We start from the raw sequence: 457,538 nt of genomic DNA, 5'->3' as shown, positions 1-457,538 counted from the left end.
ACGGTGAACCCGCTCTACTGGCCCGCGCGCAAGGACGAGACCTTGCTGACCACGGCGATCTACAAGTTCCACCCCGACTTCGCGGGCAAGACCAAAATCTGGCACGGCAACCCCGAAGAGGATCACGGCCTGGCCACGATCGAGGGCGGCGACGTGATGCCGGCGGGCAACCGCACCTTGCTGATCGGCATGTCCGAGCGCACCTCGCGCCAGGGCATCGCCCTGCTCGCGCGCTCGCTGTTCCAGCAGGACGTGGTGGACCAGATCCTGGTGGCGGGCATGCCCCGGCTGCGCGCGGCGATGCACCTCGACACGATCTTCACCTTTGCCGACCGCGACTGCGTGCTGATCTATCCCGACATCGTCGACACCATCACCCCCTACATGATCCGGCCCGGCGCCAACGGCGGCTTCGACGTGCGGCGCGAGGAAGGCGGCTGGGTGGCGGCAGTCGCCCGCGCGCTCAAGGTCGACAACATGCGCGTGGTGGAGACCGGCGGCACCCACTACATGCGCGAGCGCACGCAGTGGGATTCGGGCGCGAACCTCGTCTGCGTCTCGCCCGGCGTGGTGCTCGCCTATGACCGCAACGTCTATACCAACACCCTGCTGCGCAAGGCCGGGATCGAGGTCATCACCATCTCCGGCGCCGAACTCGGACGCGGACGCGGCGGCGGACACTGCATGACATGCCCCATCATTCGCGATGCCGCCGAGTAGAACGAGTCCGACAGTTCGCCCAAACTCGTCATCCCCGCGAAGGCGGGGGCGACGAACGAATGAAACTGACGGTTCGACATCACGTGAAACGCGTTGGGGCGCCGAATTCGTCCGCGATGCTGAAATGACAGACGGCACGGAGATATCACCCGTGCCGTCCGTCATTTCGCGAATGAAGTGACTACGGCCGCTGGCTCAGCGGCAGGGCCGCCACCTGCTCCGGCGTCAAGCCGGTGATCGATTGCACCGTGCAACGCTGCTGGCCGCTTGGCCCTCTGGTCACGATCGAGACGCCCAGCCCCAGGCCCGTGCAAACGGTCGAACTGCCGGTCGTCGCCAGCCGCATGTGGCTGGTCCAGTTCAGATCCCGGCACATTCCCACCGTATCGATACGGTAGACATCGCGGCCGATCCGCAGGTTGACCGTGCGGGAATTTACCGCCCTGAAGTGCCGGGCGGAGCTGGCCTGGAAACATTGCGGCGGTTGCCGCTGCATGTTGTTCTGCTGGGATGGCGGCGTATCGTTGACGCAACCGGCCACGGCGACACAGGCGATCACCGCGACCCAGGCTGAAGATCTCGACATCGGTCTCTTCCCTCCAGTGTTCATTCCAACAATGACGCGCATCACCATCGCGAAGACGCCCCTCAACAGAGCGCTTTGCGCAAAATAGCATCACAGGAAGGGCTGCCGGGGTAGCGGCAGCCAAGCTTGACCTGCAAAGTAGTGGATCGAATTGTGGTAGAGCCGTAGCCCGGAATTGACTGTATTTGCGCTATTTCAACAAATACCAACGCTATGCAGTAATTCCGAAGCTACACTCCAATGCCCCAAGGGAACGCCCTGTTCCGAGGCATCCTGCCCCGGACCAGGCAGAGTATCCCGATCAGTGCGTTACGCGGGTGTTCTGCGCCGTGCCGCTGACGCGTACGCGGTCACCCACGCGGAAATCGCGCATTTCGCCGGGTTGGACGACCGCGATGGTTTCACCCGAATCCAGTTTGAGAGTGAACTCGACCCCCGTGGTCCGGCTGGAACCCTGAAGGGCCGAGCCGATCGCCCCGCCAACCACGGCACCGGCGACACCGCCTGCCACGTTGGCCGCCGTGCTGCTGCCGATCTGGCTGCCGCCGATAGCGCCGAGCGCGCCGCCCGCGACGGTCCCGACGTTCGTTTGACCGGGGCGAATCTCCACCTCGCGAAGCGATATGATCTCGGCGAACTGGACGGGCACGGCCTGACCCACTTCATTCCGGGAGAACGAGGATGGCCCAGGCTGAGGCGTGCAGGCACCAAGCAATGCAAAGGACGCCACGGAAGAGGCCAGAATATATGTAGGGAGCTTCATAAAATTCTCCTCGTTCGAATGACGCGGATTTTACGAGCTGTTCTAGCCCTGAGATGTCAGGGCCGCGGGTAATCGCGCCAAGATCACTCAATTTCAGATAATGACTTATCAATGACGATTGTTGAGTCGCCCAATCGCATCATACCGCATTACCTTACCCATTCAAGTCCTTCAAAATTATCCTTAAGGTGAGGATGCCATTTGAGCTTGGAGTCGATTTCATGTTATCTATACAAGTCGCATCGATTCACGGACACCACTCAACGATCCTGACAAGATAGCTAGACCAGCCTTCAAGGCAATTTCAAACCGACCTCACAAGCGTGGGCCGATACGGCGCTTTGCGCAAATTCCAGTCAATCGAACAGGAGATTTCAGATGGATCTACCGGGTTTCTGGACTTTCCTCCTGGACGTGGCGGTCATCTTCGTATTCGTCATGTGGTTCTGGCTACTTATTACCGTGCTGCGCGATCTGTTTCGCCGTGACGACGCGGGTGGATTCAAGAAGATACTCTGGGTCATCCTGCTGATCGTCGCACCTTTTCTGGGCGTTTTCCTATACTTGCTCCTCCAGTCAAAGGGGATGGCGATCCGCAACGGGCAGGAAGTGGCCAGAACGCGTGAGCAACTGCGTGAATTCATCGGCCAAAGCCCCGCGCAGGAACTGGAAAAGCTCGAAGCGCTGAAAGCCTCGGGCGCCATCACCAGCGAAGAACACGCCAAGCTCAGAGCCCGTGTCATAGGCTGAACAGGCACCACCGATGCCTCCACCGGCGGACCAGAACGCTGCCAGAGCCCCCGCGGCCAGCCCGGTCGCAAGGCTCTGGAGCGTCCGGCGCATTCGTTTCCATATTGCCCGCAGATCGTTGCTCGGACTGGTTCTGGGCACGATTTTCCTAGCCGCGTCACTCACGCCCAGCCTTGCCCCGCGCCCTCCGGTGCTGCTCGGCCTGCTGGGCGGCACGAGCTTCGCGATGGGCTATCTGCTCAGCCTGGCCCTGATCCACGTCTGGCACTACATGGGCCTGCCGGTCCGCCGCGTGCCACCTCGGGCGACGCAGGTAATCCTAATTCTCTGCGCCATACTGGCAGCGGCTTACCTCTGGCTTTCCATCAACTGGCAGAATGACGTGCGCGTCGTGCTGCACATGCAGCCCTTGTCGCACTGGCAGCTTATCAGCACCTGCATCGTCGCCCTCGTCTCCTTTGCCGTGCTCTTTGCACTCGGCCTCCTGGCGAGAACGCTTTTCCGCCGACTGACCTTGTGGCTCGACCGCTACCTGCCCCGGCGCGTTGCCATTCCGCTGGGCGTCCTGATCGTCGCCCTGCTGTTCTGGAGCATGATTACCGGCATCGTGTTCAAGGCCGGCCTCCACCTTGCCGATGCATCGTTCAGCGAACTGGACTCCCTGATCGAACCCGACCTCGCGCCGCCGACCGCCCCCCTTCAGGTCGGAAGCGCGGATTCCCTCATCACATGGGAAGAACTCGGCCGACAGGGTCGCCAGTATATCGCGTCCGGCCCCTCGCAAAACCAGATCGCCCTGTTCACCGGCGCCCCCGCGTCGCAGCCGATAAGGGTCTATGCCGGGCTGAATTCGGCGCGCAATGTCGACGAACGCGCCAACCTTGCCCTTGCCGAATTGAAGCGCGTGGGCGGCTTCAACAAGTCGATACTCGTGGTGATAGCGCCGACAGGAACCGGCTGGATCGATTCCGCCGCGATCGACAGCCTCGAATATCTCCAGCACGGCGATGTCGCCAGCGTGGCGATCCAGTATTCGTACCTTGCCAGTTGGCTGTCACTGCTGGTCGAACCGAACTACGGCTCGGACAGCGCAAGGGCCATGTTCCGGAAAGTCTATGACTACTGGAAGACCTTGCCCAGAGAGCACCGCCCGCGCCTCTATCTCTACGGCCTGAGCCTTGGCGCGCTAAGCTCCGAAAGCTCGCTGGATCTGTTCGACATGATAAACGATCCGATTCAGGGCGCGCTCTGGGCCGGGCCGCCGTTTCCCAGCCCGCTCTGGCAGTCGACAACGCGGAACCGGCAACCCGATTCGCCCTCCTGGCTCCCCCGGTTTCGCGACAGTTCGGTGGTCCGGTTCACAAACCAGCAGGATCACCTGACCATTCCCGGTGCCTCATGGAGCCGGATGCGGATCGTCTATCTGCAATATGGCAGTGATCCGATCACGTTCTTCACGCCCAGCTCGTTCTACAGACAGCCCGAATGGATGATCGGCAAACGCGCGCCCGATGTCTCTCCCACGTTTCGATGGGTGCCCGGCGTCACGTTTCTGCAATTGAGCGTGGACATGATTACCGGGATGGAGACACCTCCCGGCTTCGGGCACGTTTTCGCGGCGGACGATTACGTCAACGCCTGGGTTGCCGTGACGCAGCCCGCTGGCTGGAACGAAGCCTCGCTTCAGCGGCTATCGCAAGACCTGAACGCGAGACAGCGGCCGGACCAGACGCAGGCACAGCCATGATGGACCGAGGCCCTTTCATTCGTCCCGTCCATAGAGTTAACGCGACTTAAATTATACTAACAAAGTTATTTCGCAACTGCAGCAAACAACGCCACAAAGGTTGCTCCATCTTGTCTATCCTTTAGAAATAGTGCTACATTAATTTTCCCTCACCAAGAAGGAAAAGGCCAATGAACTTCAATCGTGTCACACTTTCCTGTGCCGCCTTGATTGCAGTCAATCTTGCGGCACTCCCTACTCCGTCTCTGGCACAACCGGCAGCCACACCCACGGCATTTGAACGCGCCATGCTGAGCGTGCTGGATGCCCCCACCCGCGCACAGGTCGAAAAGCGGGCCGTCCATGGCAACACCGTTTCCGGCGTCATCGGCACGATCCTGCTCAATAACTACTATGGTGCGGGCGCAAGAAACCCGGGGCAGGCCCTCTCGGTCGCAGCGGTCGATTTCGGGCGCGGCACGGTCATCTTCCGGCGCGCGCCCAATGTGCTCGAATTGCAGCGGTTCGATCCGCATACGCTTCGCATGATCCGGTAACGCCTCGGCAGCCATCAAGAACAACGCGGCCCGGTGCCCTTCCCGGCATTGGAGCGGTGATCGAGCCGGCGATAGTCGTGGCAAGACTTCGACTATCGTCGACTGCGGCACAGGCTAACCCATAGACGTGCCGCCTGATCGCGCACCTAGGCGACCTCACCTTCAGATCGATCAGAAAAGCCTGACGTCGTATACTGCGACATCGGCTTGGAAACACCCGCCGCCGGAACGCCTACACAGCGATTCCCACAAGTGGACTCCGGAAACAGTTCAATCCTTTTTACTCGACGAAAGGTATTACCATGGCCCTTCGATCAAGTCTGGCGATGTTGGGCATCGCTACCTGCCTTATTGGAACTTCGATCGCGCTCGAAGCCGCCGCGCCCGCCACGCAAAAAGCCGAAGTCGTTGAACGCGACAGCCGTGGACGGGCAACGTCCGTCCAGATCGACGGCACCGTCTACAAGGTCTGCACCGCCCAGATCACGGACAGCTGCATCAACCCGCGCCAAGCCGGGCTGAACTTCGGCAATCAACCCCTTGGCCACTGGCCGGACGAACCCACCGGCGGGAAGCCGGCGAAGAAGTAACACCTCTCGCCAACAAGACTGCCGCCGGGGCGGGAGCGTGGCACAAGCCGGTTCCGCCTCGCGGCAGGCCCCTGAGCCATACGACGCTGCCTGAGGTGGCCGACACACGCTCGATGCCCTCGCGGTTTGAGCATGTGCTCGGCCATCCGCACATGGCGCCCCGCCACGGCAAACTCACGCATACAGGATCGCCAGCAAAACCGCGAAAGCTCGACGACCGCACGCCGCATTGGGGCGCATCCGCCCCCACCAACCCCGGATCCACGATAACAGATATATGCGAGTGGATTGGATGGTGAGCCCTGCTGGGTTCGTCACCACTTGAAAAATTCGCTCGTAAATCCAATATCCCTTGCTTTTCAGCGGATTTGATGACCGTAGTGCGAGACAAACTGTGAGACAATCTAAGGCAAGGGAAGAGGAATTGGCGGCTGCGGTAAGGTATGTGCGAAAGCGCAACGATGTCTTCCAGTACGAGCGCCGGGTTCCCGAACGAGTGAAGCGTGATGCCGGACAGTTCGCCATGCACTTTGGCTCCAAACCTCTGTTCCGCCGCTCTCTTCGGACAACCAGCCTTGCGGAAATGCATGCAGCTTGCATTCCTGTTCATCTTGAATTTGAGCAAAAGGTTGCCGCTGCTACGGGGCAAGTCTCTGTCGCCCCCGTCACCGCAATCACTATTGCTCCCGGAGCTTCGCGGAACGTCACCCAGACTGATCTGGACGAACTTGCGGACCTTTATCGTCGGCTGGTGATCGAACCTCTTGAGCGCGCTCACATTCACGCTGACGCCAATCCGGCCTGTGCCGAAGAGTATGAGCGACTCATCTACGATCTTGAGCTGGACGCCGAGGACGATGCCAAAGCGCTCCACATACGGGGCCCCGGGGACGGTCAACGTGAAACGCCAGCCGACAATGCCGCTTGGGTAATCGCTAACCGTGGTTGGAATGCGCCTATCGGTTCGCGTGAATTCGGGGCAGTGGTAGGAGCCATTCGCGCAGGCACCCTACAGGGCCGCAACGAGGCTCAAGCACTTATCTTGGGTGAGACAGCCCCTCGACTCGGGAATACCGTGTCATCCGAAACACAATCTGTCCAAACCCTCCGAGAAGCCGTAGAAGCTTATCTCAAGCAAAGAGACCTTCCAGCAAGGACCGTCACTGAGGTGCAATCCTCGCTCCGATTGTTTGAAGGCTTGATAGGCAATAAGCGGCTGGATGACCTGACCCGGGCAGACTTTCAAACCTACGCTGAACACCTCGCTTCACAGACCATTGGCGGCAAAACCGCTGGCAGCGTCACCAGACCAGCCAGCCCCGCTACTTTGCGGAAACGGATCGGGCTGCTTCGAGCCGTAATCAATCATGCCATCGACACTGATAAATTTACGGGCAAAAATCCTGCCAGCGGCATAAAAGTGGATCGCTATGCAGCCCCCCCGAACAAGGCAATGATGCCTGAGAAGCGGCGCTTCACAACCCACGAAATGAACCTGATTTTCAAACATCCTTGGTTTACAGGGTGCAAATCCGCAACACCGTCGCAGTCACATCAGTCAGGCACCCATCGCCTAATGGGTTCGGAATACTGGGTGCCGGTAGTTGCCGCATATACGGGATGTCGAGCGAGTGAATTGGGAGGCATGATGCTAACCGAGGTCGTACTCGACAGCGAGACTCCCCATTTCGTCATTCGCGATAATAAATGGCGCCGAACCAAGAAAGGTGAGGCACGCAAGGTGCCCCTTCTGGACGCCCTCGTCGAACTTGGATTTCCAGCATACGTTGATCGCATTCGCAAATCCGGTGCAGAGCGACTTTTTCCTGATTGGGCACCTCCAAACGGCAAAAACACCGATCGCAATGACGACAAGCAATGGTCGAATGGAAGGGTGATCCGGTCCTTCAATCGCACCGTGATACGCCAAATGCTTGGCGACAGCCTTCCTTCAAATGCGAGGCAAGAAGTGACCTTTCACGGGTTTCGCGGAGCGTTCAAGGCCATGCTGAACCATAAGGATTACGGGCTGCACCCCAACTACATTAATGAGGTTGCCGGGCATGAAAAGGATGGAATGGACACGGCCTATATTGGAGAAATAGGTATTGAAGACACTTATCCCGCGATGCGGGCGTGCCGACACAATGGCCTCGTAATACCCAAATTAGAAAATCAAAAATTTGGTTAAGGGTATTTTCGATTTTAAGCCCCATACAGCTCGATTTTATAAATTTGGCACTCATGGCGCATTTTTCCCACATTTGCGCCGTATGAGCTTTAAAATGGAAAATAGCGGGTACTGGAAGTTCAAAAAGCCCCCTGCACCGCCCGAGAAGGAAATTTACTCGTTTGTTGTGCATTATCCAATTTTCTGAGCGATCCGATTGCAATGTGTCTTTCAAACCGTTGCAGTATCGCCATAAACTCCCATTGCATCATATTTTTATAATTTTGAATTGTTAAAAATCAATTTGATATTAACGCAATAATGCCAATATAAACTTGTTAATGAAGTTATATTGTAAATTTAAATAAACATTAATAAATACCTCGGAATTAAAATACTCATTACGTCGCACAACAATAGCGGTTGCGATCTGCGATAACCTTGCCATCCTACACAGACGGATGCGCAATTTGCCCATCCCCGCTTACGAACAGCACAATGCACCGCCATTATGGCGCATAACCCCTGCCCGCCCGGCTAAGGGGCGAATTCACGCACCCTCCGGCTTCGAAAGCGTTCCACGTATGTATATATAGAAATAATTCTTCTTATGATTTCCTTACCCACCCCCTCCTTCCCTCTTTCCTTTAATAAAAGATGTTTTTCTATTGAGTCCCTTAATCTCTTACAATTTCTTTCAGAACAATCAAATCCTTGCTCTGGTCGACGAAGGAAGGTCTCAAAGGAATTTATTCAAGCTTTAGATTTCACAGTATCAGCCCTTCTTTTACAATCCAGCGTAGACAAGAATGTCTTCCTATTTCGATCCATGGGAAGAAGTAACTTTAAAGAAAATTGGATGACCGAACAGAAAGTAGGCTACCGACCTTTCAAATCGGTCGTTGAAGGACTTTCTAAAGCCGGATACCTTGAAGTCATCAAAGGCTATAAAGAAACATTCAATATCCACGAAAAAGGAATCGCGACACGATTTCGTGCTACCGAGGCCCTAATTTCTCTTGCCAGCGATCACGGGATACGACTGTCGGATTGGTCGTCCCATTTCGAACTTCTACCGAGGCCAAAAACGGTCGAAGCCCCAGTTCAACTGCGGGCAAATAATTGGAAGAACCGGCAAGGAATCAAGTGTTCTGGCGGCTCAATGCCCGTCGATCTTGAAGACCCAGCCGTAATTGGTTTTGCCAACCAAGTTAATGAAATTAATGCATTCATGGCGGAGCAGGATATTCAACCCGCTGAATGGCACTTCGCCTTTTCCCGCATCTTTGGTCAGGGCGATTTACCGGATTTCAATTGGAACAAGGGCGCCCGCCTGTATTCCTACGGCTACGGGGAGAGCTACCAACAGGTGAAGAAGGCAGAGCGGAAACGCCTATCGATCAACGGCGAACCGATTGCCGAAGTAGATATTCAAGCAAGCTACCTTACTATCCTGCATCATCTGCTGGGAGCGCCCCCGCCGGAAGCAGACCCATATGATATTCCCGGCATCCCCAGAGGGGTCGTGAAAATTTGGGTGACGATAACGCTTGGCAATAACGGATTTCACCACCGCTGGCCCAAGGAATCCAAACAGCGCTACGCCGAGCAGAGTAAAAGCGAGCAGGCCGATCTAGAAAGGGATCACCCCTTCAAATCCACACAGGCGACGATTCTTGAGCATCTGCCATTGCTGAAAGACTGGCCCAACTGTGCGGTTAGATGGGGCGACCTGCAATTCCTCGAAAGCTGCGCCGTGATCGACGCCACGCACCGCCTAGCGATGGAATACGGGATACCGGCACTCCCTTTGCACGATGCTTTGCTTGTGCCGGTATCGAAGGCCAATATCGCGAAGGAAGTTCTATCGGAATGCTTTTACCAAAAGGTCGGCATTCGACCAAAGATCGCCATCAAATAGACGGCGACGCGGACGCCGATTTAGTGGCGCACCGGTGTGAGCTTTCCGAAACTTTCGGCTCGGAACTGGAAACCCAACGGTAACGAAGCTGGAACGCCCTTCTATGACTTCGGGTGTGCGTTGCGGGGTTCAATTAAGAACCCCGTCAATCATCCAAGTCTATATACAGCCTTCGATAATCTCGCGAAGATTACCGTCTTCTCTCGGATTAGCAACGTACATTATTTTCCTATCATGCCCTCTATCGTAAATACGAACACCAGACTGGACAATATAGGAGTCAATTTCAACCAAACCCTCACCATGTATTATTAGCGGACTTTCGATCTTACTACCTATGCAATATTCAAGATTAAGCTGACTTTTCTTTGAATCATACTCACCCCTCACATCTCTTTCCCAACGTTTTTCAGGAACGACCGCACTCAAGGGAGAGCATATGGCAGTAATTGAAGAAATTACTATGATATGTCGTATTAGACCCAACTTCATGAAGCCCCCTCCACTGTTCCACCAATTCTTAAACAGGCTACTCGCCCAAAGCATAATCGCTGATGATTTTCGACTTAAATCCGTCGAAATCTGCGTCGAACGCCTTCATATATCGAATTTTTGTGGGGAGGGGATCAATACTTAGCCCAGCCGGAACCGCCGCATCTAATGCGGCAGAGTAAGCCTGCCTTGCCGCATCGACCTCGGCAGAACAGGCACCATCCATTACTAGCTTGAGAGTATCGGGGCTGACTTTTTTGGTTTTGGCTTTAGCCACTGCATTCTTAATACAATTGTTCCGCGCAGTTCTTGCTTGCTCAGCTACATCGTCTGCACTCTGCGCCATTGCTGTAGACGGAAAAAGAACAACGGCGACCATCGCCACGAGAAGCGAACGCATAATTTTCCCCCATGTTCACCGCACCGTCCCGCCAGCCGGGACGGTTAGTCGCGCGTGAACACAGGGAACCGCGCCCTGCGTATTCCCCGAAGGTATTTTATTCAGCAGGCCGCCCGACCTGAATTGGCCGAGTACCTGTGTTCACCGCGCGAATGCGGGCCAGCCCTCACGACTAAGATCGGACCAGCAACAATCCTTTAGATGCTGGGAGCCCTTGAGTCTACGGTGCTTTCCATCCGACAACCACCGCTCAACGCCTTATCTCTCAACACAAAGCCCGCGCCGTTTAGATGAGGGTCAAAACTTGTACCTAGTGTGCCCCCTTCTAATCGGCTTGCTGTTAGGGTTAGAAGATAGCGTCTTGCATTATGATCTATAGCTCATAATAAAAGTGTATCTTGTGAGCGATTCGAAGGCGCATCTATGAGCAGGCTGGCATACTATCGGGTATCGACTGGCGATCAGTCTATTGAAGCACAGCGTTCGTCATTGACCGGCCCTTTTGACAAAGAGTTCGTTGACGAAGGCGTATCCGGCGCAATCCCAGCCGAAAGCCGTCCTGGCTTCGCTGCCATGCTGGACTACGTTCGCGAAGGTGATGTCATTCACGTTGCCGCGATTGATCGGCTGGGCCGTGACGCCCTTAACGTCCAAGCCACCGTCCGAAAGTTGATCGAAAAGGGTGTTACCGTTGAAGTGCTTGGCCTTGGCGCTATCGCCAAGGGTGTGGGTGAACTCATTGTCGCCGTGCTTGCTCAGATTGCGGATATGGAGCGCAACCGCATCAAAGAGCGCTGCGATGCAGGTCGAGAAGCCGCTAGGGCATCGCTAGAGGCAACAGGGAAGACACACAGAGGGAAGGTAAGCCTTGGTCGTCCCTTTGCCGCTGACGCGGCGCATGTGGCTCAATGGCGGAGGGATAATAGCGCCAGCATCAAGACGACCGCTCAATATTTTGGAGTCTCAGTCGCAACTGTAAAGCGCTATTGCGCTGAAACATACGCTCCCACCTGTGCGACCGATTTCCAGTAAAACTCTCCCCTATCCCACAAAAATTGGGCCATCTAATTTTGCCATCAGACACTATGCGCTACGAAATACAATAATTCAAATCACTGGTCCCGCGCTACGTAAATTTGCATCCTTGTCTATTTCAAGAAGAAATTCACGAGCAAAAGCGGAATATTCTGTCGATCCTCCAATCTCGTTCTCAAACAGATCATCAACGATAACGCGGCGGACATTTTCATCCGTCGTTTTTGAAATTATGTGCACTATGTTTGATATAGCTGCGAGACGCTCAACTCTCTTTTTAACAAGATCATCTCTATTCAGTTTCAGCTTCTTTTCTGTAACAACCGCCTTAGGACTTTCAGGCTTAGCATAGAGCATTGGACCGAAGAATTTGAAATGCTCAACGGGATCGTCGCTGTATGGATCGATAACGTTAGTTTCGGCGCTTTTATATGTATTACACATATCACAGGCCAAAGTTAGGTTATCCCAGCGATAGATGTCATCTATGTTAGCGGATTTAGGATGTATATGTTCAACATCACCAAAGCTAATATGCCTAAGAAAGCTTTCACAATAAGCACATTTTCCATTGGTTTCTACAATCAGAGATGCCTTTATGTCTGCGTGACGATATTTTGATTTATCGCCATCAGTTGGTATCTCACCCGAAGAAATTTTATCTTTAATCACATCGAGCCAATTTTGAGCATTTTCTTTGAGCACTGCCGGCTCATCCACCTTTTCCAGCTTGATCATTGATCACCAACCAACCGAGACAGCGCCTCTGGATAAAATTCAGAAAACCCAGCAGAATTGAGATCAGCCCTCAACCGCGATAACGTCTCTCTGCTCACGCTCTCAGCTTCATAGCGCTTTACGATATCTTCAAAACGCCCCTGCGCCCAAGGCGGAATACCCGCATTTACGCCAAGGACCTCATCGAGAATTTCACTCGCTGTTCCTGCCTTACGGCTCTGATCCAGAGCAATTGACCGAACGCGACGAACTGTACTCGATGGGAACCCATTCTCCGTCGCCGGATCAGTGTATTTGAGGGCATAGACATTAGAGTCTTCAACCGCAGACACAATAAATGGGCTATGAGTAGCAACAATAAATTGCGCTTTAGGAAATGCCGAAATCAAATTCGCCAAAAGACTGCGCTGCATTGACGGGTGAAGATGATTTTCAGGTTCATCGATGGTAATAACAAATGTCTCGTTTGACAGTGAGAACAAATATATTTGCCAAGCAATTTCAATGATTGCTGAAACACCACCCGACGATGAATCAAGAATAAATTCACCAGTCCTACTCTTAATTACCACATCAGGCGGTCGAACCGACATTTTCTGAAAGCCAATTTCCTTCGGAAGAACCTTCCGAAGGATACTATTGAACCCCTCAAATGCAGTTAGAAGCGCAGGATTCGGCTCTAAATGGCTATTACCCTCCCCAAAGGCCGCCATGGCAATGAGCGTTTCTTTCATTCTATAAAACGGTGTATATTGGGTGTGCCCTCCGTTTAATCGATTATATATCTCTCCTACATATTGATTATACGCATTGGATAATCCAGCCGATTGGAATGACAAAGCCTGCACAGGCTGGTAATGCGAAACCACCCTGTGAGAAGTAATAGGGACGCCTAGAACATTTTGTTGATTATTAATCGCAATATCAAATTGGTTAACCTGCTGTTCGTGAAACCCCAAAGAACCACTAACACCATTATTGTAGTTTATCTTACCGATTTCAACAAATTGACCGTTCGTTGGCGCCGCAATATGGGCCGCAAATGATAATGGATCACCGGAACGAACGAATTTGGGCAGGTATTCATCAAACTCATCGCCGCCGCCACGGTCAAACTCACCATCATCCAAATAGAATGGTGGATCAGAGTAGTTGTAACCTAAATCGTATGATATACCGGATTTAGTTTTTCTTGGAGTAGAGAGAAATGGCCTAGAGTATCCAAAATGTTTTGAAAACATATTTAAGATACTACTCTTACCAGCACCATTAGACCCTGTTATGATTGTAAGCTTTGGGTGGACATCGATGGAAACATGCTCAAATTGACGCCAATTTCGGAGGGAAATATTCTTAAACAGTATACTCATACCCACCATCACCCACTCTTCGAGCCAATGTCCTTAAATAGATCGGACTATGCGCTCATGAGGACACAATCCCATGACAACGCATCAGGCAGCAACTCTCCGCACCTCGGCCAGCGATGATCATCGGTCAAGCACTCTTCGCCCGAAGCCCGACTGATGTTCGAAAATTTAACCTCTCCCGGAAAACTTGGGCACTGCTTTCTGAAACGGAAGCCGGATCGCCACGGCATTTTAGCCCGTTGGCCCCTCAATCCTGCTGACTGACGACTTTCAAATGGGCCCGTCAAAAGTCCACTGCGCCCGCGTTGGCAGCTACTATAAGGTGCTCACGCCGCCCCATCGCTACCACTTGATCAGCCCGGCCGATATTAAACCGAGCACCCCCTCGGGTGAAGCCAACCGAATTGTCAGGAAGCTGGGTCAGCGAGACATAATCTACCCATAGCCGAGGATCGCTCGAAAGCATCGATATGGCGTGACCGGCTTCGTGCACAGCAACGTAGGCGGTGGGCGTTTCATGCAGTCTCGATGGCGAGTTTCTTGTCGGCAATCCAGCCCATTTTGGGGCGCTTCGACGTGCGAGACAAATTGCGAGACAATCGCCCCTAAAAACCACCTAAGTCATTGATTTTTCATAGGTGGTGAGCCCTGCTGGGTTCGAACCAGCGACCTACTGATTAAAAGTCAGTTGCTCTACCGACTGAGCTAAGGGCCCCCGTTTCCGGGCGCCGCCGTGAACGGCGGCGGAAGGGGTCACCTAAGGGCAGGTCGCGCCTTGGTCAAGCGGGCATGAAGCTGGTTTATCGTCAGGCCTGTCAAAGGATCGCGCCAGCCCCCCGCAATCCGCCGCGCGGGGCCCAGCACGAAGTCCCTTTCGCGGAACGCCGGGTGCGGGATTACAAGGCTTTCATCGCCCTCTCCCGCCGCCCATGGGCCGCCATTCCACAACACGATATCGAGGTCCAGCACGCGCGAACCCCAGGCCGCGCCCATGCGGCGGCGGCCGAACTTGTGTTCGATCTTGTGCAGTTTGTGCAGCACTTCGTCGGGCTCACGCTTGCTGCGCACAAGCGCCACGCCATTGGCATAGCGACGGCGCGAGGGGCCAAGCGGCGCGCTCTCGATCACCGGCGAGGCCGCCAGCACTTCCATCTTGCCGTGATCCAGCGCCTCAAGCGCGGCGGCGAGCACCTGTCGCGGTCCGCCGTAACGCGGGTGACGCATGTTGGAGCCGAGCGCGACCAGATACCTGTGTTTTGCCAAACTGCCCGGCTCCCTTTTTGCGATTTCAGATGTCTTGCGCGATGCGCGTGTAGAGCTGCGGCCGGCGATCCCGGAAGAAGCCCATGCCCGCGCGGTGCTTGGCGGCGCGCGCGAGGTCCAGCGTGGAGACCAGCACGCCGGTCTCCTCCTTGCCGAACTCCGCGACATAATCGCCCCATTCGTCGGTGATGAACGAGTGGCCGTAGAAAGTCTGCTCCGTTCCGCATTCCGATTCGACGCCGATGCGGTTGGCGGCAATCACCGGCATACAGTTCGATACCGAGTGGCCCACCATCGCCCGGCGCCACATGCGGCTGGTGTCCAGCGTGGCGTCGTAGGGCTCGGAGCCGATGGCGGTGGGGTAGAACAGCAGTTCCGCGCCCATCAGCGCCATCACGCGCGCGCATTCCGGGTACCACTGGTCCCAGCAGACGCCCACGCCGACCTTGGTGCCGAGAACGTCCCACACCTTGAACCCGTCATTGCCGGGGCGGAAATAGTACTTCTCCTCGTAACCGGGGCCGTCGGGGATGTGGCTCTTGCGATAGGTGCCGATGATTTCGCCATCGGTGCCGATCATAGCCAACGTGTTGTAGTAGTGGTGGCCGTCGCGTTCGAAGAAGCTGGTGGGGATCACCACCTTCAGCTTCGCCGCCAGCGCCTTCATCGCGATCACCGAGGGATGCTCGGCCGTGGGGCGGGCGATCGCGAAGAGTTCCTCTTCCTCGGTCTTGCAGAAGTAGGGGCCGGAGAACAGCTCGGGCGGCAGCACGATCTGCGCGCCCCTGGCGGCGGCTTCCTCGACCAGCGTGGAGACGGCGGCGATGTTCTCGCCCTCGTCGGCGGAATTGAGCGCGAGCTGGAGCGCGGCAACGGTGATCTGGGTCATGAGCGAGCCCCTATCAGCCTCGCTTGCGGAACAGAAGCGTCATCCGGTCGCTCTCGCCGATGGCGAGGTACTTGTCGCGGTCCTGATCCTTGAGCTGGAGCGTGGGCGGCAGGGTCCAGACGCCGTCAGGCCAGTTCGCACTGTCCTTCGGATTGGCGCTGACTTCCGACTGGCCGACAAGATCGAAGCCCTGCGCCTGCATGAACTTGATGACATCAGCCTGCCGCAGATAGCCCTTCGAACCGTCCGCATAGGCATCGGGCGCATCCGGCTTGGCGCGGTGCTGCTCGATTCCGATCAACCCGCCGGGCTTCAGCAAGTCACGCATCGCCGCCACTTCGCTGGTCGCGATGTTCCAGCGCAGCATGTTGTGGAGCATGCGCGGGATGATGATGACGTCGAACGTGCCCTTCTCGCCCGCCGGGATCGCGCCCAGCGTATAGGCGGCAAAGCGATCCGCCGGCAGGCCGGTAAACTGGGCGACATGGGCCGGATAGCTGGCCGCGCCCTTGCGGATGCCGTCCTGAGTCTCGGGCTTGAAGGCCGGGCTGTCCGGATTGAAGTAGAGCCCCACCAGATGCCCCTGCGACCCGAGGTAGAGCCCCAGCAGGCGCGAGTACCACTCACCGCCCGGCGCATATTCGCCCACCTTCGCCGTCGGCGAAACGCGGAAGAAGCTCAGCGTCTCCACCGGGTGGCGGTACTTGTCGCGCGCACGGTCCGCATCGCGCAGCGGGTTGGCGGCGGCCAGTTCCAGCAGCGCCTCGCACCCCTTGCAGGCGGCCGGCACTTCCTTTGAATCGGGGTCGGCGGCCATGGCGGGCACGGGCGCCGCAAGAATGCCAAGGAACGTCGAAAGGGCGATCAGGGCGCGGCGCATGGGCAAGTCTCCCGTGGAATGTCGGTCGAAGCGCGAAGGTAGTTGTCTCGCCGCCAATGACAAGCCGCACTTGTGTACCTATCTAGCGACAAACTCCCCCTCATGAGGATCTGGAATACAATGGAAACGGCAATCGTTGCAGGCGGATGCTTCTGGTGCACCGAAGCAGTGTTCCGCGATGTGATCGGCGTGGATTCGGTCGAGAGCGGCTATATCGGCGGCACTGTCGCCAACCCCACCTACAAGCAGGTCTGCGCCGGCGACACCGGCCATGCCGAGGCGATCAAGGTGAACTACGACCCCTCGGTGCTGTCCTACGGAGACCTGCTGGACGTGTTCATGGGCACGCATGACCCGACGCAGCTGAACCGCCAGGGCAATGACGTGGGCACGCAGTACCGCTCGGCGATCTTCCCGCTGAACGATGCGCAGGCCGCCGAGGCCGACGCTGCCCTCGCCCGCGCCAATACCGAGCTTTCGGGCAAGGTCGTCACCACCATCGAAGGCTTCGCCGACGGCGCGCAGCAGGACGCATGGTACCCGGCCGAGGACTACCATCAGGAATACTGGGACGGCGAAGGCCAACGCAATCCCTACTGCCTCGCGGTGATCCCGCCCAAGCTGATGAAGCTGCGCAAGAGCTTCCAGAACAAGGTCAAGGGCTGAGCTCTTTCCCGCCGGTTGCGCTGTTGTGGCGTGACTGGCGGGGACGGTCTTCCGGCTACGTACAGCCAAACTTGTTGGAGGGCGGTAGCCGTGAAGAGACCGGCAGGTTCCGAGCATCCGACAGCGAACAGGAGCGCTAAGTCGCGGCGGGGAGAATCCCCATCGCGCGCTTAAATGCTATCCCGCGAGTTTCCATTACCCCTGCCGAAACCTCAAAGCGCATTTGCTTTCCGTCCATCGCATACTGTCGCGTGGCAGCATCGCCCGGCATGATCTCTTGGATGTCGGCGGCATAGCGCCATTCCACATCGCCGGGGATGCGGTAGAGACAGTACACCATCAGGAAGAGGGTGCCTGATTGGGAGATTTCTCCTCGAAATTCGACGATCAGCTGCGTTGCTTCGGGTGCCTTTGGGAAGATGTTAGAGCGTGGATGATCTCGACGCGGCGAGAACTTCGAAAGCTCTCTTTGCGCGTTGGAAAGCGAAATCACATCGAATGATAGTATGCCATCCGCCCAGACTTCCAAGGCAGGTGAATTCCCAAAATTATCTATGGACACATCGCAGAAGACCGAGAGGTAATCACTTTCAACGTGCAGTCTGCCCGCTTCTTCTATTTCCATTCTCAGCCACGGGCGATTGGCTTCCTTGGCGGCATCGGCGGATCGCTTAGCTTCGACTGCGCCAGCCTTGGTGTATTCAGCGGCACGCTTGGCCCAGAACGCGGCAATGGCTGCTGCAATCAACGTGCCGAAACCGATGCATAGTCCGAATAGACCAAGCCAGACAGTCCAGAGCGTCCAATTCGCTGACGCCTGCGCAGCATCGGCGGCCTTCCATTGCGCGCACAAATCGCTGCGCCGGTCTTCGGTGGCGACAGCACAGCCGAGGTCGACCCCGTTTGCGTTCGATGGCGCAGGTGCAGTCGAATTGCCTAGCATGGCACGTGCTTGCTGTTCGGTTCGATGCGGTTCAGGCACGGCATGGGCAACGGTCGCGAATGCTAAGCCGAGAACGAATAGCATTGGGCCAGATAAATGGCGTCGAATCATGAATTTGGGCCGCTGCTGATTGTTATGAAACGGCTTTGTTTCGAAATTTCGGCGCGAAGTCTATTGGGAGCTAGGCGTTATTCACGCTTCGCGACGCCCACCTGACGGCCATTTGTTACTACTTTAGCGGTTGCGGAATTACCGCGTCACAGCGAGAAATGGTGTCTGATTACACGACAAACACGTGTTTTCGACGCGGCGGGCTGTAGGCATTCTGATCTGGCTGAGGAACGACCGGCATGGGCGCGTTGCCGACGTTACGAACGATGATCGCCATATCAACTCGAACTGACGAAATCGCTCGCCCCGCCCCTTCAATCCCTGCGCCACACCTTGTGCTTTTCCCGGCGCACGTCGAGGCCGCAATGGCGGCAGTTGCCGCTGAAACCGGCGCCATCCCATGTGACGTTCTCGCGCTCGGGATCGTGGCGATCCAGCAGGCACAGGATGGCCTGTGGGATTAAACGTACCATCGCGATTACTCCCTTCGAGAGTTTCCGACAGTCCGCCTGACATTCGGCAGTGCGGCGCAATGCTCTTCAGGCTCACCCTTCGCCCAAGAATGCCAGAGCCTTACGAGTCGCGCCACCGCATCGCTGCGCAGCGCGTCTCATGGATGGGGCGGTTGGCTGCATTCATCCATATGGATTACCCCAATGGATGAGCGGCCGTGCCGATATCGCGCCGCCCCTCACTCGCTCCCTCAGTTTCGGCGCCAGCGCGCCACGAAGAACCCGTCGAGGCCGCCCTCGCCCGCCAGCATCGCCGGATCGGTGCGCAGCCAGCCTTCGGCCGTCGGGGCCAGCCCCTCGGGCAGTTCCGCCGCGCCGATCGGGACCGGGGCGAGTGCCACTTTCCCGGCCTGCTCCTCGCCCTCTTCGGGTTCCAGTGAGCAGACCGCGTAGACCAGCGTGCCACCCGGCGCGAGCCATGCGGCGGCGCGTTCGAGCATGGCGGACTGGAGTTCCACCATCTCGCCGATCTGGCGCTCGCCGATGCGGTGGAGCACGTCGGGATGGCGGCGGCAGGTGCCGGTCGCGGTGCACGGCGCGTCGAGCAGGATGGCGTCGAAGCGCGTCTCGGTTTCCCAGGTCAGCGCGTCGGCTTGCACGATCTCGGCCTCAAGCCCGGTGCGCTTGAGATTGTCGCCCAGGCGCTCAAGGCGGCGCTTCGAGGAATCGAGCGCAGTCACCTGCCAGCCGGCAGCCGCCAGTTGCATCGTCTTGCCGCCGGGCGCGGCGCAGAGATCGAGCACTTTGCGCCCCTCACCCGCGCCGAGCAGCCGCGCGGGCAGGCTGGCGGCAAGGTCCTGCACCCACCAGGCGCCCTCGCGGAAGCCTTCGAGCAATTCGATGGCCGTGCCGCGCGGCAGGCGGACGTGGCCGGGCATGAGCGACTTGCCGCCCAGACGTTCGGCCCACTCGGCCGTCTCGTCCGCGTTGCGCAGGGCAAGGTCCAGCGGCGGCAGGTCGGTCAGCCCGGCGGCGATGGCGCCGATGCGGTCCCCCCAACGCTCGCCCCAGCGCTCGGTCACGTCCTCGGGAAGCGTGGGCACTTCGGGAAGCTTCGCCTCGGCCTTGGTCAGGGTGGAGAACACGCCGTGCGCAAGGCGGCGCGGGCCGCCCATCAGCAGCGGCAGACCGGTGGCGATCACGGCATGGGCCGGGGTCTCCAGCCGCAGCACCTGCACCAGCATGATCTCCAGCACGGCGCGCGCCTTGGCATCGTCGGCCAGCGGCAGGCGGGTGGCAGAATCGATCAACGCATCAAGGTCGGTGCGCCAGCGCAGCACCTCTCCGGCAATGGCGCGGGCGAGCGCCCGGTCGGCGTCGCCCCGCACCCGCGCGAGCGCAGTGCCCGCCGCCTGGTCGAGCGTTTCGCCCCGCCGCAGCACGGCATCGATAAGGTTGAGCGCGGCACGGCGCGCCGGAAGGCCGGGAATGTCCATTTGCGGCCCCTATAGCGGATTGCCTTTTTGCGCCAGTCACACCACATGGGCCGAATGACCGAACGCGCCACCAAACGTCCCGAAGGCTTCACCAAGCCCGCCCACTGGACGAACGAACCCGCGCCCCAGCCCTCGCCTGCCGAGGCAGCCAAGGCGGATGAGGAGGATCCGGACGGGATCTCCCCCACCCGTTATGGCGATTGGGTACGCAACGGGATCGCCGTCGATTTCTGAAGTGGGCTGAAAGCCGGACGGATTCCCGCGCGATTCTACCAGTCGCGCGCCATGGCGGGCAGCCGCTTTGCCAGAAAGTCGATCCACGCCCGCGTCTTGGCCGCCGGGCGGCGCGTGCGATGGGTGACTGCGTGAACCGCGCCAAGATCGATCAGTTCGGCGCCGAGGTCGAGTTCGACCAGCCGCCCCTCGGCAATCGCGCGGTCGACGAAGAAACGCGGGCCATAGACGAGGCCCATCCCCGCCATCGCCGCCTGCGCCAGAACCTGCCCGTTATTGGCATGAAGCGAGCCGCGCACCGCCACCGGGCGGCTGCCGTCGGCGCCGAAGCCCCAACGGGTTGTGCCGGTTTCCCCGCTCAGCGTGTAGCCGAGGCAGTCGTGGCCGGGCAGGTCGTCGATCGATAACGGCGTGCCGCGCCGCGCAAGGTAGGACGGCGCGGCGCAGATCGCCATCCGCACGGGCGCGAGCTTGCGGGCGACGAGATTGCTGTCCGCCAGCCGGCCGATGCGCACGGCAACGTCCCAGCGCTCCTCCAGCAGGTCCACCACACGGTCGTTGAGGCCGAGTTCGATGGTCACTTGCGGATAGAGCGCGTGAAATTCGGTGACGAGTTCGGCCAGATAGGCGCTGCCGAAAGCGGCCGGTCCGGAGACGCGCAACAACCCCTCCACCGAGGCGGAGCGGGCGGTCGCCTTGGCATCCGCTTCCTCCAGTTCGGCCAATACCCGCTCGGCAGTATCGAGGTAGGCCGCCCCCGCCTCGGTGAGCGCGAGGCGGCGGGTGGTGCGGTTGACCAATGTCACGCCAAGGCGCTGTTCAAGGGCGTTCAGGTGCTTGGCCGCCATCGCCGGAGACATCGAAAGCTCGCGCGCGGCGGCGGAAAGCCCGCCGAGGCGGATGGCCCGCACGAAAACCTCGATGCCTTTCAGACGGTCCATTCGACACCCACGGTATAAAGTCATTCAACAAATGACGATATTATCACCTCAAGAGCAAAGGTCCACATAGGCTGGCGAAAGGACATATCCCGCCATGCCCACGACTTACGCACCGTCATTTCCCGAGACTTCCGCACGCTACGGCGCACTTGTCCTGCGCGTCGCACTCGGCGCGCTGTTCCTGGCGCATTGCGCGCTCAAGCTCTTCGTCTTCACGCCCGCCGGAACCGCCGCGTTCTTCGGCAGCCTCGGCCTTCCCCCCGCCCTCGCCTACCTGACCATGGCCGCCGAATTGCTGGGCGGACTGGCCCTCATCGCCGGTTTCAAGGCGCGCATCGTCGCGCTGGCCTTGATCCCGCTGCTGCTCGGCACGATCTTCACCGTGCACGGTGCCAACGGTTTCTTCTTCGATTCCAAGGGCGGCGGCTGGGAATATCCGGCCTTCTGGTCGATCGCCCTCCTTGTGCAGGCCCTGATCGGCGACGGCGCTTTCGCGCTCTCGCCGACGCGCCGCCATCTCTGAAAGGACCCTACCTCATGACCCGCCAACCCACCTTCTTCATCCCCCACGGCGGCGGCCCCTGCTTCTTCATGGACGACCCCAAGGGCAACTGGACGACGATGGCCGAATTCCTCGATTCGCTGCCCGCGCGCCTGCCGGAACCGCCCAAGGCCATCCTTGTCGTCTCGGGCCACTGGGAAACCGACGGCTTCGCCTTCACCGGCGCCGAGCACCCAACGCTGCTGTTCGATTACTACGGCTTCCCGCAGCACACCTATGAACTGCGCTTCGATGCCCCCGGCGCGCCGGGGCTGGCTGCGCGCGCGGCCGGACTGCTGCAAAGCGCGGGCTTCACCGCCGCCGTCGATCCGCAGCGTGGCTACGACCACGGCGTGTTCATCCCGCTCAAGGTCGCCTGGCCCAATGCCGATGTGCCGGTGGTGGAGATGTCGCTGGACCGCTCGCTCGATCCCGCCATGCACCTTGCCGCCGGCAAGGCGCTCGCTCCGCTGCGCGACGAAGGCGTGCTGATCCTGGGTTCGGGCATGAGCTTCCACAACATGCGCGGCTACGGCAACCCGCAAGCCACCGCGCCTTCGCAAGCCTTCGATCAATGGCTGGGCGCAGCGGCCACGGCCCCTGCGGAATCCCGCGCCGAGGCGCTCACGCACTGGGCCGAGGCTCCGGGCGGCCGCTTCTCCCACCCGCGCGAGGAGCACCTGCTGCCGCTGATGGTCGCGGCAGGCGCCTCCGAGGCGGCGGGCGAGACAGTCTGGTCCGATCTCGTACTCAGCACCGCGATTTCGGCCTATCGGTTCGATTGACGGACAGGGGCGGTACGGGCCGCCCCTTTCCCTATCTCAGTGCAGCAGTTCGCATCGGTTCCGCCCGCCGCGCTTGGCCGTGTAGAGCGGGCCATCGGCTGCGGCGATCCACTCCTCCACCGTGACGATCCTGTCGGTCAGTGGCGCGATGCCGATGCTGACAGTGACATGGATCACCCCGCCGCCCGGCAGCGGGATCGCCAGACCGGCCAGCCCCTCACGAAAACGCTCGACCGCGACCAGCGCATCCGAAGGTTCCGTTTCAGGCAGGAGCAAGGCGAATTCCTCTCCGCCAAGCCGCCCCAGCAAGTCCACCGGACGCGAGGAACCGACCACGCTCGCCACCATCTCGCGCAGCACGGCATCGCCGGCCGGATGGCCATATGTGTCGTTGACCGCCTTGAAGTGGTCGATATCGAGAAGCGCAAGGCAGCAGGGCCTGCCGTAGCGACGGAACCGCGCGATCTCCTGTCCGGCCTTCTCGATGAAGCCCCGACGAGTCAGCGCGCCGGTCAGCTGGTCGCGCTCGGCAATGCGGCGCAGCAACAGTTCGTTTGTCACGATCCGCGCGAAGTTGGAGAGCATCTCCACCTCGCTTGTCGTGAAGGTGCGCACCTTGTCGTCGATCGCGCAGAGCACGCCCACGTTGTAGCCCTCAGGGGTCAGCAGCGGCACGCCCGCATAGCTGCGCACATTGGGATCGCCGGTTACGTAAGGATTTTCGGCAAAGCGCGAATCGAGCCGTGCGTCGTTGACAAGCATGGGTTCCGACTGGCGGATCGCATAAGTGCAGAACGAGACGTTGCGCGGTGTCTCGCTCACGCCGAGCCCGCTGCGCGCCTTGAACCACTGGCGATCCTCGTCGATCAGGGTGACTGCCGCCATCGGCACACCCAGCACGGTGCGCACCAGCGCAACGATGTTCTCAAAAGGCTCCTCGGGGGGCGTATCGAGCACTTCAAGACTGCGCAGCGCCGCCAGCCGGCCCGGCTCGTCGTTCAATTTCACATCTTGCAACATCGCGCGGTCCCGACCCGACTCCACAGGGAACTCCGGCCCTAGGCAAAAACCCTAGCCCATGATTAAAATCCTGAAAACCTCCCGAATAACGAATGGCAGCCGCCGGGGTGATTTCGCCCGAAAGCGGGCGCGGATCGGGAAATCAGGGCAGGATTTCAATCGGCGTGCCATCGCCCACCGACTGCCACAAGGCTTCGATTTCCGCATCGGAGACGGCAATGCAGCCATCGGTCCAGTCGCCGCTTGCGCGCGTGGCGATGCCGCTCGGTTGGCCGTGAATCATGATCATGCCGCCCGGCGTGCGACCGCGCGCGGCGGCATAGGCGCTGTCATCCATGTTCGGATAGGAGATGTGGAGCGCGAGGTGATAGGCGCTGTCCGGGTTGCCCCAGTCGATCTCGTAACGTCCCTCGGGCGTGCGCCCGTCGCCTTCGAAGTGCTTGGGGCCCAGCGGCTGGCCGCCTAGCTGGACATGCTCGATAACGCGGACGATCCGCCCGCCGGACCACAATTCCATGCGCCGGTCGGACTTGATGACGCGGATCAGGTCGATCGGCGCCAACTCAGCGGAAGGTTGTTCGGAAGGTGGCCCGGCATGGGCGCTGCCGATGCCGAGCAAAAACAAAAGCGGCGCGAGTGGTAGCCCGCGCCGCATTGCCATCAATCCAGGAAAGGATCGCGCACGAGGATGGTGTCCTCGCGCTCGGGGCTGGTCGAAACCAGCGCCACCGGGGTCTCGATCAGTTCCTGCACGCGCTGGATGTACTTGATCGCCTGAGCGGGCAGATCGGCCCACGAGCGGGCACCGGCAGTGGTACCCTGCCAGCCGTCCATTTCCTCGTAGATCGGCTCGACATTGGCCTGATCGGCGGCGTGGCTGGGGAAGTAGTCCAGCACTTTGCCGTGCAGGCGATAGCCGGTGCAGATCTTCACGTTCTCGAAGCCGTCGAGCACGTCGAGCTTGGTCAGCGCAATGCCGGTCACGCCCGAGATTGCGCAGGACTGGCGCGTCAGCACGGCATCGAACCAGCCGCAGCGGCGCTTGCGGCCGGTGACGGTGCCGAATTCATGGCCACGTTCGCCAAGGCGCTGGCCGGTCTCGTCCTCCAGCTCGGTCGGGAACGGGCCCGAGCCGACGCGGGTGGTGTAGGCCTTGACGATGCCCAGCACGAAGCCGGTGGCCGAGGGGCCGAGGCCCGAACCCGAAGCCGCCGTGCCCGAAACCGTGTTCGAGCTGGTGACGAAGGGATAGGTACCGTGATCGACGTCGAGCAGCACGCCCTGCGCGCCTTCGAACAGGATGCGCGCGCCGGCCTTGCGGACCTTGTTCAGGCGCTTCCACACCGGCTGCGAGAACTGGAGCACGAAGGGCGCGATCTCGCGCAGTTCGTTGATGAGCGCCTCGCGGTCGACCGGCGGCTGGCCGAAGCCGGCGCGCAGCGCGTCGTGGTGGGCGCAGAGGCGATCAAGCTGCGAATCGAGCGCGTCGAGGTGCGCCAGATCGCAGACGCGGATGGCGCGGCGGCCGACCTTGTCTTCGTAAGCCGGGCCGATGCCGCGGCCGGTGGTGCCGATCTTGCCCGAACCGGCAGCCGTCTCGCGCAGACCGTCGAGGTCGCGGTGAAGCGGCAGGATCAGCGGGCAATTGTCCGCGATCGCGAAGTTCTCGGGATTGATCTCCACGCCCTGCCCGCGCAGCTTCTCGACCTCGGACTTGAGGTGCCAGGGATCGAGCACGACGCCGTTGCCGATGATCGACAGCGTGCCGGTGACGATGCCCGAAGGCAGGAGGCTAAGCTTGTAGACCTGCTCGCCGACGACGAGCGTGTGGCCGGCATTGTGGCCGCCCTGGAAACGGACGACGGCGTCGGCGCGGCTTGCCAGCCAGTCGACGATCTTGCCCTTGCCCTCATCGCCCCACTGGGCGCCGATCACGGTTACATTGGCCATGGATATACTCCTCCACCCTGCCACGGTGGATCCAATAACGCCCTTCGACAGGACTCGGCGATATGGATTTTCATGGGACGGAAGCGCCCCGGCTTTTCGTGCGCGCCCTAGTGGCAAGGCGCATGGCTAGTCAAGTCCGCGCTCAGACCAGTGGTCAGGTGAGCGCGACCGCCTCGCCGCCTTCCAGCCGGTGCGAGCAACCGAGCGCAATCGGATCGTCGCTGTCCGACAGGGCAGCCACCGTCACCCAGCCCACCGCGCGCTGGCGCGCGGCAAGCGCCGCATCGTGGCCCATCGGCAGGAACAGGCGCTGCGGCGCCTCGGCCTTGGCAGCCAGCAGGTCCACCAGCGTATCGGGATAGAGCGAGAAGCCGGTCGCCGATTCGGGATGATGGCCGGTCTGGCCGAGAATGCGATAGGTGCCGCCACGGCCAAGGCCGCCGGCAATGCCCTCGGCATAGATCGTGAAGCCGAACCAGGACTGGTATTCAAAGCCATGACGTTCCGAGGGGTCCAGCGTGATCCGCGCCTTGCCGGAAACGCGCGCGGCGATCTCGCGCAGACCGGCGATACGGCTGGCCAGAGCGCCGCCGGCATCGAAGGCGGCAAGACGCTCGATCGCGCTCTCGAACGGACCGACGGCGTAGAGCAGCGGCAGATATGCCTCGCCGCCCACATCCACCAGGCCGCCCGCATCCTTGGCGTCCAGCATCTGGCGCACCGCCTCGATATTGGCGGCGGGCAGCGGCAGGGCTTCGGCCGCCAGCGTGTCGACCAGATCGGGCAACGTGAAGTCGACCGAGATGCCGGTGGCTCCGGCGGCGGTCAGCGTCTCGATGGCGAGTTCGACGATCTCGGCAGCGGCGGCGACCGAATCGGTACCAATCAGCTCGGCGCCAAGCTGAAGCCGCTCGCGGCGCGGATCGAGCCCGTCGCCCTTGATGGTGCAGACTTGCCCCGAATAGGACAGGCGCAGCGGGCGCGGCGCTTCGGCAAGGCCGGTGGCGGCGATGCGCGCGATCTGCGCGGTCATGTCCGAACGCAGCGCCAGCAGGCGCAGCGAGATCGGATCGACGAAGCGGAACATCCGCCGCACCTGCACGCCCGCCATGCGATGCGCGAGCGCCTTCTCGAACTCGATAAAGGGCGTTTCGACCCGCTCATAGCCGTGGCTCGACAGCACGTCGTGCGCGGCACGGCGCACGGTCTGCGAGGCCCAGGCCTGCTGCGGGAGACGGTCGCCCAGTCCTTCGGGCAAGAGATCGCGGTCGTTGTCCTGCATAGCGAGGGCGCCCTTAGCCGGAAGGAAGGGCAATGTCGAATGCGCGCTGCGATTGTGGCGCGAACAAGAATGCCTGCGACAATTTGCGTGAAATTTTCTGTCAACAATCGCGGTGCATCGCGGTATCTCACAGCCCGTCGTCTGGCGGGACGAACGTTCGAATTGATAGCCCATTCCCTGCGGGGGCCGGATCGTCAGGCGTGAGCGCGGCTCCCAAGCGGGGCCTGCCCGCCTTGCGCCCTGTCCCGGCGAACACCGGTCGAGGTCGATGCGCAAGATTTCCCTGATCCTCCTGCCCCTGCTGCTGTTGCAGACTCCTGCCCACGCCCAGATGGGCGGCGACATGGGAGGCATGGGTGGAATGGGCGGCATGGGCGGCGGAATGGGAGGCGAAGGCGGCGGCGGCGGCGGTGGTCGGCACCACGGCGGCATGGGCGGTGAAGGCCATGGCGGCGGTGGCGGCGGCGGTCCGCCGCACATGCCCAAGCCCATCTCGCGCGAGCACTACAACAAAATAGTCACCGCGATGTTCAAGGAGGCCGACACCGACCGCAACGGTCTGGTGACACTCGACGAATTCCACAACTATATCAACGCGCGCCGCGAAGCCGCGATCAAGGCCCGCTTCACCAAGGTCGACACGAACGGCGACGGGAACATCTCGATGGCGGAATTCACGGCCTGGCAAAAGCAGATGGGCTCGGTGGCCAGCAACGAGAACGGCGCTTTCGGCGAAGGCAGAGACCAGATCGCCGATGCGATCATGCCCGATTTCGGCAAGGACGATGACGACCGCATGCTGGCGGGCCTTATCGAGCCGATCACGGGGACCGTCATCGCCAAGGCCAACACGAATTACGATGCGGGCGTCTCGCTGGATGAGCTTCTGGCCTATGAAGGCGCGAAGTTCGATGCGGCGGACACCGATCATGACGGCTTCTTGTCGATGCAGGAACTGCATCCCCGTGGTCCGCGCGGTGGGCCGGGTGGTATGCCTCCGCGTGGCGGGATGCCGCCGCGGGATGAGGCCGGGCCGGTTGCGTCTTCTGCGGCGGCTCAGCAGTAGGGATTGTCGCGGCTTTTGGGGTTGAGGACGGCGAGCTGGTCCTGATCTGATGACGGATGCCGGCCTTGCGCCCCGTCTCCGGGGCCTTCGACAAGCTCAGGCTGAGCGGGTTGGGGGCTTATTGGGAACGATCTGACAGGCCGGGTGCACGGGCATGCAGGCGTGGGCAACGCGCGGCAATTGTTCGAGCCTGGCGCCGGAATTGCGCGAACAAGACCCGCGATTGTGAAAGTTTAACCCAATCCCGCTCAGCCTGAGCTTGTCGAAGGCCTGCCACCCACGCCAGAACATCGCGCATGGCCTTCCACGCCTACATCCTACGCTGCCGCGACGGCTCTTACTATGTCGGCCATACGGACGACCTTGAGCACCGCGTTGCCCAACACCAGACGGGCGCACTCGGCGGATACACCGCGACGCGACGGCCGCTAGCGCTCATCTGGGCGGATTCATTCCAGACGCGCGAAGACGCCTTTGCCGTTGAGCGCAAGCTCAAGGGTTGGAGCCGCGCGAAGAAGGAAGCCATGATGGCCGGAGACTGGGTGCTGGTAAGCGAATTGGCGCGGTGTCGGTCCGCAGTCTGACGTGGTGTGTGGTCTCGACACCCTTCGACAAGCTCAGGGTGAGCGGGGATTGGTAGGCGAAGCGGCACGCGTGAGGAAGCGGCCGGGGTAAATGCGCACCGGTCGAGTGAGCACGCAATATCTCCATCGTTCCCGCGCGAGGCTTACCCCCACCCCGATCATCCTGAGCCTGTCGAAGGATGCCAACCCACCGCCCTCCCCAAAACCGAAAAGAGGCCGACATCCGAAGATGCCGACCCCTTCCGTTGAGAGCTCTTTGAAAGCTGGATCAGACGAACTTGAGCGCCTTCACCGTCTTCACGCCCGGAAGCGCCGTGGCGCCCTTGAGGACGTCCTCCGGAACCGCGCTGTCGACCGAGAGCAGCAGCACCGCTTCGCCACCGGCATCGCGGCGACCGAGGTTGAAGGTGCCGATGTTGATCGCGTTCTCGCCCAGCAGAGTGCCGATGCGGCCGATGAAGCCCGGGGCGTCTTCGTTGACGATGTACATCATGTCGCCGGCCAGTTCGGCTTCGACCTTGATGCCGAACAGTTCGACCAGACGCGGCTCAACGTTGTTGAACAGCGTGCCTGCCACCGAACGCTCGCCCGCTTCGGTCTTCACCGAGACGCGGATCAGCGTGTGGTAATCGCCTTCGCGCTCGGTCTTCACTTCGCGCACTTCAAGGCCGCGTTCCTTGGCGAGGAACGGCGCGTTGACCATGTTCACGGTGTCCGACTGGACGCGCATGAAACCGGCCAGAACGGCGGCGGTGATCGGCTTCTGGTTCAGCTCGGCAGCCGCGCCCTCGACATGGATCGAGATGCGGGGAACCGAATCGCGGGTCAGCTGGCCGACCATCGAACCCAGCATTTCTGCCAGCTTCATGTAGGGCTTCAGCTTCGGCGCTTCCTCGGCCGAGAGCGAAGGCATGTTCAGCGCGTTGGTGACGCCGCCGTTGACCAGGAAGTCAGCCAGCTGCTCGGCAACCTGAAGCGCCACGTTCACCTGTGCTTCGGTCGTCGAGGCGCCGAGGTGCGGGGTGCAGATGAAGTTCGGCGTGCCGAACAGCGGCGAGTCCTTGGCGGGCTCGGTCTGGAACACGTCGAGCGCGGCACCGGCGACGTGGCCGTTGTCGAGCATGGTCTTCAGCGCGGCTTCGTCGATCAGGCCGCCACGCGCGCAGTTGACGATGCGCACGCCCTTCTTGGTCTTGGCCAGGTTCTCGGCCGAGAGGATGTTGCGGGTCTGGTCGGTCAGCGGCGTGTGCAGCGTGATGAAGTCCGCCTTCTCGAGCAGGGTCTCGAGATCGGCCTTCTCCACGCCCATTTCGACAGCGCGTTCGGGGGTGAGGAACGGGTCGAACGCAACGACCTTCATCTTCAGACCCAGCGCGCGGCTGGCGACGATCGAGCCGATGTTGCCGGCACCGATCAGGCCGAGCGTCTTGCCGGTGACTTCAACGCCCATGAAGCCGTTCTTCGGCCACAGGCCCTGCTGGGTCTGGGCGTTGGCTTCCGGGATCTGGCGGGCCAGAGCGAAGATCATGGCGATGGCGTGTTCGGCAGTGGTGATCGAGTTGCCGAACGGGGTGTTCATCACGACGACGCCCTGGGCCGAAGCGGCCGGGATATCGACGTTGTCGACGCCGATACCGGCGCGGCCGATCACCTTCAGGTTCTTCGCGGCGGCGAGGATTTCCTTGGTGACCTTGGTCGACGAACGGATCGCGAGGCCGTCATAATCGCCGATGCGGGCGATCAGCTGCTCGGGCGTTTCGCCGGTGATGACGTCTACGTCGCAGCCACGGATCTCGAAGATACGGGCGGCGTTGGGGTCCATCTTGTCCGAAATGAGGACGCGGGGCTTGGTCATGTTGAATTCTCTTTCGCTACAACGTCCGCTCGGGCTGAGCCTATGGAAGCCTTAGCCTCTCGAAGCCCTTCGCCCGCGCGGTCCGGTTGCCAGTGCCCTTCGACAAGCTCAGGGCGAGCGGGAATGGTGTTTAGCCGGCCTTGACGGTGGCGTAGGCCCAGTCGAGCCACGGTCCCAGCGCCTCGATGTCGGCCGTGTCTACGGTCGCGCCGCACCAGATGCGCAGGCCCGGAGGGGCATCGCGATATCCGGCGACGTCGTAAGCCGCGCCCTCCTTTTCGAGCAGGCCGGCAAACTTCTTGATGAAGTCGGCATCGGCACCCTCGACGGAGAGGCAGACCGAGGTCTTGGAGCGCGTGCCGCTATCGACCGCGAGGTGCGAAAGCCAGTCACGCTCGGCAACGATCTTGTCCAGCGCGTGGGCATTGGCGTTCGAACGGGCCTTCAGCCCTTCGAGACCGCCCAGACCCTTGGCCCATTCCAGAGCGAAGATGGCGTCCTCGACGGCAAGCATCGAGGGGGTGTTGATGGTTTCGCCCTTGAACACGCCCTCTGCCAGCTTGCCCTTCGACACAAGGCGGAACACCTTGGGAAGCGGCCAGCTGGGGGTGTAGTTCTCAAGACGCTCGACCGCGCGGGGGCCGAGGATCAGCACGCCGTGGCCGCCCTCGCCGCCCAGAACCTTCTGCCAGGAGAAGGTGGCAACGTCGATCTTGGACCAGTCGATGTCGTAGGCGAAAACCGCCGAAGTGGCGTCTGCGAAGGACAGGCCTTCACGGTCTGCCGGGATCCAGTTGGCATCCGGAACGCGCACGCCCGAAGTGGTGCCGTTCCAGGTGAAGAGCACGTCGTCGGACCAGTCGATCTTGTCGAGGTCGGGCAGCTGGCCGTAGTCGGCGCGGAACACGGTGGGTTCCAGCTTGAGCTGCTTGACGGCGTCGGTAACCCAGCCCTCACCGAAGCTTTCCCAGGCCAGCGCGGTCACGCCGCGGGCGCCGAGCATGGTCCACATGGCCATCTCGAAGGCGCCGGTGTCCGAACCGGGGACGATACCGATGCGATGCGTGTCGGGCAGCTGCAGAACTTCGCGCATCAGATCGATGCAGTACGCAAGGCGCGTCTTGCCGATCTTGGCGCGGTGCGAGCGGCCGAGAGCTTCGGTGTTCAGTTTTTCGGGGGCATATCCGGGCGGCTTGGCGCAAGGACCGGAAGAGAAGTGCGGACGCGCAGGTTTGCGCGCGGGAACGCTAATAATATCAGTCATTTCTGACTCTCCTTACAGAGAGCTCGCGCGGCGTTGGGACCGCGTGGCCCGGAGCCGCGTCTAAAGACAGCAGGAAATTTGTCAAACGATTCTCCGGCCGATTGCGCCAGATCGTTACGCCGGGGCGATCCCGCGCGAATTTCCGCCACTCAAGGGCTGCAATGGCCGGTGGAAAACTCGACTCCCCCGATACCAGAGGCATCCATCGCAAGGCTAATCTGGGGTTCACCAAAGGATCGGATATTAGGCGGGACCATGAAAGCCCTCCCAAAACTGATACTTACGCTGCCGCTGATCACCGTGATCGCCGGCTGCGTCGGCTCGTCCGACCAGCCGGAGCGGCGTGGATCGCGCCCCCAACAGACGTCGCTGCCGGCTACGCCGATGCCCTCCCCCGAAGCGCGGCAGTGCATGGCCATGCTGGGCAGCCAGCACGCGGTGTTCTCGCCGGTGACGGATCGCTATTACGGCAGCGGCTGTTCGACGGTGGGCACGGTGAAGCTTTCCGCGCTCAACACCGATAGCTCGACCGTCACCGTGACCAACCTCGGCCCGGTAACCTGCACGACGGCAACGCCTTTCGCCGCATGGGCCCGCTTCGGCGTGGACCGGGCGGCGCAGCAAATTCTGGGCAGCCGGATCATCAGCATCGAGACGTACGGCAGCTATAACTGCCGCAACATCGCCGGAACCGCGCGCCGTTCGGGCCATGCCACCGCCAATGCCATCGACGTATCGGGATTCGTGCTGGCTGACGGCCGCCGCGTCACCGTGCTGGAAGACTGGAACGGCGGCACCCCTGCCGAGCGCCGCTTCCTGCGCGTTGTGCATGACAGCGCCTGCAAGCGCTTCGGCACGACGCTGGGGCCGGACTATAACGCGGCCCACGCCAATCACTTCCATCTGGAAGGCGATGGCAAGAGTTTCTGCCGTTAAGCCGGACTGTCGGGCTGGTTGTCCGGATGGGCGGCGGCAAACGCCGGGACATCGGAGCAGGCATTGTCGATGCGCACAAGGCCGGGATAGGGCGACAGGTCCAGATCGAAACGCCGCGCGTTGTAGAACTGCGGCACCAGCACGCATTCGAACAGCCCCGGCGCATCGAACAGGAAGTCCCCTGCCCCGCGCTGCGCGAGGCGCGCTTCGAGTCCCTCCAGCGTACGGGCCAGCCAGTGGCGGTACCACGTGTCCACCTCGTCCTGCGAATGGCCGAGATCGTGCTTGAGATAGCGCAGCACCGGCAGGTTGAGCGGAGCATGCAGTTCGGTCGCCACCGCCATGGCCAGTTCGCGCGCGGCAAACCGGTCCTCGACATCGCGGGGGAGCAGCGGACGATCCGGAAACCGCTCGTCGAGCCATTCCAGAATCGCCATCGACTGCGCATAGGTGCGCCCGTCGACCTCCAGCAGGGGAACACCGCCGAAGGGGTTCAGACGGCGATATTCCCCGGAGCGCTGCTCCGCGCTGAGCAGGTTCACGGGAACCTGCCCGTATTCCAGGCCCTTGAGATTGAGGGCGATACGCAGGCGATAGCTGGTGGAACTGCGCCAATAGCCGTGAAGGCGCATTCCCTGCCCCACTACCTCAGGATTCCGCCGCGATCTTCTCGTGCAGCCACGCGGCGTGGCGCGGGGCTTTGCGCGTGCGCGACCACTCTTCCAGCATGTCGTCGGCCACCGACTTGAGGTTCGCCATCTGGTCAGCCGTGCCGAATTGCCATGCCAGTTCGAGGCGGTGGCCGTTGGGGTCGAAGAAGTAGATCGATTTGAACACGCCGTGATGCGTCGGCCCGATCACATCGAGCCCGCGCGCCTTTACCCGCGCCTTGGCGGCGAGCAGGCCTTCCTCGCTATCCACCTTGAAGGCGATGTGCTGCACCCATGCGGGCGTTGCCTCGTCGCGGCCCATCTCGGGGGAATTGGGCAGCTCGAAGAAGGCCAGTACATTGCCCCCGCCGCAATCGAGGAAGACGTGCATGTACGGATCGGGCGCGCCGGTGGAGGGCACCTGATCTTCCGCGATGGCCAGCATGAAATCCATGCCGAGCACGTCGCGGTAGAAATCCACCGTCTCCTTGGCGTCGCGGCAGCGGTAGGCCACGTGGTGAACGCCGCCGAGCTTGGGGGCCACTTCAGACATCTCTATTCTCCCGTATTCCCGAGGTGGTGTGCCGCTCGTGCTTCGACAAGCCGGCATGATCCTTCCGCAGGTCGAGGGTGATCCTTCGACAAGCTCAGGATGGGCGGAGGGAGGCTTATTCCCTCTTTTTCTCCGCCCTTTCTCTTCCACCCCAATAAACCAAAACCCGCTCACCCTGAGCCTGTCGAAGGGTCATGCGCGACCTTCCGACACAACAACTTACTCCGCCGGTTCCTCAACCTTCAGCACGCCGCGCCGGATCTGATCCCGCTCCATGCTTTCGAACAGCGCCTTGAAGTTCCCGTTCCCGAAACCGTCGTCGCCCTTGCGCTGGATGAATTCGAAGAACACCGGCCCGACACGCGCCTCGGCGAAGATCTGGAGCAGCAGGCGCGGCTGCCCGCCGTCCGTCGTCCCATCGAGCAGGATACCGCGCATCTTGAGCTGGTCCGCAGGCTCGCCGTGGTTCGGCAGACGCTCGTCGAGCATCTCGTAATAAGTTTCCGGCGGCGCCGTCATGAACGGCACGCCCAGCGCCTTGAGCTTGTCCCATGCCGCGATCAGATCGTCGCAGATCAGCGCGATGTGCTGGATCCCCTCGCCATTGAAAGCGCGCAGGAACTCGTCGATCTGGCCCTTTCCGCCCTCGGCCTCTTCGTTGAGCGGGATGCGGATCTTGCCGTCCGGGGCGGTGAGCGCCTTGGAGGTGAGGCCGGTATATTCGCCCTTGATGTCGAAGAAGCGGATCTCGCGGAAGTTGAACAGCTTCTCGTAGTAATCCGCCCAATAGGCCATGCGGCCGCCGTAGACGTTGTGGGTCAGGTGATCGATCAGGTCGAAGCCCGCGCCCACCGGATGGCGATCGACGCCCGGCAGGTACTCGAAGTCGATGTCGTAGATGGTGAGCGCACCGTCACCGTCCCGCTCATAACGGTCGATCAGGTAGATGATCGAATTGCCGATGCCGCGAATGCCGGGAAGGTGCAATTCCATCGGGCCGGTCGCGACCTGAATCGGCTCGGCCGAGCGCGCGAGCAGTTCCTCGTAAGCCTTGCGCGCATCCTTCACGCGGAAACCCATGCCGCAGGCCGAGGGGCCGTGCTCGCGGCTGAAGAACCAGGCCGGGCTCTGCGGCTCATAATTGGTGATGAAGTTGATCTGGCCTTGCCGCCACAGCTCCACGTCCTTCGAACGGTGACGCGCGACTTTGGTGAAGCCCATCGTCTCGAACACCGGTTCGAGAATGCCCTTTTCCGGTGCCGAGAATTCGACGAACTCGAACCCGTCGAGGCCGATGGGGTTTTCGAACAGGTCGGTCATGCGATCGTTTCTCCGAAGGGGATTTCGCCGGTGAGCAAGGTTCCGGCGGGGATCGGCGCCTCATGGCGCCAGCGTTCGTAGACCGGGCCGAAATCCAGCCCGACAAGGTCCTCGATCAGTTGGGGCAGACTTTCGAGAACGAAATAGCCCTTCTGGAAGCTGTCGATCGTATAGCCCGTGCGCATCACCCGCACCGGATCGAACGGCAGGCGCAGGACCTCGCGGTCTTCCAGCGAGAACTGCGTCTCGCCCGAGGAGGAGATGATTCCCGCCCCGAACACGCGCAGTCCCTCGGTCTCGCGGACGAGGCCGAATTCGATGGTGTACCAGTAGATCCGCGCCAGCATCGGCAGCGCGTCCATCGCCATGGCCCGCGCCCCGGCCTTGCCGTAGAGTTCGAGGAAATCGGCGATAGTGGGATCGAGCAGCATCGGCACGTGGCCGAAGAAATCGTGGAACACGTCGGGCTCGACCAGATAGTCCAGCTCATGCTCCTCGCGCAGCCAGCGGGTGACCGGGAAGCGGCGGTGGGCGAGATGGTCGAAGAACACCGCGTCGGGAATGAAACCGGGCACGCCGACGAGTTGCCAGCCGGTCGCCGGGCCCAGCACGGCATTGGCATCCTCGAAACGCGGGATGCCGTCGGCACAGTCCAGCCGGGCCAGACCTTCGCGGAATGCCGCGCAGGCGTGGGTCTCGACAAGCGCCGACTGGCGCGCGTGGAGGCGGCGCCAGCGGTCGTGCATTTCGGGGGTATAGGCGTGCCAGTGCTGGCCGACCGTGTAGTCGTCAGCCGCGCCTTCGTACTCTCCGCGAAGGCCGCTTGTGGTTGTCTCGGTGCACGGCGTCTTCATGTCCGGCGAGGATAACACAAGCATGGCAAGAGATGCGTGCGATTGCACCCGCCATTCGAGGTGGTATTGGTGACTTCAACCAAAAATAGCGCCACAGACAGGTGATTCATGCAGCTCGACGAATTCGATCGCAAGATCATCGCATCGCTTCAGGAAGACGCGCGCATGCCTGTCGCCCAGGTGGCCGAACGCGCCGCGCTCTCCGCCACGCCGGTCAGCCGCCGCATCAAGCGGCTGGAGGACGAAGGCGTGATCCGAGGCTATGCGCCGGTGCTGGACTTGCGCAAGCTGGGTTTCGAGCTGGAGGCCTATGTGCTCATCAACCTCAACGCCCATGTCGACGAGATCATCCGCCGTTTCGAACAGGCGATCCGCGAGCACCCCTACGTGATCGCATGCAATGCAGTGACGGGGGACATGGACTATCTCGTCCACGTCGTGGCGCGCAATGTGGACCATCTTTCGCAGATCACGCTGAAAACACTGCTGCGCATTCCCGGCGTGCGCGACGTGAAGTCGATCATCGTGCTGGAGGCGGTCAAGGAAGCGCGGGCGCTGCCATTGGAATGAAGCAGAATTCGCGGAATGCAGGGCCGCATGCGGTCTATTCACTTGCGCGAATGAAAGCACATTCATAGCCGGATCCACACCACGCGAGCCCGCCACCGATGCCCCAGATCGACATCCAGCATTTTCCTGCTCCGCTGCGCTGGTCCTTGCTGATCGCGCTTTCCGTGCTGGCTGCGGCCGTGTTGGAGATGATGGGGCTGCCCGCCGGGCAGTTGCTGGGGCCGATGCTGGTGGCGATCGTGTTCGCGCTGATCGGTTCGCCGCTGTCCACGCCTCCGGTCATGTTCAGTGCCTCTCAGGCGCTGATCGGGTGCCTTATCGCCTCCTCGCTGGGGCCGGACATGCTGCCGCAGGTTCTGCGGGAATGGCCGATCTTCGTATTTGTCTCGGTCGCCACGCTGGTCGTTGCCTTCGGGACCGGGCTGCTGCTGGCCCGGCTGAAGATCCTGCCCGGCGCGGTGGCGATCTGGGGTTCGGCACCGGGACTGGCCACGGCCATGGTGCTGATGGCCCGCGATTATGGCGAGGATTACCGACTCGTCGCCTTCATGACCTATTTGCGCGTGCTGATGGTGGCCATCGGCGCCTCGACGCTGGCAATGGTCTTCGCGACCGGCAGCGGCCACACCGCCGATGTCCGGCCGGACTGGCTGGCGCCGGTCAATCTTGCCGGTCTGGCGATGACGCTGGCGGTGGCGGCAGTCGGCGCCGTGGGCGGCAGACTGGTGCGCCTGCCCGCGCCCAACATGCTCGGCCCGATGATCGTGGGCACCGTGCTGCAAATGTCGGGACTGATGGCCGGCTTCGAGCTGCCGCGCCTGCTTCTGGCGACGGCCTATGTGATCGTCGGCTGGGGCATCGGCATGCGCTTCACCCGCGAAACCGTGGACCGCGCTCGCAAGGCCTTTCCCGCCGTGATCATCTCGATCGCGGCGATGATGACGGCGTGTTTCCTGCTTGGGCTGCTGCTCACCCGGATCGCCCATGTCAGCATCGCCACCGCCTATCTCGCGACGAGCCCGGGCGGGATGGACTCGATTGCCATTATCGCCGCCAACTCGCCGGTGGACATGGGCTTCGTGATGGCCATGCAGACGATGCGGATGTTCGCGATCCTGCTGCTGGGGCCGACGATTGCGCGCACCGTGGCGCGCCGGGTGGCGCCGCCGCAGGATTGAAAGGCCAGGCTTCCGCCAGAACACCACACCCCGCTCATCCTGAGCTTGTCGAAGGATGCCTGACGGAGAGGAGCCACGCCGATAGCATGACACCCCTCCGTCAGCGCTACGCGCTGTCACCTCCCCTTGCAGGGGAGGAGTTTACCGCCTCACCTGCCCAACAGGTTACGCGCCTGACTGGCGATCTGTGCCAGCATTGCCGGGGTCAGCGGCACGGTATTCTCCGCGCGGTGCACCATGCCCCGGAACGTGCGGATCGCCGCGGTGTGCGTACGCCCCCATTCCTCCGCAGCGGCGGCAGGATCGGCCCTGCCGGTTTCGGTGCGCGCCAGCGTCTTGAGGAAGTCCAGCCGCATCTGCTGGAAGTCCCGTGCAAGGCCCGCGACCAGCAAGCGCTCCCACGGATCGGACGGGTTCATCGTCGCCGCGTTCGACTGCGCCCAGTCGAGCCCCAGCCCCGCGCCCACGCGCGAGAAGGCCCCGACAAGCCGGCGCGGGTCTAGCCCGGTTTCCGCCGCGAGATCGGCAATCCCGACAGCACCATCAAGGTCGTAGAGATTGGCGACCATCGCCGCCTCTTCCTCGGGCGCGCCGAGTTCCAGCAGACCCCGGCGCAACTTCTGCGAATGCTGCGCCACGCGTTCGCCCAGCAGTTCCTCGATATCGACCGACAGCGCCGCTACCTGCCCGCCGATCCGCGCGATCACTTCGGAAGGCGCGCTGCGTCCGGCACCCGCACGCAGCAGGTCGGCCATGTGGCTGCGCACCGCACCCGCCGCCTTGTCGAACAGGGCAAGGCGCGCGTTCTCGCTCATCGGCGCGTTTTCGAGCCAATCCCACAGCGTGTCGAGATCGAACAGTTGCACGGCCAGCGCGAAGGCGGCCGCGACTTGCGCCAGTTCCGCGCCTTCCTCTTCGGCCAGTTCGAAGGGATGGACGATGCCAAGCCGGTTGACGATGCGGTTCGCCAGCTTGGTGGCAATGATCTGCGGCGCCAGCCGGTGGCCCTCGATGCAGCCGGCAAAGCGCGCCTGCATCGGCTGCGGGAACGAGGCGAGCAGCAACGGCTGAAGGCTGGGATCGGCGGCAAGGTCGCTCTTCTCGATGGCGTCCTGCAGGACCAGCTTGCCGCTGGAGAGCAGCACGGCCAGTTCGGGCCGGGTCAACCCTCGCCCGTCCTGTGCCCGCCGGGCAAGCGCCTCGTTGTCGGCAAGGCCTTCGGTCCGGCGATCCAGATTGCCGCCCTCTTCCAACGTCTCGATCAAGCGGACCTGTGCCGGAATGGCCGCCGCGCCCCCACGTTCGGCAATCGAAAGCGCCAGAGCCTGAAGGCGGTTGTCCTCCAGCACCAGTTCGGCAACCTCGTCGGTCATCTGGCGCAGCAGTTCGACGCGGCCTTCCTCGGTCAGCTTGTCGGCGCGCTTGGCGGCGGCAAGCGCGATCTTGATGTTGACCTCGTTGTCCGAGCAGTCGACGCCCGCCGAATTGTCGATGAAGTCGGCATTGATACGCCCGCCACGCGCGGCGAACTCAATACGCGCGGCCTGCGTGACGCCCAGATTGGCGCCCTCGCCGATCACCCGCACGCGCAGTTCGTTTGCACTGACACGCAGCGAATCGTTGGTGGGATCGCCCACCTGCACGTTGTTCTCGCTTGACGCCTTCACATACGTGCCGATGCCGCCGAACCACAGCAGGTCAACCGGCGCTCCGAGAATGGCGGAAATCAGCGAGTCCGGATCGATCTCGCTGGCTTCGATGCCCAGCACGGCCCGCACTTCGGGCGTGAGCGGGATCGACTTGGACTTGCGCGAGAATACCCCGCCGCCCTTGGAAATCAGCGCCTTGTCGTAATCGTCCCAGCTCGAATGCGGCAGGTCGAACATGCGCTTGCGCTCGGCCCAGCTCTTGCCCGCATCGGGATCGGGATCGAGGAAGATGTGGCGGTGGTCGAAGGCCGCCACCAGCTTCAGCGCCTGCGACAGCAGCATGCCGTTGCCGAACACGTCGCCCGACATGTCCCCGCAGCCGACCACGCGCACTGGATCGCTCTGCACGTCCACGCCCATTTCTAGGAAGTGGCGCTGGACGGAGAGCCATGCGCCCTTCGCCGTGATGCCCATCGCTTTGTGGTCGTAGCCATTCGAACCGCCGCTGGCGAAAGCATCGTCGAGCCAGAAATCGTGGGATTCGGCAATGCCGTTGGCAACGTCAGAGAACTTGGCGGTGCCCTTGTCGGCGGCGACCACGAAGTACGGATCCTCGCCGTCAAGGATCACCACGTCGTGCGGATGGACGACCGAAGTGCCGACGATGTTGTCGGTGATCGAGAGCAGCGTGGCGATGAAGATCTCGTAGCTCGCCTGCCCCTCGGCCGCCCAGCCGTTGCGGTCCAGCGCGGGATCGGGAAGCTGCTTGGGATAGAAGCCGCCCTTGGCGCCGGTCGGCACGATCACCGCGTTCTTCACGCGCTGCGCCTTCATCAGGCCAAGGATTTCGGTGCGATAGTCGTCGCGGCGGTCGGACCAGCGCAACCCGCCGCGCGCAACCGGGCCGGCGCGCAAGTGGATGCCCTCAACCCGGCGCGAATAGACGAAGATCTCGCGCCACGGCAGCGGCTTGGGCAGGCCGGGCACCTGGGCGGAATCGAACTTGAACGCGAGTGCCAACTGGCCCGCCGGCGCGAAGGCATTGGTGCGCAGCATGGCGCTCACAAGGTCGCGATAGGCGCGCAGCAGGCGGTCGTCGTTGATCGCGCTGACCCCGGCCAGACCGGCACGGATGGCGTCCTGCGCAGCGGCCCGAGCGACGGCGCGGTCTCCGGCGAAGGCCGGATCGTGGATCGCGCGGAACAGGTCGATCAGGCCCAGCGTCACTTGCGGCGCGGTCTGCAAGGCATCGACCACCGTGGTAATGCCGAAGTTGGAGCCCGCCTGACGCAGATAGCGATACCAGGCGCGCAGCCAGTTCGCCTCGCGCTTGGAGAGGCCAAGGCAGGGAACGAGGCGGTTGAACGGATCGTCCTCTCCAAGCCCGTTGAGCACGCCGCCCAGCGCATCCTCGATCATCGCCGAGAGCGCCAGCACCTGATGGGCTTCGCGCCCGGCGGGCAACGCCAGCGTGAAATCGTGGATCGTGCCGATCCGGCCCTTCTCCAGCGGCGTCGGCATTTCCGAGATCACGCGGAAGCCGAAGTTTTCCAGCGCGGGCACGGCGTCGGAGAGTTGGAGGCTGCCCTCAGCCTGATAGATCTTGAGCCGGAGATTCCCGTCGCCGTCGCCCTCATGCGCATAGAGGCGCACATCGCGGTGGCCCTGGAAGCGCTCGCCCTCGGCCGCTTCGCCGATGACGATGCGGCGCATGTGAGCGATGTCGATTGCGGCTTCGGCGGGGCCGTAGTCGCTGCGATAGGCGAGCGGGAAGGCATCGGCATAGCGCGCGGCAATCGCAGCGGCACGGGCCGGTTCCAGCGTCTGGCTCAGCGCGGCCTCCACCGCCTCGCCCCAGCCGCGCAGCATGACTTGCAGGCGGTTGTCGAGCGCGGCCTCGTCCAGTTCCTGCGCGCCGTCGCGAATGTCGAGCGTGTAGCGCATCATCACCAGATTGCCGGCTTCGACCGTCAGCGCCCAATCGAGCGTCGGCGCCTGTGCGGCCTCTTCGATCAGTGTCTGGATACGCTTGCGCATCTGCGTGGAAAGCGTGTCGCGAGTGATCCACACGAAGGCGAAAAGATGGCGCGAGAGCGGCGCGCTGGTGACGATCAGGCGCGGGCGCGGACGGTCGACAAGGCCGCCCATCGTCGTTGCCAGCCGCTCGACGTCATCCTCGGCAAGCCCGAGCACGAGGTCATGCGGCAGGCTGGTGAGCGCATGGGCCAGCGCCTTGCCGGTGTGCCCATTGGGATCGAGCCCGAGTTTGGAACCGAGCCCTGCCAGCAGCGTGCGTAGGCGCGGCACCCGGTCGGGCGTGGCGGCAAGCGAGGCGCTCGTCCAGATCCCGGCGTGGACCGAAAGCGCGGAAACCTTGCCGTCCTCGATCACCGGCACCAGGAACAGGTCCATCGGCACGCGGCGGTGGACGGTCGCGATGCGGTTGGCCTTGATGACCATCGGCGCGCGCACGTCGTTGTCGGCAAGCTGGCGGTCGAAATCCTCGAACGCGCGCTGGTAGCTGGCTTCGGACAGCAAGTCGGGCTGGCCCCGGCGGCAGACGCCGAGCAGGTCGGAATCGGTGCCATCGCGGCGGTGCGTCACATGGCCGAGCTGGGTCAGCATGCCGCCCGCGAACCAGCGCAGCAGCTCGGCGCCTTCGGCATCGCTCACCTGCACGGAATCGGCGGTCATCGTCGCCACCATCTGCGGCCAGTCGGTGACCGCAGCGCGCACGTCTTCCAGCGTTTCCGCAAGCTGACGATGGAGTTCGCCGCGCTGGCGGGCATCGACGCGCTCGGTCTCGATATAGATCATCGATTCGCGCGAAAAGCCTTCGATTCCGGGCTCGGGCAGCGCGATCAGGCTGCCCTCCTCGTCACGCTCGACCAGCACCACCGGGTGGGCAAGACGGTCGATCACCAGCCCCGCGTCGGCAATCGCGGAGGCGACCGAGTCGACCAGGAACGGCATGTCGTCGTTGATGAGCGCGATGCGTAAATAGCGTCGATCGTCGCTGGTGGAGGCCAGTTCGATCACCGCCGTGCCGGGCTTGCGCCGGGCGGCGGTGGCCAGAAGGACGCCTGCGGCGCCGTCGATCCATTCCAGATCCTGTTCCGCAGCCTCGATAGGCAGCAGCGAGTCGCGAATGCGCGAGACGATCGCCGCTTGAAGCGCCGCTCCCCCCGGTCCTTCGTCCGACCGGGCTTTTGCTGCGACCTTCACTCCGTCTGCGCTCATGACTCACTCCCGCAATCCAAAAGGCTTGCAGCGCTTGCGCCCGATGAGGCGCGCAGCGCCTGCCTTCGACAATATAGGGCCGGTCATGAGTTCCGGCATCCACCTTCCTTCCGGAATTTCCTCCGGAGAAAGGTCGAGCCATTTCAACGATGCAATGCACCATCGCGCGCCACGGACGACCGGCTCGAGCCCGTGAACGTGACTCAGGGTTGTAACGAGGTTTCGTTGACGCGCAACAATCGTTTAACGAGACGAAATTGCATAATTTGCACTGCGGGGCATTTGGCCGCCCTCTGAATACGGTTTCGGCGGATTAGAGCCTTCCTGCGCCAACCACCAGCGCCCCCATCGGCCCGGCATCGTCGCCCAGTACCGGCGGAACGCAGATCCGCGTCAGGGCCTCGGGCGTGCAGTCGCGCAAGTAACCGCCGAGCAGGTCCGGCATCCGCGCAATCGCGGCGGGCAGGAGATGCGGCTGCCGGTTGGAGACGCCGCCGCCCACCACGATCCGCTGAGCCGAAAGTGTCAGCAGCAACATGGCGAGCAGTTCCGCAAGGTCGCGAGCGACGGGATCCCACGCCGGATCGCCGGGCGCCACCGTGGCCGGATGGCGGCCGAAGCGCGCCGCCAGCGCCGGGCCGCTGAGCAACCCCTCGATGCAGTCACCGTGGAACGGGCAGGCTCCGGCGAAATGGTCGCCCGCCGCGCGGCGCAGGCGCACGTGGCCGACTTCGGGGTGCATGAGGCCGTGCACCGCCGCCCCGTTCACCACCACGCCGACGCCAACGCCCGTACCGACAGTGATATAGGCCGAAGTCGGGCAGTCGCGCGCCGCGCCGAAGCGGTGCTCTGCCAGCGCAGCAGCGTTGACGTCGGTATCGAGGCCAAGCGGGAGGTCCAGCGCCGCCGCCAGCGTACCGGCAACATCCGCCCCGGCCCAGCCGGGCTTGGGCGTATCGAGCATGATCCCGAAATCGGCCGCCGTCCGTTCAACACGGATCGGCCCGAAACTGGCCACGCCGATGGCGTCCATCGGCGCCGAGTCCCGCCAACCACGGATCGTCGCGATGGCCCGCGAGAGCGTTTCCTCCGGCGTGGTGGTCGGGAATTCCTCACGCGCCGCAATGGCGCCGGGACGTCCGCGCACGACCACGGTCTTGGTACCGCCCAGTTCGATGCCCGCAATGCTGTTCATGCCCGCGTCCCTGCCACTCGCTCGCCCCTGCCGCAAGCGTGCGTGCCCCCCTGAAACGGCGCGGGTGCCGATGCCGGGTTGCGGAGCCGGCATGTCGATTTCGTTCCATCGGCGCCGCCGAAGACTTAACTCGCAGCTTTTCAATATTTTAATCGCAACGCCGATGCCGCGCTGGAGTTCAACGCCGCCCTTCGCCTCTGGAGCGGGGCCGGTCGGCAATTCGCAAAATGCCCTGAACAGGGCCGGATCCGGGCCTTCGTCAGGGGCCGGGACGACGTTTCCGCCTGCCACAAATCTGCCGGAAGACACCCCGGATCGCCGGGCCGCAGTTCCCCACAAGCCGCTTCCGCGTGGCGTTTCATACTGTTAATGCCGCGACGACGGACGGGGGGGCCATGACCGGAAAACGCAACCACGAAAAGCTACGGGCGGAAGCCGGAATTGCGGCGGGCGAAGTACGCACGCTCGCCGATATCGCGCGCCTTGCCGGAGTCTCCGCAGGCACCGTCTCACGCGCGCTGGCCGGCAAATCTTTGGTTAACGCCGAGACGCGCGAGCGCATCCGCGCCATTGCCCGTCAACATGGTTTCCGGCCCAACCAGATGGCCAGCCGCCTCCGCTCGCGGCGTACCGGGGTGATCGGCGTGGTCATCCCGCTCGGCCATGAGAAACGGCAACATGTTTCCGACCCCTTCTTCCTCACCCTGCTCGGCTATCTGGCCGACGAGCTGACCGAAGGCGGCTATGACCTCATGCTCAGCCGCGCGATCCCCGACGGGACAAGCGACTGGCTGGAACGCATGACAAGCTCCGGCATGGTCGATGGCGTTATCGTGATCGGCCAGTCCGACCAGTTCGCCGTGATCGAGCAGGTTGCCGCGAACTACCGTCCGCTGGTGGTGTGGGGCCACCAGCGTCCCGGCCAGACGCACTGTGTGGTCGGCACCGATAACGAGGCGGGAGGCCGGATGGCCGCGCGCCACCTGATCGACGCCGGCGCGCGCAGGCTCGTGTTCCTCGGCGACACATCCGGGATGGAGATCGCCATGCGCTTTCGCGGCGCCGCCGCCGAGGCCGAGGCTGCCGGTATCCCGCTCTCGCACCTTTCCGCCGGGCTGGCGGGAGAGGACATGGGCTCGCAGATCCGGAGCGTTCTGGCGGAAATGGACATGGCGGTCGACGGAATCGTTGCCGCTACCGACCTCGTTGCCATGTCGGCTCTGCGCGCGCTTCACGAAATCGGCCGCGCGGTTCCGGGCGACATGCAGGTGATCGGCTACGACAACCTGCCGCTCGCCGCGCAGACGATGCCGCCGCTGACCACGATCCGACAGGAAATCGCGGCCGGTGCCCGCGCCATGGTCGAACGGCTGAAGGCCCGGATAGAGGGCGAGAATGCGCCCGGCCTCGTCATGGCGCCCGCGCTTGTCCGCCGCGCCAGCACGTTGACCAGTACATTGGATTAAGGGACCTGCCACAAGGCATCCGTGGCCAAAAGGATCCATGCCCGAACGGATCCGCACATCACGCCACTTCGCGCTTTCGATCATCCTTCCTTGCCGTTAAGCACCGCTTCGAAGGCCGGCGATGCCGGGTGCGGCTTGGCGGCCGCTTTCGACGAACAGATGCGTTTTTGACGAATGAATACGGGGGAAGGACGGGCGTGACTCGGGACCTTGGCGGCGAGGCACAATGCTGATCGGCATCGATCTCGGGACGACCAACAGTGCAGTGGCGATCTGGCGGGACGGCGCGGCTGGACTCGTGCCCAATGCGCTGGGCGATCTGCTCACACCCTCGGCGGTCAGCATCGCGCGCGACGGTCGCGTCTGGATCGGCCGCGCCGCGCTCGACCGTCTGGCGACTCATCCGGAAGATACCGCCACCAGCTTCAAACGCCGCATGGGCACGGCCGCCAATGCCAAGCTCGGCGGCAAGGAATACGGGGCCGAGGACCTCTCGGCGCTGGTACTGGAAGCGCTGGTCAAGGATGTCGAGGCACTGACCGGCGAGAGGCCGACCGAGGCGGTCATCACGGTCCCCGCGTACTTCAACGACCGGCAGCGCAAGGCCACGCGCCGCGCGGGCGAACTGGCGGGCCTCTCAGTGCGCCGCCTGATCAACGAACCCACCGCCGCCGCGCTCGCGTTCGGCTTGCAGGACAAGGGCGATCGCGAGGCTTTCCTGGTGTTCGATCTGGGCGGCGGCACTTTCGACGTCTCGGTCGTGGAGATGTTCGAGGGCATCGTCGAAGTCCGCGCCTCGGCAGGCGATAACCGGCTGGGCGGCGACGATTTCGACGATGCGCTGGCCGCCCTGATGTCGCCCCGGATCGATCCCGAGGGGAAGCTCTCCGCCCTCCCCGCCGAGCGCCGCGAAGCCCTGCTGAAGCGCGCCGCCGAAACCTGCCGCCGCGCGCTTTCCGCTGCTTCGGAAGCCGAATTCGCCGTGGTGATCGACGAGACACGCCTGGCCGCGACCGTCTCCGAAACCGAATTCGAAGCCGCTTGCGAACCGCTGCTGCGGCGCTTGCGCGAACCTGTAGTGCGGGCCCTGCGGGATTGCGCCATCGATGCCGCCGAGCTTTCCGACGTGGTGCTGGTGGGCGGCGCCACGCGCATGCCGGTGGTGCGCCGCGCGATCACGCGGCTGTTCGGTCGCTTCCCTAATTCCTCGGTCCATCCCGACCATGCGGTGGCGCTCGGCGCCGCGATTCAGGCCGGGCTCGCCGGTCGCGATGCCGCGCTGGACGAGATCCGCATCACCGATGTCTGCCCTTTCACGCTGGGCATCGAAGTGGCCGAGCGTGACGGTTACGGCGGGCTCCAGCGCGGTCTGTTCTCGCCGATCATCGAGCGCAACACGGCCGTTCCGGTCTCCCGCGTGAACACCTATTCAACGCTGTCCGACAACCAGAAGAAGCTGGAATTCGGAATCTATCAGGGTGAGGCCCGCGAAGTGCGCGGCAACGTCAAGCTGGGCGACATGACGGTGCCGGTACCGCCCCGCGCGGCGGGCGAAATCTCGGTGGAGGTGCGCTTTTCCTACGACAGTTCGGGCCTGCTGGAGATCGACGTCCACGTTCCCGAGAACGGCGCTTCACGCAATCTCGTGATCGTCGACGAGGAAGATCGGCCGGACCGCAAGGAGCTGGACCAGCGCCGCGCCGCGCTGGCCCGGCTCAAGCACCATCCGCGCGAGGAGGCGCTCCACGTCGCGCTGATGGCCCGCGCCGAGCGCTGCTATGAGGACCATATCGGCGACCTCCGCCAGATGATCGGCCACTGGATCACCCAGTTCGCCGGCGCGCTCGACAGTCAGGATCCGCGCCGGATCACCGACGCCCGTACCATGCTGGCGACCCGGCTCGACGAGATCGAAAGCGTGGGTCCGTTATGAGCGACGCGTCATCGCAGGGCCGCCATCCCTGGTCGCTGCTGGGCATCGAGCCTACCGCAGAGGCCTCTGTCATCCGCAAGGCCTATGCCGAGCGGCTCAAGGCCATGGATGTCGATAACGACGTGTCCGGCTATGCCCAGTTGCGGCAGGCCCGCGACCTTGCCTTGCGCCTTGCCCGTGTCATGGGTGAGACGCCGGACAGCGATGTTCCGAACGGCACCGAGGATGTCCCGAACGCCACCGAGCGTCCCGAACCTGCCCCCCCGCGCTGGACCTTCGCCGCGCCCGCGCTGCCCGGCGCATGGGATGAGTTCGCCGACCCCGCCGCCCGTCCTCTCGCCACCCAATCGCTGTCGACCAAGCCCGGTGAGCTTGACGCTTCGACCATGCTCGAACGCATGGCCTGGGCCGCGGCCGCCGCGCGCGATACCGAGCAAGGCGGTGTCACCGGCGCGGGCATTCCGCTGACCACCATCGACCCCTTCACGGCCCCGCTGCTCTCGGGCAGCTTCGTCGGCGACGACGCCCTTGGCCTGCGCCCCGGCGAAACCCCGGCCGAGCGGCTGACCATCCTGCTCGATCCCGAGCGGGACAATTCCGGCGAGCCGCTGTCCGAAACCGAAACCCGGCAGGCGACCCGTGCTCTGCGTGCGATCCTTGACGAAGCGACGCAGGCGCACGTCTCGCGCCAGCAGCAGATCGAGGACTGGCTGGCCGAGATCCTCGCACGCGGCTGGCCGCGCTCCGCGCCATTGCTGGAAGATGCCAATCAGGCCTTCGGTTGGGAACGCGAATGGAGCGCCCACGATGCGCGCCCGGCGGTCCAGTTCCTTGGCGCGCGCCTGCGCGGCTATCGTTTCCAGCAGAACGTGCTCCAGCCCGACCACCGCTTCCACAAGGCGTGGAACGAGCTTGTAAAGCCCGGCAAGGCAGGCCCCTTCCGCATGTTGGGCGGCCCGGCGCAAAGCGATGTCGATGCCCTGCTGCGCGGCGTGCGCAAGCATTTCCCGGAACTGGAATCGCACTTCGCGCCCGAACGCGTCGCCTCGTGGGAGAGCGGCAATCGTTTGCTGACGGGGCTGCTGGTGCTGCTGGGCATCCTGGCCTTCGCCATCGTCGTCGCCATCGCCGACAGCTCCAACCCGTCCCCGCATCCGACTCATGATGCCCCCGCCAGCGAGATGCAGGCACCGCAGAGCGGCGAAGTCTCTGACGTGGTCCAGGCCTCGGTCGTCGAGGCATTCGGGCAAGGCCGCGATGCCAGCTGGCTGTGGAAGAACCAGCCCGATCTGGCCCAGACACTCACCTCCAACACGCTGATGGGCGTGCACGCGGGCACCGATCGCGGCGCGATGATCGACAAGGCCGTGACCCTCGTGCGGATGCGCAGCTACCTCAACGGCCGCAAACTTTCAGGCGAGCTGTTCGAAACGGCAATGCAGCTGCGCCTCGTCCAGTTGCAGGCCGCCCGCGAGCAGAGCGCTCACGCCTGCAGGCAAATGAGCGATTCCGGCTGGCTGGACGGCGCCCTGCCGCTTTCGCCCGAGCAGCGCGCGAAGGAGCGGGCCTTCGCCGCGCGTCTGGTTGAGCAGCACGCGCTCGGCATGCCCAAGCCGGACGGACAGCACAGCGCGATGATTCCGGGTGAGCTGATCGGCAAGATCCTCAAGTCAACGAAACTGGGCCAGAACGACGTGATCGCCGCGCTCAACGGCAAGGGCAGCGATGCCCACCGCTGCGCCGTGACGATTGCTCTGCTCGAAGCCACGCTGGACTGGACCGGCAGCAATCGCCGGGACATCCTGATGACGCTCTGAAAATTTATGTAACCGCACTTATGTAACCGCTGGGCGGCCCGCGACGAACTCCCGACAACGAGTGACACGGGAGTTGCCGCGATGCCGATCCGTCCTGTCCCCCTGGCCATCATGGTCGCGGCCGGAATTGCCGGAACCGCGCTTACCCTGACGCTGCCGCGCTCCGAGTCCGCGCAAGCCGCCGCCCTACCCGCGCCGCCGCCGGAAGCCGTCAAGCCCACGGGCCGGCAGGTGGCCGTGCTTGCGGGCGGGTGCTTCTGGGGCATGGAAGGCGTTTTCGAGCACGTGCGCGGGGTCGTCTCGGTGACTTCGGGCTATGCCGGCGGAGACCGCGCCAAGGCCAATTACGATGCGGTTTCCTCCGAAACCACCGGCCATGCCGAGGCAGTGCGGATCGTCTACGACCCGGCCAAAGTCACCTACGGCCAACTCTTGCAGGTCTATTTCGGCGTGGCGCACGATCCCACGCAAGTAAACGGCCAATACCCCGATCGCGGTCCCAGCTACCGCTCGGCGATCTTCCCGCAAAACGACGCCCAGCGCCAACTCGCCGCCGCCTATATTGCCGCGCTTGGCAAGGCCCATAGCTTCGACAAGCCGATCGCGACGAAGATCGAGAACGGGACCTTCTTTCCCGCCGAATCCTGGCATCAGGACTTCATGCGCCGCAATCCCGGCAACGGCTATATCCAGCGCTGGGATGCGCCCAAAGTGGCGGCTTTGAAAACGCGGTTTCCGCAGTTTTATGTGGGTTAGCGCGGGTTTTCGGGCGAATCTTTGGTTTCACTCACCCCGCTCATCCTGAGCTTGTCGAAGGATGGAAGCCTCGCGCCACGCCGCCGGGGGCTTCGACAGGCTCAGCCTAAGCGGGATTGAGGGAGTTAGGTTGAGCCGAGTGCGCCCGGTGGCAGACACGAGACCTCATCCCGCTCCGCGTCATCCTGAACTTGTTTCAGGATCCATTTGGCGGTCTGCCTCGGACGGCAGCGCGAAGAGCGCGGCGATTACAAGTTGCTGATCGAAGCACAGCGTAGACGGCAAGATGGATCCTGAAACAAGTTCAGGATGACGCGTGTTTTTTTACCGGCCCCGCCCCGGCCAGCCCCAATTACACCTCAGCCGAAATCGCCAGTCCCGCCGCCCGCGCGCTCGCCCAGGCCCATTGGAAGTTGTAGCCGCCCAGCCAGCCGGTCACATCGACCGCCTCGCCGATGGCATAGAGACCCGGCATCTTGCGCGCCTCCATGGTCTTGGACGAAAGCGCCCCGGTGTCGATGCCGCCCGCCGTCACTTCGGCCTTGGCGAAGCCTTCCGAACCGTCGGGCACGAACGGCCAGCGCGCCAGCTTCGTCTCCGCCGCCGAAAGCGCCTTGTCGGACATCATGCCGAGTTCTCCGGACAGTCCCAGCCTTTCGCACAGCACTTCAGCCAGACGTTCGGGCAGGCCCTCGCCCAGAACCTTGCGCAAAGTGGTGCGCGGGCGCTCACGCTTGGCGTCCTTGAGCCAGCCTTCGGCGCGATCAGGCAGGAACTGCGTCGTTACCGTCTGCCCGCGCTGCCAGTAGCTGGAAATCTGGAGGATCGCCGGGCCGGACAGCCCGCGATGGGTAAACAGCGCCGCCTCGCGGAAAGCCGCCTTGCCGCCGGCCTTGCCCTCTATGCGGGTAATCACTTCGGTCGACACGCCCGAAAGGTCGCGGAACAGCGCCTCGTCGCCCGGCAGTGTCAGCGGCACCAGCGCCGGGCGCGGCTGCACGATCTTGAGGCCGAACTTGCGCGCAAGGTCGTAGGCGAAGCTGGTCGCGCCCATTTTCGGGATAGACGGCCCGCCGGTGGCGATCACCAGCGCGGGAGCCGTGGCGATGCGGTTGCCGTAGGCGACGCGGTAGAGGCCGTCGGCGTGGTCGATCTCGCCCAGCGCATCGCCGCAGTTCAGCGTGACGCCGCCCTTGGCGCATTCATCCAGCAGCATCGCCACGATCTGCTTGGCCGATCCGTCGCAGAACAGCTGGCCCAGGGTCTTTTCGTGCCAGGCGATGTCGTAGGATTCCACCAGCGCGAGGAAATCGGCGGCGGTGTAGCGGCTCAGCGCCGACTTGGCGAAGTGCGGATTGCCGGAAAGGTAGCGATCGGGCGCGGTATCGACGTTGGTGAAGTTGCAGCGTCCGCCGCCGGAGATCAGGATCTTCTTGCCCGGCTGGTCGGCGTGGTCGAGCAGCAGCACGCGCTTGCCGCGCTGTCCGGCGGTGGCGGCGCAGAACAGTCCTGCGGCACCGGCGCCGAGGACGATGGCGTCGTAAGCGTCGCTCAAGGCATCCGTCCTTCGACAAGCTCAGGACGAGCGGCGTGTACGATGCAGGGCACAATTCCCCGCTCATGCTGAGCTTGTCGAAGCATCCCCGCCACGTCCGAACCGGCAAGCTCAGGGCGTGCAATGTGAAGGACGCGGGGCGCAATCCCCCGCTCATGCCGAATATTTGGAAACATCACTGCGAGACCGGCGCCAGTTCCAGCGCCAGCGCTTCCGCCACGCGAATGCCGTCGACCGCCGCCGAGAGAATGCCGCCGGCATAGCCCGCGCCCTCGCCCGCCGGGTAGAGGCCGCGCGTGTTGAGGCTTTGCAGATCCTTGCCGCGCGTGATGCGCACGGGCGAAGAGGTGCGCGTCTCCACCCCGGTCATCACCACGTCGGGATGGTCGTAGCCCGGCACCTGACGGCCGAACACCGGCAGCGCCTCGCGGATTGCGTCGACCACGAAATCGGGCAGGCACTGCTTGAGTTCGGTCAGGTGGACGCCCGGCTGGTAGCTGGGGGTCACTTCGCCGAATTCGGTGGAGGGCCTGTCCGCCAGGAAATCGCCCAGCTTCTGGCCCGGCGCCTTGTAGTTCGAGCCGCCCGCCTTGAAGGCCAGTTCCTCGAACTTGCGCTGGAAGGCCACGCCCGCCAGCGGGTCGCCGGGGTAGTCCTTGTCCGGATCGATATCGACGACGAGGCCCGAGTTGGCGTTGAATTCGGCGCGCGAATACTGGCTCATGCCGTTGGTGACGACGCGGCCTTCCTCGCTGGCCGCCGCCACCACCCGGCCGCCGGGGCACATGCAGAAGCTGTAGACCGTACGGCCGTTGGAGGCCTTATGCGCGATCGAATAAGCCGCCGCGCCGAGGATCTTGTTGCCCGCGTTGTCGCCATAGCGCGCAGTGTCGATCCAGCTTTGCGGATGCTCGATACGCACGCCGATGGCGAAGGGCTTGGCCTCCATGTAGACGCCGCGATTGTGCAGCACCTCGAAGGTGTCGCGCGCCGAGTGGCCCACCGCCATGATGACATGGCTGGCGGGCAGGAACTCTCCGTTCGAAAGGTGCAGGCCGGTGATGCGGCGGGTGCCGTCGGTATCCTCGGCGATCTCGAAATCGTCGACGCGGGTGCCGAAGCGGTATTCGCCGCCGAGTTGCTCGATCGTCTCGCGCATCGACATCACCATGGTGACGAGGCGGAACGTGCCGATGTGCGGGTGCGCTTCGGTGAGGATGTCGTCCGGCGCGCCGGCCTTGACGAATTCGGTCAGCACCTTGCGGCCGAAATGGCGCGGGTCCTTGATGCGGCTGTAGAGCTTGCCATCGGAGAACGTGCCAGCCCCGCCCTCGCCGAACTGCACGTTGCTTTCGGGGTCGAGCACCGAGCGGCGCCAGAGGCCCCAGGTGTCCTTGGTACGTTCGCGCACGGCTTTGCCGCGTTCGACGATGATCGGCTTGAAGCCCATCTGCGCCAGGATAAGCGCGGCGAGCAGCCCACAAGGGCCGGTGCCGATCACCACCGGGCGCTGGCCGGACCAACCCTCCGGCGCGTGGGTGACGAACTTGTAGCTGGTGTCGGGCGTGGGCCGCACGTGCTGGTCGTCGTGGAAGCGGGCGAGCAGCGCGGCCTCGTCCTTCACCACGAGATCGAGCGTGTAGACAAGCTTGATCGCGCTCTTGCGGCGCGCATCGTTGCCCCGGCGCACCACGGTCATGCGTTCGAGATCGGCAGGCGTGATACCGAGGCGCGTGCAAACGGCAGCCTCAAGGTCGGCCGGAGCGTGGTCCAGCGGCAAGGTAAGGTCGGAAAGGCGGATCATCCGCGCGCCCTTATACCCGATCGCTGCCGGGCGCCACGGCTTTGCGGGCTATTCCGAGAGGAGGCCTGCAAGCCACTGCGAAGCCTCGGCAATCGCGCGGTCCGCCAGCTTGGCTACGGCCATCGCCTCAAGGAAGCTGTGCGTGGCGCCGGGATAGACGCGCAGTTCCGCCTGCGGCAGGCGCGCGGCCATCGCCCGGTTCTCGTCCAGCAGCACGTCGCATTCGGCCACGCAGAGCCATGCCGGCGGCAGGCCGGAAAGGTCCGCCAGCAAGGGGCGCGCCAGCGGATCGGAGATGGGGTCCGGCCCGAGATAGGTCGCCCAGAACTCGTCCATTTCGGGGCCGGTGAGCATGTAGCGGTCCCCGTCGCCGTAGCGGGTGTAGCTTTCGGTCCAGCTGCCGTCCCAGGCGCCATAATTGAGCAGCAGGCCGCGCGGTAGCGCCTTGCCCTGCCCACGCCGGACGAGCGTTGCCGCTACCGCCAGATTGGCTCCGGCGCTGTCTCCGCCGATGACCTGACGCGATGGGTCCAGTCCGTGCGTGGCGCCTTCGCCGTCCAGCCAGTCGAGCACGTCACCGATGGCATGGATCGCGGCCGGGAACGGATGCTCGGGCGCGAGCGGATAGTCGATGCCGAGTACCGCGCAGCCGCTGCGGCCCGCATATTCGCGCATCAGGCGGTCATGCGTGTCGATGCTGAACAGCGTCCAGCCGCCGCCATGGAGATAGACAAGGACGGGCAGATCAGGCCTGTCGGAGGGCCGATGGATGCGGATCCGTGTGCCGGAGGGGCCTACCGCGAGATCTTCGCTGGAATGCATCGCCGGGCCGCCGCGCGTCCATGGCGCGCGCTGACGCTCGGCAATCGCGCGCCGCTCGGGCGCGGAAAGGCCGGGCCGCGATCCCAGCGCGGCGGAGGCGGCGAACATCCGATCCAGCCAGGCGCGGATTTCGGGATCGACATCGTCGTTGTCGTTCTGGCTTTCGGGGATCGTAATCATGATCTGAGAATAGATCGCGGCCCGGCGCGAGGGAATCGCCGGGCCGCGAAGTGTGTCAGAAGTCAGCCGAGAGCGAGACCTTGAACGTGCGCGGCTGGCCCTGAAGGATCGAGGTCGCGAACGTATCGAAGGCCGAGGCCCAGTAGCGCTTGTTGGCCACGTTATCGACGTTGAAGCGCACAGTGACAGGCACGTCACCGGCGGCCAGAACGTAGCGGGCACCAAGGTTGAACACCGCCCAGTCCGGCAGGCGGATGGTGTTGGCCGCATCGACCCACTGCTTGCCGGTGTAGGTCACACGGCCGGTCAGCGTCAGGCCCGGGAGCATCGGCGTGTCCCATTCGAGGTTGGCGTTGGCGGTCCAGTCCGGCACGCCCTTGGCGTCCTTGCCCTCGGTCGAGGGAAGGCTGGTGCGCAGCTGCTTGGCATCGTTGACGGCAAGACCGGTGATCAGGCGCAGGCCGTGCGCAAGCTCGCCATTGACCGTGAATTCCACGCCGCGGTTCCGCTGGAGACCAAACACGCCAAAGGTCAACAGGTTCAGGCCGTCATCGGGCGTGAGGTCGATCGCATAGGAGTTGGGCAGCTTGATCTGGTAAAGCGCCAGACCCACGAACATCGGGCCCACCTTGGCCTTGCCGCCGAACTCGTACTGCGTGCTCTTGTAGGGCGAGAAGACTTCGTTCTGGTTGGTCGTGCCCAGCGGCGCGATCGAGCCGGGCTGAAGCGCCTCGATGCGGTTGGCATAGAGCGAAACCCCGTCCACCGGCTTGACCACAAGGCCGATCACCGGCGTCACCGCACTGGATTCGTAGACCGAATCGAGCAGGCCGCCATTGTAGGCATTGTAGCTCTTGGTCTCGATCGATTGCAGGCGCAGACCGGCGGTCAGCAGGATGTGATCGTTCCAGAAGCCGATCGTATCGGATGCGAAGACGCTCCACAGCTTGTTGCGCGTGATCGGGAACGGATCGTCAAGGTTGCCGCCGACGAATACCGACGCGGGCAGGTCGATCTGGACCGGATTGTAGAAGTTATTGGGAACGCCGTTGAAATCGGTGCCATAGCGGAAGTCGAAGGCGTTGCGGTTGACCTGCCAGTTGAGCGAGCCGCCGATGTTGAATTCTTGCGTGATCTCGCTGCCCAGCTTGATGCGCGTACCGAACTCAAGAGCTTCGTTGTTGTCGGTGCGCGGCACGTAGAGCGCGGTAACGTAGCCGTCGCCGGTCACCGCGTCGTTGACCGAGATGCCGCCATAGATGCCCCGCTCCGAACCGTCGCGCGCGCCGGCCTTGGCATAGAGCAGCACGTTGTCGGCCAGATCATACTCGACATTGAGCATGCCGAAGATGTCGCGCAGCTTGGAGTAGGTATAGTCTTGCGCGTAATTGGCATCGGCCTTGGGCACGCGCGGCAGGGTGGTGGAAAAGATCGTCACTTTCGGGCGCAGGTTGTCCACGCGGACCTGCTGGTAGGCCAGGTCGAGCGAAACGCGCAGCTTGTCACCGCTATAGTCGATACCGGCCCCGAGCACGCGGGTACGGCGGTCCTCACCCTTGATGCCGAGATTGCCGTCCTGATAGCTGCCGTTGACGCGCACGCCCCAGCGACCGTCGGCCGAACGGCGGGCCACGTCGAAGCTGCCCAGCCAGTGGGAATCCGAAGTGAAGCCTGCCGTCACGCGCGTGAGCGGATCGTTGCCCGCGCGCTTCAGCAGCAGATTGACGCTGCCGCCAACGCCCGAGCCGCCCGGCGCCGCGCCGTTGAGGAAGGCCGAGGCGCCGTTCAGCACCTGCACGCTCTCGAACAGTTCGGGCGCGATCAGCTGGCGCGGCGTAATGCCGTAAAGGCCATTGAGGCCGATATCATCGCCGAACAGTTCGAAGCCGCGGATCACGAAGGTTTCGGCGGCATTGCCGTAACCGTACGTCGTGCGGACGGTGGGATCGTTGTCGAGCACTTCACCCAGCGAGCGCGGCTGCTGGTTGAGGATCAGCGTCTCGTCGAAGCTGCGCAAGTTGAACGGCACGTTCTCCGCCGCCTGGTTACCCAGCACGCCTGCGCCGCCGCCGTTTTCGACATGCGTGGCGTTCACCCGCTGCGCGCGGACGATGATGTCGTCAGAGCTGCCGGACGAAGCCGGTGCTGCGGCCGATGCCGGTGCTGCTGCCGCCTCAGCCTCATCGGCCATGGCCTGGCCCGAGAAGCCGCAAAGCGCGGCGGCAATGACAAGCCCGCTGGCGTGCAGACGTGCGGTTTTGGTGATCTTCGCGACACTCGACATAGCGATATTCGACATACTGGCCCTCATGTATTCGCGACGTTCGTTGCGCTGTTGCGCTAATGCGAATTGGTCGCATTTAGACGGTCTTCCCTGCGACCGCCAGCGTGAAAATTATAAGTGCGTTAGTCCCTTGCAGAGATCCAACCGATATCGCCCAGGTGGTCCAACCGTGCTCATCCGTAGACCTTGGTCCCGCCAAGGTGCGTGGAGACCACTTGCGCCTTGTCGATGGTTTCCGGGTCGATCGCGGTAAGGTCCCGGTCCCACACGACAAAATCGGCAAGGCGGCCGGGAGCAAGGGTTCCGGTATCCGCTTCCGACCGCCCGGCAAAGGCGGCGCCGCGGGTGTAGCAGAGCATTGCATCGTGGATCTCGACACGCTGCTCGGGATACCAGCCCTTGGGATTGGCCCCGTCGAGCGTTTCGCGCAGGACCGCTGCCTTGAGGCCGGTGAGCGGATCAATGGGGGCCACTGGCCAGTCCGATCCGAAGCTGACATGGGCGCCGCTTTTGATCAGCGATTCAAAGGCATATGTGGTCTTGAGGCGCTCCGGGCCGATGCGGCGCACGGCCCAGCGGCCATCGTCGACCGCGTGGAACGGCTGGACCGATGCGATCACGCCCTGCTCGGCAAAGCGGCCGATGCTGGCGGGATTGAGGTGCTGGGCATGCTCGATGCGGCCGCGCCGGTCGCGCGGGCCGTTGATCCGTGCGACTTCCTCCCACATGTCGAGCACCATGTCGTTGGCCCGGTCGCCGATGGAATGGGTGGCGATCTGGAAGCCCGCCGCATCGGCCTCTCGCATCAGCCCGCGCATTTCCTCGGGGTCCGTCACGGTGATGCCGCGCGTCTTGGGATCGTCGAGATAAGGCTCGTAGAACAAGGCCGTACGCGAACCGAGCGAGCCGTCGAACACGACCTTGCAGCCGCCCCAGCGCACGAATTCGTCGCCGCGCCCTTCGGCTTTCACGATTTCCGCCAGCTTCTTCCAGTCCTTGAGCGGGATCATCGCGTAGAAGCGGAAAGGCAGCTCTCCCGAAGCGCGCATGCGGCGGGCGGATTCGAAAGTGTTCCAGTCGATCCCGGTCTCGTGGACTTGCGTCACGCCCTTCGATAGCGCCAGAGCGATGCCGCGCCGGTTGGTGGCATCGCGCTGCGCGGCGGTCGGTTCGGGAATGCGGCCGAGCACCATGTCCTTGGCCGCGTCCTTGAACACGCCGGTGAGCCGCCCCTTGGCGTCGCGCACGATCACGCCGCCAGGCACCTCGGGCGTATCGTCGCCAAGGCCGAGCATTTTCAGGCCGAGCGAGTTCACCACCACCATGTGCAGGTCGTAGCGGACCACCGCGACCGGGGTCTGCGGCGTCACCGCGTCGATCCAGTCGCGATTGGGCAGTTCGCCGCCCCAGGAATCGTTGTCCCAGTTGCCGCCTTGCAGCCACTGCCCGGCGGGCATCGTCCTTGCCGCTTCCGCCACCGCGCGGACGAAGGCCTCGCGGCTATTGGCCTGCCGCAGCGAGGGCTGGCCGATGGTCGCCGATCCCATCGTGAAGTGGACGTGGCAGTCGGTGAAGCCCGGCGTGACGAAGGCCCCGCCAAGATCGATCACCCGCGTCGCCTTGCCTGCCAGACTGCGCGTGGCTTCATGGCCCAGCGCGACGACGCGCGAGCCGACCAGGCCGATCGCATCGGTGAAGACATCGCGGCCCTCGCCTGTCCAGATCCGGCCATTGGTGTAGATGGTGTCGACCGGCGTGGCGCCTGCCCATGCCGCCTGGCTGTAGAGGAACGTGCCCGCCGCCACGCCGCCCGCGCGATTGAGGAAAGTGCGGCGGTCGAAACGTGTCATGATGCGGTCCCGTCAGGCTATCTGTCTGAAAGGAACTTGCGGTGGCGGATTGGAACCCGAAACGGCCAAGTTGCAAATTTATGAGGGGTCCAACCCGACTTCGCTTATCGCGTCGCTTCGGCAAGTGCGGCGATGGCGCGCGCCGCCTCGCCATCGTTGAGGCTGGCAAAGCCCAGCCGCAGTCCCTTGTCCGCCGTGTCACGCGTCATGAAAGAGTGGTGGCTGGCGAAGCGCAGGCCCTGCGCGCGGGCGCGTTCCTCGATGGCCTCAAGATCGCCGCGGAACTTCACCCAGAAGGCGAGCCCGCCGTCCGGTACCGCGAAGGCGATGCGGTCTCCCAGATGCGCGTCGAGCAGCGCCGCGAAGGACTGGCGGCGCTCGGCATAGACGCGCCAGGCCTTGCGCGAGTGGCGGCGCAATTCGCCATTGGCGATCAGTTCGGCGGCGGCTTCCTCGGTCACCGTGTTGCCCATGCCGTCGGTCAGCGAGACGCGGTGTGCAAGGGCGTCGATCACGTGCTCCGGCGCAGCGAGATAGCCGATGCGCAGCGCCGGCAGCAGCAGCTTCGACATCGAGCCAAGGTAGAGCACCTGCCCCGGCGCATAGGCCGCCATCGGCAGCAACGGCTGCGACTGGAAGTGGAATTCGTGGTCGTAATCGTCCTCGATCACTGCGACGCCGAACTGGCGCGCGATCTCCAGAAGCTGGAGCCGCCGCTCGGGCCGCATGGCGATGGTGGTGGGGAACTGGTGGTGCGGCGTCACGAAGATCGCGCGCACGGCATGGCGGCGGCACATCGCCTCGACTTCGGCCACGTCGATGCCTTCCTCGTCAAGGCCGACGGGAACCACCCGGCCGCCCAGCGCGCGGATTGCCGCCACGGCAGGCTCGTACGTCAGTTCCTCGACGATCACCGCGTCGCCCGGCTCGATCAGCACCTGAAGCGCCAGGAACAGCCCGTTCTGGCTGCCGCGCGTGATGCAGATATTGGCCGCCGTCACCGCCAGGCCGCGCTGGCTGCGCAGCATGTCCGCCACTTGCTCACGCAGGCTCTGGGCGCCGCGCGGGTCGCGGTATTGCAGGCGATTGGCGCGCGAGGCGCGGCTGATCGCGGAACGATAGGCGCGGGCGAGCTGGTCGGCGGGGAACAGGCGGCCATCGGGCGCGCCTTCGTCGAGCTTGATGCCGCGTCCGGCGGGCAGCGCCAGCGACCGCGCGGGCGGCTCGGCGAAGCGATAGTGGATCTGCCCGGTGCGCGGCTCGGGCTCCGGCGAGGCGGCCTGCCGCGATGGCTCCTGCGCCGAGGCGCCGACTGGCAGCGAGGGCGAGACCCCAACGGGCAGCGCCCGCGATATCATTGTCCCGCGCGTGCCCTCGGTCGAAAGCCAGCCCTGCGCGATCAGGTCCTCGTAAGCGAGCACCACGGTCTTGCGATTGACGCCCAGTGCGTTAGCCAGTTCACGGCTGCTCGGCAGGTAAGTGCCCGATGCCAGCCGACCGGTTTCGATATCGCGGATCAGGGCGCGGATGATCTGCATGTAGATCGGCGTCCCGCGCTCGGGATCGATACGTTCGCTCAGGGTGACCTGCCAGGGACGCAGCATGCTTCGACTCCGTTCGGGGTTCTTGTTCTCGGGCGATCCAGCAGGCTTGCTAGCAGCGGGACTCTGCTTGGACCATCGAAATATTCGGTATTGGACATTGCCCGGGGGCCAGTTCCCCAAGATCAGCAAGGGCGCCGTCCTGCGCCACGAACCACCCGGAACCAGACCATGACCGCCTCCTTCTTCCTCTCCACCTTGCCAGAGGCCCGCCCGCAATGATGGATCCGCGCTTCCGCCAGTTCGGCGCCGACGATGTGCAGCGGCTGATCGCCGAATATCCGCTCGCCTGGGTGCTCTCTCCCGGCGCCCCGGCCGCCTCTGCCAGCCTCCTGCCGATGCTGGGTACTTATGACGCGGACGGCATGCTGACCGGCCTTGTCGGCCACATGTCGCGCGGGAACCCGCTCTGCGCACTGTTCGCGGCCGATCCGGCAGCGCAGTTCCTGTTCACCGGCCCACAGGGGTATGTCTCGCCCGAACATGCCGGGCGGCGGCGCTGGGGCCCGACATGGAACTACGCCGCGCTGCGGATCGAGGCCGAAGTGCGCGTGGATGCAGACCTGACGGCCGAAGCGCTGGACCGCCTTGTCGAGGCTTGCGAACGCGGCCGCGCGCAGCCATGGACGGTCGCGGAATTGCAGGAGCGATATACCGGAATGCTGGGGGCAATCATTGGCTTCGAGGCCCGCGTCACGGCGCTGGACGGCACTTTCAAGCTGGCGCAGGACGAAGATGGCGAGGTGCTGGACCGCCTGCTTGAAGTCCATCCCGATGCGCCCCTGCGCGCATGGATGGAGCGCATGAACAAGACGCGCCTCACGTGATCCGCAGGTTCGTTCCCGCGCTGCTGCTCGCCAGCGCGCTCGCCCTTCCCGCCATGGCGCAATCGGGCCTTCCAATGCCGCCCGCCCGGGTGCTGACGCTCCATCCCGAACGGACGACATGGACTTCCGTGTCGGTCTCGCCCGATGGCAGGACGCTGGTCTTCGACGTGCTGGGCGATCTCTTCACCATGCCCGCAAGCGGCGGCAAGGCCCGGCAAATCAGCGAGGGCCTTGCCTTCGATTCCCAGCCGGTGTTCTCGCCGGACGGCCAGTGGATCGCCTTTGTCAGCGACCGCAGCGGCGCCGAAAACGTCTGGATCGCCCGGCCCGACGGCAAGCAGGCACGGCAGATCACGCGGTTCGACGACGATACCGCCCTCGCCTCTCCGATCTGGAGCGCGGATGGCCGGTCGATCATGGCCAGCCGCTTCCGGCCGGACCTCAACAACTACGAATTTTGGCAATTCCCGCTCTCGGGCGAGGCGCGCCTGCTGGTTCCGGTCAAGCCCAAGGACGGCGCCCCGCGCGCCGAATGGCGCTCGACACTGGGCGCCACCGCCACGCCGGACGGCAAGGCGGTCTACTACGCGCGCCGTACCGACGGCCTTGAATTCGACATGCCCACGCGCTGGACGATCCTGCGCCGCGATCTCGCCACGGGAACCGAGACCGAGGTGATTGCCGGAACCGGCGCGCGCGGCACCAAGGAAGAGACGTTCTTCGCCCCGCTGCTCTCGCCCGATGGCCGCTGGCTGGCCTATGTCACCCGGCGTGAGGGGCTGAGCCGCCTGCGCGTGCGCGACCTGACCACCGGCGAAGACAAGGCGCTGGGCGATACCGAACTGGACGCCATGCAGGCCTCCTCGTGGATGGGCATGGTGCCGTCGATGGCGTTCACGCCGGACAGCGCAGCGGTGATCCTCAGCCACGGCGGCCGCTTCGAACGGCGCGAGATCGCCACAGGCCGGAGCACGACCATCGACCGCGCGATCACCGCGCGCGTGGCGGTCGGCGCCTCCACCCGCTTCGCCATGCGCGAGGAAACCGGCCCGGTCGAGGCGAAGCTCGCGATGGGCCCCGCGCCCTCGCCCGACGGCAAGCATGTGGCTTTCGCCGCGCTCGACGGGATCTGGGTGCAGGACCTCGGCACCGACAAGGCCCGCCGTCTTTCGCTTGGTGAAGGCATTGAAGCCCCCGCGCAGCCAAGCTGGTCGCCGGACGGCAAGACGCTGGTCTTCGTGACATGGAGCGAGCGCGCCGGTTCGGCGATCTGGACCGCACCCGCCGATGGCAGCGCGCCGGCAACGCGCGTGGCCGCAATGCCCGCCTATTACCGCTTCCCGGCCTTCACGCCGGATGGGGCGACGATCCTCGTCCTGCGTTCGGCGCTGGAGGAGCGGCGGCAGACGAACTTCGAATTCGGCCCGCTGCGCCGGGGCCAGCTCGTCGCGATGGCGCGCGACGGCAGCGGCGCGCGCGTGCTCACCGAGGGCACGCTGGGGGGCAAGCCGCACTTCGCGGCCAGTGCACCGGGCAGCGTATTCCTGCTCAACGACGCGGGCCTCGCGCGGGTCGACATAGCCTCAGGCAAGCTCTCGCCCGTCGCCCATGTCACCGGCCCGGGCTGGTACTTTGCCGAGGGCAACGCCGATGCCGACGACTTGCGGATCAGCCCGGACGGCCGCACCGTTGCCGCCGCCATTGCCGACCGCGTCTACGTTATGTCCACGCCTGCCGATCCCGCGAAGGAGATCGACGTGCTGGCGCCCGGCACGCCCGCGAAAGTCCTGCCCGGCATGGGCGCGGACTGGTTTGAATGGAGCGCAGCGGGCACGCTCGACACCGTGAACGGCACGCTGTTCTCCCGCCGAAACGTGGCGGACGGGCAGGAACTGGCCGCCATGCGCCTTGAAGCCACCGCCCCGCGCGTGGCGCCGCAAGGCTCGCTGCTGCTGCGCGGCGCCCGGGTCCTGACCATGGCCGATGGTGACCGGGTGATCGACAACGCCGACGTGCTCGTCACCGGAGACCGCATTGCCGCCGTGGGCCCGCGCGGCACGCTTACGGTGCCCGATGGCGCGCAAGTGCGCGACGTGACCGGCAAGACCATCCTGCCCGGCTTCATCGACGATCACGATCATGTGGGCGAGATCCGCCGCAACAATCCGTCCAACGAGCTGTGGGGCATGCGCGCGCGGCTGGCCTATGGCGTGACCACCAGCTTCGATCCCTCGACGCTGTCGCCCGATCATCTGGCCTATCAGGGCCTTGTCGATGCGGGATATGTACTGGGGCCGCGCATGCGTTCTACCGGGACGGCGGTGTTCTCCAAGCAGCGCATCACCTCGCTCGACGACGCGCGGCGCGTGCTTTCGCGCTATTCCGAAGGCTATCGCACCAGCAATCTCAAGGAATACCGCACCGGCAGCCGCGCCGTGCGGCAATGGGTTTCCATGGCCGCGCGCGAGCAGCACTTGCTGCCCACGACCGAGGGTGCGCTCTCGCTCAAGCTGGACCTGACGCAGATCCTCGACGGCTATGCGGGCAACGAGCATGCCCTGCCCGCCCCCGTGTTGGGCGACGACGTGATCGCGCTGATGAAGGCGATGCGCACCAGCTATGTCACCACGCTCAGCATCACCAATTCCGGCTCGCCCGCGACCGACTGGTTCGTCGCCCATGACGATCCGGTGGTGGACGACAAGCTGCGCCGCTTCTGGCCCGCTCCGGCGATCCGCCAGAAGATCGCCCTCGGCCGCGATTTCCACCCGCTTGAGGAGACGCGTTTCCCGCAGATCGCACGCGATGCGGGGACTTTCGCGCAGGCGGGCGGCCTGCTCGGCATGGGAGCGCACGGCGAAGTGCCGGGCATCGGCTATCACTGGGAAATGGAAGCGCATCAGGTGGGCGGCATGACGCCGCTGGCCGTGCTCCACGCCGCCACGGCGGGCGCGGCGGAGACGATCGGCCGCCTTGCGGACCTTGGCACGATCGAACCCGGGAAGCTCGCCGACATGGTGATCCTCGACACCGATCCGCGCGGAGACGTGCGGGCCGCGCGCGAAATCGCCTCGGTGATGCGCGGCGGCTTCCTCTATGAAGCGGCCACGCTGCGGGAACTCTGGCCGGTCGCGGGCGATGCGCCGAAGGCCTGGTTCGAGGGGATGAGCGACGAACAATGGCTGCCGCTGGTGGATTCCCGGCGCCCGGACGAACCGGAACATTGACCGAACCGATGCCGTCTCGATCCGGTACGGCATCGGTTTCGAATTGATTGTATTAAAAGGCCGATCCCTCCGTCCCGGCACAAATACACGTTGCCTGCCCCAATCATTGCACGCTAGAATTGGTATTATCCCAGGGGGGATTTCAAATAGACGTGCCCGATTCATTCGCCGTGGAAATCCATGGCGAACCATTTCGGCATCGGGGGGAAATCGACGTGGCGGGCAGGTGCGGTCTTGCGGCAATCCTCTGGGGATTGGGCGCATTGACATGGTGTGCAGGAATAGTGGGCGCGCAGGCGGCACCTGTGCCTTCCCGTTCCTCCCCCGCGCGCCCATCTTCGGCGGAAAGCTTTTCGATCGGCGGCGCCGGTCCGGCCTGCGAGGTGCAGGGCGTGGAAATGGGCGCGGCCCGCGCTTCGGTGTTCGATCGGAAATGGGCGATCCTCTGCGCCGACGTCACCCGTCCGGTAGGCAGCGCATGGCAATTGCGGGGCGAGACGGACGCCGCTGCCCGGCTTGAGGGCACGCGCGACGAAGCCTTGGCCTGCCTCGATCCCGCCGCCGCCTTTTCCGCCGATGGCGCTACCTGCACCGGAAGCCGCACCGGCCTTTCGTGGCGCGTCTACAGACGGCGCACGGCTGACGGCATCGTCGCGGTGGAAGGACTGGCGGCCTATGATCCGGCGCTGCGCCTCGCGCTGGCCTCGCTGGTCGAGGACCGCGTCGCCAGCGGTTCGGTCGCCATTGCCAACCTCGGCGGCGCCGACGCGCTGAGCCTTGCTAAGGCCCGCGCCGCCAATGGCGACGCCGCGCAATTGCTGGGTCAGGGCTATCGCGGCAACAGCGCCGGGTCCTATGCCGAAGCGGCCGAGTTCTTCGCCGCCGCCCCGGCCTTGCTGGCCCAGATGCAAGGCGGCGACAGTGCGCAGCAACCCGCCCGGCGGCACGAAGCGCTGATCAATTACGCGCTCCAGCTTTCCAATCTCGGCGACTTCACGCAGGCCCGCATCCGCTTTGCCGAGGCCGAGGCGATGAAGCTGGCCGATCCCGTGCAGGCCCGCCTCGCTCGCAATTACAGCGCGATCGACGCCATCAACCGCGGCGCACTGGACGAGGCTCTGGCGGCGCTTGACCGCCCAGTGCCGCAGTTCGTGCCCGCCGTTTCGGCCGAGGGCGCGCTTACCATTGACCGCCGCACCGCCGACGGGCTCAATGCCGGTTCGGCAGCGCAGCTCACCGGGCTGCTGGGCCAGCCGGGCACACTCTCGCCGCAGGACCGCGCCGCACTGATCGATGCGCAGGCGCTCCAGCTTCGCGGCACCGTCCTGCGGCTTCAGGGCCGCCCGGACGATGCCCGCACCGCGCTGGAAGCCGCCCAGCGCCAGACGCTGCAAGTGCAGGACGGCCGCATCGTCTCGGCCACCCGCATGCGCGCGCAGATCCTCTCCGAAATCGCGCTGGTGGACGAGGCGCAGGGCCGCTTCGGCGCCGCCGAAAGCAGCCTGCGCGCGGCCCTTGATCTGGTCGACAGCCGCTATCCGGACAGCGCCTCGGTCAATGTCGTCCGCGCGCGGCTCGCCGGTTTCCTCGCCCGTCGCGGGGAGCGTGAACCGGCGCTCGCGCTCTACCGCGCGGTCGTGGCCGACACGGTGGCCAGCCACGGCGCGCTGGTGGGCATGGAAAACCTCATGCGCCCCTACTTCGACCTGCTTTCGGGCGGCGAAGCGGGCACCCATGACCGCGATGCCGTGGCTGCCTTGTTCGAGGCGGCGCAACTGCTCGAATCCTCGGGCGCGGCAGATACGCTGAGCCAGCTTTCGCGCCAGCTTGCCGGCGGATCGGACGATGCCGCCACGCTCTATCGCCGCTCGCTCGGGCTGAGCCGCGAACTGGAACGCACCCGTATCGAGATCGCCCGCCTCGGCCAGCCGGACCCGAGCGGCCAGCAGACCGCCACCGCCGCGCTCGACGCACTGCGCACGCGGCAGGCCCAGCTCGAACAGGCGCAGCTTGAGGCGATGCAGGCGCTTGCCGCCTATCCCCGCTACCGCGCGGTGGCCCAGCGCACTGTGCCGCTGGCCGAGATGCGCGGCGGGCTCGAACCCGGCGAGGGCTATCTCAAGCTCGCCCAGCTCGCGGGCGGCATCTACGCGATCTATTTCGACGCCGGCACCGATCAGGTCCTCGCGTGGAAAACCGCCATGGACGCGGCGCAGACCGAGCAGGCGGTGAACACCCTGCGCGATTCGATCTCGCTGACGATCAACGGCGTGCAGTCCACCTATCCTTTCGACGTGGACACCGCCGTCACGCTGGACAAGGCCCTGCTCAGCCCTGCACGCGAACGGATCGCAGGCCTCTCGCACCTGATCTTCGAGCCCGACGGCGCGCTGAAGCGCCTGCCGATCAACCTGCTGACCGACGACGGCAAGGGCGTTGCCGCCTATCACGCGCGGGTCAAGGCCGGCGGCGACGAGTACGATTTCACCGGCATCGGCTGGCTTGGCCGCAACCTTGCGGTCTCCACCGCGCTCTCGGCTGCCAGCTTCCGCGACGCGCGCGCGGCACCGGCCTCGAAGGCCCAGCGCGCCTATCTCGGCCTTGGCAACAATGTCCCGCTCGGGCCGGTGGCGGAGCACGCGATGCTGCGTTCGGGCGGCGAAACCGCCATCGACAGCGACTGTTCCTGGCCGGTTTCGACGTGGAACCAGCCGATCTCGCCGCTCGAACTCCAGCAGGCCGCCGGGCTCTTCGGAAATCGCGGCACCGCGCTGATGACCGGCGCGGCTTTCACCGACACCGCCATCGAGGCGCGCGGAGACCTTGCGACGTTCCGCGTGGTCCACTTCGCAACCCACGGCCTCGTCACCGCGCCGCACACCGGCTGCCCGGTACGCCCTGCCCTGCTGACCTCGTTCGGCGGCGCCGGTTCGGACGGGTTGCTCTCGTTCGGCGAGATCTTCGACCTGCACCTCGATGCCGACCTCGTCGTGCTCTCGGCCTGCGACACTGCCTCCGGGGCCAGCCTCGACGCCACGCGCGAAGCGGGCCTGTCGAGCGGCGGCGGGCAGGCGCTGGACGGTCTGGTGCGCGCCTTCATCGCCGCCGGGGGCCGTCAGGTGATCGCCAGCCACTGGCCCGCGCCGGACGATTACAACGCCACCGAGCGGCTGTTCAACGGCTTCTACCAGTCCGGCCAGGCCACATCGATCGGTGCCGCTTTCACGGCCTCGCAGCGCCGCCTGATGGACGATCCGGCAACCTCGCATCCTTATTACTGGGCGGGTTTCGCGATCATCGGCGATGCCGCCCGCCCGGTGCCGGGGCGCTGAGACACAGGCCTTGACCGAACTTTCGACCTCCTCCAACCGCACCGGCTGGCGCGGCCTGCTCCGCAAAGGCTGGCGCAACGTGCGCGCGGCCAGCGGACGGCAGCTTGCGGCGACCGCGCTGATGCTGGTAGCCGCGCTGCTGATCACGCGCTTCAGCTGGGACTTGCCGGTGGTGGGCAATGCAGAGGACGCGCTCTACGACTTGCGCAGCTTCGTCACCGCGCCCGTAGTCGATCAGGACCCGCGCATCCAGATCGTCGCCTATACCGACCAGACGCTGATCGCCGCCAAGAAGCGCTCTCCACTGGACCGGGGCCTGCTCGCCCGCGCGCTGCAAAAGCTTGACGGCATGGGCGCGAAAGCCATCGGCATCGACGTCCTGTTCGACCAGCCGCAGGACGAGGACGAGGCGCTCGTCGGCCAGCTTCGCGCCATGCGCACGCCGACCTTCGTCGCCTATGCCGACACCGCGACCAACAAGGACGATATCAATTACGAGCAGCAGCAGTACCTCAAGGGCCTGCTCGCCCGGCTCCATGGCACGCAGGCGCACCCCGCCTCGATCCGCCTGTCCAACTATCAGGGCGCCACGCGCGTCTGGCCCAGCATCGAGCCCGGCCTGCCTCCGCTGATCGGCCGCGCCATGGTCGGAGCCGGGCCTGACGCGGAGCGGGCGCGGGCGTTCGAAGGCTATGCCGGATCGATCCGTTATCGCCGCGCCGCCACCGATGCGCCGGTGTTCTCGATGCTGCCGATCGACCTCTTCGCGGCGCTGGACGATCCTGAAATGGCCGCCGCCCTCGCCGCGCAGATCAAGGACCGCTACGTCCTGATCGGCGGCGAGATCATCGATACCGATCAGGTGACCACCTCGCTCACCGCCTATACCGGATCGACGGTGCCGGGGATCGAGGTCCATGCCGCCACCATCGCCCAGATGCTGGACGGCGCGCGGATGACTCCAGTGGCGCCGTGGCAGCGTTGGGCCGTGGCTCTTCTGGTGATCCTTGCCGCCATGCTGACCGCACTCGTCGACGCGCGGGTCTGGCGCATGGCGCCGTTCCTTGCCGCGCAGCTTGTCGTGATCGGCGGCCTGCCGTTCCTGCTCCAGTGGCGCGGGGTCGAGACATACGGCACCCCGGCTTTCGGCTGGGTGGCGGGCTGGATCCTTGCCTTTACCGCCGTGTCCAGCGCCGTGCGCGCATCGGGCGCGGTGGAGCGGCGTTTCGCGCAGGATGCGCTCGGCAAGTACCTCCCACGCGACATCGCGCAGGAAATCATCGACAATCCCGAACGGCTCACGCTCTCGGGCAGCAAGCGCGAACTCTACATCCTGTTCAGCGATCTGGAGGGCTTCACCACGCTCTCGCACCAGCTTGAACCGGAAGTGGTGGCGCGGCTGCTCAACGACTATCTCGACCGGCTGACGCGCGTGGTGCTCGACCATGGCGGGCTGGTGGACAAATACGTCGGCGATGCCGTGGTCGCCTTCTGGGGCGCCCCGATCCCCCGGCCGGACGATGGCGAGAAAGCCGCCCGCTGCGCGCTCGCCATGTGGCAGGCGGGCGAGGATTTCCGGCGCTCCGTCGATCCCGCGCTGCCCCCCATCGGCCGCACCCGCGTCGGCGCCCATTACGGCGAGGCCGTGGTCGGCAACTTCGGCGGCGAGCGGCGCATCCAGTACACCGCGCTGGGCGATGCGATGAACACCGCGTCCCGGCTGGAATCGGCCAACAAGTCGCTCGGTACCTCGGTAGTAGTGAGCCGCGAGTTCGCCGAAAGATCCGGGCTGGACTGGTGGCGCCCGCTTGGCCGCGTGGTGCTGCGCGGACGCGCGCGCCCGGTCGATATCCTCGAACCCATGCCGGACATGCCTGCCGACGAACGCGAGGCGCTCGAAGCCGCCGTAGCGCTGATCGACAGCAATCCCGCCGCCGCCGCCGAGCGGCTGGCCCTGCTCGCCGCTGCCCGGCCCGATGACAAGCCGATTGCCTGCCTGCTCGAACGAACCCGTAAACTCCAAGGGGAGAAAGCCTATGTTCTGGCTTGACCGCCGCCCGCTGGCGCTGGGCGCCGCACTGATCGTTGCCGCACTTCCGGCCGTCGCCATGGCGGGTATCGTCGTCGCCTCCAGCGGCCCATCGGCCAAGGACTATCCGCCCGGCCGCAAGTTGCCGGACACCGCTTCCGTCACGCTCAAACCCTCGGACAGCGTCACCATTCTCGACGCCAAGGGCACGCGCGTACTCAAGGGCGCGGGCACCTACACGGTCGGCGCGCCTGCCGGTGCCAGCCGCAGCAGCACGTTCGTCGCCCTCACCCAGCAGCGCGACGCCAGCCGCGTGCGCACCGGAGCCGTGCGCGGCGCCGGGCCCAATGGCCAGCCGCTGCGTCCGAACTTGTGGTACGTCGACGTGACGGTGCCGGGCCCGGTCTGCGTGATTGCCGGTGTCCCGATCCGCGCCTGGCGACCGGAGATGGAGGGCGCGGTCAGCTACAGCACGGCTGCCGTCGTGAACCACAAGCCCGCCGGAAAACGCGCCGCACTGGCCTTTGCCGACAAGTCCACAGTCGCCGCCTGGGACGAGACTGCCGCCCCGGCCGAGGACGGCGCTTCCTACGAGGTGTCGGACGGATCCGCGCCGCCCGTGGACCTGACTTTCTCGGTCATTGCCCAGGCCCCGCGCGATCCCGAACAGCTGGCCGGCCAATTGATGGGGCGCGGCTGCAACGGGCAGCTCGCGGTACTGACCCATGCTCTGGCGCTTCCCAGCGACGGGCCGCACGAGGGCGCGATCGGCGAGCCGACCGGAGGGCCGAGCGATGGCGCCACAGACGGCGCCACCGACGGGGCCACGCTACCGCCGCAATGAATTGACGATCGGCCGGACAGGGGAAGTCCGGCGAGGGGGAATGTGAAATGAAACCGAATGCCTCGCATCGGGAATGGCTGCGAGTTTCCGGCATCGGCGGGGCGCTCTCCGCGCTGCTGGCGCCGGGGATGGCGCTTGCCCAGGTGGCGGCTCCGCTTCCGCTGCCCACTCCGCAGACGCGCGAGGAACTGAAGGCCGGGCAGGAAACCCCGCCGGCTACGCCCGCTCGCCCCCGCCTGACCATCGACGACGATATCGAGCGCGGCCCCTGCCCCCTTGCCGCGCCCGGTTTTGCCGCAACCCGCGTGCGGTTCTCCCGGGTCGAGTTCGGCGGATTGAAGGCCGTCGATCCGGCGATCCTCGACGATACCTGGCGGGACATGGCGGGCAAGGACCTGCCGGTTTCCGCGCTCTGCGAAGTGCGCGACCGCGCGGCGACGGCGCTGCGCGCGCTCGGCTACCTCGCCGCCGTGCAGATCCCGCCACAGCGGATCGAGAAGGACGGCACCGTCCATTTCGACGTGATGGTCGCCCACCTTGTCGAAGTGCAGGTGCGCGGCAGGCCGGGCCCGGCCGAGAAGCAGATCGCCGCCTATCTGAACCGGCTGACGCATGAGTCCTGGTTCAACACCCATCAGGCCGAGCGCCAGTTGCTGCTGCTGGGCGACATGCCGGGCTACGAAGTGCGCCTGACCTTGCGCCCCGCCAAGGGCAAGCCGGGCGACGTGGTGGGAGACCTGCTGGTTCACCGCCGCCCGTTCGAACTGGGCATCGGCCTCCAGAACCTCGGCTCCAGCAGCACCGGGCCCACGGGCGTCTTCGTGCAGGCCGCGCTCAACGGGCTGACCGGGCTGGCCGACCGCACCAGCTTCAGCCTGTTCAACACGCTCGATTTCGATGAGCAGACCGTGCTTCAGGCCGGCCACGAATTCGCCATCGGCACCAGCGGGCTGCGGCTTGGCGGCAATATCCTGTGGGGCCGTTCGGAGCCCTCCGGCCCGCTACGCTTCAAGACCGAGACGGTGGTGGGGGACGTGGGCCTAACCTATCCCGTGATCCGCCGCCGCGCGATGTCGCTGCGCGCCGGGGCCGGGCTGGAAGTGGTCGATCAGGACCTCAATTATGCAGGCGCACCGTTCACACGCGACCGACTGCGCGTGCTCTACGGCCGCCTTGCCTTCGACACCATCGACCATGACAGCCTGCTCGGGCGCGGGCGCTTTTCGCTGGGCGAGCCGCGCTGGCGACTGGGCGGGCTGGCCGAACTGCGGCAGGGGCTGCGCGGGCTTGGCGCCAGCGACGATTGCTCGCCGATCACCCAGTGTCTCGCACCGCATGTGCCGATCAGCAACCAGCTTGCCGATCCCAGCGCCTTCGTGATGCGCGCGCAAGTGAACGCGGAGTTCCGGCCCGTGCCGGGCATTACCCTCGCCCTCTCCCCCCGCGCGCAATATTCGCCGGACACGCTGCTGTCCTACGAGCAGTTCAGCCTGGGCAATTACACGATCGGACGCGGGCTTGATCCCGGCACGGTCGCGGGAGACAGCGGCATCGGCGCCGCGTTCGAGGTGCGCTACGGACGGCTTTCCGGACGGCGCAGCGGCGGCCTCGTGGTTCAGCCCTATGCCTTCGTCGATGCTGGCTGGGCATGGCGCCATCGGCCCGGCGCGCTTGAAAATCCGGACGAGGCATGGACCGCCGGCGGCGGCCTGCGCGGCCGCTGGAACGACCGTTTCGACGGCAATCTCTCGCTCGCCGTTCCGCTTAACCGCACCGGCCTTCAGGCCGAACGCGGCGACGTGCGCGTACTCTTCACCATCAGGGCACGGCTGCTGCCGTGGGATGCGTCATGATCCAGAACCGCATTTCAATGGCGCTTGCCGGTGCCAGCATTCCCGCGCTGGTGCTCGCCGCCCTGCTCCCGCGCGCGGCCACGGCGCAGTCGTTCCAGGGCACCGGAACCGTCACCACCGGCAACGCCACGATCAACACCGGCACCGGCACCACGCAAGTGCAGGTCAGCTCGAACCAGACGGTGATCGACTGGGTGGCGCCCGATTCCGGCGGCGGGCCGGTCAACTTCCAGCCCGCCGGCACCACCGCCAGCTTCACCACCGGCAGCGGTTTTTCGGGCACGGACTACACCGTGCTCAACCGCATCGTCACGCAGGACACGCTGGGCGCGCCGACCAATTCGGCCGTCCAGTTCAACGGCACCGTGCAGAGCGACCTGCTGGGCGGAACCGGCGGCAACGTGTGGTTCTATTCGCCCAACGGCATCATCGTCGGGGCCTCCGCGCAGTTTTCGGTCGGCGGGCTGGTGCTCACCACCGATCCCATCGACACGACGGGCGGACTTTACGGCCCGAACGGGGAGATCCGCTTCACCGCGCCGTCGAACGGGGCCTCGCTGGTCAGTATCGCCGGCGGCGCGCAGATCACCGCCAGCCTCAACCCGCAGGCGCCGAACAACGGATCCTACATCGCCATCGTCTCCCCCCGCATCGAGCAGGGCGGCACCGTGCGCGCGGACGGGCCCATCGCCTATGTCGCCGCCAATGCCGCCGACATCACGATGAACGCGGGCATGTTCGACATCGCCGTCTCCTCCGGCACCGACGATCCCAATGGCATCGTCCATACCGGATCGACCGGCGGCAGCAGCTCGGCCGGGGCCGCCGATCCGCGCGTGATCCGCATGGTGGCGGTCAGCAAGAACGATGGCCTGACCATGCTTCTTTCGGGCAGCATCGGCTACGACGCGGCGGCCTCCGCCACCGATGACAGCAATGCCGTGATCTTGACCGCCGGTCACGGGATCGACGGCGTCGATGCCGCTGCCGTCACGGCCGATCCCTCCAACATCACCGTCGGCGATGCCCACTTCACTTCGGCGATGACGGCGAATGTCACCGGCAGCATCCACGTGACCCCCACGATCCAGACGGTGTTCGACAATTCCGTACAGTTGAACGCCATCGATACGATCCAGCTCGACGCGCTGGGCGGTGCCTCGATCATCGACAACAACCCGACGACTTCCAGCGCATTCTCGGCCTATGCCGGCTATGCCGAGCGGGGCGGCACCATTGCGATCAACGTCGGCACCGGCAGCACATTCTCGATTGGCGGCGCTCTTCAGCTCTCGGCCCGGGGCGATTTCGACAATGCCCTTTCGACCAGCGGCGATGCCGTCGGCGGCACCATATCGCTGACGAACAGCGGCGGTAGCCTCTCTGCCCTTTATGGAGATTTCAACGTCAGTGCCGTTGGCGGGCTGAATGCGATCGACGGCGGCAGCGCAACGGCCGGCACGATCACCATCGCCAGCGACGGCCCGATGAACATGCAATCCCTGGCCCTCACCGCCAGTGCCTTTGGCGCGGATAGCGATTATCCCGGCAGCGCGGGCGGCCTTGCCAGAGGCGGCACGATCCAGCTTTCACTGACCGGCAATGGCAGCCTGACCAGCGGCTACCTGCAAGTTTACGCCACAGGCGAAGGCGGCAGGGGGGCTGTCGCGGGCGGAGACGCATACGGCGGTTCCGTCACCATTTCGACAGGCGCAAACACCGCGTGGAATGCCAGCAACTTTTACAACGGCGATGTCCGCATCGATGCCACCGCCAGAGGCGGCGATGGCGGGGACGGCATCGGCGGGAATGGGTACGGCGGGCGGGCCGAGCTTGTCAGCAGCGGCGGCGTGCTCGATTTCGGCTATGTCTCGCTGGGCGCAGACGGCCATGGCGGCGACTCCAGCGCCCAGTCCGGCAATGGTTTTGGCGGCACTGCGGGCATCTCGCTAACCGGCGGCACTTACGACTGGGACGGCATCACTCTTAACGCAAACGCCGCTGCGGGCGGGGTCGATAGCGGCTCCGGCATCGGCGGCAACGCTACCGGCAGCCTGACCGGCGGCGCCAATCTGGCGCTGAACGGCGCGACCGTCACGCTGACCGGCGAACTCTATGTAACGGCCGATGCCAGCGGTGCGACGAACGGGCAGCCCGGCGCCTTTGCTTCGGCGGGCCACGCCGGCGTCGCGCTGAGCGGCGGCTCCTCGCTCACGATGGAAGGCTCTGCCACGGTCAGCGCCCTGGCGACGATGAACCTGGAAGGCCTCGGTTCCGTTCCCTTGAACAGCCCGTCGCTGACCGGCGGCGAGGCAGTGCTCTCGATCGACGGCTCCAACTTCGATTCCAGTGACGTGTCCGTCCTCGCCAATGTCTCAGGCGTCGGCGCCTTGCAGGATGCCGGAACGATGACCGGCGGAACCGCGCGGCTGAGCGTGGCGAACGGCGGCACCCTGCAAGTGCGCGCCAATTCCAGCTACGGCTATGCCGGCGTGCTCTCGGTCGATGCCAGCGCTTCGGGTAATTTCCAGGGCTATATCGACGGGGTTTACGGCACGGTCGACACAGGCGCAGGCGCCAGCGCCATCGGCGGCACCGCGCAGATCGGCCTCGCGGGCGGCACGATCGCGGTGGACAGCACCGGCACCGTCAATGCCAGCGGCAACGGCGGGCCCGCCGGGAACGCCGCCAGTGGCAGCGGCACCGGCGGCACCGCCTCCCTCACGATCACCGGCGGCACGATGTCGCTGAACGGCGCGCTCACCGTGATGGCGGAGGGGACCAGCGGCGATAACGGCGGCGGCTTCGGCACCGGCAATGCGGCGGGCGGCCTTGCCTCCATCGACGTCACGGGCGGCGCGCTCAATGTCTACGCCAACATGCTGACGGTTTCGGCCAATGCGCTGGCTGGCGACACCGCCCCCGATACCACCGCCACGGCGGGCAACGCCATCGGCGGTACGGCGCGGTTGCAGGCCTCCGGCGGCGGGGTCTTTGCCGAGGGTCAGGCGCTCGTCAGCGCCAACGGCAGCGGCGGTCTCTCGAACGATGCGACCGGGGGCTCCGGCACGGGCGGTTCCGCGATGATCGCCAACAGCGGTAGCGGCACGATGGGGCTGGTCGGCCCGGTGACGGTGCTGGCTATCGGCACGGGCGGAAACGGCAATGGCGCGACGGGTCTGGGCGGAGACGCCCGTGGCGGCAGCGCCTTGGTCGACCAGTCGGGAGCGGGCGGAACGCTCGTCATCAGCGGAGACCTCACGGTCGGCGCCGGCGCGACCGCCGGTTACAGCGGCGCCGACAGCGCCGCGCTCGGCACGGCCACCGGCGGTACCGCCGCGCTGCTTTCGCGCGCGGGCGACGCGCGGATCGGCGGCAACGTCTCGCTCGATGCTTCGGCACTCCCGGGCGGCAGCGCGCTGCTTCCCCCGCCGCCGACAGTGGCGGGACTTGTCCAACTCGGCAGCGCGAATGCGGCTTCGGGGGGCTACCTGACGATCGGCGGAAACCTGACTGCCCGCGCGGAAGGAGACGCCGCCCGCAGCGATGGACTCGGGTTCAGCGGCGCAGCGGCGGGCGCACCGATCACCGTCTTCGGCCAGACCGCCATTACCGCGACCGGCAACATCGATCTTGCCATGACGGGCGCCGTCGGAAGCCTCAACAGCACCGGTTCGATCGTGGTTTCCTCGACACAGGGCGCGGTCACGGGTACCGGCGCGCTTTCCAGCATCGGCGCCGTCTCGATCTCGGCGCCAGGCGGCATCGCCCTCTCCCAGATCACGTCCAACGGGGATATCCTGCTGCAATCGGCGCTCGGCGCGGTTTCGATCACCGACATGCTTTTGAACGGGGTGGTCACCGTTTCCGGCCGTTCGGTCGACATCAGTTCGGCCGGCGCCCTGACATTTGCAGACGCCGACGCGACGGGCGGCGCGCTCTCGCTGACGGCGAGCGGCGAACTCGTCGTTAATACCGTCGATGCCACGGGCGCGGTCACTCTCACCAGCGGCTTGCAGGTCGTGTCCAACGGCGCAGTGAACGGCAGTTCGGTCACATACTCGGCCGGTACCGACATCACCACTGCCGCTCCGGTCACGGCATCGGGTGACCTGACGATGACCGCGCTCGGCGGCATCTCCGCCGGCGCATTGAGCGGCGGCGGGAATGTTTCGCTCATTGCGGGCGATGGCGGCGTGGTGCTCGGCGATGTCGTGCAGGCCGGTGGCCTGCTCGCCGTCTCCAGCGGAGCGGACATAACCACGCTTGCCGCCGTGAGCGGCAATTCGATCACCTTCTCGGCCGGGGGCGATATCGCGAATTCCGCGCCTGTCACTGCGTTCGGCGATATCACCATGCAAGCCGTGGGGAACCTGTCCGCAGGCATGCTGAATGGCGGCGGGAACGTCTCGCTTACGGCCACCAACGGCGACGTGACGCTTGGTGATACGGTGCAGGCCGGTCGGTCACTCGTCATTTCCAGTGGGGCGAATGTCACCATGCCGGCTGCATTGTCCGCTGGCGCGGACATGAGGATTACCGCCGGGCATGATCTCACCGCGGATGGCGACCTTACCGCTGGTGGGGGAATTGATCTTGCTGCAGGCAATCTCGCGACGCTTGGCGGGGCAGTTGCGGGGGCAACGATCTCGGTCGCCTCTGCAGACATCGCCATCGGGCGCCGTGCGCAAGTCGGCCGACGCGGCACGACGCAGACGGTCCGTTTCACCAACTCGTCCGGCGACACCACGACGTGGCTCGGCGGAACCGCCCAGACCGGCGGTTACAGTCTCGACGCTGCGGAATTCGCGCAGGTCTTCGCCGACCAGTCGATTGCCGTCGCGGCCGGGCAGTCGAGCCAGCCGGGCGACATGGTGGTGGACGCCCTTTCCCTGAGCTTCGGTGCATCGGGGCAGATCGGCACCGGTGGATCTCTGCTGCTATCCTCGCCCGGCCGGATCGCCGTGACCGGGCCGCTTGCCCTGCAAACGTCCTCGGCCAGCGACAGTCTCGGGATCGACGCCGGCAGTCTCGAAGTGGTGACCGACGCCGGCGGCATTGCGCTGGCGGACAGTGCGGGCGCACGACAAGGCCGCCTCAACGTCAATGCCGATCGCTTCGTGGTCGCCAGCAGCGCCGCCATTACCGCGCTCGATCAGGCCACCGGGATCGCCGCCATCAATGCGGCGATGGACACGCCCCCTGCCACCAGCGGGACCGGCGGCGTCAGTGCCGGAGCGATCACCGCCACGGTGCGGGACGGGATCTATGTGCAGAACACGGGCGCCTCGACCGCCTATGCCGATCGGCGCGGGTTCAATGTGGGAGCCCTCACCATCGCCACCGGATCGCGGGCCACGCGGATCGTCATCAACGGCGTGACCTACGATGCCAATGGCCAGATCGTTACCGGGCTCGACACCGTGGGCACTATCGCCATCAACGGATCCTATGCGGCTGGTTCGACGGTCAACGGTTGCGCCATCGGCGGCAATTGCGGCCTGATCGTGCAGCCCGCAATCGTGGCCCCGGTCCTGACCAAGGGCGACCTTCAGGGCGCTCTCGATCCTGATGACACGCCCACCACGCCGCTCGCGCAGATCACCGTGTCGCCCATCACGGTCGACGTGCCCGAATTCCAGCCGGGCGAGAACCTGCCGTTGGTCGACGATCCCGTCACCGGCATCGGCAACGAAGACCTCTGGGAGGCTGGTTGCTCTTCCGGCGCGCAAGGTTGCGCGGGAGACAGCAGCAAGTGATTGCGAAGAAACGGAAGTCCCTGCTGGCCCGGCTGCTGGTCATCGCGCTTGCCTGCCTGACTGCGGCAACGATGGCACAGGCGGCCAACTACCTCGGTGTCGCCAGTTGCGCGGGATCGACCTGCCACGGGCGCGGCGAAGGCGATGGCAAAGTCGTGCGGCAGGACGAACTGCGGTTGTGGCAAGACCCGTCCAGCCCCGCCGGTGCCCACTCGCGCGCGGCGGCGGTACTTTCCGGAACGCGCGGCCAGAGGATCGCGGCGGCGCTGGGGCTTGGCAGCGCGGCTTCGGCGCCGGCGTGCCTTGGCTGCCATGCTACCAATGCGCCCGCCGCCGCGCGGGGCGAACGCTATCAGGCGTCCGACGGGGTGGGCTGCGAATCCTGCCACGGCGCGGCTTCGGGCTGGATTTCCAGCCACTATGCCATGCCCGCCAGCCATGCCGGCAATCTGGCCGCCGGGATGACCGCGCTAGACAAGCCGCAAGTGCGCGCCCGCGTTTGCCTCGATTGCCATTACGGCAGCGACAAGCCGGGGCAGTTCGTCACCCATGCGATGATGGCCGCCGGGCACCCGCGCGTTTCCTTCGAACTGGACCTGTTCTCCGCGCTGCAGGCGCATTACGACCTCGACGGCGACTATGCGAAGCGCAAGGGCCGGCTGGACAGCGTGCAGCTTTGGGCCGTCGGGCAGGCTGAGGCGATCCGCCGCCAGACGCGGCTTTTCGCCGATCCCGCGCTGGCGAACGAGGGCCTGTTCCCGCAGTTCACCTTCTTCGACTGCCATTCGTGCCACCGCCCGATCAGCGACGATCCGGGCGCGGTCCGCAAGTTCGAGGTCAATCCCGGCCGGCCGATCCCCTTCGGCAATCCCCCCTTCAATGACGAGAACATGATCATGCTGTCGGCCGTTGCCGCCACGCTCGCCCCGGCGGAAGCCGCGCGTTTCGATGCCGCCGCGCGCGGCTTCCATGCCGCCATGGCCAAGGGCCGCCCGCAGAGCGTGGCCGCCGCGCAAGCACTGGGCACAGCCGCAGCAACTCTTTCAGACACTCTGGCCGCACGCACTTATTCGGGCGACACCGCCTTTTCGGTGATCGCCGCGATTTCGGGCAAGACCACGACCGCGCGCTTCACCGACTATACCGGATCGGCGCAGGCGGTGATGGCAGTGGACACCCTGCTGAACGCGCTGGTGCGCGACGGCCGCGTCACCGTGGGCGCCGCTGCCGGTATCCGGGGCGAAATCAACCGCGCCTATGCCGCCACCGCCGCGCCCGAGCGTTTCGATCCCCCCGCCTTCCGCGCCGCGCTGGGCCAGGCCACCCGCGCGATCGGAGCGTTGCACTGATGCGCCTGCGATCGATAATCGCCATTGCCGCCTTCGCTCTGCTCGCCGCCTGCGGGGGGAGTGACGGGTCTTCCGGCGGAACTTCCGGAAGCGGTTCGGGCGGCAGCAGTTCCGGCGGCAGTTCTTCGGGTGGAGGCACGGGCACCGTACTGGGCGAATATACCGCGCCCGCGCAGCTTGCGCTGACATCGGCCCAAGTGGGCAAAGTCGTCGCGCAGGCCGCCGCGCAGGCCAGCCAATCGGGCCATCCCGGCACGATCGCGGTGGTGGACCGGGTGGGCAACGTGCTGGCCGTGTTCCGGATGAACGGCGCGCCGGCCACGGCAAAAATCCCCGATGCGCCGAACGGCCAGAACATCGACATTCAGGGCCTTTCGGTCCCGTCCGAAGCTGCCGCCATCGCCAAGGCCGTGACCGGGGCGTACTTGTCCAGCGGTGGCAATGCCTTCTCCACGCGCACCGCCAGCATGATCGTGCAGCAGCACTTCCCGCCCGCGCCAAGCACTGTGGGGCTGGAGAGCGGGCCGCTGTTCGGCGTGCAGTTCAGCCAGCTTCCCTGCTCCGATTTCGCGCAGCGTTTTCAGGCGTCCGGCAATGCCGCGATGATCGGGCCCAAGCGTTCTCCGCTGGGGCTTTCGGCCGATCCGGGGGGCTTTCCGCTCTATATCGACGGCGTGCTGGTCGGCGGCGTGGGCGTCAGTGCGGACGGGGCCTATTCGCTCGATACCAATGTGCTCGACACCGATACCGACATCGACGAGCAAATCGCGCTGGCGGGCACAGTGGGCTTCGAGGCTCCTGCCAGCATTCAGGCCGACCGCATTTATGTGGACGGCACACAGCTGCGCTATTCGGACGCGGTCTACACCGGCCTGTTCGACGTTTCCGCCGCTACATACGCGCAGACCGCGCCCGCGCTGGGCAGCCTCGTCACCGTGCGCGGCTACTTCGAGACCGCCACTTTGCGCGCAGGCACCGCCTATGGCTCCGAAAGCTCCGGCATTCGCGCCTCCACCAGCGCCGAGTTTTCCGACCGTGACGCCTTCGTGCTGACCGACGGCAGCGGCGCCAATCGCTTCCCGATCCGCGCCGCCACCGATGGCGGAGACGTGGCCCAGCCGCTCACTGCCGACGAAGTGCGCACGGTGCTGGAACAGGCCTTCGCGATCATGACCCGCGCCCGCGCCCAGATCCGTCAACCGCTGGACAGCCGCGCGCAAGTGACGATCTCCATGGTCGATACGCATGGCGCGGTGCTGGGCATTGTCCGCGCACCCGATGCGCCGATCTTCGGCGCGGACGTTTCGCTTCAGAAGGCGCGCACCGCCGCGTTCTTCTCTGGCAGCCACGCGGGTAGCGATCTCCTGGCCGATCCCAGCGCCGATGTGCAGGGCTTCGTCGGCAAAGTGCGCACGTTCCTGAACGATGCCAATGCGCTGACCGGCACTTACGCCTTTGCCGATCGTTCGGGCGGCAACCTGTCACGCCCCTATTTCCCCGATGGCGAAGTGGGCAATCCGAACGGGCCGCTCTCACGCCCGATCGCGCAGTGGAACCCGTTCTCCACCGGGCTGCAATCGGCACTGGTGCTGACCAACCTTGCCCAGCACCTGAACTATGTGACCGGGGCCAGCGCGGCCGATACGCAGGCGCGCTGCACGTATCTGCCCGATGCGGCCAGCGGCCAGAATCGTTTGCAGAACGGCATCCAGATCTTTCCCGGATCGGTGCCGATCTATCGCGGCAATGTGCTGGTGGGCGCCATCGGCGTGTCGGGCGACGGCATCGATCAGGACGACATGATCTCGTTCCTCGGCACCAACAATGCCGGGGTCAAGCTGGGCACGCTGGGCAATGCCCCGGCGGCGATCCGGGCGGACCAGATCGTGGTGAACGTGAACGGCAGCGGCGTACGGCTGCGCTATATCAATTGCCCGTTCGCGCCGTTCCTGGACACCAGCGACCAGAACGTCTGCCAGGGACTATGACGTGCTGAGCGCCCTTCTCGTCCCCCTGATAGTCGCGCAGGCGGCGCCGCCCGCTGCTGAGCCGCCGGTGCTGGATGCACCGGGCAGCGAAGCCCCGCCAGAGGATGTCGATAACGGCGTGATCCCCGGCCGCCGCCGTCCCGGCTATCAGGCGCCGCTGCCCGACCGCGTCACGCAGGACAATCCCGGCGCCGTGCGCGCGCCCCCGCCTGAGGCTTTTCCCACCGACCAGATCCCGGTGCCGGACCGCTGGCGCCTGATCGAAACGCTGGGCGTGGTGAAGGAACGCTGGTTCGATCCCTATCACCAGAACACCCTGAAGGGCGATCGCCCGATCGACCGCGCCAAAGTGAAATGGCTGCCGATCACGGGGGACGACTGGTTCTTCTCGCTCTCCGCGATATCGGACACGGTGTTCGAACCGCGCACTTTCCCCATTCCCGTGGGCGTGCAGACTACCGAGCGGCCGGGCAGTCTGGATGTGTTCGGCAAGGATGCCAGCCTCGTCTTCTCGCAGACCTTCATCCTCGGCGCCGGGCTGACCAAGGGCAACACGGCGTTCAAGCCGCCGGAGATCGAGTACCGCGTCGCCCTCGCGTTCAACTACAACTACGTGAACGTGCCCGAAAAGCGCGTGCTGCATGTCGAGCCCAGCAAGCCCTCGCACCGCGCTGACCAGTTCCTGGGCGTGCAGGAACTGTTCGTGGACTATCACCTGCGCAACGTGTCCGACCGGTACGATTTCGATTCCATCCGCGTCGGCATCCAGCCGTTTCAGGCCGATTTTCGGGGCTTCCTGTTCAACGACCAGCAGCTTGGCATCCGCCTGTTCGGCAACCGCGACGGCAATCGCTTCCAATACAACCTCGCCGCGTTCTGGCGGCTGGAGAAGGACACCAATTCCGGCCTCAATTCGGTGGTCCAGCGCCCGCGCGACGATCTGCTGTTCATTGCCAACGTCTACCGGCAGGATTTCCTGATCCCCGCCCTCACCAGCCAGATCACCCTTGCCTACAACCGCAATCGCGAAGCGGGCCGGATCGAGATCGACGATAACGGCTTTCCCGTCCGCCCGGCGCTGATCGGCAATCTGCGCGGGCGCGATTATGACGTCTATTACCTTGGCTACAATGCCGATGGGCATGTCGGTCGCCTGAACCTCACCGCATCGGCCTATGCCGCGCTGGGGCAGGATCGGGACAGCATTTTCACCGGACGCCCCGCGAACATCCGCGCCTTCTTCGCCGCCGGCGAACTGAGCTACGATCATAACTGGATGCGCTTCCGTCTGTCCGGCCTCTGGGCCAGCGGCGATCATGATCCGTACGACAATACGGAAACCGGCTTCGATGCGGTGTTCGAAAACCCGGTCTTCGCAGGCGCGGACACCAGTTACTGGATCCGCCAGTCGATCCCGTTCGCGGGCGGCGGCCGGGTGATCTCCATCAACGGGCGCAACGGCATTCTCAATTCGCTGCGCTCGTCGAAGGAACAGGGCCAGTCGAACTTCAACAACCCCGGCACCATGCTGGCCGGCGCGGGCGCGGACTTCGACCTGACGCCTGAGCTGCGCCTGTCAGGCAATGCCAACCACTTGTGGTTCGAGAATACCACCGTGCTGCAAACGCTGCGCAACGAAGGTTCGATCCCGGGCGATATCGGCTGGGACCTGTCGATGGCGGCGGTCTGGCGGCCGAAAGCGACGCAGAACATCGTGATGCGCCTCAGCGCCGCGACGCTGGTGGCGGGCAAGGGCTTCCGCGACCTGTTCGACAACAATCAGGGCAACCGCAGCTATTACTCGGTGCTCGCCAATGTGATCGTGAGTTACTGATGCGCTTGAGCCGCCTCGTCTTCCTTCTGGCGCTGCTGACCGCCTTTGCCATTCCGGCGGCGCGGCTCACGGCGAGCAGCGAGGAACGACCCGTCACGCGCGATTATTCACTGGTCCGCGCGCCGGCCGCCCCGGCGCGGCAGAGCGCGGCGGATGTGCTCTCGAAATCCGCAGGGTGCCTCACCTGCCATACCGATTCCGATGCGCCTTCGATGCATGCCAGTCCGGCCGTGCAACTGGGCTGCGTGGACTGCCACGGCGGCAATCCCGCCGTGCGCGGCCGCCCGGAACTGGGTTTCGACCATCCCGACTATGTGGCCGCGCGGAACAAGGCGCATGTGCTGCCGCGCTATCCGCACGGCTGGAACTGGCCGAGTTCCGCCAATCCGGAACGCAGCTATACCCTGCTGAACAAGGAAGCGCCCGAATACATCCGCTTCGTCAATCCCGGCGACTACCGCGTGGCGCGTGATTCCTGCGGCAATTGCCACATGCCCGCGATCGAGGCGGCGGAACGTTCGCTGATGGCGACCGGCGCCATGCTCTGGGGCGGCGCGGCGTACAACAACGGCATCGCGCCGTTCAAGAACTACATCTTCGGGGAGGCCTACACCGCCAAGGGAGAGCCTGCGAAGCTGCTCTCCCCCGGCACCCCGCCCGGCACGGTAACGCCCGCGCAGGAAGCACGCGGCGCGCTGGCGGCGCTCTATCCGTTGCCGACCTGGAACGTCATGCCCCCTGCCGACGTGTTCCGCGTGTTCGAACAAGGTGGACGCACCAATGGGTCGGGCTTTGCGGAAGTGGGCCTGCCGAACCTGTCCGGATCAATCCAGCGGCTGGAGGAGCCGGGCCGGCCGGACCTGAAGCAGTCCAACCGTGGCCCCGGCACCGGCCTTCGCGTGGCCATTCCGGTGCTCAACATCCACAAGACGCGCCTCAACGATCCCTATACCTGGTTCATGGGCACGAACGACCAGCCGGGCGACTATCGCTCCTCCGGCTGTACGGCCTGCCACGTGATCTATGCCAACGACCGGGAACCGCGCCACTCGCTGATCTATGCCAGCCTCGGTCGTGACGGGCAGAGCATCACCCGCGATCCCACCATCGCCGCCCTCACCCAGCGGGGCGCGCATGGCGCTCTCAAGGACGGGCATGACGCCGAAAGTGGACAGGGGGCGGACAAGCGCGAACGCGGCCACCCGCTCCAGCATGTGTTCACCCGCGCCATTCCCACCGCGCAGTGCATGAACTGCCACATGCACCAGCCCAACATCTTCCTGAATTCCTACCTCGGCTACACGATGTGGGATTACGAGGCGGATGCGCCGATGATGTGGCCGGAAAAGCAGAAGTACCCCACCGCCGCCGAAGTGCGCGCGGTGAACGATCGCAATCCCGAAGGCGCCGCCCCGCGCGGCAAGTGGGGCGATATCGACTTCCTGCGCAACCTCTACGATCTCAATCCCGAACTGAAGGACACCCAGTTCGCCGATTACCACGGCCACGGCTGGGCCTTCCGCGCGATCTTCAAGCGGGACCGCGCGGGCAACCTGCTCGATGCCGGGGGCAACATGGCCACCTGGGGCACCGACAAGGCGCACATCATCTCTCCCGACGATCCGGAAAAGTGGCGCCGCGCCGGGGAAGGCAAATTCGTGAAGCCCGGCGTCAATCCCGGCAAGGCCGTCCACATGATGGACATCCACGCCGAAAAGGGCATGCAGTGCGCCGATTGCCACTTCGCGCAGGATGCCCACGGCAACGGGCTGATCCAGGGCGAAGTCGCCAACGCGGTGGAGATCGGCTGCAAGGACTGCCACGGCACGGCGGACGCGCTGCCCACCCTGCTCACCTCCGGCCCGGCCGCGCCGCCCAAGGGCACCGACCTTTCGCTGCTGCGCAATGCCGACGGCCAGCGCCGCTTCGAATGGCGCACCGATGTTGGCGGCAGGCGGCACCTGACGCAGCGATCGGTGGTGGATCCCAACCTTTCGTGGGACGTGAAGCTGGTGGTCAACGCGGTCGATCCCGCCTCTCCCGAATTCAACGCCAAGGCCGCGCGCGCCAAGCTGATGAGCCGTTCGGGCGCGGATGACGGTTCGTTCCGCTTCGGCCCCGGCGTGCCCATGGCCGACCGCGCGCACAAGACGGAAGAGATGGCCTGCTTCACCTGCCACCTTTCGTGGACCACCAGTTGCGGCGGCTGCCATCTGCCGGTCGAGGCGAACTGGAAAACATCCTCCCACCACTTCGAAGGGGAGGAGACGCGCAACTTCGCGACCTATAACCCGCAAGTCGCGCGGGACGACATGTTCCAGCTTGGCAAGCACATGACCACCAAGGGCGCGGAAGTGGCGCCGGTGCGCTCCACATCGGCGCTGGTGCTATCCTCCACCAATGCCAATCGGGAACGGATCTATATCCAGCAGCCGCCGATCAGCGCGGCGGGCTTCTCCAGCCAGGCCTTCGCGCCGCATTTCCCGCATACGGTCCGCCTTTCCGAGACGAAGACCTGTTCGGACTGCCACTTGTCCGAAAAGGACGACAACAACGCGATTCTGGCGCAGACGCTGCTGCTGGGCACCAATTTCGTGAATTTCGTAGGCCTCAATTCATGGGTCGGGCTCGAAGCCGGATTCGAGGCCGTGCGTGTTACCGAATGGGATGAACCGCAGGCGGTGATCGGGTCCTACCTCCAGCGCTATGCCTATCCCGATTACTGGCGCCTGCATGTCGAACAGAACGGGCGCGAGTTGAAGAACTGGACCCGCGGCAGTACGTTCGATGCCAAGCTCTCGGGTGAGACGCGTCCGCTGGAACAGTTCCGCAATGTCACGCAGGGCACGCGCGATCAGGTCGGCTGCCTGCAATTGCGCGGCGAATACATGTTCGTTGCCGAAGGGCGCGGCGGCTTCAAGGTCTATGACGTCGCCTCGGTGGCGAACAAGGGCGTGTCCGACGCAGTGATTTCCGCGCCGTTCTCACCCTTGGGTCAGGATACCGGGGTCAAGAGCAAGAACGCCACTTGCATGGCGATCGCCACCACCCAGCCGATCGCCCCCACCCGCAACCGCCAGATGGCCGCAACCATGCTGGCCGATGCCAAAGGCCAGCCGCTGCACAAGGCGGACGGCACTCCGATGAGCCTGCGCGATGCCAATCAGGAACAGGCGTTCGAGCCGATCTATTCCTACGCCGTCGTTACCGATAGCGAGGAAGGCCTGATCCTGGTCGATATCGACACGCTGGCGGACGGCGAATTCCGCAACAACCGCCTGACCCGCGCGCTGACGTGGAACCCGGATCACGTGCTGGACGGCGCACGCCATGTGACGCTGGCGGGCGAAGTGGCCTATATCACCGCCAAGGTCGGCCTCGTCGCAGTGGACCTGCACGATCCGCTCCACCCGAAAGTCACTGCCGTTCGCCCGCTGGAAGACGCGCGGGCCAGCGCGGTGCAGTTCCGCTATCTCTGGGTGACGGACCGCGAGGGGCTGAAGCTATTCGACGTGACCGACTTGCGCAATCCGGTCGCCGTGGCGTCGGGCACGGTGCACCTCACCGACGCGCGCCGCCTCTATGTGGCGCGCACATATGCCTATGTCGCGGGCGGGCCGGAGGGTCTGGTGATCGTGGACGTGCTGCGCCCGCCGTTCCCGCAGATCTACCGCAAGGAGACATTCGGCGGGCAGATGAACGACGTGTCCGACGTGGTGGTGGGCAGCACCAATGCCTCGCTCTTCGCCTATGTGGCGGACGGGGTGAACGGGCTGAAGGTAGTGCAACTGACCTCCCCCTCCAGCCAGCCGAACTTCTACGGCTTCTCGCCCGCGCCGATGCCCGAACTGATCGCCTGGGCCCGCACGCCCAGCGCGGCGCGCGCGCTGTCCAAGGGGCTGGATCGCGACCGCGCGGTAGACGAAACCGGCGGCCAGATCGCGGTGTTCGGCCGCCTCGGCTCCCGGCCCTTCACGCGGGCGGAGATGGAGGCGCTGTTCCTCAACCGGCGCGGCGTGCCGTTCAAGGTTTCGGACGAGGTAGACATGCGCGTGTGGGTGCCGCGGCAGTAACCGCCCACCCGTCGTCATTGCGAGGAGGCGAAGCCGACGCGGCAACCCAGAGCGGCGCAAACCGCCTCTGGATTGCTTCGCTACGCTCGCAATGACGAAGGTTTGGGGGCGCAGGGGTTTGGAGGCGCCGCAGCGCCCCAAGGCGGATCGCCTTTTACCCACCCTCGCGCGGGTACACACCTTCCAGCACTTTATCGAAATGATTACGCACTTGCGCGTTGCACGAACAGGCCTTGTCGCTCAGCCCCGTCCGATCGAGGATGGTGATGCCGCCGCGCCGCGTGCGCAGCAGCCCCTCGCGCTTGAAGCGCTGGAGCACGCGGCTGGCATAGCTGCGACCGATGCCCATCATCGCCGCCAGTTGCTCCTGCGTCATCGTCACATCGTCACGCCCGATGCGGTCCACCGCCGCGCCCAGCCAGCGCGCCGCGCGCTGTTCTATGGTGTGGACGGCGTTGCACGCGATCGACTGGAACACTTGCGCCATCACGCAGTCCGCATAGCGCGCGAACAAGTTGGCGATGGCGGGAGACCGGTCCTTGATCTCCTCAAGCTGCCGGCTGGGAATGCGCCAAAACCGCCCCGCGTGAAGCACCCCGGACCGCGCAAACGCCGGCAGATGGCCCATGCTGACCACCCCGCCCAGCGCCCCTTCGCGGCCGACCAGAATGGTTTCCACCTCGATGCCGCTATCCATTTCCACGAAGTAGGAGCAGACCGCCGCACCGCGGGGCAGATAACAGAATTCCACCAGATCGCCCGGTCGATAGATCACCTCACCCGCCCGCAGCCGTACGTCGACGAGATAAGGGTCGAGCAGCGCCCGGTCTCCGGGACGCAGCGCCCCGAGAAGATCGCTGTCCTCTTGAACGGTCTGTACGTCCATGTCGAATTCCTGAACTCGCTCGCTAACGTGCTGCACCGGGCCGGGTTTCCCGGGCACGGCACCACTCTTCGGCCGGACAGATCCAGCCGCCGTGAGCCAGACAACCCGGCAAACGGAGCAAGGTTCCGTGCACTTGTGGACAGACGGAACCGGTTCGGATGGGTAAGACGCTACGGAGCGGTAGCGCCCTCCAGTGCTCCCGCACGATCCGCGCAGCGGGAAGGAGAAACACTCCGACGATACGGAATTGTCAGACCTTTCCGTCAGGGAGCCAATAGGCCAGAGTGCGCAGGCCCAGAGCGAGTAGCAGATGCAAACCGACCACAAGACCACCCGGAGTACCGCCGCCCTGAATACCGCCGCCCCGGATACAGCCGGAGGTATCGGTAACGATGGCTGACGGCGCGCCGACGGTCGATCTCAACACATGCGATCTGGAGCCGATCCACGTAATCGGCCGCATCCAGAGCTTCGGCTGGCTCGTCTCGTTTTCAAGCGACTGGATCATCAACCACGCCTCGCTCAATTGTGAAGCGTTGTTCGGCCTCGATCCGCATGCGCTGATCGGCCTGCCGGCCGCGCAGTTCCTCTCGCCCGACGCGCTGCACGATGTACGCTCGCGGCTTCAGATCCTGGGCGGCGGATCGAGCGTGGAGCGCATCTTCGAAATCGATCTGATGGGCGATGGCCGCCTGTTCGACATGGCGCTGCATATCTCCGGCCGTTCCTATGTGCTTGAAATCGAACCGCGCGAGAGTGGGCGGCGGCGCGATTTCGTCAGCTATGTCCGGCCGATGATCGAGCGGCTGCGCGAGGCTCCGTCGCTCGATCAGCTCTGCGCCAATGCCGCCCGGCACATGCGCGCGCTCACCGGGTTCGACCGCGTGATGATCTACCGCTTCGAGGCCGACGGCGCCGGCGAAGTGATCGCCGAAAGCCTGAACGGCATGGTGGACAGCTTCCGGGGCATGCACTTCCCCGCATCCGACATTCCCGCACAGGCGCGCCGGCTCTATGCGCGCAACCTGCTGCGCATCATTTCCGACATCGACGATCCCACCGTGCCGATCTACCCGGCGACCGGGCCCAGCGGCGATCCGCTGGACCTTTCGATGTCGGGCCTGCGCGCGGTTTCGCCGATCCATGTCGAATACTTGCGCAACATGGGCGTGAAGGCATCGATGTCGGTTTCGATCATGCGTCGGGGCAAGCTCTGGGGGCTGATGGCCTGCCACCACTATTCCCCGCTCACGCTGTCCTACTCGGCGCGGACCGCCAGCGAGCTGTTCGGCGAATTCTTCGCTTATCTGCTGGAGCAGAAGGAAACCGATTTCGCGCTCGCCCGCCGCTCCGCCTCGACGCGGCTGCATGACGAGATCATGGCCCGCGTCGCCGGGGGCGGCTCGCTGCTGGAAGCTTTCGAGGACTTCGGCGAGGCGATCGGTCGCGTCATCCCCTTCGACGGCGCGGTCGGCTGGGTCGACGGGCGCTTCGTCAGCCGCGGCGCGACTCCAGACGAGGCGCAGTTCGCCGAACTTGCGCGCTTCCTCAACACCGCGGGCGCCAGCACGGTCTGGTCGACCGACGCCATCGCCCGCATTTTCGAGCCCGCGGGCGAATGGGCGGACAAGGCGGCGGGCCTGCTCGCCCTTCCCGTCAGCCGCACGCCGCGCGATTACATCGTGCTGTTCCGCCGCGAGCAGCTGCGCGAGGTGAACTGGGCCGGTAATCCGGAAAAGACCATTGAACTCGGCCCCAACGGCCCGCGCCTCACCCCGCGCAAGAGCTTCGAGATCTGGAAGGAAGAGCGTCGGGGCCAGTCCCACTCCTGGAGCGAGGACGAGATCCAGGCGGCGGATTCGCTTCGAGTCACTTTGCTCGAAGTGGTGCTGCGGCTGGCCGATTCCGCCCATGCCGAACGCGAGCAGGCGAACCGCCAGCAGGACATGTTGATCGCGGAACTCAACCACCGCGTGCGCAATATCCTCAACCTGATCCGCGCGCTGGTGACGCAGAGCAAGGAAGGCGCACGCACCATCGACGAGTTCGCGGAGATTGTCGGCAGCCGCATCCACGCGCTCGCCCGCGCGCACGATCAGGTCACGCAGAAGGACTGGACGCCCTCTTCGCTCTACACTCTGATCCGGACCGAGGCGGCCGCCTATGCCGGACACAGCGCCGACCGTGTGCGCATCCTCGGCCCCGACGCGCTGATCGCGCCCGGCGCATTCACCACGCTGGCGCTGGTGTTCCACGAGCTGACGACCAATTCGGTCAAGTATGGCGCTCTGTCCGACACGCACGGCTGCGTGACAGTAGCGCTGGCCCGCGTTGCCGACGGAGCGCTGGAGGTCGACTGGCGCGAAAGTGATGGCCCGCCAGTCTGCCCGCCGACCCGGCGGGGCTTCGGATCGACGATCATCGAACGCACCATCCCGCACGAATTGGGGGGAACGGCCTCGGTCGACTTCCCCGTGCAGGGATTGCACGCCCGGTTCCTGCTGCCGGCCGAGCATATCGCGGCCTTCGAGACGCCGGCGGTGCCGCTTGCCGAACCGCGCTCCGATCCGGCACAGGAAAGCGGGCTCTCCGCCGCCAGCATCGGCGCAGCCCTGGTGGTGGAGGACAATGTCATCATCGCTATGGAAGCGGAGGACGTGCTGCGCGATCTGGGCTTCGAGGATTGCCGCGTTGCCGGCGCCGTCGCCGATGCGCTGGACATGGTCCATTCCGGAGAGATTGCCTTTGCGATGCTCGACGTCAATCTGGGCAAGGACACCAGCGAGGACGTCGCCCACGCGCTGACGGAGCGCGGCATTCCGTTCATCTTCGCCAGCGGTTACGGTGAACGCTCGATGCTCGCGGAGGTTTTCCGCAACGTTCCTATCGTGACCAAGCCTTATGGCCTGCGCGATGTGAAGGCGGCGCTGGCGCAGCTTGCGAAGAGGTGATGGGGCGTGATCTGATGCCCTACTGCCCCCTCCCCTCCTCCCGCACACGCTCATCCTGAGCCTGTCGAAGGATGGGGAGCCTCGCGCCCCGTCTCGGGGGGCTTCGACAAGCTAAGCCTGAGCGGGGCTTGGAGAGGAGGTCAATTGAGAAGCGCCGGTTGCCCTTGCGGTGCGCTCAATCGCCAGAATTTGGTCAATCGAGACCTCGTCCCCAACCCCGTCATCCTGAACTTGTTTCAGGATCCATTTTGCCACCTGCGCCGTGCTTCTATCGGCAACTCGCACCGCCGCGCCATTCACGCAGCCGTCCGGGATAGGCCGTGAAATGGATCCTGAAACAAGTTCAGGATGACGTGGAACGAAGCGATGACGGGGAATTGGGCGATGGCGCGGGACGAGGCGATGCCGTTTACCCCCAACTCGCCGCCGGCGGCGCCGCTTCCAGAAAAGCGATTAGCCCCCGCTCCTCGCGCGTGAGCCACTGCGTGCGGCGCGGCAGCCGGGCGGGCAGTTCCGGCATCGGGTCAGCCTTGCGCACGAACGCGATCAGCGCTGGGTGGACATAGGACTTGCGCGCGATGGCGGGCGTGTTGCCCAGCCGCTCCGCCACTTCCTCCAGCATCGTTTTCAGGCTCGTACCCGGCTCCTCCCAGAGCCGCGCAAACGCGATGGTGCTGGCAGCGAATGTACGAAAGTCCTTGGCCGAAAAGTCCTCGCCCATGGTTTCGTGGAGGTAATCGTTGACGTCTTGCGAACCCACCGGAACCGCGCAGCCCTCGTCATCGAGATACTGGAACAAGTGCTGCCCCGGCAGGTCCTGCATCCGCCGCACACACGAAACCAGTGCACGGTCGGCGCTCACCACTTCGCGCAGTTTTCCATGCTTGCCGCGAAAACGCAGGCGCAACTTGCGCCCCTGAAGCTTTGCATGGCGCATGCGCAGTGTGGTCGCACCGAAGCTCTTGTTGGTGGCGGCGTAGCGTTCGTTGCCGATCCGGATCGCTTCCGCATCGAGCAGCGCGACAATCGAGGCCACCGCCCGCTCCCGGCACAGCCCGGCGCCCGCCAGATCCCGCGCCACCCGCTCGCGCAGGATCGGCAGGGCCTGACCGAAAGGAGCGCAACGATCGAACTTGCGCGCATCGCGGCCCGCGCGCCACTCGGGGTGATAACGGTACTGCTTGCGCCCGCGCGCATCGAAGCCGGTGGCCAGCAGGTGAACTTCGGCCTCGGGCGAGAACCAGCAGTCCACATAGGCGGGCGGCAGGGCAATGCGGTTGAGCCGGTCGATCTCGTCGCGCTCGATGATGCGCGTGCCGTCCGCGCCGTAATAGGCCCACTTCCCAGCGCGCGTGCGGCTGCGGGTGATGCCGGGGGCATCGGGATCGGCGAAAGTCAGGCGCGGCATCGGGCAATGGTCCTGCTTTGAACGGCTTGTCCTGTGCAAACGCACCAGTGGCCGCGAGGTTGTCCGGAATGCGGCAACGCCCCGCGAACGGATGACCATGAAGTGCCGGGCAACACCCGAGAATAGAAAAAGAATGGATCGGCGTAATTCAACCTCGCCGCCGCCATAATATCCGTATCTTACCCAGATACTCATGTTGCGAGCGCGTCTTCCACGCAAACGCCCTTTTCCTGTATTCTTGCCGTACGGGAGGCAATCCGGGAACGTCCGTAGCCATCACAGCGTTTGACTTTGTGCAAATGAGAGGAGGATCGTCATGGATTCCAATGTGCGCGAGACGTTCTGGAAAGCCTTCGCCGTCAGCCCGATCACCATGATAAAGCTGGATAATTCGCACGGCCATGCCGAGCCCATGACGGCAATCCTGGACAAAGAAGCCCATCACGCCGTCTGGTTCGTTTGTCGAAAGGACAACCGCATCGGCAAGGGCGGCCGAGCGATGGCGCAAGTCGCGACGCTCGACCATGAAGTCTTCGCCTGCGCCGCCGGGACCCTGATCGAGGAAACCGACCCCGCCGTGCGCAACGCGCACTGGAACAAGGCTGTCGAAAGCTGGTTCCCCGGCGGGCGCGACGATCCCGCCGTAGTCATGCTGCGCTTCGAGGTCGACGATGCCGAAGTCTGGACGGTGGACACCAGCCTGAAGGGCGTGTTCCGTCTTGCCACCGGCGGCTCGATCGACCCGGCCCGCATTGGCGAGCACGAAACCGGGTTAATTTGAAGCGCAAACGCGCTTTCAGATTAACCCGGGCAGTTCTTCAGAGCATCGAGCGCGATTGCTTGAGAACCATGCCGCAGACCTTCTTGCGAACCGACGGCGGTGCCTGATCGAGCGAGAAGCTGGAACCGCTGCCGGACTGTATCGTCCCTGACGTCCCGGACGTGTATCCGCTGTCTTGCTGTGACACGTCTGGCTTCTGGGTCAGCTTGGAAACGACGGAATTACCCTCGACCGAGTCGACCAATTGGTTCTTCGCGCAGTAGCTGAGCACGCCGGCCGCGTTGCTGCCGCCCATCGTCGAGAGATCGGGAAGTGCCGAAGAGGCGCCGGGCAACGAAGGTGTGCCGGGAAGAGAGGGCGTGCTCGGCAAAGATGGCGTGCCGGGCAGCGAGGGCGTGCCAGGCAGCGACGGTGTACTTGGCATCGAGGATGTACTCGGCATCGAAGGAACGCCCGGGATCTGGGCACCTGCGTTGGCTGCCGCCAGTGCGATAACGGATGCGGGCACCAGCATCAGCTTGCGGGAAACCCGAAAAGGCTTGGTGAAGAAAAGAGTCATGGGCTGCCTCCCAAAAACGGAAGTGAAATGCCCCCACACTATGCCGCCACCCCGCTGCTCGCGCAGTGCCGGTATCCCTTTTCAGGCCGCGTTTCGGGCCGTGTTCAGGTGTTCCAGTTCACGCGGCCGCCCGACCGGGGGACACCCCGCGAGCGCATAGGCCACCGCCGAAAGGATCGCCTCGCGCGAGAACGGCTTCTGGACCACTCCTACCGCCGTCGTCGCGGGCAAGTCGATCTGGCCGGGATTGGCGGTGACGTAGATCACCCGCGATCCGAACTTGATCGCAATCTCGCGCGCGATGGCAGGGCCGGTGAGCCCGTCCCGCAAGTTGAGGTCGACCAGCGCCACGTCGGGCGCCTCTCCGAGCATCGCCACGGATGCCGCATCGGGGAAACTTCCCAGCACCGCGTGCCCACCGTCGGACAGAATGTCCTCCAGTTGGAGCGCGACCAGGAACTCGTCCTCGACAATGAGGACCTTTGCTCCCCCAGCGGCTTCCAGCGAAGCCCCCCCTGTTAAGATCTGGCCCAAGACACGGTAATCCTTGTCATGCGGCGAGTTCGGCTTTCTCGTCGGCGTTGGCGATCCTGACCAGCTCTTCGAAGAATGCGTCGATGGCATCTCCGGTCAGAACGAAATTGTGGCGGAAGTCCGGGAGCTGGCCGGATTCGAGAACTTTTGCCAGCATGGCGCGAGCGCGGCAGATCCGGCTCTTCACTGTGCCCAGCGCAATCCCGCAGATCCGGGCGATCTCCTCGTAGGAAAGATTGCCGGCGGCCACCAGAATCAGCGCCTCGCGATAGGTTTCGGGAATGGTGGTCAGCGCACGAAGCACGTCGGTCAGTTCGACACTGCTTTCCTGGCTCGCTTCGGCGCAGAGGATACGCTCGGCGGCAACCTCGTCATAATCGCCATGGAAACGGGCGCGGCGCGCTTCGCTGTAGAAGTGGTTGCGCAGGATCGTGAAGGTCCACGCCTTGAAATTGGTGCCGGCCGCATAACGGTCCCGCGCCGCCCAGGCGCGCAGCATCGTTTCCTGCGCCAGATCGTCCGCCCGGTCGCGGCAGCCGCACAGGCCGCGCGCAAAGGCGCGCAGATGCGGTGCCACATGGGCAAGGGCATTCTTGAATTCGCGGTCGTCGAGCCGGGCCACGACTCCGGTCATGGCCACAGCCGCTCCGTGCGTCGCTGCTTCGGCACTTGCTTCGGCCCCTGCTTCGGTTGTTACAGCCATTGCGAAACCCTCCATGTCCGTCGCCCGCTTGGGATCAGTGACGAGAAAACGCCGCCAACTCGCGGAAAGTTCCCGGAAACCATCCGGCCCCGTCCCGATCCATCGCATGGACCACTCGGGCGGGCGCAATGCCGGCGAATCGGGATACGCGAAAAATTGCACAGAGGGTGGGAACCTTGGGCCCCCAGAACGATTGAGGCCTCCGTTCACTTCTTGCGGTGAACGGAGGCCTTCGGATCGGGTCACCACCGGTTTGCGGGGGGGTGGGGGAGCCAGTGGTGATGCCGGAGGAACGTGCAAGGACTGTGTCGGTTCCCGGCAAAGTCGACCCACGGGAAAAAATTTTGAGGTTGCCCTGCCCCGTCGCCATCGCCAGACACTGGAGACAGGTAGGGGGAAGATGGATCGGGGCGGGAAAAGGCCGGGTTCACCGGATGAAGACAACGGGAAGCAATTTCCCAGGAGCCGAGGAATATCGATGTCCGTCTCTGACCAGATTGCAGCCCAGCTGCCTTACCTGCGTCGCTATGCCCGCGCGCTGACCGGATCGCAGCATTCGGGCGACGCCTATGTCCGCGCCACGCTGGAAGCCGCGCTGGCCGACAACACCCTGCGCGACGAGATCGCCCGCAGCCGCGCGGCGCTCTACGCCGGTTTCACCCGCATCTGGGCGACCGGCCACGTGGACGAACCCGCGCCGATGCTGGACGTGGACGGCGCCGAACAGGCCGCGCAGACGCGGCTGGCCAAAGTGGCCCCCACGCATCGCCAGGCGTTGCTGCTCACCACTGTCGAGGAATTCTCGCGCGAGGATACGGCCCGGATCCTGGGCGTCTCCCCGACGGATGTCGACGCGCTGGTCATGCAGGCGGTGATCGAGATTGAGAGCGAAAGCACGACCGAGGTGCTCATCATCGAGGATGAGCCGCTGATCTCGATGCAGCTTGAAGGACTGGTGACCGAACTGGGCCACACTGTCGTCGGCACGGCGGCCACGCATGCGCAGGCGGTGGAGATTTTCGCACGCAGCCCCGCCGGGCTGGTGCTGGCCGATATCCAGCTGGCCGACGGCAGCTCGGGCATCGAGGCGGTGGAAGACCTGCTGCGCTTCGGCGACGTGCCGGTGATCTTCATCACCGCCTATCCGGAACGCCTGCTGACCGGCGAGCGGCCCGAACCGACTTATCTGGTGACCAAGCCGTTCCAGGAAGCCACCGTGCGCGCGGCGATCAGCCAGGCGCTGTTCTTCGCCCCGGGCCGATCGATCGCTTGAGCCGCTTACTGGGCAGCGGCCGGAAGGCGCTGCCCAGTGAAAATCCGGGGCCCAGTGAAAATCCGGGGCCCAGTGAAAATCCGGGGTTCAGTAAAGAACCGGGCGCTCGCCCGCGTCGATCGGGGGCAGCACGCGCCCAAACCGGTCACGCGGGGCTTGCGCCTCAAAATCGATTTCGGGCGGATTGAAGCCGAGATGGCGAACGATGGCTTCGTGGAGCGGCGTATCGAAACGCACGCCCGCGCAGCCGTCGTGTGCCCAGACGACCAGCCCGTTCGCCCTCTGGATACCGCCGAGAGACACTTCAACCACGTCGCCTACCGCGACCGGCAGCTGCGCGACATCCAGCATGCCACCGCCAACCGAGAGGTTGTAGAGGAAAACGCTGCCGGATTGCTCGCCTATGCGGCACTCGACCTTCTTTTCCACGATATGCCGATCCCAGGCACGCGAATCCATGACTTACCCCCTGAAATGCACTTTCAGAGCCGGGTTACATTCCGTTCACTTAAATAAGAGTGAAATAATCCGAAAGAACGAGCCCCGTGAAACTCCGCGCAATTGCGTGAACAGGCGTTCCGAACCTTCTCCGTCGCGCCGAAGGGTGAACGAATTCGGCACTGAATATGCGACCTCAGGGTCCGACTAATCCCTCAATATCGAGATGGGCTATCAGACCCCACTCCGTCGCCCCCGCGAAGGCGGGGGCCCCGCTTTCTTGGCGACCTCTCGCCCTGCACGGCAGAAGCGGGATCCCCGCCTTCGCGGGGATGACGGGTTTAGAGATGACGGGTTGTACGGTGGATTGCAGTTTGCCGGTTCGCCAGCGCCCTAACGACGCTCACTCCGCAGCGCGAACTCGCGATTGAAACGCACCGGCACCTTGAGCCGGCACTCCACGCCCTCGGGCAGGAACTGGAGCTGGACTTCCGCCTTCAGCTCATGCGCCACGATCTTCTCGATCAGGTCCCGCCCGAAGCCGCGCTTGGCAGGCTCGGCGACCGGCGGACCGCCCTCCTCGCGCCAATGGACTTCCGCCAGTTCAGACGAAAGGATGGACCAGTGCACGTGGATACGGCCCTCCGCCCGCGTCAACGCGCCGTACTTGGCGGCATTAGTGGCCAGTTCGTGGATCGCCAGCCCCAGCGACATCGCATCGTTCGGCGCCAGCTTGATATCGGGCCCGGACATTTCGACATGCCCCTCGCTGCCCTCCATGTAAGGCGCCAGTTCCGATCGCACGACATCGCCCAGCGCCGCATGGCGCCAGTCCGACTGCGAGAGCAAGTCATGCGTCGCCGAAAGCGCGCGGATACGGGCAGTGAGGCTGTCGGTGAAGTCCTCGATATCGGTGGCGCGGCGGCGGGTCAGCGCGGCGATCGAGAGCACGTTGGCGAGCGTATTCTTCACGCGGTGATTCAGCTCGCGCGTCAGTGAATTGCGGATCGCCGCCTGCCCCTGAAGCCATTCCAGCACGCGCCGATCCTCGGCCGCGCGGCGGGTGATGAAGCGCCCGATAGCCATGACCATCAGCGAGGTCAGCGCGCCGAAGAACAGCGTGATGCGTGAGGCGGTGGAGAGCAGCCCGACCTTGCGGTCGCTGATGACCACGACCCAGGTGTGGCTGCCCACGTCGATCTGCCGCTCCATCGTCGGGCCGGTGACCCCGTCGCTCTGCCGTTCGGCCAGCAGGTTTTCGGGCGCGACCGAGCCATCGTAGACGGCGACGTCGATCTGGTCGTTACGGTAGAGTTCGGCGGCGGACGTGAGGAAAGTCTCCGCGCGGAATGGACTGTAGACGAAGCCCTTGACCTGCCGGTGCTCGCCGCTGCCGACGATCACCGGCATGTAGATGAGAAAGCCCGCCGCGTCCGGATTGTCGGCATCCTGCACCAGATGCACTTTGCCCGAAGCCACCGGCTTGCCGAGCTTCATCGCCCGCTCCATCGCCGCGCGCCGCACCGGGTCCGAGAACATGTCGTAGGCCAGAACCTGGCGGCTCTCCGGGTCCTGCGGTTCGATGTAGACGATCGGGGTCACATACTCCTGCCCGACATCGGGCCGGGGATGGACCAGCCATTCGGGATCGCGGCTTTCCTGAATCGCCACTTCCACTTCGGAGAGGTGGTCCACACCGATCAGCGGGGCCCAGCCCATTCCCAGCGAGCCGTAGAGATCGCCCTTGCCCTGCAAGTCTTCGGCGAAAGCGCGGAACTGGTCCTCGCTGACGTCCTCCTGGCTGGCGAAGAGCGCCCCGCCGGCCCGCAGCAGCGCGATGTTCTCGGTAACGCGGCGTTCCAGCGCCGAGGCGATCTCGGTCAGGTTGCGGTCCAGCTCGACCCGGCGGGTCTGCCGGTCGGCGCGTTCGATGGCCATGACCGACACCGCCGTCGTGATCGAGGCGATCACGAAAAGCAGGAATGGCCAGCCGCGCGGATACTTGTGGAACCAAGCCTGCTTCTGGACCCTGTCGAGCAGAGCCTGATCAATCACCCGGTAATTCCCGCAAGTTCACGTTCGGCTCCGCGATAGGCATCCCGGTGACTAAGGACAATTCGGAAAAAGGGCGAGCCGGAAAGGCGCGGGGCGGGGCACATGTGGCAGGTCATCGCATGCGAGGGAACCATGAGCGAGCCGGATTGTTCCAATGAAAACGATGCTTGCCTATCACGACCCCACCAAGACGCCCGGGCATCCGAAAGCGAACTCCCATTCGGGCCCGACGCAAACAGCGGAGGGCCCGAATGGGGCTCGGCGGACGAGCCCGATCGACGGTCCAACGATGGTTAGCCCACGTGACCGATTTGTAATGCGCGGCTGGCGCCGCGCCGGCCTTGACCGCGTCCCGGTCAGCCCGCAAGTGAGCAGCTCGAAAGGGAGTTCGCATTGAATCAGCCTCCAGCACAAGGCGAGCCGGAACACCCCGGGCGGGATCCTTCCGGCATGCCTCCGGAAGCCCGAACCCATGCGCCCGCCGAAGGCGAGCCGGGCTGGGCCACGGGGTTGAGGAAGCTGTACAACTCCGTGGTCGACGAACCGCTTCCGGACAGCTTCAGGGACCTCCTCAAGAAGCTCGACGGAAGCGACGATGACTGATCGCGTCCGCCCCCACCCCGCCGAAGAGGCCTTCCGCGAGGAATTGCTCGGCGTGCTGCCGCACTTGCGCGCCTTCGCCCGCGGTCTTTCGGGTCGGCCCGACTTTGCCGACGATCTTGTGCAGGAGGCCCTCATCAAGGCCTGGACCGCGCGCGAGCGCTACACGCCCGGCACCAACATGCGGGCATGGACTTTCGCGATCCTGCGCAACCATTACTTGTCCGAACTGCGCAAGAGCCGCCGCCAGACCGATCTCGACGAGAGCACGGTGGAGCGCATGCTGGTGATGGAAGCGGATCAGGAAAGCCCGCTTCACCTCGGCGACATGGAAAACGCCTTGCAGAAGCTGGCGCCCGAGCGGCGCGAGGCGGTGCTGCTGGTGGGTGCCTCGGGCTTCAGCTACGAGGAAGCCGCCGATATCGCCGGCTGCCCGATCGGCACGATGAAAAGCCGCGTCGCCCGCGCCCGTGCGGATCTGAACCGGCTGCTGGAGGGCGATCCGGACCTTGTGGTCCCCAAGCCGAACCCTCACGGCTGAAAGCCTGCGCCGCAGGCCATCTCCACTTCGGCAACTCGACGGCAGAAACGACGTCTCCGGCACACGCGCCTTCGCGGCGCCCACATCCTCTTGGCGCCTTTGCGCCTTTGCGCGATTTCTTTCTTTTCTTCTCCGCGTCTCCGCGCCTCCGCGTGAATCCATTTAGCGCGCGATGCCGTCCCAGAAAACGGTTCGCGCGGAGGCGCGGACACGCGGAGGGGGAGAAAAGTAAGATTCGCGCAAAGGCGCAAAGATGTTGCTCTTCGGGGCAGCCTCCCGCGCTTCGGGGACCTTGCGGCTGGGGTAATGTTGCCGGAGACGGCGGCTTCGCCGCAAATGTCTGTTCCGGCGATGTGAAACGCGACCTGCCGGGCATCCGACAGGCCGCTTTTCGCGAGACGGGCCGTCAGCCCTTTGCAGTCGAGATCGTATGTTCGGCCATCGCCGCCCAGTCGCGCGCGGCGTAGCCGGCATCGACAGTCTCGCCCATGCGCGCGTAGACCGCGTCGAGCATCGGCAACTGGCCTTGCGTGCCCGTCGCCGTCTCGGCCGCCAGTTCCTTCGCCAGCCTCAAGTCCTTGAGGCCCAGAACCGCCTTGAAGCCCGGCTCGTAGACGCTCTCGGCAATGGCGCCCGAATAGTTCTGGTAGATGCGGCAGCCGAACAGCGTGCCCAGCATAAGTTCGAAGAAGTCCTCACGCGGGATGCCGAGGCCCTCGGTCAGGACGACCGCCTCAGCCATGCCCTCGATGGCCATGGTGATCATCATGTTGCAGGCGATCTTGGCGGCATTCGCGCGCGCAGCATCCTCGCCCATGTCCCAGACTTTGCCGGCAATCGCCGCGAAGACCGGATCGAGCGCCGCGCGGTATGCCGAAGGTCCGCCCAGAATCACGTTGAGCTGGCCTGCCGCCGCCACATCGGGGCGTCCGAGCACCGGGGCCGAAAGATAGCCCACGCCCGCCGCCTCGTGCCGTTCCACCAGTTCGCGGGCGAAGGCGACCGAAATCGTGGAGCAGACGAGATGCGTGACACTCTTCGGCGCACTGTCCAGCACGCCGCTGTCCAGCAGTACGTCGCGGATCGCGCCGTCTTCCGAGAGCATGGTCAGCACCACATCGCCCGCGAAAGCCTCGGCCGGAGTGGCGACCATTTCCACACCCTCGACCGCGCCGCCCGAGCGGTTCCACGCACGCACGCGGTGCCCGGCCTTCGCCAGGTTGTGTGCCATCGCGCTGCCCATCGCGCCGAGACCGATGAATCCGATGTCCATTTGAAAAGTCCTTGTTCGGGGGGAGTAAGTGTTCGGGAATTATGTGCCGGACTGGCGTGCGAAGGGCCGGACCGCCCTCAAGGCGATCCGGCCCCCGTAAAACCTGCCGTCAGGCCGGTCGGCTTACGCCGGGTAGGTCCAGGCCGTGCCGCGGGCGAAGTTCTCGCTGGCGAAGTCCCAGTTGATCAGGTTCTCAAGCACGGCCTTCACATAGGCCGGGCGCTTGTTCATCTGGTCGATGTAGTAGGCATGCTCCCACACGTCGATGGTGAGCAGCGGCACCGCAGCGGTGGTGATCGGGCAGCCGGCGTCGTGGGTCGAGATGACCTTGAGCGCGCCACCTTCGACCACGAGCCAGGCCCAGCCCGAAGCGAAGTGGTTGACCGCTTCGTTCGAGAGCGCTTCAAGCAGCGCGTCGACCGAACCGAAATCCTTGGTGATGGCAGCGGCCAGCGCTTCGCTCGGCGCGGTCTTGCTGGGGCTCATCGAGTGCCAGTAGAAACCGTGATTCCAGATCTGCGCGGCGTTGTTGAACATCGGGCCCGATGCCGACTTGGTGATTTCTTCCACCGACTTGTCGGCGTTCGGCGTGCCTTCGATCGCGGCGTTCAGCTTGTCCACGTACGTCTTGTGGTGTGCGCCGTGGTGGATCTCAAGCGTCTTGGCCGAGATGTGCGGTTCGAGCGCATCCTGCGCGTAGGGCAGCGGCATCAGGGCAATGGTCATGGCTGTCTTCCTGTTTCGGGTTATCAAGAACGTGGACTTCGAAGCGCCTGGACGTACCGCGCGTTCCGGGGACCGGCGGCAACGCATCGAGAAGGTCGGTGGGCTATGTCTGTCTTATTGCCAGACACTTCAAGCCCGGATTGGTCAAGCCCCGGCAGTGAAGCACATTTTGTCGACATTTCGAAGACAAGGCCTTCATTGCCAACATTAAGAACGCGCAAGGGACGGCAGACATGCCGCCATCCCTCACGCTGCCGTCCCCGAAACTGAATGTCCGGCAGGGGCCGGATGTCAGTGCGGGTTCTGCGCAGCCTGCTCGTCGGCCTTCTGGTCGAGCGCGGCGGCCGTGGCCTTGCCCTCATGTTCGACCGCTTCGGCCTTCTGGTCCATGGCGTCGGCAGCAGCGCCGGTCATCTGGTCGGCCTGATCGTGCATGGCATCGGCAGCGTTGTCCGAGGCCTGCTCGACTGCATCGGCCTGCTTCTCCGTGGCATCGTCGGCATGGCTGTTGCACGCGGCAAGGCCCAGCGAGGCGGCGGCGACTGCGGCGGCAAGGCCGAGGCGCGAGCCCGAGCGGATGATGGTGATCGAGGTCATGGTCTTGGCATCCTTTCCCATTTTCTGGTGTCTGCTCCGGGGGGCTTGGAGCCCCCCGGTCGCCGTCATGCTCAGCGGATCGAGCCGCGGCGGAACAGGTTGACGATCGCCAGCAAGATCACCGCGCCCAGGAACGAGGCGAACAGCGACAGAATATCGAAGTTACCGCTGGTGATCGGCGCCCCGCCGATCAGCGGCGTCACGAGGAAGCCCGCGATCAGCGCACCGACGACGCCGACGACGATGTTGAGGAAAATCCCCTGCTGCGCATCGGTGCGCATCAGGATCGAAGCGAGCCAGCCGATGACGCCACCGACCACGAGGATAAGAAGAAGTGTCATTGTCAGATCTCCGTAATGGGTCGAAGTACCAACATAACGGGCCGCTACGATGCGAGTTCCTGCGCCGCAGCAACATTTCGTCGTATTCCAACCGACTTGGCCGCATGGCGAATCGGGCGAAACCAATTGCTCCTGCAACTTGTTCCCATGAGCATGAAGCGATGGGACATCATTCGGGACGACCATTCACGGAGTGCATTGGCGGCACTGGCCTCGGCAATTGTCGTCGCGACAGGGTTCGCGGCGCTGGTGCTGGGGCTCGATCTGCGGCAGCCGCCTCCGGGCCCGCGCCTTGCGCTGGTGGCGATTCTGCCAGCGCGCGAAGTGGTGCCGCCTCCCCCGCCGCCGCCGCCTCCTCCTATGCCCCGCCCGAAGCATGATGCGGCCAACCGCGCACCTGCCTCCGAGGGGCGCAAGGCGCCGCCGCTCGCCATTCCGCTGCCGCCGCTGGTGCTGGCCTCTCCCCTCCCGGTATCGATGGCAGGCACCGGCACGGGCGATGCGGGTTCAGGAACCGGCGCGGGCGGAAATGGCAACGGAACGGGCGGCGGCGGAAATGGCGGGAGCGGCGGAAATCTCAATTCCGGCGTCGCCACGCTGCCGCGCCAGACTGCCGGCCGAATGCTCTATTCCGACTTGCCCGAAGATTTGCGCAAGGCCCGCGCGGGCGGCGAACTCACGGTGCGCTACCGCATCGGCACCGACGGACTGGTCAGCGGCTGCACGGTGCTCACCTCCAGCGGACGGCCCGATCTTGACGCCGCCACCTGCGACCACATCACCCGCCGCTTCCGTTTTCGCCCGGCACGCGATGCTTCGGGACAAGCCGTGCCTTTCGTCATGACCGAGACTCATGGCTGGGATAATTCCGCAGGTACCGAGTGAGGGCCCCCGTGACCTTGCGCCGCAGGGGCGCTAGGAAGCCGCCCAAGAACCGAATTTTGAGAGGAGCACCCATGCCGACGATCGACGCAACCCACGCGCCCACGCTGCGCTCCTGGGTCGAAAGCGCCAATGGGCACCGGGACTTTCCGATCCAGAACCTGCCGCTCGGGGTGTTTTCGCGCGGGGATGAGCGGCCGCGTGGCGGTATCGCCATCGGCGACATGATCCTCGACCTTGCGGCGCTCGCGGGCTCGGGCCTGGTCGAAGGTGCCGCGCTCGACGCCGCCCGCGCGGCCTCGGCCGACAGTCTCAATCCCTTGCTGGCACTGGGCGCGGGCCCGCGCGCCGCGCTGCGCCGCCGGGTCTCGGCACTGCTGACCGAAGGCGGGGCCGAGCAAGCCGGTGCCGGCCGCTCCGAAGTCGAGCCGCTGCTGGTGCCGATGGCCGAAGCCACGCTCCACTTGCCCGCACGGATCGGGGACTACACCGACTTCTACGTGGGCATCCACCATGCCACCAATATCGGCACGCTGTTCCGACCGGACAATCCGCTGCTGCCCAACTACAAGCACGTCCCCATCGGCTACCACGGCCGCGCTTCCACCGTGCGTCCCAGCGGCGCGCCGGTGATCCGCCCGCAGGGCCAGACCAAGGCGCCCGATGCCGAGGCGCCCTCTTTCGGCCCGATCAAGCGGCTCGATTACGAGCTGGAACTGGGCGTGTGGATGGGCACCGGCAACGCGCTGGGCCAGCCGATCCCCATCGGCGAGGCGCTGGACCATGTTGCCGGGCTGACCCTGCTCAACGACTGGTCGGCCCGCGACGTACAGGCCTGGGAATATCAGCCGCTCGGCCCGTTCCTCTCCAAGAACTTCCTCACCACGGTCTCGCCCTGGCTGGTGACGATGGAAGCGCTGGCGCCATTCCGGATCGCCCAGCCACCGCGTCCGGAGGGCGATCCCCGGCCCCTGCCCTATCTGTGGGACGAGGCTGATCAGGCTGGCGGCGCGCTGTCGCTGGAGCTGGAAGTCTTCCTCTCCACCGCGAAGATGCGCGCGGCGGGCATCGCGCCGGTGCGGCTCAGCCATGGTCCGGCCGCGAACATGTATTGGACGGTCGCGCAGATGGTCGCCCACCATGCCTCCAACGGCTGCGAGATGAACACCGGAGACCTGCTGGGCACCGGCACCATCTCGGGCCCCGACGACGGCACGCAGGGCAGCCTGATGGAGATCACCCGCTCGGGCCGTCAGCCGATCACGTTGCCCACCGGCGAGACGCGCACGTTCCTTGAGGACGGCGACGAACTGGCCCTTGCAGGCCGCTTCGTGACCGACGGCGCAGTGTCGATCGGCTTCGGCGGCTGCACGGGCACGGTGCAGGGATAGCGCGCGCTATTCCTTGAGCCACCCCTGCGCGCGATACCACTCGGCGGTCGCGCGCAGGCCGTCGGTGGTAGCTATGCGCGGCTCCCAGATTGCGGGCGGAACGCGTCCGGCGGCGCCCACCACCCAGTCCGGGTGGCTGAAATAGGCGGCGCGGTCTTGCGTCATCTTGGCATTGGCGCCGCGCAGGAAATTGTCCCCCTTCGCCGCCATCATCAGCGCCCGGGGCGAAAGGCCCAGCACGCGCACGCGCTTGCCGACCGCGAAGCCGATCGCCCGCGCCATCTCTTCGTGAGACCAGCCTTCGGTCCGGCCGTCGTCGGGTTCGAAGATGCGCCCCGTCACCGGCTCGCCGCCGGGAACCAGCGCCACCAGCAACCGCGCGAGATCCTCGACATGGATCATCGAGGCGCGCCCTTGCTTCGGCACCGGAACCACGCCCCAGCGGGCAGAGCGGAACAGCTCGAACATTTCCTTGTCGCGCGGACCGTAGATCGCGGGAGGACGCACGATGGTCCATTCGAGCGGGCTGGCCATGACCAGCTTCTCCGCCCGCGCCTTGGACGCGCCATAGGCCGAAAGCTGCGGCTCGCGCGCCGAAAGCGAGGAGACATGGATGAACCGGGCGATGCCCTTGATCACTGCCGTCTCGATCAGGTTGAGCGTGCCGGTGACGTTCCCCGCCTCGAACCCGGCGGCATCGGGGGCGTTGACCACGCCCGCCACATGCACCACCGCCTCGGCCCCGCGCGTGAGCAGGGAGAGCGACGCGGTATCGCGCAGTTCCCCGCGCACCCAGGTGACATGGGGATCGAGCAAGGGATTCGCCGGCTGCTCGCGCCGGGTCAGCGCGCGCACGTGATAGCCCGCCCGCACCGCCTCTTCGAGCACGGACTGGCCAACGAAGCCGGTGGCGCCGGTTAGCGCGATGACGGGACGGTCGCTCTGGTTCATGGTCTTTGCACGGCTCATGCCTTTTCCGGTCGCGCCTTCAGCACCATCTGGTCGCGGTGGACGACCGAGGAGCGCGGCGCGTAGCCGAGCACGGCGGCCTGATCGCTGGAATGCAGGCCCTGGATCGCCGCGCATTCGCCGGCGGCATATTCGGAAAGCCCATGGGCGATGACGTGGCCCGCCATGTCCGCCACCGCGACCGCGTCGCCGCGCTCGAAAGTGCCGTCCACGCCGGTAACGCCCTTGGCGAGCAGGCTGGAGCCGCGCAGCAAGGCAGCGGCAGCGCCGTCGTCGACGCGGATCGTGCCGGTCAGCCGCAGTCGTCCGCCCAGCCATGCCTTGCGCGCGCCGGACTTGCCGCGCGGCATGAACAGCGTGCCGATCCCGTCGCCTGCAATGCGGCGGATCGGGCTTTCGTATTGGCCATTGCCGATCACCATGGCGATCCCGGCCAGTTCGGCGATTTCGGCCGCCTGAAGCTTGGAGATCATGCCGCCCGAACCCATGCCCGAATTCGATTCGGCGCTGGCCATGGCGCGCACCTCGGCGGTGACGCCCTCGACTACCGGGATCATCGCCGCGCCCGGTTCCTTCGGGTGACGGTCGTAGAGGCCGTCGATATCGGAGAGCAGCAGCACTGCGCTTGCCTGCGCGGCCTGCGCCACGCGGGCGGCAAGACGGTCGTTGTCGCCAAAGCGGATCTCTTCGGTCGCCACCGAATCGTTCTCGTTGATCACCGGCACCGCGCCCGCATCCAGCAGGCGGCCGAGCGTGGCGGTGACATTGAGATAGCGGCGGCGCTCCTCAAGGTCTTCCAGCGTCAGCAGCATCTGCGCGGCCGTGAGGCCATGCGCGCCCAGCAATTCGGCCCAGAGGCCCGATAGTGCGATCTGGCCGACCGCCGCGCTCGCCTGCGCATCGGCCAGCGAGCCGCGCCCACCCTTGTCCAATCCCAGCGTGGCCGCACCCAGCGCGATTGCGCCCGAGGAGACGACGATCACCTGCTGCCCGCGCGCACGCGCCTCGGCGATTTCGGCGACCAGCGCGGTCAGCCATGCGCGGCGAACACCCTCGCCGCCGACAAGCAATGCCGAGCCCACCTTGACGACAAGGCGGGGGCAGAGCTTCGGATCGAAAAGGTCAGGAAGACGGGCGATGGACATGTGCCGCCAGCCTCTAGGTGAAATGCCGCGCGCTGAAAAGCGCCCGCTTGCGAAACAATCGGCGCCCTGTCCCACTGCCGCAACGCCGGAAGGTGGCGCGTGGCTGCGACGGGATCAGTTCAGTGCGGCACGACGTGCCTGCCGGGCGCGGAACATCTCGTGTCCGCTGACCAGCAGGATACCGGCGATGACCATCAGCGCTCCGGCGATGAAGGCCGGTTCGAGTCGCTCGCCCAGCAGCGCCACGCCGAACGCGACGCCGAACAGAGGCGTCATGAACGACAGGACGCCAAGGCGGGAGGCCAGATAGACCCGCAGCATCCCGAACCAGACGAGCAGGCTCACCAGCGAAACGCCGATGGTCTGGAATGCAAAACTGAGGCCCAGCAGCGGCGTGACGGTCACTTGCGTCTGCCCGGTCGCCAGCGCCAGCAGGCCGAGCAGCACGAAGGCGCCCAGCAACTGGTAGAGCGTGGTGACCGTACTCGGCGCGTGGGAAAGGCGGGAGAAGCGCAGCGTCAGCGTCGTCGCGCCCCACGACGCACCGGCGCCGATGCCCATGAGGTCGCCTATCCACGCCGAATCATGTCCGGGTCCGCCGTGGGCGCCGCCCAGGAACGAGACCGCGACACCGGCAAAGGCCGTGACGATCCCCAGCCATTGCAACGGGCTCAGCCGCTCCTCGGGCAAACGGAAATGGAGCCCCAGCGCCGTGAAGATCGGCGCGGTGTAAAGGAAGATCCCCATGTGCGAGGCGCTGGTGAACCGCAGCCCCTCCCCCATAAACAAGTATTCGAGCGCGAAGAGTACGCCGATGGCGAGCCCCGGTTTCCAGGTACCCCCGCGCAGTGCATGGCCCTCGCCACGCACGAAAACGAGCGCCGCGATCACCACCGCAGCAAGGCCGGAACGCAGCGAGATTTGCAGCACCGGCGCCATGTCCGGCCCGGCCGCCTTGAGCGCCGTCTGCTGCATGCCCCAGATCGCGCAGAGGCCAACCATCATCAGAGCCGCGCGCCCGTCCACGGGCCTGCGCTGGTTCACATTCGAATCCATCATGGCGGGTGCCTTAATGGCTCCCCGGTCCGCGAGAAAGCACCATCAGTTCGTCAGGCGCTCGGATCTGTAGAAACGATTCAGATCGCCTGGTTTGGCCAGAACCGCCATCGGCAGCGCAATATCGGCCAGCAGTTCGCGGTAGCGCCTGCGATTGCGCGGCGTGACCACGGCGATGTGATGAAGCATCTGCCATTTCAGGCTGTCCCTGCCCCCTGCCAGCCCGCCGATGCGGTCATGCTCGAACCAGCAACGGCGAACATAACGCCAGAGGCTTGTCAGAGTGGACGTTTCGAGCAGGATCATCCCCGTGGCACGCGCAAGGCGTTGCGGCAGGCAGCGGGAATAATTGCCTTCGATCACCCAGCGCTCACCCGTAATCGCGGCGTCGTGCAAGGCCGTGAATTCTGCGTAAGGCCGCGGAACCCAGTCGGTCTGCGGTTTATGGTGCAACTGATCGAGATGGATCGCCGGAAGCCCCCGCGAGGCTTCTATGGCCGCCGCCAGCGTGGACTTGCCACTGCCCGACGGCCCCATGATGCAGATGCGCGGCCCCAGATCGTCAAGCGAAACGGCCGCGCTCTTGCATGTCAGATCGGCGACCACGGCTTGTCGTCAGCCTCTTCGCGCTCGCCGTCGGGGCGTTCGGTGACGGTTGCGGCGGGAAGGTAGTCGATCACCGCGTCGAGCAGCTTCGACATGCCCTTGCCGGTAGCGCCGGAGATCGGGAACACCTCGTCGGCACCGGCCTTGAGCAGTTCCTTGGCGTATTCCTCCGCCAGCGCATCGTCGACGAGGTCGATCTTGTTGAGCGCGACAAGGCGCGGCTTGTCCTCAAGCTCGCCGCCATAGGCCTCAAGCTCTTCCTCGACGATGCGCATCGCCTCGACCGGGTCGGTGTTCGAGATGTCGATCAGGTGGACGAGCACGCGGCAGCGCTCGATATGGCCCAGGAAGCGGTCGCCGATGCCCGCACCATCGGCAGCGCCGGCGATCAGGCCCGGGATGTCGGCCAGCACGAACTCGCGGTTCTTGTGCATGACGACGCCCAGCTGCGGACGCAGCGTGGTGAAGGCATAGTCGCCCACCTTGGCCTTCGCGTTCGAGAGCTTGTTGATGAAAGTGGACTTGCCCGCGTTCGGCATGCCGACAAGGCCAACGTCAGCCAGCAGCTTCAACCGCAGCCAGACCCATTGCTCCTGCGCCGGGATGCCGGGCTGGTGCTGGCGCGGGGCGCGGTTGGTGGAAGTCTTGTAGCTGGCATTGCCGCGCCCGCCCATGCCGCCTTCGAGCAGCGTCACGCGCTGGCCCGCTTCGGTCAGGTCGGCCAGAACGGTCTCGCGATCCTCGTCGTCGACGATCTGCGTGCCCACCGGCACCTTGATGACAAGGTCCTTGCCCGCCGCGCCATTGCGGTTCTTGCCCATGCCATGGCCGCCGCGCGGGGCCTTGAAGTGCTGGGTGTAGCGGAAGTCGATCAGCGTGTTGAGGCCGGCGACGGCCTCAAAGATGATGTCGGCGCCCTTGCCGCCATTGCCGCCGTCGGGGCCGCCGTATTCCACGTACTTTTCGCGACGGAACGAGACCGCGCCGGGGCCACCGCCGCCTGAACGGATGTAGATTTTCGCCTGGTCAAGAAAGTGCATGGGTACGGTCCAGCGGGTTCAAAGACGGCCATGGGCGATCGAACGCCTCAACGCCAGATAAACAAAAAACCCGACCTTGTCGCGCATCCGCGCCTCGGGCCGGGGTAGAACCGGTTCATCCGGCTCAGATCAGATTTGAGCGAACTGGTGGAGCCGAGGGGGATCGAACCCCTGACCTCGTCATTGCGAACGACGCGCTCTCCCAGCTGAGCTACGGCCCCGTTCCAGTTCTGCCCCGAAGCGACGCAGCGCACCGGGAGCGCCCCCTTAGCGAAGAGATCCGCGCGTTGAAAGAGCAAAAATCGCAGGCCGGGAATTTTCGCGCCGCCAGAACGGCTTGCAAGACCGCCCTCCCTGCACCACCGGAAACGAACAAGCCGCCAGCCCGCATTACACGGGGCTGGCGGCTCGCATTATCACGGCACTATCGCGCCGCCAGATTGCCGACAGATTACTGGGCAAACGCCTGCTGCTGCGACTTGTTGGCCGGAACCGACGCCACCGGAGTGGTCGGCACCGGTGCCGCCAGCTGCGGAGCGGCCGAACCCGCGCCGTAACGGGATTCCCATGCAGCCAGATCGGCGCGATACTGATCGTAGCTGTTGAAGAACTCCATGTACGGAGCCTCCGCCTTGGCAAGGTCAGCCGCCGCAACGCTGTCCAGCTGGTTCGCCGGAACCGTCTGAAGCTCGGCAGCAAGACCGATCATGGTGTTGCAAAGCGCCGGCACGACCGGCGGCAGCGCGAAGAAGTTGTAGACCTGCGTCTGATAAGTCTCGCGCGTCTTGGCGCCCATTTTCGCGCCGTAACGGGTCACGTATTCCTTATCGAGCGCCTTGTTCGTCGCCGTCAGCGACTTGGCATGGCGAATCAGGAAATCCTTGTATCCCGCCAGGATCGGCCCGTGATCAGGCCCCATGCAGTTGAGCGCCGCCACGTTGTAGGCCGAACGCAGGTTCCACAGCGCCTGCGCGGGCGAGATGCCCGAATTGACCGTCGCGCGCATGCCGTTCGCGGCAAGCGCCGGGATCGGCATGTTGTTCTGTGCGCCTGCCGGCGGCATCGGCCGCGGCGGAATCACGACGGCCTGCGGCGGCGGCGGCGGCGCAACGGCCACCTTTTGCGGCCCACAGCCCGACAATGCGACGGCCAGAGAACCTGCCGTCAGCGAAAGGCCCCATGCCAGGCCGCGTTTGCTCAGGTTTACCACCCCGTTCACTCCAATGTCCTCGATCTTTATTAACTACCGTGCCGCGCCGCTAAAGAAAATGCCCGGTGCGACGAATCGAACCGGGCATGACAACAGCCATATGCAGAAAACGGTGGATTACCTGCGGTCGCCCAGGAAGCTCAGCAGGAACTGGAACATGTTGATGAAGTCCAGATAGAGGCGCAGCGCGCCCATCACCACCGCCTTGCCGACGAACTCGGTGCCGCGCAGGCTGTAGTACTGGTTCTTCAGCATCTGCGTATCGTAGGCCGTGAGGCCGGCGAAAATCAGCACGCCGAGGATCGAGATGCCAAGCTGCAGCGCGGTCGAATGCACGAAGATGCCGATCAGCATCGCGATCAGGATGCCGAACAGGCCCATGATCAGGAACGTGCCGAAGCCCGACAGGTCCTTCTTCGTGGTATAACCCACCAGGCTGAGGCCTGCGAAAGCCGCCGCCGTCGCGAAGAACGTCGTTGCGATCGAGGTTGCCGTGAAGACCATGAAGATGGTGGACATCGACAGGCCCATGACCAGACAGAAGCCCCAGTAGAGCATCTGCAACGTCGAAGTCTGCATGCGCTGGGCGCCGAAGCTCATCGCCATCACGAAGCCCATGGGCGCCAGCATGACCAGCCACTTCAGCGGCGAGAACATCATCTGCTCGGCATAGCCGGAACTTGCAAAGCCGAGAGCCACGATGCCCGAGAGCAACACGCCCGAGGCCATGTAGTTATAGATCGACAGCATGTAGCGACGCAGGCCGGTATCATACGCGACCTTGCCGCCTGTCCTGCCGTCAAGGCTCGGAGACGCACCGAAGCCCGTACGGGGCTGGGGGTCGTTCCAATTCGCCATGTCACACTCCCTTAGACGGGTACTCCGCCAAACGCGGAAACCCGGACAAGGCGAATATCGCCTCCGCCCGCCTTCATTTCAAGGAAAACCGGCTGTCCCACTATGTGTCAAAGTGTAAACAGACGCCGACGCCGCCTCGAAAATCCGGTCAGGTCCGAATTTCATGGTCTGCATCAGCCCTGTTTCCGGCCCGATCGAAGGCCGCCTTATCCCTGACGGGCTTCGGCGGCCATCTCGGCATTGCGGTCGTTGGAGGCCTGCATGGTGGCCGCGATCAGCTTCATCATGGCAGCATCGGCATCAAGCACGTTGAGGCCCGCGCGGGTCGAACCGCCGGGGCTTGCCACCTTGTCGGCCAGTTCGCCCGGCGAAAACGGCGAAGAGGCCGCCAGTTGCGCGGCACCCTCTACCATGGCCACGGCAAGGCGCCGGGCCTGGGAGGCTTCGATGCCCAGCGCCACGCCGCCCGAGGCCAGCGCATCGATGAAGCGGTAGACGAATGCCGGTCCGCAGCCGGTCAGCGCGGTGACGGCGCTGAACTGGCTTTCGTCATCGAGCCACTCCGGCGTGCCGAGCGGCGCCATCAGCGTGGTCACCATCGCCCGGCCGATCTCGTCAAGCCCGCGCGAATCGAGCGCGACAGGCGCCTTGCCGATGGCCACGGCGAGATTCGGCATGATGCGCAAGATCGCACCGGCATCGGGGAAGCGCGCGGCAAGGCTGTCGAATTCGACACCGGCGAGAATCGAGAACAGCACCGTCTCGGCGCCCACCAGCGGCGCGATGGCCGGGGCGGCGGCATCCAGCCCCTGCGGCTTGATGCCGAGCATGACGGCATCGAAACGTCCTTCCGCCGGAAGATCCTTCAGCAGGGTCACGCCTTCAGGCACTTCGGCGCGATTGGGGTCCACCACCGTGAAGCGGGACGCGGGGATACCGCTCTTCAGCCAGCCTTCGAGCATGGCGCCGGCCATATTGCCGCAGCCGACGAGCAGAATGTTCTGAAAGCGGTCCATATCATTTCCTTGGATCTTGGCGCGGGATCGCCGCCCCTGCGACAGGCGCGCCACTTAGGACAGCGCCGGATGCGTGCCAAGACCCAAGCACACGGAAGCGGGCCGGACCAGACCGGCCGCCCGCCCCGTAAATACGCTCAGGCCTCGCCCGCAGCGTCGATCATGGCAGCGGCCAGTGCCTCGGCGGGCGTCTTGTCACCCCAGAGGATGAACTGGAACACCGGGTAGAAGCGGTCGCATTCCTCGATCGCGGCCTCGACGACGGTCTGGGCCTGACCGGGCCCGAGGAGGCCATCCTCGCCCAGCATCAGGCCGTGACGATAGAGAACCACCCCGCCGTTCGACCAGACATCGAAATGCCCAACCCAGAGCTGTTCGTTGATGAGCGCCAGCGCTTCGTACATCGCGGCGCGCTTGGCGTCGGAGATGCGCACGTCGGGCAGACAGAGCAACTGCAACACCCTGTCCTCGGGGCGCCAGATCGCCTGGAACTGATAGGTCGCCCAGGCGCCCTTCACCTCACCGGAAATCTCGTCCTCGCTGGCAAGCTCGAAGGGCCAGTCACGCGCCTCGAAAAGGGCTGCCAGCATCTCCACGGGAGCGCTGTCCTCTTCGCGGTCGATATCGTCCTGAACCGTTCTCATGATCTCCGACATTCCGACCTCCGCAACGCTTGGCCGCTTGGATGCTTCGCCTTGCCCCTGCTGCACAATCCAGTGAATGCGATCGCCTGCGCAAAACTGCACTAGGCTGTTAACAGCGTGTGGATAAGGCCTTTCGCGCAAGAGACCAGAGCATTCGCCAGCACACCCCGAGGTTTGTCCACAGGGCACGCTGATCGGCGGCTACTTGGCCTGAAGCGGATCCACGACCTGCCCCGCCGGGCTGGTCCAAGGCAGTGCATCGGCAAAGCCCTGCTTCTTCGCCTCGGCCAAGAAGGCATTGGCAGCCTTCTGCGTCTCGAACGGACCGATCAACACGCGGTTGGTCCGCCCCATGTCGGTCACATAAGGCTCATGCCCCTTGAACAACGACGGAGCCTGCTTGAGGTTGCGCCGCCAGTCGAAGGCGATCGCATCCTTGTTGCGGCCAACACCGATCTGCACCCACATACGGCTGGGATGCGTTGGCGCCGCGGGCTTCTTGCCCTTGGCCGGCGTATCGCCTTTCGCATCGCCCTTCGTTCCGGGCTTCGCATCGGCTTTGGCGCCTGCCTTCGTATCGCCCTTGGCTCCGGGCTTTGTATCGCCCTTGGCGCCGGCTTTCGTGTCGCCCTTGGCTCCCGGCTTCGTGTCCGCTTTGGCGTCGGGCTTGTCGGTTGCCTTGGCATCGGGCTTTGCCTCGGCCTTGGCGTCCGGCTTACCCGTTGCCTTTGCCTCAGGCTTCGCGTCCGGTTTGGTCTCGGGCTTTGCCGGGACCTTGGGCGCGGGAATCGGCTCCGGTTGGGTCGGTTTGATCTGCCGGATGTCGACCGCGCCGTCGGCAGGCGTGTCCTGCATCGTCGGCTTGCCAAGGTCGGCAAAGATTTCGGTCAGCGAGAGCTGGTGCGCATTCGGCTCCGGCGGCGATTCGCTGCCGGCGAGCTTTGTGGGCGTAGGCGTGGGTGTGGGCACCGGAGCGGCAGAGACCGGGGCCGACGCCCCCTGCCCGCGCGCAAGGTCGAAGCCCGGCGTCGGGGTCTTGTTCACCGCAGGAACGGAGGAGACTGGCGGAGGCGGCGCCGTGCGCACGGGCGCCGGGCTCAATGGCGCACGCGATGGCGCGAGGGCAGCCGGCGCCGGAGAAGCCGCAGCGGCTCTGCCCGGCGTCACCGGCAGCAATTCACCCGAAGCATCGCGCTCGATCGTCGGCATGGGCTCGGGCGGAGCGACCCGCGCGGAATCCGGCACAGTGTGCACCGGAGGCGACGTGCGGGGTGGAGTCGTCGAGGATGAGAGCCCGACACGCGCGGGCGTTGTCGACGGCGGAACGGGGCCGACCGGTGAGGCACCGGGCGTCAAAGCAGTGCGCGCAGCCGCCAGCGGAGTAGCAGCCTTGCGCCCGCTCCGACTGCTCGCCCGGGTCGAGGCGGTCTGGTTCGCCGCCAGAGCCGTGCGCGGCGCCATCGCCGCCTCGGTGGCCGCGAGTTGCACCGCATACGCAGAGATACGGGGATCGTCGTGGCCGATCTCGGACGCACGCGGGAACTTGCCGAGATTCGCCGCCGAGGCCTGCTGCGCGCGGGTGAGGCGCGGCATGTACCGCAAATAGGGTGCTATGCTCTGCGCCAATTGCGGCGGCAGAATCGAATTGGACACATCAACCGCTTGCTGCGTCTCACCGGCAATGGCCAGCGCGAAGGCGCGCGTGCGCCAGCCCGGTTTGTCCTGCTTCTGGAGCAGCGGCATCAGCGTGGTCTGCGCCGACGCATTATCGCCGGCGATCGCCTGACTGATCGCCAGCCGCATGCGCACTTCTTCGTCCGCAGCGCTGCCGAGCGCTGTGGCGTAATAGTGCTGTGCGGTCGCATTGGCGCCGACAAGATCGTAAGCGAGGCCGCGATCCGCCGCGATCTGCGACGGGGCCGCCCCGGCCTTTTCGGCCTCCGCAAACAGCGGAATGGCGGAAACCGGGTCTCCGTTCATGGCCAGCGAGGCGGCCAGCCCCGCCTTGACGCGCGCATTTCCGGGCGTGATTTCGTCGGCACGGCGATAGAAACCGATGGCCGCATCGAAGTCGTTGAGGGCTCTGGCGGCATCGGCCGCCTCCATCAGCGCCGCCGCATCACGCGGATTGCGACCGAGACGGGCAAGCGCGGCACTGAGGCGCTGCGATTCGGCGCCGGGAATGGCCTGAACCACCGGCCGCGCCACCACCGGCGCGCTCTGCGCAGATGCCGCCTGCGGCAAGACCAGCGCGATCGGCGCAAGCATTGGAAAAGCAAGCGCCGCGCGGACGTTCTTGCCGGACCACACCCTGCCCGATGGCTTCTGCCTCACCCGCAAGTTTCGCGATACCTTTGCTGCGACAGAGCGGGGCCCTGGGCCGCCGCGCGCCGGTTGATCTCTTCCGGGGCGGGCCTATGCCGCCCGTTACCTGAACCTCGCGCTAACACGTAAGGAACCGGTCCGCCAGAAACGACGATACAAGAAACGACAACGGGGCGGACGGCTCAAAAGCCGCCCGCCCCGCATCAATGTCGATTACTGGTTGTTCTGGCGTCCGAGGAAGCGCGGGATCGAGATCGATGCCGAATCTTCGTCGTCGGCCGAAGGCTCTGCTGCCGCCGCCTTGGGACGCGAAAGGCTGGTCATACGCTCGAACAGCGTGCTGCCGCCACCGGTCGGACGTGCGGGCGCCGAAACCGGGGCAGGCGCCGGAGCAGCCTCGGCCGCCGGACGACGCTGACGCAGCGGCGAAGCGGGCACCGACTGTCCGCCGTCGAGCAGAAGCTCATCCTGCGGCACCGTGGGCGCGGGCACTTCGATTCCGCCCGAAAGGTCAAGCGGCGCAGCGCGCTGGCCGTTGAAGCCCGAGAGGCTGGCGTAACCGTCCGCGGCGACTTCGCCGTGAACCTCACCCAGTTCCTCGCCAGCGCCCAGTTCCAGGCCGTCAAACTCTTCGGGTTCGGGAGCAGGTGCCGGTGCCGGCGCCGGCGCCGGCGTTGACAGGTTCAGCGGAGCCGCAGCCGGCGTATAGGCCGAAGGCGTCTGGATGGCCGGACGCACGGGTGCCGCAGCTTCCATCGGAGCCGGACGCGAAACCATCGGGCGGACCAGACCACGGCTGGCGCCCAGCGACATCGGACGCGAGGCGATCTCGGCCTGTTCGGCGCTTTGCTCTATACCGGTGGCGACCACCGAAACGCGGATCTTGCCCTGAAGGTCAGGGTTGAACGCCGAGCCCCAGATGATGTTCGCATCGGGATCAACCAGTTCGCGAATGTGGTTCGCGGCTTCGTCGACTTCGAGCAGCTTCATGTCGTCGCCGCCGATGATCGAGATGATCACGCCCTTGGCGCCCTGCATCGACACGCCATCGAGCAGCGGGTTCGCTATGGCGCGTTCGGCCGCTTCGAGTGCGCGGTTCGGGCCTTCGCCCTCGCCCGTGCCCATCATCGCCTTGCCCATTTCGCCCATGACCGAGCGGACGTCCGCAAAGTCGAGGTTGATGAGGCCCGGCATGATCATCAGGTCGGTGATCGAGCGTACGCCCTGCTGGAGCACTTCGTCGGCAAGCTCGAACGCTTCCTTGAAAGTGGTTTCCGCCTTGGCGACCAGGAACAGGTTCTGGTTCGGAATGACGATCAGCGTATCGACGTGCTTTTGCAGCTCTTCGATACCGGCGTCGGCAGAGCGCATGCGGCGCGTGCCTTCGAACATGAACGGCTTGGAGACCACGCCCACGGTCAGCACGCCCTTGGCGCGCGCGGCCTGCGCGATGATCGGCGCGGCGCCGGTGCCGGTGCCGCCGCCCATCCCGGCCGCGATGAAGACCATGTGCACGCCATCGAGCAGACGCTCGATGTCAGGCAGGGTTTCCTCCGCCGCCGCACGGCCCACTTCCGGACGCGCACCGGCACCGAGGCCCTGCGTGATGTCCGGCCCAAGCTGTATACGGGTTTCGGCGATCGAATTATTGAGCGCCTGCGCGTCAGTATTGGCGACGACGAAGTCGACGCCCTCTATCTGCGCCTGAATCATGTTGGCGATAGCGTTCCCGCCCGCGCCACCGACACCGATGACGACAATGCGCGGACGAAGCTCCTCGATAGCCGGCGGTCCGATGTTGATGCTCATTTCGATCTCCTGGCAGGCCCGTGCGCGAAGACATTTACCTTGACTAGCCTGATTGCACGCTTCGTTTCATCGAGGCAAAGCTTGACGACCCTTTGTCCACAGCAGAAGCCGCCGATTGCGGCCAATCGTGCCGGACTGGCCACGGTCTGGTGACAACGGGTCAGAAGTATTCCCTCAGCGCTCTATAGACGCGATTCACCACGCCCAGACCGGAATAACTTATTGTCTGCTGGCGGTTCTTTCCGAAACTGCGGATGTCCACCGGGTCCGCACCGGCGTAGAGCACCAGCCCGGCAAGCGTGGAAAAGCCCGGTTTTACATGGGCTTCCGCCAATCCGGTCAGGTGCGGCACACTGCCCACCCGCACCGGCTTGCCCAGCGCCGCCTGCGCATAATCGGCCAGCCCCACAAGTTCCGCGCCGCCGCCGGTGAAGACCACCTGCTTGCCGCGCTGCGCATTGAAGCGCATCACCTTGAGCGCCTTGTTGACTTCTTCCATCAGCACACCGAGTTGACCGGTGATGACGCCGATCAGTTCGGCGCGCGGAATACGGTTCTTGTCGTCCGCATGGCGGGCGATCGGGCCGGCATGTTCCTCGCCCGGCGCGTTGACCGGGATCATCTCGCGGTGGTCGTGCGGGCTCGCGATGGCCGATCCGTTCACGCATTTCAGGCGTTCGGCCTGGAAGCGGCGGATGCCGAAAGCCGAAGCGATCGCGTCGGTGATATCGGCGGATCCCATCGGGATCGAGATCATGTCGATCAGCAGCCCGTGCGAATAGACCGCCACATTGGTCACTTCCGCACCGAATTCGACGAGCGCGACTCCCAGATCGCGTTCCTCGGGCGAGAGGCAGGCATAGCCCGCCGCGATCGGCGAACCGACAACGGCCTCAACCTCAAGGTGCGCGCTCTGCACTGCCTCGGTCAGATTGCGGATCGGCGCGCCGTCGGCCAGCATGATGTGGATGTCCACGCCCAGACGCTCGGCATGGAGCCCCTTGGGATTGCCAACGCCGTGCGCGCCATCGAGGCGGTACTGCGCAGGCTGCGCGTGCAGCACCATGCGCCCGTCCGGCTGAATCACCTCGCGCGCGGAAACGAGCAGCTGGTCGATATCCTCCTGCTCGATGCGGCGGCCGCCGATTTCGGCATCGAACTGGTCGATCCGGCTGGCGAGCCCTGCCCCCGAACAGCCGATCCAGACTTTCGAGACACTGGTGTCGGCCATCTTCTCGGCGCGGTCGATGGCGTCGCGCACCGCATACGTCGCGGCGGCAATATCGGTGACGTAGCCGCGCTTGATGCCCTGGCTGGCGCGGTGGCCGGAACCGAGCACGATCATGTCGCCCATCTCGGACATGCCCGCGACAATCGCGGAAATGCGGAAGGAGCCGATATTGACCGCGCCGAATACGCGGGTGATCCGGGGGCCTGCCATCACTGCTCCTCCGCTACGGCCGGGATTTCGGTTTTCGGGCTGCTCTGGGCACTTGGGGGCACGGCACCCGTGGCCTGATCTCCGGTGTGGGGGACGGCACCGGCGCTTGCGGCGATTTGCTGCCCCTCGCCATCGGGCACACGCATATAGATGCGGTCCGGCGCACGCATGTCGAAGGCCATGACTTTGCCGCCCAGCAGGCGGTTGGTGCCGTCAAGCCGCGCGAAAGTGACGAGCGCGCCCGCCGCTTCCTTGTCGCCTTCGGGCAGCGCGAGCACTTGCCCGGTGCGGAATGTCAGGTTCCAGCGGCGATTGCCGATCCACTCGGCCTCCTGCACGCCGGGCTGGAGCGCGGGAGCCGCCTCCAGCAGCTTCGCAAGCTCCGTCACCTGCTCGCCCGCGCCGGGGCCCGAGACGATCAGCTTGCCGCCGGTATCCTTGCGGCTGACCTGCTCCAGTTCGTGCCCGGTCTCGTCGATCAGCACGTACTGGTCGTCCTTGCGCAACACCGCGTGGGCCTCGCGCTCGACGATGTCGATCACCAGCGTATCGGGCAACTGGCGCGAGACGCGCGCGTCCTTGACCCATGACAGGCCCAGCAATTCCCCGCGCAGCGCGTCGAGATCAACTTCGGTCATCGCCCGGTTGCGTTCGGCCAGTGCCTTTTCGTAGACCTTCAGCTCATTGAGATGCTTCACACCGCGCACTTCCACGCGCTTCACCTCGAAGCCCGCATTGGCGGAAACGTGCGCGAACTGGTCGGCCGCCAGCATCGGCACCCCCGCCGCATTGGCAACGACAGCGGCAAGCCCCACCGCACCGCCAAGGATGGCGATGAGGAAGATCTTGTGAAGCTGCTCTTCAGTGAAAGGCAGCCACGACATCGCTGCGTCGAGCGTCGATCCCGTGGTCGCCTTGGCCTTGCGGACCTTGGCCTTGGTGCCCTGACGGGCGGCGACTTTCCTTGCGCTCTTCGGCTTGCGCCGGATCGTCTGGCTCATCCGCCCTCCTTGGCCGCCTTGCGGGCGCGCGCGTCTTCGAGCGCTTCAGCGATGATCTCTTCGACCAGATCGGGATATTCCATGCCGCAGGCGCGGGCCTGTTCAGGCACGAGGCTGAGCGGGGTCATGCCCGGCTGGGTGTTCACTTCCAGCAGGAACAGCCCTTCGACGCCCTGCGTGTCATCCCAGCGGAAATCCGAGCGACTGGTACCCTTGCAGCCCAGCAACTGGTGCGCGCGCAGGGCCAGATCCTTGCACGCCGCCGTGATCTCGTCAGGGATCTCGGCCGGGCAGATGTGCTGGGTCATACCGTCGGTGTACTTGGAATCGAAGTCGTAGAAGCCCGACTTGGGCCTCAGTTCGGTCACCAGCAGCGCGCGGTCGCCGATCACCGCGGTGGTCAGTTCAAGGCCGCGAATATAGGGCTCGGCCAGCAGGCGGTCGAAGTGTTGCCAGGGGCCCTCACTGTCGCGGCCGATGGGATTGCCGTAATTCCCCTCTGCCGTGACGATGGCGACGCCGACCGACGAACCTTCGTTTACCGGCTTCAGCACATAGGGACGCGGCAGCGGATCGCGCTCGAAAATCTCGGCGCTCTCGACGATGCGGCCGCCGGGCATCGGGATGCCGTGCGGGACCAGCGCCTGCTTGGTCAGTTCCTTGTCGATAGCGATCACCGACGTGGCGAGGCCCGAATGGGTGTAGGTGAGGCCCATCAGGTCCATCATGCCCTGCACCGTGCCGTCCTCGCCCGGCGCGCCGTGGAGCGCGTTGAACACGACATCCGGCTTCGCTTCCGCAAGGCGCAGCGCGACATCGCGGTCCATGTCGATGCGGGTGACCTTGTAGCCCTTGGACTCGAGCGCCTTGGCCACGCCCTCGCCGCTCATCAGCGAGACCGGCCGCTCGTTCGACCAACCGCCCATCAGGACTGCGACGTGGAGTTTGGGAAGGGACATCAATGAATACTCGTTTGGTAAAGAGCAGGTTGTTGGGAGATAACGTAATCGTCGCAGCCATCATCCCATGGGAAAAGGCCTTGCTGCGCGCCGGGCCAAACGATCTGATATGCTTCTTTAACGGCTTCGCCATGCTGGCTGCGGTGATACCAGATGGCCCAACCGAGATGCTCCTTGATCGCCACAGGATCCGTCACATGGCGCAGGACGCATTCGAAACTTTCCAGCAACCCGCTGACAGCGACCCCGTCGCCAAGCACAAGACCATCGGCACATTGCCGACGCATCTCGTTGACCATAGAGTGCATCAGATCACGCCGAAGGCCATATACGATGACCTCTGGCTGACCGACCGACACCGGGAAGCCGATCGAATACGTAAAATCAGGCGCTTCACCATCAGGATCAAACACGAATTGCGACTGGCAACCATGGTCGCGCACATTATCGAGAACCGCTTGCTCCTGCAGGTCAAGTTCGCGCTTTCCGCCCGGAAATTTTCCGAAAAACCCATTCACGGCCGGCCCACCCGCTGGATTTCCCATTCGAGCGTGACGCCCGACTTTTCCTTGACCCGGCGGCGCACTTCCTCGCCCAGGGCCTCGATATCACTACTGGTGGCGTCGGCCACGTTGAGCAGGAAGTTGGTGTGCTTCTCGCTCACTTGCGCGCCGCCGATGGTCAGGCCGCGGCAACCGGCTTCGTCCACCAGAGCCCAGGCCTTGTGGCCTTCGGGGTTCTTGAAGGTCGATCCGCCGGTCTTGCTGCGCAGCGGCTGGCTGGCCTCGCGGCTGGCGGAAATGCGGTCCATTTCGGCCTGGATCGCCTCTGGCTCGCCGGGCTGGCCCTTGAAGCGGGCGGAAACGACCACCGCGCCCTCGGGCAGTTCCGAATGGCGGTAGGTGTAGCCAAGGTCGGCATTGACCAGCGTGACCAGTTCGCCGGAACGCAGGACGACATCGCAATCGACCAGCACGTCCTTGACCTCACCGCCATAGGCGCCGCCGTTCATCCGCACGAAGCCGCCGACAGTGCCGGGAATGGAGCGCAGGAATTCGACGCCGGCAATGCCGCTGTCGCGCGCGGTCGAGGAGACGAGGATGCCGCTGGCGCCGCCGCCGCATTCCAGCGTCACGTCGTCCACTTTCGCCACTTTGGCGAAAGGCTTGCCGAGGCGGATCACGACGCCGGGAACGCCGCCGTCGCGCACGATCATGTTGGAGCCAAGGCCCAGCGCCATGACCGGAACGGCGGGATCGAGTTCACGCAGGAACGCCTGCAGGTCGGCCAGATCCTTCGGCTCGAACAGCCACTCGGCCGCGCCGCCGGACTTGAACCAGACGAGCGGGGCCAGCGGCGCGTCTGCCGTCAGCTTGCCCCGCGTTTCAGGAAGGAGCGGTTGCGCCACGTCCATCATCCTTCGACAGGCTCAGGATGAGCGGAGTGGGTTACCAGAAGACCATGAAATGCCGCTCGTGCTGAGCTTGTCGAAGCACATGGGCGAGGCGCGAGGTGGCCGATCACGCAGCCCTCCGCTTGACCACGGCATCGGCCAGACCAGCCGCCCACTTGGTGATATCGCCCGCACCAAGGCAGACGACCATGTCACCCGGCTGGATCGACGTCGCCAGCACATCCGCCAGCGCATCCGGCCCGGCGATGACTTGCGCGGAACGGTGCCCGCGCGCCTTCATGCCGGAGACCATGTGATCGGAATCGACGCCTTCGATCGGCTGTTCGCCCGCTGCGTAGACCGGGGCTGCATAGACCACGTCGGCATCGTTGAACGCGCCTTCGAAGTCTTCCATGTGATCGCGCAGACGGGTGAACCGATGCGGCTGCACCACGGCGATGACGCGGCCCTTCACGCCCTCGCGCGCAGCAGCGAGCACGGCGCGGATCTCGACCGGGTGATGGCCGTAATCGTCGATCACGGTGACGGCACCGCCGTCGACTGCGATCTCGCCGACTTTAGTGAAGCGGCGCTTCACGCCGCCGAACTTGGAGAAGCCGGTCTGGATGCAGGCATCCGAGCAGCCCATCTCCACCGCGACGCCGATGGCGGCAAGTGCGTTCTGGACGTTGTGGCGGCCCGGCATCGGCAGTTCGATGCCCTCGATCCGGCGGAACGAGCCGTCGCGCTGGCGCAGCGCCACGTCGAAACGGTTCCCGCCCGGAACCGGCGTCACGTTCTCACCGCGAATGTCCGCCTGTGCGGAGAAGCCGTAAGTCACCACGCGGCGGTCACGCACCTTGGGGATCACCGCCTGCACTTCGGGGTGATCGATGCAGAGCAGCGCGCAGCCGTAGAACGGCACGTTCTCGATGAATTCGACGAAGGAGTCCTTCACCTTGTCGAACGAGCCGTAGTGATCGAGATGCTCGGGATCGATGTTGGTAACGACGGCGATGGTGCCGTCGAGGCGCAGGAACGAGCCGTCGCTTTCGTCGGCTTCCACGACCATCCAGTCGCTCTCGCCAAGGCGGGCGTTGGACCCGTAGGCATTGATGATGCCGCCGTTGATGACGGTGGGATCGACCCCGCCTGCATCGAGAAGCGCAGCCACCATCGAAGTGGTGGTGGTCTTCCCGTGGGTGCCGGCCACCGCAACGGTGTTCTTCAGGCGCATCAGTTCCGCCAGCATCTCGGCGCGCCGCACCACGGGGATGCGGTGTTCGAGCGCGTAGACGACTTCCGGATTCTCACGCTTCACGGCGGTCGAAGTGACGACCACGGCCGCGCCTTCGACGTTCTCCGCCGCGTGGCCGATCGAGACCTTGATGCCGCGCTTGCGCAGGCCTTCGACCACGTAACCTTCGGCAATGTCGGAGCCCTGCACCGCGTAGCCAAGGTTGTGCATCACTTCGGCAATGCCGGACATGCCGATGCCGCCAATGCCGACGAAGTGGATCGTGCCAATGTCGGTGCCGACGCCCTTCATGCGGCAGTCCCCTTGCGCGCGAGGGCTTCGCCGCCCTTGGCGGGCACGGTCTTGTCCATTCGAATTACGTCCATGATCGGGCTGGCGCCGAAGCTTTCTACAAGATCGGCGAGGTCGCTGGCGGCATTGGGATAACCGCAGTTCCATGAGGCATGCGCGGCATTGGCCAGCGTTTCCGGATGAAGCGCCATGGCCTGAATCTGCTTGGCCAGCGTAGTCGCGGTGAAGCTTTCCTGACGGATCGCGCGGGCGCCACCGGCGGCCACGATCTCGCGCGTGTTGGCAGCCTGATGGTCGTCCGTAGCGATGGGCAGCGGGATCAGGATCGCCGGGCGGCCCACGTCGGTCAGCTCGGCAATCGTCGAGGCGCCGGAGCGGCCGATGAACAAGTGCGCGCCAGCCAAACGCTCGGCCATGTCCTCGAAATAAGTCGCCAGTTCAGCCGGGATGCCGTGGCCGGCGTAACGCGCGCGGACGGCTTCGATGTCCTCGGCGCGGCACTGCTGGATCACTTGGAGGCGCGAGCGCAGTGCCGGGGGCAGCATGGCAAGGCCATCGGGCACCACTTCGGAAAGCACGCGCGCGCCCTGGCTGCCGCCGGTGACGAGAATGCGCAGCAGGCTGTCCTCGCCGAATTCGGGGAACGGCTTGTCACGCAGCGCAAGGACCTCGTCACGGACCGGATTGCCGACCAGCGTGACCTTGGTGGCCAGCTTGGGATCGAGCCGGTCCACCTGCTCGAAAGCCGTGGCGATGGCATCCACTTTGCCTGCAAAGTAGCGGTTTACGCGCCCCAGCACCGAGTTCTGCTCATGCAGGATCGTCGGAATGCGGGCCGAGCGCGCGGCCAGCATCGTCGGCAGTGCGGGATAGCCGCCGAAACCGATCACGGCGGTCGGCTGGAAGCTTTCGAACAGGCGCAGCGCCATGCGCTTGCCTTCGAGGATACCGAGCAGGCCCTTGAGCCAGTTCAGCGGGTTCTTCCCCGCGATACGGCCCTGCGGCAGCACATGTGCGGTCAGGTAATCGGGCTTGCCCGGAATCGCGGCGCCGCGCTCATCGGTGATGAGCGCGACGTGATGGCCCCGGCGCTCCAGCTCGGCAGCGAGCGCGAAGGCGGGGATGAGGTGTCCGCCCGTCCCGCCCGCGGCGAGAACGTAGTGGCGGCTGACCAGACTCATGAAGGAATGTCTCCGATGGCGCGCAGCGAGAAGCCCTCGCGCTTGATGAAGGGATTGCGCCGCGTGATTGCCAGCAGAAGCCCGACCGTCAAGCACATCGCGACAGTCGACGAGCCACCGTAGCTGATCAGCGGCAGGGTCATGCCCTTCGAGGGGAAGAGTTGCAGGTTGACGAGGATATTGATGAACGCCTGCCCGCCGAACTGGGAAGCGATACCGGCGGCGGCGAGCACGGTGAAAAGGTCTTCCTCATCCACCAGTCGCAGCATTACCCGCACCAGTAACGTCAGGTAGAGGCACACGATCACCATGCAGGCGATCAGGCCGAATTCCTCGCCGATGACCGAGAAGATATAGTCGGTGTGCGCCTCGGGCAGCGCCATCTTGCGGATGCCCATCCAGAAGCCCTGCCCGAACCAGCCACCGTTCAGCAGTGTACGCTGGGCAAGGTCCACCTGATCGAAGGCATTGCCGCCCGAGAGGAACGAATCGATGCGGTTCCGGCCGTTGGCGTACGTGAAATACATCACGACGATGCCGACGATGCCGATCCCGAAAAACATGCCGATGCGCTTGAGCGGGATACCCGCCAGCAGAATCATCACGAAGAACGTGCCCGAAAACAGCATGGTCGAGCCGAAGTCCGGCTGCGCCATCAGCAGCGCGCCCAGCAGGCCCATCAGGCAGAAGCAGATGGCCACGACCGGAATGTTCGGATCGCGCGCGCGCCACGAAAGGATCCATGCGAGCAGGATCGGAAAGCCGGTGCCGAGGAACTGCGAGGGCTGGATAGAGATGCCGAAGTGCAGCCAGCGCTTGGCGCCGTTCACTTCGGACCCCACCACCGGCACCAGCAGCAGCCCGAACAGCATGAGCCCGGCAATCAGGATGCCAAGTCGCCGCGCGCTGTCTTTCGAGAGGCTAGAAGCCCAGAACATCGCGCAGAGCCCCACGAACTGCCAGCGCAAGTGGAGCCAGAAGAAGTAGAGCGACGGCAAGTGTTCCTGCGTCGTCGAAAGGCGCCGCGCGCTGGCCGGGGACCCCGCCGCAACCGCCACCGCGCCGATCCCCATCAGGATCAGCACGAGCGCGAGAACGGTACGGTCGATCTCCTGCCACCAGATCGCAAACTGGCCGCGACGGTTGCGGTTGTAGCGGGTATTGGCGGGAGCAGCCCCGGGCGCGATGGTTGCCATGCTACTGCTTCTCCCCTGCGGCCGCCGTACCCTGCATTTCCAGCAGGGCCTCGACGATCTGGCGGAAGGCCAGCCCGCGCGCTTCGTAATCGCGGAACTGGTCGAAGCTGGCGCAAGCGGGCGAAAGCATGACGACATCGCCGGGAACGGCTTCAGCCATGGCTTCGCGGATGGCTTCGGCCATCATCTCGCTGCGGTGGACGCGCGTGTAGGGCGCGAGGATCTCGGCAAAGCGCGGGCCGGCGTCGCCGATGGTATAGGCGGCGGCGATATTGCCGAAATAGGGCGCGCACTCGTCGAGGTCGTCGCCCTTGGGCAGGCCGCCCAGGATCCAGTGGATGCGCGGCTTGGGGTCGGGCGGGAAAGCCGCCAGCGCAGGCGCCGCAGAGGCCGGGTTGGTGGCCTTGGAATCGTTGATGTAGAGCACGCCGTTCGCTTCGGCCACGCGCTCCATGCGGTGCGGCAGGCCCCGGAACTTGCGCAGCGCCGGCTTCCATTTGGCGGCCGGAATGCCCAGCGCCTCGACAATGGCGACGGCGACGGCGGCATTCTGGAGGTTGTGCGGACCTTGCAGCGAGGGCCAGTTCTTCTGGAGCGCGGTGATATCGTGGCCGTCCACCTCACGCACGAGGCCGGGTTCGCGGCGGGCGGTCTCGACTGCGGCAATGTCCGCCGTCTCGGTATCGCCGGTGCCGAACACGGCGGGGCGGTCCGCATCCTGCATCGCGAAGAGGCGCGCCTTGGCCGCAGCATAGGCGGCAAAGCTCTCGTAACGGTCGAGATGGTCGGGCGTGATGTTGAGCAGCGCGGCGACATCGCAGTCGAGGCTGCGCGTCAGGTCGATCTGGTAGCTCGACAGTTCGAGCACATAGACCCCGCCCTCCGGCAGCGGATCGGCGGAAAGCACGGGCACGCCGATATTGCCGCCCACGCGCGAATCGACACCCGCCGACTTGAGCAGGTGCTGGACGAGCGACGTGGTGGTCGACTTGCCGTTGGTGCCGGTGATCCCGATCACGCGGTGCGCGGGCAGGCTGGCCCGGGCGAGCGCGAACAATTCGATATCGCCGATCACCGGCACGCCGTAGCGGCGCGCGGCTTCGGCGATGGGATGCGTGTTGAGCGGCACGCCGGGTGAAACGATCACCCCGTCATAGCCGGTAAGATCCGCCGTGACGGGATCGGCCAGCTCCGCGCGGCCGGCGATCAACTGGCGCGGCTCGTCGCGGGCGTCCCAGGCCATGACATGCGCGCCACTGGCCAGCAGCGTCTCGACCACGGCAAGGCCGGATCGGGCAAGGCCGAGGACCGCATAACGCTTTCCGGCGAAGGCGGGAGATACGATCACGCGCTTATCGCAGCTTGAGCGTGGACAGCCCGATCACCGCAAGGACGATCGAGATAATCCAGAAACGGATGACGACGGTCGATTCCTTCCAGCCCTTCTGTTCGAAGTGGTGGTGGATGGGTGCCATGCGGAACACGCGGCGGCCGGTGCGCTTGAACCAGACAACCTGGATGATGACCGAAACGGCCTCCAGCACGAACAGCCCGCCGACGACGGCGAGCACGATCTCATGATGCGCGGAAACGGCAATGGCGCCGAGCGCGCCACCAAGTGCAAGGCTGCCGGTATCGCCCATGAACACGGCGGCGGGCGGCGCATTGAACCACAGGAAGGCCAGGCAGGCGCCAATGATCCCCGCGCAGAACACCGCCAGTTCGCCCGCACCCGGCACGTGCGGAATGCCGAGGTAGGTCGCATAGTCGACGCGGCCGGCGAGGTAGCAGATGATCGCGAACGTACCAGCGGCGATGATCACCGGCATGGTCGCAAGGCCATCGAGCCCGTCGGTCAGATTCACCGCGTTGCCCGCGCCCACGATCACGAAAGCGGCGAAGACGTAGTAGAACGGCCCCAGTGGAATGTACCGGCCCGAAAGGAACGGCACGTAGAGGTTGGTATTGAGCTGGCGAACGATGATGTAGGCGGCAATGCCCGCCACCACGAACTCAAGGCCAAGGCGCAGCTTGCTGGAAAGCCCGGCGGTGCTGCGTTTGGCGACTTTATCGTAATCGTCGAGGAAACCGATGATTCCGAAACCGACCGTCACGGCCAAGCAGGCCCAGATGAACGGGTTCGACATGTCCATGAACAGGATCATCGCGCTGACCAGCGCGGTCAGGATCATCAAGCCGCCCATGGTCGGCGTGCCGCGCTTGGCAAGGTGGCTCTGCGGGCCGTCCTCGCGGATCGGCTGGCCTTTGCCCTGACGCACGCGCAGCATGTTGATGAAGCGCGGGCCGATCAGCAGGCCGATGCCCAGCGCCGTCATCAGCGCCGCGCCCGAGCGGAAGGACTGGTAGCGGAAGAGGTTGGCTAGTCCCTCGAAGTGGAACCACTCTGCGATGAGATAAAGCATCTTCTGGGGGAACCCCCCTACCCTTCCTGTTTACCGAGGTCCGTCACCAGAGAAGCCAGCCCAACCGAGTTCGAGCCTTTGACCAGGATCACATCGCCCTGCTCCAGCCCGAACGCCCGCAGCGCATCGACGGCTTCCCGCACGCTCAGGCAATGCGCGAAGGGCACGCGCTTGCCAAGCGGAACGCGGCCCGTTTTCCCCGATTCCGCAGATTCGTCCGCGCCAAGAACCTCGGCAAGCGCACCCATCTCGTCGCCGACCAGCACGGCGTAGTCGATCCCGGCAGCGGCAAGCGGTTCGGCCAGTTCGGCGTGGAAGGCCGGGCCATGCGCGCCCAGTTCCTTCATCGAACCCAGGACCGCGATTCGGCGCGTGGCGGGCGTGCGGCCAAGCTGCTCCAGCGTTGCCCGCATGGAGGCGGGGTTGGCATTGTAGCTTTCGTCGATAAGCAAAGCGCGGCGGCGGCCCTCGGCGTCGGGCTCCCCACCCGGAACGTCGATCTGGAGCCGCGCGCCGCGCCCCGGCAACCCGCCCATTTCGGCGAGCGCCACGCCGGCGGCGCCGAGGTCACCCTTGACCGCGCGCACCGCGGCCATGACCGCGAGAGAGTTGATCACATGGTGTTCGCCCGGCGTCGCCACCGTGTAGCAGACGCGCCGGTCGCGCATGTCCACCGTCACCAGCGAGCCGCCGCCGATGGCCGGCACGGTGTCCAGCAAGCGAACGCCCGCATCGGCCGCCTTGCCGAACGAGACGATCTGGACGCCCAGAGCTTCGGCCGCTTCCTTGAGGCGATGGAAATAGGGGCTGTCCGCCGGAATCACGGCAACGCCGCCCGGTTCGAGGCCTTCGAAGATCTCCGCCTTGGCATCGGCAATGGCCTCCATCGAGCCCAGCATCTCGATATGGGCGGGCGCGATGGTGGTGATGACGGCGACGTTCGGGCGCACCTGGCGGGTCAGCGCGGCGATCTCGCCCGCGTGGTTCATGCCCATCTCGAAAATGCCGAACCGCGCGCGCGCCGGCATGCGTGCAAGGCTGAGCGGCACGCCGACATGGTTGTTATAGCTCTTGACCGAACGGTGCGCGTCCCCCCGGCTCGCACGATCCAGCGCGTCGAAGATCGCTTCCTTGACGCCGGTCTTGCCGACCGAGCCGGTCACGCCGATCACCGGCCCGCGCGCACGGGCCCGCGATGCCGCGCCGAGCCGTTCGAGCGCCTCGGTCGTGTCCTCGACAAGGATATGCGGACCATCGACCGGGCGGTCCACGACCACGGCGCCCGCGCCCTTGGCGAAAGCGCCTTCGACGAAGCGGTGGCCGTCCATCGTCTCGCCCTTCAGGGCAAAGAACAAGTCGCCGGGTTGGACGTCGCGGCTGTCGATCTCGACGCCGGAGACGGTGAAGTCCCCACTCGCCTCGCCCTTCATCACCCGCGCGAGTGTGGCCGAATCCCACAGTGCTTGGGTCAAGTCCTCGGCGCCCTCGGCGGGCCATTCGAGAATCCGGGCGTGCGCGTTCATGGCATTCCTACCTTCCAACCGTACCGGCCATTTCCCTGGCTACGGTGACGTCGTCGAATGGCAGCACGCGAACACTGTCGCCGCTGCCGATGATCTGCCCCTGTTCGTGCCCCTTGCCGGCAACGAGAACGATGTCCCCCTGCCGGGCTTCGGCAACGGCCGCGCGGATCGCCTCGCGCCGGTCGCCGATTTCGCGTCCCTTTCCGTCCATGCCGGCAAGCACCATGGCGCGGATCGCGGCAGGGTCTTCGCCGCGCGGGTTGTCGTCGGTGACGATGGCGAGGTCTGCCCCCTCTGCCGCCACTTTGCCCATTTCGGGGCGCTTGCCCTGATCACGGTCGCCGCCGGCGCCGAAGACCACGATCAAACGACCGTTCACATGCGGCCGAAGCGCGGCAATTGCCGCCTCCAGCGCATCGGGCGTATGCGCATAGTCGACATAGACCGGCGCGCCAACCGAAGAGATCGCCGCCCGCTCAAGCCGCCCGCGCACAGTGACGAGGCGCTTCATCGCATCGAAAGTCGTATGCGGATCGCCGCCGGTCGCCAGCACCAACCCCGCTGCGACAAGGGCGTTCGCCGCCTGATAGGCCCCGATAAGCGGCAGCTCGAGCACGCGGGATTTCCCGTCATGCTCGAGCTCCAGCTTCTGGCCGAGTCCGCCCGGCGTGCGACCCGAGAGGCGGATGCTGGTGCCCTTGGCACCCACGGTGAAACACTTGATCCCGCGCTTTTCGGCGTGGGCAATGGCCTTGTCCGACCACTCGTCATCGGCCCAGATCACGGCTGTGCCGCCTTCGACGACGACTTCGTCGAACAGGCGCATCTTCGCCGCGAAATAGTCGTCCATATCGGCGTGGTAATCGAGGTGATCGCGCGACAGGTTGGTGAAAGCACCCGCCGCCACGTGCGGCCCTTCGATGCGGAACTGCGAAAGACCGTGGCTCGACGCTTCGTAAGCGACGTGCGTTACGCCCTCACGCGCCAGACCGGTCAGATTGGCGAGGAACGTGACGATGTCAGGCGTGGTCAGTCCGGTCGAGACCGTCTCATCGCTGGTGGTGACGCCCAGCGTCCCGATCGAGGCCGCGCGCTGTCCTGCCATGCGCCAGAGCTGGCGGGTCAGCTCCACCGTCGAAGTCTTGCCGTTGGTGCCGGTGACGGCCACCAGCGTTTCCGGCACCGGCTGGAAGAACGATGCGGCCAGCGCGGCGAACAGGCGGCGCGGTTCCGGATCGGCGAAATGGATCGCGCCTTCCACCTTCGCCTCGGGGCGAGCAACAATGGCAACCGCACCAGCCTCGATGGCGGCGGCGATGTAGTCCTCGCCATTGAACTTCGCACCTCTGAAGGCACCGAAGACGGTTCCGGGCGCCACCTTGCGATGGTCGATCGCAAATCCGGTCACATTCACGTCCGCGCCTGCGGGAGCCGCGATACCGGCTCCATCATTCACAACAGCGCAGAGGGCACTCAACTTCATTCTTTGTCGCTCCCCGCCGGAACCAGCGGCTTGAGGTCGGAAATATCGATGTCGCGGGTTTCGTCCGGCATGATGCCCAGCAGCGGCCCGATACGCGGAATGACGCGGGAAATCACCGGCGCCGCGTTGAAGGCCGCCGTGCGCTGGAACGAGGTGGCTTCGGTGCCCTGCGGCTCGTCCATCATGGCGATGACCACGTAGCGCGGGCGGTCCATCGGGAAGGCCGAGGCGAATGTGGCGATCAGCGAGTGGTGGCGATAACCGCCGGCGCCGGGCTTTTCGGCCGAGCCGGTCTTGCCGCCGACGCGGAAGCCGGGAGCGTCCGCCTTGCGGCCGGTGCCGTAAGCCACGATCATGCGCAGCAACTGGCGGATGCGGGCGCTGGTGGCGGCGGTAAACACGCGGCGGCCTTGCGGCACTTGCGAGGCATCCAGCTTCTTCAGCGTCGCCGGACGCCAGATGCCGCCATTGACTAGCGCCGCATAGGCCGAGGCAAGATGGAGCGGCGTCACCGCGATGCCGTGGCCGTAAGCCACCGTCATCGTCCGCAGGCGCGGCCATACGCCACGTGGCCAGAGCGGGAAACCGCGCGCCGGCAGTTCGATCTGGGGACGCTCGTTCATGCCGAGCGATTCCATCGTTTGCTTCAACTTCACCCCGCCCAATTCGTCCGCGATCTGCGCGGTGACGACGTTGGACGAGTGGATCAGCGTCTCCGGCACGTTCAGCGAGGCGCCGAAGTTATGGCTGTCGTGAATGGTGAAACCCGCCACGTGGAGCGGCGTGGCCGGCCAGCGGCGGCCGAGATTGGTGATCGTGCCGGCGTCGAGCGCGGCGGCGATCGTGATCGGCTTGAAGGTCGAACCCAGTTCGTAGACCTGGTTGGTCACGCGGTTGAAACCGTGCGGCACATCGCCCTGCGCGGCCTGCTCCGGCGTGATCATCATGTCCGAAGGCTGTACGTGGTTGGGATCGAACGAGGGCAGTGAGGCCAGCGCCAGAACTTCGCCGGTATCGACATCGAGCACCACGCCCGCCGCGCCCTTGGCCTTGCTGAGGCCCATGCCGCGTGCCAGCTCGTCCTCCAGCGCGCTCTGCACGCGGAAGTCGATCGAGATCTGCGCCGGTTGGGCACGGCCTTCGGGGCTGGTGAGCTGCTTGTCGAACGCCTCTTCCATGCCGACCTGGCCCTTGCCATAGCTATCGACATAGCCAAGCACCGATGCGGCCATCGATCCCTGCGGATAGAAACGCGTCGCCTCTAGCGGATATTCCAGCGCGGGCTCGCCCAGCGCGTGGACCTTGTTCGCGTCCTCGGGAAGGATCGACTTGCGCAGATAGCCGGGCTTGCCCGACGACAGCTTGGAGATCAGGTCCTTGCGGTCAAGATCGGGGAAAATGCGGATCAGGCCGTCCGCCACTTGCTCCGGCGTGTGGATCAGCGCCGAGCCTTCGCTCATCGCCTTGGGATTGAACCACAGCGAATAAGTACTGAACTCGCGCGCCAGCGGCACGCCGTTGCGATCGACGATCTCACCGCGCTGGGGCACCAGAAGGCTCGAAAGATCGCCGTCACGCCCGCCGGGGCCCGTCACGCCGAGCCAGCAGATACGCGTCAACGCCAGAACCCCCACCAGCGCGAAAACCCCCAGGATCCACAGCGTGCGCAGCTTGGCGACGAGCAGCGAGCGCTGCCGTACGTTCACCAGCTTGCGCCGCCCGGTGGATACCGTGGTGGGGATCGCGCCCATGGGGAAGGCGGGAGCGTTCACTGCTGGGCAGCCTCCGCCACTTCGATGCGTGCCAGGCGCTTGCCGAGGCCGGCGGCGTCACGCAGCATTTCCTCGCGCTCGGGATCGCGGCTCTTCGAACCGACGCCCACCGCGCGCGCCGCCGAGGCTTGCGACGGCGTCGCCGCATGCGCGGGATCGACCGGCGAGACCATCGCCAGCAGGCCAGTGCCTTCCTTCGCGCCGCTCTCCGCCGGAGCTGCCTGTTCGGCGTTGGCATAGCGGATCGGCTGCGGTGCGCCCGGACCCATCGGCTTGCCCAGCGCGGCAAGCTGGCGCTCGCCCTCGATGTACTGGCCGGCCGAAGGCGCCTTGTAGCCGAACTCCAGATCGTTGAGCTGGTTCAGCGCCTGCTGGTTGGAGCGGGTCTGGAACTCGGTCTCAAGGAAGTTGATCGACTGCTGCACGCGCACGATGTGGTTCTCGGTCGAATGGACCTCGCTTTTCATGGCGTTGACACGGAGAGTGAGCGCAATGGTTGCCGCGCCGCAGACCAGCAGCACGGAAATCCACCCGATCGAATGGACGCGGTCGCGCGTGAGGTTCATGCTGCACTCCTGTCTTTGGGCCGGTGCTTGGTCGTTGTGGGGGCTTGGGTCCGCACGGCACTGCGCAGCGTGGCCGAACGGGAGCGGGGGTTGGCTTCGAGTTCGGCTTCGCCCGGGCGCACGGCCTTGGCGACTTTCTCGAACGTGGGCTCCGCACCGCCGCTGACTTGCGGCAGGTGGCGCGAGGTGGTTCCGCCCTGCCCCGCCGCGTCGCGCAGGAAGCGCTTCACCTTGCGGTCCTCAAGGCTGTGGAACGTGACGACGGCAAGCCGTCCGCCCGCGCGCAGCACGGTTTCGGCGCCGGCAAGACCTTCGTCCAATTCGTCCAGTTCGCCGTTCACGTGGATGCGGATTGCCTGGAAAGTGCGGATCGCCGGGTCCTTCGGCGGTGCGCCCTTGCCACCCTTGTAGGCCGGATTGTAGCCGAGCGATTTGCGCACGACGCGGGCCAGTTCCGCGGTCGTTTCCAGCGGCCGGGCCGCGACGATGGCGCGGGCGACGCGGCGCGACTGGCGCTCCTCGCCATACTGGAACAGCACGTCGGCGATCTCCGCCTCGTCACCCTCGTTGACGAAGTCGGCAGCCGAGCGGCCGTCCTGGCTCATCCGCATGTCGAGCGGGCCGTCGGAACCGAACGAGAAGCCGCGCTCCGCCTGATCGAGCTGCATCGAGGACACGCCGATGTCCATCACGACGCCGTCCACCTCTGCCACGCCGACTTCATCGAGGCCCGCGACGATCTCTGAAAAGCGGCGCGCGTGCAGCACCAGACGCGGCGGGCTGGCATCCAGCTCCGGCCACTTGGTACGGTTTTCCTCGATCGCGGCAATCGCGTCGGGATCGCGGTCGAAGGCATGGACCGTCGCGCCTGCATCGAGCAGGCGCCGCGTATAGCCACCCGCACCCAGCGTGCAGTCGACAATGACGTCGCCGCCCCGGGGGTTCAGGGCGGCGACGACCTCCTCCAGGAGGACGGGCACGTGGGGTACTCCCACGGGAATAGTGCGTGATGCGGTCATTTGCGGCCCACCTTGGCCAGATCCTTGGCGGCGAGGCTGCGGCAGGCGGTCTGTGCCGCCTTCCATCCTTCATCCATTTCGTAGAGGCTCTCGGGCGACCAGACGGTGAAGAACCGCCCGTTGCCACGGAAGTAGAGCTGGTCGGTCACGCCCGCGAGCGCGGAGAGGTCTTCCGGCAGGACGAAGCGGCCCGAACCGTCGAAGGGAACCTCGTAAGAGGCGTAAATGTCGCTTGCCCGCTTGTCGGCATCGAATTCCTTGCCGGCGCGGATGGCCATGTCCTGCTGTTCCTTGAGCTCTTCCTCGAACTCGTCGATGCGCGAGAGGCCGAAGCCGACAAGGCAGGGCCAGCGGTCATGCGTGGTCAGGCAGAGCAGGTCTTTCCCGCTCGATTCGCGCACGGTGGGGCGGAATGCGTTGGGCAGCACGAACCGGTTCTTGTCGCGCAGAAGCGAGAAGCCTTGTCCGTTGTATATGTATGGCCGCCCCGCCATGACGATGCCGCCCGCCCTTTCCTGCCCTGTTCCGGTCGATGTGTTTCGGCCGGTTCGCCCGGCACGGCCGGGTCCGCCTCGACATGACCGATCCGCCCCCGCCGCCGCCAATGCAGCAAGGTCCGGCTCCCTTGCAGGAGCACGGCAAGACTCAGCCATTCCGATTGACCGCCTTTGTATAACGGGAGGACGGGGGATAAAAGGGAAATTTGGGGATCAATGGGAACAATTCCCCGATTTCTCTCCGAATTGGAGCTGGCGCACATCCGCGAAAACCCGGCAATTAACCCAGAATTAACACCATAAGTGATTGATTTTATGTGATTGATACTCCGGTAAAATACCTATCCCGGACTGTCCCCGAAACACCCCGTTCCATCCCCACTTTTCAGACTGGAAAGCGAAGCATCCAATGCCTTGCGGCGCACCGGGACGGCGCGGCAGGGCGGGACTCCTCGAACAGGGGCCGCTCCGGCTAATGCGGAATCGGGCTCGCCGCACTGTAGACCGTGGAAGAATTCTGCGGGTTCGAGAGAATAGCGTCCCCGGATTTCCCCGAAGCGGCCCGGACCGGCGCCATCCCGCTATTTCCCCAAGCCCCAATCCCTTCCCCGGAAATCCCCAATATCGGCAAGCGGCCCTGCTGCGCTCTCGCCGAGCGGAATCAGCCGCTCACGAGCGACTTCTCGGGATGGAACTCCGGCTTGAGGTTTCGAGTGCGCGAATATCTACCGAGGCGTGGCCAATGCTTTCAGGCCGGGGCGTCATTCGCCGATGAAGCGAATTGCCGGTGCTCAGCAACCCGCAGGGATATCACTTTGATTGAAAGGCTGGTGCAGATGCCGACGCGCCGCATGGCCGCGCGCACATCTGGCGCTTACTGCGCGTCCAGCGGGGCGTTCCCGGCATTGTCCGCCCCGGTGCCCGTCGCGCTCGGCGTCGGCGAGGGATCGGAGGCCGGCACCACGCCGATGTCGGCCAGCGGATCGGCCACCTGCCGCTTGGGCTTGGCATCGACCGCGACCACCGCGCGGATCGGATCTTCGGCATCGACGAGCCGCGCGCGGTCCATGATGATGTTGGCCAGACCGACGATCAGCAGCATCGCGCAAAGGCCGAAAAGGCCCACTTGCAGGCGGTGCACGGCCTGCGCGCGCAGTTCGCGCGCGGACGGCGGCGCGAAGTGCTGCACGGTCACGACCGGTTCGACCAGACTGGGCGGAATGTTTCCTGCCATCGGCAGGCCGTTTACCTCAGCTTGCCAGCCAAGGGAAGACCGGCAAGCCCTTCGCCTCCAGCCATTCGCGATTATAGAGCGAGGAAAGGTAGCGGAAGCCGGTGTCGCACAGGATCGTGGCCACCCGCACGTCGCGTTTTCCGGAGGCCACGAGGTCGCGCCCGAGCGCAATCGCGCCCGCCACATTGATGCCCGAGGACAACCCCAGGCACAGCCCTTCTTCCGAGAGCAGACGGCGCACCCATTCGAGACCTTCCTCGTCGGAAATGCGGTACTGCGTATCGATCGGCGCGCCTTCGAGATTGGCGGTGATTCGGCCCTGACCGATACCCTCGGCCACCGAATTGCCTTCCGCCTTCAACTCGCCGTGCGCGTAGTAGTTGAACAGCGCGGCGCCGTGCGGATCGGTAAGTGCGATCGTCACGGTCTCGTCAAAGGCCTTGAGGCCAAGGCCGGTGCCCGCGATGGTGCCGCCGGTGCCCGCTGCGCAGGTAAAACCGTCGATGCGGCCGTCCATCTGCTCCCAGATCTCGGGCGCAGTGCTTTCGATATGGGCCTTGCGGTTGGCGATATTGTCGAACTGGTTGGCCCAGATCGCGCCCGGCGTCTCTTCGGCGAGGCGACGCGAGGTATGTACGAAGTGCCCGGGGTTCGAGAACGGCGCGGCCGGCACGAGAACCAGTTCAGCCCCGAGCGCACGCAAGGTGTCCATCTTCTCGCGCGACTGGGTTTCGGGCATGACGATGATCGTCTTGTAGCCGAGCGCATTGGCGACAAGCGCAATGCCGATGCCGGTATTGCCCGCCGTGCCCTCGACAATCGTGCCGCCGGGCTGGAGCAGCCCTTTCGCTTCGGCGTCGCGCACGATCCACAGCGCCGCGCGGTCCTTCACCGAGGCGCCGGGATTGGCGAATTCGCACTTGCCCCATATCTCGCAGCCGGCAGCTTCGCTGGGGCCCTTGAGCAGAACGAGCGGCGTGTTGCCGATGAGGTCGAGAGTGGAGCGCTGAGGTACGGGAGCAGTCATGTCCGCACACCTAGGAACGCGAAGGCCAAGGCGCAAATGAATTGCGCTTTAGGCACATAAAGCGTGGATCGTTTTCCGGTGCCGATACCCGAAGCGGCGCCTGTCCGGCATCGCTTCGGGCCTGGAACCACGGCTCAGTCTTCCTGAGCGATCGTGACCTTGCAGCCTTCGAGCGCGTCGGTGATCGGCACCTGGCACGACAGGCGCGAGTATTCGTTGCGGTGATCGGAGCTGTCGAGCAGGTCGTTCTCGTCCTCGCTCATCGCGGGAAGCTTGTCCGCGAAAGCCGGGTCGATGTGAACGTGGCAGGTCGCGCAGGAGCAGCAGCCGCCGCACAGCGCCAGCAGTTCATCGAAACCACTGTCACGAATGGTCTCCATCAGCGTGCGGCCAACACTTGCTTCAACGGCCGACTCTTCACCCGACTGATTGATGACGATGATCTGCGGCATTCTCGTCCATCCTTTTCTGATACAGCATGTATCATAACATGCCCATTCCGGCCTTTGCCCGTGGCTGCTAAAGGCTGCAACCCCCTTTGGCAAGAAAGACGCAGAATGGGCTTGAGCGCTGACGCACTGAAATTTGGACTGGACGAAATCGCCGCACGCGAACCGGCCATGGCCCTTGCGCTCGAACGCGCGGGCTATCCGGAACCGCGAATCCGCGCGACAGGCTATGCCACGCTGCTGCGCACGATCGTTGGCCAGCAGGTATCGGTCGCCGCCGCGGCCTCGGTATGGAACAAGCTGGAGATCCTTTTGGGCGAAGGCATCGCACCGGAGATGCTTCTGGCTGCCGAGTTCGACGCGCTGCGGGCCTGTGGCCTCTCCCGCCAGAAGCAGGGTTATGCGCGGTCACTGTGCGAATTGGTGATGGCGGGCGCGCTCGACCTCGACAACCTGCCCAGGGATGACGAGGAGGCCATTGAACAACTCGTCAGGATCAAGGGCATCGGGCGCTGGTCGGCCGAGATCTACCTGCTCTTCGCGGAAGGACGGCCCGACATCTGGCCTGCCGGCGACCTTGCGGTGCAAGCCGGGCTGCACAAGATCCTCGGCCTCGATGCCCGGCCCAGCGAGAAGGAAGCGCGCGAACTGGCAGAGCAATGGCGGCCGCACCGGGGCGCGGCGGCGATCTTCACCTGGCACTGCTATAACAACCCGGCGCTTTAAGCTTTCACGGCATCCGGTGCCGGCGCGAACATCCGCGCCTCCATCCAGCGGCGGATGCGCGGGGACTGACGCTCGGTCAGCAGCGAGATCAGCGCGCAGGCGGCCACCACCACCGCCAGCAGCGCGGCAAAGGCCATCGGACTGCGCCCGGCCACCAGCCCATGCGAACGCGCCAGTTGCAGCAGCGGCCAGTGGAACAGGTAGAGCGTGAAGGAAAACCCCGCGAGCAGCGCCGCCGGCTCCTTCATGCGCATGACCGTCCCCGCGAAACGCTCCGCCACGGGCCGCAGCGAAACAAGGGCCATGACCATGATGAGCCCCATCGCGAAATCGGCCAGCGCCCACTCCGACCACTGCACTTCGCCCGGCCACCAAGCCTTGAGCAGCGGATTGAGCACCGCACGGTCGACCTCGAACAAGGCGAGCGCAAGACAGAGGCTCACCGCCATCGCGACCGGCGCAATCGGCAGCGGCAACCGCCTCGCGGCCGGTGTATGCGTCAGCACGACGCCGAGCAGCCAGACCGGCATCAGCAAGAGGATGGCCCCGCCCGCGCTGAAGCAGCCGATGATGATGGTCGCCACCCGAGCCCAGCCGCGCAGGAACACCGCCATTGCAAAGATCGCGTAGAACCACACCTCGTAGCAGAGCGACCAGTAAGGCGGGTTCCACACCGGCGCGGGCATGCCCGGCCAGGCGCTGACGAAGGCCATCGGCGGCAGCAGGCGACTGGCCACCGCGATAGGATCGTTCGGGCTGTTATCAATGGCCACGGGCAGCGTCCCTGCCAGCACATAAGCGGCCAGCACTGCGAAAAGCAGCGCTGGAATCGCCACCGGCAGAATGCGCGAGATGCGGGCGACGAAATAGCGCGGCAGGCTGGACCTGCCGCCCAGCACCGAGCTGCTGATGACCAGCCCCGAAAGCACGAAGAACACGATCACGCAGTAATGCTGCATGCGCAGGCCGAACGGGAACGGCCCCCGATAGATCCCGAGCTGCACGGCGTGGCCCACCGCCACCAGCAGCGCCGCGCCGAAGCGCACGAAATCGAGCAGGACCGAAAGCGGTCGGGTCAGAAAGCGTGCGTCGGCTTCCGCCGATGCGGGGTTGGGTATGGGCTCCGGCACGGCCTCAGGCCGGCGGGGCAATGCCGTCGATAAAGCCGGCCAGCGCCACATCGCGCTCGCTCAGCCCTCCGGCGTCGTGCGTGGTCAGCGTGATTTCCACCCGGTTGTAGACGTTGAACCACTCCGGATGGTGATCGCGCTTCTCGGCCTCGATGGCGACGCGGGTCATGAACCCGAAAGCCGCGTTGAAATCCTTGAATTTCAGCGTGCGGACGATGGCCATACCATCATCGCGCAGTGTCCAGCCGGGAAGCGTTTCCAGCGCCTGCGCGCGCTCGGCATCGGTGAGACGGGCGATCGACATGGAATCCTCCTCTGCCACCGGTAGTTATGGCACACCTTGGCCCGTTGGGCTCTGCTTGGCAGCCCCGCGCCTTTCTACTATCGCAGGGTCGCATGCAAGGGGCATCCATAGCAATCGAAGATCTCGCGTGTCGGCGTGGGGACAGGGTCCTGTTCCGCCGACTCTCGCTGCGTCTTGCTGCCGGAGAGGCGCTTCACGTCACCGGGGCCAACGGCGTGGGCAAGTCCAGCCTGCTGCGCATCGTCGCCGGGCTCGCCCCGGCCTTTGGCGGACGCGTGGAAACCAGCGGCACGATCGGCCTTGTCGACGAGCGCCACGCGCTTGATCCCGCCCTTCCGCTCGGCCGGGCGCTGGCCTTCTGGCGGGGGCTGGATGGCGCGGGCGATCACGCGCTGGAGCGGCTTGGCCTTCCTGCCCTACTCGACGTTCCCGTCCGCTATCTCTCCACCGGCCAGAAGAAGCGCGCTGCCCTTGCCCGCCTGATCGGGCAGAACGCGGCGATCTGGCTGCTGGATGAGCCGCTCAACGGGCTCGACGGCGATGCGGCAGCCTTGGCCGAGACACTGGTTGCCGAGCATTGCGCCGGTGGAGGAATTGCCCTGATCGCCTCGCACCAGCCCTTCGCCCTTGCCCACAAGCGCACGCTGGCCCTTGGCGAGCACACGACATGAGCGGACGTTTCGCCCCCCTGCTCAAGCGCGACCTTGCGCGCCTGCTGCTGAGCGGACGCGGCGGCGGGGCGATGATGCCGGTGCTGTTCTTCCTCTCGGTCGCCATGCTCTACCCCTTCGCGGTCGGCCCGGACGTACCACTGCTGGCGCGCACCGGCGGCGGCGTGATCTGGGTAGCTGCGCTGCTCGCCGCGATCCTGCCGCTCGACCGCCTTGTCGAACCCGATATCGAGGCCGGCATGTTCGACCAGTGGGCGCTGCGCGGCATTTCCGAGGAAATGGTCATCGCCGTGCGCGTGCTGGCCCATTGGCTGAGCTTCGGACCGCCGCTGATGCTCGCGGCCCTGCCGGCTGCCGCACTGCTGGGAATCGCGGGCCGGACGCTCGCCATCGTCGAGCTTGGCCTGCTGGCGGGAACGCCCGGCCTTGCCGCGCTGGGCGTCACCGTCGCCGCGCTCACCGCCGGGCTGCGCGGAGGCGCCGCGCTCGCAGGGCTGCTGGTGATCCCGCTAGCGGTGCCGGTGCTGATTTTCGGGGCGGGAAGCCTCGGAACCGGCGGGACCAGCGGCCTTGCCCTGACGGCAGCGGCCAGCCTCGTGCTGCTCGCCATCGCACCGTTCGCAGGGGCCGCGGCGGTGCGAACCGCGCGCGGCTGAAGCGGCGCCTTCATCGCCCCAGCGGTTGGCACCCGCCGCTCCGGCCACGCATAGTCTTCCCGTAACGATCCGGCCCAAGCCGGACGCCGGGAGAATGCGATGCTGGGCCATCAGGAACTGATCGACGAGGCGAAACGCCAGACCGGCCTGAGCGATTTCGGCGCCGACACGTTTCGCGAAGGGCTGGAGATTCTGGTCTCCTCGCTTCAGAGCGAGGCCCGTCTCAATGCGGCGGGCGAGCAGGCTCTGACCGAGCGGATCGTGCTGCACCTTCGCCAGCGCCTGCTGATCGAGGACTGGTACCGCCGCCATCCCGAAATCGACGAGGAGCAAATCGTCGCCCCGCTGTTCGGCGTCAGTCTGCCGCGCACGGGGTCCTCGGCGCTGTCGTTCCTGCTCTCCAGCGACCCGGAAATCCGTTACTTGCGGGTCTGGGAAAGTTCGCAGCCGTGCCCTCCTCCCGCGACAGTCACGGGACCAGATCCCCGTCGCGGCGTCGCGGCGACCAGCGGCGATGCCCTGCTCAAGGGCGGCAAGCGCACACCTTCGGGGATCGACGGCGCCATGGAGTGCCAGGACCTCATGGCGCTCGATTTCCGGAGCCAGATCTTCCAGGCCTTCGCGCAAGTGCCGACTTATTCGGACTGGCTGCTCAATGCCGATCTTTCCAGCACTTACGCTTATGAAAAGCGCGTACTCAAGCTGCTGCAATGGGGCGCGCCGGCGCGGCCGTGGCGGCTGAAGGCGCCTACGCACATGCTCTACCTCGATGCGCTGATCTCGGCTTTCCCCGACGCGCGCTTCGTTATGACACACCGCGATCCGGCCGAAGTCATCCTCTCGGTGGCGACCGTCTATGCCGACATCATCGGCAAGTTCACCAACAATCTCGACCTCGAATACCTCGGCGCGCTCAACTTGCGCTGCTGGTCCGAGGCCATGAACCGCGCCATCGCCTTTCGCGAGAAGGGCAACGACCACCGTTTCCACGACATCCACTTCCGCGCCATGCACAAGGACCCGCTGGGCGAGGTGCGTGCGCTCTACGCCTGGCTGGGCGAGGACGTCTCGCCCGCATTCGCGCAGGCCATGGCTGACTGGTGGAACAGCAACGCCAGCGCCGAGCGCATGACGAAGCCCGATCCGGCCCATTTCGGGCTCGACCTCGCCGCCGTGCGCCAGCGCTTCACTCCCTATCTTGAGCGCATGGAGCGCTGGGCGCCGTTCGACGCGGCGGCATGATCCTTCCATCCACACACAGGTGACCAGACAATGAGTAAGGCGAACAGCGGCCGGGTGAATTTCGATGAGGCCGCACGGATGGCGCAGACGGTGGAAGGCGGGCCGCGCTACGCGCCGCTGCGCCTTGAGGATGTCAGCCCCGAGGGGCAGGAGCAGGTCGACGCGATCCGGGCCGCCTTCCACATTCCCGAAAGCCGCCCCTTCCCCGATGTCAGTCTGATCACGCTGCGCCATCCCGGCATGTTCAAGGGCCAGATGGTGCTGGGCATCGAACTGGCGGCGCGTGGCACGATTCCCGGCCGTGAGCGCGAGCTGATGGTCCTGCGCCTGGCCCGAATCGCCGGTGCGCCGTTCGAATGGTGCGAGCATGTCGATATCGGCAAGGCGTTCGGCATCACCGCCGAAGATCTCGACCGCGTTCTGGAGGGTTCTTCCGCCCCGGGCTGGAGCGAACACGAAGCTGCGATACTGCGGGCGGTGGAAGAACTCGTGGCCGATCACTGCATGGCCGATTCGACCTGGGACACGCTGGCAAAGACCTGGGACGAGAAGCAGATGCTTGAAGCACCGATGCTGGTCGGCTCCTATCTGATGACGGCGCTTCAGCAGAACACGCTGAAAATCCAGCCGAAGGGCGGTTTCGACTACCGCTAATTCACCGGCGCCGACGGCGCCGTCTTCACTCGATAGCAAAATGAAGCGCGCGCTGCCCCATGGGCGGCGCGCGTTGACATGTCTGTGGACAAGTCCGGTACTATCCCGGGATATGCGGAGGACAGACGGTGTATCATTTGTGGATGCCACGGGGAGAACCCTGTGGACGGTCCGGAGGAAAAGCCCGGCACAACCCCGGGAAAAGCCGGTAAAAAATGGGCCGGGGCGGTTCCGCAAGAAACGAAATCCGGCCCGGCCCAGTTGGACAGGAAGGGCAGTCTCGGCGCCCCATGACAAGCGCCGAACCTGGGTCCTCGGGTGCAGGCTTGACGGCCAGGACAAGCTGCGTATCAATGGCTAATGATAATCATTCGCAATTGCAAGCATGATCTCGTATAGCCCGTTTCGCAACCTGGAGAGCCCGCCATGTACCAATACGTCGATCGCCCCCTGAGCACACTCGACGAGGGCTGCCGCTTCCTCGTCTGGTCGATGCGCGCGTGGGTCACGACCCTTGCCCAGCGCCGCTGCCCGGCCGAAGCGCTGGCCCCCGCCTTCGCCCGCTGGCGGATGATCGGCGGGCTCCAGCCGTTCCACCGTGCCATGCTGATCTTCAACCGCGACGCGCTGGAAACTTTCGCTTTTTGCCCGATGGCTTGCGACCACGTGTCCGAACATGAGGCCGTGATCCTCGAACTCGTCACCTCGCTGCGCGATCGCGGTGCGCAGGAGACGCGCGGAACGCTGGAACTGGTCGTGCAGGAAGACGCCGTGGGCGACGTGCTCGAAACGCTCTCCAAGCTGGGCGCGGCGCTGGCGATCGCCGGGATCTTCCCGGGACAGCCAGTCGAAGCACGCGGGGTTCAGGGTCGCGGCTGAACCGATTCGCGCCGGACAGACGGGAGTCGGGCGTTCAGAAGACGCCCGCTGCCCCGCCCCACTTGGCCGCGAGAACCGCCAGCCCGACCACTCCCGCGCATTGCAGGACAACGATCGTCTTCAGGTAATTCACGAAGGGCTGCTTGCGCGTCTTGTGGCGGAACAGGCGCCTTGCCAGCAGCGCCCCCGGCGATCCGCCCAAAGCAGACAGGGTGAGCAGATGCTTCTCCGGAACGCGCCCGCCGCCCCGCCGCGACTGCGCCTTGTCGTAGCCGAACACCGCAAAAGTCCAGAGGTTGAGGCCGCAAAGACCGGCGGCAACAAGCAGAGGCGCATTCATGCGGCAGCGCCTAGTCAATCCAGCGGCGCAACGTCCACCGAGAAGATCATGGTCTGCTGCGAAGAGCCGCGAAACGTCCCGTCCAGCGGAGCCACGTCAGTATAGTCGCGCCCCATACCGATGAAGATGTGGTCGGTATCGGCCAGGATATTGTTGGTGGGATCGAAGCCGATCCAGCCGAGATCGTCCCCGCACCACAAGTTCACCCATGCATGCATGGCGTCGGCACCGACCAGCCGCTCCTTCCCCGGCGGCGGCAGTGTCCGCAGATAGCCGCTGACATAGGCCGCCGGAATGCCGTGCGCGCGCGCGGCGATGATCATGATGTGGCTGAAGTCCTGACACACGCCGTGGCGCGCGCGGAATGCCTCGATCGGCGGCGTATCGGCCACGGTCGCGCCCGATTCGTAGGCGAACTGCTGGTGGATCGCCGCCATCAATGCCCTTCCCGCTTCCACCACCGGCATCGATTCGCTGAGGAACCCGCTCGACCACATGGCGATGTCGCGCTCCGGCACCGCGATGGGCGAGGCGAAACTGTACGAGGCCGGGCCCAGCGCCGACAGGTCCGGCTTCTGCATCGCCCGTTCCCGCAAGTCGGCAAGGCCGGGGCCGGCGGAATCGGTCACGAAGAAAGGCAGCGGCTCTTTCTCGACCGTGAAGCGGCTTTCGATCTGAAGTTCCGAAATGGGATCGTGCAGCGAAAAGCGCGCCTCGTTGATGTAATAGCCGCCTTCCCGCTCCAGCACTTGCGCCGGTTGTGGATCGACGGTGAGCAGATAGTCGCCCAGCGTCTGCCCCGGCCATGCCGCCGGGCGCAGCCGTGCGTTGAACTGCGCAAGGCGCACCGGGGCGGCATATTGCAGCGTGGTGATATGGCTGACCGAATAACGCATCACAAAAGCAAGGTCCGTCGTTCGGCCTGCTCGGGGTCGAACTGGAGGAAGTACCGCGCCGAAAGCGCGTCCGAGAGGTCGTAGAGTTCGTGCTCGATCCTTTCGAGCATCTCACCGGTCATGTCCTGCGCGGTGGCGGCCTGAAGCCTGCCCAGCAGCGCGCGGGCGGCGCGCATCGGCGGTTCGGGCAAGTTGTCGTCCCGCCCGCTCGGCAATGCAGCCAGATGCTCGACGATCCCGGCGATCTGGAACACCAGTGCGCGCGGGTTGTCCGGATCAAGCAGGACCAGATCGCGCACCGGCCCCGCCATCGGCCCGGTCAAATAGCGCGTGCGATAGATGATCTGGCTGTCGCACAAGTCGAGCAGCACGCCCAGCGCGCCTCCTGTTTCCTTGGGGTCCGCCCCCTCCGCAACGGTATCTCCCAGCTGGCGGACCATGCGGCAGATCCCCTGTGCGCGTTCGAGCCGCTGGCCGATCTCCAGAAAGCGCCATGCGGCCGAACGCACCATGTTTTCCGAGACGAGCCCGGCGAGCGCACTGAAATGCTCGGTCAGGCGCCGTACCGCCCCCAGCAGTGTTGCCGGTCGGTGCACGTCCACTTGCGGCACGCCCTGACTTACCAGCCGCCAGAAGTCCCGCGCGAAGCGTTCGCGCAGCGAGAGGCCAACGGCCTGACGGCGGCGCATCAGCGTGGTCACCCCGCCCGGCAGCCCCGCTTCGGCCAGCACGGCGGCAGCGATGGCCTGAACATCGGGCGTTCCTGTCGGTTGCTCGATGCTGCCCGCCTCGACCAGCAGCGCCACCAGCGCGCCAACCACGCCGCCCTGTTCCTCGGGCGCGCCGTCGATCTCTACCGAACCGTCGAGCAGCGCGCGCAGCACACGGGTAACGAGCTGGGCTCGCTCGTTGTAGCGCCCGAACCAGTAGAGATTGTCCGCCGCCTGACTGGCAAGAATGCCGCCCCCGCGCGAAATCGGCGGCTCGGGGATCGCGCGGCCGGCCAACTGGGCCGGGTTCGGCACTTCGTCCACCACCCAGACATCGGCGGAAATCTCGCCCTCGCCCATCAGCGAGGTCGGTAGCGCCTGACTCGCGGCAAGGCGGGCGAAACCGCCGGGCATGACCGTCCAAACCCCATCGGCATCGCGCGCGACGAAGGCGCGGACCGTGAAGGGGCGCGGCACGATCTCGCCATCGATGATGGCGGGCACGGTGGAGAGGTGGACGATCTCCTGCCCGCAATAGTCCATCGGCCGCCGCGCCAGCGCATCCAGCAAGGCCGAGCGCTGCGCGCCGTCGAGATCGGCCCCGGCCACCGGCTCGCGACGTTCAAGTCCTTCGACCGGCTGGCCGAAGGCGGGGAGCACTGCCAGTTCATCAAGCCGCGCGGCAACAGTGGCGCTTTCGGCCGCCTGTCCGCACCACCACGTCGCGATGTTGGGCAGGATCGGGGCCTCACCCAGCAGGACCTGACAGAGACGCGGCATGAAGGCGGCGAAAGCAGGGCTCTCCAGCACTTCGGTACCCGGCCAGTTGATCATGCCGACCCCCCCGCCTGCCCATGCCTCGAAGAGATTGGCCACGCCAAGCTGCGAGCGGGCATCGAAAGCCAGCGGATCGAGCGAGGTGGTGTTGATCCAGCGCCAGATCGAATCCACGCGCTTGGGCCCGGCGATCGTGCCGACCCAGAGCCGGTCGTCCACCACCGAAAGATCGCGCCCTTCCACCAGCGGAAAGCCCAGATAGCGCGCAAGGTGGGCCTGTTCGGCATAAGTCTGGTTGAAGCGGCCGGGCGTGAGCAGCGCGACGCGCGGGGCCTCCCGCCCGCAGGCGGCGATCATGCCTTCGCGCATGAGCCCGAAGAAATCGACAATGCGCCGCACTTGCTGATCGGCCAGCAAGTGACCGGCCAGCCGCGTCATCGCGAGGCGGTTTTCAAGCGCGTAGCCGATACCGTTGGCGATCCGCACACGATCTTGCAGTACCCGCCACTGTCCGCGCGGCCCGCGCGCGAGATCGGCCGAATAGACCTGAATGAAGCGGGCCTTCCCCGGCCCCTCACCCAGCCGCCCCGCCCGACCGAGCATCTTGCGCGCGAAGAAGGGATTTCCGGCAATCGCCGCCGCTGGCAGATGCCCCTCGCGGACCATCCGCTGCGGTCCGTAGATATCGGCGGCAAGGTGTTCGAGCAGTTCGGCGCGCTGGATCAGCCCGCGCTCGATGACCTCCCATTCCCCCGCGCCGATCACCACCGGCATGGCATTGAGCGGCCAAGCGCGCTCCTCTTCCTCGCCGGTGACGCGGAATGTCAGGCCAAGATCGGCGGCATTGCGCGCGGCGTTTTCCTGCAAGGCAACGGGATCGCCTTCGGACAGCGCGGAAAGGCCCGCAGCCACGGCCTTCCAGCGTGCCGCCACCGGCTCGGCGGCATCGCCGAAAAGGTCTCCGCCCGAAACCTCGACCGGATAGGAATCCAGCCAGCCCGGTGCACTTTCGGTCAGCGTGGAATCCGGTCCGGAAGGCGGGGCGGCGGCCATGGTTTCAGATCCCCCGCGCCGGGCGGCGCAAGTCGAGCGAATGCGGGAACTCGCCGGGATTTTCCTCCGGCGGGGTCTGCATGGTCCCCGGTGAGTGGCCGTGCGGCTGGAAACGTGCCTTGCGCCTTGCTTCGGCCTCATAGCCGTTGACCGGCACGTCATCGTAATGGCGCCCGCCCGGATGCGCCACGTGGTAGACGCAGCCGCCCAGCGAACGGCTGTTCCACAAGTCGTAGATATCGAAGGTCAGCGGCGCATTGGCTGGCAGCATCGGATGGAGGCACTCAGCTGGGGCCCATGCCTTGTAACGCACGCCGCCGACGCCTTCGTCGGGCCCGATCATCGTCAGCGGCACCCGCCGCCCGTTGCACGAGATCACATGGCGGCCGGGAACGAGGCCGGAAGCGCGGACTTGCAGGCGCTCCGTGGAGCTATCGACATAACGCACGGTGCCGCCGATCGCGCCGGTTTCGCCCAGCACGTTCCACGGTTCGAGCGCATGGCTGATCTCAAGGCTGACGCCGCCGCCCTCGACCTCGCCGTGGACCGGGAAGCGGAACATGCGCTGGGCCTCGAACCACGCCGGATCGAAGCTGTATCCGGCGCGGCCAAGGTCATCGAGCACGTCGAGGAAATCGGCCCAGACGAAGTGGCCGAGCATGAACTTGTCATGCAACTGCGTGCCCCAGCGCACCAGCCCGCCGCCCTGCGGTTCCTTCCAGAACCACGCGGTGAGCGCGCGCAGGAGAAGTTGCTGGGCCAAGCTCATCCGGGCATCCGGCGGCATCTCGAAACCGCGAAACTCGACGAGGCCGAGGCGGCCGGTCGGCCCGTCGGGGCTGAACAGCTTGTCGATGCAGATTTCGGTGCGGTGAGTATTGCCGGTCACGTCCACCAGCAAGTTGCGGAACAGCCGGTCGACTACCCATGGCGCCGGTTGCTGGTGTTCGGGGCCCGGAACTTGTGCGAGGGCAATTTCCAGCTCGTAAAGCGCATCGTGCCGCGCCTCGTCGATGCGCGGGGCCTGACTGGTCGGGCCGATGAACAGGCCCGAGAACAGATAGCTCAGCGAAGGATGACGCTGCCAGTACGTGACGAAGCTCTTGAGCAGGTCCGGGCGGCGCATGAACGGGCTTTCGAGCAGGCTTGGCCCGCCGAGCACGATGTGATTACCGCCGCCGGTGCCGATCGAGCGGCCGTCGACCATGAACTTGTCGGCCGTGAGCCCCACTTCGCGCGCGGCGTCGTAGAGCGTCTCGGTGATCTCCACCGTCTCGCGCCATGAGGCCGAGGGGTGGATGTTGACCTCGATCACGCCGGGATCGGGCGTGACCTTGAGCACTTGCAGGCGCGGGTCGGGCGGCGGCGGATAGCCCTCGATCCGGATCGGCATGCGATGCGTTTCGGCCACCACTTCAACCGCGGCCACGAGTTCGAGATAGTCCTCCAGCCGCTCGGTGGGCGGGATGAACACCGCGAGGTAATCGCCGCGTGGCTCGACCGTGAGCGCGGTGCGCACCGCGCCTTCGATGATATGCTGCTCGACCACGTCCTGCGCGGGGTGGCCGCCCTCCGCCTGTTCCACTTGCTGCAGGCGCTGGCCGTGCCGTTCCGCCCCGGCCACGCGCGCTTCGCTGCCGCGCTCGATCACCTGTTCGCGAAAATCGGCCATCGGCTCGCGCGGCTCGGCCGTGTCGCGAGGATGGATGTAGGGATAGTCGGACGGCGGCACGAACGGCAGCGAACCCAGCGGCAGCCGGTAGCCAAGCGCGGAATCGCCCGGCACCGCCGTCAGCACTTCCTTGCGCACGCGCCAGCGCTCGCTTTTCCAGCGCGGCACCGAGAGATCGGCGGCGTTCCAGCGCTGCACCGGCAGCACGTAACCCACGGCCTTGTCGAGCCCGCGCCGGTAAGTCCGCACGAAGCGGCGCGCCAGTTCCTCGTCATCGACCTTGGGATCGAGCGGGGTGACATTGAGCGGAAGCTCCGCCTCCTTCTCCGCCCATTCGCCCCTGTCCTCGTAGACCGGCTGGACGAAACCATCCTCGACGCCCAGCCCCCGCGCGGTTTCGCGCAGGAGGATCTCCGCCACGGCGACATCCACGGTAGGCACCGGCTCCGCCTCGGCATCCTTGGCGCGCGGCTTTTCACCCGCGATCAGCGCGGGGTCTCGCCAGATCGGCGTGCCATCCTTGCGCCAGTAGATCGAGAAGCCCCAGCGCGGCAGGCTCTCCCCCGGATACCACTTGCCCTGCCCGTAATGGAGCAGCGAACCCGGCGCGAACTTCTCGCGCAGCAGGCGGATCAGCTTGTCGGCATAGGCCGCCTTGGTCGGGCCGACGGCAGCGCCGTTCCACTCGGCCGCCTCGAAATCGCTGTCGGCGATGAAAGTCGGCTCGCCGCCCATCGTCAGGTTGGCCCCGGCGGCATCCAGTTCCGCGTCCACCTTGTCGCCAAGGTCCAGCAGGGCCTGCCAGCGCTCTTCGGTGAAGGGCTTGGTGATGCGCACCGCCTCGGCAATGCGGCTGATGCCCATCTCGAACTGGAACTGCACTTCGGCAGGTTCCGCCATGCCCTCAATCGGGGTGGCGGAGCGATAGTGCGGCGCGGCGCAGAGCGGGATATGCCCCTCTCCCGCGAACATGCCCGATGTGGCGTCGAGCGCGATCCAGCCCGCGCCGGGCACATAGGCCTCGGCCCAGGCATGAAGGTCGACCACGTCGTCCTGCACGCCCTTGGGGCCTTCCTTGGGGATCACGTCGGCAACCAGCTGGATCGAATAGCCCGAGACGAACCGCGCCGCAAAACCCAGCCGCCGCAGCAGTTGCACCAGCAGCCACGCCGAATCGCGGCACGACCCGATGCCCACGCCCAGCGTCTCTTCCGGGGTCATCACCCCCGGCTCCATGCGAATCACATAGCCGATGCGCTGCTGGAGCTGGCGGTTCACCTCGACAAGGAAATCGACCGTCCGCCCCGCATAGCCGGTATGGCTGGCAACCAGTTCCTCGAACAGCGGCCCCTGCGGTTCCACTTCGAAATAGGCCGCAAGGTCCGCTGCCATCGCTTCCGAATAAGCGAAGGGGTAATTCTCGGCCTCAGGCTCAACGAAAAAGTCGAACGGGTTGATTACCGCCAGTTCGGCCAGCAAATCCACCTCGATCGAGAAATGGTCGATCGGATCGGGGAACACCACCCGCGCCTGCCAGTTGCCGTGCGGATCCTGCTGCCAATTCAGGAAATGCTCGGGCGGGCTGATCTTCAGCGAATAGTTCGGCACCGCCGTCCGACTGTGCGGCGCCGGACGCAGCCGTATAACCTGGGGACCGAGGCGCACCCGCCGTGAATAACGGTAGCGCGTGAGATGGTGGAGGGCCGCCTTGATCATCGCGTGCGACTTTGCTTGAAACAATGCTGCACTGCAATGATCTTCCATTGGTCTGGCGCCCGGAACTTGTTAGATTGCGCAAATGACCTCCCCGATTGCAGCAAAACTGTCATCGTGGCATGCAAGGGGGTCCACGGGTGCTCCATTGCGGGCTCTCCCCGCGCGGGGACAATTCCCGCCTACAAGCTCGGATGAAAACGAAGGACATGCTGGACATTCACGAAGCTCAGCCCGCCGGCGAAAGCAGCCCGGTGACGGACGTCACCACGCTGCCCGCGCGCTACTTCAACCGCGAGCAGAGCTGGCTGGCCTTCAACGAGCGCGTGCTCGCCGAAGCGACCAATCCGAACTATCCCTTGCTCGAACGCCTGCGCTTCCTCTCGATTTCGGGCAGCAATATCGACGAGTTCCTGATGGTGCGCGTCGCCGGCATCGCCGGGCAGGTCCGCCGCCAGATCGAGGAGATCTCGATCGACGGGCTCACCCCGACGCAGGCTATGGCCACCACGCACGAGAAAGTCCTCGAACTGGAGGCGATCCAGCAGGAAACCTGGGCCGGGCTGAAAGTCCAGCTGGCCGAGGAAGGCATCCGCGTCGTGGCCGAGGAAACGCTCGATCCGGAGCGCGAGGCGTGGCTGCGCACCTATTTCCTCGACCTCGTCATGCCGGTGATCACGCCGCAGGCGATCGACCCCGCGCACCCGTTCCCCTTCGTGGCCAATCAGGGCATCGGCATCCTGTTCTCGCTGACCCGCATGGCCGACGACGCGCCGGTCATGGAAATGGTGCTGATCCCCGCCCCGCTGCCCCGCTTCGTGCGCATTCCGGGTGAGGAGGCGGCATGGATCTCGATCGAGGATCTGATCTACCGCAACGCGGGTGAACTGTTCCCCGGCTTCACGCTCCACGGTCACGGCGTATTCCGCATCCTGCGCGACAGCGACATCGAGATCGAGGAAGATGCCGAAGATCTGGTGCGCTATTACCGCACCGCGATCCAGCGCCGCCGCCGCGGTCTGGTCATCGTGCTACAGCTTCAGGGCAAGTTCGATCCGGCGGCCGAGGAGCTGCTGCGCAACCAGCTGGGCCTCGACAAGGCGCTTATCATGAAGACCGAGGGGCTGATCGGCTTCTCCGGCCTTTCGGCGATCTGCGACGAGGACCGGCCCGAACTGAAGTTCGAACCCTATTCCCCCCGCTATCCCGAGCGTATTCTGGAGCATGACGGAGACATTTTCGCGGCCATCCGCGAGAAGGACATCGTCATCCAGCACCCCTACGAAAGCTTCGAGGTGGTGATCGACTTCCTGCGGCAGGCCGCCCGCGATCCGGACGTGATCGCGATCAAGCAGACGCTCTACCGCGCCGGCAAGCAGTCGGGGATCATCTCCGCGCTCATCGCCGCGGCCGAACAGGGCAAGTCGGTGACGGCGGTGGTCGAACTGAAAGCCCGCTTCGACGAGGAGCAGAACCTGCTCTGGGCCAGCCAGCTCGAACGCGCGGGCGTTCAGGTGATCTACGGCTTCGTGGACTGGAAAACCCACGCCAAGACATCGATGATCGTGCGCCGCGAAGGCGAAGGGTATCGCACCTACTGCCACTTCGGCACCGGCAACTATCACCCGATCACCGCGCGCATCTATACCGACTTGTCGTACTTCACCGCCGATCCGGCGATGGGGCGCGATGTCGGCCGCCTGTTCAACTTCATCACCGGCTATGTCGAACCCAAGGGCACCGAGTGCCTGTCGATCTCGCCGATCTCGCTGCGCTCGACGCTCTATACGAACATCGATGGCGAGATCGCCAATGCCCGCGCCGGAAAGCCCGCGCAGATCTGGGCCAAGATGAACTCGCTGACCGACCCGGACCTGATCGACAAGCTCTATGCCGCCAGCGAGGCGGGCGTGGACATCGAACTGGTGGTGCGCGGCATCTGCTGTCTGCGCCCCGGCATCACCGGGCTTTCGGAAAACATCACCGTGAAGTCGGTGATCGGCCGCTTCCTCGAACACTGCCGCATCTGGGCCTTCGCGAACGGCGCCGAACTGCCCAACCGCAAAGCCAAGGTCTACATCACCTCGGCCGACGCCATGAGCCGCAATCTGGACCGCCGGGTGGAGGTGATGGTGCCGATTACCAACAAGACCGTGCACGATCAGGTGCTCGATCAGGTCATGTTGGCCAATCTGCTCGATACCGAACAGTCCTGGGTGCTCCATCCGGACGGCAGTTACGATCGGGTGGGAGAAGTGGACATGCCCTTCAATATCCACCGCTATTTCATGACCAACCCGTCGCTTTCCGGGCGCGGTGCGTCGCTTGCCAGTGGACGGAAGGTGCCAAAGCTCTCGCTAAGACGCGGCAACATCTGACATAAGGGGGGCGTCCGCCCGTAATGGGCTCAAAGGCGATTCGTCCAAAGCCCCCCTATGATCGGCATCAGCCTGGCCTTCCTATGATCGGCATAAGCCTCAAAAGCGAAAAGCGGGCGATCATCGATATCGGTTCCAATACCGTGCGCATGGTCGTCTACAACGGGCCGCCGCGTGCGCCCGTTGTCGTCCTCAATGAAAAAGTCAGCGCCCGCCTCGGCCGCGACCTCGGCAAGACCGGGGCGATCTCGGACAAGGCGATGCGCAGCGCGCTCACCACGCTGGCGCGCTTCGCCGGCTTGCTGCGCCTGCTCGACGTCCGCAACGTGGAATGCGTGGCCACCGCTGCCGCGCGCGATGCCAGCAATGGGCCCGCGTTCCTCGACGCCGTGCGTGCGCTTGGCCTGTTCCCGCGCCTGCTTTCGGGCGAGGAGGAAGCCCGCGCCAGCGCCACCGGCGTGATCGCGGCGTTCCCGGGCGCGCGCGGCGTCGCGGCCGACCTTGGCGGCGGCAGCCTCGAACTCGTCGAGATTGCCGAGGGCGAAAGCTGGCACGGCATCACCCTGCCCTTCGGCACTCTGCGCCTGCCGGACTTGCGCACCGAAGGTCCCGCGAAGTTCTCCGAAACCGTACACAACGGCCTTCACAACGCGGGCTGGGAGCAGGGACGCGGGCTGCCGCTCTACATCGTCGGCGGATCGTGGCGCGCGCTGGCGCTTCAGGCCATGCGGGTGCTCGACTGGCCGGTGGACGATCCGCACGGCTTCGAACTTCCCGCCTCCGAAGCGCTGCATCTGGCGCGCGATTTCGCCAGAGGCAAACTGGGCGAGGTCGATCCGCGCATCTCCAGTTCGCGCCTTGCCTCGCTTCCCGACGCGGCGGCGCTGATGGTGGAAGTGATCACCCGCATCAAGCCTTCGAAGCTGGTGTTCTCGTCATGGGGCTTGCGCGAAGGCCTGCTCCACGCACAGCTCGATGCGGAAGTTCAGGCCGAGGATCCGATGCTGGCCAGCGTCGCCGGCTTCTCCGCCAGCGCCCGCGTCACCGCCGACGATGCGGTCGAAGTCGCGAAGTGGACCGCGCCGGTCTGCCGCGAGGAACCGCAGGACCGCCAGCTACGCCAAGCCTCCGGCTTGCTGGCACTGGCCGCGATGCGCACCGAGCCGAACTTGCGCACCGAAGAGGCCATGACCTGGGCACTCCGCAAACGCTGGATCGGCCTAGACATGCACGGCCGCGCGATGATGGCGATGACCGTCTTCGCTAATTCCGGCCAGACCGACGTGCATGAAGCGTTCGGCCGCCTCGCCTGCAAGGAAGACCTCGATCGGGCGATTGGCTGGGGCCTTGCCGTGCGCCTGTGCCGCCGCCTGACGGGCTGCTCCGAAGCCGGTCTCTCGCAGACCTCGATCCGGATCGCGGACGGGGCGCTTGTGCTGACATTGTCCGAGGCGATGCGCCCGCTTTACAGCCCCGGCGTCGCCAAGGACCACAAGGCGCTGGCCGATTGGCTTGGGCTGGCATGCGAAGTTCACGATCCAGCGGGACTGGCGATCGTCGATTGAGCCCCCTCATTCCTCCCCTGCAAGCGGAGGGGGACCGCCCCCGCTCATCCTGAGCTTGTCGAAGGAAGGGTGGTGGAGGGGTATCAGCCCCTCGGCCGGGCGCCACGTCGAGAGCGTTACACCTCTCCGTCAGCCCTGACGGACTGCCACCTCTCCTTGCAGGGGAGGAACGTCAGCTCAGCAGGCTCGCGCTTTCGGCGATCTGACTGATTCCGCGCTTTCCGTCCTGCCGATCCAGCTGAACGACGATATCGATCACCGAGGCTGCATATTCCAGCGTCTCGGCACGGGTGAGGCCAATGCCGGTCTGCATCGACATCAGCGCGATCTGCTCCAGCGCGCCGCGCGGCGTGTTCGCGTGAACCGTCGAGAACGAGCCCGGATGCCCGGTATTGATCGCGCGCAGGAACGAGACCGTCTCGGTGCCCCGCAACTCACCCAGCACGATGCGATCCGGACGCAGACGGAGCGCCGCTTGCAGGAGATCGTTGGCCGAAACTTTCGCCTCGCCCAGTTCGCCCTTCACCGCGATCAGGCCCACGCCATTCGCGCCAGGCAGATGCAGTTCGGCGGTATCCTCGACCAGCACAACACGCTCATGCGCGGGAATTTCGCCGAGCATGGCATTGAGGAACGTGGTCTTGCCGGTGGAGGTGCCGCCGGAGATCAGGATCGTCCGGCGCCTGCGAATGGCATCGCGCAGGAAAGCGATGGGCTCGGCCATCGGATCGGGCGTCGGCTCTTCGACCGGAGGCGTGATCGGACCGCGATCGTAAGCATCCAGCGGCAGTTCGAGCAAACGATGGCGGCGGATCGCCATGGCCCAGTTCGCCCGCGTCGCCGGCGGGCCGACTAGCTGGATACGCGCACCGGACTGGCCGCCGTACCCCGGCAGCGTCGCCGAGAGCAGCGGATGCTCGCGGTTGATGCCCTGATGGCTGATGCGCGCCACCTGTTCGGCCAGGCGCTGGAGCAGGCGGTCGTCCATCTCAGGCAGAAGCACGCGCTGCATGCCCGAGTGCTCGGCATCCTCGATCCAGATCTCGCCGGGGCGGTTGATCAGGATCTCGGTCACCGTCTCCCGGTCGAGCCAGGGCCGCAGCGGCGCGAGATAGGCGTCAAGATAGACGCTGCGCGGCGCGGCCTGATGCGGCGACGCGCCCTCAGTCACGGTCGGGCCCGTCGGCGCCTGTGCGCCCTGAAGCGAAAGAACGTCCGCCATGGTCGATCACTGGGCCTGACTGAAATCGAGGTCCTTGGCAGTAAACACGCGAATCGGTTCCCCCTGACGCACGCGAATGGTCGGCCCGACGCTGCCGGTCTGCTGGATGGCCGCAGCCGCCGCCGACTGGCCGCCGCCGACCACCACACTCGCCCCACTCGACGCGATGGTGGACAGGCCGCCAACGACCGAAAGCAGCATCGCCGAACCGAACCGCTCGAAGAAATGCGAATTGACCTTGCCCGGCAGGCCGGTCTCGCCGCCGAAGGCAATGGCCGGCGAGCCGAGATTGACCGAGACGCCGTCCGGGCGGATCAACCGGCTCCAGATCACATAGGCGCGCTTCTGCCCCGCCGTGAGGCCGCTCTTGTATTGCCCGATCAGGCGCGAGGAACGGGGGATCAGCACACGCTTGCCGTCGAAGCTGCGCACGTCGGTCGAGACGATGGCGCGGACATAGCCCGGAACATCGGTGTCGATCGCGGTCTCCAACACGGCCGGAATCAGCGTGCCCTGCGTGACCGTGGTGGCAGGGTCGAACGTGCGCGAGGCCGTCGCCGTGGAGCCCGAGCCGCCGATGCGCGCGGCGAAATCGTCATTGGCATTGCCGCCGGACTTGCCCTCACCGGCCGGCCCCGCAAGCTGCGGAACTCCGGTGCCGCTACCGACGTCGAAGACCACGGTCGGCGTCGCATAGGGATTGGCGGCGGCCGCCGTGGCAGCGCCGGGCGCGGCGGCAAGAACAGGTGCCGGGGCCGGGGCGGGAAGCGGTGACGGAGTCGCCTGAGGCTGGGGCACCGGCTGCGGTGCCGCGATTGCGGGGGTCACAGCGGGCTGCGGCCCGACGGCGGCCTGCGGCGCGGAAGTCGAAGCCGGCGCCTTGCGCACCGAGTCCATCGACCACAGCGTCAGTCCGCCCAAAGCCATGACGAACACGACACCGGCAGCCAGACCCAGCCCGTCCGCCTTCTTGCGCTGGGTGACGCGCGGCAGGACGTTGCGGCTGGTGAGATCGATGACCTCTGCCCCCTGCCCGTCACGCGGATCGGTGGCGGTGGTGGGCGCGATCCGTTCGCGTAACGAGGATTTGGGCGAGGAATTGGGCGCCATGTGTCAGTTCCCCAGAGACGAAGCGGCAGAAGGAGTAGCGACGGTCGTATTGGCCGCAACTGCGGCGGCCGCCGGAACAGGAGCCGCAGCAGGCATGGCCGCGCGGTTGTTTTCCAGCGTCGCGCTGGACTTGCCGGAACGCAGGATGATCAGCCGGGGCACTTCACCGATAACGATGGTCTGGCCGCGCACGGCATAGTTCACCGGGCCTTCGTCACCCTTCTCGTCCTGCACGAGGATCGCCGGGACAGCCGTGTTCGCCGGCCAGAGCAGATACGTCGACAATCCGTCGTCGTAGACGCGGGCGGGCAGCAGCTTGGCGACACCGGCCGACTTCCATGCGAAGTTCAGCGCCGCCGCATCCGAAGGCATTGCCAGCGGATCGCCTTCCGCAATCGCCCGCTCCGACGAATCGAGCGAAGCCAGCGCGGCAGGCACGGGCGCCGCCGTCTCGACCGGCTCGTCCTTGTACGTGAAGCGCAGCATGTAGAGCGGCCGCGACTTGGGCGAGGCGACGAGGTCGAAGAAATAGGTGTGGCGGTTGGTCACCACCGTCATGTTGGTGCGCGCGGCAGGTTCCAGCGGCTTCACGAACAGCAGGTCGGCGCGCTTGTTGGGCGTGATCTGCCAGGTCTGGGAATTGCCGACCGCCACGTTCTCGATCGCCTCGTTCTTGCCGAAAGCGATGGTCGCCTGCACGCCGGTCCGTCCGTCGATGCGCACCACCTCGTTATCGGCGTAGGCGTGGCTCACGAGGCGCTCGTCCGCCAGAGCGGGGGCCGCCAGGGCAAGAAGCACCGGGGCTGCGGTCGCGGCGAGGGCATGGGCCTTGCGGCGGATCATCACGACTTCTCCTTCGCCGGCCCGGGGCCGGTATTTCCTGCGGCCTTGCGGCCGATGTCCCTCGACGTATCGTTGGAGGCGTTGCGGAACCGGCTGCCGATGCCGCGCGCGCGCGCCGCCGCGCCTTGCGCCAGCGGCTCGATCCCACCCCCCGAAACTTGTGTGATCACGGTGCGCCGATCGCTTGCATGCGTGGCCGAACCGCCCTCACCGCCCGAAGCCGTCACCATGGCCGCCGCGCTGGCAGCGGAAATCGCCGGGGCCCGTCCCTGCGCCGAAGCGGGTGCGAAAGGCTGAACCTGAACCGAGGGCATGGGCGCCGAAGCCGATTGTGCGGCGCTGTCGCTCCGGCCCCTTGCCTGCTCATTGTCGGCCAAGCCGAACACCCGCCAACCGGAAACCAGCGTGCCCGCGACCTTCAGCACCATGCCCATGAGCGCGAGATGGACAGCGGCGACGACGAACAGAGCCATGGCCGCGCGCCCATCGATCTCGCCCATTTCCGCGCCTTTCACCAGCGACGAGACGATCGGCACCAGCAGTTCGAGCGTGATTCCGCCGCCCAGCACGACGAAGAGCGGGGTCATCGCCGTCAGCGCAACGCCGCGCAGCCAACCGGCCGTCAGTCCGCGCGTACCGCCGAACAGGCCCAGGACCACGAAAATCGGCCCAAGCGCGACCAGCACGCCCAGCGCGATCCGCGCCGTCAGCAGCACGCCTACAGTGCCGAGCAGCAGCAGAAGCGCGCCCATCCACATGACGCTATCGGGCGAGAACAGGCCTGCTCCTCCAGCAGCCGCTGCGGTCTTGGCAGCGCCTGCACCCGCAGCGGCGGCGCCTTGGGCCGCACCCTGAGCCGCTTCACCGCCGCTCTGGGTCGCGGCCTGCGAGGCCTCGGCAATGGCATTGAAGACGATATCGATGCGATCGCCGAAGATCTGCGTCGCGGATCCCTTTGCGTCCATCAGCACGCCCGCGATCCAGTCCGGCCCACCGATGGCAAGGTTCCAGACCACGCTCTGGTAGGCGATCCAACTCGTCGCAAACGTCAGCACGAAGCCGATCGTCAGCATGCGCGGCGTCAGCGCCGAGACGCTGAGGCTGGACCGGCCCGAAAGCAGCGAAAAGCCGAGAAACGCGATATAGAGCGTCAAGACAAGGATCAGCACCGGGGCCATCGCCCCATTGGCGCCAAACAGGCGGCCGAAGGCGGCCGCCGCCATCTCGTTGGACACGCAATCGACCGCGCGGAGCGCCGGGGCGACGCCCTGAGAGGCCAGTTCGGTGAGTTGCTCGCAGGCGGCGCTCATCCGCCTTACTCCGCCGCCTGGCCCCAGGCGGCATCGTGCTCGCCTTCCTCGAATTCTCCGGGCCATTGGAAGCCGGTCAGCAGCGGATACCAAGCCGAGGGTTCGTCACCGTAGCGTTCGCGCAGCTGGTCCAGTTTGCGCACCGTGCTCTCGCGGCCCGAAAGCACCGTCAGCACTTCGGGCATGCCCGAGAGATCAAGGCGCACCACCACCGAGGCATCCGACTGGCGGATCAGGAAGCAGCGCGAATGCGCGGGCAGCGTCTTGATGACGTCCAGTTCGTGCTGCGAGAGGCCGAAGCCCTCGCAATAATCCTCGTAGCGCGCGCGGGCGTTGGGCATGAACATCATCGTCGCGGTCTGTTCGACCAGTGCCGTCGCGATCTTGCTGTCCAGCGCGTCTCGCGCCGACTGGGTGGCGAAACCGACCAATGCGTTGCGCTTGCGCAGCGTCTTCAGCCAGTCGCGGATGCGCGCGGCGAAGACTTCGTCGTCGAGCGCCTTCCAGCCCTCGTCGATGAGGATCATCGTCGGCTCACCGTCGAGACGCTCGTCGATGCGGTGGAACAGATACATCATGACCGGCGTGCGCAGGCGCGGGCTTTCCAGCAGCGCGGTCATGTCGAAGCCCAGCACGCGGGCGGACAGATCCAGCCGGTCATGCTGGTTGTCGAACAGCCAGCCATGTTCGCCGCCCTGAATCCACGCATCGAGGCGCGACCCAAGGTCGCCCGGTTCGGGACGGCGCGCGCCCGCCAGCAGTTCGCGGAAGTGCGAGAGGCGGCGCAGCGAGGGATCGTTGTGATAGGCCGCGTCGACCGCACCGGCGATCATCGCCAGCTCTTCGGGGCCCTTGGCTTCCAGCAGCACGCCGAGCCAATCACGCAGGAAAGCGCGGTTGGCGGCGGTGTCAGGCAGCGAGAGCGGATTGAAGCCGGTCGGATGTCCGGCAGCAACGCGGCTGTACGTGCCGCCAATGCCGCGCAGGAACACTTCAGCGCCGCGATCCTTGTCGAACAGCACGGTGCGGGGGCTGAACTTCTGCGCCTGCGCGGCCAGGAAGTTCATAACCACCGTCTTGCCGGAGCCCGACGGACCGATAACGGTGAAGTTGCCGAGATCGCCTTGGTGGAAATTGAAGAAGAACGGCGTCGCGCTGGTGGTGGCCAGCAGCGTGACCGCATCGCCCCAATGGTTGCCGCCTGCCTGCCCCATCGCGAAACCGTGGAGCGAGCCAAAGCAGGCCATGTTGGCGCTGGAAATCAGAGCGCGGCGCACGATCATCGCCTCGTTACCGGGAAACTGGCCCCAAAAGCCGGGCTCCATGTTCACATCCTCGCGCACCGCGACAGCACCGGCATCGGCCAGCGCGGCGGCGCAGGAGGCCGTGACGTCATCCAGCCCTTCCAGCGACTGCGCGCGCACCAGAACCGAGAGGTGATGGTCACCGAAACCGACCGCGCCAGTGCCGAGCGCATCGCGCGCGGCGGACATCTCGCGCCGTTCGGCCATGGCTTCCTCGTCCGCCGAGCGCAGGCGGCGGATCGCAAGGTCAATGCGTTCGCGGGCGATCTGGCGGTCGCACGGCGCATATGTCTCGGTCAGGACCAGTTCGGTGGGCAGACGCAGCAGGGCATCGGTCAGGCCCGGCGAAGTCGAGTCCGGATAGTCCTTCAGGCTCACCAGCGAGGCGAAGCCCGAGCCTTCGGCGCCGCGCAGTTCCAGCGCGTCCATCCCGAAGCTCACGCGGCGATAGGGCAGCATGTGGCCAAGGTCGGTGCCCTCAACCGGGCGGCGCACCGGGCGCATTTCGCCATTGTAGAGCGCCGAGAGCAGTTCGAGAACTTCGGAACAGTTGCCTGCGCCGCCCTCGTAATCGCCAAGGATGCGCGCGCCGTAGGAGCCGAGCGAGGCGACCATCGCCGTCGCCGCCGAACGCAGCGCGCGCACATCGGCCACATCGGCTTCGGCGGGCGCCTTCCCGTTGTTCTTCATGAAGCGGGAAAGCTTGTCCGCCCAGCCCGCCTTGCCGCGCGCGGGACGGCGGACCAGCGTGATGAACTGGTCGTTGACGAACAGCGCGCCGGAGCCCGTGCGCGACTTCCAGCGGGCGTCGATATGGGCGGCGAGCGGATCGTCGAACTGGCCGCCCATGGCGATCTCGACGCGGCGGCGGATCACGTGGTGGTACAGCACGAAGCGGGCATCGAGCGACGAGCGCAACAGCACTTCGCGTGTGGCGACGTGGGCGTTCAGTTCCTCGCTGTCGGCGGTCTCGAACGCGAGGCCCGGCACCACCAGCGAGAGCATGACCGAACCGTCGCGCAGAAGCACCACGTTCTCGTCCACGAACGACTGGTAAGGCAGCCGGTCACCGACCAGCATCTCCTTCGCGCCCCAGCCTTTCAGGCCCGATTTCCTCTTCCCCGACATCGTACCGCTTCCCCGCGTCACGCGCTCAGGGCGCGTAACTGTTGCAGCCCCAGCGCTGCCAGTTCGGCACGCGCGGGCACTTGCTGACTTTGGCAAGCCAGAGATCGAAAATCCGCGGCTCGCGAAGACAGGCGACGTAACCGACGCCATGAATCGCCAGCGCCGCTGGCAGAGCCCAGAAGCTCTTGGTGATGAGGAATATCTCCGTCGTCACCAGGCCGTTGATGATGAAGAACGTGAACGTCACCCCCGCGAACATCTGCGGGCGGGTGAGTGCCCGATGGACCGGGAAGCGCGCCAGGCTCATCAAACGCTCCTTACCCTGCCGCCGACTGGATGCCGGAAACGATCGCCCCGGCGCCGAACAGCACGAAGCAGCCGATGATGACCGTCGCGCCGAAGCGCCAGTTCATGCGGCCGGTCAGCATCATGAAGCCCACGGCAGCAACGGCCATGACCGCGACGGCGGTGGCGACATTGCCCAGCAACGTGCCTTGCAACCATCCAAGAGCTGCCACAATCGGGCCGGAACCGGCCGGATCGGCGCGCGTTACCTGCTGCGCCTGTGCAGCGGTGGCGGCAAAAGTGCCGAACGCACCGGCAAAAACCGAAAGAACACCGCGCAACGCACGGACCTGAACCTGAACGAGTCGAATCACCATTGCCCTCCGTATGAGGGCCCAGTGCGCCGTCCAGATGACAAGAGTGTGACGAGAAAACGACCCTGCCCGGGTTCAGATCTCGATCCACCTCCCGCCAGAGGTACCCTGTCATCAGCCTTTGCACGGGGCCGTCGCGCTCCGCGCAGCGTCAGGAAGTATGCAGATTTCCCCCGACCCCACCCGCACGGGCGAACGAACTATACGTCAGGGCACGCGTTCCGCCTACACCCGATCCTGCACCGTCCACAGTGCACGATCCGGGGCCCGGCCCGCCAGACAGAATGCAAGAAAACGGCGCTTTTCAGGCCTCAGCGCGCGGCTTGTGCATTGGCGCGAAGCATCTGTTGCATCGCCATGCGAGCCGCCGCACGCGAGTCCACCCAGGTCCCGTCGGCCAGTTGCAAGTCATACCGCTGGGGGCTGACGATGGCCGCGCGGTAGCTGATCAGGGCCTTGTCGGTGCGCCCCGTGGCCGCATAGGCGGCGGCGAGGTTGATCAGCGTGGCCGGATCGTCCGAATGGGCGGCGCCATTGGCCTCCAGCTTGCGCAGCGCGGCGTCGGCACGGCCCTGCGAGAGGTCCTGGTAAGCGACATCCACAGTGTCGTGCGTGGGCAGGTCCGTAGCCAGCGCAGCGGGGCTCTGAGCCAGCAGAACCGAAGCAAATGCAGCGACGAGCGACATGATTCTTCTCCCGGACGGATATGTTGATTGAGAGCAACATCCGCCGCAATTCGGCACTCCGCAAGAAAATGACGTAAGTGTCATAAAACTGCAATTAACGCGTGAAGCGACCAGACAATCGCGAGTCGCCGCCACTTCGAGGCCGCTGCGCGCCTGCATCGCACAGCAATTGTCATATCACGGTCATCAATCGGTATATTTCTGTCACCGTGACGCCAACAAAGTGTCACTTCATCAACCTACACGCCCCTGACAACGAAAACGGACTCGCCGTTTCGTACCGACCTGTCCAAGGGGGGAAATTCACGTGAAGACTATTCATGGCATGCTGCTTGGGTGCAGCGCTCTTGCTCTCGCCGGTTGCGGTGCCGACGACATCTCCTCGCCGGGCGCAGGCAGCATCGTGATCAACAATCCGACGCCAACCCCCTCGCCCACGCCGACACCGACGCCGGGCACCGTCGTTGCGGCGGCAAGCTGCCCCAGCTTCAACGCCACCGGCGGCCTGACCGACAGCGGCGTCCTCACCGTCCCGCAGGGCAGCTGGCGCGTCTGCACGCTGCCGGCGCTGGTTGACGTCAACGCCACGCTTCCCAAGGTTACCGGCGTAATCTACCGCCTCAATGGTCGCGTCGACGTCGGCTGCGATGGCGGCTTTGCGGCGCCGACGGCCTCCGCGACGTTCACGACCACCACCGCCAGCTGCAAGAGCAAGGTCCTGTCGGCGGATACCAACGTCACCTTGACGATTGATCCGGGCGTGATCGTTTACGGCGAAAACTCTGCCGAGCCGGCCTGGCTCGCCGTCAACCGCGGCAACAAGATCAACGCTGTCGGCACCGCCACCAAGCCGATCATCTTCACCAGCCGCGACAATGTCGTCGGCACGAACGACGATTCCTCGCAGGGCCAGTGGGGCGGCGTCGTGCTGCTTGGCCGCGGCAAGGTGACGGACTGCAACTACGGCGCGGCCGCCACCACCCCGACCGGCAACGGCACCTGCGAACGCGACACCGAAGGCTCGGCCAACAAGGCCGTCTTCGGCGGCAGCGACAACACCTACAGCGCCGGTGCCATGAAGTACGTGCAGATCCGCTACTCGGGCTTCATCCTGGGCAACGGCAAGGAACTCCAGTCGCTGACCGCCGAAGGCGTCGGCACCGGTACCACGCTCGATTACTTCCAGTCGGTCAACAGTTCGGACGACGGCGCCGAGTTCTTCGGCGGCGCGGTGAACTTCAAGCACTACATCTCGGTCAACGCCGACGATGACAGCCTTGATATCGACACCGGCCTTCAGGGTGCCTTCCAGTACGTCCTGCTGCTCCAGCGCAATGGCGGCGGCGACGCCTTGGTCGAAGCCGACTCCGACGGCTTCGAAGCGCAGTTCCCCCGCCAGAAGACGACCATCGCGAACTTCACGATGATCCAGCCTTCGGCCAGCTCGAACAACGACAGCAATGACAAGGCCTCGCTGCTGATCCGCGGCAACGCCGACATCGCGCTCGTCAACGGCATCATCTACACGCCGAACAACGAGTGCATCCGCGTCAACGGCTCGGGCGCGAATCCTGCGGATCAGGCGACGTTCACCGCCAATTCGGTGGTCATGACCTGCAACGCGACGAAGTATCTGGACACCGGCACTTATGCCGCCGGCACCGCCCAGTCCATGTTCGCCGCAGGCACCAACAACAGCGACACCTTCACCTCGACGCTGACGAGCACCTTCGTCAACGGCGCGAACGAGAGTGCACGCACCGCTTACGCCAACCTCACCACGCTCTCCAGCTTCTTCGACAATGTCGCCTATATCGGCGCCGTCGCGAACGCTTCGGACACCTGGTACAAGGGTTGGACCTGCGACAACTCGACCGCCAACTTCGGTTCGAACGCCAGCTGCACCTCGCTGCCGACGACCTGAACGGGCCACCCGTGACTTCGGGGGGTGGTCCATCGCGGGCCGCCCCCTTTGTCACACTCCAAAGCCTCAACGACATCCTACGCGTTCCAGGGGGACCAGACATGACCAAGCCGCGGCTCGCCTCGTTGCTGCTGCTTTCCACCACGATCCTCACGCCGTCGCTGGCGTGGGCACAGGACAGCAGCACACCTCCCGCTCCCGAGAGCCCCGCCCCGCCCTCCGCATCGGTTGAAACCGAGGCCGAAGCGGAAGGCCAGGCTCCCGAAATCTCGGTGCCCGGCGGCGCCATCATCGTCACCGGCCAGCGCAGCCGCAACGCGATGCGCACCGCGCCGCAGGTGATCTCGGTCCTTTCCACCGAGGAAATCGCCCGCACCGGCGAAGGCGACATTGCCGGCGCGCTCGGCCGCGTCACCGGCCTGTCGGTGGTGGGCAACGGCTATGTCTATGTGCGCGGCCTTGGCGACCGGTATTCGCTGGCCTTGCTCAACGGCTCCCCCCTGCCGAGCCCCGAACCGCTCAAGCGCGTGGTGCCGCTCGACCTCTTCCCGACCAGCATCGTGGCGTCCTCGCTCGTGCAGAAGAGCTATTCGGCGAACTTCCCCGGTGAATTCGGCGGCGGCGTGATCAACCTCACCACCAAGGCGATTCCGGACAAGAACTTCCTGGAAATCGGCGGCGGCATCGGCTGGGACACCGAGACGACCAACCAGCTGAGCTACACGTATTACGGCTCGAAGACCGACTGGACGGGCTGGGACAACGGCAACCGTTCGATCCCCTCGGCCCTGCAGGACTATTTCAACAGCGATCAGGTCATCAATCCCACCAGCGACTTGGCCCAGCAACTGGGCGGATTGCTGGTCAACGGCCGCAACGCGGTGATCCAGCGGGTCGACCACACCCAGCCGAACTGGTCCGCCGACCTGTCGGCCGGCGCCAAGTTCGATCTCGGCTGGGGTACTCTCGGCGTGATCGGCGCGGCCGGGTACTCGAACAAGACGCAGACCAAGCAGATCACCCAGCAGCGCGCGCAGGGCCTGACGTCCCAGCAGCTGTTCGAGGATTTCACCGCAGTGAACACCGACAACCGCATTGTCGGCAATGCCCTGCTGGGCCTCGGTCTGGAATGGGGTGAGAACTCGATCCGCTGGACCAACGTGTACATTCACGACACCGACAAGCACACGGGCCTGCGCATCGGTCACCGCGAAAACAACGCGCAGGCCGATTACATGAACCAGACCACGGCCTGGTACGAACGCCAGTTGATCGACACCCAGTTCGTCGGTGAATTCAAACCGGCCGACAACACCACGATCGACGTGCGCGCCGGCTACGCCAACTCCAAGCGCCTCGCCCCGTTCGAAATCACCGCCGAATACTTGCGCACCAATACCGACACCGACCAGTTCGGTGCCGATTTCGTCAACCGGCTGGGCAATGGCAATCAGGAGCCGACGACCATCACCTTCTCGCGCCTGAACGAGAACGTGTGGTCCGCCGGGGCCGACCTGAGCCACATGTTCGTGCCGGGCTGGACGGGTACGGTGGGCTATTCCTACCAGATCAACTCGCGCACCAATTCCCGCCGTTCGCTGGGCGTCTATGCCTATGGCGACCAGAACCAGATCTCGAACTTCGGCCTGCTACGCCTTGACGTGCTGCTCCAGCCGGGCACCTGGTACCTGATCGACAACGGCGTGAACTACGGCCTCGAACTGCGCGAGCCCGATGCGGCGACTTCGGTGTTCGATTCGCGGCTGCTCAACCACGCCTTCTACGGAAAGCTGGACGGCGAGATCACCGACGCGCTGAGTTTCGACCTTGGCGTGCGCTGGGAATACGCCAAGCTTTCGACGATCCTGCGCCCGGTCGGCCAGGCGGCTTCGCAGCCCACCGACCTCAAGAACGAGTACTTCCTGCCCGCGCTGACGCTGACTTACGAAGTCCAGCCCGGCATGCAGGTCCGCGCCAGCGCGTCCAAGACCATCGCCCGCCCGCAGTTCCGCGAGCTGCTCTATCAACCGTACTTCGATCCCGACACCAACCGCACCTATCAAGGCAACCCGTTCCTCGTGGACAGCCAGCTCTATAATGCCGAGGCCCGGTGGGAATGGTACTTCGCGCCCGAACAGCGCGTGTCGCTTGGCGGCTTCTTCAAGCGCATCAACAAGCCGATCGAATCGTTCCTGACCGGTTCGGAAAGCTTCATCACCTCTTACGGTAACGCGCCCAAGGCCAACCTCTACGGCGTCGAACTGGAAGCGCAGAAGTACGTGCGCCTCGAAAGCATGGGCAAGTTCTTCGAGACGCGCCGCTTGCTGCTGCTCGGCAACTACACCTTCACCAAGTCGGAACTGAAGGTCTCCGATACCGATACCGTGCGGATCTACGGCGCCGGTACCGCCACCTCGCTCGCCACCGACTACTTCATGAACGGCGCCCCGCTGACCGGCCAGTCGAAGCATATCGGCAACGTGCAGATCGGGCTGGAGGACACCGACCACCTCTCGCAGCAGACGCTGCTGTTCAACTACGCCAGCAAGCGCGCGGTCAGCCGCGGTCTGGCCAACTCCGGCCAGCCGGACGTGGTCGAGAATCCGGGCCTCACCATCGATCTGGTGGTGCGGCAGGGCATCAGGCTCTCCGAGAACAAGGAAATCGAGCTGAAGTTCGAAGGCCGCAACCTCACCGGTCGCGGTCATCAGGAATACCAGCAAATGGAAGACGGCCGGGTGGACTACAACACGTACGACCTTGGCCGCGTCTTCACGATCTCGGCCTCGGCCAAGTTCTGATCGCTTCTCTCACCCGGAGGACCCTGACCCTCCGGACTATCCTTGAAGGGCCCGGCCGCGACCATCGCGACCGGGCCCTCTTTTTCCCGCCGTCTTTTTTCTTTTGCCTCCACGCCCGCCCCCGGGTAAGGGCGTGGCGTCATCTGGGGAGTAGCCGCCCGCGTTTCCCGCGCGGGACCTGTCGTCAACATACTTGGTCGAGAGACCGTGGCGCACAGGAGGACGGAAAAGACCGTCCGGGCGAGACCAATGGCGTTGCAGCTCCGTCCGGCCGGGCGGGTTCTGCCGCGCTATTGTCTTGTCTGTCGCCCGGCCCGGAGAATTCGCCTTGGAAGCCCTGCTTACGTCGACCGCCGTCGTCGCCCTCGCCGAGATCGGCGACAAGACCCAGCTGCTCGCCATCCTCCTTGCCACGCGTTTCAAGCGGCCCTGGCCGATTGTCGGCGGCATTTTCGTGGCGACGCTGGCCAATCACTTCCTGGCCGCACTGGTCGGCGAACAGGCCGCTGCCTTCCTTGAGGGCCACTGGTTCCGCTACCTGATTGCCTTCAGCTTCATCGCCATGGCCGCCTGGACGCTGGTTCCCGACAAGTTCGATGATGACGAAGCGCCCAAGCCCAGCCGCTTCGGCCCCTTCCTGACGACCGCGATCGCCTTCTTCCTGGTCGAAATGGGCGACAAGACGCAGATCGCCACGATTGCGCTGGGCGCCCGCTTCCAGAGCGTTCTGCCGGTCATGGCCGGCACCACGCTGGGCATGATGATCGCCAATGTGCCCGCCGTGTTCCTTGGCGATGCGCTTATCAAGCGGGTTCCGCTGGGCATGGTCCGCACGGTGGCCGCGCTGCTGTTCCTGGTGATCGGCCTCTGGCTGCTGGCCCAGACTTCCGGCCTGCTGGGCGGCTGATAGGTCCACCCGCGCCGTGAGGTGCAAGCAGAGCATGATCCGTTCAAACGGAAGCGGATCATGCTCTGTCTATCATTCGATGGCCGCATTTTCCGCGCCGTCGGATGCCATCGCCGCAGAGCGGTTATTGACGGGCTCTCCATTTGCCTCAAGTGTTTGCACCTTGGCTGGAGAGACTCGCGCATGAAACCCAGATACCTGGCCTGCATCGCCGCCGTGGTGCCTTTCGGGCTGATCCCCGTGGCCGCCGATGCGGGGTTTTACAGCGGCAACGAACTCTACGACGTCTGCACCGCCGAAAAGGGCGACAAGGGCTATGTCGAGAGCGCCTATCAGTGCCTCGCCTATATCACCGGCGCGGTCGATGCCTTCAACACCACGCGGGAAGCCGCCAAGCTCAAGAGCTGCATCCCGCCGGACGTGACGATCAGCCAGCTCAAGGATGTCACGGTCGCCTACTTGCGCGACAATCCGGAGACCCGCAACGCCTCCGCCTCCTCGCAAGTCTATGCAGCAACGCGCAAGGCATGGGCCTGCCCCGGCGCGAAACCGGCAGCTGCGGCAACGACGAAAAAGAAGAAGTAAAAAAGCCGCCTATTGAGCGCCGTCTTCCGGCCATTCGATATCGAGCCGCAGCCGCGTCAGGCTCAAGGTCGCGATGCGCCACGCACCGTCTTCGTGGCGGTAGGTCTCGTGATAATGGCCGCGCCCCAGGATGCTCTTCCAGCCCTGCCGGGGATGGCGATCTTCCCATTCGATCACGTCCTGCATCGCCCAGATCGCACGGGCATTCGCCGCATCGACGATCTCGATCTCGGCCGTCAGCCCCTGATGGCACGACACTGCATGCTCCAGACTGTGCCGAAGACTGGCGGCATAGTTCGCCCCGCCTTCCGAATAGATGTCCCCCGCCGGGGTCACGACGGTCATGTCGCGGGTGAAAACAGAGGGCAGCTCGTCCCACAGCTTGCAGTCCATGCACCGGAAGTATTTCGCCTTGAGGGCGCGGATGTCCTCGATGGCTTCCAGCCTTGCTATTCTGTCCAAGATTGCCTCCGTCCTCACGGGATCCGCAGTACGAACGCGCCTTCCGGCAGGTCGAGCCCGATCCGGCCGCGCTGCACGCATGGTCAAGACAGCCTTCCCGGGCATGCGTTCGCCTGACCGGCCAATGCGCGCAGAGAGTTCCGGCTCGCTTTCGAGACCGGAGAATGTGACAGGTGACCGAACTTCCCGCCGCAGACCGCTTCAGCGACGGCGCTGACGACAATCCCTACTGGAACGAGAACAGCTGGTTCTCCGTCTCGATCCCGGAACGCGGCATTCACGGCCTGATCCAGCATTTCTTCCGGCCCAACATGGGCCTGCTGAACGGCGGCCCGGTGCTGTGGGATCGTACCGGAACCACGCAGTGGAACTGCCTCTATTACAACTGGAGCCACTTGCAGGCGATCCCGGATGGTGCCGGGAAGTTCGAGGTAACGGCCCGCAATTCGCTCTCCGTCAAGGTTGTGGAGCCGCTGCGGCGGTACAAGATCGACTACGACCGGGACGGGTTCCGCATGGATCTCCTCTGGGAGGCCGTGGGCCCGCATCACCGGATGGAAACCGGCGATCCCGATCAGGCAAAGACCGCCGCCTATCATATCGAGCAGCCAGGCCGGATGACCGGCACGATCCGGCGCGGCAGCGAACTCTATCCAATTGACTGTTGGTCCATGCGGGACTGTTCGTCCGGCCCCTACGACACCGAGCACTGGCCGACCGGTGGCTATTTCTGGGGCATCGGCGAGAGCGGCAGCTTCCTGACGCTATGTATTGGCAAGGCCCGCGAAGTGCAGACGATGGGCGGCTTCCTGATGCGGGACGGCGTCATGGCGTCACTCGCATCGGGCAAGCGCACGGTGCTCGAATACGGCCACTTCGGACCCAGCCGCGTGGTCTTCGAAGGCACCGACACCATGGGCCGGCAGATCACCGCGACCGGGATCATCGAGCCCGGGCTGGTGTTCACCGGCTACACCGATCACACCGTGGTCTGGTCGCTCGAAAAATGGGATGTCGCCGGCGAAACCTACTGGGGCGACAATCAGGAGTTCTACCCGGCCGAGGTCTTCCGCCGGATAGCCAGAGGAAAGATCAAGCTGGGCGCGTGAGCCCCGCTCATACCGTGTCGAAAACGTACCCCAACGAGCGCACGGTGCGCAGCGGATTGCCCGCCCCCACACCCTTGAGCGCGCGGCGCAGGCGGCCGATCCAGACGTCCACGGTGCGCTCGTCCACCGCCGGTTCCTGCTTGCCGAGCGCGGCGATCAGCTGGGTGCGGGTGAACACGCGGCCGGGATGCTCGATGAAATAGCGCAGCAAGCGCAGTTCGTTGGGCATCAGCGAGATCGGCTTGCCTTGCCAGCGGGCCTGAAACGCGGCCACGTCCACCGTCAGTTCGCCTTGCGCCAGCACGCGCAGACCGGTGCTTTCCTGTTCGCCGATACTGGCGCCCAGCACGCGATCCAGCAGCGTCGCGCGGGTCAGCGGGCCGACGATATAGTCGTCCGCGCCCATACGCAGCGCGCGCTTGCGATCCTCCTGGTTGTCTTCCTCCAGCACCATGGTCACGTGCGCGGTCTGCGTCAGCGGATCGGCGCGCAGGCGGCGGCACAGTTCAAGGCCCGACATTTCCGGCAGCACCCAGTCGATAAAGAGCCAGAGCGCGCCTTCCAGCAGCGGAAGCTCGGCAAAGTCGCTCCAGCGGTGCAGCACGACATCGAAGTCGTCATGCCGGAAGGCGGCGAGCCCCCCGGAGAGTTCGCTGGTCAGGAAGATGTCGATCCGCTGCATGGCCCCCGCGCCTTTTTGCCCCGATGTTCAGGGGCACGCGCGGCTAATTGCCCGGTGACTGTGACGATCACGTGACAATTCGGACAATACTGCCGTCAAAACAGAAGCCTGCCGGCAGTTGGCACAGAGACACAAATTTCCTGTCATCGAATTGACCCGCAACCGTCACGCCCGCGCAACGCGAAGATGCCAAATATGACACAGCGAAACGGGGGTTTTGGAACGATGCGCAACGACGTGCAGGCACTCTTCGAACGCACCACGGGCCTTGCTGTCGGCAACGACAGCGGCGGCGAACCCGGCGGCAAGATTCCCGCCTGGCTCGATTTGCCCGATCCCAAGGGCTTCCGCCCCAAGCGCAAGTACGACACCGTGTGGATCTCCGACGTCCACCTCGGCACACGCGGCTGCAATGCCGAGATGCTGGTCGATTTCCTGCGCTCCATTGAATGCAAGACGCTCTACCTCGTTGGCGACATTGTCGACGGCTGGCGCCTGCGCAAGGGCTGGTACTGGCCCGACGCCCACAACGAAGTGATCCGCCGCATCCTCAAGATGGCCCATCGCGGTACCCGCGTGGTCTTCGTCGCGGGCAACCATGACGAGATGCTGCGCGACTATGCGGGCCTCACTTTCGGCGGCGTGGAACTGGTGCTGGAAGCGGTCCACGAAACCAAGGACGGCCGCCGCCTGCTGGTCACCCACGGCGATGCTTTCGACGGCGTGGTGCTCTATGCCCGCTGGCTCGCGTTTCTGGGCGACAAGGCATACGGCATGCTGCTGCGCGCCAACATCGTGTTCAACGCGGTGCGCCGCCGCCTGAAGCTGCCGTACTGGTCGCTCTCGGCCTACATGAAGAAGAAGGTCAAGAACGCCGTCCAGTACGTGTGCAGCTACGAGGAAGCTGTCGCGAACGAGGCGATCTCGCGCGGGTTCGACGGGGTGGTCTGCGGCCACATCCACTGTGCCGAGATCCGCCAGTTCGGCGGCATCACTTACTATAACGACGGCGACTGGGTGGAAAGCTGCACCGCGCTGGTCGAAGATGCCAGCGGCCATATCTCGATCATCGACTGGATCGCCGAAACAGGAGGCCACACCGTTTCAGCCGATGCGCTGGCGGAGGCCGCCGAGTGAAGCTGACGCTGGCGACCGACGCCTGGCTTCCCCAAGTCAACGGCGTCGTCCGCTCGCTCTCGGCCACGCTGGATGAACTGGTCCGGCGCGGTCATCAGGTCGAAACGCTGACGCCCGAGCAGTTCCTGACCGTGCCGATGCCCGGCTATCCCTCGATCCGGCTGGCCATGGCCCCGCGCTTCGGGGTGCGCCGGATGCTTGACCGGACGCGGCCGGACATCGTCCATATCGCCACCGAAGGCCCGATCGGCTGGGCTGCGCGCGGCTGGTGCCTCGCCCGCGGGGTGCCGTTCACTTCGGCCTTCCATACCCGCTTTCCAGAATATGCCGCCGTGCGCACCGGGATCAGCGCCGAACGCTTCTGGCCGATCATGCAGCGCTTCCACGCGCCGAGCCAGGCCGTCCTGGTCTCCACCGCCAGCCTTGCCAAGGAACTGAGCGAGCGCGGCATCGGCCATACCCGGCGCTGGAGCCGGGGCATCGACCACGGCCAATTCCGCCCCCACGGCCCGCGCCATCCGGCGATGACCGCCCTGCCCGGCCCGGTCCTGCTCAATGTCGGCCGCGTCGCGCCCGAGAAGAACCTTGAGGCCTTCCTCGACGCGGACGTGCCCGGCAGCAAGGTTGTGGTGGGAGACGGCCCCGCGCTCGAAAGCCTGCGCCGCCGCTATCCGCACGTGCTGTTCCTCGGCGCGCTGGGCGGCGAGGTTCTGGCCAGCGCCTATCGCACCGCCGACTGCTTCGTGTTTCCCAGCCTGACCGATACCTTCGGCCTCGTGGTGATCGAGGCGCTGGCCTGCGGCACGCCGGTCGCCGCCTTCCCGGTGACGGGCCCGGTCGACATCCTCGGCCATCATGGCTGCGGCGTCGACGAGCCGCTGGATCGGCCCGCCGGAGCGGTGGACGATGATCTTGCCGTCGCGATCCGCAAGGCGCTGCGGATCGACCGGGCAGACGCAGCGGCTTTAGGCGCACAGTTCTCATGGGAACGCGCGACCGACCAGTTCCTCGCGGCGCTGACGGCGGCGCTGGAAGGCGATCGCGGGCTGCTCAGCGCAGCTTGACGGAGCGGATCAGGACTTTCCGATCATTACTCCGTCGCCCCCGCGAAGGCGGGGGCCCCGCTATCTTTTCGGCTCGCTCGCCAAGAAAAGCGGGGTCCCCGCCTTCGGGGGACGACGAGGTTAGAGCTGATTTCGCCCGACCGTACCGCTGATGCGCTATCGGAACCCCAGACTGCGCGAGATCAGCGCCGCTTCCGCCACCACCATCTGCGCCAGTTCGGAAAGCCGATCCCGTGCCCGCGCGGTCGGTGCGGCGATCACCAGCGCCCCAACGACCTGCCCCGCCGCATCGCGGATCACGGCCGCCGTGCCGGTGACGCCCTCGGCCGCCTGATCGACGGTCTGCGCAAAGCCCTGCTCCCGCGCGATGCCGATCTCTGCCCTGAGCGCCGCCCGGTCGACCTGCGTGGTCGGCGCCAGCCGCTGGGCGACCAGCCGCTTGAGATAGCTGTCCACTGCCTCGGGCGAACACGTGGCCAAGAGCGCCCGCCCGCCCGCCGTGGCGTAGAACGGCCTACGGTCGCCGATGCTGACAAGATAACGCACGACATGGCTGCTCTCGACAAGGTCGACATAGGTCATGCTGTCGCCCTGCGGCTCACCGACGCCGAGCAGCACCGTCTCGCCGCTGGCACGGCTGAGGCGCCGCATGCCGTCGCGGATGAGGTCGGAACTTTGCAGCCGTCGCCGCGCCTCGGTCAGCGCGCTGCCCAGCCCGAAGGCGCCCGGCCCGAGCCGCCACGCACCGTCCAGTCCAGTCACGAACCCTTCGTCAGCAAGCCCCCGCAGCAACGCCGCCAGACTGCTCTTGGGCGTGGCGAGACGGCGGCTGAGATCGGCCAGCGAGACCGGCTCGCTGCTGGCGCAAAGCACTTCGAGCAGGCGGATCACCCGCGTCACCGACTGCGGCGATGCCGCCCGTCGCTCTCCCTCCTGCACCGTGTCGTTCATCTGGTCCTACCGAAACGCGGGAATGACGTCGTCCGCGAAGACTTTCGCATAGGCAAGGAAGCGCTCGGCAGGAAGCCCGGGCGGCATCATCATCGTAGCATGTTCGACCGGCGCAGCTTCGCGCAGCCCGCGAAAATGATCGATCGCCTCGTCGGGAGTGAGGATGCGCAGCGTACCGCTGGCCTTGAAAGCATCGAGCGTCAACGGCTTGAACACCGGATCGTCGATGCCGATCGCCCCGTCCTCGGCCATCCATGCGGCGTAGGAATTGGCGACATGAAGGAAATGCGGGGCCAGTTCGTCCATCGCCGCCGCCTTGTCATGGGCGACCACCAGCATCAGTTCCTGCACCCAAACGTTCGCCTCGGCCGGATCCTTGCCCTGCGCCTCCAGCTTCTGGCGATAGAGCGGCCAGACATCGGCATTGCCGAAGTAGCCGTCCCCATACTTCGCCACGCGCTCCATCGCCTTGGGCGCGAAGCCGCCGATGTAGAGCGGCACCTGCCCCCGGCTTGAGAGCGCGGCAACCCGCGCGCCTTCCAGCCGGAAGTGATCGCCCGCGAAATCGACCGTCTCGCCCGCCCAGAGACGGCGCACCACGTGCAGGAACTCATCGAACCGCGCGCCGCGCTTGCGGAAGTCGAGCCCGTGCGCCGCATATTCGCGCGCCCGGTACCCGATGGCGAGGCCCATCCGGAGCCGTCCGCCGGAAATCGCATCGAGCACCGCGCAGTCTTCTGCAAAGCGCAACGGCTCGTAAAGCGGGCCGAGTGCGATCCCTGCCCCCAGCGCCATCCGCTTCGTGCGCGCGGCAATCGCCGCCAGCATGACCATCGGCGAGGTCATGTAGCCGTCCTCGGCAAGGTGATGCTCAGGCACCCACGCACCATCGAAGCCAAGCGCCTCGGTTTCGGCAACCACGTCGAGCACTTCAGCATGAAGCGCCTCGGGCGAGCGGCGCCAGGGTGCCGGGTTGCGCATGTCGTAGAGATAACCGAAGCCCAATTCGCGCACTGATACTCTCCTGTAATCGGGGAGAGCCTAGCGTGCGGCGAGCGGACGGAACATCAGGCGCCGGGGCGCCGGGGCGATGATGCTTTTCGGGAGGGAGCAACGGCAGGACGAGCGGGCTGTTGCGGTAGGTGCGAGGCGGATTGGATTATGTCCGGGATGCGGACTTTCTGCCGGATAACTGCTGTTCCGGATCCGCCAACAACGCCGACATTCGTTGTGGAATATCGGCAGTTTTGATACCGTATCTGAAGTATTTGAGGGGAAGCGATTTATGGATTGGAATCCAGTCGTCTATGTCCTTGATGAACTAAGAGACGGGCCACGATCCCTGTTCGAAATTGACGCGACAATCTCGCGGTTTGAACGCGGCTCCTTTGTTCAGAGCTTGTTCTATCTGGCTGAACGGGAGCTTATTGAATTATCAGCAGTTCGACATCCGTTCGAACCCATTCCTAAAACAGAATGGCAAAGACGGTTGCGCGAAGCCTTGGAAGGCAGTCGGCCTGATCCTATCGCGATGACCGGAACATCTATCGATCTGAGTCAAAAGGGCATTCACGTCCTTCAACTACTCGGCATCGGCTACTCATAGCAAAGTAGATTGGCCGAATCCCCAACACATCAGCCCTTCGGCACGGTGCCGCAATGCTTCAAAAAACGGACATCACTGCTTTCCTCTCCTCCCGACCATCGTTTCGATCCCGCTCAGGCTGAGCTTGTCGAAGCCCTCTGCGGCGTGGCGCTGTGGCCCCTATCCTTCGACAAGCTCAGGATGAGCGGTGCGTGAGAAAGTGAGGCAGTTTCCTCTGTTCATCGAACACTGCGCAAAAGAAAAATGGGTTCACGCAGAGGCGCAGAGTCGCAAAGGTGTAGCGCTTCGGGAGAAGTCGTTTCCCGCTCCAAGGCAGCGGTTGCCGCAGTGTCGGATGAAGAAGGCGAGATCGCGGCCCCGAGCGACATCTCTGCGCCTCCGCGTCTCCGCGTGATCCGATTTGCTTTTTCCGACCTGCCCCCAATCCCGCTCAGGCTGAGCTTGTCGAAGCCCTCTGCGGCGTGGCGCTGAGGCTCCTATCCTTCGACAAGCTCAGGATGAGCGGTGTGTGGGCGGGAGGTCACGCTGGAAAGGTCGTGCATTTCCTGAAACTTCCCGGGCAAACCACGCAAGGTAATCACACCCCTGCCCCCATGCGAAAGCCCGCCCGGGAAGTTCCCCTCGATCAGTCGAGGTACATCGCGCGCAGCTTGTCGATCTGCGCCTGATCCATGCCCATCTCGTCCTTGAAGTAGCCCATGGCGCCGCCCGGGTGCGCGTCGAGCTGGCTGAGCGCGGCCTCGATATAGCTGCGGTCCGCCTTCATGAACGCCGACTGCACGGCAGGCGGCAGCGACAGGAAGGCCTGTCCGGTAGCGGCATTCGGCGAAGTCTTCGCCTTGGCCATCGCCGCTGGGAGGTACTGGTTAGTGAGCAGGTAGTCCTGGATCACCGTCTCACGCGGCACACCCAGCGCGGTGAGCAGCAGCGCGGCGGAAACGCCGGTGCGGTCCTTGCCGGCCGAGCAGTTGAAGGCCAGCGGCGCCTGTCCCGCCAGCAACTGCGCAAACATGCGCTTGTACTGCGGCCCGAAAGTCTTGAGCATCATCGGATAGCTCTTGGCCATCATCCCGGTCGCGCCTTCCGGCGTGATCTTGGCCATGTCCTTGGGCATCAGGCCGATCGCCATGCCGTCATAGTCGTCGGCGAAGATGGTCGGGCCGGTTCCGGCCGCCCACGGCATCGGCTCGGCCTTGCGCTCGTTCTTGTCGCGGTAGTCGCAGACGGTCTTGAGGCCCAGCTTGTTGAGGTAGGCAAGATCGCCCGCCGTCAGATCCACCATCGAGCCCGAGCGGAACAACAGGCCCCACTTCACGGTGTGGCCGTCGGCAGTGCGATAGCCGCCAAGGTCACGGAAGTTGCGGCCGCCTTCAAGCGGCAGCAGGCGCTGGTGCGCAGCAGGAGCGCCTGCGGTGACGGGTGCTTCACCGGCGGCCTGGGCGGCGAAGAAAGCCGGGGTGGACAGCGCGACAAGCGCTGCCCCGAGGATGGCAATCTGACGGATCTTCATTGTTTTTCCTTATGTTCTCTCAGGCTCAGTATTGGATGGTCGCCTGCACGCCGAAGGTGCGCGGGTCGTTGAAGATGCCGTAGTAGCCGAGCGACGCACCGCCGTTGGCCTTCACGAAAGTATGCTGTTCGTTGAAGAGATTGCGGGCCCAGACCGCCAGTTCCAGCTTGGCGCCGGTGCCGGGCATTTCCATGTCGCCCAGCGCGATGCGGCCGTTGACGACGAACGAGGAACCGGTCTTCGTCGGATCGTTGGCCATCGAGTACTGACCCGAGGAATAGTTGCCGTCGAGGTGGAAGTGCAGCGAGGCGTTGTCCACCGGCAGCTGGTAATCGACGGCGCCGCTGGCGGCATGGTCGGGCGTGTAGACCGCGTAGACCGGGGTCAACACGTTGCCCATAAACGGGTTCGGCGCGGGCGGCAGGTGCACGTCGGTATAGGCATAGGAGCCGCTCAGCGTCAGCCCTTCCAGCGGCGTGACGGTCAGATCGGCTTCGATGCCCTTGATGCGGCCGTTGCCATCGGCATTGGTGGTCTCGATCGTGCCGCGCGTGGTGTTGGCGACCGGCGCGTTGAAGTCGATCTGCATATCCTTGTAGGCCGAGGTATAGGCAGCGATGTTAAAGCGGGCGTGGTTGTCGAGGAACTCGGTCTTCGCGCCGATTTCGAAGGTCGCAACCGATTCCGGGTTGAAGGCGCGATAAGTAAGCGAGCGGCTGTTGGCGCCGCCGGCCTTATAGCCGGTGCTGTATTTGCCGTAGACGTGCACGTCCGGCGCCACGTCGACCGCAAGGTTCACCATCGGGTCGAAATGATCCCACGACTTGTCGAGCGTGTAGTCGGTGGCCACGCCGTTCACTTCGTCCAGACCGCCGGTCTTGGCGTCATGCGTATAGCGGCCGCCGGCAGTGAGGTGGACGATCTCGTTCAGCATCTCGGGCGTCCAGGTCGCCTGACCGAACACGCCGACGCTTTCCGTCTTCGCATGGCTGGCGCGGTCGGGGAACGGGATCGAAGAGGTCGGCGTGGCGAGAATGGTATAGGCCGTGCCGTCCGCGTTCCACTGGTTGGTGTAAGGCGTCCAGGCGTTGTCGTTGACCTTCTCATGGTAATAGAAGGCGCCGGTCACGAAGGTCAGCTCCTTCAGCGTACCGATCAGCTGGAGTTCCTGGCTGTACTGCTTCTGCCAGGTATCGGCGAGGCTGAAGCGGCTGAACGCGGTGTTGTTGCTGTAGCCCTTGATGAAGACGCCAAGGTTGCTCGAACCGTTGTCGTTCTGGGTCTGGCTGAGCTGGCGGTAGGAGCTGATCGACTTCACTTCCAGTTCGGGCGAAATCGTCCAGTCCAGCGTCAGCAGGTGGCCGTGCGTCTTGCCGAGCGCCCAGGGCTGCGGCACGCCGATGTTGGCGGTATCGGCGCGTTCGTCCTGCATCTGCAGCAGCGGGCCGGTGGTCTTGCTCAGCAGCTGGAGGTAGTACGGCGTGGTCTCGTCGCGCGAAATGTCGAACGAATAGAGCGCGTTGAAGTTGCTGCTGGGTTCCCAGTAAACAGCCGCGTGCGCGCCCTTCTTGTTGTAGGCGTTGAAATCGCGCGCGCTGGCGAGCGGGTTGTCCACCGTGCCGCCGCGCGTGTTGATCACGCCGTCCAGCTTGACGGAGATATTGGCGAAGCTGGGCAGATCGACGTGCAGGCTGGCTTCACGCGAATCGTAGTTGCCCACGCCGACGCTGCCGCGCGCCGCGAATTCGCCGCTGGGCTTCTTGGTGACGATGCTGATCGCGCCGCCTTCGGTGTTGCGGCCGAACAGGGTGCCCTGCGGGCCCTTGAGCACTTCGATGCGCTCGACGTCGTAGAGCGCCGAGCCCAGGCCCTGCGCACGGCCCTGGAACACGCCGTCGATGTAGACGCCCACGCCCTGGTCACGGGCGGGCTGGTTGGCATCGCCCAGCGTGCCGACGCCGCGCATGCCCACGGTCAGGGCCGAGCTGCGCGAGAACATCGGCGCGATGCGCAGCGAGGGGATCGAGCCATCGCCCAGCGATTCGAGCGAGACGACATGGCGGTTCTGAAGATCCTGCGAATTGACGACAGAGATCGAGATCGGCGTGGTCTGGAGGTTCGTCTGGCGCTTCTGCGCGGTAACGACGATGTCGGTAAGGCCCGAACCGCCTTCACCGTCGGCGCCCTCAGCTGCGGGTGCGGCATCGGCTGCGGCAGGAGCGGCAGCATCGGCCGGAACGTCCGCAGCATGCGCGGCGCCGCCGAGAAGGAGTGCCGAAAGCGCGGTACCGGCAAGCGCGGCGGAACGGAAGGAATGCGGAATACGAACGGACATGTGCAAGCCCCTGAGCTGTTGTCGAGGGGGCCTCTAGAACGCCTGTATGGCGCTGCCGTTACACTTGTATTGAGGTTTGAAGACACCCTGTCGGTTACGGTTGTCGCACGGCTGTCACCTATGGCATGGTACACCCTGTAGCGCCGATACAGGCCGCGCATGAAAGAGACGACGAGCCACTTCACGTCATGGATGCTGTTTTCCAAGATTTTTCGACGCAGGAGCGCCTGATCGGGACGGTCCTTGATATGTGGGCCACGCAAGGTCATGCCGCGATTTCCGCGCGCAACTTGTCCCGTGCAACCGGGCTGCCGACTTCCAGCATCTACCATCACTTCGGATCAATGGAACACTTGTTCCACTCCGCGCAAGACCATGCCCTGAAGGCCGCGCGCAACTGGTGTTCACATCGCCTCGACGATCTGGCCCGCTGGCCCGAAGGTGGCGGGCCAGAGGCGCTGGCGGCCATGATGGCCTTGCTCATCGACGATTGGGCGCGCGATTCGCGCCCGCTCGCCTTCGCCTGGGCGCAGTGTCACCTGCTCGCTTATGACGATGCCGCCTATCTGCCCCCGCTCGAAGGATGGCGCGATATCTGGAGCCATTTCTGGCGCGAGATCTGCCATCGCGCCGGGCTTGGGGCGTTTGGCGCGGTCACCGGCCACATGTTCGAAGGCACCGCGCAGCTCCACCTGATCCGCTGGCATCCGACCATCGACCGTGCCGCGCTTGGCGAACTGTGCCACGGCTGGGGCCACTGGCTGAACGGAAAACTGACCGCCGAAACGCCGTGGCGCCGCCTCGCGCGCGAAACCGCTGCCGAAGCCACGCCTGCGGCGCCGAGCCGCAGCGCCACTGCCGCCGCCATTGCCCGGGCCGCCGCCGCGGTTGTCGAGGATGGCGGAGTGTCCGCCCTCACCCATCGGGCCGTTGCCGCACGCGCGGGGGTGACGCTGGGCGTTGTCTCGTACAATTTCCGCACCAGTTCCGATCTGGCGGAAGCGGCCTTCGAAACCATCTACCTCGGCATCACCGAGGTCGTGCGCGAAAGCGTGCACCCGGCACCCGCGCGCGACGAAATCATTGCGTCATGGCGCGATTTTCCCTCGCAGCCGCGCGGGATTTTCGCGATCGAGGAACTGACGCTGGCCGTCGCGCGCGATCCCGCGCTGATCGCTTTCGGGCCGCAGCTGCGCTACTTGCGCGGCCGTACCAGCGGCCTGCAACTGGCAGCCCGGCTTGGCGCGATGGGCGATCAGCTATCACCGCTCGACACCGCGATCTACTCAAGCCTGATAAGCGGACAGCGCCGCGCGCTGATCGGGCGCAGCGTTGCCGAAATCGACGCCAGCCTGGACGAGATCGAGCGCCTTATCAGGGAACTGCACGCCCCTTCCTGACGTTTCACGCGCGGGAAACCCCGCAGCGGCAGTTCAGGAAGCCGAAAGCCGGCGGGGGGCACCGTCTGCCGCACGACGGGTGCGGCCGAAGGAGAGCAGCTATGATTCGCAAGATATTCGCGATCGCCGTTGTTGCAGGACTGTTGGGCGCATCCCCGGCGATGGCCGCCAGCAGTTGCCGGGATGCCCATGGCAAGTTCGTCAAGTGTCCGACTGCCTCCGCCCAAAAGGCGCCGCCCGCCGCCGCAACGGCCAAGGGCAAGGACGGCAAGTGCCGTTACACCTCCGGCCCAAACAAGGGCAAGTTCGCCAAGTGCCCCTGACGCGGCAATAACCCGTCACCGATAGCAGCACGGGCAGTGAAAAGGCCCGCATTCTTGCGAATGCGGGCCTTTTTCATGTCTGCAATGCAGGGCGATCTCAGAACGGGATATCGTCGTCGAGATCGTCGCCGAAGCCACCGCCCGACGAGGAGGGCGTGCGGCCCCAATCGTCGCCCCCGCCAGACGAACCGCCCGCAGCACCGCCGGTGGAACCGCCCGAACGGCCCCAGTCGTCACCGCCGCCGCTGCGCGCGCCGCCGCCCGAGCGGCCGCCGCCGAAGCCGCCCGACGCGCCGCCGCTGCTGCCGCCTTCGTTCCAGCCGCCACCGCCGCTGCGAGCGCCGCCGCCACCGGCACCGCCCTGGGCGCCGTCCAGCATGGTCAGCACGCCGCCGACGCCGCCGACCGAGACTTCGGTGGTGTAGCGGTCGTTACCGTTCTGGTCCTGCCACTTGCGGGTGCGCAGCTGGCCTTCGATGTAGATCTTCGAGCCCTTGCGCAGGAACCGCTCGACCACGCCGACGAGACCTTCGCTCTGGATCACGACGGAGTGCCACTCGGTGCGCTCCTTGCGTTCGCCGGTTGCACGGTCTTTCCAGTTTTCGGAGGTCGCGATGCGCAGGTTGGCGATGCGGCCGCCGTTCTGGAACGACTTCACCTCGGGATCGGCACCCAGGTTGCCGATCAGAATGACCTTGTTGACACTGCCTGCCATGATGGAATCGCTTTCTTCTGAATCTTGGCGAATGGGGTAGCGAATGGGGCGCCCGGGCGCGAGTCTGATGCGCCGCGTTTCCCCAATCGAAAATGGATTTCACGCGGAGGCGCGGAGACGCGGAGGAATGTCGCGCCGCGTGGCGGCCTTCCGTCCTGTTCTAGATAGGAGCAGCTGCGGCAAGGTTGGAGGGCAAAATGCGGCAGCGTCCGGCTAGAATTTCTCCGCGTCTCCGCGCCTCCGCGCGAAACTGGAAAATAGATTTCGCGCAAAGGCACAAAGGCGCGAAGATGAAGCGCTCGCGGCGCAGCCGCGCTTCCCTCGTAAGTGGCATCGGTCGAATGGCCGGTTGGAGAGAGCCTGCGGCGCGGTTCGGCATCTTTGCGCCTTCGCGCCTTTGCGCGATTCCCCTGCTCTCTTTCAGCTCACCGACTCGAAGCCGGGAAACGCTAAAGCCCCGCGCCCACGGCAATCCAGTAAGTCGCCCCCGCCGCCACGTAAGCAAGACCGAACAGGTACGCGAGCATGAAGGCCGGCCACTTCCAGCCATTGGTCTCGCGCCGGGTCACGGCGATGGTCGACATGCACTGCGGCGCGAAGACGAACCATGCCAGGAACGCCAACGCCATCGGCAGCGTCCAGCGGCCCTTCAGCCGGTCACCCAGTTCGACGGCCTGCGCATTCTCGTCATCGCCCGCGTCGACCGCGTACGTCGTCGCCAGCGAAGAAACGGCCACTTCGCGCGCGGCCATCGCCGGGATCAGTGCCAGCGCCATGTCGCGGTTGAAGCCGATCGGCTCCACCACCACGGCAAGGCCATTGGCGATCTTGCCCGCGATCGAGACGTCCACCTGGCTCTCGCCCGGCTTGGCTTGCGGGAAGTTGAGCAGGACCCAGAGCACCACGGTGACCGTGAAGATGATCGTGCCCGCCCGGCGCAGGAAGATCCACGCGCGCTGCCACAGGCCGATCGCCATGTCCTTGATCCGGGGCATCTGGTACTTCGGCAGCTCCATGATGAAGCCCGAAGCGGCGCCCTTGGTGATCGAGCGGCGCAGGATCAGCGCCACCGCGATCGCGCCGACAATGCCGGCGATGAACAGGCCGAACAGCACCAGCCCGCGCAGCCCGATCCCCAGCCCCACATCGACATTCGGGATGAAGGCCCCGATGATCACCGTGTAGACCGGCATGCGCGCCGAGCAGGTCATCATCGGCGCGATCAGGATCGTGGTCAGGCGGTCCTTGGGATCGGTGATCGAGCGGGTCGCCATGATGCCGGGAATGGCGCAGGCGAAGCTGGACAGCAGCGGAATGAAGCTGCGCCCGGACAGTCCGACCATGGCCATCAGCCGGTCCATCAGGAAGGCGGCGCGGGCCATGTAGCCCGAGGCTTCCAGCGCCAGAATGAAGGCGAAGAGAATGACGATCTGCGGCAGGAACACCACCACCGCGCCGACGCCGGAGATCACGCCGTCGGTCACCAGACCGCGCAGCAGGCTGGGCGCCATGGCGCCCTTCACGGTGTCGTGCAGCCATCCCGCCGCGGCTTCCAGCGCGTCCGCGAACGGCGTTGCCCAGGCGAAGACCGCCTGGAACATGACGAAGAACACCACCAGCATGATCGCGAAACCGATCCACGGATGGAGCAGCACGCGGTCCAGCCGCGCGTGAAGGCGGTGGCGCTTCGATTCGGAAAGGATCGCGGCATCGGCCATGGCATGGGCGGCAACGCGGCGCTCGGTGGCACCGAGCGCGGTCAGGCCCGGGCCCGGATGGCGGGTTTCGGCGGAGGCAATCGCCTCGCCCAGTTCGGCAAGGCCCCTGCGGCGCACGGCCACGGTGGGGACCACGCGCACGCCCAGTTCTTCCTCCAGCACGGCGGGATCGAGCACCAGCCCGTCCCGCTCGGCAAGGTCCACCATGTTGAGCGCAACCACGGTCGGCTTGCCCAGCGCGAGAATTTCCTGCGCGAAGACGAGATGCTGCTCAAGGTTGGAGGCGTCGAGCACCACCACCAGCACATCGGGCGCGGCCTCTCCGGGGAAATGGCCGGCGATGACCTTGGCGGTGACTTCCTCGTCCGGGCTGGTCGCATCGAGGCCGTAGGCGCCCGGCAGGTCGGTCATTTCGACCGGCTCGCCGGTCGGCAGCACCATGCGGCCCGACTTGCGCTCCACGGTGACGCCCGGATAGTTCGCGATCTTCTGGCGCGCGCCGGTCAGCGCGTTGAACAGCGCGCTCTTGCCCGCATTGGGATTGCCGACGAGGGCGATCTTGCGCTGGCGGCTCACGCGGCGTTCCTCCCGCTGGGCTGGGTGTTCTGGCTGCTGGGCTCGCCATTTTGAGCGTCGCCGGAGTCGGCGCGCGGCGTTTCCACCTCGCTCGCAGTGGCGCGGGCAGCGCTCTTATCGATCGGAATGACAGTCATCGCCGCGGCGTGGGCCCGGCGCACCGCCACGGTCATGCGGCCGATGGCGATGGCGATCGGATCGCGCCCGCCGAACACCCCGCGATGCGCAAGCGCGACCTTGGCCCCCTCCTCTAGCCCGAGCGCACGCAAGCGGCGCGCTTCCTCGGAAACGAGAGCGTTCCAGTCCACCGCGACGATGCGTGCGTCCTGGCCAATGGGTAGCTGATCGAGAGTCATGAGGCTGCGCTGCCAGATAAGCGATTCAATTGCAACTTGTTCGCAATAGCCCGGAAAGCAGCGCGTGTCCGCAGTTAATCGACCGCGCGCAAAGGGGCGCTGAAAATGCACCGAAAGCATATCCGCGGCACCGGCCCGCTCCCCCTCCCGATCTCCCCTACAGGGTAGAATTTGGGAGGTCGGGAGGGGGAGCGGGCTGGTGCCGCAAGTTCGTCACGGATGTGACGAACGCACCCAACCATCACCTCGCCGGATAGCGCAGTCGGCCCATCAGTCGCACCAGACTGATTCGTTCCTCGGTCGGGCGGAGGAACTGCGCCTTGGTCTTTTCGAAGCGGATGATCCCCTCGATCCGGCGGTCGAGGAAGGCGCGGGTCTCGGCCTTGGGGCCCACCGCATCCTCGCTGGTGTCGCTGGCAAAGACCTTGAGCGTGGCGGCATAGATGGTGCCGAGGATCGCGCGCTTGGTATAGTGGTTGTAATCGGTCGCAGTGTCGCCCGCGAGCCGCCACATGGCATCCGCACTGCGCCAGCCGAGCCGCGTGGCGGCCAGAACGTTGCGCGGCAGCGCCATCACGGCGAGCGCCCGGCTGAGCGCCTCTTCACGGCCCGCCACGGCATCGAGCCGGGCCATGACAAGACGGCGGATCCGCTCACGGATCGGCAGGCCCGCCAGCGAAGCGGCCGTGCGCAGCATCTCGGCATCGACATGGTCGATCCACGCCTCGATCATCGCCATTTGCGACAAGTGCGAGGATTCGCCGCGAAACGCGAAGCGGGCCAGTTCGGGATCGACACCGGCAAGCTGCGCGGCCTCGTCCACCGCCTTGGCGCTCCAGCCGTCGAAGGCGGCGGCGGCGGCAATCGCGGGCGCGAGCTGGCGGCGCAATTCCTCAAGCGTCCGGGGTTCTTCCATGACTTGTCCCTTCGCCGCCAAACCCATGTCCTCTTACAATACCGGCCCGTAGACCGCCTTGGCCTTGCCGCCCTTGACGCCGTACTGCTCCACCACTTGCGCAAGCTGGCTGCCCTTGCCGCCTTCGACATTGGCATAATCGCGCGCGCTGCGGCCGGAATTGTCGGCACGGTCGGCATTGGCGCCTGCCTGAAGCAGCGCCTTGACCATGTCCACGTCCTTGCGGTGCACGGCGAAGATCAGCGGCGTTTCACCGGCGTCGTTGGAGGATTCGGTGGAAGCCTTGGCATCAAGCAGGATTTCCACGCCTTCGCGCCAGCCCAGATTGACGGCCAGTTCCAGCGGCGTGCGGCCGTGATCGTCGGCCAGATTGACGTTGGCGCCCTTGCCGATGAGGAAGTTCAGCCAGGTGGCATCGCGGCGCTGGGTAACGACGTGGAGTGCGGTCTCCCCGGTCGTCACGTCCTTGGCGTTTACGATCTGGCTGTTGTCCATCAACTGCTTCTCGACCTTGTCGCCTTCCTTTTTCTTGACCGATTCGAGGAACTTGTAGCCCTCGGAATAATCGGCGTGCGCGGGCGAGGCGATCATCATTCCGGCTGCAAGAGCGGCCAGCCCCGACGCGAGGATGCGGCGCGAAAGCCTGGAGACATTCCCGGACACGGTGTTCGACACGTAGACATTCCTTCCAGACTTGACCCGCACGAGGGTCTGCGGGGCCTGGTGGCCGGCCCCGTCCGACTCCGGCGCCTAACCCCGGCGCCCTGACATCGCACCCTTGCACGGCCGCCTCTAGCAGAGCATGAAGCCTCGCGCCATGACCTACCGTTTCCCGTTTCGCCGGCTTGTTGCCGTTTCCGCAATCGCGCTTGCCTGCGCTCTGCCGCTTGCCTCCTGCGGCCAGTCCCACGAGGCGCCGCCGTTGGAAGGCGCCGAGATCGGCGGGCCGTTCACGCTGTTCGACAAGGACGGCAAGCCGCACACCTGGGACTCGTTCAAGGGCCAGTGGCGCATCGTCTATTTCGGCTACACGTTCTGCCCCGATGCCTGCCCGATGGACGTTCAGGCGATGATGCGCGGCTTCACCCTGTTCGAGAAGCAGAACGCGGACGCGGCGGCCAAAGTCCAGCCGATCTTCATCACTATCGACCCCGCGCGCGATACGCCCGCGATCGTCGGCCAGTGGACCGCCGCCTTCGGGCCGCGCCTGCTGGGCCTCACCGGCAATGCCGCGCAAGTGAAGCAGGCGGCGGATGCCTTTGCAGTCTACTACAAGAAGGGGGATAATACCCCCGGCGGCTATCTGATGGACCACAGCCGCATCGCGTTCCTGATGGACCCCGACGGCAAGCCGATCGCCATGTTGCCGGTGGACAAGGGGCCCGAGGCCGTGGCCGCCGAGCTTGGAAAGTGGGTAGACTGAAGACACCGTGAGGAAGGCCAAACCGTGACCTGGGCCAAACCATGACTGGGGAAACCCCCTTCTGGGAGCGTCCGCTCCACACCCTGAACCGCAAGGAGTGGGAAGCCCTCTGCGACGGTTGCGGGCAGTGCTGCCTGCACAAGGTGGAAGATGCCGATACCGGCGAGATCTATCACACCAATGTCGCCTGCAAGCTGCTCAACCTGAAGACCGCGCAGTGCAGCGACTATCCCAATCGCCGCAAGTTCGTGCCCGATTGCCTGAAGCTGACCCCGGCTTCGGCGGGCAACCTTTCGTGGCTGCCGCCCAGCTGCGCCTATCGCCTGCGCGCCGATGGCGATCCGCTGCCGGAGTGGCATTATCTCGTCTGCGGTGACCGCAATGCGGTGCACGAAGCGGGCATGTCGGTGGCCGGCAAGGCCGTCAGCGAGACGGTCGCCGGACCGCTGGAGAACCATATCGTCTGGCCTTATGGCCAGGACGACGAGGATTACGAGGAACTGGAACCCGAAGGCCCCGCCCCCTGGGATAACCGGTAAAACGTGCTCGACTGGCTGCGCCGCGCTCCTGACGAAGACCCGGTGATAGAGATCGCCGGACGGCAGGTGCCGGTCCTGATCCGCCGCCTCTCCAATGCGCGCCGCATGACCATGCGCCTTGCGCCCGATGGCAGCGAGATCCGCATCTCCGTCCCGCGCTGGACCCGCACCGAGGATGCTCTCGCCTTCGCGCGCGCCAAGCGGTCATGGCTGGCGATCCAGATCGAGGCGCTGCCCGAAGCCCACCCGCTGGCCGACGGCACCACGATCGCCTTCCGGGGCGACGCGCTGATCCTGCGCCACGATGCCGCCTATCCCCGCCGCCCGGTGCCCGACGACGGCCTGTTGTTGGTCGGCGGGCCCGAATCCTCACTCCCGGCGCGGCTTAAGCGCTGGCTGGAGACCGAGGGGCGCACGCTGCTGGAGCAGGACCTTGCGCATTATTGCGCCGTCGCCGGGCAGCCGGTGCCGCCGCTGGCGCTGTCCAGCGCGAAGCGGCGCTGGGGTTCCTGCGCGCCGGACGGGTCGATCCGGATCAACTGGCGGCTGATCATGGCGCCCGATTCGGTGCGCCGCTCGGTCGTCGCGCACGAGGTGGTCCACCTTGTCCACTTCGATCACTCGCCCGCCTTCCATGCCTTTCTGGCCGAGATCTTCGAGGACAGCGTGCCTGCCGCCAATCGCTGGCTGAAGGAAAAAGGCCGCACGCTGTATCTGCCGTTCGGTTAAGCCGTTCGGACAGGATTTTGCCCGCCGCCACGGGCACATGCGCCGCCGCGCCGCAGAAATGCATGCGCTGCGGATTTCCAAAACGCCAAATCACGCCTACATAGCGCCACATGTCTCTGTTCAAGCGCTCCGGATACTGGAAAGACGTCAGCCCGACCGGCATGCTCGCGGATTTCCGCGCCGTGTGGAAGGAAGCTGGCCAAAACCGCTGGCGCATCGCCGCGGTTTCGGCGGCCTGTACGTTCGGCGTGTTCTACATGATGGCAATGCAGGAGGGCAAAGGCCCGCACCCGCCGCCAAAGGTGACGTGGATCTCGGTCCTGCCCGAGCACCAGACGGATGCGGAAATCCTCGCCTCGAACGTCGCCAACCAGAAGCGCAAGGAAGCCTGGGCCGCCGAAATGGCCCAGCGCGACAAGGACGTGCGCGAGATGTACAAGGTGATCGGCCGCTACTCCGGCATGGACGTGGACAAGATCGCCCGCGAGGCCGAGGCCGACGAAGCCGCCCAGAAGGCCGCCGAGGCCAAGCGCATCGGCACGCCGCGCCTGCCCGATGGCGTATCGCTGCCGAAGTATGACGAGCAGGCCGCCGCGCCGAAGGCCACGCCCCCCGGCACTTCGGCACAGTCCCAGACACAACAGCAGCAGTGAGCGACGCCCGCTGGCTTTCGGCGGCGGCGGCGCTGGCCGCGCGGGCACGCCCGCTCAGCCGCCCCAATCCCGGCGTCGGCTCGATTCTGGTGAAGCACGGAAAGGTGATCGCGCGCGGCTGGACCCAGCCCGGCGGTCGCCCTCACGCCGAAGCCGTGGCGCTGGCCGCAGCCGGTGACGCTGCGCGCGGTGCCACGCTTTACGTTACTTTGGAGCCCTGCGCGCACCAGTCCGCGCGCGGGCCCGCCTGCGCCGACCTCGTCTGCGCCTCCGGCGTGGCGCGCGTGGTGATCGGCTGCATGGACCCCGATCCGCGCACCTCCGGCGAAGGATTGGCCCGGATTCGCGCAGCGGGGATCGCAGCGGAATACCTGCCCTCGTCCGCCTGCGAACGCAGCCTGTCCGGCTATCTCATCTCAAAGCGCCTCGGCCGTCCCGAAGTGACGCTGAAACTCGCCCTCTCGCTCGATGGCTGCATGGCCATGGCGAATGGCGAGAGCCAGTGGATCACCGGTCCGCAGGCCCGCGCCCACACCCACGCGATGCGTGCCAAGGCGGATGCTATCCTTGTCGGCGGCGGCACGCTGCGCGCGGACAACCCGCGCCTCGACGTGCGCCTGCCCGGCCTTGCCGAGCGCAGCCCCGAACGCTGGGTGCTGACACATGGCACAGCCCCCGAAGGCTGGCGCGCCCTGCCCTCGCCCGACGCGATCTCCTCGATGGAAGGCGTGCAGTACCTCTTCGTCGAAGGCGGCGCGGTCACGGCCACGGCCTTTCTTGCCGCCGGGCTGATCGACCGTCTGCTGCTCTACCGCGCGCCGATCCTTGTCGGTGGCCGTCCGGCTTTGGGCGATTACGGGCTTGCCCAGCTTGCCGATGCCCACAACCGCTGGTCCCTGACCGAGCGGCGCCAGCTTGGCAGCGACACGCTCGAAGTCTACGAGGCCCAAAATTCCAACGGGAAATAAGCCATGTTTACCGGAATAGTCACCGCCGTCGGCGAAATCCGCGAAGCCCATCAGTCGGGCGACTTGCGCGCCGTCATCACCTGCCCCTGGGACCCCGCCGGGATCGCCATGGGTGCCTCGATCGCCTGCTCGGGCGTGTGCCTGACCGTCGTCGACAAGGGCGGCGTAGCGGGCGACGCATGGTTCGCGGTCGACATTTCGGCCGAATCGGTCTCGCGCACCGTCTCCGGCCGCTGGGCCGAGGGTACGCCGCTCAATCTGGAGCAGGCGCTCAAGCTGGGCGACGAACTGGGCGGGCACATCGTCACCGGCCATGTCGACGGCGTCGGCACCGTGGTCAGCATCACGCCCGAGGGCGATTCGCTGCGCTTCGTGATCGCCGCCCCGGCGGAACTGGCCCCCTACCTCGCCCCCAAGGGATCGATCACGGTGGACGGCGTCTCGCTGACCGTGAACGACGTGGCCGACCAGAGCGACGGCACCTGCCACTTCATGCTCAACATCATCCCCCACACCGCCGAAGTGACGACCATCGGGGCGCTCAAGGCTGGGTCTGGGGTCAACCTCGAAATCGACGTGCTGGCGCGGTATCTGCAGCGGATGCAGTCGCTGCGAGGTTGATCGTTCGCGCAAAGGCGCAGAGGCGCAAAGGGGTCGCGTCAGGCCGCCCCGGCGCGCTCAAACTGCCACCCTTGCACCGTCAAACTCGTCGCCCCCGCGAAGGCGGGGGCCCCGCTTTCTTCTGCCACGCCCGCAAGAACAAGCGGGATCCCCGCCTACGCGGGGATGACGGTGTTTTGAGGTGACGGGTTGGAGGTAACCGGTAGCGGCAGATCGGTACCGGGCCGATTACGCGCCCCCTTTGCGCCTTCGCGCCTTTGCGTGAACCTTTATCCCGCCGCCAAAGGCCCAGCCGCGAAGCTCTCGCGCGTAATCTCGAACAGCACATGCGGCACGATCACGCCGCACATCACCCGCTCGAAGGTGCGGTCGGTCAATCGCCCGCCGATATGCCCCATCGCCTTGCGCGAGATCACGTTGTTCGCGCCGACCATGAAGACCACCCGCTCGAAATGCGCCAGCGCGTAGGCCAGCATCAGGCGCTTCATCTCGGCATTGAAACCGCTGCCCCAGTAAGCCCGGGCAAGAAACGTCCAGCCGATCTCGATCTCATCGCCCTCAGGCGGCCCGAAGCGGCTAGAGCCGATCACGGCCCCGCTCGACTTGTCGATGATGGCAAAGGCGCCGCCGCCATCCAGAGCGTCGGCAAAGAACTGGCGGAACACGGGCTCCTGCCAGCGATCGTGGGCGGGGTGAACCGCCCAGATCTCGCGGTCTGAAGCGACCGCGTAGAGCGCGTCCCAATCGTCTGCGCGAAGGGGACGGAGGACCAGCCGGTCCCCTTCGAGGACCGGCTGGCGATCCATAATCAGGCAGTCACGTCCGCAACGGCAGCGATGAACTTGTCGATGTTGCCCATCGTCAGGCCCGCGACGTTGATGCGGCCCGAACCGGCCATGTAGACGCCGTGCTTGGTGCGCATGGCAAGGACCTGATCCTTGTTCAGCGGCACGATCGAGAACAGGCCGTTCTGCCCGCCCATCGGCGTCAGGTCGGCCGAACCGGCGGTGCCGGCCTCGGCCAGCTTGGCGCGCACTTCGCGCATACGGTCGCGCATCTCGTCCAGCTCGGCGAGCCAGTCGGCGGTCAGCTTCTCGTCTTCAAGGACGAGGCGAACAGCGGCACCGCCGTGGTCTGGCGGCTGCGACCAGTTGGCGCGGGCCAGGTTGTGGCCGTTCGACATGACCTTGGCGAGGTCGGCCGGATCGGCAACCATCGCGTAGAGCGCGCCGACGCGGTCACGGTAGAGACCGAAGTTCTTGTCGCACGAATAGCAGATCAGCGCTTCCGGCACGGCGGCGAGCACGCGGCGCAGGCCATAGGCGTCTTCTTCCATGCCCTTGCCCAGGCCCTGGTAGGCGAGGTCGAGGATGGGGAGGACCTTCGATGCGGCGATCAGGCCGGCAATCTCGTCCCACTCCGCGTTGCTGTAATCGATGCCGGTGGGGTTGTGGCAGCAGCCGTGCAGCAGGATGGCGTCGCCTTCCTGGGCATTGGCGATGGCGCCGCGCAGCGCGTCCATGTCGGTGGTGCCCGAAGCGAGCGCGTGGTTGAATTCAACAACTTCAAGGCCGAGGTCGGCGCATATCTGGGCGTGGTTGGGCCAGCTGGGAACGCCGACGATGATGCGCTTGTAACCCGCGCGCTTCACCATGGCGAGCGCGAGGCGCAGCGAGCCGGTGCCGCCGGGGGTCTGCATGCCTTCGATGCGGCCGCCCATGCTGGGGTCGGCCTTGCCGAACACGTAGGGCATCAGCGCTTCGACGAAGCCCATGTCGCCCTCGGGCCCGAGGTAGGCTTTCGAATCCTGCTCCGCGACGAGTTTGGCCTCTGCGGCCTTGATCGAACGGAACACCGGAGTGTCGCCCTCACCGGTGCGGTACACGCCGACACCAAGGTCGATCTTGTCCGCGCGCGGATCGTCGTTGTGGAGCTTGATCAGCGCAAGAAGCGCGTCGGCGGGCTGTTGCTGAAGGTTCGTAAGCATGGCGGGCGGGCCTTACTCCGGGCCGCTGCGACGCGCAACCGGGATTGACAGGGAATTACCGCAAGTGGCGCACGGAGTGTTGCAACGGCCACAAAACCTATGCGGTGAAGCAACTTTCTTGGCGCGATGTGGGGGTGTCGGCGCGTCCGTCGCGCCGGAAGTCGAATGAAGCAACAAACCCGCCCCAATCCCACCCGCCATCCCCGCGAAGGCGGGGATCCCGCTTTTCTTGCGGCAAACGAGAGGTTGCAAAAGAAAGCGGGGCCCCCGCCTACGCGGGGGCGACGAAGATCGAAGCGAGTCCCTGAAGGCGAACGCCTACGTCCTCAGAACGGCAACCAGTTCTGCTTGTGCGAAAACTTCATGTAACCGATATTCGCACCAAGCCGCAGACCGGCACCCGCACGAACCGGGATCAGCACCACATTGCCGCGCCGCAGGTAGCTGACGGTGAAACCGCCGACGAGATAGGCCTGCCCCTCGCCCGCGCCGAAGCGGTGGTAGAGGTCCTCGCTGTCATAGAGGTTGTAGACCAGCACGAAGGCATTGCCCGCATTGGCACCGGCGTCGAAGCCCAGCGACGGGCCGGTCCAATAGACCGGCTGTTCGCCCTCCACCTTGTGGAAGAGCGTGCCCGAACCGTAACGCAGGCCCACGGCAAATGCCCCGCCCGCCTCGCGGCCGATGATGTAGCCGTTGGGCTCGCCCTGCTTCTTGAGCAGCCCCTCGATCAGTTCGGCCAGACCCTTGGCACCCTTGCCGAACACGCCCTCGGCCGCGCCGATCAGGTCGTCCTGATGATAGGTGTCGGACGAGGACGGGCTTCTGGGCGGGATCGGTGCGGCGGCGGGAGGCGGCGCAACGCGCCCCTGGCCCTGATCGACCGGCATGCCGTTGTCCTGCGGCTCGACCGGTTGCTGCTCCGGCGCTTGCTGGACGGGGGCAGCGTTCTGCGGCGGCCTGCCGATGTCCGAATCGATTGCTGCATCGGGATCGACCGTTGTCACTTGCGCCATGGCAGGGGCGAGCGGCGCGGCAAGGCCTGCCGCCATCATGGCCACACTCACGGCGACCCGCATGCGGCGCGCCCTGTTCGGCGTTTCCGCGCTTGACGTCTCGGCTGGCATTTCTCTCGCTCCCCTGGCGTAATCTGAACTGTGCGAACCCGCATCGCATACGCCGGGAGAGGCGCATTGCGGCATTCCACTAGAGAATCCACCACGCCTGACCCTGCAATGAACGGTCGACGGTGCGAGTCCAATTCGCGACAGACCGAATCGGCCAGAACCCGGCCTCAAACAATCGGCAGGGGAAAACAGTCCACAGGCATTTGCCCAAGCAATTCGACAAATGCGCAAATCTGTAAAACGACCCCCTTGCCCGACCCGAAACCCCTCGTTATAGCGCGCCTCCTAGGCCGCATCCGGAGACGTGGGTGAGTGGCTGAAACCAGCGGTTTGCTAAACCGTCGTACCCTTAAGGGGGTACCGAGGGTTCGAATCCCTCCGTCTCCGCCAGCGGGCGCAGAGCTTTCTGCGCTTACAAGGCCTAGGTTTCAGCCCAAATCCAAACGATAGTACCCAGACGGTCGCCTCGAAAGAGACGACCTGACAGGGGACTATCGGCGGATGGGCCTGCTGCCCTCCCCCTCCTCATCGCTCATTCGGCGCATCGGCCCCCGCGCAAGTCTATTGCCGCGACGTGTCCGATGATTTCGCGGCAGCAACACTTCGTTACAGGCACGTACGAAGCAGGACACGAAGCTGCACCATTTTCAGGGTCATCGCAGTCTTTGGAGACCTGAAAGTGGCCAAGTTCCCCGTTCTTTCTACCACCCTTTTGACATCGCTTGCCGCAGCGGCGCTTGCCCTGCCCGGCGCGACGATGGCCAATGAAACCGTCGCCCATCTCAAGGGCAACCTCGCCGTCGCCGCGCCGAAAGCCCAGAACAACGCATCGGCCCGCACGGCCTGCCATCCGGACCCCGCCAAGGGCCGCGACTGTCGCCACCGCGCCATGCAGCGCGAAACGGAAGCTCACAAAGCGTTTGCCCAGAATCGGGCCGAGACGGTCGCCATCAACGAGGTCGCCATCAACGAGGGTGGCCGGTGAACATGCTCGGCGCGGGCATGGTCGGGCTTCTGGCAGTGCCCGCGCTCCTGCTTTCCGGCACAGCGCAGGCGCGTGAGGATCTCCCCCGCGCTCTCGCCACGCTGACCCCGCAGGACTTCGCCGCGCGCGCCGAAGTGGTGGACGATCCCGCCGAGCCGCACGTCGTGGCCAGCACCCGCAAGGCGTGGCCGCGCGGATATGGCCGGTCGCCATCGGGCGGCGTGGAGATCGGCGATGTGCACTTGCGCGCGCTGGTCGACCGCGAGAGCGGCGCGGTACGCTGGCAGCTGTGGCAGGAACTGACGCATGTTGGCGCGCCCAGCGCGCTCACCGGCCTTGGCTTCCATGACGGGACCGAACCGGTCGAAGCCGCACTGGCCCGCGCCGAGCGGCGCCCCGAACGCTGCCCCGCGCAGGACGCCCTGCACACGTCCTGCACGGTCCGCGTACACTACATGTTCGATCTCCCGGCCGAGGCGATGACGCGCGTCGCTGAAAGCTACGCCCCCGGCAGCCGCACCCCCTTGCGCCTTGCCTTCAGCGACGCCGCCGGACGCACGCACGAAGTGGCGCTCGCCCCGGCCGAAGTGGCGGGCCTTGCCGCCGTGGTCGGGTCCCTGCGCCCGGTGACGGAAAGCACGCGCTCCACCCGCTGACCGAAATCCCGGCCGATCCACGCGCGCCGTTTGCCATTCGCCGCCCCTCCCCCTACATTCAGCCGACGACGAGACCATGAACCAGAGTGTCGCCCCGATTTACCGCCACCTCGACGAAGCACCCATGTCCACCCCCACGATCCTGCTCGTCGAGGACGACGGCCCCCTCCGCACCCTCACCGCCCGCGCCTTGCGGCAGAGCGGCTTCAACGTGCTCACTGCCGCCACCGGCGCGGAGATGTGGGTGACGCTGCGCGAAGGGCCGGTCAGCCTTGTCGTGCTGGACGTCATGCTGCCGGGCACCAGCGGATTCGACCTGTTCCGCCGCCTGCGCCGCGAAAGCGACGTGCCGGTGATCTTCGTCAGCGCGCGCGGCAGCGAGGAAGACCGCGTGCTCGGCCTGGAACTGGGCGCCGACGACTATCTCGCCAAGCCGTTCAGCACCCGCGAACTGGCCGCCCGCGTCAGCGCCGTGCTGCGGCGCGGCGGTAACACGGCCGCTCCCGACACGACGGCCGGCGAAGGCGTGGCCGATGGCCGCATGCCCGAATCGATTCACTTCGAAGGCTGGAGCCTGTCGATGGCACGGCGCGAATTGCGCTCGCCCACCGGGGCGATGATCGACCTGACCGGCGCCGAATTCGACCTGCTCGCCACGTTTCTGGCCTATCCGCAGCGCGTGCTGGGGCGCGAGCGGCTGATCGAATTGTCGCGCGCGCGGCTAGGCGACAGTTCCGACCGCAGCGTGGACGTGCTGGTCAGCCGCCTGCGCCGCAAGCTTCAGGGCGAAGGCGCCGAACCGCCGATCGTGACCGTGCGCGGCGTCGGCTACATGTTCAAGGCCGAGGTCACGCGCATCTGATGGAGACCCGCCGGTTCCGCCTGTTCCGGCGCTTCGGCCTGATCGAGCGGCTGATCGCGGTCCTGCTGCTCGTCATCCTGATCGATTTCATCGCCAATACCGTGCTGTTCGAGCGGGCCAGTTCGTTCGAGCTGCGCCGCGACGATGCCGAACGCATTGCCGAGAATCTCATACTCGCCAGCCGGGCCATCGAACGCGCCCCGCTGGCCGACCGGCCGGGCGTGACCGCCGCGCTCTCCACGCCGCGCTTCGTGCTTGAATGGTCGCCGCCCTCGCAGCGGCGGCGCGGTTCGATCGGCCTTGCCAACTTGCGCGCGCAAGTGGTCCAGATCCAGCCCGAGCTGGCCCATGCCGATCTGGAACTTCATCTCGAATCGATCCCCGCGCGCGGCAATATTGGCGGTTCGCTGCGCCTTGCCGACGATTCGGTGCTCGACTTCCGCACCCATGCCCGCGCGGCATGGTCGCTGACCGCCGGGCGCGTGGCGAGCCTGCTGGTCCCCGCGCTGCTGCTGGTCTCGCTGGCATGGCTGCTGCTGCGCGCCGCGCTCGATCCGCTGCGCTCGCTGGTGCGCGCGACGCGCAATCTCGGCGCCGGACCGCCCCGGCTCGTGCCCGAGCATGGCCCCGAGGAAATGCGCGAGCTGATCCGGGCCATGAACGAGATGCAGGAGCGCATTCACCAGTCGCTGCAAGACCGCACGCATACGATGCTGGCCATCGGGCATGACCTCAAAACGCCGCTCGCCCGCATGCGCCTGCGGCTCGATGACGGCGGCGTCGATCCCGAAGTGCGGGACGGGCTGGACCATGACATCGAGGAGATGCGGCTGCTGCTCGATTCGATTCAGGCCTATGTCGATACCGGCGGCACCAATATTCCGGCCGAACGCATCGACCTTGCAGTGATGGCCGAAACGCTGGTCGACACCGCCGCCGATCGCGGCGCGGATGCGACCTATTCAGGCCTGCCCAGCCTTGAGATCATGGCTCGCCCGGTTTCGATCCGCCGCGCGCTTTCCAACCTGATCGAGAACGCGCTCCACTATGGCGGCAATGTCCGTGTGCAGGTCCGCCGCGATGGCGCAGAGGCCGAGATCACCGTGGAGGATGACGGCCCCGGCATTCCCGAACACCGTATTGCCGACGCACTGCAACCTTTCGTCCGCCTCGACACAGCGCGTGCGCGCGATACGGCGGGGATGGGGCTTGGCCTGCCGATCGTGCGCAAGGCCGTGCTGCTGGAAGGCGGGACACTGGATTTGCGCAATCGGCCTGACGGCGGGTTGCGGGCTACGATCCGGCTGCCATTGGAAGCGGGTTAGGGTAAGGGCATCACGCCCCACATCACACAACCTTTCCCTCCTCACCCCGCTCATCCTGAGCTTGTCGAAGGATGGGAGCCACAGCGCCTCGCCGCAGGGGGCTTCGACAAGCTCAGCCTGAGCGGGTTGAGAGGCTCGTGTGCGGCGAGAGGGTTGAGAGGGCCGAGCGGGTCAAGCGGTTGAGAGCCCAGACGAGAGCCCCAAAAACCCCGTCGCACCCGCGAAGGCGGGGGCCCCGCTGCCTTTTCGCTACGCTCGCCAAGAAAAGCGGGGTCCCCGCCTTCGCGGGGACGACGAGGTTTAAGTTCGATGGGTTCAGGTTAGGCTTGAACTCACCAAACTCACCGAACTCCCCGTCCAACACACCAAGCCCACCAACCCTCCAAACACGACCAACCCACCCCCTGCTGCACCGCAGCAACATTTCCTGACAAACCCGCACGACGGCCGAAAACGAGGGGCCATACCTTACCAACAAGCCCCGCGCCGTACGTTCCCCACCCCTGACGTGCGCGGGGCGACCTGTTTGGAAAGGTTACGAAAGTGAACGAGCTGATCGGACGCGTCTTCCATTTCGAGAAGACCATTTTCCCCGCCAGCAGCGAGCTGTTCGGCAAACTGACGAGCGAGGGGCAGGAGCCCAAGGCGCTGATGATCTCCTGCGCCGATTCGCGAATCGTGCCCGAGCAGATTATGCAGGCCCAACCCGGCGACCTGTTCGTATGCCGCAACGCCGGCAACATTGTGCCGCCCTATTCGACGCTGAACGGCGGCGTCACCTCGACGGTCGAATATGCCGTCGCCGCGCTCGGCGTGCGGGACATCATCGTCTGCGGCCATTCGGATTGCGGCGCGATGAAGGCGCTCAGCAATCCCGCCGGTCTGGAAACGATGCCCAATGTCGCGGCATGGCTGAAGCACGGCGCCGCCGCCGAGCACATCGTCACCACCTGCCACGGCGAGCTTGAGGGCAAGGAGCGCGTGCGCGCGATCAGCCTTGAGAACATCATCGCCCAGATCGCCCACTTGCGCACGCACCCCGCCGTCGCCGCCAAGATCGCGCGCGGCGAGATGACGCTGCATGGCTGGTTCGTGGACATCCACGCCGGTCAGGTCCTCGGCCTCGACGGCGATACCGGCCAGTTCGAGCCGCTGCGCGAAAATGCGCCGCTGCCGGTCGCGCTCCATGCCCGGACGCGCATCGCCACCGAATATGCAGAGGCCGCCGAATGACGACCGTCACCGAAACCCGGAGTGGGCCTTTCGCCCACTTCGCTCGGGACTTCACGGCCTCGATCGTGGTGTTCCTGGTGGCGATGCCGCTCTGCATGGGCATCGCCATCGCCTCCGGCGTGCCGCCCGAAAAAGGCCTCGTCACCGGCATTATCGGCGGTCTGGTCGTGGGCCTGCTGGCGGGATCGCCGCTTCAGGTGAGCGGCCCGGCGGCAGGTCTTGCCGTGATCGTCTTCGAATTCGTGCGCGAGCATGGGCTTGAGGCGCTCGGCCCGGTGTTGCTGCTGGCGGGCGTGTTCCAGCTTATTGCCGGGGCCTTGCGCCTTGGCGGCCTGTTCCGCGCGATCAGCCCGGCGGTGGTCCACGGCATGCTGGCGGGTATCGGTGCACTGATCGTGATCGGTCAGTTCCACATCCTGTTCGACCAGAAACCGATGTCCAGCGGGCTGCAAAACATCGCGATGATGCCCGCGCGCATCCTCGGGCTCGATCCCGGCAACATGGCCTCCACCGAAATGGCGGTGATGCTGGGCGTGCTGACGATGGCGGTGATGGTCGGCTGGGAGAAGCTGCGCCCGAAGAACCTCGGCCTCGTCCCCGGCGCGCTGCTGGGCGTAATGGCGGCCACGCTGGTCGCATGGACGATGGGCCTCGACGTGGCGCGTATTGCCGTGCCCGAATCGATCGGCGCCGCTTTCGCGCTGCCGACCAGCACGGGCTGGTTCGCCCCGCTCGCCCAGCCGGCGCTGATCGTCGCCGCGCTGGCTATCGCCTTCATCGCCAGTGCTGAAACGCTGCTTTCGGCCGCCGCTGTGGACCGCATGCATGACGGCGTGCGCACCCATTACGACAAGGAACTGCGCGCGCAGGGTATCGGTAACTTGCTCTGCGGCGTGTTCGGCGCCCTGCCGATGACCGGCGTGATCGTGCGCAGCTCCGCCAACGTGCAGGCCGGCGCCAAGACCCGTCTCTCGACGATCCTGCACGGCGTCTGGATCCTGGCCTTTATCGCGCTGCTGCCCTGGTTGCTGCGTGAAGTACCGATGGCGGCGCTGGGCGGCGTGCTGGTGGTGACCGGGTGGAAGCTGGTGAACCTCAGCCATGTGCGGCACCTGTTCCATGCCTATGGCGCATTCCCGGCGGTGATCTGGGCGGTGACGTTCGTGCTGGTGGTGACCACCGACCTGCTGACCGGCGTGCTGGTGGGTCTGGCGCTGACCATGGTCGAACTGCTGCCCCATGCGAAGAACCTGCGCCTCAAGGTGCAGGAGCATGACAACGACGAGCATACGCGCCTCGAACTGGGCGGCGGCGCGACGTTCCTGGGCCTTACCCGCCTGAACGCGGTGCTGGAGAAGCAGCCCGACCACAAGCCGGTCCACCTCGACCTGCATCAGGTCAAGGTGATGGACCACACGACGGCGGAAACCATCCGCGAATGGCTCGGCCGCCGTCGCCAGAGCGGCCAGACCGATAGGGTCACCGGCCCCGAGGCGATCCTGCGTCCGCTGCCGCAAATGGCCTGAACGGACAACATATAGACGGCGGGCTCCTCACGCACCGCCTTCCCTTGCCGGGCGGCCTTTCCCATTCGGGCCGCCCGGTCTTTTCTTTGTCCGGCGCCCTCGTCAGGTTTTCTGGGAAACACTTTGTCACGCAGCGGCAAGCGAGCGGACAAGGCCGGCCGGTAAGCAGAGAGTTCCGGCACGAAACGGCCCCGCCACGCATGCGGCGGCCGGCTGCCGGACGCAGGCAGGAACGCGAATAATCAATCGAAACATGAGGGCGTTCCGATCATGAATTACCGTCTTGCCAAGGGCCTGCTGGGCCCCGCTTCGCTGTTGGCCGCCGCGATGTGTGCTGCTCCGGCCATGGCGCAGGAGGAAGCACCCGGCGCGATCACCGTTTCGGGAAGCGCCGCGCTCGTCACCGATTACCGCTTTCGCGGCGTCTCGCAGACCGACAAGGAAATGGCCGTTCAGGCCGGCGCCACCGTCACCCATCGCAGCGGGTTCTACGTCGGCACCTGGGGTTCGAACCTCTCCGGCTGGGGCACTTTCGGCGGCTCCAACATGGAGCTGGACCTAATCGGCGGCTACTCCACCGAAGTCATGAGCGGCGTGAAGCTGGACGTCGGCCTCACCTGGTACATGTATCCGGGCGGCGCCAGCGATACCGACTTTGCCGAACCTTACGTGAAGCTCTCGGGCGATCTCGGCCCGGCCACCGTGCTGGTCGGCGTGGCCTATGCGCCGAAGCAGCAGGCGCTGGGCAAAGTCTACGCCAGCGGGGCGGACTATGCAGACGGCATCGGCCGCCCCGGCGCCAAGTCGGACAACTTCTACATGTGGGCGGACGCCGGCGCCGGGATACCGGGCACGCCGCTGACGGTGAAGGCCCACCTCGGCTATTCGAACGGCAATTCCGGCCTCGGCCCCAACGGCACGAGCGTGGCGCCCACCGGCGAATATCTGGACTGGCTGATCGGCGCGGACGCGGTGTTCGGCCCGGTCACGTTAGGTGTCGCCTATGTCGATACCAACATCTCGAAGTCGGAAAGCGCCTATCTGCTTCCCAACTTCTCCTCGACCAAGAACGGCTCCTCGATCGCCGGGTCGACCGTGTTGTTCTCCGCCACTGCGGCGTTCTGAGCCGGAGGTCCGCACCGGGCCAGCCATGCCGCGAAACCGGCATGGCAGCGCTCGGCGCCGAAATGCTCTGCGACCGCGCACCGCGCCGCCTCCCCCAGCGCGCGGCGCGCCTCGCGGTCGGCATCGAGAGCGATGATGGCGTCCGCGAAATGCCCGGCCTCTGCGGCGACGCGCACAGCGCCCGAGCAGATCGCCTCCACACCCTCCACGGTGATCGGGGTGGCAACCACGGCCTTTCCGCTCGCCATCGCTTCGACTAGCTTGATTTTCAGCCCCGACCCGAACGTCAAGGGCGAGATCACCACCGAAGCGCGGGCGTAGAGCGGGGCCAGATCGTCGACCAGCCCGAGCGGGCGCACTCCAGGCCGCTCGCCCGCTGAAAGCCCGCGCGCCACCGTGCCGGCCACGTCGAGTACGACGCCCGGCCGCGCCGCCCGCACGAGCGGCCAGACCTCTTCGCAGAACCATTCCAGCCCGACGACATTGGGTGCGGTATTGCTGCCCACGAACAGCAGCCGCCCCTCCTCCCCAGGTATCGCTGCCGCGACCGGCTGTGCCGCCATCGGCGTAAGGATGGCCTCCACACCCGGCACCTCGCGCACGAGGAAGTCCGCCTCGGCCGCCTGAATGGCCAGCACCGCATCGGCGCGCGCAAGCATCGCCACTTCGGCGTCGCGATCGACCAGGGCGACCGAGTCCGCGCTCCCCCCTGCCCGCACGTGAAACAGGTCATGCATGACGATGGCCGTTGGCACGCCGGGGACATCGGCAAACCCTTCGGTGCAGAACATGTAGTCGGCGATGGCCACATCGGGCCTGACTTTCGCGGCGGCAATGCGCAGCCACGCGTGATCGGCATCGCTCCAACGCCCGGCAACGGCATAAGGCATCGGCCGGTCGCGAACCCACGCACCGCGCATGCCCAACTTGCGCGCCAATCCTCGCAACCCGGCCATGGCAATGGCACAATAGACGCGCGGGTCCAGCACCAGATAATGCCGCCCCAGCCGCAGGAGTCCGCGAATACGATGGCTCGCAAAGACGGCCATTTCCGGCCGCATCGACAGCACCGGCCAGCGCCCCGCCACCTCTGGAGAGGGCTGGACCAGATGCGGCACCATGCCTGCCCGGCGTACCGCTGCGGCCAGATCGAGCAAATAGGTCGAACTGCCGTTGGTCGCCCCGACGATGCGCTGGCGACTGATGAAAAGAACGTGCTTGGCCGGCATTCGGGTAAGTCCGCTAGAAGCCGCCGCGCATGGGAAACGGGCGGCCGGATGCCCGACTTTGGCGAAGATCGGCGGCGGCGCACTGCGCAATGCATCGATTTCGGTGACTTTCCCGTCGCCCTCTCGTGGGCTTCATGAGCCATTCCTCCTCACGCATCCCCGCATCGCTCGGCTCCCATCGCAAATTCCCGGCCGATACGGATCCAATCCGCCCCAACGCCCGGTTCCCGCCGCCTATCATCACGCCTCCAAAGCGACCGAGGCCGACGACGATGAAACACTCCGCCTTCGAAGCGCCCCGCGTCCCAACGGCCGCCGAACCGGCGCAGAACGGCGTCCCGGACGGAGCCGCGCCGGTCGCGGTGGCTTATCTTGTCCACGATCTTGCCGATGCCGCCGTCTGCCGCCGCATCGATCTGCTGCATTCGGCCGGTGCCCGTATCGCCCTTGCCGGATTCCACAGAAGCGAGCCTGCCCCTGTCGAAGTTGGCGGCGTGACCGCCCAGTCGCTCGGCCGCACGCGCGATGGCGCGCTGCTCGCCCGCGCGGGCAGCGTCCTGCGCCAGTGGCTCGCCCCCCGCCGATTGCGAGAAGCAACCGCGCAGGCCGACGTGCTGATGGCGCGCAATCTTGAAGCCCTTGTGCTCGCCGCGCGGATCCGGCGATCCGGCCAGCGGCTGGTTTACGAGTGCCTCGACATTCACCGCCTGCTGCTTGGCGAGGGCCTGCCCTCCCGCCTCATCCGTGCGGTGGAAGCATGGGCCATGCGCGATGTGGACCTTGTCGTGGTCAGCGCGCCCGCCTTCCGAGATCGCTATTTTCGCGAACTACGCGGATGGAAAGGCGAGATCGCGCTGGTCGAGAACCTTGCCCCGGTCCCCGTGCCCATAACCGCTCCGGCGACTCCCGCCCCGCCGCATCCGCCATGGCGGATCGGCTGGTTCGGGATGCTGCGCTGCCGTCGCTCGTTGACGATGCTGCGCGGACTTGCCGAGAGCAGCCGGGGCAAAGTTGAAGTGCTCCTTGCCGGGCGTCCCTCGCCGGATATCTTCCCCGACTTCGCGGCAGAGATCGCAGGCGTACCGGGCCTGCGTTTCGCCGGAAGCTATGCGCCCGAAGACCTCGCGGGGCTCTACCGCCAAGTCCACTTCGCCTGGTCCATCGACTATTTCGAGGACGGATTGAACTCCGCGTGGCTGCTGCCCAACCGGCTTTACGAGGGCCTTGCCCATGGCGCCGTGCCCATCGCCCTGCCCCAGGTGGCCACCGGCGAATGGCTCGCCCGGCACGGCGCCGGCCTGCTTACCAAGCAGCCGGAACGCGAGTTACCCGACCTGTTTCGTACGCTCTCGCCGGAATCCTTCAACCGGATCCGCGCGGCCGCCAGCCGTGTTCCGCGCGATGCAATCGTCATGGATGCCAGGAGCGCGCGCCACATCGGCCGAACCGTGCTGGGCCTGTCATGAACGGCGTCCTGATCGTCGTGCCCTGCCTGAACGAGGAACGGCACCTGCCCGGCCTGCTCGACTGGCTGATCCGCGAAAATGGCGATGCCACCATCGTCGTCGCCGATGGCGGCAGCACCGATGCCAGCCGATCGATCGTGTCTCGCCGCGCCGCGCACCATGCCAACCTGATCCTGCTGGACAACCCCGCCCGCCTGCAAAGCGCCGGGATCAACCTTGCCGTCCGCCGCCATTCCGCCGGGCACCATTGGCTGGTGCGGGTCGATGCGCATTGCGATTACCCTTCGGGCTATGTCGGCGGCCTTGTCGAAGCCGCTCGCAGGCACCGGGCCGCGTCGGTCGTGGTGCCCATGGTCACGTATGGCCGGGGATGCTTCCAGAAAAGCGCGGCAGCGGCGCAGAATTCGCGGCTGGGCAACGGCGGCTCCGCGCATCGCCGGATCGTTTCCGGCCGGTTCGTCGATCACGGCCATCATGCGCTGTTCGACCTTGCGCTGTTTCGGCAAGTGGGCGGCTATGACGAAAGCTTCTCGCACAACGAGGATGCCGAATTCGACTTGCGCCTCGCTGCGGCGGGCGGCCGCATCTGGCTCGAACCCGCGCTACCGCTGGGGTACTGGCCGCGAGACAGGCCCGGCGCGCTGTTCCGTCAATACCGCGGATATGGCCGAGGCCGCGCGATGACGCTGGCCCGCCACGCCGCGCCGATCAAGCTGCGACAGGCCATTCCGGTTGCCATAGCGCCGCTCGTGCTGATGGCGCTTGTCGGTTTCTGTCTGGCCCCGATCGTGCCACGTGCCTCGCTATTGGCCCTGCCGGCGCTGGGCTGGGCCACGCTTTGCCTTGGCTACGGGCTGGTGCTGGGAGTGCGGAACCGCTCTCGCTGCATGGCCGGGGCCGGAATGGCCGCGATGGTCATGCATCTGGCATGGTCGCTCGGCTTCATCGGCCAGAAGCTGATCGGCCCCCGGCCCGGACTTCCTCCGCGCGCTATCGAGGCCTTGGCATAACCCCCGTCAGGGCTGCGGCGGCATCGGCATGGTCGCCGGGAGCGCCGCCTGCGCGGCTGCATCGCGCAGAGCCCGATCCCTTCGCAAGTCACCGTTGGTGAAGGAATCGAGGCCTGCAAGGATCGGCGTGATCAGCGGAACATCTCCCGCATCGTGCACCCGTTCGAAGTGCGCGTCAGCATCGTAGGGATCGATCCCGGCGACCAACTTGGGCCCTTCCAGCAAGCCCGCCGCTGCCAGAAGATTGGCGCGCGCGATCAGTTCGTCGGCCTGCGTGGCGTTGTAGCTGGTGCGCAGCGTCAGCAGATCGCGCGCGAGGTCCAGCACATCCAGCGTGTTCAGGTCCCCCGTCTTCTGCTGGACCAGCGCGCCCTGATAGGCCCCCTCCGCCGCCGTGATCGCCAATTGGTATTTCACCAGAGCCGAGCGCAGCGACGCCAGTTGGTCCCACGAAGAACCGATTGCCTCGCGCGTGTCGCGATAGGCGGAATCGACCAGGCGCCAATCGGCCTGATTCGATTCCTGCGCCGCGCGGGTGCGGGCATGGCGCAGGCCGCTGTCGAACAGGGTCTGGCGCACCACGACTTGTCCGATAACCTCGGTAGAGCGCAGATTGTCATTGAACGGCGATAGCGAGGCATATTCAAACGAACCCTCGACGGCGACGGTGGGCCCATATTCCGCCCTTTCCGCCACGGCCTGCGCGCGCGAGATCCGCTCTTTCGCGCGCGCCGCGCCCACTACGCCGCTGTTGACCTCCGCATAGGCATAGGCGTCCTCCAGCGAGGCGAAGCGGATGTCCAGAACGTCGGGCGGCGTCAGTTCGCCCGGCGGCGCGCCGACGTATTGAAGGAACTGCTTCTGCGACAAGCCCAACTGGCCTTCCGCCTGAAGCAGCTGCGCACGTCCGAGTTCAAGGCGCGTACGCGTCTGGTCCAATTCGGTCAGGGTCAGGTCACGCACGCCGAAACGGGTGTTGTTCTCCTCAAGCTGCTGTTCGAGAAGTTTGAGGTTCTCCCGCGCAATCGTCACCGCCTGCGCATCGCGCCGCACCGACACGTAAGCGGAAACGACGTTGCCGATCACTTGCGCCTCGGTGACGCGCAGCGCCGCGCGGCGATATTGCGACGTGGCGAGAGCCGCCTCCTGCCCTGCCGCGAGCCGCCCCGAATTCCAGATCGGCTGCGACAGCACCAGATCGGCGCCGCTGGCCCAGCCCTGCGCGCCGATGAAGGGCCCGTTGGCCGTTTCCTGACGGATGCGCGTGAAGGCGTAGTTTGCCGAAGCGGTTAAGGTCGGACCGAACGCCGAGCGTGCCTGCGCATAGCCATAGTCGGACGAGCGCGCCTCTGCCCGGGCGGAAAGTAGCTGGGGATTCGTTGCATAGGCCAGCGCAATCGCCGCGCCGAGCGACGTGATCTGTGCGGGCACCGCAGAAGCCGCCCTGCCATCCGGACGGAAGGTGGGCGCGGGATAAGCGCCGCCTGTAGTTGGTGCCGGGATGGTCGCGGCTTCCACCGCCATCGAGGCGGGCACAAGCGGCGGCCGGGCGGCGGAAGCGGCCATCGCTTCCCGCACGGCATCGGGCATCGCCTCGCCGGGCTTGATATCGGTCGAGCGAGGGACGCGCGCGGGGTTCGGCTGCGCGCTCAGAGGCGTAATCGCCCAGCACGACGCCAGCCCAACCGTGCAGGCCAGCAGGATGGACCTCATGGCCATGATCGTCACTTCCCCCTCGAAAGTCACACGGCTGGACGCGAGCCGTGGGCATGACTCCGCGAGGGCGGGAACTACCCGTACCCGTGGCACATGCCCGGCCGCTCAATCCGGAGAAAATATCGAATGAAGATCGCTCTTTGCGATCCACTGGTGGGATGCATCAGCCATCCCGGCAGGTTCGGCAAGAAACGTTCGCTTCAAAACCGATCAATCAGTTGATCGTTTCATAGGCTATGCTTGAGGAAGACGCAGAACGATTGCCATCCATGCCCATGATCCAGCGGGGTGTGCTTTTCCGCAGATCAGCGGTTCGCATCGCGCCGCCGGGGTCTGGCGTGGTTTGGGCGACGGCCGCTCCTGAATTATCGAGGACAGGTCGCGCATCGAGCGCGGTTTCCGGCCCGGCAGCCGGACCGCCCACGTCCGCCAGCGTTGTCGCCATGCCGAAGGCGACTTGAGGCTCATGTTCCTCGTAACGGGAGACGAAAGCCGGGGGGCGCCCGTAACCATCGGGCATCCTGTAGAATGTCTGCTGGCCGACCACGGCGGTCTTCACCATCACGCCGGCCCAATAGGGCACGACATAGTTGGCGTGATAGTGCGTGGACAGGCCCACATCGGCGAACACGAAACCCGAAAGCGCCTGAGCCGCCACCGCACGCGCGCGCGCCCAGACTGCCGGAACCGGCGCACGCATCAGCGAGCCGTCGCACGTGAATGTGAACTGGCATCCGCTGGACCGTTCCGCGCCCTGAAATACCACGCCGCAGACCGAATGAGGATAGAGCGAGTGGCGAAGCCGATTGAGCACCACTTGCGCCACAGCGCGCTGGCCGTCGACCGGCTCGTAAGCGGCTTCATAATAGATCGCCGCCGTCATGCAGGCCAGCGCGCGGGGATAATCGGGCGAGCGGTCCGACACGAGTACGAACGCCGGGGCCGCGGGATTCGGCAGTGCAGAGATCGGCCGAGCGGCATTCTCGGCCAGAGCCTGAGCCCGCGTCAGCGCCTCCACTTGCGCGGGATCGGCGGCGATCAGACGCTCGGGATCGAACCGCTGGACGGGCGCGGACACGGTGCTTGCTACAGGTTTCGGAGTGGATGCCGCGGGTGTTTCGGTCCAACCGGTCCTGACAAGCATCGCCAGAACCAGCGCGGCGGCCAGCGACAGGACCGCCAGTATAGCGGTGACGCGCGATCCACGGGGGCGCTCCCCACGCAAAGAGCCGTCCCCGCTCGCGGCAATCAATGGCCCGGCGTCGTACACGGCCATGCCTCCTTCAGCGCTACCACCGCCACCGAGGACGCCAGCCCGTCACGATATTGGGGATGCGCCGCCACGAAGGCCATGAATGCGTTGCTGAGATCGCGCTGCTTGACGTCGCGCGGGGCGCAAAACTCGCGCTGGTCGAGCCACTGTTCGTATGCGCGGATGGAATCGTGCACGCCGGCAAGGAAAGCGAGGCAATAGGTGACCGAAAACGGCGTGCCTTCCCGGCATTGCTCCGCCAGTTGGCCTGCGGTCATGAAGCCGATGGAGGCACCGTTCCCGGCTGATACATCCGCTGCTTTGAGCGGATCGGCCATAGCGGGTGAAATCCAAAGGGCTCCGGCAAGAGCGCCTGTCAAAGCTGCGATCAGGATGCGCGAACCGATCATGGCGTCACGCCGAAAGCCTTGCCGGCGATCACGATCGAGCCCCTTCGCCTGCCAGGATTCCGGTTACATCCCGTCTCCATGTCGAATGCAGACTCCCCTATCCGATGGCTCTAAAGTGAGGTGCTCACCGCCATCACCCGCCGGCTTATCGGCCGATCACGACATCCCGACAACTCCATAACTCGTTCAAATCAGAGAGTTTTCAATCCGTTCTGGATCAATTGCCTGCAGCTTGGCGGGCGAGCTCGCCATGGATGGATACGGAAAGATGCGTTTCCGATCCTTCAACTGTAACCGCCCGCCGAACCAGCGCTTATGCACCGCCGCAGGGGGACCGCGCAGCGCCGAAGGCGAACGCGGACCGTGGGCGGCCCGTGCGGCCTGATGGTGATCGGAACGACTGATGACGCAACGGCGCTGGCTGGGTATCTTCGCGCTTCTGGTGCCCGCATCCCCGGCATTCGCGCAAACCGTTGCCGTGGCGGAAGGCACCGGCGTCTCAGACCGGCCTCGTCCCGAATATGCGCCCATCGGCGGGCGGATCGGCTCTTTCTTCGTCTACCCGGAATTCGGCCTTGCCGCCGAGGCGACCGACAACGTGCTTGCCACGCCCGATCACCGCCGCTCCGACATCGACGCCGGGGTCTCGGCCAAAGTCTCGTTGCAATCCGCCTTTTCGCGCCACGCCTTCGACCTTGCGGCGCATTACGACCGCTCCTTTCACGCCCGCGAGACGTCCGAGAATGCCTCGCGCTACGGCGCGCGGTTCGACGGACGTTATGACATCGCCGCCAATACATGGATCGCCGCCACTGCCACTGCTGACCGCGAGGTCGAACCGCGCACCAGTTTCAACAGCCCGGTCGGCGCCGCAGAGCCCTCGCGGTTCAATGGTTACGGCTTTACGCTGACCGCGCAGCGCACCGTGGGTCGCGTGACGCTGGGTGCGGGTGGTGCGGTTTCGGCGCGGCGCTTCGCCGATGTGCCGATGACCGACGGCGCGACCCTCTCGCAGCGCTACCGCGACAATAACGGTGTCTCCGGCAATGTTCTGATCGGCTACGAGTTCCGGCCCGGCATTCGCGCGATTGCGCGGGCCGTGTTCGATCGCATCGATTACACCCTCCCTGCCAATGACCCACGCCAACCCTCCCCGATCGACCGCGATTCGCACGGCTTGCGCGTGGAGGGCGGCCTGCGTTTCGAATTGACCAGCCTGCTGATCGGAGAGGCGCGCGTCGGGTACTTGCGGCGGACTTACGTGTCTTCGCAGTTGCGCAACACTTCGGGGCCCTCGTTTGCGGCCGACTTGTTGTGGAATGTCACCCCGCTCACCTCGCTGCGCTTCAGCGCCGACAAGCGCGTGGACGAAGCCGCCTCGACCACGATTGCGGGCAACCGCGTCACCGAGTTCGGCCTGGGGGTGGATCACGAATATCGCCGCAATCTGATCCTCTCGGCCGGGGCGCGGCATATGACTATCGCGCCACTCGGCCCCTCGCCATCCAACCGCGAAATTCAGGCCGAGGCCGGGGCCCGGCTCCTTTTGAGCAGGCGCGTCTCATTCCGTCTGCAATACCGTTTTGCAGACCGCAGCTCCGATTCTCCGGATCACACCTATCGCGAGAACCGGGTCAGCTTCGGAACGCTGCTGACGTTCTGACAGCGCCTTACGCCGCCTCCTGCCGATAGGCGCGGCGCCAACGGCGATCTTCGCGATGCGGCAGTGCTACCGCCTCGCTCGTACCGAAGAGCGCGAAGGCAATCAGCACCACGACGATCGTGCCATAGGCGTAGAAAGGCTGGAAAAACGTCTCGCCAAACGAGCGCACGACCAGACTGAACAGTGAGCCCGCCACAAACATGTTGGGCACATCGCACAAGCGCACTGCGCGGTAGAGCGCCGCTGCCAGCCCCGTCCCCAGCATGCCGATCACAATCGCCAGACCCATTGCGCCAAGGGTCCAGCCAGGCTTCCAGATAGGTCTGGTGAAGGCTGAAGGTGCGCGCGTCGGCAATGCGCTGGGAGCGCAGCAGTCCGATCGAATCCGCTGTCTCACTCATCCAGAAGGCCTTGTATCCGTACCCCTGCCATGGCCGCTCCGCGATCTTCCCCTGCGCGATCGTCCAGAGATATGTCCGGCCGGTGAGCCCCTTGTCCTTGTTGAAGCTCTGGAGCGTGTAGTCCTCCGCCGTCTCCGCCACTTTCCCGGCGACCGAGGCGCCTGCCAGCGTGGCGAACAGCAGACTGGCCGCCAGAAACGGCCGGATTTTCACCGGGCATCCGCTCAACATTCGGATCGCGATGCAGAGCAGAGGCGCCGCCAGCGTCAGGATCTTGATCGTCGCGGCCTGCGTGATCGCCACGATCCATCCGCCCAGCGGCAAGGCGGCGGCCCCGGCCAGTCTCCAGCCCACCGGCTGGCGGGCATCGAGAGCCAGCGCCACGCCGCAGAACAGCACGCATTGCCCCGCCGCCGCCATCGCGTTCTTGCTGCCGGTGATCCCCACCAGCACGGGGCCCGTTGCCGAAGGGCCGGTCTGCCCTCCGGCGATGGACACCAGACAGATCGCCAGCGAGGCCGCGAAAAGCTGCCGGACAAATGCGCGCGTATCTCCTGCCAGCCAGACCGCCACTGCGCCCAGCAGCGATATGGTAAGCTGGGACGCGTAGTAGAACGTCATGCCGGGCATGTCCGACCACAAGGTGGACGCAAGCGCGAGTGCCGGAAATGCCAGCAACCAGCCGCCACGCAGAGCACGGCCATCCACGCGATTGCGAAGCAGCATGAGGATGGTCAGCGACGCGCCGAGCGTCACCTCCGGAACCATCTGCCCCAGCGCACTGCCAAGGTGCACGAAGAGGATAAGTGCCGCCAGAATGGAGGATATGGCCTTGGCGGTCGCGGCGTCTTCGCGGCTAACCTCTGTGCGGGGATCGGGGCGATGAAGTGCGCTCATGGTCGTCCGGGTGAATGGGCTGCGCCACCAATGCGGCGCTGCTCCACCTCGTACAGCACCGATAGTGAGCCAGGGATTCGGAATGGACCGTAACGGAGCCAATGACAGCAGCCGGAATCACGGCATCGACCTGATGCGCGCGGTGCTCGTGCTGGGCGTCATGGCGTTCCACTACACGATCCGCTGGGCCCCGCCCGATTTCCCCTACGACATCCTGCATTACGACGCCGCCTACTCGCGCCATTGGGCCATCGGCGGTTTCGGGGTGCACATGTTTTTCATGATCTCCGGCTACGTCATCACCTTGAGCGTGCTGCGCGCCGGGTCCGCGTTCCGGTTCGCCATGAGCCGGTTCCTGCGCATCTATCCGGCCTTCCTGATCGCCGCGATCGGCGCCTGCGCGATCCCGCGCCTGTTCGGCCCATGGCAACTCCATTCCACGCCCATGGACCTGCTGACGACGCTGTTACTCGTCCCGACCGAGCTAGGTGCGCATTACACGGATGGTGCGTTCTGGACGCTGACCGTGGAGGCCAAGTTCTATGCCTTCGTCTTCGCCGGCTACATCGCCGCGAAGGAGCGCTTCTGGGTCTTGCTGGCGGCGCTAGGCGTAGCGGGTCCGCTGGTGTTTGAGGTCATTCCGGGGGTGGGGGACAAACTGCTGATCTCCCACTACCTCGGCTTTTTCCTGATCGGGATGTCGGCTTGGTACGCGATGAATGCGCGTGAGCCGGGACCGGCGTCGGCGCTGGGCGCGAGCGGCATTTTCGCCTGCGTGATGAGCTTCGATACCATCGCCTATGATGGCGCGGTCTCTTACGTCTCGCTGGGGCTGCTGGCGCTGGGGGCGGTGGCAATCTTCCTGCTGGCACGCTTCAATCCCCGGCTCAGGCTGCCGCCGTTCGGGTTTCTCGGCGGGATTTCCTATGAGCTTTATCTTGTGCATCAGGTGGCAGGGCTCAGCCTGATCGCCCGGCTCAAGACGCTGACCGCCCTGCCCGACGTAGCCTGCATGGTGCTGAGCGCGCTCGCCATGTTCGCACTGGCCACCTTGCTCCAGCGCGGGGCAAGCCCGCCCCTGCGACGTGCGTTCCGGTCCGGACTGGATCGGGTCGCCGCGTTATCCGCGCCCTGGTCTTTCCCGCTCAGGCGGCGGGCCGCGCTGCCGCCCGATCTTTCCTGAGGCTAGACCCGGTCGGCGATCCCGTAGCGCTCCAGCAACCGGGAAGGTGCCAGCCTTTCCCACTGGTGCCTGAACTCGCTCAGGATATCCGTGCACATTGTCGAGCGCGAGCCTGCCCGGCCGATGCTCAGCCCTTCCTGCGAATCGCGACCATATGTCGCCGCCAGCGCCTGCTTCTGCGCCTCGGACAGGTCCTGCCCGGCAGCCACCGCCCGCAGAAGCACCGAGAGATCGCGCAGCATATCCTCGTACCACACCAGTTCCGGCCGATGCCCCTCCCGTGCCAGCGCGTGGAAGACCTTGATGGCCTTTGCATAGCGCCATGCCAGTTCATCGGGCCGGTTGTCCGGCCATTTGCCAAAGGCGCGATAGGTCGACATCGCCCACGGTTCCAGCGCGCGCAGGATCATCACGCAGCGGCCCTGCGTGGCACGGGCAATCTCCTGCGCCGCCAGCGTACATTGCGAGCGCAGCTTCACCACCAAGGGTTCGCCCAGGAAGCCCGACAGTGCCCGGGTCGTCGCCCGCAGGACTATGGCGCGGTCGCTTCGGTTCAACCACGCCATCCGGCGCCCGGCCACGAACTGCTCATAAACGCCGGGCTCGGACGCGCTTGCCATGTCGACCGCATCCAGCAGATCCGCCGCCAGCGTCGAACCGCAGCGACCGATCGAGAATAGGAAAGTCGGCCGAACACCCGAGTCCGGAAACAGGCCGGGAAGCGCATCGAATGACAGCAGCACGCCGCGCTTCGCCTGCTCGCGCTGCGCCTGATAGAGAAAGGCATGGCCGTGCGCGAAATCCCTTGCCGGGTGGGCCGTGAAGAGAAGCTGCCGCCTTTTCCAGTCCACAGCATAGGGAACCAGATCATTCCGGCAGTGCACGATCCTTGGATCGTCGCTTGCGCACGTCGTTGATCCGGACGTGCTGAAATCGTCCATGGCCACGAACGCATAGGGATCCACGTCCGGGCGAAGGACCAGATCAACAAGTTCGGCCGGAACGGGATGTCTCGCCATTGGGAAGCCCTCAAAGTCGGTTCGAAGCGCACGAATCAGCGCGATTATCGGGGGGAAGCCTATGGCAAAAACGGGGCGCCGCAATGCAGCCGCCGCCTCCTTCGCCCATGCACAGCGTCCGAAATGGTACCTTTGTACAATAAGCCCGGCGCGCGCTTGCCTTGGGGCGGCGGCCGTTCGCCCCAATCGCGGTGGACTGCGCCGGATCGTTTGCGAAAGCCCATGTTTCCAAGCTCTTCCCGCGATCCGTCAGCCTGCCACATGGCTGCCGCGCGGCTAATCGGGATTCGGGCCATCACAGTGCCGCAAATGCGCAAGCCATGTGTTTTCGGGCGCGCGAATGCCTTTACCGCTCACAAATACAAACAATCAAAACAATAACTTACGGAAATAATATCGAAATAATACTTATAAATAAAGAAACACATTATTATCGTTTTCATCAGGTTAAAATTGTTACCGAGGCAGAAACCAAGTCGATTGCGAGTTCAATTAAGCGGCCTCGCTATTTTCCAGATCACACCGAGCCACTGGCTCTTCGATCGGGAAATTATCATGGCTATTCAGACCTCTTATGTGAACGCCTTCGGAGTGACTATTGGCACGCAGGCTGCCAGCAACGCCTCGATCTATGGCACCACCGGCGCCGACGTTCTGACCGGTTCGATCAAGAACGACTGGTTCTTCGGCAACGACGGCAGCGACACGATGGCCGGCGGGCTCGGCGACGACACCTATCAGGTCTACAACAAGACCAGCACCGTGACCGAACTTGCGAATGGCGGCACCGACATGGTCCGGTCGACGGTGAGCTACGTGCTGCCCGACAATGTCGAGATCCTGTCGCTCTCGCTCACCAACACCACCGGCATCGGCAACTCGCTCGACAACGTGCTGATCGGCCAGGCCGGGCACCAGACGCTGAACGGCATGGGCGGCAATGACGTGTTGGTCGGCGGCGATGGCGACGACGTTTTCGTCATGGCCAAGGGCGGCGGCACCGATGTCATCACCGATTTCCAGAACGGCGTGGACACCGTGCGTCTCGACGGTTTCGGCCTCACCTCATTCTCGCAGGTCAAGTCCCTGCTCACCCAGGTCGGCAGTGACGTGAAGCTCTCGCTGGCCAGCGGCGAAGGCCTGATCTTCCGCAACCACTCGGTCAGCGACTTCACGGCCAACGACTTCCAGTTGCAGATCGATACCAGCAAGATGAAGATGACCTTCGACGACGAGTTCAACAATCTTTCGCTGAAGTCGGCCGGTGGATTGTGGAGCACCAGCTTCAGCTATTCGGGTCTGGCCAAGTATACGCTGACCTCGAACGGCGAAAAGCAGCTCTATGTCGATCCGGACTTCAAGGGCACCAGCAGCACTTCGCTCGGGCTCAATCCCTTCAATGTGCACAACGGCGTGCTCGACATCACGGCGGCGCCGGTGACCGATGCACAGTCCAATTCGATGTGGGGTTACGACTGGTCTTCGGGACTGCTGACCACGCACGACAGTTTTTCGCAGCTTTATGGTTATTTTGAAGTAAACGCCAAGCTCCCCGCCGGGCAAGGACTGTGGCCCGCGTTCTGGCTGCTGCCCGAAGACGGTTCGTGGCCGCCCGAGCTTGACGTGTTCGAACAGCTGGGCCGCGACCCCACGTCGCTGTGGATGAGCTCTGTCTCCAAGGCCACCGGCAGCACGACCTATACGCACGACGTCATTGAGGTTCCCACTGCCACCACCGACTTCCACAAGTACGGCGTGCTGTGGGACAAGGACCACCTGACGTTCTATATCGACGGTGTGGAAGTGGGCCAGGAGGCCACCCCCGCCGACATGAACAAGCCGATGTACATGCTGCTCAACCTGGCAGTGGGCGGCAGCTGGGCCGGCGCTCCGACAGCGGGCATGACCGGCACTTATTCGATCGACTATGTCCATGCCTATTCGCTCGATCAGGCGGCCGGTGCGATCGTCAGCGCCGGTGCCGGTACGACCTCGGGCACGACCTCGGGCACCGTTACCGACACGTCGGCCGCAACGCCCACCGCCACCCTGAAGATGGGCACCGACGGCGCGGACTCGCTGACCGGCGTGGGCGGCGAATTCAAGCTCGTCGGCGGGCTGGGCAACGATTACTACCGCGTCGACAGCGCCGGAGACGTGGTGGTCGAGCAGCTCAACGAAGGCACCGACACGGTCTGCGCCAGCATCAACTACACGCTGACCGCCAATGTCGAGAACCTCTCGCTGGCGGGCACGACCAATATCAACGGCACCGGCAACGAACTGGCCAACACCCTGACCGGCAACGCCGGCAACAACGTGCTCTACGGCCTCGACGGCAATGACAGCCTCAACGGCGGCGCCGGTGACGACGTGCTGGTCGGCGGCAAGGGCAACGACTTCATGCGCGGCGATGCCGGCAACGACACTTTCCTGATCGACGCCAACGATGTCGACGCCGGCAACAAGGGCGTGGACCGGGTCTACGATTTCGAAGGGGCCGGCGTGGCAGGCGGCGACATGCTGCGCTTCGAAGGCTTCGGCGCGGGATCGACGCTGACGCTGGATGCCAGCACCTACAAGAACGGCACCTACCTCGACGGCAGCGGCCATAACGTGTTCGTCTACAAGCTCTATGACGCGGCGACGCAGCACTTCGAAACGCTGCACATCGCCTCGATGTCGGGCGCACCGCTCGCTGCCGGCGACTACACTTTCGCCGACCGCCCGGTGGTCGCCGCGGCCGCCGCGCCGACCACGATGCTCAGCCATATCGGCACCGACGGGGCGGACTCGCTCAGCGGCGTGGGCGGCGAGTACAAGCTCGTCGGCGGGCTCGGCAACGATTACTACCGCGTCGACAGCGCCGGGGACGTGGTGGTCGAGCAGCTCAACGAAGGCACCGACACGGTCTGCGCCAGCATCAACTACACGCTGACCGCCAATGTCGAGAACCTCTCGCTGGCAGGCACGGCCAATATCAATGCCACCGGCAACGAACTGGCCAACACCATTACCGGCGGCACCGGCAACAATGTGCTTTCCGGCCTCGACGGCAACGACAGCCTCAGCGGCGGCGCGGGCGATGACGTGCTGATCGGCGGCAAGGGCAACGACTTCATGCGCGGCGATGCCGGCAACGACACTTTCCTGATCGCCGCCTCGGACATCGACGCCGGCAACAAGGGCAGCGACAAGATCTACGATTTCGAAGGCGCCGGTCAGGCCGGTGGCGACACGCTGCACTTCGAAGGCTTCGGCGCGGGATCGACCTTCTCGCTCGATACCAGCACCTACAAGAACGGCACGTACCTCGACGGCAGCGGCCACAACGTGTTCGTCTACAAGCTCTTCGATACCGCCACCCAGCACTTCGAGACCGTGCATGTAACTTCCATGTCCGGATTGGCGCTTTCTTCGGATGACTTCGGCTTCTTCGGCTGATCCAAGGCAAACACGACAACGCGGGGCTCCCTGACGGGGGCCCCGCACCCGTTTGGCGAAACGCCGCAGCAGGAGCCGGTCCGGTCGCGCCCATGATAACAACTTCGTCCCGCAACCGCCCGCCGCAGGTCTCGATGCTGATCGTCGCGCGCAATACTGCCCCGTTCATCGGCGCAGCGCTGCGCTCTGCCCGCGCGCAGACGTTCGAGGACATCGAAATCCTCGTGGTGGACGATGGCTCGACCGACGGCACCCGGCAGATCGCCATGGCAGAGGCCGCGCTGGACCCGCGCATTCGCGTGATCGATGGCCCCCGTCGCGGCCTTGCAGCGGTGCGCAACACGAGTCTGGCCGCCGCGCGCGGGCGCTGGGCAGCAATTCTGGACAGCGACGACCTGATCCACCCCGACCATGTTGCGCGGCTGGTGGCGGAGGCCCGCGCCACTGGCGCCGAGATCATCGCGGCCAACATGATCGCCTTCGCCATCGAACAAGGCCGGTGCCGAACCGCGCTTTTCGCCGCGCGCGAACCGTGGCGCCGCCCGCGCCGGATCGGCCTTGCCGAATATGTGCGCTGCAACAGCGCGTTCGGCGACCCGGCCTGCGTCGGTTACCTCAAGCCCTTGCTGGACCTCGATTTCCTGCGCCATCACAACCTGGAGTACGATCCGCGCTTGCGCATTTCCGAGGACTACGACCTCGTCGCCCGCATGATCGCGCGCGGGGGGCGGTTCTCCTACCTGCCCCGCCCGACGTACTTCTATCGCCGCCATCGAAATTCGACCTCGTACCGCCAGAGCGAGGCCGATCTGACAGCGATGCTGGCCGCAGCCGAATCCGTGATCGCGGCTGGCAGCCCCCGCGACGTGCGCATGGCGGTCGCGCGGCGGAAGGCCGGAATTCGCACCGTGCTGCGCCACACCCGCGCCATCGAGGCTCTGAAGAGGCAGGGCATCGGCGCTGCCCACGCCGCGCTGGGCACCGATCTGCGGGCGTGGTCCCTCTTGGCGAAGTCGGCGTTCGAGGGGACAGGCCGCAGGCTCGGATCCTTGCGGCATTCGCGTCCCACGCCGCCACCGGTCGCACTGGTGATCGGCACGCCGCAGCAGGGTTCGGCGCTGGAGGCGCAGATTGCGGAAATCGCCGCTTCGGGATTGAGCATCGTCACGCGGCCCCTCCCGATCGACGACCACGCCCGCGCCACACTGATCGATGGTTTGCCGCCGCTGATGGCCACATTCGTGGCACCGCCAGGCACGGCCGACGACGCGGGATATGCCATTGTTCACGCCGGAATCGACCTGATCGCACAGCAAGCCCCCTGCCCAACGTCGATGCAGGCCCAGCCGCCGTTGCTCACGCCTGAGACGGTGTGACGGCCTTCCGCTCCGTTTCCGAAGTTCAGGCACCAGTGACACAGCCGCGCCCGCCCTTGTCGCAACGCGCACTCGCTGCCGCCGCGCGCCATCCGCGACTGTTGCATCTCGGGAGCGGGTTGCTGCTGGGTCTGTCCGTCTTCGCCGTACTGCTGGCCGTAGCGCCGGACATGCCGACCCTCGCCCATAACCACGCCCCCGCGCCCGAGATCGCGACCCCGGGGCCGTTCGACCGCCAACACCCCACCTTCGCAGAAGATTTCAACCAGCTACGCCTGCAAGCACAAGGCGGCCCCTGGCGTACCAGCTTCGACTATGCGGGCATCGCCGCCTACACCCTGACCACCAATGGCGAGAGGCAGATCTACGTAGACCGCGACTTTCGAGGCACAAGTCCTACCCCGCTCGGACTCAATCCGTTCACCGTGGCCGACGGGACGTTGACGATCACGGCTGCACCCGTTTCGGAGGCACTCTCGAGCCGGATGTGGGGCTATCGTTATGCCTCGGGCCTGCTCTCCACCAAGCACGCCTTTGCGCAGCGCTATGGCTATTTCGAGATCCGCGCGCGGCTTACCGCAACGCCGTCGCTCTGGCCCGCCTTCTGGCTGCTGCCCGCCGACGGATCATGGCCGCCGGAAATCGACCTGTTTGAACAGCTCGGCCGGGAGCCCGCGAAAATCTACATGAGCACTGTCTCGAAACCCGCCGAGGCCGGAAAACCCTTCGCCTATACCCACGCCGTCGCCACGGTGCCGACCGCCGCCAGCGCATTCCATACGTACGGCCTGCTGTGGGACCCGCACCAGCTTACCTACTCCATCGACGGCAAGGAGATCGCCCGCGTACCGACTCCGGCCGACATGCACCGCCCGATGTATCTCGTGGTGAACCTGGCCGTGGGCGGCCCGTGGGCGCACGATCCCGACCCGAAACAACCTGCGCGCGGAAGCATGACCATCGACTACATCCGCGCCTACGCGCTGCGGGATGCCTCTTCTCCGCCCTAAACCGCAAGGGCGTGGACCGCTTCGCCACGCCGCCGCAAACCTGCTCGACATCGGACGGGGTTATACTTTTCCGCGCGCACCGCGAGGACTATCCGCATGTCTCGACCAAGGCGTTAACCGTCACGGTTTACCGCGACGCGCCGGCCTTGCTCTGTGAGGGCTCTTGAGTGATGGGCGATCTGGGGACGAACCTGCGATCCGGCGAATTCACAGCGCTTGCGCCAGAAATAGGCGTGCTTGCGCCGGAAATGGGCGTGCTTGGGCGTCGGGATGCGCACAGCATGCTCGCCGCAGTCGCGCACACGGCGGACGCCGACAATGTTTCGATGTCCGCCCACCAGTTCCCCCAGCTGGCCGCCACGCCGGGCAGTCTGTCAGAACGGCGGAAGCAATGCGACCGGGATGCGGGGGCACGCCCGGAAGACCAGCGCTACTGGAACAGGCCCGCAGCGTGAAAATGCAGATGCGACCCCGCATCCGCATGAATAGAGATTGATCGGGTCACGTCACAAGAACAGATAATGACCATCGCCTCGATCATTATTCAACCAATTATCGCGCGTATCTTGCGCGCTCAATACGCATTCTCGCCAATAATAATTCTCATAAAATCCTAATTTAACATCCATAGTAAATGGATATTAGGAAATTACCAAACCATGATCGCGAGCGACCTGAACGGGGGGTCTGAACGATTACTTTCAGAGGGAGCTTTCAATGGCAGACAATATCTACAGCGATGGCAGCGCGTTCTACACCCCGGGCACCACCGGAAACGACGTGCTTGTCGCATTGACCGGGGGCACGCAGCTCGATGCCGGTGCCGGCAGGGACAATCTGAACGGCAGTTCCGGCAATGATGTGCTGACCGGCGGCAAGGGTGACGATTTCATGTGGGGCGGTGCCGGCGACGACACCTTCCTCTGGCATTCCGCCGACCTCGGCACCGATGGAACGACTGTCGACCGGGTCTATGACTTCGAGGGTGCGGGCAACATCCACGGCGACAATCTGGTGTTCTACGGGTTCGGCGTGGGATCGTCCCTCACCGTGGCGGGCACGCAGTCACTCGCGGGCGGCGCTGTGATCTACAAGTATATCCTGAACGATACCGCGACGGGCCACTCCGAAACGCTCTACGTCACTTCGGTAAACGGCGCCGCGCTGACGACGGACGATTACCACTTCTACAGCTCGGTGCCCGCAAGCATTTGAGCCTGCTGCATCCATATCGGGGAGAGCGCACGGCGGTGATGCTCTCCCCTTTCCTCGGTCCGGATGGCTCAGCGGCGATCATCCATCGCGGCAATCAGGCCAACGACGCCTCCGAAGCAGAGGAATACCGCTCCGATGCCGCCCAGCCCCACGCCGAACACGACGTCCAGCTTGGCACGGTGCATCAGTATCCAGTCCGTAGGCCCCACGTCGTCGGCGAAAGCCCAGCCGACGAACAATCCCCCCAGAACAAGCATCGCCAATCCGGAGAGGATGAAAATCCCGCCCAATCTGCGCGCTTCGCGCGACCTGCGCTGTTTGCCGGTGCGCCCCGCATGCTCTGCCATGGTCCCCTCCTCATTGCGTTGAGGGAGGATGGCTCTTCACGCCGCGTCAGGCAATCGGTGCGATCCAAAGCGGTGCAATCCCTTTGCAGGGACAGAGGTTCACGCCGACTGGAGCAGCAGCTTTGCCAGCATGTAGACCAGCGCCCAGGACGCGATGGCGCCGGAAAGCAGCAGTGCAACACGAACCGAACCGGGCCATTTGGCAAGGTCCGGATCCGGTGCCGGCCCGGCGAACTTTCCGCGCGTGATTTTAGCCTGCGTAAAGGCCTTGGCCATGCGGTCGCGCGTCAGCGGAGTCAGGAATTCGCATCCATAAATGGGCCCGCTGCGCCAGACCACGGCCGCCTTTTGCGAACCGGCACCGTCCAGCCCCACACAGACCACGGTACCTACCTCCAGTTCGCAATCCGGCGAATTGAAACGGAAGCCCCGTGACGAGAAATTCTCGACCTTGACGGCGATCGGCGCGCCGTCCTCCGCGCGCAGCGTGCTGATCTGATCCACGGCAATCCGCGTATCACAAGGATCGCGGCGCTCGCCTTCACCCGGATCGTGATAAACTTTGATAGTCGCATTGAGCATGGCTGTTCTCCAGTCGAGTCACGCTTAAGCCAGCCAAAGTATAAAAGTTGTTAGACTTCCCTCGCGATTGGAGAGAATTGTACTAAAGGATAGTATCCTGCCAGAGGCCCGCCCCACGGCGGTCGGGTGCGGCACCTCTTCATCGGGCCCAATGCCCCTGCGGATCGTGCCGCAATCCCGACAAATTCCATGAATATAAATGCCTTAGCGGGAACCCTGTTACCACATTCGAGACCGCCGGGGCCGAACCTCGAACAATCCGAAACGTCGAGGATAGGATGACCCAGCCGCCGAATGCCGTTGTCGCATAAAGAACAGACGGCAACAATAGGCCCCTTCGGGCAATAACACGGTCCGGTATGGATGTATTTCTCGGCCAGTCCTGGACGGTGGGCTTACGCGATCTGCACTCGCACGGTGGGCACAAGGAAGACGGACCTGTTGAGCGCCAGCGCGGCAAGCACGCCCCCGGCGGCGCAAATGGCCCCGGCGACGACCACCGCGATGCCCGTTCGCGCAAACAGGTGCTCGAAAACCGCGAGTGCCGCCATCGCCATTGCGGCCGAAAAAATCGCCAGAACCCACGCGGTGCCATATTGCCGCAGCGGCAAGGGAAGCACGTCCCGCACCGAAAGGATCATCACCGGCCCGCAGGCCAGATAGGCAAGGCCGATGCCGGCTGCGATGCCCAGCGCGCCGAACGCCGCGCCTCCGGCTGCGAACGCTGTCCAGGTCAGCGTCAGACCTACGATCAGGCGCAGTTGCCGATCCGGTCGGCCCAGCGCGACAAGGCAGGGCATCATCAGGAACACCACCGCCTGTATCGCGGCACCGGGCACCAGAGCGGCATAGATATATCCGGCAGGCCGCCATTTCTGCGAAAGCATGACCGTGAAGATCTCAGGCGCGATCATGGCGGCGCAGGCGGTTGCCGGAAAAATCACGGAGGCCATCACGGCGGAAACTCTGGCCAGCATCGCGCCGATCCGCTCCGGGCTGTCCTTGATCCGCACCAGATGGGAGAGGAACACCCCGTGGAACGGGCCCAGGATCACATTGGCGGGCAGGCGGGCAACCTGAAGCGCCATCGCATAGAGCCCGACTTCGGCGCTGCCCCGGAACAGGCCCAGCAGGAACACGTCAAGCGAACGCGTCGCAAAATTGATGAGGTTCACTTTCAGCACCGACCAGCCGAAGACCAGATCCTGCGCAATGAGCTGAAAATCGTAGCACCACTGCGGACGCCAGCGGGACCGCAGGGTGACTCCGGCGATCCGCAGCACCCAATAGGCAAGCTGTTGCGCCACCAGCGACCATGCCCCTGCCCCGCGCAGGGCCATGACCAACAAGGCTGCCATGCCGCCCAGCGTCGCACCGATCTCAACAAGGCTGAGGCTGAGGAAATCCTGCGCCTTCTGGAGCCGCGCCGCCGGAACCGCGCCGAGGCCCTGCATCGCCAGCGTGCAGGCCAGCGCCGTCACCACCGGCGCCAGTTGCGGCTCCCGGCAGATCCACGCCAGCGGATAGGCGGCCAGCACCACCAGCAGCGCCAGAACCACGCCGCTGGCGCAGATCGACCAATGTGCGGTCGACCAGACACGTTCGTCGTCCTCGGTCCGGCGGATGAGCGGCGCCGGAAGGCCGCCGTCGCAGAGGATCATCGAGAGGATCACAATGGGCATGGCCAGTGCAACAAGGCCATAATCGTGCGGCCCCAGAATGCGCGCGAGAATGGGCAGCACCAATGTCTGCAAGGCCACGCGGACAATGCCGGCCAGCGACATCGCCGCCGCTCCGCCCAGCAAGTGCCGCTCCTTCATGCGCCGGAACCGATCTGGGGCTGCAGATAGTATCCAAAGCTGCCGGTCGGCGGCGAGAGATGCGCCAGAACCGCGTGAAGCTTGTCCATGGCGATGGCCCCGACCATATCGAACTGGTCGCGCGGAGAAAGAAACAGCGCCTCGGCCAGCGCGAGCGCCACGCCCTCCTGACGGCGCCGGGCGAGCGTTTGCATATGATTGACCTTGCAGCGCGTTTCGCGGATCCGCTTGGCAAAGGCGCGCCTTGCGCCACCGTCCAACGGGCACTGCCGGAACAATTGCTCTTCGGCCTCCAGAAGTTCCGCAAGCTCGGCCAGTCCATGACGCGCGCTCAGCGAGTCCGACCGTTCGACCGCGACGTAGCCGCATCGGCGGGTAAACCGAAACCGCGCGCCCGCGAGCAACAGGCCCAGCACCAGCACGAAATCCTCGCCCAGCCGAAGCCCCTCGTCATAGCGTGCTCCGCAGGCGCGGAAGAACGCCGTATCGAAGACCGGCTTGCAGAAGCCCAGTTGATGCCGTCGCCGCCGGAAATTGGAGAGATTGCCGAGCAGGAAGCGCTCGATATCGATGGGCTCGGCGCCGTCGCTCTCCACCGCCGGCACCGCGAAGCGCGCCGCCCGATCGGGCGTATTGGTGAAGAGGATGTTGTCGGCCCAGATGTCGAAGTCGCCAGCCGGGGGCATGGCGTCGAACCGCCCCGGCAGGAAGAAATCGTCACTGTCGAGGATCGCGAACCACGGTGCCTGCACATGCTCTATCGCGCGATTGCGGGCTGCCGCCGGTCCGGCGTTGCAGGCCGCGCGCAGCACCGTGACCCTGCTTGGGTAACGGCTTTCGACAAGATCGGGCGTGCCGTCCTGAGAGGCATCGTCCGCCACGATCACGCAGCGCACTTGCGGAGCGGCGAGCGCGGAATCGAGGGCACGGATGATCGTGGTGGACGCATTGTGGCATGCGACGATGACGTCGATGGCCCCCGGCGCGGCAACCATGGCTCAGAAGAACCTTTCGGGCACGGTGACAGTGTCTCCGGGTTCGATCGCCAGCCCGCCAATGTCCTTGATGTCCACCATCTCGTCCTGCGGTGCGCCATCGTGGCGGACCCTCACTTTCGACTTGCGCGCCCGGTAGGTGTAGCCGCCCGCCGTGGCGACCGCCTGCCCCAGCGTCAGCCCGGCCGTGAACGGGTAGGCGCCGGGCCGGTTGACCTCGCCCAGGATGAAGAACGTGCGGTATTCCAGCAGGTCGATCGCGACGCGCGGATCGTTCAGGTAGCCCTTGAGCAAACGCCCCCGGATGGCCTGCGCCACTTCGTCCAGCGTATGCCCTTTCGCCTCCACCCCGCCGATCAGGGGGAACGAGATTTCTCCGTTGGGCGCGACGGCATAGTCTCCCGTCATCGCGGCTTCTCCGAAGACGGTGATCCGCACTTTGTCTCCGGCGCCCAGTTTGTAGCGATCGTCGCGCGCGGCGACGGCCATCGCGGCGCCGTTCGGCGATGCACTGTCGAGCGGGACGGTGCTCAGGCCCGCAGCCGATCCCGCTTGCCCCGGCAGGGCCCATGCACTGCCCGGCCCCGCCGCCGCAAACGTGGCCGCGAGTGCCAGTGCCACACGGGTCGCCAGCCTGATCGACATTCGGCAATTCGCAATCATCGTTCGATCCTTTGCGCCCGTTAACGGCGCGTTTTCGCAAGGATATGCATCAGCAGCCGGACGGGCTGAGAAGATCGGAGGCTAGCACGTATTCGCCCCGCGTCGCGGCATCCCCCCGTTTCGGAGCTATCTTCCGGGCGCCTCCACCGCGCTCAATCCGCCGAGGCCGACGTGACGATCCCCCGCTTCGCGAAGGTAACGGTGAGCGGTCTTTGCGCGATGCCGAAATTGCAGCCCTCGATGGGCATACCGCCCGTGGCGACAGTGGACGCTCCGGTCAGTCGCCGCGACAGCAGTTCCCCAAGCCGCCGGGAAACCGCCGCCGCGCCTTGCGAATTGAGGTGATGGACATCGTGCCAGTACTCGCGATGGGCAAGCAGGTCGTTGAGCGAGAGCATCGTCCGCCCGCCGTAATAGCTCATGTCATAGGGTCGATCGGGCTTGCCGTATCCGGGCAGGTACAGCAGGTAGACCGGCACGCCCTGCCGGTCGGCAAGGTCCAGAATGGCGCCAACATAGCGGCGGGGCATGGCGTATTCGTAGCCCGCCATGGCTTTCGGCAGGTAATTGAGGCGCTTGTCCTCACGCAGGGCGGCGGCATCGCGCTCCAGCGCCCGCGGGTCCATCACCGTGCCGAGGCTTGGCGTAAGGGCCTTGCCGTTGACGTTGACGACGCGGGTATTGTCGACGGTCGAGCCATCGTAGTTGGCGAAATCGAACCGTGCCTTCAGCCCGAACGCCTCGGGCGAGACGCTCTCCGCCGCCAGCACCAGCTGCCGGTACGGCAATCGCACGAGGTCCGCGAAGTAGTTCACATTACCGATGCGCGGCGCGTCGATCAGGTCCGCTACGCTCGCCACGTGCGAGTAGACCGGGTGCGCCTTGCGCGTCTCGTTCTCCAGCACCTCCAATACAATCGCGCGCGGCTTGCGGGCGGAGAGCAGTTCGCGGGTCAGGAGATAATGGAGATTGCGGCCATAGGACGGGATCGCGAGGTTGGTCACCGTCAGGCAGCGGCCGCCCGCGCCGCGCACACCCATCGCGGCCATGGTCTGCGCTACCGCCAGCCCGTCTATCCCGTTCATGGTGTGCGAAGTGCCGATCAGGGCGATGTCGATCGGCGCCGGATCGTCGTGAATGCGCTCGTATGTCCAGCCCAGCCGCGCGTAAGCCTCGGTCTGCATGGACTGCCAGCGGATATAGGTCTGGTGGGGCAAGGCCACGAGCAGCGCCAACGTGGCAACGAACGTGGCCACGCCGATGGAAAACAGCATGCCCGTCGATGGGCCGCGCGGCGCCTGGGGCGCGGCTGCGCCGGTTGCGTCGGATCCGGTCATCTCGCCAAGGCTCCGCAGGCTAGAAGTTGAAATAGAGGAACACGCCCGGATCGGGCAGCCGCGCGAAGGCGAGTGCTGCGACGACGCCGAGAGCCGCTGCGGCCGCAGTTGCCGCCGCTCGCGGGCGGGCCGAGCGGCGGATTGGGACAATGCCGTCATGCTCGATCGGCAGGCCCGGCGTGGACTGCGGATAGCGCGCCAGTTCCAGCACGCTGGGAAGCCGAGTGACGACGATCCATCCGGCCACGACGGCCGTCCATCCCAGCGGCCTTGCGAAGAGGAAGCCCTCGACAGTCCCCGGCCCGTTCCATGCGCCGCCATGCCAGCCTGCCATGCTCAGCAGGATCGAGGCCGCACTCGTGAAGCTCTCCGCGCGGAACAGCACCCAGGCGACGATCACCGCCAGCATTGTCAGCAACCAGCCTGCCCCACGCTCCGCTGGACCGGCCGGTTTCCGGGGACCGAGAGCATTCCACGCGTGATTGACGACCAGATAGAGGCCGTGCAGCGTGCCCCAGAGCACGAAAGTCCAGTTCGCTCCGTGCCAGAGCCCGCCAAGCGCCATCGTTACCATCAGATTGGCGTAGCGCCGCACCGTGCCGTGCCGGTTGCCGCCGAGCGAGATGTAGAGATAATTGCGCAGGAACCGCGAGAGCGAGATGTGCCAGCGCCGCCAGAACTCGACCACGCTGGTGGACTTGTAGGGCGAGGCGAAATTGACCGGCAGCAGGATCCCGAACATCAGGCCCAGCCCGATCGCCATGTCCGAATAGCCGGAGAAGTCGAAATAGAGCTGAAGCGTGTAGGCCAGCGCGCCCAACCAGGCATCGGCCATGCCGAGGACAGCACCATCGCGCACGGCATTGAAGGCGGGATCGGCCAGCAGCGCGAAACCGTCTGCCAGCAGCACTTTTTTGGCGAGGCCAAGGACGAAGATCGCGGTTCCGATGCGCACGTAGGATGCGGGCAACCGTCCACTCCCTGCCGCCGCGAACTGGGGCAGCATCTCCTTGTGGTGGGTGATGGGCCCCGCGATAAGGTGCGGAAAGAACAGGACGAACAGCGCGTAATCGACGAAGCTTTCCGCCGCTTTGCCGTCCCGCCGGCTTTCGACGAGATAGGCGATCTGCTGGAACGTGTAGAAGCTGATCGCCAGCGGCAGCACGATCCGCCCCACCTGCCAGTCCAGCCCGGTCAGCGTATCGACGCTGTGCACGAAGAAGTTGGCGTACTTGTAATAGCCCAGCAGCAGCAGGTTTCCGGCAACGCCTGCGCCGAGCATCCAGCGCGCCTGCGGGCGGCGCTCCATCAGCCGGCTCCACTGGAAGTTGGCAGCGATGGAAGTCCCGACCAGCAATAGGTAACGCCAGTCCCACCAGCCATAGAAGACCAGCGAACAGGCGACCATCCAGCCCTTGGCGGCAGCCTGACGCCCCGACAGACGCAGGCCATGGTAACCGGCGAGCGCCACGGGCAGGAACGCGAATATGAAGACGAGCGATCCGAACAGCATCGCGCTTAGTCACTCCTAGGGATGGGACGGGCTGTCGCCGCTCAATGCTCGCGCCCGCTGCGCCACAGCACCTGGTTGAGAGGTTCGACGAGGTATTGCAGCAGAGTGCGCTTCTTCAGCGGCACCAGCACTTGCACGGGCAGACCCGGCTTGATGCCGTCCTGCCTGCCCTTGACCTCGCGCAGCACGCGCAGGGCGTCTACCGGCACGGTGACTTCGCCGGTGTAGTAGCGGGCACCGGTATGCTCATCGGTGAAGCTGTCCGCCGAGAAGCGCGTGATCGTGCCCTCGAACACGGGCAAGTCGCGCTCGTGCATGGTGATGAAGCGGATCTCGGCCTTCTGGCCGACATGGACATCGTCGGCATCGTTGGGGCTGAACCGCGCCTCGATCACCAGCGGCGCCGCATCGGGCACCACTTCCATCAGGCTCTGCCCGGCGGCGATCACCCCGCCGACAGTGAAGACCTTGAGCCCCACCACTTGCCCGGTCGCCGGGGCACGGATCAGCATCTGATCGCGCTGGCGGCGGAGCGCCTGCCACTTGGGCAGGGCCTCGCCCAGTTGCTGCTCGTTCTCGCGCAGTGACTGCGAGACGTCCTGCAATGTTTTGGCATCAATGGAGAGCGCCTGCATGTGCAGTTCGCCAATTTGCTCGCGCGCCGCCGCGCCGGACGAGGAAAGGCTGGCCCTGTCGCTGGCGACATTGGCGCGGGCGCGTTCCAGTTCGCGGACCCGGTTGATGCTGGCGTAGCCCTTCTCGACCAAGAGATTCATGCCCTCCAGCTGCTCGTCGAACAGCACGCGCTGCTTCTGGTTCTCGGCCAATTGATTGCCGATGCCGGAAATCCGTTCGCGCAATTGCGCCGCCTGCTGGCCCAGCACATCCTTCTGCGCGACCACGGAGCTGCGCTGACTGCCCAGCAGACCGGCCTGCAACCGCATGGCCTCGTCCGCCAGCACCCTGTCATCATCCGATAGAGCGCGGAATTCGATGGGCTCGACCACTGTGCCCGCTCCGGCACGCTGGGCCAGAAGGCGCGCGCGCTCGGCTTGGAGGTTGATGACTTGCGCCGCCGCCGCACGCTCGTTGGCGTAGACCTCGCCCCCAGCGAGTTCGATCAGGACATCACCCGCCTTCACGTGCTGCCCCTCATGGACATGGAGCGCGGCCACGACACCTCCGTCCCTGTGCTGCACGGCCTGCCGGCTTCCCGCCACGCTTACCGTGGCCTCGGCATAAGCGGCGGCATCGAGCCGGATCACGGTGGAGAACCCCAGAAAGACGCCGAAGAACAGCAGGACCACGATCCAGCCGAGACGGCTATCGCCCTTTTCGCTGTCTTCGAGCGCTTCGTCAAAAGGCCCCGGGATCCAGCGCGCCGGAACCCCATCGGCGGTCGCGATCTGACTAGCCATGTCCAATGCCCTCCGGCTCGACCGTCCGGGTCTGGCCGGCTTCGGTGCTCTCGTCGGCAGATGCCGGAGCGGGCGGCGCAGCGATCGGCCGCGTTGTGTCCGCAGGGGGCGGCGGAGCATTATCGCCATCACCGGTGGGCATCTTCGGCGCATTGAGCCGCGCCACCACCTCGCTGCGCTCGCCGAACATCTCGACCCGCCCGCCGCGCAGCACCAGTAGCTTGTCTGCCGTTTGCAGGATCCCGGCGCGGTGAGCGATCACGACCAGCGTCACGCCCTTGCGCCTCAGGCTGTCCAGTGCCGCGCCGAGACGCATCTCCCCTTCGGCATCCAGCGAGGCATTGGGCTCGTCCAGCACCACCACGACCGGATCGCCGTAGAGTGCCCGCGCCAGCGCGATGCGCTGCGCCTGCCCCATCGACAGTCCGCCCCCGGCCCAGCCCAGTTCGGTGTCGTACCCCTGCGGCAGCCGGACGATGAAGTCGTGCGCACCGCATAGCTGCGCGGCCTGCACAACCTTTTCGTCCAGCGTGCCTTCGGCCGCGTTCTCCGTCTCGAACCGGGCGATGTTTTCTTTGATCGTTCCGCGAAACAGCACAGGTTCCTGCGGGACATAGCCAATCGCCTGCCCCAGTTGCTGCGGCGGCCAGTTCCGGAGGTCCGATCCGTCCAGCCGCACCGTGCCCTGCGCGGGTTCGAGAATGCCCACCAATGCCTTCGCAAGCGTGGACTTGCCCGCGCCGCTGGGGCCGATGACGCCCAGCAGCTCCCCCGGCTCCAGCGCGAAACCGACGCCGCCGACCAGCAGGCGATCCCGGCTCGGCGCCGCCACGCCGAGATTCTCTACCGCGATCGCCCCGCGCGGAGACGGCAGCGCCGTGACCGCCGGGCTTTCGCCGCGCAGGCTGAACAGCTCGACGATATGGGCATATGCCGCTCCCGCCTGAAGCAGGTTCTTCCACGCTCCATTGATCAGCTCGATCGGCTGGAGCGCCCGCGCGATCAGCAGCGAGGACGCGAAGATCGCGCCGCCCGAAATCTGCTGTTCGATGGCCAGCAACGCGCCCAGCCCGAGCGCCAGCGATTGCAGCAAGAGACGCGCGGCCTTGATCGCCGAATTGTAGCGCGTGGCCTTGAGCCCGGCGCGGTTGACCATGCCGGTGGCATCCAGCCGCTCGCGCAAATGGCGGCGCACCATCGCCTCGCGCATGCCCAGCGCCCCGATCACGCCGGCCGCGCCAAGCGAGAGTTCGAGACTGGAATAGGCGTACTGTTCCCGCCGGATCGCTTCCTTCATGGCCCGGCTGCTGCTCCGCTCGCTAAGCCAGCTCAGCAGCGAAAGAACAACCGCGCCGCCGATACAGAGCGCGCCGATTGCGGGATGAATGAGGAAGCAGACGAAGATGTAGATCGGCGCCCAGGGCGCATCGAACAGCGCCAGCACGCCCACCCCGGTGATCGTCTGGCGCAGCAGGTCGAACTCGCGCAGGGTTGCCGCATTGACCTGCCCAACGCGCGTGGCGGACATTTCCAGCAGGGCTTCCATGATCGGGCCCGCCAGCAACTGGTCCAGCCTCGCGCCCGCGCGCAGCAGCAGCCGGTTGCGCACGAGATCGAGCAGTCCCACCGACAGGATGGCGACGATGAAGATCAGCGTCAGCCCAATCAGCGTGGGAACGCCGCGCGTCGGCACCACCCGGTCGTAGACCTGCAACATGTAGACCGATGGCGCGAGGTAGAGGACGTTGAGAAAGGCGCTGAACAGGCCGGCATTGAGGAAGTGCCGCCGGCACCGGCCGATGGCCTGCCGGATCGGCCTTGCCGCCGCGCTGTCGGGAAAGACGCTCATGACAATACTCCCACCGACATGTCGCATCAGCTCACGTAGTAGCCGGCGAACTTCTTCTGATAGCCATAGACATCGTTCTGTCCGGCGCTGGCGTATTGGCGAATGTTCACTTGCGAGAGGCCCACCGCGAGCATGCGGACACCGGCCTGATCCAAAATGTCGATCGCTGCCTGCGCCGCTCGGATCGCGGTCTTGCGCCATCGACAGACCATCATCGTGGCGTCGGCATGGGCGGACAGCGTGCGCGTATCGACAATGCCCAGAACCGGCGCAGTATCGACGATCACTACCTCGAACCGCTCGCGTAGCGCGGCGTAGAGCGCCTTGACGCGCTCGTCGGTGAGATAGTCCTCGGTACCGCGCGGGCCGGCGGTAGGCAGGATCATCATGTCCACCAGCGGATCGCGCACAAGGGCCTGATCGATCGGCAAGCGGCCTTCGAGAACGGCCAGCAGGCGCTCGTCCGCGCCCTGTTCGGGCAGCAGGGTCGAACTCACCGAATGGCGCCGCAAATCGCCATCGACCAGCACGACGCTCCGCCCTCCCGCCGCCAGAATGCGCGCGAGGCAGATCGAGAAGGTCGTCTTGCCCTCGCGCGGCAATGCGGACGTTACCGCGATCACTTGCGCGCCGCGTCCTCTGGGGCGCAGCACGGTGGCGCCCGCCGCACGCACCGCCTCGGCAAAGACCGAGAACGGCCGCTCCATGATATAGAGGTAGGGCGCGGTATGGCGGTGCTCGCGTCCGGCCGATACGCGCAGGTCCGGCAGCGCCCCGGCATATGTCGCGCCCAGTTCGCCTTCCACCTGATCGCGCGTGGCGATGCTGCCGTCGAGATATTCCGCCAGCCCCACCGCGAGCAATCCGCAGACCACCGCGCCGACCAGGCCGAATGCCATGCCAAGGTGGTAGTTCGGCCAGACCGGCGCATCCGGCAGCCGTGCGAGCGAGGAAATGCTGGCATCGGCCTGCGGCAGGTTGGCGGCGGCCGCAGTTTCCTTGGCGCGTTGCAGGAAGGCCGAATAGATCGTGCGGCTGGCCTCCGCCTTGCGCTGGAGTTCGAGCAGGCCGACTTGCGCCGTGCCGTTCGAAGCCAGCGCCGTGCGCGCATGCACGCGGCTGGCCTGAAGCGAATCGAGCCCGCTTTGCGCAACCTGCACATTGGCCTGAAGCGTGGAAATGATGCGCTGCTGTTCGGCGGCGAGCTGCTCGCGAACGTCCGCAAGGTTCTGGCGGGCGCGCTGCATCTCCGGATGACTTTCACCGTAGTGCGACGCCAGCGAGGCGACTTCGGCGCTGGCCGTCGCTTCCTGCGCGCGCAGGGCGCGGATCGTTTCCGATGCCAGAACCGCGCCGATATCCGATCCCCCACCTCGGCTGAGCTGTGCCCGCGCCGCCGCCAGCTTGCCGCGTTCCTGCGCCAGCGTGGCCTGCGCCTGGGTGATCTGCTGGTTGAGCTGCGAGGCCTCCTGCTCGGCCATCGTCGCGCCCTCCGCACTCATCAGATTATGCGCGATCATGTAGTTCTGGACCGCGGCATCGTCCGTGACCGCTTGTTGGCGCAGTTCCTCTGCCCGGTGGGAAACGAACTGCGCGGCCTGTTCGGTAACACCCGCGCGGTGGTCGGCCTGCATCGCGATATATTGCGCGGCAAAGGCATTGGCGATCTCGGTGGCGCGGCGCGGATCGCTCGACTTGGCAGCGATGTCGATCACATAGGTGAGCCCCTGCCGCCGGACGGTAACCAGACCCTGAAGGATCGTGGCCGCCCGGCGTTCGGCGGTACTCATCGACCGGTCCGGATCGGCGGCAAGAGCATCCGGCTGTCTGGCCGAGCGCGCCGACGACGTACCACGCAGCGCCGCATCGCCGACGAAATCCGCCTCACGATCGAGATGAAGCTGCCGCACCACTGCCAGCGACGTGGCGGGCGAGGCGATGATCTGCGTCTGCGTATCGACGACATTGGTATCCGCCGGCAGGCCCTGCACCACGGACTGAAGGTCGATCGTGTCCGACTTGCGCGGCTCTATCAGGACGCTGGCGGTGGCGACATAGACGGGCTTGGCAAGCAGCACGGCGGCCACCACGGCCGAGAACACCAGGCACGCGATGACCCCGAAAAGCCACTGCCGTCGGCGGAACACCATCCACACATGGCGCGGATCGGGCAACAGGCGTACCCGCCGCGCCTCTCCCTTGGACGAGACAAATCCTACACCGTCACCGGATGCGATGCTGTCATCAGATGCGATGCTCGCCATCGAAAGCCCCTTCACAATTCGCCGGGTGGTTCGGCATGCGGCACGACCGCGCCGTAACAAACGATCGCGTCGTGCGAATACGGCTGCCTCATCCCCCGTGATTGCTTTGCAGCAAGTAATGAGAGGGTGGTCAATCTATGTACTATCCCGATTTCGGTGCTTTTGTATTCATTCACAGCCATATTGGATCAATAATTCGCGAAACGTGTTCGAACTCATCGAAACCGTGAAAAATCGAGATCCGAAACGGAGCACGACAAAAGGCGCTTTCCGGCCCTTATAATTCAGACCCTCCGAATAGATCCGCCCCGGGCGAACGAAATTCGCCATGGCTTCGGCGCGCTCGCCCACAAGACATGTTGGCAACGCGATTCATCCCCTTACCGAGAGAGGGCCGCCCCTAATTAAACCAAAATCCACCAAATCGTCAGGCTTATTGGTCCGAATGCGATGAATTACGCATTGAACGATCCGCACCGGATAGAAAAATAAATCCGATGAACCCGCAAAACCCGCCAATTACCAAACAAACACCACCATCGAGCGCGCCACTCACACTCCAAACCAGATCATTTAGAATCTTCGCACCGCAGCATAGCCGTATTGACGCGAACATTACTTCAATTACGATGCGGGAAATCCTAAAAACAATCGGTCGCGTCCGAACAACACCTCTTGTTCAGTTGGATAGATCGATGGACGCAATGACTTCTCGCATCAAAGTTTCGCCCTCTCATCTACCGCCGGGAGGCAGTCCTCTGCGGACACCGTTCGGCGATGTGGTATCGGGCAATATCCCTCTGGTCGCGCCTCCGGGCCGATGGCCCGCCAACCCGGAAATGCCGGAGGCGGTGCTGATACGCCCCCTCCCCCTTCCGCGCCCGTCCGCTTCAACCACAAACGGCGCCGCGGCCTCCACGCCCGAGCCGCCGCCGTGGGATGAAACCGGGTACCCCGACGCAACGGTCGGCCCCACGCGGCTGGGCCGAGCTTTCGACATCGTGATCGCCTCGCTGGCGATCCTGGCCCTGCTGCCGCTGATCCTGCTGACCGCGCTCGCTATCCGCGCCTCAAGCAATGGCCCGGTGCTGTTCGTCCAGCAACGCGTCGGGCATGGCGGGCGGCCTTTTCCCTGCTTCAAGTTCCGCAGCATGGTCCGCAATGCGCAGGACGTGCTCGAACGGCTGCTCGTCGAGTCGGAAGAGGCGCGAAACGAATGGGCCATGGACCAGAAGCTGCGCCGCGATCCGCGCATCACGCCGGTGGGCCGGTTTCTGCGCAAGAGCAGCCTCGACGAACTGCCACAGCTGTTCAATGTCCTTGCCGGGCATATGAGCATCGTCGGCCCCCGCCCGATCATCGCCTCGGAAATCCCGCGCTATGGCCATCGCTTCGATGCCTATTGCTCGGTCAAGCCGGGGCTGACCGGGCTATGGCAGGTGAGCGGGCGCAACGCGGTTTCCTACGAGGCCCGGGTCCGCCTCGATGCGCGTTACGCCATGCGCAAGTCGCTGACCTATGACCTGACGATCTGCCTTCGCACCGTGCCCGCCGTACTCGCGTCTCGCGGCTGTTACTGAGCAGCTTCGATAAAGCAACCGACGTGGATCCGTCGTGCCTGCGAAGGCGTGGATCCTGCTTCTGTATTGCGGCACGAGAGGTCGCCAGGAAGCGGGGCCTCCGCCTACGCGGGGGCGACGATGCAATAGTTTTTGCTGCTCAATCCACGCCGCTCAGGTCCGCCGGTCCATGACGCTGCGGGCATCGCGGTCGATCGTAAGTGATCGGTGCGTGCCTTCCGGCCCCACGGGCGAATGCCAGCCGAGCCAGCCTTCGCCGGGCCGTTCCCAGTCCGCCACGGTCATGCTTTCGCCGCTCCGCGTCTGCCATGTCCCGAGATCGTCAAAGCGCTGGAACGATTCCAGGTTCTCCGCTCGCGCGGCAGCAAGCGCGGCCACGTAATCCTCCAGCTCGCGGTCGCGCCGTTCCCAATCGACCCAGCCGATGGCGTTGTCCTGACAATAGGCGTTGTTGTTGCCTTGCTGGCTCCGCCCGAATTCGTCGCCCGCCGTCAGCATGATCGTGCCGGTCGAGGCGAACAGTGTGCCAAGCATCGCCATGATGTCCGCCTTGCGCGCGGCGAGGATTTGGGCGTTCTCTGTCACACCCTCCGCGCCATGGTTCCAGCTGAAATTCTCGCCGTGCCCGTCGCGGTTCTGCTCGCCATTGGCCCAGTTGTGGCGGGCTTCGTAAGACACCGTGTCGGCCAGCGTGAAACCATCGTGCGCGGCCAGAAAGTTGACCGAGCGGCAGACCGCGTCTGGCCCCACGGGCCCGAATATATCCGACGATCCCGCCAGCCGTGTCGCCAGCGTGCCAATGCCACCGTCGCCGCGCCAGAAGCGGCGCACATCGTCGCGATAACGGTCATTCCATTCGAGCCAGTCCGCCGGGAATTTGCCGAGTTGATAGCCGCCGGGGCCAACGTCCCAGGGCTCCGCGATCATGACGCGGGTGGAAAGCACCGGATCGGCGGCGATCTCGGCGAAGATCGGCGCGGCGGGATCGAAGCCCGGCCCGCGCGCGAGGACCGGTGCCAGATCGAAGCGAAAGCCATCGACACCGCAGGCCGTGACGAAGTGCCGCATCGCATCGAGCACCAATCGCCGCACCTCGGGATGGGCGAAATCGAGCGTGTTGCCGCACCCCGTGTCATTGATGAGCGCACCATCCGGGGCATGCGCATAGGCCGCATTGTCGAGCCCCCGCAACGAGATCACGCCGCCCGCCACATCGCTTTCGCCGGTGTGGTTGAATACCACGTCCAGCAATACGCCGATCCCTTCGGCATGAAGTGCGGCGACCGTATCGCGCAGTTCGGCAATGCCGCCCGGGCAGAGCCCGGGGTCGAGCGCCATCATCGCCACCGGATTATACCCCCAGGCATTGACGAGCCCGAGCGGCGGCAAGTGGCGCTCGTCGATCCAGGCAACCACCGGCATGAGTTCCACGGCCGTGACATGCAGCTTCTTCACATGCGCCAATACCGCCGGATGCGCGAGCGCGGCGACAGTGCCGCGAACGGGCTCCGGAACATCGGGATGCAGCTTCGTGAAAGCGCGGACATTGACCTCGTAGACAAGGCCGCCGGGCGTGAAATGCACCGGCTCGGGCGTGACTGGCGGCCGCAGCGAGGGCACCACGGCGCGGGGCACGATATCGGCGGTGTCCTCGCCAAAGATCGTCAGCCGGGGATCCTGCACGAAGCGCCGGTCCAGTTCGACCGCGCGCGGATCGACCAGCAGCTTGGCCGGATCGAACCATAGCCCGCGCGCAGGTGCCCATTCACCCGCGGCGCGGTAGCCATAGTGGAGGCCCGTGCAATCGCCCGGCAGTTCAATCGTCCAGTCCGGCCCCTGCCGGGTCATTGCATGGCGCTTTTCGTCCGGCCCATCGAAGCAACAGAGCCAGACGCTTTCGGCCAGCGGCGAGCGGACCGTGAAGCGGGTTACGCCCTGTCCGACTGCGGCCCCGCTCATCCGGCCAGCTTGTGATAGAGCCTTGCGTAAGCCGCCCCGCTCGCGCTCCACGAGAAGTCCGCCTTCATAGCATTGCGCTGGAGCATGCTCCAGCTTTCGGGCTCGTGCCAGAGTTCGAGCACACGGGTCAGCGCGGCAGCCATGGCGTCATAATGCACCCCGTCGAACTGTACGCCGGTGGCGACGCCTGCCGCCAGCGCGGCCGGGTTGGCATCGATCACGGTATCGGCAAGACCCCCGGTGCGCGCCACCACGGGGATGCAGCCATAGGCGAGGCCGTAAAGCTGCGTCAGCCCGCAGGGTTCGAAGCGGGAGGGGATCAGGATCGCATCGCCGCCGCCCTGCATGCGGTGCGACAGGTCCTCGTCATAGCCGAAGCGCAGGCCGATCCGCCCCGGATGGCGGGCCGCGCCTTCGCGGAGCTGGCGCTCGATGGAACGGTCTCCGGCGCCCAGCAGTGCCAGCCTGCCGCCAATGCCGACAAGGTGGTCCAGCACTTCGGGCAGCACGTCCATGCCTTTCTGCCAGGTGAGACGGCTGACGGCGATAAACAGCGGGCCGTCATCCTCGTCCAAACCGAATTCCACTTCCAGCGCGCGCTTGTTGGCCTTGCGCTTGTCCAGCGTGCGCGCCGTGTAACGCGCGGCGAGTACCGGGTCCGTCGCGGGGTTCCACAGTTCGGTATCGATGCCGTTGAGAATGCCGCTGACGGCATTGCCACGCGCGATCACCAGCCCTTCCAACCCCATGCCGAAATTCGAGGAGCGGATTTCGCGCGCATAAGTAGGGCTGACGGTGGTGACGGCATCGGCGCAGGCCAGCCCCGCCTTCAACATGCCGAGGCCGCCGTGGTATTCCACGCCGTCCATCGTCCACGCCGCTGCGGGCAGGCCGACGCTGGGGAATATCTCGGCGCCGAACCAGCCCTGAAACGCCATGTTGTGCACCGTAACCACAGAGGGCACCCGGCCGCTTTCGCCGCCCAGCGGCGCGAAGCGCAGATAGGCGCAGGCCATCGCCGCCTGCCAGTCATGCGCATGGAGCACATCATAGCGCTGAGGCTTACCCTTGCTGACCACCGCCCCGCCCGCGATATCGGCAGCGGCACGGCCGAAGGCGGAAAAGCGCCGCCAGTTGTCACCCCAATCGCGCCCGGCTCCGTCGGTATAGGGCGCGCCGTCGCGGGTGAAGAGCGCCGGGGCATCGAGCACCAGCAGCGGATAACCGTCGATCTTCGCCGAAAGCAGCCGCGCCGGGACGCCCAGCAGCGATTCCCACGCGTGCACCGCCTTGGCCCGGCCGATCGCCTTCAGCACCGAGGGATAGCCCGGCAGCAGCGTGGTCACTTCCACGCCGCTGGGCGCGAGCGCGGCAGGCAGAGCCCCGGCAACATCGGCCAGACCGCCAGTCTTGATAAGGGGAACCGCTTCGGATGCGACCGACAGAACCTTCAACTATCTATCCTTCTTCGGCCGATCAGAGTTCCAAACGCTCGATCATGCGCTTGGTGATCAGACATACGCCATTGTCGGTGCGGCGAAAACGCTGCCCGTCCAGAACGGGATCTTCTCCCACCACCAGTCCTTCGGGGATGCGCACGCCGGAATCGATGATCACCCGGCTCAGCCGCGCGTGACGACCGATGTTGCAGTAAGGCAGGATCACCGCTTCGTTGACGGAGGAGTAACTGCCCATCTTCACGCCGGTAAACAGCAGCGAGCGCCGCGCCAGCGATCCGGAGACGATGCAGTCCTGACTGATCAGCGAGGAGATCGCCTCGCCCCTGCGCCCTTCCTCGTCATGCACGAACTTGGCTGGCGCGGCGACGACGGTGTCGGTCCAGATCGGCCAGTCGCGATCGTACATGTTGAGTTTGGGCACGGTGTCGGTGAGGTCGAGGTTGGCGTCGAAATAGGCGTCCACCGTGCCGACATCGCGCCAGTATTCGCCGATTTCCTCGGCCGCGCGTATGCAGGAATTGGTGAAGCGGTGGGCCTGCGCCTTCCCGTGCTTCACGATGTAGGGGATGATGTCCCCCCCGAAATCGCGCTTGGAATCGGGTTCGGCGGCATCGCGGCGGAGTTGTTCGAACAGGAACTCCGTATCGAAGACGTAGATGCCCATGGAGGCCAGGCAATTGTCCGGATCGCCGGGGATCGTCGGCGGATCCTTCGGCTTTTCCAGGAACGAGGTGATGACGTCGTCCTTATCGACATGCATCACGCCGAACGCGGTCGCCTCCTTCTTCGGCACGACCAGACAGCCCACGGTAACATTCGCGCCGGAGTTGACGTGCTGTTGCAGCATCAACTCGTAGTCCATCTTGTAAATGTGGTCGCCCGCCAGGATCACCATGTACTTGGGGCTGTAGGAGGCGATGATATCGATGTTCTGGAACACCGCGTCCGCCGTACCTTCGTACCACAGCATTTCGGAAATGCGCTGGCTGGCTGGCAGGATGTCGAAGCTTTCGTTGCGCTCCGGCCGCATGAAGTTCCACGCGCGGTTCATGTGGCGGATCAGGCTATGCGCCTTGTACTGCGTCGCCACGCCGATGCGGCGGATGCCCGAATTGATCGCATTGGACAGCGCGAAATCGATGATGCGGCTCATGCCCCCGAAATAGACCGCAGGCTTGGCACGATTGTCGGTCAATTCGGCAAGACGACTGCCCCTTCCCCCCGCGAGCACATAGGCCATGGCGTCGCGTGCAAGCGGCGATCCGGAGGTACGCATCTCAATCACTCTCCCTTGCAGACAGCGGGCCCGACGGTGGGCCGCATCCTCAGTCTTCGAATTCCAGCATGATGGTCGACAGCGGCGGCAGCGTGACGGTGGCATGGCCATCGGCGGCCTTGACGGCGCCCAGATTGCCCTTGCCGCTGCCGCCGTAAGTCAGCGCATCGGTGTTCAGCACTTCGTTCCAAGTGCCCGCCAGCGGCAGTGGCAGGCGATAGCCGGTCAGCAGCGCCGGGGTCATGTTGGAGATCACCGCGATGGGCTTCGCATCGGGCGTTTTGCGCAGCCACGCGAAGACCGAATTCTCGGCATCGTCCACCACCAGCCATTCGAACCCGTTACCATCGCAATCGCCGGCGTGGAGCGCGGGTTTGGTGCGGTAGAGCGCGTTCAGGTCCTTCACCAGATTGCGCACGCCTTCGTGCGCCGGGGCATCGCGCAGCTCCCAATCGAGCGCGCGTTCCTCGCTCCATTCGCGGCGCTGGGCGAATTCCTGCCCCATGAACAGCAGCTTCTTGCCCGGATAGCCCCACATCATGCCGTAATAGGCGCGCAAGTTGGCGAACTGCTGCCAATCGTCGCCGCTCATCTTGCCGAGCAGCGAACCCTTGCCGTGGACCACCTCGTCATGGCTGAGCGGCAGCACGTAGTTCTCGCTGAAGGCGTAGGTCAGCCCGAACGTGATGTCGTTATGGTGATAGCGACGATGCACCGGATCGCGGCCCATGTAGCGCAGCGTATCGTGCATGAAGCCCATGTTCCACTTGAAGCCGAAGCCCAGCGCACTGGCGCGCTTCCCATCGTCCACTTCGTAAGCGGGTTGCGTCACCCCCGGCCATGCGGTCGATTCCTCGGCAATCGTGATGACGCCGGGATGCTGGCCGTAAAGCGCGCGGTTGACGGCGCGCAGGAAGTCCACCGCCTCCCAGTTCTCACGCCCGCCCTGCGCATTGGGGATCCACTCGCCTTCCTTGCGCGAATAGTCGCGGTAGAGCATCGAGGCGACGGCATCCACGCGCAGCCCGTCCACGTGATAGCGGTCCGCCCAGAACAGCGCATTGTTGACCAGGAAGCTCACCACCTCGCGCCGGCCGAAGTTGTAGATCAGCGTGTTCCAGTCCGGCTGGAAACCCATGCGCGGATCGGCATGTTCGTAAAGCGCCGTGCCGTCGAAGCGGACGAGGCCGTGCTGATCGGTGGGGAAATGCGCGGGCACCCAATCCAGGATCACGCCAATCCCGGCCCGGTGCGCGCCATCGACGAAGCGCGCAAAGCCCGCCGGTTCGCCGAAGCGGGCGCTGGGCGCATAGAGCCCGGTGGTCTGGTATCCCCATGACGGATCGTAGGGATGCTCGCTGATCGGCAGGAATTCGATATGGGTGAAGCCCATCTCCACCACATAGGGGATCAGCCGGTCGGCCAGATCGTCCCAGTTGAGGAACCAGTTGAACCGGTCACGCTGCCACGAACCGGCGTGAACCTCGTAGATCGAGACCGGCACCTTGCGCGGATCGACTTTGGCCCAATGCGCGCGGTGCGCCTCGTCCCCCCAATCCAGCTTGGCCGGGTGCGCGGTCATCGAGGCAGTGGCCGGGCGGATTTCCGACATGAAGGCGAAAGGATCGGCCTTCAGCGGCTGCTCAGCGCCGTCCGCACCGATGATGTGGTACTTGTAGGCGCGGTAATCGGCGATGTCGGGGATGAAGATCTCCCACACGCCGATGTCCTTGCGATCGCGCATGACATGGCGGCGCGGATCCCAGTCGTTGAAATCGCCGACGACACTGACCAGCCGGGCATTGGGCGCCCAAACCGCGAAGTGGACGCCGCCCGCGCCCTCATGGGTGATGATATGCGCGCCCAGCTTGTCGAACAGGCGGAAATGCGTACCCTGCGCGATCAGCAGATCGTCGAGCGGCCCCAGCACCGGCCCGAAGGTATAGGGATCGGTAACCAACCATTGATGCTGGCCGTCCGAACAGCGGTAGCGGATCGGCTGCGGCTTAGCGATCAGGCGGCCTTCGAACAGGCCGCGATCGTCCACTTTGCCCAGCATACCCAGCCGCCGCCCGTCCAGGCTGAACGCCTCGACATCCTCGGCCCCGGGCAGGATCGCGCGGACGAAGGTGCCGTCAGGTCCGGGCAGCACGCCCAGAAGCGAAAACGGGTCGACATGAACGCCTTGAAGGAGAGCTTCTATCGCACTTTCCGGTGGTTTCAGACTGTCCCTTGGCGTCACAGAACCTTCCAGATCTCTCTCGCATATTCGGCGATTGTCCGGTCGGACGAAAACCACCCGACATTGGCAATATTGCGTATCGTTGCCGCGCGCCAGCGTGAAGTATCTTCCCACCAGGCATCAACCGAACGCTGCGCGGCGGCATAACCGTCGAAGTCGGCTGCGCACATGAACCAGTCATGGTCATAGATGCCGCCGATCAGATCCTTGTATCGATCGGGATCATCGGGAGAGAATACGCCCGAGGATATGGCGGTCAGCGCCTGACTCAACTCACGTGATCCGTCGATGACTTCGCGGGGATTGTAACCGCTGGCGCGCTTCTGGGCCACTTGATCGGCAGTCAGGCCGAAGATGACGATATTGTCGTCCCCCACATGGTCCTTGATCTCGACATTGGCGCCATCGAGCGTGCCGATGGTCAGTGCACCGTTCAACGCGAACTTCATGTTGCCGGTTCCGGAGGCCTCCATGCCTGCGGTCGAAATCTGTTCGGACAAGTCCGCCGCCGGGAAGATCCGCTCACCCAGACTGACGTTGTAGTTGGGCACGAAGACCACCTTCAGCAGCCCGCCCACCGAAGGATCGGCATTGACGCGCCGGGCGATGTCATTCGCCAGTTTGATGACCAGCTTGGCGTTGTGATAGCTGGGCGCCGCCTTGCCCGCGAAGATCTTCACGCGCGGCACCCAGTCCCGCTCCGGATGGCTGCGGATCTGGTCGTAGAGCGCCACCGTCTCGATCAGATTGAGCAGCTGGCGCTTGTATTCGTGGATGCGCTTGATCTGCACGTCGAACAGCGCATCGGGATCGAGCCGCACGCCCATGGTCTTCTTGATGTAGTCCGCCAGCGCCACCTTGTTGGCGCGCTTCACTTCCGCCACGCGCTCGCCCAGTTGCTTGTCGTCGGCATGGGCGTTGAGGTCGGACAGCTTCTCCGCGTCATCCAGGAAGCCGTCACCGATGGCATCGCGGATCACGCGGGTCAGGCCCGGATTGCACTGCTGCAGCCAGCGGCGCGGGGTGACGCCGTTGGTCTTGTTGTTGATCCGCGTGGGATAGAGCCGGTGGAGATCGGCGAAGACCGTCTCCTTCATCAGTTCCGTGTGCAGCGCGGCCACGCCGTTCACCGAATGCGATCCCACGAAAGCGAGGTTCGCCATGCGCACGCGCCGCTCGCCGCCCTCATCGATCAGCGAGATCGCCGCGATCTGCGCATCGTCGCAGCCCGCCTTGCGCGCCTCTCGCAGCACGCGGCTGTTGATCGCGTAGATGATCTGCATGTGGCGCGGCAGCATCCGCTCGAACAGCGGCAGCGGCCAGGACTCCAGCGCCTCGGGCAGCAGGGTGTGATTGGTGTAGGACACCGTCTGACGGCAAATGTCCCACGCCTCGTTGAACTCAAGGCCGTTTTCGTCGACCAGCAGCCGCATCAGCTCCGCCACCGCGACCGAAGGGTGCGTGTCATTCAGCTGGATCGCCACCTTCTCCGGCAGCGTGCGGATATCGCCTTCGTACTGGACGTGGCGGCGTACGATGTCCTGAATGGAAGCGGCGGTGAAGAAATACTCCTGCCGCAGCCGCAGTTCCTGCCCGGCGGGACTGGAATCGGCGGGGTAGAGCACGCGCACCAGACTATCCGCCCGCACCTGCTCCGCCAGCGCGCCGAAATGGTCGCCGGCGTTGAAGGCATCGAGCTTGATCGGATCGAGCGGGCTGGCCGTCCACAGCCGCAGCGTGTTCACCCGCTTACCGCGCCAGCCGACGATCGGGGTGTCGATCGCGGTCGCCTCGACCTGTTCGGCCGGGTGCCAGAACACGCCCTCGCCCTCTGCCACCACTTCGCCGCCGAAGCCGATGCGGTACGTGCTTTCCACCCGCTCGAACTCCCACGGATTGCCGTGGGCGAGCCATGTCTCGGGCAGTTCGACCTGCCAGCCATCGTCAACGCGCTGGCGGAACATGCCGTTCTTGTAGCGGATGCCATAGCCGTAGGCCGGAATGTCCAGCGTGGCGAGGCTCTCCATGAAGCAGGCCGCCAGACGTCCGAGGCCGCCGTTGCCGAGCGCCGCATCGGGCTCAAGCTCTTCCAGTGCGGCAAGGTCCAGCCCGTGCGCGGCCAGCGCCTTCTCGAACTCGCGCGTCATGCCCATGTTCGAAAGCGCGTCGCGCAGCAGGCGACCGATCAGGAACTCCATCGACAGGTAATAGACCCGCTTGCCGCCGGTATCGTACGTGCGCCGCGTGGATTCGAACCACCTGTCGATGATCTTGTCGCGCAGGGCCAGGATCGATGCGGTGTACCAGTCGTACTGCTTGGCCGCGCGCTCATCCTTGCCGACGCGGTTGCGCAGCACGCTGACGATGTGCTTGTCCATCTCGGACGGGGTTTGCACGGACGCCAGAGGGCCCGCATCGGAGACGGAACCGGAAGTGTCTGACACAGGATCGGTAGCCACGGGCACACTCCTGAACGGGCCGACCGCCGGACAGAAAATCGCCAGACGGCAGCAGTTTACGTCATCGTCAGGATGCCTGGCTGCGCCAGCATCCCTATCCCTTCCCGACTTCCTCCCCCATGGCTAGCACAGCGTTGCAGAGCGGCAAGAGCCATTGTGCGCTGCCGCAAAAAATTCGCCAGCCCGCCGCACCGATGCTATAGCGGCACGCTCCGCCAGCCTTCGCGAAAGGTGCGCATGACCCTGGACCATACCCCTGCGGATACCCCTCTGGGCGAGCCTGCCGAAACATCGCCTGACTCGTCCGCCCGCCCATGGTGGCAGGGCGCGGCGATCTATCAGATCTATCCCCGTAGCTTTCAGGACAGCAATGGAGACGGCGTGGGCGATCTGGCCGGGATCACCCGCCGGCTGGACTATGTGGCGGCGCTGGGCGTCGATGCGATCTGGATATCGCCCTTCTTCACATCCCCGATGCGCGATTTTGGCTACGATGTGGCCGATTACTGCGGGATCGATCCGGTGTTCGGTACCATGGCCGATTTCGACGCGCTGGTCGCCCGCGCGCACGAACTGGGCCTGAAAGTCCTGATCGATCAGGTCTACGCCCACACTTCGGACCTGCACGCATGGTTCGCGGACAGCCGCCAGAACCGCGATAATCCGAAAGCCGACTGGTACGTCTGGCAGGATCCGAACGAGGACGGCACCCCGCCCAACAACTGGCAATCCGTGTTCGGCGGCCCGGCATGGACCTGGGACGCGCGGCGGCGGCAATATTACATGCACACGTTCCTCAAGGAGCAGCCGCAACTCAACATGCACAACCCGGAGGTGCAGGACGCGGTGCTGGCCGTCGCACGGTTCTGGCTGGAGCGCGGAGTGGACGGCTTCCGGCTCGACGCGCTGAACCACGCGATGCACGATCCGGAACTGCGGAACAATCCGCCCGCCCCCGAGGACGGCCGCGCGCGCAGCCGACCTTTTGACTACCAGATCAAGAAGTACAGCCAGTCGCACCCCGGCATGGTCGCAGTGGTCGAAAAACTGCGCGCGGTCTGCGACGAATTTCCCGGCGTCCACACTGTCGCCGAGATCGGCGGCGATCATCCGCAAGCTGACCGGCGCGCCTATACGGCAGGCGATCACCGGCTCAACAGCGCCTATGGCTTCGACTTCCTCTATGCCCCCGCCCTGACGGCCGGGTTCGTGGCCGAGACGCTGGCGCGCTGGGAACTCGCTCCCGGAGAAACCGGCGGCTGGCCGAGCTGGGCTTTCGAGAACCACGACGCTCCCCGCGCCGTCTCGCGCTGGTGTACGCCCGAGGATCGCCCCGCTTTCGCTCGCGTAAAGATGGCGCTGCTCACGGCGCTGCGCGGCAATGTGATCGTCTATCAGGGCGAGGAACTGGGGCTGGTTCAGGACGAGATTCCTTTCGAGCAATTGCAGGACCCGGAAGCCATCGCCAACTGGCCGCTCACTCTCTCCCGCGACGGCGTGCGCACGCCGTTCCCGTGGGAAGAGACCGCATCGGGCGGCTTCACCACCGGCGCGCCGTGGCTGCCGATGTCCGGCGAGAACCTCGCGCGCGCCGCTGCGGTGCAGGAAGCCGATTCGGAATCGTTGCTACACTTCACGCGCCATCTCCTGTCTCTGCGAAAGGCGATCCCCGCGCTCCACCACGGCAGCCTGATCGACTGCACGGCCGACGGTTCGCTGCTGACTTTCGAACGCGACGCGGGGACCGCGCGGGTGCGCTGCCTGTTCAACCTCTCGGCGGAACCGATAGACCTGCCCGAACCGGCCGAGGGCATGATCGTGCTCTCGGTAAACGGCGCCGATCACGATCGCTTGCCCGCGTACGGCGCGCTCTGGCTGGGGATCGCCTGAGGCCTGCGCTCAGGAAATCGGATTTGCCGCGCGATCCTGCCCGCGGGCGGCAAATTCTCTCTATAATAAGTATACTTACTGATCCCACCGCGAACGTCGAGACAGCCTTGCGCGCGTTATCGCGGGGGTCGGCACCACATCGCGGGTTTGGCATGGTTCTCAAGCGCATATCGCCGTCGCAAGTCGAATTGGGGATGTACATCCAGTCCTTCCACGGCAACTGGCTGCGCCACCCGTTCTGGCGCGCGCAGTTTCTGGTGGAGGATGAGGAACGACTGGAAACCGTCCGGAACAGCGAACTCGACGCCGTCATCATCGACACCGATCGCGGCGCCGACGTTCCCGCCGAAGACCCGCCCGCCCCCGCGCCGACCGTGCCGTTCCACATGCGTCCGGTGCAGCGCCGCATGGCCTCTGTCCCGCCGCCCCGGGGTGCGATCATCGCCAACGGCGCCTCGCTGCGCTCCGGTCCGATCCCGATCAGCCGCGAATTCGGCAATGCCCGGCTGGTGGCCGGCAAAGCCCGCAAGACGGTTTCCAAAGTCTTCCTCGCAGCCCGTCTGGGCAAGGCGCCGCGCGTGATCGAAGTCGCCCCGGTGGTCGATGACATCCATGCCTCGATCGAGCGCAATCCTTTCGCTTTCTCCGGCTTGATGCGCTGCAAGTCCGACAGCGAGCCGGTCTATCGCCACATGCTGGCGACCAGCGCGCTGATGGTCTCGCTGGCGCGGCAGATGCGGTTGCCCCCGGGCGAATCGCGGCTCGCCGGGATGGCCGGGCTGCTGCTCGACATCGGCGTGGCCCGGCTCGACGTGGAGATCGGCGAAGAGGCTGGCGGCATCGCCCGGCTCGATCCCCGGCTCTGGGAGCGCCACACCCTGATCGGCCGCGACCTGCTGGAAGCCGCCGGCGACATGCCCGATGCAGTACTGCACGCGGTGGGCCGTCATCACGAACACCTTGACGGCAGCGGCCGCCCGCTTGCGCTGGTCGACCTGGACCTCGACCTGTTCTCGCGCATGGCGGCGATTTGCGATTTCTACGACCTCGCCTGCTGCGGCGCCCTGACCGGCACGGTGGAAGACCCGTCGCACGTGCTGGCCCACATGAGCGAGCGGCCGAACCTCTACGACGCCGAGATCGTCGCCCGCTTCATCGAGGCGGTGGGCGTCTATCCGATCGGCTCGTTCGTGACCTTGCGCTCGGGCCGCATCGCCATGGTCGTCGATCAGGACCCCGAGGCGCCGGAATTGCCGACCGTCCACGCGTTCTATTCGGCTGAGACCGGGCGTCACGTCGGCGGGCACACCATCGCGCTGGCCCATTGCTATGGCGAGGATGCGATCATGGGTGTGGCCCGGCTGGAAAACTACGCCCTGCCCCCGGCCAGTACGCTGCGCGAGCGGATCTCGGCGCAGATCCAGCGGATGGTTTAGTTCGCGCGGAATGGTGGGTGACCAGCGGGGATTCTGATCCAAGACTTACCTTTCCGGATGCGCCAAAATTGCGGAAGCTGGGATGACGATGGAGAAATGGCAGTTCCCCGCGCATCGTCATCCTGAACTTGTTTCAGGATCCATCTTGCGACCCGTGCCGCGTTTTGATCGGCAATGCGCGCTCACCACGCTCTTCCCCACCCGTTCGGAACAGGTCGCGGAATGGATCCTGAAACAAGTTCAGGATGACGTGAAGGGGGAGGAAGTTTCGCATCTTCCCAAATCTGGCTATTCTGCGCGATCCGCCGCCAAAACAACCACCCCCACTTTCCAATTGATTGACTGACTGACCTGACCTCCCAACCCGCTCAGGCTGAGCTTGTCGAAGCCCCGGGCGGCGTAGCGCTGATCCAGCATCCTTCGACAAGCTCAGGATGAGCGGGATGAGGGAGAGCCAGCCCTAGACAAGCTAAGCAAAACACCCCCGTCGCCCCCGCGCAGGCGGGGGCCCCGCTTTCTTGCGGCATGGAGCGGAGAAGCGGGGTCCCCGCCTTCGCGGGGACGACGAGTGAGGCTCAATCCAAAGAACGTGCGAGCAATCCGCCCCTCACCCCGGCTGCTGCGTCCACTCCACCCGATACAGGTCGAACCGCCGGTCCTTCAGGTTCTGCACCGCGCCCGCCTGACGCGCCGTCAGCAGTGCGTCCAGACTGAGGTCGGCAATCGCGATCGTCTCCGTATTGGGCGCGGTATCGGCCGCCACGCCGTCGCGCGCGAAGGGGAAGTCCGAAGGCGTCAGGATCGCGCTTTCGGCATAGTGCACGTCCATGTTCTCCACGTTCGGCAGGTTCCCCACCACGCCCGAGGTGACGACATAGCACTGGTTCTCCACCGCCCGCGCCTGACAGCAGTAACGAACCCGCAGGAACCCGCGCCGCTCGTCGGTGCAGAACGGCACGAACAGCATCAGCGCGCCCTGGTTGACGAGGTGGCGGGCCAGTTCCGGGAACTCGCTGTCGTAGCAGACCATCACCCCGATCGGCCCGCAGTCGGTGGGGATCACATTGGCGCCATAACCGCCCTTGATGTTCCACCACTTGCGCTCGGACGGTGTGGGATGGAGCTTCTGCGTCTCATGCACCGCTCCGTCGCGCAGGAAGGTATAGGCGATGTTGCGGATCTCGCTCTTGCTGCCGCCCAGCTTCACGCGGGTGGGATGCGATCCGCCGACGATGTTGATGTTGTAGCTCACCGCCATGCGCTGCATGAATTCGACGAAGCGCTCGGTATAGGTCGCGATCTTTTCGATGGCCTGCGCCGGTTCCAGCTTGGTTTCCTCGATCGAGAGCAGTTCCAGCGTGAACAATTCGGGGAAGACCACGAAGTCGCTCTCGTAATCGGCGGCGACGTCGATCCAGTATTCGACTTGTTCCTCGAACTGGTCGATGGTCTCGATCTTGCGCATCATGAACTGGACGGTGGCGACGCGCACGCTGGACGGCACGCGCTCCTTGAAGCCCGGGATCGCCTTGCCGGTGTCGCGCGGGGCGAGCGGGTTGGTCCAGTACATGATCACGGCGTTACCGCCGCTCTCGCGGTCATTGGGCAGATAGTCCGGCAGGATCCCGCGCGGCTCGTAGCCCTCGTTCATCTGGAAATTGATGACCTGATCGCGCAGCTTCTTGTTCTTCACCGCTTCCAGATAGTCCGCCGGGTTCGGGTACTGGCGCTTGCGGCGCGAATAGCCGGGCATGCGGCCGGCGAAGGCAATGCCTTTCAGCTCGAAATACTGGCAGACTTCCTTGCGCTTGCGATAGAGCCGCTGGCCGATGCGCAGGCGCCGGTAGTCCGGATCGACGCAGACCTCGAAGCCATAGAGCACGTCGCCCCCATCGGCGGGCGGGCGGCCGTAGCCGCCGTTGCTGATCTCTTCCCAGGTATGCGGGCGAAAAGCCTGATCGGCGGTGACGATCATAGTCGCGCAGTGGCCGACCACTTTGCCTTCGTACTCGGCGACGAACTGGCCTTCGGGAAAATTGATCACCTGCCCGCGAATTTCGGCGCGGGTGAAGCCGTCCGGCTTGCCGTAGACCTTGGTGGAAAGCCGGGCGATGGCGGGCGCATCGGCAACCGTCGCGGGGCGGATGATGAGCTTGGCTTTGATCTGATCCATGAGCCAAGGTTTACGCGCGGGAGGGCCAGCGGTTCCAGCCCCGAAAGCGAGTCTTTTTCGTTGCGTGGCGGGATATTTCCGGCCCGCCGATGGTTCTATCGGGCAAAGGAGAAAGATCATGAGCGCCGCCCTCATCGCCCTTGCCCTGTTCGGCTGTAGCGACGACGGGTCCGCTTGCGAGCGCCTCCCCATTCCCGTCCAGACTTACGAGACTCGTGCCGCTTGCGCTGCGCGGCTGGACGATGCGCTGGCCACGCAGGACGCCCTGCGCGCCGATGCGCCTACCGTCTATGCCCAGTGCCTGACGACGCGCCAGCTTGCCGCGCTCGGCAAGGGCACGGTCGATCTGACGCGGTTCAACGATGTGCGGTTTGCCGCCCGATAGGAATGGCAAGATAGAGAACGCAACCCGGCGCGGACTTCCGGGGAAACGGCGCAAGCCGTCTGGAGGGAAAGCTCGGGGATACGGGGGCGCCGGATCGGCCCGGGGCCCCCGTTTCATTTGTGAAGAGGTTTGGAAGTTCCTCCCCTGCAAGGGGAGGTGGCAGCGCGAAGCGCTGACGGAGGGGTATCACCGCCAGCGTGGGACACCCCTCCACCACCCTTCGGGTGGTCCCCCTCCCCTTAGAGGGGAGGATACAGAAACAAATCAGCCCCGGCCGCGATAACCCGGCACGCCCTGATCGGGCACCCACAGACCTTCCGGCGCCGCGCCGGACTGCCAGAACACGTCGATGGGAATGCCGCCGCGCGGGTACCAATAGCCGCCGATGCGTAGCCAGCGAGGCTTCATCTCGTCGAACAGGCGCTGGCCGATGCCGACGGTCACATCCTCGTGGAAGCCGTTGTGATTGCGGAATGCGCCAAGGAACAGCTTGAGGCTCTTCGATTCGACGATGGTCGCCTCCGGCGCGTAGTCGATCACGAGATGCGCGAAATCGGGCTGGCCGGTCACCGGGCAGAGCGAGGTGAACTCCGGCGCGGCGAAACGCACCAGATAGAGGCTGCCCTGACGCGGGTTGGGCACATAGTCGAGCACGGCTTCCTCGGGCGATGCGGGCAGATGGCTCGCCTGGCCGAGGTGCAGCGGGGTCATGGGGGTTTCGGTCATGCCGCCTTGATAGGTTCGCGCGCGGACTCGTTCAAGGCGCGCGCTATATCCGTACAAACTCGTTCGGCGGATTTGTCCGCAGCCACCGGTTCGGCTATGATGGCTCTCGTCTCGTCGCGGCGGCACCATACATTAACACAAGGTTCAGCGCCTGCCCGCTTCCGCGCTGGAGGGATGATGCGGGGCAAAATGACAAGAACTGGTACTCTTTCGGTAAATGCGGCGCTGGCGGGCGCCCTGATCGTGGCCGGCTACGCCGTGCCCGCGTCGGCGCAGGCCACCTGGAGCCTGCCGCCCGGACCCAACGCCACCGATACACCGCGCCCGCAGGGCCCGGTCGATGCGCAGGCCCCGGTCGTGCGCCCAAGCGACGCGCCTTCCGAAGCGCCGCGCCCGGCACCGAGCCCGCCCGTCCTAGTCGCCGCGCCGCCGCCCCCGGCGTCCGCCAAGCAGGCACAGACGCCTGCTCCGGCTCGTCCGGAACCGCGCGCCACCGCTACACCGGCACCGCAGAAGGCACCCCAAGTGGCAATGCCCGCACCGGCCGCCGCCAGCCCGCAACCTGCGGCGACGCCGGAAAGCACCTCGTCCTTCGTCCCGGCACCCGCCGCCAGCGAGACCCCCGCGCCTGCGCCCTCCGTGGCCGCACCGGCAGAAACCGCGCCTGCTGCAACGGCAGAGCACTGGCCCGACTGGTGGTGGGCGATCCCGATCGCGCTGCTGCTGGCGGCTGGCGGCATCGTCGCCCTGCTGCGCCGCCGCACCGCGCCGGCCACCGCATGGGCCGAAGCCGGCCTTGAACCGGAAGGCGAAGAAGAGGACGCTCCCAAGCTGGCGGAAGCTCCGAAGCCAGCGCCTGCCCCCGTTACGCCTGCCCCCATCACTGCTGCCCCGCGTCCGGCGCCCGTCGTGCCGCCCGCGCCAAAGCCGCTGACGTCCGCCATCGTTTCGCCTTTGCCGAAGGCCGCTCCCTTGGCGCGTGCCGAATGGGCGCTCGAACCCGTGCTGCTGCGCCAGTCGCTGGTCTATGCGACGTTGCAGTACCGGCTTGCGCTGACCGCGCCCGCCTCGGGGCTGGCCGAGGGCGCGTCTGTCGCGGCCGACATGATCGCCGCCCATGCCTCGCTCTCGCAGACCGAACAGCTTGCACCCGATCCGGCCTCGGTACCGCTGCGCCACCGCTTCGGGGCGCTCGAACCCGGTGAGACGCGCGAAGTGAAGGGCGAGATCCAGTTGCCGCTCAACGCCATCCGCGCGGTGCGGCAGGGCGATGCCGCGCTCTTCGTGCCGCTTGTGCGCCTGTTCCTGACGCTGCCCGACGGTACGATCGAGCGTCGGGTGTTCTCGCTCGGCCAGCCGGGTACGGGCGCGGGCCTTGCGCCGCTGCGCGTGGACACCGGCCCGCGCGACCATGCGCCGATCCTCGCCCGCGAGATCGAGGGCGCTCGATCGATCGGCGGCGCTGCGCCTTCCGGGGTTCCGGAAGCGGCGGAATAGGCCATCGGCCCTCTCGACCCCCGCTGATGCCCGGACTAGGGTTTCCCGCCGAGCTGCGGAGATTCCCTTGAGCGACTTCGAAAATATCGACGACCTGTCCCCCGCCACCAAGCTGGTCGCGGGCGGCCGCCGCAAGGACTGGACGGGGGCGGTCGTCAATCCGCCGGTCTGGCGGGCGAGCACGCATCTTTACGAGAACACTGCCGCGCTGGCCGAAGGGCCGCGCCATAACGAGGACGGCCGCTTCTTCTACGGCCGCCGCGGCGCGCCGACGCAGTGGGCGCTCTGCGATGCCCTCACCCAGCTTGAGCCCGGCGCGGCGGGCACCGTGATCTATCCTTCCGGCGTCGCCGCCATTGTCGGCGTCATGCTCACCCTGCTGCGCCCCGGCGACGAATTGCTCATCACCGACAATGCCTATGACCCCACCCGCTCGATGGGGCTCGGCCTGCTGACCGACTTCGGCGTGACCACGCGGTTCTTCGATCCGCTCGACCTTGCCGCTTACGAGGCCGCCTTCACGGAGCGCACCCGCGCGGTGATGCTGGAAGTGCCCGGCAGCCTGTCGATGGAAGTCTGCGACGTGCCCGCGCTGACCCGCATCGCCCGTGAAAAAGGCGCGATCTCGGTGCTCGACAATACCTGGGCCAGTTCGCTCGGCTTCCAGGGCCTGCGCAAGGGCGCCGATATCACGGTGATGGCGCTGACCAAGCATGTCGGCGGCCATTCGGACCTGATGATGGGCTCTGCCAGTGCCGGGCCGGAGCTTTACGCCAAGCTGCGCAATCGCGCGCAGCAGCTGGGCAACGTGGTCTCTCCCGACGACGCGGCGCTGGCCCTGCGCGGGCTGCGCACGCTGGGCGTGCGGTTGAAGCAGGGCGCCGAGACAGCGCTGAAGATCGCCCGGTTCCTCGCCGACCGATCCGAAGTGGCGCAAGTTCTCTGCCCGATGCTTCCCGACGCATCGGGCCATGACCTGTGGCTGCGCGATTTCACCGGCGGGTGCGGCCTCTTCAGCGTAGTGTTCAAGGATGTGAGCATGGCCCAGCGCAATCGCTTCGTCGACGCGCTGCGGCTGTTCGGGATCGGCTATTCGTGGGGCGGCTTCGAAAGCCTCTGCATCCCCATCGCGCCGGCCGGCTATCGCTCGATCATGCCCTGGCCGCCCGAGACGGAAAACCCGGAGGACCGCCCCAGAAATTCACAGGGCGTGCGCTTCTCGATCGGCCTTGAGGACGCGGGCGACCTGATCGCCGATATCGAACAGGCTCTGGAGGCGATGAAAGCCACCTAGGTCTCACCGCCGTTTTTGGCGGGCATGCATTCGAATTTGATGACGAGCCGCCAGATCCATCACTTCGTCGCCCCCGCGAAGGCGGGGGCCCCGCTTTCTTCTGCAACCTCTCGTATGCCGCAAGAAAAGCGGGATCCCCGCCTTCGCGGGGATGACGGGTTTTGGGGCTGGCGTTCGGACTGGGAACAGGCGTTCCGCCAGAACTAACCCGGTCGTCACGCCGCCACGCGGCGCGGCTTCTCCATTTCCAGACGGTTGCGGCCCTTGGCCTTGGCGCAGAACAGCGCCAGTTCCGCACGCTCGATAGTGCTGTCCAAACTCTCTGCGATCTGGGCGACACTGCCGCTGGCGGTGATCGCCATGCGGCTTTCGCCCACGGTCTGGCGAAGATCCGCCAGCGTCGCCACCACGCGGCTGCAGATCGCCTGCGCCTGTGAGGGACTCGTGCGCGGCAACAGCACCGCAAAGCGCTCCGATCCGATGCGCGAGATCAGATCGTCGCTCCGCAGCATCTCGCGTAGGAGGTCGGCGAAGACGCGCAGCACATCGTCGCCGGTGTGCTGACCGTACTTCATGTTGATAGTGCGGAAGAAATCGATCGAGAACATCGCCAGACAGCCGTCCATCCCGGCATCGACCATGTGTTCGAGCATCGAGATGAAAGCCGCGCGATTGGTCAGGCGCGTGAGCGGATCGGTGTAAGTCGCCGCGAAAAGCTGGTCCTTGAGCACCCGCTTCTCGTCGATGCTGCGCATGACCGCCAGCGCGCCGTACACCGTGCCTTGATCGTCGCGCAGCGCGCGGGCCTGCAATTCGAACCAGGTGTCGCGGTCATCGTTCGAGACGGCGGGAAATTCGACCCAGCGCTCCGTCTGTTGCCCGGCCAGTGCCGCATCGAGTTCGCGCGCCACCGCCGCCCGGGCGCTGTCGGCCACGAGATCGAGCACATGCGGCCCGATCCGGTCCGCCTGCAAGCGCACGCCAAGCCGCTCTATCCCCGGCGAGGCATGGACGATGAAACCGTCACTATTGGTCTTGAGTATGACGTCCGACGTGGCCTCCGCAAGAAGACCGTACAGCGTCCAAGATTCCTGGAATGTGAATTCCATTCCCATGCATAGTGCCCCGGTGCCGATGGATCGCAAAACGATCGCAAGGAACAAACGGCCTCCCGAAGCGAGCAGTTAGCAGACGCGCACCCATGGAAATGAGTAAAACTGACTACCAATCGAACGACTTCGAGCGACCCAAACAACGCCTCAAGCGCAAATTACGTTAGCCCTGTTATCTAACACACTTTGTCTTAAGTAATTGTTATTCCTATATTTACCATTGGGTAACTGAGTCGCAAAGGCGTTTCTCGGAAAAGACACGCCTCTTTTCAGCCCGAATCAGGACAAGATCACAATTCGATCATGATCTTGATCTTGTCGGGCGTGGTCTCCACCGCGGCAGCGATCTGTTCGCGGCAGCGGGCAATGAGTTCGGGAAGCCCGGCGACAGTACGCCCCGGACGCAGTTCGGACGTGCCCACACCCAGCTCGCGGGCGATCGCATCGAGCCGCTCCTCGATCGGACGGGCACGGCCCTGCTCCCAGGCCCAGACGGTGGGCTTGCTGACTCCCAGCCGCATGGCGAGTTCGCCCTGCGTCAGCCCGCGCTCCTTGCGCAGCCGATGCAGACGCTCCCCAAGGCTTTCCCCGCCGATGGCCGCCGGGGCATTGCCGCCGGTCCCACCAGTGGAGACATCCGGGAAGCCATTCGTGGGAAGCTCGAAGCCGGGCTGGACCGCACTGCGCAATTGCGCCGCGCTCAGCGCCGCCCTTGGCAGCACGCGGTCGAACGCGCAGCCGTAGAGCTTGCCACTGGACCAGACCACGCGTGCGGGCGTGAGCCCCACCTCGGGCAAGTCCAGCTCGATCGTCTCGCCGGGTGCGAGCACGGAATCGCTTTCAAGAAGCAGCCCCGTCTCGGAAAAATTGTGAACCAATACGGGCATATCCCTGGCAGTGGCACTCGATCCTTGCGTTTCGAGCATCAGCTTGCGGCGGGGTGCACGTATGCGGTCGCCGTCGGTCATGACAGCTGCGGGGTTAACTTCGAAATGTGCCTCAATGGGCATTGCGCGATCTCCAGGAGGCGCAAGGCTCTCCTCCCTGGGTTAAGATTCCGTTAGCGCACCGGCTAATCATCACCGGAACACGGCTAACCACTTACCCACCCTATCCACCTGCGATCGCAGTCTTAGAACCCACAGTTCACTTGTAGACAGAAGGAGGTAAGCCTGGACAGCATCTTGCGACCACCCGCACCAGATCTGCGCCAGATCAATTGAAGATCAATTGACAATTATCCGCGACGTTCCTTATCTATTTTTACTAATGCATATTCACCATAACTCGAAATTTTCCAGCCACATCAAAAGCTTGATAGAGTTCGACATGCATTCGCCGCACTCGGGACGTCGAGTCCTGTGCATTAAACACGTTTTATCGTAGAGCACAGTTCGGAAAAACCGAGAGTGCACCCGTAAAATATTCCGGAGCAGAGCCGGAATGCGGCGGGGATCGTTGCAACCGAAAACATTTTCCAGAGCCCCTAAAGCCGCTCTTGCCCCCTGCAAAGCCATTCTGGCTGGCATCGGCCTCATGGGGGGACCATGTGCGCCACCATGCAACCGAATCCCGCTTCCATTGGCCGAGTCTTTCTGGTCGGCGCCGGCCCCGGCGATCCGGACCTTCTGACCCTGCGCGCCGCGCGGCTGGTGATGAATGCCGCGCTGATCGTGCATGACGGGCTGGTCGATCCGGCGATCCTGTCGATGGCGCGCCCTTCCGCCCGTCTGATCTCGGTGGCCAAGGCCCGTTCGCGCCACACCATGAAGCAGGAGGAGATCAACGCCCTCCTCGTGCGCGAGGCGCTGGCCGGTAGCGACGTCGTGCGCCTGAAGGGCGGCGATCCCTTCGTGTTCGGCCGCGGCGGCGAGGAAGCCGAAGCCTGCCGCGCCGCCGGAGTTCCGGTGGAGGTCGTGCCCGGCATCTCGTCCGCGTTGGGCGCTGCCGCCGCCGCGCAGATCCCGCTGACGCACCGCGACCATGCCTCGATCGTCAGCTTCGTGGCGGGCCAGTGCAAGGGCCTGACCGATCAGGACTGGTCCGGCCTTGCCGGCAAGGGCCGGACGCTGGTGATCTTCATGGGCCTTGCGACCGCCGCCCAGATCACCGAAAAGCTGATCGCGGACGGCCTGACGCCCGACGTTCCCGTCGCGGTGATCGAAAAGGCCACGCGGGGCGACATGCGCGTGCTGCGCGCGTCGCTTGCGGGCCTTGCAGACCTTGTTGAGCGGGAACGGGTGGCCAGCCCCGCGCTCATCGTCATCGGCGCTGTCACCGCGCAGCCCGATACCATCGTAAGCGCAACAGCGCTGGAGGCAGTACAACAGTGAAGATCCTGACGGGCAACGACCTCAAGACCGGGGCGGTCATCTGGTGGACCGGCGTAAGCTGGTCGCTGGATGTCAACGATTCCGCCGACGTGGGCGAGCATGGCGCCGCCCTTGTCGCGCGTGAGGAAGGGGCCCGCAATGTCGTCGGCGCCTATATCGTCGATGGCGCGAAGACCGATGAAGGCGTGCGCCCAGCCCATATCAAGGAGCGTATCCGCGCTCTCGGGCCGACCGTTCGCCCCGATCTGACGCTCAAGCCGTCCGACCCCGAAGCCGTGAACTGGGTGATCTGATGTACAAGTATGACGAATACGACCAGCAGATGGTCGACACGCGCGTCGCGGAATTCCGCGATCAGGTGCGCCGCCGCCTTGCCGGTGACCTTACCGAGGACCAGTTCAAGCCGCTGCGCCTGCAGAACGGCCTCTACCTCCAGCTGCACGCCTACATGCTGCGCGTCGCGGTGCCCTACGGCACGCTGAATTCCGCGCAGATGACGCTGCTGGGCGATATCGCGGACAAGTACGACCGCGGTTACGGCCACTTCACCACCCGCCAGAACATCCAGTACAACTGGATCAAGCTGGAAGACACGCCCGACATTCTGGCCGAACTCGCCAAGGTGGAGATGCATGCCATCCAGACCAGCGGCAACTGCATCCGCAACATCTCGTCCGATCAGTATGCGGGCGCGGCTGCGGAAGAAATCGTCGATCCGCGTCCTTACGCCGAACTGCTGCGCCAGTGGTCCAGCTTCCACCCGGAATTCCTGGTACTGCCGCGCAAGTTCAAGATCGCCGTCATCGCGTCGGAAACCGACCGTGCGGCGATGCGTCTGCACGACATCGGCATCAAGATGGTGAAGAACGACGCGGGTGAGATCGGCGCCCAGTTCTACGCCGGCGGCGGCATGGGCCGCACCCCGATGATCGCCCCGCTGATCCGCGAATTCGTGCCGCTGGACCAGCTGATCACCTATTCGGAAGCGTGCCTGCGCGTCTACAACCGCTATGGCCGCCGCGACAACAAGTACAAGGCGCGCATCAAGATCCTCGTCCACGAACTGGGCCGCGACGAATATGTCCGCCAGGTGGAGGAAGAGTTCGCGCACCTGCTGACCCAGCCGATCGAGCCCCCGCTGGCCGAGCTGGAGCGGATCAAGACCCACTTCGTCGATCCCGGCTTCGAGGCCGGCGCCTCGGACGATCTGGACCTGACCGATCCCGACTTCCGCCTCTGGGTGGAGCGCAACACGCACGCCCACAAGCAGGCGGGCTATGTGATCGCCACGGTTTCGCTGAAGCCTGTGGGCGGTATCCCCGGTGACGCCACCGGCGAACAGATCCGCCTGATGGCCCAGTTGGCCAAGGACTACAGCTTCGACGAACTGCGCGTGACCCACGCTCAGAACATCGTCTTCCCGCACGTGAAGAAGGCCGACCTCTACACCGTGTGGCAGGCGCTGGACGCGGCCGGCCTGTCGACCGCTAATCTCGACACCGTGGGCGACATCATCGCCTGCCCCGGCCTCGACTATTGCGCTCTGGCCAATGCCCGTTCGATCCCGGTGGCGCAGAAGATCTCCGAACGCTTCGGCAGCGCCGAACGTCAGGCCGAACTGGGCGAGCTGAAGCTGAAGATCTCCGGCTGCATCAATGCCTGCGGCCACCATCACGCGGGCCACATCGGCATCCTCGGCGTCGACAAGAAGGGGCTGGAAAACTACCAGCTCCTGCTGGGCGGCAGCGAGGGCGCGGACACCTCGCTCGGCCAGATCACCGGCCCCGGTTTCACCGAGGACGGCGTGGTCGATGCCATCGAAAAGGCCACTGAAGTCTATCTCGCCAACAAGCAGGGCGAGGAACGCTTCCTCGACACCTATCGCCGTATCGGCATGGCCCCGTTCAAGGAAGCGATCTATGGTTGATTCCGCCACCACCGCTTGTGCTGAGCTTGTCGAAGCACGCTGCAATCCGTTCACCCTTCGACAGGCTCAGGATGAGCGGGGGCTCCATGGTTGATGTGCAATTCCGCTTTCGTGAAGACGAAGCGGTCAACGATCCGGCAGTGACCGTCGATTCCTTCGGCGAGCAGTCCAACGCCACCGCCGTCCGCATCGAGCCCGGCGACGACGCGCGCGACTTGCTGCCGCATCTGAACCGTCTCTCGCTGGTGGAAGTGAGCTTCCCCGCCTGGACCGACGGCCGTGGCTACTCCTCGGCCCGTATCCTGCGCGAAGCGGGCTATGCGGGCGAACTGCGTGCCGTGGGCGATCTCGTGATCGACATGCTCTCGCACCTCAAGCGCTGCGGCTTCGACGCCTTCGCGCCCGACAAGGCCCTCAACGAGCAGGACGCGCAGAATGCGTTCGACCGTTGGGAGAACGTCTACCAGGCCACCGGCGTCGATGGCCGCCAGGCGATCTGGGCCAAGCGCCACGGCTGATTTCCACCTCAATAACCGGAAAATCGCCGTCAAAAGGGACCACCCGATGACCCGTACCGAAGTGACTCGCATTCGCGACCTGATCGACACCGGCCCTCGTTTCGACGAGGCCGATGCCGTGCGCCTGAACCGCCTGTTCCGCGGCACCGACACGAACGAAATGCTCGAAACGGTTCTCAAGGAAGGCATGGCCGGCGATATCGCGATCGTGTCCAGCTTCGGTGCGGAATCGGCGGTGCTGCTGCATCTCGTCGCCTCGGTCGATCCTTCGGTGGCGGTGCTGTTCCTGGAAACGGGCAAGCACTTCCCCGAAACGCTGGCCTACCGCGACCAACTGGTCGATCGGCTGGGCCTGACCAACCTGATCAACCTGCTGCCCGACGCGGAAGAACTGGCGAAGAAGGACGAGAGCGGGCTGCGCTGGTCCTACGACCCGGACGGCTGCTGCGAGATCCGCAAGGTGAAGCCGCTGGAAAAGGCGCTGCTGAACTACGACGCCTCCTTCACCGGCCGCAAGGCGTTCCAGAATTCGACCCGCGCCACGCTGCCGCGCTTCGAGATCGACACGACCGACGCGCAGGGGCGCCTGAAGGTTAACCCGCTGATCGACTGGAACCCGGACCGCATCGCCGCCTATATCGCCGAGCACGACCTGCCCCCGCATCCGCTGGTGGCGCAGGGCTATCCGTCGATCGGCTGCATGCCCTGCACCAGCAAGGTGGCGGCAGGCGAAGACCCCCGCTCGGGCCGCTGGCGCGGGTGGGACAAGACCGAATGCGGCATCCATGTCGCCCATCCCACGACGGACCACACCGACCAGAACGCGCCGGAGTTCGGTCTGGATCTGTGAAGCCGGTTCGGGAGTTCGCTTGAAACGGACGTCCGGACACGAATCCCGTTAGGGCTGCGTCTGCAACAGACGCAGCCCGTCCTCCGTGACGACAAGGCAGGTCAGACATCCCGATTGATAGGCGCCGGTGTCAATGCCGATACGGTCGGCGCGAAAGACGGGCTCGTCCACAATGACATGGCCATGGACCACTCTGAAACCCCAGTCGTGGTCGGACGAGAGAAACGGCTCCCTGATCCACATCAAGTCATGCGGCATTTGCGCCGTCGTCGGACGTTCCGGGTCGAGGCCGGCATGGACAAACAGATAATCACGCCAACGGAACCCCAAATCCAGCGCCGTCAGGAAGCTGTGATGTTCCGGAGGCAAAGCGTCACGAAGCGCCTCCCGCAAATAGGCCCATTCCGATTCTTCCGGTTGCTCCGAGACCGTCAGACCATAACTCTCCAACGCCTCCCGACCGCCGAACTTTAGCCACGAAGGCCCGTTTTTCGCGGGATCGTCGAGAAAGTCGAGCATTCGGTCCTCATGGTTTCCCTTGAGGAAAACGCGGTCGATGCCGTCGGTGAAGTCCCCGCTTAGCCGATCGATGACCTGCGCTGATTGGGGACCACGGTCTATATAGTCACCCAGATAGCATATCAGCGGATGTATCGGCTGATGCTGCGTGATATCCGATGCAATCAGGGCCTCCATCCGGTCGAGCAAATCGAGCCGGCCATGAATATCGCCAACCGCATAGACGGCCGTGAATTGCTCCGATCCGCCGACCGGCAAGCTGTTCACATCTATCATTCCGAGCCTCCCCAGCGACATCAAGTCATCCGGCAGGAGTGAAATCCGCAAGAAATACTTGTTTCGATACTCTCCTTATCGCCCGCGCGCTTGAACGACTTCGCGACGAAGTACCGGCGCTTAAAAGCGATCCTGCATCCACCACTTCGGCAGATAAGGCCGCTCGACCAGTTTCTCGGCGGCGTAGGGCCACCAGCCCGGGCCGAAGGGCCAGTAAAGCCGCACCGGCACGCCTAGTTCGCCTGCCACCCTGCTGCTGCGCTTCATGGGTAGGCCGCGCAACTGTTCCAGTTCGCAGGGGGTGCCCGAGGCTTTCAGGATCTCCAGCGCCGCGCGGGCGAGCGCCGGATCGTGCGTGGCTACGCCCACCGGCGCGGATCGTCCGGCGAGCAGGTGCACCAGTTCAAGGAACGCCGCCGAAAGGTCGCCCGCGTCGCTATCCGGATCGGCCCACTCGCCCTTGACCAGACGGATGCGCACCGGCGCGTCGCGCAAGCGTTCGGCGTCGGCCGCGCTGCGCTGCCAGCGGGCGGGGAGCGCGGTGCCGCTTGTGCCGTATTCGCCGGCCAGCCACTCGACCAGATCGAGCGTCGGCCCCGCCTGCGCGTGGGTCAGCGCGTCGAACACCACGGTCATGCCCACCGCGCTGGCCGGAGTGGCGACGGCGCGCAGCAGGTCCTTGTCGAAATGCAGTGGAGACGCCTTGATAGCGAGGCACGTGCCCGGAACCGTACCGTTCAAGGCGCGAGACAGGGCCCCGCAGGCGGTCACGATCCCGTCCGGTACGCCATCCCACGCCGGAAAGTAGCTGAGCGTCGCCGCTATACCCCCTCCGTGCAAGGAAACCGCCGCCCGCGCTGCTGCCGCCGCGTCGGGCGCGGGGGCCACCGCCTCTACCGTGCGCGAGAAGGCCACGCGCAATTTCGTGCCGATGCCTGCGCTCATCGGCGGCCCGGTCGCCGCTGCCACAGCCAGTTGGCCGCCTCCACCGCCAGCGCGGCAAGGCCATGGAGGTTGAACGGGTAGGTCTGGAGCCGCACGCAGGCCATCGCCTCGCGCGTCCAGACATCCATGATCCACGGCTCCACTTCGCCCAGCAACTCGATGCCAAGCAGCCCCCGCCCGGTGGCGTCGGCCAGCGCATGAAGCATCAGCAGATTGCCGGGAGACACGCGCGAGAAGGCGGTGTCGAACCCGATCTTGAACAGCCAGTAACGGCGCTGGAATTCCACCGCGAGTTGCATCGCCACGGCCTTGCCGCCGATCCGCATGAAGGCCACGCGGCAGGCGCCCTCCCCACTCGCGCGGCTCAGAAAATCGCGGAAGAACGCGGCCTTGACCGGATCGCATCCCAAAGCCGTACCCGCATCGCCCTTCCAGCCGCTCCGTTCGATCTCCACCGCCTCGTCGAACAGGGCGTCGAACGTGGCGCGGCTGGGCGCGTGCATTTCAAAAGTGACTTCGCCTTCGGCCTCAGCCCGGCGGCGGGCACGGCGGAAATCGGAGCGGCGGCCCGCGTTGAAGCGCGCCTCGGGATCGGGCGCGGCGGAGTCTATGGCAATCGTCGGGCATCCCGTGGCGGGGCGGACGACCAGCAGGCCCCGTCCCTTCATCGCCGTGCCGAGCGCCGCCACCAGGGGCGAATCCGTCGGTACCCGCTCCAACCGCAAGGGACGCCGGAGCCACGCCAGTTCCTGCCCCAGTGCAGCGGCGGCCGCATCATCGCGGCACAGCGCATCGACCGGTTCATAGACCTGTCGCTCACCCGCCACATGCCAGCGCCCGAACCAGCCCGGCCGGCGGCACAGCGGCAGCAGTGCGATGGGCCGGCCGCTCTCACGGATCGCCACCACACGTCGCACGCAGCCCGCCAGCATGGTGGCGACAAGCGCTTCGTAGAACGCGAGCATCTGCGATGGCAGCCGGGCGCTTGCCTCCAAGCGCCGCCAATCTTCCTGCGGAACGTCGCCGGATGAGCCGCGCGGGACACGCAGGCGCGCCTTCAGCCCGGACCTTTCCGGTCCGGCCCTCCGTTCGGCCTCTGGTGTTTCATGGCGCACGCCGCAATTCCCTTCGCGACATGTTGGTCGCCCCCGCGAAAGCGATAGCGAGAATCTGCTTATCCTAAGTTAAAGCGCGTCTGCGTCCGATCGCTTCGGTTGCGACAGCCGAACTTTGACATGCAGAAAACGCACCTCCGAATCGTATTGGCTTTGCGCCGGGTTGCAGTAAGGCCCAAATGCCCCCAATATTGCAGTGCAACATGACCGATCGAAACGCCCCTCATACCCACCCCGCACTCGTCACGCTCGCGCTGGCGATGGGCGCTTTCGCGATCGGAACGACCGAATTCGCGGCCATGAGCCTCGTGCCCTATTTCGCCCGCGATTTGCATCTGACTGAGCCGCAAGCGGGTCATGCGATCAGCGCCTATGCACTGGGCGTGTTCGTAGGCGCGCCGGTGATCGCGGTACTGGCGGCACGACTGGGGCGGCGGACGTTGCTGATCGGGCTGATGGCTCTGTTCGCGCTGGGCAACGGGCTTTCGGCCATGGCGCCGAGCTATCCGCTGCTGATCCTGTTCCGCTTCCTCTCCGGCCTGCCGCACGGCGCCTATTTCGGCGTGGCAGCGCTGGTGGCAGCCTCCATGGTGCCGGAAAACCGCCGCGCGCAGGCCGTGGCCATGGTCATGTCGGGCCTGACAGTGGCCACCGTCATCGGTGTTCCCGCCGCCAACTGGCTGGGGCAGGCTCTGGGCTGGCGTGCGGGCTTTGCCGTCGTTTCGGTGCTGGCGCTGATTACCGTGGCTCTCGTCGCACTGTTCGCGCCGCACCAGCGGCCTTCGGAAGGCGCGAGCCCGATGCGGGAACTGGGTGCATTGCGCCGTCCGCAAGTTCTGCTGACGCTGCTGACCGGCGCGATCGGCTTCGGCGGACTCTTCGCGGTCTATACCTACATTGCCTCGACCATGATCGAAGTGACGAAAGTGCCCGAAACCATGGTGCCGCTGGTGCTGGCGGTGTTCGGCGTGGGCATGACCGTGGGCAACCTGTTCTGGGCCTGGGCGGCCGACCGCGCACAGAGCCGCGCGGCAATCGGCGCGCTGCTGTTCAGCGCCTTCTCGCTGGCGCTGTTCCCCTTTGCGGCGGGCAATATCTGGACGCTGGTGCCGGTGATCCTGATGGTGGGCTTCTCGGGCGGGCTCGGCACGATCCTGCAGACGCGCCTGATGGACGTTGCGGGCGAGGCGCAGGCACTGGCCGCCGCCGCGCACCACAGCGCCTTCAACTTCGCCAATGCGCTGGGCCCGTGGCTGGGCGGTCTGGCCATCTCGGCCGGCTGGGGGCTGACCTCCACCGGCTGGATCGGCGCGGGGCTGTCGCTGGGCGGTCTGGCGGTGTTCCTGCTGACCTTGGCGCACCACAAGCGCGGCGTGGAACTGGAAGCGGTTCCGGCCTGCGCCTGAGGCGCTCAATACACTACCTTCGCCCTTCCGCTCCGTCGTCCCCGCGCAGGCGGGGATCCCGCTTGCTTTTTAGCACGCAGAGACGCGGAGACGCAGAGGGGGCGTGCCGAAACTGCCCCCTCTGCGTCTCCGCGTCTCTGCGTGAGCCCCAAAAAGCGGGGCCCCCGCCTTCGCGGGGGTGACGAAGTGGTTATTGATGAGGTGAGGCAGGCCGCGCCGGCCTAATTCTGGTCTCGCCGCTCCAGCCGCATGTGGACGGCGCTGGGCGTGTTCTCCATCTCGGACACGAAATAGTCCTCGAAGGGCATATCTTCATCGAACAGCGGCGCGCCCCTGCCCAGCGCGCGGGACATTACGCGCAGCCAGATCTCGTCCGCCTTGCCGGTGCTGAGCGCGGCGCTGACCGTTCGCGCTCCGCCGATCACCAGCACCGCCCTCTCGCCCGCCACGTTCTGGGCCGCCGCGAAAGTGGAGGCGAAATCGGCGTGAAAGTGGAAGTGCAGCCGCGCATTCTCCCGCGGCGCGGGAACGGGGGCATGGTCGGTAACGACGAAGATCGGCACCTGAAGCTCGTAATTGTCGGCATACCAGTCCGGATCTCCGCCCGCCGCGAAGGCATGGGCGCTCATCACCACGGCACCGCAAGTATCCGCCAGCCGCGCAACCATCTTGGCGCGCCGCGCGTCGTCGACCGGGAAAACGGTCACGCCATCGGCATCGGTCCAATATCCGTCGATGCTCGTGGCAGCCTCTACGATCATCCTGCCCATGGGTGTTTCTCCACCTGATATCCTACACCTGTGACGGTCGGTCGCAAAGATGTGAAGAATGCCGGGCCGCGCGGGTTGCCGGAAAGCGGACGAGACGGGCCTCAGCCGGGCTGCGGCGACTGTTTCCGGCGTGTTTCGTTTTCCTACAAGCGTGCGATTTGAGACTCTTGCGCCATGCGACGCGGCACGACTCGAATTGCGGGCAGGATCAGCGGCTTGCCCTCTGGCGGCTGCCACAAGGTGACACCGGCGAGATTTTCTCTGGACCGTGTCAACTGTGTCAACCGGAGTGTCACCTTGCGCAAACGACAACGGACCGCCCCCACGAAGGGAGCGGCCCGTCCGAGTCGCAGCGATGAAAGCGGATCAGCCGATCATCATCAGGCTGGCATTGCCGCCCGCCGCGGTGGTGTTGATCGAGGTGGAGACCTCTTCCAGCAACCAGGCACCATTGGGTCCCGCGCTGACGTGCACCGGCACGATCGGGCCGGACATCGCCGCCACGGCCTCGCAGGCGGCGCGCACGGCGGCGGCATCACCCTCCACAAGGCAGGCCGCGAAGGCTTCGCCCGCGACGGGGTGGAACCGCGCCTCGATCTCGGCGGGCAGGCCGCCGGGGACGTCCATGCCCTCCACGGCAGCGGTGTTGCCGGTGGCCAGCACGGCCGCCATCTGCGCGAAGAGACCGGCGCGGGTGGCCGGGCGGAGCAGCACGCGGCCGCGCGGGTGCAGCGCGTAGAGGTTGCGTTCGCCCACCGGGCCGGTCAGTTCCATCTCGGTGCCAAGGGCGGATGCCACCCCGATCTTGCGCGCCTGGGCAGCGGCGCTCGCCTCGCCCACGCTCTCCAGCCATGCGGCGAAGGCTTCCACCAGCGGTGTGCCATGCCCTGCCGGACCGAGCACTTCGGGTGCCTTGGTGACCAGACGGCCGAGGTAGAGCGGCCCGCCTGCCTTGGGGCCGGTGCCCGAAAGCCCGCGCCCGCCGAACGGCTGCACGCCGACGACCGCGCCGATGGTGTTGCGGTTGACGTAGAGGTTGCCCGCCTTCACCGCCGAAGTGACGCGCTCCACCGTGGCGTCGAGGCGGGTGTGCAGGCCGAAGGTCAGGCCATAGCCGGTGCCGTTGATCGCATCGATCAGGCCCGGCAGATCGTCGCGGCGGAAGCGAACGACATGGAGCACGGGGCCGAAGACCTCGCGGCCAAGCTGGGCGATGCTGTCGATCTCGACGATGGTGGGGGCAACGAACGTACCACGCACGCAGTCGGCTGGGATCGCCACTTGCTCGACCTTGCAGCCGCGCGCCTTCATCGTCTCGATATGCGCGGCGATATTGGTCTGCGCCTCTGCGGTGATGACCGGGCCGATGTCGGTTGCCAGCGTCTGGGTGTTGCCGACGGAGAGTTCGGCCAGAGCGCCCTTCAGCATCTTCAGCGTCCGGTCGGCCACGTCTTCCTGAAGGCACAGCACACGCAACGCCGAGCAGCGCTGACCGGCGGAATCGAAAGCCGAGGCAATGACGTCCGCCACCACCTGCTCTGCCAGCGCGGAGGAATCGACGATCATCGCGTTCTGGCCGCCGGTCTCGGCAATCAGGGGAATGGCGCGGCCATCCGCCGAGGTGCGGCCCGCAAGCTGCTTCTGGATCAGGCGTGCGACTTCGGTGGAGCCCGTGAACATGACCGCGGCCACTTGCGGCGCGGCGACAAGCGCGGCGCCGACCTTGCCGTCGCCCGGCACCAGTTGCAGCGCATCGGCCGGAACGCCGGCCTCATGCAGGATGCGCACGGCTTCGGCGGCAATCAGCGGGGTCTCTTCGGCCGGCTTGGCCAGCACGGTGTTGCCGGCAACGAGCGCGGCGGCGACTTGCCCGGCGAAGATCGCCAGCGGGAAGTTCCACGGGCTGATGCAGACCACCGGGCCGAGGGCGACTTGCTCCGCACCGAAGGTCGCGCGGGCCTGCTGCGCGTAATAGCGCAGGAAGTCGATCGCCTCGCGCACTTCGGCAATGGCATTGGCGGCGGACTTGCCGGCTTCGCGGATGACCAGCCCCATCAGCTCGCCGATCCGCGCCTGCATCATGTCGGCGGCAGCATCGAGCATGGCGGCGCGATCGGCTACCGGCGTACCGCCCCAGCGGCTGATCGCGGCGCGCGCGACCATGACGGCGGCGGCTTCGGGCGCCACTTCCATCACCTTGCCCACCACGTCGCGGTGGTCGGCGGGGTTCAGCACGTCGCGCACCTTGCCCTGCGCATTGGCGGGCATGGCGAACCATTCGCGCGTCACGGAGGCCTGAAGCGCGGCGGTGAGCGCGGTCAGCGCGGTCTCGTCGGCCAGATCGATACCGGCCGAGTTGCGGCGCCCGGTGTAGAGGCCGGCAGGTGCGGCGATCTCGCTGTGGCGCGCGCCGGGGTGCGGCATGGCGCGGACGATGTCGACCGGATCGGCAACCATCTCGTCCACCGGTACCGCCGGATCGGCGATGCGGTTCACGAACGAGGAGTTCGCGCCGTTTTCCAGCAGGCGGCGCACAAGGTAGGCCAGCAGCGTCTCATGCGTGCCGACCGGCGCGTAGATGCGGCAGGGACGGTCCAGCTTGTCCTTGCCGACGACCTGCGAATAGAGCGGTTCGCCCATGCCGTGCAGGCACTGGAACTCATACTTGCCGATGGCGAAGTCCGGGCCGGCAAGCTGGTAGATCGTCGCCAGCGTCTGCGCGTTGTGGGTGGCGAACTGCGGGAACACCGCATCCGGCGCGGCCAGCAGCTTCTGCGCGCAGGCGACGTAGGACACGTCGGTATGCACCTTGCGGGTGAACACCGGGAAGTCGGCCAGTCCATCGACTTGCGCGCGCTTGATTTCGGCATCCCAGTAGGCGCCCTTGACCAGACGCACCATCATGCGGCGGCCGGCGCGGCGGGCCAGATCGATGATCCAGTCGAGCACATAGGGGCAGCGCTTGCCATAGGCTTGCACCACGAAGCCAAGGCCGTCCCAGCCCGCCAGATCGGGATCGAGCGCCAGACTCTCCAGCAGATCGAGCGAGAGTTCGAGACGGTCTGCTTCCTCGGCATCGATGTTGAGGCCGATGTCGTAGCTCTTGGCGATCACTGCGAGCGCCTTCACGCGCGGCAGCAGTTCGTTCATCACCCGGTCCGCCTGCGCGCGGACATAGCGCGGGTGGAGGGCTGAAAGCTTGATCGAAATGCCGGGCCCGCCATAGACGCCGCGCCCGGCGCTGGCCTTGCCGATGGCGTGGATGGCGTTGACGTAGTCGGTGTTGTAGCGGTCTGCATCGGCGGCCGTCGTCGCCGCCTCGCCCAGCATGTCGTAGCTGTACTGGAAGCCTTGCGCTTCCAGCTCGCGGGCGCGCTTCACCGCTTCGTCGATGGTTTCGCCGGTGACGAACTGTTCGCCCATCAGGCGCATCGCCATGTCGACGCCGCGACGGATTACCGGTTCACCGGCGCGCGCGACAAGGCGCGTCAGCGCGGCGCCAAGGCCCTTGTCATCGACGCTGCCGACCAGCTTGCCGGTGACAACAAGGCCCCAGGTGGCGGCATTGACGAACAGCGACTTGCCGTTGCCCAGGTGCGCGCCCCAGTCGCCGCCGGCGATCTTGTCGCGGATGAGCGCATCGCGGGTGGCATCGTCGGGAATGCGCAGCAGCGCCTCGGCCAGACACATGAGCGCGACGCCCTCCTCGCTCGACAGCGAGTATTCCTGCACCAGACCCTCGACGCCGGTGCCCTTATGGTTGACGCGCAGCGTGGTGACGAGGTTGCTGGCGGTGGCACGGACGGCGGCGCGGGTCGCATCGGGCAGCGTCGCTGCGGCCAGCAGCGGAGCCATGCATTCGGCCTCGTCGCGGCGGAAGGCATCGGTGATGGCGCTGCGGAGCGCGGTTGGCGCGCTGACGGCGGGAGCGAAAGCGGCGAATGGCGGGGTCTGGGTCATGCGCGCACAATATCGCGGGTGCACGTGGCAATCCGCCTTTTCACGCGGCTTAAACAGGCCATATGGACTTATGTTCAAGCCATACCTAGTCTATCAGGATGGCCAAACCGATCAAATCAGTCGATCTGGATGAACACGACCGCAAGATCGTCGCAACGCTCAGAAACGATGGGCGGATCAGCGTCACCGAACTCGCGCGCGTGGTCGGGCTGTCCAAGACGCCCTGTCAGGTTCGGCTGAAGCGACTGATCGATTCGGGGGTGATCCGGGGCTTTCACGCGGCAGTCGATCCGGCCGCGCTGGGGCTCGACCACGTGGCCTTCACCGAAGTGAAACTGTCCGACACGCGCGAACAGGCGCTGAAGGAATTCAACGCGGCGGTGCGGCGCATTCCCGAAGTGGAGGAGTGCCACATGCTGGCCAGCCACTTCGACTATCTGCTGAAAGTCCGCACCCGCGACATCCGCCGCTATCGCGAGGTGCTAGGGGAGAAGCTGTCCAATCTGCCCCACGTTTCCAGCACATCGACTTACGTCGCGATGGAGACGGTGAAGGATACCGGGAACGTGTGAGGTCGGGTTTGGGCCAATCGACACCCCACCCTGCCAAAAAACACCCCGTCGTTCCCGCGAAGGCGGGAACCCCGCTTTTCTTGAGGCGTAGCGCGAAGGAAGCGGGGCCCCCGCCTTCGCGGGGGCGACGGAGTGTTTGATTGGTCGGTCTGCGGATGATCGAGAGGCCGGTCGGTAATCCTAGCCTGAAGCGAATCCTCAGGCCGCGCGAAGGCCCGGCTTGCGTCCTTCCTCGATCTGAAACAGCCCCGCCTGCACGGCCAGCGCAGTGGCATCGGACGAGAGCGACCGGGTCGCCGCCGACGTCTCTTCTACCATCGCCGCGTTCTGCTGGGTCGAACGATCCATCATGCCAACAGTCGCGTTAATCTCGCTGATGGCGATGGCCTGCGCGTCGTTATCGCGTGCCATGGAGGCGACCAGCTTGTGCACGCGGTCCACCTCGCCGGCGATCCGCTCCAGCTCCAGATCGACACGGGTGACGGCCGAAGCCGCTTCCTCGATCTCGTTGCGGGTGGCCGAAAGACCGTCGCGCGCGCGGCGCGCCTCTTCCTCGGACCGCATGGCCAGCGAACTGACGAGATCGGCCACGACCGCGAAACCGCGACCTGCCTCACCCGCGCGCCCGGCTTCCACCGCCGCATTCATCGCCAGAACCCGCGTCTGGAAGGCAATCTTGTCGAGGCCCTCGATCACGCCGTCGATCCCGCGCGCGCTCTCCAGCACGGTGCGCATGGCCTGCACGGCATCCACCGCCACGCCACGCCCCTGCCCAACGGCGTTGAGTGCTTCGCCCGCGATCTCCAGCGTTTCCTGTGCCCCGCCGGCGGTGACCTTCACGCGGTCCTCCACCTGCTGCAGCGTCGCCGCCGCCTGCTCAAGACTGGCGGCATTGCTCTCGGTACGGCGGGCCAGATCCTCGGAAGCACGCGCGATCTCGCCCGCGCCGCCCTGGATGGCGCTGGAGGTCTCCACCACCGAACCGATCGTGCCGCGCAAGTTGGCAAGGCTCTTGTTGTAGGACTGGGTGAGCGAGAGATAGGTCCGCGGCAGATCGTCGATGTCATGCACCAGATCGCCATCGGCCAGGCGCGACATCGCCCGGTCCAGCGCCGTGATGGCCTGCGTGCGCTCCGCCTCCGCCTCCCGGAAATAGATCGAGATGGACAGGTCCATGTCCAGCATCGCCGCCTTCACCAGCGCGCGATTGACCTTGCCGGCATCGCTACCGGGGCGGAACAGGCGGCGCCATGGGCTGGCGGTGCGCTCCACGGCCGCCATGATCTCCTCAAGGATCATCGCATAGCCGCCAATGTACCAGCGCGGCTCCAGCCCGATGGTCGCATGGACTTTGCCGATCCGCGAAACGGCGTCGTAGTAATCCTGATCGAACTTGCCGGTGGCGATGCGCATCCAGTGGCCCACCTGCGCGGACTTGGCGGAATCGATATGGCTGTCCCCCCGGAACATGCGCACCATTTCAGGCGTCGCGCGGACACGGGCGTAGAAACGGTCGAGAGCGGGGCCGATACACTTGCGCAGGAGCGGCTCGGCAGATGCGAGCACACGCCGCTGCGCAGCATTGAACTCAAGGAACGTGAGCCGTTCCTCGATGGTCTTGATGGTCAACTTCGTCTCCTATGCCGCCGGCTACGCCGAGCGATGATGAAAGCCCCCACACGGAGGCTATGATAGGAGAAAAGAAAGACAATCCGGGCTCTCCGCCTAGGAATTTTGGCCGCTCACGCGCCCCCGCCGCTCGCAATTCGGCCATGGCAGAACCGGGATCGCTGTGTTAGGCGAAGCCTTCTCGCGCAAGGCGCTCCTCTGTTCTGACTGTTTCGGAGAAGGGCAAACGTCGGAAAGGACAAGGCGTCATCGATCGATCGCCAACTGATCTCGCTATCCCGACCGGGCCTCTTGCGGCCGTTGCCACCGCACATCGTACATTGTCGTCGGGCTGCACCTTCTGGGCGAGCCACGCCGCGCCGTTCTCCCCACCCACGGCGAAGGGCGTGACCGCGCTCATCCGCATGAACGGGAATCGGCTGAAGGAACTGGACCGCTTCCTGTTCAACCTGCTCGACGCCATTCTGCTCGCGAGCGGCCAGCGTATCCGCGAATATGGCGAAAATCCGCCTGCCGATGCGGCCATTCGCAAACTTTCGGCGGTGCAGTCGCTGCTGGGCATGGACTTTCATGCCCTGGCCCGGCTGCGCGCGCTGATGCGGATCGCATCGGCGCTGGGCCGCCAGCCCGGCGAAGAGGCCGCTCGCCAGCTTCGCGCCGACATCCGCATCGCCTCGGGCCAAAAGGATATCGGGAAGGCCATCGATCCCAGACTTTTTTCGGAATCGGCAATCCTCGGGATATGCGAATTCTACCAGACGCTTGGCGACAATCTGGTTGCCGCTCTTCCCGCCCCGGGCGCGATTCGGGCGCATTCCGCGCCTCGGAAATCGAGATTCGCCTAGGCACTCCCTCTACCCGGTGTTAGCCTCCAAAAATCGGGCGCGGAGTTCTCTCGGCCCGATCAGGGAACGCATCGTTCCCGCGAACGAGGAGAATGCCGTGGGAGCCGATCTCCTTACCCTTGAGGCCGTAATCACCGGCACGACGATTCTGGCCACATCCGTCGGCTGGCAAGCCTTCGCGATCCAGCGGAGATCCTTCCGCCGGGCTGATACGAAGAAGAAATACTGACGTCCTCAGGAATGCCGCCACCCAAGGGTTCCTCAGTCACCGATATGCAAAACTGACTCGGCGATTATTGATTTTGTTCCGCGAGCACCTATCTGGATAGGGGCCATGGCCGTTTCTTTGACTTGAAATTGGCCGCGTCATTCCCTATCTGGCGGGTGCTGCGTCGCTCAATGACGCGATTTTGCGCCTGAATGGCTGCGACCTCGCTTTCCTCTTCGGCTTCCTGGCATTCACTCCTGGCTTTGCATCCGTGCACTGGCAGGGCAAAACGCATATCCGAGGACCGTTAGATTGGCGAAAGAAGAATTGCTGACGATGGAAGGCTTCATTGAGGAAGTGCTTCCCGATGGACGTTTCGCCGTCCTGCTCGACAACGGGCACCGCATCATCGCCTATACGGCGGGCAAGATGCGCAAGTTCCGTATCCGCACGGTTGTCGGTGACCGCGTCCACGTCGAAATGACACCTTATGACCTGAGCAAGGGCCGCATCGTATTCCGCGAACGCACCCCCGGCCAGGCTGGACCCGGCGCACGACGCAGCGGTTTCAGACGATAAAAAAGCGGCCGAGGGCCGCGAATTTAGGACTACATGATCAATAAAATTACCGACGCCTTCAAGCGTCCCTACGATAAATCTTCCCGCGGCAGCCTGCCGTCGCCTTTCGGTCAAGCACTGGATGCGACGCGCGCCGCACTCTCCCCCGAAGAACTTCGCGTTCTTGTCGCCGCAATGGTGGACTGAACCGGTGCTGCCCACGCCACGGTGTGGGTGACGCATCCGGAGGGAGAGACATTCCGCCGCAGGATGAAGGCAAGGCCCCCATCCTGCGGCGACAGGTATCGCGGATCCGATCCGCTACTGCAATTTCCCGGAACGATCGCCTTCGGCCCCGTCATCCTTGACGGAGGCCTCGACGCGTTCCCGCTCCTTCATTTCGCGCGCTTGCTCGGTCTTGAGGATGCGTTCCGACATGGCTTGCCATGCGGAAGCGGACCTCAGTTCGCGATCCCGCACGTTGGTCAAAGTTGCCTGAGCAGCCGCCTGGTTAGCCAGGCGAGCCATCTCGTCGCAATAACTCCGGCTCATGCTCATGTCGAAATTCCTGACAGTCGGCAGCGGCGTTCGATCGGCTGGCAGGGCTGGCGGGGCCGCCCTGCGCAGTCACGATCAAACCGAGCGGAGATTGACTGCCGAAGCCTTGCCGTTGCGGGCAACTTCGATCTCATACGAGACGCGCTGGTCACGCTCGAGCGTCTGCATGCCGGAATTCTGAACGGCCGAAATGTGCACGAAGCTGTCCTGGCCGCCGTCTTCAGGCGAGATGAAACCAAAACCCTTATCGACGTTGAAGAATTTAACGGTTCCGACTGGCATTTTGCGTCTCCTTTCAAGAAACGATTATTGTGCGCACGAATATCGTGCGACTTTTGGGCGTCAAATCATCGAATGAAAGGAAATCGTCGCAAGAGGAAATTGAGCCGAGAAAACCTCCACTCAAAATGCCAATATTGCCGAGACCCGTCGCAAATTCGACGTCAGCATTTTCGAAATAGCACATATGGATCGAAACCACCAGTCGCAGTTCCGGCGCTCACCCCGGGAATTGGGCGCAAAGCCGCCACATAGCGGGCCAAGTCAGGCCGTTTCGACCGCAGCAAACGCCCGGCCAAGGACCGGGCACGCAAACGGCTCTACTACGAGACATCGCGCTATCGGCAGGGCAAGAACGGCGAAGTCCATCTGGAGCCGACCGGGGCCGAGCGTTTTGGGTAGAGCGTGCACGGGCAAACAGGAAACATCCCCGGCCCGCATGTCTGAAATTGCATTTTCCGCAAATGCAGCCTATGGCTGTCCGTGCTGACGTCGCGTGCGACGGACTATCGGGCAGCCTTTGGCTTCCCCCTTTGTCCCTTACGAGCCTCATGAAGCCGGAATGCGCCGCGACGGCGCATGCGCGCCGCGTCGGCCAAAGGATATTCCATATGACTACCGGAACCGTAAAATTCTTCAATGCCGACAAGGGCTATGGCTTCATCGCGCCCGAAACCGGCGGCAATGATGCCTTCGTGCACATCTCTGCCGTGGAGCGTGCAGGCATGGGTACGCTGACCAAGGATCAGCGCGTTTCCTACGATCTGGAAACCGACAACCGCGGCAAGACCTCGGCTGTCAATCTTCAGCCGGCCTGAAGGGCGTTCGTGCGGGTGGCTCAGGCCATCCGCACCGCTTTTCCTGGCCTTAGAGGCCTACCGTTGAACGGGAATTGAACATGTCCGATCCGAGCTCACGCCCTTTCCTTATCAATAAGGACGCGGACGGAAACTTTCGCCTGACCGTAAGAACCACACGGTACAATTCGCAAGGTTATCCGCTCGTCACGTCTTCCCTTCAGGAAGAGTTCTTCAAGACAGCCAATGCCGCCCGCGCTTTCGCAGTGGCAAACTTCAACGCCAAGCCCGGCGAATACACAACGAAGTAAGGGTTTGGACGCGGTGTGTCGGTATGCGAAAGGCGCGTACCAGCACGCTTGCGATGTCGGCTTCGAATTGCCGCCTAATCCCTGAGGATCCGCGCGAGGCCGCCAATTCTCGGCAGGAAGAAACAAGCACCGCCCACCACTACCACGAACCGCGCAGTCCTGAGGCAAGGCGGGAATTGCCCGCCGCATCGTGGTGCGCGAAGGCATCTGTCGGCAGCCCTCCCTTCACCGGATAGCGATTGTCGAGTTTGGGGAACAAACTACCATGCGGGCGCACATTGACTCCTGCCAGCGCGCTCCCATCTTTCAGAAATGAGCAACATTTACCGCATGACCAAGCCAGTCGACGCGGTCACTGGCCTATTCCACGCCCCCGCAGGGGATTTGCCGCGCTTTGCGGCAGAGGTGCATCCGGGCAACCTCGGCCTTGTTATCGCAGACGGAACGGTTCACGCCATGCGCTGGGGCTTTCCGGTCGCGCCCAAGAACATGATCGCGGCGCTGCCCTTGAGACCCAACCCGGTCACCAGCGTCCGTGACGGCGAGTTGGAAACCGGCATGTGGGCGGACAGCTTCCACCATCGTCGCTGCCTGATCCCCATGACAGCCTGGGCCGAGCCGGAAGGTGCCGAAGGCGCCATGACGCGCACGTGGTATTCGCCGCTGGAGGAATCGCTCTTCGCCGTTGCCGGAATCTGGCGCCCCACCGTCGAATGGGGCGATGCCTTTTCCGTGGTGATGGTTGGCGGTCCCGACGCACACGTCGGCGGGCAAAATCACATGCCGGTGATCCTTGCTCCGGAAGATTGGGAACAGTGGACGCATGGCACCCCTGACGACGCCATCGAGCTTTGCCGGGTATACGGCGACGCGCTGATCGTCGACCGCACGGACGAGCCATGGTTCAAGCTCACGGACCTCACGGGATCGACTGCGGCGCCTCTTTCCTGAGGTACGCCAAAGCACCTGACCGCCGCCAAGTGTGCATTGCTTCGTTCGTCACTAAACGACTTTGCGCAAGGATTTCTCGATTTCCCCGCCGCAATAGGCATCGCCATAAGCATGCCTGGAATCCTGCGCGAGGCGGGCCAATTGTGGCAATTCGCGGGTCCTGCGCACCAAGCCCGCGACGCGAGGCGCCACCTCGTCCAGCAAGGACGCAATTGAGTCGAAGCGCTCGGCCATCGTCGACCACAGGACCGAGGTGACAATGTCGGCGACACCAAACGCTTCCGTTCCGAGCAATGTGCCCGCCTGTGCTTCGAGCCCATGCGCTCGTCCCGTGGCTTCCCAGATTTCCATCCACCGCGTCAGGCGCGGAACGAATTCGTGCCACTTACGCACCGTCCACATCTCGCGCCCGCCATCGAGAGTGATTTCATCGAGCACATCGTTGGCGTCGTTGACGACTTTCAGCGAAGAGGCGCGACCTTCCCGAGTGGACGGCAAGAGTTCCAGCCGTTCTCCAAGATAGAAGGCAATCGCGGGCATTTCCGCGATGGCAAAGCCGCTCGCATTGTCGATCAGGAGCGGCGGACCCATGAACGGCGCCGGCTGATCGGCGGGCGTACGGCTCATGAGTTCGGCGATCTCACCGCTGTCATGCTCAGTCCAACTCTTGCCCGCGAAAGCGAGAATGCCCCGGATGAACTGCCCGCGGAACGGGACCGGCCAATAATAGAGTTCGAAGTCGGACATCACACGGCCTCCTCAGCGGGGTCGCGAGTTCAAAGCGCCGGACGGGCCGTCGTTCCCTGAAAAGGCTTCAGACTGACCTGCCAGGTTACCAATGGCGTGAAGGCGCCGGCCCCATTGGCCCTCGTTTACGCCGCACCATCGCGGCATCGATTCGATGCAAGGATCGCGTGCGACCGGCTCCGATCGAAGCGCCGTTAAAACCATCAAATTTCTGTGGGTTTCGTCAATCCCAGCGCTGTACTGGGGCCCCGACGGAGGGGCTCTTGGCGGAGAGGGTGGGATTCGAACCCACGGTACGGTTTCCCGTACACTGCATTTCGAGTGCAGCGCATTCGACCACTCTGCCACCTCTCCGCTAGAGATGCGATAGCGATGGAAGGTCTCCATCGGGTCGGGAAGCGCGCCACTAGCCGGTGTTATCGGACTTGCCAAGCCCTCTTTTTACGAATTGTGGGGAACAATCCACAGGCAAGCTTGCCCGCCCTCCCCCGGAAACCTATATTCGGCCCATGAACAGGGCTTCGTTCTTTTCACCCCAGGCCGGCCGCGTCATCGATGCGCCCCGCCAGACCAGGGCCCGCTTCGCCATCGGCGATGTTGTCCGTCATCGTAATCACGACTTCCGCGGCGTCGTTTTCGACATCGACCCGGTCTTCGCCAACAGTGAGGAATGGTACGAATCGATCCCGGTCGATGTCCGCCCCAAGCGTGACCAGCCTTATTACCACCTCCTCGCCGAGAACGAGGATTCAAGCTATGTCGCCTATGTCAGCCAGCAGAACCTGATGGACGATGCAGAGGGCGGTCCGGTGGATCATCCTTCCGTCCCCCAGTTGTTCGACGCTTTCAACAACGGGCACTACCGGCTGCGGCGCGGCCTCGCGCACTGATCCATCCGATCAGCAAACAAACAAGAACGCCGGCGTGACAGGGTCACGCCGGCGTTCTTGTTTGTATCGAGGTGCGGAGCGGCTCAGCCCTTGAGCTTCCAGCCCGAACGCAGCACCCAATAGACCACCAGCGCGAAGGCGGCATTGAGCACGCCCAACCCGATCGCGCTGTGCAGCACGGCAAGGTTGGAATTGCCGATGTCGCTTTGCCCCAGGAAGCCGAAGCGGAAGCCCGAGATCACATAGAAGAACGGGTTGAAGCGGCTCACCGTCTGGAACGCCGGCGCAAGGTTGTCGATCACATAGAACGTGCCCGACAGCAGCGATAGCGGCGCGATCACGAAGTTGGTGACGGCGGCGTTATGGTCGAACTTCTCGGCCCAGATCGACGAGAGCAGGCCAAGCAGCGCCAGGAACACCGAACCGTTCAGTCCGAACCAGACGACCGCCCAAGGATGATGGAGAGTAAGGTCCACGCCTGGCCAGAGCAGCATGGCCCCGCCCAGCGCCAGTCCGACGAGCACCGCGCGGGTCACCGCCGCGCCGATCATCGCCAGCATCAATTCGCCCTCGCTCAGCGGCGGCATCAGATAGTCGATGATGGTGCCCTGGATCTTGCCCGCCAGGAAAGAGAAGCTGGAATTGGCGAAAGCGTTCTGCATCATCCCCATGACGATGAGGCCCGGCGCCACGAACGTCGCGAAGTTAACGCCCAGAACCTCGCGCCCGCCGCGACCCAGCGCGACAGTGAAGATCACCAGAAACAGCATCGTCGTGATCGCCGGTGCCCAGATCGTCTGGGTCTGGACCTTGAAGAAGCGCTTCACCTCCTTCATATAAAGGGTCTTGAGCCCCAACCAGTTTACCTGGTGTATCAGGGGCTCTCCCTTTGCCGGGAAGTGGCGGGGCTGCACAATCCCCTCGGGGGTCTGCAGAGCGGTCGAATTCGTTTGATCGGCCATGCCCCCGCGAGTATCGGCTGCGGCTTTCCAAGGCAAGCCGTGCGACGGAATTTCGGGGCGATTCTCCTGTATCGCTCCCCTGTAGAGATGGAAATGGAATGAGCTGGACGGACGAGCGGATCGAGAAGCTGACCAAGATGTGGGAGGGCGGTGCCACTGCCAGCCAGATCGCGGACGAGCTTGGCGGTGTCAGCCGCAACGCGGTGATCGGCAAGGCCCACCGCCTCGGCCTCAAGGCACGCCCTTCCCCGGTCAAGGCCAATGAGAAGCCTGCGCGCCCGGCGCCCGCCCCCAAGAAGGCGAAGCCCGCGGCCGAAGCGCAACCTGCCGCGCCCGAGCCCAAGGCGGAGCCCGTGATTGCACGCGCCGCGCCGCAGGCCCCGGCTGCACCGGCCCCGCGCGCAGCCGAACCGGTTGCACCGCAGGCTGCCACCCCGGCGGCCGACGATGCCGTCGTGAAGCCGAGCGGCCCGCGCGTCGTTTCGGTCGGCCCCGGCGGCTTCCTACGTCAGGGCCCCGGCGATCAGCAGCAGCCGATCCCGCCGGCCCCGCCGCGCCGCCTTGTGCCCGCGAAGCCGAGCGCCGAGATTTCGGGCAAGACCAGCCTGCTCGATCTCAACGATCGCGTTTGCCGCTGGCCGATGGGTCACCCGGGTGAGCCGGACTTCCACTTCTGCGGCGCGGCCGTGAACCCCGGCTTCCCCTACTGCGTCGAGCATTGCGGCCGGGCCTATCAGGCACAGCTGCCGCGCGGCGCGCGCCGTCCCCCTCCGCCGCTGCCCTTCGGCGGCCCGCGGGTTCGCTGATCCCATGTCAGCGCCAGAGTCGATGATGGCACGATGGAACCGGCGCCTTGCCGTGCCCGTCCTTGCCGGCGCGGCTCTGGCACTGATGGCGGCACCGGCGATGGCGCAGCAGGCGCCCGCCGCTGCTGCGACCGCTCCGGCTCCGGCCGCGACTCCGGTGGAATATGCCTACGTGGCCATGGTCACGAGCGAGGGCACGATCGTACTCGCGCTCGACAAGACGCATGCGCCGCTCACCACCGCGAACTTCCTCAAGTACGTCGACGGCAAGAAGTTCGACGGAACGACATTCTACCGCTCGATGCATCTCGACTGGGGCGATACCCCGGCCGGACTGGTTCAGGGCGGCTTGCAAGGCATCAAGGTCCTGCCCCCGGTCGCGCATGAGCCGACCAGCCAGACGGGCCTGCACCACACTTCGGGCACGATTTCGATGGCGCGCTATGCGCCGGGCACGGCCACGGCCGACTTCACGATCATGGTCGGCGACGTCGTCACGCTGGACGCCAATCCCTCGTCGGACAATCCCGAGTTCAAGGCCGGATTCGCGGCTTTCGGCCATGTCGTTTCGGGCATGGACGTGGTCCACAAGATCTGGGACGCACCGCGCTCGGCCACCAAGGGCGAAGGCGTGATGCGTGGGCAGATGCTGGATCCGCCGGTGAAGATCGTCAGCGCGCGCCGGGTCCCGGCCCCGCCGACACCGGCTCAATAAGCACCCTGTAAAACCCTCCGCGCAGGCGCGCGCCTTGTTGGCAAGGCTGCCCCGCCCCCTCCAGATCTCGCGCGAAAAAGGCGTTGGATGCCGAACGCCGCTGCGCGCTCACCGCCCGCCCGAATGACCATTCGGGCCGCGACACTTGCCCCTTCGCAATGCACCCAATGGTTAACAACAGAATTCGCAAAACTCCTGCCGAATGCCTGCTGTTATGTTTTTGGAATCGCAAATCGCGGACTTGAAGGGTTACCGTTTATTAGAGATTCCTACCTAGGCTCTTTTTAAATCGAATCTGGGTGCGAAGCGGTGCAGCAGGAAAGTATACTGTCGCCAAACGAAACGGTCACTTCTGTCCGTCGGTTTGCGGTGCATGCGATTCAGGCGACCTGCACCATCTGCGCCTTGGCCGCCCTGTTCGTCGACGGACCGCTCGGCCACTCGCTCGCCACCGTGGCCGCTGCCTGTGCGCTCTTCACGCTCTTCGTCGGCGTCGTGTTCGGGCGCCGCGCGGTCGCCGAGCTGGACGATCATCTTCGCCTCATCGACGAGGCTCGCGACGCCCGCAATCAGGTCGAAGAGCTTTTCGCCATGACCGACATGCTTCAGGCCGCCGAGGATCATGACGATGCCGGCGCGGTGCTGATGGCAACTGCCGTGCGGCTGCTCCCCGGCTTCGGCGGCGCGCTCTACGTCTTCAACAATTCGCGCGACCGGCTGGATCTGGCCAAGTCATGGGGCCTTTCGGACAGGTTCGAACCGGCTGCGGCCCTGGTGCCCAGCAACTGCTGGGCGCTCAAGCGCGGCAAACCCCATATCAACGACCCCGCCGGTGGCACGCTGTGCTGCATGCACCAGATCGGCACCGGAGCGACCGTGGAAGTGCCGATGATGGCGCGCGGGCAGGTCTTCGGGCTGCTGCTGCTCGCCAGCGATGCGCCGGATGCGCTGGAGCGGTTCAACGATATCCGCCGCGTGGCGCGGGCGCTTGCCGATTCGATGTCACTCGCCCTCTCCAACATCGCGCTGCGCGAAAAGCTGCGCACCCAATCGCTGCGCGACCCGCTGACGGGCCTCTACAACCGCCGCTACATGGAAGATGCGCTCGAACGCTATGTCAGTCTTGGCGAGCGGACCGGCACCGCCACTTCGGTGCTGATGATCGATCTCGACAACTTCAAGCGCGTCAACGACGAGTTCGGCCATGCCAAGGGCGATGCCGTGCTGCGCGACGTGGCAGCGCAGCTTGTCGGCGCGCTACGGCCTTCGGACGTGGTAGCCCGCTACGGCGGCGAGGAACTCGTGGTGATCATGCCCAAGTGCACGCTGGAGGATGCCGCCGACAAGGCCGAGATCCTGCGCAAGCGCATCGAAGGCCTCTCTGAAGCGCACGGCGCCGCAATCAGCGCCTCATTCGGCGTTGCCACCGTCCCCGAAACCGCGACCAATGCCTCCGACGTGGTCCCTTGCGCGGACAGCGCGCTCTATGCCGCCAAGCAGAGCGGCAAGAATCGCGTCAACCTCTCCGAGCGCCGCGCCAAGCGTGACGATGTTCCGGCACCTCGCCTCGCCGTTACGAGCTGACCGATTTCGGCAGCGCGGGCAGGAATAACGCCTCCCCTTACCTGCGCGCTACGAATATCCGACTTACGCGTCCAAAGCCGCGCGAAGTTTAGGTCCCACAGCCAATACCACACCATCTCGTCGCCCCCGCGAAGGCGGGGGTCCCGCTGCCTTCTCTCCGCGTCCGCAAAACAAAGCGGGGTCCCCGCCTTCGCGGGGACGACGGGGCTTTGATTATCGCGATAGAATTGGCCTCATCGGTAGAATTGGCCCCACTGGTAGAATTGGCTGTGCTGGCGGGAATCCGCGAGCGCCGTTCGCTTCGCGCAAAGAAAAAGGGGCCGCATTGCTGCGGCCCCTTCGTCATTTCAGCTCATGCGAGCCCTGAAGGATTAGTCTTCCTTCAGGCCACTGATCGCTTGGCGATCAGTCTTCCTTCAGGAACGCCGGCATGTGGTCGGGATCGCCGCCACCGTCGCGAGGACCGCGGGGACCGCGATCGCCGCGGGGACCACGGTCGTTGCCGCCACGGCCACCGTCACGGCGCGGACCACGACGGTCACCGCCGCGATCGTCGCGGGGGCCACGGTCGCCGCGCGGTTCGCGCGGTTCGCGGGCAGGACGGGTGTCTTCCAGCTCGGCGCCGGTTTCCTGGTCGACGACGCGCATCGACAGGCGAACCTTGCCGCGCGGATCGATCTCGAGGACCTTGACCTTAACTTCCTGGCCTTCCTTGACGACATCGGTCGGCTTTTCGACGCGCTCGTTCTTCATTTCGGAGACGTGGACGAGGCCATCCTTGCCACCCATGAAGTTCACGAAGGCACCGAAGTCGACGATGTTGACGACCTTGCCGTTGTAGATCTTGCCGACTTCCGCTTCCTCGACGATGCCGAGGATCCACTTCTTGGCGGCTTCGATCTGGGCGATGTCGGACGACGAGATCTTGATCACGCCTTCGTCGTCGATGTCGACCTTGGCGCCGGTTTCGGCCACGATCTCGCGGATCACCTTGCCGCCGGTGCCGATGACGTCACGGATCTTCGACTTGTCGATCTGGATCGTCTCGATGCGCGGTGCGTGGGCCGACAGTTCGGTGCGAGCCGAGCCGAGAGCCTTGTTCATCTCACCCAGGATGTGCGCGCGGCCGGCCTTCGCCTGCTCCAGCGCCTTACCCATGATTTCCTTGGTGATGCCGGCGATCTTGATGTCCATCTGCATCGTGGTGATGCCGAGTTCGGTGCCAGCCACCTTGAAGTCCATGTCGCCGAGGTGATCCTCGTCGCCCAGGATGTCCGAGAGGACCGCGAACTCGTCGCCTTCCAGGATCAGACCCATGGCGATGCCCGAAACCGGACGAGCCAGCGGCACGCCGGCGTCCATCATCGAAAGGCAGCCGCCGCAGATCGTCGCCATCGAGGACGAGCCGTTGGACTCGGTGATGTCCGACAGGATGCGGATGGTGTAGGGGAAGTCTTCCTTGGCGGGCAGCACCGGGTGCAGCGCGCGCCATGCCAGCTTGCCGTGGCCGATCTCGCGACGGCCCGGAGCGCCGAAGCGGCCCACTTCGCCGACCGAGTAGGGCGGGAAGTTGTAGTGCAGCATGAACGACGAGTACGACAGGCCTTCCAGGCCGTCGATCATTTGCTCGGCGTCCTTGGTGCCCAGCGTGGTGGTGCAGATCGCCTGCGTTTCACCGCGGGTGAACAGCGCCGAACCGTGGGTGCGCGGCAGGAAGCCGACCATCGATTCGATCGGGCGAACCTGATCGAGCTTGCGGCCGTCGATGCGCTTGCCGTCCTTGAGGATGGCGCCGCGAACGATTTCCGCTTCCAGCTTCTTCATGGTCTTGATGGCGACCATCTGCAGCTGCGGCGTTTCACCGGCGAAAGCTTCCTTGGCCTTGGCGCGAGCGGCGTTCAGCGCGTTCGAGCGGGCCGACTTGTCGGTCAGCTTGTAGGCAGCGGTAACGTCCTTGCCGACGGCCTTCTTGAGCTTCGCCTTAACGTCGGCCGTGTTGTCCGACAGGTCGATTTCCCAAGGTTCCTTGGCAGCCTTTTCGGCCAGGTCGATCACGAGGTTGACGACCTTGCGGCATTCGTCATGCGCGAACATGACGGCGCCGAGCATCTCTTCCTCGGTCAGTTCCTTGGCTTCCGATTCCACCATCATCACGGCATCGCCGGTGGCGGCGACGACGAGATCGAGGCGGCCATCGGCCAGCGCGGCGGTCTGCTTCGGGTTCAGCGTGTATTCGCCATCGACGAAGCCGACGCGGCAGGCGCCGATCGGGCCCATGAAGGGCACGCCCGAGATGGTCAGCGCGGCCGAAGCGGCGATCATCGCAACGATGTCGGCCTCGGTCTCGCCGTCAAAGCTCAGAACCTGGGCGATGACGTTGATTTCGTTGTAGAAACCTTCGGGGAACAGCGGACGGACCGGACGGTCGATCAGGCGGCTGGTCAGCGTTTCCTTTTCGGTGGCGCCGCGTTCACGCTTGAAGAAGCCACCCGGGATGCGTCCTGCGGACGAAAACTTTTCCTGGTAGTGCACGGTCAGCGGGAAGAAGTCCTGGCCTTCCTTCACCGACTTGGCGGCGGTAACCGCGCAGAGCACAACCGTTTCGCCATAGGTGGCAAGGACGGCGCCGTCGGCCTGACGGGCCACGCGGCCGGTTTCCAGAGTGAGCGTCTTGCCGCCCCACTCCATGCTTACGGTTTTGACGTCGAACATAAGAGGTTTTCCTCAGCCCACCGGCCCTATTGCGCGGCGGGGTTTACTGCCGGGTATGCCGTCCCGGTCCGGTGTGAGGCCGCTTTGGGGCCCCCGGGTCTGCCGCCGAATTGCGGACGGACCCCTGATGCAAGAAGCGGCCCGCTGAGGGGCCGCTTCCCGTTAGTTCTTACTTACGCAGACCCAGCTTCTGGATCAGCGAGTTGTACCGCGCGACGTCCTTCTTCTTAAGGTAGTCGAGCAGCGAGCGGCGCTTGTTGACCATGGCCAGCAGACCGCGACGCGAGTGGTTGTCCTTGTGGTGAGCCTTGAAGTGCTCGGTCAGGTTGCGGATGCGCTCGGTGAGGATCGCGACCTGAACTTCCGGGCTGCCCGTGTCGCCAGCGACGCGTGCGTTGTCCGAAATGATGTCCTGCTTCTTTTCAGCGGTAACCGACATAGTACTTTACTCCGCGACATCTGATAGGTTGAATCCCCTGACGACGCGGGCTTCTCCGCCCGAAAGCTCCATCAGCGCGACGGGAATGGTTCCCTCTCGCGCCCAGTAGAGCCCGTCTTCATGGGGCAGTTCGGTCAGAACGCGGCCCTGTCGGACCGCTCTTGCCTGCTCCGAACCGAGGTCGATGGCCGGGATGTCGTCCAGCCCCACCTCTAGTGGCAAGAGTATCTGTTCAAGCGGTGCGCCCTTGCCGATTTCGTTCAATTTGTCCAGCGAAATCGCCCGGGACAGGTCGAACGGACCGGCCTTGATACGGCGTAGCATGGTGACATGGCCCACCGTTCCGAGAGCAATCGCGATGTCGCGCGCGAGGCTGCGAATGTACGTTCCCTTGGAAACTTTTACCCGCAACGTAGCGTATTGCTCGCTCGCATCCCATTCGCCGACGAACCCCTCGGCGACGTACTCCCATTCGAAAATCGTCACCCTGCGGGACTTGAGCTGAACCTCTTCCCCAGCCCTCGCCAGGTCATAGGCCCGCTCGCCATCCACCTTGATCGCCGAGTACACCGGAGGGATCTGGTCAATTTCACCGGTGAAGCGCTCTTGCACGATCGATTCGACCGCGCCGAAGCCCGGCTGAAAGTCGCTCGTGGCTACTACCTCACCCTCAAGATCCAACGTATCGGTTTGTCGGCCAAACTGAATGGTGAACTCATAAATCTTGCTGGCATCGAGCATACGGCCGGCCAGCTTGGTCGCCTCGCCCAGCGCAACCGGTAACACACCGGTCGCCAACGGATCGAGCGTGCCGCCGTGGCCGACCTTAACCTTCTTGCCGTAGCCCGCCTCGCGCAAGTTGCGCTTCACGGCGGCGACGGCCTGCGTCGAGCCCAGCCCGAGCGGCTTGTCGAGGATGATCCAGCCATGAGGGGCGGGGCGGGTTGCGGGAGAGGAAGTCATGCCCTCCCCCAAGTCCCGCCGGGTCGGTTTGTCAACTTTGGTGCGGCTTTCGCGCCGTCAAATGCCGGCGACGGCGTGGGCCAGCGCGTAGTAATGGTCGGTCATCCAGATCACCGGCGGCAGGACGAGGTGACGGACCAGCGCCCACTGCGGGTAGAAGTAGGGCACCACGATCAGGAGCAGGATCAACAGCGGAAACCCGTAAGGCCGCAACCGCGCATAGCTCGCTGCCAAGCGATCCGGCAGCAGCCCCTCGACGATGTGCGAACCGTCGAACGGCGGGATCGGCAGCAGGTTGAACAGCGCCAGGAACACGTTGATCATGATGAAGTTGTTGAAATTCATCGCGATGAACTGGAGTGCCGCGCTCTCGGAAGACCCGGCCACGCGCACCAGAAGCCCCAGCAACACCGCGCCGATGGCCGCCAGCACAAGGTTGCTGCCCGGACCGGCTGCGGCCACCACCATCATCCCGCGCCGGGGATCGCGTAACCGCCAGCGGTTGACCGGCACCGGCTTGGCCCAGCCGAACACCGGCGCCCCCGCCAGTGCGAGCGAGCCCGGAAGCAGCACCGTGCCGATGGGATCGACATGCCGCAGCGGATTGAGCGAAAGCCGCCGCTGCTCCAGCGCGGTGGGATCGCCAAGCGCCAGCGCGGTCCAGCCATGGGCAACCTCGTGGAAGACGATCGCAAGGATAAGGGGAACGATGAGCGCCGCGGCTTGCAGCAGGGTATTGTCCATGCCGCCGATCTAGGGTGCCGGGGCGCTCATCGCAATGGGCCCTCGGACTTACTCCAGATAGAGCTTGCGAAGCTGGGCGATGTCTTCCTTGTGCAGGCCGATGCCCTGATCGAGGAAGGCGTCAACCGATCCCCACTTCGCCTCGATCGCCTGGAAGGCGGCGGCGATGAAGGGCACGCCGTCCGCGCCGGTCAGCGGAAACGGCTTCGCAAAGGCGGGTTCGCTCTGCATGGCCGCCCACATCGCCGCTGCCGGATGCTCCTTGACGGTCGCGTCCGAGATCGGCGGCATTTCCCAGTGAGGATTACGGGACTTCGTGGTCAGGACGTAATCGGCATAGATCTGGTCGCGCGGCACGCCCAGCGCGGAGAGCACCAGCGCGCTCACGATGCCGGTCCGGTCCTGCCCCGCCGTACAGTTCCAGACGAGCGGCCCCTGATGGTCCAGCATCGTGCGGAACACCATGCGGATCTGCGGCGTGATCATCTCCGGCATCGTGCGATAGGCCGCCATCAGGCCGACGCCGGGATTTTCCTTCATTTTCTGAAGCTGATCGGGGCCGATGTTGATCGCGTTCATCGAATAGCCCATCGCCTGATAGCGAATGCCGTCCAGACGCGTGGGCGCGAGCACGCGCTCGTCGTTCGAGCGAAGGTCGATGAGATTGACGATGCCAAGACCCTTGATCTCGCGCACGTCGTCATCGGTCAGCATAGCCTGACCGCCCGAGCGGTAAAGCATGCCCCAGCGGACATGCTTGCCGTCGGCACCCGTGTAGCCGCCGAGATCGCGGAAGTTGGTGCCCTGCTCCAGTTGCAGAACGCGCTCGGCGACATGGACTGTCTGGCCCGTGCGCGTGTCGCGAAGCAGGTAGATCGGCCGCTCGTGCTGGCCGGGGTGTGCCTCGAACCGGCCGCCCGCATCCTTGGATGCGAGCAGGCTGGCAGCGCTGTCCGGCGTGTCGAAGCCCTTCGCGGCCAAGACGTCGACGGGATCGCCGCCGTTCCAGCGCACCGCGACCGTATCGGGCGAAAGGCGCTCCACGACCGGAGCGTCGATCGTTGCGGCCAGCACCGGAGAGGCCGCCAGGCTGGTAGCAGCCGCCAGCGTCGCCAGAAGGATTGCACGTGTCATAGTCATGTTCCCCGTTTCAGAGCGCCATGGCGGGCCTGCCGCCACGATTACCGAACTCCTCTGGAACGGTTGTGTGTAGGGTTTATGACGCACACGATAGCTTAATCGTCATCGTTTCCACATTATGAAACGATTGTATTCACAGCCCAACACGCGCCTAGACCGGGTAGCCCAGCTCTTCCAGCGGCAGATCGCGCAGGGCCATGAGGCGCCGGTTGCTGTCCGGGTAGTGACCGGCAATGCGCTCACGCAGGCGCGGGGCTATGCGGGCGGGGCGCGCGTTGATCGCCGGCATGCGGCCGCACAGCCACTTGGCACCGTGGCGCAGTATCTGCCCGCCCGGCAGGTCGACGATGTGATCCTTGTTCACCACCGACTGCCGCGTGAAAAGGTTGACGCCGCGCATCACCGCCAGCCCGGCCGCCCCCAACGAGGTATTCGCACGCGATCCCTCCGGCGGCATGTCCTCGATAGACAGCCCCAGATCCTGCTGCATCCGTTCGATCAGGGCGTTGCGGTCGCACAGCCACTCGTAGGGATAAACGTGGACATGCTCGCGCCCGAACAGGTCGTCGTAATAGGCGACAAGGCGGTCGTACTCGAAATGCTCGAATTCGAAGACCGGCGCCTTCCACGGCCGCGTCAGCGCGCCGCGCACCATGCGCGCAGTCTCGAAATAGCGGCGCTGACCCCATGTCCCGCCGCCCGAGACATACTGCGCATAGCTTGCGCGGCAGATCTCGAACTGGTTGCGGATGAAGATCACGATATGCGCATCGGGCAGGACCGCCTTGATGCGCCGCGCCACTTCGGGCGCCACGAAACCGTGCAGGCCGCCGTTATGGATATAGCCGGAGAGGTTTTCCTCGCTCAGCAACACCGGCCGGTTGCGCCCGCGCAGTGAGAGTACCTCGCTGGCCTGCCGGGGGCAGAAGTGCATGCCGGCAGGCTTAAGAAAGGCCTCCTGAACGGCCTGTCGCGGAAGGAAATCGTGGCTGGTCGCATTGGGAAACAGCTGCTTCTGCAGCCATGTGGTGGCCGTCTTGTGATATCCCAGATGGACTATTGCATGCTGCATCAAGACCCGTCGCCTGCACCCGTTGTCGCACTCCGAACGAGAGAAAGAGACAATCGTTGCCTGCCGATTTCGCCCAGATTGCCACCGGGGGACAGGCCGCAGCGGGGAGTCGCCCGACTAACGGGACGGCTTGAGCCAGCAGCGCCGAGGCCGCCCTCGAATTCAGCGCTGAATTGAAGCCGTTTTCAGTGCGCGACCAAACGCGCTCAAAATCGAGGCCGAGCCACCGACCCAAACCTCTTCACCCCCTGTCAAAAGCTCGTCGCCCCCGCGAAGGCGGGGGCCCCGCTTCCTTTTGCCACGCCCGCCAAGAATAGCGGGATCCCCGCCTTCGCGGGGATGACGGGTTGGGTTGGGCGTCTTCTTCCGTTCTGAATTGGTCGTTCGCCTAGAGCCCCAGCGATTCCCCGAAATGACGGCGGCACAGCGCAACATAGCGATCGTTCCCACCAATCTCGGTCTGCGCGCCCTCGCGCACGCCCGCCCCGGAGGCATCAACCCGCAGGTTCATCGTCGCCTTGCGGCCGCAATGGCAGACCGCCTTCAACTCCACGAGGGAATCGGCAATCCCCAGCAGCACAGCGGAGCCTGGAAACAGTTCTCCGCGAAAATCGGTCCGCAGCCCGTAGCAGAGCACCGGGATGCCCGAACGGTCGGCAATCCGCGCGCATTGCCAGACCTGTTCGGGGGTGAGGAACTGCGCCTCGTCGATCAGCACGCAGGCCAGCGGCTCCACCGCGTGGACGGCGCCGACCCGTGCGGCCAGGTCGGTCTCGGGCGTGAAGCGGTGGGCGGCGGCATGGAGGCCGATGCGGCTTTCGATGGCGTGCTCGTCACCGCTTTCGCCGCTGCCGCGGTCGTCCAGCGCGGCCGTCCAGAGCATCGTGCGCATGCCGCGTTCGTGGTAATTGAAGTTCGCCTGAAGCAAGGTCGCCGACTTCCCGGCATTCATGCTGGCATAGTAAAAATAGAGTTTAGCCATCTAACTGGGGATAACATGCCCACTTGCCCTCCGCACGGGCATGAACTGCATTTGTCCCCGCTTGAATGGAAGCCAGCAAGGTTCTCTAAGACACTATGGCGACAACTCGAAGCTGACGGTGGCCGAGGCTGAGTTGGCCCTTGCTGGAGGTGGTGATGAGGAGATGGATCGCCGTCTTCGCGGTCTTCACGCTGACCGCGATCGTAGCTGCATATGTCGCGCTGTTCCCGCTCGCACCATTGGGTCCCCCCGCTGCGCGACCTGCTCTCGAAACGCTTGACCAGACCGCCGCACGCGCCTCCGCGCTGTCCGGGCGAGACGCCGCCGTGATCGCGCCGCTCGCGACCGGTATGGTGCTGGCGCTGCTGCTGGCCGTGGTAGGGCGTGGCAGCGGGCGCACAGCGCTGGTCCCGATGTCGGACGTCGAACCGTCGAGATCGCGGCAGGGGCGTCGGCGCAAGCTGGTCCATCCCGATCCCGAACTGGTCTGGCGGCCTGAACCCGATCCGGTCGAACCCGAAATGGACCGCGTGCCCGGCCTCCTGCGGGATGAGGGCTACGAAGAAGTAGCAGATATCGTCGGCGAGGCCATTCCGGCCGAGTCCGAATATCCCCCGGTGCCCGATCCCGAACCCGTGGCGGTGGAGCCGCGACGGGCCGGCACAGTTCCGGCGCTTTCGCTCACCCCCATCGTGCTCTCCCGCCGCCCCCGCGAACGCGACATCGACGAGCAGACATGGTTCGACAGTACCAGCTGGCTGGGCGGCCTGCCCCGGCTCGGCGCACTGTCATGGCCGCGCGACGAACACGGCGCCCTGCCCTTCGCCGCGCAGATAGACCTTGCCGAATTGGCCGCCGCCTGCCCCGAAAGCCCGCTGCCGTGCTCCGGAGCGCTGGCGTTTTTCCTAGGCACCGGCGCGGTGATCGAGGTGCCCAGCGGCGATCACGTCTTCACCGAACCTCCCGCCGATCTCCCGCCCGCTTTCGACGAGGGCGGCTATCCGCTCCCCGAGCATGTTTCGCGGCTGTCCCGGCCCTACTTCCCGTTCTGGCCCGTGGAGCCGATGGTCGCGGAACGGCCTGCCGGTGTGCTGGCTCCGGTCGGCGGTGACTTGGCGGACGAGGACTACGAGCACCCGGTCGCGGAAGAGCTTGCGGGAGATGCAGGCGAAACCGCCTGGCTCACCGCCCGCGTGGCAACGCGCGAGAGCGCCTATACGGTGCGCGAACCGGTGCAGCGGCTGTGGTGGCACGGCGTCATGTATCTGGCCGACTGCCTGCACGCCGCCATGGATGGCGCCGCGCGGGAAATGGCAATGGAGCAGGAGCGCCTGACCCACGCCGAGGCCCGTCTCGCCACCCTGCAAGCAACGCCGACAGCCGCGCGCGGCGATCTCGACGAAGCGCGCGCCGCACTCGCTGCGAGCGAAGCGGAGCTACCCGCGCTTCAGGCCGAGCGTGCCAGCCTCGCGCGGATGATCGCCGCCATGGATGGCTTCATCGCCGGACGCGATGCGTGGAGCCCGCTCGATCCCGACGAGATGGATGTGATCGAGGAAGTGCTCGCGCAGGTCCATCACGACTGCGCGCGATTGGTGCGCTTCTGCGTGCCCCAGACGCTGGGTGATCTGGCGACGGTCTCGCTGCGCGCCATGGTCACCGGCGATGATGGCGCCTTTGCCCAAGTGCCCGACGAGGAACTGGCGCGGATCAATTCCGGCCATCTGCTGGCGATCCGCCACCAGCACCAGTTGTTCGGCGCCGGTGTAGCGGGCTCGCTGGTCCACCCCGGTCAGGTGCTGCTGCTTCAGCTCGGCTGCGACGATATGATCGAGTGGAACTGGGGAGATACGGGGCTGTTCCAGTTCTGGATCACGCCCGAGGACCTCGCCGCCGCGCGCTGGGACCGCGTCACGCTGACATTCGCGCCGGGCTGACCCGGCGCAGGAGTATTGGGGGACGGAGGGCCCAGACGGCCCTCCCGCGCCTCACTCTTCCTCGTCGATCGGATCGCTTCCGGCCGCATCGAGATCGCGCTTCACGCGCGGATCGCTGAGCAACGCATCGATGCGGCTCGCTTCCTCGAACGTCTCATCCTGACGGAAGCGGATCTTGGCCGCCGACCGCAGCTTCAGCCGCTGGGCGACTTCGCGCTGGAAGAAGGCGGTGTTGGTACGCAGCGCCTTGAGCACTTCTTCCTCGTCCACACCGAGCAGCGGCTTCACGAAAACGGTCGCCTGCCGCAGATCGGGTGTCATCCGCACTTCGGTAACGGAAACGAGATGCCCGCTCAGCGTCTGGTCGTGGACCTGCTGGCGCGAGAGAATCTCGGAAATGATGTGACGCACTTGCTCACCCACCTTGAGAAGGCGGACGGAGTGCTGTTCGGGCGTGATCTGCTGGCGGGCCATGGAAGTCTCCATGTGGGCGGCCGGCGACAATTTGCAACAATTGTTTCTGACACCATTCGCCGTTCCTGTGGTTAAGACACCGTCCCCCCACGCTTCAAGGAGCTGACAAAATGCGAAAGTTCACCGCCACCCTGCTCGTCGCCGCGCTTGCGATGCCCGGCCTCGCAGCACCCGCGATGGCGGCGCCCGACTATCATGGCCAGCAGGGCCATGGTCCGCAGGGCCACTCCGAGCCCCACAAGCAGGCCCCCGCGCCGCACCGTTTCCAGAAGGGCGAGCGGTTCGACCGCAATCGTGCGACCAACTACCAGGTCGTCGACTATCGCCACTACCACAACGTGAAGGCCCCGCCGAAGGGCTACCACTACGTCCGTTCGGGCAATGACATGCTGCTCGTGGGCATCACCAGCGGAGTCATTGCCGCTGTGACCATGAACATGTTCCACTGATCTCCGATCACGGAACCGAATAGGAAGGGCGGTGCGCATCTGGCGCGCCGCCCTTTTTCATGCCCGGCGCGGATGCGCCGGAGGCTCACATCTTGGCCACGATACGCGCCAGCGAGCGGACATTGCGGGCAGTGCCCCGGCAGCCCAGCTTGCGCTCGATGAAGGCCGAGGTCAGCCGGCTCTCGGCCACTCCGTGGACGAAATCGACGTAGAGGCTGCGCGGCCCCAATGCGAGCGTCTCATCCCCGCGCCCGGCGTAATCGGCCACCAGCTTGTCGAACTGCGCCTGGGTGGGCTGACGTTCGAGCAGGAAGGTATGGACGAACTTGTCCTCGCTCCCGCCGACGAAGGGATTTTGCTCGACTGCCGCCAACACTTCGGCGCGATTGCGGACGGCGGCGAAGGTCTGCATGTCGAAGCGTTCGCGCATCACGTATTCGAACAGCTCTTCCAAGCCTTCGGTCGGGCGGTCGTCGTAGTCGAACAGGACATTGCCGCTGGCGATGACGGTTTCGACATTGGCGATATCCTCGCGCTCAAGCGCATAGCGCAAGTCGGCCATGGTCAGGCGGTTTCCGCCGACATTGATCGAGGCGAAGAAGGCACAGTAACGGGTCATCGGTCCACCATCATAACCAGAGGTTCCGGCACTTAATCCGGCTGCCGGAAGATACAAACTGCTGCGGGTCCGGGAAGCCCCAACGGCGGACGGCCACCGCCGGGCTGTTCGCCCGACGATGGCCGTCTGTTCGCGCTGAGCTTTCGCCCGCGTGAGACCGGCAGGCCTTAGCCGACCGTACGCTCGCGGTGGCTGACCTCGAAGACTTCGAGGTGGTCGCCCGGCTTGATGTCGTTGGTATCCGCCAGCACGACACCGCATTCCAGACCGGCGCGCACTTCGTCCACGTCGTCCTTGAAGCGGCGCAGCGAGGAGATCGTCGTTGCCGAAACGATGACGTCGTTGCGGGTAAGACGGGCGCTGAGACCCTTGCGGATGAAGCCTTCGACCACCAGCAGACCAGCGGCCTTGTCGCGCTTGCCGGCCGGGAAGACCTGCTTGACTTCGGCGCGGCCGACGACGGTTTCGATGCGTTCCGGACCCCAGATGCCGGCCATCTGCTTCGCGACCTCTGCGGTCAGCTCGTAGATGACGTCGTAGTACATCATCGGCGTCTTGGTCTTCTCGATCTGCTCGCGCGACTTGGCGTTCGGGCGGACGTTGAAGCCGACGATCGGCGCACCCGAGGCCGAAGCCAGGGCCACGTCGGTCTCGGTGATGGCACCGACGCCCGAGTGCAGGATGCGGACCTTGATCTCGTCGTTCGACAGGGCGTGAAGCGCCGAGTTGATCGCTTCGACCGAACCCTGCACGTCTGCCTTGACCACCACCGGATACTCGATGACGTTCTGCTTGGCAGCAAGCGCCGAGAACATCGTGTCGATGCTGGCGGGCGCTGTCGCGGTGCGCTTGGCAGTCGCTTGTTCCTGACGGTAGGCCGAGACTTCGCGGGCACGCTGCTCGCTTTCGACCACGGTCAGCTTGTCACCGGCCATCGGCACGCCGCCGATACCGAGGACTTCGACCGGCATCGAAGGCGGTGCGGCCTTCACCTGGCGGCCCTTGTCGTCGAGCATGGCGCGCACGCGGCCGCTCTCGGTACCGACGACGAGGATGTCGCCGACCTTCAGGGTACCACGGTTGACCAGCACGGTCGCGAGCGGACCCTTGCCCTTGTCGAGCTTGGCTTCGATCACGGTCGCCTCGGCCTCACGGTCCGGGTTAGCCTTCAGTTCCATCAGTTCGGCCTGAAGCAGGATCTTCTCGATCAGCTCGTCGAGACCGGCGCCGGACTTGGCCGAGACTTCCACGTCCTGCACTTCACCCGACATCGCCTCGACGACGATCTCGTGCTCAAGCAGACGTTCGCGGACGCGCTGCGGGTTGGCCTCGTGCTTGTCCATCTTGTTGATGGCCACGATCATCGGCACGCCGGCGGCGCGGGTGTGATTGATGGCCTCGATCGTCTGCGGCATGATGCCGTCGTCGGCAGCGACCACCAGGATCACGATGTCGGTCACGTTGGCACCGCGCATACGCATCTGCGTGAAGGCGGCGTGGCCCGGCGTGTCGAGGAAGGTGATCAGCTCACCGCCCTTGGTCTTGATCTGGTAGGCGCCCATGTGCTGGGTGATGCCGCCGGCTTCGCCCTTCACCACGTCGGTACCGCGCAGGGCATCGAGCAGCGAGGTCTTGCCGTGGTCGACGTGGCCCATGATCGCGACGACCGGCGGACGCGGCTTCAGCGTCTCGGTCGCATCGACGTCGGTCGAGCTGTCGATGTCGACATCGCTTTCCGACACGCGCTGGATGTTGTGGCCGAATTCGGTCACGAGCAGTTCAGCGGTGTCCTGATCGATCGTCTGGTTGACGGTGACCATCATGCCCATCTTGAAGAGCGACTTGACGAGGTCGGCGCCCTTCTCGGCCATGCGGTTCGCCAGTTCCTGAACGGTGATCGCCTCGGGGACGACCACGTCGCGGACCTGCTTCTCGCGCTGCTGGTTGTAGCCCGAGAAGTGCGCACGGCGCTCCTTCTCACGGGCACGCTTCAGCGCGGCGAGCGAACGGGCGCGGGCGCCCTCGTCGTCGTTCAGAGCGCGGTTGACGGTCAGCTTGCCCGACTGGCGGCGATCGCCACCCTTGCGGTCACGCTCGGGCGTGCTGCGCGGCGGCGGCGGAGCGCCCTTCTTGGGTGCGGCCGGACCACGGGGAGCAGCGCTGCCCGCGTTCGCGGTTGCGGCAGGTGCCGAAGCCGTAGCCTGCGCGGCGGGCGCGGGAGCAGCAGCCGGAGCGGCAGCAGCGGGCTCGGCAGCAGCCGGAGCAGGCTCGGGACGACGCACCGGCTCGGGGCGCTTCACCGGGGTGAAACGACGCGGCGCGGGAGCCGGAGCGGGCGTTGCAGCAACAGGCGCGGCAGGCTGCGGAGCAGCCTTGGCTTCGACAGGCGCTTCAGCGGAAACCTCGGCAGGTGTTTCAACCGGAGCAGCGGCTTCGGCAGCCGGAGCGGCGACTGCTTCAGGCGCAGCCGATTCGGCAGCAACGGCTTCCGGGGCAGCAGGCTCGGCGGCCTGTTCGGTCTCCACCGGTGCGGCAGCCTCGCTCTGGGCGGCGCGGGCGGCTTCCTCTTCGGCGCGGCGGTTATCTTCCGCGCGGCGCTTTTCATCCTCAAGCGCGCGCAGCTTCTCTTCCTGCTCGCGGCGATTGGCTTCTTCGAGCGCGGCAAAGCGATCGGCCTCAGCCTCGCGCTGGAGGCGGGCAACGCGCTCCTGCGGGGTCTCGCCCGGAATGATCGTGGGACGCGGGGCCGGCGGCGGCGTCGGCGCGGGGCGCTGCTGCACGGGCGCGGCGGCCTGCGGCGCAGGCGCCGGAGCGGCCTCTACTGCGCCTTCGGACCCGGGCTTGCCGATCAGCTTCTTACGCTTCACCTCGACCACCACCTTGTTGGTGCGGCCGTGGCTGAAGGTCTGCTTGACCTCACCCGCTTCCACCGAGCGCTTAAGCCCAAGCGGCTTGCGGCCCAGGGTCGGTTTGTTGTCGGTCTCGCTCATATCTCTCGTCTTGCCCTTCGGTCTCAATTCGTCGTCGCGGATGCAGCAGCCTGTGCCGTATCCGTGCCACTAGCCATATCGCCCCCGTGCTCATCGGCGGTTTCGCCGGCACGGGGCTGCCCCTGGAAATGCAGGAGGCGCTGCAACTGCGCCGCGACTCGGTTGGCCGAGCCGCGATCGTTGAGCGCCAGGTGAACGACGTTGTCGCGGCCCAATGCCACAGACAGCGTCTCCCGGTCCAGTGGCAAGCGTGTGCCCTTGAGACCGCTTCCTTCCGCCTCGCTCCCGACTCTCCAGGCCTGGTCGAGCTTTCGCGAGCCATCTTCGCTCGCATCGGCGGCATGGGCGAGCCACTCCACCCGGCCCTCACGCGCGTTCTGCGCGATACGGTCCGAGCCCATGAGCAACTTGCCCGATTTCAGTTCGAGGCCCAGCCGGTCGGTCAGTGCGCGGATCAGCGCCTGTTCGATCCTGTCTGCCAGGTCTTCGGGGATGGTGAGTTGGGCGCCTTTATAGGCGCGCGCCATCGCTCCCTTTAGTTTGCCCTTCTTGAGGGCATTTTCAAGGGTCTCGCGCGAAACGCCAAGCCACGCGCCGCGCCCCGGGGCACGCGCGTGGACGTCGGGAAGCACCAGTCCGTCAGGCGAAATCGCCAGACGGACGAACGCTTCACGCGCACCGGTCTGGCCGGAGAGGATGCAAGTCCTCTCCGGGCCGGAACCGTCGATGTCGGAGCTTACGCGCTCATTGCGAGGATTCCGCATCGGCGGCCTCCTCGGTAGCCGGTTCGTCTTCGAACCAGTGGGCACGGGCAGCCATGATGATCTCGTTGCCCTGTTCTTCGTTCAGGCCGTACTCGCCGAGCACGCCGCCCTTGTCTTCGTCGCGGGCGCGCTTGTTCACGGAACCGTCGCGACGACGCTGTTCGGTGCGCTTCTTGGCGATCAGCTCGTCGGTGGCGAGATCCGCCAGATCGTCGAGCGTCTTGATCCCGGCCTTGCCGAGAACCACCAGCATCGCCTCGGTGAGGTACGGCAGTTCGGCCAGCGCGTCTTCGACGCCCAGACCGCGACGTTCCTCACGGCTCGCTTCTTCGCGGCGCTCAAGTGCTTCCTGCGCGCGGCTCTGAAGTTCCTCGGCGAGTTCTTCGTCGAAGCCTTCGATTCCGGCCAGTTCGGCAACCTCGATATAGGCCACTTCTTCCAGCTCGCTGAAGCCTTCGGCCACCAGCAGCTGCGAAAGGGTTTCGTCGACGTCGAGCTCTTCCTCGAACATCTTCGAGCGCTCGGTGAATTCCTTCTGGCGCTTCTCCGAAGCCTCCGCCTCGGTCATGATGTCGATCTGCGAGCCGGTCAGCTGCGAGGCCAGACGCACGTTCTGACCGCGGCGGCCGATTGCCAGCGAGAGCTGGTCATCGGGCACGACGACTTCGATGCGGCTTTCTTCCTCGTCGATGACGACGCGGCTGACAGTCGCGGGCTGAAGCGCGTTGACCACGAAGGTCGCGGTGTCTTCGCTCCAGGGGATGATGTCGATCTTCTCGCCCTGCAGTTCCTGCACGACGGCCTGCACGCGGCTGCCCTTCATGCCGACGCAGGCGCCGACCGGGTCGATCGAGTGATCGTGGCTGATCACGCCGATCTTGGCGCGCGAGCCCGGGTCGCGGGCAGCGGCCTTGATCTCGATGATGTTGTCGTAGATCTCGGGCACTTCCTGCGCGAAGAGCTTCTTCATGAAGTCCGGGTGCGCACGGCTGAGGAAGATCTGCGGACCGCGGTTCTGACGCTCGACGCGCATCACCAGCGCGCGGACGCGCTCGCCGACGCGGGCGGCTTCGCGCGGGATCTGCTGATCGCGGCGGATCACGCCCTCGGCGCGGCCGAGGTTCACGATCACGTGGCCGAATTCGACCGACTTGATCACGCCGGTGATGATCTCACCCACGCGGTCCTTGAATTCTTCGTACTGACGGTCACGCTCGGCATCGCGGACCTTCTGGAAGATCACCTGCTTGGCCGACTGCGCGTCGATACGGCCGAGGTCCACCGGCGGCAGCGGATCGACGATGAAGTCGCCGAGCTGCGCGCCCTTCTGGAGCTTTTCGGCCTGCTTGAGGTCAACCTGCTTGAAGTAGTCCTCGACGTGCTCGACCACCTCGACGACGCGCCACAGGCGCAGGTCGCCGGTCCGCGGATCGAGCTTGGCGCGAATGTCGTTCTCGGCGCCGTAACGGTTACGGGCCGACTTCTGGATAGCTTCCTCCATCGCCTCGATGACGATCGACTTGTCGATCATCTTCTCCGAAGCGACGGAATTCGCGATTGCAAGCAGCTCGGCGCGGTTGGCGGAAATCGCACTGGCCATTGGCTTAGTCTTCCTGTTCCTCGACGATCTCGTCGGCCCCGCTGACATCCAGCGGGCGGGTTGCGGCGATCAGCTTGTCCGTGAGGACCAGCCTTGCGGAATGAATATCGCCGAGCGGGAAAGTCACCCGGCCAGACTTGCGCTCGTCGAGCGTCACGACATCGCCTTCGATCCCGACCAGATCGCCTTGCAGCGTCTTGCGGTTACCTTCGATGGCAACGGTGAGAGTGATCTTGGCTTCCTGCCCTGCCCAATTGGCAAAGTCCTTCGGGCGGGTCAGCGGACGGTCGATACCGGGCGAGCTGACTTCGAGGCGGTAAGCCTCCTCGATCAGCACTTCACCGGCCTCCTCAAGCGCGTCCATACGGTCGGAAATGCGGTGGGACAGCTTCACGCAGTCCTCGATCACGAGCTGGCCGGTTTCCGGATTCTCAGCCATGATCTGGAGCGCGATTTCATCGTCACCCACTTCGCTCTTGCCGAAGATCCGCACGCGCACGAGATCGAAGCCGAGAGCGGTAACTTCCGGTTCGATGACTTCAGTAATGCGCGCGATGTCGGCCAAGCCGTGTTCTCCGGATCGATTCGTTGAGTCTGCAAACTGGACATTCGGTACAACGCGGTTTCGCGCCGGCCCCTTCCGGCGCCAGCCCGAACCTTGTTTCACCAATGTCGGGATGAGGCGCAGATAATCCCATTGCCGCAAAAAGGCAAGGCCGGAAAACGCCGCCGACACGCTCTCTATACAGCCCCGCAATCTTCGCGACAGAGCTCGTTTGAAAATACTCCGAGGCGCATTTTGAATGCGGCACCGGCCCGCTCCGGGGCCCGGAATTTCGGAAAAAAGAGCAGGCCGGGCGGATGTTGTGGGTGGGGGGTGGGGCCCGCCCGGCCTGCGTCCGGCGACGGAGGGATTGTCGCCGAACCTTGTCGTCGGTCATCGGGTGGGCCGTTGGGACGGACAGATCGGGAGTGGATCAGGCCGATTGCGCCTGCGCCGTCCCCACGATCAGTCCAGCCTGGCGCATGCTTGCAACGCAGCGCCCGCCAATCACCAGATGGTCGAACAATTCCAGATCCACAGCCCGGCACACCGCCGCCAACTGGCGCGTCGCGGCAACATCGGCACGGCTTGGCCGATGACTGCCCGAGGGGTGGTTATGCGCAAGCACGATACCCGCCGCGTCACGCTCCAGCGCGCGATGGACAAGCATCCGATAACTGCCGCTGATCGAGTCGACACCTCCGGCGATGCACAAGGCCTCACCGACCAGCCGCCCCTCGCGGTCGTATGGCAATTCCACCAGTATCTCCCGGCCCAGGCAGCCGAGCTGGATCACCAGTGTTTCGAGTAACTGGCGCGATAGGGGTCTGACCCGGCAGTATCCGGGGACCAGTCCTGCCAGGAGCGATCGCTGCCATCGCGACGCAGGCGCCGCAGGTGCAGTATCGTCCCGAAGATCAACGCCAGCAACGCGAAGGCCGTCGGCGTCCCACGCATCACCGCATAGACCAGGGGCGGAATGCCCAGGTCCGCCCACCGCGCGAAGTGCGCGCTCAGGCTCAGCAGTTGCAGGGAGGTAGCCCATAGCGGCCAAATCCTCAGTGCCTGGATGGCAAGCCAGCCGAAGCCGACAGTGCCCACCAGATCGGTCAGCAGGGAGAACGGATCGACTCGCCGGAACCCGCTGGGGAGGACGACCTCCGCCAGGGCTTCAATGCCGACCATGGCGAGGATCACGACGGCGCCCCATCTCTCGGGGGCACCACCCTTCCACAACGCCAGCCCGACCGAGCCGATAAGGAGCAGGAAAAACACCACCTGTTCGGTATTGATCACGCCTGCCCCTCCTCCGGGCTCAAGCGGCGATTGCCGCCTCCATCGTCGCGGGCTCATCCGCGACACGTGCCTGATCGGGGCAACGGATCGGAATGTCCATGGTCTCTGCAACCTTGGTCAGGTCACGGTGTGCCTTCACGAGTTCGAGACGCGCGTCCATCAGGCTCTTCTGCATGCTGGCAACGCGGGCCATCGGCTGGTGAACCAGACGGGCGGCTTCCTCGGTGGCAACGCGGGCGCGGGCGATCTCGGCCAGCAGTTCACCTGCCTTGGCGAGCAGCTCGTCCATGTCGTCTTCTACCGAACGGATGCTGCGGGTAATGCGCAGGCTGGCAATTTCCGGTGTCATCGCTTCGATTCCTCGATGGCGCTCATGCGCCGAGTAAAGACCGAAGGCTTTGCGGGAAGATCCGCCAGACCGGCGCGCCGCTAGATCAGGCGTCCCAGTGTGGCCGCGATGGACAGTGCTGCAGCAAGTGTCAGCGCCATCATCAAGGCCAGGACGATCACAGCGGCAAGGCGCCCGGCACGGCCGAACCTTGCATCAAAAGCCTCCAGGCCCGCCAACCCCGATGGCTGCATCCCCGTCCAGTCCGGATGCCGCGTCAGAGGGCGGGCATCTGAAAGAACGAAGACCGGATCGACCGGCAGGTCCTGATCCGTCTCATCCGCTTGCTCGTCCCCGTCGTCGACACGGGAAAACTCATATGGGGGTTTGCCACATAGCTCCACCAGCCGGCCGTAGAGGCGGGCGGTGTCCTTGCGGTTGATCGTGCCCCATTTGTCGCGGACGGCGGTGATGCGCTGGTCCACGGTATTGGGAGCGATCGTCAGCTCGCGCGCGATTTCCTTGGTCGTGCGGTGCAGCACCAGACGGTCGAGAACCTCGACCTGCTTGCCAGTCAGGCTGTCGAGCATGGCCCTGGCCTGCGCAATGTCGGTCACGTCGTACACGCCGGCCCTCAAAACAACACCTCGCACGGACTATAACAGAGCGCGCCGCTTAGCGAGCAGCCCCTTAAGCAAAATTTCCTACAGAATTGAAGCTAGGCACGTGATTCTGTCGACAATCACGGCATTTGCGGGCCCGCATTTTCGGGACGATACTTTCCGCCACCCCGAAAAGGTTGATCGAGCAATCGATTGTACACCCGATTCGCATCACACCCGCTCGCGAATCGAAGGCTCGGCCGAGAGCCGGTGCCGCTTCATCGCGTGACGAAGCTGATCGTAGCTGAGGCCGAGCGCGGCGGCGACACGGCGCTGATTCCAGCGATGCGCTTCCAGCGCCTCCACCAGCAGCCGGCGCTCGAATCCATCGACCGCCGCGCGCAGGCTGCCGCCGCCAAGGGCATCCTTCAGATCCTCGCGCGGCGGAGTAGTCGGGGCTGCCGGACGTTCCACCGGAGTCGCCGTCGTGGAAACAGTCACGGCACGTGCCTCGATTCGCCGCCAGGGATAGTCGAAGGGATCGAAGACGATTCGCCCGATCGCCTCGCCGCCGAAGCCCCAGCGATAGACCGCCCGCTCGACGACATTGCGCAACTCGCGCACATTACCCGGCCAGTCATAGGCCTCAAGCGTCGCCATCGCCTCGGGCGAGAAGCCCGGCCAACCCTCCCACTCCAGTTCCGACGCCATGCGCCGCCCGTAATAGTCGGCCAGTTCGTGGACATCGCCTTCGCGCGCGCGCAGCGGCGGCAGGTTGATGACCTCGAAACTCAGCCGGTCGAGCAAGTCGGCCCGAAAAGTGCCCTCGTCCACCATGCGGGGCAGGTCGGCATTGGTGGCGCCGACGATCCGCACATCGACCTGCACCGGGCGCGAGGCACCGATTCGCGACACCTCGCCATATTCGATCGCGCGCAGCAGCCGCTCCTGCGCCGCCATCGACAGCGTGCCCAGCTCGTCGAGGAACAGCGTCCCGCGATCCGCCTCCTCGAAGCGCCCTGCCCGCGCCCGCACCGCGCCGGTGAAGGCCCCCGCCTCGTGCCCGAACAGTTCGGCCTCGATCAATGTCTCAGGCAGCGCCGCGCAGTTGAGCGTGATCAGCGGCTCCCCCCAGCGCGGTGAGAGGTGATGAAGCCGCTGGGCGATCAGTTCCTTGCCGGTCCCCCGCTCGCCGATCACCAGCACCGGACGGCGCACCGCAGCGGCGCGACTGGCCCGCTCGACCGCGTCGAGAAAAGCAGTGGATTGACCGATGAACTGGACTTCGCGCTCCATTCCCAACTTTTAGCGAATTTCACCATTCATTGGCAATTCATATTTCGAGCCCTGCCGACGCAACACGCTGGAATCGAGGGATTCCGCCACTCACGCAATTTGGCACGCCCTTTGCGATAAGGCCCGCAACCCCCTTGGGGAATTTCACCGATCCAATCGAAGGACCGAAGCCATGCCGTTCCACGAAGCCCCTGCCGCCAGCCGCGCCGCTCCCCGCGCTCCGGTCCGCAGCAAGCTCGACTGGGCCATCATCGCCAGCATCCTGGCGATGGGCACGCTCAACCTGATCGTGATGAGCGACCAGTTCGCGACCAAGGCTTACGCCGCGGCCCCGATCTGCACTTCGGCCCACCTGCAATGAGCAGGCTCGACGCGGAGATCGAAATTCTCCAGACTTCGGCCAACGGCGCCAACGGCTCTTCCGGGCGGGCGCGCCCCTTCAACCCGGCATCGCTGGGTTTCGAGGATACGGCGCGCGCTCCCCGGTTCAGCAGCTATGGTTCGGCCCATACCAAAGGAATTGCCACGATGGGTATCTTCTCCCGCACCCGCGACATCATCGCCGCCAACTTCAACGACATGCTCGACAAGGCCGAAGACCCGGCCAAGATGATCCGCCTGATCATCCTCGAGATGGAAGAGACGCTGGTCGAAGTGCGCACCAGCAGCGCGCGCACCATTGCGGATCAGAAGGAACTGCGCCGCCACGTCGCCAAGCTGGACAAGCTGCAGGCCGACTGGGGCGAGAAGGCCCAGCTCGCGCTCAGCAAGAATCGTGAGGATCTGGCCCGCGCCGCGCTTCTGGAAAAGAAGAAGGCCGGCGACATGGCCGAGCAGCTCAATGCCGAGGTCTTCGTGCTCGATGACGCCCTGCGCGCTTACGAGGAAGATATCGAGAAGCTCCAGAGCCGCCTGCGCGAAGCCCGCAGCCGCCAGTCGTCGATTGCCGCGCGCTTGCAGAGCGCCGAGAATCGCGTCAAACTGCGGACCTTGCTGTCGAGCGAGCGCGTGGATGAGGCGCTGGTGCGCTTCGAGCAGCTCGAACGCCGCGTCGACTATGCGGAAGGCCGCGCCGAGGCGATGAGCCTGGCCGACAAGCGCCAGCCCTCACTCGCCGAGGAAATCGCCGCACTCGCCGATGGCGACACGATCGAGGCCGAACTGGCCGAGATGAAGCGCGCGATGGGCACTCCGGCGAAAGCCCCCGAAAAGGCGGCTGACGAGGAAGCCTGACCCAAACCGGCGCCTGCCCGGCATCCCGGCGAGCAGGCACCGCCCACCCGACCGGGAGCGGGGGCCCAGCCTCCACCAGTGTCTTTCAGGGAAGGGAAAACACAGTGTCACGCGGACATTTCTATATCGACAAGTCGAACGCCAAAGTGGCGGGGGTATGCTCGGGAATTGCCGAATATACCGGGGTAGACACGTTCTGGGTTCGGCTCGGCGCCGTGCTGCTCACGCTCTTCGGCTTCTACCTGACGATCCCGATCTACATCGCGCTCGCCCTGCTGGCCGACAAGAAGCCGATGTACCTCTATTCGGACGAGGAAGAAGAGCGCCTGCTGCGCCGCATGGAACGCCGCCGCGTGCGCCAGAGCCGCGGGCTTGACCGGGGGCTTAGCTTGGGCGGCGGCCGCTCCAGCCGCCTACGCTCGGACATTTCGGACATCGACCGCCGCGTCGCCGAGATGGAAGAGCACTACGCCGGTACCAACGCGCGCCTTGCCGCCGAAATCGACAGCCTGCGCTGAACCTCACGACGTCGGGAAACGACGTCGTGAAATTGGGACACGACCACATGGATACCGCAAACCTCGCCCTCATGATCCCGCTGGCACCGTTCATCATCGGCGGCATCGCGATCTGGACGCGGCACCAGCACAAGATGGCCGAGCTTCAGCTCAAGGCCACCGCCGAAAAGGCCGCGCAATACGCCTCGGGCTCGCGCGAGCTGGAAGAGCGGGTCCGCGTGCTCGAACGCATCATCACCGACGGCGGCTATGACACCGCGCTCCAGATCGAGGCCCTGCGCGATGTTCGCCAGAGCGAGGGGCGCGTGGCCGAGGAAACCGCGCCTGAAAAGGAAACCCGCCAGTGAGCTTCGGAGATGTCATGGGCCTGGCGGCCGTGGTGGGCGGCATGATCGCCATCGCCGCCATCCTCGCCGGGGTCTACAAGCGCCGCCTTGCCTATCTCGAACGCAAGCTAGAGCTGACCGCCGGACAGGCCGCCGAAAAGGCCGCCCAGTACGCCACCCATAATGCCGAGATCGAGAACCGCCTGCGCTCGCTGGAAACCATCGTCACCGACGGCGCCTGGGACACCGCGCGCCAGATCGAGACGCTGCGCGACGGCGAGCCCCGCACCAACTGAGCTTGAGGACACATCGCACATGGCTTTCGATACTCACGTTCTCGAATTGCTCTCGCCCGTGGTCGTGGTCGTCACTGCGGTGGTGATCGGCGGCTGGATCTTCAACAACTGGCTGCGCATGCGCCACGGCTATCCGCTGGAGAATTCTTGGGGCCGGGCGATCTATCCGAAGGACGACGGGCAGGCGCAGGCCCGCGTGCAATTGCTGACGCAGGAAAACGCCCAGCTTCGCGCCGAGATCGGCTCGATCAAGGACCGTCTGGCCAGCGTCGAGCGGATTGTCACCGACCAGGGTTATGATGTAGCCCGCCAGATCGAAAGCCTGCGCGATGCGCGACATGAGGTGACGCAACAATGAGCTTCTGGAATGCCGTCGTCGTTCTCTTCGCGATTGCCTGCGTGACCTGGCTGCGCGCCCAGAAGCTGCGCGGCGAGAAGCTGGGCTTCCACTTCGGCTCGGACGACCACAGCGCGCGCGAGCACGAGCTGGAAAAAGAAGTCGAGAACTTGCGCAAGCGCATCGCCGTTCTCGAACGCATCGCCACCGACGACAAGCGCGGCAGCGACCTCGCCCGGCAGATCGAGTCCCTCAGGGATTGAGGAAATCAGGCAGCGACGGGAACAAGGTGCTGCGCATCGGCATCGTAACGACACAACGTCAGGCTAGCATCCGTACCGATTACCGCCAGCGGAGCGGAATGGATGCGCGCCTCTCCGGAAGCGATGCGACGGTCCGCCGTGCTGATGACATTGGCGATATCCGTGAAATCGGCACCTTCCAGGGCGGTCAGGCCGTAATTCCACCATTGCAGGCGCAGCAGTTCGCCGACCACCTCGGGCTCGAACCGATAGCGGATGATGCGCGCAGGGGAACCGCCGACGATGGCATAAGGCGGCACATCTCGGGTCACGACGGCGCGCGCGGCAATCACCGCACCATCTCCGATGGTAACCCCGCGCCGGATGAAGGCCCCCTCCCCGATCCAGACGTCATTGCCGATGCGGACTTTGTCGGCGCGGTCGCCCAGAGCCGAGGCCAGCTTGCGCCCCGCTAGGGCGATGCCCTCTTGGTTGCGCGCCTTGAATTCGTCGACATCCCGCCCCTTCATCGGGAAGCCTACGAATATCGGACTGGCCGAAACGAAATCGGTAGGATGCTCCGACGCGCCGCACAGGACGTTGGCCGCGATGGAGCAGAAACGGCCGATCGAATCGATATGCGTCATGAACGTGTGCGAACCGTCGATGCCGATATAGCTGAACGCGCCCATGAAACCGAACTTGTAGGTGCCTAGCTCCAGCCGGCCGGGGCTTTCGATGATCGTCTCGGTCGTGTCGTGATGCGAGAAGACGAATTTCGTGTTGTCCCGAACCGCGATGTCCACGGCGTCCAGCATGGCGATCTGGTCATCGGAAAGCGCGGAAATCATCGGGGAACCTTAAGTTGTTGCGGTATTATTATAGGCCGCCCGCCACGATCCGCGTCCCGGAGCGCTTTTCCATTTTCCTACATGAGGGTCCGTCCATACCCTCGGCGACATGATATCGCCGCCAGCCTTCCGGCACGCCTCAGCCCGCTGTCACCTTGCGCCGGCACAAGGTGACAGGTCATGGCATAAGGTGACACTTTCCGGTCTTGAAGTGTCACCTTGGACCCGCAAGGTGACAGGTTTTTCGCCTGGACCGTGTCAACTGTGTCAACCGCCGCTTCAGCGGATGGGCACCCTCGCTTCCAGTTCGGCCAGCCACACCGCTGCGCTGGCATCGGACGGCGCGCGCCAGTCGCCGCGCGGGCTGAGGGCGCCGCCGGAGGAGACCTTCGGCCCATTCGGCACGGCCGAGCGCTTGAACTGGCTGAAGGCGAAGAAGCGCCGCAGGAACTTCTCCAGCCACGAACGGATCGTGGCGAGGTCGTACTCGTTCTTGCGATCCTCCGGGAAGCCCGCCGGCCATGCCCCCGCCGCGGCATCGCGCCAGGCATGGAGCGCAAGGAAAGCGACTTTCGACGGCTTCTGCCCGAAGCGCATGACGTGATGGAGGAAGAAGTCGTTGAGCTCGTATGGCCCGATCTTGGCCTCGGTGCTCTGGATCGCGCCGTCCGCGCCGGCGGGCACGAGTTCGGGCGAGATCTCGGTGCCGAGGATGGCGAGCAACACTTCCTCGGTCTCGGCGCCGAACTGGTCGGTCGTGGCACACCAGCGGATCAGGTACTGGATCAGCGTCTTGGGCACGCCCGCGTTGACCGTATAGTGGCTCATCTGGTCGCCGACGCCGTAAGTACACCAGCCGAGCGCGAGTTCGGACAAGTCGCCGGTGCCGATCACGAAGCCGTCGTGCTGGTTGGCAAGGCGGAACAGGTAATCGGTGCGCAGGCCCGCCTGCACGTTCTCGAACGTCACGTCGTAAACGGGCTCTCCGTTCGAGAAGGCGTGGCCGATGTTATGCAGCATCGTCGTGGCCGTGGGGCGGATGTCGATCTCCTCGGCGGTGATGCCGACGGCGTTCATCAGCTTCCAGGCATTGGACTTGGTGCCGTCGCTGGTGGCGAAGCCGGGCATCGTATAGCCGCGAATGAACGTGCGCGGCAGGCCCAGCCGATCGCAGGCACGGGCGGCGACGATCAGCGCGTGGGTCGAATCAAGCCCGCCCGAAATGCCGATCACCATCGACTTCGCCCCGGTCGCCTCAATGCGGCGCATCAGGCCATCGACCTGGATGTTGAAAGCCTCGTAGCAGTCCGCGTCCAGCTTGTCGGCGCGCGAGGGCACGAAGGGGAAGCGCGAGACCGGGCGGATCAGGCCGATGTCGCCGCCCGCCGGGGCATGGCGGAAGCGCACGGTGCGGAAGTTCTCGTCGGGATTGCCCGCCACTTCGGCCGCGTCGTTGAAGGTGGGCACACGCATCCGGTCGTTGACGATGCGGTCCACATCGACGTCGGCGATGCAGAGTTCCGCCTCCAGCGAGAAGCGCTCGCTCTCCGCCAGCAGGTCGCCCAGTTCGTAGACGATGCCCTGCCCGTCCCAGGCAAGGTCGGTCGTGCTCTCGCCATGCCCGGCGGCGGAGTAGACGTAGGCCGCCGTGGCGCGGGCCGACTGCGAGCGGCAGAGCAAGTGCCGTTCGTCCGACTTGCCGATGACGATGTTGGAGGCGGAAAGGTTGCACAGGATCGTCGCCCCGGCGAGCGCGCCGTGCGAGCTGGGCGGGGTGGCGGCCCAGATATCCTCGCAGATCTCGATGAAGAAGCGGAAGTTCGGCAGCACTTCGGAGGCGAAGACCAGATCGACGCCGAAGGGCACATCCTGCCCGTTCACGCGGATGGTCTGACCCTTCAGCGTCTTGCCGCTGGCGAACCAGCGCTTTTCGTAGAACTCGCGGTAGTTGGGCAGGTAGGACTTGGGCACCACGCCCAGCAGCCGCCCATGTGCGATGGCGAGCGCGCAATTGTAGAGCCGCCCCTTGTGCGGCAGCGCCGCACCCACGAGCAGCACGGGCGAGAGATCGGCGCTGGCGTGGACGATTTCCGCCACGGCCGCTTCCACCGCCTCGATCATCGCCGCCTGCAAGTGCAGATCGTCGATCGCGTAGGAAGAGAGGCACAGTTCGGGGAAGACCAGCAGGTCCACATGCGCCTCATGCGCGCGCTGCGCCTCTGCCAGCACGGCGTCGCGATTGAAGGCGACATCGGCAGTACGGACCTTGGGCGTGGAAGTGGCGACGCGCACGAAGCCGTGTTCGTGCATGGAGAAAAAGGGATGTGCACTCATGGGCGAATCCCTGACAGGATCGGACGCCAGAGGCAACTTCCCCTTGCCCTCCCCCGCGTCGCGCTTAAATGGCAGGTCATGCGCAGCCTCGACGACATCCGCGAAGAATACGAGTTTTCCGAAGGCGATGAACGCTATCGCCTCCTGATCGGCCTCGGTTCCGAACTCGATCCCATGCCCGACGCGTTGAAGACGGACGCGACCAAAGTGCGCGGCTGCTCGGCCAGCGTCTGGGTCTATCCCATGGCCCGCGAGGACGGCACGCTGCACTTCCTGGCGGACAGCAATGCGGCGATCACCAAGGGCATTGTCTCGCTCGTGATCTCCGCCGTGCAGGACCGGCCGGCCGCCGAAGTGGCGGAAACCGACATCGCCGCCGCGCTGGAGCCGTTCGACCTGAAGAACCAGCTCTCGTCCAACCGGACGCAGGGTGTGCCGAACATGATCGCGCTGATCCGCGAGACCGCCGCGCGCTACGCGAGCACTACATGAAGCACGTCAGCCGCCACGCATGGATGGCGGCGGGGCTGTTCTTCGTGGCCCTTGGCACGATCGGCATCTTCCTTCCGGTGATGCCGACGGTGGTGTTCTATCTGCTGGCGGCATGGTGCTTCGGCAAGAGCCACCCGGAATGGGCCGAGCGGCTCTACAACCACCCGCATTACGGTCACAACTTGCGCGAATGGAGAGATCGGCGCGCGGTCAGCCGCAAGGGCAAGGTCTCCGCAATCCTGGCGATGAGCGCCTCGATCCCGTTCACCTGGTTTACGGTGGGCTGGCCCTGGGTTCTGATCCCGGCGGGCGTGCTGGCGGTAATCGGCCCGTGGATCTGGACGCGGGCGGAGTAGCGTCAGACGGCGTCGCGTAGGACTGCAATGCCATTCTTGCGCTGTTCGCGCAGTTCGCGCCTGAGCGCCGCAGGGTCACGCGCGATCAGGAAACCGAAGCTCACGCCGCCCTCGCGGCCCAAAGTCGCATGGTGCAACCGATGCGCCTGCACCAGCCGTTTCGCATAGCCCCGCTTCGGCACCCAGACGAAGTACCGCTGGTGGACAAGGCCATCGTGCACCAGCGTATATATAATGCCGTAGATCAGCACGCCGAGGCCCATCCAGGTACCCGGCTCCCACGCGCTCGGCCCCATCAGCATCGGCGAACCCACCGCGAAAAGCGCAATGCTGAGCGCTGCGCCGAACAGGGCGAAGCGGTCGTTCCGTTCGAGGCGATTGTCGTGCGGCTCATGATGATCGCGGTGCCAGCCCCACGCAAAGCCGTGCATGATGTACTTGTGGCTGGCCCAAGCCACCCCCTCCATCGCAGCGACGGTGGCAAGCACGATAAGGGCAGCAAGCAACGTGGACATACCACAAGTCTAGACGCCGCGAGCCCACTTGTCAGCGCCATCGCGCAGACCCCACATTTCCGCAGCGGTTGCGGCCAAAAAAAAGGCCGGTCACAAGGACCGGCCTGGAATAGTTTTGGGAGAGGATGCCTGAAAGGCCCGATCCTTTTGCGTCATGTTGCGCCGCAGCAAAAATGAATAGGGCGAACCCGGTGTTGCAAATCATGCAACATTCTCGCTCGCGCTTCTTGCAACCGCCTTCCGCTGCGTGCTGCGACTCGAACATCTTCCAGAAAAGAGCCTTCAGCGACAATTGGTTACAAAAGCCGACAGGACTGTGACGTTTCAGTCGTCTGGCGTTCAGGTTCACTCTTCTAAGTCTGAATGGACGGGAGCAAGTCCCGGAAGAGAAAACCAAAAAAGGAACGCTTCATGCGCAAGACCGCCCGCTTCATCGTCCCCGCCCTGGTCGCCGCTCTGGGCATCTCGGCCATTGCCCCGGGCATTGCTGAAGCTGCCGCCCCCCGCCACGAGGCTGCCCGCATCACCCCCAACCGCGAAGCCTCGATCCGCGCCGATATCGCCGGCCTGCGCGGCCAGATCGACCGTGCCGCCGCCCACCGCACGATCAGCCCGCGCGAAGCCGACGGCCTGCGCCGCGATGCAGCGGATATCCAGCGCCTCCACGCCTCTTACGCCCGTGGCGGCCTGAACGCCCGCGAGATGCAGACGCTCCAGACCCGCATCGACAAGGTTCACTTCGCCCTGCGTGCGGAACGCGGCGATCGCAACGGCCATCGCGGCTAAGCGCCAACCTCGATTGACCCCATAACGAATAAAGTTGCGCGAAAAGGCGTGCCCGTCCCCCTTGAATTGCCGGGCAGGCACGCCTAATCGCCCTTTCATCATGACCAACACGCCGCGCACCCTTTACCAGAAGATCTGGGACGCCCACGTCGTCGACACGCGCGATGACGGCACCAGTCTCGTCTACATCGACCGTCACCTCGTTCACGAAGTGACCAGCCCGCAGGCCTTCGAGAGCCTTCGCGTGGCCGGACGCCCGGTGCGCCGCCCCGACCTTACGCTCGCGGTGCCCGACCACAACCTGCCGACCACGGCCCGCAAGGACGCGGAAGGCCACGTGCTGCCCATCGCGGATCCCGAGAGCGCGCAGCAACTGGCCACGCTCAAGAAGAACGCGCCCGAATTCGGCATTCGCTATATCGATTCGACCGATGCCGAACAGGGCATCGTCCATGTCGTCGGCCCCGAGCAGGGCTTCTCGCTGCCTGGAGCCACGATCGTCTGCGGTGACAGCCACACTGCCTGCCACGGCGGCATCGGCGCCCTCGCCTTCGGTATCGGCACCAGCGAGGTGGAGCACGTGCTCGCCACGCAGACGCTGCTGCTCAAGCGCTCGAAGAGCTTCGAAGTCCGCGTCGAGGGCACGCTGGGCGCCGGCGTCACCCCCAAGGACGTGATCCTGCACGTGATCGGCGTGATCGGCACGGCCGGCGGCACCGGCTACGTGATCGAGTATCGCGGCAACGTCTTCGAGGAAATGTCCGTCGAAGGCCGCCTGACCGTCTGCAACATGTCGATCGAGGGCGGCGCCCGCGCCGGCCTGATCGCGCCGGACGACATCACGTTCGAATATCTGAAAGGCCGCCCCTACACGCCCGTGGGCGAGGACTGGGACAAGGCCGTCACCTGGTGGAAGAGCCTGGCGACCGACGAAGGCGCGACGTTCGACAAGTCCGTCTTCATCCGTGCCGAGGAAATCCAGCCCACCGTGACCTGGGGCACCAGCCCCGAGGATACGTCCGCCATCGGCGGCATCGTCCCGGCCCCGGAAGACTTCGCCGATGCCTCCAAGCGCGACGCGGTGAAGGTCAGCCTCGATTACATGGGCCTGACGCCGGGCACCCGGCTGACCGACGTCGAAGTGCAGAACGTCTTCATCGGCTCCTGCACCAACAGCCGCATCGAAGATATTCGCGCCGCCGCCGAAGTGCTCAAGGGTCGCCACAAGGCCGATAACGTGAAGTGGGCGATCGTCGTCCCCGGATCGGGCCTCGTGAAGGCGCAGGCCGAAGCCGAAGGCCTCGACAAGATCATCATCGACGCGGGTCTGGAATGGCGCGAACCCGGCTGCTCGGCCTGCCTCGCCATGAACCCGGACAAGGTTCCGGCGGGCGAACGCTGCGCCTCAACCAGCAACCGCAACTTCACTGGCCGCCAGGGCCCCGGCAGCCGTACCCACCTGATGAGCCCCGCCATGGCCGCCGCCGCGGCCGTGACCGGCAAGCTCACCGATGTGCGCGAACTGATGGGATAAAGCACGATATGTCCGACGAAACCAAGAACGACCTCGCCGGCAAGGCCGCGATCGCCGCCGGCGCCGCCATCGGTTCGGCCGCCATCGCCGCCGCCCTGCTCTTCGTGAAGCGCCGCAAGGCGCGCGCCGAAAAGCCGCTTCACCCCGAGAAGGCACCAGAGACCGATTGATGCAGCCGATCTCCCATGTCGCCGGACGGGCCATCCCGTTCGGGCGCAAGAACGTCGATACCGACGTCATCATCCCCGCCCATTGGCTCAAGACGATCACCCGCGAAGGCCTTGGCCGAGGCGCGTTCGAGGCTGTCAAGAAAGAGCCGGGCAACGTCTTCACTGATCCCGACTATGCGGGCGCGCCGATCCTGATCGCGGGTGACAACTTCGGCTGTGGATCGAGCCGCGAGCATGCCGCCTGGGCCCTGCTCGACATGGGCGTAACCTGCGTGATCGCGCCCAGCTTCTCGGACATCTTCTCGGGCAATGCCTTCAAGAACGGCATCCTGACCGTGGCACTGCCGCAGGACGCGATCGACCGCCTGATGGAAGTCGCGCCCGAACAGCCGATCGACATCGATCTGGAGACCCAGTCGGTAACGACACCGTTCCAGGACCGCTGGACGTTCGAAATCGACGCCTTCCGCAAGCACTGCCTGCTCTTAGGGCTGGACGAAGTCGGCCTGACGATGGCGCAAGGCAAGCAGATTTCCGGTTACGAGGCGAAGGCCAAGGCGGACCTGCCGTTCCTCGCCCGCACGCCGGCGACAGCGTAAGATAAAGACACCTTTCGCGGCACCGGCCCGAGTCTTTTTGGGGTGCGCCATTCGCATCCGCGAATGGCTTGCGGCACCAGCCCGCTCCCGTCCCGAAGGACACGAAAAAGGTCCGGGGGACCTTTTCGCTGAGGGGGCCGACCTCCCAGATTCTACCCCGTAGGGGAGGTCGGGTGGAGGAGCGGGCTGGTGCCGCAGAGATCTCGCGCCAATCAGCGTCGTGTCGCTTTTGCGACTCATTCTGCGAAACAGGATTGAACGCAATCCGTCCTCGCCCTATCGGCACGTGCTAATCCTACCGTGGCAGTGTATTACCAAAGGGTGCCTGATGACGAGTTTCCAGGATCGCGAGCGGGCAGAGGAGGCCAAGTTCGTGCATGATGCCGACATCCAGTTCCGCATTCAGGCCCGCCGCAACCGCCTGCTGGGCGAATGGGCGGCCGAGCGCATGGCGCTTTCCCACGCCGAGACCGAGGCTTACGCCAAGGCCGTAGTCCAGGCCGATTTCGAGGAAGCCGGTGACGAAGACGTGATCCGCAAGCTCATCGGCGACCTTACCGCCGCCGGCGTGGACACCAGCGAAGCCGAAGTGCGCACCGCGCTTGAGACCAAGCAGGTCGAAGCCCGCCGCGCTTTCCTCGGCTGAAGGAACCTCGCCATGGCCATGTCCGCAACCGAGATCGAGGCGCTCATCCGTGAGGCCCTGCCCGACGCTCAGGTCGAAATCACCGATCTCGCCGGCGACGGCGATCACTACGCCGCGCGCGTAACCAGCGCCGCTTTCGTCGGCAAACCGCGTGTAGCCCAGCACAAGATGGTCTACGAAGCACTGGGCGGCCGCATGGGCGGCGTGCTCCATGCCTTGCAACTTACCACCGCCGTTCCCAACTGACGTCGGTACGTTTCTGAAGGTTTCGAACAATGTCCGACGTCAACGCCCGCATCGGCGAGATTGTAAACAATAACGACATCGTCCTTTTCATGAAGGGCACCCCGCTGTTCCCGCAGTGCGGCTTCTCCAGCCGCGCGATCGCGATCCTCGATCACCTCGGCGCCACGTATGAGAGCGTCGACGTGTTGCAGGACATGGAAATCCGCCAGGGCATCAAGGCCTTCTCGGATTGGCCGACGATCCCCCAGCTTTACGTGAAGGGCGAATTCGTCGGCGGCAGCGACATCATGATGGAGATGTACGAAGCTGGCGAACTGCATCAGCTCTTCATCGACGCCGGGCTTGCCACGCAGGGTTGATCCCCGCCACAAGCCAGTATCGCATTCACGAACGCCCGGGAGGAAACTTCCGGGCGTTTTTGTATGCACGCGGCAGGACGACGCCCCGCCAGAGGCCCGGTTTCAGCGATTTCAGGAGGGGAGAGGCTCGGGGAGACGGGGCCGGGAGACTTTCGGCCCCGTCTCAGTCGAGACTACTCGGGGGTACGAAAGTATATAAGCACAAGGCGTGCCAAGTTCAAAAATCGGCCAAATTCAGCCATTTTCATACTTCTCCCCATCCTCGGCGGATCTGCTGTTGTAAAAATCACCGACAATGGTTGCCGGATATGGTTGCCGCCGTGGCGACGAATTGCCGCCCTGCCGACCCCGGCGGACAATTCGGCTTGCCAGCCTCGCGCGCGCGCGCGAGGCTGCGGCCATGGATACATCACCGCCCAGCGATCAACCGATGCCGCCAGACGGCCCGAAAGTGATACCCGCCTCCACGCTCGTCATCTTTCGAACTTCGGCTGAAGGACCGCCCGAACTCCTGATGGTCCAGCGCGCCAAGGAAATGCGCTTCGCCGGCGGCGCGGCGGTGTTCCCCGGCGGCCGGGTCGACGACGCTGACCGCGAACTGGCCCGCGCCATTCTGCCCGACGAACCCATCGAGATCGCCGCCGGACGCATCGCCGCCATTCGCGAGACCTTGGAAGAAACGGGGTTGATGGTGGCCACACATGCACCCGTCACCGCTGCAGAAGCGGCCGAGGCACGGCGCATGCTGCTTGAAGACGGGAGACTGGCGCCCGTGCTCGATCATTTCGGATGGCAGCTCGCGCCCGAGCGGCTCGCCTTCTTCGCGCATTGGTGCCCGCCATGGGAAGGCGCTTTCGACACCCGCTTCTTCGTGATCGACCTTGGCACCGGCGCGGTCGATGTGCAGGTGGACGCCACCGAGAACACCCGCCTGTTCTGGGCCAGCGCAGCCGAAGCGCTCGCCATGGCCGACCGGGGCGAAATCTCCGTGATCTTCCCGACCCGCCGCAATCTCGAACGCCTGGCCGGCTTCGCCTGCCACGCCGAGGCCCTCAGCGATATCGCGAGCCACCCGGTCCGCCGCATTCATCCCCGGATCGAGATCCGTGACGGGGCCGAGTGGCTGACGATCCCGGCCGACCGCGGCTACCCGGTGGACGGGCAGCCGAGAGCGACCGCACAACGCGGTTGAGCGCGCGCCGTCAGGCCGGCGCGACTTCCACTGCCGGGCGGGCGATACGCCCCCCGGCGGCATAAAGACCCAGCACCATGGCCACCGCGAAGAAGCCGGCCATCGCCATGATCGCGCCGTCGTAGCTGCCGCTCGCCGTGAAGACCTTGGCCGAGCCGATCACCGAGAATGCGATGAACGGCAAGCCGATCAGCGTGTTGAGTCCGAAACCACGGCTGTAGCTCGCCTGCCCGAAGGCATCCGAAAGGCCGCGCCCAAGCGTCGGGATCGCCCCTGCCCCGTGCAGGCCGATCAGGCCGATCACGATGGCCGTAACCGCGAAGGGCGGGTGCAGCAGCAGCAGACCCCACAGCAGCGCACAGTCGAAGCCGATCAGCGCCAGCGAACGGCCGCCACCGAGCCGGTCCGCGATCCAGCCGAACAGGATCGAACCGGCGATCCCCACAAGCGACATCAGCGACTGAAGCAGCGCCGATTCGGCGCGGGTGAAGCCCCAGGACTGACCCATCGGCACCAGCAGCGAGCCAAGCATGACCGAGCTGGCCATGCTGGCGATGGCCGCGAGGCACATCGCCCAGAAACGCGGGCGGCCGAGCAACTGGCCAACGCTGAGCGAGCCATCCGACGTCCGCTTGCCGGCCGCCACCGGGGCGACCGTCTCGCCGCCCGGAGGATGGTCGATCGCGAAGAGACTGGCAGGAACCAGCACCAGCGCGATGGCAGCGGCGATCGCAAAGTAGATCGTTTGCGCGTCGAAGACCCGCAGCCCGCGCTCCGCCAGCCAGGGGGTGATCGCGATCACCACCGGCAAGTGCACAAGGCCAAGCGCCAAGCCCCGGTTGCGGCCGAACCAGCGCGTCACTAGCGTTGCCGGAGCGATCGAGCCGGCAAGGCTCATCGCCGGGCCCAGCAACAGCCCGTAAGCCACGAGATAGAGCACATAACTATGCGTCAGCCCCAGCAGCGCGAAGCCGCAGGCTGCCAGCAGCGCACCGATCAGCATGATCAGCCGAAGCGAAACCTTGGCGATCAACACCCCGACGAACGGCGCCAGAATCGAAGAACCGACCAGCACCAGCGGAATGCCGGCAGCTGCCGCCTCCGCGCTGATGCCGAGGCGCTGCTCGGCGGGCGCCAGCATGATGCTGAAGGCACCCATGATCGTGCCGATCACGAAGTTATGCGATAGTCCCGCAATCACACCCATGCGCTTTGCCAGCGGATGGTTGGGGGATGCGTCCGCGAGCATGCCCCCGGCGTTGTCGGCATCCAGTGCCATTACTCTCTCCCGACTCGCCGGCCTCTTGCCGGGCTGCTTGCCTTTGGAAGAGGGGAGCCTAGGCGCTCACCGCCGCGTGGCGAGCGTGTTCACCAGCGGTGCGGCAAATACCGCCGCAGCGAAGCGCCGTGTACTGGGAAGGTGATGTCGCCCGGACGGAGTCTACGTCCTAAAGCCACTCGACCGTGGCAAGTCCGTGCTGGCGCAACAGATGATCGACGACCGGCTGATAGATGGCGCGGTCGAACTCGATTCCGGCAAAATCGCGATCTGCCCAACGCACTATGCCGGTCAGGCCTTCAAGCCCCTGCGGGCGGATCACCACGCGGGTACCCACGCGAAACAGCAGCCCGCGTACGCGCACGCAGCACCCTTGAGCGGAAATGTCGGAAATCTCACCCTGATCGCGCAGCCCGTTCTGCGTCCGACACTGTGCTGTCAGCGAAATGGCCCGACGATACGCCTGCCGAGGGAGATCCGAGGAAGACATGTCGGAAAGCTAACATGCCCACAGTTTAACAAGTGTTAATCGTCGGACAGACCCGAGTATTGCCAACCATCTCTTCGGGAAATTCAGACAACAATTTGATATTGAAATAAACTTTTAGACGATCGTTACTCGACCTCAAGCGAGCGGCGCGCACTCCAGCCGAACAGCGCAATCACCGCATAGCACAGCGCCGGCAGGGCCAGAGCAAGCGAGAGGCTGCCGCTGCTGTCGGCAAGGAGCCCGGTCAGCGGCGGGATCACCGCGCCGCCCACCACCATCGTGCAGATCACGCCGGAGCCCTCCGGCGTGCGCTCTCCCAACCCTTCGCAGGCAAGGCTGAAGATCGTTGGGAACATAATCGCGTTCGTCAGGCCCGTGGCAAGGAACGCCACGCCCGCAACGGTGCCGGTGGAACCCACCGCGATCGCGAGCAGCACCACGGCGCCGATCGCGACGGTCGCCAGCGCCTTGCCGGCACTGACGAAGCGCAGCGCCCATGAACCCACGAAGCGCCCGATCAGCGCCCCGCCCCAGTACCAGGGTAGCAGCGTGCCGGCCGTCTGCGGATCGAGCGAAAGTACCTGCGACTGCCCCATCCAGCTCACCACCAGCGAGGCAATGGCGTTCTCGACGCCGACGTAGAGGAAGATGCAGATTGCGCCGAAAGCGAAACGCGGGCGCAGCAGGAGGTTGAAGCTCCGGAAAATCGGCCCGCCCTCACGCTTCTCACCCGGGATGCGGTTGCGGTTGAACCATACGGCTGCGGTGATGACCGCAAGGGCGGCGGCCACCATCAGGTAGCCGTGGGCGATGGCCTGCGTCGCGGCCGAGCGATAGGCCTCCAGTTCCGCGCCCGAAAGCGCGGTCTCGTTCACGGAAGCCAGGCCGCCCAGCATCAGCACCGCGCCGAAATGCGGGAAGACCGTGGCGCCGAGGGCATTGAATCCTTGCGCGAAATTCAGCCGCGACGATGCCGTGCGCGATGGCCCCAGGAGCGAGATCAGCGGATTAGCGACGACCTGAATCAGGGTAACTCCGCTCGCCAGCACGAACAGCGCGAGGAGGAAGAGCGCGAAAGTCGCTCCGGTGGCGGCAGGTACGAAAAGCAGGCACCCGGCCAGCATCGCCAACAGCCCCAGCGCTGCGCCGCGCATGTAGCCGATGCGTTTGACCAGTCCGGCACCGGGCACGCTCAACACGGCATAGGCTGCAAAGAAGGCGGTATTGACGAGCATCGCCTCGGTATAGTCGAGTACGAAGATCGCCTTGAGCTTCGGCATCAGCACGCCGTTAAGCGCGGTTACGCCGCCGAATATGAAGAACAGCGCGAAGACGAAAACCTGAAGTCCCGGAGCATTGATATGGCCGGAACTGGTGAGTTCAGCTCCCGGATCGGCTTCAGGGTCAGTGCTGGTCGGAGCGAAATCCTTCAGGGCCATGGACGCCTGCCTCGAATTGGAGGGATTCGTTTCTGGACTCCTGTCTGCGCATTTAGCGGTCGGCGGGCAAGTCTTTGTTGCCGGGGCGTTCTTTTGCGGTGCGCTGGCGGGCTACTCACCTGACCTCACCTCACCCCTATCCCATCCCGCTCAGGCTGAGCTTGTCGAAGCCCCTGCGAGCGTGGCGCAAGGCCTCCATCCTTCGACAGGCTCAGGATGAGCGGAGTGGAATGGACGGGAGTGGAGGCCAACCTACTCAGCCGCCACCGGATCCCCCTCAGCCTCAGCCTGCGCCGCCATCCGCCGCGCCAGCACCGCACAGACCATCAACTGGATCTGATGGAAGAACATCAGCGGCAGGATGATTGCCCCCACCTGAGCAGGCGGAAACAGTACCCCTGCCAGCGGCACGCCGGTCGCCAAACTCTTCTTCGAACCGCAGAACAGGATCACGATCCGGTCCGCGTGGTTGAAGCCCAGCACCCGCCCGAGCACATTGCCCACCACCATCACAACCGCCAGAATCCCCAGCGACAGCGCCGCAATCAGCCCGAGTTCGGCCAGAGTCACCTTCTGCCACAGCCCTTCGAGCACGGCCGCACCGAACGCCGTGTAGACCACCAGCAGGATCGAACCGCGATCGGTGTAGCCCACCAGCTTCTTGTGCTTCTGCACGAAGCCGCCGATCCACGGCCGCAGCAGATGCCCGGCGACGAACGGCAGCAGCAGTTGGACGGCGATGGCGATGATCGGATCGGTCGAGAAGCCCTGCGTCTTGCCGGTGATGAACACTGCCGTCAGCACCGGGGTCACGAAAATCCCCGCAAGGTTGGAGAACGAAGCACTGCACACCGCCGCCGCCACATTGCCTCCGGCAATCGCGGTGAAGGCAATCGATGACTGCACCGTCGAGGGCAGCAGCGTCAGATAGAGCACGCCCATCGCCAGCGACGGCTCCAGCCCCGGTATCGCGCTGACGCCCAGCCCGATCAACGGGAAGATCCCGAAAGTCAGGCTGGCCACGGTCAGGTGCAGCTTCCACGCCCGCGCGCCGTCGAGGATCGCCTGCCGCGACAGCTTGGCGCCGTGGAGGAAGAACAGCAGCGCGATGCCTGCATCCGCCGCGCCGCCCGCGATCCCCGCCCACATGCCGCGCGCCGGAAGCACCGAGGCAAGCCCCACGGTCGAGACCAGCAGCAAGAGATAGGGATCGATGTTCAGGCGGGCGAGAAGGCGGTTCATACCCGCCCCTCTAGGACTTCGCGGCGCGCTGCAAAAGCCCTTGCTTTCCGGCCTTTGCATGCCGAGCCTTGCCATGTATCCTGCATAACACCGCCCATCCCCCCGATGGCGGCCTCCTCACGGACGTGCGACCGGGAGAACAATATGCAGCCCAAGGCTCGACTGGACAAACTGTCCGCCATCCGATTTCCCGGAGCCGGAGACGAGCCCGGTTAGTGCCCCGGTCCCGGACCGGCATGCGACTGTTGCACGCCGCCTTACTGAATGCTGGGGGTGGTCTTCGCCGCCTCGCCGGTCGGGCGCGGCCGGATGCCTCCGAACAGCAGCGCGGCACCGCGCGCATAGGAGACGTCTTCCGGCACCACGCTTTTCGAACCGCGCGCCATGCTGAGCATCTCGATAGCCAGCTTGAGATCCTCGACACCGAGGTCCGAATGGACCTGATCCAGAGCCTTGGCCGTTTCCAGAACCATGGCAATGATGCGATCGAACGTCGGGCCAACCGATTCGACGAAAGCCGCCAATCGCCCCTCGTCGAAGTTCATGAAGACCGGCATGTGGACGGCGAAAGCCCGGCTCTGGCTTTCGAGGAAATCCTCGAAAAGCGCGGGATCACCCTTGCGGGTCTCCACTTCGGCCAAAGTGCGGAACACCTCGAATTCGATAACCGCCATGATCAGCGCCTCGCGATCCGCGAAGTGGCGGTAGAGCGTGCCTCGGCCCAACCCAGCCACCGCCAGAACGTCCTGCAAAGGCGCGGTAGGGCCCTTCGCGGCAAAAACGAGCGCGGCCGCCTCGATCAGATCCTGTCGATGTTTTCTCGCGTCGGCGCGCATGATTCTCCGTCCCCACGCCCATTCTCACCCTGGTGGTCCCATACCATGCCGTCACAATTTGGCAACGCAAGCGGACACCCCTTGTCCGCTTACCGCAACTGCGATATGGACGCCGCTCAGAGCCTCCCGAAACCAGCTCATGGTGAAAATTTGTCTTCCAAAATCAGCAGGCTGCGCCACGTTGCGCTCCTGAGTGCCTTCGTCCTCACTGCGTGCGGTGGCGAACAAAAGCAGGGCGAAGCGCCCCCGGTTGCTGTGGAATCGATGGTGATCCGGGCTCAGCCCGTCCCCAATATCGTCGAACTGCCCGGCCGCATCGAAGCCGTGCGTTCTGCCGAAGTGCGCGCGCGGACCGACGGTATCGTGCTGCGCCGCCTCTATGACGAAGGCGCCTTCGTCAACGCCGGCACGCCGCTGTTTCAAATCGATCCGCGCGATTACCAGGCGCAGGTCAAGTCCGCCTCTGCCTCGCTCCAGCGCTCGATTGCGGCGGAGCAGAACGCCCGCTCGATCGTGCTGCGCTATGGCCCGCTGATCGACGAACGCGCCGTTTCCGCGCAGGAATACGATCAGGCACAGTCCGATCTCCGCCAGGCTTCCGCGCAAGTCGCCGAGGCCCGCGCCGCGCTGGACCGGGCCAAGCTGCAATTGGGCTACACCACGGTCGATGCGCCGATCTCGGGCCGGGTTTCCGCCGCCGAAGTGACCGAGGGCGCGCTTGTCAGCGGCACTTCGGGCACGCTGATGACGCGCGTGGACCAGACCAGCCCGGTCTATGCGGTATTCTCCGCCTCAAATGCCTCGATCCTCGACCTGCTCGCCAAAGTGCGCAGCGGCGAGCTGAACTTGCCCGCGCTCGAAACGATCGAGGTCAAGCTGGTGCTGGAAAACGGGCAGGAATACGGCCCGGTCGGTCACCTCAACTTCACCAGCCCGGTGGTTGCGCCCGAAACCGGCAGCCAGACCGTGCGCGCCATTTTCGTCAATAATTCGCAGGGTCTGCTGTTCCCCGGCCAGTTCGTGCGTGGCCGCCTCAAGCTCGGCACACTCGAAGGCGGCATTCTCGTGCCTGCCCGCGCCATCCAGTTCAGGGGCGACGACGCCCAGGTCTCGGTCATGGGCAAGGACGGCACGGTGACGGCGCGGACGATCCGGCTCGGCACCCTGCTCGGCAAGGAATGGATCGTCATGTCGGGCCTCAGGGCCGGCGAGCGTATCATCGTCGACGGCTGGGCCAAACTGCGCCCGGGCCAGAAGGCAGTGGACGCGGCACAAGCGCAGAAGGCCGCCCCGCAGCAGCCCCAGCAGGGGCACTGAGGCATGAACCGCTTCTTCGTATACCGGCCGGTCTTCGGCTGGGTCATCGCCGCATTCATCGCGCTGGGCGGCCTGATCGCGCTGCTCAACCTGCCGATCGAACAGTATCCCTCGGTTGCCCCGCCGGCGCTTAACCTGTCCTACACGTACACCGGCGCCGATTCCGAAACGCTCGACAAGAACGTCACTTCGGTGATCGAGCGTGAGATGAACGGCATCGACGGCTTCCTCTACATGAGCTCGGCCAGCCGTTCGAACGGCACCGGGCAGATCACCCTCACCTTCAAGTCGGGCACCGATCTAAACGCTGCCCGCGTCGAAGTGCAGGACCGCCTCAACCGCGCGGAATCCCGCCTTCCGGCTGAAGTGCGCGCACTGGGCATTCAGGTGACCGACAACACATCGGGCTTCCTGATGGTGCTGGGCGTCTCGTCGGACGACAATTCGCTGACCCCGCTGGAGATCGGCAACTACACGAACAACAACATCGTCAACGAGATCCGGCGCGTGCCGGGCGTGGGCGACGTGCAACTGTTCGGATCGCAATATGCGATGCGGATCTGGCTCGATCCGGTCAAGCTCACGTCCTTTTCGCTGACCCCCGGCGAAGTTCTGAGCGCCGTGCAGGAGCAGAACAGCCAGGTCGCAGGCGGCGGCATCGGCGAGCAGCCGGTCACGCAGGAGACCGAGTTCACCGCCAAGATCGTGACGCGCGGCCGCTTCTCGACACCGGCACAGTTCCAGGAAATCATCGTCAAGTCGAACCAGGACGGCTCGACCGTGCGGCTGGGCGACGTTGCCCGTGTCGAGCTGGGCGCCGAGAACTACACGTTCAAGGCCCGCCTCAACGGCAAGGAAATCGCCGGCATGGGCGTACAGCTCGCCTCGGGCGCCAATGCCGTGGCGACCGCCACGGCGGTGCGCGCACGCATGGCGCAGCTTCAGGAGAACTTCCCGCCGGGCATGGAATGGCACGTCGCGTTCGATTCGACGCCGTTCATCAATGCCTCGATCGAATCGGTGATCCACACCCTGGTCGAAGCCATGGTGCTGGTGTTCCTGGTGATGTACCTGTTCCTGCAATCCTGGCGGGCGACGATCATTCCGGCCGTGGTGGTGCCGATCGCGCTGCTCGGCGCCTGTCTTGGCCTGCTGCTGTTCGGATTCTCCATCAACACGCTATCGCTATTCGCCATGGTGGTGGCGATCGGCATCCTCGTCGATGACGCCATCGTGGTGGTCGAGAATGTCGAGCGCATCATGACCGAGGAGAACCTCCCGCCCCGCCTCGCCACGATCAAGGCAATGGGCCAGATTCGCGGCGCGATCATCGGCATCACGCTGGTGCTGATCGCGGTGTTCATCCCGATGGCCTTCTTCCCCGGCTCAACCGGCGGCATCTATCGCCAGTTCTCGGTCACGCTGGCCGTCTCGATCTTCTGTTCGGCGCTGCTGGCGCTCACCTTTACGCCCGCGCTTTGCGCCACCCTCCTCAAGCATCACCCGGACGCGGAGCACAAGGCCGAGCCCCCGGCGGGCTGGCGCGGAGTGCTGCCGCGCTTCTTCCGCTGGTTCAACGAACGCTTCGGCCGCGCGACCGACAAGTACACCCATCAAGTCGACGGCATGATGCGCGCGCCGGTCCGCTGGCTGGCGGTCTTCGCGGTGATGGCGGTCATGACCGGGCTGCTGTTCACGCGCCTGCCCGGCGGCTTCCTGCCCGACGAGGATCAGGGCTACTTCATGATCAACTTCGACGCCCCTGTCGGCGCCACCATGCAGCGTACGCAGGCCGTGGTGGAGCAGACCGAGGCGTTCCTCAAGAAGCAGCCACAAGTGCGCGGCGTGGTCTCGCTGATCGGCTTCAACTTCTACGGCCAGAGCCAGAGCGCGGCGCTGTCCTTCGTCGATCTCCAGCCGTGGGAAGACCGTAAGCACTCCGACGACAAGGTCACGTCCCTGATCGGCAAGACGCAGAAGTTCGTTTCCGGCCTCACCGGCGCCACGGTCTTCGCCCTCAATCCGCCGGCGATTCAGGCACTCGGCAACGCCACCGGCTTCTCGATGAAGATCGAGGACCGCTCTGGCACCGACCGCGCAGGACTTGTCGCCGCGCGCGATGCGATCATCGCGGAAGCCTCACAGAACCCGGTGCTCGCGCAAGTTCGTCCTGACGGACAGGGCGATGCGCCTGAGCTTTACGTGGACATCGACCGGGTCAAGGCGCGCGCCATGGGCCTGTCGATCAACGACGTGAACCAGACGCTGGCGATCAGCTTCGGCTCCTACTACGCCAACGACTTCACCCGCGACGGCAACACCCTGCGCGTCTACCTTCAGGCCGATGCCAATGCCCGCATGACGCCTGACGACATCATGGCGTTGCAAGTGCGCGGCAGTAACGGGCAAATGGTCCCGTTCAGCGCCTTCGCCCGCGCGCAGTGGGAATCCGGTCCGATCCAAGTGGAACGCTACAACGGCTACCCCTCGCTGACGATCTCGGGCACGGCCGCCCCTGGCCAGTCCTCGGGCAAGGCGCTGGAGATCATGGAAGAGATCGCGAACCGTCACCTTTCGGGCAATTTCAGCTTCGAATGGACCGGCACCGCTTTCGAGGAAAAGCAGGCCGGCGGACAAGTCGGCGCGCTGCTGGGCCTCTCCGTGATCGTCGTGTTCCTGCTGCTGGCGGCGCTCTACAACTCGTGGGGGATCCCGATCTCGGTGCTGATGGTGGTGCCGTTCGGTATCCTCGGCGCCGTGGCCTTCACGCTGCTGCGAGGGCTATCCGCCGACGTCTACTTCAACATCGGCCTCATCACGATCATCGGCCTTGCCGCGAAGAACGCGATCCTGATCGTCGAATTCGCGATCGAGGACGAGGATGCAGGCAGTTCCCCCGACGACGCCACCGTGGAAGCGGCCCGGCAACGCCTGCGGCCGATCCTGATGACCAGCCTTGCCTTCATCCTCGGCATGGTGCCGCTGGTGATCGCAAGCGGCGCGGGCGCGGCCAGCCGTCAGGCTGTCGGCACCGGCGTCATGGGCGGCATGATCGCGGCCACCCTGCTCGGCGTGTTCTTCACGCCGGTGTTCTACAACTTCGCGCGCAAGCACCTCAGCAAGCGCCGCGACCCCGAAGGGGAAGATGCCATCTGGCTTGAACAGCGCGAGCGCGAGGGAGGCGAACATGCGTAAGCACGCCCTCCTCATCTCCGCAGCTTTGGCCACGGTCCTGTCGGGGTGCAATTTCGCCCCGCAGTATCGCCAGCCGGTCGCGCCGGTTTCGGATGCCTTCCCCAATGCCCCTTCGCGCGAAGAACTCACGCCTCTCGCCACCGAGCTCGGCTGGCGCGAGTTCTTCCGCGATCCGCGTCTCCAGACGCTGATCGCCACCGCCCTCGAACGCAACCGCGACCTCGCGCAGTCCTACGCCCGCATCGATCAGGCGCGGGCGCAGTACCGCATCCAGGCTGCCGACCGCCTTCCCGCAGTCGGCGTCAACGGCACCGGCACCCGCCAGCGCACGCCGATGTCGATTTTGGGCGCGACCGGGCAAGCCGGCGGAACGGACTTGCCCAACGGGATCAACTACTCGGAATTCAACGCCAAAGTCGGCGTGACCTCGTTCGAGCTGGATCTCTGGGGCCGGGTGCGCAATCTCAGCGAAGCGCAGCGCCAGTCGTGGTTGGCCTCGGTCGAGGGTGCGCGCGCCTTCCGCATCTCGCTGATCGCGCAAGTCGCCGCCACCTACTTCGACATCCGCAGCGGCGAAGACCGCATCGAACTCGCTCGCCGCAGCATCGACGTGCGGCGCGAAGGCGTGCGCATCGCCAAGCTGCGGCTGGATGCGGGCGTCACCTCCACGGTCGATTACGATCAGGCGGTGCTGCTCCAGACGCAGGCCGAAAGCGAACTGGCCGACCTCCAGCGCACGACCGAGCAGGCACGCAACCTGCTGGACGTGCTGGTCGGCGGCCCGGTCACCACGACGTTGCCCAGCGGTCTTGGTCTGTCTGACCAGCTCCTGCCGATCGCACCGGGCCTGCCCTCGGACCTGCTGATCAACCGGCCGGACGTGCAACAGGCCGAGCACAACTTGCGCGGGGCCAATGCCAATATCGGCGCGGCGCGGGCGGCATTCTTCCCGACGATCTCGCTCACCGCCGCCTTCGGCTTCGCCTCCACCGGACTGTCGAACTTGTTTACGGGTGCGAACCAGAGCTGGAACTACGGCGGATCGGTAGATCTGCCGATCTTCAACTGGGGCAAGCGCGAGGCGGAACTCAAGCTCAGCAAAGCGCAGGCGAAAGAGCTTACCGCCGCCTACCAGAAGACGGTGCAGACCGCCTTCCGCGAAGTCTCCGACGGGCTCGTGGCTCGCCAGCACTATGCCGAGCAGATCGAGATCCAGCAGCGTACGGTAGAGGCCCAGCAACGCCTCGCCCATGCAGCTCGCCTGCGTTACGACAACGGCATCTCGATCTACCTCGAAGTGCTGGATGCCGAGCGCAGCCTGTTTTCGGCCAACCAGACACTGATCCAGCTGCGCGCCACCGAATTGCAGAACGCCGTCAGCCTCTACGCCGCGCTGGGCGGCGGGCAGGAGGAAATTGCGCAAAAGCCAGCGGGCGAGCAGCCGGAGCAATAGCTCTGTAGCTCAGGTCCGGATCACCCTGTTCCGCCGGGCTTCGTTCGACCTGACAGATCCCGCGTGGACCCGCCCTATGCTGGTTCGGGCCGCGCGAATACCATTGGGGCGCAGGGATCATCCATCCCTGCGCCCTATTCATTTCGCCCCGTCATGGGTGCCGAATGCCTCCTGACCGGCAGGGTATCCGGCGTTGATGCAACTTGCCAGACCAAGGAGCGCCTGGCTGTCGAGGGGCGCTCACGCCCGCGCGAAGCGGTGTTAAATCGCGAATCGTCATTCTCGGAGTGATAGCGGTATCGCAACCGCCCCTCAGGCCACGCTATCCATCATAAATATCTGTAAAATATCGATTTAACGCTACACCAAAAAGCCACAATGCCCGGCCCCGTTGACTTTCATGTCCGACAAATATAATTATCTTATAAATAAGACAGCAGTCTATCGGGAGGGATACGTGTACCTGCATCTTCGCAACGCCTTGCGTGCGTCCAGCGCGCTCGCCATCGCGCTTTTTGCCCAAACCACTTTCATCGAGCCTGCCCTTGCGCAGTCGACCAATTCCGGGGCGGCCGACGCGGCAGCTGACCAGAATTCGGGCCAGGACTCGAGCAGCGACGCCATCGTCGTCACCGGCCTGCGCGCTTCGCTGCGCGACGCCATCAACGCCAAGCGCAACGCCACCGTCGTCACCGAAACGATCAGCGCGAAGGACATCGGCGTCCTGCCCGACGTTACCATCGCGGATTCGCTGGCCCGCCTGCCGGGCGTGACGGCCACGCGCGATCGCGGCAATGCCAGCCAGGCAGCCGTGCGCGGCCTTGGTCCGCGCCTCGTGCTCGGCCTCATCAACGGCCGCGAGGTTGCCTCGTCCGAGCCCGATCGCAACGTCCGCTGGGAAATCTATCCGTCCGAAATCGTCTCGGGTGTGACCGTCTACAAGTCGCAGCAGGCTGACCTGATCGCCGGCGGCGTCGCCGCCACGATCGACATCCGCACCGTGCGCCCGCTCGACTATTCGGGGCCCGCGCTCACCGTACGCGCCGGCGCGCTCTACAACGACGGCGGCAAGGACATTCCGGACTATTCGGGCTGGGGCTCGCGCGGCAGCGCGCAGTATGTCGGCCGCCTGACCGACAACCTCGCCGTGGTCGTCGGCGGCACCTTCCAGCGCCAGAAGAACGGCTTCAACTCGTTCCAGGGCTGGGGCTACAACACGGTCGACACCGGCAGCCCGCCGACCCTCAATGGCGAGCCGATCAACGCTCCCTGGGGCGCGCAGACCGAGGTCAACGGCCTCAAGGAAACCCGCTGGTCGACCACCGGCGCGTTGCAGTGGAAGCCGACCACCGAGTGGGACATCAACCTCGATGTCCTCTATTCCAAGGTGAAGATCGACGAGAACCAGGCTCAGCAGTGGTACGGCAATTCGAACGGCTGGGGCGACTGGGGCGGCACCATCGGCGGCCCGGACGATATCTATCAGGACGGCAACTACACGCTGTCCGGCAACACGATCACCGGCGCGACGCTGAACAACTTCTCGTCGGTCACCAACGCGATCGCCAAGTACACCGAGGACAAGAACCTCTTCGTCACCGGCTTCAACGCCAAGTACGACGATGGCGACTGGACCGCGAAGTTCGACGCGTCCTATTCGCGTGCACGCCGTGACAACACCTGGGGCGCGATTTACACCGAGTCCTACCCCGACACGACGACGTTCTCGACGGGCCGCAACGTGGTACCGACGGTCTCCGTCAGCAATAACCCGGGCGACGTCACCAACCAGACGGTGCCGAGCTACTTCGCCGGCCAGTTCGACGGCCCGCAGCGCCTTCAGGACGACCTCGGCGCCGCGCAGTTCGACGCCTATCGCCACCTCGACAACGGCTTCTTCACCGGCTTCGGCGTGGGCATGCGCTATTCGAACCGCGTAAAGAGCTACCACGCCTCGACGGCTGCGGTTTCGACCAACACCGGCGGCGATCTCTCGATCGATCCCGCGCAGCTCACCGAGTTCTCGGTCGGCACCTTCAACGTGCCCAACCTCATCTGGGGCAACTACAAGGATCTGGCGGCCGCATATCTCACGCTCGCCGATCCGGTTGAGGACCAGTCCCAGTACTGGCGCGTGAAGGAAGACAACTTCGAAGGCTACGTGATGACGGACTTCAAGGGTTCGTTCTTCACCGGCAACCTCGGCGTGCGCTTCGTCAACGTCTCGACCCATTCGGACGCGATCTCATCCGTCACCTCGTGGGACGATGCTCTCCAGGAGAACGTCACCACGACCGCGCCGATCCGCGAGAACAACACCTACTTCCGCGCGCTGCCGAGCCTCAACCTCAACTTCGACCTGACCGACACGCTCAAGCTGCGCGCCGGCATTGCCCGCGTGATGTCGCGTCCGCCGCTTGACGAGCTGCGCGCCAACCTCGCGCTGAGCTACTTCCCGCCGACCAACACCGGCTCGGGCGGTAATCCGCAGCTCAAGCCATTCATGGCGAACCAGGCGGACCTCTCGCTTGAGTGGTACTTCCACAAGGATTCGCTCTTCGCGCTGGCGGGCTACTACAAGGATGTGTCGAGCAACATCGGCTACACCCAGACGCAGCAGATCATCGGCGGCAACAGCTACCAGATCACCGCGCCGGCCAACGGCAAGGGCGGCCACATCGCCGGCATCGAAGGCACGATCCAGACCCCGTTCTACTTCATCGGGCTCAACAACTTCGGCATCTACGCCAACGCCAGCTACGTCGATTCGAACATCAAGGAACTGGCACCCGCCAGCAATCCGTTCCCCGGCGTCGGCCTGACCAAGTTCACCAGCGAGGTCGATCTCTGGTACTCGGCGCACGGCATCGATGCCCGCGTGGCGCTCAAGCATCACAGCCCGTACACCGTGATCTACGGCTGGGATTCCTCGCAGCTGACCCGCCTCGAATCCGAGACGACGCTGGGCGCGAGCATCTCCTATGCGATCAACAAGAGCATCTCGGTCCGCCTCCAGGCCAACAACCTGACCAACCAGGCGGCGCGGTTCTACTGGAACAACGACCCCGACCAGATCGCCCGTTACGAGAAGTACGGCCGCAGCTACCTCGCGGACGTCACCTTCAAGTACTGACACCGATCACGGTTTGGGCCCCGCCTCCATCGGGGCCCGATACCCGGCCTGCCCAAGCGGGCCCAACCTCGAAAAGGGGCGCCACTCCTCCCGGCGCCCCTTTTTTCGTGGCCCTTTCCCGGCCCGCGTCGGCCCGCACAAGGTGACACAGTTGACACTGTTGACACGGTCCTGGCCCAAAACCGTCACCTTGCGCCGCGCCTGTCACCTTGCATCGAAACTGTCACCTTGCGGGCCGCGCCGAGGCGCAGGCCCTCGTCCCACACATCGGCGAACTCTTTCCCCAATCGCGCGCGCAGCCGATAGGCGGACTGGCGGCTCATGCCGACATGCCGCGCCGCCGCAGCGACCGAGGTCGTGCGCGCCAGCGCATGCAGAAAAGTAAGAATCTTCGCCCGGGTCCACCGATAGTCGGCATTGGAGCGGCGGGACTTCGGAGCGGCGCTGTCTGTCGGGATCATGTCCGCGAAATTATCGCAGCGGCCTGCCTGTAGGAAAACGGAATATGCGGATCGCAGAACGCGCGCCGGGTGCCCCGAAGAGCCACCCGGCGACGTTGGCCTTCACCCCGCGGCAGCCACGGAGGTTGGAGCCCCTGCCCTGTCACGCCGCGCCATAGCGAATTGCATGCGCTCGTAGAAACCGATCAGAGCCAGCGAAACCACCGCCACAACCGCGCCCAGCAGCATGTCGATCAGATAATGCGTGCCCTCTACCGGCGTGGACAGCAGCATCGCGACATTGAGCGCCACGATCGGCCAGCGCATCGACGGCATGCGCCACGCCGCAACGATGTAGAGCACCGCCGCCGCCGTGTGGAAGCTGGGCGCCGACACGATACCGCGCAGCTTCGCCAGATCGACGATATGCACGCTGTGCGCCCGCAGCGCGGGGATCAGGCCGGACTGCCAAAGCTCGCTCTCAGGCATGTAGGGGATCGCGCCATGCCACAGGTGGGAGAACGGCCCGACCGCCGGCATCAGGCTGAACACGGCCAGGGTAATAACCGCCGCCAGCCAGAACCCGGCAATGAACCGGTAGGCCTCTGCATGCTGCCCGGCCCGTGCCTTGGCCCATAGCAACAGCGCGGGCGTGACATAGATGCTGCGATAGGCTGCCGTCCCCAACAGTTGGAGTACGGGATGGGCGGCCACCGTGCGGTACCAGCCCAGCCAGTTGAACCCCAGAGCCTCATCCACGCGCTGCAAGGCGACATCCGCATAGCCGTGCGTCAGCGCCGCCACCGGATAGCTCGCGGTGGCGCCCATCAGCGAAATCAGCGTGAACAGCCCGGCATATTCGCAGAAGCGCGCAACCGGCACCGCGTGCCGCCACGCCGTGCGCGGCAATCCGAAGCGCAGCGACAGCAGTACCGCCCCGGCCGCATAGTACGGCAGATTACCCGCACGCCAGGGGTCGATGTGCAGCCCGGCGGCATGCATCAAGGCAGAGAGCGCGAACAGGCTGAGCAAAAGCGCGGTCAGGAAATGCCGCGTGATGGACGGCCCGGCCTCCCTCACGGCCGCCAGCGCGGGCGTAACAAGCTCATCGGCCATTGCTGAATCCACGCCTGCGGTGGAGGGCACGGGCCAGGACGGCTGCATCAAAGTCATTACGGTATGTCCAGGGCAGGTATGAGGGCAGACGGCGACGTGGGTGGCGACCAGCCCGAGTCACGCTTAAGGATGGATGAACCGGATACTCGAAGGCGCTCGAAACCGGCAGCTGAAATGTATGTTGGGGGAAACCGGGCGCTTCGGCAAGACCGTGTTGCAGTTCGTCCGGCGCATCGGCGCAACGGCATTCGATTGCCTCGCCGCCGCCATCCCGCTCCCGAATTTTATCGGCGGCCAATCTGGCTAATCAGGGTTCTGGGCATGCCGCTGACCGCACCGTTCCTAATGCATTAAGGTGCCTCCTAGCCGCCCATAACGTGGATTTAACCCATCACATCCATCGTTTACCTCTCGATTAGGAGGGGACGATCATGCACCGGTTGGCATTGGGATTGATACTGGCAACGGCAGTCGCTGCGCCCGCATGGGCTGAGGCTCCGGGAGCCAGGCAGCTCACTCCGGACCAGAAAGGCTATATCGTCTACGACCAGTGCATGATGCATGCCGCGATCAGGGCCTCGCACACCGACGCCAAAGATGATGAAATTTTCGACATGTCCAAAGCCGCCTGCGCTTCGACCCGCGCGGCAGTGATTTTGGGGCAAGAGAACAATGCGGAGTTCCTCGCCGCGCTCGATGCCGCAGATGCGGATAAATCGGCCCGATTCCCCGCGTGGATCAAGGGCGTACGGGCGCGCCGAGCGGTCTATGATGCGCGACCGGCGACCCCGGCAGCGACTCCTCCCCGCTAGGACGATTCGCTGAGCGCATCATTCCGCGCCTCCAAGCCCTCTCCATCCTCGTCATCCCCGCGAAGGCGGGGATCCCGCTCTTTTAAAAGCACGCAGAGACGCGGAGACGCAGAGGGATCGTGCTTGCACTGAAATCTCTACGTCTCCGCGTCTCTGCGTGCCCAAATAAAGCGGGGCCCCCGCCTTCGCGGGGGCGACGGTGGTGTTAGGCCGCTCGCTCGTCACCATTATCCAGCGCATTGGCGCCGAGGCTTTGGCGCCCTACTTCGCGGACTTCGTGTAAGTCTTCGAAAGGAAGTCCATCACCGGCAGCACTTCGTGCCGCTTGAGATCGAACCACGCGGCGTTTTCCCAGTTGGAGCCGGTGCCCCAGCGCGTCTTGCACTGGGTCGAGACCCAGTCGGGTGCCCAGTAGACGACGCCGTTGCCGCCCGCGTCGACCACCGTCTGCGTCAGGTCTTCCAGATACTTGAGCTGGCCCTGCGGGGTCGCCGGATAGCCCGGAACCAGCGAGTCCGTGCCCAGCAGGTTGGGCGAGGCGTCGGCGCTCTCCTCGGTAAAGGGATAGGCCGTCTCTACCACCATGACATCGGCGCCGTAGCGCTGGTGCGCGGCGGTGATCACTTTGCTCAGACCGGCGAAGTTATATTTCGACCACTTCGAATAGTAGCTGATGCCGATGATGTCGTAATCGAGCACGCCCGCTGCCGTGGCATCGTCGAACCACGGTAGGACGTTTTCGGGCTGGGCGATGTGGAGCATCACCTTGATCGGCTTGCCCGCCGCCTTCGATGCCTCGCGCACGGCGGCGACACCGGCATTGATGAGGCGCGCGTTGCGCTTCCAGTCGATCGGCTTGTCCTTGGTGCCGCCCATGACTTCGGGGTTGGTCTCGTTGCCGACCTGCACCAGTTCGGGCAGTTCGCCCGCAGCGTTCAACTTCGCGAGGACATCGCGCGTATAATCATGGACCGCGCGGACCTGATCGTCCGTGCTCAGCCCGGCCCAGGCCTTGGGGGCGATCTGCTTGTCACCGTCGGCCCAGTCGTCCGAGTAATGGAAGTCCAGCAGGACCTGCAGGCCCGCCGCATGGGCACGGCGAATGGTCTTCAACACGTCTTCATAGTTCGAATAGTGCGTCCAATCCGGATTGTTCCAGATACGCACGCGCATGATGTTGCCGCCCTTCTGCTTGAGCAGCACGAAAGGATCGACCGGCTTGCCGTTCTGGCGGAACACCGCGCCGCAGTCCGCCATCTCGTTGGCGAAGGAAAGGTCGGCGCCAAGGTAGAGCGTGCGGCCCGCTTCCGCGGCATGGGCCTGTGCGGCGGTCAACAGCGCGGCAAATGCCAGCACGGGGCGAAGGGACTTCATGGAACCGGTGTCCTTCAGGAGTGGAAGCTGAGATCGATCGATGCGGGCGCCAGCCCGGCGCCGGAGACAGTGACGCGTACCGCGCCACTTTGCCCCGTGCCTTGCACGATCGCTTGCGCAAGGCCGTTGAAGGCCTTGCGCGTGGTGCCCTTGTCAGGCTCCGTCGACGTCGGATTGCCGTTGCCGAGGCCGATGATCCGGCCCGGTCCGGAAACCGCGAAGCTGAGGGCATCGTCGGCGGTGGGGACGGGGTTGCCCGCCCGGTCGAGTACTTCGATGCGCAGCACGGCCGCATCCGCAATGGCCGCCGTGTAGCGCTTGCGGTCGGCGGTGAGACGCAGCTTTGCAGGGGCTCCGGCCGTCATCCGCGTGTCGCTGGCCGCCAGACGGCCGCCGTTGTAGCCGCGCGCCTCCAGTTTGCCGGGGGCGTAAGGTACCTGCCATTCGAGATGGCCGTTACGCGGCATCGGCTTGCGGCCAAGGCTCTTGCCGTTGAGGAGAAGCTCGATCTCCTCGCAGTTGCCGTGCGCCCAGACCGGGATCGCCTGCCCGTCTCGCCCCGCCCAGTTCCAGTGCGGCAGCAAGTGGACCAGCGGCTGGTCCGGCCGCCACCACGCGCGGTAGTAGAAGTAGTTGTCCTTGGCGAAACCGCACAAGTCCATCGCGCCGAAGTAGCTGGAAACGCTGGGGAACGCCGGATAGGGCGTGGGCTCACCGCGATAGTCGAACCCGGTCCAGATGAAGCCACCGGCGATGTAGGGGGCATTGGCAACGATGGTCCACCACTCCTCGGCGGTGGAGGCCCACCAGGGGTGTTCGGTGTCGTAGGCCTTCACGATATGGCGCGCGGCATCGTTTTCGTAAGCGCCGCGAGTGGACACGGTGCTGCCGGTCTCGGTGCCGATCACCGGCTTGTTCGGGTGGCGTTCGTGCCAGGCGGGGATCTTGTCGGTACGGTAATTGAAGCCGACCACATCCACCGCATCGGCCGCGCCGCTGTCCCAGCCCTGGTCCATCGCCTGCGTGGTGAGGCGCGTGGAATCGAGCACCTTGCAGCGTGCGACCAGTTCCGCCGAAATGCGACGGCCGCGCTCGGTGCCCTGATGGCCTTCCTCGTTGCCCACCGACCACAGGATCACCGAAGGGTGGTTGCGCGAGGAGAGGATCATCCGCTCCAGCTCGTCCATCGCTTCGGGATTAGTGGTGTTGAGCCGCGTTTCGGCCAGCATCATCATGCCCTTGCGGTCACACAAGTCGAGCAGCGCCTGCGCGGGCGGGTTGTGGGCGCTGCGCCAGGCGTTGACGCCCATCTCGATCGAGCGGTCCACCCGCCATTCGTGCAGCGCATCGGGGATCGCGGTGCCGACGCCCGCATGGTCCTGATGGTTGCAGACGCCCATCAGCTTCACGTTGCGGCCGTTGATGGTGAAGCCCTTCACCGCGTCGAAAGTGACGGTGCGCACGCCGAAGGTGGTTTCATAGCGGTCCACCGCCGCGCCATCGCGCAGTACTTCGGTGACGAGCGTGTAGAGGTTGGGCGAAGCGGGCGACCAGAGTTGCGGCGCGCGGATGTGCAGGTCCTGCCCGATCTCGGTGCTGGCAAGCGGTTCCAGCGCGACCTGCCGGTCGTCCGCCCGTGCGACTTCCCGTCCGGCGCCATCGCGGATGCTCTGGCGCAGCGTGACGGCGGACTTGCCCTCCCCGGCATTGGCCAGCGTGGTCAGCAGCGACACTCCGGCACCGGCCGCATCGATGGCGGTGCGCACGCAAGTGCCCCACTGCGGCACGTGGGCCGCATCGGCGCTGACGAGGCGGACATTGCGGTAGATCCCCGCGCCTTCGTAGAACCAGCCCTCCCCCAGCGAGGCGTCCACGCGCAGGGCAAGCTGGTTAGGGCCCCCGTCATAGTCGAGGAAATCGGCGATATTGACGCGGAACGGCGCATAGCCGCTCTCGCTGCCCCCCGCCTCGAAGCCGTTGACGAAGACCTTGCTGGCGCGGAACACGCCGTCGAACTCAAGCCAGACCGCGCGGCCCTTATCTGCGGCGCCGACCGGCAGGCGCAGGCGGTACCAACCGACGCTGTTCTGCGGGAAAGCACGGCCAATCGCCTTGAACCCGTGCGCGGCTACGGCATCGGCCTTGTCCTCGGGCGCGGGCGTCGCGGGAGGCGCATAGGGCAAGTCCACCGCCCAGTCGTGCGGAACCGAGACTTCCGCCCAGCCGTTCTCGTCGAAGTCGGCCACGGCGGCCGGCGAGGTGACGAGGCCGGGCTTGGCGTAAGTCCGCTGGTTGATCCCCCAGTCGAAGTCCTTGCTCATGTCCGCCGCATGGCCGGGATGGAAGCGCCAGCCGCGATCGAGCAGCCATGTGCGGCGCGGGCTCGGCACGGCGACAGGCGTATTCTCGGGAAGAGCCAGAGCGGTCTGCGGCAGGCTGGCAGCGGCCACGCCCGCTACGCCCAACACCATGGCATGGCGACGGTCGGTACGCATTCCAGCGACTTCTACGGGGGGAATTCCGGGGACTTCGGTCATTGCTTGGAGGGGCTCTCGTAGCTGTTTCCGGCGCGAATGGGGAGTCCACCCCGTCGCGCACGGGCCGGACTCATCGCCGCTCTGCCATTTTTTCGGATTTATATGATATATACGCTCAATGGGTCAATCCGGCGCGATACCGGCCTCGATCAGACCCGATTGGCGGCGCTTTCGTTGTGGTCGATGGCGACAAGAGCCTCAACGATGATACGCTCCATCCGCTCGCGCGCGCGCTGCGGATCGCGGGCGAGGATCGCCTCCATCACCCCCTCGTGCGCATCAAGGTCACCACTGCGGCCGACGATCCGGTTGGTATAGCGGATCGAGGTCTTGAGCGCAGTAGAGACGACATCGCGGAACTGGCCGAAGAACGGATTGCCCGAGGCCTTGAGGATGGCGACATGGAACGCCACGTCGGCTTCCAACACGTCATCACGCCCGGCCTCGGCCGCCTGCATCCGCGCGAAGCCCGCCTCGATCAGCGCCCGGCCATCGTCGTCGGCGGCCTGTGCGGCCAACGCGGCGGCGGCGGGCTCGATCGCCACGCGAAGCTGGCTGAACTGCTTGAGCAGATCGATGGAAAAGCTGCGGTCGAGCATCCAGCGCAGCACATCGGTGTCGAACAGGTTCCATTGGCTGACCGGCTGGATCATCGTCCCCTGACGCGGCCGCGCGGTGACAAGGCCCTTGGCCGTGAGCATCTTGACCGCCTCCCGCGTGACCGAGCGGCTTACGCCGTGCTGCTGCGACAATTCGGCCTCGGTGGGAAAGGAGCGCCCCTCGTAAGCGTGGCCCACGATCTGCGACCCCAGCCGGTCCAGCAGTCCGTAAGTCAGATTGCGCCCGAGCGCCTCGCGATTTTCATGCGGATCGATGGGCATGCGTAGTCCCGGCACCTCTCAGTCTATTTAATCATATAAATAGGCAAAGACCGGGGATGGGCAAGCGGAAACACCCTTGGATACGCCAAGGAAATCGGATCGTTTGCGTCACCACAAGTATTTGATGCGGCAGCCATTTGAACGCCGGAATAGCGAAGGCCCGGCGCGAGACGGTTCGCGCCGGGCCCTCTCCTGTCGGGACATTACTGCCGTGCTGGCCCGAGCCCCCACGGGCCGGCACGGCAGGTGGTATCCGCGATCAGGCCATCAGGATCTTGTCGAGCGCGAGGCGGAACTTCTGCATGTCCTCTGCCGACCCCACCGTGACGCGCGACATGCTGGGGTAAGCGCTCCAGCCACGGCCGATCTGCACGCCTTGCGCAAGGAAGGCGGCCATCATCTCCTTGGGCGTCTTGCCGTTCCAGTCGACCATGAACATGTTCGCGTGGCTGCCGGGCAGAACCTTGAGGCCGCGTCGCTCGATATGGGCGATGGTCTCCTCGCGCGCGGCGATCATCTGGTCGCGGCGGGCCTTGATCTGGTCGGCCAGCGGCAGCGAGGCGGTTCCGCAGGCGACCGCCGTCATCGGCAGCATCGAGGTGACCTGACCGCCATCGTAGCGCATCATCTTCTCGTGCAGGGACTTCGCGCCGAGCGTCAGGCCAAGGCGCATGCCCGCCATGCCGAACAGCTTGGAGAACGTGCGCATCACCAGCACATCGTCGCGCGAGGCGGCCAGTTTGGCGGCGTTTTCGGTGCCTGCGAAGTGGATATAGGCCTCGTCCACCAGCAGGATCGCGTCCTTGGGCTTGTTCTCGGCCAGCCAGGTGATGTCCGCGATGGGCGTCAGCGTGCCGGTCGGGTTGTTGGGCGAGCAGATGTAGTAGAGCCCGGCGTTGGGATCGGCCGCCAGCATGGCTTTCACGTCATGGCGATAGTCCGAGGTGAGCGGCACTTTGGTCACTTTGGCGCCGATCCATGCGCCGGTGCGCCAGATCGCCTCGTAGGTCGGGTCCGCCGTGACGATCCCGCGCGAGGGCGAGGCGAACGTGATCGCGGTGCGGCTGAGCGGATCGCTCGATCCCGGCCAGGCGACCACATGGTCCTGCGGGATGCCCTCCACTTGCGCGACGGTGGCAAAGAGCTTGGCGTGCTCGTCATTGGGTTCGTAGCGGTTGCCCTGCATGACGATGGCCATGGCGGCCTGCGCGCCGGCAGGCAACGGGCCGGTCCAGCACTCGTTGGCGCCGATCCGCACCGCGCCGGCCACGGCCTTGGCGGCCTGCTGCGCGGAAGCGGGCATGGCTTGCGCCACGGCCAGGCCGCCGCCCAGCAGTGCCGCGATCTTGCCTATGTTGCGGCGTGAATAGCCGCGCTCCAGAAGGTCTTGCGTGACCTCTTCGCCGCCGATCCGTTCGGCCAGCATGTCTTTCTCAAGCTGCATCCTTCGAACTCCTTCCAGCCAATTTACGTCAGATTTTCAGTGCATTGTGGAACATGACCATGGAGATCACGATCAGGTAGATGCCGAACACGCGCTTCAGCATGCGCGGCTCCAGCCAGTGGGCGGCCGCCACGCCCAGCGGCGCGGTCAGGAGCGACATCGAGGCGATGGCCAGCGTCGCAGGCATGTTGACGAAGCCGAGCGAACCCCACGGCAGGCCCTTCTCGTGCATGCCGATGATGGCGAAGCCGATGGCGCTGGGAATGGCGATCAGCGTGCCCACCCCCGATGCCGTGCCGACCGCGCGGTGGATCGAGCGGCCGCAGAGCGTCATCACCATGATCGCGATGGTGCCGCCGCCGATGCCCAGCAGCGAGGAAAAGGTGCCCAGCCCGCCCGCGATGCCGACGCGCAGGATGCCCGAGGGCATCTGGTCAGTGATGACCTTGTCCCCCACGCGCGGGACCAGGAAGTTGAGGCTCATGAGCAGCACGCCCGAGGCGAAGACCATGGTCAGCACTTTGCCGTCCACATGGCTCGCCAGCACCACGCCCACGCCGTCTCCCAGCACCACCCAGGGCGCCCATGACTTGAGGATCTCGAAATCGACCGACCCGCGCTTGGAATGGCTCATGACCGAGCGGATCGAGGTGACGATGATCGTCGCCGCCGATGTGCCGATGGCAACGTGTGCATACTGTGCGTGATCGCCGCCGAGCAGCGGCAGCATCAGCAGAAGCGCGGGGACGACGATGAAGCCGCCGCCGATCCCGAAGACGCCCCCTGCGAAGCCGGCGACGAGACCGGCTGCCAGCAGACCGAGCGCCGGGACCAACCAACTCAAGTCAGATACCATCACTATCGCAACTCCCTGAATGATCCTGGTTGTGGACTCTGCCCCCGGACGAACCGGGAGCAGTGCCAATGCAAACACTATTCATCAGAACTTCACCGAAACCCGGCCGTAGTAATAACCGCCATTGATTCCGTAAGGTGAAATGGTGGGGTAAATATTGGACGCGTACGTACTCGAACCCGACGCCAACTGTGCGGCACGAATATTTTCGTAGGAACGATTGGTCGGATACTTGTTGAACAGGTTGTTCGCGCCGATCGAAAGCTTGATGTTCTCGGTTGCCTTGAAGCCCAGTTCGAGATCGGTGATGAAGGCGGACTTGACCGGAACCTCAAGGTCCTGCCCGGCGATCGGGCTGCCGCCCGGCGCGGTTTCGAGGGCGAAGACCTTCGAATAGTAGCTTTCGCGCAAGTTCACCGAGAACCGGCTCGATTCCCAGAAGGCCCCCAGCGTCGCGCGGACCTTGGGCGTGCTGTGCTCCAGCGTGACGACGTTGTACTTGCTGATGAGCGCCGATTTCGAGGGATCGACCGTGCTGGTGTAGAGCGCGTCGGGCAGGTCGGCGATCTTCTTGACCTTGTTGTCGTTGTAGTTGGCGGAGAAGGTCCAGTTGATCTCGCCGATGCCGGTCGGCATGTCGTAGCTGGCCATGAAGTCCACGCCGCGCGTGCGCATATCGGCACCGTTGACGAAGGACTGGACCGAAACCGTGCCGCTGGTGTTGCGATAGCCGTTGACGTCGGTCAGCACGTAGCTCGGGATTTCGCCGCCCAGCGCCGAGGCCACTGCATCGAACACCGCCTGCTGGTTGTAGAGATTGTAGTTGTCGGTGGTGTAGGGCACGCAACTGGCGGCATTGGAACCGGCATAGCCCGCCGGGCAGTACTGGCCGTTGAAGCCGTAGAACGAGCTGGAGATCATGATGCGATCGCGGATCTCGATCCAGTAGGCATCGAGCGTGATGCTGACCCGCGAGTCCGGGGTGAAGACCACACCGGCGCTGAAGTTGGTCGATTTCTCAGGCTTGAGGCCGCCGAACCCGAGCGAGGCTGCTGCGGCAGAGTTGGCAGGCAACACGCCCGAAACCGAGCTTGGGCCGACGTTGATGCCCGAATAAAAGCCTTCCGCCAAAGTCGGCGCGCGGAAGCCGGTTGATACGGTGCCGCGCACCGCGAAGGCGTCGGAGATGTCGTAGCGCGAGGTCAGCTTGAACACGGTGGTCGAGCCGAAGTCGCTGTAGTGCTCGTGGCGGACCGCGCCGTCGACCAGCCACCCCGGCACCGGTTTGAGCGAAATATCGAGGTATTGCGAGAAGTTGGTGCGGTTGTAATTGCCCGCATCGTTCGGGCTGTAGCCGAAGAACGACTGGGCGCCGCTGCCGTAGTAGGACGCCGGATCGCCCGCGACGATACCGTACGTCTCGCGCCGCCATTCAAGGCCGCCGGCAATGTTCATCGGTTCGGACAGGCCGATGTCGAGCGGGTAGGTCAGGTCGAGCGTGTTGCTCCACTGCGATGCCTTGAAATCGCCGTTGTGGAACTCGGTCGGCGTGAAGCCGGTGTTCTTGTAGAGCGAGGCGTTGGCCGAATTCTCGACATAGACGCCCACGAAATCGTCGCCGTACGTGGAGGAGAGATCGAAATCGAGATCGCCGAACTTGCCCTTGAGGCCCCCTGCCACCGAGTAATCGGTCTCGCGAATGGCCTCGAACGGGGCAAAGCCGGTCGGGAACAGCGGAACCCCGGCGGCCGACACGACGATGCCCGGCGTGCGATAGTTCTCATAGGCGCGGGCATATTTGTGGCCGTAGCTGCCGAAGCTGTAGAGTTCGAAATCGCCCGAGGTCCAGCCGGCGTTGTACATCGCGGTGGTCTGTTCGATCTGCGGATCGCCGGCGATGCGGTTGACGTATGGGTAGTACTTCTGGTCCACCAGATCGGGGAACTTGGTCAGGTTGCCCTGCGCCACCGCGTTGTCGCCATAGACGCGCGGGTCGATGTCGCCCCGGAAGCTGAAGCCTTTCTTCTTTTTCTGGACGGTCAGGCTGACATAGGAATTCTCGATCGGCGCGAAACCGACGTTACCCGAAACGCTGTAGGTATCGCCGCCCTGGTCCATGTATTGGCCAAGAGTGCCGTTCAGCACGCCGCCGTGGTCGTTGTCCTTGAGGATGATGTTGATGACGCCGGCGATGGCATCGGTGCCGTACTGCGCGGCCGCGCCGTCCTGAAGCACCTCGATATGGGCGATGGCATCGTTCGGAATGAAGCTCATGTCTGGCGCGGCGCTGCCGCCGAAGGGGCCTCCCGCGACCGAGACGTTGGCGGTGCCGTGGCGACGCTTGCCGTTGATGAGGATCAGCGTGTGGTTGGGGCTCAGCCCGCGCAGCTTCATTTGCAGGTTGTGCGCCTGGAGATCGCTGCCAAAGGCTTGCGCCTGGATCGATGGCAGGTTCTGCGAAAGGCTCTGGATCAGGTCCGGCTGGCCGGTGCGGGCGAGCGCTTCGCTGGTCATGATCTGGATCGGCGCCGGGCTCTCGGTCGCCTTCATGCCGATGGTGCGCGTGCCGGTGACGATGATCGCGCCGCCCGAAGCGTCCGCAGTGGAAGCCTCCGGTGCGGGCTCGGCCGGTTCTTCGGCCAAGGCCGGTGTTGCCCCGAATAGAAGCGCTGCCGCCAGCGCCGTTGCCGATACGGATACCCTGTCTGTCATCTAGGCCCCCTTGCCTGGTTTTGCTCCACGGTTGCGGCCTCTCCCTGTTTTCCCGCGGTCATCGCCGCCCCTGCACCTGCCAGACGCACGCCTTCCCCCTCGGGCCCGACGAATGGGCCAGAGGCCGGTCAACGGCCTGAAGCCGTCCGGAAATGACGTGCGCGCGAATGCCCCCGGCCCGCCCCCCGGGGACCGGAACTGACTGTGCCCGGGCGAACGTGCCGCGAGTTCAGCGCGTTTTTGGAAACGGTGCGACCCGATGGCGGCCCCTCGAAGCAGTTCGAGTGGGCGGCGATACGGCGATCACGTCATGGCATGAGTCCCGATCCCGGCTGACGCCGTCAATCGCTGCGGCCGGGCAAACGCGCCCTGCCGCACGGACACGCTTAGCGTGACCACGTTCCCAGAATTAAATTCGGATAATCAGAAAGCCCCAAGAAACGATTTCTGCGATTCGTTCTTAAAATCAGCACAGGTACGCGAATTCATGACGAACATTGACCAGCCCCCTCATAAGTTGGTCCAGCGCGTTCCTATCTGACATCGACCCCGAGAAATTTTATTTCATTTCTGTTTCACGACCGTATGTGAAATTGGCTGCATGTCAACGGCATCTCGCGCCATCAAGATTATGTGCGCGACGCGTCAATTTTGCCTCTCGCGCACGGTTCCGACAGAGGTGACGCAAATCCGCCAAAACTGCGTTTTAAGCTGGCAAGATCGTCCCATGAATGAAACATTCGGAGCCGGTGCCGGACTCGCGCACAATTGCATAGCGCCCGTGCCGACCTCAGGTTCAGCTATCGAGATGAACCGGGCGGCAGAGCAATGCGGCCGGATTCGTTCCGGTCAAAAGGCCGGCGGAGAGGACGAAAACAATGGCCAGCGACAGGCTCAATCACAGCGACCGGGTCATGGATACCGTGAAGCGGGGCAATGCCGCGGCGACATCGTCGCTGGCCGCGTCGTGGTGTCGGTCTGCCCTGCACCATGGGCTTGACCCCGCCGCGTCGCGCACGCGTGAGCGGATCGGCGGCAACATGCTGGCGGGCCTGCGCGACAGCAATGGAGAACTGCTCGCCGCCGCAACCCCGGTGCTGGACCAGCTGTTCGGCAACGTGGGGCGGACCGGCTGCTGCGTGGTGCTGTCCGATATCGACGGCGTCGTCCTCGAAGCGCGTACGGGTGCGGGCGATTCGCCGCTGTTCGACGCCATCGGCCTTGTCCCCGGCGGGCTCTGGGGCGAAGCGGCCGAAGGCACCAACGGGATCGGCACCTGCCTGGTCGAGCAGCGCCCGGTGACGATCCTGCGCCATGAGCACTTCGCCAGCCGCAACATCGGCGTAAGCTGCATGGACGCCCCTGTCTTCGATCCCGAGGGCCATCTTGTCGCCGCGCTCGACGTATCGAGCGCCCGCGCCGAACATGGCGAGGCGACAGCGGCACTGGTCGCCGCGCTGGTGCAGGACGCCGCCCGGCAGATCGAGCGGGACTTCTTCTGCATGCGCTACGCCGCGGCGCGGATCGTCTACAGCCCGGACAGGAACGGCAATGGTGGGCGCGGTCTGGCACTGCTGGCGGTCGACCGTGACGATCTGGTCATCGGCGCCACGCGCGCCGCGCGCCTGACTCTCGGCCTTGGCAACCGGCCTTTCGAACGGCCGAGGCCGCTGGCCGATGTCATGGGCGATGCATCCAGCGGCTTCGACGACAGCGAGCGCGCGGTGCTGCGTCAGGCGCTTGCGCGATCGGGCGGCAATGTCACCCGCGCCGCGCGCGAACTGCGGATCGGCCGCGCCACGATGTACCGGCGCATGGAGCGGGTGGGGGTCTCGCCCAATCAATAGGCGAAGCCAATAACGGGGGCAAAAACGGGCGGATCCCCGTGTCTCACCGGCGATACACCGGGGAGCGCGGCTTTCGCCCTCCCCCTGTCGCGCCGGTACGACCAGCGGCAGGTTAGTACCCAAGGCCGGGCACCCGCGCCGACCCGTAACGAGAGGATCCAGTCATGGCAGATATTCAGGTTACCGAGAGGCCCCCGGTATTCGCCGCGCCCTTCGCGGCGAGCTACGACAACTTCATCGGCGGCGCATGGGTGCCACCCGTGGCCGGCCGCTATTTCGACAATGTCAGCCCGATCACCGGCAAGCCGGTCTGCCGCGTCGCCCGCTCGGACAGCGACGATATTGAATTGGCGCTCGACGCCGCCCATGCCGCCAAGGACGGCTGGGGCCGCACGCCGCCTGCCGAACGCTCGCTGATCCTGTTGCGCATCGCCGACCGCATGGAACAGAACCTCGCCAGGCTGGCCACTGCCGAGACATGGGACAACGGCAAGCCGATCCGCGAGACCACCGCCGCCGACATTCCGCTCGCCATCGATCACTTCCGCTACTTCGCGGGCTGCATCCGCGCGCAGGAAGGCTCCATCGGCGAGATCGACGACGACACCATGGCCTATCACTTCCACGAACCGCTGGGCGTGGTCGGCCAGATCATCCCGTGGAACTTCCCGATCCTGATGGCGGCGTGGAAGCTGGCCCCCGCTCTGGCGGCGGGCAATTGCGTGGTGCTCAAGCCTGCCGAGCAGACCCCGGCCTCGATCCTCGTGCTGGCCGAACTGATCGCGGACCTGCTGCCACCGGGCGTGCTCAACATCGTCAACGGCTTCGGGATCGAGGCGGGCAAGCCGCTCGCCAGTTCCACGCGCATCGCCAAGATCGCCTTCACTGGCGAGACCTCCACCGGGCGCCTCATCATGCAGTACGCCAGCGCGAACCTGATCCCCGTCTCGCTGGAACTGGGCGGCAAGAGCCCCAACATCTTCTTCGCCGATGTCTGCGCCGAGGATGACGACTTCCTCGACAAGGCGATCGAGGGCTTCGTGATGTTCGCGCTCAATCAGGGCGAAGTCTGTACGTGCCCGAGCCGCGCGCTGATCCAGGAATCGATCTACGACAAGTTCATGGAAAAGGCGCTGAAGCGCGTCGCCGCGATCCGGCAGGGCAGCCCGCTGGAGATGGAAACGATGATCGGCGCGCAGGCCTCGCAAGAGCAGCAGGAGAAGATCCTGCGCTATCTGGACATCGGCCGCGAGGAAGGCGCGCAAGTGCTGATCGGCGGCGATGCGGCCCATCTGGGCGGGGACCTGTCCGGCGGCTTCTATATCCAGCCGACCGTGTTCAAGGGCCACAACAAGATGCGGATATTCCAGGAGGAAATCTTCGGCCCGGTGGTCTCCACCACCACCTTCCGCGACGCCGAACAGGCGCTGGAGATCGCTAACGACACGATGTTCGGCCTCGGCGCCGGCGTGTGGAGCCGTGACATCAACACCTGCTACCGCTTCGGCCGCGCCATTCAGGCCGGGCGCGTCTGGACCAACTGCTATCACGCCTATCCTGCCCACGCGGCGTTCGGCGGCTACAAGCAGTCCGGCATCGGGCGTGAAAATCACAAGATGATGCTGGAGCACTACCAACAGACCAAGAACCTGCTGGTCAGCTACAGCCCCAAGAAGCTCGGCTTTTTCTGAAGGGCCAGTTGCCCGGTGCGGCCATGCTCCGCGCCGGGCAACTCAGGCCGGGGGGGCGTCGGGCAGCGGCCTTGTCGGCAGGATCAGCGGCTCCGGAGCGGGCCGCGACCGAATGGCGCGTGCTAGACGGTGCGAGGGACGCTCGATCGCGTGATAGAGCAGCACGGCGGCGGTGATGCTCGCGGCCAGAATGAGCACGAGGCAGATAAGATCGGCCGCCATCCCGTGTCCGAACAGCCGGTGCACTATCGAATCCACCGCCTGCATCAGCGGCACGTGGACGAGATAGAGGCTGTAGGAAATCGCGCCCAGAAACTGCAGCCAGCGCCAGTTGAGGCCGGTCTCGGCCCAACCCGTCCACGCCGAGACGAACAGCAGCAAAGCAACCAGCGCCGGCATCCGCTCGAACCCGGAACCGCACAGCAGCGCCACGACCAGCAGCGCAAGGCCCACCCGCGCAATCTGCGAATCCAGCGCGCGCCGGGCAATGACGCCCACATAGAACACCGCCCAGTGCTCGACGAAGAAGCCGTGCCAATGCGTGCCGACCAGACCGAGCGCCGAAAGCATCGCCAGCGCCCAGGTTCCGCCCTCCATCCATCTGGACCGGATCGTCAGCGAAAGCGCGAAGATCAGATAGAACTGGAACTCGTACGTCAGCGTCCAGTAGACGATGTTGATCTCCGGAATGCCGAGCATCTCTTGCAGGTAGAATACGTGGGCGAGCAGTTCGCCGATCGTCGGCAGATGGAAAATCCGGCCGTGAACGATTGCAGCCAGCAAGACGAAGGCGATGGCCACCAGCATCGAGGCCCAATAGGCGGGGTCCAGACGAATGGACCGGCCCAGCATGAACCTGCCGACCATGGCCGGCGTCATGTTCACACCGGCAAGGCCATGCGCCGTAACGAAGCCGCTCAACGTGAAGAACACGGAGACGGCGAAGAAATCGTTGATCAGCGAAAACGGTAATGCGGCCAATATGCTTGGCACATGCCCGCCCTGAATGGCGTGGAACAAGAGCACTGCAATCGAGGCAAATCCCCGCAGTCCCTGAACGATGGTGTAGTTAACCCGCTTTGTCGCCATCCGGTCATCATGACAGTGTGCCGGTGGGGTGTTCAATTTACCGGACCGTGAACAGGGATCGCGGACCTAAAAAATAAGCATGCCTCCCAATACCTCCCCGACAAGCAGCTTTTCGCCGCCCTTTTCAGCCGGTCGACCGGTCGATGGCGCAACCGCGCCGCATGCCGCGATGCGGTCGTGCAGGCCAGCGACCTTGACGAGTTCATCCGTCGGGATTGATGAAGGTGGCCAAGCCGGCAGATGTCCCCGCCAGCCAAACTATGCGGCCAAAGGCAAAAGTGGCGCGCCCGGCAGGGTTCGAACCTGCGACCCCAAGCTTAGAAGGCTCGTGCTCTATCCAGCTGAGCTACGGGCGCGCGTCGCGCTCCCCATAGCGTGGTTCGTCGCGCACGCAAACTGCACATCGGATCGAACTCCACACAACTTGTGCTTTGCCGAACGATCCCGGCAGGTTACGCATGCAGCCGATGAGCAACGCACCCCTTTCCCGTATCGACGGCATGACCGGCGCCCGGCGCCATTTCCGCTATTTCGATTTCGTGATGGTCGCCTTCGTGGTGATCCTGTTGCTCTCCAACCTGATCGGCGCGGCCAAGCAGGCGCAAGTCGATTTTCCGCTGGTCGGCTCGGTCACTTTCGGCGCGGGCGTGCTGTTTTTCCCGGTGTCCTACATCATCGGCGACGTGCTGACCGAGGTCTACGGCTATGCCAACGCGCGCCGCTGCATCTGGGCGGGCTTCTTCGCGCTGCTGTTCATGGTGCTGATGAGCGTGGTGGTCGTTGAAATCCCCGCCAACCCCGAATGGGCGCTCGCCTCGGCAACATATGTGATCGACGGCAAGCAGGTGACCGCACCGAATCAGGCCGCCTATTATTCGATCTTCGGACAGACGCCGCGCATCGTCTTCGCCTCGGTCTGTGCGTTCTGGGCGGGCGAGTTCGTCAATTCCTTCGTGCTCGCGCGGATGAAGGTGATGACGCAGGGCAAGCACTTGTGGACCCGCACTATCGGATCGACGATCTTCGGCGAAGGCGTGGACAGCGCGCTGTTCTACCCCCTTGCCTTCCTGGGCGTGGCCGGCTTCACGCCGCACTCGATCGCGCTGCTGGCGCTGACCCAGTGGGTGATCAAGACCGGCTGGGAAGTCCTGCTTACCCCCGTGACTTACGTGGTCGTCGGCTGGCTCAAGCGCCGCGAGGGCGTGGACGTGTTCGACAACAACGTGAACTTCTCGCCCTTCGCCAAGGCCCGCAAGGCGGCAGCCCTCCCCGATTAACCTGCGCCCGAAGCTTGGCATGACCCGCCCACCCCGGTAGGTCCGCCAGCGATCATGCTCGACCGCATCCTCCTGTCCCGTTTCCGCAACCACCGTGAGACCGCGGTGGAAGGCACGGCGCAGTTCAACCTGCTCGTCGGCGAAAACGGCGCGGGCAAGACCAATGTGCTGGAGGCGATCTCGCTGCTCTCGCCGGGGCGAGGCCTCAGGCGAGCGAGCCTTGCCGACATGCCGGGGCAGGAATTCGACGGCGGCTTCGCGGTCAGCGCCGCGCTGATGGTGCCGGGGGCCGAACCCGTCCGCCTTGGCACCGGCGTCACGGCAGAGCGGCCGGGACGGCGGCTGGTGCAGGTCAACGGTGCCGAGGCGCCGGCGGTGCGCCTTGCCGAATGGCTCTCGATCGGTTGGCTGACTCCGGCGATGGACCGCCTGTTCGTGGAAGGCGCAGGCGCGCGGCGGCGCTTTCTCGACCGGCTGGTGCTCGCCGTTCGCCCGGACCATGCCAGCCACGCCACGCGTCTGGAAAATGCCCTGCGCGAACGCAACCGCCTGCTTTCGGACGAGCGGGTGCCCGATCCGCGCTGGCTCGACGCTATCGAGACGCAATTGGCCGAGGCGGGCGCCATGGTCGCCAGTGCGCGCGCCGAACTGGTCGAGCGACTGGAACAGACGCTTGCCAACCTGCCGGATTCGCCCTTTGCGCGCCCTTCGCTCGCCTATCAGCCGGGCGGACCGATCGCTGCCGAGGCGCTCGCCCGCGCCTTGCGCGACGGCCGTGCCCGCGAGCGCGCGGCGCAGCGCACGCTCACCGGGCCGCACCGCGACGAGCTTCTCGTCACCATGGCGGGCAAGGGCCAGCCCGCAGCCGATTGCTCGACCGGCGAGCAGAAGGCGATGCTGATCGCGATCACGCTTGCCCATTCGCAACTGCTCGAACAGGGCACCGAACAGCGCCCGCGCCTGCTGCTGCTCGATGAAGTGGCCGCGCATCTCGATCCTGTCCGCCGCGAAGCCCTGTTCGACCGCCTGCGGGCCGGTTCCGCGCAAGTCTGGCTGACCGGCACTGAGCTGGCCCCGTTCGAGGCGATTGTCGGAGAAGCGGCGGTATGGGAAGTCACTGCGGGCTCAGTGCGGCGACTGGGGCAGCATTAAGCGCACCGCAAACCTCCGCCAAATTCTTCAAATCGCACCATCACCAAACACCCCGTCGCCCCCGCGAAGGCGGGGGCCCCGCTTCCTTTTACCTCGCCGCAAGAACAAGCGGGGTCCCCGCCTTCGCGGGGACGACGAGGGTCAGTTTGAATGAGATCCCGGCACTTTCGGCAGTGCATCGGCCACATCGTCAACCGTCGCGGTGACGATTTCCTCGACGCCAATGGCCGTCGGATGGACATGATCCGGTTGAAGCAGGTCCGGCTTGTCGATCACCGGCTGAAGGAAGAACGGCACCAGCACTGCGCCATATTCCTGCGCAAGCTGCGGATAGATCGGGTTGAACTGAGCGGCAAAATCCTTGCCGAGATTGGGCGCCGCCATCATCCCGAGCAGGACGACGCGGATATTCTCCTGCTTGAACCGCTTCAGGATCGCCTCAAGGTTTTGCCGCGTCTGCTCGGGCGGAAGGCTGCGCAGCATGTCATTGCCCCCCAGGCTGACAATAACGAGTTCGGGCTTTTCGCTCTGGCTCTTGAGCGTGAAATCCAGCCGTTCGAGCCCCGCCGCCGTGGTGTCCCCCGAAACTCCGGCATTAGTGATCCGCGCATTGATCCCGCGTGCGCGCAAGGCATTCTCCAGCCGCGCCGGATAGCTCTCGCCGTCTTCCAGGCCATAGCCCGCCAGCAGCGAATCGCCGAAGGCCAGGATCCGCCGCTCGGGCCCCATGACCGGGATCGCCGGCGGCGCGTCGAGCGCGCCGGTGCTCTGCTCGGGCGCGGGCGGCGCGCCTTTCTGGCACCCCGCAAGCACCAGCGGAATGAACAGCACGGGGGCGAGAACGGCAATCGCTTTGGCGCGCAAGGCTTTGTCCTTGTGAAACGACGGGTTGCGCACCCATATGGGGCACGTGAGCGATCCTTCCCAGCCCCCCGCCCTTTCGATTCATGCGCAGGACCTGCGCCTCACTCTCGGCAGCGGCGAAAGCGCGGTTGAGATCCTGAAAGGCATCGACCTTGCGGTGCCGCAAGGCCAGACGCTGGCCCTGCTCGGCCCCTCGGGCTCGGGCAAGAGTTCGCTGATGGCCGTGCTCTCGGGGCTGGAACGCGCGTCATCGGGCGCGCTGCACGTGGCCGGGCAGGACTTTTCGGCGATGGACGAGGACGCGCTGGCCCGCGCGCGGCGCGGCCGGATCGGCGTGGTGCTTCAGGCCTTCCACCTGCTGCCGACGATGACGGCGCTGGAAAACGTGATGACGCCGCTCGAACTCGCCGGGATCGGCGGCGCGCGCGAACGGGCTGAGGCGGAACTGGTCGCCGTCGGGCTCGGCCACCGCCTTTCCCACTATCCGGCGCAGCTTTCGGGCGGCGAACAGCAGCGCGTGGCGATTGCCCGCGCCCTCGCGCCGCGCCCCGCGCTGGTCTTCGCCGACGAGCCGACCGGCAATCTCGACGCCGCAACCGGCGCCACCATCATCGACTTGCTCTTCGCCCGCCGCGAGGAAGCGGGCGCGACGCTGCTCATCATCACCCACGACGAAAGCCTCGCCACGCACTGCGAGCGCGTAGTGTCGCTGGCCGACGGCCGCATCGCGAGCGACACGCTTGGCTGAGCCCGCGGCGCCACCCACCTTAGCCTGGCGCACCGCCTGGACGCTGGCCCGACGCGACCTCTCGGCGCGGTTTCGGGGGCTGCGGCTGCTGCTCGTCTGCCTGTTCCTCGGGGTCGGCGCGCTGGCCGCAATCGGCAGCCTGACCGGGTCGATCGAGCACGAACTGGTCGCGCGCGGGCGGCAAGTGCTGGGCGGCGATGTCGAACTCAGGGCGTGGCAGCGCAAGCCCTCCGACGCCGAACTGAAGGCGCTGGCAAGCTACGGCACGGTCTCGCAGGGGCTTCGTCTGCAAGCCATCGTGCGCAAGGGCGATCTCACCGCGCCGGTCGCGCTCAAGGCCGTGGACGCGCGTTGGCCGCTCTTCGGAAGGCTTGCGCTGAAGGACGGCCGCACCGTCGGCGCACCGCCCACCGGCACGATCTGGCTGGCCGAAGGCACTGCCGCGCGGCTGGGTGTGACGGCCGGCAGTACCGTGACCGTGGGCGACGTGCCGCAGCGCGTGGGCGGGATCATCGCGTCCGATCCCGAAACGCTGTCCGAAGGTTTCTCCTTCGGCGACACCGCTATCTCGGGGCTCGACTTGCCCGAACGCGCGGGGCTGACCGCACCCGGCGCCATGTTCCGCAGCGCCGTGCGCGTGAAGTTCACGCAAAGCGAGCGCGATCCGGACGCCGTGATCGACGCGCTCAAGAAGAAATTCGGCGACAGCGCCTTCGACACCCGCACCCGCAACGCCGCCTCGCCCTCAACGCAGCGCTTCGTCAGCCGCATGGGCCAGTTCCTGTCGCTGGTCGGCCTTGCCGCGCTGGTGATTGCCGGGATCGGCATCGGCGGCGGCGTATCGTCCTACCTAGAGGCACGGCGGACCAGCATTGCCACGCTCAAGGTGCTCGGGGCCACGAGCGGCGACATCGCCCGGGTCTATGTGTTGCAAGTGGGATCGGCGGCGCTGGCGGGGAGCCTTGCCGGGCTTTGCGCGGGCGTGCTGGTCACACCGCTGCTGCCCCGCGCGCTCGGCACGCTGCTGCCGGTCCAGACCGGGTTCACGCTCTCGCCCGCGGCGCTGTTCACGGCGGCCGCTTACGGCCTGCTGGTCGCGCTCGTCTTCGCCGCCCCTCCCCTTGCCCGGGCGCGCGGTTTTCCGGCCATGGCGCTAATGCGCGCGCGGGTGAGCCCACTGGCAGCGCGACGACGTGCTTGGGCCCTACCGGTCGGCCTGGGCCTTGCCGCCATGGCCGGGCTCGCCATGGTCAATGCCGCGCAGCCGCTGGTGACGGCAGGATTCCTGGGCGGTGCAGCGGTCATGCTGGGCCTGCTGGCGCTGCTCGGCACCGGCATCCGCCGGCTTGCCGCACGCCTGCCGCGTCCGCGCGATCCGGTGCTCCGTGCCGGGCTTGCCAATCTCCACCGCCCCGGCGCGCAAACCGGCGCGCTGGTGACGGCGCTGGGCTTCGGGCTCTCCGCCTTCGTGCTGATCGCCGGGGTCCAGACCAGCCTCGACGCCAATATCCGCAAGACCGTGCCCGACCGCGCGCCCGACTACTTCGTGCTCGATATCCCGCAGGACGGCGCCCAGTCCTTCAACGACCTTGTCACGCGCCAGATCCCCGGCGCCACCGTGCACGTCGTCCCCAACTTGCGTGGGCGCATCCTTGCCTTCGGGCCCAAGGACCAGATGACCCGCGTCGCCGATCTCAAGAACCTGCCCGACGATGCCTGGGCGCTGCAAGGCGAGCGCGGCCTGACTTATTCGGCCAATATACCCGAGGGCAGCACGATCACCTCCGGCGCATGGTGGCCGCCCCTCTGGCGCGGCGAGCCGCTCGTCTCGCTGGACGAGAAGCTGGCGCAGGCGGTGGGCATCAAGGTGGGCGACTATATCACCGTCAGCCTGCTCGGCGTCGAGCGGACCGCACGGGTGGCGGCGCTGCGGCGGATCGACTGGGATACGATGGGCCTGAACTTCGTGCTGGTGTTCTCGCCCAACACACTGGCCGACGCCCCGCACAAGCTGGCCGCGACGATTCAGGCGCCCCCGGGCACGCCGACGACCGCACTGCTGCCGCGCCTTGCCCGCGCTTTCCCGTCAAGCTCGGTGATCGAGACCGGCACCGTGCTGGGCCAGGCGCGCGACCTGCTCGACCAGATGAGCATGGCGATTCTGGCGGCCGCCTCTGTCGCGGTGCTGGCGGGGCTTGCAGTATTGCTGGGCGCCATTGCCGCCGCGCGGGCGAGCCGGACCTATGACAATGTGATCCTGCGCGTGCTGGGCGCCAGCCGGGGCCAACTCCTGCTGCTCCAGCTTGTCGAGTATGGCGTCTTGTCGCTGGTGCTGGCGCTTGTCGCGCTGGTGCTGGGCAGCACGATGGCCTGGGCTGTCACCGTGAAGCTGTTCGAATTCGACTGGCTGCCCGACTGGCCGCGCGTTCTGGCCGTGCTGGGCGCCGGCCTCGTCCTCGTGATCGCCTTCGCGCTGGCCGGTTCGCTGCCGCTGTTGCGGGCGAAACCGGCGCGTGCGCTGAGGGAGCTTTAGGCGAAGACGCCCTCATCGATGTGCCGGGCTTCACGCGGGTCGCGTGTCTTGTAGACGAGCGTGCTGGCGATAATATCGTGCAGGCCCTGCTTGCGCTCCGTAAACCCGACCATGGCGTAGCCGATAAGCAGGATCAGGCTCGACAGGATCTTCGCGAAATAGCGTCCGGTCGCGCGCAGGAAGCTGATCCGGTTGCCATTCAGGTCGGTAACCACCAGACCGATGGCAAGCTTGCCGATAGTGCCTTGCAACGGCGAGCTTTCGAGCACCGCGAAGTAAAGCCAGTTCAGGATCAGCGACACGATGGAGTTGATAATGATCAATCCGATCATCGCTGACGGATCCGCTTGAAGGTTCGCCATCGATGACATCATGCCGATGCCGAAAACCATCCCGACGATCATCATCGCGATGTAAAGGATCACGGCATCAATGAAATAGGCCAGAACCCGCCACCAGAAGCCCCCGTACGGTACCACGTTGCATTCCCCCTTGAAAAAGTCAGGGCACAATAGCGCCCGGTGTGGGGACCGCAAGTTCGACGAAGACACGGATAAAAACAGGAAAATGGGGCGCGCATTGCTGCGCGCCCCTTACCAGTCTGCGATCCTTCGCGTCTCCTCCCAGCCGCGTCGGGACCGCTTTCACGCTCCGACTTTGAGCCGGTAACGCGCCGCCGCGTCCGAAAACGCGGCTGGTTCCTCCTGATTCCACAAAGTCTGAAGAAATTCCCGTTTCGGGGAACCCCAGTCTTCCTCTCGACCGGCGCCCGGGATTTTTTCGCTTCCCGATCCGCCAAAATCTATGCCTTGGAGGCTAAGCGGATTGCGTAGCAGTTACAATGACTCGAAAGTCGCAAAAGACGACATTTCGTCATCTGTGACGGGAATGTCACAATCCGTACCATGCGCGTGGTGCTTGCCGAAAAGCATGGTTTCAGGTAAGGGCGCCCAAATTTTGCGGTGCAGCATGCGCCGCTGGCAACTCCTCGAACCGATAGGCACTGCATGTCAGCCCCGCTTCCCCTGCGCAATATTGCGATTATTGCGCACGTCGACCACGGTAAGACCACGCTCGTCGACCAGCTTTTCCGCCAGTCCGGCACCTTCCGTGACAACCAGCGCGTCGAAGAACGCGCGATGGACTCCAACGACCTCGAAAAGGAACGCGGGATCACCATCCTTGCGAAGCCGACTTCGATCGAGTGGAACGGCTACCGCATCAACATCGTCGACACGCCCGGCCACGCCGACTTCGGCGCCGAAGTGGAACGCATCCTCTCGATGGTCGACGGCGTTGTGCTGCTGGTCGACAGCTCGGAAGGCGCGATGCCGCAGACGAAGTTCGTCACCGGCAAGGCGCTCGGCCTCGGCCTGAAGCCGATCGTCGTCGTCAACAAGATCGACCGTCCCGACGGCCGTCACGCCGAAGTGCTGGACGAAGTGTTCGACCTGTTCGTCAGCCTCGACGCCAATGACGAGCAGCTGGACTTCCCCGTGCTCTACGCTTCGGGCCGTAACGGTTACGCCAGCTACGATCCCGATCTGCGCGAAGGCACGCTGACCCCGCTGTTCGAAAAGATCGTCGAGCACGTGCCCGCGCCCGACCTCGACGTCGACGCGCCGTTCTCGTTCCTCGCCACCCTGCTCGACCGCGACAACTTCATGGGCCGCGTCCTCACCGGCCGCGTCCAGTCGGGCACGCTGAAGGTCAACGATCCGATCCGCGCCATCGACATGGACGGCAAGGTGATCGAAGTGGGCCGCGCCACCAAGGTGCTGTCGTTCCGTGGCCTCGAGCGCGTTCCCGTGGAAGAAGCCCGCGCCGGTGACATCATCGCGCTGGCCGGCCTCGAAAAGGCCACCGTGTCGAACACCATCGCCGACCCGCAGGTCACCGAGCCGATCCAGGCCCAGCCGATCGATCCGCCGACCCTGGCGATGCGCTTTGCCGTCAACGACTCGCCGCTCGCGGGCCGTGAAGGCGACAAGGTCACCAGCCGCATGATCCGTGACCGCCTGATGCGCGAAGCGGAAACCAACGTTGCCATCCGCGTTACCGAATCGGCCGAGAAGGACAGCTTCGAAGTCGCCGGTCGTGGTGAACTTCAGCTGGGCGTCGTGATCGAAACGATGCGCCGCGAAGGCTTCGAACTGGGCATCAGCCGTCCGCGCGTGCTGTTCGGCACCGACGAGAAGGGTGGCCGCACCGAACCGTACGAAACCGTCGTGATCGACGTGGACGACGAATATTCGGGCACCGTCGTCGAGAAGATGCAGCGCCGCAAGGCCGAGCTTACCGACATGCGTCCTTCGGGCGCCGGCAAGACCCGCATCACCTTCTCGGCCCCGTCGCGCGGCCTGATCGGCTACCATGGCGAGTTCCTTTCGGACACGCGCGGTACCGGCATCATGAACCGCCTGTTCGAGAAGTACGACAGCCACAAGGGTCCGATCGAAGGCCGCCAGAACGGCGTGCTGATTTCGAACGGCACCGGTGAAGCGGTCGGCTACGCGCTGAACAGCCTCGAAGATCGCGGCATCCTGTTCGTGAAGCCGCAGGAAAAGATCTACGAGGGCATGATCATCGGCGAAAACGCCAAGCCCGACGATCTCGAAGTGAACCCGATGAAGTCGAAGCAGCTGACGAACTTCCGTTCGACCGGCAAGGACGACGCCATCCGCCTCACCCCGCCCAAGATCATGACGCTGGAACAGGCGATCGCCTACATCGACGACGATGAAATGGTCGAAGTGACCCCGCAGTCGATCCGTCTGCGCAAGGCCTACCTGGACCCGAACGAGCGCAAGAAGCAGAGCCGCAAGAAGGAATCTGCCTGATCTTGAAAACCCCGCCGCAGCAATGCGGCGGGGTTTTTCATATGTGAGGTTTTGAAAGACTGCGTCTGCGGCGCCTTACAGCCGCGTCTTGCCCCGCACCCAGCTCTGCGCCACTTCGCGCACCAGATCGCGGTCGGCAGGCAGATGTGCCTTGTCGTCAAGGTCGCGGGTGGCGATCAGCGTAGCCGTCGGGATCATGTCGAAGAAGGCGATCCCGCAATACTGGCCCCGGCACCAGACCACTTCTCCAAAGGCTTCGAAGCGGCCCCATTCCAGTACCACTTCGGCACCGGGCTTCAGTTCGGCCTCGGTTGCGATGCGGGCCCCGGTGAGCGAAAGATCGGCCAGAACGGCGGGCTTGGTCTGCGTGCGCGTTATCACCCGGGCCGTCAGCCTGACCCGCAGGCGGCTGCGCCCGCGCCGGCCGTGATCGGCGCCTTGCGCTGCCATCGATGGACGTTCCGAACCGGAAGGACCGTTGCTCATCTCGCTTCCTTGCCATCAGGCCAGCCCACCACGCGTTTACAGGGGCCTGGTGGATTTCCCCTGCCGACCGCTGGCGCCGCGCCCGTCCGGGGGGAAATGCGTCAGGGACCGCGCGGTTTCGTCCCCGGTCGATCGGCAGTTCATTATAGGGGCCGGGTTGTGAGTGTGGTCGCGCGCGGCAGGGAAAATCGAGCCTTGGCTGCCCTTTGCGAGCATCTGCGAAGGCGGGAGACCCGCCGCCTTTGGGACCTCTCGTTATGCGCAAGAGAAGTGGGGTTCTCCGATCAGGCGATGGCCATGATCGACTTCTTCAACCCATAGACCCGTTCGAACTCGATCCCGGCATTCGGGAACAACGCGCGCATCTGATCAGCGTTGAGGAGGCAATTGGCCTGAATCTGCTGCATCGCATCGTCCAGCGTCACCTTGCGGTCGCCAAATCCCCTAGGGCGGCGCATCATCATTTTGGCGCGCGTGATCTCCGGATACCAGTGGAAGAACAGCGAGCGGAAATGCGGCTCGACCGGGAAGCCGAAATTGGGCGTCTGCACGAAATAGTGCGGCGCCACGCGGCGAATTTCCTGCGCCATGCGCATCATGTTGGTCCAGACGCCGACATGCTCGATCACGCTGTTGGAATGGACCATGTCGAACGCATTGTCGCCGAACTGCGCAAGGTCGCAGGCATTCCCCGGCCGCACGCGAATGGCGCCGTGGTCTTCCTCCGGCGCGTCGAGATTGACGACCGTGATATCGAGATTGAGCCCGCCCCACAGGTCGCGCGTGGCCTGCCAGTAATCGACCACGCCGCCGATATCGATCACGCTCACCTTGCGGCCCGCCGGGAAGCATTGCCGCACGTGATCGGTGAACCGGCCGAACCGCTTGCGGCGGAACCGGTTCATGTTCATCCCGTCCATCGGCGCGGAAGGCACTTCGGCGGCGACCACTTCGGTCGAAACCACTTCCGCCGGATAGGCACGCGCGCCCGGTGCACTGGTGATCGCGAAATCTCGCGCGGGATCGATCCCGAGCCGGCTGAAAATTCCCACGCGTCTACTCCTGCGAAACCACCGCAGAGTGCGAACAATGCCGCATCGCATCAATTGTGAGAAACCCGCACAGGAATTGCGCTAAACGTCTGGAAGGCGGTGGTGCCGGCTACAGGATTCGAACCCGTGGCCCCCTGATTACAAATCAGGTGCTCTACCAACTGAGCTAAGCCGGCCCTTGTGCCTCGACTAGGGTGCCCCGCGAAACAAGTCCGGCGCCCTTACCGCGAGGCAGGGGCGCCGGTCCAGTGGTTTTCTTGATACCCCGGTTCAGAATACCGCGTGCGGGGCGTCTTCGTTCATCATCGCCTGACGAACCAGCGGAATCGGCGGGCCGCCGTAGCTGAGGAATTCGTCGTGGAACGGCTTCCATGCCGCACGGCCGCCGCGCGTGGCGGTCCAGTCATCGCGCAGCTTGCGGATCATCAGCTTGCCCAGCGTATAGTTGAGATAGGCCGGATCGTAGGTGCCGCGTGCAGCCTGCTGTTCGGCAGTGCCTTCGTCTTGGTAGCACTCGGTCATGAACATGCGCTTGGATTGCTCCTGCGTCATCCCGCGCGCATGCAGGCCGATGGCCGAGAGGTAGCGGCAATTGCGCAGCAGCGCGTTGGAAAGCTGGCCGACGTGGACACCCGCGTCCCCGTTGCCGAGACCCGCATCCCACATCATTTCCTCGGCATAGTGCGCCCAGCCCTCGGCAAAGGCATAGCCGACGAACAGGCGGCCCACCCACGAAGGCGAGCGGTTCGAGTGGAGGAACTGCAGGAAGTGTCCCGGCATCACCTCATGGACCGAGGTGAACAGCAGGTCGTTCTTCCCCGGAATGTAGTCCTGCTGCATCTGCTGCGACCACGCCGGATCGGGCGGCGAGATGTAGTAGACAGAGGCGATGCCCTTATCGAGCGGCCCCGCCGGATCGATATAGGCCGAGTTCTGGCGGTTGTAGGGCGGGCTTTCCTCCACCTTCGCCTGCTCGGTGCCGGGGATCGTCACGATGTCATGCTGGCGCACGAAGGCGGTGAGGTCGGGGATTTCCTTGCGCGCCTCAGTGACGGGGCCGCCGTCGGGCTTGTCCGCGCGCATCTTGTCGAAGCAGCCGGCGATGTCCTTGCCGGGCGCATATTCGGCGCAGGCCGCCTTCAGCAGGTCCTGATTGCGCTTGAGGTCGGCGCGGCCCACGGCTTCGAGTTGGTCGAGCGGGGCATCGACGGCCTCGGTCGCCGCCAGCATGCGCGAGAAGCGGTCCGCGCCCATCGCGAAGTCCTGCGTCGGCGTCGCCTTGGCCAGCCAGTCGGCCAAGCCCTGCATGGACTGGGCGGCGGCCTCCGAACTCGCCTTGAATTCGGCCTGAAGCTTTGCATCCTTCACATCGGTGAAGGCGGCGCGGGCGTCGCCCCGGTAGTATTCGGCAAAGCCCTTGAATCCGGCGACGCCCAGCTTGATGAAGCTGGCGGGCATCGCGGTCTTCAGGTTGCCGCGAATCTGCGTGGCGGCCTTGGGAACGGCGTTGAAGAAGGCGATCATCGCCTTCATCCGCGTCGGCTTGTCCGCATAGTCGCGGCTGACATAGACGTTCGGGTCGAGGCCGTTCTCGATGTAGTAGCCGGGATTGTTGTGCGGCTTGTCGGCATCGACCAGCCAGAACAGCTGGCCCTTGGCGACTTGCACCAGATAGTCACGCTCGAACCGGTCGGCGGCCGAGAGGTCGGTGAACTTGCCCGAGTCCGCGATCACGCCGCGCAGGAAGTCGGCGCGGGCCTTGAGCCCGGCCGCGCTCCAGTCAGGCAGCTTGCCGTCGAACTGGTGCGCGCCCTGGTAAATCGCGAAAGCCGGGTCCTGCGCCATCCATGCGTCGAGCGTCTTGCCGACATAGGCCTTCCACGGCGTGGCGGGCGTGCCCATGGCAGCGGTAACCGGAGTCGGATTGGCGGGTGCCTGGGCGGATGCGGCCCCCGCGCCAACGGCGAGAGCGAGGCAGGCCATACCTGCCAGCAGCGTGTGCTTCATGTCTTCGAGCGATCCCTGTCCATTTTAAGGCTGCGCCCGGCCGGGCGCGCCGTGATGGGCAAGGTTGTGCGTCAGAGCGCGCCGAAGGTCCAGCCCTCGGTACGGGCGAGTTCCGGGGTCATTCCGGCGGGTTTCCACAAGTCTGCGCGCGGCGCGGCGGTGCGCAGCCACGCGGCAGTGAGCAAGGCATCGGCGCTGTGATCGTCGATGAGCCCTTCCCCTGCCACGGGCGGCGATCCCAACACGGCCAGCGCAGCGTTGAGCGCGGCGTAATCGGTCATCTTGGCGCGCCCGGCCGAGCGTCCTGCGGCCACGGCGGCGAGCGTCGTGTATATCTCGGTCACTACCGATCCGCTTTCCGGCAGCGGATCGACCGGCCAGACCGGCACCGCTCCGCCCAGCCGGTGGAGCAGCCGCATCCCGGTAAGGCTGGACTTGCCGACTTGCGCCGCGCCGACAAGGTTGAAGTTCGAGTACGGCTTGCAGCCCGCGCGCGCCTGCGCTTCCTCGGTCACGCGCATTCGGCCCCGACGGTGGCGCGCATCGGGCAAGTGGAACCGCGCCCCCTCGCGCCCGCCGTGACGACGGAAATAGGCGCTCAGATCGGGATGATCGACGAAGCTGGTGGCGCAAAGATGCTCGTCCGCCGCGCAGATCGCGTCGATCATGGCCCAGAGCGCGCGGGCATCGGCGGGGCTCTGGGCCCAGCCGGGAAAGAAAGCCCCGGCATCGGCAAAGGGCAGCGACACGCCAAGGTCGAGCCCGACCAGCGTGTCCTCCGGCAGTCCATCGCGCAGCAAGGCCAGCACGTCCTCGCGCGACCAATGCGCGTGACCCGCCGGACGCAGCAGCACCGGCGCGCCGTCCAGACCGCAGAGGGCCACGGCAATACCCTTCTGGCGCGGACCCAGCGCGCCGGACCAGTCGATCGCCATGAAATGCCGGAAGCGCGGGCTCACCCCCCTGCCCTTTGGCGCTTGCCTTTGGGCCGCGCCGGTTTGCGCGTCGCCGCCTGATCGCGGGCCAGCGCGATCATCGCCGCGACACGCTCCGGATCGGAGGGCCCGAAGCGCACGAGCACGGCGGGCCAGCCCTGATAGTGCGGGGTCTGCCGGTAAGTCTCGGGCTCGGTGGCCATGAGCATCTCGACGGTGTCGAGGTCCACCTGCAAGACGAACGAACTTTCCGGCTCATGCCCGACCGCCAGAAACGAACGCCCGTTCGCCGCGACTTTCACAGCGGGTTTGCCGTAACTGGTGCTCAGCACGGTGCCCTCCAGCGAAAGCGCATGGGCGACGACTGCATCCCAGTCGGCAAAGCCTGTCACCGCCGCCTCACTCGCCCCGGCGCTCGGTGCGCTTGCGGTCCCACCACTCCATGCGCTTCAGCACCTCGCGCTCGAACCCGCGTTCGACGGGCTGGTAGTACGTCTGCGGCTCCATGCCCTCGGGCCAGTAATTGTCGCCGGAAAAGCCGTCCGGCGCATCGTGGTCGTAGGCATAGTCCTTGCCGTAGCCGATGTCCTTCATCAGCTTGGTCGGCGCATTCAGGATATTGGCGGGCGGGGCCAGCGAGCCGGTCTCCCGCGCGCTACGGAACGAGGACTTGAACGCCGTATAGGCCGCGTTCGATTTGGGCGCGGTGGCCAGGTAGAGGCAGGCCTGCACGATCGCCAGTTCGCCTTCGGGCGAGCCGAGGAACTCGTAGGCGTCCTTGGCGGCAAGGCACTGGACCAGCGCCTGCGGATCGGCCAGCCCGACATCCTCGCTGGCGAACCGCACGAGCCGGCGCAGCACGTAGAGCGGCTCCTCGCCCGCCGTCAGCATCCGCGCCATGTAGTAAAGCGCGGCCTGCGGGTCGGACCCGCGCAGCGATTTGTGCAGGGCCGAGATCAGGTTGTAATGCCCGTCCCGATCCTTGTCGTAGACTGCCACGCGGCGTTGCAGGAACGCGCCCAGCCCCGCCGGATCGAGCGTCTTCGGAATGTTGGCCGAATAGAGCGTCTCGGCCTGATTGAGCAGGAACCGCCCGTCACCATCGGCAGAAGCCACCAGTGCGGCACGCGCATCGGCGTCCAGCGGCAGCGGACCTTCCAGTGCCTCAGCCTTGTCCAGCAGCGCCTCCAGTGCCTCCGGGCCAAGGCGGTGCAGGATCAGCACTTGCGCGCGGCTGAGCAATGCGGCGTTGAGCGCGAAGCTGGGATTCTCGGTGGTCGCGCCCACAAGGGTCACCGTGCCGCGCTCCACGAAGGGCAGGAAACCGTCCTGCTGCGCCCGGTTGAAGCGGTGGATCTCGTCCACGAACAGCAGCGTGCGCTGCCCGGCCCGCGCGGCGACATCCGCCTCCGCAAAGGCTTTCTTGAGATCGGCAACGCCCGAGAACACGGCGGAGACCGCCGCGAAGCGCATGCCCACCGCCGCCGCCAGCAGGCGCGCGATACTGGTCTTGCCGGTGCCCGGCGGGCCCCAGAGGATCATCGAGGAAAGCCGCCCCGCCACCACCATGCGGCCGATCGCGCCTTCGGGGCCGGTCAGGTGCTCCTGCCCCACCACATCGTCCAGCGTGCGCGGCCGCAGCCGGTCGGCAAGAGGGGCATCCTCACCCGGAGCATCAGGGGCACGCGAAGGCGGAAGATCGTCGGCAAAAAGGTCGGCCATGGGGACTATCTAGCAATTGCGACCGGCAATTGCATCGGCCCTGCGGGACGCGTAGCAGGTTGCCGTCACAGGGGAGAGCAACGATGACCGGATCCACGCAAGCGCGCGCCCCGTGGCACTTCTGGGTGATCGGCGTGGCCGCCACGCTGTGGAGCGCCATGGCCTGTCTGGACTACTGGAAGACGGTCACGCGCGACATGAACTGGCTCGCCGCCGTCCCGCCGGACATGATGGACTGGCTGGACGCCACCCCGACATGGGCAATGGCCGGATGGGCGATGGGCGTCGGATGCGCGCTGGCGGGATCGTTGCTGCTGCTGATGCGGTCGCGCTGGGCCGTGGCCTTCTTCGCGCTTTCGCTGGTCGGACTGGCGGTCAATCAGGTCTATCTGCTCGTTTCGGATGCCCCCGCGGCGATACGGTCGCCCTCCGGAATCGCCTTGCGCGTGGTGATCTGGATCGTGGGACTGGCGCTGCTCTGGTACGCCGTGCAGATGCGGGGACGCCGGGTTCTCGCCTAGCTTCGGGCAAAAGTGTTCATACAATCTCGTACAAACCTGAACCGAATCTGCCGAACCCGCTCCCATCCCGTTCAGCCAGGTCCTTGTAGAACAGGCTTCAAGAGATGGCGGAAACCTTCCGAATAACCGGATGCTTCCGCCACGAAAGGAGCAAAAACCATGACCATTATGCGCAAGATCGGCCTTACCGGCGCGCTGGCGGCAACGGCACTCGCCGCAGCAACCCCGGCCATGGCCCAGGACTATCGTCGCGGTGGCGACAACACTGCTGCAGTCGCCATCGGCGCCGGCGTGATCGGCCTTGCACTCGGCGCCATCGTCGCCTCGGGCAATGACCATTACCGCGACTATCCGGGCTACGCCTACGGCACCGCCTATGGGCCGAGCTGGAGCAGCTGGGAATATCGCGACGGCTGGTACTACGACCATGACGGTCGCCGCCACAGCCGGGACGAATATGCCCGCTACCAGCGGAACGACCGTCCCGATGCCCGTCGCGGATACGACCACGATCGCGGTGATTTCCGCCGCGGGTACTGAGCCGTAAACATAGACGGCACCACTGACCACCGAGCGGCCGGGTAATACCCCTCCCCCGGCAGCCACGAGACGCCCGGCCCTCCCTCCTGGCCGGGCGTCTTTTTTTTTCGGCCGGGGCGAATCTGAAACATAAGCGAAATGTGAAGTTCACGATCGGTTCAGTGGCACCCGGGCAAAACAGACCCAAGCCCACCGGAACCGCCGTTAACTGGTTGGCCGGATAGGGAGTTCAATGAAATGAATGTGAAGCTCAGAAATCTCGGACTCGGTGCGGCCCTCGCGGCCTCCGCCCTGACCGCATCGGCCCCGGCCATGGCCCAGGACTACGGTCGCGGCAACGACGCTGCCATCGCGGTGGGCGCCGGGATCCTCGGCCTCGCCATTGGCGCGGCCATCGCCGACCATGGCGACCGCTACTATTACGACCGGCGCTACTACGGCGCGCGTCGTTACGTGACCGTGCGCGATCGGCCGGGCTATTACTACTACTATGAAGGCGCGCCGGGCCGCTACTATCAGGATCGTTATTACGACCGGTACTATGCCCCCTACTGGCGCGGCGCCCACGGCCCCAGCTGGCGCAACGATGCCCGCTACGGGCGCTATGACGACCGGCGCGGATACTACCAGCGTTATGACAACCACCGGGGCAATGCCTGGGGGCGGGACCGCCACGACAATCGCGGGCATGACGACCATCGCGGCCACGACGATCGTCGCGGCTACTGGCACCGCTGATCGCCTTCGGGTCGCGACGGTAGTTCCAGAATGAATGCGCGCACGTGGCGGCATCGCTGAAAGGGTGATGCCGCCACGTGCCGAACGCTGCATGGGGCATTCCATGATCCGCACTCGCCAAGCCGGGTGGGGGAGGCTATGGGGCACCCCATCATGGATATCGCCGAGCTTCGTATCGCCCTGTTCTCGGGCAACTACAATTATGTGCGTGACGGCGCCAACCAGGCGCTCAACCGACTGGTCGGCTACCTGCTGAAGCAGGGCGCGCAAGTGCGCGTCTACGCCCCGGTCGTCGCCAATCCCGCCTTCGAGCCCACCGGTGACCTTGTCGGAATCCGCTCGCTGCCGATCCCGACCCGTTCCGAATATCGCATTCCGCTGGCGATCTCCGGCAAGGCGCGCCGCGATCTGGAGGCGTTCGCGCCGCATGTCGTCCACCTTTCCTCGCCCGATCCGGTAGGACATCAGGCGCTGAAATGGGCGCGCGATCGCCATCTGCCGGTGCTGGCATCGGTGCACACGCGCTTCGAAACCTACCTGCGGTATTACAACATGGCCTGGGGCGAGCCGCTCATCGAGGCGATCCTGCGCCGCTTCTACCGCCGCTGCGACGCGCTGGTGGCGCCGTCCGAATCGATGGCGCAACTGCTGCGCGAACAGCGCATGAACTACGACGTGTCGATCTGGTCGCGCGGCGTTGACCGCGAGATCTTCAACCCCGCCCGCCGCGATCTTGCTTGGCGCCGCGCCAAGGGCATCGGCGACAACGAAGTGACGATCGGCTTCCTCGGCCGCCTTGTCATGGAAAAGGGCCTCGACGTCTTTTCGGACACCCTGGACGACCTCACCCGGCGCGGCGTTGCCCACCGGGTGCTGGTGGTGGGCGAAGGCCCGGCCCGCGAATGGTTCGAGGCTCGCCTGCCGCAAGCCGTCTTCGTGGGCTTCCAGCAGGGCGAAGACCTTGCCCGCGCGGTGGCCAGCATGGACATGCTGTTCAACCCCTCGGTCACCGAGACGTTCGGCAATGTCACGCTGGAGGCGATGGCCTGCGGGTTGCCTGTGATCGCCGCCGCCGCCACCGGCAGCCAGAGCCTCGTCGACGACCGCGCCTCGGGCCGCCTTGTCCCGCCGGGCGCGATCCATCAGTTCGCCGAGGCGATCAAGGGTTACATCGAGGACCCGGCAATGCGCGAAGCCCACGGCCGTGCCGGCGAAAACCGCGCGCTGGAATTCAGCTGGGACCGCATCAATCAGGAAGTCGCGGATACGTATCTGAGGCTGATCCGCCAGAGGGCGCGCGGCTGAGTTGAGAGTGGGATTACGATCCCGCTACCCATCCTGACGACACCAGTGTTGCAGGCGAATTCGCTACCTGCTCCTCCCCCTTAGGGGGAGGGGGACCGCCCGCAGGGTGGTGGAGGGGTATCCCCCTCGGTTGCGCATCACCGCTGGCGGTTACACCCCTCCGTCAGCGCCCCAATAACAGGATGGGCGCTGCCACCTCCCCTTGCAGGGGAGGAATTACAACTACCGGCCCTGCCTCAAACTGGCGCTGGGGCCGTCAGCCCGATTTCGCCGAAGTAGCGGCCCAATGCATCCACCGCCTTGTCGGTCAGCTCGATGAAGGCACGGCGGCGGTCACTGTCATCGCAGACACGGCGGAACAGGCCGTTTTCTACCATCTGGCCGATCCATCGCAGCGCCGTCGTCGGCGGAACGGCAGCGGCAATGCAGAGCGAGGTCACCGAAACCTGCTTGCGCTCGACCCGCGCGGCGGCGAGGTCCAGCAGCATGTCCCACGCCGGATCGGCGAACAGGTCACCCTCGATGAACCGCCCCCGTAACTGGCGCTGGCGCAGGATCTTGCGCACCAGTCGTGCTTCCGGCAACCGTGCGGGCCTTTCGAGAACCTCTTGCATGGTCTCAACCTGAACGGGGGACGCCACGAAAGGTGCAACGGTCGGCTCGGAAACACGGCTGGAGCGGCCCCATTCCACCCCGGCTGGGCCGGTAGGGGCCAGCCGCTCGATCCGGCCGGCGATTTCGCCGACCTGCTCGGTCAGCCGCAGGATCATCAACCGATCGTCCTCGGAAAGCTCGCGCACACGGCCTTGCGACAGCGTGGCCAGCGCACGGCCCAGCGCGACGACGCGCTCACCGCGACTGGGATCGACCAGCAGGATCGGATTCGAACAGTCCATGCAGGCAAAGACGTCATCGAGCGCGTCAACGCTGGTCGAGACGATCAGCCGCACCCCGGCGTCCGCCACGCGAATGTCCAGCCGGGCCAGCGCGGCGATGGTCCGGGCATCGGCGCGCGGACAATCCACGAGCACTACATCGCCCAGCATAAGCCCACCATCGGCGAACGAGTCGTCCGCGAGTTCGCTCAGCCCGCTGTCGGTAACGTAGAGCCCGGCCGCAGCCCCATCCTCACGCATCGCGGCGCGCACGTGATCGCGGTCGGCGAAAATCGTGAGCCTGGGCATGGGCCCCGGCCTGCGCGATTGTCGCTGCGATCCGTCAGCGGGACTGCCATAGGTGAAATCGGCCGGATTACCCGGGCTATAATGCCTGTCGTCCATACGCTCCCCTCAGCGCTTCAATGGAGAGGAACATGACTAGAACGAAAGGTCCACAAGTCAAGGAAACCAGCCGTTAAATCCTTGTCATGGCATGCGCGGCCGGGAACTCACCAACCCGACAGTTCGCGCCTGACCAGCGCCTCCAGCATATCCATGCCGGGAACCGTATCGTTCAGGCAGGCGAGCACGGCAAACTGCTCCCCGCCCGCTTCCGTGAAGACTTCACGCCCGCGGATCGCCAGTTCCTCCAGCGTCTCCACACAGTCGGCCGAAAAGCCGGGGGCGGCCACGGCGATACGCCGCGTGCCTGCCTTTGCCTCGGCCGCGAGCACCGTTTCGGTCGAGGGTTCGAGCCATTTGGCGCGGCCGAAGCGCGACTGGAAGCTGGTTTCAATCCGGAGCGCCGGGAAGCGTTCGGTCAGGCGGCCCGACAGCAGGCGCGCGGTTTCGCGGCACTGGTCGTGATAGGGATCGCCAAGGTCTCGCGTCCGCTGCGGCATGCCGTGGAACGACAGCAGCAGCACTTCGGGCACGAAATCGAGGGTCTCCAACTGGCCCGCAAGATCGGCCTCCAACGCACCGATATGCGCGGGATCGTCGTAGTAAGGCGGCAGGCTGCGCAGCGTCGGCTGCCAGCGCAGCGCTGCCATCGCCTCTCCCACGCGGTCGGTGACGGAGGCCGTGGTCGCGCCCGAATATTGCGGATAGAGCGGCACCACCAGAATGCGCTCGCACCCGGCCGCCTTCATGGCCGAGAGCCGCGCGGGGATCGCCGGATTGCCGTAACGCATCGCCCAGTCGACATGCGCCCGCGCGCCCAGCCGCTCCTGTAGCGCCTTGGCCTGCGCGGCGGTGATGACCGCGAGCGGAGAGCCCCCCTCGGTCCAGACTTGCGCATAGGCATGGGCGGACTTTGCGGGACGCGTGCGCAGGATCACGCCGTGGAGGATCGGCTTCCACAGCGCGGCCGGGATCTCCACCACGCGCGGGTCGGAGAGGAATTCGGCAAGGTAGCGGCGCACGGCGGGCGCCGTCGGCGCGTCGGGCGTGCCGAGATTGACCAGCAGCACGCCGATCCGGCCGGAACTGGCTTTGGGGTGTTCGGCAGCCATCACAACTCCTCGGCAAACAGGGGAAGGCGGCGGAACCGGAGCCCGGTGGCCGAATAAAGCGCATTGGCGACAGCGGGCGCCACCGCCGCCACGCCCAGTTCGCCCGGATCGGCGGGATCGGCCTTGCTCTCGATGAATTCGACCTCGATACGCGGGCAATCGGCCAGTACCGGCAGCGCCATCTCGCCCAGCCGGTCGCTGTCGGGCCGCCCACCGACGTAGCGCGGTGCGCAGCCGAGCGTCAGCCCCAGCCCGAACACCAGTCCGCCTTCGATCTGCTGGCGGGCGATGTCGAAATTGACCACCCGCCCCACGTCGGCGACCGCGCTTAGCCGGTCCACGCGCACGCCGTTCTCGTCCCGCCGCGCGCTGGCGACGACGGCGATGCGGCCGTCTCCGATCACATGGCAGGCGATGCCCTGTCCGCTGTTGTCCCCGCCGCCGCCCCATTCGGACAGCGCGGCCACGCGCTGAAGGCATTCGGCCAGGCGGGCATCGCGCCCGAGCATGGCCATGCGATAGGACAAGGGCTCGCGACCGGCGCGGTGGGCCAGTTCGTCGATGAAGCTCTCGTTGAAAAAGGCCGTGTAGCCGTGCGCATTGCCGCGCATCCGCGCGGTCGGCAGGTCGATCGCGGCGGGCAGATGGTCGACCGCAATCGCGGGGATCGCATAAGCGGGCACGGCGCCCGCCAGCGCCATCGGATCGGCCTTCCCGGCGACGGCGGCGATGGCCTCGCCCGGCGTATCCCCATGAAAGAAGCGGCGGCCGAACGCGCGCATGCCCGGCGGCGCGGCGATGCGGGCACGCCAGCCGGCAATGTTGCCCTCGGCATCGGGCCGCGCCGCCATCACGGCAACTGCCGGCATGCGCGGAAATGCCGCGCGAAATTCCTCGCCGCGCGGCCAGGTGAGCTGCACCGGCCGTCCCGCTTCCTTGGCCAGCAGTGCGACTTGCGCGGCGTGGGCGCATTCCAGCCGCAAGTCGAAACTGCCGCCCAGCGCCATTGGATAGTGCACGACCTTGCCGATACCGATGCCGATCGCCTCGGCCGCCGCCGCACGGGCAGCCTCGGGCGCCTGCGTACCGATCCAGAGGTCCAGCGTGCCGTTCTCGAACCGGGCGGTGGCGCAGGCCGTCTCGATCACGGCATGCGTGGCCGGGGCGACCTCGTAGCGGATCTGGACCGGCAGCAACCCGTCCACGGCAGCACTGTCTCCGGTAAGGTGGATGCGCTCGCCCGCGCCGGTGCGCATGGCGCTATCCAGCGCATTGTCGATCGCATCGCTGTCCAGCGCGCCGATCACCCGGTAACGTGGTTGGGCACGGACGAGTGCTGTCTCCGCGCTCCACCAGTCGTCGGCCAGCGCGGCGACCCAGCCGGGCCCCTGAACGAAGCGCCGGAAGCCGCGCACGGTCTTCGCGGCCTGTTCGTTGAGCCCGGAGACTTCGGCCATCGCCCCCTGCCCGCCGACCAGCGGCGCATGGCGGATCGAAGCGCGCAACATGTCCGGCAGGCGCACGTCGCCCGCGAAGACCCACGAACCGTCGACTTTCGACGGCAAGTCCAGTCGGGGATAGCGCAAGGGCGCGCCGGGCGGGAACTCGCCGGGCTTCTCGGCGGGAAAATCGGGCCGCAGCGGCGGCGGATCGGGCGGCGAGAATGTCGCCGCATCTTCCGCGAGCGCGCCGAACGAAAGCACCTTGCCCGCGTGATGGACCAGCCCGCCGCTGACTTCGCATTCCTCTGCGGTGACACCCCAGCGCTTCGCAGCTGCCTGCGCCAACAGTGCACGGGCGGAGGCGGCGGCAGCCCGTATCGGCGCCTCGTAAGCCGCGAGCGAGGTGCCGTCCGCCGTCACATTGAAGCGATTGTCCTCGGCCCAGCGGCGGGCGAGGAAGCCGTCAGGCGCTTCGGCGACCGAGGGCGCCAGCGGCATCCACAGCGGCGCCCACTTCGCGGCAAGCACCGCATTGGCATAAATCGCACTGACCGGCGCGGATTCCACCGCGATCTGCCGCCAATCCGCCCCGAGCTCCCAGGCGACAACTTGCGGCAGCAGCGTGGTCACGCCCTGCCCCATCTCCACTTGCGGCACCGCCACGCTGACCACGCCATCGGCGGCGATCTTGATCCAGGCGCCGAACGCATATTCGTCCTGCTCCGGCTCCAGCGGCAGCGGAAACCGGCGCGGGCGCAGCAGATAACCGACCGCGAGGCCGCCGCCCGCCAGCGCACCGATCAACACGCCGCGCCGGGAGACCTGCATCAGAGGCGGTCCAGCCAGTCACCCACCTTGCGAGCGAGGGCGATGAAGGACTCCGCTTGCGGTCCGCTGCCGGCAGCCGTTGGCGTGCCCGCATCGCCTTCGCGCCGGATCGCGATGTCGAGCGGGATGCGGCCGAGGAAATCGAGGCCCATGGTCTTCGCTGCCGCCTCGGCGCCGCCGGCGCCGAACGGATCGCTCACTTCGCCGCAGTGCGGGCAGGCATAGCCCGCCATGTTCTCCACCACGCCGACCAGCGGCACGCCGCTCTTCTCGAACAGCGAGACGGCGCGGGTGGCATCGATCAGGGCAAGGTCCTGCGGGGTGGAGACGATCACCGCCCCGGCGGGTTTGAACTTTTGCAGCATCGTCAGCTGCACGTCGCCGGTGCCGGGCGGCAGATCGACGACGATGATCTCGGCATTGTCCCAGTGCGCTTCGAGGAACTGGGTGAGCGCGCCCGCCACCATCGATCCGCGCCAGGCAATCGCCTGACCCGGCTCCGACAATTGCGCCATCGACAGCACCGGCACGCCCCAGGCGCTCGCCACCGGCACCAGCCGGCTTTCGTGCGCGACCGGGCGCTGGTCGCCGGTCCCCATCAGGCGTCCTTGCGAGGGCCCGGAGATATCGGCATCGACCAGCCCGACCTTGCGGCCAAGCCGGGCCAGCGCCACGGCAAGATTGGCGGCCAGCGTGGACTTGCCGACCCCGCCCTTGCCCGAACCCACTGCAAGAATGTGCTGGCGCGGCTTGTCGGCCATGACGGCGACGTGAACCTCGCTCACGCCCTCAGCCCCTTCGAGAGCGGCGCGCACGGTGGGCTCTATGGCGGCATGTTCCTGCACCGAAAGCCCGGTACCGTCGATCACCGCGACGACCCGTCCGTCGGTCACCCGCAGGGACCTTATCCGCGCCGCCAGATCGGGCGCCAGCAGGGATTTCAGGCGGTCAGCGTCGGGGCTGGCGGCATCGGGGCTGGTCATGGCATCCTGTCGGGAAATCGGGAGAAGAGGCGGCGCGAATGCCGCTCAGGTGGCGCAGTCGAGGAAAAAGGGCAAGAGAGGCACTGTTTTTGACGAAAAAGGGTTCCTATAGATGGTGCCATGAGAACAATCGGTGACGCCACCTCCAGCGCCGGCCTCGGCACTGATCCGGACATCCGGTCCGGACCCCTTTCCGGCAATACGCTTGCCATGACCGGCCGCAAGAGCCCCTGGGGCTCCGGCGGTGACGGCGGGGATGACGGCGACGGCCCGCCGCGTACGGGTCCTTTGGCCGGTCCGCAAAGCGGCAACGAGGGCGACGCGCCTTCGGGCGGGGACGGCGAACCCGAAAGCGGCGAAGGTCGGCAGGAGCCCGGCACTACGCCGCCCGGCCCTTCCACGCCCGGCACTTCCGCTCCCGAAGGCAAGGGCGCGCCCGGCGAGCCACGCGGCCCGCGCAATCCCTGGCTGCCAAGCGGCGGCACTCCGCCGCGCCGCTCCGCCAGCATCGAGGACATCTTCCGCCCCCGCGATCCGCGCCGCACCTCCGGCGGTGGAAATGGCGGCGGCCTTGGCGGCTTACCGAACCTGCCGCGCCGGTCCGATGGCAAATCGTGGTTGCCGCTCGGCATCGGCATCGCGGTCCTGGGGCTGCTGGGTGTTTCCAGCGTGCACGTGCTCGGCCCCACCGAGCAAGGCGTCGTCACCCGTGTCGGCCAGTTCTCGCGCGTGATCGATCACGGCTTCTCGCTGACCTTGCCCTGGCCCATCGAGCAAGTCGAAAAGACCGACGTACGCAGCTTCTCGGTCGACCAGATTCCGGACGGCGAGGGTGAGAAACTGATGCTGACGGCGGACAAGAACCTTGTCGATCTCAGCTATCAGGTGCGCTGGAACATCAAGGATCTGAAGGACTATTCCTTCCGCCTGACCGATCCGAAGGACACCGTGCGCGAAGTGGCGGAAGCCGCGATGCGCGCCTCGATCGGGCAGATCTCGCTCAACGACGCGCTTTCGGGTGCGGGGCGTGCGCGGGTCGAACAGGACGTGCGGGACCGCACGCAGCGCATTCTCGACTATTACCGCGCCGGCGTCGCCATTCAGGGCGTGGAGATCAAGAAGGCCGATCCGCCGTCGAAGACGCGCGCGGCGTTCGATCAGGTCAACGTTGCCCAGCAGGAGGCAGACCGCGACCGTTCGAACGCGCGCGCCAGCGCCCAGCAGGTGATCGCCCGCGCCCAGGGCGATGCCGCGCAGTTCGACAAGGTTTACGAGGAATACAAGCTCGCGCCCGAAGTGACGCGGCGCCGCATGTACTACGAAACGATGGAACGCGTGATCTCCGACAACGACACCATTGTCGCCGAACCCAAGAACATGAACAGCTTCCTGTCGCTTCCCGAGATGAAGCGCCGTGCCGATCCGGCTGCCGGTGACATCACCGTCACGGCCGGGCCGACCGCTTCCGCCACGCAGGGAGGCCAGTGATGAACAGCATCTGGCAAGACTACAAGCCGGCCTGGATCGCTCTTGGCGCGGTCGTGATCGGCGCGATGCTGAGCGTGATCGTGGTGCCCGAGACCGAGCAGGTCGTGATCGTGCGCTCCGGCAGCCCGGACCGCGTGTTCAACGCCTATGTTCCCGGCGCGCCGTTCGGCGCCACCGATGCCGGCATCCACTGGCGCATCCCGGTCTTCGAGCGCGCGGTGCGCATCGACAAGCGCCTGCTTTCGGTGGACATGCAGCAGGAGCAGGTCCTCTCCACCGACCAGTTGCGCCTGAACGTGGATGCCTTCGCGCGCTTCCGCATCATCGATCCGGTGAAGATGGTGCAGACCGCCGGCACGACCGAGGGTGTGACCGAACAGCTCCAGCCGATCCTCTCCTCGGTGGTCCGCCAGGAACTGGGCAAGCGGACGTTCGAATCGCTGCTCACCGCCGAGCGCGGTGAGGCCATGGCCCATATCCGCGACGGGCTGGACCGCGAGGCCCGCGAATATGGCGCGCAAGTCGTGGACGTGCAGATCAAGCGCGCCGACCTTCCCGAAGGGGCGCTCGAAAGCGCCTTCGCCCGCATGCAGGCGGCCCGTCAGGAAGAGGCCAAGACGATCACCGCGCAGGGCCAGAAGGACGCGCAGATCATCCGCGCCGATGCCGAGGCGCAGGCCGCGCGGATCTATGCCGACGCGTTCGGCAAGGATCCCAAGTTCTACGACTTCTACCGCGCGATGCAGAGCTATTCGATCTCGTTCGCCAAGGGCGAGGCCGGAAAGACCATTCTGCTTTCGCCGGATAACGCGTATCTTCAGCATTTCCGGGAACCATAAGGCTTCCCAAGCCATCAACCGGTCGGGGCTTTCGCCCAACGGCCTCACGCATTAGACACCATTCAAACCCGGTTAAGCTCACCAAGCGTCAATCGGGACCGGTGTCGACAGGACGTTGATCCGGCACCCCCGCCAGGATGGAGGAATCAAAGGACGTGAAGCCCGTGCGATACGCTTATGGATTGACCACCGCGCTCCTGCTCGGAGGCGCCACGCTCACCCTCGTCACAGGCTATCCTGCCGGGGCCCAGGTCGCGCAGAACGAAGCCAGCCAGATCGCCCGCGTCGCGCCGCGATCCGGCGCTCCGGCCAGCTTCGCCGACCTGACCGAACAACTCGCGCCCGCCGTCGTGAACATCTCGACGCGTCAGCGCGTTCAGGTGCAGGGCGGCGGCAACAACCCCTTCGCGGGCACGCCGTTCGAAGGCCTGTTCGGCGGCGGTGGCGGCGGCAGTGGTGCCCCGCAAACGCGTGAGGCGCAGTCGCTCGGTTCGGGCTTCATCATTTCGGCCGATGGCTACATCGTCACCAACAACCACGTGATCACCGCAGAGGGCAAGGGCGAGGTCGAATCGATCACGGTCATCATGCCCGACGGTACCGAGCTTCCCGCCAAGCTGATCGGCAAGGACGCCGCATCCGACCTTGCGGTGCTCAAGATCACCGCGCCCAAGGCGCTGCCCTTCGTGAAGTTCGGAGACAGCTCCAAGGCGCGCGTGGGTGACTGGGTGGTCGCAATCGGCAACCCGTTCGGCCTGGGCGGCACGGTTACGGCGGGCATCGTCTCGGCCGTATATCGCAACACCGGTGCCGGCGGCGCCTACGACCGCTATCTCCAGACCGACGCCTCGATCAACCGCGGCAATTCGGGTGGCCCGATGTTCGACATGAACGGGCAGGTCATCGGCATCAACAACGCCATCTTCTCGCCCACCGGCGGCAGTGTCGGCATCGGCTTCGCGATCCCCTCGGAGATCGCCGCGCCGATCGTCAACCAGCTCATCAAGGGTGAAAAGATCCAGCGCGGCTACCTGGGCGTGCAGATCCAGCAGCTCAACGAAGACCTCGCCGATTCGCTGGGCCTTGAGCACAACAAGGGCGAGTTCATCCAGAGCGTCGTCGCCGATGGTGCCGCCGCCAAGGCCGGTATCCAGGCCGGCGACGTGGTGGTGAAGGTTGGCGGCAAGGAAGTGACGCGCGACCAGAGCCTCTCGTTCATCGTCGCCAATACCACGCCGGGCACCAAGGTTCCCATCGAACTGATCCGCAACGGCCGCCACATGACGGTGACCGCCACGATCGACCAGCGCCCGAGCGAGGATGATCTGGCCCAGAGCCAGAACTTCGATGACAACAGCGGCGATCAGGACAGCGACGCCTTCAACAATCCGCCCGCGCAGCAGGCGCAAGGCGTGATCGAGAAGGCAACCGGCCTTTCGGTGACCCCGCTCACCGCGCCGATCGCCCGCCAGCTCGGCGCCGCGGAAGGCACCAAGGGCCTTGTGATCGTCTCGGTCGATCCCAGCTCGGATGCCGGCCAGAAGGGCTTTGCCCGCGGCTTCATCATTCTCTCGGCGAACAATCAGCCGGTCAACACGAAGGCGGATCTGGAGAACGTGATCAAGGCCGCCAAGGCAGACGGCCGCAGCGCGATCCTGCTGCGCGTCCAGCCGCGCGGCCAGTCCCCGGCATTCGTGCCGGTGCGCCTGCGCTAAGCCGGTATCGGATACCGAAACGAAACGCCCGCCGGGAAACCGGCGGGCGTTTTCGTATCAGGCGCACCTCTCTCCCCGTCGCTCCCGCGAAGGCGGGAGCCCCGCTTTTCTTGAGTTCACGCAGAGACGCAGAGAGACCGTGCAGCAATCCGCCGTTCTCTCTGCGTCTCTGCGTCCTAAAAAAAGAACAAGCGGATCCCCGCCTTCGCGGGGATGACGGAATTTGATGCATTAGATTTCATCGGGCCAGACTCATATGGAGCCCGCCCACCACGCCGCTATAACAGGCCCATGTCATCGCCCGAACATGCACGCGAGGAGGAGGAAGCCGACGGCCTGCGCAAGGTGATCCACGTCGACATGGATGCCTTTTTCGCCAGCGTCGAACAGCGCGACGATCCTTCATTGCGCGGCAAACCCGTGGCGGTGGGCGGTTCCTCGCAGCGCGGCGTGGTCGCCGCCGCCAGTTACGAGGCGCGCAAGTTCGGCGTGCGCTCGGCCATGCCCTCGGCCCGGGCCGTGCGGCTCTGCCCGGATCTGATCTTCCGGAAGGCCCGCTTCGACGTCTACCGGCAAGTCAGTGAACAGATCCGCGCGATCTTCCTCGATTACACGCCCCACGTTGAGCCGCTCTCGCTCGACGAGGCCTATCTCGATGTCACCGCAGATCTCAAAGGCATCGGCTCGGCCACTCGCATTGCCGAGGAAATCCGCCGCCGCATCAAGGCTGAAACCGGCCTGACCGCCAGCGCCGGGGTATCCTACAACAAGTTCCTCGCCAAGCTGGCAAGCGACCAGAACAAGCCGGACGGCCTCTGCGTGATCCGCCCCGGCGAGGGCGTGCAGTTCGTGGCCGCGCTGCCGGTGCGGCGCTTCCACGGCGTGGGCCCGCGCGGCGCGGAGAAGATGGCACGGCTGGGCATCGAGACCGGCGCCGATCTTGCCAAGAAGGACCTCGCCTTCCTGCGCGCCCATTTCGGCAGCTTCGCCGAATACCTGTTCCGCGCCGCGCGCGGGGTGGACCTCAGGCAGGTCCGCGCCGATCGGCCGCGCAAGTCGGTAGGCGGAGAGCGCACGTTCTTCGAGAATATCGCCGGGGCCGATGCCCTGCGCACGACCATGGACGATATCATCGAGATCGTCTGGACCCGCATCGAACGCGCCGACACGCGCGGCCGCACAGTGACGCTGAAGCTGCGCTACGCCGATTTCACCACGCTCACCCGCGCCCGGTCATTGCACCATTTCGTTGCCGACAAGGCCGAATTCGGCGCGATCGGCCATGCCCTGCTGGAAGACCTGATGCCCCTGCCCCAGCCGATCCGGCTGATGGGCCTGACCCTCTCCGCTCTCGAACGCGGCGAGGAGGAGGTCCGCGAAACACGCGGCGGCCAACTTTCGCTGCTCTGATCCGAAATCCGCCTGCTCAGGCGTCCATCTGAAGCGCCCATTCGCCGATCTTGCGGGCAAGCCCGGCCGGCATCGCCTCTGGCAGTGCATCCAGCGCGAAGAAGGCGACTTCCACGATCTCACGCCCATCGGCGCGCGGCGTACCTTCGACATGCCCCGCCACCATATGAACGCGGTTGCTGGCCCCTTGCAGGTCCTCGTCGATGGTCAGCAGGACTTTGCCGCCGAGCAACTCGCAGCTCGTTTCCTCGACGAATTCGCGCATTCCGGCCGCCAGCGGATCTTCCGCCCGGTTCATCCCCCCGCCCGGCGGCATCCATTTTCCCGATCCGTAGGAATGGCGCAGCAGCAGGATCCGGCCCTGCGGGTCGAACGCAAGCACCCGCACGCCTTCAAGCCGGGGGCGACGGATCGACCACACGACCATCCGCGCCCGGTGCGCCACCCGATAGAGGGCCCGATGGAGGCCGGCGGGCAGGAAGTTCAGCAGAAGCAGGTGACCTTGTGCCGCGCCGCGCGCAGCAGCCGGGCGACAGGCAGGTCGTGGCCGCCTTTCACAGCATCCTCGAAAATCGCCCGCTTGTCGTCGCCGCGAATCACGAAAACGATCTCGTCGCTGTCCGTCAGTGCGGGGATGGTGAGGCTGACGCGATCGAACGGCGCCTCGGGCGGGAGCGGATCGGGCGTGAGACGGCGCACCGCGTAGGGATCGTCGATCTGCGGATCGGTATTGGGGAACAGCGAGGCGATGTGCCCGTCCCCGCCCATGCCGAGCCAGGCCACGGCGAAGTGCGGCGGCTGCGCGTCTTCCGTAAGCGGGACGATCTGTGCGCCCACCGGCTCCAGACGGGCGCGTATCTTGCCGACATTGCTGGCAGGATGATCCTCGTCGACGATGCGATCATCACCCGGCCACACCGCGATGCGGTGCCAGGGAATATCCTCCTTCGCGAGAAGGTCGAAGATCGGGAATGGTGTGGAACCGCCGGGAACGGTGATCGCGATGTCATCAGGACTGGTGGCGAGCGCGGCTTTCAGGCGCTCGGTAAACCATTGGGCGATCACCGCATTGTCGGCGTTTTCGATGATTTCAAGCTTCGGCATGGGAGGAGCCTAGCACCCCCCATGCCTGTCAAAAAGCAATCATTGAAAACGATAATCAGGCAATGATCTCGCGCAGGAACCAGGCGCGCTGTTCGGCCTGATCGGTCCAGTCGTCGATGATGCCGTCGGTGGCATTGTCACCAGCCTCACCGGCCAGTTCCTTGGTCGCCTTCAGCGTGGCGACATAAGCGGAATTGTCCTCGAACAGTTCCTTGACCATCGCCATCGCGTCCAACGAAGTGTCGTCCTGATTGGCGATCGAGGTCTTGGCACCGATCGCGCCGATAGAGGTCAGCGTCTTGCCGCCCAGCTTGCGCACGCGTTCGGCAATCAGGTCGGTCAGGCCGAAAATCTCGGTCGCCTGCGTATCGAACAGCAAGTGCAGGTCATGGAACTGGGGGCCCTTGACGTGCCAGTGGAAGTTCTTGGTCTTCACGTAGAGCGCAAAAGTATCGGCCAGCAGCCCGTTCAGGCTGTCGATCAGCGCGGCCTTCGAATTGTCGTCCTTGGAAGTCATGCCTGGTTTCCTCGTTGGTCCGTCGTGGTGGAATGTAGAGTGGTGAACGTATGAAGAGAAGCCCGCTTCGAACGCGATTTCCGATCAGAGCAGTGAGAATTCCCGCAGAAACAGCACGATTGCCGCCAAGAGCAGCACGCCGCCGAGCGCTCGCCTGACCGTGCGCAGTCCCTTGAAGTCCAGCGCCTGCGGGCAGGCCCAGGCGAGCCCGGCGAGAACCGCGCCGCCGAGCGCCCCGCCCGCTCCCGCCGCATAAGGCGCAGCAAGGCCGACGCCGAGGCCGAAGACCAGGAACCGCGCTGCATCGGTCAGTTGCTGTGCGAAGAGCACCAGCGCCAGCGCGCCCAGCGAGTTCGTGGGCTCCTTCGGGTCACGCCGGGGGACGAGCAGCATGAGTTCGGCGCCCGCCAAAGCCAAAGCTATCCCCGCGAAGATCGCGCGCGCCGGAGGCGGAAGCTGCAGGAGCAACGCGCTCGCCGCCCATGCCGCGATAGCCGCCGTCAGCACCGCGCAGGCCAATGCGACCATAAGGACGCCGGGCCGCGCGCCCTGCCGCCGGGCGAGCCCCGCCACGGTCACCTGATCGCGCGCGCCAAACCCGGCAAGCAGCACCGCGATCCATGTCAGATAAAACGCGGGCATCGACTCGGCGTCCGTAAAATTCCTGCAATCTCACGGTCACTTACGGGAAGCCGGCGAGAATGTCCCGCCCCATGACCCGGCCTCAACTCCTGCCGTCGTCGGCCCGCGCAATCAGCGCATCGAGCGAGGCCCGGCCCTGCCGCAGTTCGGGCAGGATCTTGCCCAGTTCCGCGCGCGTGATTCGCTTGCCCCCGTCGCTGTCCACCGCCTGCGCCTCGACCAGTCGGTGCAACGCCTCCACCAGCGCGAGGATCGGGTCGACGCCGATCACCCGCTCCGGCAACGCCACCGCCCGCACTTGCGCCAGCGCAAGGCATCGGTCGATGGCACCGGGTCCGAAACCCCGCTCTATCGCCAGCAGGAGGATGGGATCGAGGCTGGTCGCTTCCGACTTCGCATTGCGGATCGTGCCGGGCGAACATCCGAGTTGATCGGCCAATTGCCGGTCGTTCAGCCCCTGCCCTTTCTGAATGCCCCGGATAATCGCCGAAACGGCCTTGCGATACTCGTCGCTGGTGGGCGGACCGGATCGGCTAGCAGTCATGCGAGGGTTTCCTGGAGTTTTCGGGGCAAGGGCGCGAATACAGCACGTTGTGCCGATTTATGTGAATCTCTCCAAGACGTTGTCGATGAATCTGGCCTATTGGGACGACGATATGAGATTCAGCCGACGTAACTTCATCGTCGCCGCGACGGCATTTGCGGCGAGTTCCTCGACTGCGGTCAGCGCAATATCCGCCTCAACCCTCGGTTCAGGCGGCTTTCCTGTGCCCGGTTCGCCTCCTCCCGGCTCTTTGCCGATGGGTCCGGCGACAATAGGCGGGGTGGCGCCAACCGTCCCCGCCGCGCCCCGCACGATTCCCGAACTCCATCCCGCGATGGCGCCCGGACTCTACGCCGCCGCCCTGTCCGCGCTCGAACGGCATGCCGGTCGCGCTCAGCGCGACCGCATCGGTATTGTCGACTTCGCGGTATCCTCGTCGGATCCGCGGCTTCATCTTATCGACCTTGCCAACGGGACGGCCGCGTCGCTGCACGTCGCGCACGGCAGCGGCTCAGACCCGGGGCACACCGGCTGGCTCCAGCGTTTCTCGAACAGTCCCGGTTCTAACGCCACCAGCGAGGGTGCGTTCCTGACCGGCGATTATTATTTCGGCCACCATGGCCGCTCGCAGCGGCTGATCGGGCTCGACCAGACCAATGACAACGCGCTGGAACGCGCCATCGTCATCCACGGCGCCTGGTATGCCGAGCCGACGATGATCGGCGCGCACGGCAAGCTGGGCCGCAGCCAGGGCTGCCTTGCGGTGGGGGACAGCCTGCTCAACCAGGCATTCAACCACCTCGGCACCGGCCGGCTGATCTACGCTGCCAAGATGGCGTGAACGGCCCGGGCTGAAGTCCCCGAAGATTTTACCGGCCCACTCTCGGCTGGAAGATGCCGCGCGATAACCGTCGACCGGACGCCCCACGGCCTCGGCATGTCTCATATTCCCTTTCTCTACTATATTAGTTGAGATAATCTGCTGTCGCCCCGGGACGTAAACCGAGTCGACCGGTTGCATCGCTATCGCGGAGATACGTGATGAACGATCACAGATGGGCTAGATCGACCCCGCACGGCAATGTGCCTAGCCTCGCCATGCCGCGTGATGGGCGGCCGACATGGCGGCGGCCGGATATCCGGGCCGACAACGACGATGTGTTCGCAACCGCCCACGACCTTGGCCAACGGTGCGGCCGGCGACTGGGCGCGTTGATCTGCCTGTTCGTGCCGCTGGTGTTCTGGGGCGCGCTGGCTGTCTTCGCCTTGGCGCAATCACTGTAGGCCGACCTCAAAACGCCGAGAACGAGGCGCCTGTCCGCAAGCCTGTAGGGCGCGCAGCAGGCAATCCGCCGCTCCAACTAGCGCACCCGCACACCGCAGATCAGTCCGCGCCGAACAAGTCGCGAGAGAAAACCTTGTCCATCACGTCCTCGATTTCGCCGGTCATGCGATTGGCGATAATGACGTCGACATCGCGCTTGAACGCATCGAGATCCCGCACGACTTTGGAATTGTAGAATTCTTCCTCCGCCATCGCCGGTTCGTAGATCACGACCTCGATGCCCTTGGCCTTGATGCGCTTCATGATGCCTTGGATGGAGGACTGGCGGAAATTGTCCGATCCCGCCTTCATGACCAGCCGAAACACGCCGACCTTCTTCGGCTTCCGCGCGATGATCTGGTCGGCCAGGAAGTCCTTCCGGGTGCGATTGGCGTCCACGATCGCGCGGATGAGGTTCTGCGGAACCTCCGAATAGTTCGCCAGCAGCTGCTTGGTATCCTTCGGCAGGCAATAGCCGCCGTAGCCGAAGCTGGGATTGTTGTAGTGCATGCCGATGCGCGGATCGAGGCCGACGCCCTGGATGATCTGGCGCGTGTCCATGCCGCCGGCGATGGCGTAGCTGTCCAGCTCGTTGAAAAACGCCACCCGCATGGCGAGGTAGGTGTTGGCGAACAGCTTGATCGCCTCGGCCTCGCGGGTGTCCGTGAAGAGGACTTCAACGTCCTTCTTCTCCGCGCCGCCAAGGAGCAGATCGGCGAAAATGCGCGCGCGTTCCGAGCGTTCGCCCACGATGATGCGGGACGGGTAGAGGTTGTCGTGCAGGGCACGCCCCTCCCGGAGAAACTCGGGGCTGAAAATCACCTGATCGGTCCGATAGCGCTCGCGCACATCGTCGACGAAGCCGACCGGGATGGTGGATTTGACCACGATAGTCGCGGCCGGGTTCAGCTTTACCGCGGCCTGAATCACCACTTCGACCGACGACGTGTCGAACTTGTTCGTGTCCGCATCGTAATTGGTGGGTGTGGCGACAATGACGTAGTCCGCGCCGTTCAGAGCCTCCGCCTGATCCAGCGTGGCCGTGAGGTTCAGCGACCGTTCCGCAAGGAACGTCTCAAGCTCCGGATCCGCGATCGGGGATTTTCTGGCGGCAAGCATCCCCACCCGGTCCGCCGAAATATCGACGGCAAAGACCTCATTGTGCTGCGCCAGCAACACGGCGTTGGAGAGACCAACATAACCAAGGCCAAAAACCGCGATCTTCATGTAGGTCACTCACGTTATCAGTGTATTCAATCACGGGAAAGCGCGCGCCAAGGCCGCCCGCGGCCCCGGGGTCATGTGTTCTATTGAGGGCCCGGCCGGCCGCGTCAACGAGATAGTGCTGCAACTGCACATTCCGGGATAAACCGAAGATTTTCAGCAGTCGAAGCGAAAGACCGGCATGTCCGGCGCCACAAAACGCCCGCCGCTTACGCCGCACCGGACGAAGGAACCGTCCCCCCGCCCGGCCCAAATGCACGAGCGCTTACTTCTGGCAGGCGACGATGGCGTCAATCACGTTGAGCGTATCGGCCGGATCGCGCACACAGATGGTATCCAGACCCATGGTCTTGGCCGGGTAGTCGTTACCGCCCGGGAAGATGGCATCGCCGATGAACAGCATCTCCGCATGGGTGAAATTGCCGCGCTCGGACAGACGCTGAAGGCCCCAGGCCTTGTCGACGCCAGGCTGCGTCACGTCGACCGAGGTCGCCCCGCCGAGATTGACCGAAACGCCGGGCAGGCGTGCCATCAGATCGGCCTGGATCACCTTGCGCTTGGCGAAATTCGGGTCCCAGACTTCCTTGGCTTCCAGCGGAGCCTGCTGCCCCAGCGCCGAGAACGTGATCTGGCTGCCACGATCCTCGATCCGCTCGCCCCAGGTTTCCTCGGGCGTGAAGCCGGTGGCGGCCAGCGCGGCATCAAAGGCGTCGAGGATCTCGCGCTTCTGCTCGTCGGTGAACAGTTCGGCATAGACCGACGCCCAGCCATCTTCGCCATGGACGTAGAGCTTCGCGCCGCTGGTCGGCATCAGCCACAGGCGCTTGCAGTCGGCATGGGCCGGGAGACGGCTTGCCACCTGCTTGTCGAACTGCGGCCAGTCCCCGCCCGAGATCACTGCGACATCGGTGACTTGAAGCAGCCGGGCCATCGCCTCGGCCATCTCGTCAGTGAGCGGCTGCTTGCTCTTGGCCAGCGTACCGTCGAGATCGAAGGCAACGAGTTTCTTCATTTCCGGTCTGTCCCTGTAATCGGAGCACTTGGCGGAGCCATCTGGTGCGCGCACCTGCCACTGGACGCATGACTTGAAAATCCCCTTTGCGCCGAATCCGCGGCAATCGGGGGACAACAGGTGCGCTTACTGGTTCACGGCGCCGGAAAGCTTGCCGACTTTCTGCACGCCTTCAACGGTGGTGACGAGCACCTCGTTCCCGTCGATCACGACCACCACGTTGGACAGCCCGATCACCGAGACACGCGGCCCGTCGCTGTCGACCAGCACATTGGTACAGTCGACCAGCTCGGCCTCACCCGCACCGCGCACCGAATTGCCGCTGCCGTCACGGTCGAGCGCGTCGTGCAGCGCCTGCCAGTTGCCGATGTCCGACCAGTCCATGTCGGCAGGCACCATCGCAGCGCGACTGGTGTTCTCCATCACTGCGTAGTCGACCGAATCGCTCTCGACGTCCGCAAACGTCGCCGCATCGGGGTGGAAGCGGTGGCCGTCCGCCGCGCCCTTCTCGACCGCTTCGCGGACTTTGGCGGCGATCGCGGGCCGGTGCGCGGCGAGTTCGGCCATGAAGTCACCCACACGGAAGGCGAAGATGCCGCCATTCCAGGCATAGTTGCCGTCCTCAAGGAAGGCCTGCGCGCGGGCGAAGTCCGGCTTCTCGACGAACTGGGCGGTGCGGAAGCCGGGCGTGCCTTCGATGGCCTCGCCGCGCTTCAGATAGCCGAAGCCGGTCTCGGGCCGGGTCGCCTCGATGCCGAACGAGACCAGCCAGCCTTCCGCAGCCAGTTCCGCCGCCGCGCAGGCGACATCGGCGAAGACCTCGGGACGGCCGATATGGTGGTCGCTCGGGCAGACCAGCATCACCGCGTCCTCGGGCAGGCGGCAGGCGGCCAGCGCTATGGCGGCCGCGGTGTTGCGCGCAGCGGGCTCGACGATCACGGTCGCCCCCGGCGCCCCGGCCAGCTGCGCCTCGACATGTTCGAGGTGCTTGGTGCCCGTCACCACCACCGGCGCGGCAAAGCCCTGCGCCGCCGGGCAGCGCGCGAGGCTTGCCTCGAACAGCGTGGTCTCGCCCACCAAGGGCAGGAACGGCTTGGGACGTTCAGCGCGGCTGCGCGGCCACAGCCGCGTACCGTTGCCGCCGCAGAGAATGACCGGAACGATCTGGGGCATGGGGCGTGATGTACTCGATGAAGGCCGCGTCACGGGCCACTGGTGATACCGGGTGAGTAACGTGTTGCAACCGCGATTTGCTCCCGGCGGCCCGGCCTGTCGCACGCAGCTGTAAGCGGAACCTATTCGGTGCCGGTGCGTTGCCCCCACCATGCCTTTATCCGCGCCGAATTCCGCGCCCATTTTCTCAAACCGCCTTCGTTGCGCCGCGACTTATCAAGGGGTGGCCATTGCCGCTGCGAAGTGAGAGACTGCCGCCAATGACCAGCCCGAGCGAACGCGTTCCTCCGGCGGACCATGGCGAGATCCCGCGCGATCTCCCGCCGCCGCCGCCCTTGCGTTTCGCGCGCATCGGCGCACCGCCGCCCTCGCTCTTTCTCGATTTCGACGGCACGCTGGTGGAGATCGCGGATCACCCCGACGACGTGGTGGTGGCGACCACCCTGCCCAGCCTGATCGCACGGATTGCCGACGCCCTCGATGGACGGCTCGCGCTGGTGACGGGCCGCTCGATCGCCTCGTTGGAAGCGCTGATGGGCCCGCTTGAGGTGGCCGTTGCCGGATCGCATGGCGGCGAATTCCGCCCCGCCGGGCAGCACGAGGCCCTCGCGCTCGCCGCCCCGCTCCCGCCGCTGGTAGTAGACCGGCTTGCCACCTTCGCGCAGGACAATGGCGGCCTGCTGGTCGAGCCCAAGCCCCACAGCATCGCCGTCCACTATCGCCGCCACCCCGAAGCGCTCGCCCCCCTCGTCGCCTGTGCGAGCGCCTTGGGCGAAGAGCTTGGCCTTGCCCTCAAGCACGGCAAGCAAGTGATCGAACTCGCCATGCCGGGATCGGACAAGGGCAGCGCGGTCACCCGGTTCATGGAAACGCCGCCTTTCGCAGGCTCGCAGGCGCTGTTCGTGGGCGACGATGTGACTGATGAGGACGCCTTCACCGCCGTTATCCGCCTTGGCGGCCACGGAGTGCTGGTGGGTCCGATGCGCGCAACGGCGGCGACATGGCGCCTCGATTCCGTCGGGGCTGTCCATCGCTGGCTCGAAGAGGCCCTTGGGGCCACAAGGCAGGAGAATGTCCCGGCATGAGCGCGCTTGAACTCTGGCCCATCGGCAATTGTCAGGTCTCCGGCCTTATCGATACATCGGGCGCGCTGGTCTGGGGCTGCGTGCCGCGCGTGGACGGCGACCCCACGTTCTGTGCCCTCCTGCGCGGCGAAACCGGGCAGGACGCCGGCACCTGGCGCTTCGAGCTGGAGAACCAGGCCACCGTCCACCAGGGCTACTTGCGTAATACCCCGATCCTCGTCACCCGGCTTGAGGATGCGACCGGCGGGGCGGTCGATGTCATCGATTTCTGCCCCCGCCACGAACGCATGGGACGGATGTACCGGCCGGTCGCCTATGCGCGCATCGTCCGCCCGGTCAGCGGATCGCCGCGCATCCGCTGCGTGCTGACACCGATGAGCGGCTACGGCGCGCAGATGGCCGCCACGACGCGCGGATCCAACCACATCCGCTACCTTGTCGAGCGCAACACCCTGCGCCTCACCACCGATGCCCCGATCGGCTATGTGCAGGACGAGCGCTATTTCCGCCTCGAAACCCCGCTGCACTTCTTCCTCGGCCCCGACGAGCCCTTCGACGGCGATGTCGAGCACCGGCTCGAATCGATGCTGCGCCATACCGGCGACTACTGGCGGCTATGGGTGCGGGGGCTGGCGACGCCGCTCGACTGGCAGGACGCGGTGATCCGCGCGGCGATCACGCTCAAGCTCTGCCAGCACGAGGATACCGGCGCGATCGTCGCCGCGCTGACCACCTCGATTCCCGAGGCGCCCGGCAGCCAGCGCAACTGGGACTATCGCTACTGCTGGATCCGCGATGCCTATTACACGGTGCAGGCGCTGAACGATCTGGGCGCGCTGGACGTGCTGGAAAAGTACCTCGGCTACTTGCGCAATATCATCGACGATGCCGAAGGCGGCGCGATCCAGCCGCTCTACGCGGTCAGCGGCGCGCGCGAGATCATCGAGTGGGAAGCGCCGGACCTGCCCGGCTATCGCGGCATGGGCCCGGTGCGCGTGGGCAATGCCGCCTACTATCAGGTGCAGAACGACTGCTACGGGCAGATCGTCTTGCCGGCGATCCAGGCGTTTTCCGACCAGCGCCTGTTGCGGATGGCCTCGGCAGACGATTTCGCGAGCCTCGAACAGGTCGGCGAACTGGCCTGGAAGACCCACGACCAGCCCGATGCGGGCCTTTGGGAACTGCGCACGCGCACGGCGGTGCATACCTATTCCACCGTGATGAGCTGGGCTGCCTGCGACCGGCTTGCCAATGCCGCCGAGCATCTGGGCCTGCACGAGCGCGCGGACTTGTGGCGGGAGCGCGCCGAAACTGTGCGCAAAAACATCGACGAGCGGAGCTGGCACACGATCGAAGGGCCCGATTTCGACGATGGCGGCGCCGGCGGCCACTATGCCGCCACCTTTGGCGGGGACCAGCTCGACGCCAGCCTGTTGCAGATGGTCGAACTGCGCTTCGTCGCGGCCGACGATCCCCGCTTCAAGGCGACGCTGGCCGCCGTGCAGAAGGCGCTGCGCCGCGGCGAGCACATGCTGCGCTACGATAGCGAGGACGATTTCGGCCTGCCCGAAACGGCTTTCAATATCTGCACCTTCTGGCTGATCGAGGCGCTCCACCGGTCCGGGCAGGATGAAGAGGCACGCCGCCTGTTCGAGGCGATGCTGGCCCATCGGACCCGGTCCGGCCTGCTGTCCGAAGACATGGATTTCGAGACCGGCGAGCTGTGGGGGAACTTTCCGCAGACCTATTCGCTGGTCGGTATCATCAACTGCGCCGGGCAACTGTCCCGGTCGTGGCGGGACTGGCGCTGACGCCCGTTCCACAAGAGCGCGTCAGGAGGCGCGCTACTGGGGATAATGCAATGAGTAGTAGATTGATCGTCATTTCGAACCGGGTCTCGGTGCCCAAGGCGGCGGGTGCCGCTGGGGCACAAGGGGGACTTGCGGTGGCGCTCAATGCCGCGCTGCTGGAACATGGCGGCATCTGGTTCGGCTGGTCCGGCCAGGAAACCGAAGAATTCACCGGCCATCTCGACATGCAGCGCAACGACGGGATCACCACGGCCACGATCGATCTCGAACCGCAGGATATCGACGAATACTACAACGGCTATGCCAACCGCACGCTCTGGCCGCTGTTCCACTACCGCATCGACCTGACCGAGTACGACCGCAATTTCGGCGAAGGCTACGAGCGCGTGAACGAGCGCTTCGCCGATGCCGTGCTGCCGCTGATCGAGGGTGAGGATCTCGTGTGGGTCCATGACTACCATCTGCTGCCGCTGGGCTCGATGCTTCGGCAGAAGGGCGTGAAGAACCGCATGGGCCTGTTCCTCCACACGCCCTGGCCGCCGACGCGGCTGCTGGTCTCGCTCCCGCTGCACGAGCGGCTGGTGGCCTCGATGCTCGAATTCGACGTGATCGGCTTCCAGACCTCCGAGTGGCTCGAAAGCTTCCTGCACTATGTCCAGAAAGAGATGGGCCTGAAGGTCAATCCGGACAATTCGATCGACTATCAGGGCCGCCGCGTCGTCGCCCGCGCCTTCCCGATCGGCATCGATTTCGACGAATTCGTCGAGGGCGCCGCCGGTCCCGAGGCACGCGACGCGCACGACCGCCTCAAGCAGAGCGTGCGCGGGCGCAAGATCCTGATCGGCGTCGACCGGCTCGATTACTCGAAGGGCCTGGGCGAGCGGATGGAAGCCTTCGGCCGCTTCCTGGCCGATAATCCCGAACAGGCGGGCAGCGCCGTGCTGCTCCAGATCGCGCCGCCTTCACGCGGGGATGTCGCCAGCTACCAGATGATCCGCGAGGATCTGGAACGCAAGACCGGCCACCTCAACGGCGCCTATGCGGACGTCGCCTTCGTGCCGATCCGCTACGTCAACCGTGGCTATCCGCGCGAGCAACTTGCCGGGTTCTACCGCGCCGCCGACATCGGTCTCGTGACGCCGCTACGCGACGGCATGAACCTTGTCGCCAAGGAATATATCGCCGCGCAGGATCCCGAGAATCCCGGTGTGCTGATCCTTTCGCAATTCGCCGGGGCCGCGCATCAGTTGAAGGATGCACTGCTGGTCAACCCGCACTCGATCGAGCATGTCAGCGAGGCTATCAAGCGCGCGCTTGAGATGCCGCTCGATGAACGCCGCGAACGGCACCGGAAATTGCTCGCTTCCGTGCGCGATCACGATGTGCGCCGCTGGCGGCAGGATTTCGTGAGCGCCCTGTTCGGAGATGAGGCCCCGCCCCTGCTGGACGATGCTTCTCCCGAAGATTCCAGCGAACCACAGGACCAGACGGCGTAGGAACCGACCGTCGCAGGCCCGGCACGGGTCCGCCGGGAAAATTCGTGGTACCGCCAAAACATCCCTCGCCTGCAACCAATCTGACCACTAAGTCGGATATCGAGAGGGTGTGGACGACGGGAATCGGGCCATCGGCAAGATGCCCGGACGTTCTATAGTACACTGGAAAGCCCGAAGAAGCGGGCGACATGGTGAGATGATGGGCCAAGTTCTTTACGGCGAATGCGTTCGCTCCGGCGAGACGACGATCGTGCGCATATCGGAACTAGCCAGCCGCAGCTGCGCGGTTGAAACCGATTTGCCGGTTGCCGACATGGAAGGCGACCTGAGCCTGTGGATCGGTGCGATAGGCCCGCTCGCAGCCAAGGCGACGCGCAGGGATGACACCAATCTGGCCGTCCATTTCGTACAGCCGCTCGACGCCCAGATCCTGCACCATTTCTCCCGCTCCTGACCGATCCCGGTCAGAGCGGGCTTGGTCAGAGCGGCCGGACGGTAACCGAGCGGATTGAACCTTCGCCGCGACCGGTCATGAGCGTCAGTTGCTGCGAGGTGCAGTCCTGCGCGGGAACGGTGAATTCGTTCGCCGCCGAATGCAGATCCAGATCGGCAAGGGTGCCCCCCTCGCCGGTCGGAGCGAAGCAGGTGACCCTGAGCACGAGCGGACGGAAACCCGCCTCACCCTTGGCGTCCGCGTCGATCGTGACCGCATAACCACCTGCCGGAAAAGCCGCGTTGCGCGTGGCGATCGGACCACGTGCCGCATTCCGATTGGTGTAGCGGATTGCGATACCTGTGCCTTGCGGAACGAACTCTCGCTCCATGCCGTCCACTTCGGGATATTGCCAATCGAACGGGCCGGGAAGGCTGCCTTCGGTATCGCTTCTGAAGGCAAAGTCGTTCGCCTTCGTCATCCGCCCCGCCGCGCAGAGGTCCTGCCACAGGATCACCGCCGCGCCCACTCGTCCTTCGCGGACAAGGCCGGGCAACGTTGCCGAGAGCGCCGCGCAATCGACCCGCGCACCGTGACGGGCCATCGCGCCAACGGTCTGGGTCAGCGGACCGTCCGCCAGCGTTTCTCCGGCCCAGGATATGAAGGCAGTGGCCCAGTTCTTTTCCTGGCCAAGCTGATTTGCGAAAGCCTTGGCGCCGTCCGTTTCGGACAGAAGCTGCGCGGTCATGTCCTTCAGGCGATCATCGGTGATGCCGACGCGCCAGAGGGCGAGGCTCCGCTGGGCCGCTACGCTCCATTCCCGTGACTGGAGCGCCATGACGATCAGCATGTCCTGCGTGAACCGATTGCGCCATCCGCGCTGACCGGCCAGCAGCAACGATTGGACAGCGCCGTTCTCGTCGCCCTTTTGCAACTGCCCGTAGGCCAGCAGGGCAAGTCCATCCGAAGGCACGGGACTGCGGCGTACCAGTTCGCGCGACAGTGCCACACCGGCGGCACTGTCATGGCGATCGTAGGCATCGTCGATCAGTGGTTGCAGCGCGAAGTACCGGAACGGCTCCGGAACCCGGGACGCCACGGCGCTGTCTTGCCGCGCCTCCCGGTCGAGCTGGAGCCCCGTGACTAGGACCGCGGCGATCGCAAACCCTGCGAACCAGGCAGTCTTTCCGATCGCCGCCATCATGGTCAGGTCAGTCCTGCTTTTCGCCGTAGCTATAGTAGTTGTACGTATAGTAGCTGTAATCGTCACCGCCGACCTTCGGATCGAAGCGGTTGAGCACGACGCCCAGAATGTTCGCCTTGATCAGGGCAAGGCGGCGAAGCGCCGATTTGACCGCACCGCGATGGAATTCGAGTGCGTCGATCACGAACAGCACGCCATCGGCATGGTTGGCAAGCAGCGCGGCATCCGACAAGCCAAGCAACGGCGGGCAGTCAAGAACTACGGTATCGAACCGCTTGCGCGCTTCTTCGATGAAGCCATAGAGACCTTCGCCAGCGAGGATGAGCGCCGGATCGGGCGGCATCGGCAGCGCCGACATGTAGCTGAGCGTCGGCACGTTGGAGCTGTAAACGGCGTCGTCAAAGCTCTTCTGGCCCGTCAGCACATCGGCAAGGCCGGTGGCCTTCTGATCACTCATCACACGGTGAAGCGTGGGACGGCGCAAGTCGGCATCAACCAGCAGCACGCGCTTGCCAAGCTGCGCGATATCGCTGGCGACAGCACGGGCGGTCGTCGATTTACCTTCCGATTCCCGCGAACTGGTGACCATCAGAACGTGCGGCAAGCCAGTGGCGGTCGAATAGCGCAGATTGGTGACAAGCGAGCGATAGGCTTCGCTGACCTTCGAGCGACGGTCTCCGAAATGCGCCTCGACATCGCCATCCTTCTCGAGCGGGATAAGCCCGAGAAGCGGCATGCCCAGCTTGCGCTCAACATCGTCGGGCGAGCGGATCGTATCGTCGAAGATTTCGCGCAGGAACACTGCACCGGCCGCGACGATGATGCCAAGCACCAGCGAAATGAGCACATTGATGAGCAATCGCGGCGAATAGGGTTTGGTGGGAACCTCTGCCTGATCCACGATCGTCAGGTTGTTGGACGATGCTCCTGCAGCCGCATTGAGCTGATTGTAACGCGACAGCAGGGTATCATAGAGCGTCCGGTTGGTATCGGCCACGCGCTTGAGCACCGCATACTGGACACCGCGATCCTGCTCCTTGAGCGCATCGCCGCGCAAGCTGCCGACGTGGGCCTGAAGCGAATTCTCCTGTTGGAGCGCTGCCTGATATTCGAGCCAGGCCGACTTCTTGAGCGAATCCGCGATCACGCTGATGCGCTGATCGTATTCGGCAATCTCGGCCTTCTTGGACTTGACCGTCACGAAATCGTCGCGGTGACGCGATTGCTCTTCGGCAAGATCGGCTTGGACCTTGGCCTTTTCGCTGACGAGCGTCGAAATCGCGGGGTTTGCGTTGACTTCGGGAATCGAAAGCGGCGCCGCATTCGCAAGCGTATGCCAACGGTCCTCAGCCTCGATCCGAGCCGCGGTCGCTTTGGAGGCAGCGTCGTTCAGCTGAACGAGCGTGCTGTTGGTAACCGAAAGTACCGATTCCTCATTACCGTTCTCACCTTGGCTGGTGATACGGATGAGCCCAGCCGCGCGCGCGTACTGGTTCAGATCGCGCTCCGACTGCGTCACCTTTTCCCGGGCTTCGTCGAGCTGATCGGAAAGGAAGCGACGCGCGTAGGACGAGCTGTTGTACTTCTGGTCAAGATTGCGGTCGATGAAGCGCTGGCCATAGAGCTGGGCCAGCTTCGCGGAATAGGCGGCGTTCCGGCTGCTGACACTGATCGAGACGATGCGGCTGTCCGGCGGAAGATCGACACTCAGATTATCGAGGAGGGCCTCAATGGCGACTTCCTTGCGAAGCTGGTCGAGAGTTTTCTTGCCGCCGACTTCGGCGAGGTCCTGTTCGGTGGGGAATTCCACGCCCATCGCCTCGAAGAACGCAGGGTCGCGATTGAGACGGCCGCTTTCCACAACGCTCTGCGCCAGCGAACGGCTCTGGATAATGCCGACCTGGGTCTGAAGGAAGCGATCCGTATCCTGGACGTTGTTGACCTTTTGCAGGTCCGTGCCTTCGATGATCTGATCTGCCTGATCTTCAATCAGGACACGTACCTGAGCACTATACTTGGGAGCGACAAGCAAAGTTATAATAATGCCGAGCACCAGAACAGTGGCGATCACCCCTGCAATGAGAGCCCAATTGCGCCGCATGGCGCCCATTACCATCTTCAGTATGGCAGTCAGATCCGGGCCCGTTTCCTCAACGGCGGGATAACCCTCCAGATCGTCCCTATCGAGATATGCGTCACTCAAGATTTCTTCCCGCCATATATTCTGTTTCGGTTCATGACCGAACGAGACCCATCACTCGCCCCGTAAGGGCTGCTTCCGACAACCACCGGTTGCACGGCTTGGATAATAAAACTTCGCCTGATCAGCTGACTGCCGCGTCAATCTTCAAATGCGATCGGGCAGGCCTCCCTCATGCGCAGACCTTCCCTCTCGCGTGCCCAGAAGCAACGCGAACATTAAGGCGGCAATGCACAGCAAGGTCTGACTCCGCAAGGGGTAGTCAGTGAGCGATTGAAGCGCCAGCTGTACCAACACGCCAACAGCGGCAAGAGGCACACCTCCGTGCCGCGCCGAAAAACCGAGCGTTGCCACGGCAACCATCCAGCCGCCGATCAGCAGAATTCCGATAATCCCGGATTCCAGTGTGACCTCCAGAAAATCGTTATGCGCGCGGCCGGCGCGGCCGAGGCTGACGTTTTCAAGCGCTTCATCGACCTGGAAGACTTCGTCGAACGATCCGATCCCCGCCCCAAGCGGCGAATAGCGCTTGATAGCCACGATCGTGTCTGCCCAGATTTTCGGGCGTTCCTCATCCTCTACGGAATCGAAACGCGTCAAACTCTGGTGGACACGCTGATTTCCGCTCAACAAGAAACTTCCACCCCCAATCACCAGCGCCACGGCGAGCACCGCTCCCACGACCATCTTGCGGCTATGGGCAGCCCCCCTCCTGATCCACCAATTCCATATTGCGACCAAGGCCGGAACTGTCAGAAGCGTCATGCTTGAGCGAGACCCCGTCAACACGACACCAATCACAAGAAGGATCGCGACGGCTACTGAACCAAGCTTCCATACGGGTCCAGCCCGATGCCACGGAACCGCGCCGACAAGTGCAACAAGGGCGATACCCAGCATGAGACCGGCGGTATTGCGATTGGCAAAGGTGCCCTGCAAGTTCCTGGATCCCGCGACTTCGTCATAGAAAACCAGCAACCGATTGTTCGTCGCAAGCTGTTGGGCTCCAAGCAGCATGACGATAATGCCGGCGACAACCACCGCCTGAAGCATCAGGCGCTTCTGCCGTTCCGGAAGATCCCACGACAGGACCAGGATCGCCAAAGGAGGCAAAAGAGCGAAAAAGGCCATCGCCGTTCGGTTGACGCTCAGCGTGAACGGGCGCCACGCGCCTTGCACCCCGATCAGGTCATAGGATTGCACCGCCAGGTCGCGCCCCGGGAGGGACTGCCAGATCGCAGGCGGCAAAGGCACGAGTTGCAGCAAAGGCAACAGCAGCGTAGCTGCGACAAGAATGACAGGCATTCTCGGAGCTTGCGCAAAAAAGGCAAAGATAGCCTGCCGGTTGAAGGCAAGCACGGCAAGGCCAGCCAATTGCACAACCAGATTGGCCAAACCCGCAGCGGATCCCCCACCCCCGAAAACGAGTGCGACGAGAAGCAGCAGGACTGCATACCCGGCCCGCCCCTGCGAGATAAAACCGACCGATGGCGGCCTTTTACGCTTTGTTCGCGACCCGGACAGAGCGTCACCTTTGTATTTGATCATTCAGGACATAAAAAATCCTGCCCCTGGATTTCTCAAGGGCAGGACTCTTACGAAGTCAGGCGAATCAGACGCCGTTCGACTTCGGATTCGAATTGCCGCTGGTGGCAGCCACGATACCGCCGATAGCGGCAGCACCACCAAGAGCGGCAAGCGCATAGACGCCGGCTTCAGCCTTCTGGCGGCCCTTGACGGCAACCGAGCTACGCTGGCCAACGCTCGACAGGCTTGCACCCTTCGGAAGCGCGGCCGAAGCTGCGGTTCCTGCCTGAGCGGCCATCGGAGCGACGATCGCGCTGGCTGCGGCCACGGCCACGAGCACATTCTTCAGCTTCATGTGTCCTCCTTGAACAACTATAGACGAAGTGTCCTTTCTGGATGTACCGCCCTGCACAATGCAGCGCAATCGTATATCTGTGTTTTTCCGTAGCCTTGCGCTTCTCGCCGCCTCTTGCGGGCTATTCATCGCAAAGGGTCATGCAAATGCGGCGGAAGCTCCCTGGCCGGTCGCGATTCGGTCCGAAATGGACCGACTTGCGGACGTTGGATTCAGACTGAACCTGGCGGCCGCCCCTTTATGCAGCACCTCCGCAGCAGGCACCGGAATCGTCCTGGACCATATCGAAGCCTATTCGCCCGCGGACCGTGACGCGGTGCGCGCGTTGCTTTCCATGACGGACGCTCCGCAAATTGCAGCATTGGCCATGAACAGCCCCGCATCGCGCGCCGGTACCCGGGTTGGAGACGATATCCTTGCGATCGACGGGCAATTGACCAGCGATCTCCTTGCCGCATCGCCGGATCGCTCCATCTTCGCGGACGAACTTGAGACACGTCTTGCCCTGACACCACCCGGCAGGATGATTCACCTATTGTTGCGGCGGGATTCCAGGTCATTCGAAGTGGAGATTGCGCCCGTGCGGACCTGCTCCGCGCGCTTCGTCATCAAGACGGACAAAGGTTTCGATGCCTTCAGCGACGGCAAAAACGTCGCCCTCTCTCGAAAACTGATCGACTTTGCCCGCAACGACGATGAACTCGCGCTAATTGCCGGCCATGAACTGGGCCATATCGTCAACAAGGACGGTGACGCCCACTCTTTGGGAGAAAGGCGCAATATGGAAGATCGCGCCGATCTTCTGGGAGCGGACCTTGCAAGATGTGCCGGATACGATCTTCAGGCGGGCGTCGAGTTCTGGCTCCGCCGTGGCAGGCAGGACCCCTTTCGCATGTTTCGCGCGCCTACCCACCGCAAACCTGAGGACAGGGTTGCTCTGATGCGGGAGAAGGCCATGACCGGGCCATGCCCGCCAAATGAGGTCAAGTGAGCAGGCACTGCTTGGAAACGAAATCCCAGACCTTGCGTGCGCCCCCCCGCCCGATTACCCGGTGACCAAATGCGTTTAAGGCCATGGAGACCCTCGAAGGTGCACAGTTCAAACAAGGCCCTTGTTCTTACCCCCCTAATGGTCGCGGTCTCTCTGACCGGCTGTACCGCCACGGCTACACATAATCCCGCGCTTCCTGTAGGCGAGGCTGCCTATCAGGTCATTCCCGCCACTGTCCCCGCTCCCAGCGTCTATACGATCGTGCCGCGCGACGTTCTGCAGGTGCGCGTCTACGGCGAGCCGGACCTTTCCGTCGAAAAGGCCCGGGTGGACGATGCCGGCTTTATCCAGCTTCCCATGGCCGGACAGATCAGCGCCGCCGGCCTGAGCGCGGACGAGTTGACCAAGCAGGTCACCGCAGTGCTGGGGCGCAAATACCTGCGCAATCCGCAAGTCGCCGTCTCCGTGGACGAGGCAGCTCCACGCTACGTCTCGGTCGAGGGCGAAGTGAAGATGCCCGGCGTCTACGAGCTGACCACGAACACCACGCTGCTGGGCGCATTGGCCCGCGCGCAAAGCCCGCTCGTTACGGCGAAGCTGGATCAGATCGTGATCTTCCGCACGATCAATGGGCAGCGCATGGCCGCACGCTTCAACGTCAAGGACATTCGTACGGGCATCAGCCCCGATCCGATCGTCATGGACGGCGATGTCGTCATGGTCGGCTATTCGCGGATCAGCGGAGCCTGGCAGGACTTCCTGAAGATGGCGCCGATCTTCAATATCTTTGCAGTCGTGGCCACCCGGAACTGATCCGGGTCACTCGCTCAATCCGGCAAATAGGCCCGATACCATTCCACGAAACGCGGCACGCCCACTTCGATGGGCGTGCTGGGCGCATAGCCAGTATCCCGCGTCAGCGCGGTGATATCGGCATATGTCGCGGGCACATCGCCCGGCTGCATCGGCAGCAGCCGCAGTTCGGCCTTCACCCCGCAGGCGCCTTCCAGCACTTCGATCATCCGCATCAGATGCTCGCTGCGGTTGTTGCCGATATTGTAGAGCGCGTGCGGCTTGACGCTGCCGCCGGCCTTTGCCTGCCCGTCATCCGCCGGAGGCCGGTCGAGGCAGGCGAGCACGCCGCCGACGATATCGTCGATATAGGTGAAGTCCCGGTACATCTCGCCGTTGTTGTAGACCTCGATCGGGCGACCGGAGAGCATGCGCTCGGTAAATTTCCAGAGCGCCATGTCCGGCCTTCCCCACGGCCCGTAGACGGTGAAGAAGCGGAGGCCGGTCAGCGGGATGCGGAACAGGTGCGCATAAGTCTCGCTCATCAGCTCGTCCGCCTTCTTGGTGGCGGCATAGAGCGAGACGGGATGGTCGACGCGGTCTTCGACGGCGAAAGGCAGCTTTGCATTGCCGCCGTAGACCGAACTGGAGCTGGCATAGACCATGTGCGCGACCTGCCGGGTGCGGGCGATCTCCAGCATGTTGACGTGCCCCGCAAGGTTGGAGGCGACGTAGGCCTGCGGGTTCTCCAGCGAATAGCGCACGCCCGCCTGCGCGCCGAGGTGGACGATCGTGTCGAAGCGATGCGGTTCGAGCGCGGCCGTCAGCGCCGCCATGTCCGAGAAGTCCAGCTGATGGAACGTGAAAAGGTTGCCATGCCGCGCGGTCAACCGGTTCCGCCGGGCCTCCTTGAGCGAGACCGGGTAGTAATCGTTCATGCTGTCGATACCGATTACCGGCGTGCCGCGCGCCATCAGCGCTTCGGCAACCGCCGCGCCGATGAAGCCGGCCGCTCCGGTGACGATCGTCGGGTATTGGGACAAGCTGGAAATCTCCGGTCTGGTGCCATCGGGGCCGGACGGTCCCTTCACGAAATGGCATGGTGGAGCAAGCCCCGTCGCTTGAACAGCACCCGCTTGCGCCACGTCGGCGCGAATCGTTGCATTTCAATGGCAGCGGAAGCGTTTGACGCAGTGCAACACGCACCATATCGAAACGGCAAATCATGCAAAGGCCGGCCGCGAAGCCCGGCGTGAATGAGCGGAGATCCATGACAAGCAAAGTCCCCGTCCTCGTTACCGGCGGCGCCGGCTACATCGGCAGCCACGCGGTCCTCGCGCTCAAGGATGCGGGTTGGCCAGTTGCCGTGATCGACAACCTGACCACCGGCTTCCGCTTCGCCATTCCCGACGGCGTGCCGCTCTACCAGGGCGACATCGAAGATGCGGACCTGCTCGCGCGCATTTTCGCCGAGCAAGGCACGAAAGCGGTCATGCACTTCGCAGGCTCGATCATCGTTCCGGAATCGGTGGAGAATCCGCTCAAGTACTACCACAACAACACCGCCAAGAGCCGCGCGCTGATCGATGCGGCGGTGAAAGCCGGCGTCCCGCACTTCATCTTCAGCTCGACTGCGGCGACTTACGGCATCCCCGAAGTCTCGCCGGTGACCGAGGACAGCCCGAAGCTGCCGATCAATCCCTACGGGATGTCCAAGCTGATGACCGAGATCATGCTGGGCGACGTGGCGAAAGCCCATCCCCTCAATTTCTGCGCGCTGCGCTATTTCAACGTGGCGGGCGCCGATCCGCAGGCGCGCACCGGCCAGTCGACGGCGGGGGCGACGCATCTCATCAAGGTCGCGGTCGAGGCGGCGCTGGGCAAGCGCAGCCACGTCGGCGTGTTCGGCACCGACTTCGACACGCCCGATGGCACGGGCGTGCGGGATTACATCCACGTCTCCGACCTTGCCGCCGCGCATGTCCTCGCGCTGGAGGCACTGATCGCGGAGCCTGCCCGCTCGCTGACGATGAATTGTGGTTATGGTCAGGGCTTCTCGGTGCTGGACGTGCTCGACGCCGTGGACCGCGTCACCAACCGCACGATCGAGCGCCGCCTCGAAGGCCGGCGCGCCGGCGATCCGGATTCGCTGATCTCGGACAATAGCCGGATCAAGGCGACGCTGCCGTGGGTGCCGAAGTACGCGGACTTGCCCACCATCGTCGAACACGCGCTCGCCTGGGAGCGCAAGCTGGGCGAGCTTCGTCCTGAATAAAACGGAAAAGGCGTGGCCGGACCGAAGTCCGACCACGCCCGCAGCCGTATAGGTTTCCGTCAGAACGCGACGCTAAGCGAGGCGCGTGCCGACAAGTCGGTGGACCAGGTGGTCTGCTCCGCCCGGGCCGAGATCTTCCAGGTGAAGTCGTAACCACCCGCCAGCATCGAGACTTCGCCGATCCATGCGCCCTTCAGGCTTTCCGGCGTGATCGTGAAGCTGGAACCGGCGTCGTAGGTGTCGCCGCCGTTGAAGTAGGCGGTGGTGCTGCCAAGCTGGCCCGAGATCACCTCGCGGCGGCCGGCTTCCAGCTGGAACGTCAGCGGGCGCCAGTCGGGCGAGATCTTGCCCAGCGAATAGGCGGCGGTCACGGTCGGGGTGACGGTCGTTTCCTTGCTGGTGCGGCTGTCGACGGTCAGCGCCATGGCCTCGCTGGTGCTGGTTTCGCTGTAGCCGTTCTCCTTCAGCCAGTACTGCTCCAGTTCGATCTTGGGCTTCAGGCTGAAGCGGGTCGAGGCCTGGTACTTGTACGAGGCACCGGCGATGCCCGAGATCAGCCAGCCGTTCCACTTGCCGTTGGCGGTATCGGTGAAGTCCACATCGTCCACCGTGCCGGTGAACGTGCGCTTGGAATCGACCGAAATGCGCGAGCCGCCAATGCGGGCCCAGGCCATGATCGGCCCCTTGGCCGTGCGCCAGAAGGCGCCGAGGTCATGCTGGCCGGTGCTGAGGTCTCCGGTTCCGCCATTGTCCTTCACCGTGCCCTGCAACCAGGCATAGGACACGCCGAAGTAGCCGAGATCGGTGTGCTTTTCGAAGCCCGCCGACAGGCCCCAGCCGCTGGTCTTGTAACCGGCGGTGCTGCCCGCGTCCTTGCTCGTGCGCCAGTAGACCGGCTCGAACCAGCCGCCGACATCCGAGATGGTGAACATCGAGCTTTCGTCGGAAAGGTGCTGGGTGACGAGGCGGTCGGCGCTGGTCACGGCATCGAAGACACCTCCCGCGTGGTCAGGCAACAGCGCCGAAACCTGCGACTTCAGCGTGGCCGAATCGCCGACCTGGAGCAGGCTCTCGGTAAGCTGGGTATCGTTCTGCGCGGTGGCATAGATCGCATCCCAGGCCGAGGCCTGGCTGCGGGTCAGGCCCAGCTCGTCGGTCGTCTTGCGGGCGATCGTCAGGTAGATGTTGTTGGCATCGTTGCTGACGGCACCGTTATAGATGAACGGCAGGTTGGTTTCGGTGGAATCCAGCGTTCCCTGCACATTGAGGTTGCCTGCGGTCAGCACGGTATAAGTGCCTTCCGCTTCGCCGAGCGCGGTGACCGTCGCGGTGATCTTGGCGCCGTCCGCCAGCGTGGCATTGGCCACGTTGAACAGCGAACTCTTGCCCGCCGCCGTATCGATATAGACGCCGAGCACGCCGCCAGAATTCACCGTGAGTGAGCCGAAGTTGATCGTCTCGGCCTTTTTGGCGGTCAGCGTCGCGCCGCTGTTCACCGTGACGCCAAGGTTGCCCGCGTTCGTGAAGCTGCCGGTATAGACCGACGAACCCGACAGCGTCAGCGCGCCGCTCTCACCCGCGAAGTCCATCGTGCCGGTGAACGTCGCGGAATCGGCGAGCGAGGCGGTTCCCAAGCCGGTGCCGAAATAGACGTTGCCGGTGTAGACGCTCGTGCCCGACAGCGCGAGCGTATCGTCACCGGCCCCGAACTGGGTGGCGCCGGTGATCGTGCCCGCAGAGGCACTGAGCGTGTCATTGCCGGAACCGAACAGGATGTTGCCCTGAATGCTGGTGTAGACGGTGGGGTCGGTGGTGACCTTGTTGGTCGAGAGGTAGGTGGCGCTCGCCTTGATATCGTCCGAATTCATGTACTGGTTGATCGTCACGCCGGTGGTGTTGGCGGACAGGTCGATCGCGGTGAGCGTGTCCGTGCTCGAACCCGTCGCCTTGATGAAGCCGGTGTTGTTGATCGTCGTCAGCGTGCCCGAAAGGTCCTGAAGCGCAACCGCCGTGCCCGCGCCCGGCGAGGTGATCACCGCCGAAATCGTGCCCGAGTTGTAGAGGCTGGCCGCCGTGCTGCCGGCGTTGATCGTCAGGCCATAGGCTGCCGTATCGTACGTCGTCGCGTTGACGGTGCCGGTCACGCCGATGCCGTTGGTCAGGTTGACGTTGCCGCCCTGCCCGCCGATCACCACGCCATAGGCATTCATCTTGGAATAGTAGGAGTTTCCGGTCGCCGAACCGTCGATGGCCAGCGAGTAGGTGCCCGAGTTGCTGGAAACGCCGCCCACGGTGATGTCGGTAGCGCCGCCGACCTGCAAGGCCGGCGAAGTGCCGTAGGAGGTGATCACGCCGGTACCCTCGCTGGCATCGGCCACGCCGTCGCCGTCTTCGTCGGGATTGGAGCTGTCTTCGTCCACCGGCGGGGCCGCGATATAGATGCCGCCTGCGACATTGCCGTCGATTTCCACGGCAGCCTTGCCGGTTTGCAGCGCCGTGCGAGACAGCGCGAGCGTGGCGCTGTTGTCATCGGTGAAGGACGTGGCCTGCGAAACGGTACCCTGTACCGTGACCGTGCCGCTGACATCGCCCTTGACGACCAGTCCCTGCGCGCCCGCGCCGACGACCGATACAGTGCCGTCCACCGTCACGTTGCCGTTGACCGCCTGGGTCGAGACGCCCACCGAATTGTCGCCGGTCACCTTGATCGTGCCGCTGTTGACGATGTTGCCGGTGTAAGCCGAATCGACGACGATGCCGCCCGAATTGAGACCCTCGACCGTGATCGTGCCCGCGTTCGAAATCGAACCGCTGGTGGCACCGCCCGACAAGACGTGAATGCCGTAACGATTGCTGGCCGATGCGATCGGGCCGTCGGCAATGCCGTCGGCCACGCCATTGGCGTCTTCGTCGGAGGGCACGAAGTTCTCGGTTACCGCGATCGTCCCGGTGGAACCCACAGTGACAGTCGCGTTGGTGCCGGCATTCACGGCCACGCCCGTCGCGTTATCGGCGCCGCCAACCGCCAGCGCGCCTTCGACATCCACCGTGTTGGTGCTGTCGGCCGTCACGGCATTCCCGCTCGCCACCGTGATGGTGCCGCCCGAAGCCACCGTTACGTCGCCCGCGCTGGAGGTGACCAGCGGCGTGGTGGTCGCAGTGGAAACGGTGGTGGCGGCAAGCACCGGGGTCGCGGCCAGAGCCAGGACCAGCGCGCCCAGGCTGGTGGACGATTGCAAGGAATTCATATGGTTATCGCACTCTTTTACGGGAGGAAAAAACAGGAGCGGGCGCCCCCGGGTCAGACGGCGATGCCGATCAGGGCAGAGCCGGTGTAACCGGAGGAAACCGTGCCGGTGAGGCTGGGGGTCATCTGCGCGAGCTGCGCGGAAGTGTTGTCTCCGAACACACCGTCGGATGAGAGCGTGATCGCGTTGTAGTTCGCGATGCTGGCGGTGTAGCGGGAGTCGCCGGTGAAGACGGCGGTGTTGATCGCGGCAGGCATAGCCAGCTGCGAGACCAGGCTGGCGGTGCGGCCGGTGCTGGCGGCGGTAAGGCCGCCGGTGAAGATCTCGAAATGGATGTGCGGCCAGCGGCCCGAGTAACAGGCAGGATAGATCGTCGTGAACGTGACTTTGCCGTCGGCATCGGTCACCTGAACGCCGCGCAGATAGCTCTCGGTCGTCACCCCGCTCGAATAGAGCGAGTAGCGGCCATAGGCATCGCAGTGCCAGACATAGATGGCCGCGCCCGCGATCGCTGCGCAGCCGTTGTTCACGTCCACCAGTTGCAGCGTGATCTCCAGCGGCACTCCGGTCGCGGTGGTGGTGGAACCGATAAAGCTTGAGCGGATGTCCGAACGGACGATCCCGCTGACGGTCAGCACGTTCGATGTCGATCCGCTCGCGGTGTTGGTGCCGTCGGCGGGATAGGGCCCGTTGGTCTCGGTGGGATCGGCGATGCAGCTTGCGCCGGACGTCCCCCCGGAGGTGGAACCGGTGCTGGAGGTCGAGGATGACGTGGTGGAACTCGATCCGCTCGGCGTCGAGGTGGTGGAAGCGGCCGAGCCCGTGCTGGACAGGTTCGACGCGGAATCGTCACCGCCGCCACATGCGGCCACCGTCACGGCGGTTCCGGCACTGGCAAGGAAGGCAAGCGCACGGCGCCGAGCCATGAACTTTTCGGAAATGACATCGATGTCGTGGCTCAGGCCGCGATCATGCTCGTCCTGCTCCGGCCCCTGATGTTCCAACCCAACCTCCCTCGTGCAGGCGCTGTGGTGACCGTTGGTCGGCCAGACAGGCGCTTGCAGGGGAGCAGGACTGGAAGCTCGCGTTTGCCGCGAGATTTCAGTCTGATTTCAGGGTTGTATCGGGGTGTTACAGATTGTCGCGAAGTGTCTCAGGGATCGCCGGGAAACACGCCTCGGGCGCATTACCCGGCCATTTCCTGGACCGATTCTCAGGCGACCACGGACGGCACGAAGAGATAACCTTCGTTGCGCACGGTGCGAATAATGTCACCCCCGCCCTCGCCGTCCGAAAGTTTTCGGCGCAAGCGCGAGAGCTGCACGTCGATGGCGCGATCATAAAGCTCGCTGTCCTCACCGCGCGACCAGTCCAGAAGCTGGTCGCGCGTCAGCACCCGGCGCGGATGTTGGGCGAACGCGCGCAGCAGGCGGAACTCGCCATCGGACAGCGAAATGAGGCGATTCTGCGGATCGAACAGCAGCCGCAGGCCCAGATCCATGCGCCAGCCGGCGAAGCGCAGCACTTCGCTGGACTGCACATCCCCGTCGAGCGGCGGCCGCTCGTCATTGGCCGCCACGCCCGGCAGCGTTATCGCCTCAACGATACCGGCGGCAGGCGCACCATAGGCACGCCGCCTCAGAACCGTGCGAATGCGGGCCAGCAATTCGCGCGGATTGCAGGGCTTGGCCAGATAGTCGTCGGCGCCCATTTCAAGGCCGACGATCCGGTCGACGTCGCTGCCGACCGCCGAAAGCATGATAACCGGCGGCGCATCGGGGCCAAGCTGGCGCAGCGCCGTAAGCCCGTCCTCACGCGGCATCATCACGTCCAGCACGATCAGGTCGAAATGCCGCTGCGCCAGCAGCGTGCGCATGGCGTCGGGATCGGCCGCGGTTTCGGTGGCGTAACCGTGCTTGCCGAGAAATTCGCCGATGAGTGAGCGAATGCCCTCGTCATCGTCGACGATGAGGATGCGAGTTTGCAGGTCCATCGCAGGATGTTCTAGGATCATTGCAGCACGATAGAAACCCCGTGTTCCACCCACATTTCAATACATATTTCAGTCGCGCGCCGGTCGCCGCCAGATTGCAACAGGATTGCAACCTCGCTGAAATCGCGAAGCAAACTCCAGCCCCGACCTAGCTCTTCATGAATAGTCGAGTTCGCCAGGTTCTGCCTCGGGCGACAGGAGGCTTGGACAACATGGCATCCCCCGCCAGGTCCGCCGGCCATATTCCTGTAACCCGAGAGGCCGGCAACACCGTCCGTCACGCCACCGCCAAGGCGCCGGACGGTGCCGGGACCATCGGCGTCGCAGGTCACGTAGTCGCACCCGCCCTGCCCGCCGATGGTCCCGGATCATTTCCGCCCGAATCACGCCCTGACGACACGGTTGGTGTCAGTTCAGCTTGGCTGGTATATAAGGAGCGCACGGCGGACGGTCCGAGTAGTGTCATATGTGGCTGCTACCCGGCTCCGCGAGACGAATCGCGGTCGGCGGACAAGAACTTTCGACCCGATATCAGGAATTTCCTTCCAGCCCCGGATCAGGGGACAAGGTTGCTGGACAGGATCCGGGGTGACCGTCTCCACCGATCGGCTTCGTGCCGCGCGGTGGGGACGCGGAGCGGGTTCGAAAGGGACGTGTCCCTCCCTTTCGAGCCTGCTCCGCAAATTTTCCGCTCCAATTGGCCCGAAACTCGGCCCGACAGTTGGCCCGAACATAGCCGCGCCGAAATGCATGCGCCTCGAATTCGCCGCGAAATCGTGGCAAGGGCGCGGCCATGATGCTGCCCCGCCTCACCAATCGAATCGGCCTGCCGCTGGCGATCCAGATGATCGCCATCCTCGTCTGCGCGCTTATCGGCGCGCAGCTGGTGACGCTGGCGCTTACCGTCATTCTCCCGCCAAGCCCCACAGCGCGCTGGAATATCGACGAAGTTGCCTTCGCGCTCAAAAGCGCCGGGGCGGACAAGGAGATTGCCGACCGCCTGGAACGCAAGACCATGATCGGGCCGCCCGATGTCAGCGGTCAGGGCTGGCTGGTCTCCGAATCCTCGCGCGAGGCGCTGGCCGGACGGCTGGGCCGGGAAAGCAAGGACGTGGTGCTGGCGTTCTATACGCAGCTTCCGGTCGGCGGCGTTGCGGTGCCAAGTTCGTCGCGCTCGCCGCTGGCGCTGCGCGACAATCCCGCGGCGCCTTTCGCGCTCTCGACCATGCTGGTCGGCAAAGCCGATGCCCAGTCGATCCCCGGCGGCCCGCCTCCCGGCGGCATGCCCGGGCCGAGCGGCATGCCGGGCGGCCACTTCCCGGGCGGGCAGATGCCCGGCGGACACCCTGGCGGCCAGATGCCGGGCGGTCGTCCCGGTGGGCAGATGCCCGGCAGCCGGATGCCCGGCGGTCATATCCCGGGCGGCCGTCCCGGTGGGCATACGCCGGGTGGCTCCGGCACCGAAGCAGGTAATCCCGGCAATGGCCCCGGCAATGGCGGCACGGGCAGTGGCACGGGTAATGGCAGCACAGGTGGCGGGGCTTCGGCGCCCGGCAGTGGACAGCAGGGCAACGGCCAGCCCGGCATCGGCGGCGGACAGGAAGGGTTTCGGCCCGGTGGCAACGGCGGCTTCAACGGGGGCGGCTTCAACGGCGGTGACTTCGGACGCCCCGGCGGCCTGATCCCGGCGCTTCCGGCCATGAATGACCTGCCGCACGTAACTCTGCCCCAGCCAGCACCCGCGCCCATTCCCAGCGCCGCGCCCTCTCCGGAAGTGACGCGCGCGCCCGCGCAGGCTGTCGCCACCGCCACGCCGGAACCGATCGAACTCCCCGCGCCGCATACCGTAGTTTCGGTCGTGCCGCCGCCCGTACCGACCGCGCAGCCGCTGCCCGCAGTGCCCGGCACCCCGCAGCCGATCCCCTTCCGGCGCGCGACTTCCAACATTTTCGCGCTGACCTCGCCGCCCTTCATCGAGGGTGACTTCGTGGCCGCGCTGCGTCAGCCGGACGGGCAATGGATCGCCGTCGCCCCGCGCGCCGAGCCTTTCCCCAATGCCTGGCAGAAGCGGGTGATGCTGTGGTTCGCGCTGAGCCTGGCGATCATCAGCCCGTTCGCCTGGCTCTTCGCGCGCCGCATCGTCCTGCCGCTGCGGGACTTCGCGCGCGCCGCCGAGCAGCTTGGGCGCGATCCCTCGGCCACCATTCTGCCGCTGCGTGGCCCCGCCGAGATCGGCCGCGCCGCCAATGCCTTCAACCAGATGCGCAACCGCCTGCGCGCCTTTGTGGACGATCGCACCGCCATGGTCGGCGCGATCAGCCATGACTTGCGAACCCCGCTCACCCGCCTGCGCTTCCGCATCGAGGACGTGCCCGACGAGCAGCGCGAGGGCCTGCTGAAGGAAGTGACCGAAATGGAAGCGATGATCAGCCAGGTCATCGGCTTCATCCGCGACGCCTCCACGCCCGGCCCGCGCGAACGCACCGATTTTGCAGAACTCATCGCCAGCAGCGTGGCCGATGCCCGTCTGGTCGGCGGCGACGTGACGATAGAGCGCAACATCCACATCCCGGTGGACGTCGATCCGATGGGCATCCGCCGCCTGCTCGACAACCTGCTGGAAAACGCGGTGAAGTACGGCGAACGCGCCCGCGTGCGCGTCAGCCTCAACGAGGGCGAGGCGGTGGCCGAGATCGTCGACACCGGCCCGGGCATTCCCGAGGAAGAGTACGACCGCGCTTTCGAGCCGTTCTACCGCACCGATTCGGCGCGCAAGTCCGGGCAGAAGGGATCGGGCCTTGGCCTTGCTGTCTGCCGCTCGATCGCCCGCGCACATGGCGGCGATGTCAGCTTCACGCAGGAGCGCGACGGCTTCACTGTCCGCCTTGCGGTTCCCGCCGCGTTCGACCAGAGCCTCAAGGCCGTCGCCTGATGCGCCAAAACCGCATGGCGGGGCCGCTGCTGGCGGCCTCACTGGCGCTCGCGGCGATACCCGCGCAGGCTCAGGACACAGCGGGCGGCACAACGCCGGTCGTGACGGCAGTGGCTGCACTGCCCACATCGACCACCGTCTCCGCCGAGACGCAGGCCGATACCCCCGCCCCCGACAAGCCCTGGAGCTTCGCGCTCGCGGCTGGCGTGAGCGACCGGGACCATGGCTCCGACGGTTCATGGCAATCGATGGCGCTGAGCCGGCAGGTCGGGCGCGGCTATGTCCGCGCGGCGCTGATGCGCTATCACGGCACTCTGCTACAGGCGAATACCGCGCTGCCGTCCGACTATCTCGTCGGCACGATCGGCGCGGGCGGCAATTTCGACAACTGGGTGGTCGACGGCTGGGCCAGTTACGGCTGGCAGGACTACGGCCGCATCAGCACCGACGCCGGCAAACGCGACAGCACAGGCGCCACGGGCAGCCCGTACTATTCGGTCGGCGGCGATTTCGGGCGGGTCTTCCCGCTGGGCGACCGGATCTTCGCGACGCCCACGGTGACGATGTCCTACGCCCACGGCCGCCTGCTCCATCCGGCTCCCGACGAAACCGGGCTGGTCGACCTGGAGACCGAGGAGCCGACCTGGAGTTCGGCCGCCACCCTGCGGATCGACCACGCGTTCGGCAGCGAGGGCAAGCAATATGTCGGGCTCTCCATCGCCCGCGCCTGGACCAGCAACGCCGTTTCCGAAGTGCTCGTGCGCGATTATTCGGACGTGCTGATGGCCCGGCAAACCGGCGTCCTGCCCGCGCGGCATCTCGACGACGGCTGGTGGGAAATCGGCGCGACCGCCAATATGCGGCTGTCCGACAGCATGAGCCTCGATCTCTACGCGACGCGCAGCTTCGAGGCACTGGCCGGCAATACGACTTCGGCCGGCATATCGCTGCGGCGCTCGTTCTGAAAAGACAACGCGCGCGCCTTCTTACGGCAGTTTTACTTCGCCGCGAGCTTGCTGGCCCATTGGAAGCGCGGGCGGATTGCTATCGATGTTTAGCAGGTAGACGGCGTAGGATTCGTCGGTAACCGCACTATCGTAGCGCGCCAGCATCCGTGTGCGCTCCAGAAAGCGCCGCGCCATTTCGGGCGTGTGGTGGGTCGTCCAGTTATAGCCGCTGGCAATCGTGGCCGTGCAGCACGCATCGGGCGCGTGCTGGAGCAGGATCAGCACCGGCCGGTGGTACTGGCGATGGAGCGCCTCGGCAGTCTGCGTCACCTGATCGAGCGTGATGTCCAGCTGCGCGTTCTTCGTGAAGTGATTGACCGCCCCGAACCGCGCGCGGCGGATCTGCCAGACCAGATTGTGCGGCGCGTAATAGGGCAATGCCTCGATCAGATAGTCGGGATCGGCGATGATGATCGCGCGCGAAAGCTCCGGCCTTTGCGCGATCAACGCGCCGAGGTCGGCGGCGCGGCTGTACGGTGCGTGAAACGACGCCGCGACTTCCGCAAAGGTCAGGAGGATCTGGCGCAACAGCAAGGCGACAAGGCCATAGTGCCCGGCCTTCCGCAACACGGCGTCACGGCCCTTCGCGGGCTCATCCACACCGTCACGCCTGTCGGCATCAAGCCGCATCCACCACAGCGTCAACAGCAGGACCAGCCAGAGCGCCTGATGCCGCTCGCCACCCGGATAGATCACCGCGAAGAACAGCGACATCCCGCAAAGCCCCGCCAGCGCGGCCAGGAAGTGAAGCGGCCTCCCCCAGAGCACGAACAGGCTGGCAAGCAACGCCGCTGAAAACGGCAGCTGGATCCACAGACCCGCATCGGCATCCAGCATGAAGCCGATGCCGGGAAGCCCCACCGCAGCGATAGCGCGGAGCAGGTTGTGACCGCCGGCGCCCTGCGCGGCATCGTTGAACGGCGGCCAGACGGTGAGGAAGCAGGCCAACGAAGCCAGCGCCAGAATCCCTCCCGCCGGCAGCACGAGCCGCAGCGCCCAGTCCCGCACTTCCGCACGGCCTCCACCTCTCGGCCAGCGCTCCAGCAGCCAAACGCCCAGCAGCAGCCAGGACAGCAGCATGGAATGGACGTTGGTGTTGGCAAGCAGCGCCAGCGGAAGCACCAGCCAGATCCCCCGCAATCGCCAGCGCGGATAGGCCGCCGCAAACACGAACATCAGCAACATGCTGATGCCATAGTTGCGCGCCATCACGACATATTCCCAAAGCGCGAAGTGCCCGAAAACGATGAGCAGCCGCATGCCCCACGACAACGGCGCGCGCCAGATCAGCAACACCACCGCCGCCAGGCCAATCAGCCACGAGATCACCGGCAGCGCCGCCTTGCCGATCAATGCATAACCGGAACGCAGCAGCAGATACCAGAGCATCGGATGGCCATCGCCGCGCAGGGCAAGGAACATCTCGGAGACCGTATCGCCGGTCGTGGCGATCGTCAGCGCCCGCACTTCGTCGCGCCAGAACACGTGCTGCGCCGCAAGCAACCCGACCGCGCCCAGCCAGAGCGCCAACAAGACCCCATTACCGAAAGCCCGGGATTTCAGAAGAGGCATGGAGAGACGGCTCACACGCAAACCGCGCAGCTTCGCCCGATCTGCCCTTCATCACGCTTCATAATGTCACCCCATATGACCCGGCGCCCCCGGCGCCTGGTCGGCTCTGACAAGTGTCATTAACCATGACACTTGTCAGAAACGTAAACGCGCCGAACACGGGGAGTGAGAAGCCCAAGCGAGACACGAAGGCAAGCGCGGGACGTTTGTGGAAGTAGCGATAATTGTGGCGCCATCCTGGAGACACCAAGTCAGGAGAGCAGAGAATGCGTGCCGCCGTCGGACACGAACCGTCCTTGCGGCAAGGCGGATTTCGATATCCAAGGGGATATCAAGCTTGTTCCCGATGGGAGCCGGATTCGCCCGAATTTGAGCGGGTGATTATAGCGGGAAAAGTGGGTTTTTCAGCCTCTCCGGGGACGTCTGCGGACGTCCCCGGATGAGTGCTTGGTGCCCAGAAGAGGACTCGAACCTCCACGCCCTTGCGAGCGCCAGCACCTGAAGCTGGTGCGTCTACCAATTCCGCCATCTGGGCACGGAAGCGAGGGGGCCGTTGTTGCCGTCCTCGCCGGGTAGGAGGGCGCCTCTAAGGGGCGGCCGAGAGGTTGTCAACGCTCTTCCAAAAACATTTTTCACACAATCGCTTTTATTGCCCGCGTCCCGCCGATCCCGGTCGCGCCACGTCCCGGTTGAACCTGCAGGAACCTTGTGCCAAGCCCAGCTTTACGCGCTAATTCGGCGCGCGCGGCAGGATTTGCCTCCCTCCCCTGCCCGGCGCCCTGCGAAGGACGAGACCATGAGCCAAGACACCACCGATTCCCTTTTCGGCAAGATCGTCACGCTGCTGGGCGGCAGCGGGTTTCTCGGCAGGCATGTGGCGCAGGAGCTGCTGGCGCGCGGCGCGCGCGTGCGCATCGCCAGCCGCAATCCGGACAAGGCCTGGTCGATCAAGCCGCTCGGCAACCTGGGTCAGATGCAGTTCGGCCGCGTTGACGTGACTAAGCTCGATTCCCTCGCCCGCGTGCTGACCGGCTCGGATGCGGTGGTGAACCTCGTGGGTGCCTTCGCGGGCAATCTCGATGCGGTGCAAGGCCATGGCGCGGGCCGCATCGCGGCGGCGGCCAAGGCTGCCGGGGCGCAGACTTTCGTCCATGTTTCGGCGATCGGTGCCGATACCGCCTCCGATGTCGCCTATGCCCACACCAAGGCGACCGGCGAGCAGGCCGTGCTGGCCGAATTCCCCACCGCCACCATCGTTCGCCCCGCGATCATGTTCGGGCCAGACGACAACTTCGTGATGATGTTCGCCGACATGATCGCCCGCGCGCCGTTGCTGCCGGTCTTCGTGCCCGAGGCAAAGTTGCAACCGGTCTTCGTTGACGACGTGGCCGAATCGATCGCCATCGCCCTTGGCGCGCCGGAGGTTCACGGCGGCAAGACTTACGAGCTGGCCGGTCCCGAAGTCCTCACCATGCTCGATCTCAACAAGCGCATCATGGCTGCTGAAAGCCGCCATCGTATGATCGTTCCGCTGCCGGACGGCCTTGCCGGCTTCATTGCCGCCCTGCCCGGCACGCCGATCAGCACCGACCAGTTCAAGCTGCTCAAGGCCGGCAACGTCGCCAGCGGCACGCTGCCGGGCCTTGCCGAGTTCGGCGTGACGGCGCGTCCGCTGGAACTGTTCCTGGACCGCTGGATGACGCGCTTCCGCAACCACGGCCGTTTCGGGACCAAGATCGTGGCCCCGGTCTGAGCCAATCACGGCACGCGCGCTCTGCAAACAAAAAGGGCCGCCCCATCGGGCGGCCCTTCTATGTCGAAATCAGTCGCTCCGACACGGCCCTGAAACGTACGGATGGCACGCGGAAGCAGAACGGCACATCGCCCGCTTGCCATTGCTTCAGAAGTTCGCCCGGCTCATAGCGAAGCACCTGCAGGAACTGGACGGTATCCAGGGCAATCGGCAGATCTATACCTGCCAGCGCCAGCCGATCGCTTCGCTCCGTAGGCGCAATTGCCGCATGCTGCAGGCAGAGCTTTTGCAGCGCCACAGGCAAGCTGGCGAAAAAGGGACGGAAAGTCTGCGGAAGTTCGCCTTGCCCAATCCTGCCGACATGCAGATTCAGCGACGGCGCGCTACCTCGGCCGCCCAGCCGCGTGAGCCACGCACCATTTACCGTGCGATGTTCGAAATATTCGGCTCGGTGTGACAGCATCGCGTCGCTGAACACCCTTGTTCCCAGCGCGTACAGATCGCTGTCGAAGGCATTGGCAACGAACAGTACAGTGTCCTCGACGGGTGTTTTTCCGTCGATGTCTGCAACATACAAGCGCCAATTGCTCTGGAGCGGCGAGGGGAACAAGCGTCGCAACGGCCCGGCCTGTACCGGCCCGAAATGGCCATGCGCGTAAGTAAGCACGGTGAGGATTGTCTGCCCGTTGCGCTCGACCAGCCGAACGCCGGACGGGATCCTATCCGCCACCGCCGCGATGGGCACCACCCAATTGGCGTAGATGATATCGCGCACTTGGCTTTCGAGCACAGGGAATGGCAACCTGCCCAGCAGACCGCGCCGGATGCGCTTGAGCATGAGAGAGTTTGCCAGCCAGTTCTGCGCAGCCCCAATCGGGCCGCCGCGCGGCGAGGCAAATGGTTCGATCATCCTGTGTGCTCAGGCACCTCGCCCGTGTCAGGCATCCACTTCAGCGTAGTGGCTGGGCGGCTGGATCACTTCCATGCGTTCGCTGAGCAGCGGACGGAACGAGGGGCGCGACTTCATCACCAGATACCAGCCGCGCGCCTGTTCGTGGCTCGACCAGTCGAGGCCCCCCAGATAGTCCGCCACCGAAATCTGCGCGGCGGCGGCAAGGTCGGCCAGCGTCATCGTCGAGCCCGCCAGCCACGGGCGATTGTCGATCAGGTAATCGATGTAGTCGAGATAATCGTGCGCGAGCTTCATCGATTCGCGCAGGATCTTGGCGTCGGGCGACTGGCGCAGGACGAGGCGCTTCTTCATGCGTTCGTGGAGCAGCGGCCCCGAAACGTCGTTGAAGAAATTCTCGTCGAACATCGCGATCAGGCGGCGGATTTCGGCGCGCTGCTGGGCAGTGCCGCTGATCTGCGGGTTCCGATCGACCGTTTCCTCGAAGTATTCGCAGATCGCCCGGCTGTCCGACAGGACGATGTTGCGCTCGGTCTCCTTGACCACGGGCGTGCGCCCGGCCGGGTTCATCGCGAAGAGCCGGTCCTCACCCTCCCACGGACGCGCGGTCTGGAGCTCGTAGGCGATGCCCTTCTCGGCCATCAGCAACCTGACCTTGCGGCTGAACGGACAGAGCGGGAACTGGAAGATGTGCCACATGGCGATTTTGAATGCCAAACCCGTCCGCAAGCGTCCACCCGAAGCCCCGTCGGGCAGCGGCCCACAGGCCGAAACGCGTGGATAACTGCCCGCTCCATCGAAGGATAGCGGCAACCATCAACGCGGCGATCCGCCAGCCACCGCAGACTTGGCTCAGACACAAGCACGGCCGCGATATTTCGGGCCGAATGCAGCGTACCGATTGACCCCGGCGCACGACATCGCGAAACCATCGGCCACCCGAAATACCGGACCACCGGACCGCTTCAAGGAGCCCTGCTATGTTCAGCCATATCTGCGTCGGCAGCAACGACCTCAACGCCGCCAAGACTTTCTATGACGCCGTTTTCGGCACCATGGGCGCCACGCCGTTGATGGCCGATCCGGCCGCCGGCCGCCTTGCCTACAGCCACAACGGCGCGAACTTCATGGTGGTCAACCCGATCGACGGCAACACCGCCACTTTCGCCAACGGCGGCACCATCGGCTTCTCCATGGACAGCGCCGAGGCGGTCGACGCCTGGCACGCCGCAGGCTGTGCGGCCGGTGGCACGAGCTGCGAGAATGCGCCCGGTCCGCGCGAATTCCCGTTCGGTACGCTGCATCTCGCCTACTTGCGCGATCCCGACAACAACAAGCTCTGCGCGATGTTCCGCGTGGCCTGATCGGGGACTTTCACCGGCCCGCACAACGAGGCGGGCCGGTTTTCACGGGAGAGAGACAATGATCCTGAAGAGCCTGCGCCTCGGCACCAACGACCTTGAAAAGGCCCGCAGTTTCTACGACGCCACGTTTGCGACGCTGGGCGTCACGCCGTGCCAGTCGACGCCCGATTGGCCGATCGTCATGTGGGACCTCGATGGCGTCAGGTTCCTGCTCGGCCCCGCGCGGGACGGCAATTCCGCCACCCATGCCAATGGCGGCACGATCATCTTCGAGGCTCCGGACGAGGAAACGGTGCGCGCCTGGCACGCAGCGGGCATGGCCCATGGCGGCACCTGCGAGGGTCAGCCCGAGGCCAAGCCGCAGGCGCGCGGCGCGTTCGGCGCCTATATGCGCGATCCCGACGGCAACAAGCTGGGCATCTACGCCGGGCTCAACATGGGCGGCTGAACACGGAAGCGGGAGTTGCCGGGTCTGCGTCTGCATGCGGCCCCGGCAACGCTTTCACAAAGGGCACTCGCCCCCTCTCAGCGTGAGAGCAGGAACACCGCATGCTCGGCGCGGAAGTTCGCAGCCGCGTCGCTGCACTTCTTGTCGCCCGAGAGGAACCAGGCGCCTTCGACGGTAATGCCGCGCGCCTTCACGAACTCCCGGAAATCCTCGACCGTGAGGTGGTGGATGTTCGGCGTCTGGTACCACGGGATCGGCAGCAACCGCGTTACCGGCATGCGCCCGCCCCACAGCAGCGAGACGCGCACGCGCCAGTGCCCGAAGTTGGGGAAGCTGACGAAGGCGCGGCGGCCGATGCGCAGCAGTTCCTCCATCACGATATCGGGCCGCATCGTCGTTTGCAGCGTCTGCGATAGGATCGCGTAGTCCACCGACTGGTCCGGATAGAACGCCAGATCCTTGTCGGCATCGCCCTGGATCACCGAGAGGCCCTTGCCGACGCAGAGGCCCACGTCGGCAGGATCGAGTTCCATCCCGCGCGCATCGCAGCGCTTGTCGTTACGCAGCGCCTGCATCAGCGTGCCGTCGCCGCAGCCGACGTCCAGCACGCGCGATCCCGGCGCGACATTGGCGGCGATCACCGCAAGGTCGGGGCGCAACATGGTCAGGAATCCGTTGCGAGAACGGCTGCGAAGGCGCCGGAGAGCTTTTCCATCAGCCGGTCGGGCCGGACCAGAGCGTCGAAGCCCAGCTTCGCATAGACGCCGTGGGCATCGCGCGTGGCGAGCATGAAACGTCGAATGTCGGCATAGTCGGGGTGATCGAGGTACCAGCCGACCATGCGGCGGCCCAGCCCCTGCCCGCGCGCCGGCTCATCCACCCAGACGTCGGCCAGCCATGCGAAGCTCGCCCGGTCCGAGATCACGCGTGCGAAGCCGACTTGCGTGCCGTCCGGCAGATAGGCGCCGAGGCAGTGCGAGCCGGCGATCTGGCGCTCCACTTGCACGCGCTCGACACCGGGCGTCCAGTAGCTTGACGCCAGCCAGCCGTGGATGCGCGCTACGTCCAGCCGCGAAGGATCGTCGGACAGTTCGATTTCGGGCATCCTAGCGACCTTCTCCGAGAAATCCTTCGACCACGCGGTCAAGCGCGGGCACGTCCAGCAGGAACGAGTCGTGCCCGAATGGGGCCGACAGCTCGACGAAGCTCACCGGCAGTCCGGCGGCATTGAGGGCATGGACGACATTGCGCGAATCCGCCGTGGGATAGAGCCAGTCGGTATCGAAGCTGACGAGGCAGTAGCGCGCCTTCGACTTGGCAAAGGCATTGGCGAGCAACCCGCCATGTTCCTCGGCAAGGTCGAAGTAGTCCATGGCGCGGGTGATGTAGAGGTACGAGTTAGCGTCGAACCGGTCAGTGAAGGCCAGTCCCTGATACCGCAGGTAGCTTTCGATCTGGAAGTCGGCGTCGAACCCGAAGGTCTTTTCCTCGCGGTTCTGGAGGCGGCGGCCGAACTTCTCGGTCAGGCCCGCTTCGGACAGGTACGTGATATGCGCGGCCATGCGGGCGACCGAGAGGCCCTTTTCGGGGCCTTTGCCGCCGTTTTCCTTGGCCTCGTAATAGTCCCCGTCGCGCCAGGCCGGGTCGGCCATGATCGACTGGCGGCCCACTTCGTGGAACGCGATGTTCTGCGCCGAGTGGCGCGCGGTCGAGGCGATCACCAGCGCGGCGCGGGTACGGTCCGGGAAATTGGAGGCAAGGCTGAGCGCCTGCATGCCCCCCATCGATCCGCCGACGACGGCATAGAGGCTCTCGATCCCCAGCGCGTCGAGCAGGGCGACGTGGCCGCGCACCATGTCGCGAATGGTGATGACCGGGAAGCGCATGCCCCAGGGCTTGCCGTCGCCCGCAAGGCTGGCGGGCCCGGTCGAGCCCATGCACGATCCGATCACGTTGGCGCAGATCACGAAGAAGCGGTCGGTATCGATCGGCTTGCCGGGGCCGACCATGCGCAGCCACCAGCCGGGCTTGCCGGTCTTGGGGTGGTTGGAGACCACGTGATGGTCGCCGGTGAGCGCGTGGCAGATCAGGATCGCATTGTCCTTCGCCGCGTTCAGCGTGCCGTGCGTCTCGTAGGCGATGCGGGCATTCGGCAGGCTCTGCCCGCCATCGAGCGGGAGCGGCTGGGTGAGGTCCAGGACCTGGCTGGAGTCGGTGATCTGCGCAGTGGACATGATGATATTATGCCAAGTGGGGGACCCTCGGTTTCCTGTCAATTGTCGGCCTTGGTTTGAATAGTGCGCGGGTGCGCATTTTCATTACGGGGCGGCGGGATTTCCTGCCCCGACCCTCTCCTCAATCCCGCTCAGGCTGAGCTTGTCGAAGCCCCCGGCGGCGTGGCGCTGAACCCACATCCTTCGACAAGCTCAGGATGAGCGGGGTGGGTGTGGATGGGCGATGTGGGTACAGGAGGAAATGAGAGGTCGGGCAGAACCAGACGCCAGTCTTCCCGAAACCCGTCATCTCCGCGAAGGCGGGGATCCCGCTTCCTTTTCAACCCCACGAGAAAGAACAAGCGTCCCTCGCCCCTAAATCGCCCCCTGTCCTTCGCCGCTCTGCTGGGTTAAAGGCCGGCGCGTCATGACCGATAGCTCGACCCTCAGCACGCCCGCCCCGCAACCCAAGCCGTGGATCGAAGCGATCCATGCCTATGTGCCCGGCAAGTCGAAGGGCAAGGACGGCCGTCCGCTGATCAAGCTTTCGGCCAACGAGAACCCGCTCGGCACCAGCGCCGCCGCGCTTGAAGCGCGCGCGCAGGCGCCGGCGCTCTATCCCGATCCCGACAGCACCGCATTGCGCACGACCATCGCCGCCAAGCACGGGCTCGACGCCGCGCGCGTGGTGATGGGCACCGGCTCGGACGAATTGCTCAACCTGGCCGCGCAAGGCTATGCCGGGCCGGGCGACGACGTGATCTACGTGCGCTACGGCTTCTCGGTCTACGACATCGCCGCGCGCCGCTGCGGCGCGACCCCGGTGGTGGCTCCGGACCTCGATTTCGGCACGGACGTCGATGCGCTGCTGGCGCTGGTGACCGAGCGCACGCGCGTGGTCTTCGTCGCCAATCCCAACAACCCCACCGGCTCCTACCTGCCGGGCGGAGAGATCGCGCGGCTGCACGCCGGTCTGCCCGCCGACGTGCTGCTGGTGATCGATCAGGCCTATGGCGAATATGTCGCGGCCGAGGACGACGACGGCGCACTGGCGCTCGCCGAAGCGCACGCCAACGTGCTGGTGACGCGCACTTTCTCCAAGATTTTCGGCCTTGCCGGGGAACGCATCGGCTGGGCCACCGGCGCACCGGGGCTGATTGCCACGCTCAATCGCATTCGCGGGCCGTTCAACGTCTCCTCGACCGGGCAGGCCATGGCGCTGGCGGCGCTGGCCGACGACGCCTTCGTGGAGGCCAGCCGCGTCCACAACCGCGACGAGCGCGCCCGCTTCGTCGCCAAGCTGGAAGCGCTCGGCAACCACGGCCTGCGTCCGCTGCCGAGCGAGGCCAACTTCGTGCTCGTGCTGTTCGAAGGCGCGCTGACCGCCGAAGCCGCTTTCGACGGACTGGCCGAGCGCGGCTATGTCGTCCGCTGGCTGCCGGGACAGGGCCTGCCGCAGGCGCTGCGCATCACCATCGGCAAGTCCGAGGACATGGACGTGATCGCCGAGGGCCTGCGCGAAATGGCGGAAGCCGCGCAATGAGCCTTGCCAATATCGCGATCATCGGCCTCGGCCTTCAGGGTGGTTCGATCGGGCTTGCCGTGCGCGAGTACCTGCCGGATGCCCGCACCACCGGTTACGACCTCAGCCCCGCCCACCGCGCCCGCGCGGCCGAGCGCCAGCTGGTCGACGAAGTCTGCGAAAGCCCGGCGGAAGCCGTGCGCAATGCCGATCTGGTGATCTTCTGCGTGCCGCCCGGCGCCATGGGCATGGCCGCCGAGCAAGTGCGCGAGGCGCTGCCCGCCCATGCGATCGTCAGCGATGTCGGCTCCAGCAAGCAGGCCATCGCCCGCGACCTTGGCGCCGCGCTGCCCGATCACATGGTGATCCCGGCGCACCCGGTGGCGGGTACCGAGAACTCGGGCCCCGACGCGGGCTTCGCGCACTTGTTCCGCAACCGCTGGTGCATCGTCACCCCGCCCGCCACCACCGACATGGTGAAGCTGAGCGAGCTGGTCTCGTTCTGGGAGGCGCTGGGCGCCAATGTCGAGATCATGACGCCCGAGCATCATGACCTCGTGCTCGCCGTCACCAGCCACTTGCCGCACCTGATCGCCTATACCATCGTCGGCACCGCGTCCGACCTTGAGGACGTGACGCAAAGCGAGGTCATCAAGTATTCGGCCGGCGGCTTCCGTGACTTCACCCGCATCGCGGCCTCGGACCCGACGATGTGGCGCGACGTGTTCCTCTCGAACAAGGAAGCGGTGCTGACGATGCTCCAGCGCTTCACCGAGGATCTCACCGCCTTGCAGCGCGCGATCCGCGTGGGGGATGGCGATGCGCTGTTCGAACAGTTCAAGCGCACCCGCACGATCCGCCGCTCGATCATCGACGAAGGCCAGGACGATTCCCGCCCCGACTTCGGCCGCCGCGATCACGAGAATGGCGAGAAGAAGGCCTGACGGGTCCGCGCTCCCGCGCGGATTTTATACGTTGAGGGCGTTGATCGCGGCCTGAACCTGCGCCTCGACCTCGTCACGGGGCAGGCCCGGCTCGATACGCGCGCCCACACGGACGACGATGGTTCCGGGCTTCTTCCAGCGCCGGTGATAGAAGCGCCCGGAATCGACCGCCACGGGCACCACCGGCAGGTTCAGCAATTTGTAGAGCCCCGCAAAGCCCGCCTGTAGCGGCACTACGCGGCCATGCGGCACGCGGGTTCCTTCCGGGAAGATCGCCAGCGGGCGCCCTACCGCCGCGAATCCGCGGGCCGAGGAAACCATCGCGCGCAGCGCCTTGGCCCCGTCCCCACGCGCCACGGTGACCGCGCCGTAGCGGTTTGCCGCCCAGCCCCAGCCGGGAATGTCCATCAGTTCGGCCTTGGGGAACGGAGCTGGGGTGTTCAGGAGCATCGGCAGGTCGATCGCCTCGTAGAAGCTCTCGTGCTTGAGCGCGACCAGCACACCCTCGTCAGGCATCTCGCCCTCGATCCGCAGCTTGATGCCCAGCAGCCAGCGGCAGCACAGGCGATGATACCGCGACCAGCCGCGCACCACGCGGCGCATCGGCGCGTTGCCGACCAGCGAGGTCAGCCAGACCAGCGCCACGAACACCGGCGTGCCCAGATAGAACGCCACATAGAACGCGAGGCTGCGGATCACGTCCAGTGGGGTAGTGCGTGTGCTGGGGTTCAAGACTTCTTCCAAGGTGGGCGGTTCCAGAAATCGAGCGCCATGCGCCCGATGTACTTGTGAAATTCGAGAAACAGCGTGCTGAAGCTGGGGTGCGAAGACACCGCATCGCGCTGGATGACCACCGTCTTCGGCAGTTCGCGGGCCAGTTCGTACGCCGCACGGCGCATGTGCCAGTCGGCCGTGACCAGCCGGATCGAGCGAAGCTTGTGCCGCTTCACCCAGTCCGCCGCCTCCACCGCATTGGAGCGCGTGTCGTAAGCCTCGTAGCCCAGCGTGATGCAGCACTTCATCAGCGCGTCGGGAATGCGGTATTCCGCCGCCAGTTCGCCGGGGCGCACCTCGCGGTCGACGCCCGATATCAGCATATGCGGCGCGCGTCCCTGCTCCAGCACCGCCAGCGACCGTTCGATCCGCCCCCGGCTGCCGGTCAGCACGATCACCGCGTCGGTCCGCACGGACATGTCGAGCGGCCCCGGAAGCGCAACGGCGAACCAGATGAAGGCAAAGAGCCAGATCAGCAGCAGGAAGGCGGCAGTGCGACGGAACATGGTGAAGGACTTTAACGACTTGTGCGCACTATAGCATCTTGCGCAGTGCATGCAGCACTGTGAAACGTGCCGTGAGCATGGCGAGCAGGGTGGAAAGCAGCGGCACCAGCGCCAGCAGCAGCCAATCGCTCCAGACCAGTGCGCCGCTGTCAACCAGACCCGCGCCGAGTCCGCCAAAGCGCCGCCCGATGGAAAGGATCACCACCATCGCCAACGCCAGTCCGACGGTGCCGCCGCCCGCCGCGTCGAACCCGATCGAGCGCTGGAATACGCGGGCGACCTGCGTGTCGGTGCCGCCCAGCAAGTGGACGATCTCGATCACCTCGCGGTTGGCGCCCAGCGCCGAACGAGCCGCCAGCAGAACCGCCGCCGCCAGCGCGAAAGCCAACAGCGCAACCAGCGCGATGGCCAGCACCTGCAGCGAAATCATCGCGTCGAACACCGGCTTCAGCCAGCCCGACTGCGCATCGACGCGGGCCGACGGCGCCACCGGCTTCAGCACTTGCTCGATCGCCTTCAGCCGCGCGGGCGCGGCCGGGCCGTCAAGGCGCACGTCGATCAGTGCAGGCACGGGGATCGAGGCCCCGGCGTTTCCGCCGCCGGGCACGCCGCCGCCGACCGCCTCACCGATCTCACTGCCGAGCCACGGCTCGATCAGCGCGTCCAGCTCGGCCTGCGGAACCTGACGCAGCCCGGCGATGTGCGGCTGCCGCGTCAGGGCCTCGACCGCCGCGCGGGCCTCATGCGCGCGCACGTCCTCGCGCGGTTCGAGCACCTGCACGGTGACGCCGCCCTCGATCTCGGCGCGGGCGGAGGTAATGGCATTGCCGAGCGCGAGCCCGGCGGCGAGCGCAATCGCCGTCAGCGCCACCATGATCGCGATGACCCACGGCATCGGCCCCGACATGCGCGCCTGCGGCACCAGTTCGGCGCCGCGCACGCCCAGCCGCCGCCAGCCGAGGCGCGGCGTGGTTTCACCCGATACGGTGGCAATGCCGAACATCACGCGGGCTTTCGCGGCGGATAGCGCAGTGCGCCGGTGGGATCGGACAGCCGCCCCCGGTCCAGCCGCATGATCAGGCTGTCGGACACCTTGCGCAGCAGGTCGAGATCGTGCGTGGCGACGACGACCGTGGTGCCCTGCCGGTTGAGCATCTCGAACAGGCGCATCAGCTTCTGCGCCATCTCGGGATCGACGTTGCCGGTGGGCTCGTCCGCCACCAGCATGGCGGGCCGTGCGATCACCGCACGGGCGATGGCGACGCGCTGCTGCTCGCCGCCCGAAAGCGTGGCCGGGCGCGCGTCCAGCCGGTCTGCCAGCCCCACCCAGTCGAGAATGTCGCGCACCGGGCCGAAGATGTCGCGTTCCTGATGTCCGGCGACGCGCAAGGGCAGCGCCACATTGTCAAACGCCGACAAGTGCGGAATCAGGCGGAAGTCCTGAAACACCACGCCGATCCGCCGCCGCAGCATCGGCAGGCGGCTGCGCGGCAGGGTGATGGCATCGGTGCCGAACATGCGGATCGCCCCGCGCGAGGGCCGCTGCGCAAGGAAAAGCAGCCGCAAGAGCGAGGTCTTGCCCGCGCCGCTGGCACCGGTGAGGAAATAGAAGCGCCCGGCGAACAGCGTGAATGTCAGGTCGCTCAGCACCTCGCGATCGGTGCTGTAGCGCAGGCCGACATTGTCGAAGTGGATGATTTCCCCGTCCGCGGTCATGCTCGTCTGGTCTTTGGCCCGATCTTTCGGCCTGATCTGTGAAAGGTCGGATCCGAACGGGCGACGAAATCGGCTATAGCGAGCATTCAATGTGGAAAAAAGGGCACTCCGGCTTGTGCCCACAGGTCTGGCGCTTGTCGCGCACAAGCCAGTCGTGCTTATAGCTTTACGATCATGATTATCGCGTGCCCTGCCTGCTCTACGCGTTACGCCGTCCCCGACAGCGCAATCGGCGTGGACGGCCGCACCGTGCGTTGCGCCAAGTGCCGCCATAGCTGGTTCCAGGAAGGTTCAACGGACATTGCGGCACCTGTTGCCGCGGCCGCAGCGGCACCCATGGCCGAGCCTGCCGCCGAACCGCAGCAGCCCGAAGCCGTGGCGGAGCCGGTTGCAGCTCCTGCCCCTGCCCCCCGCGCCGCTTCCGAGCCCGCACCGGCGCCTGGCTTCACGACGCCGCCGATAGTCCCTCCGCGCGCACCCGCTGTTCGCGTTCCGGCACCGCAGCCGGCCGCCACCAGCGCGGTTGAGCACGACCCGCTGCCCGTGGCGCCCCCCGCACCTCCGGGTACGACACAGGGCAGCAAGGGTCAGGGCGGCTATTACGACGACACCACCATGCCGCACTATGCGGACGAGGGCCCGTCGAGCTTCGATTTCGCGCCGCCGTTCCGTCCGCGCCGCAACTGGGCCAAGCTGGCGACGATCGCCTCGGTGGTCTTTGCCGGGGCAACGCTGGCGCTGACCGGCGCGGTTGCGTTCGGCGGGTTGCCGGACTGGCTGCCGATCCCGCGCCAGACGTTCTCGCAGGCCCAGCCGGACCTTCAGCTCGACTTCCCGCGCAAGCGGCAGGATCGCAAGCCCCTGCCCGACGGCAGCGAGTTCTTCTCGGTCAGCGGCACGATCAGCAATATCGGCAGCGAGACGCGCTATGTGCCTTCGCTGCTCGTGGTGCTGCGCGACCAGCGCGACCGCATCGTCTATGAAAAGGAAGTCGTTCCCTCGAAACGGCGCCTGAAGCCGGGCGAGGCGATCACCGTGAACGAAGCGCTGACCGACATTCCCAAGTCCGCCGCTGCGGCCGAGATCGGCTGGAAGCCGGAGTAAGCGGACTCAGGTCACATCGAACCCGAGATCGCATCAATAACCCCGTCGCCCCCGCGAAGGCGGGGACCCCGCTTCCTTTTCCAACCTCGCGAGAAAGAACAAGCGGGGCCCCCGCCTTCGCGGGGGCGACGACATTAACGGCTCTGTTTGCTTTTAAACCGCGATCTCGCGCCATTCACCCTGCGCGATTCCGTCAAGCGACCATTCGCCGATAGACCAGCGCACCAATCGCAGGGTCGGATGACCGACCGCCGCCGTCATCCGCCGGACCTGCCGATTGCGCCCTTCGCGGATGGCAAGTTCGATCCAGCAATCCGCCACGGTCTTGCGGAACCGCACCGGCGGGTTGCGCGGCCAAAGTTCGGGCGGATCGATGCGCCGCGCCTCGGCCGGCAGGGTCGGGCCGTCGTTCAACACCACGCCCTTGCGCAAGGCATCGAGCGCCGCCTCGTCAGGCTCGCCCTCGACCTGAATCAGGTAGCGCTTGGCCACCTTGAAGCGCGGATCGGAGATGCGCGATTGCAGCCGCCCATCGTCGGTCAGCAACATCAGCCCCTCGCTGTCGCGGTCCAGTCGCCCGGCGGGATAGACCCCGGGGACCTGGATATAGTCCGACAGCGTCGCGCGCGGCGTCGGCGAACGCACGTCGGTGAACTGCGGCAGGACGTCGAAGGGCTTGTTGAACAGGATGAGGCGCGTCATGGGATCACCCCTAGCAGCGCGCCCCTCCCGTACAAGCGCCGCATCAATGCCGGGCGTGCGGCGCCTGCCCCCGCGTCTTCCACAACGACCAGCCGATACCGCCGCCGATCAGGCCAACCGTAACGCCAAGGCTCAGCAACGGCGGGAACTTGGCGCCGCCCAGCAGCAGTTCGGCAACCAGCATCTTGCCGCCGATGAACACCAGCACCATGGCCAGCGCATATTTCAGGTAGTGGAAGCGGTGGACCATCGCCGCCAGCGCGAAATAGAGCGCGCGCAGGCCAAGGATCGCCATGATGTTCGAGGTGTAGACGATGAAAGTGTCGGTGGTGATCGAGAAGATCGCCGGCACCGAGTCCACCGCGAAAACGAGGTCGGCGAGGTTGATGACCACCAGCGCTAGAAACAGCGGCGTCGCCGCCCAGACCATCCGGCCGCCCGCCCCCATCTCGCGCACGAAGAAGTGCTCGCCGTGGTGTTCCCTGGTCACGCGCATGTGGCGGGAGATCCAGCGGATCACGGGATTGTTCGCCACATCCGGCTCGTGATCGCCGGAAAACAGCATCTTCACGCCGGTGAAGACCAGAAACGCCGCGAACAGATACATCACCCAGTGCGCCTGCGACACCAGCGCCACGCCGCCCGCGATCATCACACCGCGCAGCACGATAACCGCGATAATGCCCCAGAGCAGCGCGCGGTACTGGTACTTCGGCGCAATCGCAAAGAAGCCGAAGATCATCGAAATGACGAAGACGTTATCGATCGAGAGCGCCTTCTCAAGGAAGTAGCCGGTGTACCACGCCACGCCGTCCGCAGAGCCCTTGGCCCACCAGACCCAGCCGCCGAACGCCACGGCCACGGCAATATAGAACACCGAAAGCCTGAGCGATTCGGCGATGCCCATCTCCCGGTCCTCCTTGTGCAGGAAACCGAGGTCGAAGGCGGTAAGAACGAAAACGAGGCCGGCAAAGGCCAGCCAGAACCAGGCCGGGGTGCCCAGCCAGTCAGCAAACAGGAATTCCATGGGTCACAGTCCCTGAGGAAAGGAAGGAGGCGCCGGCGCGTACAATGGGGGGAGCATCGCGCCGGCGCGAGGGTTACAGGCTGGGCGCGACGGCTGCCGGGGGGACGAACAGCCGGGCCAGCCTGGCCCTTATTCTCAATTTCCTTCGCTCCAGCGTCACGATCTCCAACAGATTGCGACGCACAGAGCCCTGAGCACGGCGCAGCTGGGCGTCGAGCTTCTGGTAACGCTCAAGCAGGAGGAACATACGGTCGGTCATCTTGATATCCCTATCGAACAAGTATGGGTTCGATCGGGTGATCCGACGGTGGCTCCGGTTTACCGAGCTGTCAGGGGCCTTGGGGGCACTCGAAACCTGCACCGGGGATCAACCCGATGCGGTCCGACATCACGTGGCGCCTATGCTGGCGGCCTGTCCCGAAAGACATCCGCAAGAGGCGCCGCGCCAGAGGGGCCCGGCCCGCAGGGGCTCCATTATGACCGAATCGCTCCGATTTCAACCCCGGATCGGGATTCGTTTGACCCTTCGCATGAATGCGATATTAAGGTGATATCATATTAACCGGAGAGTCCAGCCGATGTCCGAGTCGCACCTTCCGATCAATTCGAGCCGGGAATGCCCGGCGGGCAGCATGAGCGGCTACTTCATGCTGCTGGTGTTTCTGGCGGTGGTCGCGGCCGTGGTGTTCAGCGTCATCACGCTCGCCAGCGGCGAACCTTCGGCCGGTACCGTGCTGGGCTTCCTAGCCTTCATCCTGCCCGCAGTCGTCTGCGCGGTGCTGATCGCCTCCGGCTTCTACATGATCCAGCCCAACCAGGCGGTGGCCGTCACGCTGTTCGGCTCCTATCGCGGCACCGACCGCACCGCCGGGCTGCGCTGGACATGGCCGTGGATGGCCAAGCGCAAGATCTCGGTGCGCGCGAACAACGTCGTCTCCGAAAAGCTGAAAGTGAACGACTTGCGCGGCAATCCGATCGAGATCGCCACCAACGTGGTCTGGCGCGTGGCCGATACCGCGCAGGCGCTCTACGATGTCGACGACTACCGGGCCTTCGTGGAAGTGCAGATAGAGGCGGCCGTGCGCTCGATCGGTTCGCGCTACCCCTACGACGATGTCGAACACAGCGAGACCACGCTGCGCGGCAGCCATGAGCAAGTGAACGGCGAACTGCGCACCGAACTGATCGAGCGCCTGCGCGTCGCCGGCATCACGGTGGACGAATGCGGCCTCACCCACCTTGCCTATGCCCCCGAAATCGCCGGCGCCATGCTGCGCCGCCAGCAGGCGGAGGCGGTGATCGGCGCCCGCCGCAAGCTGGTGGAGGGCGCGGTCTCGATGGTGGAAATGGCGCTGACGCAACTGTCCGAGAAGAACGTGGTCGAACTCGACGACGAGCGGCGGGCGGCGATGGTCTCGAACCTGATGGTCGTGCTCTGCGGCGAGCGGGACACCCAGCCGGTGGTCAATACCGGCACGCTGTACCAGTAAGCGCGCGCGGCCGAAAAGCATGGCTAGCCCCGGAAAGAAGGCATTTCCGCTGCGGATCGATCCGGCGCTCTACGCCGCACTCGAACGCTGCGCAGCGGCCGATTTCCGCTCGGTAAATGCGCAAGTCGAAGTGCTGCTGCGCGAGGCGCTGGCCCGGCGCGGCGTCAAGCTGGCGGCCAGCGAGCCCGCAAAGCGCGGACGCCCGCCGAAGCAGGAGGATGAAGCATGATGGACAAGGCTCCAGAGGACGGCGCGTGGTTCGCCCCCAAGCGCTTCGGCTACGGTGCCAGTTGGCCGATCGCGTGGCAGGGCTGGCTGCTGATGGCCTGCTACTTCGGCGTGCTCGGCGGTATTGCCCTGCTCGACAAGACCGGCACCATCGGCGGACGCGCCGGAGCGTTCACCCTGTTCCTTCTGGCGACGGGCCTGTTCCTCGTCATCGCCGCCCGCCGCACGCGCGGCGGCTGGAAATGGCGCTGGGGCGAGCGGGATTGAACAGCTAGTGCACGTACGGAAAGAGCCGTCGATCCGAATAGCGGTGGCATTGGCTTGTGCCGGAATCGCGTCTTTTCATGCGAGCCCGGCGCTGGCCGACAGTGCGCCCGGCGAGGGCTTCGACGTTACCCGCTACGATCTTGCGCTGATACCGGACCTTCTGAATGGGACAGTTGCCGGACATGAGACGATCACGCTGCGGGCGACTGTCGATGGCATTCGGCACCTTGGTTTCTCGGGCAACGCCCTGACCATCGAAACTGCGACTCTCGATGGCATTCCCGTCGCATCGGCTTTGCACGGCAAGGTTCTCGACTTCGATCTGCCAAGGCCGCTCCGGCGCGGACGCGACGTCAAGCTGGAGCTATCCTATCATGGCCGCCCTGCCCGAGGGTTCGCGGGCTCATCGGGTTTGCTCTACACCAGCTACTTCGCATGCGACTGGATGATCTGCCCGCAGGACCGATTTGGCGACAAGGCGGATTTTACGCTGAACCTGCGTGTCCCGGCGGGAATGGAGACGCTTTCGATCGGCCGCATGACGGGAAAGCGGCTGGGGCCCGATGGCACCGAAATCCACACCTGGAGAGCATCCCGGCCTTATTCTGCCTATCTCTACGGCTTTGCCATGGGGCGGTTTTCCCGAGCGGACGACAAGGCCGGATCGGCCGACCTTACCTATTTGAGCGACACCGTCGATGCGGCGGATCTGAAGCGGCGCTTCGCCGCGACACCGGACATGGTCGCCTTCCTCTCCGACAAGGCCGGCCTGCCGCTTCCAGAGCGGGGATATGTCCAGCTTCTGGTCGAGGGCGACGAAGCGCAGGAAGCGGCGACCTATTCGGTCCTCGGCGTCGATGCCCTGCCGACGACGGACAACGATCCCGCCGAGGATTGGGCCATTGTCCATGAACTCAGCCATCAATGGTGGGGCAACCTCGTCACGTGCGCAACGCTGAAGGATTTCTGGCTCAACGAGGGGATCACGACCTTCATGACCGCCGCGTGGAAGGAGCATCGATACGGGCGCGCGGCTTACGACGCCGAACTCGATATCGCGCGGAAGCGGCTGGAAGGGGCGCGGGCCAAGGGCTTCGACAAGCCGCTGGCGTGGGACGGCAGCTACCCGAATCTGGGTACGCGGCGGGCGATCCAATACAGCAAAGGCGCCCTGTTCATGGCGCACCTGCGCACCTCGCTGGGCGATGACGCATTCTGGTCCGGCTTGCGCCGCTATAGCCGCACCCATGCGGGCGGAACGGTCACCAGCATCGATCTCGAACGCGCGATGGAAGCTGCCAGCGGTCGCGATTTGCATGCGCTTTTTGCCGAATGGGTGTTCGGCACAGACATTCCGGAACACCAGCCTACGTCCTGATCTCTGATCGGTGCAAAGAAACCCGAAACGAAGGGCTTTCAATCCGTCTGTCCCGCAAAGAGACGCTGCCAAAGTGACTTGCGCCAACCTTCGCGCAAGTCGCTAGGCTCGCCTCCATGAACCGTATCGCCCGAATCGCGCTTGCGATCCTGCCGCTCGTCGCCCTGCCCGCTTCGGCGTCGCAGGCCCAGAATGCGCCTACGACCGCGCCCTACACGGTGGCCGAAACCGGACGCAGCTACGCCCGTTTGCAGGACGCAGTGGATGCCATCGGCGATGGGCGCGGCACCATCCGTTTCGCCTCGCTGCGCTTTGCCGACTGCGCGGTGCAGGCCAAGGGTGAGATCACCTATCAGGCCTCCGTCCCCGGCCAGTCGATCCTCGACGGCGTCGCCTGCGAGGACAAGGCGGCGCTGGTACTGCGCGGGCGCGGCGCGCATGTGGACGGCATGGTCTTCGCCAACATTCGCGTGGGCGACAAGAACGGCGCGGGCATCCGGCTTGAACACGGCGACCTCACCGTTTCGCAGGCATGGTTCCGTGACAGCGAGCAGGGCCTGCTCACCGGCGAGGACCCGCAAGGCACCGTCGTCATCGACAAGTCCACGTTCAGCCGCCTCGGCACTTGCGAAGGCTCGGGCTGCGCGCATTCGATCTATGTCGGCAACTACGGCGCCCTGACCGTCACGCGCAGCCGCTTCGAAGCGGGCACAGGTGGGCATTACCTCAAAAGCCGCGCGGCGCGGATCGATGTGACCGGCAGCAGCTTCGACGATTCGGCCGGGCACGGCACCAATTACATGATCGACCTTCCCGACGGCGCCACCGGGCGCATCGCCGGAAACTGGTTCGTACAGGGCCGCGACAAGGAGAATTACTCCGCCTTCATCGCCGTCGCAGCCGAGCATCGTAACCACACGTCCCAAGGGTTGGTGGTGGACGGCAACAATGCACGCTTCGTGCCGGGACTGGACCGCAAGAGCGCGTTCGTGGCCGACTGGTCGGGCGATGCAATCAAGCTGGGTGCCAACAACCTCGGCCCCGGTCTCGTCGCGTTCGAGAAGCGCTGACGCCCCGTCCGACCAAGGCGCGTGCATGGCAGTGCCCGAACCGTAAACGCCGGCTTCATCGCTTCGTCGCCCCCGCGAAGGCGGGGGCCCCGCTTCCTTGCGACGTCTCGGACCACGCTAAAGAAGCGGGATCCCCGCCTTCGCGGGGACGACGGGCTGGATTTCAGGGCGGAAAATAGGTCTTCCCAATAACGGAACCCGAATTTATCGGCATCCCCCGGGTCATCTGTCGCAAGGTTGAAACACTCCGGACCGCCCGCCATGCGGCGCCTCGCCCATTGCTGTTGCCTTGCCTGTCCCTTGACCTAAGAATGTTAGCGAATGGGTCGCAGCCTGCCCGGGCCTGATTTTCGCAGCCTTTCCAAGACGAAGCTGCCCGGCGTTTTCCGAAGCCCGCGAATCCCCCCTCGCGGCGCGAAAGCAAGGAGCAGATCCGATGCAGACCATGCGCGCAGCGATCGCGCGGGCATACAAGGCCCCGCTCACGATCGAGGAAGTGCCCATCCCCACCCCCGGCCCCGGCGAAGTGCTCGTCAAAGTGGTCGCCAGCGGCGTGTGCCACACCGACCTTCACGCCATCGACGGTGACTGGCCGGTCAAGGCGGCGCTGCCGCTGATCCCGGGGCACGAGGGCGTGGGCCATGTCGTCGCGCTGGGCGAAGGCGTCACCGATCTCAAGGAAGGCGACGCGGTGGGCGTGCCGTGGCTGCACCACGCCTGCCGCGCCTGCGAATATTGCGAGACCGGCTGGGAAACGCTCTGCGAGAAGCAGGCCAACACCGGCTACTCCGTGAACGGCGGCTATGCCGAATATGTGATCGCCGCCGCGCCCTTCGTCGGCCGCTTGCCCGCCGATGTCGATTTCGTCTCGATGGCGCCGATCCTCTGCGCGGGCGTCACCGTCTACAAGGGCCTCAAGGAAACCGAGGCGCGGCCCGGCGAGTGGGTGGTCTGCTCCGGCGTCGGCGGGCTCGGCCACGTGGCGGTGCAATATGCCAAGGCCATGGGCCTGCACGTGATCGGCATCGATATCGGCGAATCGAAGCTGAAGCTGGCGCGGGACCTCGGCGCCGACCTCGCCTTCGATGCCACCGATCCCGAACTGATCGCGAAAGTCACGCGCGAGACCGGCGGCGGCGCGCATGGCGTGCTGGTGACGGCCGTATCGCCCCCGGCCTTCTCGCAAGCCATCGCCTGCGCCCGTCGACGCGGCACTGTCAGCCTGATCGGCCTGCCACCGGGCGACTTCCCGACGCCGATCTTCGACGTCGTCCTGAAGCGCATCACCATTCGCGGCTCGATCGTCGGCACCCGCCGCGATCTGGACGAGGCCATCGCTTTCGCCTCGCAAGGCAAAGTGAAAGCAAGAGTCGCCGCGCGACCGCTGGAGGACGTGAACGATGTGCTCGACGCGCTGCGCCACGGCAAGATCGACGGCCGGGTAGCGCTGACGCTCTGAAAACGGGGCGGCGGGCGCGCGCGAGCACCCGCCGCTTCACCCGCCCGACTTGCGCCGCGCCCGCCGAAGCACTAGCTCGGGCCTATGGGAACCGCGATTTCCTCTCTCCTGCGCTTCCGCCTCTGGGCGGTGCTCCTGCTGGCCGCGATCGGCCTTCAGGCAGGCGAGCCGATTCGCGCGCCCCTCGAACGCATCCACGGTTCGGCGTTCAGCGCCGCGACCATGGAACTCGCGCTCGCCTCGCAGCGGCGCGGAGACACTTCCGTCACGCAGCAGGTTCCGACACCGCCCCCGCCTCCGCCGGTGGTTGTCGAAACCGAGCGGCTGCACCTCGCTGCCGCAGAGCCCGCCAGCACCCCGCGCTTGCACTTCGAAGCGCGCGGACCGCCGCCGCGCTCGCACCCGGCCCGCCTGCCCGACAGCACTGCACCGCCCTTCGCCTGATCCGCTTTCCATCGGGCGCGCTCCCGCGCGTCCACACCGAATGCTGATTCAGGATCCAATTTCATGTCCGCTACAGAAACCGACGCCCGCGATCGCATCGCGGCGCTGCTGAAGGGCTATCCCGCCCTCGACGAGGCCGAATTGGCCGAACTCAACCACCTGTTCACCCGCAAGGCCACCGCGCTCGACCTTGGCCTACTGGCCGGAGATCCCGCGATCGCCGAGCAATTCCGAACCTACCGCACCGAACACCACGACCGCTTCAAACCGAGAGACATCGGCAAAGTGGCGTTCTTCGTGGGTGCGGCAGCCGCCGTTGTCGGCACGATCATCTTCATGGTCCCCTGACGACGGCTGTCGGGGCGCGGGTTCCCTACCCCACACCCGCCCGCGCCCCGGCTTTTTCACCAACCGAACGATGCGCCTATCGCAGCAACGCCGACAGGTCCGGGCCTTCGGAGTAGATGAGATCCCCGCACGTCATCGTGGGTTCGCTCTCGTAGAGCGGATAGATGTGCTTCCCCACCCAGTCGGCAATCGCCGGGACCGCCGCCGCCCAGTGCCCGGCGGATTCGAACACGGTGATCCCCACCCCCACGCCGTCCCCGGCATCGATATTGTAGCGGCCGACAAATCCCGGGCTCTGCCGGAGGATCGGCAGCAAGCCCGCCTCCGCCTGGCTTGAGGCGTCCTTGAACGAGCCTTTGACCTTCACGCGGTTCACGACGACATACATGGCGATGTCCCTTGTTCGCCAGGGTCAAGGCGGGCGGCCGAACTGCGGTTGCCTGACGAACCTGGCAGCTTGCGCGTCCCCCGCATCGCGCGGATCGCGGCGGCGCCCATTTTACGAAGTGCGCACCAGCCTGCACAAGCGGATCCATTTGCCCATGCCGCACTTGGCAATTCACTCTACGGATCATATACGCTCCATATACGAATCGTATATGGAGGCCCATGGGCATCGTAAACATAGATGACGATCTGCATGATCAGCTGCGCCGGACAAGCAAGATATCGTGCCGCTCGATCAACGCGCAGGCTGCCTATTGGATCAAGGTCGGCATGCTGTGCGAGACCAATCCGACGCTGAGTTTCTCGGAAATCATGGAGCGTGAACTCAATGCGGCCGGAGTGGCCGCCCCGCCGCCGGGCTTGATCGACGCATGACGAAGGCCCCTTGGGAACTGGCGCTCATGGCGGAAGCCGGCCAGCTTCTGGCATCGGTTTTCGGACTGCTGGACCGGACCTCGCTGATCGGCAAGTCCACCCTTCAGATCGACGAAATGGTCGAGCGATTCATCGTCGACGACCTGAAGGCCCGTCCCGCGAGCAAGGGCCAGTACGGCTACGGCTTCGTGCTCAATTCCTCGGTGAACCACGTGGTCTGCCACGGCGTTCCCTCGCAATCGGACGTTCTGCGGGACGGCGACATCGTCAATTTCGACATCACGCTCGAAAAGAACGACTACATTGCGGACTCCAGCAAGACCTACCTTGTTGGGGACGTGCATCCGGCCGCCCGGAAGCTGGTTCAGACTACGTACGAAGCCATGTGGGCGGGCATCCGCACCGTTCGCCCGGGCGCGCGGCTGGGGGATATTGGCTGGGCCATCGAGCGCCATGCCAAGCGCCATGGCTACTCGGTAGTGCGCGAATATTGCGGGCACGGCATTGGCCGGGAGATGCATGAGGATCCGCAGATCCTGCACTTCGGAAAGCCGGGGACCGGGCTCACCTTGCGCGAAGGGATGGTTTTCACCATCGAGCCGATGCTCAATCGCGGTCGGCGGAGCGTGAGAACCGAGGCCGACGGCTGGACTGTGGTGACGCAGGACGGCTCGCTTTCCGCGCAGTTCGAGCACACCGTGGCGGTTACGGCATCGGGCGTTTCGGTGCTGACGCTGCGTCCGGAGGAACGGGACATGGTGGGTAAGTTGAAGGCAGTCGCCTGAGCGGCAGGCGTGGCGCCACCGTCATTCCGACAGCGACCGAGAACCCTCATTCCCCCAAATCCGTCATCCCCGCAAAGGCGGGGATCCCGCTTTTCTTTGCGTCCGCCACTGAGGCCTCAAGGAAGCGGGGCCCCCGCCTGCGCGGGGGCGACGGGGTTTTCGTTTGTTACGGCGGGTTGTGACCACCGATCCGGATGGCGATGGCTCTATCGCTAAGCCCCCAGCCCGCAAATCCGCGTGATCGCTAGAGAATGTGCCCCGTACGGTCCCGCTTGGTATCCAGATAGCGAGCGTTGTGCGGGTTGGGCGGCAGCTTGTGCGGCACGCGCTCGCTCACCGTCACGCCCACACCTTCCAGCGCGGCGACTTTGGCCGGGTTGTTGGTCATCAGCCGGATCGCGTGAACGCCCAGCAGGTCCAGCATCCGCGCCGCCACCGGGAAGTCGCGCGCCTCTGTCGGCAGGCCCAGGCGGTTATTGGCATCGACCGTGTCGAAGCCCTGATCCTGCAACTGATAGGCGCGCAGCTTGTTGACGAGGCCGATGCCGCGCCCTTCCTGCCGCAGATAGAGCAATACGCCCCAGCCGCCGTTCGCCGCCTCGTCCGCCATTGCCCGCAGCGCCGCGTCCAGCTGCGGGCCGCAGTCGCACTTGAGGCTGCCGAGGATGTCGCCGGTCAGGCATTCGGAATGGAGCCGCACCAGAGGCGCACGGTCGCCGTCCTGCGTGCCGATCACCAATGCGACATGCTCGCGCAAGTCGTCGAGCGCGCGGAAGGCGACGATCTCGGCATCCTCGGCGGCCGCCACGGGCAAGTGCGCGCGCGAGGCGATCACGAGGTTGCCGGTGTCTTTCCACGCCGCAAGATCCGCGGGTGAGACGGGCTGCGCCTCGCCCACCGGCTCCGGCGCGACAAGGAAGGCAGGCAGGATCCCGGCGAGCCGTGCCAGTTCCATCGCCGTACGCGCCGCTTCGCCATCGTCGATATGTTCGGCCGCGAACGGGCCTTTCATGGGATGGACCAGATCGAGCGCAGGATCGGCAATGGCGCGTGCTGCGGCCAGATCGAACGGCTCTGCCGCGCGGATCAGTACCGGCGCCTCGGGCACGGCCGCCTCCCGCTGGTTGGCCAGCTTCAGCGTCACCGCCCGCGCCGCCGAGATCAGCATGCGCGGCGCGGTCACGCCGGGCGCGAAGCCGGTTTCGGCAGGCAGCAGCACGGAATGGTCGCCCACCCGGATCGGCCAGCCATGGCGCAGCGCATCGAGCGCCAGCGCCACGTGGCGGGAAGAGCCCTGCTCGCTCAGAGTTCGAACTCGGTAATCAGCGGCACGTGGTCGCTCGGCTGCTCCCAGCGGCGGGTTTCCTCGACGAAGCTGTGAGCGCGCGCCTGCTTGGCAAGGTCGGGGGAGGCCCACATGTGGTCCAGACGGCGGCCCTGGTCCTTCTGGCGCCAGTAGCTGCGGTAGGACCACCAGGAGTAATTACGCTCCGGCGCGGGGATGAACTGGCGGCCGAGATCGACCCAGCCGTGCGCATCCTGAAAGCGGGTGAGCGTCTCGACCTCGATCGGCGTGTGGCTGACGACCTTGAGCAATGCCTTGTGGTCGTAGACGTCCGATGCCAGCGGGGCGATGTTGAAGTCGCCGACGATCAGCGTGGGCCGGTCAATCTTGTCCGCCCAGCGCGTCATGCGCTCCAGGAAGTCCAGCTTCTGGCCGAACTTGGGATTGACCGTGCGATCGGCAATGTCGCCGCCGGCGGGGATATAGACGTTTTCGAGGATCAGGCCCTGCCCTGCTCCCTGAAGCTCGACGCCGACGTGGCGGGCCTCGCCATTGTCCTGCCAGTCGTGGCGGCTGAATTCGGTGAAGGGCACTTTCGAGACGGTGGCGACGCCGTGATAGCCCTTCTGCCCATGGATCGCGCGGTGGGTGTAGCCCAAACGTTCGAACATCTCGTGCGGGAAGAGATGCTCGGCGACCTTGATCTCCTGAAGGCAGAGGACGTCGGGGGCCTGCTCGGTAAGGAAACGCTCTACCTGATCGAGACGCAGGCGGACCGAGTTGATGTTCCAGGTGGCAATTTTCATGGGCTTGGCTTTAGGGATGCCACCCGCGAATTGCCAGAGGTGCGCATGACGCATGGGCGGTCGGGGAAGAAAAAAGGAAGCGGGGCCCCCGCCTTCGCGGGGGCGACGGTGTTTTGGTTCGATCGATCGCTGGCAGATTCGCGAAATGACGCAGCGCTTGTGTGGCTGTGGTTTGGTTCAGGCCGGAGCGAGAATGGTGCTGTTCGAGAACCGGAGCGGAGCGGCCTTGATGGCCGTGAGCACCGGAAGCGCAGAACAGTGCCGTTCGCAGCCCGGCATGGGCCGAACCACAGCCACACAAACAAAAACCCTCGGTCCGGGGGCAGAGGACCGAGGGTTCCTGTAAGCGTTCGTCACGCTAATATCAGAGCGGCTCACTCAGGAGGCGTGGGCAACAGGGGGGAAACCCGCCTCGAACCGTTCTGACCATTCCTATGTAGGTACTCTTGGCTTGCTGCCAAGTGAACGAACTGAAGGATTCTGTCGCACTTTGTCGCTCTGAGGGGGCAAATCCCGACCAAGCGTTTCCCCCTATCGACGAGTTCCTCAGCGCCGCGAGGCGGGGCGCGGGTCGGTCCAGCGGAAATCGTTGTCCGTCACCGGAACACCGTAGCGGTGGTTGGAAAGCGCGATCGTGGTGCGCTGATTCTGCGAATCGAGCGCCACCCAGTAGCTCAGCTCCAGCCCGCCGGGCGCGGCCGAATTGCGCGTGAAGATCAGGGTGATGATGCCGTATTCGGGGTGCCCGCGATCGCGCACTTCCACCGAGATGACATTGGGATTGCCGGTCGGGCGGACCGTGCCGAACTTCGCGACATCGCGATTCGGGTCAAGCAGCGCGCCCAATGGGCTGTTGCCGATCGGCCAACGCTGAACCTGATTGACCGCATAGTCGACCATGGTCAGCGCCTTGCCGTCTCCGACGATGAGCAGGCGGGCGCTCTTTTCGTACTGGAAGCGGATCCGGCCGGGGCGCTTGAGCGTGAGCTGGCCGCGGACCGACTGGCCGTTGCGGTCTGTCTGCACGAAGTCGGCCTTGACCGTCGTGATCGCGCGAAGCGCAGCCACGGCCTGGTCAAGCTGCTCCTGCTCGGCGGGCGATGCCGCCAGCGCAGTGCTTGCCGGAAGGAAGGCAGGAACGGAAAGCGCGGCCAAAGCGGCCGCGCCAACGCAAGAGCGAAAGATCTTGAAGGTGCGGGTCATAAGGCTCCCATTGGGTTCACAGCCTTGAACCGCACCTGAAGCATTAGGTTCCGATTCGGACCGGAACCCGTTGCTTACTTGATCTTGGCTTCCTTGAACTCGACGTGCTTGCGCACGACGGGATCGTACTTGCGGAAGTTCATCTTCTCGGTCGTGTTGCGCGGGTTCTTCTTCGTGACGTAGAAGAAGCCGGTGTCGGCGGTCGAGACAAGACGGATCTTGACGGTTGCGGGCTTCGCCATGGCGGTTTCCTGTATCTCTCGTTTCAGCCGCCCTGGCAGGCCGGCGTGTCGTTGAAAAGCACAGGGACAGCAACCAGGCCGTCCCTCAAGGCTGGGCCCCTTGCGGTAGATACGCCCCAGAGTCAAGGGGCGGGAGTGATTCGGATGCCCCTTTGCGGGCTTTCCGAACCGCGACCCCTCCGCCGTCAGTCGATGTCGAACGGCTTGATGGGCTTGAGCACGCCGAACTTCTCTGTGAAAGGCTCGTGCCCCAGCTTGTCCATCTGGATCGTCATCGGATCGACCTTGGTATCGGGCAGGCGGTCCAGCAGGTCACGCACCAGTGTCAGACGGCCAAGGCGCTGGTCGTTGAAGTCCACCACTGTCCACGGCGCATGCTTCTTGTGGGTGGCGTCCAGCATGGTTTCGCGCGCCTTGGTGTAATCCTCGTACCGCTCACGCGCGGCAACATCGATCGGCGAGAGCTTCCAGCGCTTGAGCGGATCGATCAGGCGTTCGTGCAGCCGCTCTTCCTGCTTGTCCTGATCGCAGGAGAGCCAGTACTTGAACAGCAGGATGCCGTCGTCCACCAGCATGCGCTCGAACACCGGCACTTGCTGGAGGAACCGCTTCACCTCGCTGGAGGTGGCGAAGCCCATGACCTTCTCCACGCCCGCGCGGTTGTACCAACTGCGGTCGAACAGCACGATCTCCCCGCGCGCGGGGAGATGTTCGATATAGCGCTGGAAATACCACTGGCCGCGCTCCCGCTCACTGGGGGCGCCCAGGGCGACGGTGCGGCACTGGCGGGGGTTGAGCTGGCCGGAGACCGCCTTGATCGCCCCGCCCTTCCCTGCGGTGTCGCGCCCCTCGAACAGGACGACGAGGCGCACACCGGTGGTCGAGGCCCAGCGGGCCATGCCGACCAGTTCCTCAAGCATGGGCTCAAGCAGGTTTTCGTAATCCTTGCGACCGAGTTTCTTGTTCTTGTCCTCGGCCATATTCGGTCAGCCCTTTGTTCAGACCCGCGAGAGAAGGAACACCGCGAGCGCGCCCACTACAATACGATACCAAGCAAAAGGCGCAAAGCCCGAGCGGCTTACAAATGTCATAAACGCCTTGATGACCACCAGAGCCACCACGAAGGCAACCGCGAAGCCGATGCCGATCTGGGTCCAGCCGACCGGGCCGGTGCCCGCCATCAGTTCGTGACGCGCGCCGAGCAGTTCCAGCGTGGTTGCGCCCAGCATTGTCGGCACGGCCAGGAAGAAGCTGAATTCTGCGGCAGTGCGTCGCTCAACGCCCATCGCCAGCGCCCCCATGATCGTCGCGCCGGAGCGGCTGACACCGGGGACCATGGCAAGGCACTGCGCGAGGCCGACGCCAAGGCACGTGGCGGCGGGAAGCTGCGCCACGCCGCTGGGCGCGCCGGGCTTGGCAACGCGCTCGATGCCGAGGATGGCGATGCCACCCACGATCAGCGCCCAGGCAACGACCATCGGCTGGCCCAGCAGCCCTTCGATATAGTGCTTCAGCAACAGGCCCAGCACAGCGGAGGGCAGGAAGGCCAGCAGCACGTTGCGCACGAAGCGGATCGACACCGGGTCCAGCTTGAGCAGGCCCGCGCCCACCGCCCAGAACGTGCGCCAGAACTGCACGATCACGGCCAGGATCGCGCCCAGCTGGATGACGATGTTGAACGTCGCCCACTGCGCGGCGTCGAAGCCGAACAATTCGGTGGCGAGAATGAGATGCCCGGTCGAGGAGACCGGCAGAAACTCGGTGAGGCCCTCGACAATGCCGAGGAGGATAGCGGTAAGGGTCAGGTCCATCGGCGAGAGGTCATGCCGTACGGGCAGGCCAAGTCAAGCGGGTCCGTGCGACGTGACGGTTTATAATCGTTCGGAAAATGCGCTTGGGCGCAAATTGGGTGGATTGGGGCTGGTTGAGGCGCGTGGGAGCGGTGTTGTGGATGCGTTGGCGTTGCGGTCGTTTCCCCTCGCTGGGGTGACGGTGATCCGGAAAAGGTCCCCCGTCCGACCGTCACCCTGAACTTGTTTCAGGGTCCATCGTGCCGATAGCGCGGTGCTGGAGATTATGGCCGAGAGGGCGGCGCGACCGGCCACGCCTCGGCATTGGCTGCCCGATGGATCCTGAAACAAGTTCAGGATGACGTGGTGTGGGAGGAAACATCATTCTCCAGCACACCACCGCTCCGCCCATCCCATCCCATCCCGCTCAGGCTGAGCTTGTCGAAGCCCCCTGAGGCGTGGCGCGAGGCCTCCCATCCTTCGACAGGCTCAGGATGAGCGGTGTGTGTGGGGGGCGGGATGCGTGGGGGAAGTGCGCGCGCTCCGCTCAAAAACAACACGGCCCGACCCGGACAAGTCCGGATCGGGCCGCGCAGTGTCATGCAAACCGAATTACCAGATGCGCACGCGATCCGCAGGCGCCTGATAGAGCTTGTCGCCCGGCTTCACGTCGAAGGCCTTGTACCATTCGTCGAAGTTACGAACGAGGCCGTTGATGCGGTAGTGCGCGGGCGAGTGATAGTCGGTCTTGAGCTGCTGGCGCACCGCTTCCTCGCGGTACTTGCTGCGCCAGACTTGCGCCCAGGCCATGAAGAAGCGCTGGTCGCCGGTCAGGCCGTCGATCACCGGGGCTTCCTTGCCGCCGAGCGAGAGCTTGTAGGCGCGGTAGGCAAGGCTGAGGCCGCCCAGATCGCCGATGTTCTCGCCCATCGTCAGCTTGCCGTTCACGCAGGTCTTGCCGTCGTCATAAGGGCAGAAGCTGTTGTACTGGGCGGCAAGGCGGTCCTGGAGCTTCTGGAAGTTGGCCTTGTCCGAAGGCGTCCACCAGTCGCGCAGGTTGCCCGAGCCGTCCGACTTGGCACCCTGATCGTCGAAGCCGTGGCCCATTTCGTGGCCGATCACCGCGCCGATGGCGCCGTAATTGACGGCCGCGTCAGCCGAGACGTTGAAGAACGGCGGCTGGAGGATCGCAGCGGGGAAGACGATCTCGTTGAACGAGGGGTTGTAGTAGGCGTTGATCGTCTCGGGCAGCATGAACCACTCGGTGCGGTCGACCGGCTGGCCAAGGCGGCGCATCTGGTCGCCGTTTGCCCAGGTCTGGGCCGCCATCAGGTTGCCCAGCGGATCGGTGGCCGAGAACGTCAGCCCTTCGTATTGCTTGAACTTGGCGGGCGTGCCGATCTTGGGAGTGAAGGCGTCAAGCTTGGCAACGGCTTCCTTGCGGGTTTCCGGGCCCATCCAGGCAAGCTGCTCAAGGTTGGAGGCCATCGCCTTGCGCAAGTTGCCGACCAGCGATTCCATCGCGGCCTTGGCTTCGGGCGGATAGTACTTCTCGGCATAGATCTTGCCGAGAAGTTCGCCGGACATGCTCTCGACCGCCGAAATGCCGCGCTTCCAGCGCGCGCGCTGCTCGGGCTGGCCGCTCATGACCTTGCCGTAGAAAGCGAAGTTGGCATCGTCGATGTCGCTGGGCAGCACGGAGGCGTGGCTGCGCAGGAACTGCGCGGCCAGCCAGGCCTGCCAAGTGGCGACGGGCACGGTCTCGATCAGCTTGGCGGCTTCGGGCACGCCGCCGCCGAACAGCGCGGCAGCCTGCGCGGGATCGATGCGCGCGGTCTTCAGCTCCTCGGCCGTCGGCGGCATCTCGTCGACCAGCACGTAAGTCGCCTTGCCGGCGCCCATGGTCTCGATGAACGAGCGCAGCAGGCCGGGCGAGGCCAGCCCCTCGAACTCGGCCAGCGAGAGCTTGTTATAGGTCAGGTCCGGATCGCGGCTGGCGGCGCGGTCCCAGTCGGCCTGCGCAAGGCGCGTCTCAAGCGAGAGCACGGCCTTGGCCGAAGCGGCGGGATCCGTATAGCCGGCCTTGCCGAGCAGGAAGGTCAGGTAATCGAGATACTTGGCGCGAATTTCCTGCGAACGCGGGTCGTTCTTCAGGTAGTAATCGCGATCCGGCAGGCCCAGCCCGCCCAGGCTCACTTGCAGGGCGTTGACGTCGCTCTGCTTGGCATCGGGGCCGATGCTGGCGTCCAGCGGCGAGGCGAAGCCCGGTGCCGCGAACAGCTTTATCAGATCTGCGGGCGTCTGCGCGGCGAAAATGCGCTGGAGATAAGGCTGCGCCGGAGCGAGGCCCGCCTTGTTGATCGCATCGACGTCCATGAACGCCTGATAGGCAGCGGCCACGCGCGCGGCGTCGCTGCCGGGGGCCGGATGCGAGGCGACCAGCTCGTCCATGATGCCATGGAGGCGCAGTTCGGACAGATTCGCCAGCGCGGCGAACGAGCCCCAGTTGGTGCGATCCGACGGAAGCACCACGGCATCGGCCCACTTGCCGTTGACGAAGCGGTCGAAGTCGTCACCCGGCTTCACGCTCTTGTCCTGCCACTGGGTCTGGATGCCCGAAGCGCCCCACGAGACCTTGGCCGGGTCCACTTCCATCGGACCGGCAGTCGCGCTGACCGCCGTGACGGCAGGCGCGTCCTGCGCGAAAGCGGGAGCCGCGACGAGAACGAGTGCGGGGACGAGCGCCGTGGTAGCGAGCGCCCCCAGGAGGGTGCGAGGCATGAACAAGCCTTTCCGAGGTATGACACGCATGGATCATGCATGAGGACGGGCGCGGGCCAGAAAGACCCGCCAATCGGCGCAACATAATTGCCAGATTTGGTAATGCCAGTCCTCAGATGCTGTTTGTCGGCCCCGATAAGACGTTCGTCGAAAGTCAGCCCTCGGTCGTGAAAGCCGGGGAACCGGATGACAGCGGGGCGGCGTGCATGTCGAATTGCAATGCGGCCAGTCGCGCATAGAGGCCGCTGGCGCGGGTCAGGCTCTCATGCGTGCCCTCCTCGACAATGCGGCCGCCGTCCATCACGATGATACGGTCGGCCTGACGCACGGTGGCAAGGCGGTGGGCGATGACCAGCGTGGTACGGCTGCGCATCAGCCGGTCGAGCGCGTCCTGCACCAGCCGCTCGCTTTCGGCATCGAGCGCGCTGGTCGCCTCGTCCAGCAGCAGGATCGGCGCCTCGCGCAGCAGCGCGCGGGCGATGGCCAGCCGCTGGCGCTGGCCGCCGGACAGCCGCGCGCCGTCCTCGCCAAGGAACGTATCGAGTCCCTGCGGCAGTGCCCGCAGGAACTGCTCGGCATTGGCCGCGCGGGCCGCTTCCCAGATCGCCTCGTCATCGGCGACGGCATTGCCGTAGCGCAGGTTCTCCCGCGCGGAGGCGGCGAAAAGCACGCCCTCCTGCGGCACCAGCGCGATGCGGCGGCGCACCTCGGAGGGATCGGCGGACGTCAGCGGCACGCCGTCGATCTTGATGGCGCCGCTCTGCGGATCGTAGAAACGCTCGGCCAGCTGGAACAACGTCGATTTGCCGGCACCCGAAGGGCCGACAATGGCGACCGTCTCGCCCGGCTCCACCGTCAGGCTGAAGTCATGCAGCGCGGGCATGTCCGGCCGGGCGGGATAGCGGAAGGTCACGCGCTCGAAGGCGATCTTGCCGCGCGCAGGCTCGGGCAAGGCCTGCGGCCGTGCCGGCGGTGCGATCGAGGGACGCTCCCCCAAGAGTTCGGCAAGGCGGCTGGCCGCGCCGGCGCCGCGCACAAGGTCGCCATAGACCTCGGTCAGCGAGCCGAAAGCGCCCGCGACAATGCCCGCCGTGACGACGAAAGCCGCGATCGTGCCGCCGCTGATCGCCCCTTCGGCAACCGAAATCGCGCCGCGCCACAGTATCACCGTGATCGACCCGAAGATCAGGAACATGATGACGGCGGTCATCGCCGCGCGCAGGATAATGCGGCGCTTGCCGGTCTCGAAGGTCCGCTCCACCGTGGCGGTGAAGCGATTCATTTCGTGGCCTTCCTGATTGAAGGCCTGAACCACGCGCAGCGCGCCGAAGACCTCGCTGGTCATCGCGCCGATATCGGCCACGCGGTCCTGGCTCGACCGCGCGACCGCGCGCAGGCGGCGGCCGAACGCGGCGATCGGCACGATCACCACGGGAATGGCGATGACAAGACCGAATGTCAGGTGCGGCGCCAGCATGAACAGGTAGATCACCCCGCCCACCGCCATGATCGCGTTGCGGAGCGCCACCGAGACGGTTGTGCCCACCACCGTCTCGATGATCGAGGTATCGGCGGTCATGCGCGAGGCGATCTCCTTCGGGCTGTTCTCCTCGAAGAAGCTGGGCGACAGGGTGACGAGATGGCGTTGCACCCGCAGGCGGATGTCGGCGACCACGCGTTCGCCCAGCCAGGAGACCGAATAGAAACGTATCGCTGTCGCGATAGACAGCACGGTCACCGTGCCCATCAGCATCGCGAACCACCAGCGGATTGCCGAAGGATCGGCGCCTTTCGCGAATCCCTGGTCGACGATCTGGCGGAAACCGTAGGGAATCGCGAGAGTCGCGGTGGCCGTGGTGATCAGGGCCGCACCGGCAATGGCCATCCGCCCGGGATAATGGAACAGTTCCCGCCAGACCATGCCGAGCGCAGTCAGGCTTTTGCGCCGAGGCGCCTCGTTTTCCATCGTTTCGGCGCCGCTGGGGTGCGCCTTGCCCTGTTCCGGATCGGCCTGCATGGTCAGCGCCTTATCCCTTTGCCGCGCTCGGGAAAAGGCCCCCGTCGGATGAAGGATAAGCGATCTGACGGAACCCGCGATCGGCAATAGCGCCGAAATGAATCGACATTGCCGCATTGCACAAGAGGCGTTTCGAGCCCAGATACACCGCAACACCCACGGTAGAGTGGCCCGAAAGAGGCTGACAGTGGCGTCGCGGTCAGGAGAACAGCCTTGCTTTACAATGCCTACGAACTGCAACGCACCATGCTGAGCGGCGCCGCCGCCTGGGCATCGGTGGGCGCGGAACTGCTTTCGAATCCCTCCACGCCTTTCGGTTACTTCGGATTCGGGACCGTCATGGCCTCTGCACTCGACGTGTTCGCCCATGCGACGATGTCGCGCGGCAAGCCCGAGTTCGACATCGAGGACGTGACCGTAGGTGGCAAGACATTCCCCGTCACCGAGTCGATCGTGCTCCACCGCGCTTATGGCAACCTGCTGCGCTTCGATCACCCCGGCCTGCCGAAGAACGCGCCCAAGCTGCTGATCGTGGCCCCGATGAGCGGCCACTTCGCGACGCTGCTGCGCGGCACCGTGGCGCGCATGCTGGAAGGCTGCGAGGTCTACATCACCGACTGGGCCGACGCGAAGCTGGTGCCGACGAGCGCCGGCCGCTTCGACCTTGACGACTATATCGACTACCTGATCGCCTTCCTTGAGCACATCGGCCCCGGCACGCACATGCTGGCGGTGTGCCAGCCCTCGGTCCCGGCGCTGGCGGCAGCGGCGATCCTGGGCAAGCAGGGCCATCCCTGCCGCCCGGCCACGCTGACGATGATGGGCGGCCCGATCGACACGCGCGAGGCGCCCACCAGCGTCAACGACGTTGCCATGGACCAGCCGCTTTCGTGGTTCGAAAACAATGTCATCGCCACCGTGCCGCTGACTTACCCGGGCGCGGGCCGCAAGGTCTATCCGGGCTTCCTCCAGCTTGCCGGGTTCATGGCGATGAACCTCGGCAGCCACATGATGAGCCACTACGGCATGTTCAAGCATCTGGTGGACGGCGACGGCGAAAGCGCGGCCTCCACCAAGGCGTTCTACGACGAGTACCGCGCCGTCTGCGACATGACCGCCGAATATTACCTGCAAACGGTGGAGCACGTGTTCCAGAAGCACTCGCTGCCCAATGGCGAATTCTTCCATCGCGGCGAGCGGATCGACATCGGCGCGATCCGCGATACCGCGCTGCTCGCGGTAGAGGGTGAGCGCGACGATATCTCGGGTATCGGCCAGACCAAGGCCGCGTTGCACCTTGCCACCAGCCTGCCGGAGGACCGCAAGCAGTACCTCCTGGCCGAAAGCGTCGGCCACTACGGCATCTTCAACGGCAGCAAGTGGCGCACCCGCATTGCCCCGGTAGTGGAAGACTGGATCCGCCAGCACCAGAAAAAGCCTCTGAAGGTCGTCGCCTGACGCATTGCTCCGGGCCTCCTGCGCCGATCGGCGCGGGAAGCCCGGGGACACAGGATGCAAATTTTTCAACCTGTTAAAGCCCACGACTCGCCTTATCGGTGAGACGTTTTCTGGGCGCGACGACCCGTTCGCTATCCGGGAACCACCCAGACGACTCTTATGGCGCCATTAACCTAAATCGGTTAGTCTACGCCGATGGAACACACGTTGGGTCGGCGTGCTGTCCTCATGGGCGGATTGGCAGCGGGGGTAAGTCTCACGCTCCCCGCGCGCGTGCTGGCAGCAGAAAACACTTCAGTTAACGCAACTGCCGGATACGGCGTAACGCCGCTTATCCAAACGCCTTACGAGCGCCGAATTCTCGAAGTCGCCGCAAGGCAGGTGCAGCGCGTCCAGCCCAGTCTCTGGCGGACCGATCTGGTGGGCATCGCCGATTTCGCGCAGCCTTCGTGGAAGCCTCGCCTGCATTTCGCCAATCTGGAGAACGGCTCGGTCCGCTCGTTCCTGCTGGCGCATGGGCGCGGTTCGGATCCGATGCACAGCGGTTGGCTCCAGAGCTTTTCCAACCTGCCCGGCTCCGAAGCCACCTCGCGCGGGGCCTTCCTCACGTGCGAATGGTATCAGGGCAAGTACGGTACCTCGATCCGCCTCAAGGGCCTCGACACCGACAATTCCGCCGCGCTGGAGCGGGCCATCGTCATGCATCCGGCGTGGTACGTCGATGCCTCGCTGATTTCCAAGTGGGGCAAGATCGGCCGCAGCGAAGGCTGCTTCGCGATGAGCACCGAGGACTTCAACGAGGCGCTTATCCATCTCTCCGGCGGGCGCCTGCTGTTCTCCGATCGCATCGGCGAAGGTTGACGGCCCGCGCGGCAAGTACCGGCCCCGCGTTAGACCCCAAGTTAGACAGGGCCGCACAGGGGTGTTACGGATCTCTCATGGATGGACATCTAGCGGGGTTCAGGAAAGACGCGCCCACTGACGCGCGGCAGGTGCGTTCGCGCAAGGCGCTGAACGCAACCATGCTGGCGCTGCTGGAAGAGCGGCCTTTCGATCAGATCACCATACGTGAAATCGCCGCGCATGCCGGGATCGGCTATGCCACGTTCTTCCGGCATTATCCCACCAAGGAAGCGCTGCTGGGCGATGTCGCCTCGGAAGAGATCGCCGTCCTTCTCGAAATGACGTTGCCGGTGCTGCGCGATGTCGACAGCTTCGAATCCACGCTGGCGCTGTGCCGCTATGTCGATGCCCATCGGCCGCTGTGGTCGGCCCTGCTCGCGGGCGGCGCCGCCGCCATCGTGCGCGTGGAGTTCATCCGCCAGGCACGCGGGCTGGTCGGTCAGGTCGACGATCCGGTGCAATGGCTGCCCGCCGACCTTGGCGTCGTGCATGGCACCGGTGCGACATTCGACATCCTTGCCTGGTGGCTTGGCCACGGCCCGGACATGACACCCGAGGCAATCGCGCCGATCCTGCACCGGCTGGTGATCGCACCGCTGCTGGGGGACAACGGCCGGGCCGAGGCACGCGCCGTGGTCGGCTGAGATGGTCGCGGCCGAAACCCTCGGCGAAATCGCAAATGCGGACTGGCCGCTGTTCGGCTGGATCGACGACATTCGGGGGCCCCTTGCCGCCGCCCGCGCGGCGGGCCGACCTTGCGTTCTCGCCACGCTCTATCGGGTCGAAGGCAGCGCCCCGCGCGGGCCCGGCGCCCAGATGCTGTTCACCCCAACCCCCGACGGCACGATCGACGCGAGCGGCTACTTCTCGGGCGACTGCATCGAGGGTGACGTGGCCCATCACGCCGCCGAGGTGCTGGCCGATGGCCGCCCCCGGCAGCTGCACTACGGGATGGGCAGCCCGTGGATCGACATCCGCCTGCGCTGCGGCGGCGCGCTTTACCTGCTGCTCGAACGTATCGCGCCCGATTGCCCCGCTGCGGCCGACCTGCTCCGCCATGCCGCCGAGCGCCGTCCCTGCCGCTGGCACAGCGACGGATCGCAGCGCCGCGTCACGCTGGACGATGGCCCCCTGCTCGAATGGAGCGCCGAGCCCTTCGCACTGGCCCGCCGCCATGATCCCCCGCGCCGCCTGATCGTTTCGGGCGGCGACCCCGGTTCACTTGCGGCTGCCCGGCTCGGCGCGCTGGCCGGGTTCGAGACGGTGCTGGTGCGCCCCGACGGCCCCCGCTCGCCGCCGCCCTTCCCGCTGGCGCGCTACATGCGCATGAGCCCGACCGACGCGCTGGGCGAACTCGGCGTTGACCGCTGGACCGCCTACCTTGGCGCCACGCATGAGGACCACCACGATCTTGGCGGCTGCCTTGACGCTCTACGCGGCAGCGCCGGATGGGTGGGCATGATCGGCGCGAAATCGCGGACTGCCGGCCGGATCGCCGCGCTGAAAGCCCTTGGCGCGACCGACGAGGAACTGGCGCGGCTACACCTTTCGCCCGGCGTCATCGGGCTCGGCAAGTCGCCGTTCGAAGTGGCGACGGGCATCCTTGCCCAGATCATGCAGGCGATGAACCCCGGCAGCGAACGGGCGTGAGCGAAATCGCCGCTTACGTCGCCGTGGTCCTCGCGGCCGGGCGTGCCAGCCGTTTCGGCAGCGACAAGCTGGCCGCCCCGCTCGACGGCGCCCCCCTGCTGTTCCACGCCATCCGCGCCGCCCGCGCTGCGCCCGTCTCGCGCGTGATCGTGGTCGCCCGGCCCGGGCTCGAAATCGGCGACTGGCCGGGCGAACCGGCGGTCGAAGCGGTCCGCATAGCGAGCACGGAACTGTCGCAATCGCTCAAGGCGGGGATCCGGGCCGCCGCCGGAACCCGAGGCGTATTCATCTTCCTCGGCGATATGCCGCAAGTCCCGCATGGAGAGGCTGCAAGGCTGGCCGCACGGATCGGCGATGCCGCCGCAGCCCTACCTCGCCACGAAGGACGGCCCGGCCACCCCGCCCTGCTCTCCGCGCGGCTATTTCCGGAGATCACGGCATTGACCGGCGACGAGGGTGCCGGACGGCTGCTGCGCACACGCGAAGATGTGGTGTTCGATGAAGTGAGCGATCCGGCGATCCTGCTGGACATCGACTGCCCGGAAGATCTCGCCCGATTGCAGAAAAGCTAGGCCCGGCCCGTCTCGCTGGCGAGCAGCGAGGGATCGATGCCCTCCGCCCGCCAGCTGGCGCTCCAGCGGGCATCGACCGGGGTGTCGAAGAGTATCTCGGGATGCGGATCGGCGGCGTACCAGCCGTGGTGGCGCATTTCGCCTTCAAGCTGGCCCGGTCCCCAACCGGCATAGCCCAGCGCCATCAGCCACTGCTTCGGCCCGCGCCCCGCCGCGATCGCGCGCAATACGTCCATCGACGCCGAAAGCGCGCAGAGCGGCTGCACTTCCAGCGTGTCCGCCCCGCCCCAGTCGGTCGAATGGAGGATGAAGCCGCGACCGGGCTCGACCGGGCCGCCCTCGTGCACCTCGCAATTCGGGGCCTTGCCGGGATCGATGTCCAGCTCTTCGAGAATATCGTGGAAGCGAACGCCGTCGCGCAGACGGCCGATGCCGATGCCCAGCGCACCGTTCTCGTCATGCACGCACATCACGCTGACCGAGCGTTCGAAGCGCTGATCGAACATGCCCGGCATGGCGAGCAGCAGCCGTCCGGCAAGGTATTGTTTCTCGGTCACCCGGCGAATGTAAGCGCTTGGGCGGGGACGGCAAGGCGCTTGGCGCTTTTCGTACAGATCGAACAACTCTATGCCATGCCCAAATCGAGGAGTGACATGGTCGTGAGCCTGCTTTTTCAATTGCCCGAAGGCCCCACCGTTGCCGTAAGCGGCGAAGAAGCCCGCTATCCGGTACGACGGATCTTCTGCGTGGGCCGCAATTACGCCGCGCATGCCCGCGAACTGGGCAACGCCGTCGACCGCGAGGCGCCGATCTGGTTCACCAAGGCCCCCGCCGCGCTATGCCACGCTCCCGCCCGGATTCCCTATCCGCCCGGCACGCAGGATTGCCATTACGAGATGGAACTGGTCGTCGCCATCGGCGGCACCGGCTTCAGAGTGGCGCCCGAGGCGGCGATGGATCTCGTCTACGGCTATGCCTGCGGGATCGACCTCACGCGGCGCGATCTCCAGAACGCGGCCAAGGCCAAGGGCTATCCGTGGGACACCGGCAAGGACTTCGAGAATGCCGCCGTGATCGCCGCGATCACCCCCGCAGCCGCTTTCGGCGCACCGGCGGCACAGCGCATTTCGCTCGCGAAGAACGGCGCGGTGAAGCAGGACGCGCCGCTGGACGAGATGATCTGGTCGATCCCCGAACTGATCGCTGACCTCTCGCGCCTCTATCACCTTGCGCCGGGCGACCTGATCTACACCGGCACGCCGGCGGGTGTTGGCCCGATCGCGGCCGGAGACCGACTCGAAGGCCACGTTGAGGGGTTGGAGCCGCTCGTTCTCGATATCGCGCCCGCCGAGTGAGGCCGTCCATGCGCGGCGTCCTGCGCCTTTCGCTGCTTTCGGGCGCGTCGTTGCTTGCTGCGCAGCCGGCGCTGGCGGAAGACGCGGGTGACCAGCCGATCATCGTCACCGGGCACGGGCTCGATTCCGGCCCGGCGACGCCTGCCTACGATGTCGAGACGATCGACCGCGACGCCGTGACCGCCAGCGCCTCCGGCCGGATCGAGGACGTGCTGTCCTCGGTCGCGGGCTTCTCGCAGTTCCGCCGTTCGGACAGCCGCTCCGCCAATCCGTCCGCGCAGGGCGCCAATCTGCGCGCGCTCGGCGGCAATGCCGCCAGCCGCACGCTGGTGCTGCTCGACGGCGTGCCGGTGGCCAACCCCTTCTTCGGCTACATCCCCTACAGCGCGATCGCGCCCGAGCGCATCGGCTCGGTGCGAGTGACGCGCGGCGGCGGTTCGGGCGCGTTCGGATCGGGCGCGGTGGCGGGCACCATCGAACTGCTGAGCGCTGGGCCCACCGAAATCGGCACGCTTCAGGGCAGCGCCCTTGTCGACGACCGGGGCGAAACGCAGGCCTCGCTCACCGCCGCGCCGAAGCTGGGCGAGGGTTTCGTGGTCGCCAGCGTCCAGTGGGATCGCGGCGACGGCTTCTGGACGACGCCGAAGGACCAGCGCGTCCCCGCCTCTGCCCGCGCCGCTTTCGAAAGCCTGTCGGGCTCGCTGCGCGCAGTCGCCCCCCTCACTGCGGATGTCGAGGTTCAGGCGGCCGTGCTCGCCTACGACGATTCGCGCACGCTGCGCTTCAAAGGCGCTGATTCGACCTCGAACGGACAGCAGGCCTCGCTGCGGTTCGTCGGCCGGGGCGATTGGCAGTTCGACGTGCTCGGCTATGTGCAGGCGCAGGACTTCTCGAACATCGTCATCAGTTCGACGAACTTCAAAAAGACGCTCGACCAGCACAGCACGCCCACCACGGCGGTCGGCGGCAAGGCGGAACTGCGCCCGCCCATTGGCGAGGATCACGTGCTGCGGATCGGCACCGACGTGAAGCTCGCATCGGGCCACTTGCTGGAACTGCCCTATTCGACCGTGACCGGCTTGCCGACAGCCGTGCGCCACGCGGGCGGCGACCAGTCCGACCTTGGCTTCTATCTGCAGGACGACTGGACGCTGGGCGATCTGGTGCTCACCGCCGGAGCGCGCGCCGACCGCTGGACGATCCGCAACGGCTTCTACCGTCAGGCCTCGCCCGGCGGCGCGGTGACGCAGGATGATACTTTCGCCAACCGCTCGGGCTGGGAAGGCAACGCGCGCGGCGGCCTGGTGTGGAAGGTGGCCAAGGCCGTGAGCCTGCGCGCCGCCGCCTATACCGGCATGCGCCTGCCCACACTGAACGAACTCTACCGCCCCTATGTCGTGTTCCCGGTGACGACCAACGCCAACCCGAACCTCAAGCCCGAACGCCTGCGCGGCTACGAGGCGGGGATCGACGTCACGCCGATCCCGGCGCTGACGCTCTCGCTGACCGCCTTCGACAACAAACTGAAGGACGCCATCGCCAACGTCACCGTGGCCACCAATGTCCAGCAGCGGCAGAACGTCGATGCGATCCGCGCCAAGGGCATCGAGGCGAGCGCCGCGCTCGCCTTGGGCACGGTGCGGCTGGACGGGTCGTTGGCATGGACCGATTCGCAGGTGGAGGCGGCGGGACAGCCGCTCGACGGGATGCGCCCGGCACAAGTGCCCAAGCTGGCCGCCAGTGCCACGCTCGCCTGGTTACCGCATGAAGGCTGGCGCTTCGCCGCCACCGTCAGCCACACCGGCGCCGAGTACGAAGACGATCTGGAGCAATATGTGCTGCCCGCCGCGACGACGCTCGATGCCTATGTGCAAGTGCCGGTCGCTGGCCCCGTCTCGCTGGTGCTGCGCGGCGAGAATCTGACCGACGAGACCGTGGTGACGCGCAATCAGGCCGGATCGATGGACCTTGGCGTGCCCCGCACGGTCTGGGCCGGTGTGAAAGTCATGCTCTGATGAAAGTGGCCGTCCTCTCCGACATCCACGGCAACTTGCGCGCGCTCGACGCGGTGCTGGCGGATGCGGAGCGGCGCGGGATCGGGCGGATCGTCAATCTGGGCGACATCCTCAGTGGCCCGCTCGATCCAGCGGGGACGGCGGACCGGTTGATGGCGCTCGGCCTCGAAACCATTCGCGGCAACCATGAGCGGCAATTGCTCGAACTTCCGCCCGAGCGGATGGGGCTTTCGGATGCCGCAACCATCGACCGGCTGGAACCGCGCCACCTTGAGTGGCTGGCCAGTCTGCCCGAAACGCTGTGGCTGGAGCCCGATCTCTACGCCTGCCACGGCTCGCGGGACTCGGACCTTGAATACCTACTGGAAACGGTCGAGCCCGAAGGCTGCCGCCCAGCGCGCGAGGTGGAAATCACCGCGCGCTTGGCTGCCATAGCGGCACCGATGATCCTTTGCGGCCATACCCATCTGCCGCGCCATGTACGGCTGGCGGACGGGCGGCAGGTGGTCAATCCCGGCTCGGTAGGCCTGCCCGCCTATGCCGACGATCACCCTTTCGCGCATGTAATGGAGACCGGCACACCGCACGCGCGCTACGCCGTGATCGAGCGCACGGCAGAGGGCTGGACTGTCGAACGCATCGCCGTCGCCTACGACTGGCACGCAGCCGCCGCCGATGCCTCCGCTGCGGGGCGCGACGACTGGGCCCGTGCGCTCCTGACCGGACGCGCATGACCGTGGACAGCCCATTGTTCCGGGGCTGGAATCCCGCCTCTGCCATAGTTAAGGAAAGCCGATGGCGCGCCTGACCCTCAACGAGCATCCGGTCGAGATCGGCATGGATCCGCAGACGCCGCTGCTCTGGGCCTTGCGCGAAGGCGCCAACCTCACCGGCACCAAGTACGGCTGCGGCACCGGCGATTGCGGGGCCTGCACCGTCATCGTCGACGGTGCCGCACTGCGATCCTGCCTTGTCACGCTGAGTGAGTGCGAGGGGCGATTCGTCACCACCATCGAAGGGCTCTCGCAAGACCGGTCGCACCCGGTGCAGCAGGCCATGGTGGCCGAGCAGGCCGTCCAGTGCGGCTTCTGCACGCCGGGCATCGTCATGGCCGCTGCCGCACTGCTCGGCCGCAATGCGAATCCGTCGGAGGCCGAGATCGGCACCGCCATTCCGAATCTCTGCCGCTGCGGCGTCCATCCGCGCCTGCTCTCGGCGGTCCAGCGTGCCGGGCGCGTGATGCGGCGCGAGGAAACGATCAGCGCAGCGCCCGCCTCCGGCATCGCCCCGCAGGACGCGGCGCGCGCGGTTCCTGCGCTTGGCCGGGAACCCGGCGCCGCTCTCACCACTTCATCTGAGTAAAGAGGAAAAGCCCATGAAGGCCACCATCTGGCACAACCCCAAGTGCGGCACATCGCGCAAGACGCTTGCCGTGCTGGAGGAAGCGCCCGGCGTCGAGGTCACCGTGATCGAATATCTCAAGACCCCGCCGAGCGCCGAAAAGCTTGCGCAGCTCTACAAGGACGCGGGCATCACGCCGCAGCAGGGGCTGCGCGTGAAGGGTACCGACGCCGCCGAACGCGGCCTGCCCGAGGCGGACGATGCGACGGTGCTCGCGGCCATGGCCGCCGAGCCGATCCTGATCGAACGCCCGCTGGTTGAGACCGACAAGGGCGTGCGCCTGTGCCGCCCTATGGAAAAGGTCCACGAGATTTTGTAATTGCTCTGCAACATTGCCTAGCGGCTTGCTTGCAATGTGCACCCCGATCTGCCACGCCTTCGCCCTTCGCAGGACGACAACAACGCGAGAGTCTTCGCCAGCATGACCAGTACCGAGCTTGCCCGAGAGGCGCTCCCCGAGCGAATCAAGCGAAAGATCAAGCACAGCCTCGGACCTTGGGGTGTGTTCATTGAAGGGTTCCTGCGCAACCCGGTGATGGTCGGTTCGATCGTCCCCTCATCGCGCTTCACCATCAATCGCATGTTGGCGCCCGTCGACTGGGCGAACACCAAGCTGTTCGTCGAGTACGGCCCCGGCGTCGGCACGTTCTGCCGCCCGGTGCTGGACCGACTCGGCCGCGACGCGCAGCTCATCGTGATCGACACGAACCCGCTGTTCATCGACTATCTGCGCCGCACGATCACCGACAGCCGCTTCATCGCGGTGCTGGGATCGGCCGCGGACGTCGAGGATATCGTGCGTGCGCACGGCCATGAAAAGGCGGACTACGTGCTGTCCGGCCTGCCCTTCTCGACCCTGCCTGACGGTGTCGGCCCGGCCATTGCTGCTGCCACCTACCGCGTGATCCGCAAGGGCGGCGCGTTCCTGGTCTACCAGTTCACGCCCAAGGCCAAGAGCTTCATGGCGCGCCACTTCAAGCGCATCGATGACGCCATCGAGCCGATCAACGTCCCGCCCTGCTTCATGTGGTGGGGCTGGAAGGACGAGGACTGAGACGTCCCGCTCCGGCAAGACAAACAAAACAAAAAGGCCGGCGCTCCACGCGCCGGCCTTTTTGTTTGTGGGTTATGAGTAGGGCCGCTTATTCGAACGGGCTGGTGAGCGTCTCTGCCGATCCGCCGGAAAGCTGGCGGTGGATCTGCCCGATCACCGCCACGAAATAGAGCACCATGACAGTCGCCAGGATCGATCCGATCACCGCGCCCGCCAGCTCGGCAATCGCCTTGGGCGCCAGCAGCGCAATTGGCAGCGTCGCGACATTGCCCAGGATGAGCAGGGCCATCATCGCCAGCGACAGCAAGGCGTAGAACCCGAAAATCCGCGCCGTATTGCCGCGCGTCAGTTGCCACGACCGCGTCAGTGCATGCAACGGGTTGAACACCCCGTCGACCGCGATCACCGGCGACGTCAGCGACAGCCGCACGGCAACGGGAATGACGAGGACAAACCCCAGCGCCAGCCCGATCACCGCACCCGCCGTGCCGCCCACCGCCAGCAGCATGGCCGGCGCGAGCAGGACCGCGGTAAGCCCCATGCCCATCAGGATCTGCGCGGCAAGATAGGGCAACAGCCCCTTCAGCCCACTGCCGATCGCCTCACCCACGGTCGGGCGGCGGTCGGTATCGAGCAGGCAGAGCAGCGAGAGCGTGCCCAGCGCCTGACAGAGGAACACGGGAATCATCACCGGAAGAATCGACGTGTAATACGTCTTCGCCGCGTCGATCACCTGTTGCTCGGTCATTCCGCTGGCCATTTCGGGCGCCGGGAAGAAGGTCGTGAAGGCCAGCTGCGGCAGCAGGAAGAAGACCCCCGCGATGGCAAGGACCACTTCCTTGTTGGCGGAAACCGCGCGGCTTGCCTCGTTCCAGGCCCGGTTGCTGTCGAACGTCATTGCTGCTCCTGCACCGCCATGATGAGGCGGTCATCTCAAAGTGGCTTGATAACCGCAGGGAATGACGCCACGCAACGCAGCATGACTTTCCCTACGACTTTGGCCGGTGATATCGAACTGCGCGTCAGCACCGAACAAGTGCCATACCGCGCCGCCCTTGAGGAAATGACCGCCCGCAACGCCGCGATTGCCGCAGGCGAAGCGCGCGAGCTGATCTGGCTGCTCGAACATCCTCCCGTCTACACCGCCGGCACCAGCGCGGCCGTGGCCGAACTGCTCGATCCGCGCTTCGAAGTGGTCGAGGCCGGACGCGGCGGACGCTATACATACCACGGCCCGGGCCAGCGCATCGCCTATGTTCTGCTCGACTTGCGCAAACGCGCCCGCGACGCGCGCGGCTTCGTCCATGGCCTTGAGGGCTGGGTAATCGACACGCTGCGCGATTTCGGCGTCGAAAGCTTCCGCAGCGAAGGCCGCATCGGCATCTGGACCCAGGATATCGACGGGCGCGAGGCCAAGATCGGCGCCATCGGCGTGCGCATCCGCAAGTGGGTGACGATGCACGGCTTCGCGGTGAACATCCGCCCGGATCTGGCGCACTTCACCGGCATCGTCCCTTGCGGGATCGAGGAATTCGGCGTCACCAGTCTGGCGCGGCTTGGTCACGACATCGATTTCGCGCGCTGGGACGCGGCGCTGCTGGCCCACGCCGATTCCTTCCTGGCCGCGCTAGACCGCCCCTGCCCTCCGGAGAAGCCTGCATGAGCCTGCCGTATCGCCCTGCCGCCATCGTGCTCCCCGCGCTGGCCGCGCTGGCCCTGACGGGCTGCCACAAGCAGGAAGAGGCGAGCAACAAGGCCGCAAGCGGCGCCGCGCTGCTGTCCCGCTCGGTGACCGACGACATGCCGCCCTACGACACCGTGCGCTCGCAGAACCCGCATATGGCGCCCGAGGAGAGCGCGCCCTCGGCACGGCGGGCGGCACCTGCCGACGCCAGCGAAGCGCCCGCCGACAGCGATGCCGACGCGGCGGCCGCTGCCGCAGCGGATGTCGAAGCCGCGCAGGTCAAGCCGGCCGGAGAATAGCCCCGCGCCGCAAGTCCTCGCCTGAACCGGCAGCGATGCCGACAGGCCTGTCCGCCTGCGTCAGGGTGAGCTGGGCCAGCGCAAGATCCGCCCGGTCCACCATGCGGCCGCAGACCGCCAGCGAACCGAGATGCGGGCTAGCGGCAAAGGCTGCGACGATCTCGCGCGCTTCGTCGAATTCCTCGGCCGGCGGCGCGAAAGCCCGGTTGATCACCGCGACTTGCGCCGGATGGACGGCGAACATGCCGGTAAAGCCGTCCGCTCGGGCGCGCAGGGCCGCTCGCTCCAGCCCCACCTCATCCTCGAAATGCTCGAACGGCGCCTCGATCGCGCGGATGGCCGAGGCATGGGCCGTGAGCAGGACTTGCGCCCGCACGAAACGGCAGGCGTCGCTCCAGCCCCCCTGCCCGTCGCGCCGCTGCCGCACGCACAAGGCGGCGCCGAGCCCGCCCGCACTCCAGGCAAGGCCGTCAAGCCGCTGGTGCGTCGATTCCAGATAGTCGGAGATATGCAGCGCCGCCGTCGGCGTTTCGCCGGCGACGGG

At 65.2% G+C, this 457,538-nt stretch carries 406 protein-coding genes, 7 tRNA genes, 1 pseudogene and 1 riboswitch (1 of these 415 running past the window's edge); of the genes and pseudogenes, 185 read left to right on the top strand and 229 right to left on the bottom strand.

Features of this window, described 5'->3' with window-relative positions:
• Positions 1-720, top strand: a 720-nt coding sequence (locus EDF56_RS17020; protein WP_243652654.1) for an arginine deiminase family protein, incomplete at its 5' end; no start/stop codon positions are given.
• A gap of 181 nt (positions 721-901) precedes the next feature.
• Here the strand turns inward: EDF56_RS17020 and EDF56_RS17015 are convergent.
• Both EDF56_RS17015 and EDF56_RS17010 read right to left on the bottom strand, forming a co-directional pair.
• Complete coding sequence (locus tag EDF56_RS17015) at positions 902-1,306, bottom strand: DUF6491 family protein (protein ID WP_132389512.1); 405 nt, start codon at positions 1,304-1,306, stop codon at positions 902-904.
• A gap of 301 nt (positions 1,307-1,607) precedes the next feature.
• Positions 1,608-2,069 (bottom strand): glycine zipper 2TM domain-containing protein, encoded by a 462-nt coding sequence (locus EDF56_RS17010; protein ID WP_132389510.1) that lies wholly within the window; start codon positions 2,067-2,069, stop codon positions 1,608-1,610.
• Positions 2,070-2,447: 378 nt separating this feature from the next.
• On the opposite strand from EDF56_RS17010, the gene EDF56_RS17005 reads away from it, so the two are divergent.
• The 6 genes from EDF56_RS17005 to EDF56_RS16980 all read left to right on the top strand — a co-directional run bounded on the left by EDF56_RS17005 (position 2,448) and on the right by EDF56_RS16980 (position 9,783).
• On the top strand, positions 2,448-2,819 hold the full coding sequence (locus EDF56_RS17005; protein WP_132389508.1) for an SHOCT domain-containing protein: 372 nt from the start codon (positions 2,448-2,450) through the stop codon (positions 2,817-2,819).
• Between the two features lie 118 nt (positions 2,820-2,937).
• The gene (locus EDF56_RS17000) at positions 2,938-4,566 is read left to right on the top strand and encodes an alpha/beta-hydrolase family protein (protein ID WP_207904725.1); all 1,629 of its coding nucleotides are present in this window, start codon (positions 2,938-2,940) and stop codon (positions 4,564-4,566) included.
• Positions 4,567-4,736: 170 nt separating this feature from the next.
• The gene (locus EDF56_RS16995) at positions 4,737-5,102 is read left to right on the top strand and encodes a hypothetical protein (RefSeq protein WP_132389504.1); all 366 of its coding nucleotides are present in this window, start codon (positions 4,737-4,739) and stop codon (positions 5,100-5,102) included.
• Positions 5,103-5,404: 302 nt separating this feature from the next.
• Positions 5,405-5,692, top strand: coding sequence for a hypothetical protein (locus tag EDF56_RS16990; RefSeq protein WP_132389502.1), 288 nt, complete (start codon positions 5,405-5,407; stop codon positions 5,690-5,692).
• 394 nt (positions 5,693-6,086) lie between these two features.
• Entirely contained in the window at positions 6,087-7,883 is a 1,797-nt protein-coding gene (locus EDF56_RS16985; protein WP_132389500.1) for a tyrosine-type recombinase/integrase, read from the top strand.
• 838 nt (positions 7,884-8,721) lie between these two features.
• Positions 8,722-9,783: a hypothetical protein gene (locus tag EDF56_RS16980; RefSeq protein ID WP_132389498.1), complete on the top strand. Its 1,062-nt coding sequence runs from the start codon at positions 8,722-8,724 to the stop codon at positions 9,781-9,783.
• A gap of 529 nt (positions 9,784-10,312) precedes the next feature.
• Here the strand turns inward: EDF56_RS16980 and EDF56_RS16975 are convergent.
• Complete coding sequence (locus EDF56_RS16975; protein WP_132389496.1) at positions 10,313-10,675, bottom strand: hypothetical protein; 363 nt, start codon at positions 10,673-10,675, stop codon at positions 10,313-10,315.
• A 423-nt stretch (positions 10,676-11,098) separates the two neighbouring features.
• On the opposite strand from EDF56_RS16975, the gene EDF56_RS16970 reads away from it, so the two are divergent.
• Complete coding sequence (locus tag EDF56_RS16970; protein ID WP_132389494.1) at positions 11,099-11,707, top strand: recombinase family protein; 609 nt, start codon at positions 11,099-11,101, stop codon at positions 11,705-11,707.
• A gap of 75 nt (positions 11,708-11,782) precedes the next feature.
• On the opposite strand, the gene EDF56_RS16965 is transcribed toward EDF56_RS16970, so the two are convergent.
• The 6 genes from EDF56_RS16965 to EDF56_RS16940 form a co-directional block, all read right to left on the bottom strand.
• Positions 11,783-12,448, bottom strand: coding sequence for an HNH endonuclease (locus EDF56_RS16965; protein WP_132389492.1), 666 nt, complete (start codon positions 12,446-12,448; stop codon positions 11,783-11,785).
• On the bottom strand, positions 12,445-13,818 hold the full coding sequence (locus EDF56_RS25985; RefSeq protein ID WP_165912224.1) for an AAA family ATPase: 1,374 nt from the start codon (positions 13,816-13,818) through the stop codon (positions 12,445-12,447). Before EDF56_RS25985 ends, EDF56_RS16965 begins: the two co-directional genes overlap by 4 nt.
• A gap of 639 nt (positions 13,819-14,457) precedes the next feature.
• Positions 14,458-14,533: transfer RNA gene (locus EDF56_RS16955), tRNA-Lys, on the bottom strand.
• 38 nt (positions 14,534-14,571) lie between these two features.
• Positions 14,572-15,081: a 2-amino-4-hydroxy-6-hydroxymethyldihydropteridine diphosphokinase gene (gene folK / locus EDF56_RS16950; protein WP_132389490.1), complete on the bottom strand. Its 510-nt coding sequence runs from the start codon at positions 15,079-15,081 to the stop codon at positions 14,572-14,574.
• 25 nt (positions 15,082-15,106) lie between these two features.
• Positions 15,107-15,970 (bottom strand): N-carbamoylputrescine amidase, encoded by an 864-nt coding sequence (gene aguB, locus EDF56_RS16945; RefSeq protein WP_132389488.1) that lies wholly within the window; start codon positions 15,968-15,970, stop codon positions 15,107-15,109.
• Between the two features lie 13 nt (positions 15,971-15,983).
• The gene (locus tag EDF56_RS16940; protein ID WP_132389486.1) at positions 15,984-16,850 is read right to left on the bottom strand and encodes a class I SAM-dependent methyltransferase; all 867 of its coding nucleotides are present in this window, start codon (positions 16,848-16,850) and stop codon (positions 15,984-15,986) included.
• Positions 16,851-16,970: 120 nt separating this feature from the next.
• On the opposite strand from EDF56_RS16940, the gene msrA (EDF56_RS16935) reads away from it, so the two are divergent.
• Positions 16,971-17,516: a peptide-methionine (S)-S-oxide reductase MsrA gene (gene msrA, locus EDF56_RS16935; protein WP_132389484.1), complete on the top strand. Its 546-nt coding sequence runs from the start codon at positions 16,971-16,973 to the stop codon at positions 17,514-17,516.
• Between the two features lie 136 nt (positions 17,517-17,652).
• On the opposite strand, the gene EDF56_RS16930 is transcribed toward msrA (EDF56_RS16935), so the two are convergent.
• The 3 genes from EDF56_RS16930 to EDF56_RS16925 all read right to left on the bottom strand — a co-directional run bounded on the left by EDF56_RS16930 (position 17,653) and on the right by EDF56_RS16925 (position 20,518).
• Positions 17,653-18,570 (bottom strand): hypothetical protein, encoded by a 918-nt coding sequence (locus tag EDF56_RS16930; protein WP_132389482.1) that lies wholly within the window; start codon positions 18,568-18,570, stop codon positions 17,653-17,655.
• Positions 18,571-18,884: 314 nt separating this feature from the next.
• The gene (locus tag EDF56_RS25980; RefSeq protein ID WP_165912223.1) at positions 18,885-19,043 is read right to left on the bottom strand and encodes a hypothetical protein; all 159 of its coding nucleotides are present in this window, start codon (positions 19,041-19,043) and stop codon (positions 18,885-18,887) included.
• Positions 19,044-19,273: 230 nt separating this feature from the next.
• Positions 19,274-20,518, bottom strand: a complete 1,245-nt coding sequence (locus EDF56_RS16925) for an RsmB/NOP family class I SAM-dependent RNA methyltransferase (protein ID WP_132389480.1) — start codon at positions 20,516-20,518, stop codon at positions 19,274-19,276.
• A gap of 54 nt (positions 20,519-20,572) precedes the next feature.
• Here EDF56_RS16925 and EDF56_RS16920 point away from each other — a divergent pair, with 54 nt between their 5' ends.
• Positions 20,573-20,752: a DUF1674 domain-containing protein gene (locus EDF56_RS16920; RefSeq protein ID WP_132389478.1), complete on the top strand. Its 180-nt coding sequence runs from the start codon at positions 20,573-20,575 to the stop codon at positions 20,750-20,752.
• Between the two features lie 35 nt (positions 20,753-20,787).
• Here EDF56_RS16920 and EDF56_RS16915 read toward each other — a convergent pair whose 3' ends face one another.
• Entirely contained in the window at positions 20,788-21,693 is a 906-nt protein-coding gene (locus tag EDF56_RS16915) for a LysR family transcriptional regulator (RefSeq protein ID WP_132389476.1), read from the bottom strand.
• Between the two features lie 94 nt (positions 21,694-21,787).
• Here EDF56_RS16915 and EDF56_RS16910 point away from each other — a divergent pair, with 94 nt between their 5' ends.
• Together EDF56_RS16910 and EDF56_RS16905 are read left to right on the top strand one after the other, a co-directional pair.
• Positions 21,788-22,216 carry a DoxX family protein gene (locus tag EDF56_RS16910; protein WP_132389474.1) on the top strand — a complete coding sequence of 143 codons (429 nt, stop codon included), beginning with the start codon at positions 21,788-21,790 and terminating at the stop codon, positions 22,214-22,216.
• Positions 22,217-22,230: 14 nt separating this feature from the next.
• Entirely contained in the window at positions 22,231-23,019 is a 789-nt protein-coding gene (locus tag EDF56_RS16905) for a class III extradiol ring-cleavage dioxygenase (protein WP_132389472.1), read from the top strand.
• A 36-nt stretch (positions 23,020-23,055) separates the two neighbouring features.
• On the opposite strand, the gene EDF56_RS16900 is transcribed toward EDF56_RS16905, so the two are convergent.
• The 4 genes from EDF56_RS16900 to EDF56_RS16885 form a co-directional block, all read right to left on the bottom strand.
• Positions 23,056-24,036, bottom strand: a complete 981-nt coding sequence (locus EDF56_RS16900; protein ID WP_132389640.1) for a sensor domain-containing diguanylate cyclase — start codon at positions 24,034-24,036, stop codon at positions 23,056-23,058.
• Positions 24,037-24,181: 145 nt separating this feature from the next.
• Positions 24,182-24,601: a L,D-transpeptidase family protein gene (locus EDF56_RS16895; protein ID WP_347812990.1), complete on the bottom strand. Its 420-nt coding sequence runs from the start codon at positions 24,599-24,601 to the stop codon at positions 24,182-24,184.
• A gap of 98 nt (positions 24,602-24,699) precedes the next feature.
• On the bottom strand, positions 24,700-25,989 hold the full coding sequence (locus EDF56_RS16890) for an adenylosuccinate synthase (protein WP_132389470.1): 1,290 nt from the start codon (positions 25,987-25,989) through the stop codon (positions 24,700-24,702).
• A 154-nt stretch (positions 25,990-26,143) separates the two neighbouring features.
• Positions 26,144-27,271 (bottom strand): ATP phosphoribosyltransferase regulatory subunit, encoded by a 1,128-nt coding sequence (locus EDF56_RS16885; RefSeq protein ID WP_132389468.1) that lies wholly within the window; start codon positions 27,269-27,271, stop codon positions 26,144-26,146.
• Between the two features lie 268 nt (positions 27,272-27,539).
• On the opposite strand from EDF56_RS16885, the gene EDF56_RS16880 reads away from it, so the two are divergent.
• Entirely contained in the window at positions 27,540-28,337 is a 798-nt protein-coding gene (locus EDF56_RS16880) for an EF-hand domain-containing protein (RefSeq protein WP_132389466.1), read from the top strand.
• 296 nt (positions 28,338-28,633) lie between these two features.
• Positions 28,634-28,921, top strand: coding sequence for a GIY-YIG nuclease family protein (locus tag EDF56_RS16875; RefSeq protein ID WP_132389464.1), 288 nt, complete (start codon positions 28,634-28,636; stop codon positions 28,919-28,921).
• Between the two features lie 268 nt (positions 28,922-29,189).
• Here EDF56_RS16875 and serA read toward each other — a convergent pair whose 3' ends face one another.
• Both serA and EDF56_RS16865 read right to left on the bottom strand, forming a co-directional pair.
• Positions 29,190-30,776, bottom strand: a complete 1,587-nt coding sequence (serA, locus tag EDF56_RS16870; protein WP_132389462.1) for a phosphoglycerate dehydrogenase — start codon at positions 30,774-30,776, stop codon at positions 29,190-29,192.
• A gap of 130 nt (positions 30,777-30,906) precedes the next feature.
• Positions 30,907-32,040, bottom strand: a complete 1,134-nt coding sequence (locus tag EDF56_RS16865) for a phosphoserine transaminase (protein ID WP_132389460.1) — start codon at positions 32,038-32,040, stop codon at positions 30,907-30,909.
• A gap of 255 nt (positions 32,041-32,295) precedes the next feature.
• On the opposite strand from EDF56_RS16865, the gene EDF56_RS16860 reads away from it, so the two are divergent.
• A complete protein-coding gene (locus tag EDF56_RS16860) occupies positions 32,296-32,976 on the top strand; it encodes an extensin family protein (RefSeq protein ID WP_132389458.1) in 681 nt (226 codons plus the stop codon).
• Here EDF56_RS16860 and maiA read toward each other — a convergent pair.
• From maiA to phhA, 4 genes are all read right to left on the bottom strand, one after another.
• On the bottom strand, positions 32,973-33,608 hold the full coding sequence (maiA, locus tag EDF56_RS16855) for a maleylacetoacetate isomerase (RefSeq protein ID WP_132389456.1): 636 nt from the start codon (positions 33,606-33,608) through the stop codon (positions 32,973-32,975). The two genes, EDF56_RS16860 and maiA, sit on opposite strands and share 4 nt — an antisense overlap.
• Before the next feature lie 16 nt (positions 33,609-33,624).
• Positions 33,625-34,179, bottom strand: a complete 555-nt coding sequence (locus EDF56_RS16850) for a VOC family protein (RefSeq protein ID WP_132389454.1) — start codon at positions 34,177-34,179, stop codon at positions 33,625-33,627.
• A gap of 219 nt (positions 34,180-34,398) precedes the next feature.
• Positions 34,399-35,499, bottom strand: a complete 1,101-nt coding sequence (hppD, locus tag EDF56_RS16845) for a 4-hydroxyphenylpyruvate dioxygenase (protein ID WP_132389452.1) — start codon at positions 35,497-35,499, stop codon at positions 34,399-34,401.
• The gene (phhA, locus tag EDF56_RS16840) at positions 35,496-36,353 is read right to left on the bottom strand and encodes a phenylalanine 4-monooxygenase (protein ID WP_132389636.1); all 858 of its coding nucleotides are present in this window, start codon (positions 36,351-36,353) and stop codon (positions 35,496-35,498) included. The genes hppD and phhA overlap by 4 nt, the downstream gene beginning before the upstream one ends.
• Positions 36,354-36,461: 108 nt before the next feature.
• On the opposite strand from phhA, the gene EDF56_RS16835 reads away from it, so the two are divergent.
• Both EDF56_RS16835 and EDF56_RS16830 read left to right on the top strand, forming a co-directional pair.
• A complete protein-coding gene (locus EDF56_RS16835) occupies positions 36,462-36,923 on the top strand; it encodes an Lrp/AsnC family transcriptional regulator (protein ID WP_132389450.1) in 462 nt (153 codons plus the stop codon).
• Positions 36,924-37,021: 98 nt separating this feature from the next.
• On the top strand, positions 37,022-38,101 hold the full coding sequence (locus EDF56_RS16830) for an AbrB family transcriptional regulator (protein WP_132389448.1): 1,080 nt from the start codon (positions 37,022-37,024) through the stop codon (positions 38,099-38,101).
• A gap of 149 nt (positions 38,102-38,250) precedes the next feature.
• On the opposite strand, the gene EDF56_RS16825 is transcribed toward EDF56_RS16830, so the two are convergent.
• Together EDF56_RS16825 and EDF56_RS16820 are read right to left on the bottom strand one after the other, a co-directional pair.
• Positions 38,251-42,990 (bottom strand): NAD-glutamate dehydrogenase domain-containing protein, encoded by a 4,740-nt coding sequence (locus EDF56_RS16825; protein WP_132389446.1) that lies wholly within the window; start codon positions 42,988-42,990, stop codon positions 38,251-38,253.
• 313 nt (positions 42,991-43,303) lie between these two features.
• On the bottom strand, positions 43,304-44,185 hold the full coding sequence (locus EDF56_RS16820; protein ID WP_132389444.1) for an ROK family protein: 882 nt from the start codon (positions 44,183-44,185) through the stop codon (positions 43,304-43,306).
• 395 nt (positions 44,186-44,580) lie between these two features.
• Here EDF56_RS16820 and EDF56_RS16815 point away from each other — a divergent pair, with 395 nt between their 5' ends.
• The 4 genes from EDF56_RS16815 (at position 44,581) to msrA (EDF56_RS16800) (ending at position 50,157) form a co-directional block, all read left to right on the top strand.
• Entirely contained in the window at positions 44,581-45,651 is a 1,071-nt protein-coding gene (locus tag EDF56_RS16815; RefSeq protein WP_132389442.1) for a LacI family DNA-binding transcriptional regulator, read from the top strand.
• A gap of 226 nt (positions 45,652-45,877) precedes the next feature.
• On the top strand, positions 45,878-47,584 hold the full coding sequence (locus EDF56_RS16810; RefSeq protein WP_132389440.1) for a molecular chaperone HscC: 1,707 nt from the start codon (positions 45,878-45,880) through the stop codon (positions 47,582-47,584).
• Positions 47,581-49,401, top strand: coding sequence for a hypothetical protein (locus EDF56_RS16805; RefSeq protein ID WP_132389438.1), 1,821 nt, complete (start codon positions 47,581-47,583; stop codon positions 49,399-49,401). The genes EDF56_RS16810 and EDF56_RS16805 overlap by 4 nt, the downstream gene beginning before the upstream one ends.
• An 81-nt stretch (positions 49,402-49,482) precedes the next feature.
• Positions 49,483-50,157, top strand: coding sequence for a peptide-methionine (S)-S-oxide reductase MsrA (msrA, locus tag EDF56_RS16800; RefSeq protein ID WP_132389436.1), 675 nt, complete (start codon positions 49,483-49,485; stop codon positions 50,155-50,157).
• Between the two features lie 352 nt (positions 50,158-50,509).
• Here msrA (EDF56_RS16800) and EDF56_RS16795 read toward each other — a convergent pair whose 3' ends face one another.
• The 6 genes from EDF56_RS16795 to EDF56_RS16770 form a co-directional block, all read right to left on the bottom strand.
• On the bottom strand, positions 50,510-51,712 hold the full coding sequence (locus tag EDF56_RS16795; protein WP_132389434.1) for an NAD(P)/FAD-dependent oxidoreductase: 1,203 nt from the start codon (positions 51,710-51,712) through the stop codon (positions 50,510-50,512).
• A 175-nt stretch (positions 51,713-51,887) separates the two neighbouring features.
• Complete coding sequence (locus EDF56_RS16790; RefSeq protein WP_132389432.1) at positions 51,888-53,516, bottom strand: NAD(P)/FAD-dependent oxidoreductase; 1,629 nt, start codon at positions 53,514-53,516, stop codon at positions 51,888-51,890.
• A gap of 48 nt (positions 53,517-53,564) precedes the next feature.
• A complete protein-coding gene (locus tag EDF56_RS16785; protein WP_132389430.1) occupies positions 53,565-54,518 on the bottom strand; it encodes an alpha/beta hydrolase in 954 nt (317 codons plus the stop codon).
• Positions 54,519-54,573: 55 nt separating this feature from the next.
• On the bottom strand, positions 54,574-56,817 hold the full coding sequence (locus EDF56_RS16780; RefSeq protein ID WP_243652653.1) for a TonB-dependent receptor: 2,244 nt from the start codon (positions 56,815-56,817) through the stop codon (positions 54,574-54,576).
• Between the two features lie 158 nt (positions 56,818-56,975).
• Positions 56,976-58,652 (bottom strand): amidohydrolase, encoded by a 1,677-nt coding sequence (locus EDF56_RS16775; protein WP_132389428.1) that lies wholly within the window; start codon positions 58,650-58,652, stop codon positions 56,976-56,978.
• Positions 58,653-58,756: 104 nt separating this feature from the next.
• Entirely contained in the window at positions 58,757-60,256 is a 1,500-nt protein-coding gene (locus tag EDF56_RS16770; RefSeq protein WP_132389426.1) for a PLP-dependent aminotransferase family protein, read from the bottom strand.
• Between the two features lie 215 nt (positions 60,257-60,471).
• Between EDF56_RS16770 and EDF56_RS16765 the strand changes: the two genes are divergently transcribed.
• The 11 genes from EDF56_RS16765 (at position 60,472) to EDF56_RS16715 (ending at position 87,368) form a co-directional block, all read left to right on the top strand.
• Positions 60,472-61,080, top strand: coding sequence for an FMN-binding negative transcriptional regulator (locus EDF56_RS16765; protein WP_132389424.1), 609 nt, complete (start codon positions 60,472-60,474; stop codon positions 61,078-61,080).
• Positions 61,077-64,307 carry an amidohydrolase family protein gene (locus EDF56_RS16760; RefSeq protein WP_132389422.1) on the top strand — a complete coding sequence of 1,077 codons (3,231 nt, stop codon included), beginning with the start codon at positions 61,077-61,079 and terminating at the stop codon, positions 64,305-64,307. Before EDF56_RS16765 ends, EDF56_RS16760 begins: the two co-directional genes overlap by 4 nt.
• A 305-nt stretch (positions 64,308-64,612) precedes the next feature.
• On the top strand, positions 64,613-67,639 hold the full coding sequence (locus EDF56_RS16755) for a CHAT domain-containing tetratricopeptide repeat protein (RefSeq protein WP_243652652.1): 3,027 nt from the start codon (positions 64,613-64,615) through the stop codon (positions 67,637-67,639).
• A gap of 10 nt (positions 67,640-67,649) precedes the next feature.
• The gene (locus EDF56_RS16750; protein ID WP_243652651.1) at positions 67,650-69,689 is read left to right on the top strand and encodes an adenylate/guanylate cyclase domain-containing protein; all 2,040 of its coding nucleotides are present in this window, start codon (positions 67,650-67,652) and stop codon (positions 69,687-69,689) included.
• Entirely contained in the window at positions 69,676-70,512 is an 837-nt protein-coding gene (locus tag EDF56_RS16745) for a hypothetical protein (RefSeq protein WP_132389418.1), read from the top strand. Before EDF56_RS16750 ends, EDF56_RS16745 begins: the two co-directional genes overlap by 14 nt.
• Before the next feature lie 47 nt (positions 70,513-70,559).
• Positions 70,560-72,365, top strand: a complete 1,806-nt coding sequence (locus EDF56_RS16740) for a ShlB/FhaC/HecB family hemolysin secretion/activation protein (RefSeq protein ID WP_132389416.1) — start codon at positions 70,560-70,562, stop codon at positions 72,363-72,365.
• Positions 72,362-78,124 (top strand): hypothetical protein, encoded by a 5,763-nt coding sequence (locus EDF56_RS16735; RefSeq protein ID WP_132389414.1) that lies wholly within the window; start codon positions 72,362-72,364, stop codon positions 78,122-78,124. The genes EDF56_RS16740 and EDF56_RS16735 overlap by 4 nt, the downstream gene beginning before the upstream one ends.
• Positions 78,121-79,473, top strand: a complete 1,353-nt coding sequence (locus tag EDF56_RS16730) for a multiheme c-type cytochrome (protein ID WP_347812989.1) — start codon at positions 78,121-78,123, stop codon at positions 79,471-79,473. Before EDF56_RS16735 ends, EDF56_RS16730 begins: the two co-directional genes overlap by 4 nt.
• Positions 79,473-81,461, top strand: a complete 1,989-nt coding sequence (locus EDF56_RS16725) for a heme-binding protein (RefSeq protein ID WP_132389412.1) — start codon at positions 79,473-79,475, stop codon at positions 81,459-81,461. Before EDF56_RS16730 ends, EDF56_RS16725 begins: the two co-directional genes overlap by 1 nt.
• A 67-nt stretch (positions 81,462-81,528) precedes the next feature.
• Positions 81,529-83,295: a hypothetical protein gene (locus EDF56_RS16720; protein ID WP_243652661.1), complete on the top strand. Its 1,767-nt coding sequence runs from the start codon at positions 81,529-81,531 to the stop codon at positions 83,293-83,295.
• A complete protein-coding gene (locus tag EDF56_RS16715) occupies positions 83,295-87,368 on the top strand; it encodes a multiheme c-type cytochrome (RefSeq protein ID WP_207904724.1) in 4,074 nt (1,357 codons plus the stop codon). Before EDF56_RS16720 ends, EDF56_RS16715 begins: the two co-directional genes overlap by 1 nt.
• 154 nt (positions 87,369-87,522) lie before the next feature.
• Here EDF56_RS16715 and EDF56_RS16710 read toward each other — a convergent pair whose 3' ends face one another.
• Entirely contained in the window at positions 87,523-88,254 is a 732-nt protein-coding gene (locus EDF56_RS16710) for a Crp/Fnr family transcriptional regulator (RefSeq protein ID WP_132389410.1), read from the bottom strand.
• Between the two features lie 392 nt (positions 88,255-88,646).
• Here EDF56_RS16710 and EDF56_RS16705 point away from each other — a divergent pair, with 392 nt between their 5' ends.
• The gene (locus EDF56_RS16705) at positions 88,647-91,205 is read left to right on the top strand and encodes an HWE histidine kinase domain-containing protein (RefSeq protein ID WP_132389408.1); all 2,559 of its coding nucleotides are present in this window, start codon (positions 88,647-88,649) and stop codon (positions 91,203-91,205) included.
• 409 nt (positions 91,206-91,614) lie between these two features.
• Here the strand turns inward: EDF56_RS16705 and EDF56_RS16700 are convergent, their stop codons facing one another.
• A complete protein-coding gene (locus tag EDF56_RS16700; RefSeq protein WP_132389406.1) occupies positions 91,615-92,613 on the bottom strand; it encodes a DNA topoisomerase IB in 999 nt (332 codons plus the stop codon).
• A 316-nt stretch (positions 92,614-92,929) separates the two neighbouring features.
• On the opposite strand from EDF56_RS16700, the gene EDF56_RS16695 reads away from it, so the two are divergent.
• Positions 92,930-93,394 (top strand): pyridoxamine 5'-phosphate oxidase family protein, encoded by a 465-nt coding sequence (locus tag EDF56_RS16695; RefSeq protein ID WP_132389404.1) that lies wholly within the window; start codon positions 92,930-92,932, stop codon positions 93,392-93,394.
• A 37-nt stretch (positions 93,395-93,431) separates the two neighbouring features.
• Here EDF56_RS16695 and EDF56_RS16690 read toward each other — a convergent pair whose 3' ends face one another.
• The 3 genes from EDF56_RS16690 to EDF56_RS16680 form a co-directional block, all read right to left on the bottom strand.
• Positions 93,432-93,953, bottom strand: coding sequence for a DUF2501 domain-containing protein (locus tag EDF56_RS16690; protein WP_165912222.1), 522 nt, complete (start codon positions 93,951-93,953; stop codon positions 93,432-93,434).
• Between the two features lie 81 nt (positions 93,954-94,034).
• Positions 94,035-94,487 (bottom strand): response regulator, encoded by a 453-nt coding sequence (locus EDF56_RS16685; protein ID WP_243652650.1) that lies wholly within the window; start codon positions 94,485-94,487, stop codon positions 94,035-94,037.
• Positions 94,488-94,503: 16 nt separating this feature from the next.
• A complete protein-coding gene (locus EDF56_RS16680; RefSeq protein ID WP_165912228.1) occupies positions 94,504-95,121 on the bottom strand; it encodes a sigma-70 family RNA polymerase sigma factor in 618 nt (205 codons plus the stop codon).
• Positions 95,122-95,668: 547 nt separating this feature from the next.
• Between EDF56_RS16680 and EDF56_RS16675 the strand changes: the two genes are divergently transcribed.
• A complete protein-coding gene (locus EDF56_RS16675) occupies positions 95,669-96,463 on the top strand; it encodes a response regulator (protein ID WP_132389398.1) in 795 nt (264 codons plus the stop codon).
• A gap of 87 nt (positions 96,464-96,550) precedes the next feature.
• Here the strand turns inward: EDF56_RS16675 and EDF56_RS16670 are convergent, their stop codons facing one another.
• Together EDF56_RS16670 and EDF56_RS16665 are read right to left on the bottom strand one after the other, a co-directional pair.
• Positions 96,551-96,922 carry a PilZ domain-containing protein gene (locus EDF56_RS16670; protein WP_132389396.1) on the bottom strand — a complete coding sequence of 124 codons (372 nt, stop codon included), beginning with the start codon at positions 96,920-96,922 and terminating at the stop codon, positions 96,551-96,553.
• 372 nt (positions 96,923-97,294) lie between these two features.
• A complete protein-coding gene (locus EDF56_RS16665) occupies positions 97,295-98,956 on the bottom strand; it encodes a CHASE domain-containing protein (protein WP_132389394.1) in 1,662 nt (553 codons plus the stop codon).
• A 393-nt stretch (positions 98,957-99,349) separates the two neighbouring features.
• On the opposite strand from EDF56_RS16665, the gene EDF56_RS25975 reads away from it, so the two are divergent.
• Both EDF56_RS25975 and EDF56_RS16660 read left to right on the top strand, forming a co-directional pair.
• Positions 99,350-99,559, top strand: coding sequence for a NepR family anti-sigma factor (locus EDF56_RS25975; RefSeq protein ID WP_243652662.1), 210 nt, complete (start codon positions 99,350-99,352; stop codon positions 99,557-99,559).
• Complete coding sequence (locus EDF56_RS16660; RefSeq protein ID WP_132389392.1) at positions 99,552-100,097, top strand: sigma-70 family RNA polymerase sigma factor; 546 nt, start codon at positions 99,552-99,554, stop codon at positions 100,095-100,097. The genes EDF56_RS25975 and EDF56_RS16660 overlap by 8 nt, the downstream gene beginning before the upstream one ends.
• 406 nt (positions 100,098-100,503) lie before the next feature.
• On the opposite strand, the gene EDF56_RS16655 is transcribed toward EDF56_RS16660, so the two are convergent.
• From EDF56_RS16655 to EDF56_RS16640, 4 genes are all read right to left on the bottom strand, one after another.
• Positions 100,504-101,370: an NAD(P)-dependent oxidoreductase gene (locus EDF56_RS16655; RefSeq protein ID WP_132389390.1), complete on the bottom strand. Its 867-nt coding sequence runs from the start codon at positions 101,368-101,370 to the stop codon at positions 100,504-100,506.
• Positions 101,371-101,493: 123 nt separating this feature from the next.
• Complete coding sequence (locus EDF56_RS16650) at positions 101,494-102,096, bottom strand: superoxide dismutase (protein WP_132389388.1); 603 nt, start codon at positions 102,094-102,096, stop codon at positions 101,494-101,496.
• Positions 102,097-102,387: 291 nt separating this feature from the next.
• Complete coding sequence (locus tag EDF56_RS16645; RefSeq protein ID WP_132389622.1) at positions 102,388-102,693, bottom strand: hypothetical protein; 306 nt, start codon at positions 102,691-102,693, stop codon at positions 102,388-102,390.
• Between the two features lie 71 nt (positions 102,694-102,764).
• A complete protein-coding gene (locus tag EDF56_RS16640; RefSeq protein WP_132389386.1) occupies positions 102,765-103,034 on the bottom strand; it encodes a GlsB/YeaQ/YmgE family stress response membrane protein in 270 nt (89 codons plus the stop codon).
• Positions 103,035-103,181: 147 nt separating this feature from the next.
• On the opposite strand from EDF56_RS16640, the gene EDF56_RS16635 reads away from it, so the two are divergent.
• Together EDF56_RS16635 and fahA are read left to right on the top strand one after the other, a co-directional pair.
• Complete coding sequence (locus EDF56_RS16635) at positions 103,182-103,919, top strand: energy transducer TonB (protein ID WP_243652649.1); 738 nt, start codon at positions 103,182-103,184, stop codon at positions 103,917-103,919.
• Between the two features lie 71 nt (positions 103,920-103,990).
• Positions 103,991-105,307, top strand: coding sequence for a fumarylacetoacetase (gene fahA, locus EDF56_RS16630; RefSeq protein ID WP_132389384.1), 1,317 nt, complete (start codon positions 103,991-103,993; stop codon positions 105,305-105,307).
• A gap of 6 nt (positions 105,308-105,313) precedes the next feature.
• On the opposite strand, the gene EDF56_RS16625 is transcribed toward fahA, so the two are convergent.
• The 31 genes from EDF56_RS16625 to EDF56_RS16475 all read right to left on the bottom strand — a co-directional run bounded on the left by EDF56_RS16625 (position 105,314) and on the right by EDF56_RS16475 (position 138,701).
• On the bottom strand, positions 105,314-106,276 hold the full coding sequence (locus EDF56_RS16625; protein ID WP_243652648.1) for an NAD(P)H-binding protein: 963 nt from the start codon (positions 106,274-106,276) through the stop codon (positions 105,314-105,316).
• Entirely contained in the window at positions 106,273-107,421 is a 1,149-nt protein-coding gene (gene proB, locus EDF56_RS16620; RefSeq protein WP_132389382.1) for a glutamate 5-kinase, read from the bottom strand. The genes EDF56_RS16625 and proB overlap by 4 nt, the downstream gene beginning before the upstream one ends.
• A gap of 114 nt (positions 107,422-107,535) precedes the next feature.
• Positions 107,536-108,480 (bottom strand): DMT family transporter, encoded by a 945-nt coding sequence (locus EDF56_RS16615; RefSeq protein WP_243652647.1) that lies wholly within the window; start codon positions 108,478-108,480, stop codon positions 107,536-107,538.
• A gap of 42 nt (positions 108,481-108,522) precedes the next feature.
• A complete protein-coding gene (locus tag EDF56_RS16610; protein WP_243652646.1) occupies positions 108,523-109,083 on the bottom strand; it encodes an AAA family ATPase in 561 nt (186 codons plus the stop codon).
• Positions 109,068-110,123, bottom strand: coding sequence for a GTPase ObgE (obgE, locus tag EDF56_RS16605; RefSeq protein ID WP_132389380.1), 1,056 nt, complete (start codon positions 110,121-110,123; stop codon positions 109,068-109,070). The genes EDF56_RS16610 and obgE overlap by 16 nt, the downstream gene beginning before the upstream one ends.
• A 145-nt stretch (positions 110,124-110,268) precedes the next feature.
• A tRNA-Ala gene (locus EDF56_RS16600) sits at positions 110,269-110,344 on the bottom strand.
• A gap of 230 nt (positions 110,345-110,574) precedes the next feature.
• On the bottom strand, positions 110,575-111,342 hold the full coding sequence (locus EDF56_RS16595) for a hypothetical protein (RefSeq protein WP_132389378.1): 768 nt from the start codon (positions 111,340-111,342) through the stop codon (positions 110,575-110,577).
• Positions 111,343-111,450: 108 nt separating this feature from the next.
• The gene (locus EDF56_RS16590; RefSeq protein ID WP_132389376.1) at positions 111,451-112,191 is read right to left on the bottom strand and encodes a Bax inhibitor-1/YccA family protein; all 741 of its coding nucleotides are present in this window, start codon (positions 112,189-112,191) and stop codon (positions 111,451-111,453) included.
• 206 nt (positions 112,192-112,397) lie between these two features.
• Positions 112,398-113,207, bottom strand: a complete 810-nt coding sequence (locus EDF56_RS16585; RefSeq protein ID WP_132389374.1) for a pyrroline-5-carboxylate reductase — start codon at positions 113,205-113,207, stop codon at positions 112,398-112,400.
• 137 nt (positions 113,208-113,344) lie between these two features.
• Positions 113,345-113,863, bottom strand: a complete 519-nt coding sequence (locus EDF56_RS16580) for a YbjN domain-containing protein (protein ID WP_132389372.1) — start codon at positions 113,861-113,863, stop codon at positions 113,345-113,347.
• Positions 113,864-114,052: 189 nt separating this feature from the next.
• Positions 114,053-116,119 carry an SPOR domain-containing protein gene (locus EDF56_RS26635; RefSeq protein ID WP_132389612.1) on the bottom strand — a complete coding sequence of 689 codons (2,067 nt, stop codon included), beginning with the start codon at positions 116,117-116,119 and terminating at the stop codon, positions 114,053-114,055.
• 270 nt (positions 116,120-116,389) lie between these two features.
• Entirely contained in the window at positions 116,390-117,985 is a 1,596-nt protein-coding gene (gene ftsZ / locus EDF56_RS16570) for a cell division protein FtsZ (protein WP_132389370.1), read from the bottom strand.
• A gap of 160 nt (positions 117,986-118,145) precedes the next feature.
• Positions 118,146-119,426, bottom strand: coding sequence for a cell division protein FtsA (gene ftsA, locus EDF56_RS16565; protein ID WP_132389368.1), 1,281 nt, complete (start codon positions 119,424-119,426; stop codon positions 118,146-118,148).
• The gene (locus tag EDF56_RS16560; RefSeq protein WP_132389366.1) at positions 119,426-120,427 is read right to left on the bottom strand and encodes a cell division protein FtsQ/DivIB; all 1,002 of its coding nucleotides are present in this window, start codon (positions 120,425-120,427) and stop codon (positions 119,426-119,428) included. The genes ftsA and EDF56_RS16560 overlap by 1 nt, the downstream gene beginning before the upstream one ends.
• Positions 120,424-121,386 carry a D-alanine--D-alanine ligase gene (locus EDF56_RS16555; RefSeq protein WP_132389364.1) on the bottom strand — a complete coding sequence of 321 codons (963 nt, stop codon included), beginning with the start codon at positions 121,384-121,386 and terminating at the stop codon, positions 120,424-120,426. The genes EDF56_RS16560 and EDF56_RS16555 overlap by 4 nt, the downstream gene beginning before the upstream one ends.
• Positions 121,386-121,904 (bottom strand): DUF4262 domain-containing protein, encoded by a 519-nt coding sequence (locus EDF56_RS16550; protein ID WP_243652645.1) that lies wholly within the window; start codon positions 121,902-121,904, stop codon positions 121,386-121,388. The genes EDF56_RS16555 and EDF56_RS16550 overlap by 1 nt, the downstream gene beginning before the upstream one ends.
• Positions 121,901-122,794, bottom strand: coding sequence for a UDP-N-acetylmuramate dehydrogenase (murB, locus tag EDF56_RS16545; RefSeq protein ID WP_243652644.1), 894 nt, complete (start codon positions 122,792-122,794; stop codon positions 121,901-121,903). The genes EDF56_RS16550 and murB overlap by 4 nt, the downstream gene beginning before the upstream one ends.
• A gap of 112 nt (positions 122,795-122,906) precedes the next feature.
• Positions 122,907-124,328 carry a UDP-N-acetylmuramate--L-alanine ligase gene (murC, locus tag EDF56_RS16540; protein WP_132389358.1) on the bottom strand — a complete coding sequence of 474 codons (1,422 nt, stop codon included), beginning with the start codon at positions 124,326-124,328 and terminating at the stop codon, positions 122,907-122,909.
• On the bottom strand, positions 124,325-125,509 hold the full coding sequence (gene murG / locus EDF56_RS16535) for an undecaprenyldiphospho-muramoylpentapeptide beta-N-acetylglucosaminyltransferase (protein ID WP_132389356.1): 1,185 nt from the start codon (positions 125,507-125,509) through the stop codon (positions 124,325-124,327). The genes murC and murG overlap by 4 nt, the downstream gene beginning before the upstream one ends.
• Positions 125,506-126,705 carry a putative peptidoglycan glycosyltransferase FtsW gene (locus EDF56_RS16530; RefSeq protein WP_132389354.1) on the bottom strand — a complete coding sequence of 400 codons (1,200 nt, stop codon included), beginning with the start codon at positions 126,703-126,705 and terminating at the stop codon, positions 125,506-125,508. The genes murG and EDF56_RS16530 overlap by 4 nt, the downstream gene beginning before the upstream one ends.
• Position 126,706: 1 nt before the next feature.
• Positions 126,707-128,053 carry a UDP-N-acetylmuramoyl-L-alanine--D-glutamate ligase gene (gene murD, locus EDF56_RS16525; protein ID WP_132389352.1) on the bottom strand — a complete coding sequence of 449 codons (1,347 nt, stop codon included), beginning with the start codon at positions 128,051-128,053 and terminating at the stop codon, positions 126,707-126,709.
• Between the two features lie 4 nt (positions 128,054-128,057).
• Positions 128,058-129,128 carry a phospho-N-acetylmuramoyl-pentapeptide-transferase gene (gene mraY / locus EDF56_RS16520; RefSeq protein ID WP_132389350.1) on the bottom strand — a complete coding sequence of 357 codons (1,071 nt, stop codon included), beginning with the start codon at positions 129,126-129,128 and terminating at the stop codon, positions 128,058-128,060.
• A gap of 17 nt (positions 129,129-129,145) precedes the next feature.
• On the bottom strand, positions 129,146-130,651 hold the full coding sequence (gene murF / locus EDF56_RS16515) for a UDP-N-acetylmuramoyl-tripeptide--D-alanyl-D-alanine ligase (RefSeq protein WP_132389348.1): 1,506 nt from the start codon (positions 130,649-130,651) through the stop codon (positions 129,146-129,148).
• Positions 130,652-130,658: 7 nt separating this feature from the next.
• Positions 130,659-132,134 carry a UDP-N-acetylmuramoyl-L-alanyl-D-glutamate--2,6-diaminopimelate ligase gene (locus EDF56_RS16510; protein ID WP_132389346.1) on the bottom strand — a complete coding sequence of 492 codons (1,476 nt, stop codon included), beginning with the start codon at positions 132,132-132,134 and terminating at the stop codon, positions 130,659-130,661.
• A complete protein-coding gene (locus EDF56_RS16505; RefSeq protein WP_207904733.1) occupies positions 132,131-133,885 on the bottom strand; it encodes a penicillin-binding protein 2 in 1,755 nt (584 codons plus the stop codon). Before EDF56_RS16505 ends, EDF56_RS16510 begins: the two co-directional genes overlap by 4 nt.
• Before the next feature lie 17 nt (positions 133,886-133,902).
• Positions 133,903-134,472: a hypothetical protein gene (locus EDF56_RS16500; RefSeq protein WP_132389342.1), complete on the bottom strand. Its 570-nt coding sequence runs from the start codon at positions 134,470-134,472 to the stop codon at positions 133,903-133,905.
• Positions 134,469-135,491, bottom strand: coding sequence for a 16S rRNA (cytosine(1402)-N(4))-methyltransferase RsmH (gene rsmH / locus EDF56_RS16495; RefSeq protein ID WP_132389340.1), 1,023 nt, complete (start codon positions 135,489-135,491; stop codon positions 134,469-134,471). The genes EDF56_RS16500 and rsmH overlap by 4 nt, the downstream gene beginning before the upstream one ends.
• Positions 135,488-135,985 (bottom strand): division/cell wall cluster transcriptional repressor MraZ, encoded by a 498-nt coding sequence (locus EDF56_RS16490; RefSeq protein ID WP_132389338.1) that lies wholly within the window; start codon positions 135,983-135,985, stop codon positions 135,488-135,490. The genes rsmH and EDF56_RS16490 overlap by 4 nt, the downstream gene beginning before the upstream one ends.
• A gap of 877 nt (positions 135,986-136,862) precedes the next feature.
• Positions 136,863-137,222 (bottom strand): hypothetical protein, encoded by a 360-nt coding sequence (locus EDF56_RS16485; RefSeq protein WP_243652643.1) that lies wholly within the window; start codon positions 137,220-137,222, stop codon positions 136,863-136,865.
• Positions 137,223-137,238: 16 nt separating this feature from the next.
• Entirely contained in the window at positions 137,239-138,249 is a 1,011-nt protein-coding gene (locus EDF56_RS16480; protein ID WP_132389336.1) for a cysteine synthase A, read from the bottom strand.
• A 134-nt stretch (positions 138,250-138,383) separates the two neighbouring features.
• Entirely contained in the window at positions 138,384-138,701 is a 318-nt protein-coding gene (locus EDF56_RS16475; protein ID WP_132389334.1) for a 2Fe-2S iron-sulfur cluster-binding protein, read from the bottom strand.
• Positions 138,702-138,806: 105 nt separating this feature from the next.
• Here EDF56_RS16475 and EDF56_RS16470 point away from each other — a divergent pair, with 105 nt between their 5' ends.
• The gene (locus EDF56_RS16470; RefSeq protein WP_132389332.1) at positions 138,807-139,424 is read left to right on the top strand and encodes a DNA-3-methyladenine glycosylase; all 618 of its coding nucleotides are present in this window, start codon (positions 138,807-138,809) and stop codon (positions 139,422-139,424) included.
• Here EDF56_RS16470 and EDF56_RS16465 read toward each other — a convergent pair.
• Positions 139,421-140,554 carry an acyltransferase gene (locus EDF56_RS16465; protein WP_243652642.1) on the bottom strand — a complete coding sequence of 378 codons (1,134 nt, stop codon included), beginning with the start codon at positions 140,552-140,554 and terminating at the stop codon, positions 139,421-139,423. The two genes, EDF56_RS16470 and EDF56_RS16465, sit on opposite strands and share 4 nt — an antisense overlap.
• A gap of 4 nt (positions 140,555-140,558) precedes the next feature.
• The gene (locus EDF56_RS16460) at positions 140,559-140,858 is read right to left on the bottom strand and encodes a 4a-hydroxytetrahydrobiopterin dehydratase (protein ID WP_132389328.1); all 300 of its coding nucleotides are present in this window, start codon (positions 140,856-140,858) and stop codon (positions 140,559-140,561) included.
• A 92-nt stretch (positions 140,859-140,950) separates the two neighbouring features.
• On the opposite strand from EDF56_RS16460, the gene ccmA reads away from it, so the two are divergent.
• The 5 genes from ccmA (at position 140,951) to EDF56_RS16435 (ending at position 144,960) form a co-directional block, all read left to right on the top strand.
• A complete protein-coding gene (gene ccmA / locus EDF56_RS16455) occupies positions 140,951-141,529 on the top strand; it encodes a heme ABC exporter ATP-binding protein CcmA (RefSeq protein ID WP_132389326.1) in 579 nt (192 codons plus the stop codon).
• Positions 141,526-142,185, top strand: a complete 660-nt coding sequence (locus tag EDF56_RS16450) for a heme exporter protein CcmB (protein WP_132389324.1) — start codon at positions 141,526-141,528, stop codon at positions 142,183-142,185. The genes ccmA and EDF56_RS16450 overlap by 4 nt, the downstream gene beginning before the upstream one ends.
• A gap of 99 nt (positions 142,186-142,284) precedes the next feature.
• Entirely contained in the window at positions 142,285-143,427 is a 1,143-nt protein-coding gene (locus tag EDF56_RS16445; RefSeq protein WP_132389322.1) for a sulfotransferase, read from the top strand.
• Positions 143,428-143,457: 30 nt separating this feature from the next.
• A complete protein-coding gene (locus tag EDF56_RS16440; protein WP_132389320.1) occupies positions 143,458-144,081 on the top strand; it encodes a carboxymuconolactone decarboxylase family protein in 624 nt (207 codons plus the stop codon).
• A gap of 426 nt (positions 144,082-144,507) precedes the next feature.
• Positions 144,508-144,960, top strand: a complete 453-nt coding sequence (locus EDF56_RS16435; RefSeq protein ID WP_132389318.1) for a hypothetical protein — start codon at positions 144,508-144,510, stop codon at positions 144,958-144,960.
• Positions 144,961-144,994: 34 nt separating this feature from the next.
• Here EDF56_RS16435 and EDF56_RS16430 read toward each other — a convergent pair whose 3' ends face one another.
• The 4 genes from EDF56_RS16430 to EDF56_RS16415 are packed head-to-tail and all read right to left on the bottom strand — an operon-like array spanning position 144,995 to position 152,124.
• Positions 144,995-145,300, bottom strand: coding sequence for a DUF1294 domain-containing protein (locus tag EDF56_RS16430; RefSeq protein WP_132389316.1), 306 nt, complete (start codon positions 145,298-145,300; stop codon positions 144,995-144,997).
• Between the two features lie 14 nt (positions 145,301-145,314).
• Complete coding sequence (locus EDF56_RS16425; RefSeq protein WP_132389314.1) at positions 145,315-146,196, bottom strand: transglutaminase family protein; 882 nt, start codon at positions 146,194-146,196, stop codon at positions 145,315-145,317.
• A complete protein-coding gene (locus EDF56_RS16420) occupies positions 146,196-148,736 on the bottom strand; it encodes a circularly permuted type 2 ATP-grasp protein (RefSeq protein ID WP_132389312.1) in 2,541 nt (846 codons plus the stop codon). Before EDF56_RS16420 ends, EDF56_RS16425 begins: the two co-directional genes overlap by 1 nt.
• 4 nt (positions 148,737-148,740) lie before the next feature.
• Positions 148,741-152,124 carry a transglutaminase family protein gene (locus tag EDF56_RS16415; RefSeq protein WP_132389310.1) on the bottom strand — a complete coding sequence of 1,128 codons (3,384 nt, stop codon included), beginning with the start codon at positions 152,122-152,124 and terminating at the stop codon, positions 148,741-148,743.
• Positions 152,125-152,330: 206 nt separating this feature from the next.
• On the opposite strand from EDF56_RS16415, the gene EDF56_RS16410 reads away from it, so the two are divergent.
• Together EDF56_RS16410 and EDF56_RS16405 are read left to right on the top strand one after the other, a co-directional pair.
• The gene (locus EDF56_RS16410; RefSeq protein WP_243652659.1) at positions 152,331-154,499 is read left to right on the top strand and encodes an RNA degradosome polyphosphate kinase; all 2,169 of its coding nucleotides are present in this window, start codon (positions 152,331-152,333) and stop codon (positions 154,497-154,499) included.
• An 83-nt stretch (positions 154,500-154,582) separates the two neighbouring features.
• Positions 154,583-156,064: a Ppx/GppA family phosphatase gene (locus EDF56_RS16405; protein ID WP_132389306.1), complete on the top strand. Its 1,482-nt coding sequence runs from the start codon at positions 154,583-154,585 to the stop codon at positions 156,062-156,064.
• Positions 156,065-156,236: 172 nt separating this feature from the next.
• Here the strand turns inward: EDF56_RS16405 and virB11 are convergent, their stop codons facing one another.
• From virB11 to EDF56_RS16365, 8 genes are all read right to left on the bottom strand, one after another.
• Entirely contained in the window at positions 156,237-157,286 is a 1,050-nt protein-coding gene (gene virB11, locus EDF56_RS16400; protein ID WP_132389304.1) for a P-type DNA transfer ATPase VirB11, read from the bottom strand.
• Between the two features lie 6 nt (positions 157,287-157,292).
• Positions 157,293-158,396, bottom strand: coding sequence for a TrbI/VirB10 family protein (locus EDF56_RS16395; protein WP_132389302.1), 1,104 nt, complete (start codon positions 158,394-158,396; stop codon positions 157,293-157,295).
• Positions 158,397-158,399: 3 nt separating this feature from the next.
• Positions 158,400-159,239 (bottom strand): TrbG/VirB9 family P-type conjugative transfer protein, encoded by an 840-nt coding sequence (locus EDF56_RS16390; RefSeq protein WP_132389300.1) that lies wholly within the window; start codon positions 159,237-159,239, stop codon positions 158,400-158,402.
• Positions 159,239-160,549, bottom strand: coding sequence for a type IV secretion system protein (locus EDF56_RS16385; RefSeq protein ID WP_132389298.1), 1,311 nt, complete (start codon positions 160,547-160,549; stop codon positions 159,239-159,241). The genes EDF56_RS16390 and EDF56_RS16385 overlap by 1 nt, the downstream gene beginning before the upstream one ends.
• Before the next feature lie 5 nt (positions 160,550-160,554).
• Positions 160,555-162,981 (bottom strand): VirB4 family type IV secretion/conjugal transfer ATPase, encoded by a 2,427-nt coding sequence (locus EDF56_RS16380; RefSeq protein ID WP_132389296.1) that lies wholly within the window; start codon positions 162,979-162,981, stop codon positions 160,555-160,557.
• Between the two features lie 25 nt (positions 162,982-163,006).
• Entirely contained in the window at positions 163,007-163,288 is a 282-nt protein-coding gene (locus EDF56_RS16375; protein ID WP_132389294.1) for a VirB3 family type IV secretion system protein, read from the bottom strand.
• 10 nt (positions 163,289-163,298) lie between these two features.
• Positions 163,299-163,640, bottom strand: a complete 342-nt coding sequence (locus EDF56_RS16370; protein WP_243652641.1) for a TrbC/VirB2 family protein — start codon at positions 163,638-163,640, stop codon at positions 163,299-163,301.
• 311 nt (positions 163,641-163,951) lie between these two features.
• Positions 163,952-164,326, bottom strand: a complete 375-nt coding sequence (locus EDF56_RS16365) for a hypothetical protein (RefSeq protein ID WP_132389290.1) — start codon at positions 164,324-164,326, stop codon at positions 163,952-163,954.
• 307 nt (positions 164,327-164,633) lie between these two features.
• Between EDF56_RS16365 and EDF56_RS16360 the strand changes: the two genes are divergently transcribed.
• The 4 genes from EDF56_RS16360 to EDF56_RS16345 all read left to right on the top strand — a co-directional run bounded on the left by EDF56_RS16360 (position 164,634) and on the right by EDF56_RS16345 (position 170,543).
• Complete coding sequence (locus tag EDF56_RS16360) at positions 164,634-166,250, top strand: hypothetical protein (protein WP_132389288.1); 1,617 nt, start codon at positions 164,634-164,636, stop codon at positions 166,248-166,250.
• 101 nt (positions 166,251-166,351) lie between these two features.
• Positions 166,352-169,051 carry a TonB-dependent receptor gene (locus tag EDF56_RS16355; protein WP_132389286.1) on the top strand — a complete coding sequence of 900 codons (2,700 nt, stop codon included), beginning with the start codon at positions 166,352-166,354 and terminating at the stop codon, positions 169,049-169,051.
• Between the two features lie 132 nt (positions 169,052-169,183).
• Positions 169,184-169,320: riboswitch (yybP-ykoY riboswitch) on the top strand.
• Positions 169,321-169,379: 59 nt separating this feature from the next.
• Positions 169,380-169,958: a TMEM165/GDT1 family protein gene (locus tag EDF56_RS16350; RefSeq protein WP_132389284.1), complete on the top strand. Its 579-nt coding sequence runs from the start codon at positions 169,380-169,382 to the stop codon at positions 169,956-169,958.
• 183 nt (positions 169,959-170,141) lie between these two features.
• Positions 170,142-170,543: a Rap1a/Tai family immunity protein gene (locus EDF56_RS16345; protein WP_132389282.1), complete on the top strand. Its 402-nt coding sequence runs from the start codon at positions 170,142-170,144 to the stop codon at positions 170,541-170,543.
• A gap of 9 nt (positions 170,544-170,552) precedes the next feature.
• On the opposite strand, the gene EDF56_RS16340 is transcribed toward EDF56_RS16345, so the two are convergent.
• The gene (locus EDF56_RS16340; RefSeq protein WP_132389280.1) at positions 170,553-171,005 is read right to left on the bottom strand and encodes a nuclear transport factor 2 family protein; all 453 of its coding nucleotides are present in this window, start codon (positions 171,003-171,005) and stop codon (positions 170,553-170,555) included.
• Between the two features lie 173 nt (positions 171,006-171,178).
• Between EDF56_RS16340 and EDF56_RS16335 the strand changes: the two genes are divergently transcribed.
• Positions 171,179-172,114 carry a hypothetical protein gene (locus EDF56_RS16335; protein ID WP_132389278.1) on the top strand — a complete coding sequence of 312 codons (936 nt, stop codon included), beginning with the start codon at positions 171,179-171,181 and terminating at the stop codon, positions 172,112-172,114.
• 7 nt (positions 172,115-172,121) lie between these two features.
• On the opposite strand, the gene EDF56_RS16330 is transcribed toward EDF56_RS16335, so the two are convergent.
• On the bottom strand, positions 172,122-172,796 hold the full coding sequence (locus EDF56_RS16330; protein WP_132389276.1) for a response regulator transcription factor: 675 nt from the start codon (positions 172,794-172,796) through the stop codon (positions 172,122-172,124).
• Between the two features lie 225 nt (positions 172,797-173,021).
• Here EDF56_RS16330 and EDF56_RS16325 point away from each other — a divergent pair, with 225 nt between their 5' ends.
• A complete protein-coding gene (locus EDF56_RS16325; RefSeq protein WP_132389608.1) occupies positions 173,022-173,933 on the top strand; it encodes a UDP-2,3-diacylglucosamine diphosphatase in 912 nt (303 codons plus the stop codon).
• Positions 173,930-174,997, top strand: a complete 1,068-nt coding sequence (locus EDF56_RS16320) for a glycosyltransferase family 1 protein (RefSeq protein WP_132389274.1) — start codon at positions 173,930-173,932, stop codon at positions 174,995-174,997. Before EDF56_RS16325 ends, EDF56_RS16320 begins: the two co-directional genes overlap by 4 nt.
• Positions 174,998-175,153: 156 nt before the next feature.
• On the opposite strand, the gene EDF56_RS16315 is transcribed toward EDF56_RS16320, so the two are convergent.
• Both EDF56_RS16315 and EDF56_RS16310 read right to left on the bottom strand, forming a co-directional pair.
• Positions 175,154-175,948: an IclR family transcriptional regulator gene (locus EDF56_RS16315; protein WP_132389272.1), complete on the bottom strand. Its 795-nt coding sequence runs from the start codon at positions 175,946-175,948 to the stop codon at positions 175,154-175,156.
• Between the two features lie 6 nt (positions 175,949-175,954).
• Entirely contained in the window at positions 175,955-176,962 is a 1,008-nt protein-coding gene (locus tag EDF56_RS16310) for an LLM class flavin-dependent oxidoreductase (RefSeq protein WP_243652640.1), read from the bottom strand.
• Between the two features lie 214 nt (positions 176,963-177,176).
• Between EDF56_RS16310 and EDF56_RS16305 the strand changes: the two genes are divergently transcribed.
• Positions 177,177-177,554 (top strand): hypothetical protein, encoded by a 378-nt coding sequence (locus EDF56_RS16305; protein ID WP_165912221.1) that lies wholly within the window; start codon positions 177,177-177,179, stop codon positions 177,552-177,554.
• Positions 177,555-178,179: 625 nt separating this feature from the next.
• Here EDF56_RS16305 and EDF56_RS16300 read toward each other — a convergent pair.
• Together EDF56_RS16300 and EDF56_RS16295 are read right to left on the bottom strand one after the other, a co-directional pair.
• Entirely contained in the window at positions 178,180-179,064 is an 885-nt protein-coding gene (locus EDF56_RS16300) for a tyrosine-protein phosphatase (protein WP_132389268.1), read from the bottom strand.
• Positions 179,065-179,089: 25 nt separating this feature from the next.
• Positions 179,090-181,399, bottom strand: coding sequence for a TonB-dependent receptor (locus EDF56_RS16295; RefSeq protein WP_132389266.1), 2,310 nt, complete (start codon positions 181,397-181,399; stop codon positions 179,090-179,092).
• A gap of 188 nt (positions 181,400-181,587) precedes the next feature.
• Between EDF56_RS16295 and EDF56_RS16290 the strand changes: the two genes are divergently transcribed.
• Positions 181,588-182,799 (top strand): TetR/AcrR family transcriptional regulator, encoded by a 1,212-nt coding sequence (locus tag EDF56_RS16290; protein ID WP_165912220.1) that lies wholly within the window; start codon positions 181,588-181,590, stop codon positions 182,797-182,799.
• Positions 182,800-182,900: 101 nt separating this feature from the next.
• On the top strand, positions 182,901-183,122 hold the full coding sequence (locus tag EDF56_RS16285) for a hypothetical protein (RefSeq protein WP_132389262.1): 222 nt from the start codon (positions 182,901-182,903) through the stop codon (positions 183,120-183,122).
• A 97-nt stretch (positions 183,123-183,219) separates the two neighbouring features.
• Here EDF56_RS16285 and ssb read toward each other — a convergent pair whose 3' ends face one another.
• The 5 genes and pseudogenes from ssb to EDF56_RS16260 form a co-directional block, all read right to left on the bottom strand.
• On the bottom strand, positions 183,220-183,837 hold the full coding sequence (gene ssb / locus EDF56_RS16280; protein WP_132389260.1) for a single-stranded DNA-binding protein: 618 nt from the start codon (positions 183,835-183,837) through the stop codon (positions 183,220-183,222).
• A 449-nt stretch (positions 183,838-184,286) separates the two neighbouring features.
• Positions 184,287-186,131, bottom strand: a complete 1,845-nt coding sequence (locus EDF56_RS16275; protein ID WP_132389258.1) for a ferrous iron transporter B — start codon at positions 186,129-186,131, stop codon at positions 184,287-184,289.
• Positions 186,132-186,250: 119 nt separating this feature from the next.
• Positions 186,251-186,487, bottom strand: a pseudogene (locus EDF56_RS16270) (FeoA family protein); the annotation flags it as partial.
• Positions 186,488-186,728: 241 nt separating this feature from the next.
• Entirely contained in the window at positions 186,729-187,403 is a 675-nt protein-coding gene (locus tag EDF56_RS16265; RefSeq protein WP_132389254.1) for a COQ9 family protein, read from the bottom strand.
• A gap of 33 nt (positions 187,404-187,436) precedes the next feature.
• The gene (locus EDF56_RS16260; RefSeq protein ID WP_243652639.1) at positions 187,437-188,078 is read right to left on the bottom strand and encodes an ankyrin repeat domain-containing protein; all 642 of its coding nucleotides are present in this window, start codon (positions 188,076-188,078) and stop codon (positions 187,437-187,439) included.
• A 142-nt stretch (positions 188,079-188,220) separates the two neighbouring features.
• Here EDF56_RS16260 and EDF56_RS16255 point away from each other — a divergent pair, with 142 nt between their 5' ends.
• The 6 genes from EDF56_RS16255 to EDF56_RS16230 all read left to right on the top strand — a co-directional run bounded on the left by EDF56_RS16255 (position 188,221) and on the right by EDF56_RS16230 (position 192,336).
• The gene (locus tag EDF56_RS16255; RefSeq protein WP_243652638.1) at positions 188,221-188,826 is read left to right on the top strand and encodes an SCO family protein; all 606 of its coding nucleotides are present in this window, start codon (positions 188,221-188,223) and stop codon (positions 188,824-188,826) included.
• A gap of 41 nt (positions 188,827-188,867) precedes the next feature.
• Entirely contained in the window at positions 188,868-189,365 is a 498-nt protein-coding gene (locus EDF56_RS16250) for a YcgN family cysteine cluster protein (RefSeq protein WP_132389250.1), read from the top strand.
• Between the two features lie 3 nt (positions 189,366-189,368).
• Positions 189,369-190,094 carry a SprT family zinc-dependent metalloprotease gene (locus EDF56_RS16245; RefSeq protein WP_243652637.1) on the top strand — a complete coding sequence of 242 codons (726 nt, stop codon included), beginning with the start codon at positions 189,369-189,371 and terminating at the stop codon, positions 190,092-190,094.
• Between the two features lie 110 nt (positions 190,095-190,204).
• A complete protein-coding gene (locus EDF56_RS16240) occupies positions 190,205-190,747 on the top strand; it encodes a hypothetical protein (RefSeq protein WP_132389248.1) in 543 nt (180 codons plus the stop codon).
• Complete coding sequence (ribD, locus tag EDF56_RS16235) at positions 190,744-191,715, top strand: bifunctional diaminohydroxyphosphoribosylaminopyrimidine deaminase/5-amino-6-(5-phosphoribosylamino)uracil reductase RibD (protein WP_132389246.1); 972 nt, start codon at positions 190,744-190,746, stop codon at positions 191,713-191,715. The genes EDF56_RS16240 and ribD overlap by 4 nt, the downstream gene beginning before the upstream one ends.
• 3 nt (positions 191,716-191,718) lie before the next feature.
• Positions 191,719-192,336 carry a riboflavin synthase gene (locus tag EDF56_RS16230; RefSeq protein WP_132389244.1) on the top strand — a complete coding sequence of 206 codons (618 nt, stop codon included), beginning with the start codon at positions 191,719-191,721 and terminating at the stop codon, positions 192,334-192,336.
• Between the two features lie 269 nt (positions 192,337-192,605).
• On the opposite strand, the gene EDF56_RS16225 is transcribed toward EDF56_RS16230, so the two are convergent.
• The 3 genes from EDF56_RS16225 to EDF56_RS16215 form a co-directional block, all read right to left on the bottom strand.
• The gene (locus EDF56_RS16225) at positions 192,606-193,142 is read right to left on the bottom strand and encodes a GNAT family N-acetyltransferase (RefSeq protein ID WP_132389242.1); all 537 of its coding nucleotides are present in this window, start codon (positions 193,140-193,142) and stop codon (positions 192,606-192,608) included.
• A 2-nt stretch (positions 193,143-193,144) separates the two neighbouring features.
• The gene (locus tag EDF56_RS16220; protein WP_132389240.1) at positions 193,145-194,323 is read right to left on the bottom strand and encodes an aromatic amino acid transaminase; all 1,179 of its coding nucleotides are present in this window, start codon (positions 194,321-194,323) and stop codon (positions 193,145-193,147) included.
• 326 nt (positions 194,324-194,649) lie between these two features.
• The gene (locus EDF56_RS16215; protein ID WP_243652658.1) at positions 194,650-195,402 is read right to left on the bottom strand and encodes a DUF1134 domain-containing protein; all 753 of its coding nucleotides are present in this window, start codon (positions 195,400-195,402) and stop codon (positions 194,650-194,652) included.
• 346 nt (positions 195,403-195,748) lie between these two features.
• Here EDF56_RS16215 and EDF56_RS16210 point away from each other — a divergent pair.
• The 8 genes from EDF56_RS16210 to EDF56_RS16170 all read left to right on the top strand — a co-directional run bounded on the left by EDF56_RS16210 (position 195,749) and on the right by EDF56_RS16170 (position 203,162).
• Positions 195,749-195,840 (top strand) — tRNA-Ser (locus EDF56_RS16210).
• A gap of 184 nt (positions 195,841-196,024) precedes the next feature.
• Positions 196,025-196,435, top strand: a complete 411-nt coding sequence (locus EDF56_RS16205; RefSeq protein ID WP_165912219.1) for a hypothetical protein — start codon at positions 196,025-196,027, stop codon at positions 196,433-196,435.
• Positions 196,432-197,091 (top strand): hypothetical protein, encoded by a 660-nt coding sequence (locus EDF56_RS16200; RefSeq protein ID WP_132389234.1) that lies wholly within the window; start codon positions 196,432-196,434, stop codon positions 197,089-197,091. The genes EDF56_RS16205 and EDF56_RS16200 overlap by 4 nt, the downstream gene beginning before the upstream one ends.
• A gap of 124 nt (positions 197,092-197,215) precedes the next feature.
• Positions 197,216-197,953: a response regulator transcription factor gene (locus EDF56_RS16195; protein WP_132389600.1), complete on the top strand. Its 738-nt coding sequence runs from the start codon at positions 197,216-197,218 to the stop codon at positions 197,951-197,953.
• Positions 197,953-199,278 carry an ATP-binding protein gene (locus EDF56_RS16190; protein ID WP_132389232.1) on the top strand — a complete coding sequence of 442 codons (1,326 nt, stop codon included), beginning with the start codon at positions 197,953-197,955 and terminating at the stop codon, positions 199,276-199,278. Before EDF56_RS16195 ends, EDF56_RS16190 begins: the two co-directional genes overlap by 1 nt.
• A gap of 543 nt (positions 199,279-199,821) precedes the next feature.
• A complete protein-coding gene (locus tag EDF56_RS16180) occupies positions 199,822-200,511 on the top strand; it encodes a carbonic anhydrase (protein ID WP_132389228.1) in 690 nt (229 codons plus the stop codon).
• A complete protein-coding gene (locus EDF56_RS16175; protein WP_132389226.1) occupies positions 200,508-202,037 on the top strand; it encodes a SulP family inorganic anion transporter in 1,530 nt (509 codons plus the stop codon). Before EDF56_RS16180 ends, EDF56_RS16175 begins: the two co-directional genes overlap by 4 nt.
• 270 nt (positions 202,038-202,307) lie before the next feature.
• The gene (locus EDF56_RS16170; RefSeq protein WP_132389224.1) at positions 202,308-203,162 is read left to right on the top strand and encodes a TorF family putative porin; all 855 of its coding nucleotides are present in this window, start codon (positions 202,308-202,310) and stop codon (positions 203,160-203,162) included.
• Here EDF56_RS16170 and EDF56_RS16165 read toward each other — a convergent pair.
• Positions 203,075-204,391 (bottom strand): glycosyltransferase family 4 protein, encoded by a 1,317-nt coding sequence (locus EDF56_RS16165; RefSeq protein ID WP_132389222.1) that lies wholly within the window; start codon positions 204,389-204,391, stop codon positions 203,075-203,077. The genes EDF56_RS16170 and EDF56_RS16165 overlap by 88 nt on opposite strands.
• Before the next feature lie 272 nt (positions 204,392-204,663).
• Between EDF56_RS16165 and EDF56_RS16160 the strand changes: the two genes are divergently transcribed.
• Together EDF56_RS16160 and EDF56_RS16155 are read left to right on the top strand one after the other, a co-directional pair.
• Positions 204,664-205,857, top strand: a complete 1,194-nt coding sequence (locus tag EDF56_RS16160; RefSeq protein WP_165912218.1) for a glycosyltransferase family 4 protein — start codon at positions 204,664-204,666, stop codon at positions 205,855-205,857.
• Positions 205,854-206,867, top strand: coding sequence for a glycosyltransferase family 2 protein (locus EDF56_RS16155; RefSeq protein WP_132389218.1), 1,014 nt, complete (start codon positions 205,854-205,856; stop codon positions 206,865-206,867). The genes EDF56_RS16160 and EDF56_RS16155 overlap by 4 nt, the downstream gene beginning before the upstream one ends.
• 6 nt (positions 206,868-206,873) lie before the next feature.
• On the opposite strand, the gene EDF56_RS16150 is transcribed toward EDF56_RS16155, so the two are convergent.
• The 3 genes from EDF56_RS16150 to EDF56_RS16140 form a co-directional block, all read right to left on the bottom strand.
• Complete coding sequence (locus EDF56_RS16150) at positions 206,874-208,586, bottom strand: TolC family protein (RefSeq protein WP_132389216.1); 1,713 nt, start codon at positions 208,584-208,586, stop codon at positions 206,874-206,876.
• 211 nt (positions 208,587-208,797) lie between these two features.
• Entirely contained in the window at positions 208,798-209,859 is a 1,062-nt protein-coding gene (locus EDF56_RS16145; RefSeq protein WP_243652636.1) for a cell wall hydrolase, read from the bottom strand.
• On the bottom strand, positions 209,832-210,245 hold the full coding sequence (locus EDF56_RS16140; RefSeq protein ID WP_132389214.1) for a Rap1a/Tai family immunity protein: 414 nt from the start codon (positions 210,243-210,245) through the stop codon (positions 209,832-209,834). Before EDF56_RS16140 ends, EDF56_RS16145 begins: the two co-directional genes overlap by 28 nt.
• Before the next feature lie 403 nt (positions 210,246-210,648).
• Between EDF56_RS16140 and EDF56_RS16135 the strand changes: the two genes are divergently transcribed.
• The gene (locus tag EDF56_RS16135; protein WP_132389212.1) at positions 210,649-211,908 is read left to right on the top strand and encodes an outer membrane beta-barrel protein; all 1,260 of its coding nucleotides are present in this window, start codon (positions 210,649-210,651) and stop codon (positions 211,906-211,908) included.
• Here the strand turns inward: EDF56_RS16135 and EDF56_RS16130 are convergent.
• Entirely contained in the window at positions 211,863-213,206 is a 1,344-nt protein-coding gene (locus EDF56_RS16130) for an O-antigen ligase family protein (protein WP_132389210.1), read from the bottom strand. The genes EDF56_RS16135 and EDF56_RS16130 overlap by 46 nt on opposite strands.
• 82 nt (positions 213,207-213,288) lie before the next feature.
• Here EDF56_RS16130 and EDF56_RS16125 point away from each other — a divergent pair, with 82 nt between their 5' ends.
• The gene (locus tag EDF56_RS16125) at positions 213,289-214,389 is read left to right on the top strand and encodes an acyltransferase (RefSeq protein WP_165912217.1); all 1,101 of its coding nucleotides are present in this window, start codon (positions 213,289-213,291) and stop codon (positions 214,387-214,389) included.
• Between the two features lie 2 nt (positions 214,390-214,391).
• Here the strand turns inward: EDF56_RS16125 and EDF56_RS16120 are convergent, their stop codons facing one another.
• Positions 214,392-215,408: a hypothetical protein gene (locus EDF56_RS16120; protein ID WP_132389206.1), complete on the bottom strand. Its 1,017-nt coding sequence runs from the start codon at positions 215,406-215,408 to the stop codon at positions 214,392-214,394.
• A gap of 555 nt (positions 215,409-215,963) precedes the next feature.
• On the opposite strand from EDF56_RS16120, the gene EDF56_RS16115 reads away from it, so the two are divergent.
• The 5 genes from EDF56_RS16115 (at position 215,964) to EDF56_RS26630 (ending at position 222,453) form a co-directional block, all read left to right on the top strand.
• Positions 215,964-218,852, top strand: coding sequence for a family 16 glycosylhydrolase (locus EDF56_RS16115; RefSeq protein ID WP_132389204.1), 2,889 nt, complete (start codon positions 215,964-215,966; stop codon positions 218,850-218,852).
• Positions 218,853-218,944: 92 nt separating this feature from the next.
• A complete protein-coding gene (locus EDF56_RS16110) occupies positions 218,945-220,228 on the top strand; it encodes a glycosyltransferase family 2 protein (protein WP_132389202.1) in 1,284 nt (427 codons plus the stop codon).
• Positions 220,229-220,284: 56 nt separating this feature from the next.
• On the top strand, positions 220,285-221,238 hold the full coding sequence (locus EDF56_RS16105; RefSeq protein WP_132389200.1) for a glycoside hydrolase family 16 protein: 954 nt from the start codon (positions 220,285-220,287) through the stop codon (positions 221,236-221,238).
• A 167-nt stretch (positions 221,239-221,405) separates the two neighbouring features.
• Positions 221,406-221,693, top strand: coding sequence for a hypothetical protein (locus EDF56_RS16100; protein ID WP_132389198.1), 288 nt, complete (start codon positions 221,406-221,408; stop codon positions 221,691-221,693).
• Positions 221,694-221,955: 262 nt separating this feature from the next.
• Positions 221,956-222,453, top strand: a complete 498-nt coding sequence (locus EDF56_RS26630; RefSeq protein ID WP_132389196.1) for a hypothetical protein — start codon at positions 221,956-221,958, stop codon at positions 222,451-222,453.
• Positions 222,454-222,521: 68 nt separating this feature from the next.
• Here EDF56_RS26630 and EDF56_RS16090 read toward each other — a convergent pair whose 3' ends face one another.
• The 10 genes from EDF56_RS16090 to EDF56_RS16045 all read right to left on the bottom strand — a co-directional run bounded on the left by EDF56_RS16090 (position 222,522) and on the right by EDF56_RS16045 (position 235,241).
• Complete coding sequence (locus EDF56_RS16090; RefSeq protein ID WP_132389194.1) at positions 222,522-222,800, bottom strand: hypothetical protein; 279 nt, start codon at positions 222,798-222,800, stop codon at positions 222,522-222,524.
• Positions 222,801-222,899: 99 nt separating this feature from the next.
• A complete protein-coding gene (locus EDF56_RS16085) occupies positions 222,900-223,382 on the bottom strand; it encodes a PilZ domain-containing protein (protein WP_132389192.1) in 483 nt (160 codons plus the stop codon).
• Between the two features lie 395 nt (positions 223,383-223,777).
• The gene (locus EDF56_RS16080) at positions 223,778-225,202 is read right to left on the bottom strand and encodes an oligosaccharide flippase family protein (protein ID WP_165912216.1); all 1,425 of its coding nucleotides are present in this window, start codon (positions 225,200-225,202) and stop codon (positions 223,778-223,780) included.
• Positions 225,199-226,197, bottom strand: coding sequence for a glycosyltransferase family 2 protein (locus EDF56_RS16075; RefSeq protein WP_132389188.1), 999 nt, complete (start codon positions 226,195-226,197; stop codon positions 225,199-225,201). Before EDF56_RS16075 ends, EDF56_RS16080 begins: the two co-directional genes overlap by 4 nt.
• Positions 226,198-226,200: 3 nt before the next feature.
• Positions 226,201-226,842, bottom strand: a complete 642-nt coding sequence (locus tag EDF56_RS16070; RefSeq protein WP_165912215.1) for a polysaccharide biosynthesis/export family protein — start codon at positions 226,840-226,842, stop codon at positions 226,201-226,203.
• A gap of 170 nt (positions 226,843-227,012) precedes the next feature.
• Complete coding sequence (locus EDF56_RS16065; protein WP_132389184.1) at positions 227,013-228,197, bottom strand: hypothetical protein; 1,185 nt, start codon at positions 228,195-228,197, stop codon at positions 227,013-227,015.
• A gap of 19 nt (positions 228,198-228,216) precedes the next feature.
• Positions 228,217-229,710 (bottom strand): MBOAT family protein, encoded by a 1,494-nt coding sequence (locus EDF56_RS16060; protein WP_132389182.1) that lies wholly within the window; start codon positions 229,708-229,710, stop codon positions 228,217-228,219.
• Between the two features lie 41 nt (positions 229,711-229,751).
• Positions 229,752-231,128 carry an HlyD family type I secretion periplasmic adaptor subunit gene (locus EDF56_RS16055; protein WP_132389180.1) on the bottom strand — a complete coding sequence of 459 codons (1,377 nt, stop codon included), beginning with the start codon at positions 231,126-231,128 and terminating at the stop codon, positions 229,752-229,754.
• A complete protein-coding gene (locus tag EDF56_RS16050; protein WP_132389178.1) occupies positions 231,121-232,977 on the bottom strand; it encodes a type I secretion system permease/ATPase in 1,857 nt (618 codons plus the stop codon). The genes EDF56_RS16055 and EDF56_RS16050 overlap by 8 nt, the downstream gene beginning before the upstream one ends.
• 26 nt (positions 232,978-233,003) lie before the next feature.
• A complete protein-coding gene (locus tag EDF56_RS16045; RefSeq protein WP_132389176.1) occupies positions 233,004-235,241 on the bottom strand; it encodes a polysaccharide biosynthesis tyrosine autokinase in 2,238 nt (745 codons plus the stop codon).
• 851 nt (positions 235,242-236,092) lie between these two features.
• On the opposite strand from EDF56_RS16045, the gene EDF56_RS16040 reads away from it, so the two are divergent.
• Positions 236,093-236,821, top strand: a complete 729-nt coding sequence (locus EDF56_RS16040) for a sugar transferase (protein ID WP_243652635.1) — start codon at positions 236,093-236,095, stop codon at positions 236,819-236,821.
• A 153-nt stretch (positions 236,822-236,974) separates the two neighbouring features.
• Here EDF56_RS16040 and glgX read toward each other — a convergent pair whose 3' ends face one another.
• From glgX to EDF56_RS16015, 5 genes are read right to left on the bottom strand one after another with little or no spacing between them, the layout of a single operon-like run.
• Positions 236,975-238,780, bottom strand: coding sequence for a glycogen debranching protein GlgX (glgX, locus tag EDF56_RS16035; RefSeq protein WP_132389174.1), 1,806 nt, complete (start codon positions 238,778-238,780; stop codon positions 236,975-236,977).
• On the bottom strand, positions 238,777-240,234 hold the full coding sequence (glgA, locus tag EDF56_RS16030; protein ID WP_132389172.1) for a glycogen synthase GlgA: 1,458 nt from the start codon (positions 240,232-240,234) through the stop codon (positions 238,777-238,779). The genes glgX and glgA overlap by 4 nt, the downstream gene beginning before the upstream one ends.
• A gap of 22 nt (positions 240,235-240,256) precedes the next feature.
• Positions 240,257-241,516, bottom strand: coding sequence for a glucose-1-phosphate adenylyltransferase (glgC, locus tag EDF56_RS16025; RefSeq protein WP_132389170.1), 1,260 nt, complete (start codon positions 241,514-241,516; stop codon positions 240,257-240,259).
• Positions 241,517-241,565: 49 nt separating this feature from the next.
• Complete coding sequence (gene glgB / locus EDF56_RS16020; RefSeq protein WP_132389594.1) at positions 241,566-243,740, bottom strand: 1,4-alpha-glucan branching protein GlgB; 2,175 nt, start codon at positions 243,738-243,740, stop codon at positions 241,566-241,568.
• A 14-nt stretch (positions 243,741-243,754) separates the two neighbouring features.
• Positions 243,755-246,136, bottom strand: coding sequence for a glycogen/starch/alpha-glucan phosphorylase (locus EDF56_RS16015; RefSeq protein ID WP_132389592.1), 2,382 nt, complete (start codon positions 246,134-246,136; stop codon positions 243,755-243,757).
• A gap of 318 nt (positions 246,137-246,454) precedes the next feature.
• Between EDF56_RS16015 and EDF56_RS16010 the strand changes: the two genes are divergently transcribed.
• The 3 genes from EDF56_RS16010 (at position 246,455) to EDF56_RS16000 (ending at position 249,889) form a co-directional block, all read left to right on the top strand.
• Positions 246,455-248,107, top strand: a complete 1,653-nt coding sequence (locus EDF56_RS16010; RefSeq protein ID WP_132389168.1) for an alpha-amylase family glycosyl hydrolase — start codon at positions 246,455-246,457, stop codon at positions 248,105-248,107.
• Between the two features lie 152 nt (positions 248,108-248,259).
• Positions 248,260-249,543: an HD-GYP domain-containing protein gene (locus EDF56_RS16005; protein ID WP_132389166.1), complete on the top strand. Its 1,284-nt coding sequence runs from the start codon at positions 248,260-248,262 to the stop codon at positions 249,541-249,543.
• An 82-nt stretch (positions 249,544-249,625) separates the two neighbouring features.
• The gene (locus EDF56_RS16000) at positions 249,626-249,889 is read left to right on the top strand and encodes a hypothetical protein (protein WP_132389164.1); all 264 of its coding nucleotides are present in this window, start codon (positions 249,626-249,628) and stop codon (positions 249,887-249,889) included.
• A 261-nt stretch (positions 249,890-250,150) separates the two neighbouring features.
• Here the strand turns inward: EDF56_RS16000 and EDF56_RS15995 are convergent, their stop codons facing one another.
• Complete coding sequence (locus tag EDF56_RS15995; RefSeq protein WP_132389162.1) at positions 250,151-251,716, bottom strand: bifunctional GNAT family N-acetyltransferase/carbon-nitrogen hydrolase family protein; 1,566 nt, start codon at positions 251,714-251,716, stop codon at positions 250,151-250,153.
• Positions 251,717-251,834: 118 nt separating this feature from the next.
• On the opposite strand from EDF56_RS15995, the gene EDF56_RS15990 reads away from it, so the two are divergent.
• Entirely contained in the window at positions 251,835-252,101 is a 267-nt protein-coding gene (locus EDF56_RS15990; RefSeq protein WP_132389160.1) for a hypothetical protein, read from the top strand.
• A gap of 264 nt (positions 252,102-252,365) precedes the next feature.
• On the opposite strand, the gene queF is transcribed toward EDF56_RS15990, so the two are convergent.
• Entirely contained in the window at positions 252,366-252,827 is a 462-nt protein-coding gene (gene queF, locus EDF56_RS15980) for a preQ(1) synthase (protein WP_207904722.1), read from the bottom strand.
• A 189-nt stretch (positions 252,828-253,016) separates the two neighbouring features.
• On the opposite strand from queF, the gene EDF56_RS15975 reads away from it, so the two are divergent.
• Together EDF56_RS15975 and metC are read left to right on the top strand one after the other, a co-directional pair.
• Positions 253,017-254,324 (top strand): hypothetical protein, encoded by a 1,308-nt coding sequence (locus tag EDF56_RS15975; protein ID WP_132389156.1) that lies wholly within the window; start codon positions 253,017-253,019, stop codon positions 254,322-254,324.
• Between the two features lie 61 nt (positions 254,325-254,385).
• Positions 254,386-255,618, top strand: coding sequence for a cystathionine beta-lyase (gene metC, locus EDF56_RS15970; RefSeq protein WP_132389588.1), 1,233 nt, complete (start codon positions 254,386-254,388; stop codon positions 255,616-255,618).
• Positions 255,619-255,833: 215 nt separating this feature from the next.
• Here metC and EDF56_RS15965 read toward each other — a convergent pair whose 3' ends face one another.
• Entirely contained in the window at positions 255,834-256,727 is an 894-nt protein-coding gene (locus EDF56_RS15965; protein ID WP_243652634.1) for a GGDEF domain-containing protein, read from the bottom strand.
• Between the two features lie 293 nt (positions 256,728-257,020).
• Positions 257,021-257,698, bottom strand: coding sequence for a helix-turn-helix transcriptional regulator (locus EDF56_RS15960; RefSeq protein ID WP_243652633.1), 678 nt, complete (start codon positions 257,696-257,698; stop codon positions 257,021-257,023).
• Between the two features lie 591 nt (positions 257,699-258,289).
• On the opposite strand from EDF56_RS15960, the gene cobA reads away from it, so the two are divergent.
• From cobA to EDF56_RS15935, 5 genes are all read left to right on the top strand, one after another.
• Positions 258,290-259,063, top strand: coding sequence for a uroporphyrinogen-III C-methyltransferase (gene cobA, locus EDF56_RS15955; RefSeq protein ID WP_132389150.1), 774 nt, complete (start codon positions 258,290-258,292; stop codon positions 259,061-259,063).
• Positions 259,060-259,356, top strand: a complete 297-nt coding sequence (locus EDF56_RS15950) for a DUF2849 domain-containing protein (RefSeq protein WP_132389148.1) — start codon at positions 259,060-259,062, stop codon at positions 259,354-259,356. The genes cobA and EDF56_RS15950 overlap by 4 nt, the downstream gene beginning before the upstream one ends.
• Positions 259,356-260,990 carry a nitrite/sulfite reductase gene (locus EDF56_RS15945; RefSeq protein ID WP_132389146.1) on the top strand — a complete coding sequence of 545 codons (1,635 nt, stop codon included), beginning with the start codon at positions 259,356-259,358 and terminating at the stop codon, positions 260,988-260,990. Before EDF56_RS15950 ends, EDF56_RS15945 begins: the two co-directional genes overlap by 1 nt.
• 86 nt (positions 260,991-261,076) lie before the next feature.
• Positions 261,077-261,508 carry a DUF934 domain-containing protein gene (locus tag EDF56_RS15940; RefSeq protein WP_132389144.1) on the top strand — a complete coding sequence of 144 codons (432 nt, stop codon included), beginning with the start codon at positions 261,077-261,079 and terminating at the stop codon, positions 261,506-261,508.
• Between the two features lie 46 nt (positions 261,509-261,554).
• Complete coding sequence (locus EDF56_RS15935; protein ID WP_132389142.1) at positions 261,555-262,358, top strand: phosphoadenylyl-sulfate reductase; 804 nt, start codon at positions 261,555-261,557, stop codon at positions 262,356-262,358.
• Between the two features lie 48 nt (positions 262,359-262,406).
• Here EDF56_RS15935 and EDF56_RS15930 read toward each other — a convergent pair whose 3' ends face one another.
• From EDF56_RS15930 to EDF56_RS15920, 3 genes are all read right to left on the bottom strand, one after another.
• Positions 262,407-263,153: a metallophosphoesterase family protein gene (locus EDF56_RS15930; protein ID WP_165912214.1), complete on the bottom strand. Its 747-nt coding sequence runs from the start codon at positions 263,151-263,153 to the stop codon at positions 262,407-262,409.
• A gap of 120 nt (positions 263,154-263,273) precedes the next feature.
• Complete coding sequence (locus EDF56_RS15925) at positions 263,274-264,098, bottom strand: proline dehydrogenase (RefSeq protein WP_132389138.1); 825 nt, start codon at positions 264,096-264,098, stop codon at positions 263,274-263,276.
• On the bottom strand, positions 264,095-265,093 hold the full coding sequence (locus EDF56_RS15920; protein ID WP_132389136.1) for a GNAT family N-acetyltransferase: 999 nt from the start codon (positions 265,091-265,093) through the stop codon (positions 264,095-264,097). Before EDF56_RS15920 ends, EDF56_RS15925 begins: the two co-directional genes overlap by 4 nt.
• A gap of 323 nt (positions 265,094-265,416) precedes the next feature.
• Between EDF56_RS15920 and EDF56_RS15915 the strand changes: the two genes are divergently transcribed.
• The gene (locus EDF56_RS15915) at positions 265,417-266,619 is read left to right on the top strand and encodes an MFS transporter (RefSeq protein ID WP_132389134.1); all 1,203 of its coding nucleotides are present in this window, start codon (positions 265,417-265,419) and stop codon (positions 266,617-266,619) included.
• 221 nt (positions 266,620-266,840) lie between these two features.
• On the opposite strand, the gene EDF56_RS15910 is transcribed toward EDF56_RS15915, so the two are convergent.
• Positions 266,841-267,389, bottom strand: a complete 549-nt coding sequence (locus EDF56_RS15910; protein WP_132389132.1) for a dihydrofolate reductase family protein — start codon at positions 267,387-267,389, stop codon at positions 266,841-266,843.
• 366 nt (positions 267,390-267,755) lie between these two features.
• Positions 267,756-271,349: a trifunctional transcriptional regulator/proline dehydrogenase/L-glutamate gamma-semialdehyde dehydrogenase gene (putA, locus tag EDF56_RS15905; RefSeq protein ID WP_132389130.1), complete on the bottom strand. Its 3,594-nt coding sequence runs from the start codon at positions 271,347-271,349 to the stop codon at positions 267,756-267,758.
• 98 nt (positions 271,350-271,447) lie between these two features.
• On the opposite strand from putA, the gene EDF56_RS15900 reads away from it, so the two are divergent.
• The gene (locus EDF56_RS15900) at positions 271,448-271,921 is read left to right on the top strand and encodes an Lrp/AsnC family transcriptional regulator (protein WP_132389128.1); all 474 of its coding nucleotides are present in this window, start codon (positions 271,448-271,450) and stop codon (positions 271,919-271,921) included.
• Positions 271,922-272,119: 198 nt separating this feature from the next.
• Here EDF56_RS15900 and EDF56_RS15895 read toward each other — a convergent pair whose 3' ends face one another.
• Positions 272,120-273,550 carry a globin-coupled sensor protein gene (locus EDF56_RS15895; protein ID WP_243652632.1) on the bottom strand — a complete coding sequence of 477 codons (1,431 nt, stop codon included), beginning with the start codon at positions 273,548-273,550 and terminating at the stop codon, positions 272,120-272,122.
• A gap of 320 nt (positions 273,551-273,870) precedes the next feature.
• Between EDF56_RS15895 and EDF56_RS15890 the strand changes: the two genes are divergently transcribed.
• From EDF56_RS15890 to EDF56_RS25970, 4 genes are all read left to right on the top strand, one after another.
• Positions 273,871-274,395, top strand: a complete 525-nt coding sequence (locus EDF56_RS15890) for a hypothetical protein (RefSeq protein ID WP_165912213.1) — start codon at positions 273,871-273,873, stop codon at positions 274,393-274,395.
• 97 nt (positions 274,396-274,492) lie between these two features.
• Positions 274,493-274,624: a hypothetical protein gene (locus EDF56_RS26625; RefSeq protein WP_279389717.1), complete on the top strand. Its 132-nt coding sequence runs from the start codon at positions 274,493-274,495 to the stop codon at positions 274,622-274,624.
• A 291-nt stretch (positions 274,625-274,915) separates the two neighbouring features.
• Positions 274,916-275,182 carry a translation initiation factor IF-1 gene (gene infA / locus EDF56_RS15885; protein ID WP_132389124.1) on the top strand — a complete coding sequence of 89 codons (267 nt, stop codon included), beginning with the start codon at positions 274,916-274,918 and terminating at the stop codon, positions 275,180-275,182.
• Positions 275,183-275,215: 33 nt separating this feature from the next.
• Positions 275,216-275,368, top strand: a complete 153-nt coding sequence (locus tag EDF56_RS25970) for a hypothetical protein (RefSeq protein WP_165912212.1) — start codon at positions 275,216-275,218, stop codon at positions 275,366-275,368.
• A 114-nt stretch (positions 275,369-275,482) separates the two neighbouring features.
• Here the strand turns inward: EDF56_RS25970 and EDF56_RS15880 are convergent, their stop codons facing one another.
• Entirely contained in the window at positions 275,483-275,719 is a 237-nt protein-coding gene (locus EDF56_RS15880; RefSeq protein ID WP_243652631.1) for a hypothetical protein, read from the bottom strand.
• 75 nt (positions 275,720-275,794) lie between these two features.
• Positions 275,795-276,001 (bottom strand): cold-shock protein, encoded by a 207-nt coding sequence (locus tag EDF56_RS15875; RefSeq protein ID WP_132389122.1) that lies wholly within the window; start codon positions 275,999-276,001, stop codon positions 275,795-275,797.
• Positions 276,002-276,609: 608 nt separating this feature from the next.
• Here EDF56_RS15875 and EDF56_RS15870 point away from each other — a divergent pair.
• The 3 genes from EDF56_RS15870 to EDF56_RS15860 all read left to right on the top strand — a co-directional run bounded on the left by EDF56_RS15870 (position 276,610) and on the right by EDF56_RS15860 (position 278,057).
• Entirely contained in the window at positions 276,610-276,816 is a 207-nt protein-coding gene (locus tag EDF56_RS15870) for a cold-shock protein (protein ID WP_132389120.1), read from the top strand.
• Between the two features lie 80 nt (positions 276,817-276,896).
• Positions 276,897-277,106, top strand: a complete 210-nt coding sequence (locus EDF56_RS15865) for a hypothetical protein (RefSeq protein ID WP_132389118.1) — start codon at positions 276,897-276,899, stop codon at positions 277,104-277,106.
• Positions 277,107-277,418: 312 nt separating this feature from the next.
• Positions 277,419-278,057, top strand: coding sequence for an SOS response-associated peptidase family protein (locus EDF56_RS15860; protein ID WP_132389116.1), 639 nt, complete (start codon positions 277,419-277,421; stop codon positions 278,055-278,057).
• 51 nt (positions 278,058-278,108) lie between these two features.
• Here the strand turns inward: EDF56_RS15860 and EDF56_RS15855 are convergent, their stop codons facing one another.
• Positions 278,109-278,804, bottom strand: coding sequence for a glutathione S-transferase (locus tag EDF56_RS15855; protein WP_132389114.1), 696 nt, complete (start codon positions 278,802-278,804; stop codon positions 278,109-278,111).
• Positions 278,805-279,068: 264 nt separating this feature from the next.
• Positions 279,069-279,158 (bottom strand) — tRNA-Ser (locus EDF56_RS15850).
• 155 nt (positions 279,159-279,313) lie between these two features.
• On the opposite strand from EDF56_RS15850, the gene hspQ reads away from it, so the two are divergent.
• Entirely contained in the window at positions 279,314-279,694 is a 381-nt protein-coding gene (gene hspQ / locus EDF56_RS15845) for a heat shock protein HspQ (protein WP_132389112.1), read from the top strand.
• 83 nt (positions 279,695-279,777) lie between these two features.
• Here the strand turns inward: hspQ and EDF56_RS15840 are convergent, their stop codons facing one another.
• Positions 279,778-280,656 carry an ABC transporter permease gene (locus EDF56_RS15840; protein WP_132389111.1) on the bottom strand — a complete coding sequence of 293 codons (879 nt, stop codon included), beginning with the start codon at positions 280,654-280,656 and terminating at the stop codon, positions 279,778-279,780.
• Positions 280,657-280,754: 98 nt separating this feature from the next.
• Here EDF56_RS15840 and EDF56_RS15835 point away from each other — a divergent pair, with 98 nt between their 5' ends.
• The 3 genes from EDF56_RS15835 to EDF56_RS15825 all read left to right on the top strand — a co-directional run bounded on the left by EDF56_RS15835 (position 280,755) and on the right by EDF56_RS15825 (position 283,761).
• Entirely contained in the window at positions 280,755-281,462 is a 708-nt protein-coding gene (locus tag EDF56_RS15835; RefSeq protein WP_132389109.1) for a GcrA family cell cycle regulator, read from the top strand.
• 25 nt (positions 281,463-281,487) lie between these two features.
• The gene (locus tag EDF56_RS15830) at positions 281,488-282,177 is read left to right on the top strand and encodes a peptidylprolyl isomerase (protein ID WP_207904720.1); all 690 of its coding nucleotides are present in this window, start codon (positions 281,488-281,490) and stop codon (positions 282,175-282,177) included.
• A gap of 405 nt (positions 282,178-282,582) precedes the next feature.
• Entirely contained in the window at positions 282,583-283,761 is a 1,179-nt protein-coding gene (locus tag EDF56_RS15825; RefSeq protein WP_132389105.1) for a sensor domain-containing diguanylate cyclase, read from the top strand.
• 405 nt (positions 283,762-284,166) lie between these two features.
• Here the strand turns inward: EDF56_RS15825 and pnp are convergent, their stop codons facing one another.
• The 7 genes from pnp to EDF56_RS15790 all read right to left on the bottom strand — a co-directional run bounded on the left by pnp (position 284,167) and on the right by EDF56_RS15790 (position 291,813).
• Complete coding sequence (gene pnp, locus EDF56_RS15820; RefSeq protein ID WP_132389103.1) at positions 284,167-286,473, bottom strand: polyribonucleotide nucleotidyltransferase; 2,307 nt, start codon at positions 286,471-286,473, stop codon at positions 284,167-284,169.
• Between the two features lie 169 nt (positions 286,474-286,642).
• A complete protein-coding gene (rpsO, locus tag EDF56_RS15815) occupies positions 286,643-286,912 on the bottom strand; it encodes a 30S ribosomal protein S15 (RefSeq protein WP_132265086.1) in 270 nt (89 codons plus the stop codon).
• A 6-nt stretch (positions 286,913-286,918) separates the two neighbouring features.
• Positions 286,919-287,875 carry a tRNA pseudouridine(55) synthase TruB gene (gene truB / locus EDF56_RS15810; protein WP_132389101.1) on the bottom strand — a complete coding sequence of 319 codons (957 nt, stop codon included), beginning with the start codon at positions 287,873-287,875 and terminating at the stop codon, positions 286,919-286,921.
• 57 nt (positions 287,876-287,932) lie between these two features.
• Positions 287,933-288,619 carry a site-2 protease family protein gene (locus EDF56_RS15805; RefSeq protein ID WP_132389099.1) on the bottom strand — a complete coding sequence of 229 codons (687 nt, stop codon included), beginning with the start codon at positions 288,617-288,619 and terminating at the stop codon, positions 287,933-287,935.
• A gap of 48 nt (positions 288,620-288,667) precedes the next feature.
• Positions 288,668-289,753 (bottom strand): tyrosine-protein phosphatase, encoded by a 1,086-nt coding sequence (locus EDF56_RS15800; protein ID WP_132389097.1) that lies wholly within the window; start codon positions 289,751-289,753, stop codon positions 288,668-288,670.
• A gap of 157 nt (positions 289,754-289,910) precedes the next feature.
• Positions 289,911-290,831: a hypothetical protein gene (locus tag EDF56_RS15795; protein WP_132389095.1), complete on the bottom strand. Its 921-nt coding sequence runs from the start codon at positions 290,829-290,831 to the stop codon at positions 289,911-289,913.
• Positions 290,832-291,219: 388 nt separating this feature from the next.
• Positions 291,220-291,813: a thymidine kinase gene (locus EDF56_RS15790; RefSeq protein WP_132389093.1), complete on the bottom strand. Its 594-nt coding sequence runs from the start codon at positions 291,811-291,813 to the stop codon at positions 291,220-291,222.
• Between the two features lie 155 nt (positions 291,814-291,968).
• Between EDF56_RS15790 and EDF56_RS15785 the strand changes: the two genes are divergently transcribed.
• Positions 291,969-293,750, top strand: a complete 1,782-nt coding sequence (locus EDF56_RS15785; RefSeq protein WP_132389091.1) for a DUF1963 domain-containing protein — start codon at positions 291,969-291,971, stop codon at positions 293,748-293,750.
• A gap of 51 nt (positions 293,751-293,801) precedes the next feature.
• Here the strand turns inward: EDF56_RS15785 and rbfA are convergent, their stop codons facing one another.
• Positions 293,802-294,224: a 30S ribosome-binding factor RbfA gene (gene rbfA, locus EDF56_RS15780; RefSeq protein ID WP_132389089.1), complete on the bottom strand. Its 423-nt coding sequence runs from the start codon at positions 294,222-294,224 to the stop codon at positions 293,802-293,804.
• A 110-nt stretch (positions 294,225-294,334) separates the two neighbouring features.
• Between rbfA and EDF56_RS15775 the strand changes: the two genes are divergently transcribed.
• Entirely contained in the window at positions 294,335-294,673 is a 339-nt protein-coding gene (locus EDF56_RS15775; RefSeq protein WP_132389087.1) for an RcnB family protein, read from the top strand.
• Positions 294,674-294,758: 85 nt separating this feature from the next.
• Here EDF56_RS15775 and EDF56_RS15770 read toward each other — a convergent pair whose 3' ends face one another.
• The 10 genes from EDF56_RS15770 to pspF form a co-directional block, all read right to left on the bottom strand.
• Positions 294,759-295,292 (bottom strand): DUF1697 domain-containing protein, encoded by a 534-nt coding sequence (locus tag EDF56_RS15770; RefSeq protein ID WP_132389085.1) that lies wholly within the window; start codon positions 295,290-295,292, stop codon positions 294,759-294,761.
• A 167-nt stretch (positions 295,293-295,459) separates the two neighbouring features.
• On the bottom strand, positions 295,460-298,282 hold the full coding sequence (infB, locus tag EDF56_RS15765; protein ID WP_132389083.1) for a translation initiation factor IF-2: 2,823 nt from the start codon (positions 298,280-298,282) through the stop codon (positions 295,460-295,462).
• Positions 298,283-298,305: 23 nt separating this feature from the next.
• Complete coding sequence (locus EDF56_RS15760) at positions 298,306-299,046, bottom strand: DUF448 domain-containing protein (RefSeq protein WP_132389081.1); 741 nt, start codon at positions 299,044-299,046, stop codon at positions 298,306-298,308.
• Positions 299,027-300,646 carry a transcription termination factor NusA gene (gene nusA / locus EDF56_RS15755; protein WP_132389079.1) on the bottom strand — a complete coding sequence of 540 codons (1,620 nt, stop codon included), beginning with the start codon at positions 300,644-300,646 and terminating at the stop codon, positions 299,027-299,029. Before nusA ends, EDF56_RS15760 begins: the two co-directional genes overlap by 20 nt.
• A gap of 4 nt (positions 300,647-300,650) precedes the next feature.
• Entirely contained in the window at positions 300,651-301,211 is a 561-nt protein-coding gene (gene rimP, locus EDF56_RS15750) for a ribosome maturation protein RimP (protein WP_132389077.1), read from the bottom strand.
• A 412-nt stretch (positions 301,212-301,623) separates the two neighbouring features.
• On the bottom strand, positions 301,624-301,986 hold the full coding sequence (locus tag EDF56_RS26430; RefSeq protein ID WP_243652630.1) for a JAB domain-containing protein: 363 nt from the start codon (positions 301,984-301,986) through the stop codon (positions 301,624-301,626).
• The gene (locus EDF56_RS26425; protein ID WP_165912211.1) at positions 301,983-302,486 is read right to left on the bottom strand and encodes a hypothetical protein; all 504 of its coding nucleotides are present in this window, start codon (positions 302,484-302,486) and stop codon (positions 301,983-301,985) included. Before EDF56_RS26425 ends, EDF56_RS26430 begins: the two co-directional genes overlap by 4 nt.
• Before the next feature lie 19 nt (positions 302,487-302,505).
• Entirely contained in the window at positions 302,506-302,835 is a 330-nt protein-coding gene (locus tag EDF56_RS15740; RefSeq protein ID WP_165912210.1) for a hypothetical protein, read from the bottom strand.
• An 80-nt stretch (positions 302,836-302,915) separates the two neighbouring features.
• Positions 302,916-303,440, bottom strand: coding sequence for a LuxR C-terminal-related transcriptional regulator (locus tag EDF56_RS15735; RefSeq protein WP_243652629.1), 525 nt, complete (start codon positions 303,438-303,440; stop codon positions 302,916-302,918).
• A gap of 207 nt (positions 303,441-303,647) precedes the next feature.
• Positions 303,648-304,712, bottom strand: coding sequence for a phage shock protein operon transcriptional activator (gene pspF, locus EDF56_RS15730; RefSeq protein WP_132389073.1), 1,065 nt, complete (start codon positions 304,710-304,712; stop codon positions 303,648-303,650).
• A gap of 172 nt (positions 304,713-304,884) precedes the next feature.
• Here pspF and EDF56_RS15725 point away from each other — a divergent pair, with 172 nt between their 5' ends.
• The 7 genes from EDF56_RS15725 (at position 304,885) to EDF56_RS15695 (ending at position 307,685) form a co-directional block, all read left to right on the top strand.
• On the top strand, positions 304,885-305,073 hold the full coding sequence (locus EDF56_RS15725; protein ID WP_132389071.1) for a hypothetical protein: 189 nt from the start codon (positions 304,885-304,887) through the stop codon (positions 305,071-305,073).
• Positions 305,070-305,945, top strand: a complete 876-nt coding sequence (gene pspA, locus EDF56_RS15720; RefSeq protein WP_132389069.1) for a phage shock protein PspA — start codon at positions 305,070-305,072, stop codon at positions 305,943-305,945. Before EDF56_RS15725 ends, pspA begins: the two co-directional genes overlap by 4 nt.
• 104 nt (positions 305,946-306,049) lie before the next feature.
• Positions 306,050-306,463, top strand: a complete 414-nt coding sequence (locus tag EDF56_RS15715) for a PspC domain-containing protein (RefSeq protein ID WP_132389067.1) — start codon at positions 306,050-306,052, stop codon at positions 306,461-306,463.
• 47 nt (positions 306,464-306,510) lie between these two features.
• A complete protein-coding gene (locus tag EDF56_RS15710) occupies positions 306,511-306,810 on the top strand; it encodes a hypothetical protein (protein WP_132389065.1) in 300 nt (99 codons plus the stop codon).
• On the top strand, positions 306,807-307,085 hold the full coding sequence (locus EDF56_RS15705; RefSeq protein WP_132389063.1) for a hypothetical protein: 279 nt from the start codon (positions 306,807-306,809) through the stop codon (positions 307,083-307,085). Before EDF56_RS15710 ends, EDF56_RS15705 begins: the two co-directional genes overlap by 4 nt.
• Positions 307,086-307,104: 19 nt before the next feature.
• Positions 307,105-307,443, top strand: a complete 339-nt coding sequence (locus tag EDF56_RS15700) for a hypothetical protein (protein ID WP_132389061.1) — start codon at positions 307,105-307,107, stop codon at positions 307,441-307,443.
• Positions 307,440-307,685, top strand: coding sequence for a hypothetical protein (locus EDF56_RS15695; RefSeq protein ID WP_132389059.1), 246 nt, complete (start codon positions 307,440-307,442; stop codon positions 307,683-307,685). Before EDF56_RS15700 ends, EDF56_RS15695 begins: the two co-directional genes overlap by 4 nt.
• A 5-nt stretch (positions 307,686-307,690) precedes the next feature.
• Here the strand turns inward: EDF56_RS15695 and EDF56_RS26620 are convergent, their stop codons facing one another.
• Together EDF56_RS26620 and EDF56_RS15685 are read right to left on the bottom strand one after the other, a co-directional pair.
• Positions 307,691-308,515 carry a CatB-related O-acetyltransferase gene (locus EDF56_RS26620; RefSeq protein ID WP_279389716.1) on the bottom strand — a complete coding sequence of 275 codons (825 nt, stop codon included), beginning with the start codon at positions 308,513-308,515 and terminating at the stop codon, positions 307,691-307,693.
• 279 nt (positions 308,516-308,794) lie between these two features.
• Positions 308,795-310,849 carry an NAD(+) synthase gene (locus EDF56_RS15685; protein ID WP_132389057.1) on the bottom strand — a complete coding sequence of 685 codons (2,055 nt, stop codon included), beginning with the start codon at positions 310,847-310,849 and terminating at the stop codon, positions 308,795-308,797.
• 78 nt (positions 310,850-310,927) lie between these two features.
• Between EDF56_RS15685 and EDF56_RS15680 the strand changes: the two genes are divergently transcribed.
• Positions 310,928-311,341 carry a SufE family protein gene (locus EDF56_RS15680; RefSeq protein WP_132389047.1) on the top strand — a complete coding sequence of 138 codons (414 nt, stop codon included), beginning with the start codon at positions 310,928-310,930 and terminating at the stop codon, positions 311,339-311,341.
• A complete protein-coding gene (locus EDF56_RS15675; protein ID WP_132389045.1) occupies positions 311,338-311,697 on the top strand; it encodes a YbaN family protein in 360 nt (119 codons plus the stop codon). The genes EDF56_RS15680 and EDF56_RS15675 overlap by 4 nt, the downstream gene beginning before the upstream one ends.
• A 2-nt stretch (positions 311,698-311,699) precedes the next feature.
• Here the strand turns inward: EDF56_RS15675 and EDF56_RS15670 are convergent, their stop codons facing one another.
• Both EDF56_RS15670 and EDF56_RS25960 read right to left on the bottom strand, forming a co-directional pair.
• Complete coding sequence (locus EDF56_RS15670; protein WP_132389043.1) at positions 311,700-312,212, bottom strand: sterol desaturase family protein; 513 nt, start codon at positions 312,210-312,212, stop codon at positions 311,700-311,702.
• 31 nt (positions 312,213-312,243) lie between these two features.
• Positions 312,244-312,561 (bottom strand): hypothetical protein, encoded by a 318-nt coding sequence (locus tag EDF56_RS25960; RefSeq protein WP_165912209.1) that lies wholly within the window; start codon positions 312,559-312,561, stop codon positions 312,244-312,246.
• A 62-nt stretch (positions 312,562-312,623) separates the two neighbouring features.
• On the opposite strand from EDF56_RS25960, the gene EDF56_RS15665 reads away from it, so the two are divergent.
• The 8 genes from EDF56_RS15665 to EDF56_RS15635 all read left to right on the top strand — a co-directional run bounded on the left by EDF56_RS15665 (position 312,624) and on the right by EDF56_RS15635 (position 317,744).
• Positions 312,624-312,998, top strand: a complete 375-nt coding sequence (locus tag EDF56_RS15665) for a hypothetical protein (RefSeq protein ID WP_132389041.1) — start codon at positions 312,624-312,626, stop codon at positions 312,996-312,998.
• A 100-nt stretch (positions 312,999-313,098) separates the two neighbouring features.
• A complete protein-coding gene (gene leuC, locus EDF56_RS15660) occupies positions 313,099-314,532 on the top strand; it encodes a 3-isopropylmalate dehydratase large subunit (protein WP_132389039.1) in 1,434 nt (477 codons plus the stop codon).
• A gap of 8 nt (positions 314,533-314,540) precedes the next feature.
• A complete protein-coding gene (locus tag EDF56_RS25955; protein WP_165912208.1) occupies positions 314,541-314,702 on the top strand; it encodes a hypothetical protein in 162 nt (53 codons plus the stop codon).
• Positions 314,702-315,301 carry a 3-isopropylmalate dehydratase small subunit gene (gene leuD / locus EDF56_RS15655; protein ID WP_132389037.1) on the top strand — a complete coding sequence of 200 codons (600 nt, stop codon included), beginning with the start codon at positions 314,702-314,704 and terminating at the stop codon, positions 315,299-315,301. The genes EDF56_RS25955 and leuD overlap by 1 nt, the downstream gene beginning before the upstream one ends.
• Positions 315,302-315,629: 328 nt before the next feature.
• Complete coding sequence (locus EDF56_RS15650; RefSeq protein ID WP_132389035.1) at positions 315,630-315,947, top strand: DUF1476 domain-containing protein; 318 nt, start codon at positions 315,630-315,632, stop codon at positions 315,945-315,947.
• Between the two features lie 12 nt (positions 315,948-315,959).
• Positions 315,960-316,193, top strand: a complete 234-nt coding sequence (locus EDF56_RS15645) for a BolA family transcriptional regulator (RefSeq protein ID WP_132389033.1) — start codon at positions 315,960-315,962, stop codon at positions 316,191-316,193.
• Positions 316,194-316,222: 29 nt separating this feature from the next.
• Positions 316,223-316,552, top strand: a complete 330-nt coding sequence (gene grxD, locus EDF56_RS15640; protein WP_132389031.1) for a Grx4 family monothiol glutaredoxin — start codon at positions 316,223-316,225, stop codon at positions 316,550-316,552.
• 400 nt (positions 316,553-316,952) lie between these two features.
• On the top strand, positions 316,953-317,744 hold the full coding sequence (locus EDF56_RS15635; protein WP_132389029.1) for an NUDIX domain-containing protein: 792 nt from the start codon (positions 316,953-316,955) through the stop codon (positions 317,742-317,744).
• 10 nt (positions 317,745-317,754) lie between these two features.
• Here the strand turns inward: EDF56_RS15635 and EDF56_RS15630 are convergent, their stop codons facing one another.
• The 5 genes from EDF56_RS15630 to EDF56_RS15610 all read right to left on the bottom strand — a co-directional run bounded on the left by EDF56_RS15630 (position 317,755) and on the right by EDF56_RS15610 (position 323,030).
• The gene (locus EDF56_RS15630; RefSeq protein ID WP_132389027.1) at positions 317,755-319,023 is read right to left on the bottom strand and encodes an MFS transporter; all 1,269 of its coding nucleotides are present in this window, start codon (positions 319,021-319,023) and stop codon (positions 317,755-317,757) included.
• A gap of 169 nt (positions 319,024-319,192) precedes the next feature.
• Positions 319,193-319,513 carry a PilZ domain-containing protein gene (locus EDF56_RS15625; protein WP_132389025.1) on the bottom strand — a complete coding sequence of 107 codons (321 nt, stop codon included), beginning with the start codon at positions 319,511-319,513 and terminating at the stop codon, positions 319,193-319,195.
• A gap of 125 nt (positions 319,514-319,638) precedes the next feature.
• Positions 319,639-320,952: a glucose/galactose MFS transporter gene (gene gluP / locus EDF56_RS15620; RefSeq protein WP_132389023.1), complete on the bottom strand. Its 1,314-nt coding sequence runs from the start codon at positions 320,950-320,952 to the stop codon at positions 319,639-319,641.
• 252 nt (positions 320,953-321,204) lie between these two features.
• Positions 321,205-322,194 carry a bile acid:sodium symporter family protein gene (locus EDF56_RS15615; protein ID WP_132389021.1) on the bottom strand — a complete coding sequence of 330 codons (990 nt, stop codon included), beginning with the start codon at positions 322,192-322,194 and terminating at the stop codon, positions 321,205-321,207.
• 257 nt (positions 322,195-322,451) lie between these two features.
• Entirely contained in the window at positions 322,452-323,030 is a 579-nt protein-coding gene (locus EDF56_RS15610) for a TetR/AcrR family transcriptional regulator (RefSeq protein WP_132389019.1), read from the bottom strand.
• A gap of 267 nt (positions 323,031-323,297) precedes the next feature.
• On the opposite strand from EDF56_RS15610, the gene EDF56_RS15605 reads away from it, so the two are divergent.
• The 4 genes from EDF56_RS15605 (at position 323,298) to EDF56_RS15590 (ending at position 332,128) form a co-directional block, all read left to right on the top strand.
• A complete protein-coding gene (locus EDF56_RS15605) occupies positions 323,298-324,347 on the top strand; it encodes an efflux RND transporter periplasmic adaptor subunit (protein WP_165912207.1) in 1,050 nt (349 codons plus the stop codon).
• A 3-nt stretch (positions 324,348-324,350) separates the two neighbouring features.
• Positions 324,351-327,542, top strand: coding sequence for an efflux RND transporter permease subunit (locus tag EDF56_RS15600; protein WP_132389015.1), 3,192 nt, complete (start codon positions 324,351-324,353; stop codon positions 327,540-327,542).
• Positions 327,535-328,995 (top strand): efflux transporter outer membrane subunit, encoded by a 1,461-nt coding sequence (locus EDF56_RS15595; RefSeq protein ID WP_132389013.1) that lies wholly within the window; start codon positions 327,535-327,537, stop codon positions 328,993-328,995. Before EDF56_RS15600 ends, EDF56_RS15595 begins: the two co-directional genes overlap by 8 nt.
• Positions 328,996-329,452: 457 nt before the next feature.
• A complete protein-coding gene (locus EDF56_RS15590; RefSeq protein ID WP_165912206.1) occupies positions 329,453-332,128 on the top strand; it encodes a TonB-dependent receptor in 2,676 nt (891 codons plus the stop codon).
• Between the two features lie 185 nt (positions 332,129-332,313).
• Here EDF56_RS15590 and EDF56_RS15585 read toward each other — a convergent pair whose 3' ends face one another.
• Positions 332,314-332,589: a LysR family transcriptional regulator gene (locus EDF56_RS15585; protein ID WP_132389009.1), complete on the bottom strand. Its 276-nt coding sequence runs from the start codon at positions 332,587-332,589 to the stop codon at positions 332,314-332,316.
• A 102-nt stretch (positions 332,590-332,691) separates the two neighbouring features.
• On the bottom strand, positions 332,692-333,684 hold the full coding sequence (locus tag EDF56_RS15580) for a phosphatase PAP2 family protein (RefSeq protein ID WP_243652628.1): 993 nt from the start codon (positions 333,682-333,684) through the stop codon (positions 332,692-332,694).
• Between the two features lie 133 nt (positions 333,685-333,817).
• On the opposite strand from EDF56_RS15580, the gene EDF56_RS25950 reads away from it, so the two are divergent.
• Positions 333,818-333,991, top strand: coding sequence for a hypothetical protein (locus EDF56_RS25950; RefSeq protein ID WP_165912205.1), 174 nt, complete (start codon positions 333,818-333,820; stop codon positions 333,989-333,991).
• Positions 333,992-334,115: 124 nt separating this feature from the next.
• The gene (locus EDF56_RS15575) at positions 334,116-334,496 is read left to right on the top strand and encodes a hypothetical protein (RefSeq protein ID WP_132389005.1); all 381 of its coding nucleotides are present in this window, start codon (positions 334,116-334,118) and stop codon (positions 334,494-334,496) included.
• A gap of 261 nt (positions 334,497-334,757) precedes the next feature.
• Here EDF56_RS15575 and EDF56_RS15570 read toward each other — a convergent pair whose 3' ends face one another.
• The 6 genes from EDF56_RS15570 to EDF56_RS15545 all read right to left on the bottom strand — a co-directional run bounded on the left by EDF56_RS15570 (position 334,758) and on the right by EDF56_RS15545 (position 344,300).
• Positions 334,758-335,870 (bottom strand): glycosyl hydrolase 53 family protein, encoded by a 1,113-nt coding sequence (locus EDF56_RS15570; protein WP_132389003.1) that lies wholly within the window; start codon positions 335,868-335,870, stop codon positions 334,758-334,760.
• Between the two features lie 14 nt (positions 335,871-335,884).
• Positions 335,885-338,365, bottom strand: coding sequence for a beta-galactosidase GalA (galA, locus tag EDF56_RS15565; RefSeq protein WP_132389001.1), 2,481 nt, complete (start codon positions 338,363-338,365; stop codon positions 335,885-335,887).
• 191 nt (positions 338,366-338,556) lie between these two features.
• Positions 338,557-339,288 carry an FCD domain-containing protein gene (locus EDF56_RS15560; RefSeq protein WP_132388999.1) on the bottom strand — a complete coding sequence of 244 codons (732 nt, stop codon included), beginning with the start codon at positions 339,286-339,288 and terminating at the stop codon, positions 338,557-338,559.
• Between the two features lie 259 nt (positions 339,289-339,547).
• A complete protein-coding gene (locus tag EDF56_RS15555; RefSeq protein WP_207904718.1) occupies positions 339,548-340,732 on the bottom strand; it encodes a pyridoxal phosphate-dependent aminotransferase in 1,185 nt (394 codons plus the stop codon).
• A gap of 28 nt (positions 340,733-340,760) precedes the next feature.
• Positions 340,761-341,588 carry a sulfite exporter TauE/SafE family protein gene (locus EDF56_RS15550; protein WP_132389574.1) on the bottom strand — a complete coding sequence of 276 codons (828 nt, stop codon included), beginning with the start codon at positions 341,586-341,588 and terminating at the stop codon, positions 340,761-340,763.
• A gap of 84 nt (positions 341,589-341,672) precedes the next feature.
• Complete coding sequence (locus EDF56_RS15545) at positions 341,673-344,300, bottom strand: TonB-dependent receptor (RefSeq protein ID WP_132388997.1); 2,628 nt, start codon at positions 344,298-344,300, stop codon at positions 341,673-341,675.
• A gap of 878 nt (positions 344,301-345,178) precedes the next feature.
• Between EDF56_RS15545 and EDF56_RS15540 the strand changes: the two genes are divergently transcribed.
• A complete protein-coding gene (locus EDF56_RS15540; protein ID WP_132388995.1) occupies positions 345,179-346,147 on the top strand; it encodes a GAF domain-containing protein in 969 nt (322 codons plus the stop codon).
• 164 nt (positions 346,148-346,311) lie between these two features.
• Positions 346,312-347,838 carry an aldehyde dehydrogenase gene (adh, locus tag EDF56_RS15535; protein ID WP_132388993.1) on the top strand — a complete coding sequence of 509 codons (1,527 nt, stop codon included), beginning with the start codon at positions 346,312-346,314 and terminating at the stop codon, positions 347,836-347,838.
• 42 nt (positions 347,839-347,880) lie between these two features.
• Here adh and EDF56_RS15530 read toward each other — a convergent pair whose 3' ends face one another.
• The gene (locus EDF56_RS15530; RefSeq protein ID WP_132388991.1) at positions 347,881-348,927 is read right to left on the bottom strand and encodes an acyltransferase; all 1,047 of its coding nucleotides are present in this window, start codon (positions 348,925-348,927) and stop codon (positions 347,881-347,883) included.
• A gap of 279 nt (positions 348,928-349,206) precedes the next feature.
• Positions 349,207-349,283, bottom strand: a tRNA-Arg gene (locus EDF56_RS15525).
• 111 nt (positions 349,284-349,394) lie between these two features.
• On the opposite strand from EDF56_RS15525, the gene EDF56_RS15520 reads away from it, so the two are divergent.
• Positions 349,395-350,204 (top strand): queuosine precursor transporter, encoded by an 810-nt coding sequence (locus EDF56_RS15520; RefSeq protein ID WP_132388989.1) that lies wholly within the window; start codon positions 349,395-349,397, stop codon positions 350,202-350,204.
• A 54-nt stretch (positions 350,205-350,258) separates the two neighbouring features.
• Entirely contained in the window at positions 350,259-351,356 is a 1,098-nt protein-coding gene (gene recF, locus EDF56_RS15515) for a DNA replication/repair protein RecF (RefSeq protein ID WP_207904716.1), read from the top strand.
• A gap of 141 nt (positions 351,357-351,497) precedes the next feature.
• Here the strand turns inward: recF and EDF56_RS15510 are convergent, their stop codons facing one another.
• Positions 351,498-352,220 (bottom strand): arylesterase, encoded by a 723-nt coding sequence (locus EDF56_RS15510; protein ID WP_243652627.1) that lies wholly within the window; start codon positions 352,218-352,220, stop codon positions 351,498-351,500.
• A gap of 37 nt (positions 352,221-352,257) precedes the next feature.
• Here EDF56_RS15510 and EDF56_RS15505 point away from each other — a divergent pair, with 37 nt between their 5' ends.
• Positions 352,258-352,968 carry an ATP-binding cassette domain-containing protein gene (locus EDF56_RS15505; RefSeq protein WP_132389572.1) on the top strand — a complete coding sequence of 237 codons (711 nt, stop codon included), beginning with the start codon at positions 352,258-352,260 and terminating at the stop codon, positions 352,966-352,968.
• Positions 352,961-355,501, top strand: coding sequence for an FtsX-like permease family protein (locus tag EDF56_RS15500; protein ID WP_132388983.1), 2,541 nt, complete (start codon positions 352,961-352,963; stop codon positions 355,499-355,501). Before EDF56_RS15505 ends, EDF56_RS15500 begins: the two co-directional genes overlap by 8 nt.
• On the opposite strand, the gene EDF56_RS15495 is transcribed toward EDF56_RS15500, so the two are convergent.
• Positions 355,498-355,980 carry an RDD family protein gene (locus EDF56_RS15495; protein WP_132388981.1) on the bottom strand — a complete coding sequence of 161 codons (483 nt, stop codon included), beginning with the start codon at positions 355,978-355,980 and terminating at the stop codon, positions 355,498-355,500. The genes EDF56_RS15500 and EDF56_RS15495 overlap by 4 nt on opposite strands.
• A 528-nt stretch (positions 355,981-356,508) precedes the next feature.
• Here EDF56_RS15495 and typA point away from each other — a divergent pair.
• Complete coding sequence (typA, locus tag EDF56_RS15490; RefSeq protein WP_132388979.1) at positions 356,509-358,341, top strand: translational GTPase TypA; 1,833 nt, start codon at positions 356,509-356,511, stop codon at positions 358,339-358,341.
• Between the two features lie 75 nt (positions 358,342-358,416).
• On the opposite strand, the gene EDF56_RS15485 is transcribed toward typA, so the two are convergent.
• From EDF56_RS15485 to EDF56_RS15455, 7 genes are all read right to left on the bottom strand, one after another.
• The gene (locus EDF56_RS15485; RefSeq protein WP_243652626.1) at positions 358,417-358,827 is read right to left on the bottom strand and encodes a PilZ domain-containing protein; all 411 of its coding nucleotides are present in this window, start codon (positions 358,825-358,827) and stop codon (positions 358,417-358,419) included.
• A 284-nt stretch (positions 358,828-359,111) separates the two neighbouring features.
• The gene (locus EDF56_RS15480; protein ID WP_207904715.1) at positions 359,112-359,879 is read right to left on the bottom strand and encodes a class I SAM-dependent methyltransferase; all 768 of its coding nucleotides are present in this window, start codon (positions 359,877-359,879) and stop codon (positions 359,112-359,114) included.
• 100 nt (positions 359,880-359,979) lie between these two features.
• Positions 359,980-360,055, bottom strand: a tRNA-Thr gene (locus tag EDF56_RS15475).
• 94 nt (positions 360,056-360,149) lie between these two features.
• Entirely contained in the window at positions 360,150-361,886 is a 1,737-nt protein-coding gene (locus EDF56_RS15470; RefSeq protein ID WP_132388977.1) for a DUF885 domain-containing protein, read from the bottom strand.
• 71 nt (positions 361,887-361,957) lie between these two features.
• Entirely contained in the window at positions 361,958-362,821 is an 864-nt protein-coding gene (locus tag EDF56_RS15465; protein ID WP_132389566.1) for a hypothetical protein, read from the bottom strand.
• 20 nt (positions 362,822-362,841) lie between these two features.
• Positions 362,842-363,213, bottom strand: coding sequence for a hypothetical protein (locus EDF56_RS15460; RefSeq protein ID WP_243652625.1), 372 nt, complete (start codon positions 363,211-363,213; stop codon positions 362,842-362,844).
• 7 nt (positions 363,214-363,220) lie between these two features.
• A complete protein-coding gene (locus EDF56_RS15455; RefSeq protein ID WP_132388975.1) occupies positions 363,221-364,543 on the bottom strand; it encodes a replication-associated recombination protein A in 1,323 nt (440 codons plus the stop codon).
• Positions 364,544-364,626: 83 nt separating this feature from the next.
• Here EDF56_RS15455 and EDF56_RS15450 point away from each other — a divergent pair, with 83 nt between their 5' ends.
• The 4 genes from EDF56_RS15450 to EDF56_RS15435 all read left to right on the top strand — a co-directional run bounded on the left by EDF56_RS15450 (position 364,627) and on the right by EDF56_RS15435 (position 367,647).
• Positions 364,627-365,064 (top strand): hypothetical protein, encoded by a 438-nt coding sequence (locus tag EDF56_RS15450; RefSeq protein ID WP_132388973.1) that lies wholly within the window; start codon positions 364,627-364,629, stop codon positions 365,062-365,064.
• A 159-nt stretch (positions 365,065-365,223) separates the two neighbouring features.
• Entirely contained in the window at positions 365,224-365,604 is a 381-nt protein-coding gene (locus EDF56_RS15445) for a hypothetical protein (protein ID WP_132388971.1), read from the top strand.
• Positions 365,605-365,841: 237 nt separating this feature from the next.
• Positions 365,842-366,342, top strand: a complete 501-nt coding sequence (locus EDF56_RS15440; protein WP_132388969.1) for a hypothetical protein — start codon at positions 365,842-365,844, stop codon at positions 366,340-366,342.
• A gap of 153 nt (positions 366,343-366,495) precedes the next feature.
• Positions 366,496-367,647: a glycosyltransferase family 1 protein gene (locus EDF56_RS15435; RefSeq protein WP_132389562.1), complete on the top strand. Its 1,152-nt coding sequence runs from the start codon at positions 366,496-366,498 to the stop codon at positions 367,645-367,647.
• A gap of 236 nt (positions 367,648-367,883) precedes the next feature.
• On the opposite strand, the gene EDF56_RS15430 is transcribed toward EDF56_RS15435, so the two are convergent.
• The 4 genes from EDF56_RS15430 to EDF56_RS15415 all read right to left on the bottom strand — a co-directional run bounded on the left by EDF56_RS15430 (position 367,884) and on the right by EDF56_RS15415 (position 373,292).
• Complete coding sequence (locus EDF56_RS15430) at positions 367,884-368,831, bottom strand: MarR family transcriptional regulator (RefSeq protein ID WP_132388967.1); 948 nt, start codon at positions 368,829-368,831, stop codon at positions 367,884-367,886.
• A 203-nt stretch (positions 368,832-369,034) separates the two neighbouring features.
• Positions 369,035-370,039: a ferrochelatase gene (gene hemH / locus EDF56_RS15425; RefSeq protein WP_132388965.1), complete on the bottom strand. Its 1,005-nt coding sequence runs from the start codon at positions 370,037-370,039 to the stop codon at positions 369,035-369,037.
• Positions 370,039-372,309, bottom strand: a complete 2,271-nt coding sequence (locus tag EDF56_RS15420) for a molybdopterin cofactor-binding domain-containing protein (protein WP_132388963.1) — start codon at positions 372,307-372,309, stop codon at positions 370,039-370,041. The genes hemH and EDF56_RS15420 overlap by 1 nt, the downstream gene beginning before the upstream one ends.
• Entirely contained in the window at positions 372,309-373,292 is a 984-nt protein-coding gene (locus tag EDF56_RS15415; RefSeq protein ID WP_132388961.1) for a P-loop NTPase, read from the bottom strand. Before EDF56_RS15415 ends, EDF56_RS15420 begins: the two co-directional genes overlap by 1 nt.
• Before the next feature lie 210 nt (positions 373,293-373,502).
• Here EDF56_RS15415 and EDF56_RS15410 point away from each other — a divergent pair, with 210 nt between their 5' ends.
• The 4 genes from EDF56_RS15410 to dinB all read left to right on the top strand — a co-directional run bounded on the left by EDF56_RS15410 (position 373,503) and on the right by dinB (position 378,744).
• Entirely contained in the window at positions 373,503-374,780 is a 1,278-nt protein-coding gene (locus EDF56_RS15410; RefSeq protein WP_132389560.1) for a protease modulator HflK, read from the top strand.
• Positions 374,780-375,619 (top strand): protease modulator HflC, encoded by an 840-nt coding sequence (locus EDF56_RS15405; protein WP_132388959.1) that lies wholly within the window; start codon positions 374,780-374,782, stop codon positions 375,617-375,619. The genes EDF56_RS15410 and EDF56_RS15405 overlap by 1 nt, the downstream gene beginning before the upstream one ends.
• Before the next feature lie 164 nt (positions 375,620-375,783).
• Positions 375,784-377,334 (top strand): Do family serine endopeptidase, encoded by a 1,551-nt coding sequence (locus EDF56_RS15400; RefSeq protein WP_243652624.1) that lies wholly within the window; start codon positions 375,784-375,786, stop codon positions 377,332-377,334.
• Between the two features lie 291 nt (positions 377,335-377,625).
• Complete coding sequence (gene dinB / locus EDF56_RS15395) at positions 377,626-378,744, top strand: DNA polymerase IV (protein WP_132388955.1); 1,119 nt, start codon at positions 377,626-377,628, stop codon at positions 378,742-378,744.
• Between the two features lie 16 nt (positions 378,745-378,760).
• Here the strand turns inward: dinB and EDF56_RS15390 are convergent, their stop codons facing one another.
• The 5 genes from EDF56_RS15390 to EDF56_RS15370 form a co-directional block, all read right to left on the bottom strand.
• Complete coding sequence (locus tag EDF56_RS15390; protein ID WP_243652623.1) at positions 378,761-379,189, bottom strand: NUDIX domain-containing protein; 429 nt, start codon at positions 379,187-379,189, stop codon at positions 378,761-378,763.
• A 38-nt stretch (positions 379,190-379,227) separates the two neighbouring features.
• Positions 379,228-379,848, bottom strand: coding sequence for a 6-phosphogluconolactonase (locus EDF56_RS15385; protein WP_132388951.1), 621 nt, complete (start codon positions 379,846-379,848; stop codon positions 379,228-379,230).
• Between the two features lie 55 nt (positions 379,849-379,903).
• Positions 379,904-380,365 (bottom strand): DNA starvation/stationary phase protection protein, encoded by a 462-nt coding sequence (locus EDF56_RS15380; protein ID WP_132388949.1) that lies wholly within the window; start codon positions 380,363-380,365, stop codon positions 379,904-379,906.
• 84 nt (positions 380,366-380,449) lie between these two features.
• The gene (locus EDF56_RS15375; protein ID WP_132388947.1) at positions 380,450-381,007 is read right to left on the bottom strand and encodes a hypothetical protein; all 558 of its coding nucleotides are present in this window, start codon (positions 381,005-381,007) and stop codon (positions 380,450-380,452) included.
• Between the two features lie 82 nt (positions 381,008-381,089).
• On the bottom strand, positions 381,090-381,551 hold the full coding sequence (locus tag EDF56_RS15370; RefSeq protein ID WP_132388945.1) for an XRE family transcriptional regulator: 462 nt from the start codon (positions 381,549-381,551) through the stop codon (positions 381,090-381,092).
• 334 nt (positions 381,552-381,885) lie between these two features.
• Here EDF56_RS15370 and EDF56_RS15365 point away from each other — a divergent pair, with 334 nt between their 5' ends.
• Positions 381,886-382,392 carry a murein L,D-transpeptidase catalytic domain family protein gene (locus EDF56_RS15365; RefSeq protein ID WP_347812991.1) on the top strand — a complete coding sequence of 169 codons (507 nt, stop codon included), beginning with the start codon at positions 381,886-381,888 and terminating at the stop codon, positions 382,390-382,392.
• Positions 382,393-382,592: 200 nt separating this feature from the next.
• Positions 382,593-382,835, top strand: a complete 243-nt coding sequence (locus tag EDF56_RS15360; RefSeq protein ID WP_132388941.1) for a hypothetical protein — start codon at positions 382,593-382,595, stop codon at positions 382,833-382,835.
• Between the two features lie 100 nt (positions 382,836-382,935).
• Here EDF56_RS15360 and EDF56_RS15355 read toward each other — a convergent pair whose 3' ends face one another.
• The 3 genes from EDF56_RS15355 to EDF56_RS15345 form a co-directional block, all read right to left on the bottom strand.
• Positions 382,936-384,102, bottom strand: coding sequence for a nucleotide sugar dehydrogenase (locus EDF56_RS15355; RefSeq protein WP_132388938.1), 1,167 nt, complete (start codon positions 384,100-384,102; stop codon positions 382,936-382,938).
• 262 nt (positions 384,103-384,364) lie between these two features.
• Complete coding sequence (locus EDF56_RS15350) at positions 384,365-385,111, bottom strand: HAD-IIB family hydrolase (protein WP_132388936.1); 747 nt, start codon at positions 385,109-385,111, stop codon at positions 384,365-384,367.
• A 126-nt stretch (positions 385,112-385,237) separates the two neighbouring features.
• Positions 385,238-386,284, bottom strand: coding sequence for a sugar phosphate nucleotidyltransferase (locus tag EDF56_RS15345; protein WP_132388934.1), 1,047 nt, complete (start codon positions 386,282-386,284; stop codon positions 385,238-385,240).
• A 260-nt stretch (positions 386,285-386,544) separates the two neighbouring features.
• On the opposite strand from EDF56_RS15345, the gene otsB reads away from it, so the two are divergent.
• The 4 genes from otsB to EDF56_RS15325 all read left to right on the top strand — a co-directional run bounded on the left by otsB (position 386,545) and on the right by EDF56_RS15325 (position 391,130).
• Positions 386,545-387,369 carry a trehalose-phosphatase gene (gene otsB / locus EDF56_RS15340; RefSeq protein ID WP_132388932.1) on the top strand — a complete coding sequence of 275 codons (825 nt, stop codon included), beginning with the start codon at positions 386,545-386,547 and terminating at the stop codon, positions 387,367-387,369.
• The gene (locus EDF56_RS15335; RefSeq protein WP_132388930.1) at positions 387,366-389,180 is read left to right on the top strand and encodes a glycoside hydrolase family 15 protein; all 1,815 of its coding nucleotides are present in this window, start codon (positions 387,366-387,368) and stop codon (positions 389,178-389,180) included. Before otsB ends, EDF56_RS15335 begins: the two co-directional genes overlap by 4 nt.
• Positions 389,181-389,230: 50 nt before the next feature.
• Complete coding sequence (otsA, locus tag EDF56_RS15330; RefSeq protein WP_132388928.1) at positions 389,231-390,676, top strand: alpha,alpha-trehalose-phosphate synthase (UDP-forming); 1,446 nt, start codon at positions 389,231-389,233, stop codon at positions 390,674-390,676.
• A gap of 199 nt (positions 390,677-390,875) precedes the next feature.
• Positions 390,876-391,130 (top strand): hypothetical protein, encoded by a 255-nt coding sequence (locus tag EDF56_RS15325; RefSeq protein WP_165912204.1) that lies wholly within the window; start codon positions 390,876-390,878, stop codon positions 391,128-391,130.
• Positions 391,131-391,155: 25 nt separating this feature from the next.
• On the opposite strand, the gene EDF56_RS15320 is transcribed toward EDF56_RS15325, so the two are convergent.
• The 4 genes from EDF56_RS15320 to EDF56_RS15305 form a co-directional block, all read right to left on the bottom strand.
• Positions 391,156-392,310 carry a hypothetical protein gene (locus EDF56_RS15320; RefSeq protein ID WP_165912203.1) on the bottom strand — a complete coding sequence of 385 codons (1,155 nt, stop codon included), beginning with the start codon at positions 392,308-392,310 and terminating at the stop codon, positions 391,156-391,158.
• A 10-nt stretch (positions 392,311-392,320) separates the two neighbouring features.
• Entirely contained in the window at positions 392,321-394,516 is a 2,196-nt protein-coding gene (locus EDF56_RS15315) for a polysaccharide biosynthesis tyrosine autokinase (protein WP_132388922.1), read from the bottom strand.
• 144 nt (positions 394,517-394,660) lie between these two features.
• Positions 394,661-396,061: an O-antigen ligase family protein gene (locus EDF56_RS15310; protein WP_132388920.1), complete on the bottom strand. Its 1,401-nt coding sequence runs from the start codon at positions 396,059-396,061 to the stop codon at positions 394,661-394,663.
• A 64-nt stretch (positions 396,062-396,125) separates the two neighbouring features.
• A complete protein-coding gene (locus EDF56_RS15305) occupies positions 396,126-396,395 on the bottom strand; it encodes a hypothetical protein (protein WP_132388918.1) in 270 nt (89 codons plus the stop codon).
• A 58-nt stretch (positions 396,396-396,453) separates the two neighbouring features.
• On the opposite strand from EDF56_RS15305, the gene EDF56_RS15300 reads away from it, so the two are divergent.
• The gene (locus tag EDF56_RS15300; protein WP_132388916.1) at positions 396,454-397,386 is read left to right on the top strand and encodes a M48 family metalloprotease; all 933 of its coding nucleotides are present in this window, start codon (positions 396,454-396,456) and stop codon (positions 397,384-397,386) included.
• A 99-nt stretch (positions 397,387-397,485) separates the two neighbouring features.
• Positions 397,486-398,199: a polysaccharide biosynthesis/export family protein gene (locus EDF56_RS15295; protein ID WP_165912202.1), complete on the top strand. Its 714-nt coding sequence runs from the start codon at positions 397,486-397,488 to the stop codon at positions 398,197-398,199.
• Positions 398,200-398,213: 14 nt separating this feature from the next.
• On the opposite strand, the gene EDF56_RS15290 is transcribed toward EDF56_RS15295, so the two are convergent.
• The gene (locus EDF56_RS15290) at positions 398,214-399,221 is read right to left on the bottom strand and encodes an NAD-dependent epimerase/dehydratase family protein (protein ID WP_132388912.1); all 1,008 of its coding nucleotides are present in this window, start codon (positions 399,219-399,221) and stop codon (positions 398,214-398,216) included.
• A gap of 227 nt (positions 399,222-399,448) precedes the next feature.
• Here EDF56_RS15290 and galE point away from each other — a divergent pair, with 227 nt between their 5' ends.
• Positions 399,449-400,453 (top strand): UDP-glucose 4-epimerase GalE, encoded by a 1,005-nt coding sequence (gene galE, locus EDF56_RS15285; protein WP_132388910.1) that lies wholly within the window; start codon positions 399,449-399,451, stop codon positions 400,451-400,453.
• Positions 400,454-400,512: 59 nt separating this feature from the next.
• Here the strand turns inward: galE and EDF56_RS15280 are convergent, their stop codons facing one another.
• The 3 genes from EDF56_RS15280 to EDF56_RS15270 all read right to left on the bottom strand — a co-directional run bounded on the left by EDF56_RS15280 (position 400,513) and on the right by EDF56_RS15270 (position 405,694).
• The gene (locus EDF56_RS15280) at positions 400,513-403,701 is read right to left on the bottom strand and encodes an autotransporter outer membrane beta-barrel domain-containing protein (protein WP_132388908.1); all 3,189 of its coding nucleotides are present in this window, start codon (positions 403,699-403,701) and stop codon (positions 400,513-400,515) included.
• Between the two features lie 53 nt (positions 403,702-403,754).
• The gene (locus EDF56_RS15275) at positions 403,755-404,705 is read right to left on the bottom strand and encodes an intradiol ring-cleavage dioxygenase (protein WP_243652622.1); all 951 of its coding nucleotides are present in this window, start codon (positions 404,703-404,705) and stop codon (positions 403,755-403,757) included.
• 209 nt (positions 404,706-404,914) lie between these two features.
• On the bottom strand, positions 404,915-405,694 hold the full coding sequence (locus EDF56_RS15270) for a response regulator (protein ID WP_132388906.1): 780 nt from the start codon (positions 405,692-405,694) through the stop codon (positions 404,915-404,917).
• Between the two features lie 793 nt (positions 405,695-406,487).
• Here EDF56_RS15270 and EDF56_RS26615 point away from each other — a divergent pair.
• Both EDF56_RS26615 and EDF56_RS15260 read left to right on the top strand, forming a co-directional pair.
• Positions 406,488-408,626: an ATP-binding protein gene (locus tag EDF56_RS26615; RefSeq protein WP_132388904.1), complete on the top strand. Its 2,139-nt coding sequence runs from the start codon at positions 406,488-406,490 to the stop codon at positions 408,624-408,626.
• Positions 408,626-409,591 carry an autotransporter outer membrane beta-barrel domain-containing protein gene (locus tag EDF56_RS15260; RefSeq protein WP_132388902.1) on the top strand — a complete coding sequence of 322 codons (966 nt, stop codon included), beginning with the start codon at positions 408,626-408,628 and terminating at the stop codon, positions 409,589-409,591. Before EDF56_RS26615 ends, EDF56_RS15260 begins: the two co-directional genes overlap by 1 nt.
• A 21-nt stretch (positions 409,592-409,612) precedes the next feature.
• On the opposite strand, the gene EDF56_RS15255 is transcribed toward EDF56_RS15260, so the two are convergent.
• Together EDF56_RS15255 and EDF56_RS15250 are read right to left on the bottom strand one after the other, a co-directional pair.
• A complete protein-coding gene (locus EDF56_RS15255) occupies positions 409,613-411,163 on the bottom strand; it encodes a hypothetical protein (RefSeq protein ID WP_132388900.1) in 1,551 nt (516 codons plus the stop codon).
• A gap of 490 nt (positions 411,164-411,653) precedes the next feature.
• A tRNA-Leu gene (locus EDF56_RS15250) sits at positions 411,654-411,740 on the bottom strand.
• 261 nt (positions 411,741-412,001) lie between these two features.
• Here EDF56_RS15250 and EDF56_RS15245 point away from each other — a divergent pair.
• Positions 412,002-412,958, top strand: coding sequence for a complex I NDUFA9 subunit family protein (locus tag EDF56_RS15245; protein WP_132388898.1), 957 nt, complete (start codon positions 412,002-412,004; stop codon positions 412,956-412,958).
• Between the two features lie 58 nt (positions 412,959-413,016).
• On the opposite strand, the gene EDF56_RS15240 is transcribed toward EDF56_RS15245, so the two are convergent.
• Positions 413,017-413,868: a DUF2071 domain-containing protein gene (locus EDF56_RS15240; protein ID WP_132388896.1), complete on the bottom strand. Its 852-nt coding sequence runs from the start codon at positions 413,866-413,868 to the stop codon at positions 413,017-413,019.
• A gap of 27 nt (positions 413,869-413,895) precedes the next feature.
• Positions 413,896-414,567 carry a glutathione S-transferase family protein gene (locus EDF56_RS15235; RefSeq protein WP_132389556.1) on the bottom strand — a complete coding sequence of 224 codons (672 nt, stop codon included), beginning with the start codon at positions 414,565-414,567 and terminating at the stop codon, positions 413,896-413,898.
• Positions 414,568-414,848: 281 nt separating this feature from the next.
• On the opposite strand from EDF56_RS15235, the gene EDF56_RS15230 reads away from it, so the two are divergent.
• Both EDF56_RS15230 and EDF56_RS15225 read left to right on the top strand, forming a co-directional pair.
• Positions 414,849-415,232, top strand: coding sequence for a VOC family protein (locus tag EDF56_RS15230; protein WP_132388894.1), 384 nt, complete (start codon positions 414,849-414,851; stop codon positions 415,230-415,232).
• Between the two features lie 58 nt (positions 415,233-415,290).
• Positions 415,291-415,680, top strand: coding sequence for a VOC family protein (locus EDF56_RS15225; RefSeq protein WP_132388892.1), 390 nt, complete (start codon positions 415,291-415,293; stop codon positions 415,678-415,680).
• 77 nt (positions 415,681-415,757) lie between these two features.
• Here the strand turns inward: EDF56_RS15225 and metW are convergent, their stop codons facing one another.
• Genes metW through EDF56_RS15210 form a run of 3 tightly spaced genes read right to left on the bottom strand, consistent with a single transcriptional unit; the run spans position 415,758 to position 417,914 of the window.
• Positions 415,758-416,342 carry a methionine biosynthesis protein MetW gene (gene metW, locus EDF56_RS15220; RefSeq protein WP_132388890.1) on the bottom strand — a complete coding sequence of 195 codons (585 nt, stop codon included), beginning with the start codon at positions 416,340-416,342 and terminating at the stop codon, positions 415,758-415,760.
• A gap of 2 nt (positions 416,343-416,344) precedes the next feature.
• Complete coding sequence (locus tag EDF56_RS15215; protein ID WP_132388888.1) at positions 416,345-416,785, bottom strand: GNAT family N-acetyltransferase; 441 nt, start codon at positions 416,783-416,785, stop codon at positions 416,345-416,347.
• Between the two features lies 1 nt (position 416,786).
• On the bottom strand, positions 416,787-417,914 hold the full coding sequence (locus EDF56_RS15210; protein ID WP_132388886.1) for a homoserine O-acetyltransferase: 1,128 nt from the start codon (positions 417,912-417,914) through the stop codon (positions 416,787-416,789).
• Between the two features lie 406 nt (positions 417,915-418,320).
• Between EDF56_RS15210 and hisC the strand changes: the two genes are divergently transcribed.
• Complete coding sequence (gene hisC / locus EDF56_RS15205; protein WP_132388884.1) at positions 418,321-419,436, top strand: histidinol-phosphate transaminase; 1,116 nt, start codon at positions 418,321-418,323, stop codon at positions 419,434-419,436.
• On the top strand, positions 419,433-420,359 hold the full coding sequence (locus tag EDF56_RS15200) for a prephenate/arogenate dehydrogenase family protein (protein ID WP_132388882.1): 927 nt from the start codon (positions 419,433-419,435) through the stop codon (positions 420,357-420,359). Before hisC ends, EDF56_RS15200 begins: the two co-directional genes overlap by 4 nt.
• Before the next feature lie 24 nt (positions 420,360-420,383).
• On the opposite strand, the gene EDF56_RS15195 is transcribed toward EDF56_RS15200, so the two are convergent.
• Genes EDF56_RS15195 through ftsE form a run of 4 tightly spaced genes read right to left on the bottom strand, consistent with a single transcriptional unit; the run spans position 420,384 to position 423,355 of the window.
• Positions 420,384-421,091, bottom strand: a complete 708-nt coding sequence (locus EDF56_RS15195) for a lysophospholipid acyltransferase family protein (RefSeq protein ID WP_132388880.1) — start codon at positions 421,089-421,091, stop codon at positions 420,384-420,386.
• Positions 421,088-421,639 (bottom strand): YdcF family protein, encoded by a 552-nt coding sequence (locus EDF56_RS15190; protein ID WP_132388878.1) that lies wholly within the window; start codon positions 421,637-421,639, stop codon positions 421,088-421,090. The genes EDF56_RS15195 and EDF56_RS15190 overlap by 4 nt, the downstream gene beginning before the upstream one ends.
• Positions 421,640-421,667: 28 nt before the next feature.
• The gene (locus EDF56_RS15185; protein ID WP_243652621.1) at positions 421,668-422,642 is read right to left on the bottom strand and encodes a cell division protein; all 975 of its coding nucleotides are present in this window, start codon (positions 422,640-422,642) and stop codon (positions 421,668-421,670) included.
• Complete coding sequence (gene ftsE / locus EDF56_RS15180) at positions 422,642-423,355, bottom strand: cell division ATP-binding protein FtsE (protein WP_132388876.1); 714 nt, start codon at positions 423,353-423,355, stop codon at positions 422,642-422,644. The genes EDF56_RS15185 and ftsE overlap by 1 nt, the downstream gene beginning before the upstream one ends.
• A 174-nt stretch (positions 423,356-423,529) precedes the next feature.
• On the opposite strand from ftsE, the gene EDF56_RS15175 reads away from it, so the two are divergent.
• On the top strand, positions 423,530-424,459 hold the full coding sequence (locus tag EDF56_RS15175) for a zinc-ribbon domain-containing protein (protein WP_132388874.1): 930 nt from the start codon (positions 423,530-423,532) through the stop codon (positions 424,457-424,459).
• A gap of 153 nt (positions 424,460-424,612) precedes the next feature.
• On the opposite strand, the gene EDF56_RS15170 is transcribed toward EDF56_RS15175, so the two are convergent.
• The 3 genes from EDF56_RS15170 to EDF56_RS15160 form a co-directional block, all read right to left on the bottom strand.
• Positions 424,613-425,161: a pseudouridine synthase gene (locus tag EDF56_RS15170; RefSeq protein WP_132388872.1), complete on the bottom strand. Its 549-nt coding sequence runs from the start codon at positions 425,159-425,161 to the stop codon at positions 424,613-424,615.
• A gap of 43 nt (positions 425,162-425,204) precedes the next feature.
• Complete coding sequence (locus EDF56_RS15165; protein WP_132388870.1) at positions 425,205-426,188, bottom strand: TerC family protein; 984 nt, start codon at positions 426,186-426,188, stop codon at positions 425,205-425,207.
• Positions 426,189-426,261: 73 nt separating this feature from the next.
• Positions 426,262-426,447 carry a DUF465 domain-containing protein gene (locus EDF56_RS15160; RefSeq protein WP_132388868.1) on the bottom strand — a complete coding sequence of 62 codons (186 nt, stop codon included), beginning with the start codon at positions 426,445-426,447 and terminating at the stop codon, positions 426,262-426,264.
• A gap of 319 nt (positions 426,448-426,766) precedes the next feature.
• On the opposite strand from EDF56_RS15160, the gene EDF56_RS15155 reads away from it, so the two are divergent.
• The 8 genes from EDF56_RS15155 (at position 426,767) to EDF56_RS15120 (ending at position 432,872) form a co-directional block, all read left to right on the top strand.
• A complete protein-coding gene (locus tag EDF56_RS15155; RefSeq protein ID WP_132388866.1) occupies positions 426,767-427,678 on the top strand; it encodes an SPFH domain-containing protein in 912 nt (303 codons plus the stop codon).
• 19 nt (positions 427,679-427,697) lie between these two features.
• Positions 427,698-427,907 (top strand): toxin-antitoxin system HicB family antitoxin, encoded by a 210-nt coding sequence (locus tag EDF56_RS15150; protein WP_132388864.1) that lies wholly within the window; start codon positions 427,698-427,700, stop codon positions 427,905-427,907.
• Positions 427,904-428,173, top strand: coding sequence for a hypothetical protein (locus EDF56_RS15145; protein ID WP_132388862.1), 270 nt, complete (start codon positions 427,904-427,906; stop codon positions 428,171-428,173). The genes EDF56_RS15150 and EDF56_RS15145 overlap by 4 nt, the downstream gene beginning before the upstream one ends.
• 43 nt (positions 428,174-428,216) lie before the next feature.
• Positions 428,217-429,551, top strand: a complete 1,335-nt coding sequence (locus tag EDF56_RS15140) for a M1 family metallopeptidase (protein WP_243652620.1) — start codon at positions 428,217-428,219, stop codon at positions 429,549-429,551.
• 116 nt (positions 429,552-429,667) lie between these two features.
• A complete protein-coding gene (locus EDF56_RS15135; protein WP_132388860.1) occupies positions 429,668-430,621 on the top strand; it encodes a right-handed parallel beta-helix repeat-containing protein in 954 nt (317 codons plus the stop codon).
• Between the two features lie 436 nt (positions 430,622-431,057).
• Positions 431,058-432,080 (top strand): zinc-dependent alcohol dehydrogenase, encoded by a 1,023-nt coding sequence (locus tag EDF56_RS15130; protein ID WP_132388858.1) that lies wholly within the window; start codon positions 431,058-431,060, stop codon positions 432,078-432,080.
• Positions 432,081-432,164: 84 nt separating this feature from the next.
• Entirely contained in the window at positions 432,165-432,524 is a 360-nt protein-coding gene (locus EDF56_RS15125) for a hypothetical protein (protein WP_132388856.1), read from the top strand.
• Positions 432,525-432,587: 63 nt separating this feature from the next.
• The gene (locus EDF56_RS15120; RefSeq protein WP_132388854.1) at positions 432,588-432,872 is read left to right on the top strand and encodes a hypothetical protein; all 285 of its coding nucleotides are present in this window, start codon (positions 432,588-432,590) and stop codon (positions 432,870-432,872) included.
• A gap of 76 nt (positions 432,873-432,948) precedes the next feature.
• Here the strand turns inward: EDF56_RS15120 and EDF56_RS15115 are convergent, their stop codons facing one another.
• On the bottom strand, positions 432,949-433,260 hold the full coding sequence (locus EDF56_RS15115; protein WP_132388852.1) for a hypothetical protein: 312 nt from the start codon (positions 433,258-433,260) through the stop codon (positions 432,949-432,951).
• Between the two features lie 221 nt (positions 433,261-433,481).
• On the opposite strand from EDF56_RS15115, the gene EDF56_RS15110 reads away from it, so the two are divergent.
• Entirely contained in the window at positions 433,482-433,694 is a 213-nt protein-coding gene (locus tag EDF56_RS15110) for a ParD-like family protein (RefSeq protein WP_132388850.1), read from the top strand.
• Positions 433,691-434,479 (top strand): type I methionyl aminopeptidase, encoded by a 789-nt coding sequence (gene map, locus EDF56_RS15105; RefSeq protein ID WP_132388848.1) that lies wholly within the window; start codon positions 433,691-433,693, stop codon positions 434,477-434,479. Before EDF56_RS15110 ends, map begins: the two co-directional genes overlap by 4 nt.
• A gap of 244 nt (positions 434,480-434,723) precedes the next feature.
• Here map and ribA read toward each other — a convergent pair whose 3' ends face one another.
• From ribA to EDF56_RS15065, 8 genes are all read right to left on the bottom strand, one after another.
• Positions 434,724-435,785 carry a GTP cyclohydrolase II gene (gene ribA / locus EDF56_RS15100; RefSeq protein WP_132389550.1) on the bottom strand — a complete coding sequence of 354 codons (1,062 nt, stop codon included), beginning with the start codon at positions 435,783-435,785 and terminating at the stop codon, positions 434,724-434,726.
• Positions 435,782-436,570, bottom strand: coding sequence for an exodeoxyribonuclease III (xth, locus tag EDF56_RS15095; protein ID WP_132388846.1), 789 nt, complete (start codon positions 436,568-436,570; stop codon positions 435,782-435,784). Before xth ends, ribA begins: the two co-directional genes overlap by 4 nt.
• A gap of 546 nt (positions 436,571-437,116) precedes the next feature.
• Entirely contained in the window at positions 437,117-437,773 is a 657-nt protein-coding gene (locus EDF56_RS15090) for an outer membrane lipoprotein carrier protein LolA (protein WP_132388844.1), read from the bottom strand.
• Positions 437,774-437,847: 74 nt separating this feature from the next.
• Positions 437,848-438,015, bottom strand: a complete 168-nt coding sequence (gene rpmG, locus EDF56_RS15085; protein ID WP_039391223.1) for a 50S ribosomal protein L33 — start codon at positions 438,013-438,015, stop codon at positions 437,848-437,850.
• Positions 438,016-438,200: 185 nt separating this feature from the next.
• Positions 438,201-438,995: a polyphosphate kinase 2 gene (gene ppk2 / locus EDF56_RS15080; protein WP_132388842.1), complete on the bottom strand. Its 795-nt coding sequence runs from the start codon at positions 438,993-438,995 to the stop codon at positions 438,201-438,203.
• A gap of 18 nt (positions 438,996-439,013) precedes the next feature.
• Positions 439,014-439,826: an undecaprenyl-diphosphate phosphatase gene (locus tag EDF56_RS15075; RefSeq protein ID WP_132388840.1), complete on the bottom strand. Its 813-nt coding sequence runs from the start codon at positions 439,824-439,826 to the stop codon at positions 439,014-439,016.
• A gap of 591 nt (positions 439,827-440,417) precedes the next feature.
• Positions 440,418-442,586 carry a M13 family metallopeptidase gene (locus EDF56_RS15070; RefSeq protein ID WP_132388838.1) on the bottom strand — a complete coding sequence of 723 codons (2,169 nt, stop codon included), beginning with the start codon at positions 442,584-442,586 and terminating at the stop codon, positions 440,418-440,420.
• 154 nt (positions 442,587-442,740) lie between these two features.
• A complete protein-coding gene (locus EDF56_RS15065) occupies positions 442,741-444,552 on the bottom strand; it encodes an ABC transporter transmembrane domain-containing protein (protein WP_243652655.1) in 1,812 nt (603 codons plus the stop codon).
• Between the two features lie 264 nt (positions 444,553-444,816).
• Between EDF56_RS15065 and phaZ the strand changes: the two genes are divergently transcribed.
• The 5 genes from phaZ to EDF56_RS15040 all read left to right on the top strand — a co-directional run bounded on the left by phaZ (position 444,817) and on the right by EDF56_RS15040 (position 449,186).
• Entirely contained in the window at positions 444,817-446,061 is a 1,245-nt protein-coding gene (gene phaZ / locus EDF56_RS15060) for a polyhydroxyalkanoate depolymerase (protein WP_132388834.1), read from the top strand.
• 273 nt (positions 446,062-446,334) lie between these two features.
• Positions 446,335-446,922 carry a murein L,D-transpeptidase catalytic domain-containing protein gene (locus EDF56_RS15055; protein ID WP_243652619.1) on the top strand — a complete coding sequence of 196 codons (588 nt, stop codon included), beginning with the start codon at positions 446,335-446,337 and terminating at the stop codon, positions 446,920-446,922.
• A 77-nt stretch (positions 446,923-446,999) separates the two neighbouring features.
• Complete coding sequence (locus tag EDF56_RS15050) at positions 447,000-447,608, top strand: TetR/AcrR family transcriptional regulator (RefSeq protein WP_132388830.1); 609 nt, start codon at positions 447,000-447,002, stop codon at positions 447,606-447,608.
• 1 nt (position 447,609) lies between these two features.
• A complete protein-coding gene (locus tag EDF56_RS15045) occupies positions 447,610-448,614 on the top strand; it encodes an XdhC family protein (RefSeq protein ID WP_132388828.1) in 1,005 nt (334 codons plus the stop codon).
• A complete protein-coding gene (locus EDF56_RS15040) occupies positions 448,611-449,186 on the top strand; it encodes a nucleotidyltransferase family protein (RefSeq protein ID WP_243652618.1) in 576 nt (191 codons plus the stop codon). The genes EDF56_RS15045 and EDF56_RS15040 overlap by 4 nt, the downstream gene beginning before the upstream one ends.
• Here the strand turns inward: EDF56_RS15040 and EDF56_RS15035 are convergent.
• Positions 449,183-449,692: a YqgE/AlgH family protein gene (locus EDF56_RS15035; RefSeq protein WP_207904727.1), complete on the bottom strand. Its 510-nt coding sequence runs from the start codon at positions 449,690-449,692 to the stop codon at positions 449,183-449,185. The two genes, EDF56_RS15040 and EDF56_RS15035, sit on opposite strands and share 4 nt — an antisense overlap.
• Before the next feature lie 153 nt (positions 449,693-449,845).
• Here EDF56_RS15035 and EDF56_RS15030 point away from each other — a divergent pair, with 153 nt between their 5' ends.
• The 6 genes from EDF56_RS15030 to EDF56_RS15005 all read left to right on the top strand — a co-directional run bounded on the left by EDF56_RS15030 (position 449,846) and on the right by EDF56_RS15005 (position 455,011).
• Positions 449,846-450,541, top strand: coding sequence for a fumarylacetoacetate hydrolase family protein (locus EDF56_RS15030; RefSeq protein WP_243652617.1), 696 nt, complete (start codon positions 449,846-449,848; stop codon positions 450,539-450,541).
• An 8-nt stretch (positions 450,542-450,549) separates the two neighbouring features.
• Positions 450,550-452,556, top strand: a complete 2,007-nt coding sequence (locus tag EDF56_RS15025; RefSeq protein ID WP_132388824.1) for a TonB-dependent receptor — start codon at positions 450,550-450,552, stop codon at positions 452,554-452,556.
• Positions 452,556-453,290, top strand: a complete 735-nt coding sequence (locus EDF56_RS15020; protein ID WP_132388822.1) for a metallophosphoesterase family protein — start codon at positions 452,556-452,558, stop codon at positions 453,288-453,290. Before EDF56_RS15025 ends, EDF56_RS15020 begins: the two co-directional genes overlap by 1 nt.
• A 61-nt stretch (positions 453,291-453,351) precedes the next feature.
• Positions 453,352-453,918 carry a (2Fe-2S)-binding protein gene (locus EDF56_RS15015; protein WP_132388820.1) on the top strand — a complete coding sequence of 189 codons (567 nt, stop codon included), beginning with the start codon at positions 453,352-453,354 and terminating at the stop codon, positions 453,916-453,918.
• Between the two features lie 13 nt (positions 453,919-453,931).
• A complete protein-coding gene (gene arsC / locus EDF56_RS15010) occupies positions 453,932-454,276 on the top strand; it encodes an arsenate reductase (glutaredoxin) (protein WP_132388818.1) in 345 nt (114 codons plus the stop codon).
• Positions 454,277-454,378: 102 nt separating this feature from the next.
• Positions 454,379-455,011 carry a methyltransferase domain-containing protein gene (locus EDF56_RS15005; RefSeq protein WP_132388816.1) on the top strand — a complete coding sequence of 211 codons (633 nt, stop codon included), beginning with the start codon at positions 454,379-454,381 and terminating at the stop codon, positions 455,009-455,011.
• An 88-nt stretch (positions 455,012-455,099) separates the two neighbouring features.
• Here the strand turns inward: EDF56_RS15005 and EDF56_RS15000 are convergent, their stop codons facing one another.
• Positions 455,100-455,909, bottom strand: coding sequence for a hypothetical protein (locus EDF56_RS15000; protein WP_132388814.1), 810 nt, complete (start codon positions 455,907-455,909; stop codon positions 455,100-455,102).
• An 81-nt stretch (positions 455,910-455,990) separates the two neighbouring features.
• Here EDF56_RS15000 and lipB point away from each other — a divergent pair, with 81 nt between their 5' ends.
• Both lipB and EDF56_RS14990 read left to right on the top strand, forming a co-directional pair.
• Positions 455,991-456,674, top strand: a complete 684-nt coding sequence (gene lipB, locus EDF56_RS14995) for a lipoyl(octanoyl) transferase LipB (RefSeq protein WP_132388812.1) — start codon at positions 455,991-455,993, stop codon at positions 456,672-456,674.
• A complete protein-coding gene (locus tag EDF56_RS14990; protein WP_132388810.1) occupies positions 456,671-456,994 on the top strand; it encodes a hypothetical protein in 324 nt (107 codons plus the stop codon). Before lipB ends, EDF56_RS14990 begins: the two co-directional genes overlap by 4 nt.
• Here EDF56_RS14990 and EDF56_RS14985 read toward each other — a convergent pair.
• On the bottom strand, positions 456,975-457,538 hold the 3' portion of the coding sequence (locus tag EDF56_RS14985) for a CoA ester lyase (RefSeq protein ID WP_132388808.1). Its footprint extends 387 nt past the window's final position; 564 of the gene's 951 nt are visible here — the last part of the coding sequence; the start codon falls outside the window, past its right edge; it ends in the stop codon at positions 456,975-456,977. The two genes, EDF56_RS14990 and EDF56_RS14985, sit on opposite strands and share 20 nt — an antisense overlap.

The organism is Novosphingobium sp. PhB165 (genome assembly GCF_004341845.1).
Classification (GTDB): domain Bacteria; phylum Pseudomonadota; class Alphaproteobacteria; order Sphingomonadales; family Sphingomonadaceae; genus Novosphingobium.
Note: the sequence above shows the minus strand (reverse complement) of the source record. Positions and strands in the feature narration are given on the sequence as shown.

Bases quoted from the DNA above. Each gene is read 5' to 3' on its own strand.
- EDF56_RS17015 (WP_132389512.1), bottom strand. From the start codon at position 1,306: ATGTCGAGATCTTCAGCCTGGGTCGCGGTGATCGCCTGTGTCGCCGTG.
- EDF56_RS17010 (WP_132389510.1), bottom strand. From the start codon at position 2,069: ATGAAGCTCCCTACATATATTCTGGCCTCTTCCGTGGCGTCCTTTGCA.
- EDF56_RS17005 (WP_132389508.1), top strand. From the start codon at position 2,448: ATGGATCTACCGGGTTTCTGGACTTTCCTCCTGGACGTGGCGGTCATC.
- EDF56_RS16995 (WP_132389504.1), top strand. From the start codon at position 4,737: ATGAACTTCAATCGTGTCACACTTTCCTGTGCCGCCTTGATTGCAGTC.
- EDF56_RS16990 (WP_132389502.1), top strand. From the start codon at position 5,405: ATGGCCCTTCGATCAAGTCTGGCGATGTTGGGCATCGCTACCTGCCTT.
- EDF56_RS16980 (WP_132389498.1), top strand. From the start codon at position 8,722: ATGACCGAACAGAAAGTAGGCTACCGACCTTTCAAATCGGTCGTTGAA.
- EDF56_RS16975 (WP_132389496.1), bottom strand. From the start codon at position 10,675: ATGCGTTCGCTTCTCGTGGCGATGGTCGCCGTTGTTCTTTTTCCGTCT.
- EDF56_RS16970 (WP_132389494.1), top strand. From the start codon at position 11,099: ATGAGCAGGCTGGCATACTATCGGGTATCGACTGGCGATCAGTCTATT.
- EDF56_RS16965 (WP_132389492.1), bottom strand. From the start codon at position 12,448: ATGATCAAGCTGGAAAAGGTGGATGAGCCGGCAGTGCTCAAAGAAAAT.
- EDF56_RS25985 (WP_165912224.1), bottom strand. From the start codon at position 13,818: ATGAGTATACTGTTTAAGAATATTTCCCTCCGAAATTGGCGTCAATTT.
- aguB (WP_132389488.1), bottom strand. From the start codon at position 15,970: ATGACCCAGATCACCGTTGCCGCGCTCCAGCTCGCGCTCAATTCCGCC.
- EDF56_RS16940 (WP_132389486.1), bottom strand. From the start codon at position 16,850: ATGCGCCGCGCCCTGATCGCCCTTTCGACGTTCCTTGGCATTCTTGCG.
- msrA (WP_132389484.1), top strand. From the start codon at position 16,971: ATGGAAACGGCAATCGTTGCAGGCGGATGCTTCTGGTGCACCGAAGCA.
- EDF56_RS16930 (WP_132389482.1), bottom strand. From the start codon at position 18,570: ATGATTCGACGCCATTTATCTGGCCCAATGCTATTCGTTCTCGGCTTA.
- EDF56_RS25980 (WP_165912223.1), bottom strand. From the start codon at position 19,043: ATGGTACGTTTAATCCCACAGGCCATCCTGTGCCTGCTGGATCGCCAC.
- EDF56_RS16925 (WP_132389480.1), bottom strand. From the start codon at position 20,518: ATGGACATTCCCGGCCTTCCGGCGCGCCGTGCCGCGCTCAACCTTATC.
- EDF56_RS16920 (WP_132389478.1), top strand. From the start codon at position 20,573: ATGACCGAACGCGCCACCAAACGTCCCGAAGGCTTCACCAAGCCCGCC.
- EDF56_RS16915 (WP_132389476.1), bottom strand. From the start codon at position 21,693: ATGGACCGTCTGAAAGGCATCGAGGTTTTCGTGCGGGCCATCCGCCTC.
- EDF56_RS16910 (WP_132389474.1), top strand. From the start codon at position 21,788: ATGCCCACGACTTACGCACCGTCATTTCCCGAGACTTCCGCACGCTAC.
- EDF56_RS16905 (WP_132389472.1), top strand. From the start codon at position 22,231: ATGACCCGCCAACCCACCTTCTTCATCCCCCACGGCGGCGGCCCCTGC.
- EDF56_RS16890 (WP_132389470.1), bottom strand. From the start codon at position 25,989: ATGGCCAATGTAACCGTGATCGGCGCCCAGTGGGGCGATGAGGGCAAG.
- EDF56_RS16885 (WP_132389468.1), bottom strand. From the start codon at position 27,271: ATGCAGGACAACGACCGCGATCTCTTGCCCGAAGGACTGGGCGACCGT.
- EDF56_RS16880 (WP_132389466.1), top strand. From the start codon at position 27,540: ATGCGCAAGATTTCCCTGATCCTCCTGCCCCTGCTGCTGTTGCAGACT.
- EDF56_RS16875 (WP_132389464.1), top strand. From the start codon at position 28,634: ATGGCCTTCCACGCCTACATCCTACGCTGCCGCGACGGCTCTTACTAT.
- serA (WP_132389462.1), bottom strand. From the start codon at position 30,776: ATGACCAAGCCCCGCGTCCTCATTTCGGACAAGATGGACCCCAACGCC.
- EDF56_RS16865 (WP_132389460.1), bottom strand. From the start codon at position 32,040: ATGACTGATATTATTAGCGTTCCCGCGCGCAAACCTGCGCGTCCGCAC.
- EDF56_RS16860 (WP_132389458.1), top strand. From the start codon at position 32,296: ATGAAAGCCCTCCCAAAACTGATACTTACGCTGCCGCTGATCACCGTG.
- maiA (WP_132389456.1), bottom strand. From the start codon at position 33,608: ATGCGCCTTCACGGCTATTGGCGCAGTTCCACCAGCTATCGCCTGCGT.
- EDF56_RS16850 (WP_132389454.1), bottom strand. From the start codon at position 34,179: ATGTCTGAAGTGGCCCCCAAGCTCGGCGGCGTTCACCACGTGGCCTAC.
- hppD (WP_132389452.1), bottom strand. From the start codon at position 35,499: ATGACCGACCTGTTCGAAAACCCCATCGGCCTCGACGGGTTCGAGTTC.
- phhA (WP_132389636.1), bottom strand. From the start codon at position 36,353: ATGAAGACGCCGTGCACCGAGACAACCACAAGCGGCCTTCGCGGAGAG.
- EDF56_RS16835 (WP_132389450.1), top strand. From the start codon at position 36,462: ATGCAGCTCGACGAATTCGATCGCAAGATCATCGCATCGCTTCAGGAA.
- EDF56_RS16830 (WP_132389448.1), top strand. From the start codon at position 37,022: ATGCCCCAGATCGACATCCAGCATTTTCCTGCTCCGCTGCGCTGGTCC.
- EDF56_RS16825 (WP_132389446.1), bottom strand. From the start codon at position 42,990: ATGAGCGCAGACGGAGTGAAGGTCGCAGCAAAAGCCCGGTCGGACGAA.
- EDF56_RS16820 (WP_132389444.1), bottom strand. From the start codon at position 44,185: ATGAACAGCATTGCGGGCATCGAACTGGGCGGTACCAAGACCGTGGTC.
- EDF56_RS16815 (WP_132389442.1), top strand. From the start codon at position 44,581: ATGACCGGAAAACGCAACCACGAAAAGCTACGGGCGGAAGCCGGAATT.
- EDF56_RS16810 (WP_132389440.1), top strand. From the start codon at position 45,878: ATGCTGATCGGCATCGATCTCGGGACGACCAACAGTGCAGTGGCGATC.
- EDF56_RS16805 (WP_132389438.1), top strand. From the start codon at position 47,581: ATGAGCGACGCGTCATCGCAGGGCCGCCATCCCTGGTCGCTGCTGGGC.
- msrA (WP_132389436.1), top strand. From the start codon at position 49,483: ATGCCGATCCGTCCTGTCCCCCTGGCCATCATGGTCGCGGCCGGAATT.
- EDF56_RS16790 (WP_132389432.1), bottom strand. From the start codon at position 53,516: ATGATCCGCCTTTCCGACCTTACCTTGCCGCTGGACCACGCTCCGGCC.
- EDF56_RS16785 (WP_132389430.1), bottom strand. From the start codon at position 54,518: ATGATTACGATCCCCGAAAGCCAGAACGACAACGACGATGTCGATCCC.
- EDF56_RS16780 (WP_243652653.1), bottom strand. From the start codon at position 56,817: ATGTCGAATATCGCTATGTCGAGTGTCGCGAAGATCACCAAAACCGCA.
- EDF56_RS16775 (WP_132389428.1), bottom strand. From the start codon at position 58,652: ATGACACGTTTCGACCGCCGCACTTTCCTCAATCGCGCGGGCGGCGTG.
- EDF56_RS16770 (WP_132389426.1), bottom strand. From the start codon at position 60,256: ATGCTGCGTCCCTGGCAGGTCACCCTGAGCGAACGTATCGATCCCGAG.
- EDF56_RS16765 (WP_132389424.1), top strand. From the start codon at position 60,472: ATGATGGATCCGCGCTTCCGCCAGTTCGGCGCCGACGATGTGCAGCGG.
- EDF56_RS16745 (WP_132389418.1), top strand. From the start codon at position 69,676: ATGTTCTGGCTTGACCGCCGCCCGCTGGCGCTGGGCGCCGCACTGATC.
- EDF56_RS16740 (WP_132389416.1), top strand. From the start codon at position 70,560: ATGAAACCGAATGCCTCGCATCGGGAATGGCTGCGAGTTTCCGGCATC.
- EDF56_RS16735 (WP_132389414.1), top strand. From the start codon at position 72,362: ATGATCCAGAACCGCATTTCAATGGCGCTTGCCGGTGCCAGCATTCCC.
- EDF56_RS16725 (WP_132389412.1), top strand. From the start codon at position 79,473: ATGCGCCTGCGATCGATAATCGCCATTGCCGCCTTCGCTCTGCTCGCC.
- EDF56_RS16715 (WP_207904724.1), top strand. From the start codon at position 83,295: ATGCGCTTGAGCCGCCTCGTCTTCCTTCTGGCGCTGCTGACCGCCTTT.
- EDF56_RS16710 (WP_132389410.1), bottom strand. From the start codon at position 88,254: ATGGACGTACAGACCGTTCAAGAGGACAGCGATCTTCTCGGGGCGCTG.
- EDF56_RS16705 (WP_132389408.1), top strand. From the start codon at position 88,647: ATGGCTGACGGCGCGCCGACGGTCGATCTCAACACATGCGATCTGGAG.
- EDF56_RS16700 (WP_132389406.1), bottom strand. From the start codon at position 92,613: ATGCCGCGCCTGACTTTCGCCGATCCCGATGCCCCCGGCATCACCCGC.
- EDF56_RS16695 (WP_132389404.1), top strand. From the start codon at position 92,930: ATGGATTCCAATGTGCGCGAGACGTTCTGGAAAGCCTTCGCCGTCAGC.
- EDF56_RS16690 (WP_165912222.1), bottom strand. From the start codon at position 93,953: ATGACTCTTTTCTTCACCAAGCCTTTTCGGGTTTCCCGCAAGCTGATG.
- EDF56_RS16680 (WP_165912228.1), bottom strand. From the start codon at position 95,121: ATGACCGGAGTCGTGGCCCGGCTCGACGACCGCGAATTCAAGAATGCC.
- EDF56_RS16675 (WP_132389398.1), top strand. From the start codon at position 95,669: ATGTCCGTCTCTGACCAGATTGCAGCCCAGCTGCCTTACCTGCGTCGC.
- EDF56_RS16670 (WP_132389396.1), bottom strand. From the start codon at position 96,922: ATGGATTCGCGTGCCTGGGATCGGCATATCGTGGAAAAGAAGGTCGAG.
- EDF56_RS16660 (WP_132389392.1), top strand. From the start codon at position 99,552: ATGACTGATCGCGTCCGCCCCCACCCCGCCGAAGAGGCCTTCCGCGAG.
- EDF56_RS16655 (WP_132389390.1), bottom strand. From the start codon at position 101,370: ATGGACATCGGATTCATCGGTCTCGGCGCGATGGGCAGCGCGATGGCA.
- EDF56_RS16650 (WP_132389388.1), bottom strand. From the start codon at position 102,096: ATGACCATTGCCCTGATGCCGCTGCCCTACGCGCAGGATGCGCTCGAA.
- EDF56_RS16645 (WP_132389622.1), bottom strand. From the start codon at position 102,693: ATGACCTCGATCACCATCATCCGCTCGGGCTCGCGCCTCGGCCTTGCC.
- EDF56_RS16640 (WP_132389386.1), bottom strand. From the start codon at position 103,034: ATGACACTTCTTCTTATCCTCGTGGTCGGTGGCGTCATCGGCTGGCTC.
- EDF56_RS16635 (WP_243652649.1), top strand. From the start codon at position 103,182: ATGAGCATGAAGCGATGGGACATCATTCGGGACGACCATTCACGGAGT.
- fahA (WP_132389384.1), top strand. From the start codon at position 103,991: ATGCCGACGATCGACGCAACCCACGCGCCCACGCTGCGCTCCTGGGTC.
- EDF56_RS16625 (WP_243652648.1), bottom strand. From the start codon at position 106,276: ATGAGCCGTGCAAAGACCATGAACCAGAGCGACCGTCCCGTCATCGCG.
- proB (WP_132389382.1), bottom strand. From the start codon at position 107,421: ATGTCCATCGCCCGTCTTCCTGACCTTTTCGATCCGAAGCTCTGCCCC.
- EDF56_RS16615 (WP_243652647.1), bottom strand. From the start codon at position 108,480: ATGATGGATTCGAATGTGAACCAGCGCAGGCCCGTGGACGGGCGCGCG.
- obgE (WP_132389380.1), bottom strand. From the start codon at position 110,123: ATGCACTTTCTTGACCAGGCGAAAATCTACATCCGTTCAGGCGGCGGT.
- EDF56_RS16590 (WP_132389376.1), bottom strand. From the start codon at position 112,191: ATGGCGAATTGGAACGACCCCCAGCCCCGTACGGGCTTCGGTGCGTCT.
- EDF56_RS16585 (WP_132389374.1), bottom strand. From the start codon at position 113,207: ATGGACCGCTTTCAGAACATTCTGCTCGTCGGCTGCGGCAATATGGCC.
- EDF56_RS16580 (WP_132389372.1), bottom strand. From the start codon at position 113,863: ATGTCGGAGATCATGAGAACGGTTCAGGACGATATCGACCGCGAAGAG.
- EDF56_RS26635 (WP_132389612.1), bottom strand. From the start codon at position 116,119: ATGCTTGCGCCGATCGCGCTGGTCTTGCCGCAGGCGGCATCTGCGCAG.
- ftsZ (WP_132389370.1), bottom strand. From the start codon at position 117,985: ATGAGCATCAACATCGGACCGCCGGCTATCGAGGAGCTTCGTCCGCGC.
- ftsA (WP_132389368.1), bottom strand. From the start codon at position 119,426: ATGGCAGGCCCCCGGATCACCCGCGTATTCGGCGCGGTCAATATCGGC.
- EDF56_RS16560 (WP_132389366.1), bottom strand. From the start codon at position 120,427: ATGAGCCAGACGATCCGGCGCAAGCCGAAGAGCGCAAGGAAAGTCGCC.
- EDF56_RS16555 (WP_132389364.1), bottom strand. From the start codon at position 121,386: ATGTCCCTTCCCAAACTCCACGTCGCAGTCCTGATGGGCGGTTGGTCG.
- murC (WP_132389358.1), bottom strand. From the start codon at position 124,328: ATGAAGGGCGTCGGCACCGACATTGGCACGATCCACTTCGTCGGCATT.
- murG (WP_132389356.1), bottom strand. From the start codon at position 125,509: ATGAGTCTGGTCAGCCGCCACTACGTTCTCGCCGCGGGCGGGACGGGC.
- EDF56_RS16530 (WP_132389354.1), bottom strand. From the start codon at position 126,705: ATGGCAACCATCGCGCCCGGGGCTGCTCCCGCCAATACCCGCTACAAC.
- mraY (WP_132389350.1), bottom strand. From the start codon at position 129,128: ATGCTTTATCTCATCGCAGAGTGGTTCCACTTCGAGGGACTAGCCAAC.
- murF (WP_132389348.1), bottom strand. From the start codon at position 130,651: ATGAACGCGCACGCCCGGATTCTCGAATGGCCCGCCGAGGGCGCCGAG.
- EDF56_RS16510 (WP_132389346.1), bottom strand. From the start codon at position 132,134: ATGAAGTTGAGTGCCCTCTGCGCTGTTGTGAATGATGGAGCCGGTATC.
- EDF56_RS16505 (WP_207904733.1), bottom strand. From the start codon at position 133,885: ATGGGCGCGATCCCCACCACGGTATCCACCGGGCGGCGCAAGCTGGTG.
- EDF56_RS16500 (WP_132389342.1), bottom strand. From the start codon at position 134,472: ATGAACCTCACGCGCGACCGCGTCCATTCGATCGGGTGGATTTCCGTG.
- rsmH (WP_132389340.1), bottom strand. From the start codon at position 135,491: ATGACCGCATCACGCACTATTCCCGTGGGAGTACCCCACGTGCCCGTC.
- EDF56_RS16490 (WP_132389338.1), bottom strand. From the start codon at position 135,985: ATGGCGGGGCGGCCATACATATACAACGGACAAGGCTTCTCGCTTCTG.
- EDF56_RS16485 (WP_243652643.1), bottom strand. From the start codon at position 137,222: ATGGCAGGAAACATTCCGCCCAGTCTGGTCGAACCGGTCGTGACCGTG.
- EDF56_RS16480 (WP_132389336.1), bottom strand. From the start codon at position 138,249: ATGACTGCTCCCGTACCTCAGCGCTCCACTCTCGACCTCATCGGCAAC.
- EDF56_RS16475 (WP_132389334.1), bottom strand. From the start codon at position 138,701: ATGCCGCAGATCATCGTCATCAATCAGTCGGGTGAAGAGTCGGCCGTT.
- EDF56_RS16470 (WP_132389332.1), top strand. From the start codon at position 138,807: ATGGGCTTGAGCGCTGACGCACTGAAATTTGGACTGGACGAAATCGCC.
- EDF56_RS16460 (WP_132389328.1), bottom strand. From the start codon at position 140,858: ATGTCGATCGCCCGTCTCACCGATGCCGAGCGCGCGCAGGCGCTGGAA.
- ccmA (WP_132389326.1), top strand. From the start codon at position 140,951: ATGCAAGGGGCATCCATAGCAATCGAAGATCTCGCGTGTCGGCGTGGG.
- EDF56_RS16450 (WP_132389324.1), top strand. From the start codon at position 141,526: ATGAGCGGACGTTTCGCCCCCCTGCTCAAGCGCGACCTTGCGCGCCTG.
- EDF56_RS16445 (WP_132389322.1), top strand. From the start codon at position 142,285: ATGCTGGGCCATCAGGAACTGATCGACGAGGCGAAACGCCAGACCGGC.
- EDF56_RS16440 (WP_132389320.1), top strand. From the start codon at position 143,458: ATGAGTAAGGCGAACAGCGGCCGGGTGAATTTCGATGAGGCCGCACGG.
- EDF56_RS16435 (WP_132389318.1), top strand. From the start codon at position 144,508: ATGTACCAATACGTCGATCGCCCCCTGAGCACACTCGACGAGGGCTGC.
- EDF56_RS16430 (WP_132389316.1), bottom strand. From the start codon at position 145,300: ATGAATGCGCCTCTGCTTGTTGCCGCCGGTCTTTGCGGCCTCAACCTC.
- EDF56_RS16425 (WP_132389314.1), bottom strand. From the start codon at position 146,196: ATGCGTTATTCGGTCAGCCATATCACCACGCTGCAATATGCCGCCCCG.
- EDF56_RS16420 (WP_132389312.1), bottom strand. From the start codon at position 148,736: ATGGCCGCCGCCCCGCCTTCCGGACCGGATTCCACGCTGACCGAAAGT.
- EDF56_RS16415 (WP_132389310.1), bottom strand. From the start codon at position 152,124: ATGATCAAGGCGGCCCTCCACCATCTCACGCGCTACCGTTATTCACGG.
- EDF56_RS16410 (WP_243652659.1), top strand. From the start codon at position 152,331: ATGCTGGACATTCACGAAGCTCAGCCCGCCGGCGAAAGCAGCCCGGTG.
- EDF56_RS16405 (WP_132389306.1), top strand. From the start codon at position 154,583: ATGATCGGCATAAGCCTCAAAAGCGAAAAGCGGGCGATCATCGATATC.
- virB11 (WP_132389304.1), bottom strand. From the start codon at position 157,286: ATGGCGGACGTTCTTTCGCTTCAGGGCGCACAGGCGCCGACGGGCCCG.
- EDF56_RS16395 (WP_132389302.1), bottom strand. From the start codon at position 158,396: ATGGCGCCCAATTCCTCGCCCAAATCCTCGTTACGCGAACGGATCGCG.
- EDF56_RS16390 (WP_132389300.1), bottom strand. From the start codon at position 159,239: ATGATCCGCCGCAAGGCCCATGCCCTCGCCGCGACCGCAGCCCCGGTG.
- EDF56_RS16385 (WP_132389298.1), bottom strand. From the start codon at position 160,549: ATGAGCGCCGCCTGCGAGCAACTCACCGAACTGGCCTCTCAGGGCGTC.
- EDF56_RS16380 (WP_132389296.1), bottom strand. From the start codon at position 162,981: ATGTCGGGGAAGAGGAAATCGGGCCTGAAAGGCTGGGGCGCGAAGGAG.
- EDF56_RS16375 (WP_132389294.1), bottom strand. From the start codon at position 163,288: ATGAGCCTGGCGCGCTTCCCGGTCCATCGGGCACTCACCCGCCCGCAG.
- EDF56_RS16365 (WP_132389290.1), bottom strand. From the start codon at position 164,326: ATGTCGCTCGTCGCTGCATTTGCTTCGGTTCTGCTGGCTCAGAGCCCC.
- EDF56_RS16355 (WP_132389286.1), top strand. From the start codon at position 166,352: ATGACCAAGCCGCGGCTCGCCTCGTTGCTGCTGCTTTCCACCACGATC.
- EDF56_RS16345 (WP_132389282.1), top strand. From the start codon at position 170,142: ATGAAACCCAGATACCTGGCCTGCATCGCCGCCGTGGTGCCTTTCGGG.
- EDF56_RS16330 (WP_132389276.1), bottom strand. From the start codon at position 172,796: ATGCAGCGGATCGACATCTTCCTGACCAGCGAACTCTCCGGGGGGCTC.
- EDF56_RS16325 (WP_132389608.1), top strand. From the start codon at position 173,022: ATGCGCAACGACGTGCAGGCACTCTTCGAACGCACCACGGGCCTTGCT.
- EDF56_RS16315 (WP_132389272.1), bottom strand. From the start codon at position 175,948: ATGAACGACACGGTGCAGGAGGGAGAGCGACGGGCGGCATCGCCGCAG.
- EDF56_RS16300 (WP_132389268.1), bottom strand. From the start codon at position 179,064: ATGAAGATCCGTCAGATTGCCATCCTCGGGGCAGCGCTTGTCGCGCTG.
- EDF56_RS16295 (WP_132389266.1), bottom strand. From the start codon at position 181,399: ATGTCCGTTCGTATTCCGCATTCCTTCCGTTCCGCCGCGCTTGCCGGT.
- EDF56_RS16290 (WP_165912220.1), top strand. From the start codon at position 181,588: ATGGATGCTGTTTTCCAAGATTTTTCGACGCAGGAGCGCCTGATCGGG.
- EDF56_RS16285 (WP_132389262.1), top strand. From the start codon at position 182,901: ATGATTCGCAAGATATTCGCGATCGCCGTTGTTGCAGGACTGTTGGGC.
- ssb (WP_132389260.1), bottom strand. From the start codon at position 183,837: ATGGCAGGCAGTGTCAACAAGGTCATTCTGATCGGCAACCTGGGTGCC.
- EDF56_RS16265 (WP_132389254.1), bottom strand. From the start codon at position 187,403: ATGGAAGAACCCCGGACGCTTGAGGAATTGCGCCGCCAGCTCGCGCCC.
- EDF56_RS16255 (WP_243652638.1), top strand. From the start codon at position 188,221: ATGACCTACCGTTTCCCGTTTCGCCGGCTTGTTGCCGTTTCCGCAATC.
- EDF56_RS16250 (WP_132389250.1), top strand. From the start codon at position 188,868: ATGACTGGGGAAACCCCCTTCTGGGAGCGTCCGCTCCACACCCTGAAC.
- EDF56_RS16240 (WP_132389248.1), top strand. From the start codon at position 190,205: ATGTCTCTGTTCAAGCGCTCCGGATACTGGAAAGACGTCAGCCCGACC.
- EDF56_RS16230 (WP_132389244.1), top strand. From the start codon at position 191,719: ATGTTTACCGGAATAGTCACCGCCGTCGGCGAAATCCGCGAAGCCCAT.
- EDF56_RS16225 (WP_132389242.1), bottom strand. From the start codon at position 193,142: ATGGATCGCCAGCCGGTCCTCGAAGGGGACCGGCTGGTCCTCCGTCCC.
- EDF56_RS16220 (WP_132389240.1), bottom strand. From the start codon at position 194,323: ATGCTTACGAACCTTCAGCAACAGCCCGCCGACGCGCTTCTTGCGCTG.
- EDF56_RS16215 (WP_243652658.1), bottom strand. From the start codon at position 195,402: ATGCGGGTCGCCGTGAGTGTGGCCATGATGGCGGCAGGCCTTGCCGCG.
- EDF56_RS16195 (WP_132389600.1), top strand. From the start codon at position 197,216: ATGTCCACCCCCACGATCCTGCTCGTCGAGGACGACGGCCCCCTCCGC.
- EDF56_RS16190 (WP_132389232.1), top strand. From the start codon at position 197,953: ATGGAGACCCGCCGGTTCCGCCTGTTCCGGCGCTTCGGCCTGATCGAG.
- EDF56_RS16175 (WP_132389226.1), top strand. From the start codon at position 200,508: ATGACGACCGTCACCGAAACCCGGAGTGGGCCTTTCGCCCACTTCGCT.
- EDF56_RS16170 (WP_132389224.1), top strand. From the start codon at position 202,308: ATGAATTACCGTCTTGCCAAGGGCCTGCTGGGCCCCGCTTCGCTGTTG.
- EDF56_RS16165 (WP_132389222.1), bottom strand. From the start codon at position 204,391: ATGCCGGCCAAGCACGTTCTTTTCATCAGTCGCCAGCGCATCGTCGGG.
- EDF56_RS16160 (WP_165912218.1), top strand. From the start codon at position 204,664: ATGAAACACTCCGCCTTCGAAGCGCCCCGCGTCCCAACGGCCGCCGAA.
- EDF56_RS16155 (WP_132389218.1), top strand. From the start codon at position 205,854: ATGAACGGCGTCCTGATCGTCGTGCCCTGCCTGAACGAGGAACGGCAC.
- EDF56_RS16150 (WP_132389216.1), bottom strand. From the start codon at position 208,586: ATGGCCATGAGGTCCATCCTGCTGGCCTGCACGGTTGGGCTGGCGTCG.
- EDF56_RS16145 (WP_243652636.1), bottom strand. From the start codon at position 209,859: ATGGCCGTGTACGACGCCGGGCCATTGATTGCCGCGAGCGGGGACGGC.
- EDF56_RS16140 (WP_132389214.1), bottom strand. From the start codon at position 210,245: ATGATCGGTTCGCGCATCCTGATCGCAGCTTTGACAGGCGCTCTTGCC.
- EDF56_RS16135 (WP_132389212.1), top strand. From the start codon at position 210,649: ATGACGCAACGGCGCTGGCTGGGTATCTTCGCGCTTCTGGTGCCCGCA.
- EDF56_RS16130 (WP_132389210.1), bottom strand. From the start codon at position 213,206: ATGAGCGCACTTCATCGCCCCGATCCCCGCACAGAGGTTAGCCGCGAA.
- EDF56_RS16125 (WP_165912217.1), top strand. From the start codon at position 213,289: ATGGACCGTAACGGAGCCAATGACAGCAGCCGGAATCACGGCATCGAC.
- EDF56_RS16120 (WP_132389206.1), bottom strand. From the start codon at position 215,408: ATGGCGAGACATCCCGTTCCGGCCGAACTTGTTGATCTGGTCCTTCGC.
- EDF56_RS16115 (WP_132389204.1), top strand. From the start codon at position 215,964: ATGGCTATTCAGACCTCTTATGTGAACGCCTTCGGAGTGACTATTGGC.
- EDF56_RS16110 (WP_132389202.1), top strand. From the start codon at position 218,945: ATGATAACAACTTCGTCCCGCAACCGCCCGCCGCAGGTCTCGATGCTG.
- EDF56_RS26630 (WP_132389196.1), top strand. From the start codon at position 221,956: ATGGCAGACAATATCTACAGCGATGGCAGCGCGTTCTACACCCCGGGC.
- EDF56_RS16090 (WP_132389194.1), bottom strand. From the start codon at position 222,800: ATGGCAGAGCATGCGGGGCGCACCGGCAAACAGCGCAGGTCGCGCGAA.
- EDF56_RS16085 (WP_132389192.1), bottom strand. From the start codon at position 223,382: ATGCTCAATGCGACTATCAAAGTTTATCACGATCCGGGTGAAGGCGAG.
- EDF56_RS16080 (WP_165912216.1), bottom strand. From the start codon at position 225,202: ATGAAGGAGCGGCACTTGCTGGGCGGAGCGGCGGCGATGTCGCTGGCC.
- EDF56_RS16075 (WP_132389188.1), bottom strand. From the start codon at position 226,197: ATGGTTGCCGCGCCGGGGGCCATCGACGTCATCGTCGCATGCCACAAT.
- EDF56_RS16070 (WP_165912215.1), bottom strand. From the start codon at position 226,842: ATGTCGATCAGGCTGGCGACCCGTGTGGCACTGGCACTCGCGGCCACG.
- EDF56_RS16065 (WP_132389184.1), bottom strand. From the start codon at position 228,197: ATGACCGGATCCGACGCAACCGGCGCAGCCGCGCCCCAGGCGCCGCGC.
- EDF56_RS16060 (WP_132389182.1), bottom strand. From the start codon at position 229,710: ATGCTGTTCGGATCGCTCGTCTTCATATTCGCGTTCCTGCCCGTGGCG.
- EDF56_RS16055 (WP_132389180.1), bottom strand. From the start codon at position 231,128: ATGGCTAGTCAGATCGCGACCGCCGATGGGGTTCCGGCGCGCTGGATC.
- EDF56_RS16050 (WP_132389178.1), bottom strand. From the start codon at position 232,977: ATGAGCGTCTTTCCCGACAGCGCGGCGGCAAGGCCGATCCGGCAGGCC.
- EDF56_RS16045 (WP_132389176.1), bottom strand. From the start codon at position 235,241: ATGGCGAGCATCGCATCTGATGACAGCATCGCATCCGGTGACGGTGTA.
- glgX (WP_132389174.1), bottom strand. From the start codon at position 238,780: ATGAGCGGGGCCGCAGTCGGACAGGGCGTAACCCGCTTCACGGTCCGC.
- glgC (WP_132389170.1), bottom strand. From the start codon at position 241,516: ATGCGTACCTCCGGATCGCCGCTTGCACGCGACGCCATGGCCTATGTG.
- EDF56_RS16015 (WP_132389592.1), bottom strand. From the start codon at position 246,136: ATGGACAAGCACATCGTCAGCGTGCTGCGCAACCGCGTCGGCAAGGAT.
- EDF56_RS16010 (WP_132389168.1), top strand. From the start codon at position 246,455: ATGACCCTGGACCATACCCCTGCGGATACCCCTCTGGGCGAGCCTGCC.
- EDF56_RS16005 (WP_132389166.1), top strand. From the start codon at position 248,260: ATGGTTCTCAAGCGCATATCGCCGTCGCAAGTCGAATTGGGGATGTAC.
- EDF56_RS16000 (WP_132389164.1), top strand. From the start codon at position 249,626: ATGACGATGGAGAAATGGCAGTTCCCCGCGCATCGTCATCCTGAACTT.
- EDF56_RS15995 (WP_132389162.1), bottom strand. From the start codon at position 251,716: ATGGATCAGATCAAAGCCAAGCTCATCATCCGCCCCGCGACGGTTGCC.
- EDF56_RS15990 (WP_132389160.1), top strand. From the start codon at position 251,835: ATGAGCGCCGCCCTCATCGCCCTTGCCCTGTTCGGCTGTAGCGACGAC.
- queF (WP_207904722.1), bottom strand. From the start codon at position 252,827: ATGACCGAAACCCCCATGACCCCGCTGCACCTCGGCCAGGCGAGCCAT.
- EDF56_RS15975 (WP_132389156.1), top strand. From the start codon at position 253,017: ATGACAAGAACTGGTACTCTTTCGGTAAATGCGGCGCTGGCGGGCGCC.
- EDF56_RS15965 (WP_243652634.1), bottom strand. From the start codon at position 256,727: ATGGAATTCACATTCCAGGAATCTTGGACGCTGTACGGTCTTCTTGCG.
- EDF56_RS15960 (WP_243652633.1), bottom strand. From the start codon at position 257,698: ATGACCGACGGCGACCGCATACGTGCACCCCGCCGCAAGCTGATGCTC.
- cobA (WP_132389150.1), top strand. From the start codon at position 258,290: ATGCAACCGAATCCCGCTTCCATTGGCCGAGTCTTTCTGGTCGGCGCC.
- EDF56_RS15945 (WP_132389146.1), top strand. From the start codon at position 259,356: ATGTACAAGTATGACGAATACGACCAGCAGATGGTCGACACGCGCGTC.
- EDF56_RS15940 (WP_132389144.1), top strand. From the start codon at position 261,077: ATGGTTGATGTGCAATTCCGCTTTCGTGAAGACGAAGCGGTCAACGAT.
- EDF56_RS15935 (WP_132389142.1), top strand. From the start codon at position 261,555: ATGACCCGTACCGAAGTGACTCGCATTCGCGACCTGATCGACACCGGC.
- EDF56_RS15930 (WP_165912214.1), bottom strand. From the start codon at position 263,153: ATGATAGATGTGAACAGCTTGCCGGTCGGCGGATCGGAGCAATTCACG.
- EDF56_RS15925 (WP_132389138.1), bottom strand. From the start codon at position 264,098: ATGAGCGCAGGCATCGGCACGAAATTGCGCGTGGCCTTCTCGCGCACG.
- EDF56_RS15915 (WP_132389134.1), top strand. From the start codon at position 265,417: ATGACCGATCGAAACGCCCCTCATACCCACCCCGCACTCGTCACGCTC.
- EDF56_RS15910 (WP_132389132.1), bottom strand. From the start codon at position 267,389: ATGGGCAGGATGATCGTAGAGGCTGCCACGAGCATCGACGGATATTGG.
- putA (WP_132389130.1), bottom strand. From the start codon at position 271,349: ATGACCCAGACCCCGCCATTCGCCGCTTTCGCTCCCGCCGTCAGCGCG.
- EDF56_RS15900 (WP_132389128.1), top strand. From the start codon at position 271,448: ATGGCCAAACCGATCAAATCAGTCGATCTGGATGAACACGACCGCAAG.
- EDF56_RS25970 (WP_165912212.1), top strand. From the start codon at position 275,216: ATGATCAATAAAATTACCGACGCCTTCAAGCGTCCCTACGATAAATCT.
- EDF56_RS15880 (WP_243652631.1), bottom strand. From the start codon at position 275,719: ATGAGCATGAGCCGGAGTTATTGCGACGAGATGGCTCGCCTGGCTAAC.
- EDF56_RS15875 (WP_132389122.1), bottom strand. From the start codon at position 276,001: ATGCCAGTCGGAACCGTTAAATTCTTCAACGTCGATAAGGGTTTTGGT.
- EDF56_RS15870 (WP_132389120.1), top strand. From the start codon at position 276,610: ATGACTACCGGAACCGTAAAATTCTTCAATGCCGACAAGGGCTATGGC.
- EDF56_RS15865 (WP_132389118.1), top strand. From the start codon at position 276,897: ATGTCCGATCCGAGCTCACGCCCTTTCCTTATCAATAAGGACGCGGAC.
- EDF56_RS15860 (WP_132389116.1), top strand. From the start codon at position 277,419: ATGAGCAACATTTACCGCATGACCAAGCCAGTCGACGCGGTCACTGGC.
- EDF56_RS15855 (WP_132389114.1), bottom strand. From the start codon at position 278,804: ATGTCCGACTTCGAACTCTATTATTGGCCGGTCCCGTTCCGCGGGCAG.
- hspQ (WP_132389112.1), top strand. From the start codon at position 279,314: ATGAACAGGGCTTCGTTCTTTTCACCCCAGGCCGGCCGCGTCATCGAT.
- EDF56_RS15840 (WP_132389111.1), bottom strand. From the start codon at position 280,656: ATGGCCGATCAAACGAATTCGACCGCTCTGCAGACCCCCGAGGGGATT.
- EDF56_RS15835 (WP_132389109.1), top strand. From the start codon at position 280,755: ATGAGCTGGACGGACGAGCGGATCGAGAAGCTGACCAAGATGTGGGAG.
- EDF56_RS15830 (WP_207904720.1), top strand. From the start codon at position 281,488: ATGGCACGATGGAACCGGCGCCTTGCCGTGCCCGTCCTTGCCGGCGCG.
- pnp (WP_132389103.1), bottom strand. From the start codon at position 286,473: ATGTTCGACGTCAAAACCGTAAGCATGGAGTGGGGCGGCAAGACGCTC.
- rpsO (WP_132265086.1), bottom strand. From the start codon at position 286,912: ATGTCGGTTACCGCTGAAAAGAAGCAGGACATCATTTCGGACAACGCA.
- truB (WP_132389101.1), bottom strand. From the start codon at position 287,875: ATGACTTCCTCTCCCGCAACCCGCCCCGCCCCTCATGGCTGGATCATC.
- EDF56_RS15805 (WP_132389099.1), bottom strand. From the start codon at position 288,619: ATGGACAATACCCTGCTGCAAGCCGCGGCGCTCATCGTTCCCCTTATC.
- EDF56_RS15800 (WP_132389097.1), bottom strand. From the start codon at position 289,753: ATGACACGTGCAATCCTTCTGGCGACGCTGGCGGCTGCTACCAGCCTG.
- EDF56_RS15795 (WP_132389095.1), bottom strand. From the start codon at position 290,831: ATGCAGCATGCAATAGTCCATCTGGGATATCACAAGACGGCCACCACA.
- EDF56_RS15790 (WP_132389093.1), bottom strand. From the start codon at position 291,813: ATGGCTAAACTCTATTTTTACTATGCCAGCATGAATGCCGGGAAGTCG.
- EDF56_RS15785 (WP_132389091.1), top strand. From the start codon at position 291,969: ATGAGGAGATGGATCGCCGTCTTCGCGGTCTTCACGCTGACCGCGATC.
- rbfA (WP_132389089.1), bottom strand. From the start codon at position 294,224: ATGGCCCGCCAGCAGATCACGCCCGAACAGCACTCCGTCCGCCTTCTC.
- EDF56_RS15775 (WP_132389087.1), top strand. From the start codon at position 294,335: ATGCGAAAGTTCACCGCCACCCTGCTCGTCGCCGCGCTTGCGATGCCC.
- EDF56_RS15770 (WP_132389085.1), bottom strand. From the start codon at position 295,292: ATGACCCGTTACTGTGCCTTCTTCGCCTCGATCAATGTCGGCGGAAAC.
- infB (WP_132389083.1), bottom strand. From the start codon at position 298,282: ATGAGCGAGACCGACAACAAACCGACCCTGGGCCGCAAGCCGCTTGGG.
- EDF56_RS15760 (WP_132389081.1), bottom strand. From the start codon at position 299,046: ATGCGGAATCCTCGCAATGAGCGCGTAAGCTCCGACATCGACGGTTCC.
- nusA (WP_132389079.1), bottom strand. From the start codon at position 300,646: ATGGCCAGTGCGATTTCCGCCAACCGCGCCGAGCTGCTTGCAATCGCG.
- EDF56_RS15740 (WP_165912210.1), bottom strand. From the start codon at position 302,835: ATGACACCGGAAATTGCCAGCCTGCGCATTACCCGCAGCATCCGTTCG.
- pspF (WP_132389073.1), bottom strand. From the start codon at position 304,712: ATGGAGCGCGAAGTCCAGTTCATCGGTCAATCCACTGCTTTTCTCGAC.
- EDF56_RS15725 (WP_132389071.1), top strand. From the start codon at position 304,885: ATGCCGTTCCACGAAGCCCCTGCCGCCAGCCGCGCCGCTCCCCGCGCT.
- pspA (WP_132389069.1), top strand. From the start codon at position 305,070: ATGAGCAGGCTCGACGCGGAGATCGAAATTCTCCAGACTTCGGCCAAC.
- EDF56_RS15710 (WP_132389065.1), top strand. From the start codon at position 306,511: ATGGATACCGCAAACCTCGCCCTCATGATCCCGCTGGCACCGTTCATC.
- EDF56_RS15700 (WP_132389061.1), top strand. From the start codon at position 307,105: ATGGCTTTCGATACTCACGTTCTCGAATTGCTCTCGCCCGTGGTCGTG.
- EDF56_RS15695 (WP_132389059.1), top strand. From the start codon at position 307,440: ATGAGCTTCTGGAATGCCGTCGTCGTTCTCTTCGCGATTGCCTGCGTG.
- EDF56_RS26620 (WP_279389716.1), bottom strand. From the start codon at position 308,515: ATGATTTCCGCGCTTTCCGATGACCAGATCGCCATGCTGGACGCCGTG.
- EDF56_RS15685 (WP_132389057.1), bottom strand. From the start codon at position 310,849: ATGAGTGCACATCCCTTTTTCTCCATGCACGAACACGGCTTCGTGCGC.
- EDF56_RS15680 (WP_132389047.1), top strand. From the start codon at position 310,928: ATGCGCAGCCTCGACGACATCCGCGAAGAATACGAGTTTTCCGAAGGC.
- EDF56_RS15675 (WP_132389045.1), top strand. From the start codon at position 311,338: ATGAAGCACGTCAGCCGCCACGCATGGATGGCGGCGGGGCTGTTCTTC.
- EDF56_RS15670 (WP_132389043.1), bottom strand. From the start codon at position 312,212: ATGTCCACGTTGCTTGCTGCCCTTATCGTGCTTGCCACCGTCGCTGCG.
- EDF56_RS15665 (WP_132389041.1), top strand. From the start codon at position 312,624: ATGCGCAAGACCGCCCGCTTCATCGTCCCCGCCCTGGTCGCCGCTCTG.
- leuC (WP_132389039.1), top strand. From the start codon at position 313,099: ATGACCAACACGCCGCGCACCCTTTACCAGAAGATCTGGGACGCCCAC.
- EDF56_RS25955 (WP_165912208.1), top strand. From the start codon at position 314,541: ATGTCCGACGAAACCAAGAACGACCTCGCCGGCAAGGCCGCGATCGCC.
- leuD (WP_132389037.1), top strand. From the start codon at position 314,702: ATGCAGCCGATCTCCCATGTCGCCGGACGGGCCATCCCGTTCGGGCGC.
- EDF56_RS15650 (WP_132389035.1), top strand. From the start codon at position 315,630: ATGACGAGTTTCCAGGATCGCGAGCGGGCAGAGGAGGCCAAGTTCGTG.
- EDF56_RS15645 (WP_132389033.1), top strand. From the start codon at position 315,960: ATGGCCATGTCCGCAACCGAGATCGAGGCGCTCATCCGTGAGGCCCTG.
- grxD (WP_132389031.1), top strand. From the start codon at position 316,223: ATGTCCGACGTCAACGCCCGCATCGGCGAGATTGTAAACAATAACGAC.
- EDF56_RS15635 (WP_132389029.1), top strand. From the start codon at position 316,953: ATGGATACATCACCGCCCAGCGATCAACCGATGCCGCCAGACGGCCCG.
- EDF56_RS15630 (WP_132389027.1), bottom strand. From the start codon at position 319,023: ATGGCACTGGATGCCGACAACGCCGGGGGCATGCTCGCGGACGCATCC.
- EDF56_RS15625 (WP_132389025.1), bottom strand. From the start codon at position 319,513: ATGTCTTCCTCGGATCTCCCTCGGCAGGCGTATCGTCGGGCCATTTCG.
- gluP (WP_132389023.1), bottom strand. From the start codon at position 320,952: ATGGCCCTGAAGGATTTCGCTCCGACCAGCACTGACCCTGAAGCCGAT.
- EDF56_RS15615 (WP_132389021.1), bottom strand. From the start codon at position 322,194: ATGAACCGCCTTCTCGCCCGCCTGAACATCGATCCCTATCTCTTGCTG.
- EDF56_RS15610 (WP_132389019.1), bottom strand. From the start codon at position 323,030: ATGCGCGCCGACGCGAGAAAACATCGACAGGATCTGATCGAGGCGGCC.
- EDF56_RS15600 (WP_132389015.1), top strand. From the start codon at position 324,351: ATGAACCGCTTCTTCGTATACCGGCCGGTCTTCGGCTGGGTCATCGCC.
- EDF56_RS15595 (WP_132389013.1), top strand. From the start codon at position 327,535: ATGCGTAAGCACGCCCTCCTCATCTCCGCAGCTTTGGCCACGGTCCTG.
- EDF56_RS15585 (WP_132389009.1), bottom strand. From the start codon at position 332,589: ATGATCCCGACAGACAGCGCCGCTCCGAAGTCCCGCCGCTCCAATGCC.
- EDF56_RS15580 (WP_243652628.1), bottom strand. From the start codon at position 333,684: ATGGCCGATGAGCTTGTTACGCCCGCGCTGGCGGCCGTGAGGGAGGCC.
- EDF56_RS25950 (WP_165912205.1), top strand. From the start codon at position 333,818: ATGAACCGGATACTCGAAGGCGCTCGAAACCGGCAGCTGAAATGTATG.
- EDF56_RS15575 (WP_132389005.1), top strand. From the start codon at position 334,116: ATGCACCGGTTGGCATTGGGATTGATACTGGCAACGGCAGTCGCTGCG.
- EDF56_RS15570 (WP_132389003.1), bottom strand. From the start codon at position 335,870: ATGAAGTCCCTTCGCCCCGTGCTGGCATTTGCCGCGCTGTTGACCGCC.
- galA (WP_132389001.1), bottom strand. From the start codon at position 338,365: ATGCGTACCGACCGTCGCCATGCCATGGTGTTGGGCGTAGCGGGCGTG.
- EDF56_RS15560 (WP_132388999.1), bottom strand. From the start codon at position 339,288: ATGCCCATCGATCCGCATGAAAATCGCGAGGCGCTCGGGCGCAATCTG.
- EDF56_RS15555 (WP_207904718.1), bottom strand. From the start codon at position 340,732: ATGCAGCTTGAGAAAGACATGCTGGCCGAACGGATCGGCGGCGAAGAG.
- EDF56_RS15550 (WP_132389574.1), bottom strand. From the start codon at position 341,588: ATGGTATCTGACTTGAGTTGGTTGGTCCCGGCGCTCGGTCTGCTGGCA.
- EDF56_RS15545 (WP_132388997.1), bottom strand. From the start codon at position 344,300: ATGACAGACAGGGTATCCGTATCGGCAACGGCGCTGGCGGCAGCGCTT.
- EDF56_RS15540 (WP_132388995.1), top strand. From the start codon at position 345,179: ATGGCCAGCGACAGGCTCAATCACAGCGACCGGGTCATGGATACCGTG.
- adh (WP_132388993.1), top strand. From the start codon at position 346,312: ATGGCAGATATTCAGGTTACCGAGAGGCCCCCGGTATTCGCCGCGCCC.
- EDF56_RS15530 (WP_132388991.1), bottom strand. From the start codon at position 348,927: ATGGCGACAAAGCGGGTTAACTACACCATCGTTCAGGGACTGCGGGGA.
- EDF56_RS15520 (WP_132388989.1), top strand. From the start codon at position 349,395: ATGAGCAACGCACCCCTTTCCCGTATCGACGGCATGACCGGCGCCCGG.
- recF (WP_207904716.1), top strand. From the start codon at position 350,259: ATGCTCGACCGCATCCTCCTGTCCCGTTTCCGCAACCACCGTGAGACC.
- EDF56_RS15505 (WP_132389572.1), top strand. From the start codon at position 352,258: ATGGGGCACGTGAGCGATCCTTCCCAGCCCCCCGCCCTTTCGATTCAT.
- typA (WP_132388979.1), top strand. From the start codon at position 356,509: ATGTCAGCCCCGCTTCCCCTGCGCAATATTGCGATTATTGCGCACGTC.
- EDF56_RS15485 (WP_243652626.1), bottom strand. From the start codon at position 358,827: ATGAGCAACGGTCCTTCCGGTTCGGAACGTCCATCGATGGCAGCGCAA.
- EDF56_RS15470 (WP_132388977.1), bottom strand. From the start codon at position 361,886: ATGAAGCACACGCTGCTGGCAGGTATGGCCTGCCTCGCTCTCGCCGTT.
- EDF56_RS15465 (WP_132389566.1), bottom strand. From the start codon at position 362,821: ATGGCGATCGACTGGTCCGGCGCGCTGGGTCCGCGCCAGAAGGGTATT.
- EDF56_RS15455 (WP_132388975.1), bottom strand. From the start codon at position 364,543: ATGGCCGACCTTTTTGCCGACGATCTTCCGCCTTCGCGTGCCCCTGAT.
- EDF56_RS15450 (WP_132388973.1), top strand. From the start codon at position 364,627: ATGACCGGATCCACGCAAGCGCGCGCCCCGTGGCACTTCTGGGTGATC.
- EDF56_RS15445 (WP_132388971.1), top strand. From the start codon at position 365,224: ATGACCATTATGCGCAAGATCGGCCTTACCGGCGCGCTGGCGGCAACG.
- EDF56_RS15440 (WP_132388969.1), top strand. From the start codon at position 365,842: ATGAATGTGAAGCTCAGAAATCTCGGACTCGGTGCGGCCCTCGCGGCC.
- EDF56_RS15435 (WP_132389562.1), top strand. From the start codon at position 366,496: ATGGATATCGCCGAGCTTCGTATCGCCCTGTTCTCGGGCAACTACAAT.
- EDF56_RS15430 (WP_132388967.1), bottom strand. From the start codon at position 368,831: ATGCCCAGGCTCACGATTTTCGCCGACCGCGATCACGTGCGCGCCGCG.
- hemH (WP_132388965.1), bottom strand. From the start codon at position 370,039: ATGGCTGCCGAACACCCCAAAGCCAGTTCCGGCCGGATCGGCGTGCTG.
- EDF56_RS15420 (WP_132388963.1), bottom strand. From the start codon at position 372,309: ATGCAGGTCTCCCGGCGCGGCGTGTTGATCGGTGCGCTGGCGGGCGGC.
- EDF56_RS15415 (WP_132388961.1), bottom strand. From the start codon at position 373,292: ATGACCAGCCCCGATGCCGCCAGCCCCGACGCTGACCGCCTGAAATCC.
- EDF56_RS15410 (WP_132389560.1), top strand. From the start codon at position 373,503: ATGACCGGCCGCAAGAGCCCCTGGGGCTCCGGCGGTGACGGCGGGGAT.
- EDF56_RS15405 (WP_132388959.1), top strand. From the start codon at position 374,780: ATGAACAGCATCTGGCAAGACTACAAGCCGGCCTGGATCGCTCTTGGC.
- dinB (WP_132388955.1), top strand. From the start codon at position 377,626: ATGTCATCGCCCGAACATGCACGCGAGGAGGAGGAAGCCGACGGCCTG.
- EDF56_RS15385 (WP_132388951.1), bottom strand. From the start codon at position 379,848: ATGCCGAAGCTTGAAATCATCGAAAACGCCGACAATGCGGTGATCGCC.
- EDF56_RS15380 (WP_132388949.1), bottom strand. From the start codon at position 380,365: ATGACTTCCAAGGACGACAATTCGAAGGCCGCGCTGATCGACAGCCTG.
- EDF56_RS15375 (WP_132388947.1), bottom strand. From the start codon at position 381,007: ATGCCCGCGTTTTATCTGACATGGATCGCGGTGCTGCTTGCCGGGTTT.
- EDF56_RS15370 (WP_132388945.1), bottom strand. From the start codon at position 381,551: ATGACTGCTAGCCGATCCGGTCCGCCCACCAGCGACGAGTATCGCAAG.
- EDF56_RS15365 (WP_347812991.1), top strand. From the start codon at position 381,886: ATGGCGCCCGGACTCTACGCCGCCGCCCTGTCCGCGCTCGAACGGCAT.
- EDF56_RS15360 (WP_132388941.1), top strand. From the start codon at position 382,593: ATGAACGATCACAGATGGGCTAGATCGACCCCGCACGGCAATGTGCCT.
- EDF56_RS15355 (WP_132388938.1), bottom strand. From the start codon at position 384,102: ATGAAGATCGCGGTTTTTGGCCTTGGTTATGTTGGTCTCTCCAACGCC.
- EDF56_RS15350 (WP_132388936.1), bottom strand. From the start codon at position 385,111: ATGAAGAAACTCGTTGCCTTCGATCTCGACGGTACGCTGGCCAAGAGC.
- EDF56_RS15345 (WP_132388934.1), bottom strand. From the start codon at position 386,284: ATGCCCCAGATCGTTCCGGTCATTCTCTGCGGCGGCAACGGTACGCGG.
- otsB (WP_132388932.1), top strand. From the start codon at position 386,545: ATGACCAGCCCGAGCGAACGCGTTCCTCCGGCGGACCATGGCGAGATC.
- EDF56_RS15335 (WP_132388930.1), top strand. From the start codon at position 387,366: ATGAGCGCGCTTGAACTCTGGCCCATCGGCAATTGTCAGGTCTCCGGC.
- otsA (WP_132388928.1), top strand. From the start codon at position 389,231: ATGAGTAGTAGATTGATCGTCATTTCGAACCGGGTCTCGGTGCCCAAG.
- EDF56_RS15325 (WP_165912204.1), top strand. From the start codon at position 390,876: ATGGGCCAAGTTCTTTACGGCGAATGCGTTCGCTCCGGCGAGACGACG.
- EDF56_RS15320 (WP_165912203.1), bottom strand. From the start codon at position 392,310: ATGGCGGCGATCGGAAAGACTGCCTGGTTCGCAGGGTTTGCGATCGCC.
- EDF56_RS15310 (WP_132388920.1), bottom strand. From the start codon at position 396,061: ATGATCAAATACAAAGGTGACGCTCTGTCCGGGTCGCGAACAAAGCGT.
- EDF56_RS15305 (WP_132388918.1), bottom strand. From the start codon at position 396,395: ATGAAGCTGAAGAATGTGCTCGTGGCCGTGGCCGCAGCCAGCGCGATC.
- EDF56_RS15300 (WP_132388916.1), top strand. From the start codon at position 396,454: ATGCAGCGCAATCGTATATCTGTGTTTTTCCGTAGCCTTGCGCTTCTC.
- galE (WP_132388910.1), top strand. From the start codon at position 399,449: ATGACAAGCAAAGTCCCCGTCCTCGTTACCGGCGGCGCCGGCTACATC.
- EDF56_RS15280 (WP_132388908.1), bottom strand. From the start codon at position 403,701: ATGAATTCCTTGCAATCGTCCACCAGCCTGGGCGCGCTGGTCCTGGCT.
- EDF56_RS15270 (WP_132388906.1), bottom strand. From the start codon at position 405,694: ATGGACCTGCAAACTCGCATCCTCATCGTCGACGATGACGAGGGCATT.
- EDF56_RS26615 (WP_132388904.1), top strand. From the start codon at position 406,488: ATGATGCTGCCCCGCCTCACCAATCGAATCGGCCTGCCGCTGGCGATC.
- EDF56_RS15260 (WP_132388902.1), top strand. From the start codon at position 408,626: ATGCGCCAAAACCGCATGGCGGGGCCGCTGCTGGCGGCCTCACTGGCG.
- EDF56_RS15245 (WP_132388898.1), top strand. From the start codon at position 412,002: ATGAGCCAAGACACCACCGATTCCCTTTTCGGCAAGATCGTCACGCTG.
- EDF56_RS15240 (WP_132388896.1), bottom strand. From the start codon at position 413,868: ATGATCGAACCATTTGCCTCGCCGCGCGGCGGCCCGATTGGGGCTGCG.
- EDF56_RS15235 (WP_132389556.1), bottom strand. From the start codon at position 414,567: ATGTGGCACATCTTCCAGTTCCCGCTCTGTCCGTTCAGCCGCAAGGTC.
- EDF56_RS15230 (WP_132388894.1), top strand. From the start codon at position 414,849: ATGTTCAGCCATATCTGCGTCGGCAGCAACGACCTCAACGCCGCCAAG.
- EDF56_RS15225 (WP_132388892.1), top strand. From the start codon at position 415,291: ATGATCCTGAAGAGCCTGCGCCTCGGCACCAACGACCTTGAAAAGGCC.
- metW (WP_132388890.1), bottom strand. From the start codon at position 416,342: ATGTTGCGCCCCGACCTTGCGGTGATCGCCGCCAATGTCGCGCCGGGA.
- EDF56_RS15215 (WP_132388888.1), bottom strand. From the start codon at position 416,785: ATGCCCGAAATCGAACTGTCCGACGATCCTTCGCGGCTGGACGTAGCG.
- EDF56_RS15210 (WP_132388886.1), bottom strand. From the start codon at position 417,914: ATGTCCACTGCGCAGATCACCGACTCCAGCCAGGTCCTGGACCTCACC.
- hisC (WP_132388884.1), top strand. From the start codon at position 418,321: ATGACCGATAGCTCGACCCTCAGCACGCCCGCCCCGCAACCCAAGCCG.
- EDF56_RS15200 (WP_132388882.1), top strand. From the start codon at position 419,433: ATGAGCCTTGCCAATATCGCGATCATCGGCCTCGGCCTTCAGGGTGGT.
- EDF56_RS15190 (WP_132388878.1), bottom strand. From the start codon at position 421,639: ATGTTCCGTCGCACTGCCGCCTTCCTGCTGCTGATCTGGCTCTTTGCC.
- EDF56_RS15185 (WP_243652621.1), bottom strand. From the start codon at position 422,642: ATGTTCGGCATTGCCACCGTATCGGGTGAAACCACGCCGCGCCTCGGC.
- ftsE (WP_132388876.1), bottom strand. From the start codon at position 423,355: ATGACCGCGGACGGGGAAATCATCCACTTCGACAATGTCGGCCTGCGC.
- EDF56_RS15175 (WP_132388874.1), top strand. From the start codon at position 423,530: ATGATTATCGCGTGCCCTGCCTGCTCTACGCGTTACGCCGTCCCCGAC.
- EDF56_RS15170 (WP_132388872.1), bottom strand. From the start codon at position 425,161: ATGACGCGCCTCATCCTGTTCAACAAGCCCTTCGACGTCCTGCCGCAG.
- EDF56_RS15165 (WP_132388870.1), bottom strand. From the start codon at position 426,188: ATGGAATTCCTGTTTGCTGACTGGCTGGGCACCCCGGCCTGGTTCTGG.
- EDF56_RS15160 (WP_132388868.1), bottom strand. From the start codon at position 426,447: ATGACCGACCGTATGTTCCTCCTGCTTGAGCGTTACCAGAAGCTCGAC.
- EDF56_RS15155 (WP_132388866.1), top strand. From the start codon at position 426,767: ATGTCCGAGTCGCACCTTCCGATCAATTCGAGCCGGGAATGCCCGGCG.
- EDF56_RS15150 (WP_132388864.1), top strand. From the start codon at position 427,698: ATGGCTAGCCCCGGAAAGAAGGCATTTCCGCTGCGGATCGATCCGGCG.
- EDF56_RS15145 (WP_132388862.1), top strand. From the start codon at position 427,904: ATGATGGACAAGGCTCCAGAGGACGGCGCGTGGTTCGCCCCCAAGCGC.
- EDF56_RS15135 (WP_132388860.1), top strand. From the start codon at position 429,668: ATGAACCGTATCGCCCGAATCGCGCTTGCGATCCTGCCGCTCGTCGCC.
- EDF56_RS15130 (WP_132388858.1), top strand. From the start codon at position 431,058: ATGCAGACCATGCGCGCAGCGATCGCGCGGGCATACAAGGCCCCGCTC.
- EDF56_RS15125 (WP_132388856.1), top strand. From the start codon at position 432,165: ATGGGAACCGCGATTTCCTCTCTCCTGCGCTTCCGCCTCTGGGCGGTG.
- EDF56_RS15120 (WP_132388854.1), top strand. From the start codon at position 432,588: ATGTCCGCTACAGAAACCGACGCCCGCGATCGCATCGCGGCGCTGCTG.
- EDF56_RS15115 (WP_132388852.1), bottom strand. From the start codon at position 433,260: ATGTATGTCGTCGTGAACCGCGTGAAGGTCAAAGGCTCGTTCAAGGAC.
- EDF56_RS15110 (WP_132388850.1), top strand. From the start codon at position 433,482: ATGGGCATCGTAAACATAGATGACGATCTGCATGATCAGCTGCGCCGG.
- map (WP_132388848.1), top strand. From the start codon at position 433,691: ATGACGAAGGCCCCTTGGGAACTGGCGCTCATGGCGGAAGCCGGCCAG.
- xth (WP_132388846.1), bottom strand. From the start codon at position 436,570: ATGAAAATTGCCACCTGGAACATCAACTCGGTCCGCCTGCGTCTCGAT.
- EDF56_RS15090 (WP_132388844.1), bottom strand. From the start codon at position 437,773: ATGACCCGCACCTTCAAGATCTTTCGCTCTTGCGTTGGCGCGGCCGCT.
- rpmG (WP_039391223.1), bottom strand. From the start codon at position 438,015: ATGGCGAAGCCCGCAACCGTCAAGATCCGTCTTGTCTCGACCGCCGAC.
- ppk2 (WP_132388842.1), bottom strand. From the start codon at position 438,995: ATGGCCGAGGACAAGAACAAGAAACTCGGTCGCAAGGATTACGAAAAC.
- EDF56_RS15075 (WP_132388840.1), bottom strand. From the start codon at position 439,826: ATGGACCTGACCCTTACCGCTATCCTCCTCGGCATTGTCGAGGGCCTC.
- EDF56_RS15070 (WP_132388838.1), bottom strand. From the start codon at position 442,586: ATGCCTCGCACCCTCCTGGGGGCGCTCGCTACCACGGCGCTCGTCCCC.
- EDF56_RS15065 (WP_243652655.1), bottom strand. From the start codon at position 444,552: ATGGAAAACGAGGCGCCTCGGCGCAAAAGCCTGACTGCGCTCGGCATG.
- EDF56_RS15050 (WP_132388830.1), top strand. From the start codon at position 447,000: ATGGATGGACATCTAGCGGGGTTCAGGAAAGACGCGCCCACTGACGCG.
- EDF56_RS15045 (WP_132388828.1), top strand. From the start codon at position 447,610: ATGGTCGCGGCCGAAACCCTCGGCGAAATCGCAAATGCGGACTGGCCG.
- EDF56_RS15035 (WP_207904727.1), bottom strand. From the start codon at position 449,692: ATGTTCGATCAGCGCTTCGAACGCTCGGTCAGCGTGATGTGCGTGCAT.
- EDF56_RS15025 (WP_132388824.1), top strand. From the start codon at position 450,550: ATGCGCGGCGTCCTGCGCCTTTCGCTGCTTTCGGGCGCGTCGTTGCTT.
- EDF56_RS15020 (WP_132388822.1), top strand. From the start codon at position 452,556: ATGAAAGTGGCCGTCCTCTCCGACATCCACGGCAACTTGCGCGCGCTC.
- EDF56_RS15015 (WP_132388820.1), top strand. From the start codon at position 453,352: ATGGCGCGCCTGACCCTCAACGAGCATCCGGTCGAGATCGGCATGGAT.
- arsC (WP_132388818.1), top strand. From the start codon at position 453,932: ATGAAGGCCACCATCTGGCACAACCCCAAGTGCGGCACATCGCGCAAG.
- EDF56_RS15005 (WP_132388816.1), top strand. From the start codon at position 454,379: ATGACCAGTACCGAGCTTGCCCGAGAGGCGCTCCCCGAGCGAATCAAG.
- EDF56_RS15000 (WP_132388814.1), bottom strand. From the start codon at position 455,909: ATGACGTTCGACAGCAACCGGGCCTGGAACGAGGCAAGCCGCGCGGTT.
- lipB (WP_132388812.1), top strand. From the start codon at position 455,991: ATGACTTTCCCTACGACTTTGGCCGGTGATATCGAACTGCGCGTCAGC.
- EDF56_RS14990 (WP_132388810.1), top strand. From the start codon at position 456,671: ATGAGCCTGCCGTATCGCCCTGCCGCCATCGTGCTCCCCGCGCTGGCC.